Annotated in this window: 439 protein-coding genes, 4 tRNA genes and 5 pseudogenes (2 of these 448 only partly in view); 215 read left to right on the top strand and 233 right to left on the bottom strand. The window is 69.8% G+C overall.

Features of this window, described 5'->3' with window-relative positions; translation table 11 throughout:
- The 5 genes from BJY18_RS24905 to BJY18_RS24880 all read left to right on the top strand — a co-directional run.
- Positions 1-60, top strand: the final stretch of a protein-coding gene (locus BJY18_RS24905) for a VanZ family protein (protein WP_184782373.1). It extends 597 nt beyond the left edge of the window; only the last 60 of its 657 coding nucleotides appear in the window; the start codon falls outside the window, past its left edge; the stop codon is at positions 58-60.
- 574 nt (positions 61-634) lie between these two features.
- Positions 635-1,375, top strand: coding sequence for a GNAT family N-acetyltransferase (locus BJY18_RS24895; protein ID WP_184782372.1), 741 nt, complete (start codon positions 635-637; stop codon positions 1,373-1,375).
- Positions 1,376-1,430: 55 nt separating this feature from the next.
- On the top strand, positions 1,431-2,066 hold the full coding sequence (locus tag BJY18_RS24890; protein ID WP_184782370.1) for a QsdR family transcriptional regulator: 636 nt from the start codon (positions 1,431-1,433) through the stop codon (positions 2,064-2,066).
- A gap of 28 nt (positions 2,067-2,094) precedes the next feature.
- The gene (locus BJY18_RS24885) at positions 2,095-3,117 is read left to right on the top strand and encodes an esterase/lipase family protein (RefSeq protein ID WP_184782368.1); all 1,023 of its coding nucleotides are present in this window, start codon (positions 2,095-2,097) and stop codon (positions 3,115-3,117) included.
- Positions 3,118-3,163: 46 nt separating this feature from the next.
- The gene (locus tag BJY18_RS24880; RefSeq protein ID WP_184782366.1) at positions 3,164-4,396 is read left to right on the top strand and encodes a twin-arginine translocation signal domain-containing protein; all 1,233 of its coding nucleotides are present in this window, start codon (positions 3,164-3,166) and stop codon (positions 4,394-4,396) included.
- 15 nt (positions 4,397-4,411) lie between these two features.
- Here the strand turns inward: BJY18_RS24880 and BJY18_RS24875 are convergent, their stop codons facing one another.
- From BJY18_RS24875 to purF, 4 genes are all read right to left on the bottom strand, one after another.
- On the bottom strand, positions 4,412-4,999 hold the full coding sequence (locus tag BJY18_RS24875) for an acyl-CoA-like ligand-binding transcription factor (RefSeq protein WP_312873949.1): 588 nt from the start codon (positions 4,997-4,999) through the stop codon (positions 4,412-4,414).
- Between the two features lie 71 nt (positions 5,000-5,070).
- Positions 5,071-5,499, bottom strand: a complete 429-nt coding sequence (gene arfB / locus BJY18_RS24870; protein ID WP_184782364.1) for an alternative ribosome rescue aminoacyl-tRNA hydrolase ArfB — start codon at positions 5,497-5,499, stop codon at positions 5,071-5,073.
- 33 nt (positions 5,500-5,532) lie between these two features.
- Complete coding sequence (purM, locus tag BJY18_RS24865) at positions 5,533-6,603, bottom strand: phosphoribosylformylglycinamidine cyclo-ligase (RefSeq protein ID WP_184782362.1); 1,071 nt, start codon at positions 6,601-6,603, stop codon at positions 5,533-5,535.
- 25 nt (positions 6,604-6,628) lie between these two features.
- The gene (gene purF / locus BJY18_RS24860) at positions 6,629-8,200 is read right to left on the bottom strand and encodes an amidophosphoribosyltransferase (RefSeq protein ID WP_184782360.1); all 1,572 of its coding nucleotides are present in this window, start codon (positions 8,198-8,200) and stop codon (positions 6,629-6,631) included.
- Positions 8,201-8,419: 219 nt separating this feature from the next.
- On the opposite strand from purF, the gene BJY18_RS24855 reads away from it, so the two are divergent.
- The gene (locus BJY18_RS24855; RefSeq protein WP_184782358.1) at positions 8,420-9,019 is read left to right on the top strand and encodes a TetR/AcrR family transcriptional regulator; all 600 of its coding nucleotides are present in this window, start codon (positions 8,420-8,422) and stop codon (positions 9,017-9,019) included.
- A gap of 227 nt (positions 9,020-9,246) precedes the next feature.
- On the opposite strand, the gene BJY18_RS24850 is transcribed toward BJY18_RS24855, so the two are convergent.
- The 4 genes from BJY18_RS24850 to BJY18_RS24835 form a co-directional block, all read right to left on the bottom strand.
- The gene (locus BJY18_RS24850) at positions 9,247-9,681 is read right to left on the bottom strand and encodes a hypothetical protein (protein WP_184782356.1); all 435 of its coding nucleotides are present in this window, start codon (positions 9,679-9,681) and stop codon (positions 9,247-9,249) included.
- Positions 9,668-9,907: a DUF397 domain-containing protein gene (locus BJY18_RS24845; protein WP_184782354.1), complete on the bottom strand. Its 240-nt coding sequence runs from the start codon at positions 9,905-9,907 to the stop codon at positions 9,668-9,670. The genes BJY18_RS24850 and BJY18_RS24845 overlap by 14 nt, the downstream gene beginning before the upstream one ends.
- Positions 9,908-10,533: 626 nt before the next feature.
- On the bottom strand, positions 10,534-11,412 hold the full coding sequence (locus BJY18_RS24840) for a helix-turn-helix domain-containing protein (protein WP_184782352.1): 879 nt from the start codon (positions 11,410-11,412) through the stop codon (positions 10,534-10,536).
- Positions 11,413-11,589: 177 nt separating this feature from the next.
- Positions 11,590-11,970: a sterol carrier family protein gene (locus tag BJY18_RS24835; protein ID WP_184782350.1), complete on the bottom strand. Its 381-nt coding sequence runs from the start codon at positions 11,968-11,970 to the stop codon at positions 11,590-11,592.
- Between the two features lie 59 nt (positions 11,971-12,029).
- Between BJY18_RS24835 and BJY18_RS24830 the strand changes: the two genes are divergently transcribed.
- The 5 genes from BJY18_RS24830 to BJY18_RS24810 all read left to right on the top strand — a co-directional run bounded on the left by BJY18_RS24830 (position 12,030) and on the right by BJY18_RS24810 (position 16,801).
- Positions 12,030-12,683: a type VII secretion system-associated protein gene (locus BJY18_RS24830; protein WP_184782349.1), complete on the top strand. Its 654-nt coding sequence runs from the start codon at positions 12,030-12,032 to the stop codon at positions 12,681-12,683.
- A gap of 138 nt (positions 12,684-12,821) precedes the next feature.
- Entirely contained in the window at positions 12,822-13,634 is an 813-nt protein-coding gene (locus BJY18_RS24825; protein ID WP_376774730.1) for a lysozyme, read from the top strand.
- 173 nt (positions 13,635-13,807) lie between these two features.
- Positions 13,808-14,683 carry a lysozyme gene (locus tag BJY18_RS24820; RefSeq protein WP_184782347.1) on the top strand — a complete coding sequence of 292 codons (876 nt, stop codon included), beginning with the start codon at positions 13,808-13,810 and terminating at the stop codon, positions 14,681-14,683.
- Between the two features lie 177 nt (positions 14,684-14,860).
- Positions 14,861-15,769: a hypothetical protein gene (locus BJY18_RS24815; RefSeq protein ID WP_184782345.1), complete on the top strand. Its 909-nt coding sequence runs from the start codon at positions 14,861-14,863 to the stop codon at positions 15,767-15,769.
- A gap of 3 nt (positions 15,770-15,772) precedes the next feature.
- Complete coding sequence (locus BJY18_RS24810) at positions 15,773-16,801, top strand: pentapeptide repeat-containing protein (RefSeq protein ID WP_184782343.1); 1,029 nt, start codon at positions 15,773-15,775, stop codon at positions 16,799-16,801.
- Positions 16,802-16,804: 3 nt separating this feature from the next.
- Here the strand turns inward: BJY18_RS24810 and purL are convergent, their stop codons facing one another.
- Positions 16,805-19,111: a phosphoribosylformylglycinamidine synthase subunit PurL gene (gene purL / locus BJY18_RS24805; RefSeq protein WP_376774729.1), complete on the bottom strand. Its 2,307-nt coding sequence runs from the start codon at positions 19,109-19,111 to the stop codon at positions 16,805-16,807.
- Positions 19,112-19,230: 119 nt separating this feature from the next.
- On the opposite strand from purL, the gene BJY18_RS24800 reads away from it, so the two are divergent.
- The 3 genes from BJY18_RS24800 (at position 19,231) to BJY18_RS24790 (ending at position 23,089) form a co-directional block, all read left to right on the top strand.
- The gene (locus tag BJY18_RS24800) at positions 19,231-20,865 is read left to right on the top strand and encodes an ABC transporter ATP-binding protein (RefSeq protein WP_184782341.1); all 1,635 of its coding nucleotides are present in this window, start codon (positions 19,231-19,233) and stop codon (positions 20,863-20,865) included.
- Positions 20,862-22,604, top strand: a complete 1,743-nt coding sequence (locus BJY18_RS24795; RefSeq protein ID WP_184782340.1) for an ABC transporter ATP-binding protein — start codon at positions 20,862-20,864, stop codon at positions 22,602-22,604. Before BJY18_RS24800 ends, BJY18_RS24795 begins: the two co-directional genes overlap by 4 nt.
- Before the next feature lie 74 nt (positions 22,605-22,678).
- Entirely contained in the window at positions 22,679-23,089 is a 411-nt protein-coding gene (locus tag BJY18_RS24790) for a pyridoxamine 5'-phosphate oxidase family protein (RefSeq protein WP_184782338.1), read from the top strand.
- A 55-nt stretch (positions 23,090-23,144) separates the two neighbouring features.
- On the opposite strand, the gene purQ is transcribed toward BJY18_RS24790, so the two are convergent.
- Entirely contained in the window at positions 23,145-23,822 is a 678-nt protein-coding gene (gene purQ, locus BJY18_RS24785; RefSeq protein WP_184782337.1) for a phosphoribosylformylglycinamidine synthase subunit PurQ, read from the bottom strand.
- Entirely contained in the window at positions 23,819-24,058 is a 240-nt protein-coding gene (gene purS / locus BJY18_RS24780; protein WP_184782334.1) for a phosphoribosylformylglycinamidine synthase subunit PurS, read from the bottom strand. The genes purQ and purS overlap by 4 nt, the downstream gene beginning before the upstream one ends.
- Before the next feature lie 180 nt (positions 24,059-24,238).
- On the opposite strand from purS, the gene BJY18_RS24775 reads away from it, so the two are divergent.
- Complete coding sequence (locus BJY18_RS24775) at positions 24,239-25,828, top strand: GMC family oxidoreductase (protein ID WP_312873948.1); 1,590 nt, start codon at positions 24,239-24,241, stop codon at positions 25,826-25,828.
- Positions 25,829-25,875: 47 nt separating this feature from the next.
- Here the strand turns inward: BJY18_RS24775 and BJY18_RS24770 are convergent, their stop codons facing one another.
- From BJY18_RS24770 to BJY18_RS24760, 3 genes are all read right to left on the bottom strand, one after another.
- Positions 25,876-26,664 (bottom strand): SDR family NAD(P)-dependent oxidoreductase, encoded by a 789-nt coding sequence (locus BJY18_RS24770; protein WP_184782331.1) that lies wholly within the window; start codon positions 26,662-26,664, stop codon positions 25,876-25,878.
- A 101-nt stretch (positions 26,665-26,765) separates the two neighbouring features.
- Positions 26,766-27,929, bottom strand: coding sequence for a lactate 2-monooxygenase (locus tag BJY18_RS24765; protein ID WP_184782328.1), 1,164 nt, complete (start codon positions 27,927-27,929; stop codon positions 26,766-26,768).
- Positions 27,930-27,940: 11 nt separating this feature from the next.
- Positions 27,941-29,437, bottom strand: coding sequence for an aldehyde dehydrogenase family protein (locus tag BJY18_RS24760; RefSeq protein ID WP_184782327.1), 1,497 nt, complete (start codon positions 29,435-29,437; stop codon positions 27,941-27,943).
- Between the two features lie 210 nt (positions 29,438-29,647).
- On the opposite strand from BJY18_RS24760, the gene BJY18_RS24755 reads away from it, so the two are divergent.
- A complete protein-coding gene (locus tag BJY18_RS24755; RefSeq protein ID WP_184782325.1) occupies positions 29,648-30,283 on the top strand; it encodes an MBL fold metallo-hydrolase in 636 nt (211 codons plus the stop codon).
- A gap of 2 nt (positions 30,284-30,285) precedes the next feature.
- Here the strand turns inward: BJY18_RS24755 and BJY18_RS24750 are convergent, their stop codons facing one another.
- From BJY18_RS24750 to BJY18_RS24720, 7 genes are all read right to left on the bottom strand, one after another.
- On the bottom strand, positions 30,286-30,546 hold the full coding sequence (locus BJY18_RS24750) for a hypothetical protein (RefSeq protein WP_184782323.1): 261 nt from the start codon (positions 30,544-30,546) through the stop codon (positions 30,286-30,288).
- Positions 30,543-31,076, bottom strand: a complete 534-nt coding sequence (locus tag BJY18_RS24745) for an RNA polymerase sigma factor (RefSeq protein WP_184782321.1) — start codon at positions 31,074-31,076, stop codon at positions 30,543-30,545. Before BJY18_RS24745 ends, BJY18_RS24750 begins: the two co-directional genes overlap by 4 nt.
- Before the next feature lie 152 nt (positions 31,077-31,228).
- Complete coding sequence (locus BJY18_RS24740; protein ID WP_312873947.1) at positions 31,229-31,996, bottom strand: DUF2334 domain-containing protein; 768 nt, start codon at positions 31,994-31,996, stop codon at positions 31,229-31,231.
- Between the two features lie 290 nt (positions 31,997-32,286).
- On the bottom strand, positions 32,287-32,850 hold the full coding sequence (locus BJY18_RS24735; RefSeq protein WP_184782317.1) for an NADPH-dependent FMN reductase: 564 nt from the start codon (positions 32,848-32,850) through the stop codon (positions 32,287-32,289).
- Between the two features lie 942 nt (positions 32,851-33,792).
- Positions 33,793-34,617, bottom strand: coding sequence for a patatin-like phospholipase family protein (locus BJY18_RS24730; protein ID WP_184782315.1), 825 nt, complete (start codon positions 34,615-34,617; stop codon positions 33,793-33,795).
- Positions 34,614-35,447: a helix-turn-helix domain-containing protein gene (locus tag BJY18_RS24725; protein WP_184782313.1), complete on the bottom strand. Its 834-nt coding sequence runs from the start codon at positions 35,445-35,447 to the stop codon at positions 34,614-34,616. Before BJY18_RS24725 ends, BJY18_RS24730 begins: the two co-directional genes overlap by 4 nt.
- A gap of 51 nt (positions 35,448-35,498) precedes the next feature.
- On the bottom strand, positions 35,499-36,380 hold the full coding sequence (locus BJY18_RS24720) for a phosphoribosylaminoimidazolesuccinocarboxamide synthase (RefSeq protein WP_184782311.1): 882 nt from the start codon (positions 36,378-36,380) through the stop codon (positions 35,499-35,501).
- Positions 36,381-36,397: 17 nt separating this feature from the next.
- Between BJY18_RS24720 and BJY18_RS24715 the strand changes: the two genes are divergently transcribed.
- On the top strand, positions 36,398-37,222 hold the full coding sequence (locus BJY18_RS24715; protein WP_281393700.1) for an SAM hydrolase/SAM-dependent halogenase family protein: 825 nt from the start codon (positions 36,398-36,400) through the stop codon (positions 37,220-37,222).
- Here BJY18_RS24715 and BJY18_RS24710 read toward each other — a convergent pair.
- From BJY18_RS24710 to purB, 6 genes are all read right to left on the bottom strand, one after another.
- Positions 37,105-37,992: an MOSC domain-containing protein gene (locus BJY18_RS24710; RefSeq protein ID WP_184782309.1), complete on the bottom strand. Its 888-nt coding sequence runs from the start codon at positions 37,990-37,992 to the stop codon at positions 37,105-37,107. The genes BJY18_RS24715 and BJY18_RS24710 overlap by 118 nt on opposite strands.
- Before the next feature lie 32 nt (positions 37,993-38,024).
- On the bottom strand, positions 38,025-38,771 hold the full coding sequence (locus tag BJY18_RS24705) for an amino acid ABC transporter ATP-binding protein (protein WP_184782307.1): 747 nt from the start codon (positions 38,769-38,771) through the stop codon (positions 38,025-38,027).
- Positions 38,768-39,523, bottom strand: a complete 756-nt coding sequence (locus BJY18_RS24700; RefSeq protein ID WP_184782305.1) for an amino acid ABC transporter permease — start codon at positions 39,521-39,523, stop codon at positions 38,768-38,770. Before BJY18_RS24700 ends, BJY18_RS24705 begins: the two co-directional genes overlap by 4 nt.
- Before the next feature lie 5 nt (positions 39,524-39,528).
- Complete coding sequence (locus BJY18_RS24695) at positions 39,529-40,290, bottom strand: ABC transporter substrate-binding protein (protein ID WP_184782303.1); 762 nt, start codon at positions 40,288-40,290, stop codon at positions 39,529-39,531.
- Between the two features lie 70 nt (positions 40,291-40,360).
- On the bottom strand, positions 40,361-41,164 hold the full coding sequence (locus BJY18_RS24690; RefSeq protein WP_184782301.1) for a substrate-binding periplasmic protein: 804 nt from the start codon (positions 41,162-41,164) through the stop codon (positions 40,361-40,363).
- Positions 41,165-41,301: 137 nt separating this feature from the next.
- Complete coding sequence (purB, locus tag BJY18_RS24685) at positions 41,302-42,729, bottom strand: adenylosuccinate lyase (RefSeq protein ID WP_184782299.1); 1,428 nt, start codon at positions 42,727-42,729, stop codon at positions 41,302-41,304.
- Between the two features lie 173 nt (positions 42,730-42,902).
- Between purB and BJY18_RS24680 the strand changes: the two genes are divergently transcribed.
- Positions 42,903-43,949, top strand: coding sequence for a methyltransferase (locus tag BJY18_RS24680; RefSeq protein ID WP_184782297.1), 1,047 nt, complete (start codon positions 42,903-42,905; stop codon positions 43,947-43,949).
- Between the two features lie 42 nt (positions 43,950-43,991).
- On the opposite strand, the gene dgoD is transcribed toward BJY18_RS24680, so the two are convergent.
- Complete coding sequence (dgoD, locus tag BJY18_RS24675; protein ID WP_184782295.1) at positions 43,992-45,140, bottom strand: galactonate dehydratase; 1,149 nt, start codon at positions 45,138-45,140, stop codon at positions 43,992-43,994.
- A gap of 13 nt (positions 45,141-45,153) precedes the next feature.
- Positions 45,154-45,876 carry an SDR family NAD(P)-dependent oxidoreductase gene (locus tag BJY18_RS24670; protein WP_184782293.1) on the bottom strand — a complete coding sequence of 241 codons (723 nt, stop codon included), beginning with the start codon at positions 45,874-45,876 and terminating at the stop codon, positions 45,154-45,156.
- 97 nt (positions 45,877-45,973) lie between these two features.
- On the opposite strand from BJY18_RS24670, the gene BJY18_RS24665 reads away from it, so the two are divergent.
- From BJY18_RS24665 to BJY18_RS24655, 3 genes are read left to right on the top strand one after another with little or no spacing between them, the layout of a single operon-like run.
- Positions 45,974-46,588 (top strand): bifunctional 4-hydroxy-2-oxoglutarate aldolase/2-dehydro-3-deoxy-phosphogluconate aldolase, encoded by a 615-nt coding sequence (locus BJY18_RS24665; protein WP_184782291.1) that lies wholly within the window; start codon positions 45,974-45,976, stop codon positions 46,586-46,588.
- Positions 46,585-47,568: a lactonase family protein gene (locus BJY18_RS24660; protein ID WP_184782289.1), complete on the top strand. Its 984-nt coding sequence runs from the start codon at positions 46,585-46,587 to the stop codon at positions 47,566-47,568. Before BJY18_RS24665 ends, BJY18_RS24660 begins: the two co-directional genes overlap by 4 nt.
- A 16-nt stretch (positions 47,569-47,584) precedes the next feature.
- Complete coding sequence (locus BJY18_RS24655; protein ID WP_184782287.1) at positions 47,585-48,277, top strand: FadR/GntR family transcriptional regulator; 693 nt, start codon at positions 47,585-47,587, stop codon at positions 48,275-48,277.
- Between the two features lie 27 nt (positions 48,278-48,304).
- On the opposite strand, the gene BJY18_RS24650 is transcribed toward BJY18_RS24655, so the two are convergent.
- From BJY18_RS24650 to BJY18_RS24640, 3 genes are read right to left on the bottom strand one after another with little or no spacing between them, the layout of a single operon-like run.
- Positions 48,305-48,904, bottom strand: a complete 600-nt coding sequence (locus BJY18_RS24650) for a TetR/AcrR family transcriptional regulator (protein WP_184782286.1) — start codon at positions 48,902-48,904, stop codon at positions 48,305-48,307.
- A gap of 36 nt (positions 48,905-48,940) precedes the next feature.
- Positions 48,941-49,648, bottom strand: coding sequence for a hypothetical protein (locus BJY18_RS24645; RefSeq protein WP_184782284.1), 708 nt, complete (start codon positions 49,646-49,648; stop codon positions 48,941-48,943).
- Positions 49,641-50,150: a SigE family RNA polymerase sigma factor gene (locus BJY18_RS24640; protein WP_184782282.1), complete on the bottom strand. Its 510-nt coding sequence runs from the start codon at positions 50,148-50,150 to the stop codon at positions 49,641-49,643. Before BJY18_RS24640 ends, BJY18_RS24645 begins: the two co-directional genes overlap by 8 nt.
- Positions 50,151-50,282: 132 nt before the next feature.
- Between BJY18_RS24640 and BJY18_RS24635 the strand changes: the two genes are divergently transcribed.
- Together BJY18_RS24635 and BJY18_RS24630 are read left to right on the top strand one after the other, a co-directional pair.
- A complete protein-coding gene (locus tag BJY18_RS24635) occupies positions 50,283-51,305 on the top strand; it encodes a threonine aldolase family protein (protein WP_184782280.1) in 1,023 nt (340 codons plus the stop codon).
- A 16-nt stretch (positions 51,306-51,321) separates the two neighbouring features.
- Positions 51,322-51,903, top strand: a complete 582-nt coding sequence (locus tag BJY18_RS24630) for an HAD-IA family hydrolase (RefSeq protein WP_312873946.1) — start codon at positions 51,322-51,324, stop codon at positions 51,901-51,903.
- 54 nt (positions 51,904-51,957) lie between these two features.
- Here BJY18_RS24630 and BJY18_RS24625 read toward each other — a convergent pair whose 3' ends face one another.
- The 11 genes and pseudogenes from BJY18_RS24625 to purD all read right to left on the bottom strand — a co-directional run bounded on the left by BJY18_RS24625 (position 51,958) and on the right by purD (position 62,138).
- On the bottom strand, positions 51,958-52,143 hold the full coding sequence (locus BJY18_RS24625) for a hypothetical protein (protein WP_184782278.1): 186 nt from the start codon (positions 52,141-52,143) through the stop codon (positions 51,958-51,960).
- Between the two features lie 484 nt (positions 52,144-52,627).
- Positions 52,628-53,794 carry a pyridoxal phosphate-dependent aminotransferase gene (locus BJY18_RS24620; protein WP_184782276.1) on the bottom strand — a complete coding sequence of 389 codons (1,167 nt, stop codon included), beginning with the start codon at positions 53,792-53,794 and terminating at the stop codon, positions 52,628-52,630.
- A 53-nt stretch (positions 53,795-53,847) separates the two neighbouring features.
- On the bottom strand, positions 53,848-54,609 hold the full coding sequence (locus BJY18_RS24615) for an NPP1 family protein (RefSeq protein WP_184782274.1): 762 nt from the start codon (positions 54,607-54,609) through the stop codon (positions 53,848-53,850).
- Positions 54,610-54,742: 133 nt separating this feature from the next.
- Positions 54,743-54,958, bottom strand: a pseudogene (locus tag BJY18_RS24610) (transglycosylase SLT domain-containing protein); the annotation flags it as partial.
- Between the two features lie 1,596 nt (positions 54,959-56,554).
- Positions 56,555-56,797, bottom strand: a pseudogene (locus tag BJY18_RS37025) (WXG100 family type VII secretion target); the annotation flags it as partial.
- Positions 56,798-56,899: 102 nt separating this feature from the next.
- Positions 56,900-57,211: a hypothetical protein gene (locus tag BJY18_RS24600; protein ID WP_184782272.1), complete on the bottom strand. Its 312-nt coding sequence runs from the start codon at positions 57,209-57,211 to the stop codon at positions 56,900-56,902.
- Positions 57,212-57,398: 187 nt separating this feature from the next.
- A complete protein-coding gene (locus BJY18_RS24595; protein ID WP_184782270.1) occupies positions 57,399-58,157 on the bottom strand; it encodes an ESX secretion-associated protein EspG in 759 nt (252 codons plus the stop codon).
- Positions 58,158-58,159: 2 nt separating this feature from the next.
- Positions 58,160-59,800, bottom strand: a complete 1,641-nt coding sequence (locus tag BJY18_RS24590; protein WP_184782268.1) for a hypothetical protein — start codon at positions 59,798-59,800, stop codon at positions 58,160-58,162.
- A 9-nt stretch (positions 59,801-59,809) separates the two neighbouring features.
- On the bottom strand, positions 59,810-60,412 hold the full coding sequence (locus tag BJY18_RS24585) for a DUF3558 domain-containing protein (RefSeq protein ID WP_312873945.1): 603 nt from the start codon (positions 60,410-60,412) through the stop codon (positions 59,810-59,812).
- Positions 60,393-60,782: a PE domain-containing protein gene (locus tag BJY18_RS24580; RefSeq protein WP_184782266.1), complete on the bottom strand. Its 390-nt coding sequence runs from the start codon at positions 60,780-60,782 to the stop codon at positions 60,393-60,395. The genes BJY18_RS24585 and BJY18_RS24580 overlap by 20 nt, the downstream gene beginning before the upstream one ends.
- A gap of 96 nt (positions 60,783-60,878) precedes the next feature.
- Positions 60,879-62,138, bottom strand: a complete 1,260-nt coding sequence (gene purD, locus BJY18_RS24575; protein ID WP_184782264.1) for a phosphoribosylamine--glycine ligase — start codon at positions 62,136-62,138, stop codon at positions 60,879-60,881.
- Between the two features lie 204 nt (positions 62,139-62,342).
- Here purD and BJY18_RS24570 point away from each other — a divergent pair, with 204 nt between their 5' ends.
- The 4 genes from BJY18_RS24570 (at position 62,343) to BJY18_RS24555 (ending at position 67,463) form a co-directional block, all read left to right on the top strand.
- Positions 62,343-63,479 carry a glycerophosphodiester phosphodiesterase gene (locus tag BJY18_RS24570; protein WP_184782262.1) on the top strand — a complete coding sequence of 379 codons (1,137 nt, stop codon included), beginning with the start codon at positions 62,343-62,345 and terminating at the stop codon, positions 63,477-63,479.
- 89 nt (positions 63,480-63,568) lie between these two features.
- The gene (locus BJY18_RS24565) at positions 63,569-65,113 is read left to right on the top strand and encodes an amino acid permease (protein WP_184782261.1); all 1,545 of its coding nucleotides are present in this window, start codon (positions 63,569-63,571) and stop codon (positions 65,111-65,113) included.
- A 113-nt stretch (positions 65,114-65,226) separates the two neighbouring features.
- On the top strand, positions 65,227-66,864 hold the full coding sequence (locus BJY18_RS24560) for a Na+/H+ antiporter (protein ID WP_184782259.1): 1,638 nt from the start codon (positions 65,227-65,229) through the stop codon (positions 66,862-66,864).
- A gap of 101 nt (positions 66,865-66,965) precedes the next feature.
- A complete protein-coding gene (locus tag BJY18_RS24555) occupies positions 66,966-67,463 on the top strand; it encodes an OsmC family protein (RefSeq protein WP_184782257.1) in 498 nt (165 codons plus the stop codon).
- A 13-nt stretch (positions 67,464-67,476) separates the two neighbouring features.
- On the opposite strand, the gene BJY18_RS24550 is transcribed toward BJY18_RS24555, so the two are convergent.
- A complete protein-coding gene (locus BJY18_RS24550; RefSeq protein ID WP_184782255.1) occupies positions 67,477-68,763 on the bottom strand; it encodes an adenylosuccinate synthase in 1,287 nt (428 codons plus the stop codon).
- 76 nt (positions 68,764-68,839) lie between these two features.
- On the opposite strand from BJY18_RS24550, the gene BJY18_RS24545 reads away from it, so the two are divergent.
- From BJY18_RS24545 to BJY18_RS24535, 3 genes are all read left to right on the top strand, one after another.
- A complete protein-coding gene (locus BJY18_RS24545) occupies positions 68,840-69,508 on the top strand; it encodes a hypothetical protein (RefSeq protein WP_246458965.1) in 669 nt (222 codons plus the stop codon).
- Positions 69,509-69,686: 178 nt separating this feature from the next.
- Positions 69,687-70,286, top strand: a complete 600-nt coding sequence (locus tag BJY18_RS24540; RefSeq protein ID WP_246458964.1) for an HNH endonuclease family protein — start codon at positions 69,687-69,689, stop codon at positions 70,284-70,286.
- Positions 70,287-70,451: 165 nt separating this feature from the next.
- On the top strand, positions 70,452-71,351 hold the full coding sequence (locus BJY18_RS24535) for a glycoside hydrolase family 18 protein (RefSeq protein ID WP_184782253.1): 900 nt from the start codon (positions 70,452-70,454) through the stop codon (positions 71,349-71,351).
- Here the strand turns inward: BJY18_RS24535 and BJY18_RS24530 are convergent.
- Positions 71,341-73,266, bottom strand: a complete 1,926-nt coding sequence (locus BJY18_RS24530; protein WP_312873944.1) for an FAD/NAD(P)-binding protein — start codon at positions 73,264-73,266, stop codon at positions 71,341-71,343. The genes BJY18_RS24535 and BJY18_RS24530 overlap by 11 nt on opposite strands.
- 316 nt (positions 73,267-73,582) lie before the next feature.
- On the opposite strand from BJY18_RS24530, the gene BJY18_RS24525 reads away from it, so the two are divergent.
- Together BJY18_RS24525 and BJY18_RS24520 are read left to right on the top strand one after the other, a co-directional pair.
- On the top strand, positions 73,583-74,842 hold the full coding sequence (locus tag BJY18_RS24525; RefSeq protein WP_184782251.1) for an MFS transporter: 1,260 nt from the start codon (positions 73,583-73,585) through the stop codon (positions 74,840-74,842).
- 206 nt (positions 74,843-75,048) lie between these two features.
- Positions 75,049-76,458, top strand: a complete 1,410-nt coding sequence (locus BJY18_RS24520; RefSeq protein ID WP_184782250.1) for a sensor domain-containing diguanylate cyclase — start codon at positions 75,049-75,051, stop codon at positions 76,456-76,458.
- Between the two features lie 360 nt (positions 76,459-76,818).
- On the opposite strand, the gene BJY18_RS24515 is transcribed toward BJY18_RS24520, so the two are convergent.
- The 3 genes from BJY18_RS24515 to BJY18_RS24505 form a co-directional block, all read right to left on the bottom strand.
- The gene (locus tag BJY18_RS24515; protein WP_184782249.1) at positions 76,819-77,463 is read right to left on the bottom strand and encodes a TetR/AcrR family transcriptional regulator; all 645 of its coding nucleotides are present in this window, start codon (positions 77,461-77,463) and stop codon (positions 76,819-76,821) included.
- 103 nt (positions 77,464-77,566) lie between these two features.
- The gene (locus tag BJY18_RS24510) at positions 77,567-78,484 is read right to left on the bottom strand and encodes a helix-turn-helix domain-containing protein (protein WP_184782248.1); all 918 of its coding nucleotides are present in this window, start codon (positions 78,482-78,484) and stop codon (positions 77,567-77,569) included.
- An 89-nt stretch (positions 78,485-78,573) separates the two neighbouring features.
- A complete protein-coding gene (locus BJY18_RS24505) occupies positions 78,574-78,984 on the bottom strand; it encodes a DUF3151 domain-containing protein (protein ID WP_184782247.1) in 411 nt (136 codons plus the stop codon).
- A gap of 246 nt (positions 78,985-79,230) precedes the next feature.
- On the opposite strand from BJY18_RS24505, the gene BJY18_RS24500 reads away from it, so the two are divergent.
- Both BJY18_RS24500 and BJY18_RS24495 read left to right on the top strand, forming a co-directional pair.
- Positions 79,231-79,506, top strand: coding sequence for a type II toxin-antitoxin system Phd/YefM family antitoxin (locus BJY18_RS24500; protein ID WP_184782246.1), 276 nt, complete (start codon positions 79,231-79,233; stop codon positions 79,504-79,506).
- Positions 79,499-79,906: a PIN domain-containing protein gene (locus BJY18_RS24495; protein WP_184782245.1), complete on the top strand. Its 408-nt coding sequence runs from the start codon at positions 79,499-79,501 to the stop codon at positions 79,904-79,906. Before BJY18_RS24500 ends, BJY18_RS24495 begins: the two co-directional genes overlap by 8 nt.
- A gap of 181 nt (positions 79,907-80,087) precedes the next feature.
- Here the strand turns inward: BJY18_RS24495 and fbaA are convergent, their stop codons facing one another.
- Both fbaA and BJY18_RS24485 read right to left on the bottom strand, forming a co-directional pair.
- Positions 80,088-81,119 carry a class II fructose-bisphosphate aldolase gene (gene fbaA / locus BJY18_RS24490; RefSeq protein WP_184782243.1) on the bottom strand — a complete coding sequence of 344 codons (1,032 nt, stop codon included), beginning with the start codon at positions 81,117-81,119 and terminating at the stop codon, positions 80,088-80,090.
- Positions 81,120-81,222: 103 nt separating this feature from the next.
- A complete protein-coding gene (locus tag BJY18_RS24485) occupies positions 81,223-82,044 on the bottom strand; it encodes an LLM class F420-dependent oxidoreductase (protein WP_184784818.1) in 822 nt (273 codons plus the stop codon).
- Between the two features lie 58 nt (positions 82,045-82,102).
- Here BJY18_RS24485 and BJY18_RS24480 point away from each other — a divergent pair, with 58 nt between their 5' ends.
- On the top strand, positions 82,103-83,017 hold the full coding sequence (locus tag BJY18_RS24480; RefSeq protein ID WP_184782242.1) for an aldo/keto reductase: 915 nt from the start codon (positions 82,103-82,105) through the stop codon (positions 83,015-83,017).
- Here BJY18_RS24480 and BJY18_RS24475 read toward each other — a convergent pair.
- Positions 83,014-83,649: a maleylpyruvate isomerase N-terminal domain-containing protein gene (locus tag BJY18_RS24475; RefSeq protein WP_184782241.1), complete on the bottom strand. Its 636-nt coding sequence runs from the start codon at positions 83,647-83,649 to the stop codon at positions 83,014-83,016. The genes BJY18_RS24480 and BJY18_RS24475 overlap by 4 nt on opposite strands.
- Positions 83,650-83,751: 102 nt before the next feature.
- On the opposite strand from BJY18_RS24475, the gene BJY18_RS24470 reads away from it, so the two are divergent.
- The 5 genes from BJY18_RS24470 (at position 83,752) to BJY18_RS24450 (ending at position 88,554) form a co-directional block, all read left to right on the top strand.
- On the top strand, positions 83,752-84,651 hold the full coding sequence (locus BJY18_RS24470) for an SDR family oxidoreductase (protein ID WP_312873943.1): 900 nt from the start codon (positions 83,752-83,754) through the stop codon (positions 84,649-84,651).
- 10 nt (positions 84,652-84,661) lie between these two features.
- On the top strand, positions 84,662-85,135 hold the full coding sequence (locus BJY18_RS24465; protein ID WP_184782240.1) for a pyridoxamine 5'-phosphate oxidase family protein: 474 nt from the start codon (positions 84,662-84,664) through the stop codon (positions 85,133-85,135).
- 82 nt (positions 85,136-85,217) lie between these two features.
- Complete coding sequence (locus BJY18_RS24460; protein WP_184782239.1) at positions 85,218-86,687, top strand: flavin-containing monooxygenase; 1,470 nt, start codon at positions 85,218-85,220, stop codon at positions 86,685-86,687.
- Positions 86,684-87,553, top strand: a complete 870-nt coding sequence (locus BJY18_RS24455; RefSeq protein WP_184782238.1) for a metal-dependent hydrolase — start codon at positions 86,684-86,686, stop codon at positions 87,551-87,553. The genes BJY18_RS24460 and BJY18_RS24455 overlap by 4 nt, the downstream gene beginning before the upstream one ends.
- The gene (locus BJY18_RS24450) at positions 87,550-88,554 is read left to right on the top strand and encodes a PDR/VanB family oxidoreductase (protein WP_184782236.1); all 1,005 of its coding nucleotides are present in this window, start codon (positions 87,550-87,552) and stop codon (positions 88,552-88,554) included. The genes BJY18_RS24455 and BJY18_RS24450 overlap by 4 nt, the downstream gene beginning before the upstream one ends.
- 9 nt (positions 88,555-88,563) lie before the next feature.
- Here BJY18_RS24450 and BJY18_RS24445 read toward each other — a convergent pair whose 3' ends face one another.
- The gene (locus BJY18_RS24445; protein ID WP_184782235.1) at positions 88,564-88,848 is read right to left on the bottom strand and encodes a YciI family protein; all 285 of its coding nucleotides are present in this window, start codon (positions 88,846-88,848) and stop codon (positions 88,564-88,566) included.
- Positions 88,849-89,044: 196 nt separating this feature from the next.
- On the opposite strand from BJY18_RS24445, the gene BJY18_RS24440 reads away from it, so the two are divergent.
- From BJY18_RS24440 to BJY18_RS24425, 4 genes are all read left to right on the top strand, one after another.
- Positions 89,045-89,623, top strand: coding sequence for a SigE family RNA polymerase sigma factor (locus BJY18_RS24440; protein WP_184782233.1), 579 nt, complete (start codon positions 89,045-89,047; stop codon positions 89,621-89,623).
- Between the two features lie 38 nt (positions 89,624-89,661).
- Positions 89,662-90,852, top strand: coding sequence for an N-acetylglucosamine-6-phosphate deacetylase (gene nagA, locus BJY18_RS24435; protein WP_184782231.1), 1,191 nt, complete (start codon positions 89,662-89,664; stop codon positions 90,850-90,852).
- Between the two features lie 850 nt (positions 90,853-91,702).
- A complete protein-coding gene (locus BJY18_RS37020) occupies positions 91,703-92,101 on the top strand; it encodes a hypothetical protein (protein ID WP_184782229.1) in 399 nt (132 codons plus the stop codon).
- 94 nt (positions 92,102-92,195) lie between these two features.
- Entirely contained in the window at positions 92,196-92,903 is a 708-nt protein-coding gene (locus BJY18_RS24425; protein ID WP_184782227.1) for a DedA family protein, read from the top strand.
- A gap of 115 nt (positions 92,904-93,018) precedes the next feature.
- Here BJY18_RS24425 and BJY18_RS24420 read toward each other — a convergent pair whose 3' ends face one another.
- Together BJY18_RS24420 and BJY18_RS24415 are read right to left on the bottom strand one after the other, a co-directional pair.
- Positions 93,019-94,413, bottom strand: a complete 1,395-nt coding sequence (locus BJY18_RS24420; protein ID WP_184782225.1) for an FAD-binding oxidoreductase — start codon at positions 94,411-94,413, stop codon at positions 93,019-93,021.
- Between the two features lie 63 nt (positions 94,414-94,476).
- A complete protein-coding gene (locus tag BJY18_RS24415) occupies positions 94,477-94,902 on the bottom strand; it encodes a PPOX class F420-dependent oxidoreductase (RefSeq protein WP_184782223.1) in 426 nt (141 codons plus the stop codon).
- A gap of 232 nt (positions 94,903-95,134) precedes the next feature.
- Between BJY18_RS24415 and BJY18_RS24410 the strand changes: the two genes are divergently transcribed.
- From BJY18_RS24410 to BJY18_RS24395, 4 genes are all read left to right on the top strand, one after another.
- A complete protein-coding gene (locus BJY18_RS24410; RefSeq protein ID WP_184782221.1) occupies positions 95,135-95,653 on the top strand; it encodes a MarR family winged helix-turn-helix transcriptional regulator in 519 nt (172 codons plus the stop codon).
- 7 nt (positions 95,654-95,660) lie between these two features.
- On the top strand, positions 95,661-98,300 hold the full coding sequence (locus BJY18_RS24405; RefSeq protein ID WP_184782220.1) for an MFS transporter: 2,640 nt from the start codon (positions 95,661-95,663) through the stop codon (positions 98,298-98,300).
- Entirely contained in the window at positions 98,297-99,121 is an 825-nt protein-coding gene (locus tag BJY18_RS24400; protein WP_184782218.1) for a YceI family protein, read from the top strand. Before BJY18_RS24405 ends, BJY18_RS24400 begins: the two co-directional genes overlap by 4 nt.
- A gap of 158 nt (positions 99,122-99,279) precedes the next feature.
- Positions 99,280-99,948: a DedA family protein gene (locus BJY18_RS24395; protein WP_184782216.1), complete on the top strand. Its 669-nt coding sequence runs from the start codon at positions 99,280-99,282 to the stop codon at positions 99,946-99,948.
- 45 nt (positions 99,949-99,993) lie between these two features.
- On the opposite strand, the gene BJY18_RS24390 is transcribed toward BJY18_RS24395, so the two are convergent.
- The 7 genes from BJY18_RS24390 to BJY18_RS24360 form a co-directional block, all read right to left on the bottom strand.
- Positions 99,994-100,407, bottom strand: coding sequence for a VOC family protein (locus tag BJY18_RS24390; RefSeq protein ID WP_184782215.1), 414 nt, complete (start codon positions 100,405-100,407; stop codon positions 99,994-99,996).
- A gap of 148 nt (positions 100,408-100,555) precedes the next feature.
- A complete protein-coding gene (locus BJY18_RS24385; protein ID WP_184782213.1) occupies positions 100,556-101,302 on the bottom strand; it encodes an SDR family oxidoreductase in 747 nt (248 codons plus the stop codon).
- Positions 101,299-101,934 carry a nucleoside/nucleotide kinase family protein gene (locus BJY18_RS24380; RefSeq protein WP_184782212.1) on the bottom strand — a complete coding sequence of 212 codons (636 nt, stop codon included), beginning with the start codon at positions 101,932-101,934 and terminating at the stop codon, positions 101,299-101,301. Before BJY18_RS24380 ends, BJY18_RS24385 begins: the two co-directional genes overlap by 4 nt.
- Complete coding sequence (locus BJY18_RS24375) at positions 101,931-102,800, bottom strand: PfkB family carbohydrate kinase (protein WP_184784816.1); 870 nt, start codon at positions 102,798-102,800, stop codon at positions 101,931-101,933. The genes BJY18_RS24380 and BJY18_RS24375 overlap by 4 nt, the downstream gene beginning before the upstream one ends.
- Positions 102,801-102,807: 7 nt before the next feature.
- On the bottom strand, positions 102,808-103,626 hold the full coding sequence (locus BJY18_RS24370; protein ID WP_184782210.1) for an ATP-binding cassette domain-containing protein: 819 nt from the start codon (positions 103,624-103,626) through the stop codon (positions 102,808-102,810).
- On the bottom strand, positions 103,623-104,618 hold the full coding sequence (locus tag BJY18_RS24365; RefSeq protein ID WP_184782208.1) for an ABC transporter permease: 996 nt from the start codon (positions 104,616-104,618) through the stop codon (positions 103,623-103,625). Before BJY18_RS24365 ends, BJY18_RS24370 begins: the two co-directional genes overlap by 4 nt.
- A gap of 34 nt (positions 104,619-104,652) precedes the next feature.
- Entirely contained in the window at positions 104,653-105,672 is a 1,020-nt protein-coding gene (locus BJY18_RS24360; protein WP_184782206.1) for a substrate-binding domain-containing protein, read from the bottom strand.
- 115 nt (positions 105,673-105,787) lie between these two features.
- Here BJY18_RS24360 and BJY18_RS24355 point away from each other — a divergent pair, with 115 nt between their 5' ends.
- The gene (locus BJY18_RS24355) at positions 105,788-106,813 is read left to right on the top strand and encodes a LacI family DNA-binding transcriptional regulator (RefSeq protein WP_184782204.1); all 1,026 of its coding nucleotides are present in this window, start codon (positions 105,788-105,790) and stop codon (positions 106,811-106,813) included.
- Between the two features lie 214 nt (positions 106,814-107,027).
- Positions 107,028-107,894, top strand: a complete 867-nt coding sequence (locus BJY18_RS24350; RefSeq protein WP_184782202.1) for a LacI family DNA-binding transcriptional regulator — start codon at positions 107,028-107,030, stop codon at positions 107,892-107,894.
- Positions 107,895-107,917: 23 nt separating this feature from the next.
- Here the strand turns inward: BJY18_RS24350 and BJY18_RS24345 are convergent, their stop codons facing one another.
- The 12 genes from BJY18_RS24345 to BJY18_RS24290 all read right to left on the bottom strand — a co-directional run bounded on the left by BJY18_RS24345 (position 107,918) and on the right by BJY18_RS24290 (position 117,431).
- Entirely contained in the window at positions 107,918-108,943 is a 1,026-nt protein-coding gene (locus BJY18_RS24345; protein WP_184782200.1) for a glycoside hydrolase family 76 protein, read from the bottom strand.
- Between the two features lie 39 nt (positions 108,944-108,982).
- Positions 108,983-109,642, bottom strand: coding sequence for a TrmH family RNA methyltransferase (locus BJY18_RS24340; RefSeq protein WP_184782199.1), 660 nt, complete (start codon positions 109,640-109,642; stop codon positions 108,983-108,985).
- 16 nt (positions 109,643-109,658) lie between these two features.
- Positions 109,659-110,057: a DUF2784 domain-containing protein gene (locus BJY18_RS24335; RefSeq protein WP_184782197.1), complete on the bottom strand. Its 399-nt coding sequence runs from the start codon at positions 110,055-110,057 to the stop codon at positions 109,659-109,661.
- 251 nt (positions 110,058-110,308) lie between these two features.
- The gene (locus BJY18_RS24330) at positions 110,309-110,755 is read right to left on the bottom strand and encodes an Asp23/Gls24 family envelope stress response protein (RefSeq protein ID WP_184782196.1); all 447 of its coding nucleotides are present in this window, start codon (positions 110,753-110,755) and stop codon (positions 110,309-110,311) included.
- 103 nt (positions 110,756-110,858) lie between these two features.
- Complete coding sequence (locus BJY18_RS24325) at positions 110,859-111,164, bottom strand: hypothetical protein (RefSeq protein WP_184782194.1); 306 nt, start codon at positions 111,162-111,164, stop codon at positions 110,859-110,861.
- On the bottom strand, positions 111,161-111,529 hold the full coding sequence (locus BJY18_RS24320) for an Asp23/Gls24 family envelope stress response protein (protein WP_184782193.1): 369 nt from the start codon (positions 111,527-111,529) through the stop codon (positions 111,161-111,163). Before BJY18_RS24320 ends, BJY18_RS24325 begins: the two co-directional genes overlap by 4 nt.
- Complete coding sequence (locus tag BJY18_RS24315) at positions 111,526-112,098, bottom strand: Asp23/Gls24 family envelope stress response protein (RefSeq protein ID WP_184782191.1); 573 nt, start codon at positions 112,096-112,098, stop codon at positions 111,526-111,528. Before BJY18_RS24315 ends, BJY18_RS24320 begins: the two co-directional genes overlap by 4 nt.
- Complete coding sequence (locus tag BJY18_RS24310; protein ID WP_184784815.1) at positions 112,089-112,670, bottom strand: RNA polymerase sigma factor; 582 nt, start codon at positions 112,668-112,670, stop codon at positions 112,089-112,091. The genes BJY18_RS24315 and BJY18_RS24310 overlap by 10 nt, the downstream gene beginning before the upstream one ends.
- A 74-nt stretch (positions 112,671-112,744) precedes the next feature.
- Positions 112,745-113,308 carry an orotate phosphoribosyltransferase gene (gene pyrE / locus BJY18_RS24305; RefSeq protein WP_184782189.1) on the bottom strand — a complete coding sequence of 188 codons (564 nt, stop codon included), beginning with the start codon at positions 113,306-113,308 and terminating at the stop codon, positions 112,745-112,747.
- A 36-nt stretch (positions 113,309-113,344) separates the two neighbouring features.
- Entirely contained in the window at positions 113,345-115,846 is a 2,502-nt protein-coding gene (locus BJY18_RS24300; RefSeq protein WP_184782187.1) for an ABC transporter permease, read from the bottom strand.
- On the bottom strand, positions 115,846-116,586 hold the full coding sequence (locus tag BJY18_RS24295) for an ABC transporter ATP-binding protein (protein ID WP_184782185.1): 741 nt from the start codon (positions 116,584-116,586) through the stop codon (positions 115,846-115,848). The genes BJY18_RS24300 and BJY18_RS24295 overlap by 1 nt, the downstream gene beginning before the upstream one ends.
- A gap of 77 nt (positions 116,587-116,663) precedes the next feature.
- Positions 116,664-117,431 carry an SDR family NAD(P)-dependent oxidoreductase gene (locus BJY18_RS24290; protein WP_184782183.1) on the bottom strand — a complete coding sequence of 256 codons (768 nt, stop codon included), beginning with the start codon at positions 117,429-117,431 and terminating at the stop codon, positions 116,664-116,666.
- 61 nt (positions 117,432-117,492) lie between these two features.
- Between BJY18_RS24290 and BJY18_RS24285 the strand changes: the two genes are divergently transcribed.
- A complete protein-coding gene (locus BJY18_RS24285) occupies positions 117,493-118,395 on the top strand; it encodes a hypothetical protein (RefSeq protein ID WP_184782182.1) in 903 nt (300 codons plus the stop codon).
- Between the two features lie 583 nt (positions 118,396-118,978).
- Here BJY18_RS24285 and BJY18_RS24280 read toward each other — a convergent pair.
- From BJY18_RS24280 to BJY18_RS24255, 6 genes and pseudogenes are all read right to left on the bottom strand, one after another.
- Positions 118,979-119,722 (bottom strand): annotated as a pseudogene (locus BJY18_RS24280) (TtfA family protein); the annotation flags it as partial.
- Positions 119,723-119,727: 5 nt separating this feature from the next.
- Positions 119,728-120,444 carry a DUF5753 domain-containing protein gene (locus BJY18_RS24275; RefSeq protein ID WP_184782180.1) on the bottom strand — a complete coding sequence of 239 codons (717 nt, stop codon included), beginning with the start codon at positions 120,442-120,444 and terminating at the stop codon, positions 119,728-119,730.
- Positions 120,445-120,586: 142 nt separating this feature from the next.
- A complete protein-coding gene (gene clpB / locus BJY18_RS24270) occupies positions 120,587-123,184 on the bottom strand; it encodes an ATP-dependent chaperone ClpB (RefSeq protein WP_184782178.1) in 2,598 nt (865 codons plus the stop codon).
- Between the two features lie 93 nt (positions 123,185-123,277).
- A complete protein-coding gene (locus BJY18_RS24265) occupies positions 123,278-124,465 on the bottom strand; it encodes an MFS transporter (RefSeq protein WP_184782176.1) in 1,188 nt (395 codons plus the stop codon).
- A 142-nt stretch (positions 124,466-124,607) separates the two neighbouring features.
- Positions 124,608-126,695, bottom strand: coding sequence for an MFS transporter (locus tag BJY18_RS24260; RefSeq protein WP_184782175.1), 2,088 nt, complete (start codon positions 126,693-126,695; stop codon positions 124,608-124,610).
- Positions 126,696-126,732: 37 nt separating this feature from the next.
- Complete coding sequence (locus tag BJY18_RS24255; RefSeq protein ID WP_184782173.1) at positions 126,733-127,212, bottom strand: MarR family winged helix-turn-helix transcriptional regulator; 480 nt, start codon at positions 127,210-127,212, stop codon at positions 126,733-126,735.
- A 341-nt stretch (positions 127,213-127,553) separates the two neighbouring features.
- Here BJY18_RS24255 and BJY18_RS24250 point away from each other — a divergent pair, with 341 nt between their 5' ends.
- A complete protein-coding gene (locus BJY18_RS24250; protein ID WP_184782171.1) occupies positions 127,554-128,729 on the top strand; it encodes a globin domain-containing protein in 1,176 nt (391 codons plus the stop codon).
- A 261-nt stretch (positions 128,730-128,990) separates the two neighbouring features.
- Here the strand turns inward: BJY18_RS24250 and BJY18_RS24245 are convergent, their stop codons facing one another.
- From BJY18_RS24245 to BJY18_RS24220, 6 genes are all read right to left on the bottom strand, one after another.
- On the bottom strand, positions 128,991-129,425 hold the full coding sequence (locus BJY18_RS24245; RefSeq protein WP_184782169.1) for a heat shock protein transcriptional repressor HspR: 435 nt from the start codon (positions 129,423-129,425) through the stop codon (positions 128,991-128,993).
- 5 nt (positions 129,426-129,430) lie between these two features.
- Positions 129,431-130,615, bottom strand: a complete 1,185-nt coding sequence (gene dnaJ / locus BJY18_RS24240; protein ID WP_184782168.1) for a molecular chaperone DnaJ — start codon at positions 130,613-130,615, stop codon at positions 129,431-129,433.
- A gap of 33 nt (positions 130,616-130,648) precedes the next feature.
- Entirely contained in the window at positions 130,649-131,377 is a 729-nt protein-coding gene (grpE, locus tag BJY18_RS24235) for a nucleotide exchange factor GrpE (RefSeq protein ID WP_184782166.1), read from the bottom strand.
- On the bottom strand, positions 131,374-133,230 hold the full coding sequence (gene dnaK, locus BJY18_RS24230) for a molecular chaperone DnaK (protein WP_184782164.1): 1,857 nt from the start codon (positions 133,228-133,230) through the stop codon (positions 131,374-131,376). The genes grpE (BJY18_RS24235) and dnaK overlap by 4 nt, the downstream gene beginning before the upstream one ends.
- Positions 133,231-133,493: 263 nt before the next feature.
- Positions 133,494-133,724 carry a hypothetical protein gene (locus BJY18_RS24225; RefSeq protein WP_184782163.1) on the bottom strand — a complete coding sequence of 77 codons (231 nt, stop codon included), beginning with the start codon at positions 133,722-133,724 and terminating at the stop codon, positions 133,494-133,496.
- Positions 133,725-133,747: 23 nt separating this feature from the next.
- Positions 133,748-134,527: a DUF4097 family beta strand repeat-containing protein gene (locus BJY18_RS24220; RefSeq protein ID WP_184782161.1), complete on the bottom strand. Its 780-nt coding sequence runs from the start codon at positions 134,525-134,527 to the stop codon at positions 133,748-133,750.
- A gap of 157 nt (positions 134,528-134,684) precedes the next feature.
- On the opposite strand from BJY18_RS24220, the gene BJY18_RS24215 reads away from it, so the two are divergent.
- Positions 134,685-135,224, top strand: coding sequence for a YbhB/YbcL family Raf kinase inhibitor-like protein (locus BJY18_RS24215; protein ID WP_184782160.1), 540 nt, complete (start codon positions 134,685-134,687; stop codon positions 135,222-135,224).
- 52 nt (positions 135,225-135,276) lie between these two features.
- Here BJY18_RS24215 and BJY18_RS24210 read toward each other — a convergent pair whose 3' ends face one another.
- Both BJY18_RS24210 and BJY18_RS24205 read right to left on the bottom strand, forming a co-directional pair.
- Positions 135,277-135,837: a TetR/AcrR family transcriptional regulator gene (locus tag BJY18_RS24210; RefSeq protein WP_184782158.1), complete on the bottom strand. Its 561-nt coding sequence runs from the start codon at positions 135,835-135,837 to the stop codon at positions 135,277-135,279.
- A complete protein-coding gene (locus BJY18_RS24205) occupies positions 135,834-136,160 on the bottom strand; it encodes a DMT family transporter (protein WP_184782156.1) in 327 nt (108 codons plus the stop codon). The genes BJY18_RS24210 and BJY18_RS24205 overlap by 4 nt, the downstream gene beginning before the upstream one ends.
- A 168-nt stretch (positions 136,161-136,328) precedes the next feature.
- Here BJY18_RS24205 and BJY18_RS24200 point away from each other — a divergent pair, with 168 nt between their 5' ends.
- Together BJY18_RS24200 and BJY18_RS24195 are read left to right on the top strand one after the other, a co-directional pair.
- Positions 136,329-138,629 carry a (Fe-S)-binding protein gene (locus BJY18_RS24200; RefSeq protein ID WP_184782155.1) on the top strand — a complete coding sequence of 767 codons (2,301 nt, stop codon included), beginning with the start codon at positions 136,329-136,331 and terminating at the stop codon, positions 138,627-138,629.
- A gap of 145 nt (positions 138,630-138,774) precedes the next feature.
- Positions 138,775-139,782, top strand: coding sequence for a cation diffusion facilitator family transporter (locus BJY18_RS24195; RefSeq protein WP_184782153.1), 1,008 nt, complete (start codon positions 138,775-138,777; stop codon positions 139,780-139,782).
- 10 nt (positions 139,783-139,792) lie between these two features.
- Here the strand turns inward: BJY18_RS24195 and BJY18_RS24190 are convergent, their stop codons facing one another.
- From BJY18_RS24190 to BJY18_RS24180, 3 genes are all read right to left on the bottom strand, one after another.
- Positions 139,793-141,217 (bottom strand): sugar porter family MFS transporter, encoded by a 1,425-nt coding sequence (locus BJY18_RS24190; RefSeq protein ID WP_184782151.1) that lies wholly within the window; start codon positions 141,215-141,217, stop codon positions 139,793-139,795.
- Between the two features lie 177 nt (positions 141,218-141,394).
- Positions 141,395-141,976, bottom strand: a complete 582-nt coding sequence (dcd, locus tag BJY18_RS24185) for a dCTP deaminase (protein WP_184782149.1) — start codon at positions 141,974-141,976, stop codon at positions 141,395-141,397.
- Between the two features lie 60 nt (positions 141,977-142,036).
- Positions 142,037-143,209, bottom strand: a complete 1,173-nt coding sequence (locus tag BJY18_RS24180) for an oxygenase MpaB family protein (protein WP_184782148.1) — start codon at positions 143,207-143,209, stop codon at positions 142,037-142,039.
- Positions 143,210-143,329: 120 nt separating this feature from the next.
- Here BJY18_RS24180 and BJY18_RS24175 point away from each other — a divergent pair.
- Positions 143,330-143,400 (top strand) — tRNA-Gly (locus tag BJY18_RS24175).
- A 94-nt stretch (positions 143,401-143,494) separates the two neighbouring features.
- Here the strand turns inward: BJY18_RS24175 and BJY18_RS24170 are convergent.
- From BJY18_RS24170 to BJY18_RS24140, 7 genes are all read right to left on the bottom strand, one after another.
- Complete coding sequence (locus BJY18_RS24170; RefSeq protein WP_184782146.1) at positions 143,495-144,667, bottom strand: tyrosine-type recombinase/integrase; 1,173 nt, start codon at positions 144,665-144,667, stop codon at positions 143,495-143,497.
- Positions 144,667-144,885: a helix-turn-helix domain-containing protein gene (locus BJY18_RS24165; protein WP_184782144.1), complete on the bottom strand. Its 219-nt coding sequence runs from the start codon at positions 144,883-144,885 to the stop codon at positions 144,667-144,669. Before BJY18_RS24165 ends, BJY18_RS24170 begins: the two co-directional genes overlap by 1 nt.
- A 23-nt stretch (positions 144,886-144,908) precedes the next feature.
- Positions 144,909-146,504: a replication initiator gene (locus BJY18_RS24160; protein WP_246458962.1), complete on the bottom strand. Its 1,596-nt coding sequence runs from the start codon at positions 146,502-146,504 to the stop codon at positions 144,909-144,911.
- Positions 146,501-146,905, bottom strand: a complete 405-nt coding sequence (locus tag BJY18_RS24155) for a hypothetical protein (RefSeq protein WP_184782143.1) — start codon at positions 146,903-146,905, stop codon at positions 146,501-146,503. The genes BJY18_RS24160 and BJY18_RS24155 overlap by 4 nt, the downstream gene beginning before the upstream one ends.
- Entirely contained in the window at positions 146,902-148,434 is a 1,533-nt protein-coding gene (locus BJY18_RS24150; RefSeq protein WP_184782141.1) for an FtsK/SpoIIIE domain-containing protein, read from the bottom strand. The genes BJY18_RS24155 and BJY18_RS24150 overlap by 4 nt, the downstream gene beginning before the upstream one ends.
- A 489-nt stretch (positions 148,435-148,923) precedes the next feature.
- The gene (locus tag BJY18_RS24145) at positions 148,924-149,172 is read right to left on the bottom strand and encodes a GntR family transcriptional regulator (RefSeq protein WP_312873942.1); all 249 of its coding nucleotides are present in this window, start codon (positions 149,170-149,172) and stop codon (positions 148,924-148,926) included.
- 295 nt (positions 149,173-149,467) lie between these two features.
- On the bottom strand, positions 149,468-149,929 hold the full coding sequence (locus BJY18_RS24140) for a hypothetical protein (RefSeq protein WP_184782140.1): 462 nt from the start codon (positions 149,927-149,929) through the stop codon (positions 149,468-149,470).
- A 241-nt stretch (positions 149,930-150,170) separates the two neighbouring features.
- Here BJY18_RS24140 and BJY18_RS24135 point away from each other — a divergent pair, with 241 nt between their 5' ends.
- Genes BJY18_RS24135 through BJY18_RS24125 form a run of 3 tightly spaced genes read left to right on the top strand, consistent with a single transcriptional unit; the run spans position 150,171 to position 152,454 of the window.
- On the top strand, positions 150,171-150,977 hold the full coding sequence (locus BJY18_RS24135) for a GntR family transcriptional regulator (protein ID WP_184784812.1): 807 nt from the start codon (positions 150,171-150,173) through the stop codon (positions 150,975-150,977).
- A complete protein-coding gene (locus BJY18_RS24130; protein WP_184782138.1) occupies positions 150,974-151,645 on the top strand; it encodes an HAD family hydrolase in 672 nt (223 codons plus the stop codon). The genes BJY18_RS24135 and BJY18_RS24130 overlap by 4 nt, the downstream gene beginning before the upstream one ends.
- Positions 151,642-152,454 carry a phosphotransferase gene (locus BJY18_RS24125; RefSeq protein WP_184782137.1) on the top strand — a complete coding sequence of 271 codons (813 nt, stop codon included), beginning with the start codon at positions 151,642-151,644 and terminating at the stop codon, positions 152,452-152,454. The genes BJY18_RS24130 and BJY18_RS24125 overlap by 4 nt, the downstream gene beginning before the upstream one ends.
- 12 nt (positions 152,455-152,466) lie before the next feature.
- On the opposite strand, the gene BJY18_RS24120 is transcribed toward BJY18_RS24125, so the two are convergent.
- Positions 152,467-153,009, bottom strand: coding sequence for a Pycsar system effector family protein (locus tag BJY18_RS24120; RefSeq protein WP_221457940.1), 543 nt, complete (start codon positions 153,007-153,009; stop codon positions 152,467-152,469).
- The gene (locus BJY18_RS24115; protein ID WP_184782135.1) at positions 153,009-153,707 is read right to left on the bottom strand and encodes an adenylate/guanylate cyclase domain-containing protein; all 699 of its coding nucleotides are present in this window, start codon (positions 153,705-153,707) and stop codon (positions 153,009-153,011) included. Before BJY18_RS24115 ends, BJY18_RS24120 begins: the two co-directional genes overlap by 1 nt.
- A gap of 355 nt (positions 153,708-154,062) precedes the next feature.
- Here BJY18_RS24115 and BJY18_RS24110 point away from each other — a divergent pair, with 355 nt between their 5' ends.
- Together BJY18_RS24110 and BJY18_RS24105 are read left to right on the top strand one after the other, a co-directional pair.
- A complete protein-coding gene (locus BJY18_RS24110) occupies positions 154,063-154,830 on the top strand; it encodes a DUF3800 domain-containing protein (protein ID WP_184782133.1) in 768 nt (255 codons plus the stop codon).
- A gap of 459 nt (positions 154,831-155,289) precedes the next feature.
- Positions 155,290-155,997, top strand: coding sequence for a hypothetical protein (locus BJY18_RS24105; protein WP_184782132.1), 708 nt, complete (start codon positions 155,290-155,292; stop codon positions 155,995-155,997).
- Positions 155,998-156,017: 20 nt separating this feature from the next.
- Here the strand turns inward: BJY18_RS24105 and BJY18_RS24100 are convergent, their stop codons facing one another.
- Entirely contained in the window at positions 156,018-156,668 is a 651-nt protein-coding gene (locus BJY18_RS24100; protein WP_184782130.1) for a hypothetical protein, read from the bottom strand.
- Between the two features lie 112 nt (positions 156,669-156,780).
- On the opposite strand from BJY18_RS24100, the gene BJY18_RS24095 reads away from it, so the two are divergent.
- Together BJY18_RS24095 and BJY18_RS24090 are read left to right on the top strand one after the other, a co-directional pair.
- Positions 156,781-157,158, top strand: coding sequence for a nitroreductase family deazaflavin-dependent oxidoreductase (locus BJY18_RS24095; RefSeq protein WP_184782128.1), 378 nt, complete (start codon positions 156,781-156,783; stop codon positions 157,156-157,158).
- A 10-nt stretch (positions 157,159-157,168) separates the two neighbouring features.
- Positions 157,169-157,699, top strand: coding sequence for a GNAT family N-acetyltransferase (locus BJY18_RS24090; protein ID WP_184782126.1), 531 nt, complete (start codon positions 157,169-157,171; stop codon positions 157,697-157,699).
- Positions 157,700-157,771: 72 nt separating this feature from the next.
- Here BJY18_RS24090 and BJY18_RS24085 read toward each other — a convergent pair whose 3' ends face one another.
- From BJY18_RS24085 to mug, 4 genes are all read right to left on the bottom strand, one after another.
- A complete protein-coding gene (locus BJY18_RS24085; protein ID WP_184782124.1) occupies positions 157,772-158,047 on the bottom strand; it encodes a GlsB/YeaQ/YmgE family stress response membrane protein in 276 nt (91 codons plus the stop codon).
- A 230-nt stretch (positions 158,048-158,277) separates the two neighbouring features.
- Positions 158,278-160,122, bottom strand: coding sequence for an acyl-CoA dehydrogenase (locus BJY18_RS24080; RefSeq protein WP_184782122.1), 1,845 nt, complete (start codon positions 160,120-160,122; stop codon positions 158,278-158,280).
- A gap of 159 nt (positions 160,123-160,281) precedes the next feature.
- Positions 160,282-161,070 carry a response regulator transcription factor gene (locus tag BJY18_RS24075; protein ID WP_184782120.1) on the bottom strand — a complete coding sequence of 263 codons (789 nt, stop codon included), beginning with the start codon at positions 161,068-161,070 and terminating at the stop codon, positions 160,282-160,284.
- A gap of 280 nt (positions 161,071-161,350) precedes the next feature.
- Positions 161,351-161,911, bottom strand: coding sequence for a G/U mismatch-specific DNA glycosylase (gene mug / locus BJY18_RS24070; RefSeq protein ID WP_184782119.1), 561 nt, complete (start codon positions 161,909-161,911; stop codon positions 161,351-161,353).
- A 114-nt stretch (positions 161,912-162,025) separates the two neighbouring features.
- Between mug and BJY18_RS24065 the strand changes: the two genes are divergently transcribed.
- Entirely contained in the window at positions 162,026-162,202 is a 177-nt protein-coding gene (locus tag BJY18_RS24065; RefSeq protein WP_184782117.1) for a hypothetical protein, read from the top strand.
- Here the strand turns inward: BJY18_RS24065 and BJY18_RS24060 are convergent.
- Positions 162,143-162,784 carry a VanZ family protein gene (locus tag BJY18_RS24060; RefSeq protein ID WP_184782115.1) on the bottom strand — a complete coding sequence of 214 codons (642 nt, stop codon included), beginning with the start codon at positions 162,782-162,784 and terminating at the stop codon, positions 162,143-162,145. The two genes, BJY18_RS24065 and BJY18_RS24060, sit on opposite strands and share 60 nt — an antisense overlap.
- 253 nt (positions 162,785-163,037) lie before the next feature.
- On the opposite strand from BJY18_RS24060, the gene BJY18_RS24055 reads away from it, so the two are divergent.
- A complete protein-coding gene (locus BJY18_RS24055; protein WP_184782113.1) occupies positions 163,038-164,726 on the top strand; it encodes a bifunctional metallophosphatase/5'-nucleotidase in 1,689 nt (562 codons plus the stop codon).
- Between the two features lie 91 nt (positions 164,727-164,817).
- The gene (locus BJY18_RS24050) at positions 164,818-165,147 is read left to right on the top strand and encodes an MmcQ/YjbR family DNA-binding protein (protein ID WP_184782111.1); all 330 of its coding nucleotides are present in this window, start codon (positions 164,818-164,820) and stop codon (positions 165,145-165,147) included.
- Here BJY18_RS24050 and BJY18_RS24045 read toward each other — a convergent pair.
- From BJY18_RS24045 to BJY18_RS24035, 3 genes are read right to left on the bottom strand one after another with little or no spacing between them, the layout of a single operon-like run.
- Positions 165,101-166,966, bottom strand: a complete 1,866-nt coding sequence (locus BJY18_RS24045) for a VanW family protein (RefSeq protein ID WP_184782109.1) — start codon at positions 166,964-166,966, stop codon at positions 165,101-165,103. The two genes, BJY18_RS24050 and BJY18_RS24045, sit on opposite strands and share 47 nt — an antisense overlap.
- A 25-nt stretch (positions 166,967-166,991) precedes the next feature.
- Entirely contained in the window at positions 166,992-167,285 is a 294-nt protein-coding gene (locus BJY18_RS24040; protein WP_184784810.1) for a GroES family chaperonin, read from the bottom strand.
- A 39-nt stretch (positions 167,286-167,324) separates the two neighbouring features.
- Entirely contained in the window at positions 167,325-169,154 is a 1,830-nt protein-coding gene (locus BJY18_RS24035) for an NHL domain-containing thioredoxin family protein (protein ID WP_184784809.1), read from the bottom strand.
- Positions 169,155-169,391: 237 nt separating this feature from the next.
- Between BJY18_RS24035 and BJY18_RS24030 the strand changes: the two genes are divergently transcribed.
- Entirely contained in the window at positions 169,392-170,648 is a 1,257-nt protein-coding gene (locus BJY18_RS24030; RefSeq protein WP_184776778.1) for an IS256 family transposase, read from the top strand.
- A gap of 126 nt (positions 170,649-170,774) precedes the next feature.
- Positions 170,775-171,350: a hypothetical protein gene (locus tag BJY18_RS24025; RefSeq protein ID WP_184782108.1), complete on the top strand. Its 576-nt coding sequence runs from the start codon at positions 170,775-170,777 to the stop codon at positions 171,348-171,350.
- Positions 171,351-171,935: 585 nt separating this feature from the next.
- Here BJY18_RS24025 and BJY18_RS24020 read toward each other — a convergent pair.
- The 5 genes from BJY18_RS24020 to BJY18_RS24000 form a co-directional block, all read right to left on the bottom strand.
- Complete coding sequence (locus BJY18_RS24020) at positions 171,936-174,239, bottom strand: oxidoreductase (RefSeq protein WP_184782106.1); 2,304 nt, start codon at positions 174,237-174,239, stop codon at positions 171,936-171,938.
- Positions 174,240-174,406: 167 nt separating this feature from the next.
- Positions 174,407-175,180 carry an amino acid ABC transporter ATP-binding protein gene (locus BJY18_RS24015; RefSeq protein ID WP_184782104.1) on the bottom strand — a complete coding sequence of 258 codons (774 nt, stop codon included), beginning with the start codon at positions 175,178-175,180 and terminating at the stop codon, positions 174,407-174,409.
- On the bottom strand, positions 175,177-176,130 hold the full coding sequence (locus BJY18_RS24010; protein ID WP_184782102.1) for an amino acid ABC transporter permease: 954 nt from the start codon (positions 176,128-176,130) through the stop codon (positions 175,177-175,179). Before BJY18_RS24010 ends, BJY18_RS24015 begins: the two co-directional genes overlap by 4 nt.
- Before the next feature lie 22 nt (positions 176,131-176,152).
- Positions 176,153-177,085 (bottom strand): ABC transporter substrate-binding protein, encoded by a 933-nt coding sequence (locus BJY18_RS24005; RefSeq protein WP_312873941.1) that lies wholly within the window; start codon positions 177,083-177,085, stop codon positions 176,153-176,155.
- A gap of 207 nt (positions 177,086-177,292) precedes the next feature.
- Complete coding sequence (locus tag BJY18_RS24000; RefSeq protein WP_184784807.1) at positions 177,293-178,714, bottom strand: M20/M25/M40 family metallo-hydrolase; 1,422 nt, start codon at positions 178,712-178,714, stop codon at positions 177,293-177,295.
- A gap of 356 nt (positions 178,715-179,070) precedes the next feature.
- Here BJY18_RS24000 and pdhA point away from each other — a divergent pair, with 356 nt between their 5' ends.
- From pdhA to BJY18_RS23950, 11 genes are all read left to right on the top strand, one after another.
- Positions 179,071-180,276 carry a pyruvate dehydrogenase (acetyl-transferring) E1 component subunit alpha gene (gene pdhA, locus BJY18_RS23995; protein WP_184782100.1) on the top strand — a complete coding sequence of 402 codons (1,206 nt, stop codon included), beginning with the start codon at positions 179,071-179,073 and terminating at the stop codon, positions 180,274-180,276.
- A complete protein-coding gene (locus BJY18_RS23990; RefSeq protein ID WP_281393875.1) occupies positions 180,273-181,265 on the top strand; it encodes an alpha-ketoacid dehydrogenase subunit beta in 993 nt (330 codons plus the stop codon). Before pdhA ends, BJY18_RS23990 begins: the two co-directional genes overlap by 4 nt.
- Positions 181,266-181,279: 14 nt before the next feature.
- Positions 181,280-182,665 carry a dihydrolipoamide acetyltransferase family protein gene (locus BJY18_RS23985; protein WP_184782096.1) on the top strand — a complete coding sequence of 462 codons (1,386 nt, stop codon included), beginning with the start codon at positions 181,280-181,282 and terminating at the stop codon, positions 182,663-182,665.
- A 147-nt stretch (positions 182,666-182,812) separates the two neighbouring features.
- A complete protein-coding gene (locus BJY18_RS23980) occupies positions 182,813-183,379 on the top strand; it encodes a TetR/AcrR family transcriptional regulator (RefSeq protein ID WP_184784806.1) in 567 nt (188 codons plus the stop codon).
- A gap of 65 nt (positions 183,380-183,444) precedes the next feature.
- Entirely contained in the window at positions 183,445-185,331 is a 1,887-nt protein-coding gene (locus tag BJY18_RS23975) for an ABC transporter ATP-binding protein (RefSeq protein WP_184784805.1), read from the top strand.
- 22 nt (positions 185,332-185,353) lie between these two features.
- Positions 185,354-185,962 carry an ABC transporter ATP-binding protein gene (locus BJY18_RS23970; RefSeq protein WP_184782094.1) on the top strand — a complete coding sequence of 203 codons (609 nt, stop codon included), beginning with the start codon at positions 185,354-185,356 and terminating at the stop codon, positions 185,960-185,962.
- A 196-nt stretch (positions 185,963-186,158) separates the two neighbouring features.
- Positions 186,159-186,320 carry a hypothetical protein gene (locus BJY18_RS36385; protein ID WP_221457938.1) on the top strand — a complete coding sequence of 54 codons (162 nt, stop codon included), beginning with the start codon at positions 186,159-186,161 and terminating at the stop codon, positions 186,318-186,320.
- A gap of 81 nt (positions 186,321-186,401) precedes the next feature.
- Entirely contained in the window at positions 186,402-187,343 is a 942-nt protein-coding gene (locus BJY18_RS23965; RefSeq protein WP_221457937.1) for a hypothetical protein, read from the top strand.
- 10 nt (positions 187,344-187,353) lie between these two features.
- Positions 187,354-187,854, top strand: coding sequence for a P-loop NTPase family protein (locus tag BJY18_RS23960; RefSeq protein WP_184782092.1), 501 nt, complete (start codon positions 187,354-187,356; stop codon positions 187,852-187,854).
- A gap of 44 nt (positions 187,855-187,898) precedes the next feature.
- The gene (locus BJY18_RS23955) at positions 187,899-188,372 is read left to right on the top strand and encodes an FxsA family protein (RefSeq protein WP_184782091.1); all 474 of its coding nucleotides are present in this window, start codon (positions 187,899-187,901) and stop codon (positions 188,370-188,372) included.
- Positions 188,373-188,388: 16 nt separating this feature from the next.
- Positions 188,389-188,811: a very short patch repair endonuclease gene (locus tag BJY18_RS23950; RefSeq protein WP_184782089.1), complete on the top strand. Its 423-nt coding sequence runs from the start codon at positions 188,389-188,391 to the stop codon at positions 188,809-188,811.
- Between the two features lie 479 nt (positions 188,812-189,290).
- Here BJY18_RS23950 and BJY18_RS23945 read toward each other — a convergent pair whose 3' ends face one another.
- The 6 genes from BJY18_RS23945 to BJY18_RS23920 all read right to left on the bottom strand — a co-directional run bounded on the left by BJY18_RS23945 (position 189,291) and on the right by BJY18_RS23920 (position 197,651).
- Complete coding sequence (locus BJY18_RS23945; RefSeq protein ID WP_312873940.1) at positions 189,291-190,382, bottom strand: DNA cytosine methyltransferase; 1,092 nt, start codon at positions 190,380-190,382, stop codon at positions 189,291-189,293.
- A gap of 148 nt (positions 190,383-190,530) precedes the next feature.
- Entirely contained in the window at positions 190,531-191,307 is a 777-nt protein-coding gene (locus BJY18_RS23940) for a DUF6339 family protein (protein ID WP_184782086.1), read from the bottom strand.
- Positions 191,304-192,194 carry a hypothetical protein gene (locus BJY18_RS23935; RefSeq protein ID WP_184782084.1) on the bottom strand — a complete coding sequence of 297 codons (891 nt, stop codon included), beginning with the start codon at positions 192,192-192,194 and terminating at the stop codon, positions 191,304-191,306. Before BJY18_RS23935 ends, BJY18_RS23940 begins: the two co-directional genes overlap by 4 nt.
- Positions 192,194-194,077 carry a hypothetical protein gene (locus BJY18_RS23930; protein ID WP_184782082.1) on the bottom strand — a complete coding sequence of 628 codons (1,884 nt, stop codon included), beginning with the start codon at positions 194,075-194,077 and terminating at the stop codon, positions 192,194-192,196. Before BJY18_RS23930 ends, BJY18_RS23935 begins: the two co-directional genes overlap by 1 nt.
- A complete protein-coding gene (locus BJY18_RS23925) occupies positions 194,074-195,063 on the bottom strand; it encodes a PD-(D/E)XK motif protein (RefSeq protein WP_184782081.1) in 990 nt (329 codons plus the stop codon). Before BJY18_RS23925 ends, BJY18_RS23930 begins: the two co-directional genes overlap by 4 nt.
- Positions 195,060-197,651 (bottom strand): Z1 domain-containing protein, encoded by a 2,592-nt coding sequence (locus BJY18_RS23920; protein WP_221457936.1) that lies wholly within the window; start codon positions 197,649-197,651, stop codon positions 195,060-195,062. Before BJY18_RS23920 ends, BJY18_RS23925 begins: the two co-directional genes overlap by 4 nt.
- 186 nt (positions 197,652-197,837) lie before the next feature.
- Here BJY18_RS23920 and BJY18_RS23915 point away from each other — a divergent pair, with 186 nt between their 5' ends.
- Positions 197,838-198,728, top strand: a complete 891-nt coding sequence (locus BJY18_RS23915) for an IS982 family transposase (protein ID WP_184784803.1) — start codon at positions 197,838-197,840, stop codon at positions 198,726-198,728.
- 24 nt (positions 198,729-198,752) lie between these two features.
- Here the strand turns inward: BJY18_RS23915 and BJY18_RS23910 are convergent, their stop codons facing one another.
- Positions 198,753-199,316, bottom strand: a complete 564-nt coding sequence (locus BJY18_RS23910; RefSeq protein WP_184784802.1) for an SCP2 sterol-binding domain-containing protein — start codon at positions 199,314-199,316, stop codon at positions 198,753-198,755.
- A gap of 71 nt (positions 199,317-199,387) precedes the next feature.
- On the bottom strand, positions 199,388-200,032 hold the full coding sequence (locus BJY18_RS23905) for an SCP2 sterol-binding domain-containing protein (protein ID WP_184782079.1): 645 nt from the start codon (positions 200,030-200,032) through the stop codon (positions 199,388-199,390).
- A gap of 121 nt (positions 200,033-200,153) precedes the next feature.
- On the opposite strand from BJY18_RS23905, the gene BJY18_RS23900 reads away from it, so the two are divergent.
- On the top strand, positions 200,154-200,813 hold the full coding sequence (locus BJY18_RS23900) for a TetR/AcrR family transcriptional regulator (protein ID WP_184782078.1): 660 nt from the start codon (positions 200,154-200,156) through the stop codon (positions 200,811-200,813).
- Here the strand turns inward: BJY18_RS23900 and BJY18_RS23895 are convergent.
- Together BJY18_RS23895 and BJY18_RS23890 are read right to left on the bottom strand one after the other, a co-directional pair.
- The gene (locus BJY18_RS23895) at positions 200,802-201,638 is read right to left on the bottom strand and encodes a MaoC/PaaZ C-terminal domain-containing protein (RefSeq protein ID WP_184782077.1); all 837 of its coding nucleotides are present in this window, start codon (positions 201,636-201,638) and stop codon (positions 200,802-200,804) included. The genes BJY18_RS23900 and BJY18_RS23895 overlap by 12 nt on opposite strands.
- A gap of 3 nt (positions 201,639-201,641) precedes the next feature.
- Positions 201,642-202,976, bottom strand: a complete 1,335-nt coding sequence (locus BJY18_RS23890) for a 3-oxoacyl-ACP reductase (RefSeq protein ID WP_184782076.1) — start codon at positions 202,974-202,976, stop codon at positions 201,642-201,644.
- A 94-nt stretch (positions 202,977-203,070) separates the two neighbouring features.
- Here BJY18_RS23890 and BJY18_RS23885 point away from each other — a divergent pair, with 94 nt between their 5' ends.
- Complete coding sequence (locus tag BJY18_RS23885) at positions 203,071-204,360, top strand: acetyl-CoA C-acetyltransferase (protein ID WP_184782075.1); 1,290 nt, start codon at positions 203,071-203,073, stop codon at positions 204,358-204,360.
- Between the two features lie 123 nt (positions 204,361-204,483).
- On the opposite strand, the gene BJY18_RS23880 is transcribed toward BJY18_RS23885, so the two are convergent.
- On the bottom strand, positions 204,484-204,987 hold the full coding sequence (locus tag BJY18_RS23880) for a DoxX family protein (RefSeq protein WP_184782074.1): 504 nt from the start codon (positions 204,985-204,987) through the stop codon (positions 204,484-204,486).
- 209 nt (positions 204,988-205,196) lie between these two features.
- On the opposite strand from BJY18_RS23880, the gene BJY18_RS23875 reads away from it, so the two are divergent.
- From BJY18_RS23875 to BJY18_RS23860, 4 genes are all read left to right on the top strand, one after another.
- Positions 205,197-205,946, top strand: coding sequence for a MerR family transcriptional regulator (locus tag BJY18_RS23875; protein ID WP_184782073.1), 750 nt, complete (start codon positions 205,197-205,199; stop codon positions 205,944-205,946).
- A 236-nt stretch (positions 205,947-206,182) separates the two neighbouring features.
- Entirely contained in the window at positions 206,183-207,373 is a 1,191-nt protein-coding gene (locus tag BJY18_RS23870; protein ID WP_184782072.1) for an ATP-binding protein, read from the top strand.
- Between the two features lie 261 nt (positions 207,374-207,634).
- On the top strand, positions 207,635-207,784 hold the full coding sequence (locus BJY18_RS23865; RefSeq protein ID WP_162836041.1) for a hypothetical protein: 150 nt from the start codon (positions 207,635-207,637) through the stop codon (positions 207,782-207,784).
- 583 nt (positions 207,785-208,367) lie between these two features.
- The gene (locus tag BJY18_RS23860) at positions 208,368-208,655 is read left to right on the top strand and encodes a hypothetical protein (RefSeq protein WP_184782071.1); all 288 of its coding nucleotides are present in this window, start codon (positions 208,368-208,370) and stop codon (positions 208,653-208,655) included.
- Here BJY18_RS23860 and BJY18_RS23855 read toward each other — a convergent pair.
- Positions 208,643-209,218, bottom strand: coding sequence for a peroxidase-related enzyme (locus tag BJY18_RS23855; RefSeq protein ID WP_184782070.1), 576 nt, complete (start codon positions 209,216-209,218; stop codon positions 208,643-208,645). The genes BJY18_RS23860 and BJY18_RS23855 overlap by 13 nt on opposite strands.
- A gap of 65 nt (positions 209,219-209,283) precedes the next feature.
- Between BJY18_RS23855 and BJY18_RS23850 the strand changes: the two genes are divergently transcribed.
- On the top strand, positions 209,284-209,916 hold the full coding sequence (locus tag BJY18_RS23850; protein ID WP_184782069.1) for a hypothetical protein: 633 nt from the start codon (positions 209,284-209,286) through the stop codon (positions 209,914-209,916).
- Between the two features lie 3 nt (positions 209,917-209,919).
- Here the strand turns inward: BJY18_RS23850 and mctP are convergent, their stop codons facing one another.
- Together mctP and BJY18_RS23840 are read right to left on the bottom strand one after the other, a co-directional pair.
- On the bottom strand, positions 209,920-211,584 hold the full coding sequence (gene mctP / locus BJY18_RS23845) for a monocarboxylate uptake permease MctP (RefSeq protein WP_184782068.1): 1,665 nt from the start codon (positions 211,582-211,584) through the stop codon (positions 209,920-209,922).
- A complete protein-coding gene (locus BJY18_RS23840) occupies positions 211,581-211,859 on the bottom strand; it encodes a DUF3311 domain-containing protein (protein WP_184782067.1) in 279 nt (92 codons plus the stop codon). The genes mctP and BJY18_RS23840 overlap by 4 nt, the downstream gene beginning before the upstream one ends.
- A gap of 316 nt (positions 211,860-212,175) precedes the next feature.
- Between BJY18_RS23840 and BJY18_RS23835 the strand changes: the two genes are divergently transcribed.
- Complete coding sequence (locus tag BJY18_RS23835) at positions 212,176-212,448, top strand: helix-turn-helix domain-containing protein (protein ID WP_184782066.1); 273 nt, start codon at positions 212,176-212,178, stop codon at positions 212,446-212,448.
- Positions 212,449-212,520: 72 nt separating this feature from the next.
- Here BJY18_RS23835 and BJY18_RS23830 read toward each other — a convergent pair whose 3' ends face one another.
- The 10 genes from BJY18_RS23830 to BJY18_RS23785 form a co-directional block, all read right to left on the bottom strand.
- The gene (locus tag BJY18_RS23830) at positions 212,521-213,096 is read right to left on the bottom strand and encodes an EndoU domain-containing protein (RefSeq protein WP_184782065.1); all 576 of its coding nucleotides are present in this window, start codon (positions 213,094-213,096) and stop codon (positions 212,521-212,523) included.
- A 45-nt stretch (positions 213,097-213,141) separates the two neighbouring features.
- Positions 213,142-214,419 (bottom strand): DUF6297 family protein, encoded by a 1,278-nt coding sequence (locus tag BJY18_RS23825; protein ID WP_184782064.1) that lies wholly within the window; start codon positions 214,417-214,419, stop codon positions 213,142-213,144.
- Positions 214,413-215,018 (bottom strand): ABC transporter ATP-binding protein, encoded by a 606-nt coding sequence (locus BJY18_RS23820; RefSeq protein ID WP_184782063.1) that lies wholly within the window; start codon positions 215,016-215,018, stop codon positions 214,413-214,415. The genes BJY18_RS23825 and BJY18_RS23820 overlap by 7 nt, the downstream gene beginning before the upstream one ends.
- On the bottom strand, positions 215,015-215,908 hold the full coding sequence (locus tag BJY18_RS23815) for a TIGR03621 family F420-dependent LLM class oxidoreductase (protein WP_184782062.1): 894 nt from the start codon (positions 215,906-215,908) through the stop codon (positions 215,015-215,017). Before BJY18_RS23815 ends, BJY18_RS23820 begins: the two co-directional genes overlap by 4 nt.
- A 102-nt stretch (positions 215,909-216,010) precedes the next feature.
- Positions 216,011-217,831 (bottom strand): phosphoenolpyruvate carboxykinase (GTP), encoded by a 1,821-nt coding sequence (locus BJY18_RS23810; RefSeq protein ID WP_184782061.1) that lies wholly within the window; start codon positions 217,829-217,831, stop codon positions 216,011-216,013.
- A 360-nt stretch (positions 217,832-218,191) separates the two neighbouring features.
- Complete coding sequence (locus tag BJY18_RS23805) at positions 218,192-218,878, bottom strand: hypothetical protein (RefSeq protein ID WP_184782060.1); 687 nt, start codon at positions 218,876-218,878, stop codon at positions 218,192-218,194.
- A gap of 109 nt (positions 218,879-218,987) precedes the next feature.
- Entirely contained in the window at positions 218,988-220,814 is a 1,827-nt protein-coding gene (locus BJY18_RS23800; RefSeq protein WP_184782059.1) for a dynamin family protein, read from the bottom strand.
- Positions 220,811-221,257 carry a nucleotide exchange factor GrpE gene (grpE, locus tag BJY18_RS23795; RefSeq protein WP_184782058.1) on the bottom strand — a complete coding sequence of 149 codons (447 nt, stop codon included), beginning with the start codon at positions 221,255-221,257 and terminating at the stop codon, positions 220,811-220,813. The genes BJY18_RS23800 and grpE (BJY18_RS23795) overlap by 4 nt, the downstream gene beginning before the upstream one ends.
- 68 nt (positions 221,258-221,325) lie before the next feature.
- Entirely contained in the window at positions 221,326-221,925 is a 600-nt protein-coding gene (locus BJY18_RS23790) for a hypothetical protein (protein WP_184782057.1), read from the bottom strand.
- 42 nt (positions 221,926-221,967) lie between these two features.
- Positions 221,968-223,512 carry a dynamin family protein gene (locus BJY18_RS23785; RefSeq protein WP_184782056.1) on the bottom strand — a complete coding sequence of 515 codons (1,545 nt, stop codon included), beginning with the start codon at positions 223,510-223,512 and terminating at the stop codon, positions 221,968-221,970.
- Positions 223,513-223,661: 149 nt separating this feature from the next.
- Here BJY18_RS23785 and BJY18_RS23780 point away from each other — a divergent pair, with 149 nt between their 5' ends.
- The 6 genes from BJY18_RS23780 to trmB all read left to right on the top strand — a co-directional run bounded on the left by BJY18_RS23780 (position 223,662) and on the right by trmB (position 229,227).
- Positions 223,662-224,867 carry a sensor histidine kinase gene (locus BJY18_RS23780; RefSeq protein ID WP_446680365.1) on the top strand — a complete coding sequence of 402 codons (1,206 nt, stop codon included), beginning with the start codon at positions 223,662-223,664 and terminating at the stop codon, positions 224,865-224,867.
- On the top strand, positions 224,864-225,520 hold the full coding sequence (locus BJY18_RS23775; protein ID WP_184782055.1) for a response regulator: 657 nt from the start codon (positions 224,864-224,866) through the stop codon (positions 225,518-225,520). Before BJY18_RS23780 ends, BJY18_RS23775 begins: the two co-directional genes overlap by 4 nt.
- A gap of 225 nt (positions 225,521-225,745) precedes the next feature.
- Entirely contained in the window at positions 225,746-226,669 is a 924-nt protein-coding gene (locus BJY18_RS23770) for an ABC transporter ATP-binding protein (protein WP_184782054.1), read from the top strand.
- A 26-nt stretch (positions 226,670-226,695) separates the two neighbouring features.
- Complete coding sequence (locus BJY18_RS23765) at positions 226,696-227,442, top strand: DUF2705 family protein (RefSeq protein ID WP_184782053.1); 747 nt, start codon at positions 226,696-226,698, stop codon at positions 227,440-227,442.
- 484 nt (positions 227,443-227,926) lie between these two features.
- Positions 227,927-228,421: a hypothetical protein gene (locus tag BJY18_RS23760; protein WP_184784800.1), complete on the top strand. Its 495-nt coding sequence runs from the start codon at positions 227,927-227,929 to the stop codon at positions 228,419-228,421.
- An 86-nt stretch (positions 228,422-228,507) separates the two neighbouring features.
- Positions 228,508-229,227, top strand: coding sequence for a tRNA (guanosine(46)-N7)-methyltransferase TrmB (gene trmB / locus BJY18_RS23755; RefSeq protein ID WP_184782052.1), 720 nt, complete (start codon positions 228,508-228,510; stop codon positions 229,225-229,227).
- A gap of 102 nt (positions 229,228-229,329) precedes the next feature.
- Here trmB and BJY18_RS23750 read toward each other — a convergent pair whose 3' ends face one another.
- A complete protein-coding gene (locus BJY18_RS23750) occupies positions 229,330-231,600 on the bottom strand; it encodes an FtsX-like permease family protein (RefSeq protein ID WP_184782051.1) in 2,271 nt (756 codons plus the stop codon).
- Positions 231,597-232,292 (bottom strand): ABC transporter ATP-binding protein, encoded by a 696-nt coding sequence (locus BJY18_RS23745; protein WP_184782050.1) that lies wholly within the window; start codon positions 232,290-232,292, stop codon positions 231,597-231,599. The genes BJY18_RS23750 and BJY18_RS23745 overlap by 4 nt, the downstream gene beginning before the upstream one ends.
- A 177-nt stretch (positions 232,293-232,469) precedes the next feature.
- Between BJY18_RS23745 and BJY18_RS23740 the strand changes: the two genes are divergently transcribed.
- The 3 genes from BJY18_RS23740 to BJY18_RS23730 are packed head-to-tail and all read left to right on the top strand — an operon-like array spanning position 232,470 to position 236,251.
- Positions 232,470-234,266, top strand: coding sequence for a sensor histidine kinase (locus BJY18_RS23740; protein ID WP_184782049.1), 1,797 nt, complete (start codon positions 232,470-232,472; stop codon positions 234,264-234,266).
- Positions 234,263-234,913 carry a response regulator gene (locus tag BJY18_RS23735; RefSeq protein ID WP_184782048.1) on the top strand — a complete coding sequence of 217 codons (651 nt, stop codon included), beginning with the start codon at positions 234,263-234,265 and terminating at the stop codon, positions 234,911-234,913. The genes BJY18_RS23740 and BJY18_RS23735 overlap by 4 nt, the downstream gene beginning before the upstream one ends.
- A gap of 30 nt (positions 234,914-234,943) precedes the next feature.
- A complete protein-coding gene (locus BJY18_RS23730; RefSeq protein WP_184782047.1) occupies positions 234,944-236,251 on the top strand; it encodes an amidohydrolase family protein in 1,308 nt (435 codons plus the stop codon).
- A 79-nt stretch (positions 236,252-236,330) separates the two neighbouring features.
- On the opposite strand, the gene BJY18_RS23725 is transcribed toward BJY18_RS23730, so the two are convergent.
- The 6 genes from BJY18_RS23725 to BJY18_RS23700 form a co-directional block, all read right to left on the bottom strand.
- Positions 236,331-237,008: an SDR family oxidoreductase gene (locus tag BJY18_RS23725; protein WP_184782046.1), complete on the bottom strand. Its 678-nt coding sequence runs from the start codon at positions 237,006-237,008 to the stop codon at positions 236,331-236,333.
- Positions 237,009-237,024: 16 nt separating this feature from the next.
- The gene (locus tag BJY18_RS23720) at positions 237,025-238,704 is read right to left on the bottom strand and encodes an arabinofuranosyltransferase AftB family protein (RefSeq protein WP_184782045.1); all 1,680 of its coding nucleotides are present in this window, start codon (positions 238,702-238,704) and stop codon (positions 237,025-237,027) included.
- A 73-nt stretch (positions 238,705-238,777) separates the two neighbouring features.
- Positions 238,778-240,220 carry a DUF7850 domain-containing protein gene (locus BJY18_RS23715; protein ID WP_184782044.1) on the bottom strand — a complete coding sequence of 481 codons (1,443 nt, stop codon included), beginning with the start codon at positions 240,218-240,220 and terminating at the stop codon, positions 238,778-238,780.
- A gap of 55 nt (positions 240,221-240,275) precedes the next feature.
- Positions 240,276-242,357 carry a PhoX family protein gene (locus BJY18_RS23710; RefSeq protein WP_184782043.1) on the bottom strand — a complete coding sequence of 694 codons (2,082 nt, stop codon included), beginning with the start codon at positions 242,355-242,357 and terminating at the stop codon, positions 240,276-240,278.
- 160 nt (positions 242,358-242,517) lie between these two features.
- Positions 242,518-243,738 carry an MFS transporter gene (locus tag BJY18_RS23705; protein WP_184782042.1) on the bottom strand — a complete coding sequence of 407 codons (1,221 nt, stop codon included), beginning with the start codon at positions 243,736-243,738 and terminating at the stop codon, positions 242,518-242,520.
- Entirely contained in the window at positions 243,728-244,234 is a 507-nt protein-coding gene (locus BJY18_RS23700; protein ID WP_184782041.1) for a MarR family winged helix-turn-helix transcriptional regulator, read from the bottom strand. Before BJY18_RS23700 ends, BJY18_RS23705 begins: the two co-directional genes overlap by 11 nt.
- A gap of 66 nt (positions 244,235-244,300) precedes the next feature.
- Here BJY18_RS23700 and BJY18_RS23695 point away from each other — a divergent pair, with 66 nt between their 5' ends.
- Both BJY18_RS23695 and BJY18_RS23690 read left to right on the top strand, forming a co-directional pair.
- On the top strand, positions 244,301-244,945 hold the full coding sequence (locus tag BJY18_RS23695; protein ID WP_184782040.1) for an HAD family hydrolase: 645 nt from the start codon (positions 244,301-244,303) through the stop codon (positions 244,943-244,945).
- Positions 244,946-245,053: 108 nt separating this feature from the next.
- Positions 245,054-245,911 carry an SAM-dependent methyltransferase gene (locus BJY18_RS23690; protein ID WP_221457935.1) on the top strand — a complete coding sequence of 286 codons (858 nt, stop codon included), beginning with the start codon at positions 245,054-245,056 and terminating at the stop codon, positions 245,909-245,911.
- Positions 245,912-245,992: 81 nt separating this feature from the next.
- On the opposite strand, the gene BJY18_RS23685 is transcribed toward BJY18_RS23690, so the two are convergent.
- Both BJY18_RS23685 and BJY18_RS23680 read right to left on the bottom strand, forming a co-directional pair.
- Entirely contained in the window at positions 245,993-247,081 is a 1,089-nt protein-coding gene (locus BJY18_RS23685) for an inositol-3-phosphate synthase (protein ID WP_184782039.1), read from the bottom strand.
- Between the two features lie 62 nt (positions 247,082-247,143).
- Complete coding sequence (locus BJY18_RS23680; RefSeq protein ID WP_184782038.1) at positions 247,144-247,698, bottom strand: PadR family transcriptional regulator; 555 nt, start codon at positions 247,696-247,698, stop codon at positions 247,144-247,146.
- 247 nt (positions 247,699-247,945) lie between these two features.
- Between BJY18_RS23680 and BJY18_RS23675 the strand changes: the two genes are divergently transcribed.
- The 3 genes from BJY18_RS23675 to BJY18_RS23665 all read left to right on the top strand — a co-directional run bounded on the left by BJY18_RS23675 (position 247,946) and on the right by BJY18_RS23665 (position 254,112).
- Entirely contained in the window at positions 247,946-248,347 is a 402-nt protein-coding gene (locus BJY18_RS23675) for a DUF5318 domain-containing protein (protein ID WP_184782037.1), read from the top strand.
- A gap of 559 nt (positions 248,348-248,906) precedes the next feature.
- Positions 248,907-251,324, top strand: a complete 2,418-nt coding sequence (locus BJY18_RS23670; RefSeq protein WP_312873939.1) for a transglycosylase domain-containing protein — start codon at positions 248,907-248,909, stop codon at positions 251,322-251,324.
- 481 nt (positions 251,325-251,805) lie between these two features.
- On the top strand, positions 251,806-254,112 hold the full coding sequence (locus BJY18_RS23665) for a transglycosylase domain-containing protein (protein WP_184784798.1): 2,307 nt from the start codon (positions 251,806-251,808) through the stop codon (positions 254,110-254,112).
- An 83-nt stretch (positions 254,113-254,195) separates the two neighbouring features.
- Here BJY18_RS23665 and BJY18_RS23660 read toward each other — a convergent pair whose 3' ends face one another.
- Entirely contained in the window at positions 254,196-255,251 is a 1,056-nt protein-coding gene (locus tag BJY18_RS23660; protein WP_184782035.1) for a Gfo/Idh/MocA family oxidoreductase, read from the bottom strand.
- A 56-nt stretch (positions 255,252-255,307) separates the two neighbouring features.
- Here BJY18_RS23660 and BJY18_RS23655 point away from each other — a divergent pair, with 56 nt between their 5' ends.
- Together BJY18_RS23655 and BJY18_RS23650 are read left to right on the top strand one after the other, a co-directional pair.
- Positions 255,308-256,375: an ROK family transcriptional regulator gene (locus BJY18_RS23655; RefSeq protein WP_184782034.1), complete on the top strand. Its 1,068-nt coding sequence runs from the start codon at positions 255,308-255,310 to the stop codon at positions 256,373-256,375.
- Between the two features lie 36 nt (positions 256,376-256,411).
- Complete coding sequence (locus BJY18_RS23650) at positions 256,412-258,010, top strand: glycosyltransferase family 87 protein (RefSeq protein WP_184782033.1); 1,599 nt, start codon at positions 256,412-256,414, stop codon at positions 258,008-258,010.
- An 84-nt stretch (positions 258,011-258,094) separates the two neighbouring features.
- Here BJY18_RS23650 and BJY18_RS23645 read toward each other — a convergent pair whose 3' ends face one another.
- On the bottom strand, positions 258,095-258,868 hold the full coding sequence (locus BJY18_RS23645) for a deoxyribonuclease IV (protein WP_184782032.1): 774 nt from the start codon (positions 258,866-258,868) through the stop codon (positions 258,095-258,097).
- 109 nt (positions 258,869-258,977) lie between these two features.
- Between BJY18_RS23645 and BJY18_RS23640 the strand changes: the two genes are divergently transcribed.
- The 12 genes from BJY18_RS23640 (at position 258,978) to dnaB (ending at position 269,294) form a co-directional block, all read left to right on the top strand.
- Entirely contained in the window at positions 258,978-259,799 is an 822-nt protein-coding gene (locus BJY18_RS23640; protein ID WP_184782031.1) for a hypothetical protein, read from the top strand.
- 121 nt (positions 259,800-259,920) lie between these two features.
- On the top strand, positions 259,921-260,847 hold the full coding sequence (locus BJY18_RS23635) for a hypothetical protein (RefSeq protein ID WP_184782030.1): 927 nt from the start codon (positions 259,921-259,923) through the stop codon (positions 260,845-260,847).
- 85 nt (positions 260,848-260,932) lie between these two features.
- The gene (locus BJY18_RS23630) at positions 260,933-261,826 is read left to right on the top strand and encodes a hypothetical protein (RefSeq protein WP_312873937.1); all 894 of its coding nucleotides are present in this window, start codon (positions 260,933-260,935) and stop codon (positions 261,824-261,826) included.
- A gap of 112 nt (positions 261,827-261,938) precedes the next feature.
- Complete coding sequence (gene rpsF, locus BJY18_RS23625; protein ID WP_184782028.1) at positions 261,939-262,262, top strand: 30S ribosomal protein S6; 324 nt, start codon at positions 261,939-261,941, stop codon at positions 262,260-262,262.
- Positions 262,263-262,280: 18 nt separating this feature from the next.
- Positions 262,281-262,814, top strand: coding sequence for a single-stranded DNA-binding protein (locus BJY18_RS23620; protein ID WP_184782027.1), 534 nt, complete (start codon positions 262,281-262,283; stop codon positions 262,812-262,814).
- 32 nt (positions 262,815-262,846) lie between these two features.
- Positions 262,847-263,095 (top strand): 30S ribosomal protein S18, encoded by a 249-nt coding sequence (gene rpsR, locus BJY18_RS23615; protein WP_003098744.1) that lies wholly within the window; start codon positions 262,847-262,849, stop codon positions 263,093-263,095.
- A gap of 14 nt (positions 263,096-263,109) precedes the next feature.
- Positions 263,110-263,571, top strand: coding sequence for a 50S ribosomal protein L9 (gene rplI / locus BJY18_RS23610; protein ID WP_184782026.1), 462 nt, complete (start codon positions 263,110-263,112; stop codon positions 263,569-263,571).
- Between the two features lie 298 nt (positions 263,572-263,869).
- Positions 263,870-264,277, top strand: a complete 408-nt coding sequence (locus BJY18_RS23605; protein ID WP_246458960.1) for a hypothetical protein — start codon at positions 263,870-263,872, stop codon at positions 264,275-264,277.
- A 7-nt stretch (positions 264,278-264,284) separates the two neighbouring features.
- Positions 264,285-264,887 (top strand): DUF3558 domain-containing protein, encoded by a 603-nt coding sequence (locus BJY18_RS23600; RefSeq protein WP_184782025.1) that lies wholly within the window; start codon positions 264,285-264,287, stop codon positions 264,885-264,887.
- 42 nt (positions 264,888-264,929) lie between these two features.
- On the top strand, positions 264,930-266,285 hold the full coding sequence (locus BJY18_RS23595) for a hypothetical protein (RefSeq protein WP_184782024.1): 1,356 nt from the start codon (positions 264,930-264,932) through the stop codon (positions 266,283-266,285).
- Between the two features lie 10 nt (positions 266,286-266,295).
- The gene (locus tag BJY18_RS23590; protein ID WP_184782023.1) at positions 266,296-267,096 is read left to right on the top strand and encodes an ESX secretion-associated protein EspG; all 801 of its coding nucleotides are present in this window, start codon (positions 266,296-266,298) and stop codon (positions 267,094-267,096) included.
- Positions 267,097-267,890: 794 nt separating this feature from the next.
- A complete protein-coding gene (dnaB, locus tag BJY18_RS23585) occupies positions 267,891-269,294 on the top strand; it encodes a replicative DNA helicase (protein WP_184784796.1) in 1,404 nt (467 codons plus the stop codon).
- 118 nt (positions 269,295-269,412) lie between these two features.
- On the opposite strand, the gene BJY18_RS23580 is transcribed toward dnaB, so the two are convergent.
- On the bottom strand, positions 269,413-270,453 hold the full coding sequence (locus BJY18_RS23580) for an MDR family NADP-dependent oxidoreductase (protein ID WP_221457933.1): 1,041 nt from the start codon (positions 270,451-270,453) through the stop codon (positions 269,413-269,415).
- Between the two features lie 111 nt (positions 270,454-270,564).
- Between BJY18_RS23580 and BJY18_RS23575 the strand changes: the two genes are divergently transcribed.
- Positions 270,565-271,455: a LysR family transcriptional regulator gene (locus tag BJY18_RS23575; protein ID WP_184782022.1), complete on the top strand. Its 891-nt coding sequence runs from the start codon at positions 270,565-270,567 to the stop codon at positions 271,453-271,455.
- A 215-nt stretch (positions 271,456-271,670) separates the two neighbouring features.
- On the top strand, positions 271,671-272,450 hold the full coding sequence (locus BJY18_RS23570) for a dioxygenase family protein (protein WP_184782021.1): 780 nt from the start codon (positions 271,671-271,673) through the stop codon (positions 272,448-272,450).
- A 63-nt stretch (positions 272,451-272,513) separates the two neighbouring features.
- On the opposite strand, the gene BJY18_RS23565 is transcribed toward BJY18_RS23570, so the two are convergent.
- Together BJY18_RS23565 and BJY18_RS23560 are read right to left on the bottom strand one after the other, a co-directional pair.
- A complete protein-coding gene (locus tag BJY18_RS23565) occupies positions 272,514-275,585 on the bottom strand; it encodes a beta strand repeat-containing protein (protein ID WP_246458959.1) in 3,072 nt (1,023 codons plus the stop codon).
- A 179-nt stretch (positions 275,586-275,764) separates the two neighbouring features.
- Entirely contained in the window at positions 275,765-276,832 is a 1,068-nt protein-coding gene (locus tag BJY18_RS23560; protein ID WP_184782020.1) for a hypothetical protein, read from the bottom strand.
- A 335-nt stretch (positions 276,833-277,167) separates the two neighbouring features.
- Between BJY18_RS23560 and BJY18_RS23555 the strand changes: the two genes are divergently transcribed.
- The 4 genes from BJY18_RS23555 to BJY18_RS23540 all read left to right on the top strand — a co-directional run bounded on the left by BJY18_RS23555 (position 277,168) and on the right by BJY18_RS23540 (position 280,870).
- Complete coding sequence (locus tag BJY18_RS23555) at positions 277,168-278,367, top strand: AI-2E family transporter (RefSeq protein WP_184782019.1); 1,200 nt, start codon at positions 277,168-277,170, stop codon at positions 278,365-278,367.
- Complete coding sequence (gene macS, locus BJY18_RS23550; protein ID WP_184782018.1) at positions 278,364-279,497, top strand: MacS family sensor histidine kinase; 1,134 nt, start codon at positions 278,364-278,366, stop codon at positions 279,495-279,497. The genes BJY18_RS23555 and macS overlap by 4 nt, the downstream gene beginning before the upstream one ends.
- On the top strand, positions 279,494-280,150 hold the full coding sequence (locus BJY18_RS23545) for a response regulator (protein ID WP_184782017.1): 657 nt from the start codon (positions 279,494-279,496) through the stop codon (positions 280,148-280,150). Before macS ends, BJY18_RS23545 begins: the two co-directional genes overlap by 4 nt.
- Before the next feature lie 72 nt (positions 280,151-280,222).
- Positions 280,223-280,870 (top strand): DUF1707 SHOCT-like domain-containing protein, encoded by a 648-nt coding sequence (locus tag BJY18_RS23540; RefSeq protein WP_184782016.1) that lies wholly within the window; start codon positions 280,223-280,225, stop codon positions 280,868-280,870.
- Positions 280,871-280,934: 64 nt separating this feature from the next.
- Here BJY18_RS23540 and ptsP read toward each other — a convergent pair whose 3' ends face one another.
- From ptsP to BJY18_RS23525, 3 genes are all read right to left on the bottom strand, one after another.
- Complete coding sequence (gene ptsP / locus BJY18_RS23535) at positions 280,935-282,614, bottom strand: phosphoenolpyruvate--protein phosphotransferase (protein WP_184782015.1); 1,680 nt, start codon at positions 282,612-282,614, stop codon at positions 280,935-280,937.
- Positions 282,615-282,825: 211 nt separating this feature from the next.
- Positions 282,826-283,695: a ribokinase gene (locus tag BJY18_RS23530; protein ID WP_184782014.1), complete on the bottom strand. Its 870-nt coding sequence runs from the start codon at positions 283,693-283,695 to the stop codon at positions 282,826-282,828.
- Positions 283,696-283,955: 260 nt separating this feature from the next.
- Positions 283,956-284,975 (bottom strand): hypothetical protein, encoded by a 1,020-nt coding sequence (locus tag BJY18_RS23525; protein WP_184782013.1) that lies wholly within the window; start codon positions 284,973-284,975, stop codon positions 283,956-283,958.
- A gap of 140 nt (positions 284,976-285,115) precedes the next feature.
- Between BJY18_RS23525 and BJY18_RS23520 the strand changes: the two genes are divergently transcribed.
- The gene (locus BJY18_RS23520) at positions 285,116-285,853 is read left to right on the top strand and encodes a TetR/AcrR family transcriptional regulator (RefSeq protein WP_184782012.1); all 738 of its coding nucleotides are present in this window, start codon (positions 285,116-285,118) and stop codon (positions 285,851-285,853) included.
- On the opposite strand, the gene BJY18_RS23515 is transcribed toward BJY18_RS23520, so the two are convergent.
- Positions 285,813-286,982: an MFS transporter gene (locus BJY18_RS23515; RefSeq protein WP_312873936.1), complete on the bottom strand. Its 1,170-nt coding sequence runs from the start codon at positions 286,980-286,982 to the stop codon at positions 285,813-285,815. The genes BJY18_RS23520 and BJY18_RS23515 overlap by 41 nt on opposite strands.
- An 82-nt stretch (positions 286,983-287,064) precedes the next feature.
- Here BJY18_RS23515 and BJY18_RS23510 point away from each other — a divergent pair, with 82 nt between their 5' ends.
- Complete coding sequence (locus BJY18_RS23510) at positions 287,065-287,523, top strand: winged helix-turn-helix transcriptional regulator (RefSeq protein ID WP_184782010.1); 459 nt, start codon at positions 287,065-287,067, stop codon at positions 287,521-287,523.
- Positions 287,524-287,548: 25 nt separating this feature from the next.
- On the opposite strand, the gene BJY18_RS23505 is transcribed toward BJY18_RS23510, so the two are convergent.
- From BJY18_RS23505 to BJY18_RS23495, 3 genes are all read right to left on the bottom strand, one after another.
- Positions 287,549-288,286 (bottom strand): SDR family oxidoreductase, encoded by a 738-nt coding sequence (locus BJY18_RS23505; RefSeq protein WP_184782009.1) that lies wholly within the window; start codon positions 288,284-288,286, stop codon positions 287,549-287,551.
- A gap of 150 nt (positions 288,287-288,436) precedes the next feature.
- On the bottom strand, positions 288,437-291,319 hold the full coding sequence (gene leuS, locus BJY18_RS23500; protein ID WP_246458957.1) for a leucine--tRNA ligase: 2,883 nt from the start codon (positions 291,317-291,319) through the stop codon (positions 288,437-288,439).
- Positions 291,320-291,477: 158 nt separating this feature from the next.
- Positions 291,478-292,641, bottom strand: a complete 1,164-nt coding sequence (locus tag BJY18_RS23495) for an esterase-like activity of phytase family protein (protein WP_184782008.1) — start codon at positions 292,639-292,641, stop codon at positions 291,478-291,480.
- Positions 292,642-292,706: 65 nt separating this feature from the next.
- Between BJY18_RS23495 and BJY18_RS23490 the strand changes: the two genes are divergently transcribed.
- A complete protein-coding gene (locus BJY18_RS23490) occupies positions 292,707-293,129 on the top strand; it encodes an SdpI family protein (protein ID WP_184782007.1) in 423 nt (140 codons plus the stop codon).
- 223 nt (positions 293,130-293,352) lie between these two features.
- On the opposite strand, the gene BJY18_RS23485 is transcribed toward BJY18_RS23490, so the two are convergent.
- On the bottom strand, positions 293,353-293,934 hold the full coding sequence (locus BJY18_RS23485) for a YqgE/AlgH family protein (RefSeq protein WP_184784792.1): 582 nt from the start codon (positions 293,932-293,934) through the stop codon (positions 293,353-293,355).
- 545 nt (positions 293,935-294,479) lie between these two features.
- Between BJY18_RS23485 and BJY18_RS23480 the strand changes: the two genes are divergently transcribed.
- The 4 genes from BJY18_RS23480 (at position 294,480) to BJY18_RS23465 (ending at position 300,472) form a co-directional block, all read left to right on the top strand.
- Positions 294,480-294,851 (top strand): hypothetical protein, encoded by a 372-nt coding sequence (locus BJY18_RS23480; protein ID WP_312873935.1) that lies wholly within the window; start codon positions 294,480-294,482, stop codon positions 294,849-294,851.
- A 14-nt stretch (positions 294,852-294,865) separates the two neighbouring features.
- Entirely contained in the window at positions 294,866-296,248 is a 1,383-nt protein-coding gene (locus BJY18_RS23475; protein WP_312873934.1) for a TNT domain-containing protein, read from the top strand.
- Entirely contained in the window at positions 296,249-298,486 is a 2,238-nt protein-coding gene (locus BJY18_RS23470; RefSeq protein WP_184782006.1) for an ADP-ribosylglycohydrolase family protein, read from the top strand.
- An 84-nt stretch (positions 298,487-298,570) separates the two neighbouring features.
- Positions 298,571-300,472: a TNT domain-containing protein gene (locus BJY18_RS23465; protein WP_184782005.1), complete on the top strand. Its 1,902-nt coding sequence runs from the start codon at positions 298,571-298,573 to the stop codon at positions 300,470-300,472.
- On the opposite strand, the gene BJY18_RS23460 is transcribed toward BJY18_RS23465, so the two are convergent.
- Positions 300,458-301,312: a class I SAM-dependent methyltransferase gene (locus tag BJY18_RS23460; protein ID WP_184782004.1), complete on the bottom strand. Its 855-nt coding sequence runs from the start codon at positions 301,310-301,312 to the stop codon at positions 300,458-300,460. The genes BJY18_RS23465 and BJY18_RS23460 overlap by 15 nt on opposite strands.
- Positions 301,313-301,381: 69 nt before the next feature.
- On the bottom strand, positions 301,382-302,827 hold the full coding sequence (locus BJY18_RS23455; RefSeq protein ID WP_184782003.1) for a CCA tRNA nucleotidyltransferase: 1,446 nt from the start codon (positions 302,825-302,827) through the stop codon (positions 301,382-301,384).
- A gap of 101 nt (positions 302,828-302,928) precedes the next feature.
- Here BJY18_RS23455 and BJY18_RS23450 point away from each other — a divergent pair, with 101 nt between their 5' ends.
- From BJY18_RS23450 to BJY18_RS23405, 10 genes are all read left to right on the top strand, one after another.
- The gene (locus BJY18_RS23450) at positions 302,929-303,435 is read left to right on the top strand and encodes an NUDIX hydrolase (protein ID WP_184782002.1); all 507 of its coding nucleotides are present in this window, start codon (positions 302,929-302,931) and stop codon (positions 303,433-303,435) included.
- A 14-nt stretch (positions 303,436-303,449) separates the two neighbouring features.
- Complete coding sequence (locus tag BJY18_RS23445) at positions 303,450-305,627, top strand: DUF6049 family protein (RefSeq protein ID WP_184782001.1); 2,178 nt, start codon at positions 303,450-303,452, stop codon at positions 305,625-305,627.
- A gap of 759 nt (positions 305,628-306,386) precedes the next feature.
- Positions 306,387-308,171, top strand: a complete 1,785-nt coding sequence (murJ, locus tag BJY18_RS23440; RefSeq protein ID WP_221457929.1) for a murein biosynthesis integral membrane protein MurJ — start codon at positions 306,387-306,389, stop codon at positions 308,169-308,171.
- A gap of 82 nt (positions 308,172-308,253) precedes the next feature.
- Complete coding sequence (locus tag BJY18_RS23435; protein ID WP_184782000.1) at positions 308,254-309,843, top strand: protein kinase family protein; 1,590 nt, start codon at positions 308,254-308,256, stop codon at positions 309,841-309,843.
- A gap of 31 nt (positions 309,844-309,874) precedes the next feature.
- Positions 309,875-310,537: an RNA polymerase sigma factor SigM gene (gene sigM, locus BJY18_RS23430; protein WP_184781999.1), complete on the top strand. Its 663-nt coding sequence runs from the start codon at positions 309,875-309,877 to the stop codon at positions 310,535-310,537.
- Positions 310,534-311,508: an RsmA family anti-sigma factor gene (locus BJY18_RS23425; protein WP_246458956.1), complete on the top strand. Its 975-nt coding sequence runs from the start codon at positions 310,534-310,536 to the stop codon at positions 311,506-311,508. The genes sigM and BJY18_RS23425 overlap by 4 nt, the downstream gene beginning before the upstream one ends.
- Before the next feature lie 94 nt (positions 311,509-311,602).
- Positions 311,603-312,595 carry a thioredoxin-disulfide reductase gene (gene trxB / locus BJY18_RS23420; RefSeq protein WP_184781998.1) on the top strand — a complete coding sequence of 331 codons (993 nt, stop codon included), beginning with the start codon at positions 311,603-311,605 and terminating at the stop codon, positions 312,593-312,595.
- A gap of 45 nt (positions 312,596-312,640) precedes the next feature.
- Entirely contained in the window at positions 312,641-312,967 is a 327-nt protein-coding gene (gene trxA / locus BJY18_RS23415; RefSeq protein ID WP_184781997.1) for a thioredoxin, read from the top strand.
- A 272-nt stretch (positions 312,968-313,239) separates the two neighbouring features.
- A complete protein-coding gene (locus BJY18_RS23410; protein ID WP_184781996.1) occupies positions 313,240-314,388 on the top strand; it encodes an N-acetylmuramoyl-L-alanine amidase in 1,149 nt (382 codons plus the stop codon).
- Between the two features lie 287 nt (positions 314,389-314,675).
- A complete protein-coding gene (locus BJY18_RS23405) occupies positions 314,676-315,932 on the top strand; it encodes an IS256 family transposase (protein ID WP_184776778.1) in 1,257 nt (418 codons plus the stop codon).
- Between the two features lie 1,756 nt (positions 315,933-317,688).
- On the opposite strand, the gene BJY18_RS23400 is transcribed toward BJY18_RS23405, so the two are convergent.
- Positions 317,689-318,333 (bottom strand): GNAT family N-acetyltransferase, encoded by a 645-nt coding sequence (locus BJY18_RS23400; protein ID WP_184781995.1) that lies wholly within the window; start codon positions 318,331-318,333, stop codon positions 317,689-317,691.
- Between the two features lie 193 nt (positions 318,334-318,526).
- Between BJY18_RS23400 and BJY18_RS23395 the strand changes: the two genes are divergently transcribed.
- The gene (locus BJY18_RS23395; RefSeq protein WP_184781994.1) at positions 318,527-319,846 is read left to right on the top strand and encodes an aminotransferase-like domain-containing protein; all 1,320 of its coding nucleotides are present in this window, start codon (positions 318,527-318,529) and stop codon (positions 319,844-319,846) included.
- A 31-nt stretch (positions 319,847-319,877) separates the two neighbouring features.
- A complete protein-coding gene (locus BJY18_RS23390) occupies positions 319,878-320,828 on the top strand; it encodes a D-alanine--D-alanine ligase family protein (RefSeq protein WP_184781993.1) in 951 nt (316 codons plus the stop codon).
- Positions 320,829-320,983: 155 nt separating this feature from the next.
- Here BJY18_RS23390 and BJY18_RS23385 read toward each other — a convergent pair whose 3' ends face one another.
- The 8 genes from BJY18_RS23385 to rpmH form a co-directional block, all read right to left on the bottom strand.
- A complete protein-coding gene (locus BJY18_RS23385; RefSeq protein ID WP_184781992.1) occupies positions 320,984-321,994 on the bottom strand; it encodes a ParB/RepB/Spo0J family partition protein in 1,011 nt (336 codons plus the stop codon).
- The gene (locus BJY18_RS23380; protein ID WP_184781991.1) at positions 321,991-322,917 is read right to left on the bottom strand and encodes a ParA family protein; all 927 of its coding nucleotides are present in this window, start codon (positions 322,915-322,917) and stop codon (positions 321,991-321,993) included. The genes BJY18_RS23385 and BJY18_RS23380 overlap by 4 nt, the downstream gene beginning before the upstream one ends.
- 87 nt (positions 322,918-323,004) lie before the next feature.
- Positions 323,005-323,685 (bottom strand): 16S rRNA (guanine(527)-N(7))-methyltransferase RsmG, encoded by a 681-nt coding sequence (gene rsmG, locus BJY18_RS23375; protein ID WP_184781990.1) that lies wholly within the window; start codon positions 323,683-323,685, stop codon positions 323,005-323,007.
- A gap of 309 nt (positions 323,686-323,994) precedes the next feature.
- On the bottom strand, positions 323,995-324,546 hold the full coding sequence (locus tag BJY18_RS23370; RefSeq protein ID WP_184781989.1) for a Jag family protein: 552 nt from the start codon (positions 324,544-324,546) through the stop codon (positions 323,995-323,997).
- 30 nt (positions 324,547-324,576) lie between these two features.
- A complete protein-coding gene (gene yidC / locus BJY18_RS23365; protein WP_184781988.1) occupies positions 324,577-325,782 on the bottom strand; it encodes a membrane protein insertase YidC in 1,206 nt (401 codons plus the stop codon).
- Positions 325,783-325,786: 4 nt separating this feature from the next.
- Positions 325,787-326,122, bottom strand: a complete 336-nt coding sequence (gene yidD / locus BJY18_RS23360; RefSeq protein ID WP_184781987.1) for a membrane protein insertion efficiency factor YidD — start codon at positions 326,120-326,122, stop codon at positions 325,787-325,789.
- Between the two features lie 6 nt (positions 326,123-326,128).
- On the bottom strand, positions 326,129-326,560 hold the full coding sequence (gene rnpA, locus BJY18_RS23355; RefSeq protein ID WP_184781986.1) for a ribonuclease P protein component: 432 nt from the start codon (positions 326,558-326,560) through the stop codon (positions 326,129-326,131).
- A 21-nt stretch (positions 326,561-326,581) separates the two neighbouring features.
- Entirely contained in the window at positions 326,582-326,725 is a 144-nt protein-coding gene (rpmH, locus tag BJY18_RS23350) for a 50S ribosomal protein L34 (protein ID WP_184781985.1), read from the bottom strand.
- Positions 326,726-327,332: 607 nt separating this feature from the next.
- Here rpmH and dnaA point away from each other — a divergent pair.
- The 9 genes from dnaA (at position 327,333) to BJY18_RS23305 (ending at position 339,655) form a co-directional block, all read left to right on the top strand.
- Positions 327,333-329,006, top strand: coding sequence for a chromosomal replication initiator protein DnaA (gene dnaA, locus BJY18_RS23345; protein ID WP_184781984.1), 1,674 nt, complete (start codon positions 327,333-327,335; stop codon positions 329,004-329,006).
- 1,005 nt (positions 329,007-330,011) lie between these two features.
- Entirely contained in the window at positions 330,012-331,145 is a 1,134-nt protein-coding gene (gene dnaN, locus BJY18_RS23340) for a DNA polymerase III subunit beta (RefSeq protein ID WP_184781983.1), read from the top strand.
- Between the two features lie 46 nt (positions 331,146-331,191).
- Positions 331,192-332,082, top strand: coding sequence for a phosphogluconate dehydrogenase (NAD(+)-dependent, decarboxylating) (gene gnd / locus BJY18_RS23335; protein ID WP_184781982.1), 891 nt, complete (start codon positions 331,192-331,194; stop codon positions 332,080-332,082).
- 19 nt (positions 332,083-332,101) lie between these two features.
- Positions 332,102-333,256, top strand: coding sequence for a DNA replication/repair protein RecF (gene recF / locus BJY18_RS23330; protein WP_184781981.1), 1,155 nt, complete (start codon positions 332,102-332,104; stop codon positions 333,254-333,256).
- 223 nt (positions 333,257-333,479) lie between these two features.
- Entirely contained in the window at positions 333,480-334,007 is a 528-nt protein-coding gene (locus tag BJY18_RS23325) for a DciA family protein (protein ID WP_312873933.1), read from the top strand.
- 197 nt (positions 334,008-334,204) lie between these two features.
- The gene (gene gyrB, locus BJY18_RS23320) at positions 334,205-336,172 is read left to right on the top strand and encodes a DNA topoisomerase (ATP-hydrolyzing) subunit B (protein ID WP_184781979.1); all 1,968 of its coding nucleotides are present in this window, start codon (positions 334,205-334,207) and stop codon (positions 336,170-336,172) included.
- Between the two features lie 48 nt (positions 336,173-336,220).
- Positions 336,221-338,839, top strand: coding sequence for a DNA gyrase subunit A (gene gyrA, locus BJY18_RS23315; RefSeq protein ID WP_184781978.1), 2,619 nt, complete (start codon positions 336,221-336,223; stop codon positions 338,837-338,839).
- Positions 338,840-338,874: 35 nt separating this feature from the next.
- A complete protein-coding gene (locus BJY18_RS23310; protein WP_184781977.1) occupies positions 338,875-339,531 on the top strand; it encodes a DUF3566 domain-containing protein in 657 nt (218 codons plus the stop codon).
- Between the two features lie 50 nt (positions 339,532-339,581).
- Positions 339,582-339,655, top strand: a tRNA-Ile gene (locus tag BJY18_RS23305).
- Between the two features lie 70 nt (positions 339,656-339,725).
- Here BJY18_RS23305 and BJY18_RS23300 read toward each other — a convergent pair.
- The 15 genes from BJY18_RS23300 to BJY18_RS23230 all read right to left on the bottom strand — a co-directional run bounded on the left by BJY18_RS23300 (position 339,726) and on the right by BJY18_RS23230 (position 349,500).
- The gene (locus BJY18_RS23300; protein WP_184781976.1) at positions 339,726-340,886 is read right to left on the bottom strand and encodes a site-specific integrase; all 1,161 of its coding nucleotides are present in this window, start codon (positions 340,884-340,886) and stop codon (positions 339,726-339,728) included.
- Positions 340,870-341,103 (bottom strand): helix-turn-helix domain-containing protein, encoded by a 234-nt coding sequence (locus BJY18_RS23295; protein WP_184781975.1) that lies wholly within the window; start codon positions 341,101-341,103, stop codon positions 340,870-340,872. Before BJY18_RS23295 ends, BJY18_RS23300 begins: the two co-directional genes overlap by 17 nt.
- A gap of 215 nt (positions 341,104-341,318) precedes the next feature.
- Entirely contained in the window at positions 341,319-342,365 is a 1,047-nt protein-coding gene (locus tag BJY18_RS23290; RefSeq protein ID WP_184781974.1) for an AAA family ATPase, read from the bottom strand.
- 27 nt (positions 342,366-342,392) lie between these two features.
- Positions 342,393-343,334 (bottom strand): bifunctional DNA primase/polymerase, encoded by a 942-nt coding sequence (locus BJY18_RS23285; RefSeq protein ID WP_184781973.1) that lies wholly within the window; start codon positions 343,332-343,334, stop codon positions 342,393-342,395.
- A gap of 2 nt (positions 343,335-343,336) precedes the next feature.
- Positions 343,337-343,504 (bottom strand): hypothetical protein, encoded by a 168-nt coding sequence (locus BJY18_RS23280; protein ID WP_184781972.1) that lies wholly within the window; start codon positions 343,502-343,504, stop codon positions 343,337-343,339.
- Between the two features lie 233 nt (positions 343,505-343,737).
- Complete coding sequence (locus tag BJY18_RS23275) at positions 343,738-346,008, bottom strand: hypothetical protein (protein ID WP_246458952.1); 2,271 nt, start codon at positions 346,006-346,008, stop codon at positions 343,738-343,740.
- On the bottom strand, positions 346,008-346,907 hold the full coding sequence (locus tag BJY18_RS23270) for a hypothetical protein (RefSeq protein ID WP_184781971.1): 900 nt from the start codon (positions 346,905-346,907) through the stop codon (positions 346,008-346,010). The genes BJY18_RS23275 and BJY18_RS23270 overlap by 1 nt, the downstream gene beginning before the upstream one ends.
- Positions 346,907-347,197 (bottom strand): hypothetical protein, encoded by a 291-nt coding sequence (locus tag BJY18_RS23265; protein ID WP_184781970.1) that lies wholly within the window; start codon positions 347,195-347,197, stop codon positions 346,907-346,909. The genes BJY18_RS23270 and BJY18_RS23265 overlap by 1 nt, the downstream gene beginning before the upstream one ends.
- 16 nt (positions 347,198-347,213) lie before the next feature.
- On the bottom strand, positions 347,214-347,471 hold the full coding sequence (locus BJY18_RS23260; protein ID WP_184781969.1) for a hypothetical protein: 258 nt from the start codon (positions 347,469-347,471) through the stop codon (positions 347,214-347,216).
- Positions 347,464-347,706 carry a hypothetical protein gene (locus tag BJY18_RS23255; protein WP_184781968.1) on the bottom strand — a complete coding sequence of 81 codons (243 nt, stop codon included), beginning with the start codon at positions 347,704-347,706 and terminating at the stop codon, positions 347,464-347,466. The genes BJY18_RS23260 and BJY18_RS23255 overlap by 8 nt, the downstream gene beginning before the upstream one ends.
- Before the next feature lie 3 nt (positions 347,707-347,709).
- Positions 347,710-347,889, bottom strand: coding sequence for a hypothetical protein (locus BJY18_RS23250; protein WP_184781967.1), 180 nt, complete (start codon positions 347,887-347,889; stop codon positions 347,710-347,712).
- A 91-nt stretch (positions 347,890-347,980) separates the two neighbouring features.
- Positions 347,981-348,409 carry an RRQRL motif-containing zinc-binding protein gene (locus BJY18_RS23245; RefSeq protein ID WP_184781966.1) on the bottom strand — a complete coding sequence of 143 codons (429 nt, stop codon included), beginning with the start codon at positions 348,407-348,409 and terminating at the stop codon, positions 347,981-347,983.
- On the bottom strand, positions 348,406-348,870 hold the full coding sequence (locus tag BJY18_RS23240) for a hypothetical protein (protein ID WP_184781965.1): 465 nt from the start codon (positions 348,868-348,870) through the stop codon (positions 348,406-348,408). The genes BJY18_RS23245 and BJY18_RS23240 overlap by 4 nt, the downstream gene beginning before the upstream one ends.
- A 110-nt stretch (positions 348,871-348,980) precedes the next feature.
- Positions 348,981-349,274 (bottom strand): hypothetical protein, encoded by a 294-nt coding sequence (locus BJY18_RS23235; RefSeq protein WP_246458951.1) that lies wholly within the window; start codon positions 349,272-349,274, stop codon positions 348,981-348,983.
- Between the two features lie 40 nt (positions 349,275-349,314).
- On the bottom strand, positions 349,315-349,500 hold the full coding sequence (locus BJY18_RS23230) for a hypothetical protein (protein ID WP_184781964.1): 186 nt from the start codon (positions 349,498-349,500) through the stop codon (positions 349,315-349,317).
- 207 nt (positions 349,501-349,707) lie between these two features.
- Here BJY18_RS23230 and BJY18_RS23225 point away from each other — a divergent pair, with 207 nt between their 5' ends.
- From BJY18_RS23225 to BJY18_RS23210, 4 genes are all read left to right on the top strand, one after another.
- Positions 349,708-350,562, top strand: coding sequence for a P-loop nucleotide/nucleoside kinase family protein (locus tag BJY18_RS23225; RefSeq protein ID WP_184781963.1), 855 nt, complete (start codon positions 349,708-349,710; stop codon positions 350,560-350,562).
- Positions 350,562-351,512: an NAD(P)-dependent oxidoreductase gene (locus BJY18_RS23220; protein ID WP_312873932.1), complete on the top strand. Its 951-nt coding sequence runs from the start codon at positions 350,562-350,564 to the stop codon at positions 351,510-351,512. Before BJY18_RS23225 ends, BJY18_RS23220 begins: the two co-directional genes overlap by 1 nt.
- Positions 351,513-352,411: 899 nt before the next feature.
- Positions 352,412-352,585 carry a DLW-39 family protein gene (locus tag BJY18_RS23215; protein ID WP_184781962.1) on the top strand — a complete coding sequence of 58 codons (174 nt, stop codon included), beginning with the start codon at positions 352,412-352,414 and terminating at the stop codon, positions 352,583-352,585.
- Between the two features lie 25 nt (positions 352,586-352,610).
- Positions 352,611-352,683, top strand: a tRNA-Ala gene (locus BJY18_RS23210).
- A 100-nt stretch (positions 352,684-352,783) separates the two neighbouring features.
- On the opposite strand, the gene BJY18_RS23205 is transcribed toward BJY18_RS23210, so the two are convergent.
- Positions 352,784-353,488 carry a TetR family transcriptional regulator gene (locus BJY18_RS23205; RefSeq protein ID WP_184781961.1) on the bottom strand — a complete coding sequence of 235 codons (705 nt, stop codon included), beginning with the start codon at positions 353,486-353,488 and terminating at the stop codon, positions 352,784-352,786.
- Positions 353,489-353,561: 73 nt separating this feature from the next.
- On the opposite strand from BJY18_RS23205, the gene BJY18_RS23200 reads away from it, so the two are divergent.
- The 3 genes and pseudogenes from BJY18_RS23200 (at position 353,562) to BJY18_RS23195 (ending at position 355,514) form a co-directional block, all read left to right on the top strand.
- Positions 353,562-354,164 (top strand): carboxymuconolactone decarboxylase family protein, encoded by a 603-nt coding sequence (locus BJY18_RS23200; RefSeq protein WP_184781960.1) that lies wholly within the window; start codon positions 353,562-353,564, stop codon positions 354,162-354,164.
- Positions 354,161-354,478 (top strand): annotated as a pseudogene (locus tag BJY18_RS38090) (SCP2 sterol-binding domain-containing protein); the annotation flags it as partial. The gene BJY18_RS23200 and the pseudogene BJY18_RS38090, both read left to right, overlap by 4 nt.
- 148 nt (positions 354,479-354,626) lie before the next feature.
- The gene (locus BJY18_RS23195) at positions 354,627-355,514 is read left to right on the top strand and encodes a hypothetical protein (RefSeq protein WP_184781959.1); all 888 of its coding nucleotides are present in this window, start codon (positions 354,627-354,629) and stop codon (positions 355,512-355,514) included.
- A 6-nt stretch (positions 355,515-355,520) separates the two neighbouring features.
- On the opposite strand, the gene BJY18_RS23190 is transcribed toward BJY18_RS23195, so the two are convergent.
- From BJY18_RS23190 to BJY18_RS23180, 3 genes are read right to left on the bottom strand one after another with little or no spacing between them, the layout of a single operon-like run.
- Positions 355,521-356,159 (bottom strand): pyridoxine/pyridoxamine 5'-phosphate oxidase, encoded by a 639-nt coding sequence (locus BJY18_RS23190; protein WP_184781958.1) that lies wholly within the window; start codon positions 356,157-356,159, stop codon positions 355,521-355,523.
- Positions 356,160-356,198: 39 nt separating this feature from the next.
- Positions 356,199-357,320, bottom strand: a complete 1,122-nt coding sequence (locus BJY18_RS23185; RefSeq protein ID WP_184781957.1) for a sensor histidine kinase — start codon at positions 357,318-357,320, stop codon at positions 356,199-356,201.
- Positions 357,314-357,982: a response regulator transcription factor gene (locus BJY18_RS23180; RefSeq protein WP_184781956.1), complete on the bottom strand. Its 669-nt coding sequence runs from the start codon at positions 357,980-357,982 to the stop codon at positions 357,314-357,316. Before BJY18_RS23180 ends, BJY18_RS23185 begins: the two co-directional genes overlap by 7 nt.
- 179 nt (positions 357,983-358,161) lie before the next feature.
- Between BJY18_RS23180 and BJY18_RS23175 the strand changes: the two genes are divergently transcribed.
- The gene (locus BJY18_RS23175; RefSeq protein WP_184781955.1) at positions 358,162-358,317 is read left to right on the top strand and encodes a hypothetical protein; all 156 of its coding nucleotides are present in this window, start codon (positions 358,162-358,164) and stop codon (positions 358,315-358,317) included.
- A gap of 63 nt (positions 358,318-358,380) precedes the next feature.
- Positions 358,381-360,168: an ABC transporter ATP-binding protein gene (locus tag BJY18_RS23170; RefSeq protein WP_184781954.1), complete on the top strand. Its 1,788-nt coding sequence runs from the start codon at positions 358,381-358,383 to the stop codon at positions 360,166-360,168.
- Between the two features lie 6 nt (positions 360,169-360,174).
- Here BJY18_RS23170 and BJY18_RS23165 read toward each other — a convergent pair whose 3' ends face one another.
- Entirely contained in the window at positions 360,175-360,906 is a 732-nt protein-coding gene (locus BJY18_RS23165) for a hypothetical protein (RefSeq protein WP_184781953.1), read from the bottom strand.
- A gap of 91 nt (positions 360,907-360,997) precedes the next feature.
- On the opposite strand from BJY18_RS23165, the gene BJY18_RS23160 reads away from it, so the two are divergent.
- A complete protein-coding gene (locus BJY18_RS23160) occupies positions 360,998-361,522 on the top strand; it encodes a DUF2020 domain-containing protein (protein WP_184781952.1) in 525 nt (174 codons plus the stop codon).
- A gap of 136 nt (positions 361,523-361,658) precedes the next feature.
- A complete protein-coding gene (locus BJY18_RS23155) occupies positions 361,659-362,111 on the top strand; it encodes a DUF6918 family protein (RefSeq protein WP_184781951.1) in 453 nt (150 codons plus the stop codon).
- Positions 362,112-362,178: 67 nt separating this feature from the next.
- Here BJY18_RS23155 and BJY18_RS23150 read toward each other — a convergent pair whose 3' ends face one another.
- Positions 362,179-362,790: a hypothetical protein gene (locus BJY18_RS23150; protein WP_184781950.1), complete on the bottom strand. Its 612-nt coding sequence runs from the start codon at positions 362,788-362,790 to the stop codon at positions 362,179-362,181.
- Positions 362,791-362,996: 206 nt separating this feature from the next.
- Here BJY18_RS23150 and BJY18_RS23145 point away from each other — a divergent pair, with 206 nt between their 5' ends.
- Together BJY18_RS23145 and BJY18_RS23140 are read left to right on the top strand one after the other, a co-directional pair.
- Positions 362,997-363,521: a peptidylprolyl isomerase gene (locus tag BJY18_RS23145; protein WP_184781949.1), complete on the top strand. Its 525-nt coding sequence runs from the start codon at positions 362,997-362,999 to the stop codon at positions 363,519-363,521.
- Positions 363,522-363,724: 203 nt separating this feature from the next.
- Complete coding sequence (locus tag BJY18_RS23140) at positions 363,725-364,522, top strand: rhomboid family intramembrane serine protease (RefSeq protein WP_446680350.1); 798 nt, start codon at positions 363,725-363,727, stop codon at positions 364,520-364,522.
- On the opposite strand, the gene BJY18_RS23135 is transcribed toward BJY18_RS23140, so the two are convergent.
- Positions 364,507-364,899 carry a PH domain-containing protein gene (locus BJY18_RS23135; RefSeq protein ID WP_184784786.1) on the bottom strand — a complete coding sequence of 131 codons (393 nt, stop codon included), beginning with the start codon at positions 364,897-364,899 and terminating at the stop codon, positions 364,507-364,509. The two genes, BJY18_RS23140 and BJY18_RS23135, sit on opposite strands and share 16 nt — an antisense overlap.
- A 112-nt stretch (positions 364,900-365,011) precedes the next feature.
- On the bottom strand, positions 365,012-365,278 hold the full coding sequence (gene crgA, locus BJY18_RS23130; protein WP_184781947.1) for a cell division protein CrgA: 267 nt from the start codon (positions 365,276-365,278) through the stop codon (positions 365,012-365,014).
- A gap of 1,013 nt (positions 365,279-366,291) precedes the next feature.
- Between crgA and BJY18_RS23125 the strand changes: the two genes are divergently transcribed.
- Genes BJY18_RS23125 through BJY18_RS23115 form a run of 3 tightly spaced genes read left to right on the top strand, consistent with a single transcriptional unit; the run spans position 366,292 to position 368,341 of the window.
- Positions 366,292-367,188, top strand: coding sequence for a class E sortase (locus BJY18_RS23125; protein WP_184781946.1), 897 nt, complete (start codon positions 366,292-366,294; stop codon positions 367,186-367,188).
- Positions 367,188-367,346, top strand: coding sequence for a hypothetical protein (locus tag BJY18_RS23120; protein WP_184781945.1), 159 nt, complete (start codon positions 367,188-367,190; stop codon positions 367,344-367,346). The genes BJY18_RS23125 and BJY18_RS23120 overlap by 1 nt, the downstream gene beginning before the upstream one ends.
- Positions 367,298-368,341, top strand: a complete 1,044-nt coding sequence (locus BJY18_RS23115; RefSeq protein WP_184781944.1) for an LLM class flavin-dependent oxidoreductase — start codon at positions 367,298-367,300, stop codon at positions 368,339-368,341. The genes BJY18_RS23120 and BJY18_RS23115 overlap by 49 nt, the downstream gene beginning before the upstream one ends.
- Here BJY18_RS23115 and BJY18_RS23110 read toward each other — a convergent pair.
- From BJY18_RS23110 to BJY18_RS23100, 3 genes are all read right to left on the bottom strand, one after another.
- The gene (locus tag BJY18_RS23110) at positions 368,310-368,702 is read right to left on the bottom strand and encodes an SCO5389 family protein (protein ID WP_184784785.1); all 393 of its coding nucleotides are present in this window, start codon (positions 368,700-368,702) and stop codon (positions 368,310-368,312) included. The genes BJY18_RS23115 and BJY18_RS23110 overlap by 32 nt on opposite strands.
- A 92-nt stretch (positions 368,703-368,794) precedes the next feature.
- Positions 368,795-369,529 carry an ABC transporter permease gene (locus tag BJY18_RS23105; RefSeq protein ID WP_184781943.1) on the bottom strand — a complete coding sequence of 245 codons (735 nt, stop codon included), beginning with the start codon at positions 369,527-369,529 and terminating at the stop codon, positions 368,795-368,797.
- 14 nt (positions 369,530-369,543) lie between these two features.
- Positions 369,544-370,254 carry an ABC transporter ATP-binding protein gene (locus BJY18_RS23100; protein WP_184781942.1) on the bottom strand — a complete coding sequence of 237 codons (711 nt, stop codon included), beginning with the start codon at positions 370,252-370,254 and terminating at the stop codon, positions 369,544-369,546.
- A gap of 168 nt (positions 370,255-370,422) precedes the next feature.
- Here BJY18_RS23100 and BJY18_RS23095 point away from each other — a divergent pair, with 168 nt between their 5' ends.
- Both BJY18_RS23095 and BJY18_RS23090 read left to right on the top strand, forming a co-directional pair.
- Entirely contained in the window at positions 370,423-372,258 is a 1,836-nt protein-coding gene (locus tag BJY18_RS23095) for a sensor histidine kinase (RefSeq protein WP_184781941.1), read from the top strand.
- Complete coding sequence (locus BJY18_RS23090) at positions 372,255-372,854, top strand: LuxR C-terminal-related transcriptional regulator (protein ID WP_221459748.1); 600 nt, start codon at positions 372,255-372,257, stop codon at positions 372,852-372,854. Before BJY18_RS23095 ends, BJY18_RS23090 begins: the two co-directional genes overlap by 4 nt.
- Here the strand turns inward: BJY18_RS23090 and BJY18_RS23085 are convergent.
- A complete protein-coding gene (locus tag BJY18_RS23085; protein WP_221457914.1) occupies positions 372,851-373,354 on the bottom strand; it encodes a MarR family winged helix-turn-helix transcriptional regulator in 504 nt (167 codons plus the stop codon). The genes BJY18_RS23090 and BJY18_RS23085 overlap by 4 nt on opposite strands.
- A gap of 104 nt (positions 373,355-373,458) precedes the next feature.
- Here BJY18_RS23085 and BJY18_RS23080 point away from each other — a divergent pair, with 104 nt between their 5' ends.
- The gene (locus BJY18_RS23080; protein ID WP_184781939.1) at positions 373,459-374,103 is read left to right on the top strand and encodes an FMN-dependent NADH-azoreductase; all 645 of its coding nucleotides are present in this window, start codon (positions 373,459-373,461) and stop codon (positions 374,101-374,103) included.
- 1 nt (position 374,104) lies between these two features.
- Here the strand turns inward: BJY18_RS23080 and BJY18_RS23075 are convergent, their stop codons facing one another.
- The gene (locus BJY18_RS23075; protein WP_184784783.1) at positions 374,105-375,424 is read right to left on the bottom strand and encodes an FAD-dependent oxidoreductase; all 1,320 of its coding nucleotides are present in this window, start codon (positions 375,422-375,424) and stop codon (positions 374,105-374,107) included.
- A gap of 111 nt (positions 375,425-375,535) precedes the next feature.
- Here BJY18_RS23075 and BJY18_RS23070 point away from each other — a divergent pair, with 111 nt between their 5' ends.
- The 4 genes from BJY18_RS23070 (at position 375,536) to BJY18_RS23055 (ending at position 378,061) form a co-directional block, all read left to right on the top strand.
- Entirely contained in the window at positions 375,536-376,180 is a 645-nt protein-coding gene (locus BJY18_RS23070; protein ID WP_184781938.1) for an aminodeoxychorismate/anthranilate synthase component II, read from the top strand.
- Between the two features lie 5 nt (positions 376,181-376,185).
- Positions 376,186-376,989, top strand: coding sequence for an ATP-binding cassette domain-containing protein (locus BJY18_RS23065; RefSeq protein WP_184784782.1), 804 nt, complete (start codon positions 376,186-376,188; stop codon positions 376,987-376,989).
- Positions 376,977-377,621: a hypothetical protein gene (locus tag BJY18_RS23060; RefSeq protein WP_184781937.1), complete on the top strand. Its 645-nt coding sequence runs from the start codon at positions 376,977-376,979 to the stop codon at positions 377,619-377,621. Before BJY18_RS23065 ends, BJY18_RS23060 begins: the two co-directional genes overlap by 13 nt.
- Before the next feature lie 98 nt (positions 377,622-377,719).
- Positions 377,720-378,061: an effector-associated constant component EACC1 gene (locus BJY18_RS23055; RefSeq protein ID WP_184781936.1), complete on the top strand. Its 342-nt coding sequence runs from the start codon at positions 377,720-377,722 to the stop codon at positions 378,059-378,061.
- A 58-nt stretch (positions 378,062-378,119) separates the two neighbouring features.
- Here BJY18_RS23055 and pknB read toward each other — a convergent pair whose 3' ends face one another.
- The 7 genes from pknB to BJY18_RS23020 all read right to left on the bottom strand — a co-directional run bounded on the left by pknB (position 378,120) and on the right by BJY18_RS23020 (position 387,429).
- Complete coding sequence (pknB, locus tag BJY18_RS23050) at positions 378,120-380,093, bottom strand: Stk1 family PASTA domain-containing Ser/Thr kinase (RefSeq protein ID WP_184781935.1); 1,974 nt, start codon at positions 380,091-380,093, stop codon at positions 378,120-378,122.
- Entirely contained in the window at positions 380,090-381,343 is a 1,254-nt protein-coding gene (locus BJY18_RS23045; protein ID WP_184781934.1) for a serine/threonine-protein kinase, read from the bottom strand. The genes pknB and BJY18_RS23045 overlap by 4 nt, the downstream gene beginning before the upstream one ends.
- Positions 381,344-381,346: 3 nt before the next feature.
- Positions 381,347-382,810 (bottom strand): peptidoglycan D,D-transpeptidase FtsI family protein, encoded by a 1,464-nt coding sequence (locus BJY18_RS23040; RefSeq protein ID WP_184781933.1) that lies wholly within the window; start codon positions 382,808-382,810, stop codon positions 381,347-381,349.
- The gene (locus tag BJY18_RS23035) at positions 382,807-384,294 is read right to left on the bottom strand and encodes an FtsW/RodA/SpoVE family cell cycle protein (RefSeq protein ID WP_184781932.1); all 1,488 of its coding nucleotides are present in this window, start codon (positions 384,292-384,294) and stop codon (positions 382,807-382,809) included. The genes BJY18_RS23040 and BJY18_RS23035 overlap by 4 nt, the downstream gene beginning before the upstream one ends.
- Positions 384,294-385,670: a PP2C family protein-serine/threonine phosphatase gene (locus BJY18_RS23030; protein ID WP_184781931.1), complete on the bottom strand. Its 1,377-nt coding sequence runs from the start codon at positions 385,668-385,670 to the stop codon at positions 384,294-384,296. The genes BJY18_RS23035 and BJY18_RS23030 overlap by 1 nt, the downstream gene beginning before the upstream one ends.
- Entirely contained in the window at positions 385,667-386,128 is a 462-nt protein-coding gene (locus BJY18_RS23025; RefSeq protein WP_184781930.1) for an FHA domain-containing protein FhaB/FipA, read from the bottom strand. Before BJY18_RS23025 ends, BJY18_RS23030 begins: the two co-directional genes overlap by 4 nt.
- 101 nt (positions 386,129-386,229) lie before the next feature.
- On the bottom strand, positions 386,230-387,429 hold the full coding sequence (locus BJY18_RS23020; RefSeq protein WP_184781929.1) for an FHA domain-containing protein: 1,200 nt from the start codon (positions 387,427-387,429) through the stop codon (positions 386,230-386,232).
- Between the two features lie 130 nt (positions 387,430-387,559).
- Between BJY18_RS23020 and BJY18_RS23015 the strand changes: the two genes are divergently transcribed.
- Positions 387,560-387,642, top strand: a tRNA-Leu gene (locus BJY18_RS23015).
- Positions 387,643-387,908: 266 nt separating this feature from the next.
- Positions 387,909-389,930 carry a P-loop NTPase family protein gene (locus tag BJY18_RS23010; RefSeq protein WP_184781928.1) on the top strand — a complete coding sequence of 674 codons (2,022 nt, stop codon included), beginning with the start codon at positions 387,909-387,911 and terminating at the stop codon, positions 389,928-389,930.
- Here the strand turns inward: BJY18_RS23010 and BJY18_RS23005 are convergent, their stop codons facing one another.
- The 5 genes from BJY18_RS23005 to BJY18_RS22985 all read right to left on the bottom strand — a co-directional run bounded on the left by BJY18_RS23005 (position 389,931) and on the right by BJY18_RS22985 (position 394,080).
- A complete protein-coding gene (locus tag BJY18_RS23005) occupies positions 389,931-391,478 on the bottom strand; it encodes a hypothetical protein (RefSeq protein ID WP_184781927.1) in 1,548 nt (515 codons plus the stop codon).
- Positions 391,479-391,554: 76 nt separating this feature from the next.
- Entirely contained in the window at positions 391,555-391,890 is a 336-nt protein-coding gene (locus BJY18_RS23000) for a hypothetical protein (protein WP_184781926.1), read from the bottom strand.
- A 37-nt stretch (positions 391,891-391,927) separates the two neighbouring features.
- A complete protein-coding gene (locus tag BJY18_RS22995; RefSeq protein WP_184781925.1) occupies positions 391,928-392,692 on the bottom strand; it encodes a S1 family peptidase in 765 nt (254 codons plus the stop codon).
- 133 nt (positions 392,693-392,825) lie between these two features.
- The gene (locus BJY18_RS22990; protein ID WP_184781924.1) at positions 392,826-393,581 is read right to left on the bottom strand and encodes a S1 family peptidase; all 756 of its coding nucleotides are present in this window, start codon (positions 393,579-393,581) and stop codon (positions 392,826-392,828) included.
- 124 nt (positions 393,582-393,705) lie between these two features.
- Positions 393,706-394,080 carry an FKBP-type peptidyl-prolyl cis-trans isomerase gene (locus BJY18_RS22985; RefSeq protein WP_184781923.1) on the bottom strand — a complete coding sequence of 125 codons (375 nt, stop codon included), beginning with the start codon at positions 394,078-394,080 and terminating at the stop codon, positions 393,706-393,708.
- A gap of 147 nt (positions 394,081-394,227) precedes the next feature.
- On the opposite strand from BJY18_RS22985, the gene BJY18_RS22980 reads away from it, so the two are divergent.
- The 4 genes and pseudogenes from BJY18_RS22980 (at position 394,228) to BJY18_RS22965 (ending at position 399,633) form a co-directional block, all read left to right on the top strand.
- Complete coding sequence (locus BJY18_RS22980) at positions 394,228-397,050, top strand: penicillin acylase family protein (RefSeq protein WP_184781922.1); 2,823 nt, start codon at positions 394,228-394,230, stop codon at positions 397,048-397,050.
- Between the two features lie 85 nt (positions 397,051-397,135).
- Positions 397,136-398,167, top strand: a complete 1,032-nt coding sequence (locus tag BJY18_RS22975) for a trans-sulfuration enzyme family protein (RefSeq protein ID WP_184781921.1) — start codon at positions 397,136-397,138, stop codon at positions 398,165-398,167.
- Between the two features lie 189 nt (positions 398,168-398,356).
- Positions 398,357-399,043, top strand: a complete 687-nt coding sequence (locus BJY18_RS22970; protein ID WP_312873931.1) for a hypothetical protein — start codon at positions 398,357-398,359, stop codon at positions 399,041-399,043.
- Positions 399,043-399,633, top strand: a pseudogene (locus BJY18_RS22965) (class F sortase). The gene BJY18_RS22970 and the pseudogene BJY18_RS22965 overlap by 1 nt, the downstream one beginning before the upstream one ends.
- Here BJY18_RS22965 and BJY18_RS22960 read toward each other — a convergent pair.
- Positions 399,623-400,363 (bottom strand): FadR/GntR family transcriptional regulator, encoded by a 741-nt coding sequence (locus tag BJY18_RS22960; protein WP_184781920.1) that lies wholly within the window; start codon positions 400,361-400,363, stop codon positions 399,623-399,625. The pseudogene BJY18_RS22965 and the gene BJY18_RS22960 overlap by 11 nt on opposite strands.
- 72 nt (positions 400,364-400,435) lie before the next feature.
- Between BJY18_RS22960 and BJY18_RS22955 the strand changes: the two genes are divergently transcribed.
- The 8 genes from BJY18_RS22955 to BJY18_RS22920 are packed head-to-tail and all read left to right on the top strand — an operon-like array spanning position 400,436 to position 408,760.
- The gene (locus BJY18_RS22955) at positions 400,436-401,926 is read left to right on the top strand and encodes an ABC transporter substrate-binding protein (RefSeq protein WP_184781919.1); all 1,491 of its coding nucleotides are present in this window, start codon (positions 400,436-400,438) and stop codon (positions 401,924-401,926) included.
- Positions 401,923-402,867 carry an ABC transporter permease gene (locus tag BJY18_RS22950; RefSeq protein WP_184781918.1) on the top strand — a complete coding sequence of 315 codons (945 nt, stop codon included), beginning with the start codon at positions 401,923-401,925 and terminating at the stop codon, positions 402,865-402,867. Before BJY18_RS22955 ends, BJY18_RS22950 begins: the two co-directional genes overlap by 4 nt.
- A complete protein-coding gene (locus BJY18_RS22945) occupies positions 402,867-403,682 on the top strand; it encodes an ABC transporter permease (protein WP_184781917.1) in 816 nt (271 codons plus the stop codon). Before BJY18_RS22950 ends, BJY18_RS22945 begins: the two co-directional genes overlap by 1 nt.
- Entirely contained in the window at positions 403,679-404,413 is a 735-nt protein-coding gene (locus BJY18_RS22940; RefSeq protein ID WP_184781916.1) for an ATP-binding cassette domain-containing protein, read from the top strand. Before BJY18_RS22945 ends, BJY18_RS22940 begins: the two co-directional genes overlap by 4 nt.
- Entirely contained in the window at positions 404,410-405,177 is a 768-nt protein-coding gene (locus BJY18_RS22935; protein WP_184781915.1) for an ATP-binding cassette domain-containing protein, read from the top strand. The genes BJY18_RS22940 and BJY18_RS22935 overlap by 4 nt, the downstream gene beginning before the upstream one ends.
- Positions 405,170-406,594 carry an aldehyde dehydrogenase family protein gene (locus BJY18_RS22930; RefSeq protein ID WP_184781914.1) on the top strand — a complete coding sequence of 475 codons (1,425 nt, stop codon included), beginning with the start codon at positions 405,170-405,172 and terminating at the stop codon, positions 406,592-406,594. Before BJY18_RS22935 ends, BJY18_RS22930 begins: the two co-directional genes overlap by 8 nt.
- Complete coding sequence (locus tag BJY18_RS22925; RefSeq protein ID WP_184781913.1) at positions 406,591-407,349, top strand: SDR family NAD(P)-dependent oxidoreductase; 759 nt, start codon at positions 406,591-406,593, stop codon at positions 407,347-407,349. Before BJY18_RS22930 ends, BJY18_RS22925 begins: the two co-directional genes overlap by 4 nt.
- 13 nt (positions 407,350-407,362) lie before the next feature.
- Positions 407,363-408,760 carry an amidase gene (locus BJY18_RS22920; RefSeq protein ID WP_184781912.1) on the top strand — a complete coding sequence of 466 codons (1,398 nt, stop codon included), beginning with the start codon at positions 407,363-407,365 and terminating at the stop codon, positions 408,758-408,760.
- On the opposite strand, the gene BJY18_RS22915 is transcribed toward BJY18_RS22920, so the two are convergent.
- Positions 408,738-410,459 (bottom strand): toll/interleukin-1 receptor domain-containing protein, encoded by a 1,722-nt coding sequence (locus tag BJY18_RS22915; RefSeq protein ID WP_184781911.1) that lies wholly within the window; start codon positions 410,457-410,459, stop codon positions 408,738-408,740. The two genes, BJY18_RS22920 and BJY18_RS22915, sit on opposite strands and share 23 nt — an antisense overlap.
- 57 nt (positions 410,460-410,516) lie before the next feature.
- On the opposite strand from BJY18_RS22915, the gene BJY18_RS22910 reads away from it, so the two are divergent.
- Together BJY18_RS22910 and BJY18_RS22905 are read left to right on the top strand one after the other, a co-directional pair.
- Positions 410,517-410,963, top strand: coding sequence for a hypothetical protein (locus BJY18_RS22910; RefSeq protein ID WP_184781910.1), 447 nt, complete (start codon positions 410,517-410,519; stop codon positions 410,961-410,963).
- Positions 410,963-411,523 (top strand): hypothetical protein, encoded by a 561-nt coding sequence (locus tag BJY18_RS22905; RefSeq protein WP_184781909.1) that lies wholly within the window; start codon positions 410,963-410,965, stop codon positions 411,521-411,523. The genes BJY18_RS22910 and BJY18_RS22905 overlap by 1 nt, the downstream gene beginning before the upstream one ends.
- Before the next feature lie 62 nt (positions 411,524-411,585).
- Here the strand turns inward: BJY18_RS22905 and BJY18_RS22900 are convergent, their stop codons facing one another.
- The 4 genes from BJY18_RS22900 to BJY18_RS22885 all read right to left on the bottom strand — a co-directional run bounded on the left by BJY18_RS22900 (position 411,586) and on the right by BJY18_RS22885 (position 415,349).
- On the bottom strand, positions 411,586-412,152 hold the full coding sequence (locus tag BJY18_RS22900; protein ID WP_312874119.1) for a DUF4276 family protein: 567 nt from the start codon (positions 412,150-412,152) through the stop codon (positions 411,586-411,588).
- 104 nt (positions 412,153-412,256) lie between these two features.
- Positions 412,257-413,378, bottom strand: a complete 1,122-nt coding sequence (locus BJY18_RS22895) for an AAA family ATPase (protein WP_184781908.1) — start codon at positions 413,376-413,378, stop codon at positions 412,257-412,259.
- A 43-nt stretch (positions 413,379-413,421) separates the two neighbouring features.
- On the bottom strand, positions 413,422-414,282 hold the full coding sequence (locus BJY18_RS22890; protein WP_184781907.1) for an HpcH/HpaI aldolase/citrate lyase family protein: 861 nt from the start codon (positions 414,280-414,282) through the stop codon (positions 413,422-413,424).
- Positions 414,279-415,349 carry an HpcH/HpaI aldolase/citrate lyase family protein gene (locus tag BJY18_RS22885; RefSeq protein WP_184781906.1) on the bottom strand — a complete coding sequence of 357 codons (1,071 nt, stop codon included), beginning with the start codon at positions 415,347-415,349 and terminating at the stop codon, positions 414,279-414,281. The genes BJY18_RS22890 and BJY18_RS22885 overlap by 4 nt, the downstream gene beginning before the upstream one ends.
- Before the next feature lie 417 nt (positions 415,350-415,766).
- Between BJY18_RS22885 and BJY18_RS22880 the strand changes: the two genes are divergently transcribed.
- The 3 genes from BJY18_RS22880 to BJY18_RS22870 are packed head-to-tail and all read left to right on the top strand — an operon-like array spanning position 415,767 to position 418,066.
- The gene (locus BJY18_RS22880; protein ID WP_184781905.1) at positions 415,767-416,420 is read left to right on the top strand and encodes a hypothetical protein; all 654 of its coding nucleotides are present in this window, start codon (positions 415,767-415,769) and stop codon (positions 416,418-416,420) included.
- Positions 416,421-416,459: 39 nt separating this feature from the next.
- Positions 416,460-417,110: an SDR family oxidoreductase gene (locus BJY18_RS22875; RefSeq protein WP_184781904.1), complete on the top strand. Its 651-nt coding sequence runs from the start codon at positions 416,460-416,462 to the stop codon at positions 417,108-417,110.
- Between the two features lie 11 nt (positions 417,111-417,121).
- The gene (locus BJY18_RS22870; protein WP_184781903.1) at positions 417,122-418,066 is read left to right on the top strand and encodes a ribose-phosphate diphosphokinase; all 945 of its coding nucleotides are present in this window, start codon (positions 417,122-417,124) and stop codon (positions 418,064-418,066) included.
- A 4-nt stretch (positions 418,067-418,070) separates the two neighbouring features.
- Here the strand turns inward: BJY18_RS22870 and BJY18_RS22865 are convergent, their stop codons facing one another.
- Positions 418,071-419,375, bottom strand: a complete 1,305-nt coding sequence (locus tag BJY18_RS22865; RefSeq protein WP_184781902.1) for a D-arabinono-1,4-lactone oxidase — start codon at positions 419,373-419,375, stop codon at positions 418,071-418,073.
- 105 nt (positions 419,376-419,480) lie between these two features.
- Here BJY18_RS22865 and BJY18_RS22860 point away from each other — a divergent pair, with 105 nt between their 5' ends.
- The gene (locus BJY18_RS22860) at positions 419,481-420,668 is read left to right on the top strand and encodes an amino acid deaminase/aldolase (RefSeq protein ID WP_184781901.1); all 1,188 of its coding nucleotides are present in this window, start codon (positions 419,481-419,483) and stop codon (positions 420,666-420,668) included.
- A 50-nt stretch (positions 420,669-420,718) separates the two neighbouring features.
- Here BJY18_RS22860 and BJY18_RS22855 read toward each other — a convergent pair whose 3' ends face one another.
- The gene (locus tag BJY18_RS22855; RefSeq protein WP_184781900.1) at positions 420,719-421,378 is read right to left on the bottom strand and encodes a TetR/AcrR family transcriptional regulator; all 660 of its coding nucleotides are present in this window, start codon (positions 421,376-421,378) and stop codon (positions 420,719-420,721) included.
- Positions 421,379-421,491: 113 nt separating this feature from the next.
- On the opposite strand from BJY18_RS22855, the gene BJY18_RS22850 reads away from it, so the two are divergent.
- The gene (locus BJY18_RS22850) at positions 421,492-422,814 is read left to right on the top strand and encodes a GH1 family beta-glucosidase (RefSeq protein WP_184781899.1); all 1,323 of its coding nucleotides are present in this window, start codon (positions 421,492-421,494) and stop codon (positions 422,812-422,814) included.
- A complete protein-coding gene (locus BJY18_RS22845) occupies positions 422,807-424,069 on the top strand; it encodes an MFS transporter (RefSeq protein WP_184781898.1) in 1,263 nt (420 codons plus the stop codon). The genes BJY18_RS22850 and BJY18_RS22845 overlap by 8 nt, the downstream gene beginning before the upstream one ends.
- Before the next feature lie 741 nt (positions 424,070-424,810).
- Here the strand turns inward: BJY18_RS22845 and BJY18_RS22840 are convergent.
- Positions 424,811-425,236: a hypothetical protein gene (locus BJY18_RS22840; protein ID WP_184781897.1), complete on the bottom strand. Its 426-nt coding sequence runs from the start codon at positions 425,234-425,236 to the stop codon at positions 424,811-424,813.
- A gap of 14 nt (positions 425,237-425,250) precedes the next feature.
- Positions 425,251-425,592, bottom strand: a complete 342-nt coding sequence (locus BJY18_RS22835; protein WP_184781896.1) for a hypothetical protein — start codon at positions 425,590-425,592, stop codon at positions 425,251-425,253.
- A 319-nt stretch (positions 425,593-425,911) separates the two neighbouring features.
- Here BJY18_RS22835 and BJY18_RS22830 point away from each other — a divergent pair, with 319 nt between their 5' ends.
- Together BJY18_RS22830 and BJY18_RS22825 are read left to right on the top strand one after the other, a co-directional pair.
- Positions 425,912-427,312 (top strand): helix-turn-helix transcriptional regulator, encoded by a 1,401-nt coding sequence (locus BJY18_RS22830; RefSeq protein WP_184781895.1) that lies wholly within the window; start codon positions 425,912-425,914, stop codon positions 427,310-427,312.
- A 23-nt stretch (positions 427,313-427,335) separates the two neighbouring features.
- The gene (locus tag BJY18_RS22825) at positions 427,336-428,226 is read left to right on the top strand and encodes a phosphotransferase enzyme family protein (RefSeq protein ID WP_184781894.1); all 891 of its coding nucleotides are present in this window, start codon (positions 427,336-427,338) and stop codon (positions 428,224-428,226) included.
- Between the two features lie 169 nt (positions 428,227-428,395).
- Here BJY18_RS22825 and BJY18_RS22820 read toward each other — a convergent pair whose 3' ends face one another.
- The 4 genes from BJY18_RS22820 to BJY18_RS22805 all read right to left on the bottom strand — a co-directional run bounded on the left by BJY18_RS22820 (position 428,396) and on the right by BJY18_RS22805 (position 431,351).
- Complete coding sequence (locus BJY18_RS22820) at positions 428,396-429,424, bottom strand: CopD family protein (protein WP_184781893.1); 1,029 nt, start codon at positions 429,422-429,424, stop codon at positions 428,396-428,398.
- Positions 429,421-429,987 (bottom strand): copper resistance CopC family protein, encoded by a 567-nt coding sequence (locus BJY18_RS22815; RefSeq protein WP_184781892.1) that lies wholly within the window; start codon positions 429,985-429,987, stop codon positions 429,421-429,423. Before BJY18_RS22815 ends, BJY18_RS22820 begins: the two co-directional genes overlap by 4 nt.
- On the bottom strand, positions 429,987-430,742 hold the full coding sequence (locus tag BJY18_RS22810; RefSeq protein WP_184781891.1) for a YcnI family copper-binding membrane protein: 756 nt from the start codon (positions 430,740-430,742) through the stop codon (positions 429,987-429,989). The genes BJY18_RS22815 and BJY18_RS22810 overlap by 1 nt, the downstream gene beginning before the upstream one ends.
- 114 nt (positions 430,743-430,856) lie before the next feature.
- Entirely contained in the window at positions 430,857-431,351 is a 495-nt protein-coding gene (locus tag BJY18_RS22805) for a hypothetical protein (RefSeq protein ID WP_184784780.1), read from the bottom strand.
- A gap of 328 nt (positions 431,352-431,679) precedes the next feature.
- On the opposite strand from BJY18_RS22805, the gene BJY18_RS22800 reads away from it, so the two are divergent.
- From BJY18_RS22800 to BJY18_RS22785, 4 genes are read left to right on the top strand one after another with little or no spacing between them, the layout of a single operon-like run.
- The gene (locus BJY18_RS22800; RefSeq protein WP_184781890.1) at positions 431,680-432,327 is read left to right on the top strand and encodes an ABC transporter permease; all 648 of its coding nucleotides are present in this window, start codon (positions 431,680-431,682) and stop codon (positions 432,325-432,327) included.
- Positions 432,314-433,504, top strand: coding sequence for an ABC transporter ATP-binding protein (locus BJY18_RS22795; RefSeq protein ID WP_184781889.1), 1,191 nt, complete (start codon positions 432,314-432,316; stop codon positions 433,502-433,504). Before BJY18_RS22800 ends, BJY18_RS22795 begins: the two co-directional genes overlap by 14 nt.
- The gene (locus BJY18_RS22790; RefSeq protein WP_184781888.1) at positions 433,501-434,280 is read left to right on the top strand and encodes an ABC transporter permease; all 780 of its coding nucleotides are present in this window, start codon (positions 433,501-433,503) and stop codon (positions 434,278-434,280) included. The genes BJY18_RS22795 and BJY18_RS22790 overlap by 4 nt, the downstream gene beginning before the upstream one ends.
- Entirely contained in the window at positions 434,280-435,251 is a 972-nt protein-coding gene (locus BJY18_RS22785) for a glycine betaine ABC transporter substrate-binding protein (protein ID WP_184781887.1), read from the top strand. The genes BJY18_RS22790 and BJY18_RS22785 overlap by 1 nt, the downstream gene beginning before the upstream one ends.
- A 65-nt stretch (positions 435,252-435,316) precedes the next feature.
- On the opposite strand, the gene BJY18_RS22780 is transcribed toward BJY18_RS22785, so the two are convergent.
- The gene (locus BJY18_RS22780; protein ID WP_184781886.1) at positions 435,317-435,817 is read right to left on the bottom strand and encodes a DUF6474 family protein; all 501 of its coding nucleotides are present in this window, start codon (positions 435,815-435,817) and stop codon (positions 435,317-435,319) included.
- 88 nt (positions 435,818-435,905) lie between these two features.
- Between BJY18_RS22780 and BJY18_RS22775 the strand changes: the two genes are divergently transcribed.
- A complete protein-coding gene (locus tag BJY18_RS22775) occupies positions 435,906-437,552 on the top strand; it encodes a TM0106 family RecB-like putative nuclease (protein WP_184781885.1) in 1,647 nt (548 codons plus the stop codon).
- A 7-nt stretch (positions 437,553-437,559) separates the two neighbouring features.
- Here BJY18_RS22775 and BJY18_RS22770 read toward each other — a convergent pair whose 3' ends face one another.
- Positions 437,560-438,318 carry an SDR family NAD(P)-dependent oxidoreductase gene (locus tag BJY18_RS22770; RefSeq protein ID WP_184781884.1) on the bottom strand — a complete coding sequence of 253 codons (759 nt, stop codon included), beginning with the start codon at positions 438,316-438,318 and terminating at the stop codon, positions 437,560-437,562.
- Between the two features lie 160 nt (positions 438,319-438,478).
- Between BJY18_RS22770 and BJY18_RS22765 the strand changes: the two genes are divergently transcribed.
- The 4 genes from BJY18_RS22765 to BJY18_RS22750 all read left to right on the top strand — a co-directional run bounded on the left by BJY18_RS22765 (position 438,479) and on the right by BJY18_RS22750 (position 442,503).
- Positions 438,479-439,786 carry a UDP-glucose dehydrogenase family protein gene (locus tag BJY18_RS22765; protein ID WP_184781883.1) on the top strand — a complete coding sequence of 436 codons (1,308 nt, stop codon included), beginning with the start codon at positions 438,479-438,481 and terminating at the stop codon, positions 439,784-439,786.
- Positions 439,787-439,835: 49 nt separating this feature from the next.
- A complete protein-coding gene (locus tag BJY18_RS22760; protein WP_184781882.1) occupies positions 439,836-440,186 on the top strand; it encodes a DoxX family protein in 351 nt (116 codons plus the stop codon).
- A 102-nt stretch (positions 440,187-440,288) separates the two neighbouring features.
- A complete protein-coding gene (locus BJY18_RS22755) occupies positions 440,289-440,699 on the top strand; it encodes a VOC family protein (RefSeq protein ID WP_312873929.1) in 411 nt (136 codons plus the stop codon).
- Between the two features lie 31 nt (positions 440,700-440,730).
- The gene (locus BJY18_RS22750; protein ID WP_184781880.1) at positions 440,731-442,503 is read left to right on the top strand and encodes a gamma-glutamyltransferase family protein; all 1,773 of its coding nucleotides are present in this window, start codon (positions 440,731-440,733) and stop codon (positions 442,501-442,503) included.
- A 28-nt stretch (positions 442,504-442,531) separates the two neighbouring features.
- Here the strand turns inward: BJY18_RS22750 and BJY18_RS22745 are convergent, their stop codons facing one another.
- Genes BJY18_RS22745 through BJY18_RS22730 form a run of 4 tightly spaced genes read right to left on the bottom strand, consistent with a single transcriptional unit; the run spans position 442,532 to position 445,845 of the window.
- Positions 442,532-442,927, bottom strand: a complete 396-nt coding sequence (locus tag BJY18_RS22745; protein ID WP_184781879.1) for a hypothetical protein — start codon at positions 442,925-442,927, stop codon at positions 442,532-442,534.
- 52 nt (positions 442,928-442,979) lie between these two features.
- Positions 442,980-443,846, bottom strand: coding sequence for a VOC family protein (locus BJY18_RS22740; protein WP_184781878.1), 867 nt, complete (start codon positions 443,844-443,846; stop codon positions 442,980-442,982).
- On the bottom strand, positions 443,839-444,357 hold the full coding sequence (locus BJY18_RS22735; protein WP_184781877.1) for an RNA polymerase sigma factor: 519 nt from the start codon (positions 444,355-444,357) through the stop codon (positions 443,839-443,841). The genes BJY18_RS22740 and BJY18_RS22735 overlap by 8 nt, the downstream gene beginning before the upstream one ends.
- A 45-nt stretch (positions 444,358-444,402) precedes the next feature.
- Entirely contained in the window at positions 444,403-445,845 is a 1,443-nt protein-coding gene (locus BJY18_RS22730) for an MFS transporter (RefSeq protein ID WP_184781876.1), read from the bottom strand.
- Positions 445,846-445,948: 103 nt separating this feature from the next.
- Here BJY18_RS22730 and BJY18_RS22725 point away from each other — a divergent pair, with 103 nt between their 5' ends.
- From BJY18_RS22725 to BJY18_RS22690, 8 genes are all read left to right on the top strand, one after another.
- Positions 445,949-446,797 carry a helix-turn-helix transcriptional regulator gene (locus BJY18_RS22725; RefSeq protein WP_312873928.1) on the top strand — a complete coding sequence of 283 codons (849 nt, stop codon included), beginning with the start codon at positions 445,949-445,951 and terminating at the stop codon, positions 446,795-446,797.
- 47 nt (positions 446,798-446,844) lie between these two features.
- A complete protein-coding gene (locus BJY18_RS22720; protein WP_184781874.1) occupies positions 446,845-447,576 on the top strand; it encodes an FHA domain-containing protein in 732 nt (243 codons plus the stop codon).
- A complete protein-coding gene (locus BJY18_RS22715) occupies positions 447,573-448,913 on the top strand; it encodes a serine/threonine-protein kinase (RefSeq protein WP_184781873.1) in 1,341 nt (446 codons plus the stop codon). The genes BJY18_RS22720 and BJY18_RS22715 overlap by 4 nt, the downstream gene beginning before the upstream one ends.
- A 59-nt stretch (positions 448,914-448,972) precedes the next feature.
- Positions 448,973-449,836, top strand: a complete 864-nt coding sequence (locus BJY18_RS22710) for a hypothetical protein (protein ID WP_184781872.1) — start codon at positions 448,973-448,975, stop codon at positions 449,834-449,836.
- 42 nt (positions 449,837-449,878) lie between these two features.
- Positions 449,879-450,343 (top strand): hypothetical protein, encoded by a 465-nt coding sequence (locus BJY18_RS22705; RefSeq protein ID WP_184781871.1) that lies wholly within the window; start codon positions 449,879-449,881, stop codon positions 450,341-450,343.
- Between the two features lie 22 nt (positions 450,344-450,365).
- Positions 450,366-451,184: an endonuclease/exonuclease/phosphatase family protein gene (locus tag BJY18_RS22700; protein WP_184781870.1), complete on the top strand. Its 819-nt coding sequence runs from the start codon at positions 450,366-450,368 to the stop codon at positions 451,182-451,184.
- Between the two features lie 206 nt (positions 451,185-451,390).
- The gene (locus BJY18_RS22695; RefSeq protein WP_184781869.1) at positions 451,391-452,512 is read left to right on the top strand and encodes a sensor histidine kinase; all 1,122 of its coding nucleotides are present in this window, start codon (positions 451,391-451,393) and stop codon (positions 452,510-452,512) included.
- Positions 452,509-453,174 (top strand): response regulator, encoded by a 666-nt coding sequence (locus tag BJY18_RS22690; protein WP_184781868.1) that lies wholly within the window; start codon positions 452,509-452,511, stop codon positions 453,172-453,174. Before BJY18_RS22695 ends, BJY18_RS22690 begins: the two co-directional genes overlap by 4 nt.
- Positions 453,175-453,288: 114 nt before the next feature.
- Here BJY18_RS22690 and BJY18_RS22685 read toward each other — a convergent pair whose 3' ends face one another.
- Complete coding sequence (locus BJY18_RS22685; RefSeq protein WP_184781867.1) at positions 453,289-454,875, bottom strand: acyltransferase family protein; 1,587 nt, start codon at positions 454,873-454,875, stop codon at positions 453,289-453,291.
- A gap of 193 nt (positions 454,876-455,068) precedes the next feature.
- On the opposite strand from BJY18_RS22685, the gene BJY18_RS22680 reads away from it, so the two are divergent.
- Entirely contained in the window at positions 455,069-456,220 is a 1,152-nt protein-coding gene (locus BJY18_RS22680; protein WP_184781866.1) for a putative hexosyltransferase, read from the top strand.
- A gap of 15 nt (positions 456,221-456,235) precedes the next feature.
- On the opposite strand, the gene BJY18_RS22675 is transcribed toward BJY18_RS22680, so the two are convergent.
- Positions 456,236-456,888 carry the end of an FkbM family methyltransferase gene (locus tag BJY18_RS22675; RefSeq protein WP_184781865.1) on the bottom strand. Its footprint extends 3,025 nt past the window's final position, so the window shows 653 of its 3,678 coding nt (coding positions 3,026-3,678); the start codon falls outside the window, past its right edge; it ends in the stop codon at positions 456,236-456,238.

Raw genomic sequence — 456,888 nt, 5'->3', positions numbered from 1 at the left:
GCCACCCCGGCCGAGCCCGGCACCCGCTACGTCCGCCTCAGCCACCCGGAACGACGGTGACAAACCGGTTGCGCGTGGGGGCAGACTGAACGCACTACCGGTTACACGCCACCCGTTCGACGAAGGAACGCCTATGTTTGCCGCCACGGCCCGCGCCCACCGAGGCCAGGCCTGACGCACTCCGGCACGCGGCAGTGTCCCGCGCGACCGGCCGCGGCGAGTTCGACGCGGCCAGTTGCTTGATCGCGGCCGCCGCTCGATGTGGTCGCCACTGGACACGTCGTTGCTTGATTGCGACCGCCGCTCGATGTGGTCGCCACTGGACACGTCGTTGCTTGGTTGCGGCCGCCGCTCGATGTGGTCGCCACTGGACACGTCGTTGCTTGGTTGCGACCGCCGCTCGACACGGCCGCCACCCGACGCGGTCGCTGCTCGATGTGCTCTCCACTCGACACAGCCACCGCTCGACACAGCCGCCGCTCGACGTGGTGCCGTGCGCACTTCGGTGCCGTGCGCGCACTTCGGTGCGTGCGCGGAGTCGTCCGCTGGCCGCGTCGGCTCCCGCACGTAGGCGCGTGGGCCCGCTCTTGCCCGCATAGGTACGCATTCCTTCCTTCGAAAGGGTTTTCCCCGCATGTCAGCCATTCAGGCGTATGTTCGCGCGACCGCGCCGCGCGGTCGTGACACCGAACGAATCGGACCGTTCCTCGCGACTTTCTCCCGCGACACCTCCCATCGGATGCTCAACTACGCGATCCCGGACGACGACGCCGCACCGTCTCCGGGTGAGATCGCGGCGTTGACCGCCGCTTACCGCGGCCGGGATCTTCTGCCCAGGCTGGAGTTCTTCACCGAGGCGGCTCCCGCGCTGGAAGCGGCGCTGACCGCGGCGGGATACCGGCTGGAATGCCGGATCCCGCTGATGACCTGTACCTCGGCCGATTTCGTCGACCGCCCGGCCCCGGACGGCTTCCGGCTGCGTGAACCAGGATGCGACGCCGACCGGCGGAAGCTCCGGTCAGTGCAGAGCGTGGCCTACGGCGCGGGACCGGACGTCTCGGACGCCGAGGTGGAGACCGTCCGCAAGCACCTCCACGTGCTCGCCGAGGACATCGCGACCGGCGAGATCGCCGGCGGGGGCATGGCGCTGGAGATCGTCTCCGGCACGACCGAGGTGGCCGGGATCGCGGTGGCCGGGCCGTACCGCGGGCGCGGGATCGCGGCGGCGATCTCCGCACTCCTCACCCGGATCTCGCACGACCGGGGCGCCGACACCGCCTTCCTCACCCCGCGTGACCAGCGGATCAGCACGGTCTACCGCCGGGTGGGATACCGGACGGCCGGCGAATGCGTGCACCTGTCGCTACCCCAGTGAGTGCAATATTTAGTCAAACGTTGCACCAGTGCATCGATCGTGTTTTTATTGCATCATGGCGCGATCATCCGGCCCGGCACCGCGGCCGACCGTCCGAGCGAGCGAGACCAAGCTGTCGCGGCATCTGCACGGCGCGGTCGAGTTGAAAGCCGGTCCGCTGGAGGCGTTCAAGCTGGCACGGCGGGCATTCCTCGCCGGCGAGCAGATCGACATGGGCGCGATCTCGAAGGCGCTCGACGTCGACCGAGCGACCTTGTTCCGCTGGCTCGGCAACCGGGACCAGCTGATCACGGAGGTCATCTGGTCGTTCGCGGAACCGGCCTGGCGTCGCGCGCTCGACGCGGCGTCCGGCACCGGTTCCGCGCGGGTGGCCGAGGTGCTGGCCCGCTGGATCGAGGACATCGCCGGCGCGGAGTTCTTCCGCGCCTATCTCCGTCGCGAACCAGCGCGCGCGCTGCGACTGCTCACCACGAGCGACGGGCTGCACCAGCAGCGGGTCCTCGACATCATCGAAGAACTGCTGTGCTCGGAACCGGACCTGACGTTCCCGCTGCCGGTGCGCGATTTCGCTTACGTGATCACACGGATCGCGGAATCGTTCCTCTACTCCGACCTGATCACCGGGGCCACGCCCGACGCAAGCAAGGCCTCGATCACCATCGGCACCTTGCTCGGCGTCGAAAAACCATAGTGCGCAACGACAAGCGAAAAGGTGGACAATGAAGTCGACGATCGCGAAAACCGCCGGGGTGCTCCTGGCGTGTCTGGGCCTCACCCTGGCACTGTCCGCACCGGCAGGCGCCGAGACCGGCGGGTTCGCCCCGGTCGACCGGCCGGGTCCCGCGCTGCAGGTACCGGAAGCGGAGCTGGCCGCGGCCGTGCACTGCACCGCGAACGCCACGAACGCCGACCAGGAGGTCCTGCTGTTCGTCCCCGGCACGACGTTGACGCCGGACGAGTATTCCTGGAACTGGTTCAAGGCACTGGACAAACTCGGTAAACCCTACTGTTCGGTCACCGAGCCGGACAACGCGATGGGCGATGCGCAGATCTCGGCCGAATACGTCGTGTACGCCATTCGCCATGTGCACGAGATCAGTGGGCGCAAGATCGCGGTCCTCGGGCACAGCCAGGGTGGCACCGAGCCCCGTTTCGCGCTGCGTTTCTGGCCGGATGTGCGTCCCATGGTCGCCGACTACGTGACCTTCGCCGGAACCAACCACGGCAGCCCGCTCATCAACGCGCTGTGCCCTCCGGTGGCCGGGTGCAGTCCTTCGCTGTGGCAGCAAACCGTGAACTCCCAGTACATCCAGGCGATGAACTCCGGTCAGGAAACCTTCCCCGGGATCTCCTACACCAATATCTATTCCATTGTGGACGAATTCGTGCAGCCCAACCTGGACGACAACGGCACCACCAGCCTGCACGGAGGCGGCGGCAGCATCACCAACGTGTCGATCCAGAGCGTCTGCCCGACCGACCTGGCCAGCGAGCACATCGCGGTCGGCACCTACGATCCCGTCGCGTACGCGTTGGCGATGGACGCGGTCACCCATGACGGCCCGGCGTCACCCGCGCGAGTCCCGGCCTCGACCTGCGGCCACTTGCTGATGCCCGGGGTCGATCCGGTCACCTTCGCCACCGACCTCGCGGACACCACGGCGGTCATCGCCAAGCAGCTCGCGCTGCATCCCCGGGTCGCCGCGGAACCCCCGCTGCAGCCCTACGTCCACGCCGGCTGACCCGCGCCGTCCGGGATCGGCGAGCCCGGTGGAGTACGGTCCGGCCGTGACGTCCAGGGAAGCCGAGGAGGTGCCGATGCGGAAGTTCCCGGATTCGCGCGGCCACCCGGTTTCGCGGCGCTCGGCACTGGGGCTGGCGGGCGTCGCCGCTGCCGGACTCGCCCTGTCCGGCTGCGGCGACGACCCCGTTCCCCAGCCGATCACCGCGCCCCCACCGGACGGCGTTCTCGGCGCGAACTTCAACGGCGATCCCGGCCGGGTCACCTTCGCGGAACTGGAGAACATCTCCGCGACCTGGCTGCGCGGGTTCTTCCCGATGCCGCAGGCCGACCGGGGTGCGGTGCCGGAGCACCCGGTGATCCGGATGCTGACCACGGCGGCGGCGAAGGGCTACGGCACCGTGCTGTCGCTGAAGTTCCCTTATGCCGGCGAACCCCTGCCCACGCCCGGAAGTCCGGCCATGACGACCGCGCTGCGACGGCTGGACGCCGTGCTTCCCGAAGTGCTGGGCAAGGTGGACATCCTGGTGATCGGGAACGAGCCGTTCATCGAATGCCGCCCCCAGGACCGCGTCCAGCGGCTGAACGTGTGCTACGAAACCCTTGCGCAGCACGTGATCGCCTACCGCCAACGGAACTGCGGCGCGGACTGCACGACCCAGCTGTACCTTGGCGCGCTCAACCGGCTCGACCGGCCGGACTGGCGCACCCCGGCCACCGAGCGGTGGCTGGACTTCACCCGTGACACCCCCGCGCTGTCCGGTGTGGACATTCATCCGCATCTTCAGGCACCGGGGGACGACCGGCGGTTCCTCGACTACGTGCTGCCCCGGCTGCGTACTGACCAGAAGTTCCTGGCCACCGAGTTCTCCTTGGTACTGCTGTGGAAACAGCATCTGAAGGATCCGGTCGACCCGCGGTTCGCCGACCGTTACCGCGTGTCCCGCTCGAAAAAGGTGTGGCAGGTCGTGCGGGACGCCATCGAGAGCCCGTTCCCCCAGCAGAAGTGGGACGATTTCCTCGCGCTGTCCCCGTGGTTCGATAACCACCGCGAGTTCCTGCGCGATCAGGTGGACCGGTTCCGCGAGACGTCCCGGCTCGCGGTGGCCACCTACGGCGTCACCCAGGACACCGCCATGGTCACCGGCTTCGGCCCGGATTCGATGCCCTGGCTGTTCAACAGCGTGTTCTGCCCGTTCGTGGTCCGCGCGGGCCAGGACGGCCTTCCCGGACGCACCACCGCATGGGCCGGGCAGTTCCGGCAACTCCAGACGCGCTGACGCGAGCCGCCGTGGTCAGCGGACCACGGACATGGCGCGTTCGAGAATTTCGGGCAGCGGCCGCGGATTCTCGGCCGCGGTCCACGCGGCCAGCGTGGCCTCCACGCAACCGAGCGCCGCCGCGACGACCGCGTCGGGCCGCGGGTCGGCGACGTCCGCGGAGTCGATGCGCAGACGGCGGGCGATTTCCGGACGGAGCAGCTCACGCCACCGCGCGTTCTTCTCGCGGTGCTTGGCCGCCAGCGCCGGCGTGGTCACGATCAACCGGGTCAGCCGACGGGTCTTCTCCTCGTGCCCGTCGTACTGGTCGATGAGGGATCCGAGAGCGTGCCGCAACGCGGTCCACGCCGGTTCCTCGTCCGGACGCGCCACCAGCGCTTCACGCAGCCGTTCGCCGGCGTCGGCCAGCCCGCTCAGCACGGCGTCTTCCTTCGTCGGGAAATAGCGGAAGAACGTGGAACGAGAAATCTCGGCGGCAGCGCAGATGTCGTCGACGGTCGTCTGCTCGTAACCGTGTTCGAGCGCCAGCGTCACGACGACCGCGGTGAGCTCCGCCCGCATCGCCGCCCGCGCGCGCATCCGCGCGCCGCCTGCCGTTTTCACAGGCAGATCGTACGGCACACCGAACCGGATACTGTGTCTCGCGTTTGGCGCTGCATCTCACCGGCTACGCGTCAATCGTCGTGCCGACCGCCGCGGCCGCGCTTGACCTCGCTGCGCCGCTTCTTCGCCGCCAGCCGACGTTCCTTCGATCCCTTCGAAGGCTTGGTGGGCCTGCGCTTCGGCGGCGGCGGGGCGGCGGCCTTCAGCAGCTGGTCCACGAGCCGTTCGCGCGCCGCGTCGCGGTTCATCAGCTGCGAGCGGTACTCGCTCGCCGCGATGGTCAGCACGCCGTCGACGAGGCGAGCGCCGAGGCGGCTGAGGATCCGGTCCTTCAGCGCAGGCGGGATGACCACGGACCGCGCGACGTCGAACGACAGCTCGACCCGCGAGTCCGTGGTGTTCACGCCCTGCCCACCCGGCCCGGACGACCGGGAGAAGCGCTCCCTCAGCTCGGCATCCGGGATCACGAACCGGGAGCCGACTGGTACGTCCTCAGCCACGCCCTCCAGTGTCGCAGGCACGGCAACCGCGTTTCAGAACCGCGGGTGGTCTCCGGACAGCACGGCACGCGGGCCGTCCGGGTCCTCGGCCGGCTGCACGTCACCGAGCACCCAGGCAGGCACGTGCCGGGCGGTGAGCACGGCCAGCGCGCGGTCCACGTCCTCGGCCGCCACGATCGCGACCATGCCGACGCCCATGTTGAACGTCTTCTCCAGCTCGGCACGATCGACCTTGCCGCGCTGGCCGATCAGCGCGAACACCGGCGCCGGCGTCCAGGTACCGCGTTCGAGACGGGCCTGCAGGCCCCGCGGCATCACCCGGGCGAGATTGGCCTCGAGGCCACCGCCGGTGATGTGCGCGAACGTACGCACCTCGGTCTCCGCGATCAGCGCCAGGCAGTCCTTCGCATAGATCTTCGTGGGTTCGAGCAGCTCCTCGCCGAGCGTGCGGCCGAACTCCTCGACGTGCCCGTCCAGCGGCATCCGCGCGATGTCCAGCAGCACGTGCCGGGCCAGCGAATAGCCGTTGGAGTGCAGCCCGGACGAGCCCAGCGCCAGCACGACATCGCCCGGCCGCACGTTCTCCGGCGTGAGCAGCGCGGACGCCTCCACCGCGCCGACGCCGGTGGCCGACAGGTCGTAGTCGTGCTCACCCATCAGGCCCGGGTGCTCGGCCGTCTCGCCGCCGAGCAACGCGCAGCCGGCCTGCACGCACCCCTCGGCGATACCGCCGACGAGCGCCGCGATCTTCTCCGGCACCACTTTGCCGACGGCGATGTAGTCCTGCAGGAACAGCGGCTCCGCGCCGGTGACGATGAGGTCGTCGACCACCATCGCGACCAGGTCGATGCCGACCGTGTCGTGCTTGTCCAACGCCTGCGCGACCGCGATCTTGGTGCCCACCCCGTCGGTGGACGAGGCCAGGACCGGCTCTTTCCACTTGTCCAGTTTGAGCGAGAAGAGCCCGGCGAAACCGCCCACCCCGCCGCGCACTTCCGGCCTGCTTGCCCGCTCGGCGTGCGGCTTGAGCAGCTCGACAGCCTCATCACCGGCGTCGATACTGACCCCCGCGGCTGCGTACGTGGCGCTCGTGGACTCGCTCACGGCGACGGACTCCCTATCTGGCCGGCTACGGACGCCGGATGGCGTCCTCGGCACCGTACCCGGCCGCACTGACCGGAGTCGCCGCGCCACCGGCCGCGTCCATGCTTTCCAGCAGGTGCTTGCCGATGAGCGCGTCCTCGGGAAGCTCGATCGGGTACTCGCCGGAGAAGCACGCCGTGCACAGCCGGGACCGCGGCTGCTCGGAGGCGGCGACCAGGCCCTCGAGCGAGATGTAGCCGAGCGAATCGGCCCCGATCGAACGGCGGATCCCGTCCAGGTCGACCCCGTTGGCCACCAGTTCGGCCCGCGAAGCGAAGTCGATGCCGTAGAAGCACGGCCACCGCACCGGCGGCGAGGCGATGCGCACGTGCACCTCCAGCGCGCCGGCCTCGCGCAGCATCCGGACCAGCGCACGCTGGGTGTTGCCGCGCACGATCGAATCGTCGACCACGACGAGGCGTTTGCCGCGGATCACGTCACGCAGCGGGTTCAGCTTGAGCCGGATGCCCAGCTGCCGGATGGTCTGCGACGGCTGGATGAAGGTGCGCCCGACGTAGGCGTTCTTGACCAGGCCGGTGCCGTACGGGATGCCGGAACCCTGCGCGTAGCCGATCGCGGCGGGCGTGCCGGACTCCGGAACGGGCATCACGAGGTCGGCCTCGACCGGGTGCTCGCCGGCCAGCCTGCGGCCGATGTCCACGCGCGTGGCGTGCACGCTGCGACCAGCGATGGAGGTGTCCGGCCGGGCGAGGTAGACGTACTCGAAAACGCAGCCCTTGGGGTCGGGACCGGCGAACCGCGAGGAGCGCAAACCCTCGGCGTCGATGGCGATCAGCTCACCCGGCTCGACCTCGCGCACGAACGACGCCCCGCAGATGTCCAGCGCGGCGGTCTCGCTGGCGACGACCCAGCCGCGCTCGAGCCTGCCGAGCACGAGCGGATGCACCCCGTGCGGATCACGCGCGGCGTACAGCGTGTTCTCGTCGGAGAAGACGAGGCAGAACGCGCCCTTGAGGGTCGGCAGCAGCTCCATCGCGGCGGCCTGGATGCCCTTGTCCGCCGCGTTCGCGGCGAGCAGCCCGCAGACCAGGTCGGAGTCGCTGGAGGACCCGGTGAGCCCGGCGTGCGGCTTGAGCCCTGCCGCAGTGGTGCGTTCGCGCAGCTCGGCGGTGTTGACGAGGTTTCCGTTGTGCGCGAAGGAAAGCCCGCTACCGGTGGCGGTGGTGCGGAAGATCGGCTGGGCGTTCTCCCAGATCGTGGAGCCGGTGGTGGAGTACCGGCAGTGCCCGACCGCGATGTGGCCCTGCAGGGACTGCAGGACCTGTTCGTCGAAGACCTGGCTGACCAGCCCGAGGTCCTTGAAGACGACGATCTGCGAGCCGTCGGAGACGGAGATGCCCGCCGCCTCCTGGCCCCGGTGCTGGAGGGCGTAGAGGCCGTAGTAGCTCAGCTTGGCGACTTCTTCCCCGGGAGCCCAGACGCCGAAGACGCCGCACTCCTCGCGGGGCTCCGGTTCAGGCTCGTCCGGGCCGGTCTGGTCGAGACGGGTCTGGTGGAGACTGGGCTGCTCAGGACTGGCGGGAAGGTCGGAAACCACCGAGGTGCTCCCAGGAGGACGCGGTCAGGCCAACCCAAGTGTAAGCGCTGTGAGGTCCGCACGACCGGGGTGTGACGTGGTTCTGGCCACTCCGGCAGCACACTTCGAGATCGGCGCTCTTGATTTGGAGCGGGTGTTCACCGGCTGGCTACGATCGCGACCGCGCTGTCGATCACCAGCATGTTGGACCGAACGGTCAAGAATTTGTATCCTGTGCGCATGGCACGTCCGCGAGCGTTCGACGAGGAGCAGGTGCTGAACGCCGTCCGGGAACAGTTCTGGAACGCCGGGTACGCCGCGACGTCGCTGGAAGACCTGATGCGGGTCAGCGGACTGGGCAAGGGCAGCCTCTATGCGGCGTTCGGCGACAAGCATCAGCTTTTCCTGCGGGCGCTGCACAGCTACACCGACGGCGTCAACGGGCATCTTCGGAAAACCCTGACCGAGACGCCACGGGCGATGGACGCACTACGCATGCTCCTCGAGATGCCGATCGCCGATGCGGACGGCGCCGGCCCGCGGCGTGGCTGCCTGATGGCCAACAGCACCTGCGAACTCGGTAACGCCGATCCGGACGTCCTCGCTCACGCGCGCCGCACCTACGAGACGTCCACCGCGCTGATCGGTGAGTGCGTCGCCCGCGCCCAGCGCGAGGGCGACCTGCCGGCCGAAGCGGATCCGATCGCACTGGCGCGAGCCCTTTTGGCTGCGCAGCAAGGGATCGTCTTCATGGGCCGGACCGGATTGGACGCGGCCGCGCTCACCGCCACGGCGCGATCCCTCGCGGCCCAACTCCTCCCGGACCCTTCCGGCGACTGAACCCGGCGCGCAACGGGACTTCACGAGGCGGTCGGCCGTTCGACGGTGTTGACTACCGCAACGTCATCGGATCCGGCTTTGCCACGTCGAGCAGTGGCGCGAGCGGGCCACTGCTTTGCCACGTCGTGCAGTGGCGGGCGTGGGCCACTCGCGATGACGAACAGTGGCGCGAGCGGGCCACTCGCGACGACGTGCTCGCGTTGGCCTTCCGTGGTACGCGGCCGAGATCAGCGTGCGGCGAGCCATTTCGATCGGCCGCCGCGGCCCGGCACCCAGCAGCCCTGCGCTGCGCTATGGGCGACGGCGAGCTTGCGGGCAGGGGTGTTGTCGCCGGCGGCCGCGAGCCGGCCATCCGGCACGGAATCGTCGGGGAGGGCGAGAACTTCGGCGAGCACTCGCGGGGCTTCACCCTGCGAACGCCACAGCCATGCTTCGGGAGCGAAGATGTTCTGCTCGCCGACCGGGAGGCGAGTGGCCTCCACGTCGTCCTCCGCGTTGAGCCGGACGACGTCGATGACCTCGTCGTGCACCCGCACTCCGACCACGGCTTGCACTTCGCCGCGTTCGTCCGTCGGATGCACGAACTGGTAACCACGGGCGATCAGCTCGTGCAGCCCGCGCTCGACGTCGTACCCGGCTCCGGCGAAATCAGCCGAGGACATCGTCGAATTCGCCGTCCTTCGCGCCGGCGAGGAAAGCGGCCATCTCCGCACGCGTGTAGACGAGCGCGGGCCCCTGCGGGAAACGCGAATTCCGCATCGCGATCTCACCCGAGGTCAGCGGCGCCACCTCGACACAGTTGCCCACGGCGCCGCTGTAACTCGCTTTGCGCCACGGGACGCCGGTCAGCCGGTCAGCCGGAATACCGTTCTCGAACCGCTCAGCCATGGTGCCCACCTTCCGAGACGAAGAGAAGCTCAGGAATCTGCATGTGCATCTGCCTGTGACCGGGACGCTAGCACGCGCGCATGCAGTGGTAAATGCACGTGCAGAAGTTTCTGCAAATTTCTCACAGCGTGACGAACGACCTCAGTAGAAAGTCCCCGCTCAGGTGAGTGGAGCACTACCTGAAGGGGTGAATTGTCACGAAAAGTAGCCACCGTGTCGACGGCAACCACAGCGCGATCCCGAATCGCCGAGGACCCGCAACGGGGGCGGGCGCCTCAACCCCGGGCCCCGTAGCCGAGGCTCGACGCGCCAGCGCACGACCTGACGTCCGCCTGCCAAGGGATGCACATCTGCCTGCCAAGGGATGCACGAGCAATGCGGGGCTCGTCCATGGCCGGACCGTGGGTGGCACTCCGCGCGGGGACGACCCGGCCCTGGGACAGTCCTCAATGGACAACTTCGGCCGCCTTGCCCGGCAGGAACCGGTCGTAGAGGGACAACCTCGACCGCCATGCCCGGCAAGAACCGGTCGTAGAGGGACTCTTGCACGCGGAGGGTGCGTGGCGGGGCGGGGACGAGGTCCGTTTCGCTTCCAGCGCGGTACGTCCCCCGAACGACCGGCCCGGTCAGATCTCCTGGCGGCGTTTGGCGATGCGGGAGCGGCTGCGTTCCGGGGTCTCGGCGTCCACGGCCAGCAGGTCCAGGGCTCGGCTGTACTTCTCGATCTCGTCACGCTTGTCGACGTAGTGGGCGCCGGTCAGGTACTCCACGTACACGATGTTCGGGAGTTCCGTTTCGGCGAAGCGCAGCAGGGCGAACGCGTGTTCCGCGGACAGGCCACTTCGGACGTACGGCAGGATCTGCACCGAAACGTGCGGCAGCGTCGTCACTTCCAGCAGGTATTCGAGCTGCTGCTTGAACACCTTCGGCCCGCCGATCGGACGGTAGAGCACCGATTCGTCGAGCACTGCCCAGATCCGCGGCGCGTCGGGGCGGGCCAGCATCTTCTGCCGCCGCATGCGCAGGGCCACCAGCTGGTCCACGCGTTCGTCGGCCATCTCCGGGCGGCCGTGGCTGAAGATCGCCCGCGCGTACGGTTCGATCTGCAGCAGGCCGGACACGAACAGCGGCTCCCAGATCTGGATCCGGGACGCGGCTTCCTCCAGGCCGACCAGGTCGGTGAACCAGGTCGGCACCGTCTCACCGAACTTGCGCCACCAGCCGGCCTCGTTGGACTGCTTGACCATGTCGAGGAACGCCTGGCGCTCCTGCTCCTCGCCGACGCCGTACATGGTGAGCAGATCGGCGACGTCACGTTCCTTGAAGCCGACACGGCCGAGCTCCAGCCGCGAGATCTTCGACTCCGAGCCGCGGATGTTGTACCCGGCCTGCTGCCGGGTGATCCCGGCCTCCTCGCGCAGCTTGCGCAGCTGCGATCCGAGGATCATCCGGCGCGCTGTCGGGCCGAGGCTCTGCTCGCCGCCGGACGCGTTCACCGCGTTCATGACCGGGCCCTTTCCTACGCCGCTCGTCGGTCTGGGCGACCGAAGTCCGACCACCCAAAATACACGCGAAGTGTCCACCGGCGCGGCACGGCACAGACCGCGCCGGGGACCGGCCCCGAGGATTCTACGGAGTACCGCGCTCGTTGAACACCGGTTCGGGCAATTGACTGACCGAAACTACAGCCGCAGCACCGGCAGCCAATGGTCCAGGTCAGCGCGGCTGCCCGAGGCCGAAACCCGCGCGGTGCCGAGCGCGTCGGCCCAGCTCAGCAGACCGGTGGCCAGTTCCAGCCAGGTGCGCGGATCCGTTTCGACGACGTTCGGCGGCGTGCCGCGGGTGTGCCTGGGCCCTTCGACGCACTGCACTGCGGCGAACGGCGGTACCCGCACCTCGACGCTGTGTCCTGGCGCGTCCTGGGCGAGCACCCGCAGGCTCAGCCGCACCGCGGCGGCCAGCTCACCGCGAGCCGGATCCGGCCCCTCACCTCGCAACCAGCCCGAAACCGCCAGTACCGCCGCCCGTAACTGAGCGGGATCGACCGAACGCGAAGAGGCCATCCCTCAACAGTAGAGTGACGGCGGACGGACTTTCAGGCACCCGGCACCGAGGGACGGCGATGGCGCAGCGGGACGAGGCAGATCGGATGGTTTCCCGGGGCCCGGCAGGGCGGCGCGCGCGGCGGAACGCGTATCCACGCCGCGGACCGCAGGGCAAACCTGAGATCACCGCCGAGATGCGGGACAACGCCCGCACCAACCCGAACAGCTGGCTGTACGTCATCGACGAGGCGTTCGACGCCCGCGGCCCGGTGCCGTCGTGGGCCGTGGTCGGCGCCTATCCGGTCAACGCCGCGGGCGACGTCGTCGAGGACTTCCACCCCAACGACCGTTACCGGCCCTCACCCAAGGCACTCGGATTCCCCGAACCGCGCTCCGATCTCGAACGGCTGCTGCAGCTCGTGCGCGCGGAACACCGTCCGGCCGAGGACCTGCCACGGGCCATTTTGGACTCCACGCTGTTCGTCTACGCGCTGTCCCCGGTGCAGCGCACGGTGATCGGCTTCCACAACACCGACGGCCGGGTCCTCGTGCCCGCCTACACGAGCAAGGCGTTGGTGCCGCGCGCGTGGCCGCATGCGCGCGCCGTACTGGGCCGCGACATCGTCGGTCTGCTCGCCGGGCATCCGGTGGCGATCAACCCGCACGAGGCGATCACCGCGGTGGTGCCGGCCGAGCACTTGCTGCGCGCACTCGCCGACGAGCGTCGCTGAGCGGGTCACCCACCGGATTTTCCACAACCTTCTGACCTGGGCATTTCACCCGCGTGAGTGATCACCGATTCGCTGGAATCGCGGCAGGCGGGCAGGGTGACGATCGCAGGAGTACACGCGTCCGGTTGGGAGTCCAGCGTGAAGTCTCGTCATCCGCTGCTGCGCTGGAGCGCGGCGCTGGCCGCCGGTTTCACCTGTGTGTCGCTCTGCCTTTCTCCCGCGGCGTCCGCGGCCCCGAGCTACGCCGGCGCGGAAGGGAACTACGCCGGTTCGCAGATCGCGAAGCACGAGGGCGTGGCGGGCAGCCCGGTCGAGTACAGCGCGAACGCGCAGCTGCTCGGCCACGACGTGAGTGGACACCAGGGCGCGGTGGACTGGGTGGCCGCGGCGCGCGCGGGCGCGAAGTTCGTCTACGTCAAGGCAACCGAGGGCACCGGGTTCATCAGCCCGCAGTTCGCGCAGCAGTACGACGGCTCCTACGGCGCCGGGCTCATCCGTGGTTCGTACCACTTCGCGCGCCCGGACGTGTCCGACGGCGCCGCGCAGGCGAACTACTTCCTCGCGCACGGTGGTGGCTGGTCGAAGGACGGCAAGACGCTGCCCGGCGCACTCGACGCGGAATACAACCCCTACGGCGAAACGTGTTACGGCAAGGACGCGGCAGGCATGGTCGCGTGGATCAAGGCGTTCTCCGACACGTACCGCGCACGCACCGGCCGGCCGCCGACCATCTACACGTCCACGAGCTGGTGGAAACGCTGTACCGGCAACAGCGCCGCGTTCGGCGCGAACCCGTTGTGGCTCGCGCGCTACAACAGCCAGGTCGGCGAACTACCCGCGGGCTGGGGACAGCAGACGATCTGGCAGTTCGCGAACTCCGGCACACTGCCGGGAGACCAGAACTGGCTCAACGGAAGCACAGCTTCGTTACACAATCTGGCAATCGGGTGAACATTTGTGGTCAGGTCACGAATTGCTGAGCGGCAGCCGAGGAAATTCACCCACTTGCCCATTCATTTTCACGGAACTTGGTGACAAACGCCGATTCGTGGCCAAGAATCTCACCCGGGCGGCTACCTGCACATAGCCGCCCTCAGCGAGGGTATCTGTGAAGGGATTCGACCATGTCCACTCCCCGAAGAGGACGGCGCAGCACGCTGTTCTCCATCCTGGCCGTTCCGGCCGTGGCACTCCTGCTCGGTGCCTCGACCCAGGCCTCGGCCACACCCGAGACGGCCGACGTGGCCGCGATCAACGCCGACATCCAGGCGCACAACCACGCCATGGGTTCGCAGATCCGGCGCGTCGAGGGTGACCAGTCCACCCCGGCAACGCGTGCTGCCGCACAGCAGCCGCAACCCGGGACCGCCGCGCCGAACCAGGAGCTGGCCACCGTGGCCGGCATGGACGTCGCCAGCTACCAGGGCAACGTCGACTGGGCGAACTGGTGGAACCAGGGCAAGCGATTCGTCTGGACCAAGGCGACCGAAAGCACGAACTACACCAACCCGTACTTCGCGCAGCAGTACAACGGCTCCTACAACCAGGGCTTCATCCGGGGCGCCTACCACTTCGCCACCCCGAACACCGCCAGTGGCGCGGCGCAGGCGAACTACTTCGTCGCGCACGGCGGTGGCTGGTCGAAGGACGGCAAGACGCTGCCCGGCGCACTGGACATGGAGTACAACCCCTACGGCGCGACCTGCTACGGGCTCAGCAAAGCGGCGATGACCGCGTGGATCAAGGACTTCCACGACACCTACCACGCCAAGACCGGCCGCTGGCCGGTGATCTACACGTCGACGAGCTGGTGGAACCAGTGCGTGAGCGCGGACTTCTCCAGCACCGCACCGCTGTGGGTGGCGCGCTACGCCTCTTCGGTGGGCACGCTGCCGTTCAACTGGGGCGTCTACACCGTGTGGCAGTACACCTCGAGCCCGCTGGACCAGGACACCTTCAACGGTGCCTTCGACCGGCTGCAGGCACTCGCGAACGGCTGATCCGCTCGCCGAGGCTCCCGGTCGCCGCGCCCCTGCCGGGTGCGGCGGCCGGGAGCCGCCTGTGTGCGCGGGCTGCCCGCCTTGGAAGAATGCGACCCCTGGGCGGACGGAACCGCCGGCGCCGGCGGGCCGTCACACCGCGGCGCGAATCGGTGCAGCAGGAAGGCGGAACCGGAGATGACCTACCCACCGCAGCCCGGGCCGGGCGGGGACCCCTACGGACAGGGCTGGCAGCCCGGGTCCGGCGGCGTGCCCCAGCAGCCGGGCTGGGATCCCAACGCGCAGCAACAGCAGCCCGGGTGGGACCCGAACGCGCAGCCGCCGCAGCAGCCTGGCTGGGATCCGAACGCGCAGCAGCCGCAGCAGCCCGGGTGGGATCCCAACGCGCAGCAACCGCCGGGATGGGACCCGAACGCGCAGCAGTATCCGGGCACGCAGCAGTACGGCCAGCCGTACGGGCAGCAGTACCCGGGCACCCAGCAGTTCCCACAGCAGGGCTGGGACCCGAACCAGCAGTACGGGCCCGGTGGCCCGCAGCCGCCGAAAGGCAACAAGACCGGGCTGTGGATCGGTATCGCGATCGCGGTCGTCGTGGTGGTCGCGGTGGGCATCACCGGCTTCGTCGCGCCCGGGTTCTTCCTGAGCAAGGACGACGGCGGCACCAACACCGCGCAGACGCAGGCGCCGCCGCCCGCGCCGACCTCCTCGCAGGAGGAAGAAGAGCCGACCATCGAATCGTCGCCGTCGACGGAAGAGAGCGAGGAGAGCACCGAGCCCGGTACCGGCGGCACCGCTCCCGCCGAGGCGAAAGCGCTGGTCGACGACTTCGTCGCGAAGATCAACGCCAAGGACGCCGCCGGCGCCACCGCGATGACCTGCCAGGGCACCGAATCGTTCTCGAAGGACAGCATCGACGAAGCCACCGGCGGCGACCCGCAGCTGAAGGTCTCCAGCTACGACGGCAGTTCCACGGTCACCGCCGACCTCGAGGGCACCCTCTCGGGCAAGGACGCCAACGGCTCGGTGATCGCCACCGAAACCGGCGGCAACTGGTGCGTCGGGTTCTTCCTGGTACTGGCCTTCTGACCGGTGCGGTCCCCGCTGGTCTGGACGTTCGCCGCGTCCGTCGTGCTGTTGTGCGGGGTCGGCGGCTGGTTGCTGACCGACCCCGCGACCAGCCGCGCCGACGCACTCAAGACCGGCGGCCTGGCCGCCGGCGCGGTGGTCGCGCTGTACGCGTTGTGGCTCAACGACCGCCGCCGCAAGGTCGAGGAAGCCCGGCAGGAAGTCGAGCAACAGCGCCACGAACTGGACCGCGAACGGATTTCCGACGAACGGTTCGCCAGGGCTGTGGAGCTGCTCGGGCACGAGGCCGACCAGGTGCGCGTCGGCGCGATGCACGCGCTGGCCGGGCTCGCCCGCAGCCGTCCGGGGTACACGCAGACGGTGCTCGACGTGCTGTGCGCCTACCTGCGCCGCCCATTCGATCCCGAGGGCGAGGATCCGGACCACAAGCGGGAACGCCAGGTGCGGCTCACCGCGCAACGGCTGATCGGAGACCTGCTTCCCGACGCTTCCGAAGCGGCCTCCGCGTCCTACCGGCTGGATCTCCGGGATGCGTTCCTGGAGTCCTTCTTCCTGAACAAGCGCCGAGTCGGCAATCTCCGGCTCGACAACGCGCGCCTGCACGAGGCCGTGGTCATCGGCGACTGCGTCATCGCCGAGGTTGCTGCCTTCAGCCAAGCTCTGACCACGGACGACTGCTACTTCACCTGCCGCGGGACCCGGTTCCAGAGCAGTGCGGTCTTCTTCGGCATGTCCTTCAACGGGCAGGCAAGCTTCAAGCTAGCCACCTTCGCCGATCAGGCCGTTTTCCACTCCACCAAGTTCGGTGCAGGCGTGTGGTTCACCGACGCGGTGTTCGAAGGCGAACTCGACCTCTGCCAGGCGTCCTTCCGAGGCGAGGCCGACCTCCGATTCGCCCGGATGCCGACTCGGGTGCAGCTGGAAGACACCACCGTCCGGACCGACGGCGTCAACGTGCAGCTGCCGGAAAGCTGGCAGCTGCACGTCGACCCGGAGCAGGAGGGAACCGCGCGCATCGAGGCGCGCGGCTGACGGTCAGTCGAACAGGGCCGGGAGCGTGCTTTCCCAGGCCGCGCGGAGTTCGTCCAGGCTGAACTCGGTCAGCCCCTGCAGCTCGAGGGTGCCGGATTCCGGGTCCACCACTCCGGTCTTGCGCCACGGCAGACCGCGGGCGGTGCACATCTCGGTGAACCGCAGCTCCTCGGTCCGCGGGACCGCCACCAGCACCCGGCCGGCCGACTCCGAGAACAGCTGCACGAACGGGTCCTGATCACGGTCCAGGAACACCCGGGCACCACACTGTCCGATCAGGACGGTCTCGGTGAGGGCCTGGGCGAGGCCACCGTCGGCGAGGTCGTGCGCGGCGGAGATCATCCCGTCGCGCGAGCCCGCCACCAGGATTTCGCCCAGCAGCTTCTCCCTCGCCAGGTCCACCCGCGGGGGCACGCCGCCGAGGTGCCCGTGCAGCTCGCGGGCCCAGGCCGAGCCGTCCAGCTCGTCGTGGGTCTCGCCCAGCAACAGCAGGGTTTCCCCGGCCTCCGCGCCGATTCCGGTCGGGATCCGGCGGCGCACGTCGTCGATCACGCCCAGTACGGCGACCACCGGGGTGGGCAGGATGGCCGTGTCGCCGGTCTGGTTGAAGAAGCTCACGTTGCCGCCGGTGACCGGGATGCCCAGCTCGACGCAGCCGTCCGCGAGACCGTGCACGGCCTGTTCGAACTGCCACATCACGCCGGGGTCGGTCGGCGCGCCGAAGTTGAGGCAGTCGGACACCGCGACCGGTGTCGCGCCGCCGGTGGCGACGTTGCGGTAGGCCTCGGCGAGCGCCAGCTGCGCGCCGCGGTACGGATCGAGGTAAACGAACTTCGCGTTGCAGTCGGTGGCCACCGACACGCCGCGGTTGCTCTCCTCGTCGATCCGGATCATGCCCGAGTCGGACGGCTGTGACAGCACCGAATTGCCGCGCACGTACCGGTCGTACTGCGAGGTGACCCATTCCTTCGACGCCTGGTTCGGCGCCGCGATCAGCTTGAGGAAGTCCGCACGCAGTCCGTCGGCGGTGGACGGCCGCGGCAGATCCGCGGACGTGTCGGCGACCAGCGCGTCCTGGAAGGCGGGCCGCGCGACCGGACGGTCGTACACCGGGCCCTGGTGCGCGACGGTGTGCGCCGGGACGTCGACCACGACCTCGTCGTGCCAGGTGATCACCAGGTGCTCGCCGTCGGTCACCTCACCGATGTCGGTGGCGAGCACGTCCCATTTGCGGCACACCGCCAGGAACGCCTCGACGTTCTCCGGGGCGACCACCGCGCACATCCGCTCCTGCGATTCGCTGGAGAGCACCTCGGCCGGGGTCATCCCGGTGGCGCGCAGCGGAACACGGTCGAGGTAGACGTGCATTCCACCGTCGCCGGCCGCGGCCAGCTCCGAGGTGGCACACGACAGCCCGGCACCGCCGAGGTCCTGGATGCCGACGACCAGGTTCTCCCGGAACAGGTCGAGGCAGCACTCGATGAGCACCTTCTCGGTGAACGGATCGCCCACCTGCACGCTCGGCAGCTTCCTGCGCCCGGTGGCCGATTCCTCGCCGGAGAACGTGTCGCTGGCCAGCACCGAAACTCCGCCGATCCCGTCGAGACCGGTCCGCGCGCCGAACAGGATGATCTTGTTGCCCGCCCCCGAGGCGAACGCCAGGTGCAGGTCCTCGGTCCGCATCGCCCCCACACACAACGCGTTGACCAGCGGGTTTCCCGCGTACGACGGGTCGAACACCAGCTCACCGCCGACGTTCGGCAGGCCGAGGCAGTTGCCGTAGCCGCCGACCCCCGCGACCACGCCGGGCAGCACCCGCTTGGTGTCCGGCGCGTCCGCCGGGCCGAAGCGCAGCGCGTCCTGCACGGCGAGCGGACGGGCGCCCATCGCCATGATGTCGCGCACGATCCCGCCGACCCCGGTCGCCGCGCCCTGGTAAGGCTCCACATAGGACGGATGGTTGTGGCTTTCCACCTTGAAGGTGACCGCCCAGCCGTCGCCGATGTCGACCACCCCGGCGTTCTCGCCGATGCCGGCGAGCATCTTCGCCTTCATCTCGTCGGTGGCCGTCTCGCCGAAGTAGCGCAGGTGCTTCTTCGACGACTTGTACGAGCAGTGCTCACTCCACATCACCGAGTACATCGCCAGCTCGGCGTCGGTGGGACGGCGGCCGAGGATCTCCCGGATCCGGGCGTACTCGTCGTCCGCGAGCCCGAGTTCGACGTAGGGCTGGGTGAGCTGGGGGGTCGCCGCTGCCTGTCCGGTGGTATCGACAGTGCTGGTCACGGTGTCCGCGTCAGGGTTCGCCACGGCCGCCAGGATACGGGCAGGACCTCGTGGCTGGTGAAGCCGGTGGGGACCGGCGCAGGCAGTCGCGAGACCGTAAATCAGTCGCGCGCGAGGTGCTGAGCGGCTTACTGTCGGTGATCGTGCTCTCCGCCACGTATCGCTTCCCCGATCTCCGGCTGCCGGCCCGCCCGACGGCCGGCCGCTACCTGGTGGCGCTGCTGCGCTCGCGGCCGTGGCTCGTGCTCACCGCGTCGGTCACCGGTGCCCTCTGGTCGCTGCCGACCGCGCTGCTGCCGCTGGTGATCGGCCGCGGAGTCGACGCGATCGCGGCCCACGACACCGGCGTGCTCTGGCGCTGGGCGCTCGTCGCGGGCGGGCTCGGGCTGGTGCAGGCGGGCTTCGGTACCTGGCTGCACTTCACCTCGTACGGGATGTGGCTGCACGGCGCGGGCACCACGCAGCGCACGGTCACCGAACACACCACCCGGCTCGGCGCGAAGCTGCGCGAGGCGACGACCACCGGCAACGTCGTGGCAGTCACCTCCTCGGACATGAACTGGATCGGCAACGCCTGCGAGGTGGTCGGCCGCACGGTGGGCTCGATCGTGGCGTTCGCGGTGATCGGCGTGGCGATGCTCGGCACGTCGCCGCTGCTCGGCGTGGTCGCGCTGGTCGGCGTGCCACTCGCGGTGGTCGGGATCGGCCCGCTGCTGGCGCCGCTGCAGAAGCGCAAGGGCGTCCAGCGGGAGAACCTGAGCGAGGTCAACTCGCTGGGCGCGGACATCGTGTCCGGCCTGCGGATCCTGCGTGGCGTCGGCGGCGAGCGGCGGTTCCTGCGCCGGTTCCACGAGGCCAGCCAGACGGTGCGGCGGTCGGGCGTCGAGGTCGGACGCAGCGAGGCCTGGCTCGCCGCAGCGGAGATCGTGCTGCCGGGCCTGGTCACGGTGGCGATCACCTGGCTCGGCGCGCGGCTCGCCCTCGACGGCACGATCGGCGTCGGCGAACTGGTCGCGTTCTACGGGATCTCCGCGTTCCTCGTGGTGCCGGTGAGCACCGCGACCGAGGCGGTCAGCGCGTGGAGCTCCGGCACGGTCTCGGCGAGGAAGGTGTGCGGGCTGCTTGCGCTGCGCCCCGACCTCACGGATCCGGCCGAGCCGCTGCCGCTGCCGGACGGGCCGCTGGAGCTGGTGGACACGAGCAGCGGCATCCGGATCGCACCCGGCAGGCTGACGGTGGTCGACCTCGGTGCCGAAGCGCAGGCGATCGCCGAGCGGATGGCCCGGTTCACCGATCCGGCCGAGGGCGAGCAGGTGCTGGTCGGCGAGGTGCCGACGGACCGAGTGGCGCTGGCCGAGCTGCGGGCCCGCGTCGTGTACGCGCACAACCAGGACCTCTGGTTCTCCGGGGTGCTGCGGGAGCAGCTGACCCCACCGGCGCCGAGCGAGGTGGACATCTTCGCGGCGCTGCACGCGTCGGACGCCGAGGACATCGTCGAGGCCCTGCCCAGGGGCGTGGACGAGCTGATCGGCGAACGCGGTCGTGAGGTCTCCGGCGGTCAGCGCCAGCGGCTGAGCCTGGCGCGGGCCCTCGCGATCGACGCCGACGTGCTGTTGCTCGACGAGCCGACCTCGGCGGTCGACGCGCACACCGAGGCACGGATCACCGAGCGAGTGGCGCGATTGCGCCGCGGACAGACCACAGTGGTGTTCAGCCAGAGTCCACTGTGGAGGAATGTGGCGGACGAAGTGGTGCACGGGAAGGCGGTGACGGTATGACCACGCGGCTGCCGCTCGCGTCGAGGCACGAGGTGCGGCGCTGGGCGGTGCGCACCGCGGCCGAGCATCGCCGCGAGGCCTCCGTGATGCTCGGGCTGTTCTGCCTGGCCACCCTGATCGGGCTGGCCGGACCGCAGTTGCTCGGCCGGCTCGTGGACGGGGTGGTCGAGGGCAGCAGCACCACGCGCGTCGACCTGCTGGCCGCCGCGTTCGTCGTGGTGCTGGTGCTGCAGGCGTGGGCGAAGAAGGCGGCCCGGTTCCGCGGCCGGGTGTTCGGTGAGCGGGTGCTGGCGCAGACCCGGGAAAAGCTCGTGACGAACGCGCTGGACCTGCCGCTGGGCACGGTCGAGGCGGCCGGTACCGGCGACCTGCTGAGCCGGGCGACCACCGACCTCAGCCGGCTCGACCACGCGGTGCGCTTCGCGGCGCCGGAAATCCTGATCGCCGCGGTCACCGTAGTCCTGACCGCGATCGCGATGATCGTGACGTCACCGCTGCTGGCGCTCGCGTTGCTGGTCGCGCTGCCACTGCTGGTGCCGGTGAACATCTGGTATCAGCGGCGGATCCCCAGCCGGATGGCCTGGATGCTGGACCGCTGGGGTGATGTGCAGTCGAGCACGCACGAGACGGTCGAAGGCGCCCGGACGGTCGAGGCGCTCGGGCTCACCGAACGCCGCATCCGCACCGGCCGGGACACGCTCGACCAGGCGATTCTCGGTGAACGCCGGATGCGGGCGCTGCAGCTGCGCTGGCTGCCGTCGCTGGAGATCAGTTACGTGCTGCCGATCGCGGCGCTGCTGCTGCTCGGCGTACTGGCCTACACCCAGGGCTGGGCGGGGCTCGGCACCATCACCACGATGCTCGCGTACGCGCAGGCCATGACCGCGCCGCTGAACGAAGCGCTGTTCTGGCTGGAAGACCTGCAGGTGGCGACCGCCGCCGCGCGCCGGATCCTCGGCGTGCATCCGACGGAAACCGCGGTGAAGGTGACCGAGGTGCCGCGGGGACGCGACATCGAGGTGCGCGACGTGCGGTTCGGCTACACGGCCGACCGGGAGGTGCTGCACGGCATCGACCTGCGGGTGCCGCGGGGTGAACGGCTGGCGATCGTCGGCCCGTCCGGTGCCGGCAAGTCGACCCTCGGCCGGTTGCTGGCCGGGATCTCGGCGCCGACGTCGGGGTCGATCCGGGTCGGCGGCACCGAGGTGTCGTCGCTGGCGGACGACGTGCTGCGGGGCGAGGTGCTGCTGCTCACCCAGGAGCACCACACGTTCTCCGGCACCTTGCGGGAAAACCTCTCGCTGCCCGCCCGCCGCGGTACCGGCGACTGGACCGACGAGGAACTGCTGGCGGCGCTGGCGTCGGTGGGTGCCGAGGGGTGGGCGGCCGGTCTGCCGGACGGGCTGGACACCCGGCTCGGTTCCGGGGCGTACGCGGTGCCGGCCGCGCTCGCCCAGCAGCTGGCGCTGGCCCGGGTCGTGCTGGCCGACCCGCACACCCTCGTACTGGACGAGGCGACGTCGCTGCTGGACACCGGCTCGGCCCGCGATCTGGAGCGTTCCCTGACCGCGGTGCTGGAAGGTCGTACGGTGATCGCGATCGCGCACCGTCTGCACACCGCGGCCGCGGCCGACCGGGTCGCGGTGGTGGAAGGCGGCCGGATCACCGAGCTGGGTTCGCACGAGCAGTTGCTGGCCGCGCGGGGCCCGTACGCCCGCTTGGTGGAAGCGGCGACCTGACTCGCCGGGAATGCCGCCCACCACACCGGTGTTGCCTCCGACACAAGTGGATCTCTGGTCGGAGGTAACGCCGAATGGCAGTCATGACGGTGGACGAGCGGGAGAAGTTCCTCGCCGAGGAGCGGGTAGGGATGCTGGCGGTGAGCCGCGAAGGTGCGGCGCCGCTGGCCGTACCGGTCTGGTACGACTACTCGCCGGGCGGGGAGGTCCTGATCTCGACCCGGCGCAGCACCGTGAAGTACCGCGCGCTCGAGGCCGCCGGGCAGCTCAGCCTCGCGGTGCAGCGGGAGACGCCGCCCTACCGGTACGTCACGGTGTCCGGCCCGGTCGCCGGTCTCGAGTCGCTGACCGACGAACAGGCGCTGCGGATCGCCGCCCGCTATCTGCCGGACGCCGAAGCGCGGGCTTTCGTCGCCGGCTCGGTGAGCGAGGACTCCGTGCTGATCCGGGTGCGGCCGGAGAAGTGGCTTTCCGGCAACCTCTGACAGCGGGCCTGCTGGGCTCCGCCGCTCCGCGCGGGTCCGGAGCCCAACCTTCGCCTCAGGCCTTCACCAGTGCGTCGACCGCGCTGTAGAACAGGCCGAGTCCGTCGTCGGAAGGGCCGGTGAGCGCGTCGATCGCGTGCTCCGGGTGCGGCATCAGGCCGACCACCCGGCCGTTTTCGCTGGTGATGCCGGCGATGTCGGCGCGCGAGCCGTTCGGGTTGCCGCCCACGTAGCGGAACACCACGCGACCCTCCGCCTCGAGCATGTCCACAGTGGACTGATCGGCCACGTAGCAGCCGTCGTTGTTCTTGAGCGGGACGAGAATTTCCGCGCCCTGCTCGTAGCGGGTGGTCCAGGCGGTGCGGTGGTTCTCGACGCGCAGCCACTGGTCGCGGCACACGAAGTGCAGGCCCTCGTTGCGGATCATCGCGCCGGGCAGCAGACCGGCCTCACACAAGATCTGGAAGCCGTTGCAGATGCCCAGCACCGGCATGCCCTTGTGCGCGGCCTCGATCACCGACGTCATCACCGGCGCGTAGCGGGCGATCACGCCGGCCCGCAGGTAGTCGCCGTAGGAGAAGCCGCCCGGCACGACCACCGCGTCCACGCCGTGCAGGTCCTCGTCGGCGTGCCAGAGCGAGACCGCCTCGGCGTCGGCGTAGCGGACCGCGCGGGCCGCGTCGCCGTCGTCGAGCGTGCCGGGGAAGGTGATGACCCCGATCCGCGCGCTCACGCGTCCACCCGCCGGATCGTCCACTGCTCGATCACCGGGTTGGCGAGGAAGCCCTCGGCGATCTTGGCGAGCGTCTCGTCGTCGACGGTGTCGTCGACGTCGAGTTCGAAGTGCCGCCCCTGGCGCACCTCGCCGACCCCGCTGAAGCCGAGCCGCGGCAGCGCACGCGCCACCGCCTGCCCCTGCGGGTCGAGGATCTCGGGTTTGGGCATGACATCGACGACGACTCGAGCCACGGCAGGCTGCTCCTTGTTCACGCAGGGTTCACGCAGGTCGCGGGGGCACTACTACGGCATCCAGGGTACTTGACCACGCGGACTGGCCCGGCGGCCCGGTCCGCGGGATGCTTTCGCCACCCCGCGTGCTGCGGCAGAATGCGTCATTGGCAGCACGTCAACACGACAGCTGGAGGCACCGTGGCCGAGCAGTCCTTCGACTACGTCATCGTCGGGGCCGGGAGCGCGGGGTGCGTGCTCGCGGCGAGGCTGAGTGAGGACCCGGCCGCGCGGGTGCTGCTGCTCGAAGCGGGTGGCGAGGACACCGCGGACGAGATCCACATCCCGGCCGCGTTCGCGTCGCTGTTCAAGACCCGCTGGGACTGGAACTACGAGACCGTCGAGCAGAAGCACACCGGCAAGTCCGCGTACTGGCCGCGGGGCAAGGTGCTGGGCGGCTGCTCGTCGATCAACGCGATGATCTACATCCGCGGCAACCGCGCCGACTACGACGGCTGGCGCGACTCGCACGGCGCCACCGGCTGGGGCTGGGACGACGTGCTGCCCTACTTCACCCGCGCGGAGGCCAACCAGCGCTTCGGCGGCCCGCTGCACGGTACGGACGGGCCACTGCACGTCGAGGACCGGCGGTTCACCCACGAGCTGTCCAGCGCCTGGGTCGACAGCGCGGTCGCCTGGGGCCTCAAGCGCACCGACGACTTCAACGGCGAGAGCCAGGAGGGCGCGGGCCAGTACCAGGTCACCTGCAAACGCGGCCGACGCTGGTCCACCGCGGACGCCTACCTGCGCCCCGCGCTGTCGCGGCCCAACCTCACCGTGCGCACGCACGCGCAGACGACGCGGATCCTGTTCGAGGGCGCCCGCGCGAGCGGAGTGTCCTATCTGGACAAAGGCATGCCGGCCACCGTCCGGGCGACGCGGGAGGTGCTGCTCTGCGGCGGCGCGGTGAACTCACCCCAGCTGCTGATGCTCTCCGGCGTCGGCCCGGCCGAGCACCTGCGGGAGCTGGGCATCGACGTGGTCGCCGGGCTGCCCGGCGTCGGCGAGAACCTGCACGACCACCCGGCGGCGCCGATCATCTGGTCCACCAAGGGCACCACCGACCTGGTGGACGCGGCGACCCCGGCCGGGCTGGTCCGCTACCAGCTGACCCGCCGCGGCCCGCTCGCCTCGAACGTCGGCGAGGCCGGCGCCTTCTTCCCGACCCGCGACGGGCTCGCCGCGCCGGACATGCAGGTGCACGTGGCACCCACGCTGTTCTACGACAACGGACTGCGCGAGCCGGCCGTGTCCGGTTTCACCTCCGCGGCCACCCTGGTCGACGTGGCCAGCCGCGGCCGGCTCCGGCTGAAGTCGGCGAACCCGTTGTGGAAACCCGAGATCGACCCGGCCTACTACTCCGAGCCGATCGACATGGAGACGATGCGCTCGGCACTGCGGTCGCTGATCGACATCGGCCGCTCCGGTCCGCTGGCGCGGTTCCTCGACCGGCCGCACCTGCCCGCGTCGCACGAGCTTTCCGACGAGGCGCTGACCGAGCACATCCGCGAGAACACCCAGACCCTGTACCACCCGGTCGGCACGTGCGCGATGGGCTCGGGCGACCAGGCTGTGGTGGACCCCGAGCTGAAGGTGCGTGGGATCGACGGCCTGCGGGTCGTGGACGCGTCGGTGATGCCGGTCGTGCCCCGCGGCAACACCAACGCGCCGACGATCATGGTCGCGGAGAAGGCGGCCGACCTGATCCGCGGACTCGGCGTGGCCGGCTAGCGCCTGGTTCGAAAGCGGCGCCGTCCGGTCGCCCTTGGCACCGTTGCCTAGGCCCGCCGATCCGCCGTGGACCGGTAACGGGAGGCGAGCTCCGTGCCCTGCCCGCCCAGCGCGGCGAGGTCGGCGTGGAAGACCGCGTCCAGCAGGCCGGTGTCCTCCACGCCGGGGGCGCAGACGACCTCGCCCAGTTCCAGGCCACGCAGGCTCGCGGTGACGACGTCGGCGGCGCTCATCCGGGGCACCGCGCTCAGGTCGAGACCCTGCCGTTCGTGGAACTCGGTGGCCACGACACCCGGGCACACGACCTGGACGCCGACACCGGTGCCCTCCAATTCCACGCTCAACGCCTGCGACATCGTCACCAGGTACGCCAGCGTTCCGGCGTAGACAGCGCGCCGGGGCTGCACGGACGCCGGGGCCGGGCCGCTGAAGGCGAACATGCCGGACACGTTCACGATCGAACCGCTGCCGCGTGCCTGCATGCCCGCGACCGCGGCGCGAGCGAGCATGGTGGCGGCGACGACCTTGACCTGGACGACCTCGTGGGCCTTGTCCGCCGGCAGTTCGGCCAGCGCCATGTAGTGCGAGACCCCGGCGTTGTTGACGAGCAGGTCCAGCGGCTCGTCCGCGCAGATCCCGGCGACCGTGTCGACGCCCTCGGCGGTCGACAGGTCCGCGGCGACGGTCCGTACGCCGGGGTGGTTCGCGGCGAACTCCGCCAGCCGTTCCGTCCGGCGGCCGACGAGGATCAGGTCGTAGCCGTCCGCGGCGAGGCGTTCGGCGTAGGCCCTGCCGATGCCGGAGGTGGCCCCGGTGACGAGTGCGAGCTTGCTCATGCGTTGTCCTTCCCTCTGTTCGGGTCCATCCTGAGAGCAGGACGCAGCGGCAGCCAGTGCCGTCACCCTCCTGGGACTGCCGGGACCAGGCTGTCCCGCGGTCAGTGCACCCGGCGAAGAGTTTCCCTGGTCAGCTCGGCCAACGTCGGATAGCCGTCCACACCCATGATCAGATCGGCCTCGGCGAGGATGCTGCGCAGCACGTGCACCACCCCGTCCGCGCCGGCCAGCGACAGGCCCCACGCGTACGGCCGGCCGACCCCGACCGCGGTGGCGCCGAGCGCGAGCGCCTTGATCACGTCCGCACCCGAGCGGACGCCGGAGTCGAACAGGACCGGAACGCCGTCGGCCGCGTCGACCACGTCGGCGAGGCAGTCCAGAGCCGGAAGTCCGCCGTTGGCCTGGCGGCCGCCGTGGTTGGAGCAGTAGATGCCGTCCACGCCACCGTCGATGGCGCGCCGGGCGTCCTCCGGGTGCTGGATGCCCTTCACCAGCAGCGGCAGCTTCGTCAGCGAGCGCAGCCACGGCAGGTCGTCCCAGGTCAGCGGGTTGCCGAAGACCGAGGCCCAGGTGCCGACGACGGCCAGCGGATCGGCCTCCGGCTCCTTGCCCAGCAGCTTCCGGAACACCGGGTCACTGGTGTAGTTCGCCAGGCAGTGCCCGCGCAGCTGGGGGAAGTTGGCCGTGGACAGATCCCGCGGCCGCCAACCGGTGACCCACGTGTCGAGCGTGACCACGATGCCGCGGAAGCCGGCCGCCTCCGCCCGCCTGACCAGCGATTCGGCCAGCTCCCGGTCGGTGGGTGTGTAGAGCTGGAAGAAGCCGGGGGTGTCGCCGAGCTCCGGAACGACTTGCTCCATCGGATCGACGCTGAGCGTGGACGCGACCATCGGCACGCCCGTGCGCGCGGCGGCCCGCGCGGTGGCCAGGTCCCCGTGGCCGTCCTGCGCGCAGATGCCGAGCACGCCGATCGGCGCGAGGAACAACGGGGTCGGCAGCTTCAGGCCGAACAGGTCCACGGACAAATCGCGTTCCTTGGCCCCGACGAACATCCGCGGCAGCAGGCCCCAGCGGGAGAACGCCTCGGCATTCGCCCGCTGGGTGTGCTCGTCTCCCGCCCCGCCGGCCACATAGGACAGTACGGACGGCGGAAGTGCTTGCGCGGCACGGGCTTCCAATTCCGCGTACGCCATCGGCAGGGTCGGCACCCGGCCGGTCAGCCCGGCGAGGTAGATCTCGTTCTGGTAGTCGCCGAAGCTGGGCAACGAGTTTCTCCTCAGCGCTTGCCGTGCAGGACGGTCATCAGCTTGGCGACCAGTGCGTCAGTGGATTCCTTGCGGGTGAAGGAAGTGAGCGTGATCGGCGCGGTGAACCGCTGCCGGGCGACCGCCTTGGACCGGGAGAACTCCCGCAGCCCCTCCGGACCGTGGATCCGGCCGAACCCGGAGTCACCGACGCCGCCGAAGGGCAGCGAAGCGATCCCGGCGAACGACAGCGGCGCGTTGATCGACGTCATGCCCGCGCGCAACCGCGAAGCCAGCTCGACACCGCGCGCCTTGGAGAAGACCGTGGAACCGAGGCCGTACACCGTCGCGTTCGCCTTCTCGACGGCTTCCTCCATGTCACGGACCTTCGCGATGGTGACTGTCGGCCCGAAGGTCTCTTCGCGGACCGCTTCGGAGTCTTCCGGAACGTCCACCAGCACAGTCGGCTGCGCGTAACGGTCGCCCACACTGTCGACGCCGCCGATCAGCGCGCGGCCACCGCGCTCAAGCGCGTCGGCGATGTGCCGCCGGATCACGCCGAGCTGCGACGGCATGGTGACCGGACCGTACTGCGCGTCTTCGTCGGAGCCCGCGCGCACGTCCTTCGCCTTCGCCACGACCTTCGCCACGAACTCGTCGTACGCGCGCTCGTGCACGTACACGCGCTCGACGCCGATACAGGTCTGCCCGGAGTTCGAGAACGCGCCCCAGACGGTGGCGTCCGCCGCCGCCTCGAGGTCGGCGTCCGCGTCGACCAGCACCGGGTCCTTGCCGCCGGCCTCGATCACCACCGGGGTGAGCGTGTCCGCCGCGGCCGCCATGATCTTCTTCCCGGTGGCGGTGGAGCCGGTGAACGCGATCTTGTCCACGCCGGAGCCGACGAGCGCCGCGCCGGTCTCGCCGAATCCGGTGACCAGCTGCAGGACCGGAACTTCCGGCACGATCTCGGCGAACGCGTCGACCAGCCATTTGCCGACACCAGGGGTGTACTCGCTGGGCTTGAACACCACGGCGTTGCCCGCGGCGAGCGCGTAGGTGATCGAACCGAGCGGCGTGTACACCGGGTAGTTCCACGGGCCGATCACCCCGACCACGCCGAGCGGGCGGTACTCCACGGTCGCGGCCTGGTTGGACATCAGCAGACCGGCCGAGCGACGCTGCCTGCCCAGCACCTTGCGCGCGTGCTTGGCCGCCCATGAGATGTGCTCGATCGCCAGCACGCTCTCCAGCTGGGCGTCCGCGACCGGCTTACCGGTCTCGTCGCGCACGATCTGGCACAGCTGTGGCAGCCGCCGGGTCAGCACGCCCTTCCAGCGCTGCAAGCGCTCGGCGCGGCCGGCGTAGCCGAGGCCGTCCCACCAGTGCGCGGCACTGCGCGCCCGCTGCACGGCGGCGCGGACGTCGTCGGCCGTGTGCACCGGGTACGTGCCGACGACCTCGTCGGTCGCCGGGCTGAGCGAGTCGAACGTCTCACCGACCGGGGTCGGCTTCGGCTGGACGGCGGTCATCGGCGTCTCCCCATCTCCGGTTCACCCCAGGCTACGAGGTTGCTGGCAAGCTGCCAACAGCTGTCCGCGGGCTCCCGGTCAGCATCGCATCGTCCACGCCGGTAAGCCAAGCCCGCCGGACCGGGCACCGACCGTGACCACGACGGATGTGGCGGCCGCGGCCACGGCGGGCATAGGGTGGAAGTGACCAGGTGAGAAGGAGATGTCCCGATGCAGTTCGTCCACTTCGGACATGCTTGCGTGCTACTCGAAACCGGCTCCGAACGGATCCTGGTCGACCCGGGCGCGTTCTCGACCGACTTCGAACGGGAGCGCGAGCTGTCCGCGGTGCTGATCACCCACCAGCACTTCGACCATCTGGACGCCGAACGGCTGCCCGCCCTGCTGGCCGCGAACCCGGACGCCAAGCTGATCGTCGACCCCGGCTCGGCCGAGGCCGTGGAGAAGCTCGGCCTCGCGTACGAGACCGCCCGGCCCGGCGAGGCGTTCGAAATCGGCTCCACCTCGGTGCACGTGGTCGGCGGCGACCACGCCGTGATCCACCAGGACATCCCGAAGATCCCGAACATCGGCTACGTGTTCGACCACGGCGCCTTCTACCACCCCGGCGACTCGTTCTTCGTGCCGGAGCAGCAGATCGACGTACTGGGCCTGCCCACCGGCGCCCCGTGGCTGAAGGCGGGCGAAGCCGTGGACTTCCTGCGTGCGGTGGCGCCCCGCCGCGCGGTTCCGGTGCACGAGGCCGTACTGGCGAATCCGGCCATGCACTACGGGCTGTTCCAGAACCTCGCCCCGGAGGGCACCGAGGTGCAGGTCCTGGACCGTGGAGCCCTGACGAAGGTCTGAGATCAGTCGGCCGGGACCAGCTCGCACCGGCCGTCGACGCACTCGCGGCGGAGACGGCCGGCGGAGACGGTCGCGACCAGCCCGACGGCCCAGCACATCGGGCAGCCACGCAGGGCGATCAGGCCGGCAGGGGCCAGCAGCAGGCTGACCGGGCCGAGGACGGGGATCAGCGCGAAGGCGCCGATCAGCGAGCCGAAGCCCAGCGCGCCCCGGAGCAGGTGACGGGGCACCGAGGCGCTCGCGAAGTTCCGTTCGGTCGTCATTGCTGTTCCTTTCCGCAGGTCAGATGGTCGCGCACGGCGGTGCGGGCGCGATGCAGCCGCGACTTCATCGCAGCGACGCTCAGGCCGAGGACGGCGGCGACGGTGCGACCGTGGTAGCCCTGGATGTCCCGCATGATCAGGACCTGCCGGTACTCCGGGGCGAGGGCGGCGATCGCGGCCGCGACCCGTTCGGCCTCGACCCGGTGCAGCACGTCATCCTCCGCCGACGGCACTGCCGGGGCCGGCGCCGACGGGAGGGGACGGCGGATCCGGCGCAGGCATTCGTTCCGGACGATGCGGAACAGCCACGCCGCGAGTGCGCCGGAGGCACGCAGGGTGCCGATCTTGCGGTAGAGGACGATCAGTGCCTCCTGCGCGGCGTCCTCGGCGTCTTCCCGAGTGGCGCACAGGGCGCCCGCGAATCGGCGCACGTGCGGATACGAACCGGACACCAGCGCGGCGATCGACTCGGCGTCTCCGCCGACTGCCGCCGCGACCAGGGTTTCGCTCGCCCACGCCGGTTCAGCCACGGGACCGTCCCCGGCGGAGCAGCACGACCGCGCACGTGCAGACCAGCAGCGCGACGATTCCGATTCCCACGGCAACCATTCTGACCTCCTGCTCAGCGTTGCCGACAGGTTTGTCGGCACACAGACAAGAGGGTGTGGTCCGGCGAAAGGATTCAGCTGGTGCTCGGGAACGGCACCGAGCCGCGGCGTTCCCGGTGGTCCGGGCGGTCGCGGTGGTCGCGGTGGTCGCGGTGGTCGCGGTGAAGCGAGCCGTACGTGTCGCCGAAGGCGCGGTTTTCCAGCGCCACGTCGACCGCGTCCAGCAGCGCCTGTCGCAGGCCCGGGCGGGCCAGGTCGGCGGCGTCGATGCCGAGCCGGACCAGGCCGCCCCTGCGGGCAGCGCGTGCGGTGGCCAGGACCAGGGCGAAGCAGCGCACCGTTTCGGTCCGGTGGGACTGGCTGGCGAATTCCTGGACTCGTGCGCGGTGGACGTCGCCGGTGACGAGATTGCGCACGGCGACCAGGTCCGCGCACAAGGTGAAGCCGTGTTCACGGAGGGCTTGGCGGGTGCCCTGCGACGCGAGCCAGCGCGGCGGGGCGAAGCCGTCGGCCTTGACGCCGGTCGCGTCGAGCGCCGCCTTCGCCGCGATCAGCCGCAGCCGGGCCTCGTGCGCGGGCAGGGCGGCGAACTCCGCCTTGCGGCCGAGCTGCACGGCACGATGCGTCGGCGGTACGCGGTGGTCGTAGCCGTGCAGCAGCACGGAATCGCCTGCCTCGGCGCGAGCGCGTACCCAAGTCGTGACGGGTCCGTCCTCGGTACGGGCCACGTGCAGGATCGAGAGCGGAACGCGGCGGCGATCGAGTTCGGCCGCCAGATCCGCGCACCGGTGAAGCGTGCGTGCGGTGACTCCGGACAGCGAAACCAGCAGGTGAGCATCCACGCCCCCATTGCGCCGCAGCCCGGTGGCGGCAAGGAGACGACGTCGTGAACTGCGCATGAGAGTTACCCGGCGGGGCGGCGGCAGCGCCAGGCGAGGTGGCGACGGGCGTGCCCGACGACGTGACGGTCACCGTCACTCCGGCTGCGGCGGGCGTTCTCGACGACGTGACGGTCACCCTCACTCCGGCAGTGCCCGATGACCTGACGGTCACACGGCGGTAGTGCCGAGCGAGGTGACGGTCACCCTCACTCCGGCCGCGGCGGTAATGCCAGGCGAGGTGACGGTCACCTTCACTCCGGCCGCGGCGGGCGCTGACCGTTCGCTGAGCGCGAAGCGGGCGTCGCGGACTCGGCAAGTCGCCGTACGACGGCGGCAATGCGGTCGCGGAGGTCGGGGGCGATGACGCGACCGTCTGCGACAGCGTCACGCGGGACCGGGATCCTCGCGCAGGCTTCGTCGATGATGCGAGTGCCGGCGTAGGTGAGCACCTTGCGCAGTGACTCGTGCGCGTCGGCGCCCCCGGTGGGCGCGGCGACCGACGAGGCATTGATCCATGCGACGGGTTTGCCGTACAGCTCACCGCCGCCGATGGTCCAGTCCAGGAGATTCTTGAAGGCCCCGGGCAGCCCGCCGGCGTACTCCGGCGTGCAGAACAACACCGCGTCCGCCGCCCTGATCTCCTCACGCAACGAGACGACCGCGGCAGGCAACGGCTCACGATCGTGGTCAGGATTGAAGTGCGGCAGGCCGTCCATGCCATCGTAGATCCGCGCGTCACCGAACTCGGTGGCCGTCCCGAGAACGGCCGAGTTCCCGGAACCCGCCCGCAGGCTGCCGCTGATGAGCAGAATCACGTACCCCAGTGTGCCACCATCCGCCACGGTAACGGTTGGCGACGAACGTCGCGCGCTTGGCCGCCCCGTCGTGTCGCGGGGCGGACGTCCGATGGGGCAGTCGCCCGGTCGCCAGTGCGGAATGGTTGCGCGGTAAGGAAACTGGCGCTGAGCGAAACCGTTATGCGATGGGGAGCGAGCGTCAGACCGAGCACAATGATGTCACGGGTGAAGGAAGGCCTACCGAGGAACAAGCACCCGTCGGGAAACCCGCGAATGCTGAATTCCGTTACACTGCAACGGAAACGGCTCCCGTCGCAGAGGCAGCCGGCACGTCGGGGACTATCGCGGGTGAGAGACGGCCGTCAGCCGGGCGAAGTGGTCGGCGGGGCAGCGTCCCAGCAACGGGCCGGGCACAGAACGCGGGAGCGGGCCGGACGCAGCACCGGGCGGGGACGGGTCGCAGCAACGAGCCGGACGCGCGGCGCAGCACGGGCCGGATGCAGCAACGGACCGGGCGTGGCAACGGACTGGGCCCGCGGCGCAGCAACAGACCGGGCCCGGAGTGCAGCAACGAACCGGACGCGGGGCGCAAACAACGGATCGGGCGGGGGCGCGACGACGGGCCCGCGGGGCGCGGCAGGGACCGAGCGCGGGGAGCGGGCCGGATGCACCACCGGGCGGGCCGGGGCGCAGCAACGAGCCCCGACGCAGCAACGGACCAGATGCAGCAGCCGGCCGGGCACAGCAGCAAACTGGGCCCGCGGCGCAGCTACGGACGGATGCAGCAACGAACCGGGCGCGGCAGCGGGCCGAACGCGCGGCACAGCAACAAACAGACCCACGACACAGCAACAGACCGAACCCGCCACACAGCAACAAAACGAACGCGCCACACAGCAACAGGCCGAGCGCGGGCCGGGTGCAGGGCCCAGCGACAGCCCCGGCGCGGGAGGCGGGTGGTCACTTCCAGGTGATCGACCAGCTTCTGCCCTGGGTGCGGCCGGCTTCGGCGGCGGGGGTGCGGGTGGCGGGGTCGAGCACGTTGGGGCCGATGGCTTCTAACGACGCGGCATCCGGGCCGATGATGGCGACCTTCGCGCCTGATGCGCGTAACTGGTCGGTGACCTCGGGCAGCGGTCGTTCGGCGAAGGGTTGCTCGGTCTCGCCCATGGGGGCGATCACCAGTACGCGGTCGAAACCTATCGCGTAGTCGGCGTTTTCGCCGGAGCGGACGCCGCCGTCGACGTAACGGTGTGCGCCTATCGTGACCGGTGGCCAGACACCCGGCACCGCACCGCTCGCGGCCACTGCGTCCACCAGCGGCACTCCCGACGCATTGCCGAACACCGTGGCTTCTCCGGTTTCCGCTTCCACCGCAACGATTTTCAACGCCCGCGACGGCCACTCATGGGAAGGGAGCCGGGCGGCGATCACCGCGCGGCGCCGCTCCTGCGGTACGGTCGGCGACTCCAGCGCGAACCTGCCCACCGCCCGCCTCAGCTCCGGCCCACCGACATTTCGCTCAAGCAGCGCCCCGAACTTCTCCAGGTCCAGCTCCGCCTGAAGCTCCTCGGTCTGCAACCCCGGTTCGGCCTGCCGGGCGTACAACCCCGCCAGCCCCAACCCGCTGCCCAGCTGCGCGGCCACCGTCGCCCCGGCCGACGTGCCCACGACGAGATCCGCCCCGGTCACGTCATTGCCGGCCTCCGCGAGCCCGGTCAGCAACCCGACGGTCCACGCGATCCCGGCGACTCCACCGCCACCCAGTACCAATGCCTCGCTCATGTCGTGCCCTCCCCTCTCCGCGTCTCCACCCTGCCATCCGGCACCGACAATTTCCGCAGCACGGACTCCAGCAGCTCGTTCGCCGCCCGCGGCGGCAACGCCAGCCCCAGCAGCGTCTCCGCCGCCTCGCGGTAGCGCGCCACCCGCGCCGGGCTCGAACTGCTCGCGCTCTCGGTCAGCAACCGCTCGTGGACGATCGAGGGCAAACCCGCGAAGTCGAAGATGGTGAACGCCCGGCCGAGGCCCGGCTGATACTCCCGCTCCGCCGGGACCACCCGCACGTCGACCTCTTCAGCATCCACCAGCGAAGCCAGCTGACGCACCTGCTCCGCCATCACCTCCGCGCTGCCGATTCGCTTGCACAGCGCCGTTTCCCCCACCACCAGCACGCACCGCCCGCGCGCCGCACGCCACGCGGGCCGCTGCTCCTCCACAGCCCGCGGCTGCAGGCACACTGCTGCCGCGTACGCGCTCGTCTGCAGCAACGGCGGCACCAACTCCGGCCCCCACGCGAACACTGCCCTCGCCGTGCGCTCCCACTCGCGGTACGCCTCTTCGCCGCCGGTGGCTATCCAGTCCTGCTCGCGCGCTCCGCGCGCCATTTCCACTATCCGCCTGCGGTCTTCACCCACCACCCTGCAGTGCGCGAGCACCGCCCCCACGTCCTCCGGTTTCGGCAACCGCAGTCCGCGCTCCCAGTTCGTCACGAACCCCGGCGTCATCCCCAGCAGGCGGGCAAGCTCTCGCACACCCAGTCTTCGTCTGTTCCGCGCCGCGCGGAGCTCCAGGCCCAACGCCCTCGCGCGCGGTGTTGCGTACGGTGTGGACATGGTTGCAGTCTGTCATGGGCTGCCGACAGTTTTCGGGGTTTGCCTCCCGGGCTACCCCCACTGCTCCAACGACAGCCCCGTCATCCTCTCGTACGCCTCCACGTACCTCTCCCTCGTCGCCTCCACCACCTCTTCGGGCAAGCTCGGCGGCTTCTCCTCCGACTTCCGGTCCCATCCCGACCGCGGCCCGGTCAGCCAGTCGCGTACGTACTGCTTGTCGAACGACGGCTGCACCCTGCCCGGCTCGTACCCCTGCGCCGGCCAGTACCGCGACGAGTCCGACGTCAGCACCTCGTCCGCGAGCACCAGCGCTCCCGTCTCGTCGACACCGAACTCCAGCTTCGTGTCCGCCAGCAGGATCCCGCGTTCCGCCGCCAGTTCCGCGCCACGGCGGTACACCGCGAGCGTCGCCTCGCGGACCTCCTCCGCTCGCTTCGCGCCGATCTGCGCCGCCACTGCTTCGAACGAGACGTTCTCGTCGTGCTCGCCGAGCGCGGCCTTCGTCGCCGGCGTGAAGATCGGCGAAGGCAGCTTCGACGCCTCCGTGAGCCCCTCGGGCAGCTGTACGCCGCACACTGCGCCTGTACGCCGGTAGTCCGCGTACCCGGAGCCCGTGAGGTAGCCGCGCGCCACTGCTTCCACCGGCAGCATCTCGAGCCGCCGTACGAGCAACGCGCGACCACGCACCTCCGCCGGGATGCGCGGGTCGTCGTACGCGACCAAGTGGTTCGGCAGCAGGTCCGACAGCTGCTCGAACCAGAACACGCTCATCGCCGTCAGCACCCGCCCCTTGTCGGGGATCGGCGTGTCCAGCACGAAGTCGTACGCGGAGATGCGGTCCGAAGCGACCAGCAGCAGATGGTCGTCTCCGACCGCGTACAGCTCCCGGACCTTGCCGGCGGAAATCTTCGGGTAATCGGCGAGCGTCGTCACCGCTGCACCCTAACCCGATGCCCCTCGAATCGAGGATGATGCAGGTCATGGCCTACCGCTGGATCTCCTTCACCACTGACTACGGGCTGCGTGACGGCTTCGTGGCCGCTTGCCACGGGATCATCGCGCGGGTGGCTCCCGACGTCCGAGTACTCGACGTGACACACCTCGTGCCGCCACAGCAGGTGCGCCACGGCGCCGCGGTCCTCGCGCAGACCGTGCCGTACCTGCCCAAGGCCGTGCACCTCGCGGTCGTCGACCCCGGCGTCGGCACCGCGCGCCGCGGCGTGGTCGTCGTCGCCGCGCACGGTCTGCTCGTCGGACCGGACAACGGGCTACTGGTGCCCGCAGCCGAGGCACTGGGTGGCGTGGCGGCCGCGTACGTGATCAACGGGCCCGAACCCGCGTCCGCGACGTTCCACGGCCGCGACGTGTTCGCGCCGGCGGCCGCGCGGCTGGCCCGCGGCGACGCGCCCGCCTCTTTCGGCCCCGCAGTGCCGGACCTGGTGCGGCTGCCGGACCCGCTGGTCGCCGCGTTGCCCGGCAAGCTCGTCTCGGACGTGCTGACCGTCGACCACTTCGGCAACGTCCAGCTCGCCGCGACTCGCGCGGACCTCGAACTGTCCGGCCTGACCGGCACGGTCACCGTGCACACCGAACGACTTGCCGTTCCCGCGGAGGTCGGCCGGACCTTCGCCGACGTGCCGGTGGGCGCGAACCTCGTCTACCCGGACTCGGCGGGCAGGCTCGCGGTGGCCGTGAACGGCGGTTCGGCCTCCGCCGTGCTCGGGCTGAGTCCGACCGACGAATGCACCATCACCGCGTCGCCCACAGCCAGCTGACCGGGCCGGGTCACCGCCGCCTTCATCCCGAACAGCACCCCGCCGTCGGGATCACGGCGGTACGAAGCGAGCGTGCGGATCGGCTCCGGACCACGACGCTCGCCGGTGTCCTGGTCGACCATCGGCACCGCGCAGCGCACGCACAGCCTGGCGTAGGCCAGCTCCACCCCGCCGGCGCGCAGTCCGCGCACCTGGTCCTCAGTGTGCGGCTCGACCCATCCACGGATCACTACGTTCGGCCGGAACCGGTCCATCGGCACCGGTTCCCCGCCGCGGGCCGCGATTCGCTCGTTAAGACTGTCCAAAGAGGACTCCGAGGTGACGAGCACCGCGTGCCCGTCCGCGAACGCGGCGGTCCCCGGTGTCTGCCCGCTCGTCACCCGCTCGTGCCCGGGCGCGACCCCGAGCAGCACCGAGGGCACGCCCAGCACCGTGGAAAACCATTCGGCCGCGTCGGCGCCCTGGTGGACGCCCTCGCCACGCCAGTTGAACGTGCTCGCCGGATGCCGGCGTCCCTCCCTGCGGACCTCGACCACCAGGTCCTGCACACCCGGACCGGACAACGCGAGCCGCGCCCCGCCGTCGAGCACTCGCGGCCGCACTGCCGCCAGCGCCGGAAACCGCCGCTGGCTGCGGAAGTCCCCGTCCGCGGTGACGACGATGAACGAACGGTCGTGCGCCAGCCCCGCCGGCGTCACCTCCGCGACCTCCGGCGACGTACCGGCGCAGCCCTTCACCGGGTAGTACGTGAGCTGCGAGACGGTCGCCATACCGCCCAGCCTAACCGCCACTCACGAGGCGCTCAGAGCACTTGCGACAGGAACTGCCGCAGGCGCGGACTCGACGGGGCGTCGAAGACGCGCTCGGGGGTGCCGTGTTCGACGATCCGGCCGCTGTCCATGAACGCCACCTCGTCGGCGACCCGGCGGGCGAAGCCCATCTCGTGAGTCACCACCAGCAGGGTCAGACCACGGCCGGCCAGCCCCGCCATCAGGTCCAGGATGCCCTTGACCAGTTCCGGGTCCAGCGCGCTGGTGGCCTCGTCGAACAGCATCACCTCGGGCTCCATGGCCAGCGCCCGGGCGATCGCCACCCGCTGCTGCTGGCCACCGGAGAGCGCGGTGGGCCGGTACGGCGCCTTGTCCGCGAGGCCCACCTCGGCCAGCCTCGCCCTCGCCACCTCCGCGGCGTCCTCTTTGGACAACTTACGGACACTGCGCAGCGGCAGCACGATGTTGTCCAGCACGCTGCGATGGCCGAACAGGTTGAAGTGCTGGAACACCATGCCCACTCGCCGGCGCAACGCGTCCGGATCGGAGCGGATCACGCTCTCGCCGTCCAGCAGCAGGTCACCGCTGCCGGGTTCCTGCAGCCGGTTCACGCAGCGCAGCAACGTCGACTTGCCGGAACCGGACGGGCCGATCACGCAGGTCGTGCTTCCGCTGGGCACCTTCAGATCCACTCCGCGCAGCACCTCGAGGGTGCCGAAGCTGACGTGGATGTCACGCAGTTCCACCGAAGAGGAACGTACTTCCGCCGCCGTCGTCACTGGCTCACCGCCCCACCGGCCGAGAGTTCGTTGCTCTGTCCCGTACCGGGGCGCACCTTGCCGCCGGTCTGCAGCCGCTTGTCGATGAAGTTGACCAGATGCGTCAGCGGGATCGTGATCACCAGGTACACCACCCCGGCGGCGACCAGCGGCGACTGGTTGCCGGTGTTGGCCGCGAGGTCCTGCCCGATCCGGAACAGCTCACGCTGCGAGGTGATGAACCCGAGGAAGTACACCAGCGTGGAATCCTTCACCAGCGCGATGAACTGGTTGACCAGCGCGGGCAGCACCCGGCGCACCCCCTGCGGGATGACCACCAGCAGCATCGCCCTGGTATAGCTCATGCCGAGTGCCCTGCTGGCCTCCAGCTGTCCTTTGTCGACGCTCTGGATGCCGGACCGGAAGATCTCCCCGATGTAGGCCGCCGCGATCAGGCTGAGCGCCAGGATGCCCAGCGGGTACGGGTTCGTGCCGACCAGCCCGCGCGCGAGCGTGAACAGGCCCTGGCCGATCACCAGGATGGTGAGGATCGCCGGCAGACCGCGGAAGATGTCCGTGTACACCCGAGCCGGCCAGCGCAGCCAGCGTTTCGTGGACAGCCCCATCATCGCGAGCACCATGCCCAGCACCGTGCCGATCACCGCCGAGGTGACGGACAGGATCAGCGTGTTGCCCAGTCCGGTTTTGAGCAGGTCCGGGAACACCTGCCAGATGTAGTCCCAGTTCAGGAACGTGTCGAGGAACTGATCCATCGGTACTACTTGGCCTTGAAGTCGGCCGGTACCGGCAGGCCGGGCTCGAACCGCTGGTGCATCTTCTGCCAGGTGCCGTCCGCGACGACCTTCTTGATGCCGTCGTTCAGCTTGTTCAGCAGCTCGCTGTTGCCCTTGCGCACCGCGAACCCGTGCGGAATGGTCGTGGTGATCACCTTCGCGACCTTCAGCCCGGGGTTCTTCTTCGCGTAGTCCTCGGCCGAGACCTGGTCGAACACCGCCGCCGCGACACCGCCGGAGTTCAGCGCGCCGACCACGGCCGCGTCGTTCGGGAAGCGCACCGCCTGCGCGGTCGGGGCGTTCGCGCCCAGCCAGGTGTCCGACACGGTGCCCTGGACCACGCCGACCCGCTTGCCTGCCAGCGAGTTCTCGTCGCTGACCCCGGCGGCGGGCTTCGCCTCGATGCCGAGCGACTGATAGTTGTACGGATCGCTGAACGCCACCGTCTTCTTGCGCTCGTCGGTCTGCGCGATGCCACCGCTGCCGACGTCGAACGAACCGCTGGCGACCTGGCCGAGCAGCGCGGAGAAGTCACTCGAGGCGAACTCGAGTTTCAGCCCCTCCTTGTCGGCGATCGCCCGGAGCAGCTCGTTGTCGAATCCGGTGTACGTGCCGTTCTCCTGGTAGGCGTTGGGCCGGGAGTCGCTCAGCGTGCCGACGCGCAGCGTGTCGGCGTCCGCCCCGCCGCAGGCGGTGAGCCCGGCTACCAGCGCCGCGGCAACGGCGGTGACCATCAGCTTCTTCATGTCACTCCTCGACTTGGCGAACCGGTCGGCGGGAATCGCCGGTGAAGCTTATGCCAATCACCGATCTTGTTCACGAGTTCCGCACCGGCAGGCCCGGCCCGCCCTTGCCGAGTTCCTTCGCGATCGGCGCGGCCTTGAAGAACTGCGCGTGCAGCCGGGCCGCGGTGCCGTCGGCGATGGCCTTGGCGAGGCCGTCGTTGATCTTGTCCAGCAGGTCGGTGTCGGACTTGGCGACCGCGAACGCGGACGGGGTGTCCTTGTCCAGCACGGTGTACCCGAATTCCAGCGGAACAGCCGGGTTCTGGTCGCGGTACTTCTGGCCGATGTCCTTCGGCACCACCCAGCCGTCGAGACCGCCGCCGCGCAGCTGGGCGAACCCGGCGTTGTAGTCCGGAAACCGCACGACCTGGGCGCCGGCCAGCTTGCCCGCGAACTCGTCCTGCACCGAGCCCTGGACCACGCCGAGCCGCTTGCCCGCGAACGAGCCCGCGCCGGTCAGCGCGGCACCCTTCGTGGTGACCACGGTGGTGTAGCTGGTGTCGTAGCCGTTCGAGAAGGCCACGGTCTTCTTGCGTGCGCTGGTCGCGGAGATGGTCGAGCTGCCGATGTCGAGCTGTCCGCCGGCGACCTTCCCGAGCAGGGTGGAGAACTCGGTGCCGACGAACTCGACCTGGAATCCTTCGCGCCGGGCGATGTCCCGCAGCAGCTCGTTGTCGTAGCCGGTGAACCGGCCGTGGTCGAGGAAAATGCTCGGCGGTGCGTCGGTGAGGGTGCCGACCCGCAGGGTCTGACCGGAGGCGTCCGACGATCCGCAGGCGGCGAGCCCCGCGGTGGCGGTCACGACGAGGGCGAGGGTGCTGAGGATCCTTCTCATGGCTTCTTCCTGGTGCGCACGGCAAGAAGCGCCAGGCCGCGGGGTGCGGCCTGGCGCTTCCGGGGTTCTGCGGGCGAGCCTAGGGATTTCGCTCGATCGGGTAAGCCCGTCTCAGCTGGTGGACAGCGTGCGGGCGGTCACAGGATCGGCTGCGGTGCGTAGGCCGCGGCGTCCGGGAACCGCTTCAGCACGTCCTCCACGCGGCTCGCGACCTCCGCCACCTGCCGCGGGGCGACACCGGTGAACGAGATCCGGTCGGCGAGCAGGTCGTCCAGCTCGGCGCGGTCGAGCGGAAGCCGGGCGTCGGCGGCGAGCCGGTCGAGCAGGTCGTTCTCCGCACCGCGCTCACGCATCGCCAGCGCGACGCCGACGGCGTTCTCCTTGATCGCCTCGTGCGCGGTCTCCCGTCCGACACCGCGGCGCACCGAGGCCATCAGCACCTTGGTGGTCGCCAGGAACGGGAGGTAGCGGTCGAGCTCACGTTCCACCACGGCCGGGAACGCGCCGAATTCGGCGAGCACGGTGAGGAACGTTTCCAACAGGCCGTCGAGTGCGAAGAACGCGTCCGGCAGCGCGACCCTGCGCACCACGGAATCCGAGACGTCGCCCTCGTTCCACTGGTCACCGGCCAGTTCGCCGATCATCGACAGGTAGCCGCGCAGCACCACGGCGAGGCCGTTCACCCGCTCGCACGACCGGGTGTTCATCTTGTGCGGCATGGCCGACGAGCCGACCTGGCCGGGTTTGAAGCCCTCGGTGACCAGCTCGTGCCCGGCCATCAACCGGATCGTCTTGGCCAGGCTGGACGGCGCGGCGGCCAGCTGGACCACAGTGGACAGCACGTCGAAGTCGAGGGAACGCGGGTAAACCTGGCCGACGCTCACGAAGTGGTTCGCGAACCCGAGGTGCTCGGCGATCCGCGTTTCCAGCTGCTGCAGCGCGGATTCGTCACCGAGCAGGTCGAGCATGTCCTGCGCGGTGCCGACCGGTCCCTTGATGCCCCGCAGCGGGTAGCGCCCGATCAGGTCGTCGAGCCGGGCGAAGGCGACCAGCAGCTCGTCGGCGGAGCTGGCGAACCGCTTGCCGAGCGTGGTCGCCTGCGCGGCCACGTTGTGCGAACGGCCCGCCATCACCAGATCGGAATGCTCGAGGCCGAGCGCGGCCAGCCGGGCGAGCACCGCGGCGACCCGGCTGCGGATGAGCTCCAGCGAACGCAGCTGCTGCAGCTGTTCGACGTTCTCGGTGAGGTCGCGCGAGGTCATGCCCTTGTGCACGTGCTCGTGCCCGGCGAGTGCGTTGAACTCCTCGATCCGGGCCTTGACGTCGTGCCGGGTCACCCGCTCGCGGGCGGCGATCGACTCGAGGTCGACCTGCTCGACGACCCGCTCGTAGTCGGCGAGCACCCCGTCGGGCACTTCGACGCCCAGCTCGCTCTGCGCCCGCAGCACGGCGAGCCACAGCTGGCGCTCCAGCACCACCTTGCGCTCGGGAGACCACAGCCGCACCAGCTCGGGTGAGGCGTACCGGGCGGCGAGCACATTCGGGATACGAGGCTTGTCCGTCACGCGACCACGATACCTGCGCAGGTCAGCGCCACAGCTGTGGGACCATGGGCGCCATGGGTATGGGAATGGTGCTGGGCGATCGCTTCCGCGTTTCGACGCGGGAGGCCTGATCGCGTACTCCCGCGCGAAGCGTCGCCGATCGAAAGGCACCTTCGTCGCACTGGGAGACCCTCATGTCCACCATCACGTGGACCGAAAACGAAACACCCCGCTCCGCGCGCTGGCATTCCGAGAACTCGGCCCCGGCGCCCGAGAACGTCGTCGTGGCCGACGACCGGATCACTGCGAACACAGCGCAGCGCCTGGCCCGCTCCGGGACCGGACTGCTGTGGCGCGGTGACTTCCCCAACGCCCGCCAGCTGCTGCGGGCGATGGCCCGGCGGCTGCGGCAACCCGCCGGCGGCCACCGCGCCGCACAGGCCGAACGGGCCGGCCTGCTCGGCAAGCTCTTGGTCCTGCTGGAACCCGACCACTCACTGCGGCTTCGACGCGCACCCGACGTGCGCGCGGCATGCGACCACGCCTACGGCCCGGCGAACGGGGCGACCGTGGTGTCGCTGTCCGAACTCCTCGGCGTGCTCGGGGCTCATCAATGGCATCTGCGCGGTGTCGAAATCCCGGCGTTGAACGCACGGATTCATCCGGATTACGGCGTCTTCTCACCGACCCGTGGCGATTACGTGGACTTGGTCGCCCGGGCGCCGTTGCCCGCGGGAGCCGCGGTCGCGTTCGATCTCGGCACCGGTACCGGCGTGCTCGCGGCGGTGCTGGCTCGGCGTGGCGTGCGGGTGATGGGCACCGACGTGAACCCGCGAGCGGTGGCGTGCGCGCGGACGAACCTGACGCGGCTCGGACTGGCCGGGCAGGTGCGGGTGGTGGAGACGAGCCGGTGGCCGAGCGGCCGCGCCGACCTGGTCGTGTGCAATCCACCGTGGTTGCCGGGGCGTCCTGCCTCACCGGTGGAACTGGGCGTCTACGACGCCGGCTCCGGGATGCTCCACCAGTTCCTCGACGGCCTCGCCGACCATCTGACCGCGAACGGCGAGGGCTGGCTCGTGCTGTCCGACCTCGCCGAGCACCTCGGCCTTCGCACCCGTGCCGAGCTGCTCGGCCGGATCCGTGCCGCGGGGCTTCGGGTGGCCGCGCGCGCCGATCTCGCGCCACGGCCGGCGCGGGCCATGGATCAGGTCACCTCACTCTGGCGGCTCCGTACGCTCTGAGGCGCCGGAGACGCCCACCCTCCGGTGGGCGTCTCCCGCGCCTCACCATTCGGCGAGACCACCGTCGTCGAGCCGCCACACCGGGGAGCGCCATCGGTGCCCGGTCTCGTCGGCGCGCCGCACTGCCTCCTCGTCCACCTCGATGCCGAGGCCGGGGCCTTCCGGGCGGGCGGCGTAGCCGTCGGTGAACCGGAACAACGCGGAGTCGGCCAGGTAGGCGACCGGTTCGTGGCCGTCGTGGTAGTGCATGCCGAGGCTTTGTTCCTGGATCAGGAAGTTGGGCGTCGCGAACGCCACCTGCATGGCCGCGGCCAGGGAGATCGGGCCGAGCGGGCAGTGCGGGGCCAGGCTCGCACCGTAGATCTCGGCGAGCGAGGCGATCCTCCGCAGCTCGGAAATCCCGCCCGCATGCGACGGATCCGGTTGCACCACCGCGATTCCCGCGTCGAGCACCGGTTTGAACTCCCAGCGCGAGAAGAGCCGTTCCCCGGTCGCGATCGGCACCGTCGACGCCTCGACCACCGAGGAGAGCACCTCGGCGGGCAGCTCGGGCAGGATCGGCTCCTCGACGAACATCGGCTGGACCTCTTCGAGCATTTTCACCAGCCGCCGCGCCATCGCCGGCGAAACGCGGCCGTGGAAGTCGATCGCCAGGTCGCGGTCCGGACCAAGGGCTTCGCGCGCCTGCCGCGCCCGGTCAAGCGCGGCGTTCGCCTCCGCGGGGGAGACGATCGGCCCGAGCGGGCCGGCGACGTTCATCTTCACCGCGGTGAAACCCGCCTCGACCTGCGCGGACACCGCGTCGAAGATGCCGGACGGGCGGTCACCGCCCACCCAGGAGTACACCCGCACGCGATCGCGCACCGGTCCGCCGAGCAGTTCGTGCACGGGCACCCCGCGCACCTTCCCGGCGATGTCCCACAACGCGTGGTCGAAGCCCGCCAGCGCACTGGAGAGCACCGGGCCACCGCGGTAGAAACCGCCCCGGCGCAGCACCTGCCAGTGGTCCTCGATGCGCAGCGGGTCCCTGCCGACGACCAGCTCGGCCAGCTCGTGCACAGCGGCGCGCACGGTGTCCGCGCGACCCTCCACCACGGGCTCGCCCCAGCCGCAGATGCCCTCGTCCGTACTGACCTTGAGAAACAGCCAGCGCGGCTGGACGAGGAACGTCTCGATCCCGGTGATCTTCACCCGGCCCTACCTCCTATGCGGAATCCTTGGCGGCCGACCAGCCGCCGTCGACGGTCAGGTCGGCGCCCGTGACGAACGAGGCCGCGGGCGAGAGCAGGAACGCGATGGCCGCCGCGATCTCGTCCGGCTCGCCGAGCCGTCCGGCCGGAGTCGCCCGGGCGCTGCGGGCACGGTCGTCGTCGCCGACCCGGGCCCACGCGCGAGTACGCACCGGGCCCGGCAGTACGGCGTTCACCCGCACGTCCGGCGCGTACTCGACGGCCAGTTGCCGGGCCAGCGCGATCAGCGCGCCCTTGCCGGCCGCGTACGCCGGATGGCCCGGCAGACCGAACCGCGCGTGCACCGAGGACACCAGCACGACCGACCCTCCCCGCGCACGCAGTGAGGGCAGGCAGGCTCGCATCGCCAAGTACGAGGCAGTGAGGTTCACGTCCAGCTGACGCTGCCACTGCTGCCGGTCGGTCTCGTGCAGGGGCCCGGTGGTGGGCACGTAGGCGTTGCTGACCAGCGCGTCGACCGCACCTGCGGTGTCCAGCACCCGGCGCCAGGTGTCGTCGTCGGCGACATCGCCCTGTACACCATCGGTGAGCGGGGCGATGTCCACTCCGACGACGCGGTAGCCGTCGGCCTCGAGCTGCCGGGTGGTGGCGGCACCGATCCCGGTGGCCGCTCCGGTCACGACGGCGGTCTTCCGTTCGGTGGACGCCTTCTCGATGGACGTCGTGCTGGTGGACATGGTCCTCCTTCGCAGCCGTCCCGAGAATAAACCATAATTTATGTTTTCACGCGATACCCTGACGGACGTGCCAAGGTGGCCGCGAGGAGGTGCGTTGATGAGGTATCGGTGGCAGATCACGCAGGAGGCGCTGCGACAGGGGGTCGTGGGCATCGTGCGGACCGCGGACGCGGCGTCGGCGGTCGCGGCGGCGCGGGCGGTGCTCGACGCGGGGCTCGGTTCGGTGGAGGTGCCACTCACGAACCCGGGTGCGCTGGCCGCCATCGAAGAGCTGGCCGCGGCGTATCCGGACGCGACGGTCGGGGCGGGCACGGTGCTCGACGAGTCGTCCGCCACGGCGGCGATCCGGGCCGGCGCGCGGTTCCTCGTGTCTCCGTCCCTGCACACCGAGGTCCTGCGGACAGCGCATCGGTACGGCGCGGCAGCGTTTCCCGGCACCGGGTCGGTCACCGAAATCGTGCGTGCGCTGGAAGAAGGCGCCGACGCGGTGAAGGTTTTCCCGGCCTCGGCGCTGGGCCCGCAGTGGGTGAAGGACGTACGCGCGGCAGTGCCGCAGGCCCCGCTCGTGCCGACCGGTGGCATCGCTCCCGGCGACGTACCGGAATGGCTCGCGGCCGGCGCGGTGGCCTGTGGAATCGGCTCGGCGCTGACCCGTGGTTCGGCTGAGGAGACCCGGGCCAGGGTCGCCGCGATGGTGCGGGAGGACGGGTGAGCGCGGTACTGGTCGGCTGCTACACGGCGGAAAAGGGCGGTAACGGCACGGGTGTCTCGGTCCTGCGCCGGGCGTCCTCGGGAGAGTTGACGCACGAGTCGACCTTGCCGATGGCCTCGCCGTCGTGGCTGGCAAAACATCCGGCGCTGCCGATGGTCTACGCCGCCAACGAAACCGAAACCGGTGAGGTCACGTCGATTTCGCTCTCCGGGGACGAGCTGACCGCGCTCGACGTCGAGGCCACCGGCGGGGCGGATCCGTGTCACCTCGCGGTTTCCCCTGATGGACGATTCCTGTTCTGCGCCAACTACACCGGAGGCAGCCTGGCGGTGTTCGCGCTTCGCGCGGACGGCCGGATCGAAGGCCGCACCGACCTCGTGCAGCACAGCGGTGGCGGACCGGACGCCGAGCGGCAGGAAAGCGCCCACGTGCACATGGCGGTGCCTTCGCCCGACGGTTCCGTGGTGAGCGCGGTGGATCTGGGCACCGACGAGATCCGCAGCTACTCGGTTTCGGCTGCGGGCAAGCTCTCGCCGCGATCGGTGTCGAAGCTGCCGCCGGGAACCGGGCCACGGCAACTCGTCCGCGTTCCGGGCAGCGCGGAAGCCTATGTGGTGGGCGAACTTTCCGGTGAGCTGCTGACCGTGCGCGAGACGTCCGTGGGTGATTTCGAAGTCATTGCCAGCACCCCGGCCACCGCCGCGGGCGGCGCGTCGCTGGTGGCGCACCTGGAAGTTCTGGAATCCGGCACCTACCTTTCCAACCGCGGGCCGGACTGTGTCACGTCGTTCGAAGGCGCACGGGCGAAGGCCGACCAGCCGTGCGGCGCGCATCCCCGGCATTTCGCCGTGGTCGGGGAAGTCTGCTACGTCGCCGCGCAGCAGGACGACGTGATCACCGCGTTTCCGTTGGCAGATCTCGGCAAAGTCGAGCCTCGCCGTTTCCGTACGGGGTCACCGAGCTTCGTTCTTCCCCTGTGACTCGAAGGAAGGCACTGTGACCGAACATCGCCCTCGCGGTCTGCACGGCCAGACCGTGGAGACGCTGGCCGCCCGGATCGTGTCCGGAGAGTGGGGCGAAGGCACTGTGCTCGATCTGCCCGCCCTGCGCGAGGAGCTGGACATCAGCCTGACTGTGCTCCGCGAGGCACTGAAAGTGCTGGCCGCCAAGGGGATGATCGACGCGCGGCAGAAGCGCGGCACGTTCGTGCGCCCGCGCGAGCGTTGGAACGTGCTGGACGCCGACGTGATGCGCTGGCAGACCGCGGCGAGCGGAAACCCCGGTCTCTTCGACGAGCTGACCGAGGTCCGCACCGTGGTCGAGCCTGCCGCCGCACGGCTCGCCGCCGCACGCGCGAGCGACGAGGACCTCACCGCACTGCGGAAAGCGCTGGACGCGATGGCGGCCGCCGACGATCCGGACGCCAGCGTCGAAGCCGACCTCGCCTTCCACCGCGCGCTGATGACCGCCACCCACAACAACTTCCTGCGGCAGGTCGAACGCGTGCTCGCGATCGGGCTGGCCGCCCGCGACGAACTCGTGCACAGCACCCGCGGCAGCGACGATCCGGTACCGAGTCACCGTGCGGTGCTGGACGCCGTCGCCGCCGGTGACCCGGCCGGCGCGGAATCCGCGATGCTGGCCCTGGTCGCGAAATCGCACGACGACCTCGACCGGGCCCGAGGCTGAACCCAGGAACCCCTGTCCGGCAACGCCTCAGTCGTCCGACAGCGCCGCGTTCAACATCCGGGCGGCAGCGGTCCGCGGCGCGGGATCGATCGCGATCAGCGCGTTCACCACCGCGCCGTCCACCAGCGCGACGAGTTTCTCCAGCTCCGCCTCGGTCACCGGGGTGCCCGAGCGGGCGAAGATCTCGGTCAGCAACTCGTCCAGCTGCGCGGACAACGTGCGCATGAGCGGGCGCAGGTACGGGCGCCGTCCGGTGGCGACGAGCCGTTCGTACCGCAGCAGCACGGCTTCCGCGTCCGCCTCGGGATCACCACTCGACGGGCCCAGCAGCAGATCCAGCACCAGTTCCACGGTGGCCTGCACCCCGCGGTTGCGGGTGGCCAGCTCGTCCAGCCTGCGCCTGCCGTTGTCCAGCTCGGCCCGCGAATGGTGTTCGACCGCGGCGGTCACGAGGTCTTCGAGCGAATCGAAGTAGTACGTGGTCGACGCGAGCGGCAGCCCGGCGCGCTCGGCGACCGCGCGGTGGCGGACCGCGTCGAATCCGCCCTCGGCCAGCAGCTCCGCCGCGGCTTCGACCAGCGCCGCCCGGCGTCGCTCACCTTTGGGCGTGGTCGCTGCGGCGGTCATGGCCGGTCATTCTGCCAGCCACGCCACAGGCAGCAGTCAGAACCGGGCAGCCAGGCCGTCCGCGTACCGGTCGAGGTCCCCCGCGTACGGCGCCGGATCGCCGGTCGTCCCGGGCACGCTGACGAGTACCAGCGTCGCACCGCCGGGGGTCGTCCGCCGCAGGCTGGCCGCGCCGGCCGGCTGAGCGGGCACCGCGACCGGCTTGCCCGCGGGGAAGACGGCGACCGAGATCGCACCGTCGGCGAGCGGGAACCCCGCGCCGCGCGCACCCGTCGTACACACGCTGCCCGGGGAGGCACCCTTGGCGGTCAAGTGGCCTGGGAGCTCGCCAGCGAGGGCTGTGGCGAGCTCCCAGTCCACCCGTGCGCACCCGTGGGTGCCTTCGACCCGAGGGCCGGTCCTCCCGTCCCCGCTGTCTCCCTGCCGAGAAGGCTGGGCCGGGAAGTTCTGGACACTTCCGCTGTCAGTACCCAGAGGACGTGCGGCCGACGCACTGGGTTGCGCCGGACCCCCGGCGGAATTCAGCGTGGCGGGCGAACCGGACGTTCCGCCCGTACTGCCCACGATTCCCCAGGTTCCGAACCCCGCGGCCACGAGTACCGCGGCGGCACCCGCGGTAAACCGGTTGCGCCGGCGCAGCGTCTCGCGGCGTGAACGCCGGACCACGTCGGCCACGTCGAAGGTCGGCGAAGGCACGTCACCGGGAGCGCCGGAGAACAACTTCTCCACGTCGTGCTCATCCACCGGTCTCCACCTCCCGTTCCAGCACCTGCCGCAGGTTCGCCAGCCCCCGCGCCGTCTGGCTCTTCACGTTGCCTTCGCTGCAGCCGAGCGCCTTCGCCGCGGCGCCCACGTCGAGCCCGTCGAAGTAGCGCAGAACCAGCACCGCCCGCTGCCGTGGCGGGACCTCTTTCAACGCCGCGAGCAGGTCCTCCCTGGTCGCGACCCGTTCGGCAAGGCCCGGGCCGTCCGGCACCGGTTCCGGCAGCACGTCCGTCTGCCGCTCCCGCCGCCACGGCCGGCGCGATTCGTCGATCACCGCACGCACCAGCGTCTTGCGCAGGTAGGCGTCGGTGGCCGCGCGGTCCCTGATCTTCTTCCACCTCCGGTGCAGCGCGACGAACGCCGTCTGGGCGAGGTCGTCGGCCTTGTGCCAGTCACCGCAGAGCAGGTACGCGGTCCGGCGGACGGCATCCCGCTTCGCGGCGAAGTACTCCGCGAACTCCTGTTCGTCGCGCTGGTCCACGCGCTCTGCAGCTCCACTCGTGCGTTGTCAGGGGGAGGACGGATCCGGGGGCGTCCACGGTTGCACGGCCGGCCGGACGAGTTCCACCCGGGCACGTTGAACCGGACCCCGGTGTTGTGATGTGATCGGTTCGTGACCAGCTCAGTCCGGCCGATCGATTTCCGCTCCGACACCGTCACCCGTCCGGACGACGTCATGCGCCAGGCCATGGCGGAGGCCGAAGTCGACGACAACGTCATCGGAACCGACCCCACCATCGCCCGGCTGGAGCAGCGCGCCGCCCAGGTGCTCGGCATGCCGGCCGCGCTGTGGACGCCCAGCGGCACCATGGCGAACCTGATCGCGCTGAGCGTGCACCTGCGCCGCGGTGACCGGTTCCTCGCCACGCGCGGCGCGCACGTGCTCGCCAACGAACTCGGCTCGGCGGCCTGGCTGGCCGGCGGGATGCCGGACCTGCTCGAGCACGACGCGGGCCCCGGCCGGCCCACCCCGGAGACGCTGGCCGCCGCGATCGGCACCACCGGGCCGTACTTCGCGCTCCGCACCACACTGCTGTGCCTGGAGAACACGCACAACGCGGCGGGTGGCGCGGTCACCCCGCCGGACGAGCACGCGCGGCTGCTGTCGGTCGCGAAGCAGTCCGGGCTCACCGTGCACCTGGACGGCGCGCGGATCTGGCACGCGGCGGTGGCGCTGCAGGTGCCGCCCGCGGCGCTGACGGTCGGGGTGGACAGCGTGTCGGCCTGTTTCAGCAAGGGCCTCGGCGCACCCGTGGGCTCGGTGGTCGCGGGCAGCGAGGAGTTCGTGGAGCACGCGCGCCGGATGCGGCAGATGCTCGGCGGCGGCGTACGCCAGGGCGGCGTGCTGGCCGCGGCCTGTCTGGTGGCCCTGGACCGGGCCGACGAGCTGGGCGAAACGCACGAGTTCGCGCAGCGGCTGGCCACCGGCCTGACCGAACACGGCTGGCGCGTCACCCCGCCGGACACCAACATCGTGCTCGCCGACGTGCCGGATCTGCCGACCGCGCTGAGCTGGCTGGACTCGCTCGGCATCCGGACCGTGCCGATGGCGGGCAAGGTGCGGTTCACCACGCACCGCGATCTTTCCGCCGCCGACATCGAAGAAGCGCTGCGCCGCATCGACGACGGTGCCTGACCGGAAGAGGAGCCCCGTGCCCCACTGGATCGTGTTCGACTACGGCGAGGTGCTGTGCACCCGCACCACCGCGATTCCGGAACTGGCCGCGGCCATGGGGGTTTCGGCGGCGGCGTTCGAACCGGCCTACTGGGAGCTGCGGGACGCCTACGACCGTGGTTCCACGGACCTGGCGTACTGGACCTCGATCGGCGAACGGCTGGGTGTCGAGGTCGACGAGACGAAGTCGGCCGAGCTCACCGAACTGGACGTGGCGGGCTGGACGCACCTGGTCCCGTCGTCGGTCGAGCTGCTGGAATCACTGGCCGAGGCCGGTGCCGCGCTCGCCCTGCTGTCGAACGCCTCGGTGTCGTTCGGCGCATGGGTGCGCACGCAGGAGTGGGCGAAACTCTTCCGCCACCTGATCTTCTCCGGCGACGTCCGCTGCGCGAAACCGGACGCGGAGATCTACCACCTGCTGCTGGACCAGCTCGGCGCCGAACCGGCCGACTGCCTGTTCTTCGACGACCGGGAGTCCAATGTGGAGGGCGCAAGGGCAGTGGGCATCCGCGCCCACGTGTGGGACGGCACCGAGGCCGCCCGCGCCGCGCTCGGCTGATGCCGTGAAGGCCACCTGCGCGGAGGAGGCCTTCACGGACCTGCGTACGCGGCGTCAGCCGTTGATCCGCTTGGAACCTTTCTTGCCGGAGATCGCGCCGTAGGCCGCGGTGCCCAGGAACACCGCGCCGCCGATGATCGCGATCCACAGCACCGCCTTGAACACGAACCCGAGGATCCCGCCGAGCACCATGAAGGCGATCCAGGCGACGATGAGTCCTCCGACGATCTTCCAGAACATGACCCCTCCGAGCTCAGCAGTCCCCGCGCCACTCCGGCCCGGTACCCACCAGCCTGCCATCCGGCCGCCGAAATAGCGCTGTCTCCCGCCAACGTTCAGGGGGATCTCCGGGTTCCCCCTGAGCCCTCTTTCCTGGTCGCCCTGTCCTGGTCCTCTCGTCGTCTGGCTAGCGTGACCTGCGGTTTCACGCCGGTTGGATCCGGTTGAAGCCGAGCGGGTTCGGACGTGCGACGGCCTGGTGACGGCCTGGGCCGGTCTGCTCCGACCTGGACGGACCGGCCCCTTGCGCTGCCGTGGGACGGCTCGCTCTCGGGAGGCGCTTGCGGCTGACTGGGTGCGGCGGGGTCGGCGTCGTGGAGCTGGTCAGCGCGAAGCTCGTGGCTTCTGCGACGACTGCGTGACGGCCTGGCAGCCTTGAGAACCACCGGACCCGCTGATCAGTGGCCCATGGCAAAAGCTTTCCGGGTTCCCCCTGAACCTCCACTCACCTCAGCCAGGCCCCCAGTCTGCGGACTCCCTCGTCGAGGTCCGCGGCTGTTCCGGCGAAGGAGAACCGCACGAAGCGGCCGCCGTCGGTGGGGTCGAAGTCGATGCCGGGGGCGATGGCGACTCCGGTGTCCGCGAGCAGGCGCTGGCACCAGCTGAGGCTGTCGGTGGTGTACTCCGACACGTCGGCGTAGGCGTAGAAGGCGCCGTCGGCCGGAGCGAGCTTGTCGATTCCGATGCTTTTCAGGCCGGCGAACAGCCGGTCGCGGTTGCCGCGGTAGTGCGCCACGTGCGCGTCGGCCTCGGCGTAGGACTCCGGCGTGAACGCCGCCACCGCCGCGTGCTGCGAAAGGGCCGGAGGGCAGATGGTGAAGTTGCCGGTCAGCACGTCGACCGCGCGGTGCAGCCGCTGCGGTACCAGCATCCAGCCGAGCCGCCAGCCGGTCATCGCGAAGTACTTCGAGAACGAGCCGAGCACGAGTGACTCCCGGCCGTACCGCCAGGCGCAGTCGAGCTGACCGCCGTAGGAAATACCGTGGTAGATCTCGTCGCTGACCAGCTGTACGCCGTGCGAGGCGCACCAGCCGGAGATCGCGGCCAGCTCGCCGGGCGGCAGCACGGTGCCGGTCGGGTTGGCCGGTGCGGCCACGATGAGCCCGTCGAGCGGCCCGAGCTTCTCGAGCAGGCCGACAGTGGGCTGGAAGTTCGTCTCCGCGGTGGTCGGGAACTCGACGACCTCGCACCCGAGCACGGTCAGCAGGTTCCGGTAGGCCGGATAACCGGGACGCGCCATCGCGACCCGCGCGCCGGGATCGAACGCGCTCAGGAACGACAGCAGGAAGCCGCCGGACGAACCGGTGGTCATGACGACGTCCTGCGCGGCCACGTCGAGGTCGTAAGTACGCCGGTAGTGCCCGGCGACCGCCTCGCGCAGCTCGGGGATGCCGAGCTGCTCGGTGTAGCCGAGGGTGTGGTTGCCCAGCGCCTCGGCAGCCGCCCGCCGCACCGGCTCCGGCGCGGGCACCGACGGCTGACCGGCAGCGAGCGAAACGACGTCGCCGTGGCTGCGCTGCCGGGCCTGCGCGGCGGAAAGCACGTCCATCACATGGAAGGGAGGCACGCCCGCCCGCAACGCGGGACCGCCGAAAGCACCGATGTCGACCATGCCGTCAGGCTAAGGCCTTGCCGGGGTGAGCGGACCACCCCGGCAGGCCGCGGTCACGCGTTCTCGTCGAACGGAATCCCCTCCGGCTTCGCCTTGCCGAGGTTGCCGTTGAACTGGTCGTCCTTGATGCCCATCGTCGCGGAGCCGAAGTCGGCGGAGGTGAGCTTGTCGCGGATGCCCTCGGGGTAGCCGTCCCAGCCGACCAGGGTCGGATACTGCCAGCTGCCCTTGTGGTTCTCCGGCGGCTCGTCGTTGTCGTTGGCGGCGCGGAAGCAGTGCGTGGACACGCCGTCCTTGTGGTACACGACTTTCGCGTGCGTGCCGTCGAAGTGCAGGTCCTCGGCGGCGTGTACGGCGAACCCGCCGTGCTGCGAGGTCGAGACGTAGCGGACGTCGTCACCCTCGGTCCACACCACGACGTGCTCCCAGTCGTGCCGGTGCCCGGCGCTGCCGGGGCCGAGCGCGGCCTGGTCCTTCTCGAAGTAGAGCGTGTACATCTCGGCGCACCAGCCGTTGTTGCATTTGGTGCGGGAGTAGGAATTGGTGTTGTCGAGGTCGGATTCGTCCCGGCAGCTGCCGTTCACGTCCCCGCCGAGCGCCAGTCCGGGCGCGATCGTCCCGTCCGCCCCGATCCCCGGGGTCGGGTAGCAGCCGTCCTTGTCGTAGTCGAACGCGGGCTGGAACTTCTTCTCCAGATCGCTCGCGTTGCCGGGCAGCGCACCGGGTGGATCCGCCAGCGCGGCGGCCGGAAATCCCACGGAGAGCGCGAGCGTCGCACCCGCCACCATTGCCAGCCTGCGCACACGCGTCTTCATCGGGCCCTCCGCCGACCTACCGGGTATGGATTCCGGCAGAAATTTTCCACCGCGCACCGAAGGCGGAACAAGGCACGAAAAGGCACGAACGCCGCACCGTACGGGCACGGCGCGGCGTTCGACGACTGCCGGGTCAGTAACCCCGGTACGCGCCACCGTGGGACATCGCCTGGATCCCGGGCACGTTGCCGAGCGAGCCGTACCGGTCGATCGAGTACTGGACCCCGGCGATGATGTTGTCCACCGGGTTGTAGATGTTGTCGTGCCCGGGCAGCTTGTGCGCGTTGAAGGTCGAGTCGATGCACTGCATCAGGCCCTTGGACGGGTGCCCGGCGGCGGCGTTCGAGTTGCCGGTGAGGAAGAGGTGGTCCCCTTCCCGCGCCGTCCAGGTGCCGAGCTCGGTGGTGACACACCAGACGTCGCCACGAGCTGCCTCTTCGGCATCCAGGAACGCACCGGTGACGACCGGGTTGTTCGCCCGCACCGAGGCTTCCACCTGCCAGGTTTCATGCGCACTCGTCCGGTCCACATACGACACGCGCGGCCGCGCACCCGACAGGTAGACCGCCAGCACGATGGCTTCGAGCACTTCCCCAGGAGCCTGGTAGACCGTCACCTTGGGCTTCGCATACCCCGGTTGGTCGTGCCAGGTTCCTTCCGCGTCGATGACGGCCCTGAGCCAGGCGGTGCGCTGCGCCGACGACATCGCGAGCACCTGAGCGAACGCCTCGGACTTCGGATTGCCCGCACGCCGCAGCAGATCGTGGGCGTAGTCGTGGTCAAGCCGGAACTGGTGCCGTGGGCCGCAGCCGCCCCGGTCATCGACGTATTCGGCATGCGGAACGTCGGCCAGCAACTCCCGGATTTTCTCGACCATGGCCGGCTTCGACTGCGCGATCGACATGGTCGGTCGGTGTTTCCGGTTCTCGACCTGCCCGTCGCCGGCGATCCAGCCGAGGATGGCCGCCTCCGGCACGCTCACCTCCAGCCCGGCGCCGGTGTCCGCGGGCGCCGCAAGCAGGAGCCGATCACGGCTGCCCACCTGCTCGGTCGTGACGAACCGCCCCTCCACAGCGTGCTGGGATCGCGTCGGTACGCCGCGTTTCCCGTGGACCGTGAGCCAACGGTGGTTCGGCGTCGTCGTCGCCTGCCACCGGCTGTTGCCGATCCGGACGAGGCGCGCGTTCTCGTGGTGCACGATCCGGGTGATCCGGGTCCACTCACCACGGCCGGTCGCCGGGTTGTAGCCGATCGTCTCGTCGCCCACCTCGACGTCGCCGTGTTTGAGCAGTCCTCGCCGGGTGAGGATCGCGGTGTCGAGCGGCACGCAGTCCCAGTTGTTGATCGCGTTGGGGTCGCCGCCGGACTCGTGCTGGATGATCGCCCAGATGTTCTTGATGTCGGCGTCGGTCACGTTCACGCCCGCGGCCTGCAGCTCCTTGATCGCTTCCTGGATCCACTGCTGCACGTTGCCCGGTGGCGGGGACGAGGGCGGGCCACCACTCGGACCGAGGCCGCCGCCACCTCCGCCACCGCCGCCGCCTCCACCCGAACCGCCGCCGTCGTGGCCGGTGTGGATGCCGCCGGTGCTCTGCGGGGTGGTGCCACCCGAACCGGGGGGCTGGACCTTGTCGTAGCCGCCGTCGATCTGCTTCTTCATCAACGTCTGCGACTGGCCGATCATCCCGTTGGCCTGGTCGAGCAGGTCCTGGACCTGGCCGTCCCATTCGGTGGTGATCCGGTTGATGTCGGTCTTCGCCTCGGCCTTGATCTGGTCGGCGGTCTTCGCCGGGCCCGGCTTGTTCTGCGCGAGAGCGGTTTTCGCGGCCGCGGTGGCCGCGTCCATGTCGGTCTGCGCCTTCTGGTTGCGCGCGTTGACCGCGCCCTCCGCGCCGTGCAGCTTGTCGTTGGTGACCTTCGACTTGATGTCGCCGAGGTTCTTCGCCAGCGTGGACAGGTCGTTCGCGACGTCGCCGAGGTGTGCCTCGACCTTCGCGCCGGCGCTGCGCACCGAACGCACGTAGTCGAAGAAGGAGTCGGCCGCCTGGCCCGACCAGACACTGCTGTCGAGTGCCTTGGTGGTGTTGTCCAGCGCGGTCGAGTGGTCGGCCGCGTCGGTGGCGGCGCCGCGGAACTGGTCGGCGGCCTTGGTGATGGCGTCGACGTTCAGCTTGGCGACCTTGTCCACCTTGCCGGTGAACGCGCCCCAGTTGTCCGGCGTACCGGCCCCGGTCGCAGTCAAAGCCACGGGTGTACTCCCCCTCTTTCCCCGGTCGAGCGGATCAGGTCGTCACTTGTCCTCGTGCACGGTGAGGTCGCTCTTGGCGACCTCGTCCATTTCGGTCATCAGCCCTGCCGCCCGGCGCATCGCGAGGGCGAGCGCGTCCATGTGCTGCCCGGCGGCGTCGAACTGGCTGTGCACACCGTCCTTCAGATGGCCGACCGCACCGTGTGCGTCCTGCGCGTCGTCCATTCCGCCGAACGGGCTCTCCCGTTCGTCGTCCATTCCGGTGACCTTGTCCTTGGACTTGCGGAACTCTTCCTTGAGCTTCTCCACCTGGCGCGCCGCGCTGGCCATCGAATCAGCGTCGTAGACAGGCACTGCTCGCCTCACCCCTTCAGGAAACGTTCTTGCCCGGCCAGTCTGACGCACGTCTGACCAGGCCGGTTCCGCGTCAACTGTAAGACCTGGATTCCGGTGACGGTGGCGAACTCGGCCAAGTTCCACCCGGCGTGCCCACCGGATTCACGGAAAGTCCGAGAAGTCCGTTTCCCTGGTCAACTCCGGCTCACAGCGCCGACTGCAGTTCGTGGACCCGCTCGACGAGCACGGCGTTGTCGGCCGGACTGACCGTCGCCCAGCCACGACCGCCGGGGTCCTCGGTGAGCTGGAAGAGGTACCGGCCGGAATCCGTGTCGTAGAAGGCCGCCACCTGCGGCGAACGGCGGACGGTGCCGTCGCGCAGGACCCGTTCGGCGCAGAACTGGCCGCGGGCCTCCTGGCCGACCAGCATTCCGGCCAGCTCCTGGGCCTGCCACAGGTCCAGGCCCCGGTCCTCGAGCGCGGTGACCAGCGCTCGCGGCTCGCCTCGGGCGACCGCGTCGGCGGCGACCAGGGTGTCGTGCGGCACCGAGATCGACTGGCCGACGCCCGGGCCGAGGTCGCCCGCGACCGGCACCGCGGCCTCGGCCAGCGCGCCGTCGTCCGCGGGGATCAGCCACACCTCGTCGCGGTCGATCACGCCGAGCACGGCCTGACTTCCGCGGCTCACCGCGCGGCCGCGGATCTCTCGCTCGGCCCACACCCACACGTCGACCGCGTACTGCGGCCGGGCCAGCAGGTGCAACTGGTCGAGCAGGGCACCGGCCGGGCGGCCGCCGCGCGCGAGCCGTCGCCGGCTCAACGACTCCCACGCCGAGGCCACCAGCGCGGTGCGCTCGGTGTGCGTGGCCCCGGGCGAGGGCACGGCCAGCGCCGACGGGCGCCTGCCCAGCTCCAGCGATTCCCAGAGCACGTCGAATTCGAGTGCCGACAGCACCTGGCTCACGGTCAGCGCACTTCCCCCGTGCCGTCGCCGAGCACGTCGCGGGTGACCATGCGCCCGTCGGTGAACAGGTCCTTGTCGTCGACCCCGAACCGGCGTACGTGCTCGCCGTCCTGCTCGTCCTGGGTCGCGGCCGGGGAGAGGAACTTCGCGTCGCCACCGTCGGGCTCGGGCGTGAGCTGCTCGGCCTTGCGCAGCGCGACCGCCTCTTCCTCGGGCAGTTCGTCCACCGGCAGCGGACGCGCCGGGCCGTTCGACGGCGGACCGCCGAAGCCGCGGCCCTGCCGTTCGCGGTCACCGGCCAGCGCGCCACCCGCGACACCGGCACCGATCGCCGCGGCACCCGCCCCGACGTCCCCGGCGGACGCGCCACCCCGCGGCGGAGCCGGCGCGGGGTTCGCTGTCCCGGCCGGGCTCGGCGGCTGCGGATCGCTGCCGACCAGACGACCGCGGTTCAGCGCCTGGTCGTGCCCGCCACCGGGAAACGACGCACCACCGCCACCACCGCCGCCACGGCCGAGCACCCCGTCCGTCCCGGTGGTGCCGCGGGGACCGTCCGGGAGCAAGCTGCCGGACTTGCCTGCCTCAGGTGCACCGGTCCCGCGCTGCGACGGCGAACCGTCCGGCGCTGCCGCACCTCCGGATGCACCCGGACCACCGGGCGCTCCAGGGCCACCGGGCGCTGCCGGGCCACTGGGTACGCGGGCACCCGCGGCACCGCCGGAATGCCCCGATACGCCGGAGAACCCGGGCTGCCCAGGCACGTTCCCGATCGTGTGCCCACCCGGCCGGCTCACGCCGCCCTGCCCGGGCGGGACTTCCCGCGCCACAGGCGGTGTGGCGACGACGTTCGCGGCCGGCTCGACGCGGCCGGCCTGCGCAGCCTGCGCCGGAACGCCGTGAGCGGGCGTCGGCGGGTCCACCACGGGACGGCTGACCGGCTGCGGCGCAGGCGAAGGCGGTTCGACATACTGCGAACGCATCGAGGTCGACGACGGCCGGACCTCGCCGTCGGGCGTCACGTCGACTGCCGAGCCCGCGCGGTCCACGACGCCGGGCCGCCCGTCCGGCTCGCTTGTCGTCAAAGCCTGCGGTGCGTTCAGTTCCTCGCTGGACAACAGGATCTCGCCGCTTTGCAGGGCGTAGGCGTTCAACGCCTCCAGCGCCTGGGCACGCGCGTTCTGCGCGGCTTGGACCTCGGTCGCGTGATCGGTCTCGAACCCGATGAGGCTCAGCACCGAATCGCCGAAGGTGAAGCCGCCCGCACCTTTGCGGACGGTGGCCGCGTCCGGCAGCTTGTACTTGGTGTGACTGAACAATTCTCCTTGCGCGAACAGCATTTGCGCGGTGTGCGCGACCTTGCGCATGGCGTCCTGGGAGAAGCCGGCCTGTTCGGTCAGCACCTGCCCGGCCTGCCCGCCCGCCTCGCTCTGCCATTCGACGCCGAGCTTCGCCAGCTGCGTGCGCAACGTGCTGTCGGTTTCGCCGAGGGCGGTCGAGACCGCCCGCAGTGCCTCGACGGCCGTGCCGATGCTGTCGATTCCGTCGCCGTCGCCGAACTTCTCGATCTCCTCGGAGATGGCAGTGTCGGTCCAGCCGTCGAAGCGGTGGTCGCGGATCCTTCCCGCGAGGTCCGAGATCTCCACGCGCCCTCCCTAACTCCGTGCCTTGAGGCCCTGGACCGCCAGCCCGGCGGCCTGAATGGCGAGGTCGCACAACTGCGGCCTGCTGAACGCGCCGGAAGTGACCGCGAACGCCTGCGCGGCCAGCGTCCGGCCGTTCGCGACCCCGACCAGCACCTCGCAGTCCGACGGGGTGCCGGACGCGCGGTAATGCTTCAGCGCCGGATACTCCTCGACGCTGGTGGGCTCGGTGGTCATGCTGTTCTTCCGCCGTGCGCCGGTGAGCCACTCCTGCAGGTCGGCGCCGACGACACGCAGATGGAACGAGCGGAACGGCTCGGTCTTGGTGGCGTCGAGCACGCAGGTGGGCCCGTCGGCCGGATCCGCCGCCTCGCGCGGCACGCTGCTGACGCTCAGCGCATCGAGCTGGGCCTGCCCGATCAGCGTGCACGGATCCGTGCCGGCGATCGGCAGATCGGCCGGACGGGGCGGCAGATCGGCCGCCTTCGCCTGCTGCGAAGCCGAACTCGCCGCGGTCTGCACCGGATACGCCGTGCCCGGATCTCCGGACGAGCACCCGGCGACGCCGAGCACCGCGACCACGGCGAGTACCGGCTTAGTGGACGCCGTGCGCACCGCGGTCCCCGAACGCCGCGGCCTTGTCCGCTTCACTGGCCTCGTAGGTCTTCGCCGCCTCGCGCAGCTGCGCGACGAGCCGGTGCAGGTTCGCGACGTACTCGCGCACTTGCGCGACGTAGGACCGGTCACCGTCGGCCACGAGCAGATTCCACGCACCGATCGCGTTCACGCTCACCGTGTCCGCCGAGGGCGTGTCGACGCGCAGCTCGCCCAGCCGCGTGAGCAGCTTGTCCTCGAGCGCGTTGACCTGATCCTCCACGACCCTGGCCACCTCGAGCAGCTTTCCCGGCTCCACGACCAGGTCCGCGACCCCCGGCACGGCAGGGACCGAGGACGCCAGGCCGCTCAGCGGAGTGCTTGCTGGCATGCGCTACCCCTCACGTGATACGGACAGTGACCGTGCAAACCCGTTTCGAGGCTACCAACGGACGCGTGTGGCCGAGGCGAGTTTCACCAAGACCGCTCAGGCGGGGGCGGTGACCTCACCGTTGGCGGCACGCAGCGCGATGTCGGTGCGGTGGTGCGAGCCGGCGAGGTGCACGCGCTCGACGATCTCGTACGCGTGCTTGCGCGCCGATTTGAGCGTCTTGCCGGTGCCGACCACCGACAGCACCCGTCCGCCGGCGGACACGACCGCGCCGTCCTCGCGCCGCCGCGTGCCGGCGTGCAGGACGCCTTCGGTCTCGCCGCCGGTGATCACGTCGCCGGTGCGCGGTTTGCCGGGGTAGCCGTCGGCCGCGATCACCACGGTGACCGCGGCGCCGCCGGACCACTCCAGTGGCGGCAGCTCGGCCAGCCGTCCGGTGGCGGTCGCGTGCAGCACCTCGGCCAGCGACGTCCGCAGCAGCGCCAGCACGACCTGGGTTTCCGGATCCCCGAACCGGCAGTTGAACTCGATCACCTGCGGGCCGTCCGAGGTCAGCGCGAGGCCCGCGTAGAGCAGTCCGGAGAACGAGGAGCCCCGCTCGTCGAGTTCGTCCACCACCGGCTGCACGATCCGGGCGACGACGTCCTCGACCAGATCGTCGCCGGTCCACGGCAGTGGCGCGTACGCACCCATCCCGCCGGTGTTCGGCCCGGTACCACCGTCGCCGACGCGCTTGAAGTCCTGCGCGGGCAGCAGCGGCACCACGGTGCGCCCGTCCACGAAGCAGAACAGCGAGGCCTCCGGCCCGTCCAAAAAGGACTCCAGCAGCACCGGGTGTCCGCCGTCGAGAAGCATCAACGCGTGCTTGCGGGCCACCTCGACGTCCTGGGTCACCACCACGCCCTTGCCGGCGGCGAGCCCGTCGTCCTTCACCACCCACGTGGGACCGAAGCGCTGCAGCGCGGCGTCGAGACGCGCAGGCGTGTCCACGACCTCACTGCGCGCGGTCGGGACACCCGCGGCGGACATGACGTCCTTCGCGAACGCCTTGGAGCCCTCGATCCGCGCGGCGGCGGCAGTGGGCCCGAAGCAGGCGATGCCCGCGTCTCGCACAGCGTCTGCGACGCCCGCGACGAGCGGCACCTCGGGACCGATCACGACGAGGTCGGCCCGCCACTCCTTGGCCAGCGCGGCGACCGCGGCCGGCTCGGCGGGCTCGACTCCGAGCTGCTCGGCGACCGCGGCGGTGCCGGCGTTACCCGGCGCGCAGGCGAGCGCCGTGACGCCTGGGTCACCAGACACCGCGAGGACGAGTGCATGCTCACGGGCGCCGGACCCGATTACCAGTACGCGCACGCCGGACAGCGTAACGGTGCGTGCGCCGGCCGGGCAGATCGCCGTCCGCCATCCGCGTCGGCGAGCGGGACCCACCCGCCGTTCACCCGGTTGTCAGCCCCCGGTCCGGGTGGGTCGCCCCGCCGGACGCTTGCGGCGACGAGAGTGGCGCGGTAGTCGTGACCCCGGTCGCACCATCGGGTGCCTGGGAGAAAGAGGTCCTCCATGAAACGCAAGCGCGTCGGCGTGCTCGTCCTGTCCGGCCTGGTCCTCGCGACGGCCGCCGGCCTCGCGGTCGGTCCCGCCGCGGCCGGTGAGCAGCCCGCCCCGGATGCGGTGGCGACCGGCCACGGGCACGATGACCCGGTGATCGTCGGCCACCGCGGCGCCTCCGGCTACCGCCCGGAGCACACGCTCGCCTCCTACGAGCTGGCCTGGCGGATGGGCGTGGACTTCGTCGACGTCGACCTCGTGCCGACCAAGGACGGTCAGCTGGTGGCCCGGCACGAACCCGAGATCGGCGGCACCACCGACGTCGCCGACCATCCGGAGTTCGCCGCGCGCAGGACCAGCAAGGTCATCGACGGAACGAAGCTGACCGGGTGGTTCACCGAGGACTTCACCCTCGCCGAGCTGAAGACGCTGCGCGCGAAGGAACGGATCCCGGAGAACCGGCCGAACAACCAGCTCTACGACGGGCGGTTCCCGATCGCCACCTACCAGGAGGTGCTGGACCTCTCGCGCCGGCTGGGCCGGGAGCTGCACCGCACGCTCGGCACCTACCCGGAGGTCAAGCACTCCACCTACTTCACCTCGATCGACAACCCCATCGAGCCGAAGCTGGTGGCGCTGCTGAACCGCAACGGACTGAACCGGCCGGGCGCGCCGGTGGCCATCCAGTCGTTCGAGGTGTCGAACCTGCAGGCGCTGCACCGCCAGGTGCGGGTGCCGCTGCTGCAGCTGACCGAGGCGAGCGGGGCACCGGCCGACCTCGTGGCCAAGGGCGACAAGCGCACGTACGCCGACCTCGTCTCGCCGGCCGGGCTGCGTGAGATCGCGAAGTACGCGACCTACCTCGGGCCGGACAAGTCGCAGGTCATCCCGCTGGACGCCGACGAAAACCCGGGCAGCCCCACTTCGCTGGTCGCCGACGCGCACCGGGCGGGGCTGAAGGTGGCGCCGTACACGTTCCGCAACGAAAACCCGTTTCTGCCCGCGAATCTGCGTTCGTCGGAGAGCCCGACCGCGTACGGGAACGTCTTCGCCGAGGAGGCCGCGTTCCTGAAGGCCGGCGTGGACGGGTTCTTCGCCGACCAGCCGGACACCGCGCTGGAGTCACTGCACGACTTCCTCGGCCGCTGAGCAGGTCGCTGCCTTGACACCCGCAAACGGGTCGGGCTAGCTTCTGCGGACTCATTGGTCTGTCCGCATACCTTTCAGGTGGGTGCCCGATGGATGTCTCCGACCAGCAGACCGCCGAACCCGACCATCCGGACGACGACAGCGCACGCCTGCACGCGCTGGGGTACGCCCAGGAACTCAAGCGGACCATGTCGGCGTTCTCGAACTTCGCCGTCTCGTTCACGATCATCTCGATCCTGTCCGGCTGCCTGACCCTCTACGGCTTCGGCATGACCACCGGTGGGCCCGCGGCGATGATCTGGGGCTGGCCGCTGGTCGGATTGTTCGTGGTGCTCGTCGGGCTCGGCATGGCGGAGGTGTGCTCGAGCTACCCGACCGCGGGCGGGCTGTACTACTGGGCGGCGAAGCTCGCCGCCCGCAACGGGCCGGCGTGGTCGTGGTTCACCGGCTGGTTCAACCTGATCGGGCAGATCGCGGTCACCGCGGGCATCGACTTCGGGGCGGCGTTGTTCCTCAACGCGTTCCTGGACCTGCAGTGGGGGTTCAGCGCCACGCCGGGGCACACGATCCTGCTGCTGGCGATCATCCTCGTCGTGCACGGTGCGCTGAACACCTTCGGCGTGCGGGTGGTCGCGCTGCTGAACAGCGTCAGCGTGTGGTGGCACCTGCTCGGGGTGCTGGTGATCGTGGGCGTGCTCGTGTTCGTGCCCGCCAAGCACCAGGACGCGTCGTTCGTGTTCGGCAGCTTCGTCAACCAGACGGGCTGGGGATCGGCGCCGTACGTGTTCGCACTCGGGTTGCTGCTGTCGCAGTACACCCTCACCGGGTACGACGCGTCGGCGCACATGACCGAGGAGACGAGGAACGCCGCCAAGGCCGGACCACGCGGGATCATCACGTCGATCCTGGTGTCGCTGGCCGCAGGCTGGGTCCTGCTGATCGGCCTGACCTTCGCGATCCAGGACTACGACGGCGCGGTCAACTCGGCCACCGGGGTCCCGCCCGCGCAGATCTTCATCGACGCGACCGGCGCCGTCACCGGGAAGTTCCTGCTGCTGATCTGCATCGGCGCACAGCTGTTCTGCGGGATGGCCTCGGTGACCGCGAACTCCCGGATGATCTACGCCTTCGCCCGCGACGGCGCGATCCCCGGCTCGAAGTTCTGGCACCGCATCAACAAACGCACCCAGACCCCGACCAACGCGGTGTGGCTGGCCGCCGGCGGCGCACTGGTGCTGGCGCTGCCGTACCTGTGGAGTGAGACGGCGTACGCAGCGGTCACGTCGATCGCCACGGTCGGCCTGTACGTCGCGTACGTGATCCCCGTGTTCCTGCGCGTCCGGCGCGGTGCGGCCTTCGAGAAGGGGCCGTGGAACCTGGGCCGCTGGGGCAAGCCGATCGGCATCGTCGCGACCGCGTGGGTGGCGGTGATCTTCGTGTTGTTCATGCTGCCGCAGACCGCCCCGGTCACCGTCGACACCTTCAACTACACCCCCATCGCCTTCCTGGTGGTGCTGGGCGGCGCCGCACTGTGGTGGGTGCTGTCCGCGCGGAAGTGGTTCACCGGCCCGAAGGTGCAGGGCTCCGCGGCGGAGCTGGCCGCGGTGGAACAGGAGCTGAAGGACCTGGGCTGAGGCTACCGTCCATAGTCCACTGTGGACTCGCCGGCGGCCCGGTCCGGTACTCGTGCGCCGACACGGTGACCGGAACCGGCGGAGCTCGCCCGTGATGGGCGAAAATACCGGGTATGGAGACCCTGACACTGGTCGGCGTGCTCGCCGGTTCCCTCGGGCTGACAGCGCTGGCCCGCCGGTTCAACCTGTCCGCGCCGCTGGTGATCGTGGTGGTCGCGCTGGGTGTGGCGGTGCTGCCCGGCGTGCCGCGGATCGAGCTGGAACCCGAGCTGATCCTCACCCTGGTGCTGCCGCCGCTGCTCTACTCGACCTCGCTGGAGAGCTCACTGACCCACTTCCGGGCGAATCTGCGGTCGATCGTCTCGCTCGGTGTGCTGCTGGTCGTGGTCACCGCGTTCGTGATCGCGTTCGTGGTGCATCTGATCCTGCCGGACCTGCCGTGGGCCTCGGCGCTCGTGCTGGGTGCGGTGGTCTCGCCGCCGGACGCGGTCACCGCGGTGGCGATCGGGCGGAGGCTCGGTCTGCCGCGCGGGATCATGGCCGTGCTGACCGGCGAAAGCCTGGTGAACGACGCGGCCGCGCTGACCCTGTACAAAGTCGCGCTCGCCGCGGTCGCCGGGACCGCCGGTTCGCTGGGCCACGGGTTCGCCGTGTTCGCGGTGGCGACCGTGCTCGGCATCGCGGTCGGGCTGGTCTTCGGGCTGGTCGTGGATTTCCTCCGCTCGCGGCTCGACGATCCGATGATGGAGTCGGCGTTCGGCATCGTGGTCCCGTTCGCCGCGTACGTCACGGCCGAACATCTGCACCCGTTCGGTCCCGAGTTCAGCGGCTCGGGCGTACTGGCGGTGGTCTCCGCCGGACTGTTCCTCGGCTACCGGTCCCTCGGCGCCTCACCGGCGACGCGGATGCAGGACCGTTCGGTGTGGTCGTCGATCGACCTGATGCTGGAGGCCCTGGTGTTCGCGCTGGTGGGCCTGCAGCTGCCGTTCGTGCTCGAAGGAGCGCAAAACGCCGCGCGGGACAACGGAACGCTGGCCGCGGTCGCCGCGGTGGTACTCGGCGTCACCATGTTCGTCCGCATCCCGGCGGTGTTCCTGTCCGCCTACCTGCCCAAGTCACTGCAGCTGATCGGCCGGACGAAACGAGATCCGACGTCGTGGCGCTCACTCGCGGTGGTGTCGTGGACCGGGATGCGCGGGGTGGTCACCATCGCCGCCGCGTCCGGCGTACCCGAGAACACCCCCGGCCGGGCCGAGATCCAGCTGTTCGCCTTCACCGTCGCGGTGGGCACGGTGCTGATCCAGGGGCTCACCCTGCCGCCGCTGATCCGGCTGCTCAAGGTGCAGGATCCGGACGAGGAGGCGCGCGACCAGGCCGAGGAACTGGCCGCTCGCGAGGTCGCGCAGAAGGCCGCGCACGAGCGGCTGCGGGAACTCAGCAGGGACAAGCTGTCCAAAATGGACATCGAACCGGAGAAGCTGCAGCGCCTGCAGGAGCGGCTGGAACGCGTGGTGGACGCGCGGTACCGGTTCGCGCAGGCCTCGATCACGCTCTCCGGCGAGGAACGCCGGGCCACCCCGCAAGCCCAGTTCGCGCGGGCCCGGCGCGAGCTGCTCATCACGCAGCGGGCGGCGATGATCGAGGAGAACCGCGCCGGCCGGCTGGACGACGACGTCCTGCAGCGGGTGCTGCGCGAACTGGACCTGGAGGAGATGGCGGTCTCGACCTCGATCCGCAACCGGATGGCCTGAGGCGCGGACATTGTTCTGCCCGGCTCCCAGCAGGCGGGAGCCGATGCGCGACGTCCGCGGGGACCCGCACCCTGGGGCCCCGACGACCCCCAGGAGGACCGATGTCCCTGACCGACGTCATCGACGGCACCCACGAAGCCGTGAAAGCCGACCCGCGCAACGCGGCGGTGTCGTTCAGCGTGCAGCACGCACTGGCCGCCGGCACCAAGACGGTGGTCGACGTGCGCGTGCGCGACCACCAGCTGACCGTCGACGAGCCGCCCGCGCTCGGCGGCACCGACAGCGCCGCCAACCCGGTGGAGTACGCGCTCGCGTCGCTGGGCTCCTGCCAGGTGATCACGTACCAGTTCTGGGCGGCCCGGCTGGGCATCCAGCTCGACGCGGTGCGCGTGCAGGTGGACGGCGACCTGGACCTGCACGGCTTCTTCGGCTTCGACGAAGCCACCCGCCCCGGTTTCCGCGACGTCCGGGTCTCGGTCGAACTCGAGGGCCCGGCCCCGGCCGAACGCTACGAGGAACTGCGCCGCGCGGTCGACGAGCACTGCCCGGTACTGGACCTGTTCCGCCACGAAACCCCGGTCAGCACGAAGATCGGCTGACCGGGACGCCGCCTCAGGCGAACTCGTGCCGCACGATGGTCTGGTCGCGGCCGGGGCCCACGCCGATGGCCGAGACCCGGGCGCCGGCCAGCTCCTCGATGCGCTCGACGTAGGCGCGGGCGTTGGCCGGCAGCTCGTCGTAGGTGCGGCAGGTCGAGATGTCCTCGAACCAGCCGGGCAGCTCCTCGTAGACCGGGACCGCGTGGTGCACGTCGGTCTGCGTCATCGGCATGTCCGAGGTGCGGAAGCCGTCCACCTCGTAGCCCACGCACACCGGCACCTTCTCCAGGCCGGACAGCACGTCCAGCTTGGTCAGGAAGTAGTCGGTGATGCCGTTGACGCGGACCGCGTAGCGCGCGATCACCGCGTCGAACCAGCCGGTGCGCCGCGAACGGCCGGTGGTCACGCCGAACTCGCCACCCTGTTTGCGCAGGTACTCGCCGGACTCGTCGTCCAGTTCGGACGGGAACGGGCCGGAGCCGACGCGGGTGGTGTAGGCCTTCAGGATGCCGAGCACGGTGGTGATCCGGCCGGGGCCGATGCCCGATCCGGCACTGGCGCCGCCGGAGGTCGGGTTGGACGAGGTCACGAACGGGTAGGTGCCGTGGTCCACGTCGAGCAGGGTGCCCTGCGAACCCTCCAGCAGCACGGTGTCCCCGCGCTCGAGCGCCTGGTTCAGCTGCAGCCGGGTGTCGGCGATGCGGTGCGCGAACTTCTCGCCCGCGGCCAGCACCTCGTCGGCCACCTGGTCGGCGTCGAGTGCCTTGCGGTTGTAGACCTTGACCAGCACCTGGTTCTTGAACTCGAGCGCCGCCTCGACCTTCTGCCGGAAGATCTTCTCGTCCAGCAGGTCCTGTGCACGCACGCCGACCCTGGCAATCTTGTCCTGGTAGCACGGCCCGATCCCACGGCCGGTGGTGCCGATCTTGCGGCTGCCAAGGTAGCGCTCGGTGACTTTGTCGATCTCCACGTGGTACGGCATGATCAAATGCGCGTCGGCGGAGATCTGCAGGCCGCTGGTGTCCACGTCGCGGGCTTCCAGCCCGGCCAGCTCGTCGAGCAGCACCCCCGGATCGACCACCACGCCGTTGCCGATCACGTTGGTCACGCCAGGGGTGAGGATGCCCGACGGGATGAGGTGCAGTGCGAAGTTCTCGCCGCCTGGCAGCACGACCGTGTGGCCCGCGTTGTTTCCGCCCTGGTAACGGACGACCCACTGGACGCGGTCGCCGAGCAGGTCGGTCGCCTTGCCCTTGCCCTCGTCGCCCCACTGGGCACCGATCAGCACGATCGCCGGCATGTGACACTCCAGGTGTTCGGCAACAGGAAAACGCGTCCCGGCAGGGGACACGGGTGGCGCTGGTAAATGCCGGTGCATGACTGTAACGGAGGACCCACGGGTGCGCGGAACGGTGGTGGCCTGTGGAACGGCCGGACAGCGGGCCACGGCTGCGTCCGGCCTGCCGGTGGCCTGCGTCCCGGACCGTCCCGGCAAGGCGGAAATCGACCCCTTGCTGGGGGAACACGATCGGCTGGTGGTCGCGGGCACGGACGCCGACCTGGCCGCCGTCGTGGTGCGGATCATGCGCCGCGAACGGCTGGCGGACGTGTCGGTGGGCTACCTGCCGGTCGAGTCCTCGCGCGCTGCGGGGCGCTGGGCGCTGCCCGCTGATCCGGCCGACGCGCTCGCGGTCGCGTGGGAGGGAGCCGACGCCACAGTCCCGCTCGTGCGCGACGACAGCGGAGGCGTGCTGCTCGGGTATGCGAGCCTGCGTGCTGTCAAGGGCCAGGCGTATTGCGACGAACAGGTGGCATTCGACGGCGAAGTCTCCGCCGTGGAAGTCGCCCCCGACGACGTCGGCGTGACGGCCCGGGTGACCCGCGGACGGCTTCTGAAGCGTTCGGCGACCTTCCGCGGCCGCGCCTTCCAGGTCGGCTGCGTACCCACGTCTTCGCTGGTCGTCGACGGGGTGGCGGACGGACGGGAGATCACCCGCCGGACGTGGTACCGGCACACCGCCGACCTCCGGCTCGCGCACGACTGAGGGCGGAATTCGCTTCCGAGCACTCCGTTGGTGACTTTCTGTTTACAGAAGGTCTGTTACATGTCATCCCAAGGTGTTGCGTCGGCCACTTCCGTGGTTGAGGGTTATTTGTACCCGCACCTGACTGGGAGGCAGCAAAATGCTGACCACACGCACTGTTCGCAATTCCTTGACCGTTATGGCCGGCGTGGCGCTGCTCGGCGCGACCACAGTCGGCGTCGCCGGGGCCACGCCGCCGGGTATCCCGTCCACGGCCGACGCGCAGAGCGCCCTCGCCGCGCTGACCGTGCAGCCCGACGGCTCGCAGGACGGCTACAGCCGCGACAAGTTCCCGCACTGGATCGACCAGGGCGACAGCTGCAACACCCGCGAAGCGGTGCTCAAACGAGACGGCACCGACGTACAGGTCGGCTCGGACTGCTACCCGACCTCGGGCACCTGGGAATCGCCGTACGACGGCGGAAGCTGGACGTCACCGTCCGATGTGGACATCGACCACGTGGTGCCGCTGGCCGACGCGTGGCGCACCGGCGCCTCGTCCTGGACCCAGGACCAGCGCGAGGCCTACGCCAACGACCTGAGCGACCCGCAGCTGATCGCGGTCACCGACAACGTGAACCAGGAGAAGGGCGACAAGTCGCCGGACCAGTGGAAGCCGCCGTCCACCGACTACTGGTGCACCTACGCCAAGATGTGGGTGGCCGTGAAGCAGAAGTTCGAGCTCACCATCAACACCGCGGAGAAGTCGGCGCTGACCGACATGCTCGGCCGCTGCTGATCCGGGCTCGGGCGCTGCTGATCCGGGCACCACCGAAACTGGATGCCGCCGAACGGGGCACGGCCGATCCGGGCGTTGCCCTCCGGGTGAAGTCACCGCATACCCGGAGGGCAGCCCCTACCGACGGTGCTACCGCGTGCACTGTCGGTCTCCTATGGTCCGACCATGAAGAAGCTCGCGGCGGCCGTGCTGGCCGTCTTCATGGTGCTGTTCGCTACGGTGCCGGCCGCGGCCGCCACCGGACGCCGGGTCGTCGTCTACTACCAGACCGGCTACGACGGCGATTCCTACATCTCCCCACTGGGTCTGACCGACAACGACACCGGCGTCACCGATGTGATCGTCGGCGCTGTGCACCTCAACGACGGCGCCACCGTGACGTTGAACGACGATCCGCCGTCCGCGGACCGGTACCGCCGGCTGTGGCAGGACCTCGCCACCATGCAGGGCCAGGGCGTGCACGCGCTGGCGTTCGTCGGCGGTGCGGCCAAGGGCAGCTTCGAGCGGCTGGAGAACGACTTCGACACCTACTATCCGTTGCTGCGGCAGCTGATCAAGGACCACTCGCTGTCCGGGATCGACCTCGACGTCGAGGAGCAGATGTCGAACGGCGCGCTGAACAAGCTGATCGACGCGCTGCGGGCGGACTTCGGCCCGGACTTCCTGATCACGCTCGCCCCGGTCGCCCCCGAGCTCGCCGGCGGCGGCGGGCTGTCCGGCCTGGACTACGACCAGCTCTACCGCGACCGCGGCGACCAGATCTCCTGGTTCAACACGCAGTTCTACTGCGGCTGGGGCTCACTCGCCGACACCTCGGGTTACGACGGGATCATCAGCCACGGCGTCGTGCCCGCGAGCAAGGTCGTCGCCGGGACCGTGACCAACCCGGCGAACTGCAGCGGTTACGTCGACATGCCGACCCTTCAGTCGACCGTCGGCAGCCTGGTGCAGAAGTACCCGGACTTCGGCGGCGTGGACGGCTGGGAGTACTTCAACTCGCTGCCCGGCGACAAAGCCGCGCCGTGGCAGTGGGCGCAGCAGATCGCGCCCACCGTCAAGGGCTGACGCCCGGCGGGAGAGGACTCACCGGCGCGGCAGCCATTCGCAGGATTTCCCGTGCCAGCACGTCGTTCTGCCGGAACGAGGCGGCGTTCGTCCGAGGCCGGGTGAACGCCGCCGCGGAGCGGACGCTGGTGTGCGGGCCGACCGCGAACCGCCGCGGGTGAGGCGTGCCGGCCGCGGTGTGCACACGGAAGTCGCCGGCCGTGGTGGCGATGCGGCCGGACGGCAGCGGCCCGCCGCTCGCGTCCGGCACTTCCTCCTCCACCAGCGTGCCCGCGTCCCGCAGGCTGCGCAGCAGCGGGTCGGAAACACGCGAAATGCTCGCCTCCGGCAGCCGCGCCTCGATCAGGGTGCGCGCCGTGACCGTGTCCGGATGGCTCGCGCTGGACGCGACGAACATCCCGGCCTCCTCGTCGGCGGTCAGCAGCACGTCGGCGCCGAGGAACGAGACGATGCCGGCGTCGGCGAGCGCGAGCAGCTCCTCCAGCCGGCGCGGCGGCGGACCGCTGGCGTAGAAGGAGAAGAAGCCGCGGAACCAGCCGTCCATCCCGCTCACCTGCGAGGCCGCGGAAAGCCGTCCGGTGGCCAGCAGCGCGGGCAGCTGGCCGACCACCGACAACAGCGCCATGAACGCACCGAGGTCGGCGCTGTAGTACCCGTCGGCGCGCCGGGCGAGGTCGGCTTCCACGTACTCCCGCAACGCTTTGCCGAATTCCTCCACACACGGGTACCGCTGGCCGTCCAACGGACGGTCCAGCTTCTCCAGGTCCAGCCGGTCGTCCTCGGCCGGGACCGCGGCCGCGATCAGTTCGTCCATTTCGGACGTTCCCCAGCGCAGGTCCGCGAACGCGTCGGCGAACACCGGGAAATCGATGCGCACCCGGTCCGGATGGCCGGTGAACAGCTCCGTGTAGTAGGCCCAGGCGAGTTCCTTGGCGATCAACGGCCACACGTCGGCGCGGAAGTCCAGCGGGCCGGGCCGGCCGGCCAGCTCGGCGATCGCGTACTGGTCGAAGAACCTGGGCAGCTGCAACGGTTTCCCACGCAGCCGGTAGGCGGTTTTCGCGTGGTAGGGCACTCCGCGCCGGGAACCGACGTGCAGCACCGGCTCGGCGCCGCTCGGGTGGTAACGCAGCCCGCCACCCGAACGTTCGGAGAACCGGCCGCCGCGCCCCTCGGTCAGCAGCAGCATCAGGTCCACGAAAGCCAGCCCGAAACCCCGTACCAGCACCGGTTCCCCGGCCGGTACGTCCGCGTAGTCGACGTCGGCGGTGTACCCGGCAGGGTAGTACGCCAGGCCGTGCCGCCCGGCGAACTCCGCCAGCACGCGTTCGTCCGGGTCGGGCAGTGCGTCGAGATGCCCGACGGTCAGCACCACCGCGTCCGCCGCCACCACCGTCCCGTCCGAGAGCCGGACGGACTCGCGCTCACCGTCGTCGATGCCGACCGCGGTGGCCCGGTGCTCCACCACCTCGATGCCGGGCGGAAGTTCGGCGACCACCTTGCGGTAGAACCACTCCAAGTACCGGCTCTGCAACCGGCGGGTCGGAAAGTCCGTGGCAGCCAGCGTTTCCAGCTCGTCGCGCAGATCATCGGGCACCTGATGCTCCAGGTCGCCCGCGCGGACCCCACGCGCCCATTCGATCAACGACGGGCCGGGCAGCACCGGACCGTCGATCCGTACCGTGTCGTCGGTGAACACGGTGACGTCCTCGGGCATCGAGTTCATCCGCAGCAGCGGCGACTGCTCGTACCGCCAGACCCTGCCGGGGCCCGGCGGGAACGGGTCGATCAGGTGCACCGCCAGCCTGCCCCGGCCGAGCAGTTCGGCGGCGCTGGCGGACAGCCGTTCCAGGACGCCGACCCCACGAGGTCCGGCGCCCACTATGGCGAGCGTGAACGTCGCGAGGTCGGTCACGCGGCCGAAGCTACGCGCGTGGAGTCCCCCGCGAGCGGTGTTCCACAGTGCGGACGACCGGCCACCCGGGTGTGGCATAGGCCACACCAAGGCGGTTGCCGAGCTGGGTCGAGTGCGGAGCGCTATCGTCTGGACACGCGACGAACTGCCCGTGACCTGATGGATACCGGCGAAAGAACCTAGAGAATCACCAACAGTCACGAGACACTGAGGCGGACGACTCACCACGTGTGACCGGCCCGTGACCAGGAGGTTCTATGGTCACCTGTTGGTCACCATTGCGGCACGGTGCGCATACAGAGCGGGGAGAACACGGATGACGGCAGGATCCGAACGAGTCACGTTCCGCGAGGTGTTCGGCGTCGCCGAATTCCGCGCCCTGTGGTTCGGCGAACTGCTGTCGATCGCCGGTGACCAGCTCGCCAGGGTCGCCCTCTCCGTGCTGGTCTACGCGAGGACCGGGTCGGCCACGCTGACCGGGCTCACCTACGCGCTCACGTTCTTCCCGTCGTTGTTCGGCGGCATCTTCCTGACCGGCCTCGCCGACCGGTTCCCACGGCGCACGGTGATGGTCGCGGTCGACCTCATGCGCGCGGTGCTGATCGGGCTGGTGGCCATCCCCGGGCTGCCGTTGTGGACGCTGTGCGTACTGGTCGGCCTGGTCTCCCTGCTGAACCCACCGTTCAAGGCCTCCCAGCTGGCCCTGCTGCCCCAGATTCTCGAGGGCGACCGGTTCGTGGTCGGCATGGGCGTGCGCAGCATGACCGTGCAGTCCGCACAGCTGCTCGGGTTCGCCGGCGGCGGCGCGCTGCTGCTGGCACTGGACCCGCGGCTGGCGCTCGTGCTCGACGCGGCGACCTTCATTCTTTCCGCGCTCTTCGTACGTTTCGGCCTGAAGGCCCGCCCGGCCGCGGCGAGCGGCGACAAGCGAAGGCCGTTCTTCTCGTCGCTCAGCTCCGGCGGGAAGATCGCGTTCACCACCGCGGCGTTGCGCCCGCTGATGCTGTTCACCTGGCTGGCCGGTCTGCTGCCGGTGTACGAGGGCATCGCCGCGCCCTACGTCGACTCCTCCGGCGGCGGCCCTGGCGTGATCGGCCTGCTGCTGGCCGCCGACCCGGTGGGCAGCGTGATCTTCACGTTCATCTACACCCGGTGGGTGCCCGCGGCGATCCGGCCGAAGCTGATCGGCCCGCTCACCGCGCTCGCCGCGATCCCGCTGCTCGTCTGCTTCCTGCAGCCGGGCGCGGTGGTGTCGGTGATCCTGTTCGTGATTTCCGGCGGCTTCGGCACGATCGCCCTGCTGCAGGCCACCGCGTCGCTCACGATCGCGGTGCCGGACGAGACCCGGGCGCAGACGATGGGGCTGTCGAACACCGGCCTGACCACGACGATGGGTGTCGTTCCGCTGATCGGCGGCGTCCTGGCCGATCACCTGAGCGCGCAGACCACCGTCGGGATCTTCGGGCTCGCCGGTCTGATTATTACGATTCCGCTAACCCTCATGTGGCAGCGGGCGCTGGGCGGCGCCGCTGAGGAGGACATCGCGAAGGAAGCCACACGCGCCGAACATGCCTGATGCTCCGCGCGTGGGCTCTGACCTGCGCGACCTTGCGGTGCTGCTACGCGGTCACTGTTCCTTGCTGCGCATTGCTGGTCACCCTTCATTCGGTGTCTTCGGGAAAAAGGTACACACCTATGCCCCTTGTGGACAGGCGGCAAACGGACTGAAACTGTGTGTGAGGAGATTGTCACCGGACTTTTACGCAAGGATCTGGGGGAAAAATGGTCACATCGGGGGAACGGTCTGGACGGGATCTGATCGCCGCGGTGCGCGGGTGGACGCTGTGGACGCGCCCGGGCCCGTGGGTCGCGGTCACGCTGTCGAGCATGGCGGTCGCCGTCGCGCTCAGCGTGACCAGTGCGTTCCTGGTCCCGGTCACGATGGCCGAGCTGGGCCTGTTCGGGCTGCTCGCGGGCCTCGCGGTCGCGCAGACCGAGGTGACCCGCCGGATCGAGCGCCAGCGCCGGATGCTGAGCCACGGCCCGCACATCACCGTGACGTCGGTGTGGCTGCTGCCCGCGGCCCTGCTCATGCCACCGCAGCTGATGGCGGCGCTGGGCGTGGTGATCTACCTCTACCTCGCCTTCCGCAGCTGGAACGGGATCCAGCCGGGGGAGGGCCACCGCGTCGCGGCGAACGCGACGACGATGATCCTGTCCGGCTTCGGTGCCTCGCTGGCCGCCTTCTGTGTCGGTGAGCAGGGCGTGTCGACGATCGTCGCCGCGGCGTTCGGCTACTTCCTGGTGAACACTGCGCTGACCGGCCTCGGCCTCTATCTCGCCGCCCCGAAGTCGGCGACCCCCTCGCTCTGTCTCGGCAGCATGGACGACAACGTCCTGGAGGCGGCGATCCTGTGCGTCGGCGGCCTGCTGACGATGGTGCTGACCGAGCAGCCCGTGCTGTCCGCGCTGGTGATCCTGCCGCTGTACGTGCTGCAGCGTTCGGTGCTGATCAAGCGGCTCGAGGAGCTCGCGACCACGGACCAGAAGACACAGCTGCTCAACGCCACCACCTGGCAGGAGGGTGCCCAGCGCGAGGTCTCCCGCGCGGAGCGCGAGCAGGGCACCTTCGGCGCACTGATGATCGACCTCGACCACTTCAAGCACATCAACGACACCTATGGCCACCTCGCCGGCGACGACGTGCTGAAGGCGGTGGCCGCCGTCGTCCGGCAGGAGACGCGGGCGCACGACCTGGTCGGCCGGTTCGGCGGCGAGGAGTTCGTGGCGCTGCTGCCCGCGACGTCCAAGGAGGACGCGGTCGTGACCGCGGACCGGATCCGGCAGCGGATCAGCGAGCTGGTCATCCAGACCCACACGAACGAGGGCGAGGCGGTGTCCATCGAACGACGCACCGCCTCGATCGGCGTCGCGGCTTTCCCGTTCGACGGGTCGAACATCGAGGACGTGATGGCAGCGGCCGACGCGGCGGTGTACGTGGCCAAGGACAGCGGCCGCAACCGCGTGGTCGGCTCACCGGCAAGCCCGCACGCCGGCACAGCGACAATGCCGGCACCGGCCGCGGCGAAGGTGACCGTGCCCGGCCCCGCAACGCCGCTCGCCTCGACCGGCTTCAACTCGACCGGCTCCGGCTCGGCCGCGGCGCGGTCGGCACTCGTCGGCGCCGCCTGAGCGACTCGGCCCGGCCGGCACCCTCCCCCGGCCGGCCGGGCCTCCTCCTCAGCCGGACGCCTGCACCCACCTCACCGCAGCCGGATTCCGCACCCACCTCGACAGCCGGGCTCACTCCTCACACGCCCGCAACCGAACCCCCGCACAAACCTCGGTAGCCGGGCTTCCTCCTCACACGCCCGCGCAGCCGGACTTCTCCACACGGCCTCACCGCAGCCAGGCCCCGCTCCCACCTCGGTAGCCAGGCTCACTCCTCACACGCCCCCGCAACCGGACCCCGCCGCACGCGTCCCCGCAGCGGTCTTCTCCTCACCGACTCCGCAGCCACCCCACCGCAAGCGGTGCAGCCCCGCGGTCGCCTCACCGCAGGCGTTCGATCACGTTCACGGATTTGGTCTGCAGCCGCAGGACTCCTCCCACGGTGAACTCCGTGAGGAGGTCCACCAGGGTTTCCTGGGCCGGCGGGTCTCCTTTCCAGGACATCTGGACCAGCGCCTCCGTCATCGCGAAGTACAGCGCCACCAGCGCCTTGTCCGCGCGGCCGGAGTCCACGCCCTGTGCGGCCCACCGTTGCCGGCTCGCCTCTGCGTGGACGGCGGCGAGTCGTTCCCGCAGCCGGGTGAGCGCCGGGTCGCCGGCGCGCTCGGCCTCGCGCAGCACCGGGAACACCTCCGGATGGGCCTCGACGAAGGCGAACATGGTCGAGTAGTTCGCCCGGGCCCACGTGCGCAGGTCGGGCTCCGAGGTATCCAGCGCGACCGCGCTGATCGTGTCGAACGCGCGTTCCTCGATGTCCGTCGTCAGCTCGGCGAACAAGGTGCCGCGGTTGGTGAACTGCTCGTACACCGACTGCCGGGACACACCCGCCGACCGGGCGATCTCCTCGATCGTCGCGGCCTGGAAGCCGTGCACGGCGACCGCCTCGGCCGCCGCGCGCAGCACCCGGGTGCGCTGCTGGTCGACCGGCAGTTTCCTCGGCCGGCCTCGCGGCGCGGGGCTCGACATGTCCGCCACCTCACGTGCTGTTTCCGACGACGCTGTCCGAAAACTATGCCTGGCCGACGCGGGGCAGAGCAGGGCGACACGCACTGCCGGCCAGTACCCCCGCCTATCCGGGGGCATGTGCCCGGTTCGCCGGGGCGCCCGCCCCGTCGAGCTGCGGCGGTTTCCGGTCGACCGCACGGAACTCCGCGGCCCGGCGTTCGATGAACGCCACGGATTCCTGGGGACTCAACGCCTTTTCCCGGATCTGCCCGATCACGTCCCGGTAGGTCCCGACGTCACCGGCGTCCAGGATGAACGCACCCGAGCTGTAGTGCTCGAAGTAGACGATCGGATCCGCGCCGCGCATCGCGTAGAGGGTGAACTGCCCGCCCAGCCCGGGATGCTCGCCGACGTCGACCCGCACGATCCGTACGCGCAGCCGCGGCGACGTGGTCGCGAGGTCGGCGATGAACCGCAGCTGCCGCGCCATCGTCTCCGCGCCGCCGACCGGGTTGTACAGCGCCGCCTCGCCGATCAGTGCCTCGAACGGGACGGCCCGCGGGCCCACCACCAGTGGCCGGCGGGCGACGCGGGCGTCCGCCTGCCGTTCGGCTGCCGCCGGCGGCAGCCCGTCCGAGGCGAACAGCGCGCGGGCGTAGTCCGGGATCTGCAACAGCCCGGGCACCAGCAGCGGATGCCATTCGACGAGCGAGGTGGCCGCCCGTTCACACGCGAGCAGGCCCGCCATGTGCTCCGGTTCGGCCTGCCTGCCGAGCGTGATCCATCCGGGATCGGAGGTTCCGCGCGCCAGGCACAGGATTCGTTGTTTGTCCTCCCCGACCACGCCGAGCGCGCCGAGGATCCCGGCTACGTCCTCGATGCCGGGGACCCGTTGGCCCAGTTCCCAGTTCGACAGCAGTGCCGGGTTCGCGCCGACTCGCCGGGCCAGTTCGCGGACGCCGAAATGGGCCTCGAGCCGAGCGTCGCGCAGGGCGGCGCCCAGCGTACGGATCCGGGGGGTGAGCATGGCCGTGCCTCGCATGCGGCACAGATATAGGTGTCAGCACCGGTAAACACCCCGGTGATCACCCGATGGTGGGGTGCCGGGGCCGCGCGGGCCCCGGCACCGGCTCACTTCAGGCCGGTCGCCTCCGCCGCGGCCGGGTCGGACTCGGCGAGGAACGTCCTGCAGCGCTCGTGTTCCTCGGTCTCGCCGATCCGGCCGGCCGCGATGCCGAGTGCGGCGAGGGCACGGAGGAAACCCTGGTTCGGACGGTGCTCCCAGGGCACCGGGCCGAAGCCCTTCCAGCCCGCGCGGCGCAACTGGTCGAGACCGCGGTGGTAGCCGGTACGGGCGTAGGCATACGCGGTGACGGTGTCACCATCGGACAACGCGCGCTCGGCGAGCGTGGCCCAGGCCGCGCTGAACTCCGGATTCTCGGCCGCGACGGCCGACGGGTCGGTGCCCGCGTCCAGTGCGGCCTGTGCGGCGGTGTGCTCGGGCAGCAGCGTCGGGTCGGGGCCCAGCAGGTTGTGCGTCATGCCGCCATTCTGCCCACGTCCCGCGCGGTCAGAGGAACAGGCTGGTGAGCACGCCCCCGCCGGCCAACACGAGAGCGGCGATGACCACGGCGGCGACGACCCGTTTCGGCAACATGGCCCGACACCCTGCCCGGAACCGGCCACCACGGGCAACTCCGTCACCCGGAGGTGTGAGATCGGTACGGCCTGCCCGACTCGTCTCAGAAGGCTGTAGCACCGTGTGTCTCGTAGGGCTACACTGGGCGGGTGAACGTCATCAGCCAGCGTGAATTCCGGAACAACTCCGCTTCGGTGATGGACGCGGTGGCGGAAGGTGCGACCTTTCACGTGACCCGCAACGGGGTGGAGGTCGCGGAGCTCCGGCCGGTTCCCCGGGCGCGTCGGCTGTCGGCCGAGGAACTGGTGGCCCGGCACCGGCGGCTGCCCCGGGTCGATCCGGGCGAGCTGCGACGGGAAAGCCTCGAGCTCTTCGGTGCGGAACACGCCGGTGAAGACGACCCGTGGACGCGTGAGCGTGGCTGAACGTGCCGAACGAGGAGTGCTCGACACCTGCGCGTATCTCGACCTGGCCCTGCTCGATCCGGAAACCCTGCCCCGTCATCCCGAGCTGACCTCGGTCACGATGGCCGAACTGCACCAGGGTGTGGCCATGGCGAAAGATCCAGTCGCCCGGGCGGCGCGCACCGAGCAGACCGGTGCGGCCATGGTGGATTTCGCGCCGACGCTTCCGTTCGACAACGACGCGGCGGCTCGCTACGGCAGCCTGGTGGCTCTCACCGTCGGCCGTCGGCGGGATCCCCGGTCACACCGGCTGGACCTGATGATCGCTGCCATCGCGTCCGTGCACGAATTGCCGCTCTACACCCGCAACGCGGCGGATTTCGCCGGTCTGGAAAGCATGGTCGACGTGGTCGCACTCTGATCACTGGCATCTCGCCGCGACGGTTCCGGACGAGCTTTCGCAGGGCCATGTCCCACAACAGCCCCGGGGGCCCACACGAGGTGCGCGGAAACCACGGCACGAGCGTCGATCGGCGCATGCCCACCAGAGACGAAACGGCTCCTCCCCGGAATCCGGGGAGGAGCCGTTGCGGGACAACGGGTCAGCGGAGCTTGTTGCCCGCCGAGCCCAGGGCCTGCGTCGCCTCCACCACGCGGGCCGCCATGCCGGTTTCGGCGGCCTTCAGGTAGCTGCGCGGGTCGTAGACCTTCTTGTTGCCCACTTCGCCGTCGATCTTCAGGACGCCGTCGTAGTTCTTGAAGAAGTGGTCGGCCACCGGGCGGGTGAAGGCGTACTGCGTGTCGGTGTCGACGTTCATCTTCACCACGCCGTAGGACACCGCCTCGCGGATTTCCTCCGGCAGCGAGCCCGAGCCGCCGTGGAAGACCAGCTCGAACGGCTTCGAGCCGGACGGAAGGCCCAGCTTCTCCGACACGACCTCCTGGCCGCGCTTGAGCACGTCCGGGCGCAGCTGGACGTTGCCCGGCTTGTACACGCCGTGCACGTTGCCGAACGTCGCGGCCAGCAGGTACCGGCCCTGGTCACCGGAGCCCAGCACGTCGACCGTCTTCACGAAGTCGCCCTCGGCGGTGTAGAGCTTCTCGTTGATGTCGTTGGCGACGCCGTCCTCCTCGCCGCCGACCACACCGATCTCGACCTCGAGGACGATCTTCGCGGCGGCCGCCTTGCCCAGCAGCTCCTGGGCGATCTTCAGGTTCTCGTCCAGGTCGATCGCCGAGCCGTCCCACATGTGCGACTGGAACAGCGGGTTCTTCCCGGCCTTGACCCGCTCCGCGGAGATCTCCAGCAGCGGCCGGACGAAACCGTCCAGCTTGTCTTTCGGGCAGTGGTCGGTGTGCAGCGCCACGTTGACGTCGTACTTCGCCGCCACGACCTGCGCGAACTCGGCCAGCGCCGACGCGCCGACCACCATGTCCTTCACCTTCTGCCCGGAGGCGAACTCCGAGCCGCCGGTGGAGAACTGGATGATCCCGTCGCTCTCCGCCTCGGCGAACCCGCGGATCGCGGCGTTCACGGTTTCCGACGAGGTCACGTTGATGGCCGGGAAGGCGAACTCGTTCTTCTTCGCCCGGTCGAGCATCTCCGCATAGACCTCGGGGGTGGCGATGGGCATCGTTTCCTCCTCGAGACGACTGGCTGCTACAGCGGCATCGTACGAGGTGGACCGGCCGCGCGGGCCGGTCCACCTCATAACCGTCCACTATAGCTGGACCGATTCAGAGCAGCTCGGCCGCCAACGCCCGGTATGCCGGGAACGGATCGTCGCCCAGCGCCTGGACGATCACGTGGTCGGCGCCGGCGTCCAGATGCGCGCGCAGGCCGTCGGCGATCGTGCTCGCTTCGCCGTGCAGGGCGAGCGCGTCGATCAGGCGGTCACTACCCTCGCCGGCGAGGTCCTCGTCGGCGAAACCGAGTTTGCGCAGGTTGGCCACGTAGTTCGACAGCTGGAGGTAGAACGAGGCGCCGCCGCGACCGGTGGTCCGCGCGCGTTCCACGTCGGTGTCCAGCACGACCTTCTGCTCCGGCGCGAGCAGCGGACCGTCGCCGAGGATCTCGCGCGCGGAACGGGTGTGCTCCGGCGTGACCAGGTACGGGTGCGCGCCCGCGGTGCGGTCCCCGGAGAGCTTCAGCACCTTCGGGCCGAGTGCGGCGAGCACGCGCGACTGCTTGGACACCCCGGCGGCGTCCAGCGCGTCCAGGTACTCGACGAGCGCGGCGTAGGGCTTCTTGTACTCCTGGGTGGCCTCGGGATGCCCGGCGCCGATCCCGAGCAGGAACCGGTCCGGGTGCTTCTCGTTGATGCGGTGGAAGGCCCGCGCGATGCCGTCCGGCGCGTCGGCCCAGATGTTCACGATGCCGGTGGCGACGACGAGCCGTTCGGTGGCGTCCAGCAGCTGCTCGACGATCGCCAGGTCCCCACCCGGCGAACCGCCCAGCCAGAGCGCGCCGTACCCGAGTTTCTCCACCTCGGCGGCGAGCGCGCCGTCCGCCTGCGTCGCGACACGGAAGATGCCGACCCTGCCCAGTTCGATAGTCATGCCCATGCGAACGCACGCTACGGCGAATTTCGTCCCGCCGCGGGACTACCGTTTCGGTATGACGAAACTGGGCAGCACCGACCTCGACGTGTTCGGCCTGAACCTGGGCTGCAACGTCTTCGGATTCACCGCCGACGAGCCGGCGTCCTTCGCCGTGCTCGACGCCTACTCTTCAGCGGGCGGCAACTTCCTGGACACCGCTGACGCCTACGGCGGGGATGGCGGTTCGGAGACGATCATCGGCGACTGGCTGGCCCGGCGCGGCCGCCGGGACGACATGGTGATCGCCACCAAGGTCGGCGCGTGGGAGCAGCGGAAGGGGCTGGCGGGCGCGAACATCGTGGCCGCCGCCGAGGATTCCCTGCGCCGGTTGCGCACCGACCACATCGACCTCTACTACGCGCACCGGGACGACCCGGACACGCCGCTGGAGGAAACCCTCACCGCGTTCGACGGGCTCGTGCGTGCGGGCAAGGTCCGCTACATCGCGGCGTCGAACTACTCGGCCACCCGCCTCGCCGAAGCACTGTCCGTTTCGGACAGTGCCGGGCTCGCCCGCTACGCCGCCCTGCAGCCGCACTACAACCTCGTGGAGCGGGACTACGAGACCGAACTCGGCCCGTTCGTCGCCCGCGAAGGCCTGGCGACGCTCCCGTATTTCGCGCTGGCAATGGGATTCCTGACCGGGAAGTACCGGGCGAAGGACGAGCCGGGTGACTCCCCGCGGGCCCCGCGCGCACTCGCCTATCTCGACGAACGCGGTGAACGCGTGCTGGCCGCGCTCGACGGGGTGGCCGCGGCACACGGCGCTTCGGTCGCCAGCGTGGCACTGGCCTGGCTCCGTGCACAGCCGACCGTGGCCGCCCCGATCGCCAGCGCCCGCACGGTGGAGCAGCTCGCCGACCTCGTCGCGTCGGCCACCCTGGAGCTGACCGAGGAGGAGGTCGGCGTCCTCAGCGCCGCCTCGAGCTAGAAAGCACTGATGGTCCGAGTACGTTCGCGGCGGGTCAGGGTGCCGATGACGGCCGCCTGACCGCGCCGGCGGACGGCCAGCCGCGTCAGGAGGTCCAGCACCGGCAGGAACGCCGTGTCCGGGAACTGCGGTGCCGGCAGCTCGATGCTCGCCGCGAGGTCGGTCGTGTGCACGACGATCTCCAACAGCCGGGTGTGCAGGAAATCCTTGCGTCGCAAGGACCAGCCCTGCCACGGGATGCCCACGGCCTCGGCCGCCACACCGGAACGCAGCCGATCCGCGACGTCCGCGAAATCGGCGTCGAAACGCTGCACCATCCAGTCGAAGCCGCGGGCTGCCTCGGCGTCGTCGGTGGTGCGGTCGTTGGCGGGGTCGTCCGGCGACTCGGCCGTGACCCAGGCCGCCCGGGCGTAGTGCTCGGCGGCCGAGTCCAGCGGCGGCAGTTCCGAAGACTCCGTAAGCAGTTCCGCGGCACGGCTCACTTGCCGGGCGAGGTGACAGGCCAGTGCGCCCACGGACATCTCGGGCAGCGCGCTGGGACGGTCCCAGTTCTGACGCAGCGCGTCGGAACGCAGGAGTGCCGAGCACGCCGTGGCGCCGTCGAGAAAAGCCTCGTCGAGTACGTCGTTCATGCCGGCATCCTGGCACGAGGGAACTTACCGATAAGTAGCTTACTCGGGGTAGGTTGCGGTACCGTCCCCCTTCACAGGCGAAAAGACGCTGAGGAGGGCACTGTGGCACTGCTCCGAAACACTTCGGTCGAAGGCAAGGTCGTGCTGATCACCGGAGCCGCCCGTGGCCTCGGTGCCGGGCTCGCCGAACGCCTCGCGGCCCGCGGCGCCAAGGTCGCGCTGGTCGGCCTCGAGGCCGCGGAGCAGGAGAAGGTGGCGAAGCGGATCGGCCCGGACGCGCACTCCTGGGAGGCCGACGTCACCAGCTGGGACGCCCTCGAAGCGGCCACGGCGGGCGTCGTCGAGCACTTCGGCGGCATCGACATCGTGATCGCCAACGCAGGCATCGCCACCGCAGGCTTCGTGCGCTCGGTGGACCGCGCAGCGTTCGAGAAGGTGCTCGAGGTCGACCTGCTCGGCGTCTGGCGCACGTTCCGCGTCACGCTGCCGCACGTGATCGAACGCCGCGGCTACCTGCTGGCGATCTCGTCGCTGGCAGCGATCACGCACGCGCCCGGGATGGCGAACTACGCCGCGGCCAAGGCGGGCGTCGAGGCGTTCTCCAACAGCCTCCGCGCGGAGGTCGCACACCTCGGCGTCAAGGTCGGCGTCGCGCACCCCACGTGGATCCGCACCGATCTGGTCGAAAGCGCCGACGCGCACCCCGTCTTCGGCAAGCTCCGCGCGTCGATGCCGGGCCTGATCGGCAAGACCTACCCGGTGCAGGTGGCGCTCGACGATCTCGAAGCCGGCGTGCTCAAGCGCGCCCGGACGATCCACGTGCCACGCTGGGTGGGCGGGCTGAAGCTGCTGCGCGCGTTCCTGCCGCCGATCATCGAGTTCGGCTCGCGGTCGCGGGTGCCGTCGGCGGACCGGGCCGCACTGAAGGACATCGAGGAACGCGGTGCGTTCGAGTCCGCGGTCACCGGCCACGGCGGGCGCGCCGCCACGAAGCAGGACTGAAGGAGCACGCATGTCCCGTCGCGACCAGATCCGGATGACGCCGGACGAGGTGCAGGCCTTTTTCGCGGCACAGAAGGTGATCAACGTTGCCTCGATCGGCCCGGACAACCGGCCGCATCTGGCGCCGCTCTGGTACTACCCGCACGAGGGCGGCGTCGCGACGTGGACCTACGGCAGCTCGCAGAAGGCCAAGAACCTGCGCCGGCTCCCGGAGGCGACCGTGCTGATCGAGAGCGGCGACTCCTACGAGCAGCTGCGCGGTGTCTCGTTCGAGGCAGCCGTCGAGTTCGTCGAGGACACCGAGCAGGTCACACGGATGGGAATCGCCCTCATGCAGCGGTACGCCGGTGCCGCCCCGGACGATCCGGCGCCGGCGGAGCTGCAGGCCTTCATCGCAGGTCAGGCCCCGAAACGGGTGGGGCTGATCATGCGCCCGACCAAGATCGCCAGCTGGGACCACCGCAAGCTGGCCGGGGTCTACTGATCAGTAGGGAGTACTTCCCAGTAACTGTTACTTGAGGTAACGTCATCTGCGCCAGACCCCCAGTGCAGCGGAGGCCGAGGAGATGACCGAGCAGTTCAGGGTCGTGATCGTGGGCACCGGGTTTTCCGGGCTAGGCCAGGCGATCCAGCTCGAGAAGGCGGGCATCCGGGATTACGTGATCCTGGAGAAGGCCGACGAGGTCGGCGGAACCTGGCGGGACAACTCGTATCCCGGCTGCGCCTGCGACGTGCAGTCCCACATGTACTCGTTCTCCTACGCGCAGAACCCGGACTGGAGCCGGTCGTTCTCCCCGCAGCCGGAGATCTTCGAGTACCTCAAGGGGGTCGCCGACTCCTACCGGCTGCGGGACCGGATCCGGTTCGGCGTGGAGATCACCGGTGCACACTGGGACGCCAAGGCCCGCCGCTGGACCGTCGAGACCAAGGGCGGGCCGGAGTTCTCCGCGCAGTTCCTGGTCGCCGGCGTCGGCGGGCTGCACATCCCGCAGATCCCGCGGCTGCCCGGAATCGCCGAGTTCCAGGGTCAGACCTGGCACTCCGCGCAGTGGAACCACGAGTTCGACCTGCGGGGCAAGAAGGTCGCGGTGGTCGGCACCGGGGCGAGCGCCGTCCAGTTCGTCCCGCAGATCGCCCCGGAAGTCGCCGAGCTGAAACTGTTCCAGCGCACGCCGCCGTGGCTCATGCCCAAACCCGACCACGCCATGCCGGGCTGGGCCAAACGGCTGTTCCGGCTGGTGCCGGGCGCACAGCGGCTGTACCGCACCGCGCTGTACTGGTCACTGGAAGCCCGCGCGATCGGCTTCAACGGCCATCCGCGGCTCATGCGGGCCGCCCAGGTGATCGCGCGCCGGCACATCGACAAGGGCATCAAGGATCCCGCGCTGCGCCGCAAGGTCACGCCCGGCTACACGATGGGCTGCAAGCGGGTGCTGCTGTCCAACGATTACTACCCGGCACTCGACCGGCCGAACGTGGACGTGATCACCGACGGCGTCGCCGAGGTCCGCGCGCACAGCGTGGTCGACGGCGCCGGCGTGGAGCACGAGGTCGACGCGATCGTCTACGGCACCGGGTTCAAGGTGACCGACGCGCTGGAGTACCTCGACATCACCGGCGTCGACGGTCGCGATCTGGCGAAGTCCTGGGCCACCGAAGGCGTGCAGACGCACAAGGGGATCACCGTTTCCGGTTTCCCGAACCTGTTCTTCCTGCTGGGACCGAACACCGCGCTGGGACACAACTCGGTGGTGTTCATGATCGAATCGCAGGCCCGTTACGTGGTCGACGCGATCCGGCTGGCCGAATCCCGCGGTGCCGCGGCACTCGACGTCCGCGAGTCGGTGCAGGAGAAGTTCCAGGACGAGATCCAGCGCAAGCTGGTCAAGGGCGTGTGGACCCAGGGCGGCTGCACGAGCTGGTACCTCGACGCCAAGGGCGTGAACCGCACCATCTGGCCGGGCTTCACCTGGCGGTACTGGCTGGAGACCCGCCGCGTCGAGCCGAGTGACTACGAGCTGAGCGGCCGGTCGTGAACCGCGAGCCGGTCGGACACGAGCAGGTCGTGCTGCACGCACGCGACGTCGATTTCGACTGGTCCCGGCTGCCGGTGCACTGGATCCCTGGACAGCCGCAGGCCACGCACAGCATCAACGTGCTGCACCTGGCGCTGCCCGAGGGCGAACGCTGGTTCGTCGAGGTCTTCAAGCAGGCGGTGCCCCTGATCCGGGACGAGCGACTCCGCGAGGACGTGCTCGGCTTCATCGGCCAGGAAGCGATGCACGCGCAGGCGCACGACGGTGCCGCCGCGGCGCTGGAGACCACCGGCCTGTCCGTGCGGCCCTTCGTGGCGCAGATGGAGTGGATGTTCCGGCGGCTGCTCGGGGACCGGCCCGGTGCCGGACGGGAGTGGCTGATCGAACGGCTCGCCATGGTCGCCGCGATCGAGCACTACACGGCGTTCCTCGGCCAGTGGATCCTGGACGCGGGGGCGCTCGACGCGGCAGGGGCCGATCCGACGATGCTGGATCTGCTGCGCTGGCACGGCGCCGAGGAGGTGGAGCACCGGTCGGTGGCGTTCGACCTGTTCTGCCACCTCGACGGCCGGTACTTCCGGCGGGTGCGCAGTATGGCCGCGGTGACGCCGGTGCTGGCGTGGGTCTTCCTGCGCGGCACGAAGTACCTGATGCGCCACGATCCGAACCGGCCGGGGCGGGCCACCTGGCGGGCCTACCTGCGGGCCGCCCGCCACGGTCTGCTGCCCGGCCCGCGCGGGCTGGGCAAGGAGATCCGGCCGTACTTCCGGAAGTCCTACCACCCCACCGAAACCGGGAACACCGATCAGGCCGTCGCCTACCTCGCGAGCTCACCCGCGGCGCGGGCCGCCGACGTCCTGCCATGACCGGTCCGCGGTTGCCGGCACGGCTGGACGGCAGCGGACGACCGGACGCCCTGCTGTCCACTTTGGTCGCTGTCGGGGCGGCGTACCGGCGGATGGCCGAGTTTTCCGGCCGCCGGCGCCCGCCGGTGCGCGCGGTGGACCGGCGGATACCGCTTGTCGTCGACGCTGTGCGTGTGGAAGCGGACGGCGTGCTGAGCCTTCGGCTGACGCGTCCGGACGGCGCTTCGCTGCCGGCGTGGCGGCCCGGCGCGCACCTCGATCTGACACTGCCTTCGGGCGCGGTGCGGCAGTACTCGCTGTGCGGGGTCCCGGAGGACCTGTCGTACTACCGGATCGCGGTGCGCCGGATCGGTTCCGCCTCGGCGGAGGTGCACGCGCTGGGGCCCGGCGCACGGGTGAGCGTGCGTGGTCCGCGCAACGCGTTCCCGTTCGTGGCCGCCCCGGCTTACCACTTCGTGGCCGGCGGAATCGGGATCACGCCGATCCTGCCGATGGTGCGCCGAGCCGCTGCCCGTGGCGCGGACTGGCGGCTGGTCTACACCGGGCGGGACCGGGCGTCGATGCCGTTCCTCGCGGAGCTCGCCACTCTGGCGCCGGACCGGGTGTGGGTGCGGCCGGACACCGAGTTCGGCATCCCGGCCTCCGGCGCGGAACTGCTGGCCGGGATGGCCCCCGGCGCCGCGGTGTACTGCTGCGGTCCGGTGCCGATGATCAGCGGCGTGCGAGTGGACCTGGCCGGTGTGGGCGCCGCTGTCCACTTCGAACGGTTCGCGCCGCCGCCGATCGTGGCGGGCGAACCGTTCCGTGTGGTCCTGCGACGCAGCGGGCACACGCTCGACGTACCCGCCGGCCGTTCGGCGCTCGACGTGATCCGCGAGGTGCTGCCGGATGTGCCGTACTCGTGCCGGCAGGGCTTCTGCGGCACCTGCGCGGTGCTGACGCCCGAGGGCGAGCGAGTGCGGATCTGCGTGGACCGCGGCCCCGCCGTCCTCGAGCTCTGACCTCGCGCGCTACGAAGCGTCGGGCACCCAGGAGCCGAGGACTGGCTTGAACTCGCGCACGCTGCGCTCGGCGACCACGCCTTCGAGGTGGTAGGGGTCGGCGTCGATCAGGGGCTGCAGTGCCGTCTCGTCCTCGGCCTGCCAGAGCACCACTCCGCCGCTCCCGTCGGCGAGCGGGCCGGCGACCGCCACCCGGCCCTGCGCGACGTGCTCGTTCAGGTACTCCCGGTGACGGGGCCGGACCTCGGCCACCTTCTCCGTGACGTAGCGGATTTCGACGAGGTACCAGGCCATGTGGCTCTCCCGGGGCGAGACGGCGGTGACCGGTTCGACGCTACCGGTGTCCGGCCGAGTGATCCCAGCATCCGATCGGTGGCGGCGCCGGGCCAACCCGATACGCTAGGTGTGCGTCAGCTCCTGTGTGAACGCTGTGAATCGAGGATCCGGCACAGGCCTGCTGACCCGACACGTCGAGGACAGGCGGGGATACATGCTCGAGGGGAACGCGGAACGCAGTGTCGAGGCGACGCTCGGGCACTTGCGCACCATGGACGGGCCGGCGCCGGTGCAGGCACCGGCTGCCCCGCTGAACCTGGAGGATCTGTACAAACAGCACCGGATGCGACTGGTCCGGCTGGCGATCCTCCTCGTCGACGAACCGGCCACGGCCGAGGACGTGGTGCAGGAGGCGTTCACCGGACTGCACCGCAACTGGGGCAGGTTGCGTGACGCCGCGGCCGCCGTGGGTTACCTCCGCACCGCCGTGGTCAACGGATCACGCAGTGTGCTGCGCCGGCGCAAGACCGCGCGGGAGTACGTGCCGCCGCACGCGGTCAACGCGCGTTCCGCGGAAAGCCTCGCGATGCTCTCCAGCGAGCACCAGGCCGTGGTGAACGCGTTGTCGAAGCTGCCGCCGCGTCAGCGCGAGGTCCTCGTGCTGCGGTATTACGGCGGCCTGAGCGAGGCGGAGATCTCCGAGGCCGCCGGCATTTCGAAGGGCACCGTGAAGTCAACCGCCAGCCGGGCGCTGGAGGCGTTGCAGAAGGCCATGCAGACTCCGCAGCAGTGACCCGGTGGGATGACCCCCGATCTGGTCCAGACCAATATATGCTGGGGTGCGTGAAGCACGCCGGAGATTTCGTCATCACGGGTGGTCGCATCGCCACCCCGGACCGTGTCCTCGACGACGGCTGGCTCGCCGTGTCGGGCGGGCTGATCGACGCGATCGGCACCGGAACACCCCCGGGTGGACCGGAAACCGAGGTCGTCGACGTCGGCGGGGCGCTGGTCGTGCCCGGTTTCGTGGACACGCACTGCCACGGCGGTGGCGGTGCGTCGTTCTCCACGCTGGACGCCGGCGAGATGCTCACCGCGGTGCGCGCGCACCGCCGGCACGGCACCACGACCACACTGGCCAGCCTGGTCTCCGACCCGATCGGCCTGCTCACCGAGCAGATCGCCGCGCTGCGTGAGCTGGTGCAGCAGGGCGAGCTGGCCGGCATTCACCTGGAGGGGCCGTTCATCTCCCAGGCCCGCTGCGGGGCACACGACCCCGACACACTGCGCGAACCGGACACCGCAACCGTGGACAAGCTGCTGCGGGCCGGACACGGCGCGATCCGGATGGTCACCCTGGCCCCCGAACTGCACGGCGGCGTCAAAGCCGTGCGGCAGCTGGCCGACACCGGCGTGATCGCCGCGATCGGGCACACCGACGGCGTGGCCGAGCAGCTGGTCCCCGCGATCGACGCGGGTGCCACCGTGGCCACCCACCTGTTCAACGGCATGCGTCCGCTGCACCACCGCGAACCGGGGCCGGTCGGCGTGCTGCTGGACGACGAGCGGGTGACCGTGGAGCTGATCTGCGACCTCGTTCACCTTCACCCGACGGTGGTACGCCTGGCCGCGAGCCACGCCGGCCGGGGACGCACGGTGCTGATCACCGACGCGATGTCCGCCACCGACGCCGCGGACGGGCGTTACACGCTGGGCCGCCTGGAGGTCGACGTGCACGACGGCGTCGCGACCCTGGACAACGGCTCACTGGCCGGCAGCACGTTGACCATGGACACGGCATTCCGCAACCTGGTGAAAGGTGCGAAACTCGGCGTTCTCGACGCCGTGCGGGCGACCTCCGGACGGCCGGCCGAGCTGCTGGGCCTCGCGGACCGGACCGGCTCCCTGCGTCCGGGCCTGATCGCGGACCTCGTCGTACTGGACGGTGACCTGCGCCCGGTCCGCGTGCTGCGCCAGGGAGGGTGGGTCGCCGAGGTCGGCAGCGCTACCGTGAGCACGTAACCCGACGACCCGGAGGAAGACGGAGCGGATGAGCGAGCCGAAGGACCCGGAGCGCCTCCTGGCCGACGCGCTACGCGCCCAGGCGGCCTTCGCCCCGCACCTGGCGCCCAGCCGCCCCCCGTCGAGCCAGCCCCCCACCCCCGGCGACGACACCTGGCCCCCCGCCGGCGATTCGGGCGACGCTTCGGGTGAACCGGCGTCCCCGGAGAGGCCCGATCCTGACGCCGAGGTCGGCAGTGGTGGCGGGGATGGTGGCAGCGGTCGTACTGGCGCCGGTGCTGCCGCGGCCGGTCGCAGCGGTGGCGCCGGGACCAGCGGCGATGTCGCCGGCGCTGACCCAAGCGACTTCGGCGGTTCCAGCCATACGCCGGACAATCCGGCGCCGACCGGCACCGATGCGGGTGCTCTCAGCCAGGCCGGGGCCCGGGTGTGGCCGCCCGGCCCTCGACAGACCGGCGCGAGCCCGACCGGGACCGGAATCGGCCAGACCGGCGCTGGTGCGGCTTCACCCGGCGCGCGTGGCGCCGGCACCTTCTCCGGCGGGACGGGAGCGGTCGATTCCGGCCGTGGCAGGACGGGAGCGGTGCCTGCTGTGCCCGGTCGAGGTGGTCCCGTCGCGAATACGGGGCTGGGGCAGGGTTCGGCCGGCGCCGGTCCGGGCTTCGCCGGGGCCGGGGTTGCCGATCAGACCGGTTCCGGAACCGGCTCCGGGTCTGCCAAACTCGCCGGACCCACCGGACGTACCGGACCCACCGGACGTACCGAACCTACCGGACCTGGCGGAACTGGCGGGCCCGCCGGACCTGGCGGACCTGCCGTTCCCGCTTCGCCCGCTTCCCCTGCGTCGGCCGTGCGTGCGGACGGCGGGACTGATCCGTCGTTTCCCGGCTCCAGCGCGGCCACCAGTCCGGTGGACAATCCGGGTCCATCAAGCGCCTCGGCGCCGTATGCCCCGGCCGGGTCCGGTGGTTACGAATCGGCGGCCCGCGGGCAGCCCTCCGGCGCGACCGGGCCCACCACGGAGCTGCCTCCGCGCTACGGGCTGCTTTCCGGCGCCGGCGCGGACTCACTGGAACGCGAACGCGCCGCGCTCGACGAAGTCGAAGGCACCCGTCGCGGTAGCTCCACCTCGATCGCCGCCCGTCCGGCGCAGCCGAACGCTCCGCTGCCCGCCCACTGGGTGCTCCTGCTGGCGTTGCTGCTCGGACTGGCCGCCGGTTCGGTGATCGGCCTGCTGACCCTGGTCTGACCGAGCCGTCGTCCGGTATGTCCGGTCGTCGCGCGCTGACCTGCGAGTCCTTGCCCGGTGAAGGCACACAGCGTCACCCTGTACCGTTTTCGGTGTGATTCTCGCGCAGAGCACGGTGACGACCATGTCCATCCTGCCGTCGTGGCTCGATCCCCAGCACCTGCTGAGCGGGCTGACGGTGCCCGTCATCGCGGTGCTGTGCCTGATCATCTTCATCGAGAGCAGCATCTTCCCGGTGCTGCCCGGCGACTCCCTGCTGTTCACCGCGGGCCTGTTCATCGCGAACGGCACACTCGACGCACCGCTGTGGCTGGTGTGCGTGCTGGTCACGATCGCCGCGCTCGTGGGCAACGTGGGCGGGTACTACCTCGGCTACTTCGTGGGGCCGAAGCTGTTCAACCGGCCCGATTCGAAGGTGTTCAAGCGCGAGTACGTGGACAAGACGCACGCGTTCCTGGAGAAGCACGGCCCGAAGGCGGTGGTCCTCGCGCGGTTCGTGCCGTTCGTGCGCACGTTCATCACCTGGATCGCCGGGATCGGCCGGATGGACCCGAAGCGGTACTTCACCTACACGGTGCTGGGCGGCATCCTCTGGGCCGCCGGGATCACCGTGCTGGGCTCGCTCCTGGGCAACATCGAGTTCATCCGGAACAACGTCGACGCGATCTTCGTGGTCATCGTGCTGGTGTCGGTGGTGCCGATCGCGATCGAGTACCTGCGCAGCCGCCGGGAGAAGAAAGCGGCCGCTCCGGCCGAGGACGCCGGTGAGGTCACGCAGCAGATCCCTCGGGTGCGCGACTGACATTCGCGCGACCGGCGTCTGCGCAACCGGCTCCTGCGACCGGCACTGACCCGCCGCGACCGACACTGCCGCGGCGAACGCCCGCCGGTGCGCGACGAACGTCCGCCGGCGTGCGTCAGTCGGTCATCGAGAACATCGAGCCCGGGTTGAAAAGGTTCTCCGGGTCGAGTGCCTGCTTGATCTGCCGGTGCACCCGCACCCCGACCGGGCCGATCTCCCTGGCGAGCCACTCGCGCTTGATCTTGCCGACGCCGTGCTCGCCGGTCACCGTGCCGCCGAGGGACAGGCCGACCTCGAGGATCTCGTCGAACGCCTGGCGGGCACGGGCGAACTCGTCCTCCGAATCGGGCGAGTACACGATGGTCGGGTGCATGTTGCCGTCGCCGGCGTGACCGACCACGGCGATCTTGAGGCCCACCTTCTCGCTGATCCGCTCGCAGCCGCGGATGAGTTCGGCGATCCGGGTACGGGGCACGCACACGTCGTCGGTGAGCCAGATGCCGTAGGTCTCCAGCGCGGTGAGCACCACGCGCCGGGCCTGCAGCAGCATCTTGCCCTCTTCGAGGTCGTCGGTGGCGTAGGCGAGGTCGGCACCGCAGTCGGTGCAGATCTGCTCCAGCGCGGCCAGCTCACGGCGAGCGACCTCGCCGCCGGAGTCGGACTGGCCGAGCAGCAGGGCCTGGCAATCGGATCCCGCGCCGAGATCGGTGTTGAGGTAGGTCTCGGAGGCCTTGATCGACGCCGCGTCCATGATTTCCAGCAGTGACGGCACCAGGCCTTCCCGCACCGCCCGCGCGACCGCCTCCCCGGCCGCCTCGGTGCTGCTGAAGCCGGCGACGAACGTGGCAGGCGCCTGGGGAAGCGGCCGCAGCGCGACGGTGGCCTGCGTGATCACGCCGAGCGTGCCCTCGCTGCCGATGAACAGCTTCGTGAGGTCGTATCCGGCGACGCCCTTCACCGTGCGGCGCCCGGTGTTCAGCACCGACCCGTCGGCGAGCACGACTTCGAGGCCCAGTACGGAATCGGTGGTCACGCCGTACTTCACGCAGCACAGGCCGCCGGCGTTGGTGGACAGGTTGCCGCCGATGGTGCACCAGTCGTAGCTGGAGGGGTCCGGTGGGTAGAACAGCCCGTGCTTCTCGACCGCGGACCGGAAGTCGAGGTTGACCACCCCCGGCTGCACGACGGCGAGCCGGTTGCCCGCGTCGACCTCGACGATCTCGTCGAGCTTGGTCAGCACGAGGACCACGCATCCGTCGATCGCGTTGGCCGCACCGGAAAGCCCGCTACCCGCGCCGCGGGGCACGATCGGCACGTTCGCTTCCGCGCAGGCGCGCACGACCGCCTGCACCCCCGCGGTGTCCGCCGGAAGCACCACCGCCAACGGCTTGCCCACGGGGGCGAGCGGCATCATGTCGCGCGCGTAGCTACCGGTGACGTCGGTGTCGGTGAGCACGGCACTGGAACCGAGCTGGTCCCGCAGCCGCTGGAGGAGGGCGTCGTTGCTCATGCCCGTCATGGTAAACCGGAAACTCCGCAGTGCGGAATGTTCTTTCCGATACCGGCGGAACGGTCAGCGGACCATGCCGTACACCCGGTCGATCTCCACGGTCAGCACCAGCCGCCCGTCGGCCACCATGGCCTGGCGGTACTCCGCCCAGTCCGGGTGTTCGCCCGCCACGGCCCGGTACAGGTCCACCAGTGCGTCGACGGTCGCGTCGTCCGGGGCCGCGGCGACCGGGGTCAGCACCGCGTTGCCCTCGGCCACCGCGTACGACCAGCCGTCCGGACTGCTCACGTGGTAGCTCACCCGGGGGTCGCGGCGCATGTTCTTCGTTTTCGCCCGGGAATCGGTGATGGAGACCCGCAGGCGGCGGGTATCCGGGTCGAAGTGGTGGGTGACAGTGGACAGCTGCGGGCGGCCGTCGCGTTTGAGGGTCGCGAGGACGCCCTGTCCGCCCGAACCGATGAGGTCGTACAGCCGTGTGTCGTCGGTCATACCCGGTGCAAGCTCCGATCCGCCGGATCTGTTCCCGGCCGGGACCCCTCGAGCGGGAGGAATCCGGCAAACCACCCTCAGTAAATGTGCTTGCATGTAACAACTAAAGTGTCCTCTGACACAACCAGGGGTTTCGCGCTTGCAGAATCCGCCGAACCGGCACACTCTTGCCTTAGGCAACTAGTTGCAGCCGCCAACCAATGGTTCGTTCCACCGGGAGAGAGATCCACCCATGGCACCGAACAGCTCCGCCGTCAGGCCCAAGGCCGAACTCGACCTTGCCGACCAGCTCAGCAACGAGCTGGTCCGCTTCATGCGCCTGATCACCAAGGCGAAGACCCAGGTCGCCAAGCAGGGCCCGGACGGTATCGAGAGGGCCGCGTACGCGATCCTCTTCTGCCTCATCCACGAGGGTCCGCAACGCACCAGCAAGCTCGCCGAATTCCTGCACTCCGAGATCTCCACGATCAGCAGGCAGTCGAGCTCACTGGTGCAGCACGGGCTGGTCGAACGGCAGTCGGACCCGGAGGACGGCCGCGCCTGCCTGCTCGCTCCGACCGCCGAGGGCCTGCGGGTCTTCGACGAGAACCGCAAGCAGCGCAACCAGTGGATGGCCGAGGTGCTCGGCGACTGGGACCAGCAGGATCGCGAGACGCTCAGGGACCTGTTCGAGCGGCTCAACACAGGGATCGAGAACAACTTTCCACCGCAGTCCGACACCACCGGGGTGTCATCGGCCAAGGGGGCCTAGAAAACACATGACGTCCACCGTCGAAAAACAACCTCATCCGCAGGGGAGAGAGTCCGCCGTCGACACCGACGAGGGACCGCGGCTGAGCCACCGCCAGATCATCACGATCATCAGCGGCCTGATGTGCGGTATGTTCCTCGCCGCGCTCGACCAGACGATCGTGGGCACGTCGATCGTGCGGATCGCCAACGACCTGCACGGCTTCGAGCTGCAGGCCTGGGCAACCACCGCGTACCTGATCACCTCGACGATCGCCACGCCGATCTACGGCAAGCTCTCCGACATCTACGGCCGCAAGCCGTTCTACCTCGCCGCGATCGGCATCTTCGTGGCCGGCTCGCTGGCCGCGACGTTCTCGCAGTCGATGTACGAACTGGCCGCGTTCCGCGCGATCCAGGGTCTCGGCGCCGGCGGTCTGATGTCGCTGGCCATGACGATCATCGGTGACGTGGTGCCGCCGCGCGAACGCCCGCGGTACCAGGGTTACTTCCTGGCCGTGTTCGGCATCTCGACCGTGCTCGGCCCGGTGCTCGGCGGCTTCTTCGCCGGGTTCGACAGCCTCGCGGGCATCTCCGGCTGGCGCTGGGTCTTCCTGATCAACGTGCCGATCGGCATCCTCGCGTTCTTCGTGGTGGCGAAGGTGCTGAACGTGCCGCACACGCCGCACAAGCACAAGATCGACTGGTGGGGCGCGCTCACCCTGGTGATCGCCGTGGTGCCGTTCCTGATCGTCGCCGAACAGGGCCAGAAGTGGGGCTGGGGCGACGTCAAGTCGATCTGGATGTACGCCATCGGCGGCGTCGGCATCGTGCTGTTCATCGTCGTCGAGAAGCTGATGAAGGACTCCGCGCTCATCCCGCTGCGGCTGTTCCGCAACTCCACGTTCACCGTGGCCATCGTCGGCGGGTTCATCGTCGGTGTGGCGATGTTCGGCGCGATCACCATGATCCCGCAGTACCTGCAGGTGGTGCAGGGGTACTCGCCGACCGAGTCGGGTCTGCTGATGCTGCCGCTGATGGTCGGCATCATGTCCAGCTCGATCATCTCCGGCCGGATCACCTCGAAGACCGGGCGCTACAAGGTCTTCCCGGTCGTCGGCACGATCCTGATCGCCGCCGGTGCGTTCTTCTTCGCGCAGCTGAAGTACGACTCGGCGCTGTGGCACCCGCTGCTCGCCGCGCTGATCATCGGCCTCGGCCTCGGTCAGTGCATGCAGACGCTGATCATCGCGGTGCAGAACGCCGGGCCCCGCAAGGACATGGGTGTGTCCACCGCGTCGGCCACGTTCTTCCGGCAGATCGGTGGTACCGCGGGTGTCGCGGTGTTCCTGACGATTCTGTTCAACGTGCTGCCGGGCAACATCACCAAGGCCTTCGGCGGACGCATGCCGGCAGGCGCCGGCGGTCAGCTGAACGACCTGCAGAGCAACACCAGCGTCATCCAGACCCTGCCGGACGCGGTGAAGACGCCGATTCTGGTCGGCTTCACCGAGTCGATCACCACGGTGTTCTACGTCGCCGGTGGTGTCGCCCTGCTGGCCACGCTGGTGCTGCTGTTCATGAAGGAGATCCCGCTCGCGGGCATGAACCCGGCCGCGGCCGCGGTCGAGGGCGGGGAAGCGCTGCTCGACCTGGACGAGGACGAGGCACAGACCATGATCACCGAGCCGGTCGCCGACAAGCCCGGTTCGCTGTTCGAAGAGGCTCCGCGGGAACCGGTTCTCGTCGGCTCCGGAGCAGGCCCGGGAGGGAGGCACGCGTTGGCCAACGGCCACGGTGACCCGCACGCGGTGTCCGGCGCACTGCCGATGCCGATCACCAATTCAGTGGGCAGCGCCGAGATCGGCCAGTCCAACGGCACGGGCGGCGTCCCGGTCACCGGCCACGTGCGCCGTCAGGACGGCAGCCACGTGAGCGGGACCGCGCTGACCCTGATCGACCAGCAGGGCCGCCAGGTCGCGCGGGGTACCGGCAACGGGGACGGCAGCTACTCGGTGCCGACCCAGGGCCCTGGCACCTACGTGCTGATCGTGTCCGCGCCCGGGCACCAGCCGCAGGCCTCCAGCGTGGTGGTCGGCGGTGGACCGGCGAAGCTGGACGTCACGCTCACCGGCTCGGGTGAGCTGACCGGCGTGGTCCGCTCGACCGGCTCCAGTGCGCCGCTGGCGAACGCCACGGTGACGCTGACCGATTCGCGTGGCGAGGTCAACGGCGCGTTCATCACCGCCGACGACGGCATCTACACCTTCAGCGGAGTCGGTGCCGGGCAGTACACGCTCGTCGCGAGCGGCCCGCACTACCGACCGGTCGCGGTCACGTTGACCGTCCCGGACAGCGGGGTGCTGCGCCACGACGTCGAGCTGGCCGGGGCCGTGCTGCTGCAGGGCACCGCGCGCACCGAGGGCGAGCGGGTCGTGCCGGACGCCCGGATCACCGTGCTGGACGCGAACGGCAACGTCGCGGCGGTGGCGCGCACCGACGGTGAGGGCCGGTACGTGGTCAGCGACCTGCCGATCGGGTCCTACACCGTGGTGGCCAGCGGCTACCCGCCGGCCACCAGCCAGGTCAGCCTCGGTGACGGCGAGGCCGAGCACGACGTGCGGCTGAGCTACGACCAGGCGCTCGACGAGCTGGTCGATCGCGCATGAGCGGCGGACTGCGCGCACAGCTGCGCTCGAACGGCGGCTGGCCGGTCGAGAACGCGGTGCTCACGGTCACCGATCTGAACGGCCGCCAGGTCGCCCGGCAGGTCACCGACACGAAGGGGGCGGTGGTCACCGAACCGCTGCCCCCGGGCGTCTACACCGCGGTGATCACCGCACCGGGTTTCACCCCGCTGGCCCGTACGGTGCAGATCGGCTCCGACGGCGCCGGGATCCTTGGCGACATCGCACTGGTCCCGGTGGCCGGCGCGGTCGAACTGCCGCCGGAGGGCCCGTGGACGATCGATCCGGTGCACTCCTCGCTCGTGGCGACCGCGCGGCACATGGGCATCGCGAGCATCAAGGTGCGGTTCCCGGACCTCGGCGGCCGGATCGAGGTCGGCCGTCCGGTGGAACGTTCGAGCGTGCGTGCCGAAATCAAGGCGGGCAGCATCGAAAGCGGCATCAAGATGCGCGACGACCACCTGCGCTCGGCCGAATTCCTGGACGTGGAGGCCTATCCGCTGATCACGTTCGAGAGCACCGGCCTCACCCAGCGCGGCACCGACAGCTGGGTGTTGCGCGGGGTGCTCACCCTGCACGGGGAGCAGCGGGAAGTGGATCTCGACCTGCACTACACCGGGCACGGACCGGATCCGTGGGGTGGCGTACGTGCCGCGTTCCACGCCGAAACGCAATTGCACCGCAATGATTTCGCCATCGACTACAGCGCGATGGTGCGAGCCGGCGTGGCCGCGATCGGCACCACCGTGAAGGTGGAGCTCGACATCGAGGCCGTACAAGGCGAATCGCTGCCGGCGGTGTGACCCGCGCGAGACGAACGGGCTGTCCGGGAACCATTCCGGGCAGCCCGTTCGTTTAGTGGATGAACAGGCGGTTCATCCCCGGAATACCTAACGTCACGAGAGGCGGGAATTCGATGGTTGCCTCCCGCTCTCCGATTCCGGCCACGTAGGCTCCTCGCGTGAACGTCGAGAGCGTCGAGGCCGCGGGCGTCGGGGTGAGCTGGCTGGACACCGCCGGTCCGGTGCTCGTCTGGGTCCTCGTGCTGGGCTTCGTGTTCGTCGAATGCGCGCTCATCGTCGGGCTGTTCCTGCCCGGCGACTCCCTGCTCTTCGGCGCCGGCGTGGTGCTCGCGCAGCACGGATCGGACCTCAACGCGTGGCTGCTGTCCGCGGCCGCGCTCGTCGTCGCGGTGTTCGGCAACCAGATCGGCTACTACATCGGCCGCGGTACCGGCACCCGGCTCGTCGCCCGCCGCGGTGGCCGCGTGCTCAACCGGCACAATCTCGAACGTGCGCAGAAGTTCCTGGACCGCAGGGGTTTCTTCGCGATCGTGGCGGCGCGGTGGATCCCGTGGATCCGCACGCTCGCACCGCTCATCGCGGGCGCCGCGCGGATGGACCCCCGGCGGTTCCTGCTCGCCACCGCCACCGGCGGGCTCCTGTGGGTGCCCACCCTGGTCCTGCTCGGCTACTACGGCGCCGGCCTGCTCGACGCGATCCCGTGGGTCAAGACGGCCGCGCTGTGGGTGAGCGTGGCGTTCTTCGTGTTCGGCACCGGCTACGGCGTACTGCGCTACCGCCAGGAAATGCGCCGTCCGGTCGAGGAAACCGACGACGCGCACGCCTGACCTCCACGCCGGCCGCTTCCGCCGGCTGTGCCGTGCAGGTCCCCGTCAGCCGGTCGGGTCGGACCAGATCTCCAGCTGGATCCCGTCCGGATCGCGGAAGACGATCACGCAGGAGCCCTCGAACGTGCGGGATTCGGTGGGCGGGGTGTAGGACACGCCGAACTCGGCCAGCCGCGTCTCCCATTCGGCCAGCTCCGCACGGGACGAGACGCAGAACGCCACGTGGTCCAGACCGGTGCGACGCTCGTCGAAGGCCCGCCTGCCGGTGTCCGGATGCTGGACCAGGACCACCGAGAAGCCGTCACCCGCGGACCGGAGCACCACCTTCGCGACCCCGGTCTCCTGGTCCTCCCTGCGGTGCGTTTCCTCGAGATCGAGGACCCGGACGTACCACGGAACACTGCGCTCCACATCGGTCACGGTGAGCGCCAGATGGTGCACAGACGTGAGCTTGGGCATGACTTTCGCGGCCGTCCTTTCCCGTCCCCTCCCCCTGGGGCGCCCCCAGGGTGACACAGGCCGGCGCCGGGTACGGGCGCGTCCACCGACATCTGCCACGAATCGTGATCTCCTGCTCCCCGACCGTCCCACACCGCGGGAGCCGGGGTCAGCGGCCGCCGCCGACCTCCAGAACCGCACCGACGGTGTAGGACGCCGCCGGGGACAGCAGCCAGAGCACCGCCTCGGCGATTTCGCGCGGCTGTCCCGCGCGGCGCAACGGAATGGCGGGGCCGATCCGCGCGACGCGGTCCGGCAGCCCGGCCGCGGCGTGCAGTCCGGTGTCGACCAGTCCGGGAGCCACCACGTTGACCCGGACGCCCTCGTCCGCGACCTCCTGCGCGAGCCCGAGGCTGAGTGTGTTGACCGCGGCCTTCGACGCCGCGTAGTGCACCCACTCGCCCGCCGATCCGGTGCGGGCGGCGGTGGACGACACGTTGACGATCGCGCCGCCCTGTCCGCCACGGCGCACCGACATCCGCCGGACCGCCTCCCGGCAGCAGAGGAACACCCCGCCGACGTTGACGTCCAGGACGCGGCGCACGGTGTCCGCACTCTGCTCGTCCAGCCGCCCGGGCGTGTTGCCGGTGATGGCCGCGTTGTTCACCACGCCGGCCAGCGGGCCGAGCTCCTCCGCGGCCGCGAACAGGGCACCGACCTGCTGCTCGTCCGCGACATCCGCACGCACCGCGAGGGCGGAGCGGCCCTTCGCGCGGACCCGCGCGGCGACCTCGTCGGCCGGCGCCGGGTCACCGGAGTAGTTCACCACCACCGCGTACCCGCGGTCGGCGGCCAGCTCGCAGACCTGCGCACCGATCCCGCGGCTGCCGCCGGTGACGACGAGAACGCCGGTCACAGCGCGAAGTTCTGCAGTGGAAGGTTCTCCAGCACCAGATCGGCGCGGTCCCGGGTGCTCTCGATGAGGTCGGCGTTGCGCTGGTCGGAGCCGAGTGCCCGCTGCCGCGCCTCGACCAGCGACCGGCCGTAACGACGGTGGCGCGAAACGAGCCGTTCGATCCGCTCCGGCTCGTCCGGCGCCAGGTACCAGGCCTCGGTGAGGTACTGCCGCACGCCGCTCCACGGGTCGTCGGGCACCAGCAGGTAGTTGCCCTCGGTGATGACGAGCTGGACCTCCGGCGCGACCGGGACCGCACCGGCGATCGGCTCCTCGATCTCGCGGCGGAACTCCGGCGCGTAGACCGTCTCCCGACCCTCGGCCAGGCGCCGGATGAGCTGCACGTACCCGGCCGCGTCGAAGGTGTCCGGCGCGCCCTTGCGCTCGGTCCGGCCGAGTCGCCGCAGCTCCACCTGGGCCAGGTGGAACCCGTCCATGCCGACCACCGCGGCCCGCGAGCCGAGCGCGTTCGCCAGCGCCCAGGCCAGCGTGGTCTTGCCGGACGCGGGTGCGCCGATGATGCCCAGCACGTGCCGCTGTCGCGGCTTGGCCAGCCCCTCGGCCCGCTCCAGAAGGTCGTCGAACGCCGTCATCGCTTGTCCTCTCCCACGTTTTCCACCGCCCGCGGCTCGACCGCGCCGGTCCACGACCGCGGACCGACGTGCCGGACGCGCTGTGCGGCCACCGCGTTCGCCTCCCGGATCCAGCCGGGTACCGAACGCCCGGGCGTCGCCACGGCGAACGCCAGCGCGCCGTGCCACACGTCGCCGGCCCCCAGCGTGTCCCGGGCTTCGACCCGGGGCACGGGGACCTGCCCCGAGTCTTCCCTAGTGCTCCAGCGCACCGGCTCCGGCCCCGCGGTGGTGATCACCACCGGCACCCCGCGTTCGGACAGGCTCGGGCCGGGTGCGGAGAACCGCTGCGCGCACGCGGCGACGTCGACCAGCGGCAGGAGCTCGTCCAGCACGGGTTTCCAGCTGCCCGCGTCCAGCACCACCGGCACCCCCCGGCGGCGTGCCTCCCGGGCGACGGCCAGCGCCAGCTCCGGATGATGCCCGTCCAGCAGGACCGCGCCGACGTCGTCGAACAGCGCGGACCGGCCCGGCAGGGTCAGCGGTTCGTCGGTGGCGGCGTTGCGGGACACGACGGTGCGTTCACCGTCGCCGTCCCGCACCACGACCGCGCTCACCGGTGGCGCAGCGGTCCGGCCGGGCGTCAGGTCGGCCAGGTCGACGCCGTGTTCGGCAAGGTCGGCGCGGGCGAGTGCGGCCAGCGGGTGCGCACCGAGCGCGGTCAGCAGGGTCGCCCCGCCGCCGAGCGCGGCCACGGTCACCGCGGCGTTCGTCGCAGGCCCACCGGCCGCGACGTCCACCCGCAGTGACTGGACCTTCTCGCCCGGCTCCGGGAACGCGGCAACCCGCTGGACCACGTCGACGGTGCACAGGCCCGCCAGCAGCACCCGCACGTCAGCTCAGCCCGGCGTGGGTGGCGGCGGCGACCTCGACGACCTCGCCGTCCTCGGTCAGCGTCAGCGCACCGGTCAGCAGGCCGACGACCTGGTTCATGGAATGCGTCTTCGGCGACACCACGGCGACCCGCTTGCCGAGACGATGCACGTGGATCCGGTCCGCGATGTCGAAGACGTGCGGCATGTTGTGGCTGATCAGGACCACCGGCAGGCCGCGGTCGCGGATCCGGCCGATCAGCTCGAGCACCTTGGCCGACTCCGCGACGCCGAGCGCGGCGGTCGGCTCGTCCATGATCACCGCTTTGGTGCCGAACGCGGCGGCACGGGCGACCGCGACACCCTGGCGCTGCCCGCCGGACAGCGTTTCCACCAGCTGTGAGATGGATTTGACCTGGATGCCGAGGTCGTCGAGGATCCGCTGCGCCTCGGCGCGCATCCCCGCGGTGTCGAGCTTGCGCGCCCCGATCCCGAACGGGCCGCGCAGCCGCTTTTCCCGGCCCAGGAACATGTTCGAGGCGATGTCCAGCGCGGGCGCCACCGCGAGGTCCTGGTACACCGTCTCGATTCCGTAGTGCCGGGCGTCCAGCGGGGACCTGAAGTGCACGGTCTCGCCGTCCACCCGGATCTCCCCGGAATCCGGGACCAGCGCGCCGGACAGGGCTTTGATCAGGCTCGACTTGCCCGCGCCGTTGTCGCCGACCACGGCGAGCACCTCGCCGGGGTAGAGGTCGAAATCGGCGCCGTCGATGGCGGTGACCCGGCCGTAGCGCTTCACCAGGCCCCGCGCGGACAGAGTGGGATTCTCGGAAGAAGTCATGACTGCTGCTGCCTCCGTGCGATCCGGTCCACCACGACGGCGGCGATCAGCAGCGCGCCGGTGGCGAGGTCCTGGTAGTTGCCGTCCACGCCCATCTGCGTCAGCCCGGACCGCAGCACCGCCACGACCAGCGCGCCGAAGAGCGTGCCGAGCACCGAGCCGCGGCCGCCGAACAGGCTGGTGCCACCCAGCACCACGGCGGTGATCGAGTCGAGGTTGCCGAGCTGGAACTGGTTGGGGTCGGCGTTCGGCGTGCGCCCGAGTGCCTGCCAGGCCGCGATGCCGAAGCAGAGGCCGGCGACCAGGTACACCGAGAGCACCGTGCGGTTGACCTTGATCCCGGACAGCCGCGCCGACTCCGGCGCGTTGCCCACCGCGTAGACGTGCTTGCCCCACGCGGTTTTCGTCAGCGCGTACCACACGACGAGGAACATGATCAGCGCGAGCGTCATGCCGTAGGTGATCGGGATGCCGCCGAAGAGGTAGCGCTTGGTCCCGAGCCACTGCAGCAGCCCGTCGGTCACCGGGACCGCCTGCCCGCCCGCGATCAGCTTGGCCACCGCGGTCAAGCCGGTGAACGTGCCGAGCGTGATGATGAACGCGGGCAGCTTGATCCGCGTGGCCAGGGTGCCGATGAACAGGCCGACCACGATGGTCAGCACCACGCCCGCGACGAGGGCGACGAAACCGTTCGTGCCGGCGGCGGCGAGTTTCGCCATCACCAGCGTGGCCACGACCATCGACGAAGCGTTCGACAGGTCGATGCCGGCGATCAGGATGATCAACGTCTGGCCGAGTGCGAGCGTGCCGACCACCAGCGACTGCTGGACCACAGTGGACAGATTGTCCAGATCGAAGAACGTGTCCGTGGCAAAGGAGAACACCACGACCGCCACCACGAGCGCGAGCGCGGGCCCGACCGCGGGGGCACGCAGCAGGAACTCACCGAGGGATTCCCGCTCCCGGGTCCCGTTCACCGTCACAGTGCTCATGCCGCCTCCGCGCGAAAAAATACGTCGTCGGTGCTCATTCCGTGCCTCCCCAGCAGTTCTGCAGGCCCCAGGCGGTGTCCTTGCTCTCGACGCCGGGCAACGGCTTGTCGGTGATCGTGGTGGAACCGGTGTTCACGAACCCGGAGGGCTTCTTGCCGGTCTTGGCGTAGTCGACCGCGGCGAGCACTCCCTGTTCGGCCATCTTCCGCGGGAACTGCATGACGGTGACCGCCAGCTGTCCGCTCTTGACGTTCTGCACGCCTTCACAGCCGCCGTCGATCGAGCCGAGCACGACCTGACCGGTGAGCCCGCGCGCCTTGAGCGCGGCGTGGGCACCGCGGCCCATCGGCTCGTTCATCGAGTAGATCGCGTTGAGATCGGTGGTGCGCTGCAACAGGTTCTCCATCCCCTGCTGCGCGAGGCTCTGATCGCCGTTGGCGTTGGTGTGCCCCTTGATCTGCGGCGCGCCGTCCTCGAGCCCCATGCCCTTGAGGAACCCGCCGTGCCGCTGCGTGTCCACCGACGCGCCCGCGGTGCCGTCGACCATCAGCAGCTTGGGATCGGCGCCGACGAGCGCCGCCTTCACGTACGCGCCCTCCTGCTCACCGGCGGCGAAGTTGTCGGTGGCGAAGGTGGCGTCGACCGCGTCGGCGGGTTCGGTGGCGGTGTCGAGCGCGATCACCAGGATGCCGGCGTCCCTGGCGTCCTGGATCGCCTTGAGCACGCCGGTGGACGAGCTGGGCGTGATCAGGATGGTGTTCACGCCCTGCTGCATCAGGTTTTCGATGGCCCGGACCTGACCGTCGTTGTCGCCGTCGAACTGGCCGGCCAGCGCGCTGAATTCGGCGCCGTTCGCCTTGGCGGCCTTGGCCGCGGCGTTGCGCAACTCGACGAAGTACGGGTTGGTGTCGGTCTTGGTGACCAGGCCGACCTTGGCCTTGCCGCTGCCGGCCTTGGCCGTGTCGCCACCCCAGTGGCGCTCGACCGTGCAGCCGGCGGTGGAGACCGCGACGGCGGCCGCCACCGCCAGTGCGGTGAGACTGCGCTGTCTCATGGAGATGCCCTCCGAATCGAGGTGCGAACTTGCCGATGGACGGGAAGGTAGACAGACTCGTGCCATGGCGCAAGCGTTTGCGCAAACGCTTGCCGAGTTCTTCGGAAGGATCGACATGCCACGACCGCGGTCGGCGCGGCCGACCCAGCGGGACATCGCGGAGATGGCCGGGGTGTCCATCACGACGGTCTCGCACGTCGTCAACGGCACCCGCGCCGTCGCGGAGGACACGAAGACCGCGGTGCTGCGGGCCATCGAGTCGACCGGGTACACCGGGGACGCCATCGCGCGCTCCCTGGTCACCGGCGGGACCCGGTCGATCGGGATGGCCGTCTCGCTGGTGGCGAACCCGTACTTCGCCGCGCTGATGCAGGCGATCGAGCGCGAGGCCTCGGCGAACGGCTACACGGTGCTGCTGGCGGACACGCACGACACCGCGGACACCGAACGCGAGGTGATCCGGGCACTGCGGTCGCGGCGCGTGGACGGCCTGCTGATGACTCCCGCACCGGGCGACGGCCCGGCGATCGGCGAACTCGTGTCACTGGACGTGCCGATCGTGCTGATGGACCGGCTCACCACGCGCACCGACGTGGACCAGGTCGGCGCGGAGAACATCCAGGCGACCTCGGCGCTGACCGCGCACCTTGCGTCGCTGGGTCACCGCCGGATCGGCATGATCTCCGGTGCCCCCGGCCTCACCACCAGCGACGAACGGGTGCTGGGGTACCGGCTCGGCCTCGGCCGCGCCGGCCTGGCGTGGACGCCGGACCTGGTGGCCTGCGGCCAGTCCTCACGCGAGGGCGGCGCGCTGGCGCTGAGCACGCTGCTCGCCCTGCCCGATCCACCGACCGCGCTGGTGGTGGGCAACGACAGCATGATGGTCGGCGCCCTGCACGAATCCCGCCGCCGCGGCCTGCGCCTCGGCCGCGACCTGCCGGTGGTGGTCTACGACGACGTCGAGTGGGCGGAGTTCGTGGACCCCCCGCTGACGACGATGGCCCAGCCGATCGAGGCCATCGGCCGCCGGGCGGTCCAGCTGCTGCTGGCCCGCCTCGCCGACCCCACCCGCCCGGCGGAAACGGTGCGGCTGCCACCGACCCTGCGCCACCGCGAGTCCTGCGGCTGCCCGGCGGGATGACCAGCGTTCGACCGCTTGGCCGGTGTCCCGACGCGGCCGGAAGGCGGAACCGCCAACCCGGTGTGAACGCGACGGTTGGATGCTCACCCTGAGTGCGTCGCGACGAGGGCATTCACTCATCCCAGTGATTCTCCGGACTCGATGGTCGTGACCGCTCTCGGTACGCGCGAGTAGTAGTTACCGTTGGGTAAGAACGACGACGAGAGCCTGGAAGATGACCGTTCTGGCGCCGGTGGCTCCGGTCTGGGACCCGCCGGTCGCGTACCGGTTCGGGGTGGCCCTTGGCCGGCACGCCAACCCGTACAACGATCGGCTGCTGCGTGCCATCCGTGGTGCCGCGGCGCGTTCCGGCTGCGATCTGCTGCTGGCCGACACCGGCGATTCGGTGCGGGAGGAAGCCGCCGTCGTGCGGGCGTTGCGGGCCGACCGGGTCGACGGGATGCTGCTGGTTCCGGCGCCGGGGGACGAGGCGGTGGTCAACGGGCTGGTGCGGATGGGCGTGCCCACGGTGCTGGTCGACCGGATCGCCGGGCGCAACGACGTCGACCAGGTCGGCTCCGAGAACATCCAGGCCATGTCCGCCCTCGTCGAGCATCTCGCGTCGCGGCGGCACCGGCGGATCGCGCTGATCACCGGCGAATCCGGGTCCACGGTCAGCGAGGAACGCACGCTGGGCTACCGGCTCGGGCTCGGCCGGGCGGGTCTGCGGTACAACCCGGAACTCGTCGCGTGCGGGATGTCGTCGGCAGGCGGCGCGGCCCGTGCCGCGGCGAAGCTGCTCGACGGCTGGCCTTCCCCGACCGCCATCGTGGTCGCCGGCGAGGCGATGCTGATCGGGGTCCAGTGGGAGGCCCACCGCCGCGCGGTCCGCATCGGGTCGGAGCTCGCCGTGGTCGGCTACGGCGACATGGACTGGGCCCGCACGGTCTCCCCCGGCGTCACCACGATGGCGCAGCCGATCTCGGAAATGGGCAGGCGCGCGGTCCAGCTGCTCGTCGAACGCTGCCGCGAACCGGAGCGCCGCCCGGAGGCCGTCCGGCTCGCCCCACGGTTCCTGCATCGCGCGTCCTGCGGCTGCTGATCCCGTCCTGCGTCCGCCGAGCCTCAGCCCAACGTGGCCGCGGCCTCCAGCAGCATCCACGCTCCGATGTGGACGGACAGATCCCGTTCCGGCGCCGCGCCGAGCGGCAGCGACGGGGCCGGCCGGGACCATTCCGCACTGAACAACGGCCCGCTGGGCGCCGGCACCGCACCACGCCAGCACGCCTCGGCCGACGCGACCACGATCCCACGCGCGACGCCGGCCTCCGGCACGTCGAGCCGGGTCGCGGCCAGTGCCAGATACCGCGCCAGGATCGCGGCGAACAACCCACCGTCGCCGCCATTGCACCCACGCAGCACGCCCTCGGGCGCGAGATGCTCCGCCACCGCGTGCACCGTACGAGCAGCATTGTCCACTTCGGACTGCTCAAGGCAGGCGCCGAGGTAAACTCCTTGACAGTAGGTGAAGATGTGCTTCACCAGTTCGCCGGTGTCGGCGCGGATGCCGTCCCAGACCAGCCCGGTGGCCGGGTCGACGAGCGTCGTGGTGAGCCACCGCGTCAGAGCGCCGGCGCGAGCGTGATCACCTTCCCGGGCGTGGAAGATCGCCGCCGGACCGTTGGCCGGGGCGTTCTTGAACCGGTCGCCGCGCCGCCACCAGATACCGCCACCCAGTTCGTCGGTCCACCCCTCGCGCAGCCGCGCGTCGATCGCCGCGATGGCGGGGTCTACTGTGGACAGGTTGAGAGCGCGGACTCGTTGCAGGGCCAGGCCGAGCCATGCGATGTCGTCGTAGAAGTCGTTCACCCAGGTGCCGAAGTTGCGTCGGTGCACGGACCGGACGAACCGGTCGATCATCCGCGCCCGGCCGGGGTCGGGCGCGCGCAGCTGCGCGTCCACGAGGCAGTCCAGCAGATGCGCCTGCCACCAGTAGTTCCAGTGCCAGTGCAGCCGCTGACCGAGGCTCGGCGGCCAGCCACTGCGGCCCAGCACGGTGCCCGGCACACCCCACACCCGGCGCAGGTGCCGTCCCCGCACCGCGTGCTCGGCCGCGGCCGCCCGCGCCGCGGGATCGTCCTCGCCGTCCATGCACGCGATTGTCCCTCGCGGCACCGCACCCGGCGAGCGTCACCAGGCTTTCGAGAGGTCCGCGTGCCGCCGGATCCAAGAGTGCATCACGATCCCGGCGGCCACCCCGGCGTTGATCGACCGGGTGGTGCCGAACTGGGCGATCGACACCACCTTCGCCGCGCCGGACTGGGTGGCCGCGGACAGGCCGGGGCCTTCCTGGCCGAAGAGCAGCACGCAGGCACGCGGCAGCTCGGCCGCTTCGAGTGGTTCGGCACCGGGGGTGTTGTCGACCGCGACCACGGTCAACCCGGCCGTGGCGGCGAACTCCAGCAGCCCGGCGACGTCCTCATGGTGCCGCAGGTGCTGGTAACGATCGGTGACCATGGCCCCGCGCCGGTTCCAGCGACGGCGGCCGACGATGTGCACCTCGGCCGCGGCGAACGCGTTGGCCGTGCGAACCACCGTGCCGATGTTGTGGTCGTGCTGGAAGTTCTCGATCGCCACGTGGAACGGATGCCGCCGGGCGTCCACGTCGGACACGATCGCCTCGCGCCGCCAGTAGCGGTAGGCGTCCACCACGTTGCGGCGGTCCCCGCCTGCCAGCAGTTCGGGGTCGTAGCGCGGGTCGGCCGGCCAGTCTCCCGGCCAGGGCCCGACGCCCACCTCCTCACGGCTGCCCCATTCGGTGGGTCCGGCTTCGTGCGGTTCGCTGGTCACGAAGGACGATTCTCGCTCAGCCCACCCGCAGCTCGTGCGTCGGAGTGTCGTGGTGGCGGTGACGCCAGCGGTGATAGGCGCCGACGTAGGAAAACAGCAGCAGCCCGACCGCCACGACGACCACCGCGGGCAGCACCGAACTCGGGATCACCGTGTCGTAGAGGTAGTACGCGTTGAACCCGCCGGGAAGGTCACCGAGACCCTGCTGGTGGCGGAAGTAGTCCTCCAGCGCGGTGAGCGGGCACGGGATCGGCGTGACGTTCACCAGCACGCCCCACACCGCGAAGAACACGTGCACGAACACGATCTTGGGCCAGCGCCACGCGAGGAAACCACCCAGGCCGATGAACAGCAGCGCGAGGATGTGCACGGCCACTGTGACGTCGGCGAGAACGTGTGCGACCGAAGGGTTCACCACCGCCTCCTCCCAGGTCCCGTACCAGCGACGTTACTCCGGATTGCCGGTGGCCGAGCGGGAAAACGGGGGAGGCCTTGTGATGTTCGACCCACCGGAGCAACCGGGTCACCCCGGCGGTAGCGAGGACGTGACTGCGAGTGGGAACCCGGCGGATGTTCACCGCTGCGGGTTTCGCCGCACCGGGTCAACCGTGACCACCGGCGGGCGACCCGGACCGGCCACGGTTCGGTGGCCGGTCCGTACGCCGGTCACTGCACGCGGTCGGTGGCCTGCGGCTCCTCGTCGCTGGGCAGGTACACGTCGCCCACGGTGATGTTCACCTCGACCACCTCGAGGCCGGTCATCTGCTCGATCGCACCGATCACGTTGCGCCGCACCTGCCGGGCCAGCTCGGCGATCGGCACGCCGTACTCGACCACGATCTGCAGATCGATCGCGGCCTGCTTCTCGCCGACCTCCACCGCGACGCCCTGGCCCGCGCTGGCCGAGGCACCCGGGATGCGGTCGCGCAGCGCACCGAGCGCGCGGGCGGCCCCGCCGCCGAGCGCGTGCACCCCGGTCACTTCACGCGTGGCGAGGCCGGCGATCTTCTGCACGACGACGTCGGCGACGGTCGTGACGCCCTGCGAGGTCACGAGTGGCCCGGCGTCCGGGCGGGTGGCCAGCTCGGCGGTCTCGGACTGGGTGGCGGTCATCGGCTCTCCCTCGGTTTCGGGTGGGTGCAACGGTCTGGTGCCCCGTCAACGGTTCGACACCGCACAGCGAAGATCGGCACGACCCGATCGTGTGATGTGCTGCTCAGTCGAACGCGGCGCCGTCGATGTCGGTGACGACCAGCCGTAGCCGTGCCCGCTCCCATTCGGTGCCGGCCAGCAGGTCGCGCACCACGGTGCCCGCCCGCTCCAGCAGCGGCGGCAACGGCAGCCGGGTCGCGAGCAGCCGGACCTCGACCAGCTCCGGGGTCAGGTCCACCGCGCCACCGGACAGGTCGATCGGGAGCCAGTTGAGGTCGGACGCGACGACGGTGGCCGGGCGCAGCCCTTCGACCCCCGCGACGGCCTCGGCGATCTTGCCCGCGAGCTCCCTGGCGGTGGTCGCCGTCACCGGCCACCCACTTCGATGTCCAATATGGACACGGTGACCGCGTCGACGGAAGCCCCGGTCTGCTCGGCGACCGCGCGGGTGACCGAACGCTGTACCGCGCGGCCCACCGCGGCGGCCTGGTCGACGCTGGAGACGACCACGTCGATCTCCACGGTCAGGCGCCCCTCGACGGTGCGCACGCGCACGCCGTCGGCAGGCGCGGGTTCGAGCCCCCTCCAGCGCTGCCGCGCGGCCCGGGTCCACGCCGTGACGAGCCCGCGCAGCCCCGGTTCGAGCCGCACCACCCCGGACGTCTCGATCGCCGCCCGCGCCGCGACACTCGCGACCACCGGTTCGGCGATCACGTATTCGGCCTCGACTGTCATTCCGCGTCCTCGTACACGTCTTCCACCAGCAGGTCCAGCTTCTCCATCAACAGTCCGACCCGCGCGGCCGCGGCCGCGGTGACCAGCTCTCGCACCCGTGCCAGCGAATCACCGCCGTGGGCGTTCCCCAGCCGCACGGCGAGAGTGAGCTCCACCTCGACGCGGCTGGCCCCGCCGTCGTCCACGCCGACCGTGCGCACCCGGACCCGGCGCGCCCGCACGTCGCCGGCGGCGTCCGCGGCGTAGCGCAGGACCACCGCCACCGCCTGCTCGCTGACCTCGACCCCGCCCGCCTCCGGCGTCCCGAGGTCCAGCATCTGGCCCCGGCGTACCTCGGCGCGGACCGCGGACATGATCCGCCCGACCAGGTCCGGCGGCGCCGGATCGGGTTCGGCCACCAGCTCCTGGGTCGCCTCCCGCAGCGCCAGCAGGCTCGCGCGCGCGGTACCGCAGTGCGGGCAGGTCAGTTCGTGCTCGTCGGCGTGTCCGGTGCCGACCTCGTCGAGCCGCGCCCATACCGTCTCGAGTTCCCGGCCACAGGGCAGTTCGTAGTCCTGGTTCACCGCCACGGCTTCATCACCTCCGCCAGCTGTGCGCGGGCGCGGGCTATCCGCCCCCGGACCGCCGTGGGGTTCGCGCCGACGACCTGGCCGATCTCGTCGTACGAGCGACCGTGCACCTCACGCAGCAACCAGCAGGCACGCTGCTGGGGCGTCAGGTCCCGCAGTGCCTCGTTGAGCGCGGCCAGCTGGCTGCTGACCTGCGCCGCGTGCTCCGGGCGGGCGTCTCGGCGCGGTGACTCGGCCAGGTCCAGGTCCACGTCGGCCTGCGGCCGCCGGGCCCGGATGACGTTCAGGCAGCGGTTCGTGGTGCTCCGGTAGAGCCAGCCGACGAACGCCTGGTCGTCGCTGAGCTGCTCCAGTTTGCGCCACGCGCCGAGGAAGACCTCCTGCACGACGTCCTCGGCGTCCCCGCGGTGGTGCAGCATCTTCACCGCGAGCCGGAACATCGGGCCCTGATAGCGGAGTACGAGCTGTTCATAAGCCCGTACGTCCCCGTCGCGCGCACGGCCGACGAGTGTCGCGTCGTCGAGCGGCGTGCCGGGTTCCGCGTTGGTCGTGGTCACGGCACCCCCTTCCATCAGGGGGACACCGCGGTGCGGGAATTCGTCACGCACGCATTGTGGGTGATTGCGGTCACCGCGGCGAATCAGCCTCAGCTGAGCCCGAGATCGTCCTTGTTCAGCACGTAGCGGTACTCGAGGCCTTCCTTCTCGACCGCTTCGCGCGCACCGGTGTCGCGGTCGACGACGGTGGCCACCCCGACGACCTCAGCGCCGGCTTCGCGCAACGCGGTGACCGCGGTGAGCACGCTGCCGCCGGTGGTCGAGGTGTCCTCGACAGCGAGCACGCGCTGTCCGCGTACCTCGACACCTTCGATCTGCCGCTGCATGCCGTGCTCCTTGACGGCCTTTCGGACCACGAAGGCGTCGAGCACCACACCGTCGGTCGCCGCGGAGTGCAGCATCGCGAGCGCGACCGGATCGGCGCCGAGGGTGAGCCCGCCGGCCGCGACGTAGTCCCAGTCAGCGGTCAGCTGCCGCAGCAGCTTGCCGACCAGCGGCGCGGCGGCGTGGTGCAGCGTCGCGCGCCGGAGATCGATGTAGTAGTCGGCTTCCTTGCCGGAAGCCAACGTCACTTTGCCGTGTACCACAGCCAGTTCGGTGATCAGCCTGGCCAGTTCGAGCTTCGCAGTTCGGTCCAACGCGGGATACGCCACGGCCGAGAGTCTTACACACGCCTCCGCGCGAGCGCGTCACTCGCCGAGGGAGACGGCGGTCACCGGCCGCGCACGGGTGGCCGCCCAGGCAGGCACCAGCGAAGCGAACAACGCGAGCACACCGGCGATGGCGACCACCGCGGCGTACACCCCGATCGGGCCGATCGGCAGTGGTGAGCCCGTGGCCACCAAGCAGAACGGCACGATCGAACCCGCCGAAACCACCGTTCCGAGCACCACGCCGATGGCCGCGACCAAGCCGCCCTCGACGCCTGCCATGCGCAGCACCTGCGTTCGGGTGAAGCCGCCGAGGCGTTGCAGTCCGAACTCGCGGCGACGGCGAGCGGTCGCCATCACGAGCGTGTTCACCACGGAGATCACGGTGTAGCCGATGATCATGGCGATCATCAGGTAGTTGACCCACGCGCCGACTTCGTCTTCCGAGGCATGGCCGGCCAGCAGGCTCGCGCGGTCGCCGACCGACACCGGCTGTCCGGCGGTGGCCGCGGTGAGGCTCGCCGTGAGCCGGGCCTGGTCGACGCCGGGTTCGGCACGCACCAGCACCTGCGACGCGAGACCGGCGGTGGTGTGCGAAGCGAGCAGCGGCGTGGGGAAGAGCATCGTCTCGAAGCCGGGGCGCTGACTGAGGAGCGCGACGACGCGAACGGTCGTTTCCTGCCCGTCACCGAGCCGGAGCGTGATCGAGTCGCCGACTCCGCGGTGCAACTCGGACGCGACCGTGTCCGGGAGCGCGATGGTCTGGCCGGTGAGCGCGTCGAGGCTGCCTGCGCTGACGGTCGCGGACGTCGCCGACGCGGCGCCCCCGGTGGTGAGGCCGAGCGCGGGGTGGCCGTCGTCGTTCTGGCTCTCGTCGTACGGCTCGGTGACGAAGACCGTGCTGGTCACATACTCGGAAGCAGCGGCGACGCCCGGCGTCTGCCGCACCCGCCGGAGCAGGTCCGGACTGACGCCGGCCGGGGCGGCGACCACGGCGTCGGCACGCAGGTCCTCGGTGAACGCCTGCTGCGAGACCGCCTGCTGGGTCGTCTGCAGGTAGATGTTGGCGGTCGCGATGCCCACCGCGAGCATGATCGGAGTGACGGCACCGGACACCCGGGTGGCAGCGGTGCGGGTGTTGGCGAGCGCGAGCCAGCCGGTCACTCCGCTGACCAGTCGCACCGGGCCGTGCAGCAGGACCGCCACCAGCTTCGTGACGCCCGGGCCGATCGCCGCGACCCCGATCGCCCACAGCATCACCGCGGGCCCCGCTGTGCTGGCTGCGACCGGGCCGGTCATGACGGCGACCGTGACGATGCTGAGCGCCGCACCACCGCCGAAGCACAGCGCTGCGACCACCAGACGCAACGGCGTCAGCCACCGCCGTTCCACCGTCGCCTCGGCCAGCGCCTCGGTCGGGCGGATGCGGCTCACCCGCCGCGCTGCGACGGACGCCGCGATTACCACCGCGAGCAGCGCCGCGCCGGCCGCGACGGTCATCGGCAGCCAGCCCTGGTGGAACCGGACGACGTCAGGCACCACATCGGCTTCGGTCAGCCGTCCGAAGAGCCACTTGCCGAGCAGTGGTCCGAGGGCCGCGGCCGCGCCGATCGCGAGCAGGCCGATCACCACCGCCTCGCCGAGCACCATCCGTCGCAGCTGTCGCGGTGTCGTACCGATGGCGCGCAACAGCGCGAGCTCACGCCGGCGTTGTTGCGTCGCCAACCCGAGCGTGGTCGCGATGACGAACAGCGCGACGAGCACGGACAGGCCGCCGGAGACTGCCGAGAGGACCACGAGGTTGGTGCCCTCGTTGGAAGCCTGTGGAAACTCCGCGTAACCGCGGTCGTCGCCGGTGCGGGCGACGACACCGTCACCGAGGTTCAACTGCGCGGCGACAGTATTGGGGTCAGCGGTCGTGAAGACGCCGAAAGCGTCGACCTCGTGACCGGCTAAGCGCGCCGCTTCCGCAGCGGTGAAGAAGACGGTGGGCTCGGCAGTGGTGCGCGCGGCGGCCACGCCGGCGACACGGTAGCTACCGGTGGTGCCGCGCGCAGCGAGCTGGACCGTGTCACCCGGCTTCGCACCCACTGCGGCCACTACGACCTCACCGTCACGCGGAGCGTGCCCCGCGGTGAGCGTGTACGGCGCGAGCACGGCGGAGTCCCAAGCGTGACCGGCGACTCGCCCGCCGTCCATCACGACCGGCACAGTCACGTCGCTGACCACAGTGGACACACCAGGTGTCGCGCGGATCTTTTCAGCGAGCGCGGGATCCAAGTGCACGCGTTCGGGTAGCGCGGCCGTTTCGGTGTCGTCGTCATCTTCGGAAGGACCACGCTTGGACAGCTCGAATTCCTGTTGCCCCGAAACGACGATCGGTGCGGCCGCGAGCCGCTGAGGAGGGGCGTCGGCGCGAATGCCGGTCTCCATGAGACCGCCGCACGCAGACACGATGACAGCACCGAGGAAAGCGGCCACGAAGGTCGCGAGGAAACCACCTTTGCGCAGCCGAAGCGTACGCAGCGCGAGCCGGAGCATTACGCACCTACCGCAGCGGTACCGGCCCACGCGCCCAAGTGCGTCATGCGCTCTGCGACAACTCCAGGCGTCGGACCCGTCAGCTCACCGGCGACGCGGCCGTCGGCGAGGAAGACCACGCGGTCAGCGTGTGCGGCGGCGACGGGATCGTGCGTCACCATCACCACCGTAAGTCCGCTTCGGACGGATTCGCGCAACAGCGCCAGGATTTCGGCCGCGGTACGCGTGTCGAGCGCGCCGGTGGGTTCGTCGGCGAAGAGCACCGCGGGACGCGTCACGAGCGCGCGTGCGATGGCCACGCGTTGCTGCTGACCGCCGGACAGCTCACCCGGCAGACGCCGACGGCGTTCGGCCAGGCCGACGTGCGCGAGCATCCGCGTGACGTGCTTGCTGTTGACCCGGCGGCCGGCGAGCCGCAACGGAAGCTCCACGTTCTGCGCGACGGTGAGCGCCGGCAGCAGATTGAACGCCTGGAACACGAAGCCGATCCGGTCCCGGCGCAGCTTCGTCAGCCGCGTTTCCGAGAGTTCCGCGAGATCCTGGCCGTCCAGGTGCACCGAACCGCTCGTCGGCCGGTCGAGGCCCGCGGCGCAGTGCAGGAAGGTGCTCTTGCCCGAACCGGACGGACCCATCACCGCAGTGAAACCTCCGCGCGGGAACGACAGGTCGACTCCGTCGAGCGCAGCCACCTGCCCGTAGTGCTTCCGCACGGCCAGCAGCCGCACCGCCTCGTTCTCCATGGGGCACAACGCTAGGCATCGACGGCGGTGCGCACCCTGGTGCCAGCTCGCCGGGTCCGGGTGGGGACAGCCCTACCTCAGGTCCGGCCGCGGTTGCCGACCGCGCCGGAAAGCCGGCGCAGGAGCCCACGCGGCAGCAGTCCGCCGACCGCGACCAACGCCTTGTACGGCAGGCTCGGCACCGAGATCACCTTGCCGCGGCGAAGGTCGGCCAGTGCCTCGTCGACCACCTGCTCCACACCCAGCCACAACGCCTTCGGCCCCTCCTTGGGCAGGCCGGCGCGCTCGTGGAACTCGGTGACCGTGAACCCGGGGCACAGGGCCATCATCCGCACCCCGGACGGCAGCGACGTCGCGATGCCCTCGGTGAACGACGTGACCCAGTTCTTGCTCGCGGTGTAGGTCGAGCCGCGGCCGGAGAAGAAGCCGGCCACGCTGGACACGTTGATCACGTCGCCGCGGCCGCGTTCGATCATGCTCGGCAGGACCGCGCGGGTGAGCTGCAGGACGGCGGTGACGTTCACGTCGAGCTGGCGTTGCAGCGCGTCCGGTGGAACCTCCCAGAACCGGCCGCCGAGGCCGAACCCGGCGTTGTTCACGAGCAGGCCGACCGGCCGGTCGGCGAGCAGCCCGGCAACCCGGCCCCGGCCGTCCACTTCGGACAGATCGGCGGGCAGCACTTCGACCTCGACGTGGTACTGCGCCCGCAGCTCGTCGGCGAAGGCGGCCAGCCGCTGCTCATCACGGGCGACGAGCACGAGGCCGTACTTTTCGGCGGCGAGCCGGCGGGCGAACTGGGCACCGATCCCGGCAGTGGCCCCGGTGATCACGGCGGTGGTGGTCATGAGAGTGAACCTAGTGCCTGGACCCGTGCGTCCGCGCAGCTCACGACGTAGGGTCCGGCCCATGGGCAAGCACACCAAGCGGCCGCCCGGCGAACCGGCCCGGGTGGCAGTCGGTGCGGCACCGGCGGTGGTCCCGGTGGGCTCGGTGGGCTCGGTAGCCGCCGACGCGGCACCGTCGATGGCCCCGGTAGCCGCCGACGCGGCACCGTCGATGGCCCCGGTAGCCGCCGACGCGGCACCGTCGATGGCCCCGGTGGCCGCCGGCCCGGCACCGTCGATGGCCCCGGTGGCCGCCGGCCCGGCACCGTCGATGGCCCCGGTAGCCGCCGGCCCGGCACCGTCGATGGCCCCGGTAGCCGCCGGCCCGGCACCGTCGGTGATCCCGATGGCTGCCGGCGCGGCACCGTCGGCGCTGCTGCTCGCCGAGCCGGGCGCCGCGTCAGCCCAGCCCGGCGTGGACCTGCCCTCGCTCGAGGGCAGCGTTCCTGACGACGTTCCCACCCACGACGCGCCTCAAGAACTGTCGGCCGGGGCCGACCTCATCGGCCGGTTCGCCGGTGACCTCGACGCGCACCTGACCTCCTCCGTGGTGGACGCCCGCGAGCCAGCCCCGACGTCGGCGAAACCGGACGGCCACGCACCCGGCCAGTTCACCGGCACGCTGGACGTGGGCCATCCGCACGCCGACCCCGACGGCACACCTGCGCTCGGCCCCGTCGCGGCCGTGCGGCTTCCCCCGGAGCCACTCCAGGCGTTCCACGGTCAGCTCAGCCTCGACGAGCTGACCACCCTCGCCCCGCACCCGGACACCACGCACCTCGACACCACCGCCGAGCTAGCCCCGGTGCCGGCCCAGTCCCCACACCCCACGGTTCAAGCACTGGGCCATCATCTGCCGACCAACCGCTGGGCGGTACCAGCCGACGGCTGGACGGTGCCCCCAGTGGCAGTCACCCCGGCCTGAGCCGACAGCCGGTCAGGCTTCCGCGTTCCCCGCCGGCGGCGGGCGGCGCCAACCGTCCGCCGGACGGTCTACCCTCCGCCAGGCCCACCGGCCCGAAGACGACGGCCGGTCAGGGTTCCTCGTTCTTCTCCGGGGACTGGGCCGGGATCGAACCGTGGGTGCTCGGGCCGTTCGAGGGCGTGCGGGGCTCCGGCGGGGACGGCTGCCGCTCGGTCGCTCGGGTGTCGGCCGGGGACTGGGCTTCCACCGGAGCGGTCGCGTGCGTGTCCGACGGCGACGTGGCCTGGGTGATCGGGGCGGAGCCGAATTCCCGGGCGGCGGAGGTGTCGAAGGCCTGGGTACGGCGGCCCGCGTCGGCAGGGGGGCGGCGGTCGGCCTCGGCGTGGGTGGCCGGGCCTGACTGGGGCGGCGTGCCCTCGTGGACCCGCCGGTCGCCGGGTCGGGGACCCGACTGGGGCGACGAGCCCTCGTGCAGCCGCCGGTCGCCCTCGGAGCGGGCCGGGCCGGAGGGCCGGGGGGCCGAGCCCGGAGGCTGGCTGCGCGGGTCGAGGGCCTGGGTCCGCGGGTCCGTGGCGGGTACACCGGCGGCCGGGCTACCAGAAGCCGAGGCCGGGGTACCGGCAGCCGCAGCGGACGTGGCCGGGGCGGGGGTGCCGCCCGCGGGGGTCCAGGTGCGGCCGGTGTCGTAGTCCTCGTCGAACGGGTCGACGATGTCGGCGATCTCGCCCAGGTCACGCAGCAGGCGCTCGAGCCGGGACGGGCCGGCGCCGGGGACCACGCTCGCGAGCACCCACTCGTTCTCCAGCCAGGCCACGCCCACGTCGCCGCCGAGCTGGTCGGCGGCATCGACCAGGTCCTGGGTGATCACCTGTCGGGCACCCTCGGCGTCGTCGGCGAAGGCGTAGCGCTGGCCGATCGGGCCGAGCATCTCGGGCATGTCCTCGCGCTGGAACGGCACACTGGACAGCCACATCTCCACCGGCACCCGATGCGTCTTGTTGCAGCGCACGGCCACGACGACGGCCGGGATCTGGCCCTGTGACTCGATGTCGAAGATGAACACCGGACGGCGGCCGTCGGAGGTGAAGGTCGAGCCGGCCACCACGTTGACCGCGGCGTCCGCGCCGAAGTAGCCGATCGCGCCACTGGACCACTGCCGCGGCAGCCGCTCGTCCTCTTCCACGAACTGCCATCCGCGCAGCTGGGCCCAGCGCATCCGCTCGCGGTTGCGCGAGCCCTCCTTGGCCCGGTCCGCGAACAGCAGGCCGAGGCCCGCCACCAGCGCGACGGCGGCGACGACGAACCAGATCCACGCCGAAATACCCACGCCGGTCAGGGTATCGCTGCCCGGCCCGCGCACCCGTCCGCCCGCACCGTGTCGGCGCGCCCCTTTTCGGGGGCAATCGTCCTCGACAGGTCGACAAATCGGCTAATCCTCGGTGCGCCACGGACGACGCGAGCACCGGCAACTGTGGTTCTCGCCGCCGTAGCTGCTCTTGATCCACGTGGCGCAGCCGGATGCGGGACAACTCGGACAGCACAGTGTGGCAGATTGGCGGACAGAAGCAGGTACTGCAGTTGTTCGTGCATGATGCGTGGTGATTCGACAACGGTGTCCAGTACGGCCTCGCGGATCAGGAAAGTGCAGCGCGGCGGCTCCAAGCGCTGGAGCAGATCCTGCCGCTTCATCCGCCGGTCCGTCAGTCGATCGACCCGATCGGGGCGATGGCCGGCATCCTCGTAGAGCGCACGTGCATAGCCTTCCACTTGCACGAGCCCTGGTACGACCAACGGCTCGTAGTGAACGATCGCCGACGCCAAATTCTCCTGGAGAACGAGAGACCGCAGCCCGTTATCCGGCCGCACCCAGTACAGGTCGTTGGTCGGCTCGATGATCTCCAGCAACCGGTCCCGCTCCGGACCCGGAGTACCGCAGCTGGCCAGGTAGATCGCCGCGTCGATCTCGGAGATCCGGCGCAGGCCCAGACCCCAGTTCGAGGCGACGCCTGCCGGGAAGCTCGCGCGCCGCGCCGTGGACTCGTGGGCCATGTGATCACGCTAGCCGGAGGACGGTGGTTTTCCTTGTGGCATCCGGAGGATTAACCGTAAGGGAGCCAGGTGTTCCGCGCCGGCGACACCACCGTGAACAGCCCTCCGTGCGGAAATTCCCGTACGGAGGGCCGTTCACCGGTCAGGCGCGTTCGACCGTCAGTGCGTCGCCGGCGTCCAGTTCCGGGATGTCCACCCGGACGGTGTCGCCGTCGCGGACTTCGCCCGACAGCAGGTGCTTCGCCAGCCGGTCGCCGATCGCCGACTGCACCAGGCGGCGCAGCGGGCGGGCGCCGTAGATCGGGTCGAAACCGTTGAGCGCCAGCCATTCCCGGGCACCGTCGGTGACGTCCAGGTGCAGCCGCCGCTGGGCGAGCCGCTGCGCCAGCCGGGCCACCTGGATGTCCACAATGGACGTCAGTTGCTCGGTGCCGAGCGCGTGGAACACCACGATGTCGTCCAGCCGGTTGAGGAACTCCGGTTTGAACTGCCGCTGCACGACCTCCAGCACCGCGTCGCGGCGCTGCGTCTCGTCCAGCGCCGGGTCGGCGATCGCCTGCGAACCGAGGTTCGAGGTCAGGATGAGGATGGTGTTGCGGAAGTCCACCGTCCGGCCCTGCCCGTCGGTCAGCCTGCCGTCGTCGAGCACCTGCAGCAGCACGTCGAACACGTCCGGGTGCGCCTTCTCGACCTCGTCCAGCAGCACCACGGTGTACGGACGGCGCCGCACCGCCTCGGTCAGCTGACCGCCCTGGTCGTAGCCGACGTACCCCGGGGGCGCGCCGACGAGGCGGGCCACCGAATGCTTCTCGGAGTACTCGCTCATGTCGATCCGCTGCATCGCGCGCTCGTCGTCGAACAGGAACTCCGCCAGCGCCTTGGCCAGCTCGGTCTTGCCGACCCCGGTCGGGCCCAGGAAGAGGAACGAGCCGGTCGGCCGGTCCGGGTCGGCCACGCCGGCCCGGGCGCGGCGCACCGCGTCCGCGACGACCTGCACCGCCTGGTCCTGCCCGATGACGCGGCGGTTCAGCTCCTGCTCCATCCGGAGCAGCTTGCCCGTCTCGCCCTCCAGCAGCCGCCCGGCCGGGATCCCGGTCCACGCGCTGACCACGTCGGCCACGTCGTCCGCGCCGACCTCCTCCTTGAGCATCACGTTCTGCTGGCTCACCTCGTTCGCGGCCGTGGCGGCCTCGAACTCCTTCTCCAGCGCCGGAATCCGGCCGTACCGCAGCTCCGCCGCCTTGCCGAGGTCACCGTCGCGCTCGGCGCGCTCCGATTCGCCACGCAGCTGTTCCAGCTGCTCCTTCAGCTCGCGGACGCGCTCGATGGAGCCCTTCTCGTTCTGCCAGCGGGCGGTCAGGCCGGTCAGCTCCTCCCGCTTCTCGGCCAGCTCGCCACGCAACGCGGTCAACCTTTCGAGCGAGGCGGCATCGTCCTCCTTGGACAGTGCCATCTCCTCGATCTCCATCCGCCGCACGGCCCGCTCGACCTCGTCGATCTCCACCGGCCGCGAGTCGATCTCCATCCGCAACTTGGAGGCCGCCTCGTCGACCAGGTCGATCGCCTTGTCCGGCAGGAACCGCGCGGTGATGTACCGGTCGGACAACGTGCTGGCGGCGACCAGCGCGGCGTCGGTGATCCGCACCCCGTGGTGCACCTCGTACCGCTCCTTGAGGCCACGCAGGATCGCGATGGTGTCCTCCGGCGACGGTTCGCCGACCAGCACTTGCTGGAAGCGCCGCTCCAGCGCGGCGTCCTTCTCGATGTGCTGGCGGTACTCGTCGAGCGTGGTCGCGCCGACCATGCGCAGCTCGCCGCGGGCCAGCATCGGCTTGATCATGTTGCCCGCGTCCATCGCGCCACCCTCGCCGGACGCGCCCGCGCCGACGATCGTGTGCAGCTCGTCGATGAACGTGACGACCTCACCCGCGGAGTCGGTGATCTCCTTGAGCACGGCCTTGAGCCGCTCCTCGAACTCACCGCGGTACTTCGCGCCTGCCACCATCGACCCGAGGTCGAGCGCCACGACCCGCTTGCCACGCAACGACTCCGGTACGTCCCCGGCGATGATCCGCTGGGCGAGGCCTTCCACGATCGCGGTCTTGCCGACGCCCGGCTCGCCGATCAGCACCGGATTGTTCTTGGTACGCCGGGAAAGCACCTGCACCACCCGGCGGATCTCGGTGTCCCGGCCGATGACCGGGTCCAGCTCGCCTGCGCGGGCCCGCTCGGTGAGGTCGACGCCGTACTTCTCCAGCGCCTTGAACGTGCTCTCCGGATCCGGGCTGCTGATCCGCGCCGAGCCACGCACCTTGGCGAACGCCTCCCGCAGTGCCTCCGGGGTGGCGCCGTGCCGTTTCAGCAGGTCGGCGACCTGCCCGCCCTCGGTGGCGAGTCCGACGAGCAGATGCTCGGTCGACACGTACTCGTCACCCAGTTCGGTGGCGAGCTTCTGCGCCCGGGTCAGCGATTTCACCGCGTTCGTGTCGAACTGCGGGCTCGAGACGGTGGCCCCGGTCGCGGACGGCAGGGCGTGGCTGATCGGGTCGAGTTCCTTGTGCACCACTTCCGGGTCGGCCCCGACCGCGGTCAGCAGCGGAGCGGTCAGCCCCTCGCCCTGCGCCAGCAGGGCTCCCAGCAGATGGGCCGCCGCCACGTGCGGATTGCCGGCCATGGTGGCCGCCTGCGCCGCGGACGAGATCGCCTGCTGGGTCTTCGTGGTCGGGTTGAAAGCGTCCATCCCTCACCTCATGCGTCTGTGAAAAGTCCAGGTGACCGGCCTGACCAAGGCCACTCGACAGATACAACGTCAGTAAACTTGAGTCTGTTCCGCTCAACCCTGAATCGGTGTCACGGCCCCCGTCGGCAACCTCGGTCCCAGCCTGCCGAGCCCCAGCACGGCGAGGCAAGCGCACACCCCGACCAGCACCCAGGGTAACCACACCGAGACGGAGAACAACGAGACCACCGCCGGCGCGAGCACCTGGGCCACCGTGAACGCGTACTGGAACGCCGCCAGGTAACGCCCCTTCGCCTCGGGCGGCGCGGCGGCTTCGGCCAGCGCACCGGACCGCGGGCCGAACACCAGGTCTCCCGCGGCGTACACGAGCGTGGTCACCAGCAGGTACGGCACCTGCCAGCTTCGCGGCACGAACAGCACGCCGAGGCTGGCCACACACCACACCGCGAACAGCGCTGACCCGGCACGCATCGCGTCGATCCGGCTGAGCCGCCGGGTGAGCCGCAGCGCCACCGTGCCGCCGACGCTGGTGAGCACGGTGAGCAGGAACAGGATCGCGCCCGGCAGCCAGAGCGGCGCGTGCAGCCGTTCGAGCACGAACACCGGGGTACCGATGAGGAAGAAGTCCAGCGAAAGCCCGAAGAGCCCGCTGAGCAGGATCAACGCGAGGTACGGCCGGTTGCGCAGCACGCCCGTACGGCCGCGCGCGGTCCGCACGACCCGCTGCGCCGGGCGTACGAGCGCCGCGACGAGGCCCGCGGCGACCACGAAGGTGCCGATGTCGACGGCCAGCGCGACGCGGTAACCACTGTCGCCGAACCAAACCAGCAAGCCGGACGAGGTCAGCCCGCCGAGTCCGAACCCGCCCGCGCGCACCATGCCGACTTCGGCGAACGGCCGGTCCTTCGGCACGTCACCGGCGACTTCCGCGATCAGCGCGAACAGACAGCTGTGGAAGAGCTGCTGTCCCGAACCCAGTAGCACTGAAGCGAAGACCACCCCGCCGATCCCGTGCGCGAACAGGTAGATCGACGCGCCGGCCGCCTGCAGCAGCTGTGCGCCGAGCACGCCTGCCCGCGGCCCGGCGCGGTCCACCAGCCGGCCGGCCAACGGCGGCACCAGCAGGCCCGCAGTGGTGCCGACGGTGACCGCTGTGCCCGCCGCGACCAGCGGGACTTCCAGCACCCGGGTCGCGTAGAGCAAAGCGAGCGGGAGGAACAGGCCAGAGCCGAAGTTGTCGATCCCCATCGCCCCGAGCAGCGCGAACCGGCTCCGCGTCACGAACCGACGCTACCTCCGCGACCGGCCGCCGGGTCAGGGCCGGAAGAAGACAACGCGAGGCCGCCGAGGACCACTCCGAGTAGAACTCGAGACAGGAGCGGCCCCCGAGTGGACGCGCGCGTTCACTCTGGGGCCACAGCCGTCAGTACAGCGTTCCGCGGTTGGCGGCGAACTCCTCTTCGAGAACCACGTCGTGCCGCGAAGGAGCTTCGACGCCGATAGCCAGCGGCTCGGCATGCGGCGTGTGCCCGAACGCCGTCACTGTGAGGGTGTACGTACCGGGCTCGACACTGCTGAAGTTGTACGCACCGTCGCCGCCGGCGATGTGCGACGCGGTGACGTCGCCGGCGCTGTCGGTCAGCGTCAGCACGGCGCCTGCGATAGCTGCGTGCCGACCCGCGGTACGTACGCGTCCGGAGACGGAACCGTGGCTGTCGAGCAACAGGTCGTGCCACACCGGCGCGCCGCCCAAGCGCACCGTCGACACTGCCGGCCGCGAAGAACCAGCCGTCGCCAGAAGCACGTGCTCACCGGCAGCCGTCGCCGACAACTCGTACTCGCCCGTGCGCCCTGTACGTCCCACGTCGACCTGATGGCCTGCCACGTCGGTAAGCGTCAGCACGACACCGGACACCGCGCGACCGCTCGCGTCGAGAACCCGCCCACGGAGCACTGTCGTCAGCTGCGCCGGCTCTTCCGCGACGGTGGTGGCAGCCGGGGTGACAGCGGGGGCGTCGGCGTCGAGCGTGCGACGCAGCGGCACCTCCTTCATGAACAGCACCGCCAGGAAGGTGACCACCGCGATGAAGGCGGCGAACAGGAACACCGTGCCCGTCGAGTCGCCGAAGGCGGCCCGCACCACCGGCTGCAGCGCCGGAGGCAGGGAGGCGATGTCCAACGTGCCGCCCCCGCCCTGCACCGCACCGCCGGCCGGAACTCCCATCCGGGTCAACGAGTTCGTGATGTTCGTGGCCACCTGGGCGGACAGCACCGCGCCGAGCGCGGACACCCCCGCCGCACCGCCGAGCGACCGGAAGAACGTGACCACCGACGACGACGAACCCATGTCCTTCATCGCCACGGTGTTCTGGACGACCAGCACGAGGTTCTGCATCAGGAAGCCCAGCCCGAGGCCCATCATGGCCAGGTAGACGCCCATCAGCGTGAGGTTCGTGGAGTGGTCCACCGTGCTCAGCAGGAACAGCGCGGCCACCAGCAGACTCGCCCCGGCGACCATGAACGGCTTCGTCCGGCCGGTCCGCGAGATCACCTGGCCCGCCCCGGTCGAGGCGATCGCCAGTCCGAGCACCATCGGCAGGGTCATCAGGCCCGCGTGCGTCGGCGAGAAGCCGCGGGAAATCTGGTAGTACTGCCCGAGAAAGACCGAACCACCGAACATCGCGGTACCGACCGCGAGCGAGCCGAGCACGGACAGCGTGAAGGTGCGGTTGCGGAACAGCCGCAGCGGCACCACCGGCTCCGCGGCACGCGATTCGACGAGCATCGCGAGCGCCAGCGACACCACCGCACCACCGACGTAGGCCACGCTCGACCACGAGGCCCAGCCGAAGCTCTGTCCTGCCAGCGAAACCCAGATCAGCAGCAGCGCCACGCCACCGACCAGCAGGGTGGCGCCCAGCCAGTCGATGCGCACCTTGCGCTTGAGCACCGGCAGCTTCAACGTGCGCCCGAGCACCACGAGCGCGATCACCGCGACCGGCACGCACACCCAGAAGCACCAGCGCCAGCCGAGTGGGGAGTCGACGATCAGGCCACCGATCAACGGCCCGGAAACGGTCGCCACGGCGAACACCGCACCGGTGTAACCGGAGTAGCGGCCACGGTCGCGCGGCGCGATCATGGCCGCGATCACGACCTGGATCAGCGCCTGCAACCCGCCGAGACCGATGCCCTGCAGTGCGCGGTAGGCGATCAGTTCGGGCATCGACTGCGAGATGCCGCCCAGCACCGATCCGGCGGTGAAGATCACGATCGCCAGCTGGTAGAGCAGTTTCTTGCTGAACAGGTCGGACAGCTTGCCCCAGATCGGCGTGGTCGCGGTCGAGGTCAGCAGGGTGGCGGTGACCACCCAGGTGTACTGGCTCTGCGAACCGTGCAGGTCGGCGAGAATCGTCGGCAGCGCGTTGGACACGATCGTCGACGACAGCAACGCCACCAGCAGGGCGAGCAACAGGCCGGTGAAGGCCTTCATGATTTCCCGGTGGGTCATCGGCTCACCGGTTGCCGTGTTTTCCACTCTCGTTACTTCACTTTCCCATACCCGCGGTGCAATTGTCGGGAGCACCGAGCGTCGCCCGCAGATCGGCGTTGAGGCTGGCGAGCCCGTTCATCAGCTCGGTCAGCCGCTGTTCGTCCCAGCCACCGAGCGCCTTTCCGAAGAATTCGAGGTACCGCGACCGCCAGCGCGTCAGCTCCGCCTGTCCCTTCTCCGAAACGCTGATCAGCGACGCCCGCCCGTCCTCGGGTGCGGGCCTGCGGTCGATCAGGCCGGCGGCCTGCAGCTGCGCGATCTGCCTGCTGATCACCGAAAGGTCCACCAGCCGGCGCTTGGCCACCTCGGACGGGCGCGCCTCGCCGTGCTTGGCCAGATCGGACAGCAGCATCCCGGCGGCCGGGTGCAGTCCTGGCTCGTCCTCCCAGGCCTGCATCACCCACAGATGCTGGAGCTGGGCGGAACTCCGCAGCTCACGCAGCAGCTCGAGCCTGACGTCCTCGGCAGAGCTCATTTCGGTCCTCCCGGGCCACTCGCCCAACTGCTTGTACGTTACAAGTTTAGGCGTGGAAGGTTGCGTAGGGCAACTATCTATCTCGTGAGCTGCCCCACGTCGGAGAACCAGCCGGTAACCCGACCGGAGCAACGTTGCGGGCAACTGGCCGGAGTGCGGTTACTCTGCGGACGAGCCGCCACGAGCCCGGCGGTGGACCCAGGTGTGGAACGAGGAGCCGGAGTGGTGCATTCCCGCGGGACGTCCGCGAGACGCCGTGCCCCGCAGCCGCCGGACCCGGTGGCCGGGCACCCATGACCACCCGCTCCCGACCCTTCTCCCGACCGGTGAACGACACCCCCATGACAGCCGATTCGATCAGCCCCATCCCGCGCTCGGCGGCCACCCGCGAGACCCCCGCCGCGGTCGTCGCCATGGTGCGGCTGATCCGGGACACCTGGGCGCGGTCGGAGCCCTACCTTCCGGAGATCTCGCAGTTCTTCTACGGGATGCTGTTCACCCTCGCCCCCGCCACCCGCGACTTCTTCCCGATCAACATGGAGGTCCAGCGCGGCAGGCTGGTGCGGGCGCTGGTCCGGATCGTGCAGATGGTGGACCGCCCGGACGACCTGGTCCCCTTCCTGCGCCAGCTCGGCCGGGACCACCGCAAGTTCGGCGTCATCCCGAAGCACTACGAGGCGGTCGGCACGGCACTGCTCGCGGCACTCAAGAGTCACCTCGGCCCGGAGTGGACGCCGGAGGTCGAGCGGGCCTGGGCCGAGGCGTTCACCATCGTCGCGCGCGCGATGCAGGAGGCGGCCGCGGCGGACGTGAACCCGCCGTCCTGGCAGGCCACCGTGGTCGAGCACCGGAGGCTCACCTGGGATCTCGCGCTGGTGCGGCTGGTCCCGGACCAGGCCGTGCCGTATGCGCCCGGGCAGTACATGAGTGTGGAGGTGCCGCAGCGGCCGCGGCTGTGGCGTTACCTGTCCCCGGCCAACGCGCCCCGCGAGGACGGCGGGATCGAGTTCCACGTGCGCGCGGTCGACGGCGGCTGGGTGTCGCGGGCGATCGTGAGCCACACCCAGCCCGGTGACGTCTGGCGGCTGGGCCCGCCGATCGGCCGGATGGCGGTGGACCGCGAGCGGGCCAAGGGCGTGCTGATGGTGGCGGGCGGCACCGGCCTGGCGCCGCTGCGCTCGATCCTCGACCACCTCGCGCTGTGGGGCGAGAACCCGAAGACCCGGCTGTTCTACGGCGGCCCGACCCGTGACGACTTGTACGACCTCGAGGAACTGCGGGCCCTCGCCGCGACGAACCCGTGGCTGTCCATCACCCCGGTCGTCGAACGCGGCGACGACCTGCCCGGCTGCGAACAGGGCACCCTCGCCGAAGCGGTCACCCGCTACGGCGCCTGGCCGGACCACGACATCCTGGTGTCCGGCTCCCCGGCGATGATCCGCGCCACGGTGTCCCGGATGCTCGTCGCCGGCAGCGCACTCGGCCAGATCCAGTACGACCCGTTCACCGTCGACTGACACCCACGTGAGGCTGTCAGCCCAGTGTGCGCGCCGGCGCATGCCGACCGCGCCACTCCGAAGACCAGGAGCACGGTGCCGGCGAGGAAGCTCGCGGCAGCCACGGTCATCAGCACCGGATCGTGCACCGCGGCGGAGAGCTGATCGGGAAAGAAGAACGGGAACCGCAGGCGCAGCAGTACCGCGATGAGCGTGAGCGCCGGGCCGGAACCGGCAGAGACCGGCGAGGCGAGACGGCGACAGCTGCGCCGACGCGAAAGCTCAGCGGCGCTTGGGTTTCCAGACCACCAGCGAGGTCTGCTGCCGCATCGGTACCAGGTCCTTGCGGTAGGACGCGTGCACCGCGGCGGCGGCCTGTTCGGCGGCGGCGTAGGCGGCGGCCAGTTCCTCGGTGAGCTCGTGCATCCGGGAGCGCAGGGCATCGACCTGGTTTTCCAGCTCGATGATGCGCTTGATGCCGGCCAGGTTCACGCCGGCTTCCTGGGACAGGCGCTGGACCTCGCGCAGCAGGGCGATATCCCGCATCGAGTAGCGGCGGCCGCCCCCGGACGTGCGGCCCGGGGACACCAGGCCTTGGCGGTCGTAGGAGCGCAGCGTCTGGGCGTGCAACCCGGACAGCTGCGCCGCCACGGAGATCACGAACACCGGGGTGTCCTCGTCCGCGCCGGTCGGAAGTCCCGGAATACCGCCGAACATCGCCGTCACCTGCCTTCGAGCAACTCGGTGATCCCAGGCCGCGGGTCGTGGCCCTTCATCGCCTCGGCGTAGCTCTCCAGTGCCGAGCGTGCCTCGTCGTCGAGCTTCGCGGGGACCGCCGCCTCCAGGGTGACCAGCAGATCGCCCTGCGCGCCGTCCCGCTTCTGAATGCCCTTTCCGCGCACCCGCAACACTCGGCCACTCGCGGTACCGGCGGGCACCTTGAGCGAGACCTTCCCCTCCAGCGTCGGCACGGTGATCGTGGTGCCGAGCGCCAGTTCGGTGAAGTCCACCGGCACGGTGAGGGTCAGGTCGAGGTCCTTGCGCCCGAACAGGTCGTGCGGGGCCACGTGCACGCGCACGTACAGGTCCCCGGCCTGCGCGCCGCCACGGCCGGGCTCACCCTGGCCGCCGAGGCGGATCCGCTGGTCGTCCTTCACCCCCGGCGGGATGCGCACGGTCAGCGTGCGCGTGCGGGTGCTGATGCCCTCGCCACCGCATTCCGGGCACGGGTCGTCGATGAGCTGGCCCCGGCCACGGCAGTCGCGGCACGGTTCGGAGAACGCGAACGCCCCCTGGCTGCGGCTCACCAGACCGGACCCGCCACAGGTCGGGCAGGCCCGCGGCGAGGTGCCCGGCTTCGCGCCGTTGCCACCGCAGGTGGCGCAGGTGGCCGGGCTCGACAGCCGAAGCGGCAGGGTGGCGCCCTTGACCGACTCGATGAAGTCGATCCGCACGTCGGTCTCCACGTCGGCGCCGCGCTGCGGCCGGTTGGCCGCACCCGCCGCGCCACCAGCCCGGCCGCGGCCGAAGATGCCGCCCAGTATGTCGCCGAGCCCGCCGAAACCGCCCTGCTGCTGGGCACCGGCCTGGCCGAACAGGTCGCTCATGTCGAACCCGCCGGCGCCGCCCGGGCTTCCGCCGAAACCGCCGAAGCCGCCCGCACCGCCGGAGCCGAAGAGGCTGCGTGCCTCGTCGTACTCCTTGCGCTTGGCCGGATCCGAGAGCACGCCGTAGGCCTCGGACACGGCCTTGAACTTGTTCTCGGCCTTGGTGTTGCCCGCGTTGGCGTCCGGGTGGTTCTCCTTGGCCAGCTTGCGGTAGGCCTTCTTGATCTCGTCCGCGGTCGCGTCGGAGGAGACACCCAGCTCTTGGTAGAAGTCCTTGCCGATCCACTCCCGAGCACTCATCGGGTGTCTCCTCCTTCCGCTGCGAAGCGACGGTTACTGCTGTTCGGGCTCATCGATCGACCCGTCGAGCGGCAGCTCGCCGCCGACCGATCCGGTGTCCTCGGCCGGAACCTCGCCCGCCGCGGCCGGCTCGTGGTCGGTCACGCCGACCAGCGCGGCCCGCAGAACCCGGTCCCCGAAGCGGTAACCGCGGCGCATCACCACGGTGACCGTCGGGCCCGCCACGTCCGGCGAGGTGTTGTGCTGCACGGCCTCGTGCACGCTCGGGTCGAAGGGCTCGCCCTCGACGCCGAACGCTTCCAGACCAGCCCGCTGCAGACCGCTCACCAGCTTGTCGCCGACCGCCTTGAACGCACCGGTGAGGTCACCGTGCTGCTCGGCGCGCTCGAGGTCGTCGACCAGCGGCAGCAGGTCGCCCACCACGGACGCCTTCGCGCCCTGGACCACGGACTCGCGGTCGCGGTCCACGCGCTTGCGGTAGTTGGCGTACTCCGCCTGCAGCCGCTGCAGATCGGCGGTGCGCTCGGCCAGCTGCTTCTCGACGTCCGACGCGGTCGAAACCGCGTCGTCCACCGAGTCGCCGAGCGAGGGGCCCGCGTGCACCACGGGCTCCTCCTCGGCGGCTGCCTCGGCACCGGGGGCCGCGGGCTCGGCGGCCGGCTCGCGGAACTCTCCGGTCTGCGGGTCGACCCGCCGCCGGTCACGCACGACCACCGGTTCCTCGGGGCCGGGGCCCTCGGGTTCGGAGTGGCGTGGGGTCACTTCTTCTCGTCCTCTTCCACGATCTCGGCGTCGACGACGTCATCGGCCTTGGCCTGCTGCTCGGATCCGCCCGCGGCACCGGCGTCGGCACCCGGGGCACCCTCGGCGCCGCCCGCGTTCGCGTACAGCGCGCTGCCCAGCTCCTGCGAAGCGGTGTTCAGCTTCTCGATGGACTCGCGGATCTTGGCCGAGTCGGCGCCCTTGAGCGCCTCGTTCGCCTCGTCGATCGCCGAGTTCACCTTGCCCTTGAGCTCCTCGGGCAGCTTGTCCTCGTTGTCCTTGACGAACTTCTCGGTCTGGTAGACCAGCGTCTCGGCCTGGTTGCGGGTCTCCGCCTCGTCGCGACGGGCCTTGTCCTCCTCGGCGTGTGCCTCGGCGTCCTTGACCATCCGCTCGATGTCGTCCTTCGGCAGCGCGGAGCCACCGGTGATCGTCATCGACTGCTCCTTGTTCGTGCCGAGGTCCTTCGCCAGGACGTGCACGATGCCGTTCGCGTCGATGTCGAAGGTGACCTCGATCTGCGGGACGCCACGCGGGGCCGGCGGGAGACCGGTCAGCTCGAACATGCCGAGCTTCTTGTTCGCCGCGGCGATCTCGCGCTCACCCTGGAACACCTGGATCTGCACCGACGGCTGGTTGTCGTCCGCGGTGGAGAAGATCTCCGACCGCTTGGTCGGGATCGTGGTGTTGCGCTCGATGAGCTTGGTGAACACGCCGCCCTTGGTCTCGATGCCCAGCGACAGCGGGGTCACGTCCAGCAGCAGGACGTCCTTGACCTCGCCCTTGAGCACGCCGGCCTGCAGCGCCGCGCCGACCGCGACGACCTCGTCCGGGTTCACGCCCTTGTTCGGCTCGCGCCCGCCGGTCAGCTCCTTGACCAGCTCGGCCACGGCCGGCATCCGGGTGGAACCACCCACGAGCACGACGTGGTCGATGTCGCCGACCGAGGTGCCCGCGTCGCGGATCACGTTGTTGAACGGCTTGCGGGTGCGCTCGAGCAGGTCCGAGGTGATCTTCTGGAACTCCGCACGCGACAGCGTCTCGTCGAGGAACAGCGGGTTCTTGTCCCCGTCGACGGTGATGTAGGGCAGGTTGATCCCGGCGGAGTTGGAGCTGGACAGCTCGATCTTCGCCTTCTCGGCGGCCTCACGGATGCGCTGCAGCGCCATCTTGTCCTTGGTGAGGTCGATGCCGTTGGCGGCCTTGAACTTGTCGACCAGCCACTTGACGATGCGCTCGTCCCAGTCGTCACCACCGAGGTGGTTGTCACCGGAGGTCGCGCGGACCTCGACCACGCCTTCGCCGATCTCCAGCAGCGACACGTCGAACGTACCGCCACCGAGGTCGAAGACCAGGATGGTCTGCTCCTTCTCGCCCTTGTCCAGGCCGTAGGCGAGTGCCGCCGCGGTCGGCTCGTTGACGATGCGGAGCACGTTCAGCCCGGCGATCTGCCCGGCCTCCTTGGTGGCCTGGCGCTGGGCGTCTTCGAAGTACGCCGGCACGGTGATCACCGCGTCGGTGATCTCCTCGCCGAGGTAGCCCTCCGCGTCGCGCTTGAGCTTCATCAGCACGCGGGCGCTGATCTCCTGCGACGTGTAGTTCTTGCCGTCGATCTCGGTCTTCCAGTCGGTGCCGACGTGCCGCTTGACCGACCGGATGGTCCGGTCGACGTTCGTCACGGCCTGGTTCTTCGCCGACTGACCGGTCAGCACTTCGCCGTTCTTGGCGAAGGCGACGATCGAGGGGGTGGTCCGGGAGCCTTCCGAGTTGGCGATGACCGTCGGCTCGCCGCCCTCCAGGACGGCGACGACCGAGTTGGTCGTGCCGAGGTCGATGCCGACCGCTCGCGCCATGGTGCTTCCTCTCGTGTTCTTCAGCTCTGATGCTATGTTCGTGACCTGCGCCTTCGGGCCGACATTGAGCCAGCCCGCCGCAAGTTCTACCGGTCTCCGGTTCGGCTCGTCAACCAGACTTGAGCCGACTCCACTCAACCTACGTACAGCCTAACGGGCCGCCGCGGGTTCTTGTTCCCGGCTCATCGCCACTACGCCCCCTACCGAGGGTGAGGCCGCTCACCACGTGAGCGGCCTTGGTCATCACGCGCGGGCAGCCGGGTTCAGGCCGGACGTGCCGCGGCGGCCGGACGGGCGGCACGGTGGTCGACCTCGCTGCGGACCATCACCACGTCGGCCACGCGTACGTCGCCGGGTGGGACGGCGACCTGCACGACCGCCACCGGAGTGGTGGGTGCGGGCGCGGACTGGTGCCCGAGCGCGGCTGTCACCGCGAAGGCGCCCACGGCGCCGGCCAGTACCGCAGCGAGCAGCCGCGTTTCGATCTTGCGCATGGTGTTCCCCCCTGTGGGAAGTTTCAGGCGGCCTTGACGGTGAGGCTGCCGCTCGAGGTGTTCAGGTCGAGCGTCTTCGCGTCGGGGCCAGGATTCTGGGTGTACTGCGGGATGAGCACGGAACGGTGCCCACTGTCGGAGTCACCGATGACGCGGTACGACCCGGCAGGCACGCTGAGTTGGACACTGCCGGAATCGGCTTGCACCTTCACGTCGGACGGCTGCGCGAGCCCGACTTCCACGCGGCCACTGTCGGCCGTGATGTCGACGCTCCCGCGTACGGCGTCCGCGTTCACCTGGCCGGAACCGCCGTGCACCTTCAGGTCGCCGACGTTGCGTACGTCGACCGAGCCGCTGTCGAGCCGCAGGCTCACCGGGCCGGCGACATCAGTGACCTTCGCGCGGCCCGAATCGCCGGTGACGTCGACACTTCCGACGCCGGCGATGTCCAGCGACCCCGAGTCGGTGTCGCCCGTGACCGGCACCCCGGCCGGGACCACCACCTCCAGATCGGCGGAGCAGTTGTGGCCACAGTCGCCGAGGACCAGCTGATCACCCTCCACGCGGTAGGCGTCCCCGGGTTCGGAGCGGAAGTGATAGTTCAGCTTCTCGTGCACCCGGACCGGCCCGGTACCGGTGCGCACGCGCACGTCGCCCGAGCCGGAGGCCAGTTTCACCCCGCGGATCTCCTGGGTGACGGTGGCTTCCCTGGTGACCGACGACCCCAGGCCCCAGCCGAACGCGATCGCCACCCCCGCGCCGATCACGACGATGCCGGCCAGTGCCAGAAGCGGGCGTGCCATGGTTTCTCCCCTTGTGGGCTCGACTTCTCCCGTGACGTTAGAAGGCCGGGGCACCCGGGGACATCCGGTAAACCCCCCGAAACATCCCTGAGGCAGCACTACCGGGGCCAGGGTCATAGCCTGGCGGGCGGAGAGTCCCGTGGATCAGGAGGAACCCATGCCCCAGCCGCCCAATCCGTACGACTTCCTGCCGTCGGTTCCCTCGTTCACCCTTCGCAGCAACGACATCGCCGAAGGCGAAACGCTCGCGACGCCGCACCTTTCGGGGATCTTCGGCGCGGGCGGCGAGGACCGTTCGCCCCAGCTGTCCTGGAGCGGCTTCCCCGAGGACACCCGTAGCTTCGCGGTGACCACGTACGACCCGGACGCCCCCACGGCCAGCGGCTTCTGGCACTGGGCGGTGTTCAATCTCCCGGCTTCGGTCACTTCGCTGGCGTCCGGAGCGGGGGACGCGTACGGTTCCGGCCTGCCCGAGGCCGCCGTGACCCTGAAGTGCGACGGCGGCGTGAAGCAGTACCTCGGCGCGGCCCCGCCCCCCGGCCACGGCCCGCACCGCTACTTCTTCGTGGTGCACGCCCTCGACGTGGACTCCCTGGAAGTCGGCGAGGACGCGACGCCGGCGTTCCTGGGCTTCACCATGTTCGGCCACACCCTGGCCCGCGCAACCCTGACGGCGATTTACGAGAACAAGGGCTGACCCCGCCGCCGAACCCTGGGCAACCCAGCCCGGCCCGCGCACTCCACCGAATTCAGCGCGGCTTCAGCAGGTAGTCCACGACCGGGCGGAGTTCCTCCGCGGACGGTGGTTCGTCGTCGATCAGGCCCTGGATCAGCAGGCCGTCGATGCCGGCGAGGAACACCCGGAAGGCGACCTCGTCGTCGTGCCGGACCATCGACGTCAGGACGTCCAGCCAGCGTCGCGCGGCGGGCCGCAGCTCGGGTTTGCGCGCGGCCAACAGGTACAGCTCGTACTCCGCCATGGTGCGGCCGCGCCGAGGCCCGAGTGCTTCCGCGAGCAGCCCGGCCACCTCCTCGGCACCGCGGCTGCCGCGGGACCGAGCGCGGTCGATCATCCAGTACACCTCGGTCGCCATGTCGCGCGCGCACGAAATCAGCGTCGCCACGAGCAGGTCGTCCAGTGAGGAGAAGTGGTACGTCGTGGACGTGGTCGGCACACCGGCTTCGGCCGCGACCGTACGGTGCGTGACCCCGGCGACGCCGTCGCGTTCGATCACCCGCAGAGCGGCCTCGATGATTTCCGCACGCCGTTTCTCGCCGCGGACCTTGCGACCGTCGGTCTGGATCTTCACGTCTTGCTTCCCATTTCGATCAGCACCACCCCACCGATCACCAGCACGAGCCCGCAGACCATGGCCAGGTTGATCGGCTCCTTGAAGAACAGCACACCCACCAGCGCGACCAGCGCGACGCCGGCGGCCGCCCATACCGCGTACGCCACCCCGATCGGCAAGCCCGCCTTCAGCACCTGCGAGAGCCCGAAGAACGCCACGCCGTAGCCGACGACCACCAGCACCGAAGGCACCAGCCGCGAGAACCCTTCGGACAGCTTGAGGGAGACCGTGCCGGTCACTTCTGCGGCGATCGCCAGAGCGAGGTACAAGTAGGCACCCATGAGAGAAAAACTACCTGAACGATCGTCCCACTAGCCAGCGAGGCGTGCACCACATCGGTGGGACTTGGGGCCGTCCAACCGGTTACCCATCAGTAAGAAGCGTTACCCTGCTCCGCAACCGGCGCTTGCGCACCGGTCACCACCACACCGGACGAAAGGCACCCGACGATGGGCGCTGTACAGCTGACACTCGGGGGGATCTCCGTTCTCCTGGGCGTCGTCGCCTGGGGAATGTTCTTCGCGACCGTGGCCCGCTTCGTGCGGGTGATCCGGCTCGGCCAGGCCGACCCCACCCGCAACGGGCCGTTCATGGCCCGGCTGGTGACCCTGGTCAAGGAGTTCGCGGCGCACACCCGGATGGCGAAGTTCCGCCAGGTCGCGCCGTGGCACTGGATGGTCATGTGGGGCTTCCTGATCGGGTCGCTCGCGCTGTTCGAGGCCTACGGCGAGGTGTTCGTCCCGACCTGGGGCTGGCCGGTGCTGGAGGACTGGGCACCGTGGAGCCTGCTGATGGAGCTGCTCGGGGTCGGCACGGTGGTCGGCGGGGTCGCGCTGTCGGTCATCCGCCAGCTGAACCACCCGCGCCGCGCCGATCGGCAGTCCCGCTTCGCCGGCTCGAACTTCAAGTGGGCCTACTTCGTCGAGGCCGTGGTGATCGTCGAGGGCATCGGCATCATCGGCGTGCGGGCCGCGAAGGCCGCCATGAACGTCCACGAGACGCCGACCTGGGCCGCTTTCGTGTCGAACCCGCTGAGCCTGGCGCTGCCCTCGAGCGCGGCGCTGGTGTCGGTGTTTGCCTTCATCAAGCTGATGAGCGCCACGGTGTGGCTGATCGTGGTCGCGCGCACGATGACCATGGGCATCGCCTGGCACCGGTTCAGCGCGTTCTTCAACATCTACTTCAAGCGCGAGGCGGACGGCGGCGTCGCACTCGGCCGGCTCAAGCCGATGATGAGCAAGGGCAAGGTGCTCGACCTCGAGGAGGCCGATCCGGACGAGGACACCTTCGGCGCCGGTGCGATCGAGGACTTCAGCTGGAAGGGCTGGCTGGACTTCTCCACCTGCACCGAATGCGGCCGTTGCCAGTCGCAGTGCCCGGCGTGGAACACCGGCAAGCCGCTGTCACCGAAGCTGCTCATCACACAGCTGCGCGACCACGCCTACGCGAAGGCGCCGTACCTGATGGCGGGCGGCAAGCGTGACATGGCGGGCGACGAGGTCGGTCTGTCCGGCGACAACATGTACGCGGGCATCGACGTCCTCGCCATCGCGGAGTCGCAGAAGGCGCTCGTCGGTGACGACGGCGGCGTGATCGACCCGGACGTGCTGTGGTCGTGCACTTCCTGCGGGGCCTGCGTCGAGCAGTGCCCGGTGGACATCGAGCACGTGGACCACATTGTGGACATGCGGCGCTACCAGGTGATGATCGAATCGTCGTTCCCCACCGAGCTGAACGGCATGTTCAAGAACCTGGAGAACAAGGGCAACCCCTGGGGCCAGAACGCCAAGGACCGGCTGCAGTGGACGGAAGACCTCGACTTCGAGGTCCCGGTGTTCGACGGCGACCTCGGCGACGCGGAGTACCTGTTCTGGGTCGGCTGCGCGGGTGCGTTCGAGGACCGCGCGAAGAAGACCACCCGTGCGGTGGCGGAGCTGCTGCACATCGCGGGCGTCAAGTACACCGTGCTGGGCTCGGAGGAGTCCTGCACCGGTGACCCGGCTCGCCGTGCGGGCAACGAGTTCCTGTTCCAGATGCTCGCCCAGCAGAACGTCGAGGTGCTGAACTCGGTGTTCGAGGGCCGGGAACGCAAGGCACGCAAGGTCGTGGTGACCTGTGCGCACTGCTTCAACACCCTCGCCAACGAGTACCCGGAGCTGGGTGGACAGTTCGACGTCGTGCACCACACGCAGCTGCTCAACCGCCTGGTGCGCGAGAAGTACCTGACCCCGGTGGCCCCGGTCGCCGAGGACGTCACCTACCACGACCCGTGCTACCTGGGCCGGCACAACAAGGTCTACGACGCCCCGCGCGAGCTCGTCGGAGCCTCCGGTGCGGCGCTGCGCGAGATGCCGCGGCACGGCGACCGGTCGATGTGCTGCGGCGCAGGCGGTGCGCGGATGTGGATGGAGGAGAAGATCGGCAAGCGGATCAACGTCGAGCGCGTGGACGAGGCGCTCGGCACCGCACCGTCGAAGATCGCCACCGGCTGCCCGTTCTGCCGTGTGATGCTCACCGACGGCGTCACCTCGCGCCAGAGCGACGGCCAGGCCAGCGAGAAGGTCGAGGTCGTCGACGTCGCGCAGCTGCTGCTCACGGCGGTCAAGCGCAAGCCGGAGCCGGCGCTGGTCGCGGCGGGCGCCCCTTCGCTGGAGAACGCGGAGGGTTCGGACGCCGAGCTGTCCGAGCAGCCCGACGTGCCCACGGACGAGGAGCCGACCGGCACCCCGCTGCCCGAAGGCGACGACTGAGCATCACCTGACGACGGCCCTTCCCGCTCGAGCCGGGGAGGGCCGTTCGCGTCCGGGACGCCGAAGCCGGCATACCGGACGGGTCCCGTCCGGTGCGGTCGCTGTGTCGCCTGCCTTCACCGCCGGTACGACTAGTCTGCTTCAGGTGAGCGAGCAGGAGGAATCCGCGGGCGGCGAAAGCACCCTGACCGTCGTGCTGGCAGGCGGGGTGAACCTGGCCATCGCGGTCATGAAGCTGATCGCCGGCATCATCACCGGATCGGGTGCGATGCTGTCGGAGGCAGCGCATTCGGTCGCCGACACGATCACCGAGGTCCTGCTGCTCACCGCGCTCAAGCGGTCCGAGCGCCCGGCCGACCGGGTCCACCCGTTCGGGTACGGCAAGGAGCGCTACTTCTGGTCGCTGCTCGCCGCTGTGTCGATCTTCGCCTCCGGCGCGGTCTTCGCGCTGTACGAAGGGTTCACCACCGTCTTCGGACAAGCCGAGGAGCAGACGAACCCGATCGTCGGGTACGTCGTGCTGGGCATCGGCTTCCTCCTCGAAGGGACTTCCTGGCTGCAGGCGGTGCGGCAGGTGCGCCGGGACTCCCGCGCCGAGGGCCGGTCGTTCTTCGGCTACCTGCGGATGATCGACGATCCGGCGCCGAAGACCGTGCTTTTCGAGGATTCGGCCGCACTGGTCGGCCTGCTGCTCGCGTTCGCCGGCATCGGCCTGCACCAGCTCACCGGCTCGTCGGTGTGGGACGGACTGGCCTCGATCCTGATCGGCCTGCTGCTGGCGTTCGTGGCCTACCTGCTCGGACGCACCAACCGTGGCCTGCTCATCGGCAGGCAGGCCGACCCGCGGCTGGTGGGGCACATCCGGGACCACCTCGCCGCCGCGCCCGAGATCGAGGCACTGGTCGACCTGCAGACCATGCTGATGGGCACCGACCACGTCCTGGTCTGCGCCCGCGTGGACTTCGACGACGCACTCGGCGCGGCCGACGTCGAACGTGCCTGCCTGCGCCTGGCCGACGAGCTCAGTGGCCAGTTCGGCGACGTGCGCGAGGTGTTCATCGAGCCGGTACCGCGCACCGATCCGAAGCTGCGCGCGACCGTGCTGGCGCGCTACGGCGACGTGCGGCAGCGGCCGATCGACGAGGTCCGGTAGGCGGCGCCGATCAGGACACGTCCTCGATCGCCGTGCCCTTGGTCTCCCGCACGAACTTGAGCGCGAACGGGATCGACAGCAGCGCGAAGGCCGCGTAGATCCAGTAGGTGGCGCTGAGGTTCCAGTCGGACATGCTCGGGAAGCTGACGGTGACCAGCCAGTTCGCCACCCAGTTGGCCGCGGTGCCGAGGGCGAGCGCGGCGCTGCGGATGCGCAGCGGGAAGATCTCGCCGAGCAGCACCCAGAGGATCACGCCCCAGGACAACGCGAACGACAACACGAAGACGTTGGCGAACACCAGCGCGACCGGCCCCCACGCGCCGGGCAGGCTCAGCTCGCCCTGCACGGTCTGCGCGTGCCCGAACGCCACCGCGGCGACCCCGAGGCCGATCGTCATCCCGACCGAGCCGATCAGCAGCAGCGGCTTGCGCCCGACCCGGTCGATGAACGCGATCGCGATGAACGTGCCGAGGATGTTGATCACCGGGCTGACCATGGAGATCAGCAGCGAGTCGGTGTTCTGGCCGACCGAGTGCCACAGCGTGTCGGAGTAGTAGAAGATCACGTTGATGCCGACGAACTGCTGGAACACCGCGAGCGCGATGCCCACCCAGACGATCGGCAGCAGACCGAACCGGCCGCCGAGCAGGTCACGCACCCGCGGTTTGCGCTCGCTGCGCAGCCCGCGGGTGATGTCGGCGAGTTTGGCCTCCACCTGGTCGGCGCCCTCGACCTCGGCGAGCACCTTGCGTGCCTTCTCGGTCTTGCCGATCGACAGCAGGTAGTGCGGCGATTCCGGGATGATCGACGCGAGCGTGAAGTAGAGGATCGCGGGAACCGCCGCGGCGCCGAGCATCCACTGCCAGGGTTCGAGGCCGCCGAGGCTGCCGTTGAGGTCGTGCGAGCCGTCCCCGGCGAGCGGGGCGAGGTCCTTGATGATCCAGTTGACCAGCGCGGACACCCCGATGCCGAGCACGATCGCGAGCTGCTGCAGGCTCGCCAGCCGCCCCCGGTAGGCGGGCGGGGCGACCTCGGCGATGTAGGCGGGGCCGATGACCGAGGCGACGCCGATCGCGATGCCGCCGACCACCCGCCACAACGCGAGATCCACGATGCCGAACGGGAACATCGCCCCGATCGCGCTGACGAAGAACAGCGTCGCGGCCAGCTGCATGGTGCGGATCCGGCCGATCCGGTCGGACAGCAACCCCCCGAACCAGGCTCCGACCGCCGACCCGATGAGCGCGCTGGAGACGGTCAGCCCGGTGGCGGCCGCGCCGACCTCGAAGTGTTTCTGGATGCCGAGCACCGCGCCGTTGATGTTGGAACTGTCGTAGCCGAACAGAAAGCCACCCACCGCCGCCGCGCCCGCGATGAACACGACGTGTGCGAGGTGCTGCTGTCCGGCCCGTTCACCGGACGCGAGCTCGGACATGCGCCTGCCCTTTCCCCTGGGAAATTTTCTTACCTACTCCAACCCAACCAGTACCCGTTCTTCGCCGGTGTCACCTGTCGTGGTGACGTCGAGCACCCGGGCGGGTTGCCGGTTCAGGGGAGTCGGTGAATTGCCCACCATCGGCGGGGCCATGCACCGCAGGGGTCGTCCGGCGGACTACCGCCAGGTGTCCACCCGGTGGAAGTTCTGGTACGCGCGGCTCGGCGTGGGACCGCGCTGGCCCTGGTAGCGGGAGCCGGCCTGCTTCGAGCCGTACGGGAATTCGGCCGCGCTGGAGAGCCGGAAAATGCACAGCTGGCCGATCTTCATTCCCGGCCACAGGGTGATCGGCAGGTTGGCGACGTTCGACAGCTCGAGCGTGATGTGCCCGGAGAAGCCGGGGTCGATGAAGCCCGCGGTGGAGTGCGTCAGCAGCCCGAGCCGGCCGAGTGAGGACTTGCCCTCGAGCCGGCCCGCGAGGTCGTCGGCGAGGCGGACCTGTTCGAAGGTCGCGCCGAGCACGAACTCGCCGGGGTGCAGCACGAACGGCTCGTCCCCCTCCTTTTCGACCAGCGAGGTCAGCTCGTCCTGCTGCAGCTGCGGGTCGATGTGGGTGTACTTGCTGTTGTCGAACACCCGGAAGAACCGGTCGAGCCGGACGTCGATGCTGGACGGCTGGACCATGCCGGTGTCGAACGGGTCGATGCCGAGCCGGCCGGCGTCGAGCTCTTTGCGGAGGTCACGGTCACTGAGCAGCACGGACGAAGCGTATCGGGCGGCCGGGCGGTACTCGCGGGTGTCCCTCGTCCGGGCCACTCCTCAGGCCGTTCGTTCGATCAGCTGCCCGAGCCGTTGCCGGTACCGGCGCCGGCCGAGGCCGCCGAGGAGTTCCTGCAGCGTGGTCGCGCCCGGGACGAACGGGCGCAGGGTCTCGGCGACGAAGTTCGCCCCCGCGCCGGCGACGACGGCCGCCTTGGCCAGCGGATCGTCCGGCAGGTCCAGGTAGTCGGCGTTGTCGCGCCCTAGCACGAGGCGGCTGATCGAGGCGTGCACCCGGACGTTCACATGCGCCAGCAGTTTTCCCGGTACGCCTCGGCCCTCGCCGATCGCCTCGTGGCTGTCCAGGAGGGATTTGGCCAGGCGCTTGGTGTCCTCGTCCGGGATGAACTCGGTGGTGGCGAGCAGCCACAGCAGCCGCCACGCGTCGTCCTCGCCGGCGGGCAGCAGTTCGGCGGGCACGCCCATCAGCCAGCCGAGGTAACGCCAGAGATGCAGGACGTCGGCCTTCTCCCGCGCCGAATACCGCAGGCCGAGCAGCTCGGTGCCGGCCACGTAGACCAGGGAGAACAGCAGGAGCGTGCCCGCGGTCTGGACGTGGTTGACCGGGCGGTCCCAGCGTGCGTAATCCCAGTCGGTCCGGCGGTTCATCGCGTGCCGGACGTGCGCGTGCACGAGCCGGATGCGCAACGCGGCCTGGTAGCCGCTGCCGCCCCGGGTCAGCGCACCGGGCGTGGTCACGTCGATCCACCAGGCGGCCGTCTCCAGCAGCCGGTGGACCGTGCGATGCTCGATCTCCCCGGTGCCGACCAGCGATTTCGTGGCCCGCGAAGCGAAGTAGCCACCCATCAGCGACAGATCACCGAGCGGAAAGAGCCCGAGCAGCCCGGCCCGCGTGACCGCCCGCGCTCCACGTTCGAGCCGCGGCCCGTCCACCCAGTACGGCGTGGCCTCGGCGTGGGCGAAGAAGGCCCGCAGAACGTCCGGCGCCCCTTCGACGCTGTCGATCCCCTCAGCCAGCGCGCGGTCCACCAGCTCCTGCCCACCGCGATCCCGGCGCAACCACCCGACGACGGCGTCCGCGAGCTCGTCCTGCCCCTGCGCGAACTCCCTGAGCCGCGCGATCTGCACCTCGTCCGCCCGGACCGCGTCAAGCCCCCGCACCCGGGCCACCAGCCCGAACCCGCCCTGCCGGAACAACACCGGAGCATCCATCGCCGCCCCACCTCCTGACACCTGCAGACCGACAACAAGTGTTGTCACTTGCCGGCGGCACCGTCAACCCAAACCCAGTGGACACAGACGCTCCGGGGTTGTGTAGGCTGACGAGGCATCGCGGATGTAGTTCAATGGTAGAACATCAGCTTCCCAAGCTGAATACGCGGGTTCGATTCCCGTCATCCGCTCTTCGCGCGAAGGCCCAGGTCAGAGGGTGGTTCCTCTGGTCCTGGGCCTTCGTCGTTCGTGGGTCAACCCGGCCGCCGGGCCATTAGCGGGCCATTACGTCACCGGGGCGAGCGAGCCGGGCTCTCCCTCGTCATCCTCACCGCCCCTGCGGTGCTCGTCGACGAGCTTCGACAGCCGGTCGGCGATCCGCTCGTCGGCGTCGCTGGTCGCCCGCTGGTAGATCAGGGCGGCTCGCATGTCGTCATGCCCCATGCGCGCCATGAGGTCCTTGGTCGAGGTACCGGCTTTGGACGCCCAGATGTTGCCCGCGTGCCGCAGGTCGTGGAAGTGCAGGCCCTTGAGGCCCATGTTTGCCACCACCTCCGTCCAGCGAGTCCGCTGACTGAAGTTCGGCCGCCGGATCGCCGTCCCCGACCGCTCGCCCGTGAACAGCAGCGCCAGCGGGTCGGCCTTCACGTAGGTCTTCAGGTGCTTGACCACCTCCGGCCGGACGGCGGCCGGAATGATCACGGTGCGGACGCCTGCGCGTGACTTCGGAGGCCCGGCGACCAGCCCGTGCCCTGGAACCTCGACCAGGGCACGCGAGACACGGACCCAGCTCCCGTCCTCCGCAACATCGCAGCGGCGCAGAGCCGTGACCTCACCCCACCGGAGCGAGCCGAAGGCCGCCAACAGGACGAGTGCACGGAGCCGCTCCGGCATCTTCCCGGCCAGATCGAAGACCTGGGCGACGGAGAGGACCGGCCGTTCTTCCGGGTTCTCGCGGTCGGCGCCGCGTACCCGGCAGGGGTTGCGCTGGATGATCTTGTCCTCTTCGGCAGCCGTGTTCAGCACCGCCCGCAGCAACCGGTACGCCTTCGCGGTCACCGACTCCGAGACACCCGCCGCGAGCCGGTCAGCACGCCACTGGCGGATGTTCGCGGTGGACAGCCTGCCCAACTCGACCCCGCCGAGGTGTGGCGTGATCTGCTTCCGCAGCAGCCAGCGGTACAACTCCACCGTTCGCGGACGCAGGCCCGGCCGCTGCGACACCCACTGCTCGGCGTAGACACCGAGCTTGATCTTCGCTCGCTCGGGGTCTGTCCACTCGCCGCGCAGGATCTGACTTTCGGTGATCGACAACCACTGCTCCGCAGCGCGCCTGCTCTCGAACGTGTGCGGAGCCGACCGCATCTGCCCGTCCGGCCCGGGATAGCGAGCCTGCCACCGCCCCGACTCACGCCGCCGGATGTTGCCGAAACCCCTGCGCCCCTTCTTGTTCGTCATCAGGCAGCCCTCCCCAGGTCGCGGAGCACGGACCCGCGAGTGATCGGCTCGACCCGCCCGGCCCGCACGAATGCCTCAAGGTCTTCGACCGCCAGCCGCACATGCGCCCCGACTTTGTGGAACGCGATCCGCCGCTCAGCGATCAACCGCCGGACGAAGCGCACCGAGGTGTTCAGGTACTCGGCCGCCTGCTCGACATTCAGGTAGTGCGTGTTCAAGGTGTTGTCCTCCCCCTGGTAGATCAGGCCGCCTGCTGAGTTGCTGAAGTTTCTGGCGGCCCTGCCGCGAGTAGTGCGCGGTCGTACTCGGCCTTCCAGGTGATCCGTTCGGCGATGGCGTGCATGAGCAGGTGCGCCCGTGGTGGTGCGTCGCGGTCGCCGGGTTGGACCTTGCGCCAGATCAGCCGGGAGGTGTCCTCCTCGGGCTTGACGATGCCGACCCCGGCGAGCATGTCCCGCACGAACGCCTTGCGGTCGGCCTGGTGATCGGCCAGGGACTTGCCCGACCACTTCCGCGAAACGAGCACCCTGCGACCGGGCAGCCCGAGCGTGGTCCGCCGATGTGCCCGCCCTTTGCAGTGGCCCGGAGTCATGCGGCTCGTCGCTCCGAGCGGCTGAATCCCGTAGAGCAGCCACACGGCGCACCGGGGCGAGCACGGGGTGACTGACAGTTCGGCGTGGAGCCGGTCGTGGTGCTCCCGCTGCCTCGCGCTCGTGGCCTCGACCACCTCCCCGGTGGATTTGGTGAGGTATTTGGTCAGGTAGCCGATGTGCCGTCCGGCTTCCTCGCTCCCGCCGAGGATGCCCTTGGAGTGCACCTGCCGTCCGAAGGTCACCACGTGCGCGGGTTCCTCCACCTCTTCTATCGCGTCCTCCCACTGCCGCAACGGTTCCCGCGTGTCCGGGTCTACAAAGGACTTCGTGCGCATGTCCCACACCGGCAGGTGATTCCCGCCGTAGACCAGCTCGTCATGCGCGGGCCACCACACCTGGTGATAGGTGGCCTCGGTGACCTGCCGGATGACCTCGTGCGGGATCGACCCACGCAACGCCGCGTGCAGATGCGGCGCAGTCCGCTTCTGGGGCTCCACAGTGGCGAAGTACTGCACGTCCCACCCGACGACGCGGCGGAGGTTCTGCCACCACCGGTCCACCAGCGAGGAGAAGTGCACGGCGTCCCGCGCGGCCCGCCGGTAGTCGTAGGTCGCCATGTCGACCGGGGTGCCGTCCTCCCGCACCCGCCCGTAGGTGTCGCAGGTCAGCGTGACGAACATCGACGGCCGGAACCTGCCCGCGTACTCCCGCCCGAGCGTGGTCTTGGCGACCTTGCGCCGGGGCAGGTTCGGCGCGTCCTGCCGCCGCTTGGTGGACCGCTTCTTCGGCGCCTTACCCGGCAGGTCCGGAGACGGCAGGCGACCGCGCATGCCGAGTTGCCGAAGTTCCTCATCGACTCCCCGGATCTCCTCCCGCAGTTCGTCGGCCTGGCCCTCCTCCCCGGTCTCGACCGCGTCCCGGTACCGCACCACCAGGTCGGCCCGGAACTCCATCAACTCCTTCTGCTCCTTGCTCGGCGGGGCCGGGGAGAAGTCGGGTTCTTCGGTCAGGTGCCAGCCCTCCCGGCACTGGGCCATCCGCAACGCTTTGGCCTTCTTCGCGCACGGCCCGCAGACGCTCTCGACGGTGGAGCCGCACGGCACGGCGACGTAGCGGAGTTCGCCGGTGTCGGGGTCGCCGACCTCCATCGTGAACGGCCGGACACACACGCCGTGCTTCTCCGCCGTGGCCTTCATGACCTCGCTCGACAGTGGTAGCCGCATCCGTTCCGCCCGGGTGCTCATAACTGCACCTCGTGTTCGGCGAGGAGGTCGTGGAAGACGTGCAGCTCTTCCACGGTGGCGACTTCGGTGTCCCCGGGGGCGAGGGGCACCAGGCCCCGGGTGTCGGTGAAGTCGAGGCCGCCGAACACCCGGAACCACACCCCCGCCCGCGTCCGTCCGTGGACGGTGGTGTGCAGGGAGCGGATGTCAAGGCGCCGCCACCGCACCGTGGCCTCCTGCAACGAGTAGGCCCACGCCAGCAGGTCCGCCAACCGGGCCACCGGTGCTCCCGGCCCGATCTGCACCTGCACCTCTGCGCGGTACAGCTCGCAGGTGAGCGACCACGGCTCCGGCAGCCGGTGCTCCTCCAGATGTCCCCACACCGCGCCCAACAGCCGGTGCAGCTCCGAACGGCCGTTCATGCCGCCACCCCCAGCACACCGCCGCCGGTCACGAACGCTTCAAGTGCCTTGACCGCCTCATCCGGAACCCATCCGGCTCGGACGCGCATCGGCTCACGGATGCCTTCGCCCCACACGTAACCGGTGCCTGCTTCGGACTCCCCGATCCTGTTCGCCCACGCGCCCCGCTCGTACGCCTGGTCGCCGAGCACCATCCCGACGTGCGACTTCGAGGTGACCCGCAGGCAGATGCGGCGGGGGAACAGCTCGCGCACCGGAACCGTGTCCTTCGTCGGCTCCTGCACGTAGCCTCGAACCGTGAACCCGAGCGCCCGGCCCTGCGTGGTCAGCAGCGCGACCTTCTCGATGATCTGTTCGCGGGTCTTGCGGTCGGTGTACTTCGTGAGCGCGCCGATCTCGTCGAACTCCACCAGCTCAAGTGGGTTCTCGACGCTCACCGGCACTGTCCGGACCCGTCCCGCGAACTCGGCCTTTCGCGCGTCCATCGCGGCCACCAGCTCGTCCAGGACTTCGAGCGCGTCCTTCGGCGTCACCGCGTACCGATGGAAGATCCCCCGGCCGTAGGCGAGTTCCATGCCCTTCGGGTCGATGCCGGTCACGCGGACCAGGCCGTCCCGGATCGCCGGAGCGATCGACGCGAGCGGGCACCACATCACCGAGTTCTTGCCCGCACCCGAAGCGCCGGCCGTGAGGGTGTGGCTGCCCGAGCCGTACAGCGGCAGGTGCCAGTCCTGCCCGTACTCCGTGCGGCCTGCCCAAGCCCGCCGAAGATCCACCGACGAGGCATCCAGTTCGGCGAACCGCGGGCACGGCACCGGAGCGGCGAGGAGGTCCCGGCGCTGGAAGTCGATGGACACGACGTTGGGAGCCAGCTCGCGCACCTGGCACCGGGCCACCTTGCGCGCTACGGCGAGTTCTCGCGCGGCTTCGTCGAAGTCCTCGGGCTTCTGACCCGGCACCAGTTCAACCCGGACCTCGTCCCACGACGCACCGGACCGCACACGCCGGACCTTGGGCAGTCGAACACCGGCCCGCTGCTGATCGCGTGTGATCTTCTTCCGGCCGACGAGCGTCACCGTCAGGTCGACGGGCACAGTGTCGTCCTTGACGCTGAGACCACACGCGTGCAGCCATTCCGGCAGCTTGGGCATGTAGAGCGCCCACCGGAACCACCACGAACGCAGCGCGCGTCCAGCCCACTGATCGAACGACACCAGGTGGAGTCGCCGCCAGGTCAGCAGTCCCGCAGCGACCACGCAACCGCTCACGACGAGCGACAGCCAGCCGAGCCAGAAGCACCAGGCGGCGACCGCGAGCACAGCAAGCGTGGTTCGCGGGTGGGTCAGGATCTCCTTGAAGATCCAGGCCACGGCCTTGAGAACCCACCACAGTGCAAGGAAAACAACAGCAGCGGCGGCGAGAGCCTCCGCGACCGAGGCCAGCGCCTTGCCGAGCTTGTGCAGCACCCAGACCACCACGGCGAGGCCGGTACTACCGAGCAGCAGGATTCCGAGGGTGTGTGCGTTCATCGCCGACCACCGGCCTTCTCAGCCGTGATCGGGAGATCCAGCCGACCCGCACAGGTGGCGCACTCCTTGTCCCCGGGAGCGAGTCGCGCGAACTTCTTGCATGTGGCGCAGCGCGTCCGGGTGACCCCGCTTGACACGCGCCCGCCAGCATTGGCTAGCGTTTCCACTGTCTACTCCGTCAGGTGTGGACAGCGCAGGAGCGGCAAGAGGTTGGCAGCCATTCCGCTTCTGCGCCATACGGTTCCGAAGGTTCGAATCAGGGCGTGCTTCATCGCCGCACGTCGGAACGTGCGTTTTCGTCGTATGTGGACTGTCAGAGTCCTTCGGTCGCTCTGCGGGTGCAGCTTCGGCACACGCGCATCCTGTTGCGCAGGACCCGCTGCGACTGTCCGCAGACCCAGCAACGTCGGTGGACGAACCACCGGCGCTCGTAACGTCGCACGTTGTGCGCCACCGCAATCACCTCCTCTCCGTTGTCCGGACGTGTCTTCAGCGGCTGGCTTCGCGCTGCACGACGAAGGTTCCCTTGGCGCGGATCGTGGTCACGAGACCGCGCTTTCGGAGGACGTCGATAGCGCGCCTCGCGCTGCCCAGAGAGACGCCGTATTCCTGTGCCAGGCGGCGTTCGTTCGGTAGCGCGCTAAGCAACGGAAGATCGCCCGACGCAATGCGAGCGGCAACTTCGTCGGCAACCCACTCGTAGACGTAGCCCATGTAGTCGTGCGGGATCTTGTGCACGGCTGTCCCCTCGAATGTCAGGATTGGATGGAATCTGCACGCCGTGCTTCGAGGCGGGCTCTACGCTCGAACTCTTCGGCGGCCACGGATGCCGCGTGGCGAGCCCACAACGGTGCTCCCAAGTCCTCCGCGAGGACTCGCCACGCCTCGGCGACTGAGTGGTATGCCCGAGCGAGACGCCGCACTGCCGCCACGTCATCGGCGGCTGCTCGCATCGCGGCGAACAGTGCGGTCGTCTGCTCGGCATACGCGGTGTTCCACCGAGCGACCGCCTCACGCGACGGTCGCCCCGCCATCAGGCGGCCTTCTGCTCACTGGAGCCCTGGCCAGCACCCTTGTTCTGGGCGGGCCGGGTCGCGCCCTTCGGCTCACGCATTCCGGTCGCTCGCAGTGCCCATCCCTGGTACTTGAACTTCTCGCCCATGACCCGGGGCTCAACAGTCAGGCCCTCGAAGAGCACGGGACGGAAGTCGAACCCCTGCATCACCGCCGGGGGCGGGACCGGCTGCACTCGGTCGAGCAGGGTCACCGTCACCGACTTGTCCCGATCCTTCTCGGCCGACGGGTCGGTCACCGTGACCTTCCACTGCGGCAGGCCGGTCTGCTCGTCGATCTTCTGCTTGGGCTGCTTGCCCCGGGCCTTGTCCTCGTTGGAGACGTACTCCATGTCCGGTGTGACCGGACCAACGATCGCTGCTCCCTCCGGAAACACGAGGTCGTGCTGGATCTCGAAGCGCGTTCCGCGCGGTACCGCCATTGCCTGTTCCTCCTGGTCGGCGCCTTGCTCGGCGCTGCCTATCGTGGCTGACCCTCCTAGGTTAGCCAGCCTGGCTAGACAAGTCAAGCAAGAGGGAATCAGGCTAGGCGACTAGCTGGCCTAGACGGGTTGTATCGCGATGCGGGACACTGTGAGTGTCAGTAACTCAGTAAGTCAGTAGATCCGCAGGAAGCGAGGCAGCGTCGTGCCACTCGACCCGGACGACCCGAGGCCGCCATATGTGCAGGTGGCGAACGCTCTCCGCGCTGCAATCCTGACCAAGAAGTTCAGCCCCGGCGACAAGCTGCCCTCGCGGAACGAGCTGGCGAAGACCTACAGCGTCGCCCCGATGACCGTTCAGAACGCCCTGCGTGAACTACGCGAAGAAGGGCTCATCGTCTCTCGCCAAGGCAGCGGCGTCTTCGTCCGAGAGCGCACCGAACGCCCCATCGGCCTACGGCCGCACATCGAGCGCGCGTTCGAGGCGCAACACGTGACAGTCGACTTCGCCGGGTTCTCGGGGGAGACCCTGCACGGCGTCATTGCTGAACCCCTGGACAAGATCCGGATCGGTCGACTTCGCCCGGAGTCGATCCGGGTCCGTCTGCTCGTGCCCGACCCTTCGCAACCGTGGACGCTCCCGGTCACGGTGGACGAGCGCGCCGACAGCCCGGTCTTCCGCAAGCGCGCAGACGAGATCATGCGCCGCAACACGCTCGCGATCGTCGACTCGATCACCGAGCTAGCGGACCTGGGCTTGATCAACGAGGCGTCGGCGGAGATCCGTGTGCACAACGTGCCGCCGACCTTCAAGCTCTACCTGATCAACGACGAGGAAGCGTTCTTCGGCTTCTACCCGGTGCGTGAGCACGTCATCAGCTACGACGGTCAGACCGAGGCCATGTACGACCTCATGGGCAAGGACGCGATCCTGTTCCATCACTCGGCGAACGACGACGACACATCGACCGGTTCGCAGTACGTCGAGCAGGCGCGGACCTGGTTCGAGAGCATGTGGTCGAGCATCGGTAAGGATTTCCGGCGATGACAGCCGCGGAGCTGCTCGACCAGGCCGCCGCGCTCTTCCTCGACTTCGACGGCCCGGTGTGCTCGGTGTTCGCCGGACTTCCCGCCACCGTGGTTGCCGATCAGCTCCGCTCCGTCCTCGCCGACGCCGGACACACCGACTTCCCCGGATCAGTGGCCACCAGCAGCGACCCGTTCGCGGTGCTGAAGTACGCCGCCTCCCTCAGCGAGGACGACGCCCGCTACGTCGAGGCCGCGTTCACCGCGCACGAGGTTGAGGCCATGACCACCGCCGAAACGACCGAGGGCGCACACGAACTCATCCAGGCGTGGCACGCTTCCGGCCGGCCGCTGGCGATCGTGAGCAACAACAGCGCCGCCGCGATCAGCACCTACCTCGACTTTCACGGCATCCGCCCGCTCGTCGACGTCGTGTCCGCCCGCGAGAACGCCGATGTCGGACTCCTCAAGCCGAGCCCGTACCTCCTGAACCAGGCCGTGCGAGCACTCGCGATCCCGGCGGAGCGTTGCGTCTTCGTCGGCGACTCCCTGACCGACGTCGAAGCAGCCAAGGCCGCAGGCGTCCGCGTGATCGGCTACGCCAATAAACCAGGCAAGCGCGAGCGCTTCACCCGCGCCGAAGCCGACGCGATCACCGACGTATTGACCGAGCTGGTCGCAGTGCCGTGAAGGTTCCGGAGGTCCTCGCCAGCTCCGTCCGAGCGCGATGGCCCGACCGCGCGGACGCCTGGCTGACCACCATCGGCCCCGAACTCGACGCACTGACCCGCCAGCACTCGGCCACACCCCAGCGCGTCCTACCAGCTCGATACGCCTTCGTCGTGTCAGCGACCAGCCCGAGCGGCCCCCTCATCTTCCGAGCCACACCCGACCCGCAAGCCCTCAAACAAGCCGTCGTCGCCAAGGCCCTGGGCCGCCTCGACGTAGGCCCCAAGATTCACCTCACGACCAGCACCGACACCGGCTCATGGACGGTCATGGAGCAGGTCACCCCCGGCACCCCACTCGCCGACGCCGACCCGGCAACCCTCGACTTCGACGCCCTGACCCGTCCCCTCCGAGCGATGGTGGGCCAACCTGCCCCTTCGCCGGACCTGCCGCTGATCACCGATTGGCTCCGCGACCGCCTCAGCGACGACAACCTCACCGAGCTGCCAGCAGGCGAGCAGGTAGCCCCAAAGGCCGAACGCGTCCGCGCTCTCGAACTCCTCGACGACCTCGCCGCAGACATGCGCCCCGGCCTCTGCCACGGCGACGCCTCACCCTGGAACGTCCTCACAGGCCCCGGCAACCGCTGGAAGCTCATCGACCCCCGCGGCATGCAAGGCGAACCCGAGTACGACGCAGCCGTGATGGCCTACAAGCTCAACAACATCCTGTCGTCGTCCGTTGCCGAACTAAACCTGGGCAACGCGGATAGGCTCGTACTAGGCAGAATCGCCAAGTGGGCTGTCGTCGCCCATGCCTCCCGTGTCTGAGCTTCACACGAGCTAGATGAGGATGCTGACGCCCAGAAAGCCGAGCCCCAGAAGGCCGAGTGTCAACGAAATTTGCACCATGAGGTGTTTGCGCCACGCTATTTTGCTCATGTTAACCAATTGAGCTGCAAGTACAGGAAGTGGCTCCGACTTTCGGAGGGTTTCTTCTAGGAGTTTTGGGTCCCAGTGTTGCAAGTGGCCAAAGTAAATGTAATTTTCTCTCCATTCACTTTTCATCTTTTTTCGGCGCAGCCGCGGGCGGACCACCATGGCCGCCGACAGGGACGCTAGAATTAAGAGAAGTATTCCTGCCCCGAAGACCCATCCTTGTAGCCAATGTTCTCGATTGCTAAAAAATCTACCGTTTGTTGCCAGTGTGGTGACGGTTGCGAGCGCGGCGGACTCGACTGCGAAGCAAAAAGAGGCTTTTGTGTCGACCTTACCGGTCCAATCGGCCAATGTTGCGTGAATCTTCCATGCCGAATCTATTGCCAATCGCAGCTTTTCGTCATCGGCTGAGGTGCCCTTGAGGGGCGTATGGACGCGACGGCGCATCAGGGCTTCCAGTGGTATGACGAGCCGTAGTAGGTCACCAACTTTCCACCAATCTCCTTCTGCCCTTCTTTGGTCCACATGTCGACACCGGAGCTGTATTTAGACTTCTCGTTGAGTTTGTCGTACACCGCTTTCGAGATGTTAATCGATCGTGAACTACGAATGTCGCTCAACTTTGCAGCGATATTGGGTGCGCTGCCAATAGACACAATGTCGTTCTGACCGTGAACACCGCCTCGCACAAGCATGGCGCTTCCTGTGTCGATTCCGATTCCATGCTTCATTGCCCATTGGAGGTCGGTCCACTTCGCCTTTAGCGCGGGATTGATGACGCTTTGAACAGCCCACGTTATCTGCAGGGCGGCCTTCGTCGCGGTTGAATTTTTACCGTCACCAATGAAAATCCCCATAACGCGGTCACCGTCGAAGCTTCTGATTGCGCCACCATGATACCTGATAATCCGAGTTGCGGCATTCAGGTAGGATCGGATTACTTTGGCTACGGCCGAATCTTTGTGTCGTTGCGCTAGGCCGGTGGAGTCGGCCATGTCGGCATACAAGTAGGTAGCGTCGATATCGACTGCGCCGTTTTTGAGAGCGATGTCTTCTGTTTCTGGAACGACTTGACCGTTTCGTCTTTCCCATGCGGGGGCTAGAACTCCCTTCACCCCAGCCTCAACGTCTTCTTTGAGTCCCATCGGTGCTATGCCTCTCTCGGTTGGTGATCACTGCGGTGTGAATCGGGGTGCACGCTGTAACTGTTACTTCCGGTGTTCATCGGTGCGCACCTCGCTGTAAGCTTGGAAAATTACCGACAAATCGTGGAGGTTTACCGGTGTCGCCTGGCGTCGGCCCTTGATGTATACGTCCCTCGATCTGCATTGCCGAATTTGGCTCTATGGGATCAAGGGCGGCGCGCGAGCGCGCCGCCGGGTCGGTCGGCCTGCCGCTCCGCTTCGGCCGCCGACCCGGGCTTGCACGTCTTCAGCCGCCCCGCGACCAGTACTCGAACGGACCTCGCTCGGTGGCTCGGTGCCGTGTGATCATCGTTGCATGGAGATCGCGTACGTCGACGAGTCGGGAGACGCAGGCTACGGAGGGTCTCGCACATACACACTTGGGTGCGTCCTAATCGAAGATGCACGCTGGCCAGCTGCCTTCGACGCCTTCCTGGGCTTCCGGAGGTTCATCCGTGCGAGGTTCGGTATCCGCGTTCGCGACGAGATCAAGGCTAATTACCTTCTCAGAGGCGGCGGGCCTCTTAAACGTCTCCAAATGGGAGAGAGGCAACGACGGGTCATCTACCGCCAGCACATGCGCCTGGCCGCGAAGCTACCGGTGAAAGTCTTTGCAGTGGTGGTTAGAAAGGACCTAATTCTGAAGAGAAGCATGAACCCGCGTGACGTCGCGTGGGAATTTCTCCTGCAGCGGATCGAGCGACACTCCACGACCAACGACCTCCCCATGATGGTGGTGCACGATGAGGGTGACTCGTTGAACATCCGGGGTGTCGCGCGCAAGGCACGCAGGGCGAACACGGCAGGCAGTGCCTTCGGAACTGGCCGGTTCCGGCTCCCTGCACGGCTACTCATAGATGATCCGGTTCCGCGGCAAAGTGACCAGTCGTACTTTGTACAGTTGGCTGACCTCGCAGCTTTCGCAGCTTATCGTCGACTGTATCCGCCACCGCGACACCGTTTCGCTGTCTGTCACGAGGGCATGTGGGACGAGTTGGGTGGAGCCCGACATGCACCAGCTAATCAGTTGGCAAGGTCAATGGGCACAGGAGAGCACAACGGAATTGTGTCCTGGCCCAACTAAAAGAAACCCCCTGCGTTAACAGGGGGTGAGCGTGGGCCTACACCGACGTATCGGCTCGGTTCAGTCCACTACCACCACCATGCCTTCAGCGCACTGTGGAATCAAGCCTGCGTCCGGGTGTGTCGCAACACAATCCCTCTTTCCGGGGCTCTGCCCCGGACCCCGACACCGCTTCAGAGATCAGGGGGAGGAGCGGTCCGGTGACCTCCTCGCGGCGCGCCCAAGGGCAGCCAGACCGGGCCGCACCGGGCAAGGGCGCTTCGCGGCCTCCGGCAGACCCTTGCCCGGCACCACCCGGCCCGGCAGGGATGAACCCGCGCCGCGAGGAGATCACCTCAGAGGGTGGAGGCATGAGGGGACGCCAGTCGGGCCATCCACGGGCCATTAGGGGCGGTCAACCACGGTCAACAGTGGCACCCCGAGGACACCTCGCACCGCAGGTCAGAGCCGCCTTCCGGCATGATCCACTTGATTCCCAAGCTGAATACGCGGGTTCGATTCCCGTCATCCGCTCCACGAATTGCCCGGGCCGATATCCAGGTCCGGGTTTTTTCGTTTCCCACCAGGATCCCGCCGGGGCAGACTGGGGTGGTGGCCATCCAGTACCAACCCGACATCAGTCCGGCGGAGTGGCTCGTGCGGGCTGATACGCCGGAATTCCAGAAGATCGCCTTCGGGCCGGGGGGCTATGGGGCGTATGCGCGGCTTCGGTTCATTCCGGATCCGGTGCGAGATGGGCAGCACGAGACGGACGTCCGGGTTCCGGAGGGGCACGCGTCCGAGATCGAGCAGGCGCGGCGGGCGCTGCGGGTGCTCGGGCGGTTCACTTCGGCGTCCGACGAGTGCTACTTCTGTGTGTGGGAAGGGTATTCCGACGTACGGTTACCGCCGGAGGCTCGCGAAGGCGGGGTGGTTCTTCCGTATCGTCGCGACGCGCTTTTTCGGGGCAGCCTCTCGGACCTGGACGGGTGGGAGGACGTTTTCAACGGCGGGCATCCGCCTGCGTTCGTCTGGCCGGGGGATCGGCGCTGGTGTTTCGCCAGTGACGTCGATCCGCACTGGGCTGGGATCGGGGGTGCGGCCGAAGCGATGGAGGCGTTGCTCGGCGAGCCGGGGATCGATGTCGTACGCGCACGGCCGGACGAAACCCAGCCGTACTACCAGTAATCCTTTGTGGACAGAGTGGGTCAGCCCTCCACCAGCTCCCACGGCGCAGCCGGGTCGGCGCGGTCGAAGACCTGGCCGGGGGCGGCTTGCAGCACGCTCGTGACATCCGGGTACAGCCGGGTGACGTGTTCCAGTTCCAGGCCTTCCACCTCGAAATCCTCCGCCTCCGGGACTTCGAAGCCGACGAACAGCCAGGTGCCGTCGGGTTCGCGGACCACCTGACGGACCGCACGGGACGGCGCGCCGGGGCCGGCGGCGATTTCGGTGAGTCCGGTGCTGAGCTGCGCTTCCTCCACTGGGGAGCCCGGATGCGGCCAAGCGGCGATGCGGGCCTCACGCAGTGCGCGATCCTCGAACGCGTCGTCGGAGTCGGCGACCGAACTCAGCAGCCACGTGGTGCGGCGGGGATCCCAGTCCGCGGCCATGCCGGTCGGCACCGAAGCCAGTGCGGTCAGCTGCGGCAGCAGCTCGACCGCCTCACGCAGGCTCATCGCGCCGAACAGCTGCCGGTTGACCTCCATGTCCTCCTCGAACTCGGCGCCGTCGCTGACGAACCAGTCGTCGTCATCGTCGAGGACCGCGAACGCCAGCCGACGCGGGTTTTCGACCAGTGCGTGCGCGATGATCACCGGCGACTCCGGGTCCTGCCGCAGCAGCCACTCGTCGGACATGCTCACTCCCCGCCTCGGCTCCGTGTGGGCGTCCATCCCACCAGACCGGCGAAGCGTACCGGCAGGCGCCGTCGCGAGGGCAATTCTTCACGTGTTGGATTATGCTGCCGCGATGGTGCTGTCAGAACGGGTGGCCCGCTTCAACCGCGTGGTCACCAACCGGGTCACGAAACCGTTCGTCGGGGTGCTTCCGGGCTTCGGCCTGCTGGTGCACCACGGCCGCCGCTCCGGCCGCGAGTTCCGTACGCCGCTCAACGTCTTCCGCACCGACGACGGGTTCCTCGTCGCGCTCACCTACGGACCGGATGCCGACTGGGTGCGCAACGTCCTCGCGGCCGGTGGCGCGGAGGTGATCACGCGCGGCCGAAAATACCGCGTGCGCGAGCCGGAGCTCGTGCATGATGAGACCCGCGGACCGATGCCGCCGGGGGTACGGCAGTTCCTCGGCCTCGTCGGCGTCACGGATTTCCTGATGCTGAAACGAGAGTGAGGGGGAGCGGATGCTCATGGGGAAGCTGGTACGGCTGCGGGCGCTGGAACCCTCGGACGCGGAATCGCTGTACCGCTGGGTGCACGACGACGAGGTCGGCCAGTGGATGAACAGCGACTACCCGCGCTCGCTGGCACAGCTCCGCAAACGGTGCGAGGAGCGCAAGACCAACACCTACGAAGCGGTTGTGCTCGGCATCGAGGCGGTCGCCGACGGCAAGCTGCTCGGCGTGATCGACCTGCGGGACGCCAATCCCCAGGAAGGCCGGGCGGAGCTGGACGTCTACCTGGGCGAGAAGGACTACTGGGACGGCGGTTACGGCACCGAAGCAGTGAAGCTGTTGTGCCGCTACGGGTTCAACGTGATGCGGCTGCACCTGATCGCGCTGTGGGTGGTCGCGGAGAACGAACGCGCCCGGCACGTGTACCGCAAGATCGGCTTCGTCGAGGACGGCCGGCACCGCGAGTGCTTCCGCGGCCAGGACGGCAAGTACCACGACATGTACCTGATGAGCCTGCTCGAGGGCGAGCTGAACGACTGAGGCGTCCACTCCGGACGGTTCGAACGGCCCGAACGGCCCGAACGGCCCAGACTGTCCGGAGTGGACACCGCGCTATCGGCCGACCTTGCGCCTGCCGTAGATGCCCGCGACCAGGCTGACGCCGATCGCGGCGAGCACCACCTGCGTGATGATCTCGAGCCAGTCGATCCCCTTGGTGTCGGCGTACCCGATGCCGCGCGCGATCGCGGTACCCACGAACGCGGCGACGATCCCGACCAGGATGGTCGCCCAGATCGGGATGGCCTGCTTGCCGGGCGCGAACAGCCGGCCGAGCACGCCGAGGATCAAGCCGATCACGATCGCGCTGATGATGCCGGACACAGTCATGAAAACTCCTCCGCCGGGTGGTTACGCGCTGCTGGATGCCCGGCGCCACGGCGGGCAAACGCGTCACGGACAGAATCCACCCGGTCGACCGGTTCCGCCACTTCGTCCGGCTCAGCGGCGGAACAGGCCGGCGCGGAACGAGCCGAACCACTCGTTCCGCGCCGGCATCACCACGTTCCTCGATGCCCGGAAGCGATGTCCGGAAGTGACGCCCCGGAAGTGACCGCGGCTCAGAAGGCCGCTTCGTCGATCTCCATCAGGGCGTTGTCCGCGGCCTCCACGATGGCGCGGCGGGCGGTCAGCTCGGGCAGCACGGTCTTGGCGAAGAACGACGCCACGGCCAGCTTGCCCTCGTAGAACGGCTTGTCCTTCGCCGAGGCACCGTCGTCCAGCTTCGTGATGGCGACCCCGGCCTGGTTCAGCAGCTGCCAGCCGACCAGCAGATCGCCCACCGACATCAGCAGCCGCACGGTGTGCTGGCCGACCTTGTTGACGTTCTGCGGGTCCTCCTGCGACGAGGTGAGGTAGCCGATCAGCGCACCCAGCATGCCCTGGGTGTCCTCCAGCGCCTGCTTGAGCAGGGCACGCTCGTTCTTGAGCCGCCCGTTGCCGGCGTCGGACTCGATGAACTTCGTGATCTCGCCTGCCAGGTAGGCCAGCGCCTTGCCCTTGTCGCGGACGATCTTGCGGAAGAAGAAGTCCATCGACTGGATCGCGGTGGTGCCCTCGTACAGCGAGTCGATCTTCGCGTCGCGGATGTACTGTTCGATCGGGTAGTCCTGCAGGAAGCCCGAACCGCCCAGGGTCTGCAGCGACTGCACCAGCTGCTCGGTCGCCCGCTCCGAGCCGACGCCCTTGACGATCGGCAGCAGCAGGTCGTTCACGCCGTGCGCCAGCTTCAGCGACTCCTCGTCGCCTTCCCCGGTCCACAGCTGGTCCTGGAACGAGGCGGTGTACAGGTACACCGCGCGCATGCCTTCCGCGTATGCCTTCTGCAGCATCAGCGAACGACGCACGTCCGGGTGGTGGGTGATGGTGACCCGCGGCGCGGCCTTGTTGAGCATGTTCGGCAGGTCGGAGCCCTGCACGCGCTCCTTGGCGTACTCGAGCGCGTTCAGGTATCCGGTGGACAGCGTCGCGATCGCCTTGGTGCCGACCATCATCCGCGCGTACTCGATGACCTGGAACATCTGCGCGATGCCGTTGTGCACCTCGCCGAGCAGCCAGCCCTTGGCCGGCGTGCCGTGCTGGCCGAAGGTCAGCTCGCAGGTGGTGGACACCTTGATGCCCATCTTGTGCTCGATGTTGGTGACGAAGGCGCCGTTGCGCTCGCCGAGCTCACCGGTCTCGCCGTCGAAGTGGTACTTCGGCACGAGGAACAGCGACAGGCCCTTGGTGCCCGGCTTGCTCTCGATGCCCGGCCCCTCCGGACGCGCGAGCACGAGGTGCATGATGTTGTCGACCATGTCGTTCTCGGCCGAGGTGATGAACCGCTTCACGCCGTCGAGGTGCCAGGAGCCGTCCTCCTGCAGCACGGCCTTGGTACGACCGGCGCCCACGTCCGAACCGGCGTCCGGCTCGGTCAGCACCATGGTGGCGCCCCAGCCGCCCTCGATCATCAGCCGGGCCCAGTGCTTCTGCTCCTCGGTGCCGTTCTTGTCCACGATCATGGCGAAGTTCGGGCCCGCGAGGTACATGAACAGCGGAGCGTTGGCGCCGAGGATGAGCTCACCCGCGGCCCACTGGACGGTGGGCGGCAGGCCGAACCCGCCGAGGTCGTTGGTGAGGCCGAGCCGCCACCATTCGCCGTCGACCAGCGCCCGGTAGCTCTTCTTGAACGACTCGGGGATCGTCACGCTGAAGGTCTTGGGGTCGTACACCGGCGGGTTGCGGTCGGCGTCGGCGTAGGACTCGGCGAGCGGGCCGGTGGCCAGGTTGTTCAGCTCCGAGAGCACCCCGCGCGCGGTCTCCTCGTCCGACTCGGCGAGCACACCCTTGCCAAGGCGGTCCTGCACGCCGAGGACCTCGAAGAGATTGAACTCCAGGTCGCGGACGTTGCTCTTGTAGTGGCCCATGTCGTCACTCCGTGTCGTGTTCGGCTTTCCGGCCGGGCACAGCTTCCCTTACTCGCCGGTAATATCAGGATATTACTTACGAGTAACCGGGGCAAGCGGATGGGCTCCACCAATGGGTCGGATGTGGCCGGGAATTCGACCACGACCAGGAGAACAAGGTCACCGGGTGCTGCGCGCCACGGAGTGCTGCGCGGGCAGTACCGCGGCCTGGTCGTCGATCTGGGGGACGAGGATGCCGCTGCGGAACGCGATGGTCACCGCGTGTGTCCGATCTCGCGCGGAGAGCTTGCGCAGAATGCTCTTCACGTGCGTCCGGACGGTTTCCACGGACAGGAACAGCAGCTTCGCGATCGCCGAGTTCTCCAGCCCCTCGGCCACGAGCTGCAGCACCTGGTACTCCCGCCGGGACAGCGGCATGGCGCCCTTCGGGTGGACCAGCTGGCCGTCGTCGAGAGCGGCCCGTGGCGAGGGCTGGCGCTTCGGCCGGGCGGTGAGCGCCGAGAGGGCCGGGTCGAGGTAGCGCCGGTCGGTGTGCGCCCGCCGGATCGACTCGGCCATCCGCCGGCCGTCGACCGCCCGCGGCACGATCGCGTGCGCACCGGCACCGATCGCCGCCGCCAGGTACTGCTGGGTGCGGTTGCCGTCGCGGACCAGCACGACCAGCACCAGCGCCGGATCGCCGGAGTTCAGCATCTTCACCAGGTGACAGTTCGGGTCCAGCGCGGAATCCAGGATCACCACGTCCGGCCGCGCCTGTTCGCACAGCTGCATCGCCGCGTGGTGGCTCGCCGCCTGACCGGACCAGTGCAGACCGAGGGTGCGGTGCACCATCGACGCGACCCCCTCCCGGAAAAGCGGGATCGGATCCACCACGGCCACCCCCAGGCTGCGGCTGCCGGCCGGCTGTCCCGGTGCGATGGGCGTTCGATGGGGCTCGATGCCACGCATCTCGGGCCTCCGTCCTCCTGGTCGTTTCCGGTGACCGGCATACCCCCTCGGCATGCACCTCAGTCCTCCCTGCCAGGACTGATCGGAAACGACACGTCGTCCCTCATTCGACTCCGCAGGACGCGGCCCGTGACGCGGTTTCCCCCTCATAGCCGTATCGGACGGTTGCAGCAAACTCTCCGTAGAAAACCTGTCCCGAACTGCGAGAATTCGGCCCTTTTTCGGGCTGCGGCATCCCCCGATCGCTACCCAGGGTGTACTCCGGCAGGTGACTGCCTGATTACTGAACGCGGTGAGCTTGTTCCGCGCGCCGGAGATCACCGAACGCCTCACCCAGGCGTGGCCCCGACCAGTGCGCGTTGAGGCCACTCGGGTTGGGCAGGACCCAGACCCGCGTGCCGCCGATCCGGTGCTCCTGTCGTCCCACCTTGGCTTTCGGCTCGCCGAAGGCGATCCGGTAGGCGGTGATCCCCACGACGGCCAGCCATCGCGGGTGATACTCGCGCACCTTGGCGACCAGAGCTTGCCCACCGAGCCGGAGTTCGTCGTCGCCGAGTTCGTCGGCTCGCGCCGTGGCCCGCGCCACGACGTTCGTGATGCCGAGGCCCGCCGCGAGCAGCTCGGTCTGCTCACTCGGGTCGAGCAGGCGCGGGGTGAAGCCGCCGGCGTGCAGGGCGGGCCAGAAGCGGTTGCCCGGGCGGGCGAAGTGCAGCCCCACCGCACCCGAGTACAGGCCGGGGTTGATCCCGCAGAACAGCACGTCCAGGCCGGGGGCCAGCACGTCCGGGATGGTCGTCCCGTACGCGGCGGCAAGTTCGTCCTTGGTCGGTTTGCCGGACATGCCGGTCAGTCTCGTCCGCTGAGTGGAACCAGCCCGCGGACGGGGTGGCGGAGCCGGCACCGGAATGGGTAGCCTGTGTGATCTCTCGCACAACGGCGTAGGAGAGGAGCGACCTTGCAGCTGTGGCTGGTTCTCGGGCTCGTGGCGCTGCTGATCGCGGCCGCCTCCCTCATCGTGGTGGTCGAGGACCGGCGAGCCGCCCGGCGGGCGGCGCTGCAGCGGAAGGCCCGGCTAGCGCGCCTTGGCGAGGTCGATCCGCTCGCTCCCGGCCGGCTGCGCGTGGACGGTTGAAGAGCCGGCGCGCAAAGCGAGCAGCAGCGCGGCGAAGATCCAGCCGAGACCGGCGCCGAGGGTGTTGGTCATGAGGTCGTCCACATCGAAGATCCGATAGACGAACGGGGCGGTGCCGAAGTTCGCGGTGACCTGCGTGATCTCGACGGCCAGTGACACCGCGCCACCGATCAGCAGCGCGCCGACCAGTCCGCGGCGCCACAGCAGCCGGGCGAACAGGCCGAGCGGCACGAACAGCAGCACGTTCATCGCGACCTGCTGGAAGGTCTGCGAGGTGAACCAGTGCGCCGTGGACAGCCCGTGCTTCAGCAGCTCGGTGTGGATGTCGGCGATCCACTGGAACGGATGCAGCTGCACGGTCTGCTCGAGCGCCCCGGTGCCGGGGCCGGGCAGCGGCAGGAAGACGACGGCGAGCCCGAGGCACGCGTAGAGCACGACGCCCGCGGTGGTCAGGATGCCCCGCGGACGGAGCCCGCCGTGACGCGCGAGCTGCAGTACCAGCTGCGGGACCAGGATCGTCGCCCACACGGCGAGGAAACCGATGAGTCCGTACTCGAGGGCGGTGACCTGTGCGTTCGTCATACCCGAAACGTTAGGGACCGGGCGCCGCGGGCACTTCGGTCGAAGGGCCGGGCCGCTCGGTCCGGGGATCGGCCATCCGGCCGAGGCGGGCACGACGATCGGCCGGATCGCGTGGGCAGGGCCGAGGAGGGAAACGGCAGGTGACGATTGCTCATCACCGGACTTCTTCCTCTGGTGAGGTCCCCGCGTTTTGGGCAGACTGCAGCGCCGGACACCCGTTTCAGGGGACGACGGGTGCGAAACCGGAGGACAAATGAGGCTCTTCACCCGGCTCTCGGCCGCCACCGCGGCCGCGGTGGCCACCGTGGCGTTCGCGAGCGCACCCGCTTCCGCGGACCAGCCGATCGACGTCCGGCTCATCACGCTCAACGATCTGCACGGCAATCTCGAGCCGCCGTCCGGATCGAGCGGCGAGGTCACGCTGCCCGACGGCAGCATGGTGGCCGCAGGCGGTGCCGCTTACCTGGCCACGCACGTGAAGCAGCTCGAGTCGCAGGTGCGCAACTCGGTCGTGCTCTCCTCGGGCGACAACATCGGCGCGTCACCGGTGATCTCCGCGCTCTTCCACGACGAGCCGACGCTGGAGTTCCTGAACGAGCTGGGGGTGAAGGCCTCCGCGGTCGGCAACCACGAGTTCGACGAGGGCTACCAGGAGCTGCTGCGCACTCAGCTCGGCGGATGCCACCCCACCGACGGCTGCCAGTTCGAGAAGACCTACCCGGGCACGCGGTTCCCGATCCTCGGGTCCAACGTGTCCTTCACCAACGGGCTGCCCGCGCTGCTGCCGTTCACCGTGCAGTTCTCCGGCGGGGTACCGATCGGTGTCATCGGGGCCACGCTGCAGGACCTGCCCTCGGTCGTCACGCCCGATTCGATCAAGGGCCTGAAGTTCGGCGACGAGGCCGAGGCGATCGACCGCACCGCGAACCTGCTGGACCTGCTCGGCGTCAAGGCCCAGGTCGTGCTCCTGCACCAGGGCGACGAGGCCCAGCCCGGCGCCGGACCGGACGACTGCAAGGTGCAGCCGGACGGTCCCGCCTCCGCCATCGCGAAGAAGGTCAGCCCGAAGGTCGACGCGATCTTCACCGCGCACAGCCACCAGCAGTACAACTGCGTGATCGACGATCCGGCGGGCAAGCCGCGGCCGGTGCTGCAGGGCGCGTCGTTCGGCAGGCTGCTGTCGGTGGTGGACCTGAAGATAGACCCGCGCACCCGCGACGTGCTCCGGGACCAGACCAAGGCGCACAACGAGGTCGTGACCCGGGACGTGCCGGCCGATCCTGCCGTGGAGAAGCTCGTCGACGAGGCCAGGACGAAGGCCGCGCCGATCGCGAACAAGCAGGTCGGGACGATCACCGCGGACCTGCCCGCGGCGGGCGGTCCGTCCGGGGAATCCCCGCTCGGCGACGTCATCGCGGACGCCCAGCTGGAGGCGACGAAGTCGAACGACGCGGTCGTCGCGATGACCAATCCGGGCGGCATCCGGGCCGACCTCGGCTACCAGTCCTCGCCTGCCGGTGAGGGCGACGGCGTGGTGACGTACGGCGAGGCGTTCACCGTGCAGCCGTTCTCCAACATCATGCAGACGATCACGCTCACCGGCGCGGACCTGAAGAACGTGCTCGAACAGCAGTGGGGGCAGGACGGCGGAACCAAGATCCTGCAGATCTCCAGCTCGCTGCACTACACGTACTCGGCATCGGCCGCGGACGGCTCGCGCGTCTCGGACCTGCAGATCGAGGGCGAGCCGGTCGACCCGGCCGCGTCGTACCGGGTGTCGGTGAACAACTTCCTCGCCGCGGGCGGGGACGGGTTCACCGAGTTCACCAAGGGCACCGACCTGGCGGGCGGGCCGGTCGACCTGGACGCGTTCCTCGACTACCTCGGCGCGCATCCGAACATCGCCCCGCCGCCCGCGGACCGCATCACCGCCACGCCGTGACGTCCGTGAAGGCCTCCTGGTTCCGCCAAGGAGGCCTTCACGGCTCTCATTTCACCAAGACCGGGCGGCTCGATGGGTCGAGGATGGCGCTATGGCGATGAACTGGGACGAGGTGGTCGCGCTCGCGGCGGAGCTGCCGGAGACGGAGGTGTCCACCTCCTACCGCACGCCGGCGCTGAAGGTGGCGGGCAAGACCTTCGCCCGGCTGCGTACCGAAGCCGAGGGCGGGTTGATGCTGTTCTGCGGCCTCGACGAGAAGGCGGCGCTGCTCGCGTCCGGCGATCCGGCGTACTTCACCACTGCGCACTACGACGGGTACGGCTCCATTCTGGTGCACCTCGAGCAGGTGGATCCGCAGCAGCTGCGGGAACTGCTCACCGAGGCGTGGCGAACGAAGGCACCGGTCCGCCTCCGCAGATGACGATCGGGCGCGGCGAGTACGTCGTGGTACGGCTCTCCTCGCGGACCTCGTTACCGGTGGCCACGTCGTAGAACACGCGGGTGTCGGTGACGGTGAACCCGTTCGCGCCCGGTGAGGCCTGACAGGTGCCGTCCGGGCCGGGGCCGATCCGGACGCTCGGCGGTACCTGATCGGTCTGGTCGCCGGCCCGGCTTTCGACGCGGTAATGCCGGGTTCCCCAGATTTTCACGGTGACCGAACCACCGCTCGCGCTGGCCTGGACGGCGAAGCCGGTCGGGTCGTTGTCGGCGATCTTCAGGTCGACCGGATTACCCGAGGCGTCCACGGCCTCGGCGTCGCGACCCGCCGGGTAGCGGCCGAGATAGTGTTGCTGGGCAACGTGTCCACCGTCGCCGAGGCCGGCGAGGTAGGCCGCGTTGTACAAAGTGGACGCCAGTTGCGAGAGCCCGCCGCCGGGTACCGACGGTCCGCTGCCGTCGTCTTCGGCCGGCGCGGCAGCGTATCCGCCACCGCGGTGCGCGTCGAGGCTGAACGTCTCGCCCGGTTTCACCACGACGCCGGAAATCCGCCCGGCGAGCGTGTCCACGTTCGCCGCGGCCGGTCCGCTCAACCCGCTGGTGGTGAACTCGCCGATGACTTCCTTGATCCCCAGCGCGTTGGCGCCGTCGGTGGTCAGTTCCGGCTTCTTCGCGTCGTAGGCCACCTTCAGCGCACGCCCGGACGGTTTCGCCAGCACCGCGGCCAGCGGCCGGAAAGTACTGGCCCAGTTGATCTTTCGCGCGTCGGTGGACGGCTGCACGGTGGGAGCGCCGGAATCGAAGGTGATCTGCGCGTCCTTCGCCTCGGTCTCGGTCGACGCGAGGTCCGGCCGCGCTGCCTTGCGCAGCTTTCCCTGGTCGATACGCAGCTGGAGACTGCCGCTGTCGCCTGGGGAGAACCGGAACGAAGCCGCTATCGCCGACGGCTTCAGCGTGGTGTCCTTGCCTTCGCCGTGCAGCACGACCGGAGCGGACACCGCGGGCGCGACCACGGTGTCCAGCAGCGAATGCACCCCGGCGGACGTCGCTTTCGCCGGGGCGACCGCCATGTCCAGGGACACGCCGCGCGGTGAAAGCCACTGGTCCACCACGGTCCGCACGGCGGCGGGCACGTCCGCGAGCTGCTGTCCCTGCCGCGGTTCCACCGGGTAGGCGGTGACGCCATCTGGTGCCTTCGGCACGAAACCGATGCTGCCCTCGGTCATCGGGTGATCGAGCTGCCCTTGCGCGAGCTGCCGGACCGCCTGCGCCACCTCGACCTGGTCGCTGCGGGTGACGACCCCGACCTCCCGGGTGGTGAAAAACGACAGCACCCGGGTGATCGGACTCCACGGCTGGTGTCCGGCCTGCGCGAGCGTGCCCGACCAGTCGAGGCCGAGGCCGGACTGTGCGGGCACCAGCGACGCCGTGACGTCACCGGCGTGCACCGCCACCGGCCGTGTGAGCCGGGGCTGGAGTTCAGTGTGCAGCTTGGCTTCGGCTTCGGCGTAGGAAAGGCCGCCGACGTCGGTCCCGGCGACCCGGACCCCACGCGGAACGTCGCCGGCCGTGCTGATCAGGTCGATCGCGTACAGCAGCACGAACAGCCCGAGCAGGCAGCCGACGACCATGAAACCGCGGCCGAGCCGCTTGCGGAACCGCCGCAACCGGGTGTCCGGCGGCGGCGGACGCTCGCCGACCACCGCGAAGATCTCCGTGGCCAGGTCGGATTCAGCTCCGGGTTCGGGTTCGGGAGCGCCGAGCAGGTCGTCGGCGAAGGACGCCCGGTCTTCCTCACGCAACGCCTGCCTCCCCGGGTAACGGGATCTACAGGTAGAGCCCCGTGCCGTGCTCGGTCCGCTCCGTGGCCACCGCGTGGATGTCGCGCTCGCGCATGACCAGGTGCCCTTCTCCCTGGATCTCGACCTCGAACTGGTCCTCGGGGTTGAAGAGCACGCGGTCGCCCTGTTTCACGTTCCGCACGCTGTTGCCGACCCCCAGTACATCACCCCAGACCAGCCGGCGCGCCACTTGAGCCGTCGCGGGAATCACGATGCCGCCGCTGCTGCGGCGCTCGCCGTCCTCCTGCGACAGCTTGACCAGCACGCGGTCTTGCAGCATCTGGATCTCGAGCTGGGGCGTTTCGGGCACCGGCCCATGCTACTGACCGGCCGGTGCTCCAGCGGGCTCGCCCGCCATCATCAGGCTCAGCCGTCGCTCGCCCGCTTCGGCGAACCGGATCGGCACGCCCCAGTCCTGCCGGGTGATCCGGCACGCCGGGTGCTCACCGCCGTCGTCGCAGCTGGCGGCCTGTGCCACCACCTGCAGCACGCCCTCGGTGACGCCCTCGGCGAACCGGATCCGGCGGACCAGGTCGGTACCGACGCCGGCGCCATCGGCGAGCAGCTCCGGCGGCGACGCGGTGATCTCGAGCCGCGTCGACGGGCCGTTGCGCTCGTCGAGCTTCTCGCCCGGCGGCGGGGTGAAGACCACGGAGAACTCGACATTCCCTGGCGCGAGCACGGTCTGCGGACGGCGCACCGCCGTCCGGCTGCCCGCCACGGTGGTCGCACGGCCGGCACCGTCCAGCGCCGTCACCCGGTTGCCGGCCGACTCGACCACGAAGAGTTCACCGTCGTGCAGCACCAGTCCCTGTGGCTCCGCGAAACCGGTCGCGAGCGTGGCGACCTGGCGGGTGAAGGCGTCGTAGCGGCGGACGGCGCCGTTGTAGGTGTCGGCGACCGCGATCCGGCCGTCCGGCAGCACGGCCAGCCCCAGCGGATGCTGCAGCAGCGCCTGGTCGGCCGGGCCGTCCGCGTGGCCGAAGGAGAACAGGTCCACCCCGACGGCGGTGTGCACGGCGAAGGACTCACCCTCGGGCTCGATCCAGCGCAACGCGGACGTCTCCGCGTCGACGAGCCACAGCCGGTTGCCCTCGGGTGCCAGACCTGACGTCTGGGCGAAGAACGCCTCGTGCACGTCTCCGTCGCGCAAGCCTTCGACGGTGGTGCCCGCGAACCGCCGGATGTCGCCGGAGGCCGGGTCGAACACGCTCAGCGTGTGGTTGCCCGCCATCGCGACCACGACCCCGCCGGCCGGGCCCCACCACGCGACGTCCCAGGGACTGGTGAGGTCGGTGTCCAGCGCCTTGCCGGTGTCCGTGCCGTCGCGCCACTGCTGTCCGGTTCCGGCGATCGTGCGCACCTCGCCGGTGTTGAGGTCCAGCCCGCGCAGCCGGTGCCCTGCGGTGTCCGCGACGACCGCGTGGTACCCCGCCCGCTGGGCGACTTCGTTGGGCAGCAAGGCGATACCGGACGGTTCGGTGAAGCTGGCCAGGTCGAACGGCCCGTCCTGCGCACCACGCGCGCCGCTGCCGAACCGGCGGATCACCGTCTCGCCGTCGGAGGCGAACTCGACGATCGAGTGGTGCCCGGTGTCGGCCACGAGCACCCGCCCGCCCGCGGTGACCACGGCCTTGCTCGGGAACCGCAGCTCGGCGCTCTGCTCCTCCACCGGCACGTACGGACTGCCGCCGCGCCGCAGCGTGCCCTTCGCCTCGTGCTTCCCGACGAGGTCGGCGACGACGCGGCGCAGCGCCTCCCCGTGGCCCTCGCCCGCCGCGACGTGCACGACGTAGCCCTCCGGATCGACCACCACGAGCGTCGGCCAGGCACGGACCGCGTACTGCGACCACAGCTCCATTTTCGGGTCGTTGACGACCGGGTGGCGCACCTCGTACCGGCGCACTGCGGCCTCGATCGACGAGCGCTCCCCCTCGTGCAGGAACTTCGGCGAATGAACACCCACCGTGACCAGGACGTCGCCGAACTCTTCCTCCAGCGGACGCAGTTCGTCGAGCACGTGCAGGCAGTTGATGCAGCCGCTGGTCCAGAAGTCCAGGAGAACGATACGTCCGCGCAGCTCAGCGAGGGTGAGCCGGTGGCCGCCGGTGTTGAGCCAGATGTCGCCGGCGAGCTCGGGTGCGCGCACCCGGGCCTGCGGCCGCGCCTGTGGGGAAGTCACAGGGAAAGTGAACTACATCTGCTCACGCTGTGTTCCGATATCCACGGCCGGAGAGAAGAAGCTCACCCCGCCGAGGGAGGGTTACGTCCGCGGAGGTGGTGTACGGGTTCGTCGCTGGTGAGCGGCGTGGCGTCGTGACGTGAGACGGCCACCGCGTGATCTTTCTCGAGTACCGACCAAGGAACTCCAGGAAGGACCACCACGATGGCCGCACCACACAGTGTGGACCCTGCCCAGCTTGTCGAGGAGCTCGCCTCGGCGGGTGTGTCGCCGGATCTGTTGCAGACGATGATCGCGACGATGGCGAACGCGTTGATGTCGTCGCAGGCCGATCAGCAGTGCGGGGCCGGCTATGGCGAGCGCAGCAGCGAGCGGACGAACCAGCGCAACGGCTACCGGGCCCGGGAGTGGGACACCCGAGCGGGCACGATCGAGTTGGCGGTGCCGAAGCTGCGCCAGGGCTCCTATTTCCCGGACTGGCTGCTGACCCACCGCCGCCGCGCCGAGCAGGCCCTGGTCACCGTCGTGGCCACGGCCTACCTACTCGGTGTCTCCACCCGGCGGGTGGAGAAGCTGGCCGAACAACTCGGGGTGAAGTCGCTGTCGCGTTCGCAGGTCAGCGAGATGGCCACGCACCTCGACGGGCAGGTCGCCGCGTTCCGCGAGCGCCCGCTCGACCAGGGCCCGTACACGTTCGTGTGGGTCGACGCGCTCACGGTGAAGGTCCGCGAAGACGGCCGGGTGGTCAACGTGCACGCGCTGCTCGCGACCGGGGTGAACGCCGACGGGCACCGCGAGATCCTCGGCCTGGATGTGGCCTCCAGCGAGGACGGAGCGGGCTGGTTGGCGTTCCTGCGCGGTCTGGTCGCCCGCGGCCTGTCCGGGGTCCAGCTCGTCATCTCCGACGCCCATCCCGGCTTGGTGGCGGCGATCGCCTCGGCGTTGCCGGGTGCGGCGTGGCAGCGGTGTCGCACCCACTACCTGCGTAACCTGCTCTCCCGTGTTCCGAAGTCGGCGCAGCCGCATGTCGCTACGCAGGTGCGCACGATCTTCGACCAGCCCGACGCCGACGCCGTCACAGCCCAGTACGGACGCGTGGTCGACACTCTCACCGCGCGCTGGCCCGACGCAGCCGAGCACCTCGACAACGCCCGCGATGAGCTGCTGGCGTTCACCGCATATCCGCGCGAGGTCTGGCGCCAGATCTGGTCGAACAACCCTCAAGAGCGACTGAACAAGGAGATCCGCCGTCGCACCGACGTGGTCGGGATCTTCCCCGGCCGCGACTCCCTGATCCGCCTCGTCGGCGCCGTCCTGGCCGAACAGAGTGATGAGTGGACCGAGAACCGCCGCTACATGGGCCTCGATCTACTGGCCCGCTCACGCATCCGCATCGTCACCACCGAAGCCGCACCGACCGGCAGCGAGGCACTCATGACAACCGAGGCAATAACCGCCTAGAATCCCGAACCAAGATCACGCGGAGTCGATCTCATACACCACTCCGCCGGACGTGACCCGAGGGAGGGGTCAATTCGCCGGAAAAGGACGCGCGGCGGCGGGCCGGTGCTCCGTAGGCTTCTCGGTATGTCGACAGTCCAGCCGGCCGAAGCGCTCACCGTGGAGGAGGCCAGGGTCCTCCAGCGGAATCTCGGCGAGCCCCTGCGCCCGGGCCTCACCCCGGCCGAACTCGACGACGTCGAGGAGCAGTTCGGCTTCGCCTTCTCCGCCGATCACCGCGTGTTCCTGACCGCGGGGGTGCCGGTGGGGCAACGGTGGCCGGACTGGCGGCACGGAAACCCGGACCAGCTGCGCAAACGCCTGGACTGGCCGGCCGACGGCGTGCTGTACGACGTGGAACACAACGACCTGTGGCTGCCGGAGTGGGGCACCCGGCCGCGGGTGCTGTCGAACGCCTTGGCCGCGGCCCGCCGGCACCTGGCCGCGGTACCGCAACTGGTCCCGGTGTGCGGCCACCGCTACCTCCCGGGACTCCGCGGGACGACGGGATGGCCGGTCCTGTCGGTCTACCAGACCGACATCGTCTACTACGGCTGGGACCTGCGGAACTACCTGCGCCACGAGTTCGGTGACGAGCCCCTGGGCCCGGAACCGCCCACGGGGGTACGGCGGGTGGAGTTCTGGTCCCGCTTCGTGGAGTGACCGGTTCGGCGCGGTGGTGCCGGGGGTTGTCGGAGTGGTGGGCGCGAGGTGGCCGGGCGGTGGCTTCGCGGGGGTGCGCGTCGCGAAAGTCTTGCTCGCACCACCATTCCGACGCGAAAGTCACCCTCGCAGCGCCAGAACCGCCACGAAAGTCCCCCTCGCGACGGCGGACCCGCCACGAAAGTCACCCCCGCAACGCCAGAACCGCCACAAAAGTCCCCGCAGACCTCCAGAACCGTCGCGAAAGTCCCCCTCGCAGCACCAGAACCGTCGCAAGGGTCCCCATCGCGACGGCGGACCCGAAGCGATCGTCCCCCTCACACCGCCCAACCCGGCGCGAAAGTCACCACCCCACCACCAGACCCGAAGCGAACGTCCCCCTCACACCGCCCAACCCGGCGCGAAAGTCACCACCCCACCACCAGACCCGAAGCGAACGTCCCCCTCCCGACACTCGGACCCGTGCCATCACCGGGCCGTTCGCACCGGTGGTCTCGCTGCCGAGAGCGGGCGGAAGACCGCGGCGAAGGGCTCGTCGGTGGCTGCGGGCGAAAGCACACCTGGTCGCATACCGAGGGTATGTGCTCAGGTCTCGCGGCGTAGCATGCGGCTCACGCCGGCGGCGACGGTGGTGGCCAGGATCCAGCCGGAGGCGGTGAAGCCTGCCGATACCCAGTTGTCCACGCCGTGCATGTACCACCGTGATTTGTTGCCGAAATCGACGATCGGGACCAGCAGGTCGGCCGTGTAGATCACCGGGTTCCACTGCAGTCCGGTGTCGTCGTGGTTGACCAGGCACCGCGACCCGCTGACCGCGTACCGGTCGGTGTCCTGCACGCAGTCGTCCGAACCGAGGCCGAACCACAGGCTGCCGAGCACGAGCAGGGTGAACAACCAGCCCAGCGCACGCACCGGACGAAAACCGTAGCCGACCATCGATCGTTGCAGCCAGCTCCACGCCCGCACCCCGGGGCCGAAGACCTTGAACCCCTTGGACAGCGCCTCGTAGCGGAACTGCTGCTTGCGCAACGCCACCGTGGACGCGTGCTCTTCGTTGCCGGCGGCACGCAAGGTGGCCGCGAGCTGATCGTAGGGCCCCGGCCGGTATCCGCGCATTGCCTTGCGCAACAACGCGATCCGGTGGTCGAGGGCACGGTCGTCGTCGAGCGCGATGCCGTGTTTCAATGCGTCATAACGGAAATCCTCGAGCTGGATTCCGTCCGAGGCGGCCCAGATCGCCTCGTTGTCGGCCAGCGAACCGCAATGCGCACGACGCAACCGGACCGAACCGACCGGCGGCTCGGCCGGGGACAGGATGAATTCGTCCGCGGTCACGTCGCTGGCGTCGAGGGCGATACCGTGCTGGGACAGGGAACTGAGCTGCGCGCCGTGCAGGTCCAGCCGCCGGGCGATCTGCGCGCCGTCGAGGTTGACGCCGCCCTCGGCGCGGAACGGCCGGTCCTTGTTCTCCGTGAGCACCAGGTCACGGCCGATCCGCGCGGTGCGGATATCGAGGGAAAAACTGCTCGAAGTCCGCAGCCCCGGCTCGGTGAGCACGGTGCCGAACAGGTTCACGCTGCCGCCGACCTCCACCCCCTGCAGCCGCAACGTGCCCTTCAGCGTCGCGTCGGTGAGCTGGAGGTTTCCGGAGATCTTCGCCCGCCGAGCGGAGAACACATCCCGGCCGGGGTGCAGGAACATCGAGTTCCAGGCCAGGAAGTTGCCCCCGACCGTGACGTCGGCGAGCCGCAACTGCCCGACCGGGACCCGCAGGTTCGTCGCCTCGACATCGCCACCGATCGTCGATCCGTCGAGATGCAGCGCGCGGTCGTAGAACGGGGCCGACTCGCCGCGGACCATGGTGATCTCGGCGCCGGCCAGCCGCAGCGAACCGCCGATCCGCGCGTTGACCATGCGCAGCGTGCCGAAAGCCCGCAACCCGTCGGAGAGTTCGAGGTTGCCGTCGACCTTCAGCCGGTCGGCCACGAGTGCCGGACGCGGATCGAGGTAGGGATCGCCGGACTTCCACGCGTCCACGACCACCGGTCCTTTTTGGTCGACCGTGAGCCGCGCCTCGCGCAACACGATGTCACTGTCCACAGTGGCGCTCGGAAGGTAAAGAATACCTTTGGCCGTGAAACGCTCACGCTCACTGGGTGGACCGTAATTGTCCACTTCGCACAGCAGGCTACCGCCGATGTGCAGACCGTTTCCGTTCAACGCGAAGCCGTCCGGGTTGTCCAGAGTGGCGCCGGAGAAGTTCACGTTGCCGCCCGCGCGCATCCCGGGCAGGCGCACCTCTCCCTTGGCGACCATCCGGTAGGCCAGCAGCGCCCCCGTGACCACCAGCCGGTCCCCCTGGATCGCTTTGCCCTGGGGATGCCGGATCGTGGTGCGGGTCAGCACGACGGAGCCGTCGATCACGGCGTCGGTGAAGTTGATCGCCGCGTTGGGCATCCCGCGTTCGCGGTCGTCCCCGCGCTGGATCGTCGTGGTCTCCTCGGCCTCGTGATCGTCCGGCGCCACCTCCACGACACTGCGGATCAACCGCACGTCGTTACGGCTGCGCAGATTGCGGGCTTTCAGCCCGGGGAGCCAGCATCTGCGGAACACCAGCCCGAGCAACGTCGCCTCACGCACGTCCGGCGGATGCTCGAACCGGCACCGCTCGAAGCGGAAGAGGAAGTTGAGATCGGCCGCGCGCAGATCGAACGTCCCGGTGATGTAGGCGTCCTCGACCTGCACGATCGGCGCGTTGGTGGCCTGCCGCCGCCACCGGAGCAGCCCACCGGTACCGGGTTTGAGCAGGTCCGCCGCCTTCACCTCGTACCGTTTGTCCGGAACCCCGGCAAACGGATCGAGCGGCGGCAAAGTCGTGTCAGTCGGCACGTGCGCTCTTCTCCCCACAGTTGTCCGTCCCCAGGGAATCGGATCAACGGCGCAGAGGCAAGGGGGCTGATGGAGTAGCGGGGTAACGGCAGCCCGCGGTCACCGAACGGTCACCCGTCGCGACGCAGGTGGCCGCCCCGGGGGGAAATCGGGACGGCCACCCGAGTTCAGGCGTTCGGGTTCAGCACCCGCGACAGGAACGTCTTCGTGCGTTCGTGCCGCGGATTTCCGATGACCTGTTCCGGTGGGCCGTCCTCGACCACCACACCGCCGTCCATGAAGAGGACCTTGTCGGCCACCTCTCGGGCGAACTGCATTTCGTGCGTCACCACGACCATGGTCATGCCGTCTTTGGCCAGCTGACGCATGACGCCCAGTACGTCACCGACCAGTTCCGGGTCCAGCGCGGAGGTCGGCTCGTCGAAGAGCATCAGCTTGGGTTCCATGGCCAGCGCCCTGGCGATGGCCACCCGCTGTTGCTGCCCTCCGGAAAGCTGACCGGGATACGCGTCCGCCTTGTCGCCGAGACCGACGCGCTCCAGCAGTTCCGACGCCCGCTCCCGTACCCGCGCCTTGGGTTCGCGACGGACCTGCACCGGTGCTTCCATGACGTTTTCGAGCGCCGTCATGTGCGGGAACAGGTTGAAGCGCTGGAACACCATGCCGATGTCCTTGCGCTGGGCGGCGATCTCCTTGTCCCGCAGCTCGTGCAGCTTGCCCCCGCGCTGTTTGTAGCCGACCAGCACACCGTCCACGTACAGGCGGCCGGCGTCGACCTTCTCCAGATGGTTGATGCAGCGCAGCAACGTCGACTTGCCCGAACCCGACGGGCCGATCAGGCACAACACCTCGCGCTCGTGCACCTCGAGGTCGATGCCTTTGAGCACTTCCAGCGGGCCGAAGCTCTTGCACAGTTTCTGCGCGGAAACGACCGGGGTCATTGCGAAGCACCTCCGGATCCACCGGCTCCGAAGCGGAAGCCGAGCATTCGCGCACCCCATTTGCTCTGCTGTGCCTGCGGTCGTGAAGTACCGCGGGCGAAATACTTCTCGATGTAGTGCTGCACCACCGTGAGCACCGAGGTCATGAACAGATACCACAACGCGGCGACGATCAGGATCGGCACCGTCTTGTAGTTCTGCGCGTAAATCGTCTGCGCCGAGACCATCAGCTCGAAGTAGCCGATGGTCACCACCAGCGAAGTCGTCTTCAACATGGAGACGGTTTCGTTGCCGGTCGGCGGGATGATCACCCGCATCGCCTGCGGCAGCACGATTCGGCGCAGCGTCTTGCCGCGGCTCATCCCGAGCGCGGAGGACGCTTCCAGCTGACCGGAGTCCACCGACTGGATACCGCCACGCACGATTTCGGCCATGTACGCCGCCTCGTTGAGCCCGAGTCCGAGCAGCGAGGCGGTGAACTGGGTGATCAGCGTATTGGTGTCCCAGCTGATGAAAGTCGGCCCGAACGGAATGCCGAGCCCGATCCGGGAGTACGCCAGCGCGAGGAAGTTCCAGATGAGCAGCTGAGTGATCAGCGGGGTGCCGCGCAACAGCCAGACGTAGAGGCCGGCGGCGCCGGACAACAACGGGTTCGGCGACAACCGCATGACCGCCAGCAGAATACCGCCGACGATGCCGATGACCATCGAGATCACCGTGAGCAGCAGGGTGTTGCGAATACCGTTGAGGATGCGGTCGTCGAACAGGAACTGCCCGACGACCGGCCACTGGAGAGCGTCGTTCGTGGCCACGCTGCGGAGCACGATGAACGCGATGAACACAATGACGACGCCGGCGACCCAGCGTCCGTAGTGCCGCACCGGGACGGCCTTGATGGGGGTGGTGTCGACCTCCTGCCGGGTTTCGGCGGGGCCGGGGGAACTTGACACGAGTACGAAATCCTCAGCTTGTTCAGGAAGCGGCCGGGTTGATCTCCGACTTGGTGATCGCACCCGCCCCGGACAGACCCCACTTGTCGAGGATCTTCTTGTAGCTGCCGTCACCGATCAGCTTCTGGATCGCACCCTGCACGGCCTTGCCGTAGTCGCCGCTGTTCTTCGGCAGCACGACGCCGTACGGCGCGGAGTCGTAGGGCTGGCCGACGGAGTCGAGCTGCCCCGAGGTCTGCTTGACCGCGTAGTCGACCACCGGCGAGTCGGCCAGTTCGCCCTGTACGCGCTTGGCGGTCAGCGCGAGGTTCACGTCCGTCTGCGCCTGGAACTGGGTGATGTTGATGGCCGGTTTGCCCGCCGAGGTGCACGCGGTGTTGCGCTCGCCGAGATCGTCGACCTGGGTGGTGCCCTTCTGCACGGCGATGTTCTTGCCGCACAGGTTGTCCACCGACAGCCCCTCCGGGTTGCCCTTGAGCACCGCCAGCGAGGTACCGGCGCTGTAGTAGGAGATCATGTCGACGGTCTGCATCCGCTCGGCGTTGATGGTGAACGACGAGAGGCCCATTTCGTACTTCTTCGCCGCGATCCCGGGAATGACCCCCTCGAACGACGAGTTCTGGAACTGCGCCTGCAGCCCGAGCACCTGTGCGACGGCGGTGCCGAGGTCGACGTCGAAGCCGGCCGCCTTCCCGTTGTCCACGAACTCGTTCGGCGGATAGGTCTGGTCCTGGCCGACCACGATCTTGCCGTCCGCCTTCACGTCCGCCGGCACCAGCGCGGCCAGCGCGTTGTCCTTCTGCACGGCCGGGGCGCTGTCCGAGCCGCCGGGTGCGGGGGCGGACGTGTCCACGCCACCCGCGCCGTTGCCACCCGCGCCACAGGCCATGGTCAAGCCGGCCAGCGCGAAAGCCGGGAGAAGGGCGAGCGCCTTCATCTGGTGTCCTCGGGCCACTTCGTCACTCCTCGTAGTTCTCACCAGTCGAGAGCACGCATATTGCCACTCGTAAGCGGGGTTGCACAGCACTCGGTCGTTACGAGGAAGTTTCGCACAGGACAGGCTTTGTCACGTGGGTCGCGGGCGTCGAGGATGCGCTGCCCCAGGTAGTGAACTCGTGAGTGCTGACGCGGGTGCGAACCCGCGTCAGCACTCACGAGGGAGTCAGCGGCGGGCGTGCGCGTCGAGCAGGTGCGCGACGGCCTCGGTCACCTGCTGCGCGTAGTCCAGGTTCAGCCACTCGTCGGGCACGTGGATGTTCGAGTCCGCGCCGCACGCGCCGGTCACCAGGAACTGGGCGTCCGGGTACTTCTCGCCGAGCAGCCCCATGAACGGGATCGACCCACCCATCCCGGCGGCGCGGTGCGGGCGGCCGAACACCTCGTCGTTCACGCGGCGCAGCGCGGCAGTGAGCCAGGGCGCCTCTTCCGGCGCGTTCCAGCCGTTTTCCGCCTGCGCGCCTTCGGCGATGGTCACCGACGCGCCGTACGGGACGTCCGTGGTGAGCGCCCGCTTGATCGCCGCCAGCGCCTGGTCTGCGGGCGCGGTCGGCGGCAGGCGGAAGCTCAGGGTGAGCGTGGTGCTCTGGCGCAGCACGTTGCCGGCGTCGGCGGGCAGCGGCAGGCCCTCGCCGCCGATGATCGACAGCGTGGGCCGCCAGTAGTTGTTCAGCAGCAGCTCGAGCGCGTCCTCCGACACCGTCTTGCCGCCGCTGACCAGGGGGAACGCCGTGCGCAACGCTTCGGGGGCGACCTCGGCGACGGCCTCGACCTCGGCCAGCCGGCTGGCCGGGACCTCGACGTTCAGCTCGGCCAGCTTGATCTCACCGGTCTCCGAGTCCTCGATCCGGTCCAGCAGCTGCCGCAGCACGCGGAAGGTGCTGGCGACGACGCCGCTGGCCAGCCCGGAATGCTGTGCGGTGGCGAGCAACTGCACGGTGACCGTCAGGTGGACCATGCCGCGCAGGCTCGTGGTGAGCCACAGCCGCTCGTAGTCCATCCCGCCCGCGTCGAGGCAGACGACCAGGCTGACCTCGCCGAGCCGGTCACCGAGGTGCTCGAGGTAGGCGGGCAGGTCCGGGCTGCCGGATTCCTCGCCGGTTTCCAGCAGCAGCGCGATCCGCGCGTGCTCGCCGCCGGCCGCGTGCACCGCCTCCACCGCGGCCGACGCCGCGTACCCGGAGTAGCCGTCGTCGACCGAACCGCGGCCGTAGAGGCGGCCTTCGCGGATCACCGGCGTCCACGGGTCCAGCCCCTCGGACCAGCCGCCGACCGGGGGCTGCTTGTCGAGGTGGCCGTACATCAGCACGGTGCCCTTGTCGTGGGCGCCCGGGGTGGCCGGTACGTCGACGAACAACAGCGGTGAACGGCCTTCGAGCCGGACGATCTCGATCTTCGCGCCGGGCAGGTTCCGGCCCTCGAGGTAGGTCTTCACGTGCTCGACGGCGGCGGCGAGGTGGCCGCTTGCCGCCCAGTCCGCGTCGAACGCCGGAGACAGCGCGGGGATCGCGATCAGCCCGGAAAGGCTCGGCGTGGCGTCGTCGATCCACGTCGAGACCACGGATTCACGTACGGATTTCTGTTCCACCCCAGCCATCCTGCCACGGTGACGGAGATCACCGAGGCGACCGACTCGTGAGGGAGCCCGCCGCTACCGGCCGGTCCCGGCGTTCACCGGGGCTGGTGGGGACGGGGATGGCCGCCCGACCGTTGTCGGTCCCATACTCGGGCTTCCGAACGTTTTCGCTGATCAGACGCTTTTTCTCAGCAACAAATCAGTATCCGCGGCTCACCATGCCCGGGTTCGGCGTGCCAGGATGTGGCCACGAACCGTCAACGCCGACGGCGGACCTGCCCCGACCCGGGGCACCGGTCCTCGCCGGCGAAGTCGCTGTGGCCGCCACAAGCGGCCGTCAGCGGTGCCGACACCGAGGAGAACAACGCATGCCGTCCGAACAGTGGACGCACCCGGAACCTGGCGAAGGCCCGGCCGCGATCGCGGCCCAGCCCTCTCCCGAGCAGGTGATCGCCGGGTTGCGCGCGACGAGTGAAGGTGGCGCTGAGCTGACTCAGCTGCTCACCCCCGAAGGCCAGCGGATTCCGTCGGAGCAGTTCGACTCCTACGTCGCCGACGTGGACGACGAAGTGCTCCGGAACCTCTACCGCGACATGGTGCTGGTGCGCCGCGCGGACCGGGAAGCCAACGCCATGCAGCGCCAGGGCCAGCTCGGCATCTGGGTTCCGCTGCTGGGACAGGAGGCCGCGCAGATCGGTTCCGGCCGGGCGCTCGGACCGCGCGACATGGCCTTCCCGAGCTACCGCGAGCATGGCGTCGCCTACGCCCGCGGCGTGGACCTGCGCGATCTGCTCGGCATCTTCCGCTGCACCGACCACAGCGGCTGGGACTACCAGGCACACCGTTTCCACCCGTACACGATCGTCATCGGCAACCAGGTGCTCAACGCCGCCGGGTACGCGATGGGGCAGAAGTTCGAGGGCAAGGTCGGAGACGACGACGGGGAAGCGACCATCTGTTACTTCGGTGACGGGGCGACCTCGCAGGGTGACGTGCACGAGGGTTTCGTGTGGGGCGCGGTGTACGACGCGCCGCTGGTGTTCTTCTGCCAGAACAACCAGTGGGCCATCTCCGAACCGACCGAACGCCAGTCGCGGCTGCCGCTCTACCAGCGCGCCCGCGGTTACGGTTTCCCCGGCATCCGGGTGGACGGCAACGACGTGCTCGCCTGCCTCGCCGTGACCCGCTGGGCACTCGAGCAGTGCCGGCACGGCAACGGTCCGGTGCTGATCGAGGCGTTCACCTACCGGATGGACGCGCACACCACCACCGACGACCCCACCCGCTACCGGCTCTCCGACGAGCTGGAGGAGTGGAAGCTGAAGGACCCGATCGAGCGAGTGCGGGCCTACCTCGCCCGTGGTGGCGGGGCCGACCACGACTTCTTCGACGGCGTGCAGGCCGAAGCAGACGAGTTCGCCGCGCAGCTGCGCGAGCACACGTTCAACATGCCCGAGCCGCCGCCCGACCGGATCTTCGCCAACGTGTACGCCGAACCCTCGCCGGTGCTGGACGCCCAGCGCGAGGAGTACCTGTCCTACTTGGACGGCTTCGCCACGGCAGGTGAGCACTGATGGATCTGCAGAAACTCACCATCGGCAAGGCGCTCAACCTCGGTCTCCGGCGGGCGATGGAGGAGGACCCGAAGGTCCTGATGATGGGGGAGGACATCGGCAAGCTCGGTGGCGTCTTCCGGATCACCGACGGACTGCAGAAGGACTTCGGCGAACAGCGGGTACTGGACACCCCGCTGGCCGAATCGGGCATCATCGGCACCGCGGTCGGCCTCGCCGTCCGCGGATTCCGGCCGGTCTGCGAGATCCAGTTCGAGGGCTTCATCTTCCCCGGGTTCGACCAGATCTCCTCGCAGCTGGCGAAACTGCACTACCGCACCCAGGGCCGGGTCAAGATGCCGGTGGTGATCCGGGTGCCCTTCGGCGGTGGCATCGGCGCGGTGGAACACCATTCGGAGTCGCCGGAATCGCTGTTCTCGCACATCGCCGGGCTCAAGGTCGTGTCGATCTCGAACGCGGCGGACGCGTACTGGGGCATCCAGGAGGCGATCCGCTCCGACGATCCGATCCTGTTCTTCGAGCCCAAGAAGCTGTACCACTCGGGCGCGCTGAAGATGGAGATCGACACCGAGACGTCGCCGGGGCGGGTGTTCGGCTCGCGCGTGGTTCGCGAGGGCACGACCGCGACCGTGGTCTCCTACGGACCGTCGGTGAAGGTGGCGCTCGACGCGGCCACGGCGGCCGAGGAGGAGGGCAAGTCGCTGGAGGTCATCGACCTGCGCACGCTCTCGCCGCTCGACCTCGGCCCGGTGTTCGAGTCGGTGCGCAAGACCGGCCGGCTGATCGCGGTCAGCGAGGCGCCCCTGGAATCGTCGCTGACCTCGGAGATCGCCGCCCGGGTGCAGCAGGAGTGCTTTTACTCCCTGGAATCCCCCGTCCTGCGCGTGGCCGGTTTCGACACGCCGTACCCGCCGGCGAAGCTCGAGGAGCACTACCTCCCCGACCTCGACCGGGTACTGCACGCTGTCGACCGTTCACTGTCCTGGTAAGGGGTTCTCACGACATGCCCGAGTACAAACAATTCCCCTTGTCGGACACGGCGGAGGGGCTGACCGAGGCCGACATCATCGACTGGCGCGTGCGGCCGGGCGACACCGTCACGGTCAACCAGATCGTGGTGGAGATCGAGACCGCGAAGGCCGCCGTCGAACTGCCCATCCCGTGGGCAGGCGTGGTCACCGAACTGCACGTGGAACCGGGGCAGACGGTCGAGGTCGGCACCCCGATCCTGACCATGGACGTCGATCCCGGTGGGACGGCTGCCCCGGCTGCCGCTCCCGCGGCTCCCGCCGCTCCTGCCGCCGAAGCGGCTGAGGAGGAGATGAAGCCGCTGGTCGGCTACGGGTCCAAGACGGTGTCGGCCAAACGGCGCGTCCGGAAGGGTTCCGCGGCTCCGGCTCCGGCGTCCGCTCCGGTTCCGACCGCACCCGCTCCGGCTCCGGCCGCCGTCGCTGCCCCGGCCGCGGTCACCGTGGCTCCGGTACAGCCACGCGGTGGGTACGTGCCGCTGGCCAAGCCACCGGTCCGCAAGCTCGCCAAGGACCTCGGCGTCGACCTGTACGTGCTCACCGGAACCGCGGACGGCGGTGTGATCACCCGCGCCGACGTCGAACGCGCGGCGAACGGTTCGGCCCCGGCTGCGTCCACTTCGGACACTGTGGACGCTGGGCCCGCCGGGTACGATCCGGCCACCCGGGAGCGGCGGGTGCCGATCAAGGGCGTCCGCAAGGCCACCGCGGCGGCGATGGTGCAGAGCGCCTACACCGCACCGCACGTCACCGAGTTCCTCACCATCGACGTCACGCCGATGATGGAGCTACGGGAGAAGCTGAAGAAGTCCCGCGAATTCACCGGCACCAAACTGACGCCGCTCGTGTTCGCCGCGAAAGCCGTGTGTCTCGCGGTACAGCGCACTCCGGACATCAACGCTGTGTGGGACGAAGCGGCGCAGGAGATCGTCTACAAGGAATACGTGCACCTCGGTATTGCGGCGGCCACTCCGCGTGGGCTCGTGGTGCCGAAGATCCGGGACGCGGACGCGATGTCGCTCAAGGAGCTGGCCGGCGCGCTGACCGAACTGACCGACACCGCGCGCGAGGGAAAAACCACGCCCGCGGCCATGCTGAACGGAACCTTCACGATCAGCAATGTCGGGGTGTTCGGCGTCGACACCGGAACGCCGATCATCAACCCGGGTGAATCGGCGATTCTCGCGGTCGGCGCGATCCGGGACACCCCGTGGGTGGTCGACGGACAGCTGCAGGTCCGTAAGGTGATGCAGCTCTCGCTGAGCTTCGACCACCGGGTGATCGACGGACAGCAGGGTTCGGAATTCCTTGCCGACGTCGGTGCGTTGCTCGCCGATCCGGCGGTCGCGATCACGTACTGAGGCAATTCACGCATTGCGGCGGCGGATCCGTCCGCCGCCGCAATGCGTGTCCTGGGGCGAAGAACAGCAGTGCCCGCTTGACGGAGTGAGCACTCACTCACTAACCTGACCCGCATGCCACCTGAGACGAGGAAACGCGCGCCGGCCATGGCGCCCGACGATCGTCGCCGGATGATCGTGCGGACCGTGCTGCCGCTGGTGGTCGAGCACGGCCGCGAGGTCACCACCGCACAGATCGCTCGCGCCGCCGGTATCGGCGAGGGCACCATCTTCCGCGTGTTCCGGGACAAGGACGAACTGTTCGACGCCTGTGTGGAAGCCGCGCTCGACCCCGCGGAGGCGCTGGAGATGATCGGGGAGATCCCGGGCGAACTGGCGCTGGAGAAACGACTTCTGGAGGCGGTCGAGGCACTGACCGCGCATCTTCAGCGGATGGGCGCGGCGATGGCCGCGGTCTGGAAAGGACGCCCGCGCCCGGAGGAGGCCCGCAACCGCAAGTCGGTCACGGGCGACAGCCGGCGCGAGTCGTACGACGCGATGCACTCGGCCGTCCGTGAGCTTTTCGTGCCGGACGCCGCACGGCTCCGGCTGCCCGTCGACAAGGCCGCCGCACTGTTCCTGACCATGCTGTTCGCGCAGAGCCGCCCGATGCCCGGTTCGCCGGGTGCGGCCGAGATGATCGACGTCTTCCTGCACGGCGCGGTGCGGGAGTGATCCCGGGCGGCAGAGACGCCGCGGTACGGGTGTTCGGCAGACGCGGCAGGCGGCCGCCACAGACCGTGCCGGACAGCGGCCTCACCGGCCCGGTCGACATCCCGGAGCCGAAGCAGCCCGACGAGCCAAAGGACCTGCGGTCACGGTTCGCACGGATGCGCACGTCGGTCGCCGGCACCGTGCGCGGGCTGCCGAAGGTGGCGAAGCTGACCTGGCAGGCCAGCCCGGTTCTGACCATTCTGATCGCGTTGGTCACCGTCGTTTCCGGACTGCTGCCGACGGTGACCGCGTACATCGCGAAGATTCTGCTCGACTCCGTGGTCGCCGCGATCCAGCACCGCGGCACGACAGGCGACATCGTGTGGATCACGCTGTTCCAGTTCGGGGCGCTGGCGGCGACCGCGATCAGCAGCGCGATCACCACGATCGCGCAGTCGCTGCTGCAGGAACGGATGACGCTGACCATCCGGAACGAGGTGATGGCGCACGCCAGCAAGCTGCACCTGGCCTACTTCGAGGGCTCCACGTCCTACGACATGCTCCGCCAGGCCGCGCAGGAGGCACCGAGCCGCCCGCTGTCGATGATGACCTCGGCACTCGGCCTGATCCGGACCACGATCACCTTCGCCAGCATGATCGCGTTGCTGGTGTCGATCAGCCCCCTGCTCGCGCTCGTGTCGCTGCTGGCGCCGATCCCGGCGTTCGTCTCGCAGTCCCGCTACGGCTCGCGCGCGTTCTGGCTGACCTTCCTGATGTCGCCGATCAAGCGTCGGATGGACTATCTGTCCTCTTTGGTCACCACGGACCAGTACGCGAAGGAGACCAAGCTCTTCGGCCTCGGCCCGTACTTCGTGGAACGGTTCCGGAAGCTGGGCCAGGTGTCGTACGAACGGCAGCGGAAGCTGACCGTGCACCGCAACGTCGCGGCCACGTCCTGGGGGTTGCTCAGCACGCTGGCCGGGTCGGCGATCGCGCTGTACATCGCGCTGGAGGCCGTCGGCGGACGGCTGACGCTGGGCGATCTCGCGCTGTACACGGCCGCCGCGACCTCGGTGCAGACGTCGGTTTCCGGACTGTTCACCGCGTTTTCCGGAATGTATGAGAACAATCTGTACCTCGACACGCTCTACCGCTTTCTCGGTACCGAACCGGAGATCGTCGCGCCCGCGCGACCGCGCCCCCTTCCCACCACGGTGGAAGGACACATCCGGTTCGAAACGGTCAGCTTCAGCTATCCCGGTACCGCCGAACCGGCGTTGCACGGGGTGAGTTTCGAAATCCGGCCGGGCGAAACGGTCGCGGTGGTCGGCCGTAACGGTGCGGGCAAGTCGACGCTGTTCAAACTGCTGTGCCGGCTGTATGACCCCACCGCGGGCCGGATCCTGCTCGACGGGGTCGACCTGCGTGAGTTCGACCCGGAGGCACTGCGCACCCAGATCAGCGCGATGTTCCAGGATTACGTGACCTACCAGGGCACCGCGGCGGAGAACATCGGCCTCGGTGATCTGGACCGGCTCACCGACCGTCCGCACATCGAGGAATCCGCCCGGCGCGCGGGCGCCGACGAACGGATCGCCGCGCTGCCCGAAGGTTACGACAGCCCGCTCGGGCGCTGGTTCGACCAGGGCGTGTCGCTCTCCGGCGGGGAATGGCAGAAAATCGCACTGGCACGGGCTTTCCAGCGTGAAACACCGATCCTGATCCTGGACGAGCCGACGTCGGCCCTGGACGCACAGGCCGAACACGACCTGTTCAGCCGGCTGCGCACGCTCTCCTCCGGCCGCACCACGCTCTACATCTCGCACCGGTTCTCCACGGTCCGCCAGGCGGAGCGAATCCTGCTGCTGGACCACGGGAAGGTCGCGGAATACGGCACCCACGAAGAACTGATGGCCGCCGAGGGCGGTTACGCGGAACTGTTCACCCTGCAGGCGCGGGCGTATCTGGGCTGAGCGGTTCCTGTGGTATTCCTGGATGGGAACGGCCGAGGGGGACGGTGTGCTCATCGAAACACAGGACGTGGGTGTCACGGCCGGCGAGACCGAACTGTTCAACGGTCTCGACCTCGCCGTCGGCGGCGGGGAATGCCTCGTGGTCAGCGGCTCGAACGGGGCAGGCAAATCGACGCTGCTGCGCTGTCTCTACGGCAGCCAGACACCGACCACGGGCAGGATCTCGGTCTGCGGTCGCGCGCCGGACGAGCGTTCCGCGCGTTTCCGCCGGCGGGTTTCGGTGCTGCTCGACGATTCGGCTCTGTTCGACGAGCTGACCCCTCGCCAGCACCTGGACCTGCTGAGCCGCTCGTTCGGCACGCAGATCGAGCTCGGCCCGGTGCCGGCCCCGGACGTTCCGGCCGCCGAACTGTCCGCGGGGCAGCGCCGCCGGCTCCTCCTGCACGCCGCCGTCGCCCGCCCACACGAGGTGCTGCTGCTGGACGAGCCGGAACGGGCACTGGACGCCGCCGGCCGGACGTGGCTGGAAGAACTGGTTTCGGCCAGCGTGGCGCGGGGCGCGGCGGTCGTGGTGGCCACTCATCACGCCCCGCTGTCCGACGCGGTGGCCGATTACGTGGTGGAACTGTGAGAACCGCGGCGGCGCGCGCCTTGGTCGGTGGCAGCGCGGCGGGGCGTTCCGCGGCCAACGGCGGCGGGGTGGAGGGTCCACCGGTCAACGGCATCGTGGCGAGGCGTCTCCCGGTCAACGGCGGCACCATGCTGCCTCCCCCGCTTAACGGCGATGCGGCGGGGCGGCCCTCGGTCGGCGGCGTGGCGGTGTCCCGGTGAAACGTCCGGACATCGTCCTCGGCGTGCTGATCGCGGTGGGGATGCTCGGCTCGCCGTTCTACAACACCGCGTTGGTGCGTGCGCAGCTGATCGGCGACGCGCCGGTGGCCGCGCTGGGTAGCGTGCTGGTGCTGTGCACCGGGCTCGCGCTGGCGTGACGGGCGAGCCTGCACCGCAGCCACCTCTGGGCGCATCCGGCGGCGCTGACCTGGGCCGACTTCGACGGCGACCGGCCGCGGGTGCTCACCCGGCGGCTGCTGCTCGGCTGGGCGGCGAGGTTCGCCGTCGCCGGGTATTTCTTCCTCGTCTCCGGGATGCTGATCGGGTTTCCCGCGGACATCGGCGGGACGCTCGCACTGTTCTTCGCGGTGGCCGGGCTCGCCCTGTCGATGGCCCGGCGCGCGCGAATCCCCGGCGAGTCCTTACTGCCGTTCACCCTCGCCGCCGCGCTCTTCGTTCCGCTGTGGGCCTACGCGGCGGTGGCCGCGGCGCTCGCGGCAGCGTTGGCCTGGTCACCGCCCGCCGCCCGCACCGTTTCGCGCGTCGAGCTGGTGCGTGCCTTCACCGAACGCATGGTGCGCCGGACGTCGGCGGCCTTCCTGGACGTGTGGGCGCTGCTGCCCCCGGGGCGTCCGGTGCGCTGGCCGAACGCGCTGGCCGGCCGGTTCGTGGTCACTCGTTACGTGGTGACCGGGACTCTCGCGCGTCGACATCTCCTCGGGACCTCGGTGTTCCTGGCACTCTCCGTGCTCGCCGCGCACGCCACCTTCCCCGCGATCCAGCCGGTGTGGCTCCTCGGCCTCGGCGGTTACGTGGCGCTGCTGCCGTTCACCGCACCTGTCGCGCAGCTGCATCGAGTGCCCGGGCTGCGCCGTTGGCTGGCTGCCTCCGACGTGCGGCTCCATGCCACGACCGCCGCGTTCCTGTGTGCCCTCGCGCTGGCCTGGGGTGCGGTGATCGTGCTGCTCGGCCTGCCCGCTTCGGTGGCTGCGGCGGTCGCGATGTTGGTCGCCGCACTCGCCGCGGTCCGGTCGGTGACCCGTGGGCCGCTGGATTTCAGCGCGATGAACCTGGTGCTGTACGAGGGCGTGCTGATCCCGACCGGACTGCTGCGGCAGCTGGTCCGTGGCCCGGATCTGCTGCTGCTCGGCTTGATCGCAACGAGTTTCGTCCCGCTCTAAGCTGTGCGCCATGGGGCGGCGCATCGTGATTCTCGGCAACTCCGGCAGCGGCAAGTCGACCCTGGCCCGCAGGATCGGCGCGGCCCTCGACATCCCCGTGACCCATCTCGACGCGCTGTACTGGCGTCCCGGCTGGGTACGCGCGCAGCTCGAGGATTTCCGGGCCGCCGTGGCGACCGCCGCGAGTACGGACAGCTGGGTCATCGACGGCAACTACAGCGCCACCATGGACCTCCGCCTGCCGCTGGCTGACACTGTGGTGTTCCTGGATGTGTCACGCTCTGTGAGCCTGTACCGCGTGTTCCGGCGGCAGCTGCGCGAACACGGCCGGGACACCCAGGCCCCCGGCTGCGTCTCCAAGGTCGACGCCGAGTTGCTGACCTGGATCTGGCAGTGGCCACCCCGGCGCACGCGCATGCTGGATCAGCTTGCCGAGGAGGCCCCTGCCACCCGCCAGGTCCTGCTGAGCACCCGCCGGGACGTCCGAGCGTTCCTCGCTGACCTGCACTGATACCACGCCGGGAGCAAATCGGGCGGCTCGTGCGTTGTCCAGGTATGGCTGTCGCGTTCCTGCTCTACGTCATCGCCGAGGTCGCCGCGATCTGGGCGGTGGGCTCGGCCGTCGGTGTCCTCGGCACGATCGCCCTGCTCATCGCGGGCGCGTTCGTGGGCTCCTGGCTGGCCCGCCGAGAGGGCGGCAAGGCGATGCGCGCGTTCGTCACCACAGCGCAGTCCGGCCGCAACCCGGAAAAGGAACTGACCGACGGCATGCTCGTCGCCGCGGGCGGCGTGCTGATCATGGTCCCGGGTTTCGTTTCGGACGTCTTGGGCCTGCTGTTCCTGCTCCCCCCGACCCGCGCCGTGGCCCGCCGCCTGTGGCTTCGCCGCGCGGAGAAGCGCGCGATCCGCTACGCGAACCAGCGCCGCGGACCAGCGATGGTGGTGGACAGCGAGGTCGTCACGCCACAGGAACAGCCACGACAGAGCACCCAGCCCAGGGTGATCGAGGGACGGATCGTGGAAGGCTGAGCCGGTCTTTGCCACAATGACCGCCGTGGAACGGCTCGAAACCACGTCCGCGGTGCGCGCTCGGATGAGTAAGCAGAAATCCCGGAACACCGGGATCGAAGTGGCCCTGCGCAAGGTTCTCCATGCCGCCGGCTTGCGGTACCGCGTCCACCGTCGCCCGATAACAGGCGTCCGACGCGAAGCCGACTTGGTCTTTGGCCCCGCTCGGGTTGCAGTCTTCGTGGATGGCTGTTTTTGGCACGGTTGCCCGGAACATGTGACCTGGCCGAAGAACAACGCCGACTTCTGGCGGACGAAGATCGAAACCAACCGCCGCCGGGATGCAGACACCGATCTGCGCCTTCAGGCAGCAGGGTGGCAGACTGTACGAATCTGGGAACACGAGACTTCCGAAGAGGCTGCCGCGCGGGTCGTGGCCGCAGTGCGCGAACGACGTTGAGGCTCAGCGTTCGTCCGAAGCCTTGATCAAGCCGGGCATACCGTGGCGTGTCTTGATCCAACTCCGTCACACATCGATCGACAACATCGACGTCGATCTCGGCTCCGGAAGCCGCTCCGAACCCTTGCCTTGCGCGATCAAGATTGTCCGGCGCCATGTCTACGGCACACCGAACTCCTCGATTCGAAGCACGTCCCTGCCTTTCGCCCAGCTCAGTCTCCGGTCGCTCTCCCAGGCTCGGCCTGAATTCACTAGTGTCATGTGATCGTCAGCCAGAACGCGGTCCTGGCTGCCGTCTGGTGCAGCTGCCTGCGATATGACTATGTGTACGGATATCACCACCCGCGGGAGCTGGCTATCCGTTCGCTTCCCGTGATCGTTCTGTCGTTGGACAGCTGTACTTGACGACCATGCTGAACGACGCTGGGGAGGCGAAATTCTCGTGAAGCGGCTCGGTGCGGTCATACGGACTCAGAGCGTTACACGTATCCACCTGCCACCAACTCAGCGAGTCTGCGAGCCAGTAAGACCGGCACTGCGTTCCCGATCTGTCGCGCGATGGAGACCTTTGCACCGCACCACTTGTAGTCGCGGGGGAAGGTCTGCAGGAGTGCGCCCTCGGCAAGGGTGAGTGGCCGGTCCTCGGTCGGGTGAAGGTAGCGGCCTTTCTCGGGCTTGACGAATTCGGTCCGAATCGTGACGGAGGGCTTGTCCCAGCAGAGTCGTCCCATGACGTCCATGGAGCCGGTTGTGTGCTTCCGCCAGCCTGGCGTTTGGAGGTTACGGGGGAGATTCGTCCGGTTGCCCCCCTCGGGAATGGCCGCGAACCGACGACGTGAGAGTGGCGTCAGGAAGCGGGTCAGGTGGAGTTTGCTGGTCTCGAACGCTCCGGGTAAGCCTCCGTCGAAGTCGTACGTGCCCTCGGGCAGCTCGATGAGGTCTGGATCGACGAATTCAGACAGGCCGCGCAGCGCGTCTTTGACGGTTTTGTAGCTCTCCGGCTTCCCAGCAAACTCGCCGGTTGGGTCGGAGAGCGGAGGTCGACTTCGGTGGTGTCCGATCACAAGGGCACGCTTGCGGATCTGGGGGACACCGAACTCGGCGGCGTTCAGTATGTAGGACCGGAGCTTGTAGTTCCTGAGTGGCCCGTCATCGTCCGTTGCGAGACGCAGTAGCTGCCATTCCGGTGACTTGTAGAACGCTGCGACGTTCTCGATGACGAAGTAGTCGGGTTGGATCTTCTCGACCGTCCGCGCGTACTCACGCCAGAGACGGTTGCGCTGGTCGGAAGGATCCCGCTTCCCAAGGTTGGAGAAGCCTTGACAGGGCGGCCCACCTACTACGACGTCGGCATCCGGAATGTCCTCGGTGGGCCAGTCCTCAATCATGCCGTGGAACAGGCGATGAGCTTTCCCGTAGTTGGCCTGATACGTCGCAGCGGCCGCCCGGTCCATCTCGACAGCGGCGACGACCTCGAAGATCGCATTGGTCTCGGGATCACCACCGGCGTCAAGAAATCCCCTGGTCAGCCCGCCACAACCGGCGAAGAGGTCGACTAGACGGATAGCCACGAGCATAATCTAGCCGGCCAAGGTGACAGTTCGGTTGAGGACGGCCGGTGTGTCGTCCCACGCGACATGTGATAGTCCTCGGTTCGGGGTCGGGACGGTCGACGGACCGCGCCTGCTGCCTCCAGCCTTTCGTCGTGGCGAGGCTGATTCACGGCACCCGGCGGTTCTCGTCGCGCATCGCGGCCACGGAAGTGGCGGCCTCGCGGCGAATCTCGCCGCAGAGGTCGGCGTAGTCCAGGGAGTCGAACTCGATGATGGCCGCGGCACGCAGGATCCGCTTGAGGACGTCGCGTAGCACTCGGCGAGGTGGGAAGCCTCCAGTGTTGACGCTGGGCCACACGTCGGCCAACGCACGCACCACCGAACGGCTCCCGCCCAGAAGCGATCGACGTGCATAGATCTGGTCGAAGTCCGACTCATTGAAGGTCCTCAGCAGCCGATACTGATCCGTTTCGTTCGGGATGGTGAGCAGGTGCGCCCGCCACCAAAGCCGACCCCACACGTGGCGTGTGATGTCGGTGCCGAGGATCCGGTCGATGGGTGGGTCGCGGTAGCGCCAGTAGGAGACGTCGGGCAGCACGACGAGGGCGAGGAATGCCCAAATGGGCCGGACCGCGGCTTCGGCGGCCACGAGACCCATGCGCTCGTGGAGCAAGCGGGCGATATCGAGGTCGAACTCAGTGTGGTCGCGGCGGCGTCCGTCGCTGGGAAAGCCCGCTTCCTCGGCGACCTTCAGGACACGCTCGCGGAGGTTTTCGAGGCTCTGGCGGGCCACGCGGTCACCGCCAGTGGCCGCAAAAACGGCGGACGGGTGCTGGTATGCGTGGCGGTCTTTGAGCTCCTCGATGGTCAAGTGGGTGTAGGTCCGGTGCATGTCCATCGCGGCGGCGTCGAGCAGGCGAGGGTAGAGAATGCTGCTGCTCATGCGTCCGCCAACAAGCCGGTGGCGTCCTGGATGCGCGTTGTGAACAAGCCTGGTTCGTGATTGCGGTCACGGCGTAGAGCATCGAGGGATCGGTCGGGGAAGGTTACTCGCAGTACGGACGCCAGCAGCGCCCCGACGGATCCAATGGGGTAGTCGGCTTCAACGTCGAACTCGTCGTCGACGAGGGCGCGTTCGACAAGTGATCGGACGACATCGCTTCGAATGGCGGACAGCACACGTCGGTCGGCGTCCGTCGGGTCGGACGCCCCTTCGAGCGCTTTGGCAACGGCTTCACGCCGCTTGTTGGCCAGCAACAAGATCGAGCCGAGAGCCTGCGACTCGAGATCGTGGCCGAGCTCCAGATGCCATGCTGCGCCGGTGGGATAGGGGAGGTGCTCGAAGTCGACAATGGAAAGAGGGAAGAGCACGGCGTCCCCCTGCAGCATCACGGAGCGGACGTCGCGCCATAGCACGCTGCCCGGCCGGGAGGGCGCCACCAGGGAATCACGTGATCCGGGGGACCGGAGTGTCAGAGAGGTCTCGAGATCGAGTCGGCCGCCGAGCTCACCGCCCGAGAGCTCGAAGTCGATTTCCAGCTCGACCTCGGAGGCAGCGACCGGCGCCTGCCAGGCGCGACCGCGCAGCGAGGAACTGGCCGCGGACCAGACGACGGTCAACATCAGTTCGGAGTCTGGGCCCAGGCCGCAACCCGAGCGAGCGCGGAGGCCGTCGACTCTCATCGGCCGCCGCATGCGAAGCACGGTGCCGTAGTCCCACTCCGGGAGATCGGGCGGCAGTTCGTCGACTGAGTCGGCGGTGAGGCGCAGCCACGGGCCGGTAGTGACGACGTCGACCGGCGGACGCCGGTAGGGATAGGCGCGGCTCACTACACGACCCTCCATTCGGCGCGGGTCCCGACGACGGCGATGTCGGTGATCGTGTCAGGTACCGGCAGGACGACGAGCTCGACCTCGGAAGGGCTTGCCACAACGCAGGTCTCCGACCCGCTCTGGCCCTCAGGTGTGACCCAGCGGACCACCTGCGGACGTGCGGCACCGACGGGTGCCTCGTCTTCCTTGGCCCTGTCTCCGAGCCCGACCGATAGCCGGGCCTGGAGTCGGACGGGACCCGGCCCGGTGATCGAGAAGCGTTGGACGAGGAAGATCCGGCCTTCGTGCTCGTCGACGGTCGGCTCTGTCAGCACGGTGACGCGGATCTTGTCCCGCGGGACTGGCAACGGATGAGTGCGACCGTCTGAGCGGCTGTTTGCCGCTCCGACTGGTCTCGCCGGACCGCTGTTTCCTGATAGCCCGCCTTGGGCAACGACGTCGTCAGGCTGCGCAAACGCGGCGGCGACGATCCCGCCTAGAAAGTTACTCGCCGCACCGAGCGCGGTACGGCCCTCTGCACGCACGGTCGCGACGACGGCGGCCTTGTAACCAGCCAGCTGCTCCCTGATCCGCCGGAAGGCGACACGAACGAAGGTCTTATCGCGCAAGGAAAGCTGCTCGTGGACCCAATGGTCATGGGTCGGCGGCTCACTCGCCGCGAACACGTCGTCGAGGTCATCGTCGGCGCGGAACACTCCGGCGTACGCCCGGTTCACCGATCCAGTCTCGGTCTGCTCGAGGTAGCGGACGACGAGCTCGGGCGAGCGCATCAGGCACACGTGGTGCGGATCGCCGGGGACACCCGCGCACTCGGCGGCGAGGCTGGCAGATCCCGGTGCCATCGGGACCACGAAATCGTGTTCCACTGCGAAGCGGCCGAGGACACGCTTGGGGTTGAGGCACTCCAGGACCATGCCTTCGCCGTCGCGTTGCCTGCGGTAGGCGGCGACGAACATGTCAAGTGGGTAGGTATCGGTCGGATCCGGTACGGGGAGGGTTGTCCCACCCGCGCGTACCTCGGCGATCAGCCGTTTCTCCCTGCGCTCGGGCAGCATGATCGGCCAGAGTTGCCAGGTAATCGTATTGGCGAGGTGGTGGGCCGCTGCTTCGACGTCCTCGAAGTCGCCGAGATCAGGATCGAGCACTGTCAGCGTGGTGCCAGACTCATCGTCGGCGAACGGCTGCAGGCCGAGGCTGCGGGCGACGACGTCGGCGTCTGAGCCGCGCAGGGGTTCGACGTAGTCTTTCCGGACATCACCCCACCAGTGCCGGCCGGTGAACGGTCGAGGCTCGTCGGTCGGGGTCTCCCGGCCGTCGAACGACTCGCGCATGGCGATGCCGATCAGGCGGGACTCGAGCCCGACATCGGGGACCTCCGTGCGGGTGTAGACCAGAATCGTTCCGACCCGGGAAAGGCGGTAGAGCACGGCCTTGCCATAGCCGTAGGTGCCACCGCCCTCGAAAGTGTCGCGCTTTTCGCCGACGTTGAGCACGAACGAGACCCAGTCGCGGCGACCGACTGCGAGTTCGTCGGCACGGGTGGGGCCGCCGAGCCCCCGAGTACCGCGGTCCACGACGGACAACAGTCGGACGTTCGGGGTTCGCACGAGCTTGCCGATGCCCAGGTGCGGTTCTCGCCCGTGCGGTGGGCTCAGCAGGCGCTCCCAGTTCGGGCGGTAGGTGGGAGCCACTGTGGTGAGCTCGAGCCGGTACTCGGTGGGACGGTCGCCGATGCGTGCGTCCCACGAGTTCTGGGCTGTCTCCCTCACGAATACCGTGAGCGGGTCGACGGGAGGGCGTCCGAGCTGATTCCGGATCCCCTCCGATGCGATCGTTCCCGTCGGCGGGAAGGGCTGAGACCACCACGTCGGCGTCTTCATGCAAGCTCCAGAAACGCCTTGACCGGATCGACGTCAACACGTGCCGCGGCGGCTGGCGCGCTTTCCAGATCGACGTCGTAGTCGATGTTGTCGAGGCCGGCGAGAGTCGCATCTTCCGTGAGCCCGGCGACGATGATGCGAGGGAAGCCTGGGCCCACCTCGAAGGTACGTATCTCGGTCACCTCGAACGCTCGTCGAGAGTAGATCTCCCGCTCGGTCTCGAGATAGCCAGCCAGAACGAGGGCAGCGTGGAATGCAGCCTGGTCGTCCGTCATCGCGAGGATCTCGTCGACCAGATCGGGCACCGATCGGCCTCGGCCGGGGCGGAGCCTCACCCAGGTCAGCAGGAGCCGACCGGGGCCACCTTCGAGCTGCCCGACACCATGGATGCGGATTGTGTGGGACTCGAGCGAGGCAGTCGACTTGACTTCAAGCGCCATGCCTGCGCGGTGAAAGTCTTGCTCGCTTTTTGTTGGGCCCGTCCAGAACGCGACGGCACCGGGATCGTGCTCGAGCATCGCCCGCAGGACCGTCAGTTCGCCGAACAGCCCCGCCAGCTCGGAGGGGCTCAGGGGCTGTCGGGACCCCGACAGCAGAGAGCGCCAGTCGGCAAGAGTTTGCCGGAGAGCCGCGACCGCCTGGTTCGGCTTGGCGGCGATCCTCTCGACGACTTCGGCGCAGAGCGCCGTGAATAGGTCACGCAGCCGGTCATCGGCCAGGGCGAGCGCGGCGTACACGTTGTAGCTCGTGTCGTCCTCGAGGACCTGGCGCCGCAGTGTCACGGCGCGACCGTCGACGTCCTCCTTGAGGGTGTGCTTCGCGTCGATCGGGACGAGCAGGTACCGCGCGCCGGTGTCGTGGACTGCCGCAAAGACCTGTCCATGCGGCGTCATGAGGTCGCAGTCGGCCGTTCGGAACAGACTGACCGGTTGCTTCGCTGCAGCCGCAGACCAGAGCTCCTCGAGGCGCGTGCCGTCCGCCGTCATACGTCGTCCTGGTCCAGGATCGAGGTGTCTTCTTCCTCGACCTCGGCCTGGGACAGGTCGGCGCTCATGTACTCGACGTCGGAGTCCTGGTCCCGAGGTTCCGGGAAGACCAGCGCGACTCCAATGACGACATCGTCGGTCGGGGCTTCGAGTACCACCCGTCCTTTAGCTGTCGGCTCCGACCGCGGCTCGATCGGATACAGCAGGATGAGCCCCTCGGTCGGCCGCTGGCGCTGGCGGAGCTCGACGAGGTTCTTGCGGCTCATGCCAGAGGTGCCGGGTGCATCGAGGTCGAGTGCCTCGTCTCGCCGGCTGGTCAAGGTCTTGATATCCGCCACACCGTCGAATTCGCCGTCGCCCTCGTGCCGCATCCGCGAGCGTCGGACCATCCGCACATCCACTCCGTTGCCTAGGTCGCAGCTCTTGATGTCGGGATTGACCTGGGAGTTGCCGATCACACCGACGCTCCAACGCCCCAACGCCCCGGCCTGGACCCGCCGCCGGATGTACTCGGAAACCCTGGCGATATCGGCGTCGGACGAGCGCTTGTGGAAGGAGTAAGAGCGCAGGAATTCCAAGACGCCTTCGTGCGGGACGCCCGTGAACAGCGCGGTCTCCTCCCTGGACTGCGTGCGAATCCCGTCTTTGGCCGCCCGGCCGACGAGTTCGCGTGCCGCCGCCGCGTTTTGCTCCAGCCAGGGCGTGCCGTTGGGTGTGACGTCGAAGAAGCGGGACTCGACGAGGAGACCGCCATAGGCCGCCGTGGCCCGAACAGCGCTGGTCATCTTCGCTTTGGCTGTGATGCTCATTTTCGGGTGAGTGCGCAGGCGCACGGCGAAGTTGAGCGGGTTGACGCCCGGGTTCATATAGCGATTGATGTCCTGGCGCATCTCGGCCTCGACGGTGGCCAGGTGACTGAACCAGTCCTTGAGCTCGTCCGTCATCCAGATACGGGGCAAGTCCGCGTAGTGGTTGCGGTAACCGAACCAGCGGCCCATCTGTAGCAACGTGTCGTAGGCCGATACGGCGCGGACGAACAGGCTGGAGATCAGGCCCTCCAAGGTCAGGCCGCGCGACAGCGTGTTGCCGCCGACCGCGATGGCCGTGACCGGTCCCGACTCGTAGTCGAGCCGATCGGTGCTCCTGTAGTTGTCGATCACGACCTTCGTATCGTGCACGACCTTGGGGAGGTGCTCAAGTAGCGACTCGAAGGCGACCGGTGCCTCGCCGAGGTCCTCAGCCGGTACAAGCGCCGTCTCACGGGCCCACATGCTCCGCAATCGGTCGTGTAGTTCGTCGCTGTTGGTGTCAAGGCCACGCAAAATCCGCTCACGCAGCTCGAGCAGTGGATCTTTGAAGCGAAGTTGAACCGTCGTGTCGGTCGTCGTGTGGACAAGCATCGTCGAGTGTGGGTTTCCGCCGCCCCGGACCTTGCGCGCGGCTGTAGCCAGCCAGAACCACTCGACGGCACAGCGCAGGGAATGGGGCATGCTCGGGTAGAAGTCCGCCGCTTCCCTCTTTTTCCTGGGCTTGAGTTCGTCGACTTCGTCGTCGGGCACGGTGCGGATCATGTTGAAACCGCCCTCAAGCTCTGATGGGTCCTCACCGGGCAGGAGCTCGCGGCCGAACAGGACCTCGGTGCCGTGGTAGCCCGTGGGCTGGGGCAGGTTGACGATGAAGTCGCGAGGGTAGAAGTCTCGCTCGTCGCCCGGGTTGATCAGCAAATTCGCGAACGGCGTCGCTGTATAGCCGATGTACCCGACTTTCGGGAACTTGCTCATGACCTCGAAGAGCAGTGGATTGATCTTCGCTGTGGCGACTGTTGACTGATCGGCTTCGTCGTCGATCATCAGCGTCGGAATGTTGGTCAAGTACTCGCCGGCCTCGTCGAGCCAGTCCCGCAGTTTACGGAGCGGCGCGACGTTCTTTTTGACCACCAGGAGCATCGTCTGGCCCTTGGATGCGAAGTATGCCTTCGCGTTGCCGCCGGGTGGGGAAAAGTCTTTTTCGGGCGTGGTGACCTCGTACCACTGCGCAGGGTTGGGGCGGATCAGGTCGCCGCCGAGGCGAAGCTGAGTCTGCCGGCGCAGGGTGTTGTGGATGCCTGACAGGACGATGAAGAGCTTGTAGCCTCGGTCGGCGGCCTTGGCCATCACGGCGGTGAAGTTCGTGGTTTTGCCTGACTGAACAAAACCGACGACGAGGCCACGGGTCTGGAAGGCGTTCTGCTTCGGGTGGTCGAGGAGCGAGAGGATCTTCGTCGAAGCCTCGTCGACGGACTTGATGTTTTCCTCGCCGAAGTTCTTCTTCTGCATCGACCTCACGATGGCTGGCCAATTGCGGTCAGTGTCCTTCGGTCCCGTGTACCAGGTGATCCGGCCGTTCCGCCATACCGAGGGCGGCTCGTCGAGATTTCGGATCCGGACCGTCTCGGCCTCGTGCTTCTCTCGGACCCTCCCGATCACCGCAGGGTCCATGCCTGCGGCCTCGAGGTCGTCGGCTGCCTCCTTGGGCGAACTGACGTCGGCGTATTTCAAGAAGAGCTTGTACGCCTTCTCGATCTGAGCCTCCGATACCTCAACGGCCACTTGATACCCCCTACCGGAACTCCTGTACTGATTCGGAAGGCTAATCAACCCCCGGCGCCGCTGTACAGTGGCCGGCTCCAACGGCAGCTCCCGACGGACCGCGCGGCACCTAGATGAGTGATTCCGTGAAGGTCATGTGAAGGGACCGCTGTGCAGGCATGGGAGGAGGGTGTCCAAGATCAAACCGTGACGAATGAGTTAGACACCCTCCTGACCGCACTGTACGTGCTGGTTGACGACCATGTTGTGCCGCCCCGCGTCGGCCGTGGTCGACGACCGGAGCTGACAGACAGTGAGCTGATCACGATGGCCGTGGCGCAGGTGCTGCAGCGATACGACAGTGAGCGACGCTGGATCCGGCACATCCATGCCGATTCCGGGTGGCGTGCGATGTTTCCCGCGATGCTGGGTCAGTCCGGCTACCACAAGCGGCTGAAAACCGCACAACCGTTGCTATGCAAGGCGATTCTTGCACTGGCCGCGTGTTGCCCATCGTGGTTCGACGATATGTGGATCACCAACGCCACCCCGGTACCGTGGGGAATGTCGCGGGAAACCGTGAAGCGCTCAGACCTGGCCGGGCACGCCAGCTACGGCTACTGTGCGTCACACTCTCGCTGGTACTGGGGCCTGAAGCTGTACCTCGTCTGCTCCGGCGACGGGATGCCGGTCATGTGGTGCCTGGCCAACCCGAAACTCGGCGAGCGCGAGGTGCTGGCCGCTCTGCTCGCAGACAACCGTCACTTCATCCGAAACGGCCAGGTCTTGTTGGCGGACAAGGGTTTCGCCGGCAAAGAATTCAAGAAGCTGACCGCGGCGATGGGGCTGGAGTTGCTGCGCCCCGACCGCAAGGACGAGACCTACCGCAACGGCAACCTCGGCGGCGTCCGCCAGCGCATCGAATCGGTCAACCAGACCCTCAAAGGCCAACTCGATCTCGAAGCGCACGGCGGACGCACCCCGGCCGGCGTGTTCACCCGGGTCACCCAGCGGCTGCTAGCCATGGCCACCGCCATCTGGCACAACTGGACCACCGACCTGACCAGCAAACGATCACTGATCGCATTCGACCACTAACACCAACTTCACGGAATCAATCATCTAGTGTGTTGAGTCAGTCCCCGTCGGCTTGGGGACGTTGAAGTAGCTGGACAGCCGGACCGCCGGGGCGTACTCGCCCTTCACCTTTACCTTGCCGGTTACGAACATCGTTGCCACGGCGGCGTTGCCGGTGGCCATGCGGATGAAGTCGTCCACCGACAGCGTGATCGTGGTGTCCGGGGTGCGGGTCAGGTCGGTGCTCGAGACGCACAGGCCGTCCTCGATCACGGTTTGGTAGCGGTCGTAGCCGTCTTCGCTGGTGGGGCTGGGGAAGCGCCAGGACACCACGACGTCGACGTGGCGGGCGCGGTCCGGGTGGAGGTGCTCCGACATCCGGCGGAAGATCTCGTCCAGGAACACCGGGCGCAGTACCGGGTGCTCAGCCAGTGCCTTCACCTGTTCCCTTGACGAGCGGGCGACCACGTCGACCAGGGATTGCGTGGTCAGTGCGCTCAGTTCGATGCCGGCGCCGGCCGCGCCGAGCATGTGCAGGGTCGCCAGGACCTGCACGAACTGCTCCGGCGTCAGCTTCTCGACGGCCAACGCGCGCGCGAAACCGTTCACCGCATGCTCGTTCGGCGCGTGCGCGGCACGCGAGAGCTTCCGCCACGGGACGCGAGGCACGGCGGCGAATTCTACGCCGGAAGGGGCAGGTCGAAATAGCCGATCAGCCCGGCGGCGAAGGCCAGATCGCCCTTCACCTTGATCTTTCCGGTCACGTACAACACCGCCGGCGTCGCCTGATGCGTGATGATCCGGAAGAAATCCACCGGGGCCACGGTGATCGTCACTCGCGGCTTCTCGCGCATCTCGTGCGAAACCGTGCACGCGCCTTGCGAGATCGTGGTCTCGTAACGGTCGTAGCCACCTTCGCCCACGCCGCCGGAGAGGCGCCAGTGCACCACTGCGTGCAGAGATCTTGCCCGATCGACTCGGATGTGCGCGCCCATGCGGGTGAAGATCTCGTCCAGCACCTGCTCGCGCAGTTCGCGTTCGGCGACCACGGCCTCCAGCTGCGCCCGCGACGCGCGCGCGACGAGCGTGGCCAGCCGTGCGGGATCCACCTTTTCGAGGGCGAACGCGGGCTCGTCCGCGGACCGCCGCAGCAGCGCGGCGAACAGCCGGCGGACGTCCTCCCGGCCCAGCTCACGGGGGTCGACCGCGTCGGCCACCGCGTTCACGTCGGGTACGCCCGCGTCGACGACCTCGGCCCGGTCCAGTGCGTCCAGGAGCGCGGCCCCGCGCAGGCCGATGCTGGTCGACTGCGAGTTGTCGGCCATCGTCCACCCCTTCCGATTTCGCTACCACCTGAGGTTACCGGTGAGTAGGTAGGCAGGCAAGCACGCCGGTGCCGCACTTCCCGGTACCGTCTCCTGCCAGTAAGAGGAGGTCCGAACCACAGTGCCCGACGAAGCCCAGCCCCCGCCCGAGCGAGCGCGCCGGCTGCCCCGAGCGGTCCGCGAACGGCAGATCCTGGACGCCGCCGTGCAGGTGTTCTCCCGGCACGGTTACCACGCGGCCTCGATGGACGAGATCTCCGAGGTCGCCGGGGTCTCCAAGCCGATGATCTACACCTACCTCGGCTCCAAGGAGGACCTGTTCGGCAAGTGCATCCAGCGCGAGGCCACCCGCCTGCTGGAGGCCATCCAGTCCGGAGTGCAGCCCGATCTGCCGCCGGACATGCAGCTGTGGCACGGCCTGCGCTCGTTCTACCGCTTCGTCGCCGAGTACCGCGAATCCTGGACGGTGCTGCACCGGCAGGCGCTGACCGTCGGCGGGGCGTTCGCCGCCGAGATCTCCGCGATGCGCACCCGCGCGATCGAACTGGTCGCCGCACTGGTGGTGTCCGCCGGCACCCGCAAGGGCCTCGGGGAACAGGCCGAGTTCTCCGGCGCCGGCCTCTCCGCGGCGCTGGTGGGCGCGGCCGAATCCCTCGCCGACTGGGCACTCGACCGGCCGGAGATTTCCGACGGCGTACTCGCGTCGTGGCTGATGAACCTGATCTGGCTCGGCTTCAGCGACCTCGTCGAAGGCGAGGTCTGGAAACCGTCAGAGAGCTGAAATCACCCCGTCCAGATGCGGCTTCGGCTTGCGCGCGTGCCACAGTTCGAACGCCCAGCCGTCGTCGGTGTGCCAGGTGGTGAACGCCGCCTTCGCCGGCAGCAGGACGGGCTGCTTGAACCGGACCTCCACGGTGAACGCGGGCGGCAGGCGCCCCTCGAAGGACGCCAGAGCACGCGCCTTCGTCCACATGCCGTGCGCGATCGCCTTCGGGAAGCCGAACAGGCGCGCGGTCAGCGGGTGTAGATGGATCGGGTTGCGGTCGCCCGACACCTCGGCGTAGCGGCGGCCGATGTCCCCCGGCACGTGCCACAGCGCAGTCGGCGTCGGAGGCGTCAGCTGGGCACGCGGCCCGGAAGGCGCAGAGCCCGAGCCGCGGCGTAGATAAGTCGACACCTCGGTCCAGACGGTTTCCTCGCCCACCCGCAGCTCGCTCACCATGTCGAGCTGCTGGCCCTTCTCGTGCGGCCGCAGGTTCTCCGCGTGCACGCGAGCGCTGAACGTCTCACCCAGCCGCAGCGGGCGGTGCTGGGTGATCCGGTTCTCCACGTGCACCAAGCCGAGCAGCGGGAACGGGAAGCCCGGTTCGGTCATCAACGCCATCTGCAGGCCGAAGACGAGCATGTGCGGATACGTCACGGGCAGCTCGTCGGAGAAGCGGAATCCGCAGACCTCGGCGTAGCCGGCGACGTGCGTGGGGTCGACCACGACCTCCGGCCGCACCAGCTCGGTGTCCGGCAGCGCCGAACCGCCGCCGCGGCGCAGCAGTGCCTTCGGGTACAGCGACGCCAGGTTCGGCGCGGTGCTCAGCTCACGAACGGCCATCGCTCACGCTCCCAGCAGGGCCTGGCCGCACACGCGGACCACGTTGCCGTTGACCGCCGCCGACGCCGGATTCGCATACCACGCAATGGTTTCGGCGACGTCCACCGGCAGTCCGCCCTGGCCGAGGCTCGACAGCCGCCGCCCGGCCTCACGGATGAACAGCGGGACGGCGGCGGTCATCTTGGTCTCGATGAAACCGGGGGCGACCGCGTTGATCGTGCCGCCGTACTCGGCGAGCTGCGGCGCGCCGACGTTCACCATGCCGATCACGCCCGCCTTCGACGTGCCGTAGTTCGTCTGGCCGACGTTGCCGGCGATGCCCGCGATCGAGGAGACCCCGACGATGCGGCCGTTCTCGTTGAGCACCTTGTCGCCGAGCAGCGTGTCGTTCACCGCCAGCTGCGCGGCCAGATTCACGGTGAGCACCGCGTCCCAGCCTGCCTCGGTCATGTTGCCGAGGGTCTTGTCGCGGGTGATGCCGGCGTTGTGCACGACCACGTCAACGCCGCCGTGGCGCTTGGTCAGGTAGCCGGCCAGCTTCTCCGGCGCGTCCGCGGCGGTGATGTCCAGCTGCAGTGCGGAACCGCCGACGCGATTGGCCACTGTGGACAGGTCACCGCCCTGCGCCGGGATGTCGAGCGCGACCACGTGCGCCCCGTCGCGGGCCAGCGTTTCGGCGATCGCCGCGCCGATCCCGCGGGACGCGCCGGTGACCAGCGCGACCTTGCCCTCGAGCGGCTTTTCCCAGTTCGCCGGGACCGGCGCGGTCTTGAGGTGCGTGCCGACGCGGATCACCTGCGCGTCCACGAACGCCGACTTCGCCGAGAGCAGGAACCGGAGCGTCGATTCGCTCGCCTCCTCGGCGCCTTCGGCCACGTACACCAGCTGCGCCGTCGCGCCGCGCTTCAACTCCTTGCCGACCGAGCGCACGAACCCTTCCAGCGCCCGCTGCGCGATCCGCTCCCGGCCTTCGGCCAGCTCCGGCGGGGTGCCCAGCACGACCACCCGGCCGCACGAGCCGATCTTGCGGATCACCGGGTGGAAGAACCGGTACACCTCACGCAGCTGCGCCGGGTCCTTCACTCCGGTCGCGTCGAAAACGAGCGCCGCGTGCCGGTCGGCCGGCGCGGCGAGGACCTCGATCCCGGCGGCGGCCAGCTGCGCCTTCACGGTCTTCTCCAGCCGTCCGCCGGGCGCCGCGCCGAGAAGTGCGGGACCCTCGAGTGCGGGCTGACCAGGGCGGTACCGACGCAACGTGGCGGGATTCGGCAGGCCGAGCTTGGGCACCACGAACTTCCCGACCGGGGTTTTCGTGAACTGCTGATACCTGTCCGCCATTACGTGCCTCCCGTGCAGTCTGCGTCACGTCGCAGTCTAACCTACTCGCTAGTAGGTTACAGTGTGAAAGGGACGACTCAGAGAGGTGGACGTCATGGCGACCAGGAAGACCCCCGCGGTGCGGAAGGTCGCGATCGTCGGCGGGAACCGGATCCCGTTCGCGCGGTCGAACGGGCCCTACGCCAGGGCTTCGAACCAGGACATGTTCACCGCCGCGCTGGACGGGCTGATCAGCCGGTTCTCCCTGCAGGACGAGGTGATCGGCGAGGTCGCCGCGGGTGCGGTGCTCAAGCACTCGAAGGACTTCAACCTGGCCCGCGAAAGTGTGCTGGGCAGCAGGCTCTCGCCCGCGACGCCGGCGTCCGACGTGCAGATGGCCTGCGGTACGGGACTGCAGGCCGTGCTCAACGTCGCCCACAAGATCGCACTCGGGGAAATCGATTCGGCGATCGCCGGCGGCGTGGACACCACGAGTGACGCCCCGCTCGCGGTGAACCCGGACCTGCGGCAGATCCTCGTGCAGCTCAACGCCGCGAAGACCCTGCCCGACCGGCTCAAGCTCGTCGCGAAGCTCCGTCCGGGGCACATCGTGCCGGAGATTCCGCGCAACTCCGAACCGCGCACCGGGCTGTCGATGGGGGAGCACGCCGCGCTCACCGCGAAGGTCTGGGACGTCGCGCGCGAGGCGCAGGACGAGCTGGCCGCGGCCAGCCACCGCAACCTCGCCGCCGCCTACGACCGCGGATTCTTCGACGACCTGGTCACCCCGTACCTCAAGCTCGCGCGCGACCAGAACCTCCGGCCGGACTCGAGTGTCGAGAAGCTCGCCAAGCTCAAGCCGGTGTACGGCGGCGCGGACGGGACCATGACCGCGGGCAACTCGACCCCGCTGACCGACGGCGCGTCCACCGTGCTGCTCGCGACGGACGCCTGGGCCAAGGCGCACAAGCTGCCGGTGCTGGCCTACCTCACCTTCAGCCAGACCGCGGCCGTCGACTACGTGCACGGGGACGAGGGACTGCTGATGGCGCCCGCCTACGCAGTGCCACGGATGCTGGAGCGAGCGGGACTTTCGCTGCAGGACTTCGACTTCTACGAGATCCACGAGGCGTTCGCCTCGCAGGTGCTGGCCACGCTCAAGGCGTGGGAGGACCCGGCGTTCGCCAAGGAGAAGCTGGGACTGGACGCGCCGCTGGGCCCGATCGACCGGGCCAAGCTGAACGTGCACGGCTCGTCGCTGGCGGCCGGCCACCCGTTCGCCGCGACCGGCGGCCGGATCGTGGCGACGCTCGCGAAACTGCTGCACGAGAAGGGTTCCGGCCGCGGGCTGATCTCCATCTGCGCAGCCGGCGGCCAAGGCGTGACCGCGATCCTGGAGAAGTAACTTTCACCCGTTCGGCGAGGCACGTCGCCTGGGAATTCGCCACCGACGCGCACGTCCCGTCACCACGTGTAGGCCGCCTTCAGTAGTCTCCTGAAGGCGGCCTACACGGCGGTACAGCCGGGGTCAGCTGAGGGACTTCTCGGCTTTCTTGCTCAGCTTTTCGGCTCGCTTTCCGGTCTTCTTCGCGGCTCGGCGGGCCCGCCAGCCGAGTGACGGCTTGCCTGCGGTGTCGCTCGCGGCCAGCAGCAGGCCGCCGGCCAGGCTGACGTTCTTGACGAACTGCACCTGCTCGCCGGCCTTGGTCTCGGGGTCCTTCGCCTCCCAGAACCGGTGCCCGGCGAGCGTGGTCGGCACGAGCGTGCCGAGCAGGGCGAGCGCGGCCAGCCTCGGGGCCTTGCCCACGGCCAGTGCGACGCCGGCACCGATCTTCACCCCGGCGTCGATCCGCACCAGGGTGGCCGGATCGCGGGGTACCTGCTCCGGCACCAACCCGCTTGCCTTGTCGAAGGCATCGGTGAGAAACGGCTCGGCAACCTTCGCGTGTCCCTGGATGTCCCGGAAGGTGCCGATCCCGCCGAGGATGAAGATCGACGCGAGCAGTGGACGTGCCACCCGACGCAGAATCACGGTCCCGCCTCTCTGATCTGTGGTGCCCTTTCCGAGAACCTACAACCCCGGATGCCCGTCCGGCTCGTCGCCAAACCGGGCTAACACTCGCTAGTGAACTATCGGGAAAACCCTAGATTCCTGGATACGAGACTACCGAAGTCCGGCGTTGTCGGGCTTGACCTTGACGTAGCGTCAACTTCTATCGTCGAAGGCGTCAGGAGGTCGGGATGGAGTGGTCGATCCAGGACATCGCCCGGTCCGCGGGCACGACGAGCCGGACCCTGCGGCACTACGACGCCGTGGGGCTCCTGCCGCCGACGCGGATCGGCGGCAACGGGTACCGCTACTACGACGAGCAGTCGCTCGTCCGGCTGCAGCGGATCCTGCTGCTGCGCGAACTGGGCCTGGGACTGCCGGCGATCGCCGAAGTGCTCGACGGCCAGCGCGACAGTGCGACGGCCCTCGAGAAGCACCTCGAGCTGCTCGAACAGGAGCGGCGGCGGCTCGACAGGCAGATCGATTCCGTCCGGACCACGGTGCGGAAGCTGAAGGGAGGTGAACAACTGATGGCAGAGGAAGTCTTCGACGGGTTCGACCACACGCGGCACCAGGAGGAGGTCACACGCCGATGGGGCGCGGAGGCCTACCGCAAGGGCGACGAGTGGTGGCGTTCGCTGTCGGCTGCCGAAAAGCAGGCGCACCAGCAGGAGCAGGCGGACATCGCCGCGGCCTTCGCGAGCGCTCGCGAGGCCGGCCACGACGCGGGTTCGGACGAGACCCAGTCCGTGACCCGGCGGCTGCACGAGTGGCTCAACCCGGCCGTCTGGACGGTGTCGAAGGGCTACTTCGCCGGCCTGGGCCAGCTGTACGTGGACGACCCACGCTACGGCGCCTACGACGAGCAGCACGGGACCGGCACTGCGGAATACATCCGCGACGCGATGAAGATCTACGCGGAGCGGAACCTGGGCGACTGATGTTCCGTCGGAATGATCGCTGGGGGTAGGGATGGACGGGGCTGCAGACCCGGCCATCCCTCGCGAACGGCCCTGCGCGCCGGCGCCGAACGACCCGCGGTCGGCGAAGGTCCGGCCGGCGTCCGGAGCATGGACGACACGGCTAGCGCGGTATGGCGGAATGAGCATGGACGACACGGCTAGCGCGGTATGGCGGAATATCGGGCGGGGACTAGACAACCCGATACGGTGACAGAGTGGACCCCATCCGCAATCCGTTCGCGCCCGGCGCCGGGCAGCGCCCGCCGGAGCTGGCCGGGCGGGAGCGTGAGCTGAAGGCGTTCGAGGTGGTGCTCGAACGGGTGGCGCGGGGGCGCCCGGAACGCAGCCTCGTGCTCACCGGCCTGCGTGGCGTCGGCAAAACCGTACTGCTGGGCGAGCTGCGTTCGATGGCCGTCCGGCGTGGCTGGGGAGCGGGGAAGATCGAGGCCCGGCCGGACGCGGAGCTGCGCCGTCCGCTGTCCGCGGCGTTGCATCGGGCGATCCGGGATCTCGCGGTCCGCCACCGCGCGCCGGACCGGGTGGAGGCAGTGCTCGGGGTGCTGAAGGCGTTCGCGCTGAAGGCGAGCAAGCCGGACGCGAAGCTGCGGGACCGCTGGCAGCCCGGTATCGACGCCCCCGCGACGCAGGGCAGGGCCGATTCCGGCGACATCGAGATCGACCTGGTCGAGCTGTTCACCGACGTCGCCGAGCTGGCCGCGGACGTGGGCACCGGCGTGGCGCTGCTGATCGACGAGATCCAGGACCTGCAGCCGGACGACGTCTCGGCGCTGTGCGCGGCGTGCCACGAGTTGTCGCAGTCCGGGGCGCCGCTGGTCGTCGTCGGGGCGGGGCTCCCGCACGTGCCCGCGGTGCTGTCGGCGTCGAAGTCCTACTCCGAACGGCTTTTCCGCTACGCCCGCATCGACCGGCTCGACCGCGCGGACGCCGACGTCGCCGTGCTCGCGCCGATCGAACGCGAGGAGGCGGGCATCGAGCCGGAGGCACTGGACGCGCTGTTCGACGTGTCCGGCGGCTATCCCTACTTCATCCAGGCCTACGGCAAGGCCGCCTGGGACGCGGCGCCGGACGATCCGATCACCGTCAAGGACGTACAGGTGGCCGCGCCCGAGGCGGAATCCGAGCTGGCCGTCGGGTTCTTCGGCTCCCGCTACGAGCGGGCGACGCCGGCCGAACGCGAGTACCTGCTGGCGATGGCCGAACTGACCCAGGGCCGGGACGAGGCTGCCGGCACCGCCGATGTGGCCGTGTACCTGGGACGCAAGCCTTCCTCACTGTCGCCGGCACGGGACAGCTTAATGAAGAAGGGATTGGTCTACTCCGCCGAACGCGGGCAGATCGCCTTCACCGTGCCGCACTTCGGGCACTACCTGCTCGGCCGCGACTGACTCGCGGCTTCTTCCCGTCACTACCGCTCTATCCGGCTGCCTAGGGCTTTCTAGCTTCCAGATTAGAGAGCCGTATAGAGCGATAGTGCGTTACCTCCTTGTGACTACCACCACGTGATCTGTCCGGTCGATACCGAGAAGCTGCCGATGATTCTTCGGCTCGTGTGGCACATCACCGTCGAATCGTTGGATTCCTTGTGAAAAAAGGCGCATACTGGGTGCACAGCCACCGAAGACCTTCCGAAGGGGATGCAGACACCCATGAGCAACATCGCCGCCAAGCTCCGTGCCCGTCGCGCCGAGGCTCGCACTCGCCGGGCGCTGAACCGGGCGATCGACACCGCGGCCACCTCCACGGTCCGGCAGGAGCTCATCGCGCTCGCCCAGGCTCGTCAGCCGTTCATGCGCTGACCTGCACCAACCGTGGTGGATGACCCACTGAAGTGAGTGATCTAGACCACATGCGATCAAGGGTGTAACGCCGCGCGATGTGGCTTCGATACCCCCTACGACCCCGTGATGCTGGCGGACCCCCGACCTGGCAGCATCACGGGGTTTCCACATGTCCGGGCCGGTTTTCGCTTCCGCGTCCAGCTCCCGGGAAACCCCTTGCCCCGCACGGTCCGGCGGGTGATCCTTGATTCAGGCAACGATCCGAGTCGAGGTGGTCGCGTGACCGGCTCTCACCTGGCCGAACGCCGCGCCGAGGTGCGTCGGTCCGGACCGCGGCACCGGGCCGCCCGAGGCGGCCCACGACCGAGCGACCTCGTGTGGGTGGAACGCGATGACGGTGAGTCGTCCGACTGCGGCCCCCGCGGGCGGTTCGGGCTCGCCGCGGCCGCGCGGGCACGGACCGGCGAGTCCGGCTCACGTGTGGTCCCGACGACCACCGAAGAGCCGGCCAGCAGACCCGGCTCCCATGCAACTCAGCCCACCACCGAAACACAGGCCAACAACCCCGGCCCGCACGCAAGCCGGCAGCGGGAGGTGTTGGATGTTCCTCGCCTACTGTGCGGAGTGTGATCGGCGGACGTTGCTCGGCGTCGACGAGATCGACTGGGTCGAGAATCTCACTCGCGGGGTGCTTTCGGTGTCCGGGCGGTGTCCGCGGGGGCACGAGGTCGTGATTCTCACCGGGGACGCGTTCACGCCGCACCGGGATCCGCGGTACTTCGGTCCGGCGCCGCGGGTGTGGACCAGACCTCTGCACCGGATGCGCGGCTGGCTGCGCACCCGGTTCGAGACGAGCCGGAACCTGCCAGGGCCGTTCTACCGCTTCTGACGGCCCATCGGGTAGAACTGGGCGTTCGGCCGCAACGCGGTCAGGTGGGCGAGCCGGTTCGACATCGCGAACAGTGCGGTGATGGCGCCCACGTCCCAGATCTCGTCCTCGGTGAGGCCGGCTTCGCGGGCCGCTTCGAGATCGGCTTCGCCGAACCGCGCGGAATCGTGGGCGAGTGCCAGCGCCAGATCGACGATCGCGCGGCCGCGGCCGTCGAGTTCCACCTGCCATGGGTTGGCCGCGACCCGGTCGGACAGCTCGGGGTCCTTCGCCCGGATCCGCAGGATCGCCCCGTGCGCGACCACGCAGTACGTGCAGTGGTTGGCCCCGGACGTCGCGACCACGACCAGTTCCCGCTCGGCCTTGCTCAGCCCGTCATCGGAATCCATCAGCGCGTCGTGGTAGTCGAGGAACGCCCGCAACTCGGCCGGGCGGTGGCCGAGCGCGCGGAAGATGTTCGGCGTGAACCCGCTCTTCTCGGCGATGGCGCCGATCCGGGTACGCAGGTCGTCGGGCAGGTCTTCGAGTTCCGTCACCGGGAACCGGCTCACCGCGTCGCTCATCCACCCACCGTATCCCCGCCTGCCCCGGGCATCCGCTGTTCACCCGGAAGGGGTTTCCTTACTCCGTGGACTGGACCGCTCATGTGGACGGCTACTGCGAACGTCTCGCGCCCGGGCTGTGGGGCGAGCCGCTCAACGACCTGACCAATCTGGCGTTCCTGCTGGCCGCCGGACTGGTGTGGTGGCGGGGCGGGCGCGTGCTCGGCGGGCTGATCGGGCTGATTTTCGTGGCCAGCAGCGTGTTCCACCTCGTCGCCACGCGCTGGGCAGCGGTCGCGGACTCGTCGGCGATCGCGGTCTTCCTGCTGTATTACGCGGCGATGTTCCCGCGCGCGTTCTTCGGGGTGCCGCTCAGGTGGTCGTGGCTCGCCGCGCCGGGGTTCGCCGTGCTGACTGCAGCGATCGCAGCGCTGGGCGGCGGGTTGTACCTGCCGGCGTTGGTGGGATTGGCCGCCTTCGCCGTGGCACTCGGGGTGATGCGGGACCGCTACTGGACGCACTTCGCGGTGGCCGGCGCGGTGTTCGCGCTGTCCTTGGCGTTCCGCAGCATCGACAGTGTGGTGTGCGGGGATTTTTCCGTCGGCACGCACATCCTGTGGCATCTGCTCAACGCGGTGGTGCTGTACGTGGTTTCGAACGCCATGATCGCGAAAACGGCCCCCTCGCCCGAGGGCGAGAGGGCCGGTTCGGCTGATTAGAACTCAGTGCGCGCCGATCGGGCGCAGGTCCTTGTCGTGCTCATCGGCGTGGTAGTCCGCTTCGGCGGTCTCGTCGACGCCCGGGCTCCACTTCAGTGCACGGGCGATCATCGAAACCACCGCGGCGACCACGATGTTCGCGATCAGTGCCACGAAACCGGGGTAGATCTGCACCGCGCTGAGCCCGGTGCCCGCGAGCGGGTGCCAGCCGAAGATCGACAGGTTGCCCAGCGGCAGCGCGGAGCCGCCGAAGTGCTGCTTGCCGTTGGCCGGGTTGGGGATCCCGTACAACATGATCAGGCCCCAGCCCATGCCCACGATCCAGCCGGCGATGAGACCGGCCTTGTGGAACCACCGCGTGTACAGCGCGATGGCGACCGCGGGCAGCGTCTGCAGGATCAGCACCCCGCCGATGAGCTGCAGGTCGATGGAGAACTGCGGGTCGATCAGGATGATCACCAGCACCGCACCCAGCTTCACCACCAGCGAGGCGAGCTTGGCCTGTTTGGCCTCCTGCTTCGGGGTCGCGTCCTTGCGGATGTACTCCTTGTAGATGTTGCGGGTCCACAGGTTCGCCGCGGCGATCGACATGATCGCAGCGGGCACCAGTGCGCCGATGCCGATCGCGGCGAATGCGATACCGGCGAACCAGTTCGCGAACTGCGAGTCGAACAGCAGCGGGACGATCGTGTTGCCGTCGGCCTTGCCGGTGGCGTTGTTCGTCAGCGGCTTCACGCCGGCGCTGATCGCGACGTACCCGAGCAGCGCCAGCAGACCCAGCACGAACGAGTAGGCCGGCAGCGCCACCATGTTGCGCTTGATGACGTTTCGGCCGCGCGAAGCGAGCACACTCGTCAGCGAGTGCGGGTAGAGGAACAGCGCTAGCGCCGAACCGAGCGCGAGGGTGGCGTACTGCAGCTGGTTCGACGAGGTCAGCAGGATCGAACCGGCCGGTTTGCCGGTGGCCGGACTCGGCTGCGCCAGCTTTTCCTTGGCACTGTCGAAGATGTGGTCCCAGCCGCCGAGCTTCGTCGGCAGGTAGATGATCGCCACGATGATCACGATGTAGATCAGGATGTCCTTGACGAACGCGATCAGCGCGGGCGCGCGCAGGCCCGACTGGTAGGTGTAGAGCGCCAGGATCAGGAAGGCGACCAGCAGCGGCAGGTGCCCGACGATGCCGGAACCGTTGATGCCCATGGTGCGCAGCACGGCCTCGAGGCCGACCAGCTGCAGCGCGATGTAGGGCATGGTCGCGACGATGCCGGTGATCGCGATCAGCAGCGCCAGCGTCGGCGAACCGAACCGGCCGCGGACGAAGTCGGCCGGGGTCACGTACCCCTTGGAACGGCTGACCGACCACATGCGCAACGCGGGCAGCAGCACGATCGGATACACGACGACCGTGTACGGCAGCGCGTACATGCCGAGCGCGCCGGCGCTGAACACGAGCGCGGGCACCGCGACGAACGTGTAGGCGGTGTAGAGGTCACCGCCGAGCAGGAACCAGGTGATCCAGGACCCGAACCTGCGGCCGCCGAGACCCCATTCGTCGAGGTGGTCGAGCGTGGCGCCGGCCTTCCACCGCGAGGCGACGAAGCCGAGCACAGTGACCGCGAGGAACAACACGACGAAGATGACCAGCTCGACCCATTGGATGTGGTTCATCGGGTCTCTCCCTCGTCGAGGTCGTCCACACCCAGCTGGTCGCGGGTTTCACTGGTCGGCTTCTTCCTCGTCGCCCAGTAGACGATGCCGGTGCACAGCACGCCGGCGAAGACGAACACCAGCTGGAACCAGTAGAAGAAGGGCATGCCGATCAGGCGCGGCCCGTCGAAGTTGAACAGCGGCGTGACCAGGATCAGCAACGGGATGATCAACAGCAGGTTCCAGGCACTGAACTGGAACCCACGCACCCGCCTGCCCGGTTTGGCAGTGGACATGGAACCTCACCTAACACTTACGCAACACGGCGACCGCCTGACCCTAGAACCTCAGCGCGGCGCGGTGCACTCGTGTCCCATATCGATTTGGACAGGCTGGGTTGCCGACCGCGGGGTTGTGGACGCATCCGTGGAGAACCCGGGAGAACGGCGGCGTACCGCTGATCGGTGCAGCGAGGGCGACCCCATAGTGCGGTACCTCGAGCCGCCGAACGCCCCCAGTGCTTGTGCCCCGGCCGGTTGTCCACGGGTCCGGCGCGCTTGTGCACAGAGTTGTCCACAGGCAGTGGACAACTCTGTGGCTAAACTGGATGGCATGGTGCGCGTGCCCCTCACCGACGAAGAACGCTCCCGCGGCGAGCGGCTGGGTGTGGTGCTGCGCGCCGCCCGGTCCGGCCGCAGCATGGCCGAGGTGGCCACGGAGGCCGGGATCTCGGTGGAAACCCTGCGCAAGATCGAAACGGGCCGGATCCCGACCCCGGCGTTCTTCACGGTGGCCGCGATCGCCGACGCCGTGGGCCTGCCGTTGGACCAGTTGCGCCTGGCGTGCGCGGGTACCGCTCCGGCGACGTTCTCCCAAGCCAGCTGACCTCGGGTGGCCGTGCGACTTTCACGGACGCTGGTTGCCTGAAGGGACCCTCACACCGGGAACGGCAGCAGGTCAGGGCCGGACGGTGGCGAGGGTGTGGTCGCGGTCGTTGAGGTAAGTGCAGTCCGGGACCGGGGTTTCGAAGGAGTTCAGCAACTTTTCGAAGTCGGCGAACTCGTCCGGGGTGAGCTGGAAGCCGGTGTGGGTGAAGTGGGCGGAGAGGGTGTCGGCGAGTTCTTCCCATTCGCCGGACCACTGCAGTTCCCGGTAGTGCGCCAGGTCCGTCGCGGACACCCGGGTGGTCACCAGGCGCAGGAGACTGTCGGTGAAGTAGCTGATCCGGTTGCCCGCCCGGTCGGCGACGGTCGGGTTCGCCGGATCGCGGGCGGTGTCCGGGTTGCGGACCACGCCGTGCCCCGACAGCGGATAGCCGGTGTGCACCCGGCCGTCGCTGTTGACCAGGACCGCCACCTGGACTCCGTAGCGTTCGCCGGCGCAGCGCCAGCGGCCGTTGTACTGCCGGCGGCGGGGTTCGCCGGGATCGTTGGCCACGTCCTTGAGCACCGCGAGGATCTGCTCGGGGCTCCAGCCGGGCGGGAACTCGGTGGTCGCCCGGTGCCCGGCGCCGGGTGCGTGTCCACCGCCCATCTCGGCTCCTCTCGTCGGCACGGAGGATAACCCGGCGGCCCCGGTTCAGCCGACCAGCGACAGCACCACGATCCCGGCGGCCAGCAGATCCGGGCCGCGGAACAGCTGCCGGGCCAGGTTCGCCGGCAGCGGACCGGCCGGGGTGTCCACGAACCCGGCGCTGCTGTAGTCGACCGGCGACCGCGTGACGGTGCGCAGCACCGAGAGCACCGCCAGTACTACGGTCCCCCAGGCGAGCGGCGGAACCGCCGTGCCCAGCGCCAGCAGCGCCACCGCGAGCAGCACGGACCACGCGAGCGCGACCCCGGCGAGGACCACCCCGTGCGCGAGCACCAGCTCCCACGACGGCGAGCCGAGCCACCGCCTTCGTCCCGGATTCCGCCACAGCACACCCAGACCGGCGCCGAACGGGGTCAGTGCGACGTAGGCGCCCAGCCCGACGAGCACCGCGCTCGGCAGGGTCGGGACGGCGACGTGCCCGACCGCGACGGCGAGCGCGACCAGCAGCACCGCACCCGCGTACCGCGAACGGCCGACCGCGCCCACCCAGGCCAGCCGCAACGGTGTGGGTGGCCGCAGCGACCACGAGCCCGACGGCGCGGCCTCCGGCAGCATCATCATCGGATCCAGGAACGTGACCGCGACCGACCGCAGCACGCGCGCGTTCCAGCCCTCGAGCAGCACCGCCCGGCCGGCGCGCGTGACCGCCTCGCCGCCGAACGCGAGCACCAGCCCGCCCACCGCGAGCGCGGCGCCGACGTACTGCACGGCCTCCGCTTCCAGGTGCGCGGCGGAAATCGCCACCCCGGCGACCGCGAGCACGAGCGGGCCGGCTGCCTCGGCTCGCAGCGCGGTGCGCCGGGCCGTCGCCAGTGCCAGCACCACGCTGCCCGCCACGATGGCCGCCGCGGCTCGCCACCACCCGGGCGGGCCGCCGCCGACCGCGAGCATGAGCGCGGCCAGGTAGCCGAGCACGACGAAGAACGCGCTGAGCCCACCGGCCAGCCGGGCCGCGACCACCCGGCGGCGATCCACCCTGGTGAAGTCCAGCCAGGTCAGCTCGGCCGGTTCTGCCCACACGAATCCCCGCCGCAGCAGGCTTCGCCAGCCCACCGCACAGCACAGCAGCACCAGCCCCAGCACCGCCGGGAAGTCCACTGCGGACGGTCCGAAAAGGACTTTGTGCCAGGCGTCGGTACGGAAGAACGCGGTGAACAGGAAGCCGACCCCGAACAGCAGCACGAACGTCGGGCTGTCCCCGCTGAACACTCCGCCGAACCGCTTGCGGCCGGGCACCCGCGGCCGGACCGCGAACGTCACCACAGCTCGAGCACGCTGTCCGCGGTGTCCAGCAGCGGCTGATGGTGGGTGGCCACGACGACCGCGGCACCCGCCTTCGTGGACCTTCCGATCAGCTCGACCAGCCACTCCTTGCCGGCCACGTCGAGCGCGCGCTCCGGCTCGTCGAGCAGCAGCACGCGATGCGGCCGCGCGGTGACCCCGAGCAGCAGCAACCGGCGCCGTTGCCCGGCGGAAAAGTGCCCGGCGGTGACACGCGCCCGCTCGGCGAGCCCGGCGTCGGCCAGCAACGCGGAGAAATCGCCGAGATCCTCGCCGAACGAACCGGCCAGCAGCTCCAGGTGCTGCCACGGCGTGAGCTCGGCGAAGAAGTCGGAGTCGTCGAAGAGCACCGAGACCTTGCGGCGGAAGGCGACGCTGCGCTCGTCCGGCTTCTCGCCGTCGATCCGCACCCGGCCGCGCTGCGGCTCCTGCATGCCGTAAAGGCACCGCAGCAGGGTCGACTTGCCGACCCCGTTGGGCCCGACGAGCACCGCGCACTCGCCGGGGTCGACGGAGAAGTCCAGGTCGTCGAGCAGCCACAGATCGCCGGCCCGCACGCCGAGCCTACGCGCGTCGATCATCGGCCGTGCAACGCTTTCAGCACCGGCGCGAACGATTCGGCGTGCTCCTCGAGCACCGTGTAGTAGCTGATGCCGAAGCGGGCGCGGTGCGCCAGCAGCTGCTCGGCGATCTCGTCGGCCGTGCCGGCCAGCACGGCCGGGGTGCTCGCCAGCTGCTCCGCGGTGAGCGCGCCGCCGATCCGCTCGTGCAGCTCGTCGAGCGCGCGCCGCCGGTCCTCGGTCACCTGCGGGAAGTGCACGAGCAGGTTGAACTCGGCCGCACGCGCACCCAGGCGCGCGGAGACGAACCGCGTGCGCTCCTCGACGTGCTCGGCGGTCGCCGGGACGAGCGGCGCGCCGTCGGCGAATTTTCCGGTGCCGGTGAACCCGATGATCGCCGCGTGTTCGGCGGCCAGGGTGAGCGAACGGTCGCCACTGCCCGCCATCAGCAGCGGGGGACCGCCGGGCTGCGCGGGTTTCGGCTCGTACCCGGCATCGGCGTACAACCTCTCCAGCTCGGTGATGGTGCGCTCGAGGTGGTCCACCCGCTCACGGGCACGGGGGAACGAGATACCCGCCGCGTCGAACTCGTCCTTCACGTATCCGGCGCCGAGCCCCAGCTCCAGCCGCCCGCCGACGAGCTGGTCGGTGCCCGCGACCTCGCGCGCGAGCAGCACCGGGTTGTAGAACGGCGTGTTGAGCACGAAGGTGCCCAGCCGGATCCGCTCGGTGACCGCGCCGGCGAGGACCAGCGCCGGAAACGGCGGCTGCATGCCGAGGTGATCGGCCGCGCACAGCACGTCGTAGCCCAGTTCCTCGATCCGGCGGCACTTCGCCACGCAGTCTTCACGTGTGTCCGGCAGGACCAGGTTGACGCCGAACCGGAACGGCCACGGCCGTGAGATCGTCATGCACCCAAGCTACCGGGGACCGCCGACGATTTCCGGAACTCCGCATAGCGAAAGGGACGTTCGCACCGCTCGGTACGAACGTCCCTTTCGGACACTGTGGGGTCAGCCCAGCCGCTGGGCCAGCGCGTCGAGCTCGTCACGCAACGAGGACGGCACCTCGCCGATCTTCTCGAACCACTCCTCGATCAGCGGCAGCTCGGCACGCCACTCCTCGGCGTCCACGGCCAGCGCGGCCTCGATGTCCTCGGCCGGCTCGGACAGGCCTTCGAGGTCGAGGTCCGCGGCGCTGGGCACGTACCCGATCGGCGTCTCGGTGGCGTTGCCCTTGCCCTCGACGCGCTCGAGCACCCACTTCAGCACGCGCGAGTTCTCGCTGAAGCCCGGCCACAGGAACCGGCCGTCGTCACCGCGGCGGAACCAGTTGACGTAAAAGATCTTCGGCAGCTTGTTCGCGTCGGCGTTCTTGCCGAGGTTCACCCAGTGCCGGAAGTAGTCACCGGCGTGGTAGCCGAGGAACGGCAGCATCGCCATCGGGTCGCGGCGCACGTTGCCGACCGCGCCGGCCGCCGCGGCGGTGGTCTCCGAGGACATGGTGGCACCCATGAACACGCCGTGCTGCCAGTCGCGGGCCTCGTTCACCAGCGGCACGGTGGTCTTGCGCCGTCCGCCGAACAGGATCGCCGAGATCGGCACGCCCTTCGGGTCGTCCCACTCCGGCGCGAGGATCGGGCACTGCGACATCGGCGTGCAGTAGCGCGAGTTCGGGTGCGCGGCCTTCTCCTCCGAGTCCGGCGTCCAGTCCTGGTGCTTCCACGACGTGGCGTGCGCGGGCTTGTTCTCCATGCCCTCCCACCAGACGTCGCCGTCGTCGGTGAGCGCGACGTTCGTGAAGACCGTGTTGCCCTTTTCGATGGTGCGCATGGCGTTCGGGTTGGTGTGGTAATCCGTGCCGGGCGCGACACCGAAGAAACCGAACTCCGGGTTCACCGCGTAGAGCCTGCCGTCCTCGCCGAACCGCATCCACGCGATGTCGTCACCGAGGGTTTCCGCGCGCCAGCCCGGGATCGTCGGCTGCAGCATCGCGAGGTTGGTCTTGCCGCAGGCGCTCGGGAACGCCGCCGCGACGTAGTGGACCTTGTCCTCCGGCGAGATCAGCTTGAGAATCAGCATGTGCTCGGCGAGCCAGCCCTCGTCGCGGGCCATCACCGAGGCGATGCGCAGCGAGTAGCATTTCTTGCCCAGCAACGAGTTCCCGCCGTAGCCGGAACCGTAGCTCCAGATCGCGCGCTCCTCGGGGAAGTGCGAGATGTACTTGGTTTCGCTGCACGGCCACGCGACGTCGGCCTGCCCCGCATCGAGCGGCGCGCCGACCGAATGCAGTGCGGGCACGAACTCCCGCTCGGTGCCCTCGGCCGTGACGAATTTGTCCATCGCCGCCCTGCCCGCGCGGGTCATCACCCGCATCGAGGCCACCACGTACGCGAAATCGGTGATTTCCAAGCCCAGCTTGGGATTCTCGTCGCCCAGCGGGCCCATGCAGAACGGGATCACGTACATCGTGCGACCGCGCATGCACCCCCGGTACAGCTCGGTCATGGTGGCCTTCATCTCGGCCGGGGCCATCCAGTTGTTGGTCGGGCCCGCGTCCTTCTCCTCGCGCGAACAGATGAAGGTGCGGTCCTCGACCCGCGCGACGTCGCCGGGGTCGGAAGTGGCCCAGTAGGAGTTCGGCCGAGCCTCCAGCTTCACGAAGGTGCCCGCCTCGACGAGCTCTTCGTTGATCCGGGCGGCCTCCTCGTCGGACCCGTCGACCCACACCACCCGGTCCGGGGTGGTCAGCTCGGCGACCTCCCGGACCCAGGACAGCACGCCGGTGTGCGTCGTCGGCGCGTTGTCCAGTCCGGGGATGGCGACTGCGGTCATCTCTACTCCTGACTCCGACGACAAACGGGCCCACACCGCGAACGACTGGGGTTCTTGGTGCGGGCCTCATTGCCGGCGACCGAATGGCTTCGCCCACCGGCGGCGAACCGGTGTGCGGGTTTTTGGGATTCCCCGACTGTAGCCGGATGACCGGCAGGTAACCGAGAGCTGACCTGTCGGTTCTCTCACAAGAACGATAAGGGAATCGATTCAGTTTCACTGGAACGGTCCATCGCCGGAAATCTTTCCGGCGGGCAGGCGTCGCATTCGTACCCCGTGCCCGGACACGAAAACGCCCGGCGGATCCGGCTCTTGCCGGCCCACCGGGCGTACGGGGCTCGGTTCAGGTCGCGGTCCGGTTCAGTTCGGGCTGATCCACTGCCCGGTGCCGGAGTCGATCCGGGCGACGCCGTTGAGCAGCTGGGTGCCTTCGCCGCCCCATGCCTTGTCGCCCGCCGGGTCGAACGCCTGGTTCGGCGCGCCGCCCGCCTCGGTCCACTCGCCGGGACCGGTGTGCTCGTAGGTGGTGGTGCTGCCGTCCGTGCCGATCTCGACCGCGATGTCCGCTTCGCCGTCGCCGTCCGCGTCGGTGAAGGCGATGGTCCCGCCGGACTGCGTCTCGACGACCGCGGTGTCGTTGTGCCCGTCGTCGTCGGTGTCGATCGTGGCGACGCCGGCATCGACCTCGCCGTCGGGCAGGTCGGCGTGGATGTGGCCGCCTGCCGAGGTGTCCTGCGAATGCGGATCGGTCCCGTCATGGCCCCCGCCGCCGGACTCGACCCAGGCGCCACTGGCCTCGTCGTACACCGCCTGGTCCACGACGTGCCCGCTCGAGTCGAGCACCGCGTACTGGTCGGCGGCGCCGTCGTGGTCGCTGTCGACGAACGCCTGCGCGGTGCCGTCGTCGTGCTCAACGATGGCGGTGTCGGAGACCCCGTCCTGGTCGACGTCGTAGTTGACCTCGGCCTGGTACTCCTGCCCCTCGACGTGCACGGTCATGGCTTCGGGCCCGGTGGTGTCGGTGCCGCCGCTCTCGTCGACCCACATGGGTGGTGCCCCCTTTTGGTACGGCCGGGTCTGCGCTTGTCGATCGGTAGGACTCACGTTAGGCCGGTTCGGTTCCCGTCCACAAGCCGATCAGTGCCCAGGTCAGCGATCAGGTCCGGTCACGCAGCGCACGGATGCGGCCCAGCAGTGCTTCGGCCTTCGCGTGGCCGTCCGTGCTCTCGCGGAGGCGCTTCGCGACCACCGCGATCTTCTTCGCGCGTTCCTGCGCACCCATCTTGATGGTCTGGTCGACCTGCTTGAGCTCCGCCTCGATGGCCTCGATCCGGCGGCCCATCGCGTCGTCGAGCGCCAGCGACAGCTGTTGCTCGGCCTCGATGAGCTGCTCGGCGACCAGCTGGTCCAGCGTGGCCCTGGCATCGGCGATGGCTTCGACCAGCCATTGCTTCAGGTGCTGTTTGTCCGCGGCCTGTTTGCGCGTGCGCGCCATCCACCATCCGGCGCCGAGGCCGATCACGATCGTCGCCGGGAGGACCACCGGGTTCAGCAGGGCGACGCCGGCCAGCGGCAGCGCGGCCAGCTTGCCCGCGCCGACCCCGCCGGAGATGCCCATGAAGACGAGCAGCTTGTCCTCGGCCGTCGCGGGTTTCTTGTCCGGCGGGCGCAGCACCACCGGCGGGCCGCCCGCCCTGGCGAACTGGCCGCGGATCACGTCCAGCTCCTCGGCCGAGAACAGCTCCGCCAGCGCGACGTTCGTGACCTGGTTGAGCCGCTGGGACAACTGCATCGAAACCCGCTGCGACGTGGTTTGGAGCGCGATGTCGACCTCTTGCGGCAGCGCGGCCAGCTCGTCGCGCTTCGCGGCCTCGATGCGCTGCCGGAAATGGGTCTGTGCGTCACGCATCTCGCGGCTGCTCTCGTGGCCGACCTCGACGCGGGTGCGCTGGATCTCCCCGCGCAGCCGCAGCTGCCAGCCGCGGGTGGACGTTCGACGTTCGGCCTGCAGCTGGTCCCGGCGCTGCCGCAGCTGCTCGGCCTCGGCCTCACCCGCGGACAGCGCCCGGCTCTCCGCCTGCAGCTTCGCCTTGATCTCGGCCAGCGCGCTCGAAAGCGCACGCAGCGTGTTGGCCTCGTTCAGCATGATCGATCGGCCGACCAGCAGCTCCTGCAGGGCCACCTGCACCGCCGCGATCCCGGACTTCTCCCGCAGCATCGCGGCGACCTGCTCGTTCGGCGCCTTCGCCGCGGTCTCGAACACCCGAGCCGAGACCGGGTGGAACACCGCCTCGGCGAACCGCGGCGCGTGCTCGGCCAGCAACCTCCGGTCCGCGTCGAGGATTTCCCGCCAGCCGCGGAACGCGTCGGTCTTGGCCAGTACGAACAGCACCGTCTCGACCCGATCGGAGACGTCGTGCAGGAACCGCAGCTCGGTGCTCGTGAAGGGCGCGGACGCGTCGACCACGAACACCAGCGCGGTCGCCTCCGCGGCGGCTTCACGCGCGAGCGTGCCGTGCCGCGAATCGAGACCGCCGACGCCGGGGGTGTCCACCAGCGTCAGCCGTTCCAGCAGCGGGATCGGGCCGGCCACCTCGACGTAGCGCGGCGGGAGCTGGCCCGGCGGCAGCTCGTGCGCCGCCGACACCCAGTCGACCAGCCGGCCGAGGTCGAACGGTACGGACGGGTGCTGACCGGGGTAGCAGGCCTGCGCGGACCACTGCGCCGAATGCTCGAACACCAGGTACGTCGCCGTCGCCACGTCCGCGTCCACCGGGGACAGGCCCGGACTCGCCAGCAGAGCGTTGACCAGCGAACTCTTGCCCCGGTTGGTTTCCCCGACCACCACGACCGACGGCTTCTCCGAACGCGACTGCCGCACGTCGGCAACCCACTTCGCGGCCGCCGGATCGGCCTCGCGGACCAGCTCGACCAGCTGCTCGCGCGCGGCCTTCACCTGCGCGGGCAGGCCCGGTGCGGTCACTGCGCCCGCTTCGCGTAGACGGTGACGATCGGCGCGCGCAGCAGCCGTTCGTGATCGGCGAAACCGGTCACCTCGGTCTCCGCGACCACGCCTTCGAGGTCCGGATCGTCGGTGGCCACGGCGCCGCCCGCCTCATGCCGGGCCGGGTCGAACCGCTGTCCATCCGGACGCAGCGCGGTCACCCCGACCGCGGCCAGCCCGTGTTCGAGCCGCTGCGCCACGCCGTTGCTGCGGGCGCGGTCCAGCGCGTAGAGGCACAGCTGGATGAGCGCCTGCCGGTCGGCCAGCGCACGGTCCAGGTCACCGGAGGTAGCTACGACGTCCACATCGGGTTCCGACGCGTGCGCCGCGTTCCCGGTTCCGTCCGCCTCCGCGATGATCCGCGCGATGTCCTCGGCCGCGATCTGGCCGGTCGGTGCGTCACTCTCGCCGAACCCCGCCATGGCTCACCCCCGCTCTTCGAGGGAGATTTCACCAGCCCGCCCGCTCGCGACGCCACCCGGGCGGTCCTTCAGGCGAGGCTGCGGACCAGGGTGCGCATGGCGTGTTCGAGGGACGGCACGTCTTCGGCGAACCGAGACGAGACCAGCAGCTGCTCCTGCGCGGTACGCAGCCACACCCGGCCGGCCACCGGGATCTCCAGCACCGACATCCGGAACGGCCGGGCCCGGCGGCCCAGCTCGAGCTCGGTTTCGCGGACCAGCTGGCCCAGCCGGTCGCCGGCCACGATCTGCCGGCGGTGGAACGCCGACGAGACCGGACGGCGGGCGTCGGCGAAGTGCCGGGCGGCGGCCGGTGCGAAGTGCCGGGCGGCGAGGTCGATCGGCGAACCGTCCCCTGGCGCCGGTGCTCCGCGGCGGCGCATCGGACGGCTTTCCCCTCGGCCGCGCCGGAATTCCAGCAACGCGCTCCACCACAGCGGCCACTGCGCCTGTACGGCCGCGCGGTCGATCGCAGGCGGAACCCGCACCGGCACCGCCGGCTCGACCGGGGGCAGCAGCTGGCCTTCGGCGATCGACAGCGCGAGCACGTCCCGGAGGTACAGCGCCACGTCGATCTCGTGGTCGCTCCCCCAGTACACCCGCCACGAGGTGGTGTCCTCCAGCCGCACGAAACCCAGCCTACGCGTCGGACGCGGCCGGCACGGGCTTCTTCACTGCTCGCGAATCTGTTGCCAGATCAGGAAATAGGCCCGGTGCACGACGTGCGCCACCCGGCTCTGTGCCGGCGTCGCGCCGAACGAGGCGAACGAACGCCACCAGCCCGCCCGCTCCAGCGCGTGCGCGACCAGCTCCGGCCTGCTCGCGCCGGGAAGCCCGAGCTGGGCACCCAGGTCGGCGTTGCTGCCGACCCGCAGCACCTCCTCGGTGAGGTCGTCGGGCATCTCCACGGCACCGGACGCGACCAGCGTCAACGCCTCCAGCAGCCGCAGCTGGTGGGCTTCCGGACGGGCCAGCAGCACCTCGATCGCGTCGTGCACGCGCTGGCGTTCGCCGGGATCGCCGGACGCGTGCGCGAGCGCGGTCACCGAGGCGAGCGCGGCCGCCGCCTTGATGCCGTCCGCGCGCGCGGCGAACACCACCGAAAGCCGCTGACGCACCGCGTCGAGCCCGGAGGCGTCGAGCAGCCCGCGCCGCAGCGCGCCCGCGGTGATCTCCGGTTCGGCCCGGATCCGCTCCACCGCACAGCGGATGCCGAACAGGTCCAGCTTCTCCAGCAGCCGCAGCCGGACCCCGGACGGCACGTCGCAGTCCCAGCTGGTGAAGAGGTCCGCCGCGACGAGCATGGTTTCCAGCACGTCGTCGTCGAGACCGGCCAGCTGCCGCAACGCCTCCGCGTCCGCCGAGGTGAACCCGCCGGATTCGGCCGACTCGGCGATCAGGCCGATCACCGGCAGCACGTCCGCGACCCGCGGCTTGAGCGTGCTCGCCTGCTTCTGGGCGAGCAGCTGCGCGGCCTTCCACACGTCGCCACCGGCGCCTTCGACGGTTTCCGCGACGATCGTGTCCGCCTTGTTCAGCACCGCGATCGCGTTGACCGGACCGGCCTCCCGGCTCGCCGTGGCGGCGGTGAACGCGGCCAGCGCCTGCTGGTCGTCGGCCCGCACGCCCTGGGTCACCACGTAGAGCACGGCCTCGGCGCCGGCGACCGCGTTGCGCGAGGTGTCGTCGAGGTCGTCGGAACCCTCGTCCTGTTCGGCGGCACCCAGCAGCTGCTCGGTCCGCGACACCGACGCGGCGTCGAGCGAACCGAGACCAGGGGTGTCGATCACCGTCATGTGCTGGAGCGCGGCGTGGGTCAGGTACGCCTCCAGGTGCGAGACCTCGGCGATGTCCACCCCCAGCTCGGCCGGGATCGATCCGTCCGCGGCGAACGGGAGCACCTGCTTGCGGCCGTCGAGGAAGACCACCTCGACCCGGTCGACCGTGCCGTACTGGAACCGGGTGACCAGCCGCGTGCACTCGCCCACGTCGGTGGGCGCGACCCTGCGTCCGATGAGCGCGTTGACCAGCGTCGACTTACCCGATTTGATCCGCCCGGCGACGGCCACCTGCAAGGGTGCGCCGAGCCGGCGCAGCACCTCGGCGAACCCGGTGGCGGTGCGGGGGGACACCTGGGACTGCAACCGGTGGCACAGCGCGGCCACCGAATCCGACAGCGGCCCCGCCGGCCGCCCCTGCCCCGCCGCTGCCGTCACCGCCCGCGTCCCTCCCGGCTCGTGTCCTGCCCGCCGACGAATCGTGCCATGCCGGTCATCCTTCGGTCGCACCGAAGGTGCTACCGGAGGGCGACGCGGCCGCGGCGGGCTCGGCCTACGGTGAAAAGGTGCGACGGCTGAGCCTGTGGATGCGTGCCCACCCGATGGCCGGGGACACGCTGATCGCGGTGCTCCTCGGCCTGATCGACGTGGTCCTGTTCGTCGGCAACAGCGCCGTGCAGGCCCCGGCCGAGATGCCGTCGATGCCCCCTTGGTACGTCACGATCCCGGTCGACCTCGCGGTCGCGGTGCCCCTGGTCTTCCGCCGCAAACGGACGCTCGTCTCGGCGTACGTCGTGTACGTGGCCGCCATCGCGCACAGCGCGCTGGAGCTCGGATTTTCCAGCGTGGCGGCGCTCGGGCTGAGCCTGTATTCGGTACTGGTCTACGCCGGGCGCAAGCAGGGGCTGATCTACGTCAGCGCGCTCGTGCTGCTGACCGCGGTGGGCATGCTGACCGAGGACGGCCGGATCGGGCTCGGCAACGCGGTGTTCACCTTGTTCGGCCTCGCGCTGTGCTGGACGCTGGGTGAGTTCATGGGGGCCCGCCGCGCCTACCACAGCGAGGTGGAAGCCCGGCTGCACCTGCTGGAGACCGAACGGGACCAGGCCACCCGGATCGCGGTGGCACAGGAGCGCGGCCGGATCGCCAGGGAGCTGCACGACGTGGTCGCGCATTCGGTGAGCGTGATGGTGGTGCAGGCGGACGGCGCGAAGTTCGCCCTGTCCGCCGATCCGGAGCTGGCCGGACGCGCGCTGCAGACGATCTCCGAGACCGGCCGCGGCGCGCTCGGCGAACTGCGGAGGCTGCTGGAGGTGCTGCGCGGCGACCAGGGCGACGGCGAGCCGCGGGCACCGCAGCCGGACGCGAACGCGGTGCGCGAACTCGTCGAGCGGATGCGTTCGGCCGGCGTGCCGGTGGCCCTGGAAATGGACGACGACCTGGGCACGCTGCCCACCGGCGTGTCACTGGGGATCTACCGGATCGTGCAGGAATCGCTCACCAACACCCTCAAGCACGCCGGGGTGGGCGCACGGGCGACCGTGCGCGTGCACCGGTCCGGCGACTCGGTGCAGGTGCAGGTCCGCGACGACGGCGCGGGCCGGGCACGGCAGCTGGAGGAGGTCACCGTGGCGGCGAAGAGCGGCGCGCCGCGGCTGAAGATCCCGGGCGGCAACGGGCTGATCGGGATGCGGGAGCGGGCGAACGTGTACGGCGGGACCCTGGAAGTGGGCCCGGCACCCGGCGGCGGGTGGCAGGTGCACGCGCAGCTTCCGGCTAGGTTGGACGCGTGATCCGAGTAGTGATCGTCGACGACCAGGAACTGATGCGCGTCGGATTCCGGATGGTGCTCGGTGCGCAGTCCGACATCGACGTGGTGGGTGAGGCCGGCGACGGCGCGCAGGCCGTGCGGATGGCGGCGGAGCTGCGTCCGGACGTGGTGCTGATGGACGTGCGCATGCCGGTGCTCGACGGAGTCGAGGCGACGAAGCGGATCGTCGACGCCGGCACCGCGCGCGTGCTCGTGATGACCACCTTCGACCTCGACGAGTACGTGTACGCGGCGTTGCAGGGTGGCGCGTCCGGCTTTCTGCTCAAGGACACCCAGCCGGATCACCTCATCTCCGCGCTGCGGTCGGTCGCGGCGGGGGACGCGGTGGTGTCGCCGTCGGTCACCCGCCGGTTGCTGGACCGCTTCGTCGGCGCCGGTGGTTCCCCGGTGCGCGACGCGAACGAGCTCGAGGTGCTGACCGACCGGGAGCGCGAGGTGCTCGTGCTCATCGCGAAGGGCATGTCGAACCTGGAGATCGCCGAAAAGCTGTTCCTGTCCGAGGCGACGGTGAAGACCCACGTCGGGCGGATCCTGGCGAAGCTCGACCTGCGTGACCGGGTGCAGGCGGTGGTGCTCGCCTACGAGACCGGACTCGCCCGCCCCGGTCTGGACTGACTCTCCACTTCGTACTTTCGGCCGATGCGTCGCTCCACTTCGGACGGCGCCGCCCCCGGGACCGGAATTCAGGGTCCACTCAGGGATTTCACCGATCGCGTAGCACCGGGTAACCCGGTTGGGTACTACTCAGGTCGTGGCCCGGGTTCGACCCTCAGGATGACGCGGGGACCGGGGTGCGTCGGTCACGATGGACGGGTAAGCGACCGCATCGAGGGAGCAGGGATGATCGAGGCATCGGGTCTCACCAAACGCTACGGGAACACGCTGGCGGTGAGCGATCTGTCGTTCAGCGTGGCGGCCGGGAAGGTCACCGGCTTCCTGGGCCCGAACGGGGCGGGCAAGTCCACCACCATGCGGATGACGCTGGGGCTGGACAACCCGACCGCGGGCGACGTGCGGATCGGCGGCAAGCGTTACCACGAGCTCAAGGACCCGTTGCGCACGGTGGGTGCGCTGCTCGACGCGAAGTGGGTGCACCCCAACCGCTCGGCCCGCGCGCACCTGACCTGGATGGCCCGGTCCAACCGGATTCCGAAGCGGCGGGTGGACGAGGTGCTCGAGCTGGTCGGGCTCACCGCGGTGGCGGACAAGCGCGCGGGTGGCTTCTCGCTCGGCATGTCGCAGCGGCTGGGCATCGCCGCCGCACTGCTCGGCGACCCCGAGGTGCTGCTGTTCGACGAGCCGGTGAACGGCCTCGACCCGGAGGGCATCCTCTGGATCCGCCAGTTCATGCACCGGCTGGCCGGCGAGGGCCGCACCGTGTTCGTCTCCAGCCACCTGCTTTCGGAGATGGCGCTGACCGCGACCGAACTCGTGGTGATCGGCAAGGGACAGCTGATCTCGCAATCGTCCACTGAGGAGTTCGTGGCCCGCGCCTCGGACAACACCGTGAAGGTGCGCTCGCCGCAGCTGCCGGCGCTGCACCAGCAGCTGGTGCAGGCCAGCGCGCAGGTCGCCGACGCGGGCGAAGCACTCATCGTGTCCGGTATGGACAGTGCGAAGATCGGCGAGATCGCCGCCGCGGCCGGGCTCGTGCTGCACGAGCTGAGCCCGCAGACCGGTTCGCTGGAGCAGGCCTTCATGCAAATCACCGGCGATTCCGTCGAGTACCACACCGGGCTGGCCGAACAGGCCCCCGCTCGCTGACCACCACCACGCATCGGAAGAGAACCATGAATTTGCTTGCGGTCGAACGCATCAAGCTCTTCACCACCCGCTCGCCGTGGTGGTGCGCCCTCATCGCCGTCGTCGTCACCGCCGGTTTCGGCGCCATGCTGGCCGGCGCGTCCTCGGACCAGCAGTCCTTGTCCGTCGGCAACACCCAGTTCAGTTACCAGTTCGGGCTCGCGGTGATCATGGTGCTGGCCGCGCTGTCGGTCACCACCGAATACCGGTTCGGCACCATCCGCACCACCTTCCAGGCGGTGCCCAACCGCGCTTCGGTGCTGCTGGCGAAGGCCACCGTGGTCGGCGCGGTGGCTCTGGTGATCGGCGAGATCGGCGCCTTCGGCTCGTGGGGGCTGAGCTACCTCATCCGCCCGCAGGACGATCTGGCCCTGGACTCCGCGGCGGACTGGATCAACGTCGCCGGCGTCGGGGTGCTCGCCGCACTGGCGGCGGTGATCGCGGTGAGCGTCGGCGTGCTGCTCCGGCACAGCGCCGGTGCGCTCGCACTGCTGCTGATCTACGTGCTGGCGGTGGAGAACCTCGTGCAGCTGATCCCGACCTTCGGCGACAAGATCCACCGGTGGCTGCCGTTCAACGTCGCGGACAAGTTCCTCAGCGGCGGCTCGGGCGTACCGGGCGGCCGCATGTCGGAGGCGGCGCTGTCGCAGGGCTGGTCGCTGGTCTACTTCGCCGGCTTCGCCGTGCTGATGCTGGCGATCGCGATCGGTGTCGCGAAGAAGCGCGACGCCTGAGAAAGACCCACAGGGAAGGTTCGCCGGAGTCGGTCGGGGAACACCGAACCGGTGGAACAGGGGAATAGGGGAAAAGGAAGAATCCGGGCCGCCGATCGGGGGGCGGCCCGGATTTTTTCGTGTGGCGGGCGGTGTCACCGGTGGAGATCTCACCGGGACGGCACGGAAACCGTCACTGTTTGTCGAACCGGGTGCGGTCGTCGCGGGCATTTCCGTGGCACGCGTGAACCTGCACGTGCGAACGCGCTTGTACCGCAGGCAAATGGATTAAGACCACGTTAAGCGGGTGTGGCTTCTCTCACAGCGAGCGGACATACTGGTGGGCGGACTGTTTATTCGAAGGTAGAGCTCAATCGAAGGCAGAGCGCAAACCCGTCACACAGCTCACCGGAGGTGAACCTTGACGGTGGACGCTGGTCAAGATCTCGTCAGCGCCATTCCCCTGGCCCGCAGCGTCGCGGCTGTCCGACCCCGGCTCGAACCGATGCTGGACCTCGAGTGGTCCCAGGCGATCGAGCTGCCCCGATTCGCGTTGCCCGCGACGCGCCCCGGTGATCTGCGGCAGGCGTGGGTGCACCGCGCGGCCGAGGACGCCGTGCTCGCGCTGTACCGGCGCGCGAGCCGGGCCGACGACCGGCTGCCCGCACCGTGGTGGCTGCGTGCGATGGCGAGTGGCCGGCTCGAATCCCGCGCACTCGGCTTCCGCATCGAGGACCGCATCACCCAGCTGCTGGCCCGCAGGCCGGGCTGGGAGTTCGTGCCATGGGCCGCCGACGGCGAGTCCGGGTACTGGGAGTTCATGCCGTCCGAACGCGGCGCCTCGGGGCATTCGATCCCGACCACCGTGCTGAACACCGACCGGCACTCCGGCTGGATCGACGTGCTGCCCGCGCATTCCGCGGGGACACCGGATCCGATCGCGGTCGCCGGGCCCGCCGGTCTGCGTGCCCGGCTCGGGGAGTTCGAAACGGAGCGCTGAGCCACCCGTACCGATCCGCGGGCAGCCACCGTGCGCGCCGTGGCTGTGGCCGGATCGGCACGCGAGGGCCACAGTATGTTGTCCGGGTGGAAAACGAGGACCAGCCACGGCTGCGCAGCGTGGTCAGCTACGTCAAACGCGGCGGGCGGATGACCGTCGGCCAGCAGCGGGCGTGGGAGGAGCACTGGCCGAGGCTGGGCCGCACGGTCGCCGACCTGCCGGCAGGCCCGGTCGATTTCCCCGCGTGGTTCGGCCGGGAAGCGCCGGTGCTGCTGGAGATCGGCTCCGGAATGGGCGAGACGACCTCCCAGCTGGCCGCCGCGGCACCGGAGCTGAACTACGTCGCCGCCGAGGTGTACGAGCCGGGGCTGGGCCAGCTGATGCTGCGTGCGGACAAGCTCGGGGTGACGAATCTGCGGCTGATGCACGGAGACGCGGTGGTGCTGCTGACCGAGCACGTCGCGCCCGGTGCGCTCGCCGGCGTGCGGCTGTTCTTCCCGGACCCGTGGCCGAAGAAGCGCCATCACAAGCGGCGGATCGTGCAGCCGGAGTTCGCCGCCCTGGTGGCTTCGCGGCTCGCGCCCGGCGGCACCTTCCACCTGGCCACCGACTGGGAGCACTACGCCGAGCAGATGCTCGAGGTGTGCTCGGCGGAGCCGGCCCTGCGCAACCGCTACGCCGGCGAGCCGGGCGGCTGGGCCCCGCGCCCGTCGTGGCGTCCGATCACGAAGTTCGAGCAGCGCGCCGAGGTGGAAGGCCGAGTCTCGCACGATCTGATCTTCGAGCGACGCGTCGAGGACAGCTGAGGGCGAAGGGCCGTTGCCGGGTTCCCATCCCCGGCAACGGCCCTTCCCCCTTCTCGCACCCCCGAAGCCTGCCCCGGCCCCGATCCGGGGCAGGCGTGCCGGCTACTCGTCGCTCAGCGGTTCGGCCTGCACGCGCTTGAGCGCGGGTGTGCACACCGAGGCCCCGATCAGTGCCACCCCGACGCCGAGCACCACCGGCGCGAGGATCCACGGACTGAGCGTGATCGGGTCTTCACTGGTGATGCTGAACAGGCCGAGCCCGACGAAGACACCGACCACTCCGGCGCCGATCGTCGCCACCAGCGAGGGCAGCGCGGCCTCCATCCGCAGGGCTCGCGACAGCACCCGCACCGGCGTTCCGGCCGCGACCAGTGCACCGAACGTGCGCCGCCGGTCCATCACCGCGCCCGCGGTGGCGACCGCCGCACTGCAGCCGGCGAGGACACCCGCGGCGAGGAGCCCGATCACGGTCACCCGCCGAAGATCGCCGAGCGTCTGCTGCTGCTCGTACAGGTGCTGGTCGCGGCTGCCGATCTCCGAACCGGCCGACACCGAAGCCAGTGCCGTCCGCACGACTTCGCGATCGGCGTCGGTGGTCGGCACCACGACGGTGGCGTCCACCGGCTGCACCCCGGCCGGCAACGACGCCGGGTCGAGCAGGTAGGAGAGGGACACGTCCGAACCCGGCTGGAAGGTACCCATCGGCACCGTGCCGAGCGGCTTGGTGACCGCATCCCGTTCGAGGTCTCCTGCCAGCTGGTACTTGGCCGTGTCGAGCTCGTACGGCGCATACAGGCCGGCGCCGGGCTTGCAGTCCCCGGCGGTGATGCCGAGCCGGGTCAGCCGCACCGCGTCCGCGCACGACATCACGTACGTCCGCTGGTACGACGGGCGCCCGTCTTCGGACTTCTGCTCGAGCCACACCGTGGGCACCGTGAGTGCCCGCTCCTGCACGCCTTCCTTGGCCAGCTTGCTGTTGGCCTGATCGGCCACCACCGCGGCCTTGTCGGCACTGACATCCGTGTACAGCGCGGAATCGACGTACTCGCGACCGCCGCCTGCCATGGATTCGAAGGACGGCAACAGGGTGAGCGCCATCGACCCGGCGAACACCGCGAGCACGATCCCGGCCGACGCACGGTAGGCGCCCTTCGGGTCTTCACGCAGCCGCCGTCCGGCCAGCAGGGTCGAGGGCCGACGCCAGATCCGCACGAAGGTGCCACCGACCGCCGACGTGACCCACGGACCGACCACCATCGCCGAACCCACGACCAGGAACAGACCGAACAGGACCATCTCCTGTCCGCCGCCCGAATCCCGTCCCGTCGCGATCGCGAAGAAGAAGAACAATCCCGCCACCGGCAGCGCCAGCAACCGCCACCAGCGCAACGGCTTCACCTGGTGGCCGCCGGTCGCGAACAGCGGCGTGCGCAGCACCCGACGCAGACCCAGCACCCCGGCCAGCACCACCAGCGCCGGGATGGCCACGACGATCGCCACGGTCAGCCCGACCGGCAGGCTGAAGTCCGAGGCCAGCCAGGTACCGCCGGTCCACGGGACGAACGTGGCGAGTCCGTCCAGTGCCGGGCTGAGCAGCAACCCGAGCAGCGCCCCGACGCCGGCCGACAAGCCGGTCTCCGCGGACACCATCGAGGTCACCTGCCCCGGGGTCGCGCCGGCCAGCCGCAACGCGGCCATCCGCTGTTCGCGCCGGGCCGCGGTCAGCCGGGCCGACGACGCGACGAGCACCAGGCTCGGCACCAGCAACACGATGATGCCGACCCAGGCGAGCAGCACGAGCAGCCCGTCCGGTTGCGCCTCGTCGGTCGGGAAGCCGGCGACCGGCATGCCGTCCACGCCGTACGTCGGCTCTGAACCGCTGCCCTGCAGCTCCTGTGGACTGTGCCCGACCAGCGCGACGAGCTGATCCGGGTACCGCAGTGCCTGCTCGCCCAGTGCGTCGACCGGCTTGCCGAACCGGTCCCCGAGCTGGTTCGCGGGCGTGTTGTTCAGCAGTTTGCCCAGCTCCGGCGAGACAAGTGCCTGCCCAGGGCCGGGCAGCTTCGCGATACCGGCAGGCAGGTGCAGGTCGGCGCCGGATCCCGTCGGCGCGACGTCGACCCGCACGATCTCCTTGTCGCCGAGGTAGTCCGTGGACGTTTTGACCAGCATCGCCGGCTTGTCGTCATGGGAGTACCCGTACTGCTGCTGCCACTGCGCCCGCTGCTCCCTGGCCTGCGTGGCGAAGGGCAGGGTGGCCAGCAGCAGCACCAGTGCGGTCGCGACCGCGACCCCGACCGTGGTGAGAATCGCCGAGGCACGCGTCCGCCGGTCGACGCGGAGCACGCGCATGGCGATCTGGAACGGGTTCACGCCGGCTGTCCCGTCGCGATCAGGCCGTCGCGGATCGCCACCGTGCGGGGCATCGATTCGGCCAGCTCCCGGTCGTGGGTGACGACCAGGACCGCGGCACCGGAGGACTGCGCGGCGGTCAGCAGCGCGTTCATCGTCTCGCCGCCGGTGCGGGTGTCCAGCGCGCCGGTCGGCTCGTCGGCGAAGATCACCTTCGGCCGGTGGGTGAGCGCACGGGCGATCGCCACGCGCTGCGCCTCGCCGCCGGAAAGCTCACCCGGGCGACGGCCCTCCTTACCGGCCAGACCGAGCCGGCCGAGCCATTCCCGGCTCGCGGCAACGGATTCCCGCCGGGTGCGCCCGGCGAGCAGCGACGGCAGCGCCACGTTCTCCTCGGCCGTCAGCTCCTGCACGAGCATCCCGGACTGGAAGACGAACCCGAACTCGGTGCGCCGCAGCTCGCTGCGCTTCTTCTCGCCGAGCTGGTCGATTCGCTGTCCCTGCAAGCTGATTTCACCACCGTCGGCCCGCAGGATGCCGGCCAGCACGTGCAGCAGCGAGGTCTTGCCGGAGCCGGAGGGGCCCACGATGGCCACCGCCTCACCAGGCCGGACATCGATGTCGATGCCCGCGAGCGCGAACTGCTCGCCGTAGCGCTTCACCAGGCCACGCCCGGTGAGCACCGGCTCGGCGTTCCACTGTGGATTGCTCATCCGGAGTCTTCTCCCTGTTCCGTCTTCGACTGCGTTGTCAGTAGCGTCGCGCAACCGTGCGGGTGTCCACTTCGGGCAGACGGCCGGTCCGCCTGCCCGGGGCATCGGCCGATCGGCCGAGGGGGTGCGACCACCTGGCCAAGGTGCGCGGCGCGCGGAATCCTCTACCGTTTCGGTGTGTCCGAGCCACCACCGATTTCGTTTTCCACGCGCGCCACCGAGTTCGTGAACCGGATCGGCGCGTCCGTGCTCGTGCTGCTCGTGGCGCTGGCCTTCGACCTGGTCTACGTGACCAACGCGGCGCTCGACGAGATCGGCCGCCGGTTCGTGGACTTCGGGCTGTTTCCCGGCATCTTCGCGATGGCCGGATGCGCGCTGTGGGCTCGCCGGCGCGCGGCCGTGGCGGGGATGACCGGCGCACTGGTGCTGGTGGGCTTCACACTGGTCACCCGCTATTTCGGGATACCGGCCTACTCGAGTGTGCTGGCGAACCTGTCGGTCACCGAGGTGGTGGCCGGGGTGGAGATGGTGTACTTCGCGGCCCGTCGGGCCCGCTCCGGCGTGGCGTTCTGCGTGGTTTCTTCGCTGGTGGTCGCCACGCTGGTCGCGGTGTTCGGCCGCTTCCCCGGCGACCGCATCTCCGGACCCTCGATCGTGCAGACGATCGTGTTCGGCGCCCTGCTGCTCGTCGCCGCGGTGCTGACCGGGGTGGTCGGACGGCCGCGGCCCACCCGTACCCGCAGCAGTGAGGAGGGGGCGCGGGTACTGCGCCGGATCAACGATCTGGCCATCGGCCAGTGGCCGCTGCTGATCATGCTCGGGCTCAGCCTGATCGTCGAGATCAGCCAGGCCTACGACGCCAGTGTGCGGTCGGTCCCGATCCTGTTCTGCTCGATCCTCGCCGGCGTCGCGGCGATACTCTCCCGCCGCGATGCCGCGAAAGGCGCGCTCGCGGTGGCCGGGCTGATCCTGCTGGCCGGCGTCGTGATGCCGTTCCTGCAGCTCGGCCACCTCTATCGGCCCGGCACCGCGATCCCGCCGGTCCAGGTGGTTGCCGGCCTCGGCGTCGTGGTGAACCTGGTCCGCGCGACGCCGCTGCCGAAGGCCTGGTCGCGGATCGTCGCGCTGTCGGTGGCGGTCGCGGTGTCGACCCTGCTGAACTTCGAACGCCCCGGCTTCCGGTTGCTCACCGATCCGGAGACGATCGGTCTGCTGGTGGTGGTCGCCTCGCTGCTGCTGGGTATCGCCATCGCGACCGGGCTGTTCCTGCGTTCCCGGGATTCCGAACGCCAGCAGGTGGTCAAGGCCGCGGTCAGCGACGCGCAGACCTCCGAACGGATGGCGCTGGCCCGCGAACTGCACGACGTGGTCGCCCACCACGTGACCGGGATCGTGGTGCAGGCGCAGGCCGCGCGGATGATGGGGGAGAAGAACCCGCAGCTGGCGTTCGAGGCGATGGGCCGGATCGAGGACGCCGGGGTGGAGGCGCTGGCCGCGATGCGCCGGCTGGTGCGCAGTATGCGCGGGGACGCCCCGGCCGGTTCGGGCGAGTTCAGCGAGCAGGCCACCACCGACCTCGCCGCGGACCTGCGCAGGCTGGTCGAATCGGGCAACAACAGCGTGCCGACGACCCTGCGGCTCGATCTCCCGCCGGACCTGCCGCACGAGGTGGGCCGCTCCGCGCTGCGGCTGGTCCAGGAGTCGCTCACGAACATCGGCAAACACGCCGCGGACGCCACCGAGGCGCTCGTGCACGCCGAGGTGCTGGCCGGGGAACTGCACCTGCGGGTGGCCGACGACGGCCGGGAACCGGCTCGCCGACCGGCCGGCGGATCGGGCGGCTACGGTCTGGTCGGCATGCGTGAACGCGTCGCGCTGCTGCACGGCCGCCTCTCGGCCGGACGCGGGCCGGACGGCGGCTGGCGGGTCGAGGCCTGGCTGCCGCTCGAGCCGAACGGGGAGACGAACGAGTGATCCGGGTACTGATCGCGGACGACCAGGAAATGGTGCGGATGGGCTTCCGCATGATCCTGGACGCCCAGGACGACATCGAGGTGGTCGCGGACGTGGCGGACGGCGTGTCCGCGGTGGCCAGGGCACGGGAGCTGCGCCCGGACGTGTGCCTGCTCGACATCCGCATGCCCGGGCTCGACGGCCTCGAGGTGACCCGGCAGCTGGCCGGGCCGGACGTGGCCGATCCGCTCAAGGTCGTCGTGGTCACCACGTTCGACCTCGACGAGTACGTGCACACCGCCCTGCGCAACGGGGCGAGTGGCTTCCTGCTCAAGGACGCCGGCCCGGCGCTGCTGATCGAGGCCGTGCGTGCCGCGGAACGCGGCGACGCGCTGGTGTCCCCGCAGATCACCGTCCGGCTGCTGAAGCACTTCGACGGGAACACCCCGAAACGGGAGACACCCCAGCCGGCCGAACCGCTGACCGTGCGGGAGCTGGACGTGGTCAAGGCGGCCGCGCGGGGCCTGACGAACACCGAGATCGGCTCCGAGCTGTACCTGTCGCTGTCCACCGTGAAAACGCACCTGGCGTCCGTGCAGTCCAAGATCAGCGCACGCAACCGGGTGGAGATCGCGGCCTGGGCCTGGCGCAGCGGCGTAGTCGACTGACCCTCGTCAGCGGGGTCGTACGATCTCGGGATGCCTCGTCGTTTTCACGCTCCGGTGGTTCTTCCCGCCGATCCCGGTTGTTCCGTGCTGCGCTCCGCCGTCGTGGACGTCGACGACGTCGGCCGCATCGTGTTCGTCGGCCCGGAGACGATGGCGCCGCCCTTCGACGGCGAGGTGGTCCGGCTCGGCGGGATCCTGTTGCCAGGGCTGGTCAACACGCACGCGCACAGCCCGATGACGTTGTTGCGCGGGATGGGCGGCGACCTGCCGCTGCTGCGCTGGCTGCGGGAGATCATCTGGCCGACCGAGGCCAAGCTGAAGCCCGCGGACGTGCGCGCCGGAATGCTGCTCGGCTCGGTCGAGATGCTGCGCCGCGGCGTGACCACCAGCGCGGAGATGTACTTCGAAGGCGAGCAGGTCGTGGACGCCGTGCTGACCACCGGCGGACGGGCGCTCGTGGCGCCGCCGGTGATCGAGCTGCCGGGGATGGACTGGCGGAGCTCACTGCGGAGCATCGAGCGGTGGATCGACACCGACGGCCTGCGGTTCGGCCCGGCCGAACGCATCGAGCTGAGCTACGGGCCGCACTCGGCGTACATGCTGAACACCGACGGCCTCCGGGCCACTGCGGAATCCGCGGCCGCGCGGGGCGCGCTCGTACAGATCCACGTCGCCGAAGCCGCGAACGAGGACCTGGAGCAGCGCGAGCAGCACGGCTCGGTGCCGAAGCTGCTCGATTCGCTCGGCATGTTCGCCGGGCGCACTCTTGCCGCGCACTCGGTCCACCTGTCGGACGAGGACATCGCGCTGTTCGCCGCGCGCGGCGTCGGGATGGCGCACTGTCCCGGCTCGAACGCGAAGCTGGCGTCCGGGATCGCGCGGATCAAGGACCTGCGGGCCGCGGGCGTCGCGATCGGCCTCGGCACCGACGGTCCGGCCTCGAACGACGACCTCGACCTGTGGGAGGAAGTGCAGCTCACCGCGATGCTGGCGCGGCTGGCGAACGCCGATTCCACCGTGCTGACCGCGGCGGACGTCTTCCTGATGGCCACCCGCGGTGGCGCGGAGGCCCTCGGCCGCCCCGACCTCGGCGCGCTGGAGCCGGGCCGCTGGGCCGACCTGGTGCACGTGGATCTCGACGATCCGGCGTTCGCCGCGGGCCTCGACGTCCCGGACGAGCAGCTGCTGTCGAACCTCGTGTGGGCAGCCGGTTCCCGCCGCGTGCGCGACGTGTGGGTGGGCGGCGAAGAGGTGGTCGCCGAGGGCGAATCGACCCGCGTCGACCGGGCCGAAATCCAGGCGTCGGCCACCGAGACCGCGGCCCGCCTCCGGGCCTGACCCGCTCCGCGAAGTCAGCGCGGCCGGAGGAGTTTCCTTCGCGCCGCGGGACAGCGCTCCTCAGCGCGGCCGGACGGACTCAACGCGGCCGGACGGTGATCTCGATGAGGTGTGCCTCCGGGGTCGCCGTCACCGCGGTGAGCACGGCGGTGGCCACGGAGTCCGGGCGGAGGTACCTGGCCGCGTCGTAGGCGCCGCCTTCCTGGCTGACCACGTCGCGCTGCATCTCGGTGTCCGTGCGGCCGGGGAAGACCGACGTCACGCGCAGGTCCGGCTCCTCGGCACGCAGCACGTCGGCGAACGCGCGGGCGGCGAACTTGCTCGCCGCGTAAGGACCCCAGCCGGGCCGGGCGTTGCGTCCGGCGCCGGAGTTGAGCACCACGACGTGGCCACGGGCGGCGCGCAGCGCGGGCAGCAGCTGCCGGGTCAGCTCGACCACCGCGAGCACGTTGACCTCGAAGTCGGTCCGCCACGCGGTCACCGGTGCCTCGGCGACCGTGCCGAGCTGCGCGGCACCCGCCGAGTGCACGAGCACGTCGAGCTTCCCGATCCGGCTCGCGGCCGCCTCGACGGCAGCAGGGTCGGTGAGGTCGGCCTGCCACGGCTGCGCACCGGGCAGCTCCGCGGCGACCTTCGCGAGCGCGTCCCCGTCGCGGCCGCCGAGGAGCAGCCGGTGGGTCGGGGCGAGCTGATGGGCGATGGCGGCGCCGATACCGCGGGAGGCACCGGTGACCAGGGCGAGCGGAAGATCGGTCATCCGGCCACGGTAGGCCTCAGCAGCGGGCTGCCTCCGACGGGCTCCGGGGATACCGGATCTCCGTACGCTGCCAGGCGCCGGTGAAGTTGTCGGCGAACCGGCTCCACGACAGCTCGCCACGGGTCGAGGTGAGCACGTCCTGCACGGCCGGGCAGCGCACGGCGGCGCGGGCGGCCTCGATCTCGGCCGGCTGGTAGATCCGGACCTGCCCGTCCTCGGCCAGGTCCCCCCGTCCGGCCGCGGCGATCTCCCAGGCCGGGACCAGCCATTTCGAGTGCCCGGGGCGGCCCCCGGGGATGGTCTCCGAATGCGCGGCGAGGTCGCTGGCCAGCCCGTACCCGTCGTGCACGCGGACGTCCACCGAAACCATGTTGCTGATCGCGCCCATGCTGTCCGCGGCCATCGTCACGTACGGCCGGTCGGTGGGGAAGCGGAACCACTGCCGCACGCCGCCATAGCTGTAGACCAGCACGGCGGGCCGGCTCGTGCCGTCCACCGCCTCCACGGCCCGGCGGATGACGTCCTGGCCGAGGAAGTCCGTCGCCAGCACGGGATGGGCCTTCCCGGTCGCCCACGACCAGTAGGACCGTTCGTCGGTGACCCCGGTCGCGACGTGGTCGTTCTCGTACGGCACCCGCAGCCAGCCGCCGGCCGCCACCGCCCACACCGCGACGCCGGCGACGAACGCGACCGTCCGGCGCGTGAACGGGACCGCCATCACCGGGAGCAGCAGCGCGAACAGCGCCGGCAGCAGCATCCGGGCATGCATGAAATCCCCGCCGACGCGCACCACGTACACCGCCAGCAGCACCGCGGCGACCACCGGCGTCAGCGTCAGGATCCGGGAGCGGCGGGCGAGCACGGCCACGGCCACCAGCAGGAGCACCGGCAGCCACAGCAGGTACGGGTCGATCAGGTCGAGCAGGTAGGCGAACCCGCGTGGCCAGTCGGCGTCCCCGGCTTCCTTGGCCAGCGCGGTGTTCGGCACGAGCAGGCCGTAGTAGCCCATCCGGAACACCTGGTACCCGACCGGCAGCGCCACCCCGGCGGCCAGCCAGCCGAGTCCGGCGAGCACGCGCGGACGCCGTGACAGCACCAGCGCGACGAACCCGGCGATGCTGAACAACGCCAGGTCGGGCCGCACGAGCGGGCCGAGCCCGAGTACCACCGCGGTGGCCACGGCGGCCTTGCCGCGCACCAGCAACCACCAGCTCAGGCCGAGCCACAGCAGTGCGAGCCCGGGTTCCAGGCCGGACGTGGCGAAGTCCCGGAACGGCGGCAGTGCGCACACCACCAGCGCGCCCGCCGGAACGACCGCGCCGCCGTAGAGCCGGCGTGCGCCGTCGAGGCCGAAGAAGAGCCCGCCGGTCGCGCACAGCAGCCCGGCGACCACGGCCACCCATTCCAGCGGCGGACCGGGAATCGTGCCGAGCCCGGCGAGCAGCCAGGTCCACAGCGGGCTGGTGCTCGCCTCGACCCGCTCGCCGATGTTGAAGACCGGACCGTGCCCGGCGAGGATCTCCCGGACCGTGCGGAGCACGAGCAGCCCGTCGTCGCTCATCCAGCGCCGCTGCCAGGCCAGTACCGCGTAGAGCACCAGCACGGCCGCGGTGGCGACCCAGGTCCAGGCCACCGGACGGCGGTACCACGGGGACGGATCCAGGCCAGACTCGCCGACGGTCGCTGCCGCGGTCATGGGTGCTCCGGCCCTCCCCGAGATGTGGTCTGCACCCCCAGTCTCGCATCCCGGCTCAGGTGACGCTCAGTGGTCAGGAAGCCGCACCCGGGGTGTTCGACCGAGTCACGGACGGATCGGACGAAGCGGACGGTGACGGCGGCGGGGGTGGCGGTGCCGCTGAAGACGTCGGAGGCGGCGGAGTGGGTGGCAGCGGCGGGGCAAGACCGAGGTCCAGGTCCGTCCGTTCGTGCGTCGAGCCGCCGAGGGTGAACGGGTCCGTGCATCCGGTGGCCGGGTCGGCGTCGGAATCGCGGGCCGGGTCGCCGGCCGACCGGCCGGTCACCGTGAGTCCGTCCGGCAGGGCGTGCACGTCGAAGCACACCTGGTACGTGCCGTCCTTGCGCTTGTCGAACAGGTAACTGCCGTCGTCGGCCGTGCGGGCCGTGGCGACCGAGCCGCCGGCGCCGTCCTTGAGCGTGACCGGGAGATCGGCGTGGCCGGGTTCGCCCTCGTCCTGCAGGCCGTTGCGGTTGTTGTCCAGCCAGACGCGGTCACCGATCTTGTCGACCGCCTGTTGCGGGGTGACCGTGATCGTCGCGGTCGCCTTCTGGTCGGCGAGCCCACCGGCCGGCGACTTCGCCCCCGTGACGGTCGCGGTGTTCACGTGCCCGTCGTCGTCCTCGGTCAGGTTCGGGTGATCGCAGGTGAGCGCCCGGTTCGCGCCGGGCGCGAGGTCGAACGCGCCGGGCAGCCCGGTGCACCAGGGGTCCTTCACCAGCAGGCCGGTGAGCGGCTGTGAGCCAGTGTTGGCCACGGTGATCCGGTAGTGCGCGGTCTCGCCGGCCGGGATCGACGCGGCCGCGCCCCATTCGCCGGTCGACGGGTTCTGCACTTCCTTCTTCACGGTGTAGGCGGACAGGTCCGCACGCACGCAGTCCCACATGACCCAGTTGTGGTTGGTGCTGGCGAAGAACGTGGCTGCCGACGTCCGGTCCGGCGCGGTGACCGGCGCCAGGTCCTGCTCGGCGAGCTTGCCGTCGGCGGCGACGTCGTGGGTCACGTCGAGGGGCTTCTCCAGCAGCGTCCGGCCCGCGTTGTCCGCGAAGCGCAGCCCCACGCTGGTGGCCGCGCGCTCGCCGAGGCCGGTCGCCGCGGTGCCGGTCCAGACCGACAGCGTGTAGATGCCCCCGGGCACCGCACGCAGCGCCTGGCTCGCCCAGCTGACCCGGCCGTCCGGCGTCTGGATCCGCGCGTTGACCCGGCCGTCGACGGCGTGCTCGGTGCTGGTGACCAGCTTCGGCACCCGGTCCGGCGGGGTGCTGCGCGGCACCGGCGCGGCAGGGGTGAACAGGTACTCCCGCGGCATCCCGCCCGCCGCGGCGTCCTCCACGCTCGGATTGGCGGCGATCCCGCCGCACGCCGGGCCGCCGGCCGCCGGCGCCGAACCAGGGAGAACGACGACGAGCGCGCCGGCCAGCACCGCTGTGCAGGCCGCCGCGCCCGTCGACCGTCCGATCGCGACTCTCCGCCTCACCCGGCGAAGTTATTACCCGGCACCGGGGTCACGCAGGACGAGCCACTCCAAAGAGTTACCGCTGCCCGATCCGGCCGGGCAGGCCGAAGCGGCCCTTCCGCCACACCGACACGATGGCCGGACGCGGCTGGGTGCGGCCGCCGTCGGGCCAGTGCGACGTGGGGTTCGCCGAGCTGTCGGCGTTCTCCCCCGGATGCTGCACCGCGACCAGCACGAGGTGGTCGGTGACCACCGGACCGCACGTCTCGGCACCCACCGGCACGGACAGGAACTGCTTGACGTGCCCGCGTTCCGGCCCGCTCACCGGGACCGAGAACAGCCCGTCGTTCCCGCCGAGGGTGTTGCCGTCGGTGGAGATCCACAGGTTGCCGTGCGGGTCGAAGGCGACGTTGTCCGGGCAGGAGATCGGGCTCACCTGCTCCTTCGGGAAGCCGCCGAAGTAGGTGTCCGCGGCGGCCGGATCGCCGCAGACCAGCAGCAGCCGCCAGCGCAGCCGGGTCGCCGCCGCGTCGCCACGCTCCTCGTCCCATTCCAGGACCTGGCCGTTCTTGTTGCCGTTGCGGGGATTCGCCTCGTCCACGCCCGCCTTGCCCGCCGCGCCGCGGTCGGTGTTGTTGGTCAGCGCGGCGTAGATCCGGCCGTTGACCGGGTTCGGCTCGATGTCCTCCGGACGGTCCATTTCGGTCGCCCCGGCGCGGTCGGCGGCCTGGCGGGTGAAGACGTAGACCTCCTCCGCGGTGAATCCGTCCACAAAGGACTTGTCGCCGCTGGCGAGCGGGATCCACTCACCGGTGCCGTCGAACTCCCCGTCCGCGGGCAGCGCACCGGAGCCGTCGATCTCGTCCGGGCTGTCGCCGGTGAACTTGGCGACGTAGAGCGTTCCGTCGTCCAGCAGTGCGGAGTTGTGCCGCCGGGCGAACGCGGAACTGCCCTTCTTGTACTTGCCCTTGGAGACGAACTTGTAGATGTACTCGAACCGCTCGTCGTCGCCGGAGTACACCGCGACCCGCCCGTCGGCGGTGATCTTCACGTTCGCCGCCTCGTGCTTGAACCGGCCGAGCGCGGTGTGCTTGACCGGCGCGGAGTGCGGATCGTTCGGGTCGATCTCCACGACCCAGCCGAACCGGTTGGGCTCGTTGGGTTCCCGCGGGACGTCCCACCGCTTGTCGAAGCGCTCCCACTTGCGCGTGCTCGCGCCGGTGCCGATCGCGTAGCGCTTGAGCCTGCCGGCCTGCTCCGGGTCGGTGACCTTGTCCGCATTGGCGAAGTACTGGTGGAAGTTCTCCTCACCGGAGAGCACGGTGCCCCACGGCGTGACCCCGCCGGAGCAGTTGTTCTGCGTGCCGCGCACCCGTTTCCCGGAAGGATCGGCGGAGGTCCGGAGGTACTTCGAACCGGCAGCCGGGCCCCGTACCTCGAAGATCGTGTCGAGCGTGATCCGCCGGTTCAGCGGGCTGGGCACCGTGCGCAGCGCGCCGCCGACCGGATCACGCAGCGTCTGCACCACCGACAACCCGTGCGCCGCCCAGGCGATTTTGACCTGTTCCTCGGTGGGGTTGTCCGGGTCGTACTGGTCGGCGGGGAACAGGTGCACCTCGGTGGTGTACTCGTGGTTGACCACGAGCAGGTTGCGCAGCCCCAGCGGATCCTGCGGGATCAGGCCGACGAAGTCGTTGTTGTAGCCGAACTGCCGGGCCTGCGCGGCGGCGGTCTGCCGGTGGAAGTCGAACTTCGGCGCGCCGGGCACCACCGGGTCGCCCCAGCGGATCACCACGTGCTGGTCGTAGCCCTCGGGGATGCTGACGCGGTCGAGGTTGTTGGGCGGCACCGGCTCGAAGTCGGTGCCGGGCACCGGACGGGAGCCGTTCTTCGACGCGGCGACGGGGGACGCCGGCGCGGCCGCGGCGGTACCGGAGAGCGCGGCGAAACCACCGGCGGCGGCGGCCATCACCGCACCCGCCTTGAACACGCCGCGGCGCGAGACACCCTTGGCGATGTCGCCGAAGTACTCGTTGCCCGAAAGGTTCGGCGCCTCGTGCGCGCACGCGTTGCCGCACCGGTACTCGCAGGTGATCGGGGAACGACCGCCGGGGTGGGCGGCGATCAGGGGCAGCAGTCGCCCTGGCTCGAGGGACAAGGGTCCTCCAGGTCACTTCAGTAGGGGAACGAAGCGACCGTATGCGGCGAAACCCGACCCAACAGGACGTCAAGGTGAACAGCCGGTGTATTCGCCGCAATCGGCTCCGGACATGCGATCGCCCCCGGACACACAGTCCGGGGGCGATCGCCGAGGGTGGCTAGAACTCCTCGTCGCCGACGAGTGCGGCCTCCTTCGGCAGCTCGTGTGAGTCCGTCTTCTTCTCCCGCAGCGAAAGCAGTACGGCCGCGATCAGGCACAGCACCGCGGCGACCACGAACGGTCCCTGCTCCCAGCCGAGCCAGTCCGCGACGTGGCCGACGAGCGTGGCCGCGACCGCGCCACCGAACCACCGGCAGAAGTTGTAGCCCGCGCTGGCGACCGGGCGCGGGGCGTCGCTGATGGACATCGCGGTGCCGGTGAACAGGGTGTTCAGCAGACCGGAGACCAGGCCGGACAGGATGATCCCGACGACCACCACCGGTTTGCTCGGGATGGCCAGCACCAGCATCAGCACGGTGTAGCCGGCGACCGCGAGCGCGGCCGCGTGCCGTTCACCGAACCGGCCGGCCAGCTTCGGCGCCAGCGCCACCCCGGCCACCGCCACGCACAGGCCCCAGCCGCAGAAGATCAGTCCGACCGCGATCGCGCTCCAGCCCAGTACGAACGGCGACCAGGCGAGCACCGCGAAGAACGCCGCGGTGTAGAGCGCGGAGGCGATCGAGGTACGCAGCAGGCCCGGGTGCTTCAGCGCGCGGATCGGGTCGAGCAGTTTGACGGGGTCGCGTTTCTCGTGCGAGTCGCTCTTCAAAAAGACGGTGCACAGCACCAGCCCGCCGGCCATCAGCACTGCGGTACCGAGGAACGGCCCACGCCAGGAGATCGAGCCCAGCAGCGCACCGAGCAGCGGGCCGACCGCCAGTCCGACGCCGAGCGCCGCCTCGTACAGCAGGATCGCGCCGCTCTGCCCGCCGGTGGCCGCACCGACGATCACCGACAGCGCGGTGGCGATGAAGAACGCGTTGCCAAGGCCCCACACCGCGCGCAGGCCCACGAGCTGTTCGATCGAGCCGGCCGCGGCGCACAGCGCGGTCGCCGCGACGATCAGTGTCAGGCCGACGAGCACGGTCCGCTTGGCGCCGAAGCGCGCGGACATGGCTCCGGTGAACAGCATCGCGATCACCTGCACCCCGAGGTACGAGGTGAACAGCAGGGTGACCTGGGACGGCGTGGCGTCAAGGCCCTTGGCGATGGACAGCAGGATCGGATCGACAAGGCCGATGCCCATGAACGCGATGACCGCGGCGAACGCGGTGATCCACACCTGTTTGGGCTGGCCCTTGACCGCGTCCAGCAGGCTCGAGTGGTGCTCAGCGCTCATCGCTGATCAGTTCCTCCTCAGGGTTTTTCGGGTCACGGGTTTCCGGGTCGCCGGATTTCGGGTCCTCACGGTGGAAATCGGCGATCAGCTTGGTGAGCGCGGGCAGCGCGGCGTCGATGGCGGCGCGTTCCGCATCGTCCAGCCGCAGCAGCCGCTCCCGCAGCTGCGCCTCCCGCGCGGCGACGAGCTCCGCGTGGAACTGCTCACCTTCCGGGGTGGCCTCCACGAGCACCGCGCGCCCGTCGTCCGGATCCGGTCGGCGGGTCACCATGCCGAGCCGTTCGAGCCGGCGCGCCACGTCGGTCATCGACGGCATCCGCACGTCCTCGAGCCGGGCGAGCCGGCTCATCCGGCTCGGTCCGCGGGCGACCAGTTCGGACAGCACCGAGCCCTGGGTGATCGTCAGCAGCTGCGTCGTCTCGCGGCGCACGAGGTAGTACAGCCGGAACACCACCGGCCGGAACCGGTGGGCGAGATCGACGATCGAGGAGGTCACTTAGCTATGCTAACAAATTTAGTTAGGGTAGCGAAGTAATTGCCCTCACAGACTAGGCTTCCTGACATGGACGCGGTGATCTTCGACCTCGATGGCGTACTGGTGGACTCCGAGCGGATGTGGGACGAGGTGCGCCGCTCGGTCGTTGCCGCGCACGGCGGCACCTGGCGACCGGAGGCGACCAGGGCGCAGCAGGGGATGAGCACCCCGGAATGGGCCCGGTACCTGGTGGAGACGCTCGGCGCCCAGCTGAGTCCGGACGAGATCGCGACCACGGTGATCGACGAGATGGCGAGCCGCTACGCCGGCGGTCCGCCGGTGATCGACGGGGCACCGGAGGTGGTGCGCGAGATCGCCCGCCGCCATCCGGTCGCGATCGCGAGTTCGTCCCCACCGGTGCTGATCCACGCTTTCCTCACCGCGTGCGACCTCACGTCGCTGGTACCGGTCGCGGTGTCGAGCGAGGAGGTGGCGGCGGGCAAGCCGGCCCCGGACGTGTACCTGCGGGCGGCCACCCTGCTGGAGATCGCGCCGGAGAAGTGCGCCGCGGTGGAGGACAGCACGAACGGTCTGCGTGCGGCGCTGGCGGCCGGCATGACCGTCTACGGCGTGCCGAACCCGCACTTCCCGCCGGATCCGGCGGTGCTCGCGGAAGTCACCGTGCTGCCCAGCCTCGCCGGGCTGCCCGCGGCCATCCAGGGCGGACAGTGACACACCTCACGTCCGGCGAATACCGGCATAATGCTCACTGCATGCTTCCGGATGATCGCGCAGTGCCATCCTGAACCCGTATCGCACGATCGGCGAGAGGGACGGGAATTGGCTACTCCGCAGAGGGAATGGGACATCGTCAGCAGCATCGGGCTCACCGCGCTCGGGGTCGCGGCCGGCCGGGCGATCGAGACCGCGGCCGCGGATCGGCTGATCGAGGATCCGTTCGCGGCGGAGTTCGTGCGGGCCGCGCACCCGCCGCGGCCGATGCCGACCGGACCGACCGACGATCCGGTCTGGACCGCGATGACCAGCTACATCGGGCTCCGGTCGCGCTACTTCGACGACCTGGTCACCGGGTCGGCCGCCCCGCAGGTGGTCATCCTGGCGGCCGGGCTCGACGCCCGGGCCCACCGGCTGGAGCTGACCGGTCGCACCGTTTTCGAGGTGGACCAGCCCCGCGTGCTCGAGTTCAAGCAGGAGGTGCTCGACAGCCTGGCCGCCCAGCCCCGCTGCACGCGGCATACGGTTCCCGCGGACCTGCGGGAAGACTGGCCTGCCGCGTTGGAGAAGGCCGGTTTCGACCGCGGCCTGCCCACCGTGTGGCTCGCCGAGGGGCTGCTGCCGTACCTGCCCGCCCCGGCCGAGGAGCAGCTGTTCGAACTGGTCGCCGCCCGCTCCGCCCCTGGCAGCCGGATCGGCGTGGAACGGCTCGCCGCGGAGCACCTGACCACCGCGACCGACCACATGCGGGACCTGGGTGCACCGGAACGGCTGGGCGTCGAACTGTCCGGGCTGTTCTCCCCGGAGGAACGCCGGAACCCGGTCGACTGGCTGACCGGGCAGGGCTGGCAGGTCGAGGTCTCCACCCCGATCGAGTACGCCGCGCGGCACGGCCGGGACCTGCCCGAGATGGTCCTGCAGACGATGGCCGCCGGCCAGCTCGTCCGCGCCGATCTGCCCTGACCCGCTTGTCCCGAAACGCCGTGCAGGCCGCCATGAGGGATTTCCTCGTGGCGGCCTGCACGGCCGTCAGCGAAGCGGGTCTCAGCGCTCCAGTTCGCCCTGGATGAACTTGTCGACCGCGTCGCGGGCGGTCGAGTCGTCATACTGCTCCGGCGGCGACTTCATGAAGTAGGACGACGCCGACAGGATCGGGCCGCCGACGCCGCGGTCGAGAGCGATCTTCGCCGCGCGCACGGCGTCGATGATGATGCCCGCCGAGTTCGGCGAGTCCCACACCTCGAGCTTGTACTCCAGGTTCAGCGGCACGTCGCCGAACGCGCGGCCCTCCAGCCGCACGTAGGCCCACTTGCGGTCGTCCAGCCACTGCACGTAGTCCGACGGCCCGATGTGCACGTTGCCCTTGCCGAGCTCGCGGTCCACCTGCGAGGTCACCGACTGAGTCTTGGAGATTTTCTTCGACTCCAGCCGCTCGAGCTCCTTCATGTTCAGGAAGTCCATGTTCCCGCCCACGTTGAGCTGCATCGTGCGGTCCAGCTGAACCCCGCGGTCCTCGAACAGCTTCGCCAGCACCCGGTGCGTGATGGTCGCCCCGACCTGCGACTTGATGTCGTCGCCGACGATCGGCACGCCGGCGTCGGTGAACTTCTTCGCCCACTCCGGGTCGGACGCGATGAACACCGGCAGCGCGTTCACGAACGCGACACCCGCGTCGATCGCGGCCTGCGCGTAGAACTTGTCCGCCTCCTCCGAACCCACCGGCAGGTAGGAGACCAGCACGTCGACCTGCGCCTCGCGCAGCGCCGCGACCACGTCCACCGGCTGGTCGTCGGACTCCTCGATGGTCTCTCGGTAGAACCGGCCGAGCCCGTCGTGGGTGTGCCCGCGCGCCACGGTGACGCCGAGCGGCGGCACGTCGGCGATCTTGATCGTGTTGTTCTCGCTGGCGAAGATCGCCTCCGAGAGATCCCGGCCGACCTTCTTCGCGTCCACGTCGAACGCGGCGACGAACTCCACGTCGCCCACGTGGTAGTCGCCGAACTGCACGTGCATCAGGCCGGGGACGCGGGTGGCTGGATCCGCGTCGCGGTAGTACTGGACACCCTGGACCAGCGACGAGGCGCAGTTGCCGACGCCCACGATGGCCACCCGAACGCGGCGCTTGGAGCCCATGCCGGTTTCTCCTTAATCCGTTCTCTTACATCTGCAGGTCTGCCGCCACGCTGCGGCGCCGCTCAGCGCCCCGGCTGCCCCGGATCGCGCTGCTCGGCTTGTTCGTGCGCGATCAGCTCGTTGAGCCAGCGCACCTCCCGCTCACTGGACTCCAGGCCGAGCCGGTGCAGTTCACGGGTGTAGCGGTCGATCCTCTCCTCGGCCCTCGCCAGCGCCTCCCGCAAGCCCTCGCGCCGTTCCTCGACCCGGCGGCGCCTGCCCTCGAGAATCCGCATCCGGACGTCGGCCGGGGTCCGCGAGAAGAAGGCGAAGTGCACGCCGAAACCCTCGTCGTCCCAGGTCTGCGGGCCCGCGTCGCCCAGCAGCTCGGCGAAGCGCTCCTTGCCCTCGGCGGTGAGCCGGTACACCCGGCGGCCGCGCCGGGACCACGCCCGGTCGTCCGCCTCGTCCAGCTCCTCGACGAGGTAACCGGCCCGCAGCAACCGCCGCAGGGACGGGTACAGCGAGCCGTACGAGAACGTCCGGAACATGCCGAGCGTCTCGTGCAAGCGTTTGCGCAGTACGTACCCGTGCATGGGCGCCTCGTGCAGCAATCCGAGGATCGCGAGTTCGAGCACACCGCACCCCACTGTCGGGAATAGACCGCGGCCGGCGCCGTTGACCACACGGACCGGCTCGGTCAACCTACTCGGCCACTATATCGCTTCGATACATCGAAGTGGCGTAGGTAACCCTCGGTCGCCGGCGGAAGCAGGCAAAAGTCATCAGAGAGTTACCGAATCGTCGGCGTGTCCGGATGGTCGCTCGCGGTACCGGCCACCAGGGGGCACCACCTGCACAGCAGGAGCCCGTACTCTGTTCCTCGTGCGAAACCAGCGGCAGGTCGTGGACTACGCCTTACAGCGCCGTGCGCTGCTGGCCGCCGTCCGCTCCGGACGCGTCGGCGACCACGAGGTCTGCGACGCCGGGCCCTACCTGCTCCGGGCGGCGAAGTTTCACGGAAGGCCCGAGGACCGGACCTGTCCGATGTGCCGCCGGGCGCCACTGACCCTGGTCTCCTGGGTCTACGGCGACGAGCTCAAGCACGTCTCGGGATCGGCACGCACACCCGACGAACTGACCCGGATGGCCGGGCTTTTCGCCGAGTTCACCGTCTACGACGTAGAGGTGTGCCGGACGTGCCACTGGAACCACCTGGTCCTGTCCTACGTGCTCGGCACGGGTGAGCCGCAGCCCACCCGGCCGAGGAGGACCGCCGGCCAGTGACGAGTACCACAACCGCTGCAGAGCACAGGGCGGCGCGCCCCCGAACCCCGGCGCCGGCCTGGGAGGCCCATCCGTGAACGACGATCGCCACCGCTCCTGGCCCGGCCAGGAGCCAGATGCACCTCGCCGTGCCCGCCGGCCGGAGGACGACGCCGGTCCCGCCTGGCCGGCCGAGGAGGCCCCCCGGCGCCCGGCCCCGCCCCGCCGTCCCCCGGCGGGCGGTCCTCGTCCCCCTCGCGCCCCGCGCGCGGCCGGTCCGGCCTGGCCGGGCGGCGGGGACGGCCCCGAGTGGCCCGGTTCCGACGAGCCCGGTCCGCAGTGGCCGTCCGGCGAAGAACCGCCGCGACGTCCGCAGCGGCCACCGCAGAACCGCACCTCGCAGATCCTGGACGGAGCGAACCGCGGTGGACCACCGCCGCGCCGGCAGCCGCCACCGCCGCCCCCGGGGCCTCCTGGCGGACGGCCCGGTCCGAACGCCAGCCCGCCCCAGGGTTTCCGGCAGCCCCCGCCGCCGGGCACCCAGTCCGGCCCGGTCCGCCGCCCGCCGCAGAACCGTCCGGTGCCCCCGCCGCCCCCGGCGTACCCGGACCGCGAGCCGGAGCTGATCACCCACCACGAGCACAACGGCACCGCCTTCGGTTACGACCCGTACGACGACCGCTACGACGACTACGACGAGGACGCCCGTTTCGCGCAGTACTCGGACGACGCGGACTTCGACGATGACGATCCCGAAGGCGAGGAGAGCGGCAAAAAGGGCAAGGCCGCCCTCACGCCCACGCAGCGCAAGAAGCGCCGCTGGAAGATCGTCCGGCGGGTGCTCTACGCGCTCGTCGGCCTGTTCGTGGTGGTCCCGGCGATCGCGTTCGTGATCACGTACTTCACCGTCTCGGTGCCCACCCCGCAGGACATCAAGGCCCTGCAGAGCCAGCCGATCAACTTCTACTACGCGAACAACCAGCCGATGGGCCGCTCGGTGCCCGCGGACGGCGATCGCGAGCTGCTGCAACCGAACCAGGTGCCTGAGGTCGTCAAACACGCGGTCTACTCGGCCGAGGACGCGAGCTTCGAGACCAACTCCGGGTTCGACGTGATGGCGATCCTGCGCTCGGCCTACAACCAGGTCACCGGCGGCACCGGTGGTGGTTCGACGATCTCCCAGCAGTACATCAAGCAGGCCACCAAGAACGACGACCCCACGCTGACCCGTAAGTGGACCGAGCTGGTGAAGTCGTTCAAGCTGAACAACGAGACGTCCAAGTCGGACATCATCACCGGGTACCTGAACATCGTCTACTTCGGACGCGGCGCGAACGGCGTGGCGGCCGCGGCCAAGGCCTACTACGGCAAGGACGTCGCCCAGCTCAACCCGTCCGAGGCGGCGTTGCTGGCCGGCATGATCCAGGGCCCCGGCCGGTCCGAGGACCAGGCGTACGGGAAGCGGCGCTGGACCTACGTGATGGACCAGATGGTGGCCAACCACTGGCTCTCGCCCGCCGACCGGGCCGCCGCGCAGTTCCCGAAGCTGATCCCGAAGGGTTCCCAGAACAAGAAGGAAGACGGGAACATCGACTACTTCATCCAGCAACGCATCCTCGACGAGCTGGAGGCGAAGGGGTACGACGAGGACAAGCTGTACAACACCGGCGCGAAGATCTACACCACGATCGATCCGGCGGCGCAGAAGCAAGCGGTCGAATCCGTGCAGGACAACATGAAGGACCAGACCGACGAGAACATCCGCGGAGCGCTGGTGGCGGTCGATCCGAGAACCGGCGGGGTCCTCGCCTACTACGGGGGCCCCAACACGGTGAAGGACTCCGACGGCAACGACCAGCTGGCCAGGGACTGGGCGAACACGCCGCAGAACCCGGGTTCGTCGATGAAGGCCTACGACCTCACCGCGTTCCTCAAACTGGGCAAGGGTCTCGGGGAAACCTACGACGGCAGCAACAACCGGATGCTCGGTGGCCGCGTGGTCCGCAACGCCGGGGACAGTTCCAACTGCAGCAAGCAGTGCACCGTCAAGACGGCCATGGAGCGGTCGGTGAACACCGTGTTCTACGACATGGTGCTGAACGACGTGAAGCCTTCGCGCGTGGCGGAAGCGGCCAAGGAAGCGGGGGTGCAGCCCGCCCCGCAGGGCAAGGGAAAGCTGGGTACCGCGGACGCGAACATCTCGCTCGGTGGTGGTGCCACGGCGGTCACCCCGGAGGACATGGCGGCGGGGTACTCGTCGTTCGCCTCCGGCGGGATCCGCCGGGACCAGCACTTCGTGTCGAAGCTGACGAACTCCCAGGACGAGACGATCTTCGACCTGACCACCAACCAGGGCAAACCGGCGTTCGACGCGAACTCGGACAAGAGCAAGCAGATCGCGGGCAACGTCACCGAGGCGCTCATCCCGGTGATCTCGCACTCGAAGCTGAAGTGCCCGAGCGGGCACCAGTGCGCCGGCAAGACCGGGACCCAGCAGTACTCCCCGCAGGACGGCGATCCGAAGTCCTACGACGACCGCAACGCGCAGACCTGGATGGTGGGCTACACCCCGTCCGTCTCGGTCGCCGCGTGGATCGGCGGCGACGGCAACAAACCGTTGCACGACGAGGACAACCAGCCGATCTACGGGGCCACGATCGCCGGCCCGACGTGGCAGGACTTCATGGACTCCTACCTCGAGGACAAGCCGTCGGAGAAGTTCGACAAGGTGGAGCCGATCGGCAAGGAGGCGTTCGACGCCCCCTCCACGACCAAGCGCCCCACCACGACGAAGGAGGAGGCTCCGACCTCCACCACGACCACGCCGACCACCCCGACGACCACCACCCCGACGACGCCGACCACGTCCTCGAGTGAGACGACCAGCCGTTCGCGGCCGCCGATCTTCGGTGGCGATCCGGGCGACGGCTTCGGCGACGGTGGCGGCGCGGCCGGTGGAGTGAACGGAGAACCACCGAGACGGACAGGCACAGGCTGAACCGGCGAAGGTCTTTCCCGGAGGCAGGTTCTGGCGGTCCCCGCAACACCCTGGATTCCAGGGAGTTGCGGGGATCGTGGTTTCCGGAGGGCCTGCGCCCGTGTCCGGAGGCGATCCTGTCCGGTGGAGTGAACCTCGGCAGGGGGTTCCGCGTCCTCTCCGGGAGAGGGTTCTGCGCCCGCAGCACGCCCGTGCCCGAGAAGAGGATCCGTACGTGAACGACGACCGCAACCGCTCCTGGCCCGACCGGGATCCCGACCCGCGGCGTCGACCACCTCCCGCTTCGGGTCCGCCGCCGTGGGCCCGCGGGCCGCAGCGTCCGGGCACCCCGCCACCCGGCGCGCCTCGGCCGGGTTCGCCACCACCCGGCGCGGTCCGGCCGGGTACGCCGCCGGGTTCGCCGCCGCCGGGTTTCCGGCAGCCGCCGCCCGGTGCGCGCCGTCCGGGCCCGCCGCCCGGACCCCAGCGGGAACCCGAGCTGATGACGCACCGCTTCCACGACGGCCGTGCCGATCAGGCGTTTTCCGAGCCCGGTCCGCCGGTCAGGGACGAGGTCCTCCCGGCGGAACCCGCTCGGGACAAGAAGGGCCGCACTCCGGCCCAGCGGAAGAAGCGGCGGTGGAAGATCATCCGGCGCTGCGTGTACGCGTTCGTCGGCATCTTCGTGGTGATTCCGGCGATCGCGTTCGTGATCACCTACTTCAGCGTGGACGTGCCCTCGCCGCAGAGCGTGGCCCACGGGCAGAACCAGGCCGTCACCTACCTCTACGCCGACGGCAGCCAGATGGGCAAGGACGTGCCGCCCGGCGGGAACCGGCAGATCCTCACCGCGGGCCAGATCCCGGACGTGGTCAAGCACGCGGTGATCGCCACCGAGGACTCGACGTTCGAGACCAACTCCGGCTTCGACGTCAGCGGCCTGCTGCGCGCGGCGTTCAACCAGATCACCACCGGTACCGGCGGCGGATCCACGATCTCCCAGCAGTACATCAAGAAAGCCACCGACAACGACGCACCCACGCTCACCCGCAAATGGACCGAGCTGGCCAAGTCGTTCAAGATGAACCAGACCTACGAAAAACAGGACATCATCACCGCGTACCTGAACATCATCTACTTCGGTCGCGGGGCGTACGGCATCGGCGCGGCGTCGCAGGCCTTCTTCCACCAGGACGTCGGGCAGCTGGACTATTCGCAGGCCGCGTTGCTGGCCGGGCTGATCCAGCAGCCGGGCCGGTCGGAGAACCGGAAGGTGGCCGAAGGCCGCTGGAACACCGCGCTGGACCGGATGCTGGAAAACCACTACATCACCGCGCAGGAGCGGCAGTCCGCGCAGTTCCCGACCCCGATCCCGCTTTCGGAGTCCAAGGACGATTCGAGCGCGCCCTACCGTTTCGTCGCCGACGAGGTGAAGGCGGAACTGGAACACCACGGCATTCCGGAGGACAAGTACTACTCCGGCGGATTCACCGTGCAGACCACCATCGACAAGAAAGCGCAGGACATCGCCACCCGGGCGGCCACCGACGCGCTGAAGAACCAGTCGGACGACCGGCTGCTCGACGCGCTGGTCGCGGTCGACCCCAGGACCGGCGGCGTGCTCGCCTACTACGGCGGTCCGGGAATCGTCGAGGTCGACGGGCAGAAGCAGGCCGCGCGGGACTGGGCGAACACCCCGCAGAACCCGGGGTCGTCGATGAAACCGTTCGACCTCACCGCGTTCCTCAAAATGGGCAAGGGCATCAACGAGACCTTCGACGGCAGCAACAACCGGGTGTTCGACGGACGCGTGGTGCGCAACGCCGGGGACAGCGACAGCTGCTCGAAGCAGTGCACGGTCGCCGAGGCCATGAAGATCTCGGCGAACACGGTGTTCTACGACATGGTCCTCAACCAGACCAAGCAGGGTCCGGTCAAGCAGGCGGCCGAGGAGGCCGGCGTGCGCACCGAGGACGACGGAGGCCAGTCGGAGATCTCCATCAAGGACAACAACATCTCCCTCGGCGGTGGCGACACCCGGATCACGCCCGCGGACATGGCCTCGGCCTACGCCACGTTCGCCGCGAACGGCGTCCGCCGCGACCGGCATTTCGTGGTCAAGGTGACGAACTCGCAGGACGAGGTCGCCTACCAGGCCGCCGATGGATCCGGCACCCCGGCGTTCGCCGAATCCGACGCGGACCTGAGCAAGCAGATCGCGGGCAACGTCACCACCGCGTTGAAGCCGGTGATCGGGTTCTCGAAACTGCAGTGCCCGTCCGGCCACGAATGTGCCGGCAAGACCGGTACCCAGCAGCACACGAAGCGCTCGGGTGAACCGTCGTCGGCGGCGAACGCGAACGCCCAGACCTGGATGGTCGGCTACACGCCGTCGGTGTCGGTGGCCGCGTGGGTCGGCGCGGACGGCGACCAGGCCCTGCACGGCAAGGGGAAGTCACCGATCTTCGGCTCCACGATCGCCGGCCCGCTGTGGCAGAAGTTCATGAAGAGCTACCTCGCAGGCAAGCCGGGGGAGAAGTTCGACGACGTGCCGCTGATCGGTGCCGCGTCCCCGCCGCCCTCCTCGAGCGAGGCGGACCTTCCGGTCGACGGCGACCAGCCGCCCGGCTCGGACGATCCGGACGAGGACCAGCCAGGCGACGGCGGCCCGCTCCACCCCGAGGATCCCGGGGACACCGGCGAGCCGGGCCACTCCGGCAACCCGCCGGGGCACTCGCATTCGCCGAAACCGTCGGACGACACCCCGACCGGGGAGCCGGACCCCTCGGAAGGACCCGGGGTGGAGTGATCGGCGCCGGCCGGGCAGAGGCCGTGGTCACGACACGAGGGGGGAGGGCGCCGCGACCACGGCCGATTCGGGAGTACCCCGCTTCAGCCGAGGGGAATCACCCGGCCTTCGGTGCCGGAGCGATGTGCGGCCTCGATCACCCGCAGTGCGGCGACCGCGCCGGCCGGATCGACCGGGAACCCCGCGTCGCCACGCAACGCGTCGACGACGCCGGAGTAGAAGGTTTCGTAGCGGCCGACCTCGGTGGGCACCGTTTCGGTCCGGTCGTTCACCCCGAGGCGGCCGGCGTCCGCGGCGGGTTCCACACCCCAGCCGGGCTCGCCAGGGCGCAGCCCCTCCTTGATCTGCGGTTCCTGCACGTCGAGGCCGTACTTGGTGAACGTCGCGCGGTCGCCGAGCACGCGGAAGCGCGGATTGCGGGTGCCGGCGAGCGCGGAACACCACAGGTGCGAGCGGACGCCGCCGGCGTGCCGCAGTGCGATGAACACGTCGTCGTCCACGGCGACACCGGGGCGACGGCGGTCGACCTCGGCGTAGACCTGGGTGACCGGGCCGAACAACTGCAGCGCCTGGTCCACGATGTGCGCGCCGAGGTCGTACAGCAGGCCGCCGGCCTCGGCGGGGTCGCCGAACTCGCGCCAGTTGTCCTTCACCTTCGGCACCCAGCGGTCGTACCGGGACTCGAAGCGGAACACCTCGCCGAGCCGGCCGGATTCGAGCACCTTGCGCACGGTCAGGAAGTCGGAGTCCCAGCGGCGGTTCTGGAACACGGTGAGGCCGACGCCCTTGTCCCGCGCGGCGGCGACCACGCGCTGCGCCTCGGCCGCGGTCGGCGCGAACGGCTTGTCCACGACCACCGGCAGACCCTGTTCGATCGCCCGCAGCGCGAGCGGCACGTGCGTGCGGTTCGGCGTGCTCACCACGACCAGGTCGAGGTCGTCGGCCCGGGCGAACAGTGCCTCGGGGTCCGGGACCACCTCCGCGCCGGGGTGCTCGGCCCTGGCCTGCTCCGCACGCTCCGCGTTGCCGGTGACGATCACCGCCGGGACCAGGCCCGGGGTCGCGGCGACCAGCGGCGCGTGGAAGACCCGCCCGCCAGTGCCGTATCCGAGGATGCCGACCCGTGCGTCTTCAGCCATGACCGTATTAAACAACAGTGTTGCGTAATTGGCCATCTCTCCGGAAGGATCACCGGATGACCGAGACCGGTGCCAACCTGCGCAGGCTGCGGCGGCACAACCGGGCACTGCTGCTCGGCTACATCCTGCGCGAGGGCGGGCTCAGCCGGGTGGAGCTGGCGCAGCGGTCCGGTCTCACCCAGCAGGCCGTGTCGAAGATCGTCGCGGATCTGCTGCCGGAGCGCCTGCTGGACGTCGAACGCCAGGCCGCGGCCGGCGTCGGCAAGCCCCGGACCCTGCTGCGGCTGCGTCCGGAGGCCCGGTGCGCACTCGGCGCCCAGCTCGACCGCGACGGTTTCCTCGTGCTGCGCACCGGGCTGACCGGCGAGGTGGAAGAGGTCGTCGAGGGTTCGCTGCCGCTCGGTTTCGATCCGGAACAGGCGGTGGCCGCGCTGGCCGACGGGGTGCGCACGCTGCTCGCCGGCGTCGATCCGGAGCGGGTGCTCGGTCTCGGCGTCGGCACGGTGGGCCCACTCGACCACCACGCGGGCCGGCTCCGCGACGCCACCAACATGCCCGGATGGCACGACGTCCCGCTGCGCGATCTGCTCGCCGCACGCACCGGTCTGCCGGTCATCCTGGACAAGAACACGAACGCGGCGGCGTTCGCGCACACCTGGCCGGAGGAGACCCCGGCGGCGACCGCGGTGGTGCTCGTGGGCACCGGGATCGGCGTCGGGCTGCTGATCGACGGGCGGGTCTACCGCGGACCACGCACGAACGCCGGCGAGTTCGGCCACACGACGATCGCGTACGCCGGTCCGCGCTGCGCGTGCGGCAGGCGAGGGTGCGTCGAGGTGCTGCACCAGACCGCGGCCACCCCCCAGGACGCTGCCCGGCTGCTCGGGATCGGGCTCGCCGACCTGGTACAGGTGCTCGACCTGGAGCGGATCGTCCTGTTCGGACGGACCATCCGCGCGGCCGGCGAGGTGTACCGCGAGACGGTCTCGGCACAGCTGCACGAACTGCTGCCGGTGCCGCACTGGCAGCGGATCGACGTGGAGGTGAGCGATCTCGACGAGGAGGCGGTCGCCCTCGGCGCCGCGTTCGAGGTGCTCGCCGGGTTCTACGCCGATCCGAAATGACGGGCACCGCACGCGCGGACAGATAGCATCCGCGACGTGCCCGACGAGTCCACCCCCGCAGCCGTCGATCCGGACGCGGCGCCCCGCACGCTGACCCCGGCGGAACGGATCGCGCCCAGCCGGCACGATCCGCTGGTGGCCGCGGCGAGCAGACCCGCGGGCGGGCCGCTGGGCGAGCACGCCGCGGTCGGCAGGCACTGGTTCTGGTCACCACAGCGCGTTGGCCTCGCGCTCGCCGTGTTCGCGCTGGTGCTGTGCTGGTTCGGCAAGGCCTCGTGCATCCAGCAGTACACCGACTCCAGCGGCGCGAACCAGCTCGACTGGCGATCCGGGCGCCCGTTCGTCGCGATGTGCTACTCGGACATCGTCCCGCTCTACAGCTCGGAGAAGCTGGACGATCCGCACACCTTCCCCTACGTCTCGTCGTGGCAGGAGGATTCACCGACCGCGCAGGACCAGACCCGGTACATGGAGTACCCGGTGGTCACCGGCCTGTTCCAGTGGGTCGACGCGAAACTCGCCGCGGCCTGGCTGTCGGTCGCCGATTCCGGCTGGCTGCCCGCCGCGCTACCGGTGGCGGTGTACTTCAACATCACCGCGTTCTTCCTCGCGCTGGCCTGGCTGGTCACCGTGTGGGCCACCGGGCGGACGACGAAACGCCGGCCGTGGGACGCGGTGCTCGTGGCGATTTCCCCGCTGGTGCTGGTGCACACGTTCACGAACTTCGACGCCATCGCCACCGCGTGCACGGCGGTGGGAATCCTCGCCTGGTCCCGCAGACGCCCGGAGATCGCCGGAGTGCTGCTCGGTCTCGGGGTGGCCGCGAAGCTGTACCCGTTGCTGCTGCTCGGGGTGCTGTTCCTGCTGTGCCTGCGGGCAGGGAAGCTGCGGACGTGGGGCCGGACGGCGCTGTTCACGGTGCTCACCTGGCTGGTGGTGAACGTCCCGTTCATCCTCGTCGCGACGCGCGGCTGGTGGGAGTTCTTCCGGCTCAACACCCTGCGTCCGATGGATCCGGATTCGCTCTACAACGTGATCGCCTCCACCACCGGCTGGGCGGGCTTCGACGGCATGCTCCACAAAGGACAGACGCCGGTGGTGCTGAACGTCGTGGTGGCCGTGCTGTTCCTGGCCTGCTGCGCGGGAATCGGCTACGTCACGCTGACCGCCCCGCGCCGTCCCCGGCTGGGACAGCTGGCGTTCCTGGCGGTGGCCGCGTTCCTGCTGACGAACAAGGTGTGGAGCCCGCAGTACTCGCTGTGGCTGGTTCCGCTGGCGGTGCTGGCCATCCCGCGCTGGCGCCCGCTGCTCGGCTGGATGGTGCTCGACGCGCTGGTGTGGGTGCCGCGGATGTTCTACTACCTCGGCATCGACCACAAAGGACTGCCCGAGGGCTGGTTCCTCGGCACGGTGGTGATCCGCGACCTCGCGGTGGCCGGCCTGTGCGTGCTGGTCCTGCGCGAGATCTACCGTCCCCGCACCGACCTCGTCCGGCTCTCCGGCGACGACGACCCCGCGGGCGGCGTACTGGACCGAGCCCGCGACCGGCTGCGGCTGCCCGGCTTCCGCGGCCACCGGACCACCACGACCGGCCCCGCACAGCAGAGCCCCGCCGAACCGGAGGGGCTCTGCTGACCCGCCTCCCGGCTACCGCGATGCCTCAGCGGCTGGGGCGCTTGCTGTGGCTGGGGTTCGCGGTGGCCGGGCCGGCGGAATCCCTCAACCGAGCTGTTTGCGCAGGTAGGCGATGTCGGCCGCCTGTCCGTCGCCGGGAGTTTCCACCACCACCGGCGCACCGGCCTGGCGCACGACCTCGGCGAGCAGCTCCGGGTCGATCGTGCCCGCGCCGTCGACCACGCTCGCGTGCCGGTCGCGGTTGGAGCCGGCCTCGTCGCGGGAGTTGTTGCAGTGCACCAAGTCGATCCGTCCGGTGATCGCCTTGACCTTCGCCACCGCGGTGGACAGGTCCCAGCCCGCCGCGTAGGCGTGGCAGGTGTCCAGGCAGAAGCCGGCGCCGAACTCGCCGACCTGGTCCCACAGCCGGGCGATCACGTCGAGTTCGCGGGTCATCGCGTGGTCGCCGCCGGCGGTGTTCTCGATCAGGACCGGCACCGCGAAACCGCCCTTGTCCGCCTCGCGCTCGAAGAGCTTGCGCCAGTTGGCCAGGCCGTCCTCGATCTCGGTGCCGGCGCCGACGTGCCCGCCGTGCACGATCAGGCCCTTCGCACCGACCGCCGCGGCTCCGGTGGCGTGCTGGGCCACGTTCTTACGGGATGGGATGCGGATCCGGTTGTTCAGCGACGCGACGTTGATCAGATACGGCGCGTGGATGAAGACCTCGACCGGCGATTGCTTGATCGACTCCCCGTGCGGATGCGGCTTCGGGGCCTTCCATCCCTGCGGGTCGGAGAGGAAGAACTGGACGACGTCGGCTTTCCGCTCGGCGACAGCCTCCAGCGGATCGTCGTCGCGGACGTGGGCGCCAATCTGCATGGGCACGACGCTACCCCCGGGTGAATCGGGCCCTTCGAGGCCAGTTGGTCACGCTCGTGCAGTACCGTGAGCGCGTTCCGTGATCCAGGTCGGGCCGTCGGAGGGGCACATGGGGAAGCACGCTGGCCGGAAGACGTCGCTGGGCGTCGCTGTGGCGGTACCGGTGCTGTCGGCCGCGTTCGCGTTCCCGGGCACGGCGGTGGCCGATCCGAGTCCCACGCTCGACGGCGACTGCGCGGCCACGCTGCAGAACGGCAAGGACGGCAAGGACGGCAAGGGCCTCACCCTCGACGCCGGCGCGCCGCTGAACGCTCCCGACCGGGTCACCGTCGGCCTCGACTCGAAGTCCGAGCAGGCGGACGGAAAGAACCCGCTGCTCACCGTGCCGGTGGGCGATCTGGCACGCGGGCTCGGCGTCGGCGAGGTCCCGGTGGTCGGCGACGCCGCGGCGGACGGGGTGTGCCCGGTCGCGAAAGACGTCGCGAACGGCGTGGGCAACACGACCCAGCAGCTGGTCGGCGGCGTGCAGGGCACCCCGCCGGGCGACGGCCCCGGTGAGGACCCCGGTCCCGGACCCGGGCCGGGCACGGAACCGACCCCGCCGGGCGGCTCCACCCCCGCTCCCGGCGGCACGCTGGACCCGGTGAAGACCGGCGGTCCGGACGACCTCACCTCGATTTCCGGCATCTTCACCGGTGCCGCCATGCTGCCCGCCTCCTTCGTGCAGGCGCCCGTGGTCACGCAGGTCATCCCCGGTCAGCTGCCGCAGAATCCGGTGCCGCCGACCGTCGACGAGAAGAAGTCCGGTTCCGCGCAGGCGCTGCCGGCGGCGACCCCGCCTGCCCGGCTCCCGCTGTTGCTCGCCGTGCTCGCGCTGGCGATCGTGGCCGCGGCGCTGGTGCGTGCCTGGCTCCGCCGCAAGCCCGCCTGATCACTGTGCGTATCACCCGTTCCACCCGATTGCCCGACATCGGACACGGAGCGGGCGTCACCCGGGTTCGTTACCGTCGTTGTCCTGGGAAGGGACTCGGACACGGCGAAGGGGCCGGCCCATGCAGGATCGGACACGGAAAGCGACCGCGCTGGGCGCCGCCGCTTTCGTCCTCGCCGGTTCGGCCGCGCTCGCCGCACCCGCCACGGCGTCCGCCGCCCCGGAGACCCTGACCGCGAAGTGCGGATCCACGATCACGGCCAAGCCGGGAGACCACGTCAAGGCGACCACCCCACTGCTCGGGCTGCCGCTGGACCTCGGTGTGGTCGGCAAGGTCTCCGGAGTACTGACCGGGACCATCAACGCGGTACTGGGCACGGTCTGTCACGTCACCGTGCACGTGGTGGACGCGGTCGTCGCGCCGGTGCCGGGAATCGGCGCCCCGGCCGCGAGTGCGGTCAACGGCGTCGTCGCCGGCACCACCGACACCGCTCAGCAGGGACTTTCCGCGGCGGGCAAGGCGCTCGGTGGCGAGCCGGTAGCGCAGAACCCCGGGCCGAACCCGCAGCAGCCACCGCCCGGCGGCGCCCCGCACCAGGGCGGCGCCCCGGCCGGGCAGAGCCCGATCCCGGGAGTGAACAGCCCCCTGCTGCCCGCGGGCGGAGGCGGCGGCGCCGGGCCGCTGTCGTCGCTGGTGCCGAACTTCGGCAGCCTGCCGTTCGGCTACTCGACCGGGTACGCACCCATGCGTGACTACAGCGGGATCCCCATGGCGATGGCCGGGCTGTTCACCCCGTCGCCCGCGCTGCGCTACGGCAGCCAGATCCCGGGGTACGCACCGCAGTACGGACTTCCGGGCACCGGCGGCAGCTCCGCCGGCGACCGGACCGTGCAGAACGCCGGGCAGGCCCAGGCGTTACCGACCACCGGCGCCGACCACACGAACGGGTTGGACTGGCCCGTTCTGGTCGCAGTGATCGCACTCTCCGGAGTCAGCGCCGGGCTGGTCCGCACCTGGGTGCTCCGCCGGATGGCCGCTGCGAATTAGGCCGACTCACCAGTATCTTCTTCGGTACCGTTTCGTTGTACCCCCTGCAATGGCTCACGCCCGCGGACCCCGGAGGACAAAGCTCGTGCGGAACACCCCCACCTGGCAGAGAACTCGTCGAGCACTCACTGTCACCGCACTGGCCGCCCTCGTCACCGGCGGCTCGTTCCTGGGCGCCGGCACCGCCTCCGCCGCGACCACGCTGGCCGGCCAGTGCACGGGCGCGGTCAGCGGCAACATGGGCGACTCGGTGGCGCTGCCGGGCTCCTCGGTGAAGGAGGTCGTCCGGCAGGCGGCGCGCGAGCAGGTGGGCCTGTTCAACTTCCTCTCCGTGTGGCCCGATGCGCTGGCGAACACGATCGCGGACAAGGGCAACCTCGCGGTCGGCGAGATTCCCGATTCCGCGGGCGGAAGCATCGGCGGCGACGCGATCGGCGCAGTGGTCGAGAAGAACCTCAAAGGCGCGAACGGTCTCGGCGTACTGCCCGACACCCGGAACAAGGTGCTGGCGGCCATCAGCGACAAGGTCAGCTCGGCGTGCGGGCTGACCACCGTGGCCGCGAACTACTCCGCGCCGTCGTCCAGTTCGCCCGCCACCGGCGGCAGCAGCACCCCGGACCAGGGCGGTCAGACCGCGCCGGACGGCAGCCCGCTCGGCAACTACCAGCCCGGCAGCACCGGCACCGCACCGCGCCGCGACTACGGCGGCATCCCGACCGCCACCCCGGGCACCGCGGTCGCCCCGGGTGCGCGCTACCCGAACGGCGGCGCGCTGCCCGGCTCCGGCGCCGTGCCGCAGACCTCGGCCGGGCAGGGCCCGCAGGGGCAGAACCCGGAGATCCGCAACGCGGGCAACGCGGAAGCACTGGCCACCCGCGGCGGCTCGGAGGTCCAGCTGCCGATGCTGCTCGCGGTGATCGTGCTCGCCGGGGTGAGCGCCGGCCTCGTGCGCACCTGGGTGCTGCGCCGGGTGTCCTGACCGCAGCGCCCCCCACCGCACCGCGGCGCCGATGCCGCCGGGTACGCTTACCTGGACAAACCCTCCTGCCACGGATCCGCCGTGGCCGCGAGCCCATAGGAGGTGAGTGGTTGTGTCACGCCATTACGAGGTAATGGTCATCCTGGACCCCACGCTCGACGAGCGCACGGTCGCCCCCACGCTGGAGAACTTCCTCAACGTGATCCGCACGTCGGGCGGAAGCGTCGAGAAGGTCGACGTCTGGGGCCGTCGGCGCCTCTCGTACGAGATCAAGAAGCACGCCGAGGGCATCTACGCGCTGCTGGACCTGAACTCGACGGCCGAGGCCGTCAAGGAGCTCGACCGGCAGCTGTCGCTGCAGGAGACCGTCCTGCGCACCAAGGTCATGCGCCGTGAGGTCAAGGCCGCGGCCAAGCCCGCGCCCGCCAAGGCCTGATCCGAAAGGACGCCATCCGTGGCTGGAGACACCGTCATCACCGTGGTCGGGAACCTGACTTCCGACCCGGAGCTGCGCTTCACCCCTTCCGGTGCGGCAGTCGCGAACTTCACCGTCGCGTCCACCCCGCGCACCCTCGACCGGCAGACCGGCGAGTGGAAGGACGGCGAGGCACTGTTCCTGCGCTGCAACATCTGGCGGCAGGCGGCCGAGAACGTCGCCGAATCGCTCACGCGGGGTGCCCGCGTGGTGGTGCAGGGTCGGCTGAAGCAGCGGTCGTTCGAGACCAAGGAAGGCGAGAAGCGCACCGTCGTCGAGCTCGAGGTCGACGAGATCGGCCCCTCGCTGCGTTACGCCACGGCGAAGGTCAACAAGGTCAGCCGCGGTGGCGGCGGCGGTGGTGACTTCGGCGGTGGCGGTGGCGGCGGCGGTTTCGGCGGTGGCGGCGGCAACCGCGGTGGCGGCGGCAGCGCGCCGGCCGACGACCCGTGGGGCTCCGCCCCGCCCGCGGGCGGTGGCGGCGGCGGCTTCTCCGACGAGCCCCCGTTCTGATCTCAATTTTCTAGAATTCCAGGAGTACTACTGTGGCCAAGCCACCCATTCGCAAGCCCAAGAAGAAGGTCTGCGTGTTCTGCAAGGCCGAGAAGAAGGGCCGTCCGGAACTGATCGACTACAAGGACACCAACCTGCTGCGGAAGTACATTTCCGACCGCGGCAAGATTCGTGCCCGTCGCGTCACCGGCAACTGCAGCCAGCACCAGCGCGACATCGCCATCGCGGTGAAGAACTCGCGCGAGATGGCGCTGCTGCCCTACACGTCCACCGCGCGCTGAGGGGAGCCCGAGTCATGGCGAAGATCATTCTCACCACCGACGTGGCGAACCTCGGCGGTCCCGGCGACATCGTCGAGGTCAAGGACGGCTACGCGCGCAACTACCTGCTGCCGCGTGGCTACGCCATCGTGGCCAGCAAGGGCGCGGAGAAGAACGTGCGCACCATCCAGCGCGCACAGGAGTCCCGCCGCATCCGCGACCTCGACCACGCCCGCGAGATCAAGGCGACGCTCGAGGGCCTCGGCCCGATCCAGCTGACCGGCAAGGCCGCGGCCGGCTCGAAGAAGCTCTTCGGCTCGATCACCGCCGGCGAGATCGTCGACGCGATCAAGGCACAGGGCGGCCCCCTGCTGGACAAGCGCATCCTGGACGTGCGCGACCACATCAAGACGACCGGCAAGCACTCGGTCAACGCCCGCCTCCACCCGGACGTGAAGGTGGACGTGCGCCTGGAGGTGAAGGCCGCCTCGGCCTGACCCTCCCCGGCGCACGCTCCGCGTGCAAGACCACCGAAAGCCGGTGCCTGCCCTTCACGGGGCGGGTACCGGCTTTCCGGCGTTCCGGCCGGCTGCGCTCTGGAACAGCATTCACCAGCAGCCCGCGACAGAGCCCTGACCTGCAGTGACACTCGCAACGAGAGTCGCGCGCAAGGGTGCCGTCCAGCAGTCCGCAAAGTGCCCGATTCCGAGCGGGAACCAACCGCCGTGCGTTACCATCCAAGCTGCTGATCTCGACGTTGAGGCGCGAGCCGTGGCTACTAGGGGGTCCACTGAGATGGCCGAACCACAACCTGCACCTGACCCGCTGAAGGACACCGTCGTACCCGAAGTCCCGCCGATCATGGTCGGTGGCTACGGGAGCTCCGGCGGCTACAAGTTCAGCGAGGACGAGGTCGACGCGGTCATCAAGCAGTGGGAGGACCTGCTCACCGACCTCACCAAGGACCGTGTGCACGCGCAGAACATCGCCGACGTGAAACCGCCCGCCGATGAAGTCGCCAGCCACACCTTCATCAACCAGGGTGCCAATCCGTCGGGGAAGAGCCTGCTGGACGAGCACAACAAGATGGTCAAGTACACCCAGAACTTCATCACTGCACTCACCGCGGCCAAGAACAAGATCACCGTCAACGAGCAGGAAAACCGCGACCGGCTGGCTCAGCAAGACAAGGGCGGGTTCTGAACACCACATGTCTCACCACATCGCGCGACTCGCCGTCGGAACACTCGCCGTTCTTGGTCTGCTCACCGCGTGCACCGGCAAGACCGAAGGAACGGGCGATACACCTGCTGCCACGAACTCCAGCAGCGCACCGAACACCAGTTCCGGCGCCCCGAAAGTACCGTCGCCGCTGCCGACCCAGAAGCTGATCGCCGATCCGTGCACCGCTCTCGGAGCCGACGAAGCAGCGGATCTCGGCTTGAAGTCACCGGGGAGCCCGAGCGGTCAATCACCGCCCGGCTGCGACTGGCAGTCCACCCAGTTCGCCGGGAACGTGATCGGGATCACGCCAGTCACCCCGAACAAGAACGGGCTCGGCGACATCTACTCCAACAAGGCCGGCTACGCCTATTTCGAGCCGACCACGATCGGAAGCTACCCCGCGGTGTACGGATCCACGCTCGGCGACGATCGCTCAGAAGGTGTGTGCAACGCGGTGGTCGGCGTCACTGACCAGCTCGGAGTTTCGATCAGCACCTCGATTTCGACCGGAAAGAACCACGACGACCCGTGCGGTGCTGCGGGCAAGGTCGGCGAGGCCATGATCAACCATCTCAAGACAGCGCAGTGACTGCTGCGCGGCCCTAGCAGGCCTGGAAGGAAGAGTCTCATCATGGGGAATGGGGACGACACAGGCAGCGCCCTGAAGGACACCGCCAAAGGTGCGGCGATCGGGGCCACCTACGGTGCCATCGCCGGGCCCGAGGGCGCGGTCGTCGGCGCTGCGGTCGGCGGCCTGGTGGGTGCGGCAGTCCACATATTCAGCGGCGGTCCGACCGCCGAGAACGCGCAGGCCAACGTCGGCGGCGGGTCGATCACCGCGACCGAGATCTACAAGAAGATCAGCGCCGGCAACACCACCTCGCTTGAGCATGGCCAGTCCGAGTCCGACACGCTCGGCAGGACGCACAGCGATCGAGCCAACTCGATCGAAGCCCTGAACAACAAGATGGGCGAAGCCTGGCAGGGCAACAGCGCGTCCGCGGCGACCGGCGGTGCGGGCGCGCTGAAGATGTGGCACGACGACTCGGCCAACAACCTGGGCAAGAGCCGCAGCTTCATCACCAACCAGATGGACGCGTTCCACGACGTGCACGGCAAGGTCCAGCAACTTCCGGACGAGCCGCCGGAGATGGAGTGGTACGACCACCAGCCCTTCAGCGACAAAGACGACGAGATCAACAAGTACAACCAGGACAGCCAGACCAACGTCCAGGCCTACACCGCGTACTACGGTTCCAGTAACCAGAACGCGGGCGGGATGCCGCAGTACAACGTCTGGCAGGGCAACAACATCTCCGACGGTGGGAGCAACCCCAACGTCGGAGGCGTCGGGCCCGGTGGTGTGGGTAATGGCGGCGGCGGCTTCGGCGGGGGCGGCGCGGGTGGCTTCACCCCGCCCAAGACGAACATGCCGAAGGTCAACGCGAACACGCCGAAGTTCGACACTCCGAAGACGAACACGCCGAACTACACCCCGCCCAAGACTGACGTTCCCAGCTACACCCCGCCCAACGACAACACCTCGGCGTCGGGTTACGTGCCGCCTTCGGTGAATCCCGGCTCGTTCGGGCCTGGGGGTTCCGGCGGGTCCGGCGGGTTCGGGCCTGGTGGCGGCGGCGCCGGTGGGTTCGGTCCCGGTGGCGGCGGATCGGGTTCCGGCGCCGGCGGGTTCGGTGCGGCGGGCTTCGGGCCGGGCGGGTTCGGCACCGGGGGCATGGGCTCCGGCGCGGCCGCGGGTGAAGGCGCCGGTGGCGCCGGCAGCGGGATGCGTGGGGCCGGCATGGGCGGCGCGGGTGCGGCGGGCAAGGCCGGTTCGTCCGGGATGGGCGGCATGGGTGGTGCCCGTGGCGGCGGCAAGAAGGGCGAGGAGGACCAGGAGCACCAGACGAAGTACCTGGTGGAAGAGGACAACAACGAACTCTTCGGCTCCGACCAGCTGACCGTGCCGCCCGTGATCGGTGAATGAGGCCCGACAAGTGATCACTCTCGACCGGCCGGTGACGTTCACGGCCTACACCCTGTGCAACCTCATCCGGCGACGCGGTGCCGAACCGCACCAGGTCATCGGGGAGACCGCGGCGTTCTACGTGCCGGAGGACGAGCGCAAGCTCGACGAGTCGGTCAACGCGGGGCTGATGCAGGCCGGGCTGATGGGACCCCGGGGGATGGACCGCGATCTGCTCGCGCTGATCGAATCCATCTCCCACCCGCACCTCGAGTACTACGGCTGGTTCAACGGCCAGTTCGAAGACGGCAGCCCGGCCAACTTCTCGGCGCTGGTGGGCAGCGGCAACGGCGGCGGCTTCGGGCTCGTCCGCGTCAATGGCCAGCAGACCGTCGCGGTCACCCGGCAACGGCCGGAACGGCTGCTCGAAACGTTCCTCGACATCGTCCCGGCCGCACGGACCCCCTCCGGGCAGACACTCGTCACCAGCCGGGCCGAGTACGAGAGCGGACGGGTGGCGAACGCCGACGAACCGCGTGGCTCGATCATGCAGTCCGGGCCCAGCCGCAACCAGCAGCAGGCGTCCCCGCTGAAGGAGATCCAGCGGATCATGAAGGCGGAACGCACCGGTGCCGGGGCGCTGTACGTGGCGGCCCGGCCCGCCAACGGCACCCGCCGGCGGATTCCCAAGCCGGTCAACTTCGTCGACATCAGCGAAGGCCGATGGCTGATGGAGGAGCGGCCGGGCCGCGAATCCCTGATCGTCTACACCCCCGCATCCCGGCAGGCGATCTCGGAACGGCTCCGGGCAGCGCAGAGCGCACTGAGCTGACACCGGCGACCATCACTCCGGGTGGAGTTCCCGGCACGGCATCGCACCGATGACCGGCCGGTGAACTCCACCCGGATTTTTGTTCCGGCGAGGCTACCTGCACCTTTCCGCACTCACTCACGGAGCGCAGCCACCAGCGGCTCGCCGGACCGCCACATCCTTCGTTCAGCCCATCGTGGGCGAGCTCTACCGTCCGTAGCAACCATCCACAGGCGGCCGTGCACCACCGAGCCCGACACGCCGAAGAACGCGGTCCGCGCGACACGCCGAACGAATTCGAGCGAAGTTCTCCACAGTCTCTACACAGGGTTTGACCTGCGGTTTCTCGGGGGCCTGCGAGCACTGTCCCCACCTTGTCCACAGGCTGACCGACACCTGTGACTAGTTGGCCCCAGTCATCCACAGGCTGTCCACAGGACGGTCAACAGCCGGAATTGCGCTCGTCCTTCCGGGGGATCTAGCGTGCTGGCTCGGCCAGTACGCACGGTGGCCTCCGGCGTGGTGATTCGGCGCGGTACGAGCGCCGGTCCATCATCGGGAAGGACCCGGATCGGGACTGGGAAAGCCGGACGGATTCCGGCATACTCGAACAGGTGTTCGCATTGCCGGGTCCGGCGGATTCGCCGAGTCCCACGGGTCCGGCGAGACCAGCGGGTCCGCCGAGTCCCACGGGTCCGGCGGGTCCCACGGGTCCGTCCGGTGCCGGACGTGGTCCGGCGGGCCGGTGAAACGACGAGCACACGACGAGAAGGGGCCGGCCGGTTCTCCGGCCGGGCGAGGAGGTGTCCGCAGCGGTGGCGCTGACCGACGACCGCGGTCCGGTGTACGCGGAGTCCGATCCGGGGCCGAGCGACGCCGGTCCCGGGGGATTCGACCGGCAGCCGCCGCAGGACCTCGCGGCGGAGCAGTCGGTGCTGGGCGGCATGCTGCTGTCCAAGGACGCGATCGCGGACGTCATCGAGGCGCTCGGCCCCGGCGACTTCTACCGGCCCGCGCACCAGGCCGTGTACGACTGCGTCCTCGACCTCTACGGCCGGGGTGAACCGGCCGACCCGATCACGGTGTCCGCGGAGCTCGAGCGCCGCGGCGAGCTGGGCCGGGTGGGCGGTGCGCCGTACCTGCACACGCTCATCGCGACCGTGCCCACCGCGGCCAACGCGGGCTACTACGCCGAGATCGTGGCCGAGAAGGCCGTGCTGCGCCGGCTCGTGGAGGCGGGCACCCGGATCGTGCAGTACGGCTACGGCGCGGCCGCGGCCGACGGCGCGAACATCGACGAGGTCGTGGACCGCGCGCAGGCCGCGATCTACGACGTGACCGAGCGGCGCACCAGCGAGGACTACGTCGCACTGGAGGACCTGCTCCAGCCGACCATGGACGAGATCGACGCGATCGCCTCGCGCGGCGGGCAGTCCCAGGGCATCCCGACCGGGTTCGCCGACTTCGACGAGCTGACCAACGGCCTGCACCCCGGGCAGATGATCATCGTCGCGGCACGGCCCGGTGTCGGCAAGTCGACTCTCGGCCTGGACTTCGTCCGCTCCGCGTCGATCAAGCACGGCCTGACCAGCGTCATCTTCTCACTGGAGATGAGCCGCACCGAGATCGTGATGCGCATGCTCTCGGCCGAGGCCAAGATCCGGCTCGCCGACATGCGCGGCGGCAAGATGTCCGACGACGACTGGACCCGGCTGGCCCGCCGGATGAGTGAGGTGTCCGAGGCGCCGCTGTTCGTCGACGATTCGCCGAACATGACGATGATGGAGATCCGGGCCAAGGCCCGCAGGCTCAAACAGCGGCACGACCTCAAGCTCGTGGTCGTCGACTACCTGCAGCTGATGACGTCCGGCAAACGCGTCGAATCGCGGCAGCAGGAGGTCTCGGAGTTCTCCCGGCAGCTGAAGCTGCTGGCGAAGGAGATCGAGGTCCCGGTGATCGCGATCTCCCAGCTCAACCGTGGTCCGGAACAACGCACCGACAAGAAACCGATGCTGTCGGACCTGCGGGAGTCCGGTTCGCTGGAGCAGGACGCCGACATCGTCATCCTGATCAACCGGCCGGACGCCTGGGAACGCGACGACCCCCGCGCCGGCGAGGCCGACCTCATCCTGGCCAAGCACCGCGCCGGGCCGACCAGCACGATCGTGGTCGCCCACCAGCTGCACTACAGCCGGTTCGCCGACCTCGCCCACGAGTAGCCACAGTGGCCGCCCAGGGTCGGCTGGCAATCCGGCCCTGGGCGCCGTCGGGTACGTCGACTGCGAACCTGCGGCACGCGGCCACTTCAGCCCGGCGCGCTTCCGGGAAGCCGGGGCCTCACAGCTGCACGAGAACCGCTCCCACGTGCTGCCCTTCGACCAGTTCGCGCAGCGCCCTGGGGGCGTTCTCGATGCCGTCCAGCCGGGAGTGCGGAAAAGTCAGTGTGCCGTCGCGCAGTCCGGCGCCGAACTGGCGGTACCACTCGGGGATCAGGTCGAGGTGGTCCGTGTGCAGGACGGTTCCGCGCACGGTGATGCTCCGGGTCAACAGCGCAAAGGTGTCGATCGCCGTCGTCGGGGAGCCGGAGGCCGCGAGCTGGGCGCCCAGTGCCCCGACGATCGCGATGCGGGCGCCTTGGTTCGCGACGGCGATGGACGCCTGCAGCTGCTCGCCGCCGACGTTGTCGATCACCGCGTCGATGCCATCGGGAGCCGCGGCGCGCAGTTGCTCCTCGACTGAGCCCACGCCGCGCAGGATCACGGCGTCGTAGCCGAGTTGCTCGCGCAGGAAGTCGGCCTTGCGCTGCGAGCCGGCACTGCCGATGACGCGCACAGCTCCGCGGAGCCGTGCGGCCTGCCCGGCGAGGGAGCCCACACCGCCGGCGGCGCCGCTGACGAAAACCGTGTCCCCTGGCCGGACCTCGGCTCCGCGGGTGACGCCCATCCATGCGGTGGGGCCCTGGGACAGGTAGGCGGCCGGGTCCGGTAGCAGGTCGGGGTCGACGCGCTGCGCGTCGGCAGCGTCCAGCAGGGCGAACTCCCGCCAGCCGAGATCGTGATGTACGAGGTCACCGGGGGTGAAATCGGTACCGGGCGCGGAAACGACCTCGCCGATCGCGGGGCCGTACAGCGGCTCACCGAGCGCGAAGGGGCACATCGGCACGTCGATCGTCTCGTCCATGAGCGTCCGCATCACGGCGGCCACGCTCATCACCCGGGTGCGGACGAGCAGCCGGCCGGGCTCGGGAGCGGGGGTCGGGACCTCGGCGATCTCGAAGAGATCACCCGTGACCGGCGCCCCCGGCGCTGGACGGCCCGCCAGCCGGATCTCGCGATGGGTACGGGGGACGTGGCGGCGGTCGGACAGTGCGGTGGTCAAGGTCGGCTCCTGGATAAGTGGGCTCGTACGCCTTCCACGCTCCACGTCCCACCAGATCACGTCCAACGAATAATTTTGCTCGCAACCATCACCTAGGTAGATAGTGGGGAGATGGAACTGCGCCAGTTGGAGTGCTTCGTCGCGGTGGCCGAGGAGTCGAGCTTCACTCGCGCCGCCGCCCGGCTCCACGTCGTGCAGTCGGCTGTGTCGGCGACGATCGCGGCTCTGGAAGGGGAGCTGCACGCCAGACTGCTGGAGCGCACGTCAAGGCGGGTCAGCCTCTCGGACGCGGGCCGCGCGTTACTGCCGAAAGCCCGGGCAGCCCTCGACGCCGTGCGGGACGCGCGGGACGCCGTCGACGACGTCAACGGTGGCGTCCGCGGCACCCTGCGTGTCGGGACGCTGAGTTCTCTCGGGGTGATCGATCTGCCCGACCTGCTGGGTCGCTTCCACCGCGAGCATCCGGTCGTCTCGGTGCGCCTGGCCACCGCGGCATCGAGCGGTGGCTCACCCGGGCTCCTCAAGGCGCTCACCGAGAGCAGGCTCGACCTCGCGTTCGTCTCGGTTCCCGGCCCACCGCCACCGGGCGTGCGGTGGAGAGATCTCACCGCCACGCCGTTGGACCTCGTCGTCCCCGCGGGGCACCGGCTTGCTCGCGAGAGCCAGGTGGCGATCGGCGACCTGGCCGGTGAGACGTTCATCGACTTCCCCTCCGGTTACGGCAACCGCGCCGTGACAGACCGCGCTTTCGCCGCGGCCGGGCTGCACCGCCACGTCGCCATCGAGATCACCGCCATCGGGGCAGGCGCCGACTTCGTCCGCCACGGCCTCGGCGTCGCGCTGCTGCCCCGAGGCAGCACCGAGTCCGACGACGACCTCGTCTCGCTGCCCGTGACCGGCGCGGACCTCAACTGGCCGATTTCGCTGGCCACGCCGGGCGACCGCACCCCCAGCGCGGCAGCCCGAGCCTTCGAGCGCGTGGTCGACCAGCATCTGCTGTGACGCGGCTGCCACGTCCGGGAAAGCCGCGACGTCCGCGCCCACACCGGACCTGGTCGGGCAGGTTCGAATTCGACCTTCGTCAGTGGCGAGGCGGTGGAGGAGCTCTTCCGGTCCGGACAGGACGGGAGCAGTCCGCGCGCTGAGCAAGGAATACCGCCTCACCCGGAAACGTCACGTACTCTGGTAGTTGAAATTTCACTCACCTGGAGGCCGTGATGGCGATCCGTACTCCCGTCCTGTACCTCAGTCACGGTGCGCCGCCGCTCGCTGATGACGTGACGTGGACGCGGCAGCTGGCCGGATGGGCCGCCGGGCTGCCGAAACCGAAGGCGATCCTCGTCGTGTCCGCGCACTGGGAAGAGGCGCCGCTCACGCTGGGGGCGACCACGACGGTTCCGCTGGTCTACGACTTCTGGGGCTTCCCGGATCGCTATCACCAGGTGCGTTACGCCGCGCCCGGGGCACCGGAGCTGGCCACGCAGGTACGCGCACTGCTGCACTCCCCGGCAACGCCGGTGCGCGACGCCCCGGAACGTGGCCTGGACCACGGCGCGTACGTGCCGCTCGTGGAGATGTATCCCGCCGCAGACGTGCCCGTGCTGCAGATTTCGCTGCCCTCGCTCGATCCGCGGGTGCTTTACGACGTCGGCCGGAAGCTGGCGCCCTTGCGCGACGAAGGCGTGTTGATCATCGGCAGCGGCTTCTTCACCCACAACCTCAGCGCGCTGCGCCAGGTCGACGCCAGCGACGGCGCCCCGCCGCAGTGGTCGGCGGAATTCGACCAGTGGGGTGCCGAAACCCTCCGCTCCGGCGACCTCGACGCACTCCTCGACTTCCAGCACACAGCGCCGGCCGCGGCGGTCGCGCATCCGAAGATCGAGCACTTCGCGCCGCTTTTCGTCTCACTCGGCGCGAGCTCGGCCGAAGGGGCGGGCCGCACCGTGATCGACGGTTTCTGGTACGGCCTTGCCAAGCGTTCGCTCGAATTCTCCTGACCGGACACAGAAAACGGGCCCGGAAGCCGATCGGCTTCCGGGCCCGTCCGGGTCATCCCCGACTTACTTCGTGAAGAAGCCGGTCACCTTCGCGGCCAGGTTCTGCACCGCGGCCAGCGGGCCCTGCGCACCGGCGGCCGGAGCCGTCGGCAGCTGGGTCGGCAGCGTGGTCGGCCCGGTGGGCAGCGTCGGCAGCGCGGTCACGGCCGGCAGCTGCTCCAGCGTCGGCAGCTGAGCCTTCAGCGGAAGCGTCGGCACCGGAGCGTCGGCACGCTCACCGGCGATCGGCAGGGCCGGCACACCCGGCAGGTTCGGCAGCGCCGGAGCCGAGGGCAGCGTCACGCCGTCCTTCAGCCCGGAAACCGACGGCAGCGCCGACGCACCGTTCAGCTGGTTGAGCTGACCGAGCGCGGACAGTCCGCTGACCTGCGGCAGGTCCGCACGCTCGCCACCGGGCAGCGCCGGCACGCCGGGCAGCGACGGGGCGGGCAGCGCACCGGTGGGCAGGCCCGGCAGGCCCGCACCCTTGGGCAGCGCGGACAGGCTCGGCAGCGCGGGCAGCTCGTCGGCCGCCATCTCGCCCCCGACCGGCACGTTGATCTGCGGCTCTTCGACGATCTGCGTGGCGTCCGTCGCGTCGGCAGTGGCCTGTCCGACCAGCTCCAGCGGCACGTCGAAGATCTGCACCACAGCGCCGAGGTCGTGGTAGAAGTTGTAGCCGGACAGCGCGTCACCGGGACCGTCGGTGGTGGGGGTGCCACCGTTGGTCGCGGTCAGCTGGTTGTCGGCCACGGCGTGCGCGACGCCGCCCACGGCGACCGCGTCGCCGAACACCTGCGCCACCGCGGTGGCCGGGATGTCCAGGATGTCGCCGGAGAGCGCGCCCTCCACACCCGAGGTGGTGTCGTCGCCCGCGTTGGTCACGACGGTGCTGTTCATGCCGTCGCCGGACGAAACGCCCGCCGCGGACACCGCGTCGCCGAAGACCTGCGCGACCGCGAGCGGGTCCGCACCGATGATGTTGCCCGCGATCGCGCCCGCGTCACCCGCGGTTTCCGCGTCGCCACCGGCAGTCGAGGTGACGTCGTTGGTGCCGACGCCGTGGCCCAGCGCGCCACCCGCGACGCCGTCGGCGAAGATCGTGGCCGCACCGGCGACCGGCGCCTTCACGATGTTGCCGGCGAGAGCACCCGCGGTGCCGTCGGTGCTGGCGTCGCCACCGGCGGTGGAGTCGGTCAGGTTGTCGGCCGAACCGGTGCCGATGCCGGCGAGCGCGCCGCCGACGCCGTGGCCCTGCACGGGCAGCGACACCGGAGCCTCGATGAGGTTGCCCGCGCCCGCGCCGCTCGGGCCGGTCGCGTGCACGTCCGAACCGGCACCCGAGGTGGTGTCGTTGCTGGCCGTGCCGTGGCCCTGGCCGACGAACGCGCCGCCGATGCCGAACAGCTGCACCGGGGCCGACACCGGGACAGTGCCGAGGTTCGAGCTCAGGAAGCCGTTGTCGTCGGCGGTGTTCCCGCCGCCACCGCCCTGCACGACCTTGGTCTCGGTGGCGTCGCCCGAGCCCTGCCCGATGAACGAGCCGCCCACGCCGAAGACCTCGGCCGGAACGCCCACCGGCACCTGCACGATGTTGCCCGAGCCGGACGAGTCGTTGCCCTGGCTGCCGTCGTAGCCACCGGCGGTGACGACCTTGTCCTCGACCGAGGTGCCGGACGCGTTGCCGATGTGGCTGGCGCCGATGCCGTGCACCTCGGGGGCGCCGGCGATCTGGCTGTTGACGATGTTGCCGCCGAGGAACGTGTCGTTGCCCCGGGTGTAGCTGCCGTTGCCGGCGTTGACATCGGTGGTGTTGTCGCACGCGGCGTGCGCGTTGCCGATGTAGGTCGCGCCGACGCCGCAGGCCTCGACGGGCAGCGCCACGGCCGGGTCGACCACGTTGCCCGCACCGGCGGCGTCCTCACCGGTGGTCTTGATGAAACCACCGGAGTCGACCGTGCTGGAGTGGCTGGAGGACGCGCGGTCGAGCGCCTTGCCCGTGGTGGCGTTGCCGATCCACGAACCGGCCACCGAGGCCACGTTGGCGACCGGGCTCAGCTGCGGGGCGACCGCGTTGCCGCCGAGGAACGAGCCGTCGCCGTCGGTCTCGAGGTAGGTCGGGGTGTCGGCGAGGCTGCCCGTGCGCTTGTCGCCCGCCTTGGCGTCGGCCACGGAGCTGGAGTTCGCGTCCGCGTCCGAGCCCCACACACCACCGGCGTTGCCGTTGAACTTGACCGGCAGCGCGATCGGCGCGCCGACCATGTTGCCGCTCGCCGAGGAGCCCTTGCCGTCGGTCAGCGCCGAGCCACCGGAGGTGGCGGAGGTGTCCGCGGAGTACTCGCTGTAGGCGTTGCCGAGGATCCAGGACGCGGCGTTGCCGGTCACCTGGACCGGGGTGGCGAACTGGCCTGCCACGACGTTGCCGGAAAGGCCGGAGCCCTTGCCGGTGGTGTCGATGTTGCCGGTCTCGCTGACGTCCTGGCTGGCCGAGCCGCCGTGCACCGCACCGCTGCCGCCGGCAAGGCCGACGCCGTTGCCGGCGATCTGCACGGGCAGCGCCCAGTCGAGGGCCACGACGTTGCCGGCGAGGCCGGAGTCCTTGCCGTCGGTGGCGACGTCCTGGTTGTGGTTGTAGTTCTGCTCGTGCGAGGTGCCCTCGACGTGTGCGTCGCCCAGCACGCCCACCGCGTTGTCCACGATCTGCACCGGGACCACCAGGTCGCCGGAGACCTTGTTGCCCTTGAGGGCGTCGTCGGTCGGGGTGATGTCACGCGGCGCTTCGGTCTTCGGCAGCTTGCCGGTCAGCGAGCTCGCCGCACCGGCGGGAGCCTTCGCCGAGGACAGCGCCTTCTTGGCCGCGGAGGTGACCGGCTTGGTGCTGATTTCGCCCTTGTAGGCGGGCACGTCCACCTGTCCGAGCGGGGTGCCGATGGCGTTGTTGCTGGTGTCGATCGGAACGGTGACGTTCAGGTCGAGCGGGGAGGCCGGGGTGTCCGGGTTGACGTTCTCGTCTGCCGAGGCGATGCCGGTACCCAGCATCAGCAACCCACCCGTGACCAACGCGGTCTGGAGTCCGCGCTTTGCCCAGGTCTGCATGGGGTTTTTCTCCTTTATTCGGGGTTCCCTTGCGGGCTTGTGGAGTGCGCGGGGCGCACTGGGGATGCGAGCGCGGAAAAGGCGCGTCGCGCGAAAAACCCGCGGGGCCGGCCGTTGGCCGCACCGGACCGAGCACGAATGCTCGAGGCGCGCGTCAACGACCCCGCGGGTGAAGTGGGTCAGTCAGGAGTGACGCCGGGCTGCTCGCCCGGGGTGAACGGCGTGTGCCGCACGGCGCCGCGGGACATACCCGCGACGGCGTTGTCGACGGCGGCGGTGACCCACGTGGGCACACCCAGGTTCAGGCCGTCGAGGTGACCACCGGGCGCGGTGCTGCCGCTGCCGCCCGGCGTGGTCGGGATGGAGGGGGGCGCGACCGGAAGCTGCGCCGGGGAGAACGGGGCGCCGGGCAGATCGCCGTGGTGGCCGTCCTGCGAGGGCACACCGGAGCTGCCGGACGGCACGTCGGTACGCACCGCGCCGCCGGCCGGGAAGACCGACTGCAGAGCGTCCGAAGTGGACATCGCCGCGGCACCGAGGTTCTGCTCCGCTTCGCCGGGCGCACCGGTGACCGCGGATCCGGCATCGTCCGGCTGGACCGGGACCACCGGCAGACCGGGCAGGTCGACGAGGTTCCCGGTCTGGCCAGGGTCGAGCAGTGCCCAGATCTTGCGGCCGAACTCCTGCGCCGCGGGCGACGGCGTGGTCGCCTCGGTGATCACCTGCTTGGTGTCGGCCGGCTTGCGCACGATGTGCTCGAGCGAGCCGAGGCCGCGCTGCACCGGCCGGAGCACGGCGTTCTCGCCGAGATCGGCGACCGCGTCGCTGACCCGGCCGGACACCTCGTGGTCGGCCGTGGTGCGCTCCGCGTCCCGCGCCCCGTGGATGTCCAGCGCGCAGTCCGGACGGGACGTGCCCGGCTCGGACCAGGTGGTGGCACTCTGCCCGCATGCGGACAGCTCCTGCGCCGCGCCGGCGGCCGCGCCGGCGACCTGCCCGGTGAACCGGGACACGCCGCGGGTCGCGTCGTCGAGGCCGGCCACCGTCGCGTCGGTGACCGGGGTGATGCTCGCGCTCACCGTGTCACCGGAATCCGGCTCGGCGGTGGCGGCCGACGCGGAGGCCCCGGAGACCACCCACGCGGCGGCCGTGGCGGCGACCGCGCCACCGAGGACGAACAGTGCGCGCGACGCGAACCGACGGGCGCGGGTGGCGCCTCGGCTCTCGTGCGCAGCAACGTTCGTCACAGGTGTTTCTCCTCGGACTGACTCGGACGGGAAATGCGTTCGTTTTTTCGCGGGCGGAACGTCAACGACAATTCCGCGCTTCGGTGTGAAACCGAGAGAACCAAACTTGCCGTCCGCCGCGCATCCTCGACACGACTTGATGCCACCATCGTGTGAACAACACAGGGTGTAGCCGGATCTCACCGTGGGTCATCGCCGGAGGACGTTGCCGGTTACTCCGGAGTCAATTACCGGTTCACCGATCGGCGCCGGTCCGCGACGGGCGGCCCACCCGGTTCCCCCTGATCCGCCCGATTCCTGTCGGCAGGCCGGATCCGGACCGATACGGTGAACCGGTGAGCCAGCCTGGGCGTGAACGGCGCGAGCCCCCGTTCCTCTCCGAAACCGCCGACGTCACCGGTCTGATCCCCCGCGGACTACGGGTGGCCGCCGCGCTGTCGTGGCGGTTCATCGTGGTGATCGCCGCGTTGTGGGCGATCCTGTGGCTGCTCGGCTACCTGTCCTCGGTGGTCGTCCCGGTCTCGATCGCGCTGCTGTTGTCCGCGCTGCTCGCCCCGGCGGTGTCCAGGCTGGTGCGCTGGCACGTGCCGCGTGGGCTGGCGACAGCGATCATGCTGATCGCCGCGATCGTGGTGCTCGGCGGGCTGCTCACGTTCGTGGTCACCCAGATCTCCAGCGGCCTGCCGCAGCTGCAGGCGCAGCTGACCAACAGCCTGAACCAGATCCGCGACTGGCTGATCAACGATCTGCACCTGCGCCAGGAACAGATCCAGGACTTCATCAACCAGGCCATCGGTTTCCTGCAGAACAACCAGTCCTGGATCACCAGCACCGCACTGACCACGGCGAGCACCGTCGGCGAGATCCTGACCGGGTTGGTGCTCGCGCTGTTCGTCACGATCTTCTTCCTCGCCGGCGGCGAGCACATCTGGTCGTTCCTGGTGCGCGGCGTCCCCAACCAGGTCCGCGCGCGGGTGAACGTGGCCGGACGGCGCGGGTTCGCCTCGCTGGTCAGCTACATCCGCGCGACGGCAGCGGTGGCGGTGGTCGACGCGGTGGGCATCGGCATCGGGCTCTGGGCGGTCGGCGTGCCGCTCGTGGTCCCGCTCGCCACGCTGGTGTTCCTCGGCGCGTTCATCCCGATCATCGGCGCGGTGGTGGCCGGTGGGGTCGCGGTGCTGATCGCGCTGGTTACCAAGGGCCTGATCGGCGCGGTGATCGTGCTGGCCATCGTGATCGGCGTGATGCAGCTGGAAAGCCACATCCTGCAGCCGCTGCTGCTCGGTCGGGCGGTGAAGCTGCACCCGCTCGCCGTGGTGCTCGCGATCGCCATCGGCCTGGTCGCGGCCGGGATCGCCGGCGCGCTGCTCGCGGTGCCGCTGCTGGCCGTGCTGAACGCCGGGATCCGTTCGCTGCTGCACGAACCCGAGCTCGACCCGGCGACGATCGACACGCTGCACGGCCGGGTCCCGGAGGTGGCCGAACACGCCAGGGAACCCGAGCCGGACGAGCGAGGCGACGAAGAGGAGAAGTGAGCACGCCACTCATCCGGGACCCGGCGACGCCGTTGTGGCGTGGAGTGGTCCTGCTTCGCGTGGTGACCTGGGTGTTCGCCCTCGGCGTGGGAATCGCGCACCGGGCGGACTTCCAGCGCCCGTGGCTTGCCTGGTCGGTGCTCGGCGCGATGGCCGCGTGGACCCTCGGGTCGAGTCTCGCCTACACGCGGGAACGCGGCAGGCGCCGGGGGCTGGTGGTCCTCGACGTCGTACTCACCACCGCGCTGATGCTCACCTCCCCGTGGATCCTCTCGGACGCGCAGTACGCCGCGTCCGCGCCGCTGATCACCACAGTCTGGGCGGCGGTCGGCCCACTCGCCGCGGCGACCCGCTTCGGGGCGCGGGGCGGGGTGCTGGCCGGGCTCGTGGTCGCGGTCGGCACCGGGCTGGCCAGGGAGACGTTCGACCTGGACGTCTTCCGCGACGCGGTGCTGTTGTGCGCCAGCGGTCTGCTGGTCGGGATGGCGGCCACGCTCGCGCGGAGTTCCGCCGAAACACTCGCTCGCGCGCTGCGCACCGAAGCGGCGACCGCGGAGCGGGAACGGCTCGCGCGCTCGATCCACGACAGCGTGCTGCAGGTCCTCGCCCGCGTGCGCAAGCGGGGCCTCGAAGCCGGCGGCGAGGCGGCGGAGCTGGCGAACCTGGCCGGTGAACAGGAAATCGCGTTGCGCGCGCTGGTGAGCAGCGAGCCGGGCCCGCCGGGGGACGGCGGCACGGCCGACCTGCGCTCGGCACTGCACCTGCTCGCCACGACGTCGGTCGAGGTGTCCACGCCGGCCGGTACGGTCGAACTGCCCGCGCACCTGACCGCGGAGCTCGTGGCGGTCACCAGGGCGGCGCTGTCCAATGTGGAGGAGCATGCCGGTCCCGGCGCGCGGGCCTGGGTCCTGCTGGAGGACCTCGGTGACGAGGTCGTGGTGAGCATCCGGGACGACGGACCGGGCATCGAGCGGGGCAGGTTGGAGCACGCCGCGGCCGAGGGCAGGCTCGGCGTCGTGAAGTCGATCCGCGGCAGGGTCGCCGAACTCGGCGGGACCGCACTGCTGGACAGCGCACCCGGTCGCGGCACGGAATGGGAGGTGCGGGTGCGCAAGGGCGGTGGCCGATGACGGCGCGGACGATCACCGTGATGGTCGTGGACGACCACCCGATCTGGCGCGACGGCGTGGCCCGCGACCTCGCGGAGAACGGGTTCGAGGTGCGGGCCACCGCACCGGACGCACCGGCGGCCGTGCGCATCGCGCGGACGGTCCGCCCGGACGTGGTGCTGATGGACCTCAACCTCGGCGGCACCTCCGGCGTCGAGGCGACGCGGGAGATCACCGCCGCGGTGCCGGACACCAGGGTGCTGGTGCTCTCGGCCAGCGGCGAGCACAGCGACGTACTGGAAGCGGTGAAGGCAGGCGCTTCCGGTTATCTGGTCAAATCGGCGTCGGCCACCGAACTGGTGGACGCGGTGCGCCGTACCGCCGAGGGCGATCCGGTCTTCACCGCGGGCCTGGCCGGGCTCGTGCTCGGCGAGTACCGGCGGATGGCCGACATCCCCGCCGGTGCTCCGGAGCCGCCGCGGCTCACCGACCGCGAGACCGACGTGCTGCGCCTGGTCGCGAAGGGGCTCACCGCACGGCAGATCGCCGACCGGCTGGTGCTTTCGCACCGCACGGTGGAGAACCACGTGCAGTCCACGCTGCGGAAGCTCCAGCTGCACAACCGCGTGGAGCTGGCCCGGTACGCGATCGAGCACGGCCTCGACCAGGAGTAGCCGAGCGAAGTACGGGATCGTTCAGGGTTTTCCCCGATCCGGCAGCGCGGTCCGTCTCTTACCATGAACGGCATGAGCGAGGAAGAGACGAACACCGAGACGTCCGCGACCGAGGCCAAGACGCTGACCACGCGCGACATCCGGGTGTCCGACGACGAGCGCGAGCACGTGGTCGGCGTGCTGCAGAAGGCGATCGGCCAGGGCATGCTCACCCTCGACGAGTTCACCGAGCGCACCGACCAGGCACTGGCCGCGCGGACCCGCGGCGAGCTGAACACGGTGCTCGCGGACCTGCCCGGCCTGCTGCACCCGGAGGCCGCCCCGGCCCAGCAGGCGGCAGGCGTGCCCGGCTACGCGCCGGGGCAGCGTCTCGAGCTCAACGCCAAGTACTCCTCGCTGCAGCGCAGCGGCCCGTGGATCGTGCCGCCCGCGGTGGTGGTGCGCACCAAGTACGGCAGCACCAAACTCGACTTCACCCAGGCCCGGGTCTCGACGCCGGTGGTGCAGATCGAACTCGACTCGAAGTGGGGTTCGGTCGAGCTGATCATCCCGCGCGATGCGGCGGTGGACTACAACGCGATCACCGAGATCAAGCTCGGCTCGCTCGACGACAAGACCGGCACCAACGGCGGCCCGGGCAACCCGCGGTACGTCATCACCGGCCGGATCGTCGGAGGCTCGCTGGTCATCCGCCACCCCCGGCGGGGCATCTTCGGCTGACCGGCGTTCCGGCGCCGGATCCGGTCCTCCCCTTCTCCGGCCGGGTCCGGCGCTCCCGTGCGGCTCAGCCGGCGAGCGCGCCGGCCACGGCCTCGCGTGCGGCGACCGGGTCCGCGGTGGCCAGCGCCGCCGCGGCCAGTTCGCGCGCCCGCGCCAGCGACACCGTGGCCAGGGTGGCCCCGACAGTGCGGATCGCCGGTGCGTTCATCGAAAGGCTGGTGAGCCCGAGCCCGGCCAGCACCAGTGCGAGCCGAGGATCGGCGGCAGCCTCACCGCACACCCCGGCCGGCTTGCCGGTGGCGCTCGCCGCGTCCCCGATCAGCTTCAGCAGCCGCAGCAGCCCTGGCTGCCACGGGTCGTTCAGCTTCGCCACCGCACCGAGCTGCCGGTCGGCGGCGAAGGTGTACTGAGCCAGGTCGTTCGTGCCGACGGAGACGAAGTCGACGGCTTCGAGGATCTCGCGTGCGGACAGCGCGGCGGCGGGGATCTCGATCATCACGCCGGCCCTGGCGATCCCGGCCGCGCGAACGCGTCCGGCGAACCAGGCGGCCTCCTCGACGGTGGCGACCATCGGGGCCATCACCGAAACCTCCGCACCGGATTCGGCCGCCGCGCCCGCGATGGCCGCCAGCTGCCGGTCGAGCACCTCCGGACGGTCGAAGGCCACGCGCAGGCCACGCACGCCGAGCGCGGGGTTGGGCTCGGCCTCGGGCGAGAGGAAGGCCAGCGGCTTGTCCGCGCCGGCGTCCAGGGTGCGCACGATGACCGGTTTGCCGCGGAACGGCGAAAGTACCGCGGTGTAAGCATTCCGCTGCGCTTCGACGGACGGCTCGGTGGGCGCGTCGAGGTAGCAGAACTCGGTGCGGAACAGGCCGACGCCCTCGGCGCCCGCGTCCGCGGCGGCCTGGGCGTCCGCGGGGGAGCCGACGTTGCCGTACACCTTCACCGGATGTCCGTCGGAGGTCGCGCCGGCCCCGTTCCACTCGGCCGGGCCGGCCGCGACGGCGGCGACGACCGGCGCGGACGGATCGGCGACGGCGACCACTCCGGTGTCACCGTCCACGGCCAGTGCCTTCGCGTCGGAGGCCAGCAGCCCGCGGACAGCGACCACGGCGGGAATGCCGAGCGCCCGGGCGAGGATCGCGGTGTGGCTGGTCGGGCCGCCCTCCTCGGTCACCAGGGCGAGCACCTTGTCCGGGTCGAGCCCGGCGGTGTCGGCGGGGGCCAGGTCACGGGCGACCAGCACGCTCGGCGAGGTCAGCTCGGGCACGCCGGGCGGTGCGACGCCGAGCAGCTCGGCCACGAGCCGGTCGCGCACGTCGCGCACGTCGCGGACCCGCTCGGCCATGTACCCGCCGGCGGCCGCCAGTGCTTCGGCGAATCCTTCGGCAGCCTGGTAGACGGCGCGGGCCGCGGGAATGTTCCGCGCCGTCACCAGCTGGTGGGCCTGAGTGGCGAGCGCCGGGTCGGCGGCCATCGCGGCGGTGGTGACCAGGATCGTCGCCGCCTCGCCGGTCGCGGCCTCGGCCTGGGCCTCCAGCCGCGCGGCGACCGCTCGGGCGGCGGGCTCGATCCGCGCCGCCTCGGCGTCGGGGTCGGCAGGCTCCGGCGTGCTCGCGGGCTCGCCGAGCGGTTCGGCGACCCGCACGACGGGACCGCTGGCCCGCCCCGGGCTCACCGCGACTCCGGTCAGCGGCGAACGGTGCGTGCTCGGCTCGGCCGGAGTGGCCGCACTCTCAGACATGGTCTAGACCATATCGCACGCAGCCCGCGATCTCACGAACCGGCGGAAGCCCTCGCTCGGACAGTCCCGCCACGACCGACCACCTCCTCGTGCCACCACGCCGGCGCCATACCGAGCACGCGGTCACGTCGAGTCTGCCGGAATACCCGCGCCTCCGCCGGGTCCGCGGGCCGGCCGGATCGTCCGCGGCGTGACACGGTCCGGCCGCGGATCATTCCAGCTCGGCTGCCGTGGGGTAGGAGGGCTGCGCGCCGTGGCGGGTGACGCTGACTGCCGCGACTCGTACCGCGAGCCGGGCGGCTTCGACGAGGTCGGCACCCCTGGCGAGCGACGCGGCCAGCGCGCCCGCGAACGCGTCTCCGGCACCGGTCGTGTCCACGGCCTCGACCCGCGGTGACTCGACGGTGGTCGACTTGCCGTCCTCGACCACCACGGCCCCGGCGGCGCCCCGCGTGACCACGGCGGCGCGCGGTCCGAGGTCGAGCAGCCGGCGTGGATCGGCGTCCTCCTCGGCGAGCAGGTACCCGGCCTCGTGCTCGTTGACCAGCAGCACGTCCAGCGCGGCCAGCGTTTCCCCGGACAGCTCCGCGGCGGGGGAAAGGTTCAGCAGGACCCGCACGCCCTTCGACCGCGCCTGCCGGACCGCGCGTTCGACGGTCGGCAACGGCACCTCCAGCGAAGTGACCAGCACGCGGACACCGTCGAACACGTCGTCGGTCAGGTCGGCGGGCTCCAGCGCCGAGTTGGCGCCGGGGGAGACGAGGATCGAGTTCTCGCCGTCCGGGGTGACGGTGATGTAGGCGATGCCGGTGGGCCGGTCGACGGTCCGCAGATACTGGGTGCCGGCGCCCGCGGCGGTCAGCGACTCGCGCAGGAGGCGGCCGTGCGCGTCGTCGCCGACCGCGCCGAGCAGGGCGACGTCGGCGCCGAGCCGGCCGGCCGCGGCCGCGGTGTTCGCCCCCTTGCCTCCGGGGGACACGGTGGTGTCCCCGCCCAGCACGGTTTCGCCGCCCGCGGGACGGCGCTCGACCGGCACCACCAGATCGGCGTTCGCGGACCCCACGACCAGCACAGCGCTCATGGTGAGCACTCTGCCATGCGTCCGGATGGGCCGGTCCGCCCATGGTTCCTGCCCGAAAGTGAAGAATTTTGTAACTTTGTGGCCGTCTGATGCGACAATCAGGCGAGTAGTGGCTGCCCGTCACTCGATCGGGGGGTACTCATCCCCCAAGCGTCACTTCCGACACGGGCTCCGCTCTCTTGAAGCGTCACTGACCTAGAGCCGGTGGCGTTGCCCGGACCGGAAGCGCACCGGAAAGGGCATCGGGTCGCCGGCGCCGATCACGTAGCCCCCCGAGTGATCGACGCCGGCGGCGCCCCGATCCGTCTGACCACGGCCCTGGCCGCGGCCGGCGAAACGTCCTCCGCCAACGGGTAGGCCGCACCGCGGCGGGGCAGTACGCGCAGCACCCCACCTTCGGCCACCAACCGGCTGATCTCCTTGCGGCGCACCACCACCGGCTTCCCGCCGTCGGGATGCCAGGACACACTGCGGCCGTCCACGACGAACACCCCGAGCGCACCGCGGTGCCGGGTGCACACCAGCGCGATCAGGCACAGCGCGACGAACCCCAGCCCGGGCCCCAGGATCGGCAGCCACGCCTGTCCGATCAGGACCGCGGCCAGCGCGACGGCCGTGCCCCACATCGCCGCCTTGCGCCGGCCGGAAGCCTGGTTCGCACGCACTGTCACGCTCACGCCGGCGCCCAACGGCACCGGCCGCGCGCCCCGGCGCACCACCATCGCCACGGTCCGCTCGATACCCAGCCCACCGCGCCGAACCTCGAACGAAGGCCAGCGCACGAGCCCCGGCGCCGCCCGTTCCACCGCGTTCGCCAGGCGATGGGCCTCTTCGGGGGCGAACGCGGTCGACAGCACGAAACCGTGTGCGGTCCGCAGGCTGAACCGGCCGGCGAGCCGGCGCTCGGCGTGCTCGGCGGGCGCGAGGCAGACCTCGGTGCGCCGGCGTTTCTCGACCAGCACGACCTGGCTGAGATCGGTCCACCGCAGCATCATCCGGGCGTCCCGCACCGGGAAGCCGAATCCGTCCGGCCCGATCTCCACGCTGAGCATCTCCCGGCGCATGCCGCGCCGCCCGATCGCCGCGCAGACGAAGAGCCCCAGCCCGAGCGCCGCGAGGATCGAGCCGGCGACCAGGCCGGCGACGCTCCCCGGCATCAGCAGCCCACCGAAGGCGAGCAGGCCGAAGCCCGGCACCACGAACAGGAGAGTGGCCAGCCGTAGGTCCTCGGGGGAAACCGGGGCCGGATAGCGGACGGTGATCGTGGACGAGGAGTTCATTTCGGGCAAGTGTGGCAGAACGACCGGCGGCTCTGCTTACCCGTTCGGCGGGGCGCGGGCGGTTCCACCTGGTCACAGCCCGGTGACGGCCGGACGCGCCACTGCCGGGATCGCGCACCGTGACGACCTAGAATACCGGGATGAGCAGCCCCACGCGCAGGGGCCGCGCGCGAGCGGCTACCGAGCAGGACATCCGGCGGACCGCCCGAAAGCTCCTGGTCGACCAGGGTCCCGAAGCAGTGACGCTGCGGGCGATCGCCCGGGAGCTGGGGATCACCGCGCCGGCCCTCTACCGTTACTACGAATCGCGCGACGACCTGCTCGAGAACCTCCGCCTGGACGTGTGCGCGGATCTGGCCGCCGAACTGGCCGACGACATCGCGGTGCTGCCGGCCGAGGGCATGCTCCAGCTGTTCGCGATCTGCAAGGGCTTCCGGCGCTGGGCCATCACGCACACCAAGGAGTTCACGCTGGTGTTCGCGTCGCCGACCGGCGGCGTCGGCACCACCTCCGGCAGCGCGCTGCACCGCCTCGACGAGCCGTTCGGCCGGATCTTCCTGGTCACCGCCGGGCACGTGCTGGCCCAGCACGACCTCGTGATGCCGCCGAACGACGTGGTGCCCCCTGAGCTGCGCGACGACCTGGTCGCCTTCCAGCGCGACCTGCTGGCGGTGCTGGCCGAGTCCGGCCGCGAGATCCCGCCGGACAAGCTGGACGTGGGGCTGACCTACCTGATGATCCAGTTCTGGGCCCGCCTCTACGGCCACGTCACGCTCGAGGTGTTCGGCAACTACCCGATCCCGGTGTCCAAACCGGACGTGTTGTTCGAGGCCATGCTCACCGACCTGGCCCGAGACGTGGGGCTCTCCGCCGGCTGACGGCCCAGGCGAGGAGCCCGCAGAGCGCGAAGGCGGCTCCGAGCACGCTGGATCCCGTCCACCCGGCGGCGGAGTACATCGTGGTCGTGGCGGTCGCTCCGAGTGCGGACCCGAGCGAGTAGAAGAGCATGTAGCCGCCGACGACGCTGCTCGTCTGGTGCGGGTGCGCGCCGGTGAGCAGGTGCTGGTTGCTGACGTGCACAGCCTGGACCGCGAAGTCGAGGACACCGGCGACGACCGGCCAGAGTGACCGGTTCGCCTGTCCGATTGCCGGCCAGGACGCGACCAGGAGCACGAGCGCGCCTCCCGTGACGAGTTCGGCACGACCGGCGTCGGCCCATCGCCCCGCTCGCGCGGCTCCCAGTGCACCCGCGAGTCCGGCGATGCCGAAGAGGCCGATCTGCACTGTGCTCAGGTGCCACGGTGCGGCCGCGAGTGGTAGCGCCAGTCCGCTCCAGAGCGTGCCGAAGGAAGCGAAGAGGAAGAACGCGGTCAGCCCACGCGAGAGGAACAGGCGCTCACGAAAGAGACGACCGAGCGCGACCAGCCTCTCGCCATACGTCGTCCGGACGGAACGGTGGTCGGCCGGCAGCAGCTTCAGGACGAAGAGCGTGAGCACGATGAGGAGCACGGCGAGTGCCGCGTAGATGCTTCGCCATCCCCAGAGGCCGGCGAGAGTCCCCGCGACCACGCGCGCGCCGAGGATCCCGATGATGACGCCGGAAGTGACGCCCCCGAGCGTGCGGCCCCGATCGGTTGCCGTCGCCAGATCGACAGCGAACGCGACGGTGGTCTGGACGACGACAGCGAACAGACCGGCGACGGCGAGTCCGACGAGCAGGAGCCAGAGCCGTGTCGCGGCCGCTGTCAGCAGCATGCCGGCCGCGGCGAGGAGCAGGTGGGCAGCGATGAGCCTACGCCGGTCGAGCAGATCTCCCAGCGGAACGAGCAGCGCGAGGCCGGCCAGGTAGCCGAGCTGTCCCGCCGTCACGAGCCATCCCAGGTCCGCTTCCGGGACCCCCAGGTCGCGTCCGACCTGGGCGAGTACGGGCTGTGCGACGTAGATCGTCGCCACGGTGACGGAGCAGGTCGTGGCGAGCAGCGTCCGCCGGCCGAACGTGAGGCCCACCAGCCCTCCAATCAGTAGCAGTTTGCAACCAACTGGACCGTACGGCAGAATGGTTTCACTTCGCAACTCATCGGGAGTAGGTATGACACCACCGCCGGGCCCCGCCGACGCGGCGCCCTGGACCGACCTCACCTGCCCGGTCGCCCGCACCCTCGACCTCGTCGGCGAACGCTGGAGTCTGCTGATCATCCGCGACGCGATGGACGGTGCGCGCTCGTTCACCGACTTCCAGCACCGGACCGGAATCGCGCGCAACATCCTCACCGACCGCCTCCGGCGCCTGGTCGAGCGCGGACTCCTCGACCGGCAGACGGCACCGTCAGGACGTCGGCAGCTCTACGCACTCACCGACGCGGGACGCGACCTCTTCACCGTCATCGTGGCGATGCGTCAGTGGGGCGAACAGCACGCGTTCGCACCCGGCGAGCACCACTCCGTCCTCGTGGACGAAAGCGGGCTGCCGCTCGCCGAGCTACGCCCCACCGACTCGCACGGCGCCATCGCGAACGTCGACACCACCGCTGTTCTGCGGAAGAAATAGCCACCGTGCGTGACACGCAGTTCCGCTAGGCGGCGTGCCCGCCGTCGACCGACACCGTCGCGGCCGTGACGTATGAGCTCGCCGAGGACGCCAGGAAGGCGACCGTGGCGGCGACCTCGTCCGGACGGCCGTAACGGCCGAGCGCGGTCATCGCCGCCTGATCCGCCGCGTACGGACCGTCCGCCGGGTTCATGTCGGTGTCGATCGGTCCGGGGTGCACCAGGTTCACGGTGACGCCACGCGGTGCCAGTTCCCGCGCCAGCGCCTTGGTGAAACCGGTCAGCGCGGATTTGCTCACCGCGTACAGCACCATCCCCGGCCCCGGCACGCGATCACTGACGCAGCTGCCGATCGTGATCACCCGCCCACCCTCGCCCAGGTGCGCCGCGGCGGCCTGGGTGACCGCGAAGACGCCGTGCACGTTCGCCGTGAGAACCCGGCCGACCTCCGCCAACCCGGTCTCCGCGAACGGCGCGACGTAGCCGATACCCGCGTTGTTGACCAGGATGTCGAGCCGCCCGAACTCGGCGACTGCCGCGTCCACGGCCGCCGTGACCGACGCGGAGTCGGCGTGATCGGCGGCGACGGCGAGGGCCCGCCGGCCCAGCGCCTTCACCCGGTCGACGATTTCGCCTGCGCGGTCCGCGTTGGCCACGTAGGTGAGCACGACGTCCGCGCCGTCCTCGGCGAGCCGCACCGCGGTGGCCGCGCCGATTCCCCGGCTGCCGCCGGTCACGAGCGCCACTTTGCCGTCGAGAGTCATGTCCGTCCTTTCCTGGAACCTGTACTGGTCCAAGGAAAGCGGTTCGCGACAGCCGGCACCGGCGCGTTTCGGCCGTCGCGTTCTCCGTCCACAACGGACACGGAACGGCCCGGGACCCACCACGGGATCCCGGGCCGGACACGGGGATCGCTACAGCACGATGTTGACCAGCCGGCCGGGAACGACGATCACCTTGCGCGGCGTCGTGTCGCCCACCAGCGCGGCGATCTTCTCGTCGGCCAGTGCGGCCGCCTGCACCGCGTCGCCGCCCGCGTCCGCCGGAACCGTGATGCGGGACCGGACCTTGCCGTTGACCTGGATCGGGTACTCGACCGAGTCGTCGGTCAGGTACTTCTCGTCGACCACCGGGAACGGGCCGTGCACCAGTGAGTCCGCGTGACCCAGCCGGCTCCACAGCTCCTCGGCGACGTGCGGGGCCAGCGGGGCCAGCAGCAGCACCAGCGGTTCGGCCAGCTCGCGCGGGGTCGCCGCGCCCGAACCGTAGGACTTGGTCAGGTGGTTGTTCAGCTCGATCAGCTTCGCGCCCGCGGTGTTGAACCGCATCTCCGCGTAGTCCTCCCGGACGCCGGAGATGGTGCGGTGCAACAGCTTCCGGTCGGCCTCGGTCGCCTCGTCGGCACTGACCCGCAGCTGCCCGGTCTGCTCGTCGACGACGAGGCGCCACAGCCGCTGCAGGAACCGGTGCGCGCCCACCACGTCCTTGGTCGCCCACGGCCGGGACTGCTCCAGCGGGCCCATGGACATCTCGTACAGCCGGAAGGTGTCCGCGCCGTAGGTCTGCGACATCTCGTCCGGCGTGACGACGTTCTTCAGGCTCTTGCCCATTTTCCCGTACTCCTGGTGCACCTGCTCGGCACCAAGGAAGTACTTGCCGTCCCGCTCGACGACCTCGTCGGCCGGCACGTAGACGCCGCGGTCGTCGGTATAGGCGTAGGCCTCGATGTACCCCTGGTTGAACAGCCGCCGGTAGGGCTCCTTCGAGGACACGTGCCCCAGGTCGTAGAGCACCTTGTGCCAGAACCGCGAGTACAGCAGGTGCAGCACCGCGTGTTCGACGCCGCCGACGTACAGGTCGACGCCGCCCGGGTCCTCGCCGCCGTGCTCGGCCGGGCGCGGGCCCATCCAGTACGCCTCGTTCTCCGGCGCGCAGAACACGTCCTTGCTGACCGGGTCGACGTAACGCAGCTGGTACCAGCAGGAACCGGCCCACTGCGGCATCACGTTCGTGTCGCGGCGGTACTTCTTCGGCCCGTCACCCAGGTCCAGGGTGACCTCGACCCAGTCGGTGGCGCGCGACAGCGGCGGCGACGGCTCGGAGTCGGCGTCGTCCGGGTCGAAGGTCTTCGGCGAGTAGTCGTCGACCTCCGGCAGCACCACGGGCAACTGGTCCTCCGGCAACGCGATCGGCCGGCCGGACTCGTCGTAGACGATCGGGAATGGCTCACCCCAGTACCGCTGCCGGGCGAACAGCCAGTCACGCAGCTTGTACTGCACGGTGCCCTCGCCGTGACCGTGCTCCTCCAGCCAGGCGATGATCGTCTTCTTGGCGTCCGCGACGCCCATCCCGTTCAGGCTCACCGATTCGTTGGCCGAGTTGATCGCCGGCCCCTCACCGGTGAACGCCTCGCCGTCGAAGCCCTCGCCGGGGTCGACAGTGCGGACGATGTCCAGCTCGAACAGCTTGGCGAAGTCGTAGTCGCGCTGGTCCTGCGCGGGCACCGCCATGATCGCGCCGGTGCCGTAGCCCATCAGCACGTAGTCCCCGACGAAAACCGGGATTTCCGCGCCGTTGACCGGGTTCACCGCGTACGTACCGGTGAAGACGCCGGTCTTCTCCTTGTTCTCCTGCCGGTCCAGATCGGACTTGCGGGACGCCGCGGCGCGGTAGGCCGCGATCGCCTCGGCGGGGGTCGCGGCCCCGCCGGTCCAGATTTCCGGGTGCTCGCCGGGCCACTGTGCGGCGGTCAGCTTCTCCACCAGCGGATGCTCCGGCGCGATCACCATGTAGGTGGCGCCGAACAGGGTGTCCGGCCGGGTCGTGAAGACCTCGATCCGCTCGTCGCCGGCGGCGAACGAGACCCGCGCGCCCTGCGAGCGGCCCACCCAGTTGCGCTGCATGGACTTGACCTTCTCCGGCCAGTCCAGCAGGTCCAGGTCGTCGACCAGCCGGTCGGCGTAGGCGGTGATCCGCATCATCCACTGGCGCAGGTTCTTGCGGAACACCGGGAAGTTCCCGCGGTCGCTGCGGCCGTCCGCGGTCACCTCCTCGTTCGCCACGACGGTGCCCAGCCCGGGCGCCCAGTTCACCGGCGCCTCGGAGATGTAGACCAGCCGGTGCTCGTCGATGACCTTGCGCTGCTCGACCCGGCTCAGCTCGCTCCACGGCCTGCCGTCCGGCGTCGCCCGGTCACCGGCGGCATAGGCCTTCTCCAGCTCCTCGATCGGCCGCGCCTTGCGCGCGTCCTCGTCGTAGTAGGAGTTGAAGATCTGCAGGAAGATCCACTGCGTCCAGCGGTAGTAGTCCGGGTCGATGGTCTCGATCGAGCGACGCTCGTCGTGGCCCAGCCCCAGGCGCTTCAGCTGACGGCGCATGGTGGCGATGTTCTGCTCGGTGGTCGTGCGCGGATGCGTGCCGGTCTGCACCGCGTACTGCTCGGCCGGCAGGCCGAACGCGTCGTAGCCCAGCGTGTGCAGCACGTTCCGGCCGATCATCCGGTGGTAGCGGGCGTACACGTCGGTGCCGATGTAGCCCAGCGGATGCCCGACGTGCAGGCCGGAGCCGGACGGGTAGGGGAACATGTCCTGCACGAACAGCTTGTCCGACGGAACCGGCTCGCCCTCGGCGGCGAGCGGGCCGACCGGGTTCGGCGCGTGGTAGGTGCCGTGGTCGGACCAGTGGTCCTGCCAGCGCTGTTCGATCTGCCCGGCCAGCTCCGCGGTGTAGCGGAACGGCGGAACGTGCTCGTCGCCGGTCCGGTGCTCCGCCGCGCTGGTCTCGCCTGCCGCTGTCATCGCCGTCTTCCTCCGTGTCGAGCCACTCCCAGAAACAACTCGACCCCCCAAGCCTCGAGGGCATGAGGGGTCCGCCGCGCCTGCCAGGTCCTGCCCAGCTAGCGCGGCCGGCCAAGGAGCAGCCGAGCCATGTTCACGTGGTCAGTTTAACGCCCTGGTCAAAGCCGTTCCGACGGGACCGCCACAGCGATGAGCTGGGTCACCTGCGTGGCGGAGAAGTTGTTGTCGCTCACGAAGATCAGGCTGCGCTCGCTGCCGGGCAGCGGCGGGCCCCAGGTCAGCCCCTCGATGTTGTCCACCGTGGACACGGACAGGTCGGAAAGGTCGAGCAGGAGCTTCTTCCGCACCGGCTGGACCTGCGTGGCATCGGCCAGCGACGGCGTGTGCAGCACGTTCGTGGCGCCGGTGGTGTCCACCTCGTAAACGCGGACCTTGTTGCCGACGCCGGTCACGAAGGAACGCTCCATCATGAGGAACTTCGTCGGATCGGCCTGGTCGACCGCGAGCATCGAGGAGACGCCGGTGTCGGCGAACCCGTCGGACGGCACCGGCGTGGCGAAGAGCTTCTCCTGCGGGTAGGCGTACTGCGCGAGCACCTGGCCGCCGCGAGTCTGCAGCGTCATCCGCGACAGCGCTCCCGACGTCGGCGTGGGCGGCGGACCGTCCTGCAGCAGCGGGGCCTCCACCTCGCTGGCCAGCAGCGTGCCGAAGCCGGTGTAGGCAAGCCCTTCGAGGACGTAGTTGCGGCGCGGGCCGGCGTCCGGCGTCATCCGCTCGTCGGCCGGCAGCGGCAGCTCGCGCACGTAACGGCCGTCGCGGCTCGCCTCGCGGATGGACGGCTGGATCAGGCCCGGCGGATCCGTCAGCCGGTCGCCCTCCTGCGACCACACGTAGTGCCCGGTCCACGGATCCACGCGCAGTTCTTCGGGGTCGATCGTCTGCTCGTTCTGCGGTGCGGCGGGATCGTTGCCGGTCAGCGGCGGGTAGGGCGTGCCGTCCGGACGCAGCAGCGGGTGCGTGCCGGTGAACGTGACCGGCCCGACGCCGTGCGGGCCGACCGGGAACTTCGCGGTGTAGAAGCGGGCCGGACCGATCGCGGAACGGTCGTCGCAGACGAAGGCGTATCCGCCGGTGCGCGGGTCGTAGTCGATCGACGAAAGCCCACCGACGGTGCTGCCCAGCAACTGCAGCCCGTTCGGCACGATCCGCTCGCCGAGCAGCCGGACCGGACGCTGCGCGGCATCGGCAGGGGGAGCCACGAGGAGCGCACTGACGAGGATTCCGGCGGTCGCGAGCATCCGGCGGCGGTGAGACGAAGACATGGCCTGCAGCACAGCCGATGAGGGTATCCATCACATTGCCGGGAGGTCACGCTTATCCTCGGGGAGTGTTCGCAATCGCGCTCGTCCCGATCGTGCTCGGTGCCGTCGTCGGCTGGGGTGGTTTCCTCGGCGTCCGCGAACGGCTGACCCGGGCAGGCGGAACCGGGGTCCGCACGGAGGCTTCGCTACGCAGCGAAGCTGCGTTCAAGCTGGCGAACCGGGTGGCCGGCATCCCGACCCTCACCGGTGGCGCGGCCGCCGTCGTCGCCGGACTGGCCGGGCTGGCCATGCCGGCCACCGCCGGTCTCGTCGCGGCGGCCGTCGTGGGCCTGCTTGCCCTGCTCGTGATGGTGATCGCGGGAGCCCGCCTCGGCGCCCGAGCGGCGCTCGCAGTGCCCGCGCCCGCCCCTGCCGCCCCGGCCGGCTGCAGCGGCTGCGCCTGCGGCGCGGGCGGTTGCGGAGTACTGCAGAAGTCCGCCGACGCCTGACCTCGGCTCGTGGGGCCGACCGGCTGGTCGGGCGTGCAGCGAAGGGCTTCCCGGGAAACCAGTTCCCTCGAGATCGCCTTCACGGCCATCCGCCCGTGGTCAGCGCGCGGAGCGTGGGCTCGCGGCTCGCGGTAAAGGTGCGTAACGCAGGGCTCAGAGTGCGGGAGTGCCGAGCGCGCAGGGGAGACGCGTAGCGCAGTGGCCCGGCCGCGAGCGCAGTGGCTCAGTTGCGTTGCGGGTCGCCGGGGTGGGTGGCCAGCAGCGCCACCGGTACGCCCTGGCGGCGCAGCACCTGGCCCCACAGGTCGTGGTCCGGGGACGCCAGGATGTCGCTCGGCAGGGCGGGCACGACGACCCAGTCCTCCCGCTCGATCTCGCCTGCCAGCTGGCCCGAATCCCAGCCCGCGTAGCCGGCGAACACCCGCACGCCGCGGACCTTCGGCTCCAGCGCCTCGGGATCGGTGTCCAGGTCCACCAGCGCGACCGGGCCGCGCACCGCGATCACCCCCGGCACACTCGCCGCCGTCTCCCCGGTCCGCAACGCCGCCAGGCACAACGCGGTCTTCTTCTCCACCGGCCCGCCGACGAACACCGACTGCGGATCCGCCACGTGCCCGCCCCAGCCGGGCAGCACGTCGTGCACCGGAACGTCGCTGGGCCGGTTCAGCACCACCCCGAGCGTGCCCTCGGCACGGTGATCGATCACGAACACCACGGTCCGCTTGAAGTTCGGGTCGAACATCGTGGGGGCGGCGACCAGGAGCATTCCCGGTTCGACCTCGGCGTCCGCTGGCACGCCGACAATGATCCCACCTCCCGCGACGAGAAACCCTCCCGGCACGGGAACACCAGCCCCACCTGCCTCGTTGGGAACAGTGGACCGGCGCACTTCGTGTCCCCCGGGCTCACTGAAGAACCGCCTTTGTGGACTACCGTCCGGCTGGAGCCACACTGCGCCAAGCCGCCGAGAGGCGACCGAGTGCGCTGGTCCCCCTCTTGCCGCGTCTCCCTGTCCGGTCGCCGGGGACCCGTCCTCGTGACGTGAGCGTGGCCGCCCAGGGGGACCCGTCCTCGTGAACTGAATGTGGCCGGTCACGCGGGTGATCCTTCTTGCCGATCTGAGCGTGGTCGGTGGCGGGGCAGCCTTTCGTCCTGACGTGAGTCGGCGTGCTGACACCGCCCCCGCGGTGCGGCCGGTTCCCGGTCCGCCGTGGTCGTCGTCGGGGAGGCTGCCGGGGTGGCGGTTTTTGTCGGGATGGTGAGTGTGCGGATTCGCTGGCGCAAACCGTTGGGGCGAGAGCGGGTCGTAACCGGCTGTTCGGCCTTAGGGTGATTATGTAACCCGACCGAGTGAGTGAACTCAGTGAACCGACACCGGGGGTCATCGTGACTACTGCCGGCGACGATCGCGGCCGTTTTGACGTCGCACCTGCCGTCCTGACCTCGCCGGACGGTCTGGTCCGCGCGACCTCGGGCGGCACCGGCGCGCTCGGCCGGCTCGAGTTCGCCCCGGACACCTTCGAGCGCACCACACCGGCGCAGCTCGCGTTCACCGTGCAGGCGCTGGTACAGCAGCTGGCCGAAGTCCCGGAGCGGTCCGAATCGCCGGAGCGGCCCGAGGCCCTGACGCACCCGGCGCACCCGATGCCCGCCCCCCGGCCGACGCCACGCCGGGTGCGGCCGCGGGGAGCCCTGCCGCAGAACCGCCGCCGCGGCTCCTGAACCCACCGAATCCCGTGGAACCGACGCTCACCGAGAGCGAGCAGCAGGCTCTGCTCGTCGAGATCGGCCGGCTCGTGCGCGACCGGCGGCCCGAGCCCGCCGCGCCGGCCGGGATCGGCTTCGCCCAGGTCGGCGATCACCTCGAGGTCCGGCCGGGCAACACCGAGGCGGACCTCGAGATCACCCGCCGGTTCACCGCGTTGCGCGCCGGCATGTACCGCCAGGGCCTCGGCACCTGGCTGCAGGCCCGGTTCGTGCTCGCGCCGGACGGCTCGTTCGACTTCGACTACTTCTCCGACGTCGATCCGCCCTGGACGACCCCGCCCGCGCCGGACACCTACCGCGACGAGCTGACCACGTTCCCTCGCGACGACGAGTACATCCCGGACTGGTGGCGGCTGCGCGCCGGTCTTCCGCTCGGCCTCGAGTTCCGCCACGCCCACCCCGCCGCCGACGGGGAGCAGCGCCCGGCACTGGCCACCGGCGAACTCCCGCTCGTGCTGCAGTACCTGGAGCGCGAGGCCGAGGCCGGCGACAGGCACCGGACCGACGGCACCTGGATCTGGCCGGTCGAGGTGACCGAACAGCTGCGCCGGCACGGCATCCCACCCGAGCCCGAGCTCGTCGCGCACATCCGCGACCTGGGCTTCCAGCCGCCACACGTGGCGCACCTGCTGCGCCGGACCGCCGAGGCCGACCTCGCCGGCCGTCCGCGTCCCCGGCCCGAACCGGCCGACCTGGAGCCGACCGGTGCCGACGTGGCCGCCGAACTGGAGACCGACCCCGATCCGGTACTCGACGACGACCAGCTGCTGGCGCTGCTCGAACACCGGCTCGGCTCGTTCGGCGTCTGGCCGCAGGCCTACCGGCTCGGCGACCGCGTGGCCGGAGTCTGGAGTCTCGAGGAGGACGCGTCCGGCTGGGCCGTGACGTCGCCGGACGGCACCGGCCGGCACTTCCCGGACCTGACCACGGCCGCGCAGCAGCTGCTCGGTGCGCTGCTGATGCACCCGGCCCGGGCCACCGGCGGGCGGGAAACCCCGCTGGAGACGGCGAAGGAACTCGCCGACTGGCCCGTCCAGCCCGTGCCGGGTGACCCTCCCCTCACGCTGCTGCGGAACAAGAGACCCACCCGGTTGGCGGCAGGTACCGTCGTCCTGCGATTCGGGGAGGAACCCGGGAACCTGGTTCACCTGCGCGGGGTACGGTTCGCCACGACGTCACTGCCACTCGAACGAGAGCGAGTGACCAGCACTTTCCGGCTCCGGCGGTCACTGCACGTCATCACCGGCGTCACGGTGCCCTGGGCGAACCTGCCGGGTGGCGCGGTGGCCTACGTACTGCCCAAGCCGATCGCGGAGCACGAGTCCGACGGAAGCCTGGAGAGGATCGAGTAGGTGGAAGCGGCGGAAGCGATGGACAAGGTCGGCAAGTGGTTGCAGGCCGTGCACGGCCCCACGGTCGCCGGCCCCGGTGGCCTGCGCGTCGACCACGCCCGCGTGCTGCGGGTGCCGGAAGGCTGGTCGATCCCCTACAACACCGTCGCCTTCCTCGACGACGGGCGGCCGGACAAGGAACTCTTCCCGCCGCCCGCGGTGCTCGTCCGCGAACCCGACGGTGAGCTGCGCCAGGCACATCCGAACCCGGGCGGGCTCAGCACCCCGGTGGCCTACCCCGGGCAGGAGAGCTGGCGCGAGGTCGTGGACCCGGAGTACGTGAAGGCCGGGTTCGGCGAGCTGGGCGTGCCGCTGCCCGCGGTCGCCGGCTGGGTGAAGGTGGACAACGACGGCCAGCAGACCGGTGACGAACGGGAGAACCCGCAGTACCGGGCGGGGCCGATCCGCCGCGGCTACCCGAAGCCGGAGAACACCCTGGAAACCCTGCTGGCGTTCGCGAGCGTCGGCTGGCTTTCCCGCGAGCAGCTGCTGATCGGGCTGCTGCGCTGCGAGGTGTTCGTGCCGCTGGACGTCACGACCGGTTCGACCGACCGGTTCTACTTCTCCGAGGAACGCAACGAGCTGCGGGTGTTCAGCTCGACGCGGCACCTGCCCGCGCGCGAACACGCCTGGTGGCACGTGGACCTGGCCACGCTCGCCGAGTTCGAGCATCCGCCGAACCTGGTGATCAACGGCGGTCCGGCCACCTTCGAGGACGTCACCGGTGCCGAACTCGCGGACGTCGCCCAGCGCTTCCCCCGCGGCGAACCGCGGGTCGACCGGCACGGCCGCTGCCCGGAGGCGGAGCGGGAACTGGAAACCCTCGCCGCGGACACCGCGGAGCGGATGGGACTGACCGCACCGGTGGAACTGCCCACGACCGGCGCGGAACGAGCCCGGCGGCACGGTTTCGAGCTCACCGCCGAGGAATGCCGCAAGACGGTCATCGGCCAGTCCTGGCTCCGGCGTCTCGAGCATCCCGAGCCACCACGCAGCAAGCCGAACGACCTGAGCGCCAACGGCCTGGCCCCGTCCTGGGACAACGACGGGCGCGTCGTGCCGCGGCTGGACACCTTCGGCAAGTACCCGCTGCCGGAGCTGGAGAACTTCCGCTACGGCTGGCAGCGCGTGGCCGGGGCGTACGCCGGGTTCGCGCTCGGCGAAGCGCTGGGCACGGCGGTGGACCGGCTCCGGCTCGACGAGATCGTCGCGCGGTTCGGCCCGGACGGCGTCACCGGACCACCGGTCGCGTTCGACCAGCCCGGCCGCATCGGCTCGCTGACCCAGCGGCTGCTGTTCTACACCGAGGCGGTGATCCGCAGCCCGCACCGGGAACAGCCGGAGTCACGCGAGGTCGAGAAGCTCTTCCCCGGCGTCGTGCGCGGGGCGCTGCTGCGCTGGCTGCACACCCAGGGCGCGCCGCTGGAGAACACCGACGGCTGGCTGGTGAAGGTGCCCGAGCTGCACGTCCGGCGCGGCGCCGACGACGCCGAGCTCAACGCCTACCACGCGCTGGTCACGCGGGCGCCGCAGGCGAGTCCGATGAGCGGGCCTGCCGCGCTGGTCGGGGCGCTGCCCGCGGTGCTCACCGCGGCCGGGCCCGGCACCGGGTTCAGCGGCGGGATCGGCCAGGTGGTACGGGATCTGGTCGCCGTGACGCATCGGCAGGAGGACGATCTGGCCGCGGCCGGCTACCTGGCCTGGCTGTTCGAGCACGCGCTGACCAAGGATTCGTTCAGTTACCCGGTGTGGAACCTGTCCCGCGAGGTCCTCGATGAGCATCCGCAGTCCGGTCCGGAGTGGGACGCGGTACGCGCGATGGTGGAGGAGGCGGTGCCGTTCTTCGGCGAACACGGGCTGCCGGACCTGCGGATGCCGGAACTGATCGGGGACGGGCACACCACCCTGTCCGTGCTCGGCCGCGCGTTCGCCGCGCTGTCCGGGTTCGAGAATTATCCGGAACAGGCGTTGCTGCGCGGGGTGAACCACTCCGGACGCAGCGCGCTCACCGGGGCGCTCACCGGGGCGCTGCTCGGCGCCAGGGTCGGCATCGCGGGCCTGCCGGCCCCGTGGATCGACCAGCTGGAGCTGCGCCACCTGATCGAACAGCTGGCCACCGACGCGCTGTGGCACTTCGACCGCCGCTCGGCACTGCAGCAGCTCGGTGCGACGTGGTCGCAGCGTTACCCCCGGCACTGACCGAGATCACCCGACCGGGCAGGAAACGGCGGTCTCGGCTAAGTTCGGTGCCGCTCATGCGGGGGATTTCGGGGAGGAAGCGGAGTGCGTTACCGGGTTGAGGCAAGCGAACGCCCTGACGGCCTGTACGTCACGCTGGACGACCGCACGTTCGCGGCCCAGCGTTCGACCACCGACGGGACGCTGCTGCTCACCGTACTGCCGGGCGAGGAAGCACCCGAGGGCTTCGACCGCGAGCACGAGGGCCGCCCGGCCCGCGTAGTGCTCGCGAACGAGGTGCCGGCGCCGTTCGACCTGCGCAGTCATGGCGAGTACGAGGACGAGCTGTTCGAGGTCGCGCCGGGCGCCGGGACCGAGCTGACGCTGCGCTGGACCCGGCACGATCCGGTGCGGGCCGCCCAGCTCGGGCTCACCGAGTTCTCGGTGACGGTGCCGACGAAGCAGCTGACCGGGCTGTGGCAGACCCGCCACGACTACGCGGAACCGAAGCCGGAGACGGCCGGCGGCGACCACGCCAAGCTGCTGCGTGCGATCGGCCGCGGCCTGCGCACGGTGCCCGGTGGCTGGACCAAGGTCGCCGCGCAGTTCCGACAGGTCGGCGACTACTCCGAGCTCGAGGTGCGCGCGATCGGCGACGAGAACGGCCCGGTGTCGGTGGCGCTGGCCGCCCCGCCGCGGCTCAGCTCGCTGTTCGCGCGACTGCGCGCGGCGATGTACCAGCCGGAGACCGGCACCTGGTTCCAGGGCACCTTCACCCTCGACAACGAATCGCAGTTCGACTTCGACTTCGACGCCGACCGGGAGCCGGACTGGCGGCTGCCGCCGAACGACGGCGGACGTCCGGCGCCGCAGTCCTACCAGATCGAGCTGGCCCGGTTCCCCCGTACGCCGAAGCAGCTGCCGGAGTGGCTCGCGACCAGGGCCGGGCTGCCGATCGACCTCGTCTTCCGGCAGGCTCGCGTGGTCGACGGGCACAACGAGGGGGAGCGGCCGGTCGTCAACCGGCCGCCGGTGCCGCCGGACCAGGTGCGCGGCGTACTCGACTACCTGTTCCGCTCGCCGGTCGTGCTGCACCGGCCGGCCCCGCAGCCGGACCTGTTCGCCCCGCCCGGCGCACCGCCGGACGTGCCGCAGGCCTTCCACACCGACGGCACCTGGATCTGGCCCGCCGCGGTGCCGCACTACCTGCGCAAGTACGGCGTTCCGCCGGAGCCGGAGCTGGTCGAGCACATCCGCGCGGCCGGGTTCCGCCCGCCGCTGGTCCGCGAACTGGTGCGGGCCAGTGCCGAGGCGGACGTGCTCGGACGGCCTCGGCCACCGCGGTCGGAGGCCGAGCTGCCGGACACCAGCCCGCTCGCCCGTGCGCTGCGCGAGGGTGATCCGAGCCGGCCGCTGCGTGCGGCCGAGACGTTGACGGTGCTGCAGCAGCGGCTCACCGAGTACGGCGTTCCGGCGTCGGCGTACCGGATCGGCGCGAACGAGGTGCCCGCCGACGGCGTGTGGACGCTGCGCCGGGCCGACAACCGCTGGGAGGTCTCCCGTCCGCCGTCGGTGGAGCCGATCGCGTTCGGCACGCTCGCCGAGGCGGCGCGGTACCTGCTCGGCACGCTGCTGATGCTGCCGACCGCCGCCGACGGAGCCGAATCCGACCAGCCCGCCGACTGGCCGATCCTGCCGCTGCGCGGCGAGCCGCCGCTGTCGTTCTACCGCAGCAAGCGCCTGGTCGCGCTGCCCGCGGGAACCACCGTCGTCCGGTTCGGCGGGGACAAGGGGAACCTCGTGCACGCGGCGGGCACGCGGTTCGTCGAGACCTCGCTGACCGCGGACCGGGAACGCGAGCGGCACGAATACCGCGTGCAACGCACGATCCGGGTGCTCACCGGGGTGACCGCGCCGTGGGGTCCGCAGCCCGGCGGCGCCACCGCGTACCTGCTGCCGCGGCCGATCGCACAGCACGTGGAGGCGGGGGCGCTAGCCCGGCTGTGAACCGCGGGCGGTGATCAGGACCGCGGGCGACCACCAGTAGTCCACGAGCGGGGTCACGGTCACGTCGGTGAACCCCGCGGTGTCCAGCTGCGCGGCCCAGTCCGCCGCCGGGTGTTCCCAGTTCGTCCGGTCCGCACCGGCCACCAGGCCGAGCAGCACGGGCAGCAGGAAGCCTTGGGCGACAAGGGAAGCCTGGTCGCCGTACTCGGCGACGCCGCGTTCGTACCGCTCGGCCAGCGAACGCAGGTGCGCGGGAGATCCCTCGTCGTACGCCGGCACGTCGAATTCGGCCAGCAGCAGCCGCTCGGTCCGCGGGCACAGTGAGCGCAGTACGTCCGCGCGATCGTCCGGCCGGATCGACTGCAGGGCGAACGTCGACTGCGCAAGGTTCCACGTGGAACCATGCGTCGCGAGGAAGCCCTGCGCGGTCGTCGCAAAGCGTTGCGCCCCAGGTACTTCGGCCTGGTCGAGCAGTGCTTCGGACGGTTCGACGAGGTCGATCCGCGCCGGCCGGAACCGCGCGCGTGACAACGCGGGGACGACCGCCAGTCCGTCACCACACCCGAGGTCCAGCAGCGCGTCCGGGCGCAGTCGGTCGTACCGCGCGGCCAGTTCGTCGCTCAACCGCTCGTAGAGCGGCACGTTGCCACCGCCGCGGATGAACGCGGTGAACCCGGCCGGCTGGTCGTACACCGGACCCGAGCCTGCGGAGCCGAGGTAGGTCGCCAGCTCGGCGCCGAGCCGTGTTCCGGACTGTCCGGCGAGCTCGGCGGCCCCCGCGGTGTCCCCGGCGCGGAAGGTGGCCAGCGCCCCGGCAACCCCGGTCAGAACAGCACCCACGTCATCCTCGTTCCGCCATCCGGACCAGCACCGGCCTGTCCCGGCAGTTCCCGCACGTCGCCGTGGAACTCAGCCGGCCGGGGTGATGCCCTCCGCCGCGGCCCACTTCCTCAGCTCGGCCACCGCCTCTTCGTGCTCCAGCGGGCCGCGGTCCAGCCGCAGCTCCTTGAGGAACTTCCAGGCACGCCCGACCTGCGGGCCCGGCGCCAAGCCGAGCAGCCGCATGATCTCGTTGCCGTCGAGGTCCGGGCGGACCCGGTTCAGGTCCTCCTGCTCCCGGATCCGCACGATGCGTGCCTCGAGATCGTCGTAGGTCGCCTGCAGCGCGGCCGCCTTGCGCCGGTTGCGCGTGGTGCAGTCGGCGCGGACGAGCTTGTGCAGCCGGGTCAGCAGCTCACCGGCGTCGGTCACGTAACGACGCACCGCCGAATCGGTCCACTCGCCACCGCCGTAGCCGTGGAACCGCAGGTGCAGGAACACCAGCTGGGAGACCGCCTCCACGATCTCCTTCGAGTACTTCAACGCCCGCAAACGCTTGCGCGCCATCCGGGCACCGACCACCTCGTGGTGGTGGAAGCTGACGCCACCGCCCGGCTGGAACTCGCGCGTGGCCGGCTTGCCCACGTCGTGCAGCAGCGCCGCGAGCCGCAACACCAGATCCGGCTCCGACGCCGGTTCGTGCCGCCGCTCCAGGTCGATCGCCTGCGCGAGCACGGTGAGCGAATGCTGGTAGACGTCCTTGTGCTGGTGGTGCTCGTCGATCGCGAGCCGCATCCCCGGCAGTTCGGGCAGCACGTGGTCGGCCAGCCCGGTGTCCACCAGCAGCTCCAGACCCGGCCGCGGATCGTCGGCGAGCAGCAGCTTGGACAGCTCCGCCTGCACCCGCTCGGCGGTGATCCGCTCGATCTCCCCTGCCATCGACGTCATCGCCTCCACCACCCGCGGCGCGGGGGTGAAGCCGAGCTGGGCGGAGAACCGCGCGGCACGCATCATCCGGAGCGGATCGTCGGCGAACGACTCCTGCGGCGTCGCGGGCGTGTCGAGCACCCGCAGCCGCAGCGCGTCCATCCCGTCGTGCGGATCGATGAACGTCTTCGTGACCAGGTCGATGGCCATCGCGTTGACGGTGAAGTCGCGGCGCAGCAGGTCGCCTTCGATGGTGTCGCCGAAGGTGACCTCCGGATTGCGGCCCACCCGGTCGTAGCTGTCCGCGCGAAACGTGGTGATCTCGAGGGTCATGCCGTTCTTGGTGACCCCGACCGTGCCGAACGCGATGCCGACGTCCCAGACCGCGTCTCCCCATTCGCTGACGATCCCCAGCACCCGGTCCGGCCGGGCGTCGGTGGTGAAGTCGAGATCGGCCGAGAGCCGCCCGAGCAGCGCGTCACGCACGCTGCCGCCGACGAGGTAGAGGCTGTGGCCGGCACGGGCGAACCGCTCCGCCAGCTCGTCGGCCAGAGGAGACACTCGCATCAGTTCCGTCACCGCGTTCTGCTGGGCGACCAGGTTGCTCACTTGAATCCCACCACGAAATGGGCACCACTACTACGGGCACCGGCGGACACGGACACGGAGAGCCAGAGTACCCGGGCAACCGGTTGCTCTAGCATCGCAGCATGTCTGGATCTGCCGGCCGCGCCGGAGCGCCGAAGCCGCGCAGGCGGCGCAGGCACCGGCGCGGCAGGCGGCTGACCACGGTCGACGAGACCTCGGCAGGCGGACTGGTGCTGGACGCCGACCGGGAACACGCGGTGCTGATCGGCCGGCTGGACCGGCACGGCAGACTGCTGTGGTCATTGCCGAAGGGGCACATCGAGGACGGTGAGACGGTGGAGCAGACCGCGGTGCGCGAGGTGAAGGAGGAAACCGGCATCTCAGCACGCGTACTGCGCCCGCTGGGCACCATCGACTACTGGTTCGTGGCCCAGCAGCGGCGGGTGCACAAGACCGTGCACCACTTCCTGCTCGAGTCGACCGGCGGTGCGCTCTCCGACGAGGACGTCGAGGTCACCGAGGTCGCCTGGGTACGGCTGGCCGAGCTGGAGACCACCCTCGCCTACGCGGACGAGCGCAAGCTGGTCCGCAAGGCGGGAGAACTGCTCGCCCCCGACGAGCTCGCCTGAGAGGGAGCACCCGAGTGAAGCGGCCCGCCGCCTTCTTGCTGTCCTTGCTGGTCCTCGCCGCTGCCGCGTTGTTCGGCACGCCCGCGGGGGCGCAGGAGGAGCCGTCCACGCAGTCGCCGCGGCTGCGGATCGACCTCGGCCGGCTGAGCCCGCGCCTGATCACCGGATCCAGCACGCAGCTGCAGGTGTCGGGCACGGTGACCAACATCGGTGACCGCCGGATCGACCGTCCGCAGGTCCGGCTCCAGGTCGGCGACCGGGTCGGCGGGACGCGGGCGATGTCCGGCATCCTGAACGGCGAGCCGGTGCAGGACAGCCCGCTCACCGAGTTCAGCACGCTCAGCGAATCGCTGGAGCCCGGCCAGAGCGCCCGGCTCGACGTACGGGTGCCGCTCACCGGCGAACGGGCCGCGCACTTCTCCCTTCCCGGCGTCTACCCGCTGCTGGTGAACGTGAACGGCACGCCGGAGTTCGGCGGCACCGCCCGGCTCGCCGCGGTGAGCCTGCTGATGCCGGTGCTGTCCTCGCCGGGACAGGACGGTTCGCCGACCGCCCGGCACGCCAAGGTCACCATGTTGTGGCCGATCGCCGACGACGCGAATCACGTCTCTTCGGCCGCCTACGGCACCCGGCTGAACCTCACCGACGATTCGCTCGCGCGGGAGCTGAGCCCGACCGGACGGCTGTACTCGCTGGTGTCGGCTGCGCGCGCGGCGGAGTCGAACGGGAAGATCGCCGGCTCGCTGTGTTTCGCGATCGACCCCGATCTGCTGCGGACCGTCGACACGATGAGCCGCGGCTACCTCGCCGCCGGTTCGCCCGGCAAGGGCGCGGCCGCGGCGGGCGACTGGCTGAGCTCGCTGCGTGCGCTGGTCAAGGACCGCTGCGTGGTGCCGATGCCGTACGGCGACGCCGATCTGACCACCCTCGGCAAGGTGCGCGACGCGGAGGGCAACCCCGACACCGGGCTGATGACCACCGCGCTCAGCGGCGCCACGACGATCAGGGACATGCTCGACGTCGAGCCGGAGACCGGCGTGTTGTGGCCCGGTGGCCCGCTGGACGACCAGGCGCTGTCCGCCGCGTCCGAGGCCGGTTACCGCACGGTGCTCACCGACGGGTCCCAGCTGCGGTCGAGCCGCGATGCCGAGAACGTCAGCGGTGCGGTGACGCTGCCCGGCGGCGTGCGGGCGCAGCCGTCGAACGGGATCATCGCGAGCGCGCTCGCCGGGTTCGCTCCCGGGCCGCAGGCGCCGACCACGGTCAGCGGCGCGGCACAGCGCGCGGTCGCCACCCAGAACGGGCTCGCCGCGATCGCGTTCGAGGCCGGGCTCGGCCGTCCCGAGGCGGCGAACGGTGCCAGCCTGCTGGTCGCGCCGCCGCGGCGGTGGACCGTGCCGACCGACGAGCTGAACGCCTTCCTCCGCGGTCTCGGCGAGCTGACCGACAGCGAGGTCACCACCGAATCGTCGCTGTCGCAGCTGCTGCGGACCGAGCCGACCGGGTCCGCGTCCTTCGCCACCGACCAGCGGAACCCGTCCGGCGCCGGGCGCGCCGCGGTCGCCGATCAGCTCTCCGAACTCGACCGGCGGGCGGCCGGGCTGATGTCGGCGATGCGGGCGGACATCACCAACCGGGTCGAGCCGAAGGCGATCGTGGAGCCGGTGCGCGACGCGCTGGTCCGCGGCAGCTCGGCCGCGCTGGACCCGCCGTCCCCGCTGGCCGCGGGGGCGAACGCGAACGCCGAGCTCAGCGCCATCCGCGACCAGGTCACCGTCGAACAGCCGCGGCAGACGATCGCGCTCGCGTCCGGCGCGTCGCCGCTGCCGGTGTATGTGAACAACGAGCTGCCGGTCGGCATCGACGCGCAGATCGCGCTCACCAACAACGTGGGCATCCGGCCGGAGGCGGCACAGGCGCAGAACCGGTTCTTCCCGGCCAAGGGCGGCAAAACGGAATACCTCCAGATCGAGGCGCTGCGCGCGGGCAGGCTCAGCGTCGATGTGTCCTTGACCACCCCGGTGGGAACGACGCTGGGTTCCACCGCACGCTTCGAGCTGACCTCGACCGAGTACGGCCCGATCACGATCATCGTCACCGTCGTCGCTGGTTGCGCGCTGCTCCTGCTGGCGTCTCGGCGCATCTACCGGCGGGTGAAGGAGAGTCGGGCGGCACGCGGCCGTTCGGGCTGACCTCCCGGCGGGCCGGGTGCGCCCGCCCGTTCCCGATTACCCTGGGTCGACGCTGCCACAATGGCGGCGGACCAGGAGCAGTCGAGGATTGGGCACGCGGTGGACGAAGAGCCGGGTCAACCACCCGAGCGTGCGAACCGTCCTCGACGGGACGGCGCGCCGCCGCGGCGTGACGAACGGGGCGGTGAACGGGGTGGTGAGCCGCGTCGCGCGGTCCGCGACGCCCGACGCCAGCCACCGCCTCCGCCCCAGGGGCAGCCGCCCGCCGAACGCCGCCAGCCCCCGCCCAACGGCACCCGCCGGATGCCGGTACCGGGGCAGCCGCCGCCGGGTCCCGCCGAGCGACCGCAGCGCGGGGAGCGGCCACAGCGCCGTCAGCCGCCACCGAACGGCCAGCAGCGCCCGACGCGTAACGGCGTAGCGCCGCCCCGCCGCCAGCCACCACGTACCTCGAAACAGCCGCTGCCGCCAGGCACTCCGCAGAAGATGCCGCCGTCCGGGCCACCCAGCGGCCCGCAGCAGATCCCGCCGTCCGGACCGCAGAAAATGCCGCCGCCGGGGCCTCCCAGCGGTCCGCAGAACCTCCCTCCGGCCGGTCCGCGGAAGCCACCGCAGTCCGGCCGTTCGCCGCTGCCGCAGCCGGGGAGCGCGCCGCCACCGTCGCCGGGCCCGGCCTCCGGGCCGCAGCAGCTCCCGCCGGTGCACCGCGGCCGTGGTCCGCGCCCGGGCGCACCGGTCCGGCCGTGGCAGGAAGAGGCGATGCGGGATCCGGACGCCACCCGGTTCATCCCGCGCACCGCCGGGGTGCCGATGCCGGCCTCGCGCTGGCCGACCGCCGACCCGGACGTGATGCGTCCGTACGACGCGCTGGCCACTCAGGTCATGCCGCGGATCAAGGACGCGCCGCTCGCCCGTCCGGCCGAGCCGAGTGCGCCCGAGCAGCCGGCACCCGCGAAGGCCCCTTCGGTGGCGAAGGCCAGCGGCCGGATGGCGATCGCGTCGCTGATCAGCCGCATCACCGGCTTCCTGTGGAAGGTGCTGCTGGCGATCGTGATCGGCACCGGCGTGGTGAACGACTCGTTCAACGTCGCCAACACGATGCCGAACATCATCTTCGAACTGCTCCTCGGCGGCGTGCTGACCAGTGTGGTCGTGCCGTTGCTGGTGCGGTCACAGGACGACCCCGACCACGGCGAGGCGTACGCGCAGCGGCTGCTGACGGTCGGAGTGACCGTGCTCTTCGGCGGCACGGTGATCGCCGTGCTCGCGGCGCCGGCCTTCACCTCGCTCTACATCGACTCCTCCGGGCAGGCCAGCGCCGACCTCACCACGGCCTTCGCGTACCTGCTGCTGCCGGAGATCTTCTTCTACGGCGTGTTCGCGCTGGTCTCGGCGATGCTGAACGCCAAGCACGTGTTCGGGCCGACGGCCTGGGCGCCGGTGATCAACAACATGGTCGTCATCTTCACGATCCTGGTGCTGTGGGTGATGCCGGGTTCGATCGACGGCGACCATCCCTCGATCACCGATCCGAAGGTGCTCACCCTGGGCCTCGGCGTGACCGGCGGGATCGCGGCGCAGGCGCTCATCCTGCTGCCGCCGCTGCTGCGCACCGGGTTCCGTCCGCGCTGGCGGTGGGGTCTCGACCGGCGGATGAAGGAGTTCGGCGGTCTCGCGCTGTGGGTCGTGGGGTACGTGGCGGTCAGCCAGATCGGGCTCACGATCACCACCCGCGTGCTGACCAAGGGCACCGCGGGCGGCGTCACCGCCTACAACTACGCCTGGCTGCTGTTCCAGCTGCCCTACGGCGTACTCGGGGTTTCGCTGCTGACCGCGATCATGCCGCGGCTGAGCCGGGCGGCCGCCGACGGCGACACGAAGAAGCTGATCGGCGACCTGTCGTACGCCTCCCGGATCTCGACCGTGACGCTCGTGCCGATCTCCGCGGTGATGACGATCGTCGGTTCGTCGATCGGCGTCGCCATGTTCACCCTGGGCAAGGGGTCGCTGGAGAACGCCGAGCGGCTCGGGCAGGCGCTGGCCATCTCGGCTTTCGCGCTGCTGCCGTACGCGCTGGTGATGCTGCAGATGCGGGTGTTCTACGCGATGAAGGACGCCCGCACGCCGACGTTGATCATGATCGTGATGACCTTGGTCAAGGTACCGCTGCTGTTCCTGTGCCCGGTGCTGCTCAACGGCGACAACGTCGTGCTCGGCGTGATGATGGTCAACGCGCTGACCTACGTGGTCGGCGCGATGCTCGGGCAGATCTGGCTGTGGGTCACGCTCGGCAACCTGCGCAGCAAACGGGTGATCGGCGTCATCCTGTTCACCGTCGTGGCCAGCGTCCTCGGGATCGGCGCGGCGTGGCTGGCCGGGCAGATCGTGCCCGATTCACTCGGGCCGACGCTGCAGGCCTGGATCAAGCTGATCCTGCAGGGGATCGTCGGTATCGCGGTCTCGTTCGGGGTGCTCATCGCGCTGAAGGTCGAGGAACTTCGGCCGGCGACCTCGCGACTCACCCGATTGATCAAGCGCGGGTAACGATTGATTCACGACTCACGACGCTTCCCGCGGGCCTGATCCGGGTACCCTCGGATCCGGGATCGCGAAGCAGGAGAGAAGCGTGGACACGAGACGAAGCGTTCAGGCGGGGGAGGCAGACCGCGCGGGCATCCGTGCCCGGGGTGGTTCGCTGGCCCCTGGGCGGGTCGTGGGGGACGGCCGGTACCGCCTGCTCGCCCAGTTCGGGGTGGACGAACGAGCCGCCGCGCACCTGTGGCGGGCACGAGACGGCCAGCTGAAACGGGATGTGGCGCTGACCCTGCTGGTCGGCGATCCGGCGGATCCGGAGGCGGCCCGGCTCGCCCGGCGCACGCTGGAGCGGGCCGCGCACGCGTCGAAGTTCGGCCACGGCGGCGTCGCCCGCGTGCTGGACGTGCTCAGTCTCGGCAGTGGCGTCACGTCCAGTGAAGGGCTGCTCGGCGTCGTGGTGGCCGAGTGGACGAAGGGCAGTGACCTGGTCGACCTGGTCGCGCAGCGTCCGGTGGCACCCGGTGCGGCCGCCCGGATGGTGCAGGCGCTCGCCGAGGCGGTCGACCACGCCCACCAGAATGGCCTGGTTCTCGGCCTCGACCATCCGCAGCGGCTGCGGCTCACGCCCGGTGGCGCGCTGAAGCTGGCGTTCCCCGGTCCACTGCCGGAAGCGACGCTGCGGGACGACGTGAAGGCCCTCGGCGCGGTGCTCTACCTGCTGCTCACCGGCCGTTGGGCGTTGCCCGGCGGCCCGCCCGCCATCCCGGCCGCACCGTTGACGCCGCAGGGACACGTGGTCCCGCCGCGGTCGCTGGTGCCTGCCGTGCCGGCGGAGCTGTCGTCGCTGGCCGTGCGCACGATCGAGGACGGCGGCAGCGGCGGTATCCGCACCAGCTCGGCGATCCTGCGGGTGCTGGACCAGGTGGCCGAGAACGAGGAGCGCACGCAGCTGATCCAAACGGTCGGCCAGTCCGAATCCGAATCGGACGGCACGATCTGGACCACGAAGAAGCCGGTGAAGGACGTCGCGCGGCGGCGGAAGCTGGCCTTCGGGGTGACCGTGCTCGTGGTGGCGACCGTGGTGATCCTGGCCTGGGGCGGACTGATGCTGATCAATCTGTTCCAGGGCGACAATTCGTCCAGCGGTCCCGCGATCAACGTCGCCGCCACGCCCACCCCGAGCGGCTCGGCGAACCAGCCGGCGCCGCCACCGTCGTCCTCCTCCGGTCCGAAGGTCGGCGATCCGGTGCAGCCGGACTCCGCGACCGTGTACAACCCGGAGGGCGAGGGCGACAACACGAGCCGCGCGAAGAACACGATCGACGGCGATCCGGGCACGATCTGGCGCACCGACGAGTACCAGCAGCAGCTGCCGGCGTTGAAGCCCGGCGTGGGCATCGCGGTGGCGTTCGACGATCCGGTGAAGCTCGCCCAGGTGAAGATCACCGCGGACAGCCCGGGCACCAAGGTCGAGATCCGCAGCGCGGACAGCAAGAAGCCGGATCTCGACGAGACCAAGGTGGTCGGCAGCGGTGACCTCAAGGGCACCGACACCACCATCCCGCTGCAGCAGCCGACGGAGAGCAAGTACTTCATCGTCTGGATCACCCAGCTGGGTGGCGACGAGGGGGACAGCTTCGTCAGCGAGTTCGGAGACTTGAGCTTCCTGCCTGCGCAGTGAGCGATGCGCCGGACTCAGTAGGCTCTGCCGGGTGACGGCTGCAGCTCCCACGGATGCCGACCTCATAGCGGCGCACGCCGCCGGGGATCCGCACGCGTTCAGTGAACTGGTCCGGCGACATCGTGACCGCATGTGGGCGGTCGCGCTGCGGACGCTGCGTGACCCCGAGGAGGCGGCGGACGCGCTGCAGGAGGCGTTCATCTCGGCTTTCCGCGCCGCCGGGAAGTTCCGGGCCGAATCGCAGGTCACCACGTGGCTGCACCGGATCGTGGTGAACGCCTGCCTCGACCGGATCCGCCGCCGGCAGGCCCGCCCGACCGTGCCGCTGCCCGAGACCGGGTTCAACGAGCCGGTCGCCCCCGGTGATTCGATGGCGGAACGGGAGACCAGCCTGCTCGTGCACCAGGCGCTCGGCCAGCTGCCGGAGGAGCAGCGGGCGCCGATCGTGCTGGTCGACGTCGAGGGCTATTCGGTGGCCGAGACGGCGAAGATGCTGGGTATCGCCGAGGGCACGGTGAAGAGCCGGTGCGCACGGGGCAGGGGAAAACTCGCGAAGGTTCTCGGTCATCTGCGGAACCCGGACGCCCGGCCCGACGTCCCAACTCACGAAAGCAAACGCAAGCACGCCACTCCGGAGGGGTCCCGGAGTGCCGGGCGGGCCCAGGGCTCGCCGGGGAACGGGGAGGGACGATGACGGACGAGAGCCGGGGGGCCGGTGGGTCCGTGGGACCGCCCTGGTCTGTCGACCTGCTCGCCGACCTCCACGCCGGGGTACTGGCCGAGGACGAGGCCGCGCGGCTGTGGCCGCAGGTCGAGGCGGACCCCGAAGCACGCACGATCATCGAGGCACTCGAGGCGACCACCGCGGACCTGTCGGCGCTGGCCGGCGCGCCCGCGCCCCCGATGCCCGCCGAGTACGCGGCCCGGCTGGACGCCGCGCTGGCCGCGGAATCCGCCGCCCGGCAACCAGCGGCGAGCACTGTGGTCGCAGATCCCGTGGCCACGTCTCCGGCCGGCGCGGTCCCGTCTTCGGCGGACGCGACGTCGTCCCAGCTGGCTGCAGCTCCGCCCTCTGCGGACGCGACGTCGTCCCAGGCGGGAGCCGTCCCGTCCCAGGCGGGCGCGACCCCGTTCCAGACAGGCGCGGCGTCGTCCACCTCGGGCGCGGCGTCGTCCACCTCGGGCGCGACGTCGTCCGCTCCGGTGGCGGATCTGTCCGCGGCCCGGCGGCGACGCAACCGGCGACTCGGCTGGGCCGGCGGGGTCCTGACCGCGGCCGCGGCCGCCGTGGTGGCCTTGGCGGTCACCGTGCCGGGCACGTCCACCGAGAGCGGCACCCCGAACGTGGCCGCTCCGGCGCCGACCGGCCCGTCGGTGTCCGGTGACGGCGGTGGCGCGGAGGCGTTGATCGGCGGCAGCGTCGGCGTGCGTGATTTCGGCCCGTTGCGGGACGAGCGGCGGCTGGACGTGTGTGTGGCGGCGGCCGGGATGGATCCGAAGGTGCGGCCGGAGGGCATCCGTCCGGTGAACGTGGCGGGCAAGGCCGGTGTGCTGGTCATCTACACCACCGGCAGGCTCGCCGAGTTCCGTCTCGTCGCGTTCGGCGCGGACTGCGGGCCCGCCGACCCGGCGAAGCTGTTCGACAAGGTGGTCGGCGGCCGGTAATCGCTGGTCGAGTAGCGGTCGTCACCGCCGGGAACACCGGCACCTACCATCGTGTTGAGCCAGGAGCACTGGTCACGACGAGCGGAGGTTGACGGTGGCGGGCGAGGAAATCAGGAACCTGATCATCGTGGGTTCAGGTCCTGCCGGATACACCGCCGCGGTCTACGCGGCGCGCGCGCAACTCGAGCCGCTGGTGTTCGAGGGCACCCAGTTCGGCGGTGCGTTGATGACCACCACCGAGGTGGAGAACTTCCCCGGCTTCCGCGACGGCATCCAGGGCCCGGACCTGATGGAGGAGATGCGCAAGCAGGCCGAGCGTTTCGGTGCCGAGCTGCGTTCGGAGGACGTCGAGTCGCTGGAGCTGGCGGGTGACGTCAAGTACGTCGTGGTGAACGGCAAGCGTTACGCGGCCCGCGCGGTCATCCTGGCGATGGGCGCGGCTGCCCGGTACCTGAACGTGCCGGGTGAGCAGGAGCTGCTCGGGCACGGTGTGTCGTCCTGCGCGACCTGTGACGGGTTCTTCTTCCGCGACCACGACATCGCGGTCGCCGGCGGGGGCGACTCGGCGATGGAGGAGGCGACCTTCCTGACGAAGTTCGCCAAGTCCGTCACGATCGTGCACCGGCGGGACGAGTTCCGCGCCTCGCGGATCATGCTCGAGCGCGCTCGAGCGAACGACAAGATCAAATGGCAGCTGAACTCGCGCGTGACCGGCGTCGCGGGGGACGGCACGGTCAACGGCCTGCAGGTCGAGGACGCCAGGACCGGTGAGGCGAAGACGCTGGACGTCACCGGCTTCTTCCTGGCGATCGGGCACGATCCGCGCAGCGAGCTGGTGCGCGGCCAGGTGGACGTGGACGACGAGGGCTACGTGCGCACGCAGGGCCGCAGCTCGTACACGAACCTGCCCGGCGTGTTCGCCGCGGGCGACCTGGTGGACCGCACCTACCGGCAGGCCATCACGGCCGCCGGGTCCGGCTGCAGCGCCGCCATCGACGCCGAGCGGTGGCTGGCCGAACATGCCGATGTGGCCGCGCACGAGGCCCCGGAGCTGGTGGGCGGTGGCTACGGCGCCGGCGAGCACTGACTTTTCCGCACTTCCGATCGGCTGACCCAGGCAAAGGAGACAACCATGGCCAACAACACCGTCAAGGTGACCGACAAGTCGTTCGTGGACGACGTGCTGACCAGCGAGAAGCCGGTGCTGGTCGACTTCTGGGCGACCTGGTGCGGGCCGTGCAAGATGGTCGCGCCGGTGCTCGAGGAGATCGCCGGGGAGAACAGCGACAAGCTGACCGTCGCGAAGCTCGACATCGACGAGAACCCGAACACAGCGCGTGACTACCAGGTGATGTCGATCCCGACGCTGATCCTGTTCCAGGGTGGCAAGCCGGTGAAGCAGATCGTGGGCGCGAAGGCGAAGGCGGCGCTGCTGTCGGATCTGTCCGACGTGCTCTGAACCGAACGGTCGGGGAGAACCCGGGCCTGCGGGAATCGGCCCGCGGGCCCGGGTTCTCGCTCGTTCGGGGGGCTTGTGCGTGGTGGTGATCACGCAGGCGTACCGGCCGGGTGTCCCCCGTGCAGGCTCCCCCACGGGAGCGGCACACCGGCCGGGTCTGCGTACTCACCGAGAGTTCACAGGGCACAATGGGTGCCTGGGCTTACCCCCGACCTACAGGTTTCTGTTTCGCATCGAGCAGGTTTCGGTGCCTGAGGAAGAGCGAGGAGTGCATGCGGGTACTCCGCCGCGGTGACACCGGTTCGGATGTCGCCGAGATCAGGTCGATTCTCGCCGGGATGGACCTGCTCCCGCCGGTGGCGGGGACCGAGCAGTACGCAGCTTTCGACGTCGCCGTGGAGCAGGCCGTCCGGGCCTTCCAGCAGCGGCGTGGCCTCATCACCGACGGGGTCGTGGGCCCGGCGACCTTCCACTCGATGAAGGGCGCCAGCTACCACTTGGGCAGCCGCCCGTTGCAGTACCTGTTGTCGGCTCCGGTCAGCGGGGACGACGTCTTCGCGCTGCAGGAGCGGCTCACCGAGCTCGGTTTCGACGCCGGCCGTCCGGACGGATACTTCGGCCCGCAGACCGAGCGTGCCCTGCGTACCTTCCAGCGCGACATGCGCCTGAATCCCGACGGTATCTGCGGTCCGGCGACCATCCGGGAGCTGCACCGCCTGTCGTCCCCGCGGGCGCGCGGCGGCCGTCCGGTGTTCCTGCGGGAACAGGAGCAGGTCCGCCGGGCCGGTCCGCGGCTGCGGGGCAAGCGCATCGTCATCGACCCCGGCCACGGCGGCGAGGATCTGGGCGTGACCGCCGCCGGCCTGCGCGAGGCCGACATCGCCTGGGATCTCGCGCGTCGGCTGGAGGGCCGGATGCAGGCGACAGGCATGGAAGCCCTGATCTCGCGCGGCCCGAACCACAGTCCCACGGATTTCGAACGTGCCCGCTTCGCCAACGACGCCGGCGCCGACCTGTTCCTGTCGCTGCACAACGACGGCAACGCGTCCCCCGGCGCCCAGGGCGTGGCCAGCTTCCACTTCGGCACCGGCAACGGCACCACGTCGACGGTCGGCGAACTGCTGGCCGGGTTCATCCAACGTGAGGTCGTGGCCCGCACCGGCCTGCGTGACTGCCGCACGCACTACAAGACGTGGGAGATCTTCACCCGCACCCGCTGCCCGGCCGTCCGCGTCGAAATCGGCTACCTGACCAACCCCGACGACGCGCGCAGACTGGCCGAACCCGCCTTCCGCGACGTGGTCGCCGAGGGAATCCTGATCGCCGTGAAACGCCTGTACCTCCTGGGCGAAGGCGACCAACCCACCGGCACCTTCACCTTCGCCGACGTACTGGCCCACGAACTGGCCCGCGCCGAGTAACGCTCGCCGTCGCCCGCGTTCGCTCCCCTCGCGGATTTGAGGCTCCTTCTCGCGGGTTCCGACGCTCGCTCGTGCGGGTTTTGACGCTCCCTCACTTCGGCGGTCTGGGTGCCCGTTTCCCTCGTTGGCCGGTCTTTTCTGCTGGCCAGTGGCCCGCCTGCTGGTTACGTCCGCGGAGGTGGTGTACGGGTTCGTCGCTGGTGAGCGGCGTGGCGTCGTGACGTGAGACGGCCACCGCGTGATCTTTCTCGAGTACCGACCAAGGAACTCCAGGAAGGACCACCACGATGGCCGCACCACACAGTGTGGACCCTGCCCAGCTTGTCGAGGAGCTCGCCTCGGCGGGTGTGTCGCCGGATCTGTTGCAGACGATGATCGCGACGATGGCGAACGCGTTGATGTCGTCGCAGGCCGATCAGCAGTGCGGGGCCGGCTATGGCGAGCGCAGCAGCGAGCGGACGAACCAGCGCAACGGCTACCGGGCCCGGGAGTGGGACACCCGAGCGGGCACGATCGAGTTGGCGGTGCCGAAGCTGCGCCAGGGCTCCTATTTCCCGGACTGGCTGCTGACCCACCGCCGCCGCGCCGAGCAGGCCCTGGTCACCGTCGTGGCCACGGCCTACCTACTCGGTGTCTCCACCCGGCGGGTGGAGAAGCTGGCCGAACAACTCGGGGTGAAGTCGCTGTCGCGTTCGCAGGTCAGCGAGATGGCCACGCACCTCGACGGGCAGGTCGCCGCGTTCCGCGAGCGCCCGCTCGACCAGGGCCCGTACACGTTCGTGTGGGTCGACGCGCTCACGGTGAAGGTCCGCGAAGACGGCCGGGTGGTCAACGTGCACGCGCTGCTCGCGACCGGGGTGAACGCCGACGGGCACCGCGAGATCCTCGGCCTGGATGTGGCCTCCAGCGAGGACGGAGCGGGCTGGTTGGCGTTCCTGCGCGGTCTGGTCGCCCGCGGCCTGTCCGGGGTCCAGCTCGTCATCTCCGACGCCCATCCCGGCTTGGTGGCGGCGATCGCCTCGGCGTTGCCGGGTGCGGCGTGGCAGCGGTGTCGCACCCACTACCTGCGTAACCTGCTCTCCCGTGTTCCGAAGTCGGCGCAGCCGCATGTCGCTACGCAGGTGCGCACGATCTTCGACCAGCCCGACGCCGACGCCGTCACAGCCCAGTACGGACGCGTGGTCGACACTCTCACCGCGCGCTGGCCCGACGCAGCCGAGCACCTCGACAACGCCCGCGATGAGCTGCTGGCGTTCACCGCATATCCGCGCGAGGTCTGGCGCCAGATCTGGTCGAACAACCCTCAAGAGCGACTGAACAAGGAGATCCGCCGTCGCACCGACGTGGTCGGGATCTTCCCCGGCCGCGACTCCCTGATCCGCCTCGTCGGCGCCGTCCTGGCCGAACAGAGTGATGAGTGGACCGAGAACCGCCGCTACATGGGCCTCGATCTACTGGCCCGCTCACGCATCCGCATCGTCACCACCGAAGCCGCACCGACCGGCAGCGAGGCACTCATGACAACCGAGGCAATAACCGCCTAGAATCCCGAACCAAGATCACGCGGAGTCGATCTCATACACCACTCCGCCGGACGTGACCCGCCTGCTGGTCCGGTTGTCTTACCCGAGTGGGCCCCCGGGTGCCGAGCCGCTACGTCAGGGACCGCGGTCGCTTGACCAGCTCTACGGCCCGTTTGGTTTGGTGCCTTTTCTGTGGCTCGGCCAGGTGGTCCTGGTGCCGCAATTCGGCCTGGTCCTGGTGCCGTGTTCGGCCTGGTCCCGGTCAGGTGGTCCCGGTGCCGCATTCGGCCTGGTCCCGGCCAGGTGGTCCCGGTCCCGCGTCCGACCTGGCCCCGGCCAGGCGATCCTGGTCCCGTCCCGACAGCCCGAGCCGCACACCCGATCACCCCAAACCACACCGACGACAGGAGGGGAACCGGCTCGACTTCCAGCCTCCGACCGTCTGCACGCTCCGCGTGCAAGGACGTCCCGACCTGCCCCATCAGGGCCACCACACGCCACCTACGACCGAGCCCACCGCGCCTGCCCCAAAACCTCCTCCAGGCCATCTCCACGGTCCACCCCACCAGCCCGCACCACGACTGAGCTCGAATCGTGGTTGGCGCAGTTGCCGGGATCGTCTGCGAAATGTGAACGTGGATGCGCCACCGCGTGCCCCTTTGAGGCGACCTCCGCCCTGCCGCCTGACACCCATTTGCGACCCACACATCGATCCCGTCCTCGAACTCAACGCCTGACAATCGTCAAAGAAGGACAGCGCAGCCACACCACCAGAATGCACTTGCCACACCCCGCTGAAAGTCACTCTAAGTAACAGTAGGACGTGTCGCGAAGCGCTCTCATCTCACACAGCCGCCCCGCAAATCCCCCACCACTACGGCATCCACATTCTTGCCTCAGCCCCCACCCCGCCCAGAAAAACCGGAGCCCAGCCCCCACTTAACCCCACCTTCAGGCGCACACAACACATTGCGCCTCACACCGCCGAGGCACACCACACCTTGGGGCAGCCCCCACCCACCACTGGGGGGCGTCCCCAGATCCAGTCTAGTCGTCCACAGGTTTTCCACGGCATCTATCAGCAATCTGTGGATAACTTTGTGGTTCATCCACAGGTGTGCACAGGCGGGGGTGGAGGGATTTTTCGCACGTCGGGAGCGGGTTCGTGTGGGGTAGGTAGCGGCGTGGGCTCGTGGGTGTGGCGGTGTTGAGAGAAGGGGTGGCGTGATGACGGCTGGCGGGTTGACCTCGGGTGATGAGCGGAGTGAGGGTGGACGGGTGGGGAGTACCGGGGACTCGTGCCGGGCTTGGTCACGGGTCTGATACCGCGGGGACGACGTGTACGGAGTGTGATAACGAGGGGTCGCGGTGGGGTGGGCTGTCGGCTCGACTGGAGTGCTCAGGACAGGGGTCGGTCGAGGCTGAGCGGTCAAGGGCGAGCGGGTCGGTCTAGGCGCGGAGCCGGTCAAGGCGGAGCCGATTGTCCGGCGACCGGTCAAGGCGGAGCCGGTCAAGGCGGAGCCAGCCAAAGCGGAGCCGGCCAAAGCGGAGCCGGCCAAGGGCCTACCGACCGAGGCGAAGACGGCGAGGCGAAGACGGTCGGTCTAGGCGGAGCCGGTCGGGGCCGACCGGTAGAGGACGAGCAAAAGGGGCTCGGGCCCGTCGAAGCGGGACCAAGCCGGAGGCAGCCTGGGCGAGACGGGACCAGACCGGGAACGGTCCGGGCGAGGCGTGGAGGCGGGTCGGGCGAGGGGAGCGAGAGGGAAGCGGACGCGTGTCAGGCTCGGCCCAGGCTGGGTTCTGCGGTCGTGATCGTGACCTGGCCGAGTAGGCGTTCCAGGGCGGCCTCGACGTCTTCCTTCCAGCTGATCGCCGAGCGCAGCTCCAGCCGCAGGCGGGGGTACTTGCGGTGGGGGCGCACGGTCTTGAAGCCGACGCTCTGCAGGAACGCGGCCGGCAGTACGCAGGCGTGTCCGTCCAGGGGGTCCGCTTCGGCGGGTTGGGCGTCGCCGAAGGCTTCTATGGCGCGGACGCCTCGTTTGGTCAGGTCCTTCGCCACGGCTTGCACGAGCATGCGGCCCAGGCCGCCGCCGCGGAATTCGGGCAGGACGTGGAAGGCGGTGAGCAGGACGGCGTCGGCGCTGGGTGGAGAGGTCGGAAAAGCCAGGGCGCGGGGCACCGCGTTCGGCGGCGCGTACAGCACGAAACCGACCGGGAGCGTGTCGCTGTAGACGATGCGGCCGCAGGAACCCCACTCCAGCAGCACGCTGGACACCCAGGCTTCCTTCTCGACCTCGGTCGAGCCGAAATCCTCGGCCTGCTCCTTCAGGTGCGGCGCGAGCTCCCAGTACACGCACTGCCGGCAGTTCTTCGGCAGATGCTCGAGGTTGTCCAGTGTGACGCCCACCACGCGACGTGACACGCGCAAACCTCCCTCGACCCCTCATTCGCGGCGTGTATCCGGCCTGGACGCCGGCCAGAGCGCAGGCGGCACCGGAAGAACCACCCCGAGGATAGGCCGATGTGACAAGGGCCGAAAGACCGGGGATCCGGAAGAGGCCACCGTTACACTCGATGGATCTACCAGCAGGTACCACCGAACCCTCAGGTGTCCGATGACCGAGAACCGCCCCGCCAAGCCGCAGACCGGCCGTCACAATCTCGACCCGCACCTCGAGCGGTACGCAGCCCGCACCGCCGGGATGACCGCATCCGAGATCCGCGCGCTCTTCGCAGTGGCAAGCCGGCCGGAGGTCGTCTCACTCGCCGGCGGCATGCCGAACCTGGCCGCGCTGCCGCTCGACACGCTGTCCGCGCAGGTCGGCGAGATCATCGCCGAGGAAGGACTCGTCGCACTGCAGTACGGGTCCGCACACGGCGTGCCTGCGCTGCGTGACCAGATCTGCGAAATCATGGCTCTCGAGGGCGTGAAGGCGCACCCGGACGACGTCGTGGTCACCGTCGGCTCACAGATGGGCCTGGACATGGTGACGCGGCTGTTCTGCGATCCGGGTGATGTGGTGATCGCCGAAGGCCCGTCGTACGTCGGCGCCCTCGGATCGTTCGCCGCCTACCAGGCGAACGTGGTGCACGTCGCGATGGACGACGACGGGCTGGTGCCGGAAGGACTTCGGGAGGCGCTGCGGCAGGCGGAGAAGGCCGGCCAGCGCGTCAAGTTCCTTTACACCATCCCGAATTTCCACAATCCGGCCGGCGTCACGCTGGCCGTCGAGCGGCGCGCCGAGATCGTGGAGATCTGCCGCGAGCACGGGGTGCTGATCGTCGAGGACAACCCGTACGGCCTGCTCGGCTTCGACGGCCAGACCTACCCCGCGCTGCGGTCGCTCGACCCGGACAACGTCGTGTACCTCGGTTCGTTCTCGAAGACGTTCGCCTCCGGGCTCCGGGTCGGCTGGGTGCTCGCGCCGCACGCGGTGCGGGAGAAGCTCGTGCTGGCCGCCGAATCGGCGACGCTGTGCCCGCCCACGTTCAACCAGATGATCGTGTCCCGCTACCTCGCGACGCACGATTGGAAGGGTCAGATCAAGAAGTTCCGGGAGAACTACCGCGAACGCCGCGACGCGATGCTGTCCGCGTTGCGGCAGTACCTGCCCCCCGGCTGCTCTTGGACGCACCCCGACGGTGGCTTCTACGTGTGGGTGACGGTGCCGGAAGGTGTTGACACCAAAGCAATGCTGCCGCGTGCGGTGACCGCGCGCGTGGCATACGCGTCAGGCACCGGCTTCTACGCCGACGGCCTCGGCTCGCGCCAGATGCGGCTGTCCTACTGCTATCCCACGCCGGAACGCATCCGCGAGGGCGTGCGCCGGCTCGCGGCGGTGCTGGAGTCCGAAATGGACCTCGGCCGCACCTTCGGTAGCGTGAGTGCACGCACCATCCCGGGGCCTGAGACCCCGTCTCCGGACACGGTCTGACCGCCCCCCGTAACACTAAGGAGTTCCCACGGTGGTCGACCGTACCGTTGCCGTGCTCGCCGGCGGACTTTCCCACGAGCGGGACGTCTCGCTCCGCTCCGGACGGCGGCTGTCGGCCGCACTGCGGGCCGAAGGGCTCACAGTGGACGAATGGGACACCGACGCCGGCCTGCTGGAACGGCTGCGCACCCAGCGTCCGGACGCGGTGATCGTCGCACTGCACGGCGGTGAGGGCGAGAACGGTTCGGTGCAGACCGTGCTGGAAATGCTCGACGTGCCGTTCGTCGGCACCAGCTCGCAGGGGTGCCGTCGGGCTTGGGACAAGCCGACCGCGAAGGCTTTCGTGCAGCAGGCCGGGTTCGCCACACCGGAGTGGATCGTGTTGCCGCACAGCACTTTCCGGGAGCTGGGCGCGCAGTCGGTGCTCGACGCGATGGTGGATCGGCTCGGGCTGCCGCTGATCCTCAAACCGGACCAGGGCGGTTCGGCGCTGGGTACGCAGGTGGTGCGCGAAGCCGCGGAACTCCCCGCGGCGATGGTCGGCTGCTTCGCCTACGGGGACACCGTGCTCGCGGAGCGGTTCATCGACGGCGTCGAGGTGGCCGTCACGGTCATCGAGGGGGAGAACGGGGCCGAAGCCCTGCCCGCGGTCGAGATCGTGCCGGAGAACGGCGTCTACGACTACACGGCTCGCTACACCGCCGGCCTCACCGACTTCTTCACCCCGGCCCGGATCTCCGACGAAGCGGCGAAGGCGGTCAGCGAACTCGCCGTCGCGGCACACCGGTGGCTCGGGCTGCGCGACATCTCCCGCACCGACGCCGTGATCACCGCGGACGGCACTGTGCACTTCCTCGAGGTGAACCTGTCGCCGGGCCTCACCGAGACGTCCACAGTTCCGATGGCAGTCGAAGCCGCCGGCACATCCCTCGGTTCGGTGTTTTCGGAACTCGTCGCCCGCGCGGTCTCCCGGACTCGTTGATCGACGAGCCCGGGGAGTACGCCGCTGACGACACCACGCGGCCGCCACACCCACGGCGACCGACGCGACGGTGGGCAGCCGGACCGACCACGCAGAGTGCGCACAGCCGTGTCGATCCGCAATCATCACCGTGACGAAAAGACCATGGGTGATCCCTAGCCGGTTTCGTCGGCCTGATCCGCCGATTTTCCCTCCGAGTTCGCGTCGATGAGGGCGACGATGCGTTCGAGGTCATCGACCGAGCCGAACTCGAGGACGATCCGGCCTTTGCGGCGTCCGAGGTCCACTTTCACGCGGGTGTCGAAGCGATCCGACAGCCGGTTCGCGAGTTCCTGCAATCCGGGCGCCTGGATCGGCTTACGGGGAGCGGGTTTCGGCTTCGCCGGCTTCTCGCTCTTCTTCAGCGTGACGGCTTCCTCGGTGGCGCGCACCGACATGCCTTCCGCGATGATCCGGGCAGCCAGCTCCTCCTGACCGTCCGGGTCCTCGAGTGACAGCAGCGCCCGGGCATGTCCGGCCGACAGCACACCGGCGGCCACCCGCCGCTGCACGGGCAGGGGGAGTTTCAGCAACCGGATGGTGTTGGTGATGACCGGCCGGCTGCGTCCGATCCGACCGGCCAGTTCCTCGTGCGTCACCGCGAACTCGTCGAGCAACTGCTGGTACGCGGCCGCCTCCTCGAGCGGATTCAGCTGAACCCGGTGGATGTTTTCCAGCAGTGCGTCGCGCAACATCGACTCGTCAGCGGTCTGCCGGACGATCGCGGGGATCGCCTCCAGCTCCGCCTGCTGGGACGCACGCAGCCGACGCTCACCCATGACGAGCTCGTACTCGCCGTCACCGAGTTCGCGTACGACGATCGGCTGCATGAGCCCGAACTCCCGGATGGAGTGTTCGAGCTCGGCGAGCGCTTCCTCGTCGAAGACCTGACGCGGCTGCTTCGGATTCGGCTTGACGGCGCTGACCGGGATCTCGCGGTACACCGCGCCGGCGACCTCGCCGCCGTGCCCTTCAGCCGCGCCGTTCGCCGCGAACCAGCCCTTGTCCTCACGCGCGGCCGGTTCGCTGGCCGCGGTGCCTTCTCCGCCGGAGGGCGCCGGGGTGGCCGGCCCGGTCGGGATCAGGGCCGCGAGACCGCGCCCCAGCCCTCCTCTGCGCTCAGTCATGCGCTGTTGCTCCTATCCTGATTCGCGCCGCGCTCGGCGATTTCCTTCGCCGCGTCGAGATAGCTCATGGCCCCACGTGAACCCGGGTCGTAAGCGAGCACGGTCTGGCCGTAGCCGGGTGCCTCGGACACCTTCACGCTGCGTGGGATGACGGTCTTCAGCACCGTCTCGCCGAAGTGGTTGCGCACCTCGTTGGTCACCTGGTCGGCCAGCTTCGTGCGACCGTCGTACATGGTGAGCAGAATCGTGGAGACGCTCAGTTCCCGGTTGAGGTGCTGCTGCACGAGTTCGATGTTGCTCAGCAGCTGCCCCAGACCTTCCAGTGCGTAGTACTCGCACTGGATGGGAATCAGGACTTCCTGGGCCGCCACCATCGCGTTGACCGTGAGAAGTCCGAGCGACGGAGGGCAGTCGATGAAGACGTAGTCGACGCCGATCTGCGCGAGCGACTCGTCCGACAGTGCCTCCTTCAGCCGGGTTTCCCGGTTCGCCATGGAGACGAGCTCGATCTCCGCACCGGCGAGGTCGATCGTCGCGGGCACGCAGAAGAGGTTCGGGGACTGCTCGCTGACGGCGGCGGCCTCGGCGAGGGACACCTCACCGATCAGCACTTCGTAAATCGACGGCGTCCCGGAGCGGTGGTCGACGTCAAGTGCGGTGCTGGCATTGCCCTGAGGGTCGAGGTCGATCACGAGCGTCTTCAGCCCGTGCACCGCCAGCGCGGCGGCGAGATTGACGGTGCTCGTCGTCTTGCCGACCCCGCCTTTCTGATTGGCGACTGTGAGCACCCGGCGACGTGTCGGCCGGGGGAGAGCGCCTTCCTTCGGGTGCAGCACGCTCGCGGCTCGGACGGCTTCCTCGGCGATCGGCGTCCAGCCCAACTCGTGGCCGGTCTGCGCGGGGTCGGACGGTGGGGGATTCACCGGTCTCGACACCTCCTCCTGATAGACGATTCCTGGACGTTCCGCACCGCGTTGTTTCACGTGGAACTTCGCGGCTGTTCTCGTTCGCTACCGCCGCCTGCCGCGTGACCGAGCCGGCTTCGGCGGCAGACGACGGATGAGCACCACCGTGCTGGGAACCTCGAGCACTGCCTTCCCGCACTCGGAGAGTTCCGGGTCGGCACCGCCGGCCTTGCGTACCGCTGCGCGGTCCCGCTCGATCTCCTCGGACGCGCTCACCCCTTTCAGGGCGACCAGTCGACCTTCGGGACGAACCAGGGGGAGGCACCAGCCCGCGAGCCGAGCAAGGGGAGCGACCGCGCGAGCGGTGACGACATCGGCGCCGTCCAGCTGCTCGCGCACGGATCGTTCCTCCGCGCGTCCACGGACGATGGTGATCGGGAGTTCCAGCTTCTCGGCGACCTCGGCCAGCCAGTCGACCCGGCGAGCCATGGGTTCCAGGAGAACGATAGCGAGGTCCGGTCGAGCAATCGCGAGCGGTACACCCGGAAGCCCGGCACCCGATCCCACATCGACGACGCGGGCGCCCTCGGCGATCTGCTCACCGATGACGGCCGAGTTCAGCACGTGCCGGTCCCACAGTCGGTCCACCTCGCGCGGTCCGATCAAGCCTCGTTCCACGCCATGGGTCGCCAGCAACTCGACGTATCGCGCAGCCTGGTCGACACGCTCACCGAACACCTGCACCGCCGCGGTCCGAACCGTTCCGGTGGCGCCGTCCAAGCTCACTACGTCCACTCCTCACTCCGCGCGTTTCACGTGAAACGCGCCCATCTGATTGTCCCTGATGCCCGACCCAAATCGAGCCGACAGACCGCATCTGTGGACAAGTCCACTCCGCGGGCGGAACTGTCCACAGCCGTTTCACGTGAAACGCGGCGGAGCGGATGAGGACGACGCGACGCGCCCGGTTTCACGTGAAACGCCACGCTTGTAATTCGCCACCGCGTGACTCGAACCCAGATCCAGGGGAGACACAAAAGCGGCCCACCGGATCATCCGGTGGGCCGCTTCAGCTCAGTACTCCCGCAGTGGAGCTCAGCCCTCGAGGAAGATCACCACGCGTCGCTTGGGGTCCTCGCCCTCGCTCTCGCTCGTGACACCGTCGACGGTGGCGACCGCGTCGTGCACCACCTTGCGCTCGAACGGACTCATCGGCTGCAGCCGCACCCGCTCGCCGTTCGTCCGGACTGACTCCGCGGTGGACCGGCCGAGCTCGCGCAGCTCCTCCCGGCGGTCGGACCGCCAGCCCGCGATGTCCAGCATCAGCCGGCTACGCGAACCGGTCTCCTGCTGCACAGCCAGCCGGGTCAGCTCCTGCAGCGACTCGAGCACAGTGCCCCGTGGGCCGACGAGCTTCTCCAGATCCTCGCCACCGTCGATGCTCACCACCGCTCGGCCGGCTTCGACATCGAGGTCGATGTCTCCGTCGTAGTCGAGCAGATCCAGCAACCGCTCCAGGTAGTCGCCGGCGATGTCACCCTCTTGCACGAGAGTGCTATCGCCACCGCCCGCCTTCGTTTCGACCACTTCCGCCGACTCGGCCTTCTCGTCCTGATCGGCGTCGATCGTGTCGACCGTCTCCGACATGTTCCGTCTCCTCTCCGAACCGGATCGGCGTCAGCGACGCTTCCGGCCCGACTTCCTGGTCGAGTTCTTGAGAAGCCCGGGCGCCCCGTTCCCGTTGGCTCCGTTGGTCTGGTTCGCCGCGGACTGCTCCGAGGGTCGCTCCGAGGCCTGCGTGGCCGCGTTGTCGTCCGACGCCTTCGTCGCGGCGGCACCGTCCGTGCCGGTCTTCTTCGCAGGCTTGTCACTCGAGACGCCACCGGACTTGCCGTCCGCCGACGCGGTCTGCGCGAAGCCGTGTGCCGAGCCGGCCTTGGTCACCTTGCGCTGCTGCTGACCCGAGGGCTGGTTCTTCTTCTGCTGTACCGGCTTCTGCCCGACCTTCGGAGCGGCCGGCTTCTGACCCGGCTTCGGACCGAGCGAGGCACGCTTCTCCGCGGCCTCTTCCTTGCGCTTCGCCTCTTCCTTGTCGATCCGCGTGTAGACGAGGCGCTGCTGCATGAGCGTCCAGCCGTTGTTCGCCAGCCAGTAGAAGAGAAGACCGAGCGGGAAGAACGCACCGAACACGAGCACACCGAACGGGAAGATGTACATCGTCAGCTTGTTCATGATCGCGGTCTGCGGGTTGCCCGTGGCCGAGGCGTTCTGCCGGGCCACCGAGTGCCGCGCGGTGAGGTGCGTCGCGATCGCGGCGACGATCATCAGCGGCAACGCGACGGGGAGCACGTTCCAGTGCCAGCCGCCGTTCGCCACGTTGCCGGCGACCGCGCCGACCCCGTTGTTGACCGCTTCGCCGAGGTTGACGCCGAAGAGCTTGGCGTTCACGTACGAGCTGACGTCGTGCTGGCTGAAGAAGTAGTTCTCGGTCTTCGGCCCGCCACCGGGCGGCGGGAAGGTGAACGCACGCAGCACGTGGTTCAGTCCGATGAACACCGGGATCTGCAGAACCATCGGAAGGCAGCTGCCGAGCGGGTTCACGCCGTGTTCCCGCTGGAGCTTCTGCATCTCCTGCGCCTGGCGCTGCCGGTCGTTCGCGTACTTCTTCTGGATCTTCTTCATCTCCGGCGCGAAGTCCTGCATCTTCTTCATCGACCGGACCTGGTTCACGAACGGCTTGAACATGATGCCGCGCACGGTGAAGGTCAGGAAGATGATGCCGAGGATCCAGGCGACCGCGGACGACTCCCCGAAGACGAACCCGAAGACCTTGTGCCAACACCACAAGATGAAGGACACGGGGTAGTAGATGAAATCGAGCACTGAGCTACTCCTCGATCGGTGTTTCAGGCATGCGGTGTCGCCACGAGAACTTCTCGGGGACCGGGTCGCGGCCGGGCGGGGTCCACGGGCCGCAGCGCAACAACCGGCGCAGCGCGAGATAGGAGCCGCGAGCCGCGCCGTGGCGGGTCAGGGCTTCGACTGCGTACGCGCTGCAGCTCGGGTAGAACCGGCAAGCCGGCGGGAGAAAAGGCGAGATCGCCTTGCGGTAGAACCTGACGGGCAGGAGCAGTACCCACGCGACCGGCCCGGGCCGGGGAGGCTTCGCTTCCTCGGGGACTCCGGTGGCCTCGGTGGTTTCGTGCTCGGGGGTGGCGTGCATGGCCGTTTACACCGCTGATCCGTGGTCGGGGCCCGCGCCCTGCTGACGCGGCTGCCGGGGAGCATCCTCCCGGGCCGGGCGCCCGGCCGGCGCGAGACCGAGCCGGCGCAACGCCGCGTCGAGATCGGCGCCGAGTTCCGCGCTCGACGCGGTCGCCGCCGGAGGTAGTGCCCGTACCACCAACGAGCTGCCCTGGGGCAGTGTTCCGAGACGGGCCGAGACGAGGTGCCGCAACCGCCGGGTCACGCGGTGGCGGACCACGGAGTTGCCCACGGCCTTGCTCACCACAAAACCCGCCCTGGCCACAGCGGGTGTGGCCACGGGCGGGTCCGTGGTCAACGCATGGACGACGAGGCGGCGCCTGCCTGCCCGGGACCCCCGGCGGAGGACGACCCGGAAGTCCTCACTCCGCCGCAGGCGTGCGGCAGCGGGCAGCACGGCGCGTCTCGGCGAGCCGGATCAGGCGGACAGCGCGGCGCGGCCCTTGCGACGGCGGGCCGCCAGGATGCCGCGGCCCGCGCGGGTACGCATACGCAGGCGGAAACCGTGGGTCCGCGCGCGACGACGGTTGTTCGGCTGGAAGGTGCGCTTGCCCTTGCTCACTGCTTCTCCATGTGTCTCGGCCGTCGGACGACGGTCATTTCTCCGGCGCCCGGCATGTCGTGCGGGTCGCACGGCAGTCTCTGGTGTCTCCTACCAACGTGTGGCCTCGTCACGACGAGCGACGACATACGTGGGCACGCGAAACGCACCCGTCGCTTACGGGAGACCTTACGAGGGTACGCACCCCCGTCCGGAGACGTGCAGCCGCCCCCTCCGCCACGCACCGCGACCAGCGTCCGGCCCCGGGCTCCGGTACGCCACGGCACCGAATGGCAACACGCCGTACACCGTGAAATGCTTGCGCGGCACCACGCCTTGTGGCAATGACCGGGGCTTGTTAGCGTGCCTCTCTCAGGCTGCCGGGCGGGGTGGACGTCAGGTTACCGCCGCCGTCGGCCACGGGGTGTGGAGGCACCCGGCGAGAACGTCGAGCCCGCAGGTGGCGTGGCTGCGGGCCGCCGTACATTAGTGCACAGCTGTGGACAACTATGTGGATATCGCTGTGCCGTCGTGCGGATCGGGCCAGGATGACGCTTGCGGGAGTGTTCCGCGCGTGCGTGGGCTGAACCCGGGCGTACACGCCGACGAGGGGAGGGGAGTCAGACCGGTGTCCGAGCACCAGCACAATCTGGGCGTCATCTGGGAGCAGGTGGTGCGGGAGCTGTCCGACGGCACCCTCTCGCCGCAGCAGCGGGCCTGGATGCGCGTCACCCGGCCGATCGGCCTGCTCGACGGCACCGCCCTGCTGGCCGCTCCCAGCGATTTCGCGAAGGAAGCCATCGAACGCGCGCTGCGCACGTCGATCACCGACGCGCTGTCGCGCCGGCTCGGCCGCCCGGTCTCGCTCGCGGTGAAGGTGGACAGCGCCGAGGCCGTCGCACCCGCCCCTCGCTATGTGCCGTCACCCTCGCGGGTGGAAAACGAAACCAACGGGCACTTCGACGGCGCGCGCACTGAGCCGGTCCTCCCGGACGGCGCGCGCCCGGACAACGGACGGGCCGACGCGGGACGTACGGAGAACGCACCGCCGGCGATGACGCCGCCACGCCCGCCGTCCGAGGGCAACGGCCTGCCGCCGGCTCGGCCCGAGCCGGCGAAGCCGTCGGCGGAAGACACCGAGGACACCGACGAAGAAGTCGATGAAGAGGGCGAAGCACTCGCCGCGGTGCACGAGATCTGGCCCACGTTCTCCGGCCAGCCGATCGCCGGGCAGCCCTACACCGCACCGGCCCAGCCGCAGACCTCGAAGACGAAATTGAACGAGAAGTACACCCTGGACACGTTCGTCATCGGCGCGTCGAACCGGTTCGCGCATGCCGCCGCGGTCGCCGTGGCGGAGGCGCCGGCCCGCGCCTACAACCCGCTGTTCATCTGGGGCGAGTCCGGGCTGGGCAAGACCCACCTGCTGCACGCGGTCGGGCACTACGCGCAACGGCTGTTCCCCGGGATGCGCGTGCGGTACGTGTCGACCGAAGAGTTCACCAACGACTTCATCAACTCACTGCGTGACGACCGCAAGGTCGCCTTCCAGCGGCGCTACCGGGACATCGACATCCTGCTCGTCGACGACATCCAGTTCCTGGAGGGCAAGGAAGGTACGCAGGAGGAGTTCTTCCACACCTTCAACACCCTGCACAACGCGAACAAGCAGATCGTCGTCTCCTCCGACCGGCCGCCGAAGCGCCTGGAGACGCTGGAGGACCGGCTGCGCACGCGGTTCGAATGGGGCCTGATCACCGACATCCAGCCGCCCGATCTGGAGACGCGGATCGCGATCCTGCGGAAGAAGGCGGCGCAGGACCGGCTCGCGGTGCCGGGCGACGTGCTGGAGTTCATCGCCTCCCGCGTCGAGGCGAACATCCGCGAGCTGGAGGGCGCGCTGATCCGCGTCACCGCGTTCGCGTCGCTCAACCAGCAGCCGGTGGACGTCGGCCTCGCCGAGGTCGTGCTGCGCGAGCTGATCCCGGATTCGCACGCACCGGAGATCACCGCGCCGACCATCATGGGCGTCACGGCCGAGTTCTTCGACGTCACGCTCGAGGACCTGTGCGGCCCGGGCAAGACGAAGGCGCTGGCCACCGCGCGGCAGATCGCGATGTACCTGTGCCGCGAGCTGACCGACATGTCGCTGCCGAAGATCGGCCAGACCTTCGGCGGCCGCGACCACACCACGGTGATGCACGCGGACAAGAAGATCCGCAAGGAAATGGCCGAACGGCGGCGGATCTACGACCAGGTGCAGGAGCTGACCTCGCGCATCAAGCAGCGGGCCCGGCAGTAACCGCGTAGCTCGGCGCACTGTCTCGGCAACGCGCTGTCTCGGCAGTGCGGCCCTCAACGGCACAACGCTCTATCTAGGCGCTCCGTCTCGGCAGCGCTCTATCTCGGCGCTCTAACTCGACAGCGCCTTCACCGGACAACAGCCGCGACACGGCCGCTGTCGCTCTCTCGCGCGCCGACGTGCTGCGAAGGCGCTTTCCTTTCTCTCGCAACGTCTTCGCACCGCCTTCGTGTCGACTGTGTGCGCGAAGCTGCGTACGCACGCGTACGCGCCTGTACGCAGCTCGCCGAAATCCATTGATACACAACCGGTTTTCCCCAGGGTGTGAGTACTTTGCCCACAGCCCCAACAGATCCTTGATCAGCCCGAACCGGAAACCGTCCACATTGCACTCACACGGAATCCACAGGTTGTCCCCAGCTCTGTCCACGTTGATTCCCCAGGTTGTCCCCATTTCATCCCCAGCCGTGGCCCGTCACTCGCCAGGGCGATTCGGACCACTCCGGACGCCCACATCGCCTGGGTACAACTCGGCACATGCCTGGGGACAACCATGGGGACAACTACGCCCGGCTGTGGATGAACCGGGGGACGCCCGAAACCATCCACCGACCGCTCGATTCATCCACCGATCCACCACCAGGGCTCTCCACAGGCCGACGACCGCCACGACCTGCGGCAACGAGCTCTGTCCACACAACCCACAGCCCCTATTACTGCTACTGCCTTTAGATCTCTTGAAAGAGAGAACAGAACAAAAACAGGCGAAGGACGAAGTTGGGGACAAGCCCGAGACGCTGTCGGCTTGTCGACAAAGTCAAGGGGAGGCCGAGGTGACGGCACCCCCGGCGACGGCCTAACGTGGATGCCTGCACCTGGTCCGTCCCGCGCGTGGGTCGGACCGGACCGGTGGGGACCCGGTCGCGCACGCCTCGGGCGTACTCCCGGCCGTCACCCGCCGACCCTTCACGAGCCGCGGGGCTCGGTTGCCGAAAGGATGCGCGCATGAAGATCCGCGTCGAGCGCGACGGGCTCGCCGACGCCGTCGCGTGGGTGGCCAGAAGCCTCCCGTCCCGGCCGCCGGTGCCGGTGCTGGGTGGAGTCCTGCTCGACGCGGGTGCGGACGGCGAATCCGACGCGCTCACCGTCTCCGGCTTCGACTACGAGGTGTCGGCCACCGTCGGCGTCCCCGCGACCATCGCCGACGGCGGGCGGCTGCTCGTCTCCGGCCGGCTCCTCGCCGACATCACCAAGGCGCTGCCCGCCCAGCCGGTGGAGATCTCCGTCGACGGCGCCCGCGCGACCATCACCTGCGGCAGTGCCCGGTTCAGCCTGCCCACCATGCCGGTGGAGGACTACCCGCAGCTGCCGTCCCAGCCCGCGCACGCCGGCGAACTCCCCGGCGACGTCTTCGGCCAGGCGGTGACCCAGGTCGTCACCGCGGCCGGCAAGGACGACACGCTCCCGATGCTCACCGGCATGCGGCTGGAGATCTCCGGGGAGTCGCTGACGCTGGTGGCCACCGACCGTTTCCGGCTCGCCATGCGCGAGTTCACCTGGCAGCCGGCCGAGGGCCTGTCCGACGCCGCGGTGCTCGTCCCCGCCCGCACGCTCGCCGAGGCCGCGAAGACGCTCGGGGGCTCCGGTGCCACCGTGAAGCTCGCGCTCGCCAGTGGCGACGGCCTGCTCGGCCTGTCCGGCGCGGGCCGCTACACCACCACGCGCCTGCTCGACGCGGAGTTCCCGCCATACCGCCAGCTGCTGCCCGCGAACCACACGTCACGCGCGGTGATCGAGGTCGGTGCGCTCACCGAGTCGATCAAGCGGGTTTCGCTGGTCGCCGAGCGCGGTACCCAGGTCCGGCTGGAGTTCGGCGACGGCAGCCTGCGGCTGTCCGCCGGCGGGGACGACGAGGGCAGTGCCGAGGAGGAACTGAAGGTCGACTACGAGGGCGATCCGGTCACCATCGCGTTCAACCCCGGTTATCTCGTCGACGGGCTCGGCGCGCTGCACAGCGACCGGGCGGAGCTCACCTTCACCACCCCCAACCGTCCGGCGCTGATCAAGCCCGCGGACGCCGAGGGCAACGTCGTCCCCGGGTTCCTCTACCTGCTCATGCCGGTTCGGCTGCCGGGCTGATCGTCCGGCACCGCCGCGGATTTTCGTTACTACCTAAGGGGATCTCATGGTTCAGCTGGGTCTGATCGGCCTGGGCAAGATGGGTTTCAACATGCGCGAGCGGCTGCGGGCCGCCGGGCACGAGGTGGTCGGCTACGACCGCAACCCGGACGTGAGCGACTCCGCGTCGCCGGCCGATCTGGTGTCCAAGCTGTCCGGCCCCCGGATCGTCTGGATCATGGTGCCGGCCGGTGAACCGACCCGGCAGACCGTCATCGAGCTCGGCGAGCTGCTGTCCGAGGGCGATCTGGTGATCGACGGCGGCAACTCGAAGTTCACCGACGACAAGCTGAACGCGGATCTCTTGGCTGCCAAGGGAATCGGGTACCTCGACTGTGGCGTGTCCGGTGGGGTGTGGGGCAAGGACAACGGGTACGGCCTGATGGTCGGCGGCGCGGCGTCCGACGTGACCCGCGCGATGCCGATCTTCGACGCGCTGCGCCCGGACGGTCCGCGTGAGGAGGGCTTCTCGCACGCCGGTTCGGTCGGTGCCGGGCACTACGCGAAGATGATCCACAACGGCATCGAGTACGGCGTCATGCAGGCCTACGCCGAAGGCTTCGAGCTGCTCGAAGCGTCGAAGGTCGTCGACGACGTGCCTGCCGTGATCAAGGGCTGGCAGCGTGGCACCGTGGTCCGCTCATGGCTGCTCGACCTGCTGGTCCGCGCGCTCGACGAGGACCCGGATCTGGACGACCTCGAGGGCTACGTCGAGGACTCGGGCGAGGGCCGGTGGACGCTGGAGGAAGCCGTGAACCACGCGGTGCCGGCGCCGGTGCTCTCGGCCGCCCTGTTCGCCCGGTTCTCCTCCCGGCAGAAGGACTCGTCCGCGATGCGCGCGGTCGCCGCGCTGCGCAACCAGTTCGGCGGGCACTCGGTGAAGAAAGCCGGGAGCTGACGCAGGCCGGTCCCCCTCCGTGTATCTGCGCCACCTCCAGGTCACCGACTTCCGGTCCTGGCCGCAAGCCGATCTCGCCCTCGAACCGGGGCCGGTCGTGCTGGTCGGCCAGAACGGCCGGGGGAAGACGAACCTGCTCGAAGCGGTCGGCTACGTCGCGACCCTGGGCTCGCACCGGGTCGCGACGGACGCGCCGCTCATCCGCCACGGGTGCGAGCGCGCACTCGTGCGCGTCGCGGTCGTCAACGCCGACCGTGAGCTGACAGTCGAGCTCGAGATCACCGCGGGCCGCGCGAACCGGGCGAGGGTGAACCGTGGCGCCGTCGGCAGGCCGCGCGATGTACTCGGTGTCCTTCGAACAGTGTTGTTCGCTCCGGAGGACCTCGCGCTCGTACGCGGGGATCCGAGTGAACGCCGGCGGTTCATGGACGAGCTGCTCGTGCTTCGCGCGCCTCGGTACGCCGGGGTGCGCTCGGACTACGAGAAGGTGCTGAAGCAGCGCAACGCGCTCCTCAAGACCGCGGGCAAGCGACGTACCGGCCGCGAAGACCCGTACGCGCTGTCGACGCTCGACGTGTGGGACGACCACCTGTCGGTAGCCGGCGCGCAACTACTCGCCGCGCGGCTGAACCTCGTCGCCGACCTCGCACCGTACGCAGCCGACGCGTACATGGGAGTCGCGCCGGACTCGCGGCCGGCGAAGATCGCGTACCGCTCTTCGCTGGGCGAAGCGCTCCCACCGTCCTACGGTGTGCCCGGCGGTGAGCGCGCGGAGCCGGAGGTGCTGCGTGAGCTGCTGCTGAAGGCGATGGCCGACGTACGGCGCAATGAGCTGGAGCGTGGGATCAGTCTGGTCGGCCCGCACCGGGACGAGCTCGAGCTGATCCTCGGTGAAGCACCGGCGAAGGGGTACGCGAGCCACGGCGAGTCGTGGTCGTTCGCGCTGGCTCTGCGGCTCGGAAGTTACGAACTCCTGCGTGCCGAAGGGGGCGAACCGGTCCTTCTGCTGGACGATGTGTTTGCCGAGCTCGACCGCAAACGCCGGGCTCGGCTCGCGGAGGTCGCGGCGGGTGCCGAACAGGTACTCATCACCGCGGCCGTCGACGAGGACGTGCCCGGGGAGCTGGCCGGCGCCCGGTTCACGGTGGCAGAGGGTGAGGTGAACCGTGACTGAACACCCAGCACAACCACGTCGGGTGACCGGCGCCACACCTGTTGCCTACCGATCTGGGGACAAACCTGTGGACAGTGTGGATAAACCCGTGCCCGCGTTATCGCCGCGCGTGACGAATCGGCCGGATGGCGGTCTTGACACCCCCCGCACCGACGGTCACCCACGCGATTCGGCTCGTTCGGTCACCGACCGTGCTGCGACCACTGGGCCGAACGAGGGGGTCGTGGGGGAGAACCAGTCCGGCCGGGACCTCGCGCACGCCGCGCTCGAAGCCGCCAAGGCCAAGGCCCGCGAACGGGGTGCCCCGCCGAACCTGCGCCGCGGCCGGATCGGCGGAGCCGGGGGCAAAGGCCAGCACCCACGCCGTCGGCGCTGGTCAGGGCCGGGTGCCGATGCGCGCGACCCGCAACCGCTGGGCCGGCTGGTTTCGCGGCTGATCACCGACAGCGGCTGGCAGGACACGATGACCAACGCTCGCGTGTTCGGCCAGTGGGCGCGGCTGGTGGGCGAGGACGTCGCCGAACACGCCCAGCCGGTGGCGCTGAAGGACGGCGAGCTGACCGTGCGCGCGAGCTCCACCGCGTGGGCGACGCAGCTGCGGTTGCTGCAGGGGAAGCTGCTCGCGAAGATCGCCGCCGGCGTCGGCCACGGCGTGGTGAAGCGGATGCGGATCCAGGGTCCGACCGCCCCGAGCTGGCGGAAAGGGCCACGGCACGTGCCTGGCCGGGGCCCACGTGACACGTACGGCTGACCCGGGTTGCGGGCAGCCGGGTGAGTTCCCCGAGAACCGCTTGACGGCAGTCGGGATACGAGATGAGTCGGTCGAGAGTGATTTCGCGCCTCTGTGACCCGATGAGAGGTGTCCTTGCCGCATGTGAGCGGGGGTGGGCAAGTACACTGGTGAAGTAGCGAGCGTCCGCTCGGGCGAGACGAGGAGAAGCAACGCCGGTGACAGAGAACAAGAGCGAGTACAACGCGTCGTCCATCACCGTGCTCGAAGGCCTCGAAGCGGTCCGCAAGCGTCCCGGGATGTACATCGGTTCCACCGGTGAACGCGGCCTGCACCACCTCGTGCAGGAGGTGGTGGACAACTCCGTGGACGAGGCGATGGCGGGGTACGCCACCAAGGTCGAGGTCACGCTGCTCGCGGACGGCGGGGTGCGAGTCGTGGACGACGGCCGCGGCATCCCGGTCGACCTGCACCCCAAGGAGCAGAAGCCGACCCTCGAGGTCGTGCTCACGATCCTGCACGCGGGCGGCAAGTTCGACAGCGACTCCTACGCGGTGTCCGGCGGCCTGCACGGCGTCGGTGTCTCCGTGGTGAACGCGTTGTCCACGAAGCTGCTGGCCGAGATCAAGGTCGGCGGCCGCAGCTGGCGCCAGGAGTACACCGACCAGGTCCCCGGCCCGCTCGAGGACCTCGGCCCGACCACCGAGACCGGCACCACGATCACCTTCTGGGCCGATTCCGGGATCTTCGAGACCACCACCTACAACTTCGAGAACATCTCACGCCGGCTGCAGGAGATGGCGTTCCTCAACAAGGGCCTCACCCTGTCGCTGCGCGACGAGCGGGTGGCCGACGAGGAGGCCGAGCGGGACGCCGAGGGCAAGCAGGCCAGGGTCAAGGAGAAGGTCTACTGCTACCCGGGCGGGCTCGAGGACTTCGTCAAGCACATCAACGGCAGCAAGGACCCGATCCACCAGAGCGTGATCTCCTTCGACGCGAAGGGCACCGGCCTCGAGGTCGAGATCGCGATGCAGTGGAACACCGGGTTCACGCCGTCGGTCTACACCTTCGCCAACACCATCAACACGCACGAGGGCGGTACCCACGAGGAGGGCTTCCGCGCCGCGCTCACCCGCGTGGTCAACGCGTACGCGCGCGAGAAGAAGCTGCTCAAGGAGAAGGACGCCAACCTGACCGGTGACGACGTGCGCGAGGGCCTCGCCGCAATCGTGTCGATCAAGCTGTCCGAACCGCAGTTCGAGGGCCAGACCAAGACCAAGCTGGGCAACAGCGAGGCCAAGACGTTCGTGCAGCAGCAGTCGAACGAATGGCTTTCGGACTGGTTCGAGCGCAATCCGGCCGAGGCCAAGACGATCATCAACAAGTCGATCTCCTCGGCGCAGGCTCGCCTCGCCGCGCGCAAGGCCCGCGATCTGGTGCGCCGCAAGGGTGCGCTGGAGATCGGCGGCTTGCCCGGCAAGCTCAAGGACTGTCGTTCCAACGATCCGGGCGAATGCGAGCTCTACATCGTGGAGGGCGATTCGGCCGGCGGTTCGGCCAAGGAAGGCCGCGACTCGATGTACCAGGCGATCCTGCCGATCCGCGGCAAGATCATCAACGTCGAGAAGGCGCGGATCGACCGGGTGCTCAAGAACACCGAGGTCCAGTCGCTGATCACCGCGCTGGGCACCGGCATCCACGACGATTTCGACCTTTCGAAGCTGCGTTACCACAAGATCGTGCTGATGGCCGACGCCGACGTCGACGGCCAGCACATCACCACGCTGCTGCTCACGCTGTTGTTCCGGTTCATGCCGCAGCTGGTCGAGCACGGTCACGTGTTCCTGTCGCGGCCGCCGCTGTACAAGATCAAGTGGCCGCGGGCCGAGCCGGAGTACGCCTACTCCGACAAGGAGCGCGACGCGGTCATCCAGGCCGGGGTCGAAGCGGGCCGGAAGCTGCCGAAGGACGACGCGATCCAGCGGTACAAGGGTCTCGGCGAGATGAACGCCGAGGAGCTGTGGGAGACCACGATGGACCCGGCGAACCGGCTGCTCGGCCAGGTCACCCTCGACGACGCCGCGCAGGCGGACGAACTGTTCTCCGTGCTGATGGGCGAGGACGTGGAGTCCCGCCGGTCGTTCATCACCCGCAACGCCAAGGACGTGCGCTTCCTGGACGTGTAGGCGTCCCCCGAAACCGACCTCCCAGGACTGCTCACCGAGAAGGACCCCATGACGGAAACCTTGCCGCCGGCTCCGGAGAACGACCGGATCGAGCCGGTCGACATCCAGCAGGAGATGCAGCGCTCCTACATCGACTACGCGATGAGCGTGATCGTGTCGCGGGCGCTGCCGGACGTGCGTGACGGGCTCAAGCCGGTGCACCGCCGGGTGCTCTACTCGATGTTCGACTCCGGGTTCCGCCCGGACCGCGGGTACAACAAGTGCTCCCGCGTCGTCGGCGACGTCATGGGCAACTACCACCCGCACGGCGACTCGGCGATCTACGACGCGCTCGTGCGGCTGGCCCAGCGCTGGTCGATGCGGTACCCGCTGATCGACGGACAGGGCAACTTCGGTTCGCCGGGCAACGACCCGGCCGCCGCGATGCGGTACACCGAGTCCCGGCTCGCTCCGTTGGCCATGCAGATGCTGGCCGACATCGAAGAGGAGACCGTCGACTTCTCCGACAACTACGACGGTCGCACGCAGGAACCGGACGTGCTGCCGTCGCGGTTCCCGAACCTGCTGGTCAACGGTAGTTCCGGGATCGCGGTCGGGATGGCGACGAACATCCCGCCGCACAACCTGCGCGAGGTCGCCGACGGTGTCGTGTGGGCGCTGGAGAACCCGGAGGCGACCGACGACGAGCTGCTCGCCGCACTGCTCGTGCGGGTCAAGGGCCCGGATTTCCCGACCAAGGCGATGATTCTCGGCACCTCCGGGATCGAGGACGCCTACCGCACCGGCCGCGGTTCGATCCGGATGCGCGCGGTCGTCGAGGTCGAGGAGGACGCGAAGGGGCGCACCACGCTCGTCGTGTCCGAACTGCCGTACCAGGTGAACCCGGACAACCTGGTGGAGAACATCGCGCACCTGGTGCGCGACGGCAAGGTCACCGGCATCTCGGACATCGCCGACGAGACCAACAGCCGCTCCGGCATGCGGATCGTGATCACGCTGCGCCGCGACGCGGTGGCCAAGGTGGTGCTGAACAACCTCTACAAGCACACCCAGCTGCAGCAGAACTTCGGCGTGAACATGCTGGCACTGGTCGAGGGCGTGCCCCGCACGCTGCGGCTGGACCAGGTCATCCGGCACTACGTCAAGCACCAGATCGACGTGATCGTGCGGCGCACCCGGTACCGGCTGCGCAAGGCCGAGGAACGGGCCCACCTCCTGCGTGGGTACGTCAAGGCGCTCGACGCGCTCGACGAGGTCATCGCGCTGATCCGGCGGTCGCCGTCCGCGGACGAGGCGCGGCCGGGCCTGATGGAGCTGCTCGACGTCGACGAGATCCAGGCGACCGCGATCCTGGACATGCAGCTGCGGCGGCTGGCGGCCCTGGAACGCCAGAAGATCATCGACGACCTGGCCAAGATCGAGGCCGAGATCGCCGACCTCAAGGACATCCTGGAGAAGCCGGAGCGGCAGCGCATCATCATCCGCGACGAGCTGATGGGCATCGTCGACAAGTACGGCGACGACCGGCGTACGCAGATCATCCCGTTCGACGGGGACGTGTCGGTCGAGGACCTGATCGCGCAGGAAGACGTGGTGGTCACCATCACGCGCACCGGCTACGCGAAGCGCACCAAGACCGACCTGTACCGCTCGCAGAAGCGCGGCGGCAAGGGGGTGCAGGGCGCCACACTGCGCCAGGACGACATCGTCCAGCACTTCTTCGTCTGTTCCACGCACGACTGGATCCTGTTCTTCACGAACAAGGGCCGGGTGTACCGCGCGAAGGCCTACGACCTGCCCGAGGCCAACCGCAACGCCCGCGGTCAGCACGTGGCGAACCTGCTGGCCTTCCAGCCGGACGAGCAGATCGCCCAGGTCATCGAAATCGCGAACTACGAGGTGGCGCCGTACCTGGTGCTCGCCACGCAGCGTGGGCTGGTGAAGAAGACCAAGCTCACCGACTTCGACTCGAACCGGGCGGGCGGGCTCATCGCGATCAACCTGCGTGAGGGCGACGAGCTGATGGGTGCGGTGCTCGCCGCGGCCGAGGACGACCTGCTGCTGGTGTCCGCGGGCGGTCAGTCCATCCGGTTCCACGCGACCGACGAGGCGCTGCGCCCGATGGGCAGGCCGACCTCGGGTGTGCTGGGCATGCGGTTCAACGAGGGTGACGAACTGCTCGCCATCGGCGTGGTCAAGGAGGACAAGTACCTGCTGGTCGCGACCGACGGGGCGTACGGCAAGCGCACCCCGATCGCCGACTACCCGGTGCAGGGCCGGGGCGGCAAGGGTGTGCTCACCATTCAGCACGACACCAAACGTGGCAGGCTGGTGGGGGCGCTCATCGTCGACGAGGACGACGAGTTGTTCGCCATCACGTCCAGCGGCGGTGTCATCCGCACGCCGGCGCGCGACGTGCGCAAGGCCGGTCGGCAGACCAAGGGCGTGCGGTTGATGAATCTCGGGGAGGGCACCACTCTTCTCGCGGTCGCGCGCAACGCGGACGAGGGCTCGGACGTCGTCACTGATGGTGAAGCAGACGCCGACGGCGGTCCGGCCGCCGAAGGTGCTCCGGCCGCCGAAGCGACCGGGGAGCCGACGGCCGGGAACGAGCAGGCCGGGAACGAGCCTGCCGCAGAAGACGACGGTACGGCGCCGGAGCAGTGAGCGGCGCCCCACGCACGGGTAAGGACTGACTCAACGTGGCACCATCCGACAAGTCCGACGGCACGTCGGCCCCTCCGCCCTGGCAGCGCACCGCCAAGGACGGTGGCGGCGACTCCGAGGCCACGGTGTCGACCGGAATAGCCACCGAGGATGTGGTCTACTCGGAGCATGAGCAGGACGGATCGCGGGTGAGCGAGCACGAGTACCCCGTCTCCGGCAGCGCGGCCCCCCGGCTCTTCGGCGCCGAGCAGCCGCCGGCCGGGGACGTACCGCCGGCGGGCCGTACCCGCCCCACGCCGAGCGCGTTGCGCCGTCCGGGCCGCGGCCCGCGGCGGGCGAGCCTGCAGATCAAGCGGTTCGATCCGTGGTCGGTGCTGAAGCTGGCGCTGGTCCTGGGCGTCGCGTTGTTCTTCGTGTGGCTGGTCGCGGTCGGGGTGCTGTACACCGTGCTCGACGGCATGGGTGTGTGGGACAAGCTGAACGGCACGTACTCGTCGCTGGTCGGCGGCGAGGGCGCGAGCGCGGCCGCGGACCCGCTGATCAGCGCCGGTCGCGTGTTCGGCATCGCGGCGATCCTGGGTGCCATCAACATCGTGCTGATCTCCGCGCTGGCCACGGTGAGCGCGTTCATCTACAACGTGTCGGCGGACCTCGCCGGCGGCCTCGAGGTCACCCTGTCCGAGCGGGAGTAACCCGGTTGCGGGCCCACCACGGGCGTCCGGTAGAGTTCTCACCGTTCGACGGGCCCATAGCTCAGGCGGTTAGAGCGCTTCGCTGATAACGAAGAGGTCCCAGGTTCAAGTCCTGGTGGGCCCACACAGGTCAAAGCCCGGTTCACCACACTGGTGAACCGGGCTTTTTCTGTGGTGGGTGTCTAACTGGGTGACTAAGCTGCCCCGTTTTCCTCCTCGTCGCCGAAGATCTCGTCCATGGCTTCTGCCCCGTGTTCCACGATCGGGCGGAGCTGGTGACGGTAGACCAGCTCTGTGACTTGCGTTCCCTGGTGGCCCATCAGGCGGGCAATCTGCTCGATCGGCATGCCCCGGTCGGAGAGCAGGGACACGAAGCTGTGCCGCAGCTCGCGCGGTGTCCACTCCCTCGGGTTGAGCCCAGCGCGTTCAGTGATCTTGCGGAGTGCCCGCCGCACGTTCGCCGCGTCGAGCTGGGTGCCGGCGTCGGACGCGAATACGAGCCCTGTGTCCTGCCACCGACGACCCGCAAGCCGCTGCGCGAAGTCCTGCTTCACCCGATGGGCCTTCAACGCGGCGACGCACCGCTGTGGGAGCGCGAGCGAGCGACGCGACTTCCGCGTCTTCGTGTCGCCGTGCTCACGGACCGAACGCCACACCATGATGTGCGGTGGCTTGCCGTCCTCGGTGCCCAGGGACACGTGCGACCAGGTGAGCGCTCGCAGCTCTTCCGTACGGGCACCGACCAGCAGCGAGAGCACCACGTACGCACGCAGCGGGGTGTATTCCGCCGCGGCCAAGACCGCTTCCGCTTGCGTGAAGGTCAGCGACTTGGATGGACGTCCGGCCTGGCCTTCCGGAAGCTCGCACAGCAGCACCACATTGCGCTTCACCTTCTCCCGGGCCTGTGCCCGGTTGATCGCACGCACCAGGATCGAGCGCACTTCTCGTAGCGTCCGCGTGGACAGTACCTTCGCGCGTTCCGCCAGCCACCTGTCCACGTCGTCGGCGCTCAACTCGCGTAACTTCCGAGCACCGAGACGGCCGATCACGTGCTTGGTCGCCAGGATCGTGAGCTTGTCTCGCGTGGCCTTGCTTCGGCGCGGCAGCCCGAATTCCAGCCAATCCGTCACAGCATCGGCGACGGTGAAGTTGCGTGCCTCAGTCGGCGCGCCGTCCTCGATCTCTTGCAGAAGTGCGCGGAGCTTCTCCTTGGCTTCGGTCTTCGTGACACCGCGCGCCTTGCGCACGATCCGCTTTCCGTCCGGTCGGTAGCCGACCGTCGCTTCCGCGGTCCAGCGCTGCCGTGCTTCGTCCCAGTAGAGCCCGCCGTCACCGCGACTACGCCGCTTGGCCATATCCGGTCACCTCTGCTTCCTGAATGAGCTGGTCTACGTACTGCTGAATGGCTTTCGCCGGGATGAGCCGTGCCCGGCCCTGCTTCACGGAGAAGAGGCGGCCGGCGCGCAATAGCTCGTAGATGACCGATCGGCTCATCGAGAGCAGACGCATGGCTTCGGGAATGCGGTACAGGTGCCGCGCCGGAACCGGCGCCGGCGAAATGACGGCGTCCATGAGGTGCCTTTCGCGTCGTGAAGCTGGGCGGCGGTAGCGGTGTCGAACACGGCGCGCTCCTTCGCGGTGCGTGACAGGCCAGATCGGGTGTCACGGGTATTTGCGCTGGTCAGGTGGGTTGGGTGACTCTGGTGACGGGTGTGACAGGTGCGGTGTGGTCTCGGGTGTCACGGGCCGGTGGGGTGTGACAGGTACCGGAGGTGTCACACCGGCTGTCACTCCTGTTCGTGCTGGTCAGCGGGCGGGAGTGACAGTGGTGACAGGCGTGACGGGGCGGGGGTGTCACCGGTGGTGTGGCCGGGCGCGCTGTATTCGCCCCCGGGGCTTTTGTGGAGCTGGCCGGCGTCGGCCATGCGCTTGCAGGTCTGGCGGATGGTGCCCGGGTTGGCGTCGAGGGCTTCGGCGATCCGCGCGGGTTTCAACGTCCCGTGCTCGCGCAGCAGCCGGAGAATGTCGGCGCGGGTGTCGGCGACGAGGTGGTCGGTGGCGGGGCCGTCGAGTTTGGTCCAGGCGCCGGCGTGGGCGTCGAAGGTCATGGCGTAGTCGGTTTCTTCGACGTCGCGGCCGGTGACGTGCAGGACGCCGTCCGCCTGTCCGCGGCCGCGTTCGAGGACGAGGGTGGCGTCCATGGCGCCGGTGAGTCCGGCGGTTCCGGAGACGAGGTTTTGCCAGTCGTCGGCGCCTTGTTTGCGGACGTGGTGAATCAGCAGGAACGGCACGCCGTAGTGGTCGGCGAGTTCCTTGAACCGGGCGCCGGCGGCGTAGTCGCCGCTGTAGGCCGACGCGCCGGGGGCGACCGCGCCGCGCATCTTCTCGAAGGTGTCGATGATGACCAGCCGCGCGGCCGGGTTTTCTTCCAGCCACTCGACCAGGGTCGCGTCTCCGCCGGCGGTCATGCTGGCGCACGCGGTTTCCAGCGTCAGCAGCGGCGCCGGCCGTCCACCGGCGGAGATCTGCTGCCGGCGTCGGCGCTGCAGCCGCCGGCCGGTGTCTTCCAGGGCGCAGTACAGGACGGGGCCGCGTTCGACCTCGATCGCGTTCAGCGCGAGGTCGCCGTTGGCGATCGCGGCCCCGAGTCCGAGGGAGAGCCATGACTTCCCGAGCTTCGGCGCGCCGGCCAGCAGGTTGACCCCTTCGGCGAGCAGGCCGGGTACGGCCCACTTGACCGGTGGGAACTCCTCTCGCATGAGTTCCGCGTCCGTCCATCGGGTGCGGCGGGGCGGTGGTGTCGGCACGGCGGCCAAGGGCCGGGGCGTGGTCATGGTGTTACCTCCGAAGGAGAGGGGCGGTCAGGCGGCGACCGTGCGGGGCCGGTTGCGGCCGGCGCGCAGACCGGACGTGATGGTGGCTTCGGCCTCGCGGCGGGTGAAGTTGCTCGTGCCGATGTGCCGACCGGCCGCGGTGAGCAGTACGGCGCGGACGTCGTCGTCGGTGAGGGCGCCGCCGGCGACGAGTTGGCCGAGGGCGAGCGCGGCGCCGTACAAGGTGGCGTTGCGGTTGCTGGATGCGTCGGCGACTTTCCCGGCCTCGGCACGGATCGCGGCGTCGAGGTAGCGGCCGCGCCGGTCGCCGGCGGGACGTACCGGCCGGGCCGGCGGTGCCGGGAGCGGTGGCGGGGTGAGCCGTGCGGTGAGCCAGTCCGGGAGGAGGGCGGTGGGGCCGTCGAACAGGAACCGGTAGCGGCCGGCGTCGGTGATGGTGCCGGGGGCGACGACGTAGCCGCCCCATGCGCGGGTGTCGACTTTCCAGCCGAGTCCGTTGCCGCGGTCGCCGGCGGTGCAGCGCAACGCCACGTCCTCCGGCGCCCGGTAGTACAGGTGCAGCCCACCGGTGGGGGTGGCCACGGTGAGGGTGTCGCCGGGCAGGTCCTGCCCAGCCTCGTCGGCGAGTACCGCGAGCACGTCCTCACCGGACGTCGCGCCGGCGGTGGTCCACCGGTCCGGCACGGTGTCGCCGGGCTTGGCGGTGTCGAGGTCGAGCACACACAACCCGGACGGGCCGGTGGCGAGCCCGATCCCGTACGGGGCGTGGGTCCAGGCGGCGCGGATCTTGTCGGGGTCGGTGGTGGCGCGCTGCTCCCAGGTGCGGTGCCCACCGGCGCAGCGGCCGGTGCCGGGGCAGTCGTGGGCGCCGTGCCCGGCCGGGCGCTTGCTGCCCGGCCGGAGCGGGAACACGTGCCATCCGCGGGCCGCGGCGTCGAGCGCGGCCGTCACGGTCGTGGTGTCGGCCATGATCACTTGCCTCCGTTCGCGCGGTGGATGGCTTCACAGGCGGGGCAGCGCGGGTTGGTGAACCACGGGTTCTTGGAGCCCTTGAGCGGGAACTTCTGCCCGCACAGGGTGGTGAAGGTGCCGGACCACCACGAGGACGAGCCGCGGTGAACGAGGGGCTTGCTGGCCATTGGTACTCCTTCGTCTGGTGACGGTGTGTGCCTGTTTTCGGCATGGGTCGGCCGGCGCGGTGTCCCGGGGAGGGAGTCGCGGGCGGGGTGTTCGGGTGTGGGTTTCGGCGGGTTCTCGCCGGTGGTGGCCGGGTGGGTCCCTGGCCTCCCTGGTCAGGGTCGGTGCTGGTCAGGTGGGGGAGGTGGGTCCGGGGAGGTGGTGAGGGAGAACTCCCCGGATTCCGCGGCCTCCCTTACTCGGTTCCCTCGGTTTCGTCGGACTCGTCGCCGCCGAATTCGTCACGCTCGGCGATGGCTTCGCGGACGCGAGCGGCGCTGACTTGCATCACGCCCTGGGTCTTGTAGGGCTTGGCGGAGTCGGGCAGCGCCGCCTGCAGGTTGCTGAACGTCCAGCCGGTGTAGGTGGCGGGGTCGAGGTTCGCGAGGCCCTGCAGGACTTCCTGCGTGCGCATCCGGGCTTCGGTGCCGATGACCTTCGCAATGTCGGCGACGTGGTCGACCCGTTCGGCGCGGACCTCGGTCGGCGCGGCGGTCGGCACGGTCTGTGCCTGCAGTTCCATGGCGCGCTTGGTGACGCGGGCGGCGTCCTTCTCGTTGACGTAGAAGCAGCGCAGCAGGCCGGGTTGTGCGGTGAAACCGCGGGCCATGCAGGTGCCGACGTCGCCGGGGCCTTCGTCGGTCTTGGGGGTGAGCCCGACCGCGGAGATGCCGGCCTTGTACGAGCCGGTCCCGAGCACGGCGTCGTTGGCCATCTGATCGCCGATCGCGAAGCACGCCTTGTTGCTGGCCACCGAGGTGATCTTGCGCGGCAGCGCGTCCTTGGACGGTTCCGGCGTCAGAAAAATCAGGGTGATTGCGTACTTCCGCGCGGTGGACATCAGCTTGGACGCGACCTCGATGGCGGTCTTGCCGTTCTTGCCCATGAACAGGTTCTGACACTCGTCGATCACCACGACCCGCGGACGGAGCCGACTGTCCTTTTCGGCCACTTCACGGTTGACCGAGCGGACCCCGTGCTGCTGCAACGCTTGCCCGCGCACGGTCAGGTCGTCGTAGAGCTCGCAGAGCAGGTTCAGGCACTTGTCCACGGTGTCGTCGCCGGCGCCGGTGGTCAGCGAGTTCAGCCGGGGTTTCATCGGGTCGTAGTCGGCGTTTTCGGCCATGACCACGACGTCGATGACGGTCAGCGGGTCGAGCATCGAGCCGAGCACGAGATCGATCGCCAGGGTGGACTTGCCCGAGCCCATCATGCCGCCTTCGGCGTAGTTCGCTTCGGCCAGCCGGCCGTTGACCACGTCGCCCTTGAGCGTCACTCCGACCGGGACACCGGCAAAGTAGTCGGTCTGCGCGTTGTCGAGGTCTTCCAGCAGCGGCCACGGGTCCACCGGTCCGGACAGGGCACCGGGCTTGGCCACCCACAGGTCCAACATGGACGGTTGCGGTTCGGTCGGCCACACCTCCCGCGGATAGCGGACCAGGTTGTGCGCCAAGGTGGTCTTGCGCTTCACAATCTCCTCGACCGGGCAGGCCGGGGGCAGCGCGACCTGCGCACGCCAGCCCTTGCCGTCCACGTGCGGCAGGGTCACGAACTTGATCCGCCACCCTTCCTTGACCGCGCGGTTGAACCCGGGGATGTTCAGGTTCTTCAACGCGTTCAGGATCGTGTTCTCGTCCGGCAGCTCGTCCATCGTGCTGCCCTCGGCCGGCGGGGTGAGCCAGGTCGGCATGTCACCGTGGGTGCGGCCGGTCTGATACAGGTAACCCAGACCGAGCACGGTGCCCCCGAGCAGGAGAAACACCCCGTAGGTGGTCAGGAACCACACCGTGAACGCGATCGCGTCGAGCACCGCGCCGATCGGGGCGAGGATCTGGCCGGCGTCGCCGTTCTTGACCGCGAGGATGAACCCGAGGGCCAGCAGCAGCCCGGTCAGCCCGAGCAGCCCGACAACAACGGTTTTGATCACCTTCCCGGGTGCGGACACCCAGTCCTGGACCCGGTCGTGGCGCCGCTGCTTCTCCGCGACGTCGGCTTCCTGCCAGTACCGCAACGCGTCCTGATCACCGGCGGCTTCCGCGGCGCGCATCTGCCGCTCGTACCGGTTCGCGCCGTGCGCATCCCGCCACCGCCGGACAACCAGCTTCGCCCCGGCGGTCGGGTAGGCCACCACGTGCCGGAACGCGGCCTTGGTGCGGTCGTGCTTGACGACGTTGCGGGCGGTGCGGGCGACCACGACGGCGTCGTTGCGGTACCCGGCCCAGCGGGCGAGGGCCTGTTCCTTCTGGGACCGACGACGTTCGTACTCCTCTGCCGAGAGCACCTCGTCGGCTTCCAGTACGGTGCCGGTGTCTTCGCGGGCGGGCAGGCGGTGAACGGTCGCGAGTTCACCGGCGGCGGTGTTCACGGCCGGGTTCGCGGATGCGTCGGCCGGGGTGTTCACGGACGGTTCGTCGGGGGTGTTCACGGGCTGGTCTCCCTGGCGTTCGCGGTCGGCGGTGGTGGACATCAGGCGGCCTCCCTCAGGTCGGCGGGCTCCGGGTCGGCCGTGGCCGGTTCGGTGTCGGGCAGTTCGGCGGCCAGGGCGGCGGCGACGCTGGAGGAGGTGCCGCGGGCGCAGTCGGTGACGCTGCGGACCCAGGCCGGGGTGATCTCGGTTCCGGGGGCCCAGGCGGCGCGGGCGTCGGCGACGTAGTCGGCCAGCAGCTTCCGGCCCGCAGGCTTGGCCTTGCTGGGCTTGCGGGCGGGCTTGCGCACCCGGACCGGCTTCGCCGCGACGGGTGCGGCGACGGCGGCGAGTTCCGCAGCGGCCAGGGTCGACGGCCCGGCCGGCGCGGGCCGGACCCCGGCCGCCGTGCCGGTGTGGGTGTGGTCGGCGGCGACGAGGACGGCTTCGGTGAGCTTGTCGCGCAGCACCGGAGCGGTCTCCGCGGCGAGGAACACCAGTACCGGCGGGACCGAGTGCAGCGCCACCCCGGCCACGTCCAGGCGGGTCCAGGACTCCCAAGTGTTCATGACGTAGGTGGCCAGGAACGCGAACCACTTCGTCCGGTGCGCCCATACCCCGGTCGATACCTGGTACCGGGCGGTGATCTGCTCCGCCCGCAGCACCGCCACGAGGACGAGGGACACCATCGGGTCCAGCAGCCATCCCGCGAACCAGCCCAGCGACCACACCGGCGCACCGGCGGCGGCGAACTGCTGAACGTTGACCATCGTGAACGCCAGACCCAGGAAGATCCCCAGCCAGATCACGGCGTCGACCTGCGCGCGGACCTTCTCCACCCGCAACGCGACCACGTCCGGGTGGTTGGCCAGGCGCCGCACCTGCGCCGCCGCGGCGGCGTCCTGTGCGAGTTTGTCCGCGTCCGTGAGCGGCACGTGCCGCGCGTCGGTCGGGGGGTTCATCACGCGCCCTCCTTGAGTTCGCGGCTACCGGCGGGCAGCGCCGGCAACGAGGTGGTGTCGGTGGTGGTGATCTGGTGCGGCGCACCGTTCTCCGGGCCGCGGTGGCGGCGGCGGACGGCGATCTCGTGCCCGGCCCACGCCACGACGGCCACGACGGTGCCGAGGGCGAACCAGCCTGATACCAGGGCGGCCAGCACGAGCGGGGCGGCGACGGCCGCGAGTTCCGCGGCGTGCCACACGATCCACTGAATCGCGGCGTCGGTGCGGGTGTGTGCGTGTCGAGTGGTCATGACGGTCACCTCCTTCTCAGCGGGGCGGGTAGATCCGGCCGGTACGGGCCTTGCGCAGCAGCCGGGACCAGCGGATTGCGCGGGCCACGACCCACACCCCCGCGGCGGCGGCCGGGAGCGTGACCCACACGGTCGGGACGAACAGCACGAGCACGATCAGCACGGCGACCTGCAGCGCACACCCGCGCAACGCGGCTTCCGCATCGTGGGCGACGGCTTCGCAGTAGGCCTCTTGCCAGGTCATCCACATCCGGTCGTTGTGTCGCCTACGCATGCCGGGCCTCCTTCGTGCTCTCGTGCGGGAAAAACTGGTTGATCGGGCCGCGCGGTTCGCGGCTGGCCTGGGCGGTGGCGTAGCGGTCGAGTTCGCCCATGACGCCCTCGATCACCCGCGCCACCAACACCACCGGGATGCGGACCAGGTGCAGCAGCAGGAACAGCAGCACCGTCACCGCGTGCCGAATCAGGGCCAACGTGCCGAACCGGGACAGGACCTCGAACGTGGACACGGCTCACCACCACCCGTTCCAGCCGCACGCGTCGCATGAGGCCTCGTCCTGCTCGCCGATGTCGCCGCGGCCGAGCAGGATTTCCACGGCGAATTCCTTGCAGTTCGGGCACTCTCGCAACGTGTGGGGGCAGTCGTCCCAGCTGTCGTGCTCGTCTTCGCACTCGTCGCAGTAGAAACTCATCGGTTGCTCTCCTTGGCGCGTTCGCGGGCGATGCGGTCGTTTTCGCGGGTGATGTGCTCGTGCAGGTCCCACGGGTCTTCCGGTGTCGGGTTCATGCCGCGGCCTCCACCTGGCCGCCCTGCTCGTCGTCGAAGCAGTCCCAGCACTGCCGCGTCGAGGTCGGGACGCAGTAGTCCTGCACCCGGGCGCAGTCCACGCAGGTGCGGCGGGCTTCCATCGCGTGGTCCATCTGCCCCGGCGCCGCGGCCCGCTTCGGCGCGGCCAGCTCGACCGAGAACAGCTCCGCCACGGTCTCCCGGGCGTAAGGGCGTTGGTGGCGAAACACCAACAGCGCCACCGGGTCCTGTCCGTTGCGCCGCAACCCGGCGTCCCGAAGCTGGGCCGTGGTCAGCAGCGTCGAGGGCGCCTCACCCCACCCGAACACCGGGAGCTGGTCGCGAAAACCGCGGCACAAGGCGATGTGGTGCGTGCGGCCGTCGAACACCCGGGTCACCTGCTGCTTACGGTTGCGGGGGTTCATCGGGCCATCACCGCCACCGTCGGGTCCGCCGACAAGGCCTCGACCGCCGCGGCGTACGCGGCCGGCGTCCGAGCGGCGAGAATCCCCAGCGCGGCACTGACCTGGCCGCTGTCCACCGAGGCGTGGTAGTCGAGGAAGGCCAGACTCTCCACCCGCTGCGCGAACGCGGCGAACACCTTGCGGTACAACGGATACCCGGGCAGTGAACGCGGCAGGATGGTCAGGTGCACCGCCGCGGACAGGACGTTCAGGCACCGCGCGGTGGCCGGGTCGGCCAGCATGTCCACGATGTGTCGCAGCGGCCGGCGGGCCGCCTCGGTCTCGACCAGATCGGCCATCTCCTGCAGCGCCGGGGCGTAAGTGTCGGCCAGCTCCGCGACCGCGGTCGCGGCGGCACCGGCGAACAGGACCGCCACCGGGCCACTCGCCGGCTGTCCGGCACCCGATACGGGCTCTACCATCGGAGTCTCCTTCGTACGGTCTTGCGGCTGAACGTGGGAACCCGACGCGGCGAGCGCGTTCTTGGCGGGATGAGCCGCCGCGTCGGGGTGAAAGACCAGGCGGGCCGCCATCACGCGGCCTCGTCCTCGACCAGGTCCGTGACCTGCACCCGGACCGGCAGCGACCGCAACACCGTGCGGCCGGCGCGGCGGCGGGTGCGGTGCGCGCGGCGCTGGTCGTTCAGGTCGCACAGGAACGCGGCCTCCGCCGCGTGCTCCTCGGCATCCAGCTCGCCGTACACGTCCTGCAACAGCGCATCGATCGCCGCCTCAGTTAGCCCGTCCGGGTAGTAGCCCTCCCCCTCGATCTCGCCGGCGAACAGCGGAAAACGGTCGAAGCCAGTGCGGTGGTAGTTGGTGCTCATCAGGAAGCCCTTTCGGAAGAAGTTGCAGGTCAGGGGAGTGTCAGAACGACTTGAAGAAGGTGACGACGCTGTCCCACACGTGGCCGACGAAGTGGGCGGACTCGAGCGGCGAGGTGACGACCTGCCACAGGACGAACGCCACCAGGGCGAGTACCAGCAGCTTCGCCTTGAAGCCAGAGCCGCCGAGGCCCCGAAGCGCCTTCTTCGTGATCGCCTGCTTGCTCATGGGCTCCTCCTTGGTTCGGGTTCGTCCGGGGTGATCCGGACCACCAAGAAGCTAACAGTTGAATGGATACCAGGTCAACTGTTAGGTCTAAATTCAAGTGAAATGAGTCTCTGAGCTGCGGGAACACTGAGCGGTCCTGATAGGTTCTGGTATGGTCACCAACCAGTTGATCCAACGGGCGTGCCGTCCGCCCAGCTAGGAGTCCGCATGTCTCGCCCGCGCAGCTCATTGACCCGGTCGGAGCCGCTTGCGCAGCAGATCGCCCGGAACGTCGAGAACGACATCCACGCTGGCCGGCTACGGCACGGGCAGCGGCTCGCTTCGTCGCGCGAGCTTGCTCAGGAGTGGGACGTCAGCGTCTTCACGATTAACGAGGCCATGGGCCTGCTCGCAAAGAAGGGGCTGGTCGTGAGCAAGACGCGGTCTGCTCGAACCGTGAACGCGCCGAACCAGGAGGTGCGTCGCGAGGTGACCACATCGGTGCCCCAGGTGCTCATGATCGGCGGCTACGCCGGGAGCGGGAAGACGGAGCTCGGGCGGGTGCTGACTCGCGAGACGGGCTGGGCCATGCTCGACAAGGATTCGTTGACGCGCTTCGTGGTGGAGGCGGCTCTTGAGGTGATGGGCCTTTCGCGTAACGACCGGGAGTCCGAGACATACCTGACCAAGATTCGCCCCGCCGAATACACCTCTTTGCTTGAGGCGATGACGGAGAACGTTCAGGTCGGGAATAGCGTGATCGTAACGGCGCCGTTTCTTCGGGAATTTTCAAGCGAAGAGTGGTTGAACAGGCAAATTGCGGCTTGTCGGAAGCTGGGAGCGAACCTGACGATCGTGTGGGTCTACTGCGATGAAGACACCATGCACACGTACGTAAAGCATCGTGACGCGCCGCGGGATGGCGCCAAGCTTGCGAACTGGGGCGGTTACATGGAGGGTGTAAACCTCGAATTCCGGCCGCCCGTTCCTCATGTCGTCATAGACAATTCGGTGGCGGGAGAGCTCTTGGTGGACCAAGCGCGTCGGCTTGTCGCTCAAGTGACGGAAGAAGTGGGGAAGTAGTGACAGAGAAATTCAAGGTGCTCGTCAGTACCGAGTCCGACGATACCGTTGGGCATGAGCTGCTTGCGCGAATCGCGGGTGTCGAGGTAGTTGGCTACGACCCCACCGTGGAGGCGCTCTCCGACGAGCAGCGTTCTGCCGATGCACTTCTTCCGCCATATCGAAGCAGCCACCGGCCGATCCGACTGCTATCGCAGCTACCTCACTTGAAGATGGTGCAGCTCTTGTCTGCCGGGGCGGACGAGTGGGCAGGCGACGTCCCAGCATCGATCTCCTTGGCGACGGCGCGTGGCGCGCACGCTGGGCCGGTCTCGGAGTGGGTTATGTCGGCTATCCTGGCCCAATTTCGGCGGTGGCCGGCGCTTGTTCGATTCCAGGATTCGCATACCTGGGCGCACCGGAAGTTCGATGCGGATACCCTCGCGGGCAAGAACGCCTTGATTGTGGGAGCGGGCGCAATCGGCGGTGCCGTTTCCCGGCGCCTTGCTGCTTTCGAGACAAGGTCCACGCTGGTAGCGAGCAAGCCGCGGAAAGGTGTACATGGACCGGATGAGCTACCTCACCTGATTTCAGGTCACGCGATAGTTGTGGTCACTGCACCGTTGACCAGCGAAACGCTCAGGCTTGTTGACTCCGAATTCCTTGCGAAGATGGATGACGGCGCTTTGCTGGTGAACGCTGGGCGTGGGCAGATTGTGGATACCAGCGCGCTGGTAACAGAGCTGCAGTCCGGGCGCTTGCGCGCAGCCCTTGACGTCACCGATCCTGAGCCGCTGCCCGCGGACCATCCGCTCTGGTCATGTACTGGCGCGATTGTCAGCCCGCATTCCGCACGTACGGTCCCCGGAACCAACGCGCTGTGTTACCAGGTAGCGGCCGAGCAGATCTCCGCTTTCCTGCAGGGAACGAAGCCGGCGAACCTCGTTACGGACCGCCCGGCGGCGAACTAGCGTGTGTCCTCCGAGTGCCCGGAGCGCGGCCGGTTCGGGCCGACGCGCGGTCAGCATGCACGGCCGCCGCGCGGCCTTCTCAGGCTGCAGGAATGGGCCATAGCGTGCGCTCTGAGGCGCTTCCTGGCGGGTTATCTCGGGTGTCCTGGTGTAACTGGACCCGGGGGAGCGGCTCAGGGGCGCTCAGCGCCGGTTCTTCGGGGTCGGTGCGACACTCGGGAGCACGTCGCGCCTGTCACACCTGTCACTCTGTCACTTTGTGGGTTCTGACCTGCTGTTTTAGGTGTGACAGGGGAGTGACAGTGCTCGGTGGTGCGTTCGTCCCACACTCTCTCTATGTCACTGGTGTACCGCGGAGACGGGAAGACGGCTGGAACAGAGGGGAACTGACCCCCCTCTGTTCCAGCCGGTTTCCCCTGGCGGGTGGGTGACGAAGTGAGTGACAATCACGGCGGAACCAGGCGGACGTGCACGGACGTTCAGGGAACCTAGACGTGCAGGTCAAACGGTACTTCCGAAGGTCAGCGCAGGGCCGAATTGCCCTGATAACGAAGAGGTCCCAGGTTCAAGTCCTGGTGGGCCCACACCCAAGCCCGGTTCACAGTCTCTGTGAACCGGGCTTTGTGTTGTCCGGGCTGTATCGTCCGGGCTGTGCCTGTTATCGACGTGCCGGTGACGTGACCATGGGCCGGCGACACGTCAGCCCTGCCGGGAAGAGAATGACCGGCAGGGCTGAACTCTGCGTGGGCCGCCCTCGCTCCGGCCCGGTGGTGTCAACCACTGCGTGGCCGCCGGTATTCCGCTTCGTTCCACGTGGAACGAACCGCCGGACCGGCCGCTCGGTGGGTGCAGTAGCATTGTCGGAGTAGCACAGGGAAAGTCGCAGAAGGGGGCTCCAGGTGAAGAAGCTGCTGGCACTCGCGGTCGTCGCGGGCGGCGTGCTGTTCGTCGTCAAGCGCAACAAAGCCGCCAAGGCCGAGGCCGACCTGTGGCGTGAGGCCACCGCTCCCACCGGCCCGATCTCGTCGAACGGCAGCACCCCGGCCAAGGCCGCGGACGCCTCGCGCAACTGACCCACCCGCGGACCTCGTCCGCACCGGGCCTGTAGCTCAATTGGTAGAGCACCGCCTTTGCAAGGCGGGGGTCAGGGGTTCGATTCCCCTCAGGTCCACCGAAAGTTCGAACCCTGTCGCGCGTCACAGCGGGGCAGGGTTTCTTCGTGCCGGCGCCCGACCTCGGCGAAAGAAGCCGCGTGCCTCGCGGGTCGGCTGCTAAGCAGGGGGCAGGAGCAGCGGTAGCCGCGCCATCAGCGGCTCGACCGTTTCCGGAGGCGTTCCTGTGACGACCATGGCGTTCAGTGACCGGGCCGCGGCGACGAGCATCCGGGCCTGGACTGCCGGTTCCTCGTAGGGCGGCAGCTGCCCGTCGGCGATGGCTGCCGTGATGAGGCGTTCGCACGGCGCCACCATCGCTTCGTGCCACGGGGACGTCTGGTCATCGGCGGGCGGCACACCGAGGTCGGCGAACAGCAGGTACGCCGACGGCTGATCCTGGGCCGCCCGCAGTCCGGAGACCAGCAGATCCCGCAGTCCGGCGAGCGGGTCTGCCGGCAGCGAGACCTCTCGCGCCATCGCCGTGACCATCCGTACGCCGGCGTCCTGCACGGCTGCGCCGAAGAGGCTTTTCTTGGTGGGGAAGCAGTTGAACGCCGTACGCACCGCGACGCCCGCTGTCCTCGCCACGTGTTCGATGGTCAGCTCGTCGTAGCTCGACGAATGCGCGAGCTCCTGGCACGCGGCAATCAGCCGTTCGGAGCTGTCGCGCTGGTCGTCGCCCTTCTGTGCCCACCGGTAGACGGTCGAGGGCGCCACGCCGAGTTCGCGCGCCACCCGCGCCGCGCCTTCGCCATGCTCGCCGAACGCCCTGGCCACCGCTTCGCGGCGCTGGGCGGCGGTCGTGGGTGCGGGACGGGTCATGGCTCCGATTATCCTCTTGCATAGTCTGCATCTGCAGTGCACTATATGCGAGACAGTCGAAGGAGGGGTTCCCATGGGACGGATCGACCCGCTGCCGCGAGAATCGCTGCCGCAGTACGAGGAAAAGTTCGAAGCCACGACCGAGTTCATGGGCGTCTTGCCCAACTCGCTGCTGACGATGGCCAAGAAGCCCGAGCTGTACGAGGCATTCATGGAATGGTCGTTCGTCGTGCTGCGTCCCGATGAGGTCGACGGCGGCTTCAAGCAGTTGATCGCGATGCTGGCGTCGGCCGCCCAGGGGTGCCGCTACTGCCAGGCGCACACGGCCAACCACGCCAAGGTCTTCGAGGTGGACGACGCGAAGATCGAAGCGGCTTACGAGTTCGAGACCTCTCCGCTGTTCTCGGAAGCGGAGCGGTCCGCCCTGCGCGTGGCCTGGCACGGCGGAATGAACCCGAACCAGGTGAGCGACGAGGACTTCGCCGAGATGCGCAGGCACTTCAGTGAGGAGCAGTGCATCGAGATCGTCGCCGTCATCGCGTTCTTCGGCCACATGAACCGGTGGAACGACACGATGGCGACGACCCTGGAGCAAGCGCCGCGCGAATACGCCGAGCGGCACCTCGTGGAAAAGGGTGGCTGGGAGATCGGCCGGCACGTGGAGGCCGGGGCATGAGCGACCGCGAGCAGGGCGGGTTCGCCACCGCGGCGGACTTCTTCGCCGCCATGGCACCGGAAAGCGGCGCCGAGCGGATCGGCGGCACCACCGGCGTCGTGTGCTTCGAGATCGTCGGTGCCGGAACCTGGACGGTCACGATCGACAACGGTGCGATCACGGTGAGGGCCGGCGCGACCGACGCTTCCCACACGAGGGTCAGCACCGACGAGGAGCACTTCCTGTCCATCGTCGGTGGGCAGGCCAGCGCTCGCCGCCTCTTCATGACCGGCAAGGTGAAGGTCAAGGGCAAGCTCGACCTGGCGATCAAGCTCGACAAGCTCCTGGCCCGGGGGGGGGGCGCCCAAGCCATGAGACGCCCTGTCCGCGGCGCGAAAAACGCGCAGCTGGGCCGGCCGGAGGTCGGTAGGACGCGACCGATCTGTTCAAGACAGTTCGCGCCGAACGTGTCACGGTGGAGCGGTGACTGTGAACTTCTCCGCTGCCGCGTCGTTTCTCGCCGGGCACGCTCGGGTGCTCGATCGACGGCGGTTCGCGCTGATGCAAGGGACCGCGCGGGCGGCGGACGTACTGGCCGCCGTCGAGAGTTACCGCAATCCCGACGGCGGTTACGGCTGGGGTCTGGAAGCGGATCTGCGTGCGCCGGAAAGCCAGCCGGGCGGAGCGTTGCACGCGTTGGAGGTGTTCGCCGAGGTCGCGCCGGTGACCACCCCGCGCGCAGCGGAGCTGTGTGACTGGCTGACGTCGGTGTCCCTGCCCGGTGGCGGGTTGCCGTTCGCCTTCCCAGTCGCCGATCCGACGGCCAGCGCACCGTTCTGGACCTCGGCCGACCCGACGCGGTTTTCCTTGCAGAGCACGGCGTTCGTCGCGGGTACCGCGTTGCGGGTGGCCGAGGGAGACCCGGCGGCGGCGCAGCATCCGTGGACCGTCCAGGCCACCGAAGTGTGCCTGTCGGCGATCAGGGAGATCACCGAGCAACCGCACGCGATCGAGTTGTCCTTCGCGATCCGATTCCTCGATGCCGCGAGCGGCCGCTACCCCGAAGCCGGCGAACTGCTTGCCCGGTTGGGAAGGTTCATCCCCGACGACGGCATCGTGCCGGTCGCCGGAGGCTCGGCAGGGGAAGTGTTGCGGCCACTGGACTTCGCGCCGGTTCCCGGACCGGCGCGAAGCCTGTTCCGCCCGGAGGCAGTCGAAGCGGACCTGACGCGGCTGGCCACCGGGCAGCAAGCCGACGGTGGCTGGCAGGTCGACTTCGCCAGCTTTTCCCCGGCCGCCGCGCTGGAATGGCGTGGTTACGCGACGGTCGGCGCGATCTCCGTGCTGCGGGCCAACTCCCGGCTGTCCTGATCGGACTCACGGCCAGAGGCGCTCGCGGACCCAGGAATCCCCGTCGAGCCGGTAACGCAGGCGCAGGTGCCGGCGGTCGTGCGCGGCCTGCCAGAACTCGACTGTCGCGGGACGGACGAGGTACCTGGTCCAGGTTTCCGGTGCGGTGCCGGGGTTTTCCGCCACCCAGCGCTCGGCCTCGGCGGCAGCTTCGGTGAGCTGTCCGTGATCGGCGAGCACTTCCGACTGCCGGCCGAGGTACGCCTCGACGCGTGAGGCCGGCGGCCGCGCCAGGAAGTCGTCGGCGGACGCATCGGCCGAAGCGGGCGTCACCAGGCCGCGCGCCCGCACCTGGCGACCGCGGCCCGGCCAGAAGAACGTGAGCGCGGCACGGGGGTTCGCGCTCAGCTGCCGGCCTTTCGGGCTTTCCGAGCTGGTCGCGACGGCCCATCCGTCCGGCCCGACGTCCTTGAGGATCACCACGCGGGCGTCCGGCGCACCGTCCTGATCCACTGTGGACAGCGTGACCGCGTGTGGTGCCAGTACGTGCTCACCGGCTTCGGTGAGCCAGGTGAGGAACAAGTCATCGGGTCGTTCCGGGGCCGCGGCCGGGTCGAAGTCCGGAAGCCGCTCGGGGAACGAAGGCCAGCCACGCAGGGAAACCATTCCCCGACGATAGGCCGCCCGACGACCGCCGGTCCACCCTCATCCCACGGCCACCAGCGCCGGCGACAAAACCCGGGGCACGGTGACCTCGATGACCAAGCCGCCGCCTTCCCGCGCGCGGGCGTGGATCGTGCCGTCGTGCGCGGTGACGATGGCGTGCACGATCGACAGGCCCAGCCCCGCGCCGTTCGGCGAGGCCGTGCGTTCGACCCCGCGGCGGAACGGCTCGAACAGGGCGGCCACCGCGGACTGCTCGATCACCGGGCCGGTGTTGGTGACGCGCAGCAGCCCCTCCCTGCCGACCTCGACCAGGACCTGACCGCCGGGCACGTTGTAGCGGACCGCGTTTTCCACCAAGTTGCGCGTCAACTGGCCCAGCAGCAGGCCGTCCCCGGCCACCGGGCAGCCGTCCGGGGCGACCAGCGTGATCCGCGGCCCGCCGCCTGGATCGGCCGCGGCGTACTCGCCGACTGCTTGCCGGACCACCGCGTCCAACGCCACGGTGTCGCGCTCGCGGAGCCCTTGTTCGCAGGTGGCCAGGGTGAGCATGCCGTTGATCAACGCGATGCAGCGGTCGTTGTTCTGCAACAGGTCGTCGCGCACCCGGCGTACCCGCTCCGGATCTGTGCCGGCAAGTCCGATTTGGAGCGTGGTGCGCGCGACCGCCAGTGGGGTGCGCAGTTCGTGCGAGGCGTTGGCGATGAACCGGCCTTGCGCGTGGAAAGCGTTGTCCAGCCTGGCAAGCAGGTCGTCGAAGGTGTCGCTGAGGTGTTTGAACTCGTCGTGGGGACCGTGCACGCCGATGCGCTCGTGCAGATTGGCACTGGAGATGCGGCGGGCCTGCGCGGTCATCCGCCGCACCGGCTTCAGCACGCGCCCGGTGACCCACCAGGTCAGCAATCCGGTGAGCGCGGTCATCGCGAGCAGTGCCACTATCCACTGCGTGAGCAAAGTGGACAGCGTGTCGTTCCGCCAGATCGCGACACCTTCGGCCGTGCCGGGCACGGAGCGGTGCGCTTGCCCGCCGCCCCTCACTTGGATCGGGGCGATCACGACCTGATTTTGGAAGTAGATGACGGTGACGACGACGCAGCCGGCGACGAAGAACACGCCGGTCTGCAGCACGGTCAGCTTCGCCCGGATGCCGAGACGGCTCAGCACGGAGGATCCACGATCCGGTAACCGACGCCCGGGAGTGTTTCGATGACGGCCGGTTCGCCGAGCTTCGCACGCAGCCGGTGCATGGTCATCCGGACCGCGTTGGTGAACGGGTCCGCGTGCTCGTCCCAGACCGACCGGAGCAGCTCCTCGGCGCTGACCACCGCACCCGCCGCGGCCAGCAGCTGCGCCAGCACGGCGAATTCCTTGTTCGTCAGCGACAGGTACCGTTCGCCGCGGGACACCCGGCGATGCGCGGAGTCGAGCACGACGTCGCCCCCGCGCAGCACGGGCGGCGCGGCCTCCCGGGGCCGGCGGCCGAGCGCGTCGAGCCGGGCGACCAGCTCGTCGAAGTCGAACGGCTTGCCCAGGTAGTCGTCGGCGCCGAGGCGCAGCCCGGCGACCCGCTGCCGCACGTCGGACATCGCGGTCAGCATCAGCACCCTGGTTCCGGCGCCTGCCGAGGCGAGGCGCCGGCAGACCTCGTCGCCATGGGTTCCCGGCAGGTCCCGGTCCAGTACGACGACGTCATAGCGACCGGTCCCGAGCTTGTCCAGTGTGGTGTCCCCGTCGTGGGCGAGGTCGACCGACATCGCGTTGTCCCGCAAGCCTTCCGCGATGTACCCGGCGAGGGTCTTCTCGTCTTCGGCGACCAATACGCGCACGAGCGATCTCCGTCCTGCCTTTTTCCGCACGGTAGCAGCGCCGCTGTTTCGAAACCGTAACGCGATCCTGTGGGTTTGCTCTTATTTTCCTGAAAGGACGCTGATACCGGGGCATCGGTAGATCTGGTGGGGCAAGGCCAACACGGTTTGGCAGAACACCGAGAAAACGGAGGAACACCATGGGCAAGCCGGTCGGCGGACGTACCTTCCCGCTTCCGATTCCCACCCGCCCCAGCGGTGGCGTGTCGATCGTCCGCAACCCGGACGGCAGCATCTCGATCGTGCGCAACGACGGGATCGGCGGCCCCGGCCACCCGACGCACCCGCGTGGCTGACCGGTACCGGAGGGGAGTGGGGCGCCGCGACTGCGGCGCCCCACCGCGTACGGGAGGACGAAGATGCCGACCCAGCAACAGGATTCCCCGCACGGCGTGACCGCGACAGTGCTGGCTCCGGTGCTTTCGGCACGGGCGGTGCTGCGCCGGTTCTGGCCGATCGCGCGCCGGGAGCGCCGATGGCTGGCCCTCGGCGCGCTGCTGTTGATCGGTGCGGCGGCCGGGGACGCCGCGGCGATCTGGATGTTCTCGGTGATCACCGACGGCGCGCTCACCACCGGAAATCTGTCCGCGTTCTGGGTACCGGCCCTGGAATGGGTGGGACTGGTGGTGCTTTCCGGGGGACTGGTCTTCGCCGGCCACTACCTGACAGCCCGGGCGGGTGAGCGTTTTCTCCTGCGCCTGCGTGACCGGGTTTTCGCCCACGTTCAGACGCTTTCCCCGGATTTTCTGGAAAGGCGCAAACACGGCGATCTGGTCGCGCGGCTGACCTCGGACGTCGAATCGGTCGAGGCGCTGGTCAATTCCGGGCTCGTGGAAGCCGCGACCTCGGTGCTCACCGTCGTGTTCTTCGCGACCGGCGCGCTGCTGCTGCGCTGGGAACTCGCGCTGGCCGCGTTCGCCGCCGTGCCGCTGTTCGCGGTGGTGGCCAAGAACTTCTCCCGGCGGATCGGCACCGTCGCCCGGAAGGAACGTGCCTACCACGGCGAACTCGTCTCGGTGGTGGAAGAAGATCTCGCCAACCTCGCCGTGACGCAGGTGTACAACCGGCAGGACACCGAGAAGGAGCGTTTGCACCGGCACGGGCTGAGCTGGATGAGCACGAAGCTGTCGCTCGTCAAACTCGGCGCGCTGTACTCGCCTTCGGTGCACCTGCTGGAAACCGTGTGCGTGCTGAGCGTCATCGGCTTGGGCACGTGGGAAATCGCGCAGCACCGGATGACTTTGGGGCAACTGTTCGCGTTCGCGGCGTTCCTCGGTTACCTGTACCCGCCGGTGCAGAGCCTCGGCACGCTCACCCTCACCGTCGCCGCTGCCTCGACCGGGTCGGCGCGCCTGATCGAACTCCTCGACGCGCGGCCGGCCGTGACCGACGCGCCCGGTGCCCGGCAACTGCGTGGCGCGCGAGGCGAGGTCCGGCTGGAGCGGATTTCCTACCGGTACCCGGGATCGCCGCAGTGGGTGCTGCGGGACTTCTCGCTGACCGTGTACCCCGGCGAGCTGGTGGCGGTGATCGGTGCGAGCGGCGCGGGCAAGTCCACCATCGCCAAACTGCTGCTGCGGTTCGACGACCCGGTTTCCGGCACCGTGCGGCTCGACGGGCTCGACGTCCGTGACCTGACCCAGCATTCCCTGCGGTCCGGCATTTCCTTGCTGCCGCAGGAAACGGCCGTCTTCCACGGCACGATCGCGGACAACATCGGCTACGGCCGCGACGGTGCCACGATGAGCGAGATCGTCGCGGCGGCCGAAGCGGCGGACGCGCACGCGTTCATCACCGCTCTGCCGCAGGGCTACGACACTGTGATCGGCCGCAACGGACACGGCGTCTCCGGCGGTCAGCGCCAGCGCATCGGCATCGCGAGGGCGCTGGTCGCGGACACCCCGGTCCTGGTGCTCGACGAACCGACCGCCAACCTGGACGAACTCTCGGCCCGGCGGGTGGCCGAACCACTGCGCCGGCTGGCCGGCGGCCGCACCACCATCCTGATCACGCACGATCCCGCGCTGGCAGCCATCGCCGACCGGACCGTCGTGGTGCCCGGCGGGCAGGACCCGCACCCAGCCGGCGACGATCCGCGGTGGCACGCGGAGACACTGCGGCTGCCGCAGGTCGGACGGCCGGGGTGAGCCCGATCAGCGACCGTATGGCGGTTGCCCCGGCGGCGGGTAGTGCGGCGGATGCGGACCGGGCGGCCCCGCGGCCGGCGGTGGCCCGGTCCGCGGCTGCGGCCCCGGCGGAATCGGCTGACCGGGAAACCCACCTGGCCCGGGAACACCTGGCTGCCCGGGAACGCCTGGCTGCCCGGGAACACCGTAGGGCTGACCGGGTGCCGCTGCGCCGTATCCCGGTTGTTGCCGGGCCTGCCACTGCAGTTGCTGGAAGGCCTCAGCGGGCTGGGGGAAGCAGAACAGCAGCTTCGCGTTCACCGAGCCCTGTACCGCGGCTCCCCAGAACTTGCCGCCCACCCAGGCGTACGTCGCGCCCGCGTGCGGGTCCACCGCGACCATCCGGGTTTCGCCGCCGAACTGGTTGCCCGATTTGGCGCTCGCCAGCTGGGCTGCGTCCGGGTGCACGCGCCCGACCAGTCCGGCGATCACCACCGACGCCGCGGTCCAGCCGACCGTGCCCTGCACGTTCGCGCGGGCGTGCTGGGTGGCCAGGCCGGTGAACTGGTGCAGGGTCTGCGCGTCGATCTCCGGGTAGGCCGCGGCCACCACGCAGTAGTTCATCGTGGACAGCATGATCGACTCGGTGAACAGGCCCACCGCGGCCTGCACCGGCCCGATCCGCACGGTGTTCAGCCGGCCGCCGCTGCGGGTCACACGCTCGGCGACCACCTGCAGGTACTGCTCCGGCGTGAGCACGGGACCTCCTGGCTGAACGGGGAGTTCCGGCCATCGTCGCACGGGGAAAGCTTCGCGGTGACCTCACCGGGCATGGTTGACTGTGCGCGCCATGCGACGAATTCTCCTGCTCGCCCCCGCTCTGGTCCTGTTCGCCGGCTGCAGTCCGGCCGCACAGGTCCCCGGGACGCCGCAACCTTCCCCCTCCTCGGCGAGTTCGTCCGCCGGACTGCCGCCCGATCCGCAGCCGGCGCGTACCGCGGAGTGCCCGTACCTGTCGGAGGCACAGGCGGAGGACGCGAACGGTCAGCACGTGACCGAGGTGAAGGTGTCCGACGACCAGCCGCACCCGGCGTGCTTCTTCTACCGTCCGGACGGTGGTCTGCAGCTGACAGTGCGCGTGTACGTGGGCGAGAGCGCCACGGCGACGGCACTCGTGGACAAGGCCGCGCCGGTGGACACGTCCAACCCCGCGTCGGAGCCCGCCGGGTGGAAGGGCGGCTACCAGCCGTCCGACGACGGCGTGGTGTACGCGGTCGCGAAGGGGCCCGCGGCGGTCATCGTGTCGAGTAATCAAAAGCAGAGCATCAAAGCACGCACAGTGGCGAAAGAGGCCATTTCCGCCCTGAAGCTCTGAGTAATGACCTCCACACGGGTGAGTGAAGTTGATCTTGTATTACCCTGTGCGGCACGCGCAGGCGACGAGCACTCGCGCGGGCGGGTGCCCGTCGGCACCACCAGCACTTCACCATCCAGACGACAAGGACAGATTCGTGGCTGACACCCTCAAGGAAATCCTGCTCGACTCGAGCCGTCGCCCGACCGTGGTCACCGACCTCGAGGGCCTCGTGGACGCCGAGGTCTCCGACAAGGGCGGGGTCTCGGGCGCGGTCGTGAAGACCGGCTTCGCGGCCGTCAAGAAGATCAAGCCGGGCATCATCCCCGCCGCCGTCGACAGCCTGCTCGACGACTTCGCGGTCGCCCTCGAGCCGTTCTACGGCGACTACCGGACCAAGGGCGGCGACGACTTCGGCGCCTACCTCACCGGCCGCTCGGACGAGGCAGCCGACGCACTGCTGAGCGTCACCGACTCGCGCGCCGACAAGAGCAGCCGCGACAGCATCAAGAAGGTCTACTCGAAGATGCGCCCGAACGGCAAGAAGAACGTCGAGGAGGCCCTCCCGCGCCTCGGCCAGCTGATCGACAAGCACGCCGCGACGGCCTGAACCGCCTGAGCACCGCAACGAAAGTGGGCCCCGGGACGCACATCCCGGGGCCCACTTCGTGCACTGCTCAGTTCTTCTTCTCGGCAGCCGGCGTGTTCGGTGCCTTGCCGTTGGTCTTCGGCTCGGCGTCCGCGACCGGCTTGGCCGACGGAGCCGGCGGAGCGGGCGGCGTCGCCTTAGGCGGGGCCGGGGCGACCGGCGGCTCCGGCTGACGCGACTTCAGCGCCACCGCGGTGCCGGCGGCGACCGCGGCCAGCCCGACCACCCACGGCCAACGGCGACGCTTGCGCGTGCCCTTCGCCGCGGTCTTGGCCTCGACCAGCGCGGCCCGGAACTCCTTCTTCGCCGCCTTGAAGTCCTTCTTGCCGCGGCGCTTGGACTCACCGGTGGACTTGGCTGCCTTGATCGCGGCCTTCCTGGCCTTGCGGCCGGGCTTCTTCAACTCGGCCACGCGGGCCAGCGCCTCCTTACGCGCCGCGGCGGAGCTCTTTTTCAGCTCCTTGCGGGTCAGCTCCGTCTTCTTCGCCAGCTTCCGCTGCGCGCGACGGCCCCGCTTTCCCAGCTCTTCGGCGCCTGCTGCAGCGGCCTCCGCGCCCGCCTTGCCGGCACTGCTGGCTCGCTTGCGCAGGCCGGCGCCGGACTTGACCGACTCGTCGACCGAATCCACGGCCCGGGTCATGGCCTTCACCTCATCAATCGTTTTGAAACCGCTCTGTTGCCTGTAACCTATCCTGCCCTTTTTCGCCGCGTACCGCTGTGGCTTCCCCGGACGGGGTCATGGCAAACCTGGAGAAAGGACCGTTCACCTGGGGATGTGCGATTGCGCACCGGCCCGGGGCGCCCCCTGAACCCCCCAATTGTGCGAAGGGATGGCACGATGACGGGGTGACTGAAAGCGCCCGTAAGGCCACCCTGCACACCAATCAGGGTGACATCCACCTGAACCTGCTGCCCGACCACGCGCCGAAGACGGTGGCGAACTTCGTGGGGCTGGCGACCGGCTCCAAGGAGTACACCCAGCCGAACGCGCAGGGCGGCAAGACCGGTCCGTTCTACGACGGCTCGATCTTCCACCGGGTCATCGACGGCTTCATGCTCCAGGGCGGTGACCCCACCGGTACCGGCCGCGGCGGCCCCGGCTACAAGTTCGGTGACGAGTTCCACCCGGAGCTGCAGTTCTCCAAGCCGTACCTGCTGGCCATGGCGAACGCCGGGCCGGGCACCAACGGCTCGCAGTTCTTCATCACCGTCGCGCCGACCGCGCACCTGAACTTCAAGCACACCATCTTCGGCGAGGTGGCGGACCAGGAGTCCCGCAACGTCGTCGACGCGATCGGCCGCACCGCGACCGGCCCGGCGGACCGTCCGCTGTCCGACGTGATCATCGAGAAGGTCACCGTCGAGGACTGAGTCCGCGAGGACGTGGTGGGTTTCGGTAGGTTGGGGACATCGTGAACCAACCGCCGAATCCCCCCGCGTACCCGCAGTCCGCCCTGCCCGGGTGCTGGTGGCACCCGAACCGTCCGACCGGTTTGAGCTGTGCGCGCTGCGGGCGCCCGGCCTGCCCGGACTGCCTGCGTGAGGCACCGGTCGGGTTCCAGTGCACCGACTGCGTGCACACCGGCGCCCAGCAGCAGCGGACTCAGCAACGCCAGTACCGCAGTTCGGGACTGGGCTCGCGCACCATCGCCGGCGCCCGCCCGAGCAGCTCGGTGGTGGCCACCGCGACGCTGCTCGCGGTCAACGTCGTCATCTACTTCCTCACCGTGGTCCAGGCGAAGAGCCTGTTCGACAACGGCAACGCCGAGCTGGAACAGCTGGGTGTCCTGGCCACCAGCCCCACCCTCGGCGGTGGCGAATGGTGGCGGATCTTCACCTCGGGCTTCCTGCACTTCGGCCCGATCCACATCGCGGCGAACATGTTCTCGCTGTGGATGATCGGCCGCGCGCTGGAGCAGGTCTTCGGCCGGACGCGGTTCCTCGCCCTGTACTTCGTGTCGATGCTCGGCGCGTCCACGGCGGTCCTGCTGTTCGACGTGCCGAACCGGGCCACGGCCGGCGCCTCCGGGGCGCTGTTCGGCCTGATGGGCTGCTACGCGGTGATCGTGTTCAAGCTCCGGCTGAACCCCACCGGGCTGCTCATCACGCTGGCCATCAACGCCTACATCACGTTCTCGATCCCGGGGATTTCGATCTGGGCGCACGCCGGCGGACTGGTGACCGGCGCGATCGTGGCCGTGGCGGTGCTGTACGCGCCGGAGCGCAACCGGGTCCGCTGGCAGTCCGTCGGGCTGGCGATCATCGTGGTCGCGCTCGTCGGGCTGCTGATCTGGCGGAGCACCCAGATCCCGTCGGTGCAGTGCCAGTTCGCGGTGCTGCAGGGGGCACAGGCCTACTACTGCGGCCGCTGATCCCAGCGGGCCCGCAGCACGTCCAGCACGTCGAGCACGTCGCGGGGGTCCTCGCCGAGGTCGAGCTGCCCGAAGACGAACAGCCGGTCGTCGTGCTCGACTTCCAGGGTGACGCCGTCGCGCCCGAGCCGGCGGGTACTGCGCAGCCGGGTGGTGGTGCCGGGCCAGGGGAGGCGTTGCGCACCGCTGAGCGTGCGGATGAGCAGGCCTCCGGCGTCCGCCGTCAGCCGGGGCCGCACGATGGTCCCGTGCGCGGCGAAGACGCCGGACGCGATCGTGGCGAGACCCAGCAGCACGGCGCCTTTGCCGTCACCGAAGACGCCGTCCGCCACGGCGCCGGCCAGCAGCAGCACGGTCAGGACCCAAGCCACTACCACAACGTTCTGTCGCGGTGCCCACGAGGTGGGGTAGTTATCCACAGGAGTTATCCACAGTGGGGATGAGTCACACCGGTGTGATTCGGTGTCAAGCGGCCGTCCGGAGTAATCCTCAGCGCCACCGCATCGTCATGAGCAGACCGGCGATCATCGCGGCGAAACCGATCGCGAAGTTCCAGTTTCCGAGCTCGCTGAGGAACGAAACCTTGTCGCCCGCGATGTAGTTGACGATGAGCCACAGCAGACCGAGCAGCATGAGGCCGAACATGACGATTTTGTAGAACAGGTTCGACGGGCCCGCGGCCTTCACCTTCACCGGCGTACGGCGATCGGCCGGCGGGGTGTACGCGGTCTTCTTGCGGACCTTGGACTTCGGCATCGTGTTCCTCGCGTGCTCTCGGCTGTTCCGGTGGCGACATCCTGGACGAGGTCCCGCTGTCGGGGTGCGCAACCAGCGCCACGGGGACACGTTAACGTAAACGACGGCTCCGCAGCACTGGGCGGGAGCGGTCGGGGTTTCAGCGACTGTGACATGAGCGCCACCAGGAGTTCCGGGCAGCGGCCGGGGCGGGCGCGGGAGGAGCTTGCGTGACGCCACAGGATCGGCCGGGCGAGGACGACCGCAGACCGCCCGGACCGCCCGGACCAGGAGCCGAAAGACCGGGAGCCCGAAGGCCGGGGGCCGGGGACCCCGGGACCGAAGCCGGTGGTCCAGGGACCGGAAGACCAGGAGCCGGCGGTCCGGGACCCAGGGAATCAGGAGCCGCGGGCTCAGGAGCCGCGGGACGAGGAGCCGGAGGACCGCGCCGCAGGCAGCCTCCACCCGGTGATCGCCGGCAGGGCGATCCCGGACGCCAGGGCACGCCACCTCCGCGAAGAATCGCCGGCAATCCCCGCCCGCCACAGCAGGGGCGCGCACCGCAAGGATCACCCGAACCGCCCAGGCCGATCGACCGGGGTGAGCCCGGTCCGCGCCGCGGCCGGCCCGACCCCGCCCAGCAGGACCGCACGGGCGGCCCCCGTCGCCGCGGTGACGAACCCGGCACGCGTGGCCCGGACGGGAACCGCCGTACCGACGGCGAGCGCCGTGGGGGCGGGCCGAGCCGTCCGGAGGGGGAGCGTCGGGTGCCTCCTGTGGCGGATGAGTCTCGTCGGGACACCGGTCGGCGGCCGGAGGGGGATCCAGCTGTGGCTTCCCGGTCGGAGCGTCCGGCCGGGGGGTCGCGACGGGATACGTCCGCGGGCCGGAGTGGGCGTTCCGCCGCGGGTCCGCCGCGACGTCCGACAGCTGCCCAGGGCGACCGGGGCGAACCGGGTGACCGCGGTGAACAGGGTGACCGCGGTGAACGGGGTGACCGCGGCGAACGAGGCACCGCAGGACCGCGGCGGAGGATGACCGGGCCCGGGGTCGCCGAGCAGCCGACCGAGGTGATCGCCGCGGTCGGGGCCACCGCGGTGGCGGAGAAGCCGGGGCCGGCGCCGTTGGGCAAGGGTGGGCTCGCGATCCGCACGGCCGGCGAGGTGTTCATCACGCTCGGGGTGATCGTGTTGCTGTTCATGGTCTATGAGGTCTGGGTGACCGACCTGTTCTCCGCCGAGAAGCAGTCCGCGGCCAGCGACCAGCTGACCGGCGACTGGGCCAAGGACCGCACGCTGCACCCGGAACTGGTGGACGGCAAGGCGTTCGCGCGGATCCACATCCCGTCGTTCGGGGCGGACTTCAACTTCACCATCCAGGAGGGCACCGGCGAGGACGCGCTCGCCGTCGGGCCCGGCCACTACAAGGGCACCTCGCTGCCGGGGGAACCCGGCAACTTCGCCGTCGCCGGGCATCGGGTGGGTAAGGGCGCGCCGTTCAACGATCTGGACAACCTGAGCTCCTGCGACCGGATCGTGATCGAGACGCAGACCGACTTCTTCATCTACAAAGTGCTGCCCTACGACGACGAGGTCGACGGCTGGAGCGGTGCCAAGGGTGCCGAGCCGGCGTGCAAGGGCGTGTCGACGCTGCGCGATTCGAGCATTTCCGGTGGCGGACCGTACGAGCACACAGTCGGCCGCAAGGTCGTGCTGCCGAGCCAGGGCGACGCGGTGAACCCGGTGCCGTACCAGCCGGCGGACGTGCTGCCGAAGGCGCAGGAGGCCTCGTTGCTCACGCTCACCACCTGTCATCCGAAGTTCTCCGCCAAACAGCGGCTGATCATCACCTCCGTGCTCACCCAGCAGGTGCCGAAGTCGCAGGCCGGGGACTACGACACGCTGCTGGAGAAGATCGGTGGTGCGGCCTGATGTACGGGTGGATCTGGCGGCATCTGCCGGGACCGTTCGCGGCGAAGCTGACCATCGCGGTCGTGCTGCTGCTGGGCATCGTGGCGTTGCTGATGTTCGTGGTGTTCCCGTGGCTGGACCCGCTGCTGCCGTTCAACGACGTGTCGGTGGACAACTGAGGCGGTTCGGCGTCTTCCTGGTCTCCGGGCGGTTTCCCGGTCAGGAAGACGCCGGAGTGCTGCGTCGCACGGTGCTGGCCGCCGAGGCCGCGGAGGCGGCGGGTTTCGACGACGTCTGGCTCGCCGAGCACCACTTCATGCCCTACGGCGTGTGCCCTTCGGCGATCACGTTGGCCGCGCACCTGCTCGGCCGCACCGAACGGATCGACGTGGGCACGGCGGTGAGCGTGCTGTCCACGACGCATCCGGTGGCGCTCGCCGAACAGTGGTCGATGCTCGACGCGGTGTCCGGCGGACGGCTGCGGCTGGGGGTCGGCCGCGGCGGACCCTGGCAGGACCTCGAGGTGTTCGGCACCGGGATCGAACGCTACGAGCGCGGGTACGCCGAGTCGCTCGATCTGCTGCTGGCCGCGGCGACCGGCACGGTTTCCGCGAACGGCGAGCACTTCGCCTTCCGCGAAGTACCGGTGACCCCGGTGCCCGGCGGGAAACCACGGATCGTGGTGGCCTGTGGGAGCGCGGCCTCGGGCTCGGTCCGGCTGGCCGCGGACCGGGGACTGCCGATGCTGCTCGGAATGCACGCGGACGACGACGCGAAGGCCGCGACAGTCGCTGCCTACGGAGGGCCTGGCGGGCACGTGTCGACGGTGCTCTGCCAGGTCGGCGACGACGCGGCGGGCCTGGTGCGGCGGACGTTGCCGGGCTGGCTGGCCGACGGTCTCGGTGCGCACGTGCCGCTGGAAGGGCACCCGAGTCCGTCGCGCGATCCGCGGGAGTACACCGACCTGCTGTGCGAGATGCACCCGGTCGGCCCGGCGGAGGACTGCGTGGCGAAGCTGGAAACGAGCCTCCGGCGCACCGGGGTGTCCCACGTGATCATGTTCGTGGAGGCATCCGGTACGCCGGAGGACACGGTGGCGAACATCGCGCGGATCGGCGCCGAGGTGCTGCCCGCGCTGCGGGCTAGCAGTCCCGCAGCTCCGGGCTCTGGTTGAGCAGCTGCCCGCGCACCGACACGAACGCCCGGTACCTGTCACTGTCCACTTCGGACGTCCGGAAGACGGCGACCCGGTGGCAGTTCTGGAAGGCCAGCTTCACGCCGAAGTGCCGCTCCAGCCCGCCGCGGATGGCGTCGGAGGCCAGCGCTCGCAGCAGCTGCCCGCGGTCCGCCTCGCTCGGCGGCGGGGTCTCGTTGTCCGCGAAACCGTCCACCGCGCCGTCGGCCTCGGCGATGACCCCGGTGATGACCTCCCACGCGTACGGCAGCGATTCCCGTACGCAGGCCACGAACTCCGCGTCGGAGACCTCCCCGCGCTCGGCCTTCTCCAGCAACGCGGGCGATACGTCCAGCGACAAGACAACCTCCATGGTGAGTGGTTCCCTGTCCTGGCTACCGGGCGCCAGGGACGCGAACAAGGGAAAACGAGTTTCATCACCACTTCGGTGGATCACTCCCACCGGAACAGCCGTACCGCCAGCGCCGTACCACCCACCGCGAACGCGGCGAGCACGACGAACTGCAGCGGCCGCACGCCGGCGCCGATCCAGGCGTCCTGCAGCGGTTGCGCGCCGGGCGGGGCGTACGCGCCGATCTCGCGGATCAGCTTCGGCAGCAGCGGCCGCGGCAGGTAGACCCCGCCGAGGAACATGATCGGGAAGAACACGATCATGGCCAGTCCGCTCGCCCCCTTGGTGGTCCGCGCGAGCGAGGCGGCCACCAGGCCGAGCGCGAACACCGACACCAGGCCGAGCAGCACGGTGAGCACGAACGACAGCGGATGCCGGGGCAGCGGCACGTGGAACAGCAGCCGCGCGGCGGCGAGCATCAGGGTGACCCCGGTCAGCGCGACCACGGCGTGCACCAGCACCTGGGCGAGCAGCAGCAGCGCGGGCGACACGGGCGTGGTCGCGAGCCTGCGCAGCACGCCCTGTTCCCGGTAGGTGGCCACGGCCGCCGGGATTCCCTGCAGTCCGAGCATCGCCAGCGCGATCACCACCAGCGACGGGACCCACAGGTCGAGAAAGCGGTAGCCGCCGGTGGCTTCGCTGGGTTCGGACGTCCCGGGAATGAAGCCGACGACGAGCAGCACGACGGTGGGCAGCAGCACGCCGAAGCCGACCCAGACCGGGGTGCGCAGCAGCAGTTTCGCTTCGGTGGTGGCGAGTTTGCCGAAGGTGGTCATCGTGGCGGGTCCCCTCAGTCGCGTCCGGTCAGTGTGACGAACGCGTCATCCAAAGTGGATTTGTCGGTGGTGGCGAGTAGCTCGGCCGGGCTGCCGGTGGCGACGACGCAGCCGGCGTCGAGGATCGCCACGCGGTCGCACAACCGTTGCGCCTCGTCCATGAAGTGCGTGACCAGCACGACGGTCACGCCGGCGTCGCGCACACCCTCGACGAGCTTCCAGGTGTCGCGGCGCGCGTGCGGGTCGAGGCCGGTGGTCAGCTCGTCGAGGATGGCGATCTCGGGATCGCCGACCAGCGCGAGCGCGATGGACAGCCGCTGTTTGAGCCCGCCGGACAGCGTGCCGAAGCCGGCGTCGCGGTGTTCTTCGAGACCGAGCCGGCGCAGCAGGTCCTCGATGTCGGCCGGATGCGGGTAGAACGTCGCGAACAGCTCCAGCGCCTCCCGCACCCGAAGCTTCTCCGGCAACCTCGCGTCCTGCAGCTGCGTGCCGACGCGGCGGCGCAGCTCGGCGGCGTCGCGCGCCGGATCCAGGCCGAGCACGGACACCGTGCCGGAGTCCGGTGTGCGCAGGCCCTGGAGGCATTCGACGGTGGTGGTCTTCCCGGCGCCGTTGGTGCCGAGGATGCCGAAGATCTCGCCGCGCTCGACAGTGAACGAAACGCCGTCGACCACCGTCCGGCCGGCGTAGGCCTTGCGGAGTTCGGTGACTTCGATGCTTGCCATGGAAAACACGCTAGAAACCCGCGACGTCCGGCAGAATGACCCGGAAACCCCAGTTCAGGTGGGATTTCGTTGACCCGGGGGGTGGGGCTGGGCCCACCCCGTTTCGGGGGCTGCGGGCAGTGCCGGGGGCGGGCAGGCGGTCCAGACTCGGACGAGGGAAGGAGGGCCATGGGATCTGTCCGGCGGGCCGGGAAGCTGGCCGGTCTCGCCCTGCTGAGCTGGGGCGACGTCGTACTCGAGCTGGCTGCCTTCGTGCTGCTCTGCGTCGGGATCGTGGTCTTCTACCCCGCGGTCCTCGAAGGGGCTCGCGGCCGGTCGCGGCGCACCCGCGAGCTGGTCGGGCGCTGGACCGGCGAGGAGATCCCGAGTCCGTACCGGCCGGCCCCTGCCGACCCGGAACGCGAGCGGGACGGCTGGTACCGCGACGGCAACCAGCTCTACCGGCGGGACTGGTGGATCCGCTGGAACCGACGTTTCACGTGGATCAAAGACGATCCGGCGACCGGCCGGGAACTCGTCTGGCAGGTGCTGAACCCGGTGGTCGCCCTGTCGTTCGCCGGGTTCTCGCTGGTCGCGGGCCCGGCCGCGCTGCGCGGGTACGCGCGGTGGACGCGGTACTGGCTCGGTCCGCGGCCGGCCCGGCAGCGGACCCGGCGCGTGCGGCGGCCGGAAATGCTCGGGCATCAGTTCGGCCTGTACGCGATCTCGCTCGCGCTCCTGATGACCGCGCTGGTCCAGCTTGTGGTCCTGATCGGCGCGCCGGCGCTGTTCTCCGGCGCGGTGCAGCACGGCCGCACGATCGCGGACACGTTCCGCCGCGAGGCGGAGAACTGGACCGGACTCCGCATCCCACGGCCGTATCTGCCGCCGCCGTCGCCGCCGGTCGTCCGCGCCGACGGCTACTACCAGTACGGCAAGCGGCTTTACGACCAGCCGTGGGTGCCGCTGCGCCGAAGCCGTGCGCAATGGGTGCTGCGGGACCGGGCGACCTGGCGGGACATGGCCGCCGGACTGGTGCTGCCGGTGGTGTCGCCGGTGTTCTGGGTGCCGTCGGCGGTACTGGCGTGCTGGGGGCTGATCGGCATCGCCGCGTTGTGGATCGGCCGGCTTTTCCTCCCGCTGCCGGTCATTTCCGGCTGGTTCGAGATGGCAGGGCTGCCCGCGGTGACCGGCACCTGGCCCGCGGTGGCGATGACGTTCGCAGCGGCGGCCGCGGTGCTCGTCGCGATGCTGCCGGCGCCGTGGCTGCTGCGGCTGCAGGTGCGGTTCGGCCGGCTGCTGCTCGGGCCCACCGAGGCGGCGCTGCTCGCCCAGCGGGTGCGGCGGCTCGACCAGACGCGCACCGAGGTGACCGTCGCGCAGGCCTCCGAGCTGCGGCGGATCGAACGCGACCTGCACGACGGCGTCCAGTCCCGGCTCGTCGCGATGGGGATGAAGCTCGGTGCGGTGGAGGCGTTGATCGACCAGGATCCCGCGGCGGCGAGGCAGCTGGCGGCCGAACTGCGCACTGCTTCCTCGGAGGCGCTCACCGAGCTGCGGTCGCTGGTGCGCGGCATCCATCCGCCGGTGCTGTCCGAACGTGGGCTGACCGACGCCGTGCGGGCAGCGGCGCTCGACAGCCCGTTGAAGGTCGAAGTCACCAGCACGGTGGCGGGCCGGGTGGAGCAGCCGGTGGAGGCGTGCGCGTACTTCGCCGTGTGCGAACTGCTCGGCAACGCGGCGAAGCACGGCGAGGCGCGGCGCGTGCTGATCGCGTTGGACCACCGCGAGGGTCTGCTGAGCATCACGGTGACCGATGACGGGAGGGGCGGAGCGGACGCCGCACGGGGTTCGGGACTTCGCGGAATCGAGCGCAGGCTCGGCGGCTTCGACGGTAGGTTGACCCTCACCAGTCCGCCGGGCGGACCGACCGAGGCGTTCGTGGAGGTGCCGTGTCAGCTCGACCCTCCGCGCACCCCCGAACCGTCATCGCCGAAGACCAGTACCTCCTCCGCGACGGCCTGAGGCACCTGCTCGCCGCGCACGGGTTCGACGTGGTCGCGGCCGTGGCGTCGGGGCCGGAGCTGGCCGTGGCGCTGCGCGAGCACCGTCCCGATGTGTCCATCGTGGACGTCCGGATGCCGCCGACGAACACCGACGAGGGCCTGCAGGTCGCGCTCGCCGCCCGGCGGGAGATGCCCGGTCTGCCGATCCTGGTGCTGTCGCAGCACGTCGAGCAGCTGTATGCACGCGAGCTGCTGGCCGACGGCACGGGTGCGGTCGGCTACCTGCTCAAGGACCGGGTGTTCGACGCGGGCCAGTTCATCGACGCGGTACGGCGGGTCGCCGCCGGCGGCACCGCGATGGATCCCGAAGTGATCGCGAAACTGGTGGCCGGCAACGATTCCGACCCACTGGCCGCGTTGACCCCGCGGGAACGCGAGGTGCTCGGCCTGATGGCCGAAGGCTGTTCCAACGCCGCGATCGCCGTCCGCCTGCACTTCAGCGAGGGCGCGGTCGGCAAGCACACCGCGAACATCTTCGCGAAGCTGGACATCACCGCCTCCGACGACACCAACCGCCGGGTGCTCGCCGTGCTGGCCTACCTCGGCGCCGGCTAGACCCGTTTCCGGGTGCTTCGCCGTTTCGCGGCGACCGGCTTCGCCTCGAACCGGGTGAGGCCGCCGAGGATGGCCTCGCTGCCGGCGAGTCGCTGCAGCAGTGCACGGAAAGCTTCGCTGTCCGCCGGCCCCAGAGGTTCGAGCAGGGCTGTCTCGGCGCTCTGCAAGCGCCGGTGTGCGTCGTACAGGGCGGCCGCGCCCTGCTCGGTCAGCTCGATGCGCCGTGCGCGCCGGTCGGCCGGGTCGGGCTTGCGCTCGACGAGTCCGGCCTCCTCCATGTCGTCGAGCAGGTAGGTCATCACCGTCCGGTCGACGCCGAGGTACTGCGCCAGCGCGACCTGGTTCTTCGGCCCGCCCAGCTGCGCGGTCATCAGCACCTGGTAGCCGCGCGGCCCGGCCGGCAGGTCGGCGAGCAGGTCGTCGGTGAGCTGCCGGTAGCGGCGAACGACGGCGAACAGGGCGCAGCCGAGATCGGTCTCGATGCTCTCGGAGGTGCTCACCAGCACATCGTAACGCGGTAGGTGGCGCGAGCTATGATCTGTTGACACAATAATCTAAAAACAAGATTATCTGAACTGGCGACCACATTGGGAAGGAAGACCGGATGAGCACCCTTTACCGCGTCGACAGCAGCATCCAGGGCGACGTTTCGGTGACCCGGGAGATCACCGACGAGTTCGAGCGGGCCTGGTCCGCCACCGCGCCCGAGGGCGTCGTGAATCGGCGCGACCTCGTCACCACGCCCCTCGCCCCGGCCGTGTGGACCGCGGCGCTGGCCGCCCACGGTGCCGGGGAGCGCACCAAGGAGCAGCAGTCCGCGGCCGATCTCGCCGCAGACCTCGCCGGCGAGATGCTGGCCGCGGACGCGATCGTGATCGGCGCGCCGCTGTACAACTGGGGTCCGTCGCAGCACGTCAAGTGCTGGATCGACATGCTGTGGACCGATCCGCGGTTCGGGCCGCGGACCTATCCGTTGACCGGCAAGCCGGTCGTGCTCGTCGTCTCCCGCGGCGGCGGTGCCTCCGTGGGCGCGCCCCAGGAAGGCTGGGACCACTCCGTGCCCTACCTGCTCCGGACCTTCGGCACCGATGTGTTCGGCGCCGACGTCACGCTCATCGAGACCGAGCTGACGCTGGCCGGTCGCAGCCCGGCGATGGCGCACCTGCAGGACAAGGCCGTCGAACTGCGTGCGCGCAGCCACGAGCTCGCCAGGGAAACCGGTGAGGCACTGGCCAAGCTCGCCGCCTGACTCAGTCCCGCGAGACCCGCACCATCTCCTCGCGCTCCACGACCTTGACCCGTTCGCGGCCGTGGGGTTCGCCGAGGGACTTCTCGTGCGCGTCCAGCTTGCCCCAGCCCGCCCAGGTGGTGAACGGGATGCCGCGGGCGGCGAGGAACTCCAGGATCGCGTCGGGGGAGGCGTGTTTCGGGGCGGCGAGGGTGTCCGCGTCGGCCAGCAGGCTCGCCACCGTCTCGGCGGCGTCGCCCTTCGTGTGGCCGATCAGGCCCACCGGGCCGCGCTTGATCCAGCCGGTCACGTAGACGCCGGGAACCTGGTCCTCGTCGAGGTCCAGCACCCGGCCCGCGTCGTTCGGGATCACGCCGGCCACGTGGTCGAACGGGATCTCCGGCAGGTGCGAGGACAGGTAGCCGACCGCGCGGTACACCGCCTGCACGTCCCAGTCCCGGAACTCGCCGGTGCCGCGGACCGTGCCGTCGCCGGCGTACTCGGTGCGTTCGGTACGCAGGCCGACCACCCGGCCGTCCTCGCCCAGCACCTCGGACGGCGAGTGGAAGAAGTGCAGGTGCAGCCGACGCGGGCGGGAGCCGGGATCGCGGATCGCCCACTCCTGCAGCGTCTTCACCACCATCTCCACCTGCCTCGACCCGCGCAGCTGCGCGACGCTGGCCTCGTCGAACTCCATGTCCTCCGGGTCGACGATCACCTCGACGTTCGGCGAATGGTCCAGCTCCCGCAGTTCCAGCGGGGTGAACTTGGCCTGCGCCGGACCGCGGCGGCCGAACACGTGCACGTCGGTGACCGGGCTGGCCGCCAGTCCGGCGTGGACGTTCGCCGGGATGTCGGTGGGCAGCAGTTCGTCCGCGGTCTTGGCGAGCACGCGGGCGACGTCGAGCGCGACGTTGCCGACGCCGAGGACGGCGACCGAGGTCGCGGTCAGCGGCCAGCTGCGCGGAACGTCGGGATGCCCGTCGTACCAGGAGACGAAGTCGGCAGCGCCGTGGCTGCCGTCCAGGTCGATGCCGGGGATGTCGAGCGCGCGGTCGGCCATCGCGCCGGTGGCGAACACCACCGCGTCGTAGAACTCCCGCAGCTCGTCGAGCTTGATGTCGGTGCCGTAGTCGATGTTGCCCAGCAGCCGGATGTTCGGCCGGTCCAGCACCTTGTGCAGGGCGGTCACGATGCCCTTGATCCGCGGGTGGTCGGGTGCGACGCCGTAGCGGATCAGCCCGAAGGGTGCGGGCATCCGCTCGAACAGGTCGATTTCCACGTCGGCTTCGGACTTGTCCAGCAGGTCCGCGGCGTAGATCCCGGCCGGACCGGCACCCACCACGGCGACACGAAGGATTCGGCTCACCCGTCCCACGGTAAGTTAGGTAAGGCTAACTAACACTGTGATCTGGGCTACGGTCCAGCAGGTGGGAGCCGGTAGGCTGGCCGCATGCGCGTTCTCGTCGTCGACAACTACGACAGCTTCGTCTACAACCTGGTGCAGTACCTGGCGCAGCTCGGCGCCGACTGCACGGTGTGGCGCAACGACGTCGTGGAGCTCGACCGCGTGCCGGAGTTCGACGCGGTGCTCGTCTCGCCCGGTCCCGGCACCCCCGAGCGGGCAGGCCAGAGCATCGAGGTGATCGCGAAGTGCGCCGAGACGCGCACGCCGATGCTCGGCGTCTGCCTCGGTCACCAGGCGCTCGGCGTGCACTTCGGCGCCACCGTTGACCGCGCGCCGGAGCTGCTGCACGGCAAGACGAGCCAGGTACGGCACTCGGGTCTCGGCGTGCTCGCCGGGCTGCCGGAGGAGTTCACCGCGACCCGCTACCACTCGCTGACCGTGCTGCCGGAGACGATCGACGACACGGTTTTCGAGGTCACCGGGCGCACCGAAAGCGGCGTCGTGATGGGCATGCGGCACCGGGAACTGCCGCTGGAGGGAGTGCAGTTCCACCCCGAATCGGTGCTCACCGAAGGCGGTCACCGGATGCTGGCGAACTGGCTGGCCGCGGCCGGGCATCCGGTGCCGGCGAACGTGGTGGACGAACTCGAACGGTCCACCCGTGCGCTGCAGAAGGCCGCCGCTGCGTGAGCCCGCTGCTCCGGCTCAGCGGCGTCGGGAAGCAGTACGGCGGTGGTGAACCGGTGCTCGGGCAGGTCGATCTCACCGTGCCCGCGGGCCGGGTGATCGGAGTCCTCGGCACCAACGGATCGGGCAAGTCCACGCTGCTGCGGATCATGGCGGGGGTGTCCACGCCGTCGCACGGCGTGCTGACGGGCAGTCCGGCCATCGGCTACCTCCCCGACCGGTTTCCCGGTGGCCAGCGCCTGTCCGCGCGGTCCTACCTGCGGCATCTGGCGCGGATCCGCGGCGTGCCGGACCTGTCGGTGATCGACCCGCTGCTGGCCCGGCTCGGGCTGGTCGGCGATCCGGACGCGCAGCTGCGCACGCTGTCGAAGGGCAACGCGCAGAAGGTCGGTCTCGCGCAGGCGGTGCTGGCCGAACCGGCGCTGCTGCTCCTGGACGAACCGTGGTCGGGCCTCGACACCGGCACGCACGCGATCCTCGGCGAACTGGTCGCCGAGACCCGTGAACGCGGCGCGAGCGTGGTGTTCACCGACCACCGTCCGGCGGTCGTCGCGGAGCACGCCGATGACGTGTACCGCCTGGACTCCGGACGGCTCACCAGCGTCGAAGCGCATCCGGAGACCACTCGCATCACGCTGTCGTCCACGTCGCCGGTGGGTCACGACTGGGCGGACGAGCCCGGGGTGCGGACGGTGACCGGCGAGGCGGGCCGTGTCGTGCTGACGGTGGACGCGGCCCGCGCCGACGCGGTGTTGCTGCGGGCGTTGTCCGGCGGCTGGTCGGTGCGGGAGGTGGCGCCGTGCTCGCCGTGAGCCGCTATCACCTGGCGCTGCTGGGGCATTCGCAGCGGTACCTGCCCGCCGTGCTCGCGTACCTGACGTTGTGCGCGATCCTTTACACCGACCCGAGTTCGCCGGTGCTCCCGCTGTTCGGGGTGAGTGCTGGCGGGCTGCTCGTCGTCGGCTGCTGGCTCACCATCGCGGTGCTGGACATCGAGGATCCGGTCCAGCGTCTGATCACCCTGAGCCACGCCCGCGGCCGCGGCGCGACCATCGGCGGTGCGGTACTGGCGGTCCTGGCCTGCGTACTGGTGCTGACGCTGGTGACGGTCGGCTGGTCGGTGGCGCTGACCGGAGAACTGCGCTGGTCGCTCACCGGCACCGGGCTGCTCGCCCACCTGTCGTGCGCGCTGCTCGGTATCGCCATCGGACTGCCGTGTTCGCGGCTGCTCATCGCCCGCATCGGCTGGACTGTCCTGATCGGCGTCCTGGCGCTCGGCGTGGTGCTGCTCGGCAAGTGGGTTCCGCTCGTGCACCCGCTGCTGCAGGCGCTGATGTCCGGAACCTCCTACGCCGGTCCGCTGGCCCTGGCCACCGGCACCGCACTGGCCGGACTCGCCCTCAGCGCCGTCGTGGTCGGACGCGTCTGCGCCGGCCGGGCTTGATCTGCATATTGCACTCGGCAATTTACGGACAGGGGTTCCCGTCCGCCCAGGCGTCGGCTACCCTCGCGCCGTCCGATCCGCCCTCGAGGGGAGAGCCTGTGCCGGCCGGGATTGCCGCGATCACTGTCGACGGGTCCGCGGACGAGGTGCGGCAGCTGGCGTCCTGGCTGGATGCCGAGGACGAGCTGGCCGGGTTCGTACGGCTCGCGGAGATGACCGGACCGGCAGGCGACAGCGTGGTGGTCGTGCTGAGCAGCCGTTCGGTCGGTACGCTCTGCCGTTCCCTCTTCGGCTGGCTGCGCCGGCTGCGCGACGAGCGGCGGGTCTCGCTCACCGTGAAACGCTCCGGCGCGGTCGAGGAACTCGACCTCGACTGCGGTGCCGGCAGCGACGCGGACGAGGTCCTCGCCAGCGTCCGGGCGTTCCTCGAGCAGCGCTGAGTACCACGAGAAAGGGCCCGCACGGCGCGTGCCGTGCGGGCCCTCGTTCGTCTCGGGATCAGCCGCCGCCCGGGAAGAACCCGCCCGGCTGGCTCTGCGACGTCGGGATGATCCCGCCGTCGTCCTCCAGGATCGTCAGCGTGACCGTCTGGGTGTTGCTGATCGTCGTGCCGTCCGACGGGTTCTGCTTGACCACGGTGTTCGGCTGACCGGTGCCGGTGTGCGTGGACTGGATGTTGACCTTGCCCGACCAGCCGCGCTTCTGCAGTTCCTGCACGGCCTGGTCCTGGGTCATCCCGGTCAGATCCGGCATCTGGATCTCCTGCGGACCCTTGGACACGGTCAGCGTCACGTTGCTGCCCGGCGCCAGGCTGCCGCCGTTGGGCTGCTGGCCGATCACCGTGTCCTTCGGCTCGTCCGAATCCTGGTCCTCACGCACCGCCTTGAACCCGGCGTCGGTGATGATCTGCTTCGCCTCGTCGTAGGTCTTGCCGGTGGTGTCCGGCACCTGCTTGAGCGCGACCTGCGAACCGACGGTGATGTTCACCTTCGTGCCCTCGGCGGCCGAGGAGTTCGCGGTCGGATCCTGCGACACGACCTTGCCGACGTCGCTCTGGTCGTCCACCGTCTGCGGGGTCACGTCGCCGAGTTCGAGCTTGCTCGACTCCAGCGCCTGCCTGGCCTCCTCCTGGGACTTGCCCTGCAGGTCCGGCACCTGCACCGAGTTCGGCCGCACCCCGACGGTGAGCGTGACCTGGGTGGTGGTCGACACGGTCGACCCGACCGCCGGGTCGATGTCGAGCACCTTGTCGATCTGGTCCTCGTTGCACGACTGGTCACCGGGATTGGCCGGCGTCACCCCGCACACGACCTTCTTGTTCTCCGCGAACGAGGAGAAGCCCGCGCTCTGCAGCTGCGCCTTCGCCGACACGACCGGCTGGTTCACCACCGACGGGATCTGCGCGGTCTTCTCGGTGTCGCGGAACGCGTTCGACAGCCACAGCACCATCAGCACCACACCGGCCACGAGCACCGCGGCCAGCACCGCGAAGATGGTCCGGCGCCGCCGCTTCGCCCGGGGGTCCTCGTCCGGCTCGTCGGCGTACTCCTCGTAGCGCGGCGGGATCCGGCGGTCGGCGTCCATCACCTGGGTGCGCTCGTCCTCGGACATCACCATCGGCGCGGACGGCCGCTGCCCGGACAGCGTGCGCACCAGGTCCGAGCGCATCTCGGCGGCCGACTGGTACCGGTTCGCCGGGCCCTTGGCCAGCGCCTTGAGCACCACCGCGTCCAGCTCCGGCGACACCGCCGGATTCACCGACGACGGCGGATGCGGATCCTCCCGCACGTGCTGGTAGGCCACCGCGACCGGCGAGTCCCCGGTGAACGGCGGCTCTCCGGTGACCAGTTCGTAGAGCACACAGCCCGCGGCGTAGACGTCGGAACGGGCGTCGACCGACTCGCCGCGGGCCTGCTCCGGCGACAGGTACTGCGCGGTGCCGATCACCGCCGCGGTCTGGGTCATCGCGGACTGGCCGTCGTGCATCGCCCGCGCGATGCCGAAGTCCATCACCTTGACCGCGCCGTTCTTCGTGATCATCACGTTGGCCGGCTTCACGTCCCGGTGCACGATGCCGTGCCGGTGCGAGAAGTCGAGCGCGGCGCTGACGTCGGCCATGACCTCCATGGCACGCTTCTGCGACATCGGACCCTCGGTCTTCACGATGTCGCGCAGCGTCCGGCCCTCGACGTACTCCATCACGATGTAGGGCAGCGGCCCCACGTCGGTGTTGGTCTCGCCGGTGTCGTACACGGCCACGATCGCCGGGTGGTTCAGCGCGGCGGCGTTCTGGGCTTCCCGGCGGAACCGCTCCTGGAACTGGGGGTCCCTGGCGAGGTCCGCACGCAGGACCTTGATCGCGACCTCCCGGCCCAGACGCACGTCGTGTCCGTGGTGGACCTCGGACATACCTCCGTAGCCGAGCGTGTCGCCCAGCTCGTACCGATTGGAGAGCAGTCTGGGTGTGCTCATCTCTGTGTGCCGTTCCATTCCGTCCAGGGTGTGGTCATCATGCCCGCAACGCCGTCGTGCTCGCTCGGTCCGGTCCGGGCCGGGGTCGGTCTGCCTGTCGTCGGTCCGCTCCTGGTGTCCACGCTCCGCGGGGTTCCTCCGTTGCCGGACGCTGCCACCCGCGTGATCACGAACACCGCGGCCGCGAGGACCACGACGACGATCACCGCCAGCAGCACCCACCAGCCCCACTGGCCACGCCTCCGCGGCGGCGTGGGCGGGCCGGCCAACGGCCGGAACGCAGGGTTGGAGCCGGGTCCGATCGGGCCCGCCGCGGCCGGGGGCACTCCCGGCGCGGGCGGGGGAGGTACGGGCGGCGGCACCACGGGTGCCTGCGCCGCCGGGAAACCGGCGCCCACCAGCCCGAACGGTGGCGGCAACCGGTGGCCGGCGCGGACCGCGGCGACCGCGGCGGCGAACTCGCCACCGCTGGCGTACCGCTGCCGCGGATCCTTCACCAGCGTTGCTTCGATCACCGCACGCGGCCCCGGCGGAACGTCCGGCGGCAGCGGCGGCGGCACGTCGCGGATGTGCATCATCGCGACCGTCACGGCGTTCTCGGACAGGAACGGCCGGTGCCCGGCCAGGCACTCGTACCCGCACACCGCGAGCGAGTACACGTCGCTGGCCGGCTCCGCGTCGTGCCCGAGCGCCTGCTCCGGCGCGATGTAGTGCGCGGTGCCCATGACCATGCCAGAGCGCGTGACCGGTGCCGCGTCCGCGGCCTTCGCCACGCCGAAGTCGGTGATCTTCACCTGCCCGGTCGGGGTGACCAGGATGTTGCCCGGTTTCACGTCACGGTGCACCAGACCTCGCTCGTGCGCGGCCTGCAGTGCGTTGCCCGCCTGTTCCAGCAGGTCCAGGGTGTACTCGGCGGTCAGCCGCCCGTGCCGGGCGAGGATGCCCGCCAGCGGATCCCCCTCCACGAACTCCATCACCAGGTAGGCGACGGACAGGTCCTCGTTGACCGTCTCGCCGTAGTCATGCACCGCGGCGATCCCGGCGTGGTTGAGCGACGCGGTCATCCGCGCCTCGGTCCGGAACCGGTGCAGGAACTCCGCGTCGCCGGACAGTTCGGCCTTCAGCACCTTGACCGCGACCACCCGGTCCAACCGGGTGTCGCTCGCCTGCCAGACCTCGCCCATCCCGCCGACGGCGATCCGGTTCGTCAGCTTGTAGCGCTCGGCCAGCAGCTGACCCGAGGACAGCATCGGCTATCCACCCCCGAGGTGGGCGGCGATCGCGGCGCGGCCGATCTCGGCGGCCACCGAGCCACCGGTCGCGGCCAGCCCGCGGTTGCCGCCGTTCTCGACGATGACCGACACCGCGATCTGCGGGTCGTCCGACGGCGCGAACCCGGTGTACCAGGCGTGCGGCGGGGTGTTCTTGGAGTCGGAGCCGTGTTCGGCGGTGCCGGTCTTCGACGCGATCTTCAGCGCCGGGTCCTTGCCGCCGCCCTTGGTGAAGCCCTCCGACGCGATCATCATGTCGGTGAGGATCTTGTCGTTCTCCGCCGACAGCGCGGGCTTGCCGGTCAGCTGCTCCGGATCGACGTCGTCGATGGTGGACAGGTCCGGGGCGAGGATCGACTGCACGAGCTGCGGCTTCATGGCCATGCCGCCGTTGGCGACGGTCGCCGAGAGCAGGCAGTCCTGCAGCGGGGTCAGCCGCACGTCGCGCTGGCCGATGCCGCTCTGGTAGAGCGCGCCCTGCGAGTCGAGCGAACCGACGGTGGACTGCGCCACCTTCAGCGGCACGGTCAGATCGCTCTGCCCGATGCCGAAGTTCGCCGCGGCGGCCTTCATCTTGTCCGCGCCGAGCTGACCGGAGAACGTCGCGAACGGCACGTTGCACGAATGCGCGAGCGCGTCCTTGAACGTGTTGCCGGGGCAGGTTTCGCCGCCGTAGTTCTCCAGCGTCGTGCTGGTGCCCGGCAGCTGCACGTTCGGCGCGGTGCTCACCTGGGTGTCCGGGCCGATCCCGGACTCCAGCGCGGCAGTGGCGGTGACCAGCTTGAACGTCGAACCCGGCGGGTAGTTCTCGCTGATCGCCCGGTTGATCAACGGATTCGCCGGATCGTCGGTGAACTTCTTCCACGCGGTGTTCTGATCGGAACCGTGCGTGGCGAGCGCGTTCGGGTCGTAGGACGGGGTGGACACCATCGCCAGGATCCGCCCGGTCTTCGGCTCCATCGCCACCACGGCGCCGGTGTAGCCGCGCTGGGTCATCAGGTCGTAGGCGGCCTTCTGCACCTTCGGGTCGATGGTCAGCTTCACGTTCCCGCCCCGCGGGTCGCGGCCGGTGACCATGTCCGAGAGCCTGCGGACGAACAGCCGCGGATCCGAACCGTTGAGCACGTCGTCCTCGACCCGTTCCGTGCCGCCCGCCCCGTAGTTGATCGAGTAGTAGCCGGTGACCGGCGCGTACATCGGGCCGTCGGTGTAGGTGCGGGTGAACTTGAACTTGTCGTCGGAGGGCTTCACCCCGGCGAGGATGGTGCCGTCCGGGGCCACGATCTGACCGCGCTGGCGGGAGTACTCGTCGTAGAGCACGCGCTGGTTGCGCGAATCGGTGCGGTAGTCGTCGGCCTTCACCACCTGCACGTAGGTGTCGGTGCCGAGCAGCAGCACGACCATCACGAGCATCGCCATGCCGACCTTGCGCAGCGGCGTGTTCACGTCGTCCTCCCGTTCGTCTCACCGGCGGCGGGCGGGCGCTGCACCATCACGGTGTGTGCCTCGGCGATCGGGGCCTGGCGCTGCTGCGGCTTGGGCCGGGTGGCCGGCTTGCGGGCCGCGTCGGAAATGCGCAGCAGCAGGGCCACCAGAATGTAGTTCGCCAGCAGCGAGGAACCACCCTGGGACAGGAACGGCGCGGTGATCCCGGTCTCCGGGATCAGGGCCGTGACGCCGCCGACGACCACGAAGATCTGCATCACGATGGTGAACGCGAGCCCGCCGCCGAGCAGCTTGCCGAACGTGTCACGCACCGCCAGCGCGCTGCGCATTCCGCGCATCGCGATCAGCAGGTACAGCATCAGCACCGCGGCCAGCCCGACGAAGCCGATCTCCTCGCCGATCGAGGCGGTGATGAAGTCAGTGCTCGCCGCGGGCACGATGTCGGGACGGCCGGCGCCGAGCCCGGTACCGCCGACCCCGCCGGTGCCGAGACCGAACAAACCCTGCGCGAGCTGGTAGGAGCCGCCCAGCTCGTCGTAGCGCGGACCCAGCGGGTTGAGCCAGTTCTCCACGCGCTGCTGCACGTGCGTGAAGAGGTTGTAGGCGATGAGGCAGCCGGCCACGAAGAAGGACAGCCCCACCACGACCCAGATCACGCGCTCGGTCGCGACGTAGAGCATCACCAGGATGATGCTGAAGTAGAGCAGTGAGGTGCCCAGGTCCTTCTCGAGCACCAGGATGCCGATCGAGGCGGCCGCTGCGATCAGGATCGGGCCCAGGTCACGGGCGCGCGGCAGCTCCACCCCGAGGAACTTCTTGCCGGCCACCATGAACAGATCGCGCTTCGACACCAGGAACGAGGCGAAGAAGATCATCAGCAGGATCTTCGCGAACTCACCCGGCTGGATCGAGAAGAACGGCAGCTTCAGCCACACCTTCGCGCCGTTCACCTCGGACAGGCTCGAAGGCAGTACCGCGGGCAGCGCCAGCGCGACGATGCCGATCAGCCCGAAGGTGTAGCCGTAACGGGTCAGCGTGCGGTGGTCGTTGACCACGACCAGCACGACCACGAACAACACCAGCGACACGACGGTGAACAGGACCTGCTTCGTGACCTCCGGGCTGAACTCCTTGCCGGACTGCAGTGCCTTCTCCGCCTTGGCCAGGTCGATCCGGTGGATCATCACCAGGCCGATGCCGTTGAGCAGTGCCACGCACGGCAGCAGCACCGGATCCGCGTACGGCGCCCAGCGGCGCACGGCCAGGTGCGCGGCGCTGAGGATGCCGAGGTAGGCCAGGCCGAGCCACAGGATGGAAAGCGTCAGCTCCTGCTCCTGGTTGGCCTCCACCAGCACCAGCGCGATGGTGACCAGGCCCGCGGCGAACGCGAGCAGCATCAGCTCGGTGTTGCGGCGGTTCGGCAGGTCACGCGGGGGGTTGGTGGCGAACTGAGCGGACACCGGGTCGGCCAGCGGCTGGCCCATCAGCTACCGCCTCCTGTCGTCGGCGTCGTACCCGACGCCGCGCAGTCCCTCCCCGGAGGCTGGTTCGCCGACGACGGCGCGCCGGACGACGGCGGGGCGGCACTGCTGGACGGGGCACCACCCGACGACGGCGGAGCGGACTGCTTGCAGTCCGAAAGCTGCTTGTTCAGCCGCAGGAAGTCGTCGATGTACTTGCGTGCGTCGTCCAGGCTGTCGCGCTTCACGCCGTTGCGCACCAGTGCACGGGCGTCCTCCTGCAGCGCGGGCACCCGCAGCTTGTCGGTGCACAACTGCCCTGGCGGACACGAGCCCTGCTCCAGGGTGTGCAGCTGAACGCCGAGGATGCTGCCGGGGACACCGCGGTAGATCACGACCTCCTCGTCCGGCCCCTCACCCACGTAGTACTGGCTCAGCACGAAGTACCGGGTGGCGATGGCCGCCGCGGCCAGCACCACCAGCACCACCACCGCGCCCACCAGCCAGCGGAACCGCTTCCGCCGCTTGGTCTTCGGGTCCTCCTCGAAAGCCTGCGGCTCCGCCCGCGGCGTGGGCGCGGGCTGGGTCAGCGCGCGGGCCCGGGCGGCCGGGGAATCCCCCTGGTGCAGTTCGTCGCTGCCGTCGCCGGCCGCGCCACCCACGATGGGGGCGTCGTCGCCGAAGTCGACGTCCACCACATCCGCGATGACCACCGTCACGTTGTCCGTGCCGCCGCCCTTGAGGGCCAGCTCGATCATCCGGTCGGCGCAGTCCTGCGGATCCGCGATCTGCACCGCCTCGGCCAGCGTCTCGTCGCTGACCATGCCGGACAGGCCGTCGGAGCAGATCAGGTAGCGATCACCCGCCCGTGCCTCACGCACGGTGAGACTCGGCTCCACCTCGTGCCCGGTGAGCGCCTTGAGCAGCAACGACCGCTGCGGGTGCACCGCCGCCTCCTCGGGCGTGATGCGGCCCTGCTCCAGCAGCTCGTTGACGAAGCTGTCGTCGCGGGTGATCTGCGCGAACTGGCCACCGCGCATCAGATAGGCCCGGGAGTCGCCGACGTGCACCAGGCCGAGCCTGCTGCCGGCGAACAACACCGCGGTGAGCGTGGTGCCCATGCCGTCGAGGTCGGGGTCTTGGCTGACCAGCTCGGCGATCGCCGCGTTGCCGTTCTGCACGGCATCACGGAGCTGGGCGAGCAGGTCATCGCCCGGCTCGTCGTCGTCGAGCGGGGCGAGCGAGGCGATGACGACCTTGCTGGCCACCTCACCGGCAGCGTGCCCGCCCATTCCGTCGGCGAGTGCGAGCAGGCGGGGGCCGGCGTACACGGAGTCCTGGTTGTTCGAACGCACCAGGCCCCGGTCGCTGCGGGCTGCGTAGCGGAGGACGAGAGTCATGGGCGAAGCTCGATCACCGTCTTGCCGATCCGGATGGGGACTCCGAGCGGGACCCGGAGTGGTGCAGTGACCTTAGCCCGGTCGAGGTAGGTCCCGTTCGTCGAACCCAGATCTTCCACGTACCAGTCCTCCCCGCGCAGGGCGATCCGGGCGTGGCGGGTCGACGCGTAGTCGTCGTCGAGGACCAGCGTCGAGTCGTCGGCCCTGCCGATGAGGATCGGCCTGCCGTCGAGTGCGATCCGGGTTCCCGCCAGCGCCCCGTGGGTCACCAGCAGCTGCTGCGGGGCCTTGCTGCCCCGCGGCTTCTTCTCTTTGTTGCGGCGGAAGGACGGCACCTGTACCCGCATGCCGGAGGCCGCGTACAGGTCCGAACGCACGACCCGCAACGCGGCGAACACGAAGAGCCAGAGCAGCACGAGAAAGCCCACTCTGGTGAGTTGAACGACCAGCTCTGGCACTTGTTGTGTCCGCTCCCGCCTCTGCCTGCAAGCCGCGGTGCAACGCGCACCGCGGATCCCCCGCACGACAATTCTGCGGGAACCCCGTGAAGGACCTGCGGTCAGCCCTGGGTTCGGAAGACCAGGGACGAATGACCCACCCGGATGACGTCGCCGTCGGCGAGCTGCCAGGTCTGCACCGGGGTGCCGTTCACGGTGGTGCCGTTGGTCGAGCCGATGTCGGCGAGCGTGGCGCTCTGGCCGTCCCAGGTGATCTCCAGGTGCCGGCGCGAGACCCCGGTGTCGGGCAGCCGGAAGTCGGCGTCCTGGCCGCGGCCCACCACGTTGCCGCCCTGCTTGAGCGAGTAGGTGCGGTTCGAACCGTCGTCGAGCTGCAGGCTCGCCGCCACCGGACGACCGGGAGCCGGCGGCTGGCCGTAACCACCCTGCTGGCCGTACGGGTCCTGCGGAGGCTGGCCGTAGCCGCCCTGGGCGCCGTACTGGTCGTAGCCACCCTGCTGCGGCTGGCCGTAACCCGGGTCGTAGGCGGGCTGGCCACCCGGCGGGGTGCCGTAGCCGCCCTGCCCGTAGCCCTGGTCATACCCCTGCTGGGGCTGGCCGTACTGGTCGTAGCCGCCCTGAGGCTGGCCGTAACCCTGGTCGTAACCACCCTGGCCGCCGTACTGGTCATAGCCCTGCTGGGGCTGCCCGTACTGGTCGTAGCCGCCCTGCGGGGCGCCGTAGCCCTGGTCGTAACCGCCCTGCTGGCCATAACCCTGGTCGTACCCGGGCTGCTGGCCACCCTGCTGTCCGTAGCCGTACTGGCCCTGCTGGCCGTACGGGTCACCCTGGTCGTATTGGCCGTAGCCGGGGGGCTGGCTCATTGCTGGGTCTCCTGCGTTGCTGGGTCGTGCCGACCGTGACGAGCCACCACCCGCGCGGGCGCGGGCGTCGGGATCGACGGACGAGCGGGTCTTGAACTGTCCAGTATGCAGCGCCTCGTTGCGCTCGAGTGATACGACGACGTCACCATAAGTGTCCCAGCCTTGCTCGGCGAGGTGTTCCGCCACGGCTTCCGCGAGAACCCTGGTGACCCGCTGTTCGTCGCCGGCCATGCGTTCGTGGTCAGCCGACCCCAAGGACACGATGTAGTGATTCGGGGCGAGCTGCCGACCGCCTGCCAGCTCACGTACGTTCTCCTCGCCTTCCCGCTCGAGCGCCACCGCCACTTCCTGCGTGACGACACTGCCACCGAACATGCGCGCGAAGGTATTCCCCACCAGGTTCTCGAGGCGTCTGTCGAAACGCTCAACGCGGCCCACCGGGGACTGACCTCCTCACACGTGTGCTTCCGCAGCGATCCTATCCGGGAGAGGAAGGGTTCAGCAGGCCCCCGGTGAAACCGGTCGAACAGCGCTGCTAAGCTGTGCGGGCTGTCAGAGAGAAGCACTCGGGCGAGTGGCGGAATGGCAGACGCGCACGGTTCAGGTCCGTGTGTCCGAAAGGACGTGAGGGTTCAACTCCCTCCTCGCCCACGCTGTTCAGAGCCCCCAGCCGCTTGCGCGACTGGGGGCTCTTCCCGTTGTCGGTCGTCGTTGTATCCGGGGGCCGAGCCCCCGGGCCCCCGCGGTGCGGTGGGCGCGTCGTGCGCGGAGCCCACGTAGCGAAGCGGTGGGCGCGTAGCGGGGCGGGGCGGGCGGAGGGCGTAGCGAGCGAGCGTGGGGCGTGAGGCGGGGCCTGTGGTGTTGTGGGGTGGACACGGACGGTTACGTTTCCGGTAGCCTCGTCCAGGAGTGACTGGGTGGGGGGAACGGTGAGCGGGAACTACTTCGACGGTCAGGCGGACGCGGTCGTCCAGGCGGGCAACATCTACGGCGACGTCGTTTTCAACGGGCCTCGGCGGCCGGAGGCGCCGGTGTTGCAGGTGCCGGCGCCGCCGGAGCACTACCGGAACAACGAGGCGCAGCTCAAGCTGCTCACCGAGATCCACCACGAGGCCACCGGACGGATCGCGATCGCACTCGTGCTCGGCGCTCCGGGCAGTGGGCGCACCACGCTGTGCGAAACCTGGCTGCACGGTCAGCTGGACCGGTTCGATCGCTTCTTCTCCGTGCGGGTCGGCCACCGAGCCGGTGCCGACGTGCTGGCCGAGTTGCTGTCCCTGCTCGGGTACGGACCGGACGAGATGCCCGCGAGCCTCGAGGCCCGCTCGGCGATGTGGCGTGCGCAGACCGCCGGGTTCCAGGTGGCGCTGCTGATCGATGACGTGGTGAGCGCGGCGGACGTGAAGGCCTTGCTGCCGACCTGTCCCGGATCGTGCGTGCTCGTGGTCGGCTCGGGACTCGAGGCGTTGCGCACCCGGTATTCGGCCAGAGAAGTCGAGCTCGAGCCATTGGGCCGGGAGGCTGCGCTGGGTGTGCTGACCGACCTGGTCGGCGAGGAAAAGCTCGCGGCCGAGCCGGCGCACCGGGACGAGCTGATCCGGATCTGCGCCGGCTCTGCCGCGGAGCTCAACGTGGCCGGCACGCTTCTCGCGGCGCGCGGCCGCACAGTGGAGCGGCTGGTCGCGCGGATCCGGGCGAAGGGCGCGCTGGCCAGCGCAGTGTTCGACGTTGCCTACGAATGGCTGAACGAACACGAGCAAGCGGCGTATCGGTTCTTCGGCGCACACCCGGGCAGCGGCGACGTCCAGCCGGACACCATCGCGGCAGTCCTCAGCCTGGACGAATACGAGGCCGAGGACGCGGTGCAGAAACTGGTCTCCGCCAAGCTGGTCGAGGAACTCGGCGGCCGCTACCGGATTTCCGTGCTCGCTGGTCTGCACGCCGCCACGCTGGCCGGCGAACTGCCCGAAGCGGTGGTCGGGTACTACGCCGAGCACGGGCTGCGCATCGCGGAGTGCGCGTCGCCCACCGGGTGGCCGCGCAAGATCTGGCCGGACTTCACTGCGGCCTCGTTGTCCGCCGACGAGGCCTGGAGCTGGTTGTTCGCCGAGCAGGCGAACCTGCTCGCCGCGGCAGAGGCCGCGTTGCTGGCCGGGGCGCACGAGGACGTCATCCGGCTGGCGAGGGCGTTGTGGCCGGTTTACCGGGGCGGCGCCTACTCGATCGAGCTGGTGTCGGTCAGTCAGGACGCGGTGCTGGCCGCACAGGCCGCCGCAATGCCGCTCGCCGAGGGGCTGGTCCGCACTCAGCTCGGGTTCGCCCAGATGCAGCGACGGGATTGGGCCGGCGCTCAGGAGCAGTTCGCCGCGGTGGCGGAGCTGGCCGCGACCCCGGAGGAGCGTGCATCCGCGCTGGAGGCACGGGGGCTTGCCTGTTTCGAGCCGGGTCTGATCGCGAGCCGGAACGGGCGACAGGACGAGTCGGCCAAATTGTTCGAACAGGCCGAAGCGCTCTTTCGGAGCAGCCTCGCGCTTGCCGAGGAGATCGGCGATCCCCGGCGGCTCGCCTTGATCCGGATGCACCTGGCCAAAGTCGTGTCGCCGGAGGAGGCTGGGGAGCTGCTGGCCGAGTCCTGGCAGACAGTGCGGACCGAACCGGACAACGCGGTGAAGGTCCGGCTGTGGCAGGGCCGGAAGCTCATCGAGGCCGGCTGCTACGTCGAGGGTGCGAATGACCTGGCCGAGCTCGATCCGGCGGCGGAAAAGGCCAAGCTGCACCGGGAACGCATCCTCGGCTTACGGGCGCGCGCGGAGGCGGCGCTTGCCCGCGGCTATCCCGAGCAGGCGAAGGCGCACGCGAAGGACGCGCTGAACATCGCACAGCTGCACGGCTACTCGGCCGAGGTGGTGGATCTGCGCCTCTGGACCGACCGGCTCTGACTATCCGTAGTGGACGGTCAACTGGGTCTCGTGTTCGCCGCCGCCCGCGGTGAACGGCAGCCGGCCGGGCAGGCCCAGGCCCTGCCCTTCCCGGGCGTACAGCAGCGAGGGCACGGCTTGCGGCAGGTCGGTACCGGTGAAGGACACGACGTGGCCGGTGCGGCTGCCGGCCAGCCAGCCCGGACCGGCCGGGCAGGCGACCCATTCGCAGTGGGGGAACTCGGCGAGAGTCAGCGCGATCCACCGGCCAGGCTCGGGGAAACGCTCGCCGAGCAGGATGTCGGCGCGGCGGAGAAGGCGCGGATCCGGGCTGTCGACGTGCACGACGAGCTGCGCGCCGGCCGGACGGGTCGTTGCGGCGGCGGCGAAACGAGTGACCTCGTCGCCGTGCACCCGGACCCACTGGGCCCCCGGCTCCGGGCGTTGGACGCGCGGCAGGGGCAACGCCCGGAAACTGCCCGGCTGCTCGGGTGGCGGCAGGCCGAGCGTGCGGTAGCCGAGTTCGGTCAGCAGAGCGGCGGACTGCCCGGGGACGCTGGTGGCGAGTGCGGTCGCGGCGGCCATTTCCGCGGCCTGCGCGGCCGTGCCGAGTTGAACTGCCAGGTTTTGCCCGGTCAACTCGGGCGCGGTGCGCAGCAGGGCCGCGACCGGGGACGCCGGATCGACCGCCTCGTGCGGGGCGGAAGCAAGGAGAACCGGAGTGCCGAGACAGGCCGAGTAGTAGGTCACTGAGCCGTGGTCGCCGACGGTGACGTCCGCGGCGACCGCGGCCGGCTGCCACAGGTCCTCTTCCGGGAGAACGAGCACCCCGGCTCGTTCGCAGTCACGCAGCCACATCCGCAATTGCCACGGGTAGTGGCCGTGTTCGATATTGGGGTGCAAAGCGAGGACGACGGCGAATTCGTCGAGCGGCAATTCCCGGGCGATCCGGGCAGGCAGGTCCGGTTGTGCGCCGAAAAGCGAGTGCCTGCCCCAGGTGGACGACAGCAAAACCAACTTCTGCTCGCCGGTCACGCCGAGGGACTGCCGGTAGGACTCCCGTAACCCGTGGGCTTCCCGCAACCGGTCAAGGCACGAATCTCCGGCGATGACGGCGTTTTCGGCGGCTTCCGGGCAGTACTCGCGCAGCCGGTCGAGCTGTTCGGGATGCGACAGGACGTGGTGTTCGGCGATCACCTCGCCCTCGTGCATCAACCACTGCTCGGACAACCCGAAAACCGGTTTCCCGTTTCCCGTTTCCAAGAATTTATTGTACCCCATTCCGTGTGGTAACACCGTCAATGGGGCCCGCAATTCATGCAGATCTCCGCCGTAACTGGCCGACAACGCCCAGTCGAAGTCCTCGTCCAGCGCCTCCGTCCACGGCACCAGCGGGATCCCGTGCCCGGCGAGGTACTCCGCGGTCCCGCGGGTGAACGCGCTCGAATCCGGGCAGGTGAACACCACCTGCACCCGCGGGTCCTCGGCGAACAGCGGGAGTACGTCGAGCAGCCGGGTCGCCGCGGTGGCGTTGTGGACCACCGCCAGCAGGGTGCGTTCCGTTCGCACGGTGCGCCACTTCGGTGGCACGGGGAACGACGATGAAGGCACGGAGAGCGATCCTACCGAGCGCTCTCCGTGCCGATCAGAAACTGATATTGCCGTGTACGTCACGTGCCTGGACGACCTTGCCGCCCTCGGCAACGTGGCTTACCTGGTTGTTCACGCCGCCTTCGCTTGCGGACTGGTGGACTTCGAACTTCGTGCGCAGTTCCGCCGCGAAGGCCGGGTCCTCGCGGGACTCGGTGTCGAGGCGTTCGGCGAGGGCCTGGATGCTGGCCGGGTTGTCCGGGGTCGCCGATTCCAGGGTTGCCACGGCTTTCTCGTCCTTCGAGAACTTCCGCTTGACCAGCTCGTACAACCCCTGCGCCGCCTTGGTGGCCAGTGCGGTGGCGACGGCGGTCAGGATCGGCTCGGGCATCGGCGCTCCTCGGGTCGGGGTTTCCCGCCCACGGTACTCATTTCGCGTGCTCGGCGATCCAGTCCGCGAGCACGTCCACCCGGGACGTCGTCTCCGGGCTCGTGTGCGGGCAGTCCGGACCGTTGGTCTCCACCGAGATCAGCTGGCCGCCGGAGCCGGACGGCACGAAGTACGGCGCGCCCGAATCGTAGGCGCACGCACTGGTGCTGGCGGCCGGGGAGACGCCGTGCACGGTGGCCGTGGTGGCGCTCACCGAGGAGATCTGCACCTCGCCCTGCTGCAGCTTGGTCGACGGGGTGGGGTTGGTGGCGGTGAGGCTGCCCCAGCCGGCCAGGGTCAGCCGCTGGCCGGCGCCCGGGACGAGCTTGTTCACCGTCAGCGGGGTCACCTCGGTGACCGGGCTGTCCAGCTGGGCCAGCGCGACGTCGTTCGGCCCGGCCTGCAGTACCTGGGTGACCTTCCGGGTGACGCCCTTTTCCTTGGCTTCGTCGACGAGTCCGAGCGTGACCGTGGTCGGGTACGGCACCGGGCCGGACACCCGGGCGCGGTTCGCGTCGTGGAAGCAGTGGCCGGTGGTGATGATCCACCCCGGTGCGACGAGCGCGCCCGAACAGAAGCTCGCGTACGTGCTTCCGTCCGGGCGCGGGATGCCGGTCATGGCCAGCTTGGCGGTGAAGCCGTACTGGCCGGGCGCCACGTCGGAACCGCCGGCCACGGCCAGAGCCGGGCCGGCGGTCAGTGTGGTCGACGTGGTCAGTGCGGTGAGGAGAGTTGCTGCGGTGATGGCGGCGCGAACGCGCATTCTGTCCCTTCGGCCAGGTCATCGGCGCCTCGCCGATGATCGGCCATCCACGCTAACCAGCCTGGTCCCGGCGCGGAATTCCCTTGTCGGGCGAAGGAATCCGGTCGTTCGGGTACTTGACCCGAACGACGGCTCACGCGGTGTGCTCGGTGATCCAGTCCGCGATCACGTCCGCGCGCGAAGTGGTCTCGGCGTCGGTGTGGGGGCAGTCCGGGCCGGTCGACTCGATCGAGACGAGCTTGCCGCCTTCGCCGTCCGACGTGAAGTACGGGGCGCCCGAGTCGTAGGTGCAGGCGCTCGTGTCGTTCTTCGGCGAAACGCCCTGCACGGCCACCGTGGTGTCGTCGAGCGAGGCGACCTTCATGGTGCCCTGCTGCAGCTTCGTCGACGGCGCCGGATCGGTCGCGGTCAGGCTGCCCCAGCCGGCGAGCGTGACTTCCTGGCCGACGGTCGGTGCGGACTTCTCGACCGAAAGCGGGGTGATGTCGGTGACTGGGCTGTCCAGCTTCGCCAGTGCGACGTCGTTCGTCTCGGCCTGCAGCACGTCGGTGACCTTGCGGGTCTCGCCGGCCCCGTCCTGCTGCTCGGTGGTGCCGAGCAGCACCGAGGTCGGGTACGGCACCGGACCGGAGATCGGGTTGCGGTCCACGTCGTGGAAGCAGTGCCCGGCGGTGATGATCCACTGCGGGGCGATCAGCGCACCGGAGCAGGCGCTGTCGTACTTACTGCCGTCCGGTTTGGGGATGTCGGTCATGGTCAGCTTCGCCGCGAACTCGAACTTCCCGTCCGGCACGTCCGCGCCGTTGGCGACGGCGGCGGCCGGCATGGCGGAGACCAGTGCGGCCCCGGCGGCGAGAAGAGCGGCGGACAGCGCGGTGCGAAGGCGCATGAAGACTTCCTCCGAGAAGACAGACGGTAATCGACTCGGAGAGTAACGGAGTGAAGGATTACTCCGAAAGTGTTTAACAGTCAGGGTGCCCGAACGGCCACCCTGACTGCCCGTAGACCGAAGGTCAGGACACGTCGACCAGGTCGACGACAAAGATCAGCGTTTCGTTGGGCTTGATCACGCCACCGGCGCCACGTTCGCCGTAGGCCAGGTGCGGGGGGATCACCAGCCGGCGGCGGCCGCCGACCTTCATCCCGGTCACGCCCTGGTCCCAGCCGGGGATGACCTGGCCGGCGCCGAGCGCGAAGCGCAGCGGCTCGCCGCGGTTGTAGGAAGCGTCGAACTCCGCGCCGGTCGAATGCGAGACCCCGACGTAGTGCACCGAGACGGCACTGCCCTGACGGGCTTCGGCACCGTCCCCGACGGTGAGGTCGGTGATGTCCAGTTCGGCCGGCGGCGGGCCGGTCGGCGGGTCGACTTCGGGCTTCTGCAAGGTCATGCGCAGCACCGTACCGACGGGCTCGAGGCTGCGCCGAACGGACTACTCCCAACGGTGGGATAAACGCGAAAAGTCTTCACACTAGTCCTACTCGTAAGTAGCGTGCGCTGGGTCACCTGGGGGACCACCGTCGACGGGAGCACCGGCATGCGACGACGCATCCGTTTCCTGGCCATGTCGGCACTGGCCGTGCTGGCGGCCGGCCTGACGCAGGCCGTCACCACCGCTTCGCCGGCGGCTGCCGCATTGCCCGGCGACGACTACTGCGGCGGACAGTGCAACGACATCCTGCCGCCGGGCGAGAACGGCAACGCGACGCTCGCCGAAATCCTCGCCAACAAGGCGCTGGGCACCCAGCCGGGGCATGCCGACGACCAGCTCGGCAAGTACGCCGATCTCGCCGGTGGCTACCACACGCTGACCACCGACACGATCGGCAAGTTCTTCAACGACTCGTCCTTCGGCGTCCCGGCGGACCAGGTGGCGAGCACGCTCAAGCCGCGCGACGACGTGACGATCACCCGTGACAAGGCGACCGGCGTGCCGCACATCAAGGGCACCACGCGGGCGGGCACCGAGTTCGGCGCCGGGTACGCCGCGGGGCAGGACCGGTTGTGGCTGATGGACATCATGCGCCGCGTCGGCCGCGGGCAGCTGACCTCCTACGCCGGCGGCGCGCCCGCGAACCGCGAGCTGGAGCAGTCGTTCTTCACCGCCGCGCCCTACACCGAAGAAGAGCTGCAGCAGCAGATCGACTCGGCCGCGGCCAGCGGCCCGCGTGGGGAACAGGGCCTCGCCGACGCGCAGGCCTACCTCGACGGGATCAACAAGTACATCACCGATTCCCACCAGGGCCGCTATTTCCCTGGCGAGTACGTGCTGACCGGGCACGTCGACGCGATCACCAACGCCGGCACCATCGAACCGTTCAAGCTCACCGACCTCGTCGTGCTCGCCTCCGTGGTCGGTGCGCAGTTCGGCGCCGGTGGCGGTGGTGAGGTGCAGAACGCGGTCGCGAAGCTGGCGTTGCAGGAGAAGTACGGCGCCGAACAGGGTGAGCAGGTCTGGCAGAGCCTGCGTGCCGAAAGCGACCCGGAGGCCGTCAAGACCCTGCACGACGGCCAGAAGTTCCCCTACGGCAACACTCCGGAGAATCCGCAGGGCATGGCGATGCCGGATCCGGGTTCGGTGACCGGCCAGCAGCTGGTCTACGACAAGACCGGTTCCGCCGCCGACGAGAACCCGGCGAAGATCGACGTGCCGGCGCCGAAGGACCAGGAATCTGCGCGGGGCATGTTCGACAACGGGGTGCTGCCGGGGAACATGCTCAAGGACAAGCACGGGATGTCCAACGCGCTCGTGGTGTCCGGTGACAAGACCGCCAGCGGTCACCCGGTCGCCGTGTTCGGTCCGCAGACCGGGTACTTCGCGCCGCAGCTGCTGTTGCTGCAGGAGCTTCAGGGGCCGGGCATCAGCGCGCGCGGGGCGTCGTTCGCCGGGCTGAGCATGTACGTGCTGCTCGGCCGTGGCCAGGACTACTCGTGGAGCGCGACGACCTCGGCGCAGGACATCATCGACACGTTCGCCCTGCCGCTGTGCGAGCCGAGCGGCGAACCGGCCACAAAGGACTCGAACTACTACCTCTACCAGGGCAAGTGCGTTCCGATGGACACCGTGGAGCGCAAGGATGCCTGGCAGCCGACGATCGCGGACGGCACTGCCGCCGGGTCCTACACGCTGCGCAGCTACCGCACGAAGTACGGGCCGGTCACCGCGCGGGCGACCGTCGACGGGAAACCGGTTGCCTACTCGTCGTTGCGTTCCTCGTACTTCCACGAGGTGGATTCGCTGATCGGGTTCCAGGAGTTCAACGATCCGGACTTCGTCCACTCCGCGGCGGACTTCCAGAAGGCCGCCGACGATGTCAACTTCACCTTCAACTGGTTCTACGCCGACTCGAAGGACGTGGCCTACTTCAACTCGGGGGCGAACCCGGTCCGCAACCCGAAGGCCGACCCGATGATGCCGACCTGGGGCGACCAGGGTTTCGACTGGCAAGGCTGGAATCCGGCGGGTAACCGGGCCGCGTACACGCCGATGGCGGAGCATCCGCAGTCGGTGAACCAGGATTACTACGTCAGCTGGAACAACGCGCAGGCCGACGAATACGCCTCCGGCGGTGCGGACAAGTCCGCCGTGCACCGCGCGGACCTGCTCGACTCCCGGGTCAAGGCGCTGATCTCCAGCGGCACCAAGGTGACCCGGGTGAACCTGGCCCAGGCCATGGAGGATGCCGCGCTGGCCGACCTGCGGGCGGAGAAGATCCTTCCGTTGCTGCTGCAGGTGCTGGACAAGGCCCCGCTCACCGGCGCCGCGGCGGACGCCGAGGCGAAGCTGAAGACCTGGATGGAGCACGGTCACCAGCGGGTCGAATCGAAGCCCGGCAGCAAGAAGTACCAGGACGCCGACGCGATCCGGATCATGGACGCCTGGTGGCCGCTGCTGGTCACCGCGGAGTTCAAGCCGGGGATGGGCGACGACGCGTTCACCGCGATGACGAAGGTGCTGCAGATCAACGAAAGCCCGTCCGGTTTCCAGAACGAGGTGCCGGGCGAGCACGTCGGTCAGCCACACCAGGGTTCGTCGTACCAGCACGGCTGGTGGGGTTACGTGAGCAAGGACCTGCGCACCGTGCTGGGCCAGCCGGTCGCCGGCCCGCTGGGCGCGCAGTACTGCGGCGGCGGTGACCTCGACGCGTGCCGAACCGCGCTCGTCGACTCGCTGACCCAGGCCGCGGCCCAGCCGGCGGACACCGTCTACCCGGGCGACGACGACTGCTCGGCGGGCGACCAGTGGTGCGCGGACACGGTGATCCAGCGTCCGCTCGGCGGCATCACGCACGGCAAGATCAGCACGCAGAACCGGCCGACTTTCCAGCAGGTGGTGGAGTACCCGGCGCACCGCGAGTAGCGAGGCGCAGGCGCGGAGGACGGTGCCCGGCCGGCAGGTGACTTTCGTCGCTGCGGCCGGGCAACCGCCTGGTTACCGTGTTGCCATGGACGACTGGACTCCGCGTACCCGGGCGATCGCGGCGGGGCGGCCGCACGGTCCTGGCACGCCGCTGAACACGCCGATCGTGGCCACGAGCACGTTCGAGGCCGGCGGTGACTCGGTGTACGCGCGCTCGGACGGTACGGAGACCTGGGCCGCGTTGGAGGAAGTCGTCGGGGCGCTCGAAGGTGGGCACGCGACGGCGTTCGGCTCGGGTGTCGCGACGTTGTCCGCGGTGCTCGACTCGGTGCCGGTCGGATCGACCATCGCGGTGCCGACGTTCAGCTACGCGGTCACGCGGGGGGTGCTGCAGCACGCACAGCAGCTCGGCCGGTTGACCGTCACCGAGCTGGACCCCACCGACACCCAGGCGTGGCTCGACTGCGACGCGGACCTGCTCTGGCTGGAGTCGCCGACCAACCCGACGCTCGACGTGATGGAGATCGAGACCATCGCGCGGGGCACGCGGGGACGGGTCGTCGTGGACAACACCTTCGCCACGCCGTTGCATCAGCAGCCGCTCTCGCTGGGCGCGGACATCGTGGTGCACAGCGCGACCAAACTCATCGGCGGCCACAGTGATCTCCTGCTGGGCGTCACGGTCGCGCGTGACGAAACGGTGGCCGGGGAACTGCGGGCGGCGCGAACCCGGATCGGTTCCACTCCCGGAGCGCTGGAAGCGTGGCTCGCGTTGCGTGGATTGCGGACGCTGCCGGTGCGGCTGGCGGAACAAACGCGTACCGCGGAGCTGCTGGTATCGCGGCTGGCCGAGCATCCCCGGGTGACGAAAGTGCGTTACCCGGGTTTCGGAATGATGGTCGCGTTCGAATTGCCGGATGCCGATGCGGCGGACAAGCTGTGCGCGGCGGTGCGGCTGATCCGCCCGGCGACCAGCCTCGGTGGGGTGGAAAGCCTGGTGGAGCGGCGAGCGTGGCTGCCGGGTGAGGACCGCGTGCCGCCCGGGTTGATCCGGTTTTCGGTCGGCCTCGAGGATCCCGAGGACCTGTGGCGGGATTTGCTGACCGCGCTGGGCTGAGCACCGTCACTTCTTCACCGGTATTCGACGGAAAGGTCGCATTCGTTACCGTTTTCCGCCGTGCCGTTGATCACGGCGGAAAACAATTCCCCTCGGCTCGGTGATCCGGCACGATCAGCGGGCTCGCGGTGGGGGTCACCGCAGCATTTCCAGAGGGGCAACATCGTGCCGAAGAACCCGGGAAGACTCGTGGGCGCTGTGCTCGCGGGCGCCCTGATCAGCCTTGCCGTCGTACCGGCCGCGAACGCGCAGACGGAGGCGGACAGCACCGCGCCGTCCACCGGCGTGACGACCACCGAGGCCCCGCCGGCCTCCTCCGAAACGCCGGACACCACCGCGCCGGACAGTTCGGTACCTCAGTCCACTTCGGACACTTCGTTGTCGGGACCGGGCACCACCACCGAACCTGCCGAATCGACCGGGCCCACCGGCTCGGCCGAGCCGACCGAGCCGACGACCACGACAAGTGATCCCGAGGAGACCACCGCGCTGCAGGAGCCGCCGTACGAGGACGACACCGCCTACGGTGTGGACCTCGACGGCGACCAGGGTCTCGTGGTGATCGCATGCGCCGCCGGTGAGCCGACCGGTCTGCGCTCGAAGGATTTCGACGTCGTCGACGGCCCGCAGCAGGACGAGACGGACGGCCGCTACTGGGCGTGGATCGTGCAGCGTCACGAGGGCATTTCGTTCCAGGTCAGCGACGTGTACGCGGACTGGACCTGCGGCGGCAAGCCGGCCGAAGGCGAGGCGGTTCCGCCGGCCGGCGGTGCGGGCGCGGGTTCGGCCGGCACCACGGGTGGTCACGGTGACTCGCAGGTCAAGTACGCGCCGAAGGGCGGTATCGAAACCGGCTTCGGCGGTATGGCCGCCTGATGCCCAGGAAGCGCGGGCAGGGTGCCGCGTTCGCCGGTGCCCTGCTCCTTTCCCTCACGGTGACCGGCTGCGGTTTTCGCGACCCGGGCGCGAAGCCTGCTCTGGCGAGTACCTACGTGCCGGTCACGAAGCCGTTCGCCGGACTGCGGCCGACCTCGGTCGAAATCCCGAAAATCGGGGCGAGGTCGTCGCTGATCACCGTGCTTCCCGGCAAAGACGGGCAGATCACGGTGCCTTCGGTGCAGACTCCGATGCAGGCCGCGTGGTACCGGCTTTCGCCGGTGCCGGGTGAGGCCGGGCCGGCGATCGTGCTCGGGCACGTGGACGGCAACCACCAGCCGGGCATTTTCTTCCGGCTCAAGGACGTGCGCCCTGGCGACGAGGTCGACGTCGCGCGCAGCGACGGCGCAAAGCTCTAGTTCGTGGTCGAGCACACCGAGCAGGTCCCGAAGGACACGTTTCCGACCCAGGCCGTGTTCGGCAACACCGACAAACCGCAGCTGCGCCTGATCACCTGCGGCGGCGTGTTCGACCACGCCGAGCACAGCTACCGCGACAACATCGTGGTGTACGCCGACCTCACGACGTGAGCAAGGGAGTGAGCATCGCTCGCTGCTCCTGCGGCACGTACTCGGCGTAGTTGTCGTAGAGGGCCTGCCGCGCGAGCCGCGCCGCCGACTCACCGTCGCCGGCGCGGATCGCGTCGCGCACCTGTTCGTGGTGCCGCAGCCAGGTGCGCATCAGCGTGGACTGGTCCCGGGCGTGGGAAAGCTTGTCCTCGATCAGCTCGAGCACCACCCCGCGGACCACTTCACCGCTCACCACGAGCAGCTGGTTGCGCGACGCACGCGCGACGGTCTCGTGGAACGAGACGTCGGCCCTGCTGAACTCGGCGTAGCCCGCCGCGGTGGACATCGCGGCCAGTGCTTCGTCCAAAGCGGACAGATCGGCGGCGGTGCGCAGGTGCGCCGCCAGCAGATGCGCGGAACCGTCCAGCACCATCCGGAACTGCACCAGCTCACCGAGCCCGACGTGCTCGGCCCTGGCCAGCCGGTGCATCGAACGCTGCAACGCGACCGGCGAGGCGGCCAGCACCTCCGGGCCCCGCGGATCCCCCGGCCGCGACCGGACCAGCTCGGCCGCCTGCAGGACCCGCAACGCTTCCCGCACGGTCGACCGGCCCACGCCGAACTGCGTCATCAGCTCGCGTTCCCCCGGCAACCGGTCGCCGGGTTTGAGCAGGCCGCTGACCACGGCCTCCTCGATCTGCTCCACGATCCGCTCGTACGCGCGGACCGGAGCCACCGGCTCGAACTGCATGCCTTGACCTCGGCGTCGTAGGGTGCGAACCTCGTGCTACTGGTCAGACCAGTGTACTGGGTTGGAGGGTGAATGAAAGCCCGGATGCAGGCCGCGGCGCTGGCGCTGCTGCTCGTGGTGTCCGGTTGCTCCGCCGGGTCCAGTGCCAGCGTTTCCCCCGGCCCGGACACCCTTTCCGTGGGGATCACCGCGGAGCCGGCGAACTTCGACTTCACCCGTTCCGACGGGGCCGCGATCCCGCAGGCGCTGCTGTACAACGTGTACGAGGGCCTGGTGAAGCTCGATGCCCAGAGCCGGATCGTGCCGCTGCTCGCGAAGTCCTGGACGGTCAGCCCGGACCGCCGGACCTATGACTTCTTCCTCCGGCCGGGTGCGAAGTTCGCCAACGGCGCGCCGTTCACCGCCGAGGACGTCAAGTTCTCCCTGCAGCGGGTGAAGACCGACTGGACGATCTCACTCAAGTCGGCGATGGACGTGGTGGACCACGTGGACGCGGTCGCGCCGGACCACGCGCGGGTGGTGTTGTCGAAACCCAGCAACGGCTGGCTGTTCAGCCTCACCGGCCGGGTGGGCGCGATGTTCAGCCCGACCGGCGTGGCCGATCTGGCCAACCGTCCGGTGGGGACCGGACCGTACGAGGTGGCGTCCCGGGTGCGGGGTGATTCCATCGTGCTGAAGGCGAATCCGCGGTACTGGGGCCGGAAACCGGCGTACCGCACGGTGGTGCTGAAGTACTACGCCGATCCGACCGCGCTGAACAACGCATTGCTGTCCAACAGCATCGACGTGATCTCGGCGCTCACCTCGGCTGATTCCATCCCGCAGTTCGAGGGCGACGACCGGTTCACCGTGCGGCAGGGGACCACCAACAGCGAGGTGGCGCTGGCGTTCAACAACCGTCGTGCCCCGCTGAACGACGCGCGCGTGCGCCGGGCGTTGACTTACGCGGTGGACCGGAAATCCGTGCTGGACGTGGTGTTCAACGGCCGGGGCACCCTGATCGGCAGCATGGTCCCGCCCACCGACCCGTGGTACGAGGACCTGTCGAAGCTCTACCCGTACGATCCGGCGAAGGCCCGCCGGCTGCTGGCCGAGGCGGGGGTGCACGACCTGCGGCTGCGGATGCGGATCCCGAACCTCCCGTACGCGGTCACGGCCGCGCAGGTGGTGCAGTCGCAGCTGGCCGACGTCGGCGTGCGCGCCACGATCGAACCGCTCGACTTCCCCGCGGTGTGGCTGAAGCAGGTGTTCACCGACCACGACTACGACCTGTCGATCATCCAGCACGTGGAGGCCCGCGACATCACCACGTTCGGCAAGCCCACGTACTACTGGGGTTACGACGGCGAACGCGTGCGGCAGCTGCTCGCCGCGGCCGACAGCGGCACGCCGGAAGAGCAGGTGTCGGACATGAAGCAGGTCGCCCGCCAGCTGAACACCGACGCCGCCGCGGACTGGCTTTTCCTGTTCCCCAACGTGATCGTCGCCAAGAAGAAGGTGACCGGTTTCGTGCAAAACCAGGTCACCGAGTCTTTTGACCTGACTGGACTGAGGCCGGTATGAGCACGCGGGTTGCGCGGCGGCTCGCCGTCTTCGTGGTGAGCCTGTTCGTGGCGTCGATCGTGGTGTTCCTGTTCATGGCTGTGCTGCCGGGTGATCCCGCGCAGGTGGCGCTGGGCGTGAACGCGACACCGGAGCTGCTGGCGAAGACGCGGCACGAGTTCGGCATCGACCGGTCGCTGGTCTCGCAGTACCTGAGCTGGATCGGTGGCGTGCTGCACGGGGATTTCGGCCGGTCCTACGTCACCCGTGAGGCGATCACCCCGCAGCTGGCCGACCGGCTCGGCGTCACGTTGTGGCTGGTCGGCGCGGGCATGGTGGTGGCGCTGGTGATCGCGGTGCCGGTCGGCACGTTCGCCGCGGTGCGGCACCGGAAAGCCAGTGGTGCCACGGTGTCCGGCCTCGCGCAGCTCGGCGTCGCGATCCCCGCTTTCCTCGCCGGGATCCTGCTGGTGCAGATCTTCGCCGTGCAGCTTCGCTGGCTGCCCAGCGGCGGGTGGACGCCGCCGGACCAGAACGCCGCCGAGTTCCTTCGTGGCCTGGTGCTGCCCGCGTTGTCGCTCGGGCTGGTGCAGGGCGCCGTGCTCACGAGGTACGTCCGGTCCGCCGTCCTCGACACGCTCGGTCAGGATTACCTGCGCACAGCCAGGTCCAAGGGCCTGCTGCCTGGGCAGGCGTTGTACCGGCACGGGTTGCGCAACGCGTCGGTCCCGGTGGTGACGGTGCTCGGGCTGCAGCTGTCCACGCTGCTGATCGGCGCGGTGGTGGTGGAGCGGGTGTTCGTGCTGCCCGGGCTGGGCAGCATGCTGCTGGACGCGGTGTCGCAGCGGGATTTGCTGACCGTGCAGGGGATCGTGCTGGTGCTCGTGGCGGGTGTGCTGCTGGTGAACTTCGTGGTCGACGTGCTGTACACGGTGCTCGATCCGAGACTGCGGGGGTCCTGATGCGCCGCAACGGAAACCTCGTGCTGGGCAGTGTGCTCGTCGCGTTCGTGGTGCTGGCCGCGCTGGTCTCGTTCGCCTGGACGCCGTACGACCCGGTGCAGGTGAACGTGCCGGACCGGCTGCTGGGTTTTTCCGGCGAGCACCTGTTCGGCACCGACAAGTTCGGCCGCGACGTGTTCAGCCAGATCCTCGTCGGCGCGCGGACCACGCTGTACGTCGGCGTGGTCGCGGTCGCCATCGCCGCGGTGCTCGGCACGCCGCTGGGCGTGCTGGCGGCGATGGCCCCGCGGTGGCTCGGCGAACTCGTGATGCGGGCGAACGACCTGGTGCTGGCGTTTCCGGCGCTGCTGCTGGCGATCATGTTCGGTGCGGTGTTCGGCGCGGACACGCTCACCGCGATGGTCGCGATCGGTATCGCGACCATCCCGTCGTTCGCGCGGATCGCCCGTTCCGGCGCGTTGCAGGTGACCAGCAGCGAGTACGTGCTGGCCGCGCGGGCCGGGGGCCGGTCGCGCACGCAGATCGCCACCCGGCACGTGCTGCCGAATATTTCCGGGCTGCTGATCGTGCAGTCGTCGGTGTCCTTCGCGATCGCGGTGCTGGCCGAGGCGGCGTTGTCGTTCCTCGGGTTCGGCACCCGGCCGCCGACGCCGTCGTGGGGACGGATGCTGCAGGAATCGCAGGAGCTGCTCACCGCGCATCCGCGGCTGGCGCTGGTGCCCGGGATCGCGATCGCGGTGGCCGTGCTCGGGTTCAACCTGCTCGGCGACGGCCTGCGGGACCGTCTCGACCCCCGATTGGCGGCGCGGGTATGACGCTGGCGGTGGACAACCTGCAGGTGGCAGACCTCGTGCGCGGGGTGTCGTTCGAGATCGGCGCGGGTGAACGCGTCGGGCTGATCGGCGAGTCGGGTTCGGGAAAGTCGCTGACCGCACTGTCGGTGCTGGGACTGCTGCCGGAGGGCTTGCGTGCCACCGGTTCGGTCCGCCTCGGTGGTCGGGAGCTGCTGGATGCGTCCGAAAAGGACCTTTCCCCGCTGCGTGGCCGTGAGATGGCGATGGTGTTCCAGGAGCCGATGACGGCGCTCAATCCGGCGATGCGGGTCGGCAGGCAGGTCACCGAGCCGTTTCGCGCGCACCGGCGGCGCGCCCGTCCGGCCGAGGAACTACTGGCCGCGGTCGGGTTGCCGGGCACCGCACGGGCGTATCCGCACCAACTGTCCGGCGGGCAGCGGCAGCGGGTGGTGCTGGCGATGGCGCTGGCCAACGACCCGTCGCTGCTGATCTGCGACGAGCCGACCACCGCGCTGGACGTGACGGTGCAGGCCCAGATCCTTTCGCTGATCAAGACTTCGCTGCCGGCGGAGAGTTCGCTGTTGTTCATCACGCACGATCTGGCGGTGGTCGCGTCGGTGTGCGACCGGGTCCTGGTGATGCTGGATGGCGAGATCGTGGAACACGGCCCGGCCCGTGACGTGCTCACCGCGCCGCAGCACGCGTACACGCAGCGGCTGCTGGCCGCTTCGGACCTGGGGGCGACGCGATGATCGAGGTACGGGGTCTGGAGCGGAAGTACGCGCGGCGCGGCGTGCACGCGTTGCGTGGCGTCAGTTTCGACGTGGCTGCCGGGCAGCGGTTCGGCATCGTCGGCGAGTCGGGTTCCGGCAAGTCCACTCTGATCCGGCTGTTGGCCGCGCTCGACCGGCCGAGTGCGGGCACGGTGTCGTTCCGTGGACAGCGGATCGACCACCTGCCGGAGCGGAAGCTGCGGTTCCTGCGCGAGGAAATGCAGATCGTGTTCCAGGATCCGATGGGTTCGCTGGATCCGCGGATGCGCGTGCGCGACATCGTGTCCGAGCCGCTCGGCTGGCGGTCCCCGGAGCGGGTCGCCGAGCTGCTGGCGGCCGTCGGGCTGCCCGCGGACGCGGCGAGCCGGTACCCGCACCAGTTCTCCGGTGGCCAGCGGCAGCGGATTTCCCTCGCGCGGGCGCTCGCGCCACGGCCGAGCGTGCTGATCGCCGACGAACCGGTGAGTGCGCTGGACGTCTCGGTGCGCGCGCAGATTCTCGACCTTCTCGCGCGGCTGGTCGAGGAGTACTCGCTCACGTTGATTTTCGTCTCGCACGATCTCGGCGTGGTGCGGCACGTATGCGATCGCGTCGCGGTGATGCGGCGCGGTGAGATCGTGGAACTGGGCGACGTCGAGCAGGTCTACACGACGCCGGAACACGCCTACACCCGGGAGTTGCTGGCCGCCGCGCCGGATCTGCGTGCCGAGCTGGCCCGGTTGAAGGGAGAAGCGGATGCCTGAGTACCCCGACGGCCTGCCGGTCGGCCCCGGCTGGCAGTCCACAGTGGATCGTGCGGACGTGGTGTTCCCCTACGACGGCTCGGTGATCGGCCGCGCGCCGGTGGGCACCGCGGAGCTGGCCACGCGGGCGATCGACGAGGCCGTGGCGGTGGCCCGCGAGGTGGCCGCGCTGCCGTCCCGCACCCGGCGCACGCTGCTCAACGACGTCGCCGGGCTGCTTCGTGAGCACCAGGCCGAATTCGAGCAGCTGCTCGTTATGGAGACAGGGAAACCACTGGTCGACTGCCGGGTGGAGGTCGCCCGCACCATCGTCACCTGGGAGGCCGCGGCCGAGGAGGTCTCCCGGCTGCACGGCGAGACCGTGCCGCTGGACCTGCTGCCTTCTGGCGACGGCCTGGTCGGGTTCTGGAAGCGCAAACCGATCGGCGTGGTGGTCGGCATTGCCGGGTTCAACTACCCGCTGTTGCTGGCGTCGCACAAGATCGCCCCTTCGCTGGCCGCGGGCTGCCCGGTGGTGCTGAAGCCAGCACCGCAGACGCCGCTCGCGACGTTGTGGCTGGTGGACCTCGTGCGTTCGTGCACCGACCTGCCCGCGATGGTGCAGCTGGTGACCGGAGACGCCGCGGTCGGCTCGGCGCTGATCACCGACCGGCGGATCGGCGCGGTCTCGTTCACCGGCTCCGCCGCCGTCGGCCACCGGATCGCGCGCGACGCGGCGCCGACGAAGACGTTGCTGGAACTGGGTTCCAACGCGGCATTGGTCGTGGCTGCGGACGCGGACCTCGAAGCGGCGGCGGATGCCGTGCTGCGCGGCGGGTTCTACGCGTCCGGTCAGGCGTGCATCTCCGTGCAGCGGGTGCTCGTCGTCGCTTCGGTGGCCGCGGAATTCACCGAACGAGTGCTCGCGCGGCTCGATTCGGTGGCGGTGGGTGACCCACGCTCCGCGGAGACGAGAGTGTCGAAGCTGATCGACGAACGGTCGACCGCGCGGGTCGCGCAGTGGGTCGACAAGGCGACCGCCGCGGGCGCGCGGGTGCTCGCCGGCGGCTCGGTACACGAGGGTGTGCTGGAGCCGACCGTGCTCGCCGACGTGCCGGATGGGGTCGAATGCTGGGACGAGGAGATCTTCGGCCCGGTGGTCTGCCTCCGCAGAGTGTCCGATGTGGACGAGGCGTTCGCCGCGGTGAACGCCTCGCGCTACGGGCTGCACGCGAGTGTGTACAGCCGATCGCTGCAGATCGCGTTCCGGGCGCTGGACGAACTCGAGGTCGGTGGCGTGGTGGTGAACGAGGTGCCCGGCTTCCGCTCCGACACGATGCCCTACGGCGGGGTCAAGGATTCCGGCATCGGCAGGGAAGGCCCGCGGTTTGCCGTGGAGGAGCTGACCGTGACGAGAATGGCGGTGCTGCGCCCGTGAACTACGCCGAACTGTTCCGGATGGACGGTCGCCGAGCCGTGGTACTCGGTGGCGGAAGCGGGATCGGCCGCGAGGCCGCGCGGGCGTTGGCGGCGCACGGTGCTTCGGTGATCTGCGCGGACCGGGACCTCGCGGCCGCGCGGGGGACCGGCGTCGGCGAAGCGTACGAGATCGACCTGCTCGAATCCGGCGCGGTTGCGCGAGCCGCAGTCGACCTCGGTGATCTCGACGCCGTCGTGCTCACTGCCGGGGTGAACGTGCGCAAACGGTTGCTGGAGTACACGCGGGAGGAGTTCGACCGGGTCGTCGAGCTGAACCTGGGCGTGGCGTTCGAGGTGCTGCGGGCGTTCGGCGGGCCGATGGTCGCGCGCGGGCGGGGGAGCATCATCGGGTTCTCGTCCATACGCGGCACCACCGTCGAGCCCGGGCAAGGCCCGTACGCGGCCACGAAGGGCGGCTTGGTGCAGCTGTTCCGCACTGCCGCCGCTGAGTTCGGCCCTGCCGGCGTACGCGTGAACGCCATCGCGCCAGGCGTGGTCGAGACACCGTTGACCGCGCAGATCAAGGCGCGTCCGGATTGGTACGACGCGTACGCGCAGAAGGGCGCGCTCGGCCGCTGGGCACGCGCGGACGAGTTGGCCGGCGCCGTCGTGTACCTCGCTTCGGACGCTTCGACGTTCGTGACCGGCTCCGTACTGGCCGTTGACGGTGGCTGGACCGCAGTCGACGGCCGCTTCGAACCACCTGCTTCGTGAACTGGAGGACACGATGACCGGACTGGCGGACTTGACGGCTGACGAGCTGATCGCGGGATACCGCGCGCGGACGTTCTCGCCGGTCGAGGTGACCGAAGCGGTGCTTACGCGCGTCGAAGCCCGTGAACCAGAGCTGCACGCCCTGTACGCGTACGACGCTGCTTCGGCGCGCGAAGACGCGAAGGCGTCCGAAGTGCGCTGGCAAGCGGGCGCGCCGGCTGGCCCGATCGACGGTGTGCCGTTGACGCTGAAGGAGAACATCGCAACGCGCGGCACGCCCGTTCCGTTGGGCACTGCTGCGACGTCCCTGACGCCAGCCGTCGCAGACGCACCGGCCGCGGCGCGCGTACGCGAGTCAGGCGCGGTGCTGTTGGCGAAGACGACGATGCCGGACTACGGCATGCTCACGTCAGGACTGTCGAGCTTTCACGTCGCTTCGCGCAATCCGTGGAACCTCGAACGCACGCCTGGCGGTTCCAGCGCCGGTGCTGCCGCGGCCGCCGCAGCGGGCTACGGACCGTTGCACGTCGGGTCGGACATCGGCGGTTCGGTCCGGCTGCCCGCCGGCTGGTGCGGGCTCGTCGGGCTGAAGCCGAGCTTCGGCCGGGTGCCGGTGGACCCGCCGTTCGCCGGACGCGTGATCGGCCCGCTGACCAGGACCGTCGCCGACACCGCGCGGCTGATGAGCGTGCTCTCGCTGCCGGACGAGCGAGACCACCTGAGCCTGCCGCCGGAAACCCTCGACTGGTCCGCGCCAGGTTCGCTGTCCGGGCTGCGCGTCGGCCTGCAGCTGTCCGCCGGGGTCGGCCTGGACGTGGAGTCGGCCGTGGCCGCCGCCGTCACGGAAGCCGCGCGCCTGTTCGAGTCCGCCGGCGCCGTGGTCGAGCCGATGGACCCGTTCCTGACCCGCGACCTGCTGGACCGCCTTGATGTTTTCTGGCGGGTCCGCGCGCTGTCCGACCTGTCCGGGCTGCCGCCGGAGCGCCGTGCCCGCGTGCTGCCGGTGATCAGCGAATGGGCTGCCGGCGCCGAATCCGCCACCGGCCTGGACGTCTACCGCGGTTTCGCCGCGATGGACGGCATCAGCGTCGCCGCCCTGCGCGCCACTGCCCCCTACGACCTGGTGCTGTCGCCGACCTGCGCCGTCCCGGCCCCACCCGCGGACTGGGCGTCGCCGACGAACGACCCGTCCCGCCCGTTCGAGCACATCGGTTTCACCCTCCCGTACAACATGTCCGGCCAGCCCTCGATCTCCCTGAACTGCGGCTACCACCCGGCGGACCAGCCGATCGGCCTGCAGATCACTGGTCCCCGCTTCGCCGACCTCGCCGTGCTGCAAGCCGCGGCAGCGTACGAGCAACTCCGCGGGCCACAGCAGCCGTGGCCGTTCAGCGCAACGGATTCCCACTGAGCACGGCCAGCTCCTCGGCGACCTCGGCCAGCGAAAGCCGGACCTTGCCCAGCTCCGCCCGAAGCTGCCCGTGCAGCTCCCAGGCCAGCTCGTGGTCCCGGCTGCCGATCCCCGGCGGACGCAGCTCGTGGTGCTGGTCGAGCCGGGTGTGCCAGTAGGTCAGGAACGGGCCGAGGATCTCGTTCTGCAGCCGCCGGATCAGCGTCGCCAGGCCGGGCCGGACCGGGGTGGACAGCCGGAGCGCGTCCGGGTCCGCCGCGTTCCCGACCTGCCGGATCCGGTCGAACAGCGTGTGCAGTGAACTCAGCGCGCTGCGCAGCAGACCCTCCCCAGCAGGCAGCTCCCGGAACGGAACCCGGCTGGTCAGCTCGTTGAGGAGGTGGTGCGCGGCCCGGCGTTCCTCGTCGTCCAGCGTCGAGCGGATCCGCGCGCGGACGACCCCGTGCCCCGGCCGGGCCCGGTCCGCCAGCACGCCGAGTGCCGCCTCCCGCAGCCGCTCCGTGCGGGCCGGGCGCGGATCGGCCCGGCGCAGCGCGAGCTGGAACGACTTGGGCAGCACGAACTGTTCGCCCGGCAGCGCACCGGCGAGCACCCCCGCGGTGACCAACCCGGTGACGACCTCCTCCACCGCGCCGAACCGTTCCCCACGAGTACCGCCGTCCACCTCGGAAAGCACGTCGGCGAGCAGCGCGGCGGTCAACGGCGCGGGCGCGGCCGACCAGCAGATGCGCAGTGCGTCCCAGGCCGGCTCACCGAGCTGATCGACGGCCGGCGCGACCCGTTCGATGACTGGCTCGAGCAACGGTGACCGCAGCCCGTGCAACCGATCGAGCATGGTCGCCTCCGATCCGGAGAACTGCTCCACAAGCGCCCGCGCGAGCCCGGTACTGCCTTCGGCGGTGCCGCGCAGCGACGCGGCCAACGGCAGTTCGTGCTCCCGCAGATCGGTCAGCTCGATCCCGGCTCCGGCCGCGGCCAGCCGTTGATCCCGGGTCAGCACCAGACAAGCGACCCCGTCCGCCGAGCCGTGGAGCGGCGCTGTGACGTCGTCGAGCACGACGAGATCCGCACCCTCGCCGTTCGGTTCGTTCCACCGCACCGTGGCGTAGGTACGCCCGAACAGCTGCACGTACTCGCGCGCGAGCGAGGTCTTGCCGATCCCGATGACCCCGTGCACCACCGCCGTCCCGCCGTGGCTCAGCACGTCGTGCAGCTGCCACAGCTCCGCCCACCGTCCGGCGAACTTCCCCGGGCCGGTCAGCCGCTCCGGCGAGGGCGCCAGCCCGATGGTGCCGTCGGTGTCCTCGACCTGCTTTCCGACCGCCGCGACCAGCGCCTCGAGCGCGGTGCTCGTCGCCGGGTGGCCGGGGAGCAGCACGTCGAGGACCCGTCGTGGGTGCAGGTGCTCGGTGCCCGCTTCCGGATTGACCACCAGTACGCGCTCGGGTCCGGCGAGGAAGGCGGTGGTGAACTCCTCCTGACAGGCGGCGCGGGTGCCGTAGCTGCGGCTGTAGTAGGCGAGCAGAAGCCGCGAGCCGCTCAACGCGGTACGCACACCGTCCGGAATGGACCCGAACTGCCGGAGGTGAGTGGTGTCCAGGAAAACTCGAAGCCCCGCCTTCGCGAGCGCGTCCGCGATACGGCCCACCGCCGCCGCGTCCGCACGGTCGTAGCTGACGAACACATCCCAGTTCGGCACGCGGCCCTCCCTCCGCGGCGGCTGCCGGTCGGGCCGCCGCCACCTAGAATGCCGAACATGAGTGCGTCCGAGCGAGTTGAGCAGTCCCTGGCCTGGGAACTGCACGTCGAGCTGGCCAGCCGGATCACCTCGGTCGCCCTCGGACCGGACGAGGGCCTGCTGTCGGAAGCGCTCGACAGCCTGTACCGCGTGTTCGAGACCGCCCGGCGAGCGCTGGCGGAGCACCCGCCGCAGCGTCCGCTCGTCGAGGATTCCCTGCACCAGGTCGTGTTCCGGCTGCTGAACGAGGGCCTGCGGCCGTTCCTGAGCCGGTGGCACCCCCGGCTGGACGCCCACCACGCCCGCCGGGCCCCGGAGGTCTCCCGGCTGGACCACGAGCTGGCCTGGGACGAAGCAGGCCGGCTGCGCGCGGAACTCGCCGATCTGCAGGTCCTGCTCCGCGACGCGACCGAACGGCTGGCCGAACTCGCCGGCGCCGGCTCGCTGCTGACGGTGGCGCGCTGATGGCCCAGCGGATGCCCCGGGAGCTCGCGGTCAAGCTGAAGCTGCCGTTCGTCGGCGAGATCAGTGGCAACTGGGCTCCGCAGCAGGCCGAACGGAAGGCCGCCTGGGAGCTGTACGTCGAGTTGTCGACCCGGATCTCGGTCGTCCCGCTCGGCCGCGACGAGGGCCTCGCGCGCGGTGCGCTGAGCAGCCTGTACACGATTTTCGGCAGCACACGGGAAATCCTGCGGAAGTACGGTCCGGAGACCAGCCCGCCCAAAGGGCGGGACGCGATCACGTTCGGCAGGCTCGCGCTGACCGTGCTCACGGTCCTGCGCCCGGTGACGGCCTACTGGCATCCGCGCCTGGAAGCCTGGGAAGTCAAGCGAGCCAAGGACGTCGGCCCCATCGACCACGAGAACGCCTGGGACCGCATCGAAGAACTCCGCGAGGCACTCGAAACGGTCCGCCAGGGACTGCAGGATGTAGCCGAAGCCCTCGCCGACGTGGCGAACGCCGGCCCCCTCACCCCGGACTCCCGGCTCCTGGGCAAACTCCGAAAAGAGCGGGGGGGGGGGTGAGCGCCTGACTGCGTCGCGGCCCAGCGCTCACCGGCCGCTGCTCGCGGCTTGAACACCGACGATCAGCCCAGCTGCCGCGCGCGCCGATCGAGCTCGGCCAACCACCCGTCGAGATGCGGGCACTGTGCGCGAAGTTCGGCAATCCCCAGCTCGGAGATGGCAAGCGGCCCGTCGGTCGTTTTCGAATGCCGGTCGCAGTACTTCGTGAGCCGTTTCGAGGGGGCAGTCGCCGGACTGTCGTTGACCAGCTCGACGCCTCCTGCCGCGAGCGCGTCGGCTTGGAGCTGCCTGGTCAGGCTCTCCGATCCCATCAGCTCGCCGAGTTGTTCGGCGGCGGCGAAGACCCACGTTTCGAGTTCGTGCAGCATCAGATGAGGAACGAACCGGGAATCCCCGATCGCTGTGGCCAGCGCTGCTTCGACGTGCTCGACCTGGCGCCGGACGCCGCCGTCCGGTCGCGAGCCCATTCCCGGAGCGTTCGCCGGAAAGGCGTAGTAGTCGAACAAGGTAGTGAGTACGTGAAGGTCGGTGTTGCGGAGCAAGAGCCTGAGGTCGGTTTCGAGCTTGCCCCAGCTGCTGACTCCGCCGCGGTGTGTCCCACCGGACGCGGGACGCCGGGTCGTGACGATCGAGTGAGTGACGATTTACTCCGGGCTGAGGTGCGATCCGAGAACTGCGCCGACGACGACTTCCTCGGTCTGCCCCTCCACGAGCAGGTGTAAGCGCCGGTAGGTCATGCGTCGCCGACACCCTCATGGACCGGGCGGCCGCCGAGCAGGTTCTTCTCCCACAGTTCCCCGAGTGAATACTCCGCCAGCCAGGCGCTGAGCGCATCGGTATCCGGCCGGGTGAACTCGGAAGCACCGGCCCTGCGTTCGACCACGATCAGCTCATCGACCTCGAACTGGTTCATCAGCGTGACCGATTGGGTGGCGATCAGCACCTGGCTGCGCATTGCGGCCTGCCGGAGCAGCCCGGCCAGTTGCACGATCGCGAAGGGATGCAGACCGAGTTCCGGCTCGTCCAGCACGACGAGCGCGGGCAAATCGGGTTGGAGCAACAAGGTCGCCAGGCAGACGAAGCGCAGGGTTCCGTCGGACATCTGGTTGGCCGAGAAGATGCTGTCCGAATCCTGTTGCCGCCAGCGGAGCCGGACGCGGTCGCTCTTCTCGGGCACCAGCACGAAGTCGCGGAAGAAGGGAGCCACCAGCTTGATTGCTCCGACGATCCGCCGATAGGACGCCTGCTCGCCGGTGTCGTCGCTTTCTTTCAGCCGGAGCAGGTATGCGGCGAGATTACCGGCATCCCTGGCCAGTGCGAGGTTGTCGGCGGTGGGGCCGAGCCGCTTGACCGGCGCATCGGCGCTGGTGTCGTGGAAGTGGTAGACCTTGCAGCCGTCGAGCAGGTCCACGACGTACGAGGCGATCCGATGCGGGCGCTCCTGCGCTCGTGCGCGTAACCGGGATTCCCGGTGGCCGGTTCCGAGCACCTCCTCGAACGGCCGATCGTGTCCCTCACCGTGGTAAAAGGTAGCTTCGCGTTCGAAGACCAGCTCGTCCTCGGCGCCAGGCAGGAGGGTCGCCTCGTAGGAGTTCGGGTCAGCGTCCAGCTGCAGCCGGATCCGGGCGGCACTGTCCTGGTCGCTCAGCAATGCGGATGCTCCGCCGTTGAGCCCGACGAAGAGCCCGAGCTCCCCGCTCACGATCCGGCCCAGCAGCTCGAGAGCCTGGACGAAATTGCTCTTCCCGGCCCCGTTGGCCCCGACCAGAATGTTCAGCCTGCCGAGTTCGACGGTCGCCGAACGGATCGAGGTGAACCCCTCGATCTCCACCTTCTTCAGCGGCTGCCACGCCATGCGCCCACCTTACGGTGGCACACCGACATTCGCCTCGGCCCGGCTACTTCCCCTCGATCGCCTCCGCCAGTGCCAGTACTCGCCGGGCGTTGTCCACGTGCAGGTTTTCGATCATGCGGCCGTCGACGGTCACCACTGCGCGGCCTTGGGCGCTGGCTTCCTCGAAGGCCGTGATCACCCGGTGGGCGTGGTCGATCTCCTCCGTCGACGGGGCGAAGACCCGGTTGGCCGGTTCCACTTGCGACGGGTGGATGAGCGTCTTGCCGTCGAAGCCGAATTCCCTGCCCTGCCGGCATTCTGCTTCGAAACCCGCGGTGTCCTTCACGTCGTTGTACACGCCGTCGAGGATCACCTTCCCGGTCGCGCGTGCGGCCAGCAGGCACAGTGACAGGCCACCCAGCAGCGGGGCCCGGCCGGGGACGAACTCCGCGTGCAGTTCCTTCGCCAGATCGTTCGTGCCCAGCACCAGCACGGTCAGCCGGTCCGATGCGGCGGCGATCTCCTCCGCGTGCAGCATGGCGACCGGGGTTTCCACCATGGCCCAGATCTTCGTGTGCTCCGGCGCGCCACCCAGTTCCAGTGCGCGTTCGATGTTGTGCACCTCGGTCGCGGAGTTCACCTTCGGCACCACCACCGCGGCGGGACCGGCGGACGCGGCGGCGCGCAGGTCCGCGTCGTGCCATTCGGTGTCCAGGCCGTTGACGCGGATGGTCACTTCGCGCGCGTCGTACGAACCCACGGCGGCGCACACGCGTTCACGCGCGGCTTCCTTCGCGTCCGGCGCGACGGCGTCCTCGAGGTCGAGGATCAGCGCGTCCGCGGGCAATGTCTTCGCCTTTTCCAGCGCGCGTTCGTTCGCGCCGGGCAGGTACAGCACCGAGCGCCGAGGCCGCGGTTCCGTCATGGCTGAAGCTCCTTCGTCGCGGCGTCGTACGCGGCGGCCAGTTCCGGGTCGCCCGCGGCCAGTTCGTCGGCCAGCTCCACGACCACGCGGCACTGCTTGACCGAAGCGTCGTCCTGCATCTTCCCGTCGATCATCACCGCGCCGGTGCCGTCACCCATCTCCGCGATCACGCGCCGGGCCCACGCCACGTCCGACGGCGCCGGGGAGAACACCTTCTTCGCGATGTCGATCTGCACCGGGTGCAGGCTCCACGCGCCGACGCAGCCGAGCAGGAACGCGTTGCGGAACTGGTCCTCGCACGCCACCACGTCGCGGATGTCCCCGAACGGCCCGTAGTACGGCAGGATCCCGTGCATCGCGCAGGCATCGACCATCCGCGCCACGGTGTAGTGCCACAGGTCCTGCTGGTAGGTGCTCCGCCCGGAGTTCAGGTCCTCGCCGGCCGGGTCGGTGCGCACCAGGTAGCCCGGATGCCCGCCGCCCACCCGGGTGGTCTTCATCCGGCGGCTCGCGGCCAGGTCCGCCGGCCCCAGCGAGATGCCCTGCATGCGCGGCGAAGCGCCGGCGATCTCCTCGACGTTCGCCACGCCGCTCGCGGTTTCCAGGATGGCGTGCACCAGCAGCGGTTCGGTCAGCCCGGCACGCGCCTCGAGCTGGGCCAGCAGCCGGTCGACGTAGTGGATGTCCTGCGCACCCTCGACCTTCGGCACCATGATCACGTCGAGCTTGTCGCCGATCTCGGTGACCAGCGTGAGCAGGTCGTCCAGGACCCACGGCGAATCAAGGCTGTTGACCCGGGTCCACAACTGCGTGCGCCCGAAGTCGGTGGCGCGGGCGACCGACACCAGCCCGGCCCGCGCGGCCTCCTTCCGGTCCGCGCGCACGGCGTCCTCGAGGTTGCCGAGCAGCACGTCGACCGTGCCGGTCAGCGACGGGATCTTCGCCGCCATCTTCTCGTTGCCGGGATCGAAGAAGTGGATCATCCGCGAAGGCCGTACCGGAATCTGCCGCACCGGCTGCGGCGCCCCCACGGCGAGCGGGGCGAAGAAATCCTTCGGCGAACGCATACTGCTCCTCCCGGATGTGTGACTGGTGGGTAACCCTAATCCGGGCGGCCCGAACCCGGCTGCGGCGAAGCTCACCGCCACCCGGGTGACGGCCTTGACCTGCGAAGTCCACAGTGGATGCGGGCAGGATTGAGCCGAACGGGGTAACCGGCTGAGCTTTTCGCCGCACCTCGCGCCGAGGCGGGGGGTAACCCGACGAAGCCGCTGCGTAACACCACTCACCTCCAGCTCACTCGGTTGGCCGCACGGTCGGGCTGAAGTCGAATGACCGCCCACCGACCGGTCACCGACCGCTGAGCGCCGCCGATCGCAGGTGCTTCCGCTACCCGCAGATCCGCCGCCGCCGCACTGGTAGTCAGGTCATGTGCCGGTTTTCAGCGGGCACACCGGGAACAGGTGAGTGAAGGAGGCGGACTCGTGGCGGCTACCCCACAGAACACCGAGCGCTCGACGGTGGCTGGTGGCGCGAAGCGCAGCCGGTCGGTGCCGAGCCGGGTGCTGCCGCCGATCGAGCTCCCCGCGAGCGCCGACGAGCTGGCGCACAAGGCCGCCGCCCTGCTGGGCTGGAACGGCGTCGTGCTGCCGGTGACGACCCTGCTCGGCCGCACGGTCAGCATCGTCGCCAAGCTGCGTACCGACGTGCACGCGGAGCGGATCGCGATGGGTGTCGGTCCCGTCGCCGATCGCGCCACCGTCGACACCTGGACCTGGCCAGAGCTGGCCGCGACCGCACCCGCGCCGGCCGCCGAGATCATCGGTGTCCTCGCGGTCGCCCGGCACTGGCGCACCGCGATGGCCTCCGCGGTTCCGTTCGCCCGCTACGGCGAGGCCGCGATGGTGCTCCCATCGCCCGCCGTACTGACCGAGGACTACGTGGCCAACTGCCTGCCGCGGGCCCGCGCCTACGGCCTCGCGGTCGTCTCCGCCGATCCGCACGCGACGACCGACCTCGACCTCGAAGGTCGCACCGAGCGCATCCTCCTGGAGGAGGACCCGGTTTCGCGCTGGGTCAACGAAATGGCCTACGACCAGCTGCTGCGCGGCGACCTGGTGCCCGCCGAGTCCGACTGACCCCGGCGCCGGGCCGCTCGCGGCATTACAGTCGGACGTATGCGAGTCGTCATCGCCGGTGGACACGGTCAGATCGCCCTGCACTTGGAACGGCTGCTCGCGCAGCGGCGCGACGCACCCGTCGGCATCGTGCGCAACCCCGACCACGAACCGGAGCTGACCGCGGTCGGCGCCGAGACGGTGGTGCTCGACCTCGAGAAGTCCGATGTGGACACGGTCGCGCAGGTGCTGCAGGGCGCGGACGCCGCGGTGTTCGCCGCGGGCGCCGGGCCCGGCAGCGGTGAATCCCGCAAGGACACCGTCGACCGCGGCGCCGCGGTACTCTTCGCCGAGGCCGCCGGGCAGGCCGGGGTCCGCCGGTTCGTGCAGGTCGGTTCCATGGGCGCGGACAACCCGGACGCGCCCGGCCTCGACCCGGTGTTCGCCACCTATCTGCGGGCGAAGCAGGCCGCGGAGGAAGACCTGAAGACGCGCGATCTCGACTGGACGATCCTGCGGCCCGGCGCGCTCACCAACGAATCCGGCACCGGGCAGGTGAAGATCGCCGAGAAGACCGGCCGCGCGAGCGTTCCGCGTGAGGACGTGGCGGCAGTGCTGCTCGCCTTGCTCGACACCCCGGCCGCAGCCGGGCGCACACTCGAGCTGATCTCCGGCGAGGACTCGATCGAAGACGCGGTGTCCGCGCTCTAGGATCGGCGACCGTGCGCGATATCGCGGTTTTCAGTGGCAGTGCTCATCCGGAACTCGCCGAGGAGATCTGCACCCAGCTCGGGGTGCCGCTGCTGCCGGTGCGGATCGACCGGTTCGCCAACGACTGCCTGCAGGTCCAGCTCCAGGCCAACTGCCGCGAGCGGGACGTTTTCCTGATCCAGCCGCTGGTCCGCCCGGTGCAGGAAAACCTGGTGGAGCTGCTGCTGATGCTCGACGCCGCCCGCGGCGCCTCGGCGGCACGGGTCACCGTGGTGATGCCGCACTACTCGTACGCGCGTTCGGACAAGAAGGACGCGCCGCGGATCTCCATCGGCGCCCGGCTGGTCGCCGATCTGATGGTGACCGCAGGGGCGAACCGGGTGCTGACGATGACCCTGCACTCGCCGCAGGTGCACGGATTCTTCAGCGTCCCCGTCGACCATCTGCACGCCCTGCACGAGCTGGCCCGGCACTTCCGCCGGTACGACCTGTCGAACACCACCGTCGTGTCACCCGACCTGGGCAACGCCAAGGAGGCCGCGCACTTCGCCCGGCTGCTCGGCGCGAAGGTCGCGGCCGGCGCCAAACAGCGTTACGCCGACGACCGGGTGGAGATCACCTCGATCATCGGCGAGATCACCGGCCGCGACGTGATCGTGCTCGACGACGAGATCGCCCGCGGCAGCACGGTGCTGGAACTGCTCGACCGGCTGCGGGAGATGGAGCCGCGGTCGATCCGGGTGGCCTGCACGCACGGGTTGTTCGCCGATCAGGCGCTGGCCCGGATCGGCGACCAGGAGGACGTGCTGGAGATCGTGTGCACCAACACCGTCCCGATCCCGGACGGGGAACGCACCGGAAAGCTGCGGGTCCTGTCGATCGCGCCCGCGCTGGCCGAGGCGATGCGGCGAATCCACAACGGAGAGTCGGTCAGCTCGCTGTTCGAACCGTCGTGACCGCTCAGGCCGGTCCGAGCACCCGCTCGAGATAGGTGTTGGTGAAGATGCCTGCGGGGTCGCATTCCTTGCGTACTCGCAAAAAATCGTCGAAACGCGGGTAGCGCGTGCGGAGCGTGTGCACGTCGAGGTCGTGCATCTTGCCCCAATGCGGGCGGCCCCCGACCTGGTCGGCGATCGCGGCGAACCCGGCGAAGTACTCCCGGTAGGGCATGCCGGTGAACTGGTGGATGGCGATGTACGCGCTGTCGCGGCCGTGCGCCGTGGACAGCCAGATGTCGTCGGCCGCGGCCACGCGCACCTCGACCGGGAATATCACCGGGTCGGCAAGGCGGGGGACCAGCGCACGCAGTTCGGCGAGCACGTCGTGCAGGCTTTCCCGCGGGATGGCGTACTCCGATTCCACGAACCGCACCCCGCGGTGGGTCACGAAGACCCGATGCGACAGGTCGGAGTACTCCCGGGCGGACAACACCCGCGCGGCGAACCCGCCGAGCGGGCGCACCAGCCTCGGGACCCGCCGGCCGACCCGGCAGATGCCGCCGAACGCCACGTTCTCGGTCAGGTCGTAGTCGACGAACTGGCGCGCCCTCGACAACGGCTTGCGTTCGGCGTCCAGCGGCAGCCGGTTGTTGCGCTTGACCAGGGCGTTGCGGCCGTAGGGGAACCAGTAGAACTCGAAGTGGTCGTTGGCCGCCGCGGACTCGTCGAAACCGGCCAGCACCTGCTCCAGCGGCTCGGGCCGTTCCTGCGCGGAGAGCACGAACGACGGTTCGCACTGCAGCGTCACCGTGCTGATCACCCCCAGCGCACCGAGGCCCACGCGCGCGGCGTGGAACAGGTCGGGCCGCTCGTCCGCCGAGCAGGTGACCACCGAGCCGTCCGCGAGCACCAGCTGCAGTGCGACGATCTGGGTGGAGATACCGCCGAACCGCGCGCCGGTTCCGTGGGTACCGGTGGAGATCGCGCCGGCGATGGTCTGCGCGTCGATGTCGCCGAGGTTCGTCATGGCGAGGCCGACGCCGTCGAGTGCGGCGTTGAGCCGGCGCAGTGTCGTGCCCGCACGCACGGTGACCTGGTGTGTTTCGAGGTCGACCTGCTCGATCCCGGTCCAGCGGGTGAGGTCCAGCGCGTCCGAATCGGCGGCTGCGATCGCGGTGAACGAGTGCCCGCTGCCCAGCGGGCGCAGCCGGCGGCCCGTGGTGGACACCCCGCGTACGACGTCGGAGATCTCCGCCGTGCTGCGCGGGCGGTGCACCCGGCCCGGATTCGCCTTGGCGGTCCCGGCCCAGTTGGTCCACGGAGTCATGCGCCCACCCGTTCGTCGCCTCGGCAGTGTGGTCCTCACGGTAGTTGCCGAGACCGTAAGTGAATAGTATTCGCGTTTCAAGGCTTCGTGTCGTACGGTGAACGGGTGACCAGCACCGCGCACGGGTACGACCTCGCGACCAAGGACCTGGATCCGCCGTTCGCGATCGTCGACCTGGACGCCTTCGACGCGAACGCCGACGACCTGCGCCGTCGTGCCGCGGGCAAGCCGATCCGGGTGGTCAGCAAGTCGGTGCGGTGCCGGGCGCTGCTGGAGCGGGTGCTCGCCCGCGACGGCTTCGAGGGGCTGATGTGCTACTCGCTGGCGGAGGCGGTGTGGCACGTCGAGCAGGGCACCACCGACGACATCGTGGTCGCCTACCCGACCGCCGACCACGAGGCACTGCGCCGGTTGGCCGCCGACGACCGCGCGCGGGCGGCGATCGCGATCATGGTCGATTCGGCCGAGCACCTCGACCTGGTCGACGCCGCGCTCGGGCACGGACACCCGGAGATCCGCGTGTGCCTGGAACTCGACGCGTCGTGGCGGCCGGTTCCCGGGGTGCACGTAGGAACGCGGCGCTCGCCGGTGTTCACCGTGCGCGACGCGGTGTCCTTCGCGCGCGAGATCGTGGCCCGTCCGGGTTTCGCGCTCGCCGGGCTGATGGCGTACGAGGGGCAGATCGCCGGTCTCGGCGACGCGGCGGGCAGCGGTCTGCAGAACCGGGTGATCAGCTGGATGCAGCGTCGTTCGGCGGCGGAGCTGGCCCGGCGCCGGGGCGCGGTGGTGCGTGCCGTACGGAATCTGGCGAACCTCGAGTTCGTCAACGGCGGTGGTACCGGAAGCATCGAAACCACCGGCGCGGAGGACGTGGTCACGGAAATCGCCGCAGGTTCGGGGCTGCTCGCGCCCACGCTGTTCGACGGCTACACGCGCTTCCACCCGAGCCCCGCCGCGTTGTTCGCGCTGCCCGTGGTGCGCCGCCCGTCCCGCACCGTTGCGACGTTGTTCTCCGGCGGCTACATCGCCTCCGGTCCGGCCGGTCCGTCACGGGTACCGTCGCCGTATCTGCCGGAAGGGTTGCGGCTCCTGGGTTTCGAGGGCGCCGGCGAGGTACAGACGCCGGTCACCGGCGCGGCAGCCCGCGACCTGCGCCTCGGCGACCGGGTGTGGCTCCGGCACGCGAAAGCGGGCGAGCTGGCCGAACGGTTCACCGATTACCACCTACTGAGCGGCGGTCAGCGAGAACGCACCGTGCCCACCTACCGCGGCGAGGGGCAAAGCTTCGGCTGAGTGGTGACTGGTGCCGAGCCCCGACAGCTGATCGGCCCGGCTGAGCCCGTTCACTCCCCGAAACGGCTGGCCAGGTATCCCTTCACCACGTGCTTCGCCTCCGCGACGATCCGGTCGTCACCTTGTGGATCGCGGCGGAAGGCGAATTTCAGCAGCGCGTCCGCGGTCTCGTTGGCGATCGCGATGGCGAAGCGCAGTTCGTCGGCCGGGCGGTCGAGCTGTGCCCGCAGGATCTCCACCAGGGAATCGACGATCACCGAGTTGTTGTCACGTTCGGCGTCCAGCAGCTGCAGGTCGATCACGTCGCCGAAGTGCACCTTCGAGAAGCCCGGGACTTCACGGTGCATCTGCAGGTAGATGTCGAGCACCGAGTCCACGATGTTCCACCAGTGCTCCGGGCTGAGCTCCTGCAGCCGCTCGTTCACCGCGGCCACGAAGCGTTCCAGGTTCCGCTGCGTCAAGGCCTGCACGACCGCGCGCTTGTCCGGGAAGAACTGGTACAGCGAACCGACCGCGACGCCGGCGCGCTTGGCGATCAGCGTGGTCGTGAGCGCGTCGTAGCCGACCTCGTCGATCAGGCGCGCGCTGGCGTCCAGCATCTGCTCCACCCGCCGCGCGCTGCGCTGCTGCACGGGCTTGCGCCGGAGCGGGGTGGGCTCAGCCTGGGTGTCGGCCACTGGGTTCCTCGGACTTTCTCCCGAAACGCTCATCTGATCCGGGACTTTAGCGCCCTCGACGGCTTCCCCCTGGACGAGTGACGACCTAACATATGAGAACTTTTCACGTTCACCCGGACGGGTGGCAGGAGGAAAAGGGGATCAGCGTGAACCATCCGACCTTCCCGCCCGAGTTCCAGTGGGGTGTCTCGACCTCGGCCTTCCAGATCGAGGGCGCCACGGCCGAGGGGGGTCGCGGACCGTCCATCTGGGACACCTTCACCGCGACCGGGGGCAAGATCGCGCGGGACGAGGACGCCAAGGTAGCGGCCGACCACTACCACCGCTACCCGGAAGACATCGCGCTGATGGCGGATCTCGGCGTCGGCGCCTACCGGATGTCGTTCGCGTGGCCGCGGATCCAGCCGGACGGGACCGGGAAGCCGAACGCCGAGGGGCTCGCGTTCTACGACAAGCTGCTGGACGAGGTCTGCGCGGCCGGGATCTCCCCGGTCGGCACCCTCTACCACTGGGACACCCCGCAAGCCCTCGAAGACGCCGGCGGCTGGCTCTCGCGTGACACCGCCGACCGGTTCGCCGACTACGCCGCCATCCTCGCCGGGCACTTCGCCGACCGGGTGCGGCAGTGGATCCCGCTCAACGAGCCGATGGTCATGTCGATTTACGGCTACGGCATCGGGGAATACGCCCCAGGGCAGCTGCTCCTGCTCGACGCCCTGCCCACCGCGCACCACCAGAACCTCGCGCACGGCCTCGCCGTGCAGGCCCTGCGGGCGGCGGGCGCGACCGGCATCGGGTGCGCGAACAACCACTCGCCGATCTGGCCCGCGCACGACACCCCTGGCGATCAGGCGGCCGCCGCCTGGCTCGACGCGTTGCTCAATCGGACCTTCGCCGATCCGATGCTGCTCGGCAGCTACCCGGAGCAGGTGCACCCGCACCTGCCGGAGAATTTCGCCGACGACCTGGCGACCATCGCGCAGCCACTGGACTTCTACGGCGTCAACTACTACGAACCGCAGGGCGTGACCGCACCCGGCGAAGGCAACCCGCTGCCGTTCCAGCTGCGCGCGATCGAGGGTTATCCGATGACCAGCAACGATTCGCCGATCGTGCCGGAAGGTCTGCGCGAGCTGCTGGTGTCGTTCCACGCGCGCTACCGCGAGCACCTGCCGCCGATCCAGATCACCGAAAACGGCTGCAGTTTCGCCGACGAACCCGGTCCGGATGCCGCGGTGCACGACCCGGAGCGGATCGACTTCCTGGCGAACCACCTGCGTGCCGTGCGCGAGGCGATGGATGCCGGCGTCGACGTGCGCGGATACTTCGTCTGGTCGTTGCTGGACAACTTCGAATGGTCGAAGGGCTACGCGCCGCGGTTCGGGCTCGTGCACGTGGACTACGAGACCCAGCGTCGTACGCCGAAGGACTCCTTCGCCTGGTACCGGAAGCTGGTGCGCCATGAGTGAAACCACCGCGGCCGGCCTTCCCGAGGCGCTCGCCGAACCGGTCGCGCGCGTGCGGGCCGGGTGGATGAGCCTGCTGTTCGTCGCGAACATCGCGCTCTGGCTCGGCGTCTACGCACCGATCCAGGTGTTGCTTCCGCAGCAGGCCGAACTGCTCGACGCGGCGCACAAGGAGACCGTCTTCGGTGTGGTGACCGGGATCGGCGCGGCGGTCGCGCTGGTCGCGAACCCGGCGATCGGGCTGCTGTCGGACCGCACCTGTTCACGGTTCGGCCGCCGGCACCCGTGGACGGTCGCCGGCGCGGTGGTCGGCGCGGCCGGGCTGCTCGTGCTCGCCGAGGCGCCGAACGTCGTCGTGATGACCGTCGGCTGGTGCCTGGTGCAGGCCGGCCTCAACGGCATGCTCGCCACGCTCATGTCAGGGATCGCCGACCGGGTGCCGGTCGGACAGCGGGCGCAGGTCGGCGGCCTCGTCGGCATCGCGCAGATGCTCGGCACGGTCCTGGGCGCGGTGGTGGTCGTGGTGATGCTCGACCTGGCCGGGCTGCCCCTCGGGTACGCGGCGTGCGCGGCGATCGTGCTCGTGGGCGCGGCCGCGTTCGTGCTGCGCACGCCGGACGCGCGGCTGCCGGTGGCGTTCCGGCCGAGCGGCCGGCTGCGGGAGGTGCTGGCGAACCTCTGGGTCTCGCCGCGGCGGCACCCGGACTTCGCCTGGGCATGGGGCTGCCACTTCATGATCAACCTGGGCAACGCGTTCGGCACGCTGTACCTGCTGTTCTTCCTCAAGGACGCGGTGCACTACCCGGATCCGGACACCGGGCTGCTGATCATGATGGGGCTCTACGGCGTGGCGCTGGTGATCGGTGCGGTGCTGGCCGGGCACTTCTCGGACGCCTCCGGTCGGCGCAAGCCCTACGTGCTGCTGTCCGCGGCGGTGATGGCGCTGGCCGCGCTGCTGCTGGTGGTGTGGCAGACCTGGCCGGTCGCGCTCGTCGCGTCGCCGCTGCTGGGTGTGGGGTTCGGGATCTACATGGCGGTCGCGCTCGCGATGCTCACCCAGGTGCTGCCCGCCGCGCAGGACCGGGCGAAGGACCTTGGCGTCGTGAACATCGCGAACTCGCTGCCACAGGTGGTCGCGCCCCTGCTGACCACGCTGGTGCTGCGCTGGCTGGGCGGCTACCCCGGACTGTTCGCGGTGTCGGCCGCCGCGACGCTGCTGGCCGCGGTACTGGTCACGCGGGTCCGGTCGGTGCGCTGAGCCGCCGCTGGTTCCCGCTGCGCAGAGGCGGGGTGCGGGTGGAACCGCGGGCCGGTGCCGGTCGGGGGAGGGGAGTGCTACGGCACCGGCCCGCGGAGTTCGGGTTTCGCTACCGGCGGGTTCGCCGACTGCGAATGATCTTCAACTTAGCTCCCGATTATCGCGTTCGCTAGGTGTTCCGGCGAAAATTCTCGATTAATCGTAGAAGCTGGGGTGGCCGAGGGCAGATTTCGTCACGCTCCGGGGTGCGGACGAACACTGCCCTCGGCCGGGCGAGGTGCCGGATGGCGATCCGGAGGGGCGGTCCGGACGGCCACGCGCTCGCCGGTCCCATGGGAACGGGGACGGTCACCGGATCGGACGGTGACCGTCCCCGGGGCGGGCGCCGACCGGTCGGGGGTCAGCCGGCGCCCGGGTCTCGGGGTGGTGCGGTGATCGGCCAGGCGGGCCGACCACGGGGTGGTGCGGTGACCGGCCAGGGGGGCCGGTCGTGGGTGGTGCGGTGACCGGCGGGGTGGGGCCGGTCTCGGGTGTTCGACTGGCTGGGCCGGTCCAGGTGCTGCGGTGACCGGCCAGGGCAGTCGGGTCTGCGGTGCGTGCGGTGATCGGCCGGGTGAGGCCGATCGGGGGTACCGCGGTGCTCGATCGAGTGGATCGGTCGGTGCGGGTGGTGCGGTCCTGCGGTGATCGGCCGGGCCCGGCCGATCTGTGGTGCGGATGGTGCGCGGGTAGAGGACCGGCTCAGGCGGTGACCGGGCGGGGGGTCACCAGTGCGTGCCTGCCGGTGGTCTCGGCGGGGGTCGGGCGCTCGGCGCGTCGCGTCTGGCCGGGGACCAGGCCGCGCCGGGTGCCGGGGCCGGTGGTGGGCTGGCCGTGGGACAGGGCGTGCGGGGCGAGGCCGCCGGCGACGAGGTGTTCGTGCGCCACCTGCCACACCGAGCACGGCGCCTTGCAGCGGTGCCACCGGGTCGAGCAGGTGGGGCAGTCGCCGCGCTCGTCGGGTTCGTGCGCCTGCAGCATGGCCCGCCAGCCCTCGGCCAGCCGTGGCAGTTCCGAACGGGCCACCGAGACGAGCGACGGGGCGTCGGCGCGCTGCGCCAGCTCGGTCAGCATGTCGAGGCGTTCCCACACCGCGTTGCGCAGGACCTGCCCGAGTACCTGATCCATGGAGAAGCTCACCGTTACCTTTCCGCCAGCTTGGCGGCTTCGTTGAGCGCGGCCCGGAGCTGGCCGAGCTGACCGGACGTGAGACGCGCGGTCTCCCCGGGCGGGGACACCACCACGACCTCGCCCTCCTCGACGAACACCGTGACGGCCCGCTCACGGCTGATCAGATCGCCGCACTGCACGCGCCACACGAGCTGCCCGCCCTCGTAGTGCCGGACGCCCGCGGTGCGGGGATCGGTGACGGCCGGAGCCGGACGGGACGCCGTGACGACTCCCTGGGCGCCCGGGGAGCCCGGCCGGACGGACCGCACCGCGGTCCCGGCTTGTCCTCCACCGAGCGAGTCCATGAACTCCACTGGCCCTCCACGCTCCTCGTCGCCGGGATGCACCTTGCCGGATGCATCCCCGCCGGCAGATCTGTGTCGTCGGGTTCATCGCTCTCCGTGATCGCTGCCGGTGTCCGGGCGGTGACGGAGATCTGACAACTACAGTGAGGTGAAACCGGGTGCGAGAGAAGGTCGAAACCGCGTCATAGCGGTGACCGGGCGGGGTTCCACGGTAAGCGGTCAGTGGAGTTCAGTTCGGCCGATCAGACCCGCTGTCCACTGGTTTCACAAGGTTCTCGCAGTGTGCTTAGGGTGCCAGCAGACGCCCGAAAGACGGTGAGGGTGCGCGATGGACGCCAGTACTGGCAAAGGTTCCGGACTCCCCGGCGCCGAGGTCCGGCCGGGTAGCCCGGTCCCGGCCGAGGCATGGGAACAGCCCGAGATGCGGTCGGCCCTTGCCGGCCGCGAGATCAGTGCCGTGTACCGCCTGTTGCGCAAGCACGGGGTATCGCAGCGGCAGATCGCGGCGATGACCGGCCAATCGCAGTCCGAGGTGTCGGAGATCCTCAAGGGTCGCCAGGTCATGGCCTACGACGTGCTCACGAGAATCGCCGACGGCCTGGGTGTCCCCCGTGGATACATGGGTCTCGCCTACGACGAGACCACGGCGACCCGGGTCGTCGGCGCCGCCGACGGCCGGCAGGCTGAGGAGGACGAGTCCGTGAAGCGACGGAGGTTCCTCGCGCACGCCGCCCAGGTCACGATGGGTGCGGCGGTGTTCGGATCGGAATCCGGGACGTGGTCGGAAGCTCCCGCGCGCACGCCCGCCCCCGGGCGCATCGGCATGACCGACGTGCGCCAGGTGGAGGCGGCGACCAGGGCACTGCGCTCGCTCGACTACCAGTACGGCGGCGGGTTCTGCCGCGACGCCGTCGTCGCGCAGCTGAGCTGGGGCCAGCAGATGCTCGACTCCAGTTCCGCCGAGCCGGTCAAACAGCGCCTGTTCACCGCGATCGCCGATCTGCACAGCCTTGCGGGCTGGACCTCGTTCGACACCGGGCTGATGGACTCCGCGCGCGGACATTTCGCGCAGGCGCTGGACCTGGCCAAACAGGGCGACAGCCATCCGCTGGTGGCGAACGTGCTGTACCGGATGGGCCGGGTCTACCTGCACCAGGACGCGCCGAACGACGCGCTCAAGCTCTTCCAGCTCGGCCAGATCGCCGCGCAGGAATCCGGTTCCGAGCTGGCGGTCGCCGTGCTGTGCGCCAACGAGGCGTGGGCCTACGCGATGATGGGCAACGAGGACCAGGCGGTGAAGCTGCTCGGCCGGAGCAAGGACGAGTTCACCCGCGCCGACGTCGCCAACGCCGAGTCCTGGGTGAAGTTCTTCAACGAGACTGACGTCTACGCGATGACCGGCACCGTGCACACCGTGCTGGCGCAGAAGAACCCGGAGCACACCAAGTACGCGATCCCGGCGCTGACCAGGGCGGTCGACGCCTACACCGACGACATGGCGCGCAGCAAGACGTTCATGCTCAGCGCACTTGCCACCAACCACCTGCTCGACGGCGACATCGACCACGGGGCGAAGGTCGGGGCCAAGGCGATCGACTGCGCGGAGAGCATCAAGTCCGCGCGGGTCAAGGACCGGATGCGCCCGCTGCAGACGGAGGCCGAACGGCGCCGGAACAACGCCGATGCCCGGGACCTCGCCGACCGGCTCAAGATCTTCTACGCCGCCTGAGCCGGCCGATCCTCCTCGCCACGGTGTCCGACGGGCGGTTCACGCCCGGGAAGCTCCGCCGCGTGCTGACGTCGACGTGTGAGCGGCTGGAGCTGGACCCGTCCGGTGCGCAGTTGCTGCGATTCACCAACAACGCCGTGTACGCGCTGGTCCGCGCGCCGGTGGTGGTGCGGATCGTCGGCTCCACCCGGTTGCGTCACCGCGTCGGCACGGTCGTGCGCGTGGCCGAGCACTTCGCCCGGCACGGCATTCCCGCGGTGCGGTTGCTCGAGGGCGTCGACCAGCCGATGCACGTGGACGGGCATCTGGTCACGGTCTGGCACCGGGTCCCGGTCACCGGACCGCCCGCCTCGCCCGCGCAGCTGGCCGAGCTGCTGCACCGGGTGCACGATCTGGCCCCGCCGGCCGGGCTCGTCGAGTGGACGCCGCTGCGTACGGTGCGGGCGCGCGTGCAGGACGCGGAGGAGCTGGCCGAGAGCGACCGGCGGTTCCTGCTGGCGCGCTGCGCCGAGGTCGAGGACCGGCTGGCCGGCCTGGATTTCCCGCTGGCCACGGGGTTCGTGCACGGGGACGCGTACCCGGGCAACCTGATCCCTGGCCCGGACGGTCCGGTGCTCTGCGATTTCGACTCGTCCTGCGTCGGCCCGCCGGAATGGGACCTGACGCCGCTCGCGGTCGGCCGTGAGCGGTTCGGGGATCCGCCGTGGCAGTACGCGGAGTTCGCCCGCGCGTACGGCTTCGACGTGACGGCGTGGTCCGGGTTCGCCGTGCTGCGTGCGGTGCGGGAGCTGAAGCTGACCACCAGCGTGCTGCCGATCCTGCGCAGTCATCCGCCGGTGCGGTCCGAACTGCGCCGGCGCCTCGCCGACCTGCGCAGCGGCCGTACGGACACGCAGTGGGCGCGCTACCGGTGACACCCGTGTGCACGTGCATTCGCAGACTGCAGACGACCGTTCGTCGCTTACCCGTGGATGGCTGACACGGTCGTGCTCTGTGCAGAAAATTCGGCCCGGCAGTTCGCCCCATCCGGAGCAGTGCTAATCCCATAGTGCAACTTGCCACTACAGAAAGTGAGATCGACCGTCAGGTGAGGCTGACCGGTGCCCGGGTGAGCACCACGGCGAAGCCGAACGCCAGCCCCATCACGGTCAGCTCGAGCGTCGCCCACGAGGCGATCGCGGTCCGCTGGTGACGCACGATCCGCGGCATCAGCCGCCAGCGGAGGTTCGCCGCCAGCAGCGCGATGACGCCGGTGCACAGCAACTTGAGCAGCATCAGCTGACCGTAGGGCGTGGTGAACAGCCCGGCCCAGAAGCCGATCGTCGGGTTCGCCAGGATTTCCACGATGCCGTTGAACAGGCCGGTCACCGACGACAGCATCAGGCACAGCGTGGCCAGTTTGGAAAACCGGGGCAGCGCGTGGCCGAGCAGCGTGCGGTTGGCGGCGAGCAGCACGATCATCGCGCCGAGGCCGCCACACCAGGCGACCGCGCTCATCACGTGCAGCTCCAGCGAGATCATCGTGTAGTCGTGGTAGGTCCAGTTCGCCGCGTGGCCGGTGACCGGCAACGGCAGCAGCGCGAACATTCCCACGCCCACCCGGACCTCGGCCGGCACCTTCTCGCCCTTGCGCACGGCGAAGAACCCGAGCACCGCGTGCAGCAGCGCCAGCACCGCGACGATGACCAGCGCCTTGCCCGCGCCCACCTCGGAGATGTAGGCGCCGATGTCGGCCGGGGTGAGCGTCGGCGAGCCCGGCTTGTACTCCGCGGTCTGCAGGATCAGCGCGACCACCGAGCAGGCCGCCCACACCAGCGCGGCGGCGACCGCGGCCGGCCGCGCCTTGCGCAGCACGGGCTCGGTGAGTTTCGGCCGGTCGTAACCGACCAGCACGGACAGCAGCGCCAGCCCGATCGTCGTGACCGCGGACAGGTCCATCAGCACGCGCACGATCGGGATGGCGGCCGAGACCACCTCGCTGGGTTCCACCACACCCGGGACGGGCGCGGACGCGGTGAGCGCGACACCGATCAGCGCGCCCAGCAGCCCGGCGGTGACCACGCACAGCAGCGTGGCCCAGCGGACCTGCGAGGTGGTCTCGGCACGGGTCACTGGTCTTCCTTCTCCGCACCCGGGTCCCGGCCGGTGCGCAGCGCCACGGTCAGCCCGATCGCCAGCAGCACGACCGCGCCGGCGATCCACACCCAGATCGGCACCCCGCCCGAGGAGGAGGAATCCGCGGCCGGTGCGGCCGACGCCGGCGCACCGGCCGCCTTGGCCGCGTCCACGCTCGCCGGCGTGCCGGTGCCCGCGGTGGTGAGCGTGAACGGGATCTCCCCGGACACCGGATGCCCGTCCGCGGACAGGATGCGGTAGCCGATCGTGTACTTGCCCGCCGGGCCGAGCGCGCGCAGCGGGGCGCTGAGCACGTTGTTCTCCACGGTGACCGGCCCCTCGGCCCACTGTCCGCCGTTCGGCCCGGTCACCGCGATCTGGTTGACGTCCGCGTTCTGCACGTACTGGTCGAAGGTCAGCGTGACCTTCGACGGTCCCTTCGCCACCGACGCGCCGTTGCCGGGGTCGGAGCCGATCAGCACGTTGTGCGCCAGCGCCGGGGTGGCCGTGGCGAACAGGGCCACCCCGGCGATCGCCAGCGCGAGGAGGGTTTTCCGCATCACTTGGTTCCTTCGGTCTTCGTCGCGGGACGGCGGGAGCGCAGCACGGCACCCGCGCCGATCCCGAGCCCGAGCGCGCCGACCACCAGGCCGGCCCCGCCGAGCCAGCGCGCGGTGGTGTCCGACGACGCCGAGGCGGCCTCGGTCCCGGTGCCCGACGAGGTGTCCGACGAGGCAGCCGCGTCGTGCCCGTCCTCGGACTCCGCTGCCGCCAGCTTCACCGTGGGCGCCGGGTGCTCGGGTTCCTCGCCACTGGCGGGGGTCGGCTCGTTCCACGAAACGACCTTGCCACCGTCGTAGGTCTGGATGGCCGGGAAGGCGAGCTCGTCGACGTTGCCCGGCAGCGGGCCGCCGCTGATCTCGAACTCCTGGAACTCGTCCGGACCGATCTTCGTCCCGGCCTGCGCGGTCCACACCACCTTGGTGACCGCCTCGGTGATCTTGGTGCCGGACGCGGTGGTCACCGGCTGGGCCAGCGGCGACTTGGTGACCGCGGCGCTCCAGCCGGGGATCGGCTTGGTGCGCACGCTGCCGACGCCGTACTCCGGTTTGAGGTCGACCTCGAGCTTGACCGTGCCCTGGGTGGCGTCCTCGTTGGGGACGCGGAAGAAGATCGTGCCGTAGCCGCCCTTGCTCGGCTGCTCGCCGTAGACGTTGGCGGTGACGTGTGCCGACGCGATGCCCGCGCCGAGCAGGCCGGTGGCCGCGACGGTGGCGGCGAGCACGCCGGCGCGCCGGATGACGTGAGGGGACACAACTGCTCCTGAACAGGAATGAGCCGACGACGGACGCGCCGCACGCCGGGAGAGTGGGAAAGGGGGCGTGAGTGCTGAGTCCGGTCCGAACCGGCTTGGACACACACGTTGGGTTCAGGAGTGCTGTGGTGGGCCACGCCGGCGGCGTATGCGGCGGAGGTCGGTCTGCAGGAGCGTGGTGGCTTCGGCCGGCCGGGGCGGCAGCGGCGCACCCGCGGCGGCGGGGACCGGCAAGGGCCGGGGCAGCGCGGGAAGGATCGTCCGGAGCGCGTGCAGGACGCCGAGCAGCATCGCGTCCGCGCGGGCCAGCAGCAGCGCTGTAACCAGGGTGGCGATCGCGTGCGTGGCGGTCATCGCCCAGCCATCCGGGCGGCCCGGCGCGGAACCGTGCTCGTGCCCGGACAGTGTGGTGAGCACCAGGTGCATCAGCAGCTGGCCGCCGCCGAGCACGGCGATCGTGGCGAGCGGTCCGCGGGCGCGCCCGGCGAGCGCGGTGGCGGTCCAGCCGAGCAGCGCGGTGAGCAGCAGGGTGAGCGCGGTGTCCGGCAGACCGCCGTCCGCCACGGCGTGCGCGGTGACAGCGAGTGACGCCGAACTGACGGCAAGCAGTGCGCCGCGAGCGGCCGCGAGTGCGCCGCGGTACCTGCCCGGAGTGCTCACCGGGGCAAGCCTATCGGCACTCCGCTGGGTGACCGAAGCCTCTCGAATGGTGAACTTCGGCGTGAAACGCACAGGTGAACCCATTTCGATCAGGTAAAGACCGTCCGGCCGAGGTGGTTACTTCGGTTGCCGTAAGGCCCGCAATAGGAAACGGTGGACAACCACAGACAGCTGCAGGGTTTACCCGCCGTCATAGTGGGTAGTCACTCTGCCGATCGATGGGCTACTCCGAACGGGTGACGCGCGGAGTACACACGCAGCGGGAGAACGAATACGGATGAACCTCTTCGAGTACATCTCGGACCGGTGGGACAAGTTACTGCTGCAGGCCTATCTCCACACCAGCCTGGTCGTGCAGTGCACGATCATCGCCGCCGTGCTGGGCGTGCTGATCGGCATCGCCGTGTACCGCAGTGCCATCGGTTCCGCTGTCGCCACCGCGCTGGCCAGCACGATCCTCACCGTCCCGTCCTTCGCCCTGCTGGGCCTGCTGATCCCGCTGTCCGGCCTCGGCTCGACGACCGCGGTGATCGCGCTGGTGCTCTACGGGCTGCTGCCGATCGTGCGCAACACGATCGTCGGCCTCGACAGCGTCGATCCGGCGATCACCGACGCCGCACGCGGGATCGGGATGAGCCGGACGTCCGTGCTCACCCGGGTCGAGCTGCGGCTGGCCTGGCCCGCCATCCTCACCGGGATGCGCGTGGCCACCCAGATGCTGATGGGCATCGCGGTCATCTCGGCCTACGCGAAGGGACCCGGCCTCGGCTCGCAGGTCTTCTCCGGCCTGACGAACGCGGGCAGCACGAACTCCCTGAACCAAGCCCTCACCGGCACGCTGGGCGTGGTCATCCTCGCCCTCGTGCTCGACGGCATCTTTGTCCTGATCAAGCGATTCACCATCCCGAGGGGTGTCCGTGTCTGAGCCCACCGAAGTCTCCGGCGTCGAGATCGAGCTGGACCACGTCACCAAGCGCTACTCCGGAACCCGCGTCCCGGCCGTGGACGATTTCTCGATGGTCGTGCCCGCCGGCAAGATCGTCGTGTTCGTCGGCCCGTCGGGCTGCGGCAAGACCACCACGATGCGGATGATCAACCGGCTGGTCCAGCCGACGTCCGGCCGGATCACCATCGGCGGCGACGACGCGCTCAAGCTCGACGTCGACACGCTGCGCAGGCGGATCGGGTACGCGATCCAGCAGGCCGGGCTGTTCCCGCACTTCACCGTGTCGCAGAACATCGGCGTGGTGCCGGGTCTGCTCGGCTGGGACAAGAAGAAGGTCACCGACCGGGTCGAGGAGATGATGGACCTGGTCGGGCTGGACGCGGCCGAGTTCCGCGACCGCTATCCTCGCCAGCTCTCCGGTGGTCAGCAGCAGCGCGTCGGCGTGGCCCGTGCGCTCGCCGCGGACCCGCCGGTGCTGCTGATGGACGAGCCGTTCGGCGCGGTCGACCCGATCACCCGCGGCAACCTGCAGGACGAGCTGCTGCGGCTGCAGACCGACCTGAAGAAGACGATCGTGTTCGTCACGCACGATTTCGACGAGGCGGTGAAGCTCGGCGACAAGATCGCGGTGCTCGGCAACCAGTCGAAGATCCTGCAGTACGACACACCGGAGTCGATCCTGGCGAACCCGGCGGACGACACCGTGGCCGGTTTCGTCGGTGCCGGTGCTTCGCTCAAGCAGCTGACCCTGATGCGGGTGCGCGACGTCGAGCTGCAGCAGGACGCGCTCACCACCACTGTCGACGAATCGCCTGCCGCGGTGCGCGAGAAGCTCAGTACCCAGCGCAAGCAGTTCGCGCTCGTGCTCGACCAGCGGCGCCGTCCGGTGCGCTGGGTGCACGCGCGTGAGCTGACGAACGCCACGTCGCTGGGCTCGGTGGGCAAGCCGCTGCGCGACATCGTGAGCCTGCAGTCGACGTTGCAGGACGCGCTCGAGGCGATGCTCGCCGAGGGTGGTTCGGTGCCGGTCACGGGTTCGCGCGGGGAGTACGCCGGCACGATCAAGCTGGAGACGGTCATCGCGACCATCCAGCAGCTGCGTGACGACTACGCCAGTGACGCCGAGGAGACCGCCGGCGAAGGGGCTTCGGCATGACCGCGGCCGTCGACACGGGGTTCAGCACCGAGTCCGGCTCCCGCCGGGCCGACCGCGTCCGCCTGCTCGCCCAGCCGATCGCGGTGCTGGTGATCGTCGCGGTCACGCTCGGCATCGTCTTCGGCACCGGGGTGACCGCCACCGAGGCGGGCACGCTCAACGCGACCTCGCTGCTCACCGCGCTGCGCGACCACGTGCTGATGACCATCGTGGTCACCGCGATCGTGGTGCTGGTCGCGGTGCCGCTCGGGGTGATGGTGACCCGGCCGTGGGCTCGCTGGCTCGCGCCGGTCTTCCTCGCCGTCGCGAACATCGGGCAGGCCGCGCCCGCGCTGGGTGTGCTGGTGCTGTGGTTCATCTTCACCGGTGCGACCGGCGGGCTGTGGGTGGCCGCGCTGCCGCTGGCCTTCTACTCGCTGCTGCCGGTGCTGCGCAACACCATGGTCGGCATCCAGCAGGTGGACCCGGCACTGGTGGACGCCGGACGCGGGATCGGGATGTCCGCGTCGAAGGTGCTGTGGCGGGTGGAGTTCCCGCTCGCCATCCCGCTGATCCTGGCCGGCCTGCGTACGTCGCTGGTGCTGGCCGTGGGTACCGCGACGTTCGGCATGTTCGTCAACGCGGGCGGGTTCGGGCTCCTGATCGATACCGGCTACAAGCTCAACCTGACCAAGGTGCTGATCACCGGTTCGGTGCTGGCCGTCGCGCTGGCGCTGCTGGTCGACTGGCTGGGCGCGGTGGCCGAACAGTACTTCGGACCGAAGGGGTTGCGCTGATGAACGTCCTGAAGAAGGCGGGCGCGCTGGCCGGTGCCGCGGTACTGGCCGGGACGCTGTCGGCCTGCGGGCTCGACCTCAACACCGCACTGCCGTACTCGATCCAGCCCGGTTCCATCCAGCCGATCCCCCAGCTGCAGGGGCAGCGGGTGATCGTCGGATCGAAGGACTTCACGGAGAACATCATCCTCGGCTACATGGCCGAGATGGCGTTGTCCGCGGCCGGCGCGGACGTGGTGGACCTGACCGACATCAAGGGCTCGAACTCGTCGCGGCAGGCGCTGCTGAACGGGCAGAGCGACCTGGCCTGGGAGTACACCGGCACCGGCTGGATCAACTACCAGGGCAACGAGCTGCCGGTACCCGGCGGGGAGCAGGCGCAGTACGACGCGACCGCGAAGGCGGACGCGGAGAAGTTCGGCGTCACCTGGCTGAAGTACTCGCCGCTCAACGACCAGTACGCCTTCGCCACCACGGAGGCCTACGCGAAGAAGAACAACCTCAAGACCACCTCGGACCTGGCGAACTTCCTCACGCAGAACCCGGACCAGGCGCAGTTCTGCCTGGAGACGGAGTTCACCAGCCGGCAGGACGGGTTCCCGGCGGCGGTCAAGGCCTACGGCCTGAAGAACCCGAAGATCGAGAACTTCGGGATCGGCACGATCTACTCCGCGGTGGCCAACGGCACCTGCCCGATCGGTGAGGTGTTCACCACCGACGGCCGGATCCAGGGGCTGAACCTGCGCGTGCTCGAGGACGACAAGAAGGCGTTCCCGCAGTACAACGCCGCGGTGACGTTGCGCACCGACTTCCTGAACCAGCATCCGGAGATTCGCGGTCCGCTGGAGAAGGTGACCGCGGCGATCGACAACAAGCAGATGGTCGAGCTGTGCAAACAGGTCGACGTGGACGGCAAGGACGCCGGCACCGTCGCCCACGACTGGATGCTCAAGAAGGGCTTCATCAAATAGCCCCGAAGTCCGTGAAGGCCCCTTTCAGTTCTCTGAAAGGGGCCTTCACGGCTGCACGGGTGTGTTCAGACGCCCAGCCGGTGCAGGAGCTGGTCCTCCAGGCGCGCCAGCTCGCCGGTCACGCCGCGGTGTGCGGCCTTGCGGCGCGGCGCGGGCATCCGTTCCGCGGCGCGCACGGTGGCCGAGAGCTGCTCCAGCGTCGACTGTGCCTCGTCGGCGAACTTCCGGTCCGCGTCGGTGGCCTTCCCCGACTTCCGCAGCTCACCGAGCCCCTGTACGAGACCGGCGATCCGCGCGTGCAGCCCCGCGCCGCGGCCGGTGTACTCGCCGAGCTGGTCCACCGCCACGCCGAGCTTGCGCGCCTGGTAGCGGTCGTAGGCCTCACGGGCCGCTCCCGCGGCGCGGATCGCGTACGGCGCGACCACCGGAAGCACCGCGGGGCCGAGCACCTTGGCCACCGCGACCGCGTTCTTCGCCTTCTTCGGGGTGATCCGGGCTTCACCCACGTCCTGCTTCTTCTTGGCCTTGCTCTCTGTGGCCGTGTTCTCCTTGGCCTTGCGCGCCATGGCCCTACCTCCAACGCCGTGTCGGGCTCGAACTTACTGGTCCCGGCGGTGGCGGGCATGTCGGCTCGCGGCGGATAGAGTGATCGTCATGGGAGACGAGGTGCTGCTCGACGCGGGCGCGGTCAGCCGGTGCCGGCGCCGGGTGCACCTGGAGCACGACCCGGACATGCGCGACGTGCCGCTGCCGCCGCCGGACCCGACCGCCCAGCAACGTATCGACGACGCCACCGCGCACCGCGAAGCCATCGCCCGGCAGCTCGCCGAGGCCACCGGACCGGACGCCACCTGGGTGCACATCAAGCGGGCGCTTCCGGCCGCGGAACGCGTGCTGCGTACCGAAGAGGCCTTCGCCGAAGGGGCGCAGTACATCTGGGGCGCGCTGCTGCCCGGTGATCCGGTCGGCCACCGCCGCGGCGGAGTGGACCTGCTCGTGCGCACCGCGACCGGGTACGTCCCGGTGCTCGTGGTGCGGCACCGGATCACCGACCGCGGGCAAGGCGCGCCGACCACCGTGCTCACGGATCTGGACCCGGCACACCGCGGTCCGGACGAGGCACGCAAGGTCCGTGCGCAGCCGCGGGACCAGCTGCGGCTGGCACATCTGCGCCGGATGCTGCAGACCTACGGGAAGGCCGAGCCCGACCGTGCGGTCGGCGGTGTGATCGGGCTGGATGCCGACGTGGTGGTGTGGCACGACCTCACCGCGGGCACCTGGCCGGGCGGACGTAGTGCGCTGGACGAGTACGACGCCCGGTTCGCCGACCGGCTCGCGGTGGCCACCGCGGCCGCGACCGGCGCCGAGGCGCTGGCCGCCCCTTCGCGGGTGCTGGAGTGCCGGCGGTGTCCGTTCTGGCCCACCTGCGAGGTGGCGCTCACCGAAAGCCGCGACGTGAGCCTCGTGGTACGCGGGGAGGACGCCGGGGAGCTGCGCAAGGCCGGGGTGTCCACTGTGGACGAGCTGGCCGCGCTCGACCCGGCGGCCGAGGCGCCGACGAGGAACTGGACCGGCGGCACGTTCACCGACGCGATCATGCTCGCGCGGGCGTGGCTGGCCGACCTGACGGTGGTCCGCCGCGCGCCCCGGGTGCGGGTGTCGAGGGCGGACGTCGAGATCGACGTCGACATGGAGAGCTTCGGCGACGCGGGTGCCTACCTCTGGGGCACCTGGCTGTCCGGAGTGGACATCGGTGTGCCGCAGGGGTATCGCGCGTTCGCGACCTGGGATCCGCTGCCCACCGACGACGAGGCACGTTCGTTCGCGCAGTTCTGGGCCTGGTTCACCGACATCCGCGAACGTACGCACGCCGCGGGGCTGACCTTCCGCGCCTACTGCTACAACGCACTCGCCGAGAACCGCTGGCTGTTCGGCTCGGCCGAACGCTTCGGTGCGTACCCCGGGATCCCCGCCAAGGCCGCCATTCAGTCCTTTGTGGATTCCGAAGAGTGGGTGGACCTGTTCCGCAGCGTCACCGACCAGTTCCTGTGCTCCCGGGGCAAGGGGCTCAAGGTGATCGCCCCGGTGGCCGGGTTCTCGTGGCGTGACCCGGAAGCCGGCGGCGAAGCGTCCATGCGCTGGTACCGCGACGCGGTCGGCATGGACGGCGCGGTCCCGGACGAGAGCCAGCGCGAGCGGCTGCTGCGCTACAACGAGGACGACGTGCTGGCCACCCACGCGCTGCGCGAGTGGATGACCAGCCGGGCCGACGCCGAAGTGCCCTACATGCTCGACCTCTGACTCCGCCTCAGCGCGGAGCCATCCGCAGCGAACCGTCCATCCGGACGACCTCGCCGTTGAGGTAGTCGTGGTCGATCAAGGACAGCGCGAGCTGCGCGTACTCGTCCGGGCGGGCCAGCCGCTTCGGGAACGGCACCCCGGCCGAAAGCGTGGCGCGGAACTCGTCGCTGACCGTGGCGAGCATCGGCGTGTCGACGATGCCGGGCGCGATGGTCAGCACGCGGATTCCGTGCGAGGCCAGGTCGCGCGCGGCCGGCAGGGTCAGGCCCACCACCCCGCCCTTCGAGGAGGCGTAGGCGACCTGCCCGATCTGCCCCTCGTAGGCGGCGACCGACGCGGTGTTGATGATGACGCCGCGGGCGTCGTCGGCGAGCGGTTCGGTCTTCGCGATCGCTTCCGACGCGACCGTGAGGACGTTGAACGTGCCGATCAGGTTGATCTGGATGACCTTCGCGTACAGCGCGAGGTCGTGCCGGCCCTTCTTCGACAGGATGCGCGCGGACGGGCCGATCCCGGCGCAGTTGACCACGGTGCGCAGCGGTACGCCGGAGCCGGCCGCGGTGTCGACGGCCACCTGGACCTGGTCCGGGTCGGTCACGTCGGCCTCGACGTAGGTGACGCCCTCGACCTGCTCGGCCTTCTCGATCGAGGCGGCGAGGTCGAGCGCGAACACCCGCGCGCCCTTGGCGGCCAGTGCCCTGGCGGTGGCCCCGCCCAGGCCCGAGGCGCCGCCGGTGACGAGCGCTGCGGTGTCGGTGATCTGCATGTGCTGCCTTCCTCCTGCTGCGGGCTCCTGCCAGAAGGTTAACGCTCGTTCGCGCCGCGCAGGCGTGTGCCGTCTCACCCGCTCCTCGTCGCGAGGAGTATTCGGCCGCGTCCACTTCCGTTAGCGCTGCGGTCAACTCCGGCTGTCACCTTCGTGCACTATGAGCGCTGCTCGGATCGTCGTGGTGGGGACCGGATACGTCGGATTGACCACGGGGGCGTGTCTCGCGAGCCTGGGACATCGCGTCACCTGCGTGGACGTGGACAAGGTGAAGGTGGCACGGCTGTCGGCCGGGCAGGTGGACATCCTCGAACCGGGGCTGGCCGAACTCGTCGAACGCGGGCTGGGCAGCGGACGGCTGACGTTCGTCGTCGGCGCACGGGACGCGGTGCGTGGCGCCGAGGGGGTGTTCCTCTGCGTGCCGACGCCGATGGGTGCGGGTGGGTCCGCGGACCTGCGTGCGGTGGAGGCGGTGACCGCGGAGATCGGTGACGTACTGCCGTCCGGCTGTGCGGTGATCACCAAGTCGACCGTGCCGGTCGGTACCGCGCAGCGGATCCGCGCGATGATCGGCCGGGACGACGTGCCGGTGGTGTCCAATCCGGAGTTCCTGCGTGAGAGCACCGCGGTACGGGACTTCCTGCATCCGGACCGGATCGTGGTCGGCTCCGACGCACCTGCCGCGGCACGCTGGGTCGGCGAGCTGTACGCCGGCCTCGCCGCGCCGGTCGTACTCGCCGACGCGGCGAGCGCGGAGCTGGTGAAGTACGCGGCGAACTGCTTCCTCGCGCTCAAACTGTCCTATGTGAACTCGATGGCCGAACTGTGCGAACGGCTCGGCGCGGACATCGACCTGGTCACCGAAGGCATGGGCTACGACCGGCGGATCGGCCGGACGTTCCTCAGGCCCGGGCCGGGCTGGGGCGGGTCCTGCCTGCCGAAGGACACCAGCGCGCTGGTGAAGGTCGCCGAATCGGTGGACTACGACTTCCGCATGCTGACCTCGGCGATCGGCGAGAACATCGCGCAGCGCGACCGGGTGGTGGCCAAGATCGCCGGTGCCTGCGGCGGGACACTGGCCGGCGCCCGGATCGGCGTGCTCGGCCTCGCGTTCAAGGCGGGCACGAACGATCTGCGGGATTCGCCCGCGCTGGCGGTGTCCTCGGTGCTCGGCGCGCTGGGCGCGGAGATCACCGCCTACGACCCGGCGGTCTCCGGCGGGATCGACGGGATGACCGTGGTCGACGACCCGTACCAGGTGGCCAAGGACGCGGACGTGGTCGTGGTGCTCACCGAATGGGCCGAGTTCCGCAATCTCGACTGGCCCGCGATGGCCGAGGCGATGGAGGGCGACGACGTGGTGGACACCCGCAACCTGCTCGACCCGCGGATGATCCTCGACGCCGGCCTGTCCTGGCAGGGCGTCGGCCGCCCCCGCGCGGCGCGGCGGCAGGTGGCGGTTTCCTGACGTTCTTCTGGCATCCTGATCCGGTCGGAACCGGACAGGAGGCCCGCTGGTGCTCTTTCCCTACATCGTGGTCGCGGTGGTGTTCGCGGCAGTGCTGATCGCTTCCGGAGCGGGCAAACTCGCCGGTGCCAAGCAGATCGTGGAGAACCTCACCCGGGTCGACGTGCCCCGCAAGGCCTTCCCGCCACTGGCCGCCTGCGAGTTCGCCGGTGCGGCGGGCCTGATCGCCGGAATCTGGGTGCCGGCACTGGGCATCGCGGCGGCGATCGGCGTGCTGCTGTACTTCCTGCTCGCCGTCGCCCGGCACGTGCAGAAGAAGGACGCGAACGGAATGACCCCGGCCGCGGTGCTGCTGATCCTCTCGGTGGCGGTACTCGTGCTGCGTATCTCGCTGGGATAGAAACGCGGTTGCCCCGCGGGTTACCGTGGGTGTGGCATCGCGTGTCGGTCACCGGCTGGGTGAGGCATGGAGGTGCCGGAATGCCTTCTGGAGGCATTGTTCGTGTCCGTTTCTGTCGAACTGAATCATCTGATCGTTCCGTCCCGGGACAACCGGGAATCCGCCGAGTTCCTCGCGCGTCTGCTGGACGTGGAGATCGGCATCGAGTGGGGGCCGTTCATCCCGGTGGAAACCGGCAATGGCGTCCGGCTCGACTTCGCCACCGTGCCGGTCGAGGACCTGCGCTTGCAGCATTACTGTTTCCTCATCCCGGAAACCGATTTCGACGCGTTCTTCGCGCGGCTGAAGGAAACCGGGGTGGACTACTTCGGTGCGCCGGGCGGCGGGATGCCCGGCGAGATCAACCACAACCACGGCGGCCGGGGCGTCTACTTCCTCGACCCGGGTGGCAACGGTATGGAGGTCATCACCCAGCCGTACGAGCCGGAGCGGAGGCGGCCCGGCACCTGGTGACAAGTCGTTAGCAACGCGTACGATCCCGGGCATGTTCACGACCCGACCGGAGCTGACCGGTACCCACGGCATGGTGGCATCGACCCACTGGCTGGCCTCGGCCACCGGGATGGCGGTGCTGGAGAACGGCGGCAACGCCTTCGACGCCGCGGTGGCCGCGGGGTTCGTGCTGCAGGTGGCCGAACCGCACCTCAACGGGCCGGGCGGGCAGGTGCCCGGGATCTTCGTGACCGCCCACGACCGCACGCCGCGGGTGCTGGCCGGACAGGGGCCGGCGCCCGCGGCGGCGACCATCGAGCACGTCACCGGACTGGGGCTCGACCTGGTCCCGGGCAGCGGGCTGCTGGCCGCTACGGTGCCGGCGGCGTGGGACGCGTGGTTGCTGCTGCTGCGTGACCACGGCACGAAGTCGCTGCGCGAGGTGCTCGGCTATGCGATCGGATACGCGCGGAACGGCGTGCCGTTGGTCAGCCGGGTCGGCCACACCGTGCGCACCGTGCAGGAGCTGTTCACCGAGCACTGGCCCACGTCCGCCGCGCTGTGGCTGACGGACGGAAAACCGCCGGCGACCGGGCAGCTGCACCGGAATCCGGCGCTGGCCGGCACGTGGGAGCGGCTGCTCGCCGAGGCGGAAGCCGTATCCGGGCGCGAAGCGCAGATCGACGCGGCCCGCCGGGCGTGGTCACAAGGCTTCGTTGCCGAGGCAATCGAAGCCTTCTGTCGCAAGGCTTTCCGCGATGCCTCCGGACGCGACCACGCGGGTCTGCTGACCGCGCAGGATCTCGCGTCCTGGAGCGCGTCCTATGAGGATGCCCTGATCACCGACCTCGGCGACTGGAGCCTCGTCAAGTGCGGCGGCTGGACGCAGGGGCCGACGCTCGCCCAGCAGGCTTTGCTGCTGAACGGCTTCCGCGATGAGTTGTCCTATGTGGACGGTATTCCGTCGGCGCGGACGGTGCACCTGGCGGTGGAGGCCACGAAGCTGGCGTTCGCTGACCGCGAGGCCTGGTACGGCGACACCGACGTACCGCTCGACGTGCTGCTTTCCGCGGAGTACACCGATGCGCGGCGGGCGTTGATCGGCGACGAGGCGAGTGGCGAGCTGCGCCCGGGTGCGGCGGCGGGCGAGCCGAAGCTGCCGGCGATCCTCGACTCGCTTCGTGGCGCGACCTCCGGGGACGGTGCCACCGGCGAGCCCACGGTCGGCCCGCAGGGCCAGGTACGCGGCGACACCGTGCACCTCGACGTGGTGGACGCGGCGGGCAACCTGATTTCGCTGACGCCGTCGGGCGGCTGGCTGCAGTCCAGTCCGACGATCCCGGAGCTCGGCTTCTGCCTCGACTCGCGCGCGCAGATGTTCTGGCTCGAACCGGGTCTGCCCAACTCGCTCGCGCCGGGCAAGCGACCGCGCATCACGCTTTCGCCGTCCATGGCCCTGCGCGACGGCGAGCCCGTGCTCGCCTTCGGCACCCCGGGCGGCGACCAGCAGGACCAGTGGCAGCTGTGTTTCTGGCTGGCACACACGCTCGGCGGTCTGAATCTGCAGGAGGCGATCGACTCGCCGGCCTGGCACACCACCGCGTTCCCCAGCTCGTTCTACCCGCGCTCCTGGAACCCGCGCGAGGTGGTCGCCGAATCGCGGCTCGGCCGGGCCACCCTGGCCGAGCTGACCGAACGCGGGCACCAGGTGGTCGACGCCGGGGAGTGGGCGCTGGGCAGGCTTTCCGCGGTGTCCCGTTCCGGCGGCATCCTGCGCGCGGCCGCCAACGCGCGCGGCATGCAGGGCTACGCGGTGGGCCGCTGAGTCATCCGCGGCGACCGGCCGCTGAGGGTCAGGTCGGCGGCGAGGCCCAGCCCCCGCCGCCGGCGAGGATGGCGCGCACGCTCTCCGCGTGGTCGGCGAACGCGGCGAGATCGGCGTGCAGCAGCGCGGCGCGTTCCGCGTCGAGCGGGGTGGTGTCGTCGCGCCAGAGCTCCAGCGTCCAGTTCGCGGCCAGGATCATCGACCGGACCAGGCCGGCCACCGCGGCGTCGGCCGGACCGCCGCCGTGGTGGTAGCCGGACAGGATCTCGTCACAGGCGTTGAAGCACCGGTCCAGACCACGCACCGCCTCGGCGGGCGTGCCGTCCCAGTCCGGCCCCGGCCAGGCACACGAACCCAGCTCCAGCCACAGCCGCCAGCCGGCGGCCAGCTCGGCGTCGTCTCGGGGCGTCCACTGCCCAGTCATCTCCCGAGTGTGCTCCCGTGCGGCGCGGATGCCGCCGGGGAGTTGACTCATCTCACTCGCGCGGCCGCTCCCACAGCCAGAACTCGATGCCCTGGTCGTCGACGCAATCCGCCGTCCGGCCGTACGAGTGGTGCTCCACTTCGCCCGCGGTACCACCGTGTTCGCGCACCTGCTCGCGCGCCACGGCGAGGTCGTCCACCGCGTACATCAGCTTCCAGCCGGTCTGCCGCTCCGGCCCGCCCCACAGTCCGCCGGTGAGCCCGTCGCCCTCGGTGCCCCAGGCGCCAGGCACGCTGCCCGGAGTGAACTGCCAGCCGAGCACCGCGCCGTAGAACGCCTTGGCTCTCTCGTCGTCGGGCACCTGGAAGGTGAAGTAGATCGCCTCGCCGTGCTTTTCCCGCGGCTCTTGCGGTCCCGCCTGTCCGACCAGCCAGCGCTGGCCGTACGGGTCCTTGATCGTGCCGCCCAATCCGTAGCCCCGGTCCTCGACCGGACGCAGCAGTTCCGCGCCCAGTTCCACCGCCCGCGCCACACTGCGCCGCACGTCCGGCACCTCGACGCGCACGAGTGCGCCGCCCTCGGCGGCCACGACGTTGCCCAGCTCCGGGAACTCCTCGGCGAACATCAGCACACTGTCGCCGATGGCGAGTTCGGCATGCCCGATCCGGCCGTCCTCCATCACGATCGGCTCGCCCCGGCGCCGGGCGCCGAAGACCTCGACGTAGAACTCGAGCGCGGCCCGTGCGTCGGTCACCGCCACATACGGCGTGAGCGAACGCGGTGCGGTGGTGTCGGTGGTGGTCATCTCCACTCCGTTCAGGATCAGGCGGCGCAGGTCGTCCCGCAGCTGCTCGGCGAAGGCCGGATCGGGATCGACCGGCGACGAGGGCAGCGCGAGTGCGTCGAACGGGTCAGTCATCACGCCCCTCCTTCCCCTGGTAGCTGCGGCGGAACGCGGTCTTCGCCCGCGTCAGCAACGCCTCCGTCGCGTGCACGGTCCGGCCCAGGTGGGCGGCGACGTCGCTCACCGAAAGGCCATCGACATAACGCAGGGTGAGTACGGCCCGGTTCGGCACCGAGAGCGACGCGAGCACCTGCCGTGCCCGCAGGGCGTCGATCCGCTCGTCCCAGGGGTCCTCGACGCCGGGGCTGGGAACGAGCCGCAGCCCGCGTTGCTCACGTTCGGTGCGCCGCCAGTGGTCGGCGAGCTTGTGCCGGGCCACCCCGATCAGCCAGGCCGTGCTCACCGGTGGTGCGTTCTCCTTGCGGCAGGCGGCGACCGCGCCGAGGAACGTCTCCGAGGTCAGTTCCTCGGCCAGCACGCGGTCGCCGCAGCGCGCGAGCAGGTACCCGTAGACCTTTGGCAAGGCCTTCTCGTAGAGGCCGAGCAGCGCGAAGGCCGGGTCACCCTGCACCCGCGGTTCCGTCACATCCCCATCGTCGTCCGGGAGCCGGGATTTCCGTCGGGTGAATTCTCAGCGCGGGTCCGGCAGCTTCCGCGCCAGCCCGCTGACCAGGATCGCGAGGACCGCCAGCAGGCCGATGACCAGTACGAACGCGCCATCGAAACCCATCGAGCCGGGCAGGCTCAGGCTCGCGAACAGGCTGCCGAACACCGCGATGCCCAGCGCCAGCGACGTCTGCTGCGTGGTGGTGAGCACGCCGCCGCCGACGCCCGCGAGGTCGGACGGCACCCGGGAAAGCACCACGCGGAACAGTGTGCTCATGATCAGCCCGTTGCCGATCCCGATGAGCACCATGCCCGGCGCGAGCTGCCACATCGAGACGTCCGGCCAGGCCGGCAGCGCCGACCCGGCGAGGACCGCCAGCCCCAGCGCCAGCATGCCGCCGCCGACCGGCACGACCCGCCGGCCGAAGCGGGCGACCAGGTGGCTGCTGACCAGCGAGGTGGCGAAGTACGTGACGGCCATCGGCGTCAGCGCGAGCCCGGCTTCGAGCGGCCCGAAGTGCAGGCCGTTCTGCAGGGTCACCGCGTAGACGAACATGAACGAACCGAATCCGCAGAAGTACGGCACCGCGACGGTGAGCCCGTGCCGGACGCTCGCCGTGCGCAGCAACGTCGGCGGCAGCAGCGGAGTGCCACCGGCACGTTCGAGCCGGGTTTCGACGCGAGCGAAACCGTAGACGGCGAACGGGAAGAGCACGAGCAGCGCGACGGTCCACCACGGCCAGCCCAGCGCGCGGCCTTCCATCAGCGGGATCAGCAGCGACAGCAGCGCGACGGCCAGCAAGGTGGTGCCCCAGCGGTCCACGCCGAGCGGATTCGCCGCGCGGCTGTCCGGCACCGTGCGCCGCGCGAGGAGCAGCCCGGCGATCCCGATCGGCACGTTGACCAGGAAGATCGGCCGCCAGCTCGACCCCCACAGGTCGGCCGCGACGAGCGCGCCGCCGAGCAGCTGGCCGACCACCGTGGAAATCCCGCCGGTCGCCCCGTAGAGGCCGAGCGCGCGCGAGCGTCGTTCGCCGGTGGTGCCGGCCTGGATGATCGAGAGCACCTGCGGCAGCAGCATCGCCGAGGCCGCCCCCTGCGCGGCACGGGCGAGCACCAGCGTGCCGGCGTCGGGGGCGAGCCCGCAGGCCAGCGAAGTGACCGTGAACAGGGCGAGGCCGAGCAGGAAGAGCCGCCGCCTCCCGAACGTGTCGCCGAGCCGTCCGCCGAGGACGAGGAGCACCGCGTAGGCGATGCCGTAGGCGGCCACGACGAGTTCGAGCGTGGCGGTGGACGCGTGCAGGTCGGCGTCGATGGTGGGCAGCGCGACGTTGACGATGAAGAAGTCGATGATCGGCAGTGCCGCCCCCAGCAGCACGGTGACCAGGCCGGCGGAGGTGAGTGCCGTCCCGGCGGGTGCCCCGGAGACGACGGCGGCCGACGCCGGGGCGGTGGTGGATGTCGTCATGACCACCAGGTTCCGGCCACTTTTACACTGGTACCAGGTGTGCCTTCATCCTGGTACTGCGACTACCTGGTACCAGGTTGAGAGTTGTGTTTACCTGGTACTCGTGACCACCGCCGTCGAACCCGCCACGCAGCACCGCGTGCGTCGCTGCGAGCTGGGTGCCTTCCTGCGCAGCAGGCGCGCCCGGATCACGCCCGAGCAGGTCGGCCTGCCGCTGTCCGGCAGGCGGCGCACGCCGGGGCTTCGCCGCGAGGAGGTCGCGCAGCTCGCCGGCGTCGGCGTCACCTGGTACACGTGGCTCGAACAGGGTCGCGACATCAACGCTTCCGAACAGGTCCTCGACGCCATCTCCCGCACCCTGCGCCTCGACCCGCACGAGCACGTGCACCTGTTCACCCTCGCCGGCGCGCCGGAGCCGCCCACCGAGGCGAAGGAATGCTCGGTGGTCACCGAGTCGATGCGGGCGATGCTGACCCAGCTCGAACCGTTCCCGGCGGCCGTCCGCAACGGGCGTTACGACCTGCTCGGCTACAACCGCGGCTACACCTGGCTGATGGGCGAGGTCGACGCGATCCCGTTCGAGGACCGCAACACCCTCGTGCAGTGCCTGCTCAACCCGCGGTGGCGGGAGCGGACGCTGGGCTGGGAGGAGAACGTGCCGCGGATGGTCGCGGCCTTCCGCGCGGCGATGGCCGAACACGTCGCGGAGCCGGCGTGGAAGTCGCTGGTCAAGCGGCTCAAGGCGGAGTCCCCGCTGTTCGCGGACCTGTGGAGCCGCCACGACGTCAACGCCGAGCCGATCCCGGTCAAGCGCTACCGCCACCCCGAGGCCGGGCTGCTCACCTTCCGCTTCACCTACCTCTACACCGGCCGCCGTTCGGAGGTCCTGGTGTCCACCTACACCCCGGCCGACGAGGAGACCGCGGCGAAGCTGCCGAAGACGTTCGACTGAGTCACCGGACGAGGTATCTGCTCGGCTCGCCGACGCTCCTACAGCACATGTTCAGTATCATCGTCGTCCCGGCGGCCGGTGATCGCACGAACGAAGACTTCCGGCTCGGCCCCGGCGAGTCTCTGGAGTTCGGGCGCGAACCGGCCGCGAGCGGAGCCGGTCGCCTGCGGATCGCCCACGCCGGGGTGTCGCGCCGGGCAGGCACGATCTCGGCGACGGGCACGCACTGGTCGCTGACCAACCGCAGCCGGACCCAGACCTACGTCGTCGAGAACCCGGAAGGGGCGGGCGAGCACATGAAGGTCGGTCCGGGCCGGATCGCCGCGCCGGTGCCGTTCGAGTTCTCGCGCGTCGTGCTGCCCTCCGCGGGCGACCTGCTGAGCTTCGACGTGTGGGCGCCCCGGCACGAGTACCTGGACGAGCACGTCGAGATCGCCGCAGGGGAACCGACGGTCTCGGCGTTCCCGCTCGACCGGACGAAGCGGTACTTCCTGGTGCTCGCTGCACTGTGCGAGCCCCGCCTGCGCGGACTGCCGCTCGCCCCGCTGCCGACCGTCGACCAGCTCGTCGAGCGGTTGCGACCGGTGTGGCCGGGCGTCACCCGGGCCACCGTCCAGTGGAACATCGACTACCTCGCCGTCAAGATGCGGCTCAAGCCACGTCCGGACGCGGCCGATCTCGGTCCCCGGGTCAACGGCAAGAAGACGTCGCTGGTGTCCCTGGCACTGCGCTTCGACCTCGTCGGCGAGCACGACCTCACGCACCTGGCCCCCCGATGAGTGGTGCCGCCGGGCTGCGGGTGGGCCGCTGGGAGGTGCGCGACGTCCTCGCCACGGGTTCGTTCAGCAGCGTCCACACCGCGCACCGAGCCACCGCGGACCCGGAGTTCCCGCTCGTGGTCGCGCTGAAGATCCTGCCAACGGGCACGCACACCCCGCGCCAGGCAGCGCACCTGCGCGAGCTCGTCGCGGCTGAAGTGGCGCTGCTGAGCAAGCTGCGCAGCCCTCGCTTGATCCGGATGTACGAGGTGCTCACCGTCGACGCGCCCGGTCGTCCGGAGCTGGACGGCGCGACCGCGGTCGTGCTGGAGCGCGCTGACGGCTCGCTGGACACCGTCCTGGCCCGCGGCGCCCGGCCACCGGCCGGGCCCGTCCTGCTCGCCCAGATCTGCGAAGGAATGCACCACCTGCACCACGCCGGATGGGTGCACGGCGACCTCAAGCCCGGCAACGTGCTGGTGATGAAGGACGGCAGTGTCCGGCTCGCGGACTTCAACCTCGCAGCCGAGCTGACCGGGACCCACGCCTACGGCCCCGCCTTCGCCACCTTGGACTACACACCGCCCGAGCTGGTGTGGCCCGAGATCAGCGAACAGGGCCGGGCGATCCGGCCGAGCACCGACGTGTGGGCCTTCGGCGTGCTCGCCCATCTGGTGCTCACCGGCGCCTTCCCGCTGCCCGGCGGCACGGCCGCGGCGCGCCGGGACGCGGCCGTGCGCTACGCGCGGGGAACGGAGTCACTGCGGCTTTCTCCCGATCTGCCGGACGTCTGGCGGCCGATCGTCACCGACTGCCTCTCCCGGACCCATGAAGAACGCGCCGTGCACGACGCGGGCTCGCTCCTGCGCCGGATCGAAGCGATCACCGGGGCCACCCGTGCCGCTCGCCTGCCGCGGCTGCGTCCGCTCCGGTGGCAGCGGCCGGCCATGGCAGCGGCAGTCACGGCGGCCGTGCTGGGCGCCGCGGCGATGTATCTGACGCGCGATGACGAACCGGCCTCCGGCTACCACCGTTGTGATGCGGGTTCGGTGTGCTTCTTCAGCGGACCGGACGGGACCGGGGAGATGTGCAGCTGGATCGGGGACGATCCGGACTGGCTCGCCGGCGCCGAAACGTGCGGGTGGGCCGCGGAACGTCCGGTCCGGTCGGTCTTCAACAACAACCAGGAGCGGACCGAGCGCCACGACGTCGCCTACTACCGTGGCGCGGGTTTCGCGCCGGCCGGCGACGACCTCGCCCGTGCCACTCATCGGACGGGCTGCACCGGCGTGAACCAGCAGGGCAACCTGAAGGGCACCTACGCGCCGATGTCCCACCGGTGGGTCGAGCGCTGCTGATCGCAACCTCGGAAGTCTGAGGTACCGCCGGACCGCGTTGCCCGCGCACGCTGGTGGGCATGGGGATGATCCGGGGGAGTGTCGTACTGGGGGCCGCAGTACTGGCGGCGGGTTGTGCCGCGTCGGCGGGCGGGGCTCGCGACGCGGGGCCGGTGCTCATCGAGCGCGCGGAGGGCACGCTCGTCGCCGAGTGCATGACGAAACAGGGCTTCCGGTACTGGCCGCCGGCCCCCGCCACTGCCGACGAACGGCGAGAATTCCCTTACGTCGTCGATGATCCGGCTTGGGCACGCGCACACGGTTACGGTGGCGATCTCGTCGCGCAGCGCGAACACAGGCGGGCCGAGGACCCGAACACCCGTTACCTGGACTCACTGAGCGAGGAGCGGCGTGCGGCGGCCGCGGTGGCCCTCGGCGGCACCGGCTCCAGCTCGGTCGAGGCCGTGGTGCCCGGCGGCGCGACGATCGGGCAGAGCGACACGGGCTGCCTCGCCGAGGCGCAGCGAACGCTCTACGGCGACTTCGACGCCTGGGTACGCGCCAGCGTGGTGACCGGCAATCTTTCATCGCTGTACCAGCCCAAGGTGACCAGCGATCCACGGTTTCGGAGGGCCGTGACGGCCTGGTCCGGCTGCATGCACTCGGCCGGGCTGCCCTACGCGAGCCCGCAGCAGATTCAGCGGCAGCTTCCGGAACTCACGGACGGTCAGAACCCTGCGCAAGCGCACCGGACCGAGGTGGAGCTGGCGGTCGCCGAGGCCGGCTGCGCACTGGCCACGCCGCTGTCGAAGGTGGCGCGGGACCTCGACCGGCAGTACGGCGACGAGGTGCGCCGGCAGTACCGCTCCGAGGTCGAAACCACCGAGCGTCTCCGGCGCGACGCGCTGAACCGGGCCGAAGAACTCCTCGCCCGGAATTCCTGATGGCCTGCCGCGGAACCGCCGCGGCTGAGAAGGAGGAAGAAAATGAGCGTCAAGTCTGTCACCGGGGTGTTCGCGGGTGCCCTGTTCGGGCTGGCCATGCTGCCCGGTCTGGCCAGCGCCGAGCCGACCGCCGCGGCTGCACCTGCCGGGGCACGGGCCGATGTGTGCGCGAGCAAGGTGGCCAACAGCGGTTACGTGCACACCTACTCGGGCACTGGCTGCGACGGCAAGCCGATCTGCAGCATGCTGGGCAATGACTCCGACTACGGAAACTCGAAAGGATGCTCCGGAAAGGACGACAACAGCGCATCCTCGCTGTTGAACAACGGCACTGCCGCGGGCGGTAACGACACCAGCGTCCGGTTCTACCGGCTGGCCGGTTACGGCGGTGGCTCGATCTGCCTCGGATACCACCAGTACGCGTCGAACCTGGCCAACTGGACGTTCACCAACGGCACCAACGCCGACAATCGGATCAGCTCGCACAAATGGGTGCCCAGCTGCTGATCGGCGTCCGAGGGGAGCGAACGTGAAACGGAGACACCTCTGTCTCGTGGGGGCTGTGGCCGCGGCGGCGGCACTGGCACCGGCGACCGCGCAGGCCGCGACCGAACGGGTCTACCTGCAGTTCAACATGGCGGGCAACACGCAGCACGGCGGGGACACCGCGGTTGCCGACGCGGTGGCGAACAGCGTCGAGGATCGGAAGCCGTCCGTGGTCACGCTCAACGAGGTGTGCGGGTCGCAGTACGCCCGGTTGAAGGAACGGCTGGCGGACGACGGATACGACTCGGCCGCCGGGCCCACCGGGCCGACCTGTGACAACGGCACCAAGTACGGCAACGCGATCTTCGTGCACAACTCGGTGCGCGAATACGCGAACTACCAGCTGCCGAAGATTTCGGACGAGTCGGAACCACGGCGGATGCTGTGCGTGGCAGCCACCGAGGACAAGTCCATGGCCTGTGTCACCCATCTGTCCAAAGGAGAGTACGAGGAGGAACGAAAGAAGCAGATCGAGTTCGTCGCCGGTAAAACGCAGGAGTTCTCCTCGGCCGGCTACCGGGTGATCGTCGGCGGTGACTTCAACACCGAACCGCGGGCGAAGACCATCGATCCGATGTTCGCGTCCTGCTACCGACCGAAGGGCTCGGGAGAGCTCTACGAGGCGGCCAGCGAACGCTGCGGCCGCCGCGCCGGCGAGGCGACGACCGATCACGGCGGGACCGACGGTGCGGGGAAGATCGACTACCTGTTCTTCTCCGGCGAATACCGCGCGCTGAGCGCGGACGCGGTTCCGGTCGGGGTGTCCGATCACCATCTGCTGTGGGCGAAAGCCAGCCGGTGAGCTGAGCGGGCAGGCGACCGTCGCGTCCGGCTGCCCGGCTCGGTCGCCTCCCCGACGAGATCCCGGAGGAACCGGACCTGTTCCGGACTCCGGGATCTCGCCGCGTCGGGAAACGCGGTACGCGGGCGGTACCGCGCCGCGCGTAGGGCGATCCACCGCTTGCGGACGGACGCGCCGGGCCGGTTCGCCGGGTAGTTTTCTGGCCCATGCGGCAGTGGTGGCTGGAGCGGAACCCGTGGTTCGGGCGGGTGTTCCGGACCGTCGTGGTGCTCGCTTTCGTGCTGGGCGCGACCGGCGCGGCCGGGCGCTGGCAGCATCCGGGGCAGCCGCTCAGCCCGGGCGGTGCGCTGTGGCTCGCCGCGACGGTGCTCACGCTGCTGGTGGTCGACCGCTACCCGTTGCCGATCTTCGTGCTGACGGCCGCTTCGGTGTTCGCCTACTACTCCTCCGCCGAGCCCGGCGGGCCGGTCATCGTGGTCCCCACGATCGCGCTGTTCCTGCTGACCCGCCGGAAGGGGCCGGTGGTCGCGGGCACGGTCGGCGGGACGGTGCTCGCGGCGGCCTATGGTGTGCACGCGATCGTATGGCAAACGTTTGCGATCAGCGTTTCGGCCGGTTTCGTCGTGCTGTGGACGGCGGCCGTGATCGGCATCGCGACGGCTGTGCGGTATCAGCTCGCGGCCATCGCGGCGCGCCGTGGACAGGCCGACGAGCACCGCCACCGGATGGCCGAGCAGGAGCGGCTGCGGATCGCCCGTGAGGTGCACGACGTGGTCGCGCACAGCCTCGCGATGATCAACGTGCAGGCCGGCGTCGCCGCGCACGTCGCGGATCGGCGTCCGGAGCAGGCGAAAGAGGCGCTGCTGAACATCAAGGCAGCCAGTGCGTCGGCGCTGGGCGACCTGCGGGCCACGCTCGCGGTACTGCGTTCCGGGGAGAACCGGGCACCCGCGCCGAGCCTGGCGCAGATCGGTGAGCTGCTCGACCACGCGCGCGCCGCAGGCCTGGCCGTGACCGTGCACGGCGAGGCCGGCGAGCTGCCCGCCCCGGTCGACGGCGCGGCGTACCGGATCCTGCAGGAATCGCTCACCAACGTCGTGCGGCACGCGGACGGTGCCCGGCAGGTCGAGGTGCGGCTCGATCGCCGGCCGGGCAAGCTCGCGTTGACCGTGCGCGACGACGGTCACGGCGCCGGCCGGCCGGTCCCCGGGCACGGCCTGCGTGGGATGGCCGAACGCGCGGCGGCACTCGGCGGCACCGTCGAGGCCGAGGCCACCGAACGAGGCTTCGAGGTCCGCGCCGAGCTGCCCGTGGAGGAACAGACATGACGATCCGGGTCGTACTGGCCGACGACCAGGCGCTGGTCCGCGCCGGGTTCCGCGTGCTGCTGGAGACCGAGGACGGCTTCGAGGTGGCGGGTGAAGCCGGCGACGGCGCACAGGCCGTGGCGCTCGCGCTCGAACACCGGCCGGACATCGTGGTGATGGACGTGCGGATGCCGGGCACCGACGGGCTCGAAGCGACCCGCCGGATCACCGGCCACCCCGACCTCGCCGAGGTGAAAGTGCTGGTGCTGACCACTTTCGACGTCGACGAGTACGTCTACGAGGCGTTGCGTGCCGGCGCCAGCGGATTCCTGCTCAAGGACACCGAGCCGGTCGAGCTGCTGCGTGCGCTGCGCGTGGTCGCCGCAGGGGAGGCGCTGCTCGCGCCGACGGTCACCCGGCGGCTCATCGCCGAATTCGTCAGCCGTCCCGAGCACCGGCGCGTCGACCCGTCCGCGGTGGCGGCGGTGACCGAGCGGGAACGCGAGGTGCTGGCCCTGGTCGCGGGCGGGCTGTCCAACGACGAGATCGCCGCCCACCTGGTGATCTCCACGGCGACCGCACGCACCCACGTCAGCCGCATCATGACGAAGATCGGTGCCAGGGACCGCGCGCAGCTGGTGGTGCTCGCCTACGAATCCGGTCTCGTCACCCCGCGCCGGTGATGCCTCCACGGACTTCGCCCGGGACTCGCTCGAAGGTGTGAGTCCGGCCGTGTCGGTGCGCGACCTCCCCCGTTCGGCCGCCGCATCGGCAGAGCATCGGCAGAGCATCGGCAGTCAGCGAGGGGACCGGCGGAAGGAACTCGAATGGCGTGGGAAGTCTTCCTGGTCGCCGCGCTGGCCGTGGTGTTCCTGGTCCGGCTGGTGGTTGCGCTCCGGCGGAGCTGACGGCCGCCGCCGCGGCGCGGGGCGGCGCACCGGCGGCTCCGCGCCGCGGTCCGGCGCCTGGTCCGGCCGCGGCCGGTGCGCACCGCCGGCCGGCCGCGTCACCATGGTGCGCTGCTCACCGCGCGGCGGCTGCGGCTGGGGACGGCCACCGTTCCGCGGCAGCCGGCCGTTCGGCCCGGGCCGCGGTGGGTCAGCACGGCGCGGGTCAGCGCGGGGTGAATCGGCACGGGGCGGCGCCGGCCGGCGCACCCGCGGGTCGGGCCGCCGGGAAACCCGGGGGATCTCCGTGGTGACCTCGCTGTCCACGGGCTCTTCCAGGTCCTCGACCGGCTCCGGCTCCGGTTTCGGCGATGGTTTCGGCTTCGGTTTGTGCGAGAGCCGCCGCGCCAGAGTGTGACTGGGCCGCTCCACGAACCGGTAGCTCACCTCGACCACGCCGAACACCACCGGGATCAGGATCAGCAGCGCGATCGGCAGCGGCACCGCCGGACGCAGCAGCTGCAGCAGCACGAACGTGACCGTCATGTGCAGCAGGTAGATCGAGTAACTGCGTTCCGAGAGCAGGGTCCAGATCTTGCGCTGCTTCAGCTTGTCCTCGGCGAACATGCCCAGCAGGAAGCACACCACGGCGAACGCCATGGCGAGGTTGTAGGAGGAGTCGACGCGGCCGACGTCGATGATGTCGGCCAGCACGTACAGCGCCCAGGCGCACCCGCCGTACAGCGCGCCCGTCCACAGCGGGATCTTCTTCGCCGTGGTGGCCCAGATCGTCTGCCCGATCACCATCACCGGCAGATACGACACGTTCACCGCGAACAGCGACCACGACGGACCGAGCTGCGAACGGCTCATCATCACCACGAAGATGAACGTGAGCTCGACCGCGATCGCCAGCCACGTCCACCGCCGCAGCAGCGGCAGCACGGCCATCAGCAGCACGTAGAAGATGACCTCGACGATCATCGTCCAGGCCACCGGCACCAGCACGATCTGCGGATAAATCAGGTAGTTCAGCAGCGAGGTGTTGGTCAGGACGGTGAGCGGCGTCAGCTCCTGCGGCTGGCCGGTCGAGGGCGGGTGCAGGTTCACCAGCAGCAGCACCGCGGTGAGCAGCACCACGAACAACATCGGCGCGTACACCCGGATGAACCGGTTCACCGCGAACCGGCCGGTGCCCTGGCGCAGCGCGATCGGTGTCACCACGAAGCCGCTGACCAGGAAGAAGAACGGCACCGCGATCTGCCCGATGCCCTGTTTCGCCATGTGCATCGGATCGCTGGTGAGCGCCTCGATGAAGGTCACGTACGGGGCGTTGTCGTTCTTCGCGATCACCCACGGGTGCGCGATGTGGCTGTAGAACACGAGCAGCGCGCCGAGGCCGCGGCCGATGTCGATGAAGACGATCCGGGTCTTCTTGGGCTCGGCGGGTGGCTGCTCGGCCAGCGCGGCAGAGGTCTGCTCGGCCAGCGCGACCACCCCCGTCTTTCCGGCCTGACTGCTTCGAGCAGGGTAGCGCCTCGCCCGGCCGCCGCGGACCACTCCCCGGAAATGGCCGCTTCCGGCGATTCGATCACGGGCACCCGTTCTGGCCTCGGGATATGCCGTCCACCGGTACGATCGGGAGGGAATTCGTCCGAACACACGCGAGTAGTGCAGGAGTCCGGGGAGCGTGCCGCAGTCCACCCTCGACGTCACCGTCGAGCGTTCGTCCCCGTTCCGCACGGCCGTCCGGCAGGCACTGCCCGCAGTGGGCCTCTACCTGCTCTTCCAGGTGGTTTCCTTCGGGCTGCTGTGGCTGATGAGCTGGAAGGCCGACGTCTCGCCCGGCCGGTTCGTCGACGACTTCGACGCCAGCTGGTTCCTCTCGGTCGCCCAGCACGGCTACGACCAGCAGGTCGTGGCGGGCGCGGACGGGGCGCCGGGGGAGAACAGCCTGGTGTTCTTCCCGCTCTATCCGGGCCTGGTGGCGATTCTCACGCTGTTCGGGATTCCGGCGCTGCCGGCCGGGCTCGTGGTTTCGGTGCTCGCCGGATGCGCCGCGGCGTGGGGGCTGTTCGTGCTGGGCCGTGACTTCGCCAGCCCGCGCGTGGGGCTGCTGATGGCGGTGTTGTGGTCGGTCGGCCCGGGCTCGGCGGCGCTGCACCTGGCGTACTCCGAAGCGGTGCTGGTGGCGCTGGTGGCGTGGGCGCTCGTCGCGGTGGCCCGACGGCAGTGGGTGCTCGCGGGCGCGCTCGCGTTGTTCGCCGGTCTGACCAGGGCGAGTGCGGGCGCGCTGGTCGCGGCGGTCGGAGTCGCCGCGCTGGTGGCGGTCTTCCAGCGCCGCGACGGCTGGCGGCCGTGGCTGGGCGGGCTGCTCGCGCCGTTGGGGCTGCTCGGCTACCTGGCCTACGTCGGCATCCGCACCGGCCGCGCGGACGGCTGGTTCTGGCTGCAGAACGCCTGGCAGATGCACTTCGACTTCGGTCAGTTCACCTGGGAGCAGGTGAAGGAGGGCCTCACCGTCGACCGGGCGAGCTGGATCACCGTGACGGCGCTGATCGTGCTGGTCGCGGTCGCGCTGCAGCTGTGGACGTGGGCGACACGGCTGCCGCTGCCGTGGCAGGTCTACGGCACGCTGACCGTGGTGATCGCGCTGTGCTCGTCGAACTACTTCCAGTCCCGCGCACGGTTCCTGCTGCCGGCCTTCGTGCTCACCGTGCCGCTGGCGCTGGCGCTGGCGAAGCTGCCCAACCGGGTCCTGGCCGTGCTGCTGCCCTCGGCCGCCGTACTCAGCGGCTGGTACGGCGCGTACCTGATGACCATCGCGCACCTGGCACCCTGACTCCGGCGAAGGAGCTCAGGGTGCCAGCCACAGCGTCACGAACTGCTTCTCATCCGCCTTCGCCGCCGCGATCAGCGCCGCGTCGTCCGGGGTGCCCGCGGCCGGGCCATCGTCGGTCACGACCTTCGGCGTGTAGCCCAACGCGCGGTAGCCGGCCAGCACCGCTGCCGGATCGTCGCCCAGCTCGGTGATCGCGCCCGGGTCGAACTCGCACACCACGTGCGGCCGGTCGCGGCGCAGCACCTCGGTGAGCCCGGCCAGCGCCCGGTGGTCGCGGCCCTGCAGATCGACCTTCACCAGCCCGATCCGCTGCGCGGTCACCTCGGGCACGCTGTCCAGCCGCACCGCGGGAACCTCGACGCCCGGCCCGTCCGCGGTCACGCGGTTGTCGCCGCTGTTGCCCGGCGTCGCCTGCGCGAGGCGCACCGTGCCCGGGGCGTCCCAGGCAGCCGACTCGACCACCGTGACCCGGTCGGCCACCGCGGCCGGCAGGTTGACCGCGACGTTGCGGCGCAGGAATCCGGCGTTGACCGGGTCGGCCTCCACGGCGACCACCTTCGTCACGTCCGGAGTGGACCGCAGCAGGCGCAGCGTGTGGTAGCCGACGTGCGCGCCGACGTCCAGGAACGCGCTCTCGGCCAGCTTCGCCATCAGCTCGGCCTCGCTGT

Origin of the sequence: Amycolatopsis jiangsuensis, assembly GCF_014204865.1 — a bacterium.
In the GTDB taxonomy this organism is placed as follows: Bacteria; Actinomycetota; Actinomycetes; order Mycobacteriales; family Pseudonocardiaceae; genus Amycolatopsis; species Amycolatopsis jiangsuensis.
This window is presented reverse-complemented; position numbering and strand designations above follow the sequence as displayed.

Bases quoted from the DNA above. Each gene is read 5' to 3' on its own strand.
- BJY18_RS22945 (WP_184781917.1), top strand. From the start codon at position 402,867: ATGCGCCGCAACGGAAACCTCGTGCTGGGCAGTGTGCTCGTCGCGTTC.
- BJY18_RS23875 (WP_184782073.1), top strand. From the start codon at position 205,197: ATGGAGTGGTCGATCCAGGACATCGCCCGGTCCGCGGGCACGACGAGC.
- BJY18_RS24250 (WP_184782171.1), top strand. From the start codon at position 127,554: ATGACAGCCGATTCGATCAGCCCCATCCCGCGCTCGGCGGCCACCCGC.
- BJY18_RS22985 (WP_184781923.1), bottom strand. From the start codon at position 394,080: ATGACCTTGCAGAAGCCCGAAGTCGACCCGCCGACCGGCCCGCCGCCG.
- BJY18_RS23760 (WP_184784800.1), top strand. From the start codon at position 227,927: ATGCTGGACCTCGAGTGGTCCCAGGCGATCGAGCTGCCCCGATTCGCG.
- BJY18_RS24110 (WP_184782133.1), top strand. From the start codon at position 154,063: ATGGAGATCGCGTACGTCGACGAGTCGGGAGACGCAGGCTACGGAGGG.
- trxA (WP_184781997.1), top strand. From the start codon at position 312,641: ATGGCCAACAACACCGTCAAGGTGACCGACAAGTCGTTCGTGGACGAC.
- BJY18_RS24290 (WP_184782183.1), bottom strand. From the start codon at position 117,431: ATGACCACCACCGCCGTGATCACCGGGGCCACTGCCGGGATCGGTGCC.
- BJY18_RS22855 (WP_184781900.1), bottom strand. From the start codon at position 421,378: ATGAGCGTTTCGGGAGAAAGTCCGAGGAACCCAGTGGCCGACACCCAG.
- BJY18_RS24760 (WP_184782327.1), bottom strand. From the start codon at position 29,437: ATGACCGCCGTCCAGCCGAAGCCGACCCCGGTCGGTGAGACGTTCGAC.
- BJY18_RS24205 (WP_184782156.1), bottom strand. From the start codon at position 136,160: ATGGGTGCCTACTTGTACCTCGCTCTGGCGATCGCCGCAGAAGTGACC.
- BJY18_RS24085 (WP_184782124.1), bottom strand. From the start codon at position 158,047: ATGACTGTGTCCGGCATCATCAGCGCGATCGTGATCGGCTTGATCCTC.
- BJY18_RS24410 (WP_184782221.1), top strand. From the start codon at position 95,135: ATGGCACCGAACAGCTCCGCCGTCAGGCCCAAGGCCGAACTCGACCTT.
- BJY18_RS24415 (WP_184782223.1), bottom strand. From the start codon at position 94,902: ATGACCGACGACACACGGCTGTACGACCTCATCGGTTCGGGCGGACAG.
- BJY18_RS24485 (WP_184784818.1), bottom strand. From the start codon at position 82,044: ATGACTATCGAACTGGGCAGGGTCGGCATCTTCCGTGTCGCGACGCAG.
- BJY18_RS22695 (WP_184781869.1), top strand. From the start codon at position 451,391: ATGCGGCAGTGGTGGCTGGAGCGGAACCCGTGGTTCGGGCGGGTGTTC.
- BJY18_RS24850 (WP_184782356.1), bottom strand. From the start codon at position 9,681: ATGTCCTCGGCTGATTTCGCCGGAGCCGGGTACGACGTCGAGCGCGGG.
- BJY18_RS24100 (WP_184782130.1), bottom strand. From the start codon at position 156,668: ATGTCCGACGAGTGGCTGCTGCGGCAGGACCCGGAGTCGCCGGTGATC.
- BJY18_RS24220 (WP_184782161.1), bottom strand. From the start codon at position 134,527: ATGGCACGCCCGCTTCTGGCACTGGCCGGCATCGTCGTGATCGGCGCG.
- BJY18_RS23425 (WP_246458956.1), top strand. From the start codon at position 310,534: ATGACGGACGAGAGCCGGGGGGCCGGTGGGTCCGTGGGACCGCCCTGG.
- BJY18_RS24625 (WP_184782278.1), bottom strand. From the start codon at position 52,143: ATGTTCTGGAAGATCGTCGGAGGACTCATCGTCGCCTGGATCGCCTTC.
- BJY18_RS22785 (WP_184781887.1), top strand. From the start codon at position 434,280: ATGAACGTCCTGAAGAAGGCGGGCGCGCTGGCCGGTGCCGCGGTACTG.
- BJY18_RS24405 (WP_184782220.1), top strand. From the start codon at position 95,661: ATGACGTCCACCGTCGAAAAACAACCTCATCCGCAGGGGAGAGAGTCC.
- BJY18_RS22955 (WP_184781919.1), top strand. From the start codon at position 400,436: ATGAAAGCCCGGATGCAGGCCGCGGCGCTGGCGCTGCTGCTCGTGGTG.
- BJY18_RS24480 (WP_184782242.1), top strand. From the start codon at position 82,103: ATGACGAAACTGGGCAGCACCGACCTCGACGTGTTCGGCCTGAACCTG.
- BJY18_RS24680 (WP_184782297.1), top strand. From the start codon at position 42,903: ATGTCCACCATCACGTGGACCGAAAACGAAACACCCCGCTCCGCGCGC.
- BJY18_RS24420 (WP_184782225.1), bottom strand. From the start codon at position 94,413: ATGAGCAACGACGCCCTCCTCCAGCGGCTGCGGGACCAGCTCGGTTCC.
- BJY18_RS22775 (WP_184781885.1), top strand. From the start codon at position 435,906: ATGGGAGACGAGGTGCTGCTCGACGCGGGCGCGGTCAGCCGGTGCCGG.
- BJY18_RS23250 (WP_184781967.1), bottom strand. From the start codon at position 347,889: ATGAGTTTCTACTGCGACGAGTGCGAAGACGAGCACGACAGCTGGGAC.
- BJY18_RS23665 (WP_184784798.1), top strand. From the start codon at position 251,806: ATGACGCACCGCTTCCACGACGGCCGTGCCGATCAGGCGTTTTCCGAG.
- BJY18_RS22845 (WP_184781898.1), top strand. From the start codon at position 422,807: ATGAGTGAAACCACCGCGGCCGGCCTTCCCGAGGCGCTCGCCGAACCG.
- BJY18_RS23265 (WP_184781970.1), bottom strand. From the start codon at position 347,197: ATGACCACTCGACACGCACACACCCGCACCGACGCCGCGATTCAGTGG.
- fbaA (WP_184782243.1), bottom strand. From the start codon at position 81,119: ATGCCCATCGCCACCCCCGAGGTCTATGCGGAGATGCTCGACCGGGCG.
- BJY18_RS23695 (WP_184782040.1), top strand. From the start codon at position 244,301: ATGGACGCGGTGATCTTCGACCTCGATGGCGTACTGGTGGACTCCGAG.
- BJY18_RS23765 (WP_184782053.1), top strand. From the start codon at position 226,696: ATGAATTTGCTTGCGGTCGAACGCATCAAGCTCTTCACCACCCGCTCG.
- BJY18_RS23410 (WP_184781996.1), top strand. From the start codon at position 313,240: ATGCGGGTACTCCGCCGCGGTGACACCGGTTCGGATGTCGCCGAGATC.
- BJY18_RS23280 (WP_184781972.1), bottom strand. From the start codon at position 343,504: ATGGCCAGCAAGCCCCTCGTTCACCGCGGCTCGTCCTCGTGGTGGTCC.
- BJY18_RS24330 (WP_184782196.1), bottom strand. From the start codon at position 110,755: ATGACCGCCACCCAGTCCGAGACCGCCGAGCTGGCCACCCGCCCGGAC.
- BJY18_RS23925 (WP_184782081.1), bottom strand. From the start codon at position 195,063: ATGACGGCGGACGGCACGCGCCTCGAGGAGCTCTGGTCTGCGGCTGCA.
- BJY18_RS23930 (WP_184782082.1), bottom strand. From the start codon at position 194,077: ATGAAGACGCCGACGTGGTGGTCTCAGCCCTTCCCGCCGACGGGAACG.
- BJY18_RS24390 (WP_184782215.1), bottom strand. From the start codon at position 100,407: ATGCCCAAGCTCACGTCTGTGCACCATCTGGCGCTCACCGTGACCGAT.
- BJY18_RS24105 (WP_184782132.1), top strand. From the start codon at position 155,290: ATGATCCACTTGATTCCCAAGCTGAATACGCGGGTTCGATTCCCGTCA.
- BJY18_RS22990 (WP_184781924.1), bottom strand. From the start codon at position 393,581: ATGCGCCTTCGCACCGCGCTGTCCGCCGCTCTTCTCGCCGCCGGGGCC.
- BJY18_RS22840 (WP_184781897.1), bottom strand. From the start codon at position 425,236: ATGGATCAGGTACTCGGGCAGGTCCTGCGCAACGCGGTGTGGGAACGC.
- BJY18_RS24215 (WP_184782160.1), top strand. From the start codon at position 134,685: ATGCCCCAGCCGCCCAATCCGTACGACTTCCTGCCGTCGGTTCCCTCG.
- BJY18_RS24845 (WP_184782354.1), bottom strand. From the start codon at position 9,907: ATGGCTGAGCGGTTCGAGAACGGTATTCCGGCTGACCGGCTGACCGGC.
- BJY18_RS24790 (WP_184782338.1), top strand. From the start codon at position 22,679: ATGGCAGTCATGACGGTGGACGAGCGGGAGAAGTTCCTCGCCGAGGAG.
- BJY18_RS23770 (WP_184782054.1), top strand. From the start codon at position 225,746: ATGATCGAGGCATCGGGTCTCACCAAACGCTACGGGAACACGCTGGCG.
- BJY18_RS23955 (WP_184782091.1), top strand. From the start codon at position 187,899: ATGGCTGTCGCGTTCCTGCTCTACGTCATCGCCGAGGTCGCCGCGATC.
- BJY18_RS24520 (WP_184782250.1), top strand. From the start codon at position 75,049: ATGGTCACATCGGGGGAACGGTCTGGACGGGATCTGATCGCCGCGGTG.
- BJY18_RS24545 (WP_246458965.1), top strand. From the start codon at position 68,840: ATGACTGTAACGGAGGACCCACGGGTGCGCGGAACGGTGGTGGCCTGT.
- BJY18_RS24355 (WP_184782204.1), top strand. From the start codon at position 105,788: ATGCCACGACCGCGGTCGGCGCGGCCGACCCAGCGGGACATCGCGGAG.
- BJY18_RS24550 (WP_184782255.1), bottom strand. From the start codon at position 68,763: ATGCCGGCGATCGTGCTGATCGGTGCCCAGTGGGGCGACGAGGGCAAG.
- crgA (WP_184781947.1), bottom strand. From the start codon at position 365,278: ATGCCGAAGTCCAAGGTCCGCAAGAAGACCGCGTACACCCCGCCGGCC.
- BJY18_RS24770 (WP_184782331.1), bottom strand. From the start codon at position 26,664: ATGAGCAAGCTCGCACTCGTCACCGGGGCCACCTCCGGCATCGGCAGG.
- BJY18_RS24670 (WP_184782293.1), bottom strand. From the start codon at position 45,876: ATGTCCACCAGCACGACGTCCATCGAGAAGGCGTCCACCGAACGGAAG.
- BJY18_RS23000 (WP_184781926.1), bottom strand. From the start codon at position 391,890: ATGCCCGAGCCGATCCTGACCGCCGTCGCCACCGCACTGGCCACCAAG.
- BJY18_RS24715 (WP_281393700.1), top strand. From the start codon at position 36,398: ATGCCCCTCGAATCGAGGATGATGCAGGTCATGGCCTACCGCTGGATC.
- BJY18_RS24255 (WP_184782173.1), bottom strand. From the start codon at position 127,212: ATGAGCTCTGCCGAGGACGTCAGGCTCGAGCTGCTGCGTGAGCTGCGG.
- BJY18_RS23045 (WP_184781934.1), bottom strand. From the start codon at position 381,343: ATGCTGTCCTCGGGTCAGCTGCTGGCCGAGCGCTACAAGCTGACGAAC.
- BJY18_RS22800 (WP_184781890.1), top strand. From the start codon at position 431,680: ATGAACCTCTTCGAGTACATCTCGGACCGGTGGGACAAGTTACTGCTG.
- BJY18_RS23980 (WP_184784806.1), top strand. From the start codon at position 182,813: ATGGCGCCCGACGATCGTCGCCGGATGATCGTGCGGACCGTGCTGCCG.
- BJY18_RS24030 (WP_184776778.1), top strand. From the start codon at position 169,392: ATGGCCGCACCACACAGTGTGGACCCTGCCCAGCTTGTCGAGGAGCTC.
- BJY18_RS23780 (WP_446680365.1), top strand. From the start codon at position 223,662: ATGCGTGCCCACCCGATGGCCGGGGACACGCTGATCGCGGTGCTCCTC.
- BJY18_RS22770 (WP_184781884.1), bottom strand. From the start codon at position 438,318: ATGCAGATCACCGACACCGCAGCGCTCGTCACCGGCGGCGCCTCGGGC.
- BJY18_RS23510 (WP_184782010.1), top strand. From the start codon at position 287,065: ATGACACCACCGCCGGGCCCCGCCGACGCGGCGCCCTGGACCGACCTC.
- BJY18_RS23160 (WP_184781952.1), top strand. From the start codon at position 360,998: ATGCGACGAATTCTCCTGCTCGCCCCCGCTCTGGTCCTGTTCGCCGGC.
- BJY18_RS24730 (WP_184782315.1), bottom strand. From the start codon at position 34,617: ATGAGCGAGGCATTGGTACTGGGTGGCGGTGGAGTCGCCGGGATCGCG.
- BJY18_RS24025 (WP_184782108.1), top strand. From the start codon at position 170,775: ATGTCGACAGTCCAGCCGGCCGAAGCGCTCACCGTGGAGGAGGCCAGG.
- BJY18_RS23840 (WP_184782067.1), bottom strand. From the start codon at position 211,859: ATGTCCACTGCCAAACCGGGCAGGCGGGTGCGTGGGTTCCAGTTCAGT.
- BJY18_RS23525 (WP_184782013.1), bottom strand. From the start codon at position 284,975: ATGAACTCCTCGTCCACGATCACCGTCCGCTATCCGGCCCCGGTTTCC.
- BJY18_RS23300 (WP_184781976.1), bottom strand. From the start codon at position 340,886: ATGGCCAAGCGGCGTAGTCGCGGTGACGGCGGGCTCTACTGGGACGAA.
- BJY18_RS24015 (WP_184782104.1), bottom strand. From the start codon at position 175,180: ATGACCCCGGTCGTTTCCGCGCAGAAACTGTGCAAGAGCTTCGGCCCG.
- BJY18_RS24565 (WP_184782261.1), top strand. From the start codon at position 63,569: ATGGATGTCTCCGACCAGCAGACCGCCGAACCCGACCATCCGGACGAC.
- BJY18_RS23685 (WP_184782039.1), bottom strand. From the start codon at position 247,081: ATGGGCTCCAAGCGCCGCGTTCGGGTGGCCATCGTGGGCGTCGGCAAC.
- BJY18_RS23530 (WP_184782014.1), bottom strand. From the start codon at position 283,695: ATGAGCGCTGTGCTGGTCGTGGGGTCCGCGAACGCCGATCTGGTGGTG.
- BJY18_RS24260 (WP_184782175.1), bottom strand. From the start codon at position 126,695: ATGACCCACCGGGAAATCATGAAGGCCTTCACCGGCCTGTTGCTCGCC.
- ptsP (WP_184782015.1), bottom strand. From the start codon at position 282,614: ATGTCTGAGAGTGCGGCCACTCCGGCCGAGCCGAGCACGCACCGTTCG.
- BJY18_RS24090 (WP_184782126.1), top strand. From the start codon at position 157,169: ATGCTCATGGGGAAGCTGGTACGGCTGCGGGCGCTGGAACCCTCGGAC.
- BJY18_RS22980 (WP_184781922.1), top strand. From the start codon at position 394,228: ATGCGACGACGCATCCGTTTCCTGGCCATGTCGGCACTGGCCGTGCTG.
- BJY18_RS22710 (WP_184781872.1), top strand. From the start codon at position 448,973: ATGGGGATGATCCGGGGGAGTGTCGTACTGGGGGCCGCAGTACTGGCG.
- BJY18_RS23960 (WP_184782092.1), top strand. From the start codon at position 187,354: ATGGGGCGGCGCATCGTGATTCTCGGCAACTCCGGCAGCGGCAAGTCG.
- BJY18_RS24700 (WP_184782305.1), bottom strand. From the start codon at position 39,523: ATGGATCAGTTCCTCGACACGTTCCTGAACTGGGACTACATCTGGCAG.
- BJY18_RS24245 (WP_184782169.1), bottom strand. From the start codon at position 129,425: ATGTTCGGCGGTATTCCGGGACTTCCGACCGGCGCGGACGAGGACACC.
- BJY18_RS23275 (WP_246458952.1), bottom strand. From the start codon at position 346,008: ATGTCCACCACCGCCGACCGCGAACGCCAGGGAGACCAGCCCGTGAAC.
- BJY18_RS23605 (WP_246458960.1), top strand. From the start codon at position 263,870: ATGGCCGAACCACAACCTGCACCTGACCCGCTGAAGGACACCGTCGTA.
- BJY18_RS23805 (WP_184782060.1), bottom strand. From the start codon at position 218,878: ATGTGGGTCGACGAGAGCGGCGGCACCGACACCACCGGGCCCGAAGCC.
- BJY18_RS24885 (WP_184782368.1), top strand. From the start codon at position 2,095: ATGAAGTCGACGATCGCGAAAACCGCCGGGGTGCTCCTGGCGTGTCTG.
- BJY18_RS23190 (WP_184781958.1), bottom strand. From the start codon at position 356,159: ATGGTTTCCCTGCGTGGCTGGCCTTCGTTCCCCGAGCGGCTTCCGGAC.
- mug (WP_184782119.1), bottom strand. From the start codon at position 161,911: ATGTCCGGCAAACCGACCAAGGACGAACTTGCCGCCGCGTACGGGACG.
- BJY18_RS23830 (WP_184782065.1), bottom strand. From the start codon at position 213,096: ATGGGCGGTGGACACGCACCCGGCGCCGGGCACCGGGCGACCACCGAG.
- BJY18_RS24095 (WP_184782128.1), top strand. From the start codon at position 156,781: ATGGTGCTGTCAGAACGGGTGGCCCGCTTCAACCGCGTGGTCACCAAC.
- BJY18_RS23200 (WP_184781960.1), top strand. From the start codon at position 353,562: ATGGGACGGATCGACCCGCTGCCGCGAGAATCGCTGCCGCAGTACGAG.
- BJY18_RS24150 (WP_184782141.1), bottom strand. From the start codon at position 148,434: ATGAACGCACACACCCTCGGAATCCTGCTGCTCGGTAGTACCGGCCTC.
- BJY18_RS24275 (WP_184782180.1), bottom strand. From the start codon at position 120,444: ATGGCCCACGAGTCCACGGCGCGGCGCGCGAGCTTCCCGGCAGGCGTC.
- BJY18_RS23070 (WP_184781938.1), top strand. From the start codon at position 375,536: ATGCGCGTTCTCGTCGTCGACAACTACGACAGCTTCGTCTACAACCTG.
- BJY18_RS24370 (WP_184782210.1), bottom strand. From the start codon at position 103,626: ATGACTTCTTCCGAGAATCCCACTCTGTCCGCGCGGGGCCTGGTGAAG.
- rplI (WP_184782026.1), top strand. From the start codon at position 263,110: ATGGCGAAGATCATTCTCACCACCGACGTGGCGAACCTCGGCGGTCCC.
- BJY18_RS23985 (WP_184782096.1), top strand. From the start codon at position 181,280: ATGCCCGAGTACAAACAATTCCCCTTGTCGGACACGGCGGAGGGGCTG.
- BJY18_RS24400 (WP_184782218.1), top strand. From the start codon at position 98,297: ATGAGCGGCGGACTGCGCGCACAGCTGCGCTCGAACGGCGGCTGGCCG.
- BJY18_RS24295 (WP_184782185.1), bottom strand. From the start codon at position 116,586: ATGGAGAACGAGGCGGTGCGGCTGCTGGCCGTGCGGAAGCACTACGGG.
- BJY18_RS23835 (WP_184782066.1), top strand. From the start codon at position 212,176: ATGGTGCGCGTGCCCCTCACCGACGAAGAACGCTCCCGCGGCGAGCGG.
- BJY18_RS24190 (WP_184782151.1), bottom strand. From the start codon at position 141,217: ATGTCCGAGCTCGCGTCCGGTGAACGGGCCGGACAGCAGCACCTCGCA.
- BJY18_RS24200 (WP_184782155.1), top strand. From the start codon at position 136,329: ATGGGCGCTGTACAGCTGACACTCGGGGGGATCTCCGTTCTCCTGGGC.
- BJY18_RS24830 (WP_184782349.1), top strand. From the start codon at position 12,030: ATGGCGCAGCGGGACGAGGCAGATCGGATGGTTTCCCGGGGCCCGGCA.
- BJY18_RS24535 (WP_184782253.1), top strand. From the start codon at position 70,452: ATGAAGAAGCTCGCGGCGGCCGTGCTGGCCGTCTTCATGGTGCTGTTC.
- BJY18_RS22930 (WP_184781914.1), top strand. From the start codon at position 405,170: ATGCCTGAGTACCCCGACGGCCTGCCGGTCGGCCCCGGCTGGCAGTCC.
- BJY18_RS23705 (WP_184782042.1), bottom strand. From the start codon at position 243,738: ATGAGCGCTGAGCACCACTCGAGCCTGCTGGACGCGGTCAAGGGCCAG.
- BJY18_RS23940 (WP_184782086.1), bottom strand. From the start codon at position 191,307: ATGAGCAGCAGCATTCTCTACCCTCGCCTGCTCGACGCCGCCGCGATG.
- BJY18_RS24130 (WP_184782138.1), top strand. From the start codon at position 150,974: ATGACAGCCGCGGAGCTGCTCGACCAGGCCGCCGCGCTCTTCCTCGAC.
- BJY18_RS24840 (WP_184782352.1), bottom strand. From the start codon at position 11,412: ATGAACGCGGTGAACGCGTCCGGCGGCGAGCAGAGCCTCGGCCCGACA.
- BJY18_RS24505 (WP_184782247.1), bottom strand. From the start codon at position 78,984: ATGACGCACAACCTGCTGGGCCCCGACCCGACGCTGCTGCCCGAGCAC.
- BJY18_RS23895 (WP_184782077.1), bottom strand. From the start codon at position 201,638: ATGGCCGTTCGTGAGCTGAGCACCGCGCCGAACCTGGCGTCGCTGTAC.
- BJY18_RS23645 (WP_184782032.1), bottom strand. From the start codon at position 258,868: ATGCAGATTGGCGCCCACGTCCGCGACGACGATCCGCTGGAGGCTGTC.
- BJY18_RS23865 (WP_162836041.1), top strand. From the start codon at position 207,635: ATGAGCAACATCGCCGCCAAGCTCCGTGCCCGTCGCGCCGAGGCTCGC.
- gyrA (WP_184781978.1), top strand. From the start codon at position 336,221: ATGACGGAAACCTTGCCGCCGGCTCCGGAGAACGACCGGATCGAGCCG.
- BJY18_RS24320 (WP_184782193.1), bottom strand. From the start codon at position 111,529: ATGACAGTCGAGGCCGAATACGTGATCGCCGAACCGGTGGTCGCGAGT.
- BJY18_RS22890 (WP_184781907.1), bottom strand. From the start codon at position 414,282: ATGACGGAACCGCGGCCTCGGCGCTCGGTGCTGTACCTGCCCGGCGCG.
- BJY18_RS23175 (WP_184781955.1), top strand. From the start codon at position 358,162: ATGGGCAAGCCGGTCGGCGGACGTACCTTCCCGCTTCCGATTCCCACC.
- BJY18_RS23660 (WP_184782035.1), bottom strand. From the start codon at position 255,251: ATGGCTGAAGACGCACGGGTCGGCATCCTCGGATACGGCACTGGCGGG.
- BJY18_RS24055 (WP_184782113.1), top strand. From the start codon at position 163,038: ATGAGGCTCTTCACCCGGCTCTCGGCCGCCACCGCGGCCGCGGTGGCC.
- BJY18_RS22705 (WP_184781871.1), top strand. From the start codon at position 449,879: ATGAGCGTCAAGTCTGTCACCGGGGTGTTCGCGGGTGCCCTGTTCGGG.
- BJY18_RS24890 (WP_184782370.1), top strand. From the start codon at position 1,431: ATGGCGCGATCATCCGGCCCGGCACCGCGGCCGACCGTCCGAGCGAGC.
- BJY18_RS23385 (WP_184781992.1), bottom strand. From the start codon at position 321,994: ATGACTGAGCGCAGAGGAGGGCTGGGGCGCGGTCTCGCGGCCCTGATC.
- BJY18_RS23595 (WP_184782024.1), top strand. From the start codon at position 264,930: ATGGGGAATGGGGACGACACAGGCAGCGCCCTGAAGGACACCGCCAAA.
- BJY18_RS23520 (WP_184782012.1), top strand. From the start codon at position 285,116: ATGAGCAGCCCCACGCGCAGGGGCCGCGCGCGAGCGGCTACCGAGCAG.
- BJY18_RS22975 (WP_184781921.1), top strand. From the start codon at position 397,136: ATGGACGACTGGACTCCGCGTACCCGGGCGATCGCGGCGGGGCGGCCG.
- BJY18_RS22905 (WP_184781909.1), top strand. From the start codon at position 410,963: ATGGCCCAGCGGATGCCCCGGGAGCTCGCGGTCAAGCTGAAGCTGCCG.
- BJY18_RS23720 (WP_184782045.1), bottom strand. From the start codon at position 238,704: ATGACCGCGGCAGCGACCGTCGGCGAGTCTGGCCTGGATCCGTCCCCG.
- BJY18_RS23290 (WP_184781974.1), bottom strand. From the start codon at position 342,365: ATGACCACGCCCCGGCCCTTGGCCGCCGTGCCGACACCACCGCCCCGC.
- BJY18_RS24115 (WP_184782135.1), bottom strand. From the start codon at position 153,707: ATGGGACTCAAAGAAGACGTTGAGGCTGGGGTGAAGGGAGTTCTAGCC.
- BJY18_RS24300 (WP_184782187.1), bottom strand. From the start codon at position 115,846: ATGCTCCGGCTCGCGCTGCGTACGCTTCGGCTGCGCAAAGGTGGTTTC.
- BJY18_RS22875 (WP_184781904.1), top strand. From the start codon at position 416,460: ATGCGAGTCGTCATCGCCGGTGGACACGGTCAGATCGCCCTGCACTTG.
- clpB (WP_184782178.1), bottom strand. From the start codon at position 123,184: ATGGACGCTTTCAACCCGACCACGAAGACCCAGCAGGCGATCTCGTCC.
- BJY18_RS24615 (WP_184782274.1), bottom strand. From the start codon at position 54,609: ATGAAGACGCGTGTGCGCAGGCTGGCAATGGTGGCGGGTGCGACGCTC.
- BJY18_RS24560 (WP_184782259.1), top strand. From the start codon at position 65,227: ATGGAGACCCTGACACTGGTCGGCGTGCTCGCCGGTTCCCTCGGGCTG.
- BJY18_RS23245 (WP_184781966.1), bottom strand. From the start codon at position 348,409: ATGAACCCCCGCAACCGTAAGCAGCAGGTGACCCGGGTGTTCGACGGC.
- BJY18_RS24380 (WP_184782212.1), bottom strand. From the start codon at position 101,934: ATGACGGCGTTCGACGACCTTCTGGAGCGGGCCGAGGGGCTGGCCAAG.
- BJY18_RS24285 (WP_184782182.1), top strand. From the start codon at position 117,493: ATGGGCAAGCACACCAAGCGGCCGCCCGGCGAACCGGCCCGGGTGGCA.
- BJY18_RS24225 (WP_184782163.1), bottom strand. From the start codon at position 133,724: ATGCGCAAGATCGAAACGCGGCTGCTCGCTGCGGTACTGGCCGGCGCC.
- grpE (WP_184782058.1), bottom strand. From the start codon at position 221,257: ATGGCGGGGTTCGGCGAGAGTGACGCACCGACCGGCCAGATCGCGGCC.
- BJY18_RS24360 (WP_184782206.1), bottom strand. From the start codon at position 105,672: ATGAGACAGCGCAGTCTCACCGCACTGGCGGTGGCGGCCGCCGTCGCG.
- BJY18_RS24750 (WP_184782323.1), bottom strand. From the start codon at position 30,546: ATGACGACCGAACGGAACTTCGCGAGCGCCTCGGTGCCCCGTCACCTG.
- BJY18_RS22960 (WP_184781920.1), bottom strand. From the start codon at position 400,363: ATGCAGTTCGAGCCGGTGGCTCCGGTCCGCGCGTACGAGCGGATCGTG.
- BJY18_RS22935 (WP_184781915.1), top strand. From the start codon at position 404,410: ATGATCGAGGTACGGGGTCTGGAGCGGAAGTACGCGCGGCGCGGCGTG.
- BJY18_RS23745 (WP_184782050.1), bottom strand. From the start codon at position 232,292: ATGAGCAATCCACAGTGGAACGCCGAGCCGGTGCTCACCGGGCGTGGC.
- BJY18_RS23235 (WP_246458951.1), bottom strand. From the start codon at position 349,274: ATGAGCACCAACTACCACCGCACTGGCTTCGACCGTTTTCCGCTGTTC.
- BJY18_RS24755 (WP_184782325.1), top strand. From the start codon at position 29,648: ATGCAGTTCGTCCACTTCGGACATGCTTGCGTGCTACTCGAAACCGGC.
- BJY18_RS23030 (WP_184781931.1), bottom strand. From the start codon at position 385,670: ATGACTCTCGTCCTCCGCTACGCAGCCCGCAGCGACCGGGGCCTGGTG.
- BJY18_RS24040 (WP_184784810.1), bottom strand. From the start codon at position 167,285: ATGCTGCAAGACCGCGTGCTGGTCAAGCTGTCGCAGGAGGACGGCGAG.
- BJY18_RS24075 (WP_184782120.1), bottom strand. From the start codon at position 161,070: ATGCGTGGCATCGAGCCCCATCGAACGCCCATCGCACCGGGACAGCCG.
- BJY18_RS22750 (WP_184781880.1), top strand. From the start codon at position 440,731: ATGTTCACGACCCGACCGGAGCTGACCGGTACCCACGGCATGGTGGCA.
- BJY18_RS24450 (WP_184782236.1), top strand. From the start codon at position 87,550: ATGACCGGTCCGCGGTTGCCGGCACGGCTGGACGGCAGCGGACGACCG.
- BJY18_RS23260 (WP_184781969.1), bottom strand. From the start codon at position 347,471: ATGCGTAGGCGACACAACGACCGGATGTGGATGACCTGGCAAGAGGCC.
- dnaN (WP_184781983.1), top strand. From the start codon at position 330,012: ATGAAGATCCGCGTCGAGCGCGACGGGCTCGCCGACGCCGTCGCGTGG.
- BJY18_RS23240 (WP_184781965.1), bottom strand. From the start codon at position 348,870: ATGGTAGAGCCCGTATCGGGTGCCGGACAGCCGGCGAGTGGCCCGGTG.
- BJY18_RS24465 (WP_184782240.1), top strand. From the start codon at position 84,662: ATGTCCCGTCGCGACCAGATCCGGATGACGCCGGACGAGGTGCAGGCC.
- BJY18_RS22765 (WP_184781883.1), top strand. From the start codon at position 438,479: ATGAGCGCTGCTCGGATCGTCGTGGTGGGGACCGGATACGTCGGATTG.
- BJY18_RS22790 (WP_184781888.1), top strand. From the start codon at position 433,501: ATGACCGCGGCCGTCGACACGGGGTTCAGCACCGAGTCCGGCTCCCGC.
- BJY18_RS23125 (WP_184781946.1), top strand. From the start codon at position 366,292: ATGACCGGGCCCGGGGTCGCCGAGCAGCCGACCGAGGTGATCGCCGCG.
- BJY18_RS22815 (WP_184781892.1), bottom strand. From the start codon at position 429,987: ATGCGGAAAACCCTCCTCGCGCTGGCGATCGCCGGGGTGGCCCTGTTC.
- BJY18_RS23565 (WP_246458959.1), bottom strand. From the start codon at position 275,585: ATGCAGACCTGGGCAAAGCGCGGACTCCAGACCGCGTTGGTCACGGGT.
- BJY18_RS23230 (WP_184781964.1), bottom strand. From the start codon at position 349,500: ATGAGCAAGCAGGCGATCACGAAGAAGGCGCTTCGGGGCCTCGGCGGC.
- BJY18_RS23820 (WP_184782063.1), bottom strand. From the start codon at position 215,018: ATGATCGACGCGCGTAGGCTCGGCGTGCGGGCCGGCGATCTGTGGCTG.
- BJY18_RS24080 (WP_184782122.1), bottom strand. From the start codon at position 160,122: ATGGGCCACTACAAGAGCAACGTCCGCGACCTGGAGTTCAATCTCTTC.
- BJY18_RS23370 (WP_184781989.1), bottom strand. From the start codon at position 324,546: ATGTCGGAGACGGTCGACACGATCGACGCCGATCAGGACGAGAAGGCC.
- BJY18_RS23890 (WP_184782076.1), bottom strand. From the start codon at position 202,976: ATGGCGGACAGGTATCAGCAGTTCACGAAAACCCCGGTCGGGAAGTTC.
- BJY18_RS23405 (WP_184776778.1), top strand. From the start codon at position 314,676: ATGGCCGCACCACACAGTGTGGACCCTGCCCAGCTTGTCGAGGAGCTC.
- BJY18_RS24525 (WP_184782251.1), top strand. From the start codon at position 73,583: ATGACGGCAGGATCCGAACGAGTCACGTTCCGCGAGGTGTTCGGCGTC.
- BJY18_RS23100 (WP_184781942.1), bottom strand. From the start codon at position 370,254: ATGGCAAGCATCGAAGTCACCGAACTCCGCAAGGCCTACGCCGGCCGG.
- BJY18_RS24140 (WP_184782140.1), bottom strand. From the start codon at position 149,929: ATGGCGGTACCGCGCGGAACGCGCTTCGAGATCCAGCACGACCTCGTG.
- BJY18_RS24445 (WP_184782235.1), bottom strand. From the start codon at position 88,848: ATGGCCTGGTACCTCGTCGAAATCCGCTACGTCACGGAGAAGGTGGCC.
- BJY18_RS22885 (WP_184781906.1), bottom strand. From the start codon at position 415,349: ATGCGTTCGCCGAAGGATTTCTTCGCCCCGCTCGCCGTGGGGGCGCCG.
- BJY18_RS24710 (WP_184782309.1), bottom strand. From the start codon at position 37,992: ATGGCGACCGTCTCGCAGCTCACGTACTACCCGGTGAAGGGCTGCGCC.
- BJY18_RS24695 (WP_184782303.1), bottom strand. From the start codon at position 40,290: ATGAAGAAGCTGATGGTCACCGCCGTTGCCGCGGCGCTGGTAGCCGGG.
- BJY18_RS23395 (WP_184781994.1), top strand. From the start codon at position 318,527: ATGACCGAGAACCGCCCCGCCAAGCCGCAGACCGGCCGTCACAATCTC.
- BJY18_RS24540 (WP_246458964.1), top strand. From the start codon at position 69,687: ATGGCCGGCGTGGCGCTGCTCGGCGCGACCACAGTCGGCGTCGCCGGG.
- BJY18_RS24180 (WP_184782148.1), bottom strand. From the start codon at position 143,209: ATGGATGCTCCGGTGTTGTTCCGGCAGGGCGGGTTCGGGCTGGTGGCC.
- BJY18_RS23105 (WP_184781943.1), bottom strand. From the start codon at position 369,529: ATGACCACCTTCGGCAAACTCGCCACCACCGAAGCGAAACTGCTGCTG.
- BJY18_RS23575 (WP_184782022.1), top strand. From the start codon at position 270,565: ATGGAACTGCGCCAGTTGGAGTGCTTCGTCGCGGTGGCCGAGGAGTCG.
- BJY18_RS23640 (WP_184782031.1), top strand. From the start codon at position 258,978: ATGGGGAAGCACGCTGGCCGGAAGACGTCGCTGGGCGTCGCTGTGGCG.
- BJY18_RS23080 (WP_184781939.1), top strand. From the start codon at position 373,459: ATGAGCACCCTTTACCGCGTCGACAGCAGCATCCAGGGCGACGTTTCG.
- BJY18_RS24665 (WP_184782291.1), top strand. From the start codon at position 45,974: ATGAGGTATCGGTGGCAGATCACGCAGGAGGCGCTGCGACAGGGGGTC.
- BJY18_RS23095 (WP_184781941.1), top strand. From the start codon at position 370,423: ATGGGATCTGTCCGGCGGGCCGGGAAGCTGGCCGGTCTCGCCCTGCTG.
- BJY18_RS23505 (WP_184782009.1), bottom strand. From the start codon at position 288,286: ATGACTCTCGACGGCAAAGTGGCGCTCGTGACCGGCGGCAGCCGGGGA.
- BJY18_RS24690 (WP_184782301.1), bottom strand. From the start codon at position 41,164: ATGAGAAGGATCCTCAGCACCCTCGCCCTCGTCGTGACCGCCACCGCG.
- BJY18_RS23150 (WP_184781950.1), bottom strand. From the start codon at position 362,790: ATGACCCGGGCCGTGGATTCGGTCGACGAGTCGGTCAAGTCCGGCGCC.
- BJY18_RS22720 (WP_184781874.1), top strand. From the start codon at position 446,845: ATGTTCAGTATCATCGTCGTCCCGGCGGCCGGTGATCGCACGAACGAA.
- BJY18_RS24160 (WP_246458962.1), bottom strand. From the start codon at position 146,504: ATGAGCACCCGGGCGGAACGGATGCGGCTACCACTGTCGAGCGAGGTC.
- BJY18_RS24570 (WP_184782262.1), top strand. From the start codon at position 62,343: ATGAAACGCAAGCGCGTCGGCGTGCTCGTCCTGTCCGGCCTGGTCCTC.
- BJY18_RS23600 (WP_184782025.1), top strand. From the start codon at position 264,285: ATGTCTCACCACATCGCGCGACTCGCCGTCGGAACACTCGCCGTTCTT.
- nagA (WP_184782231.1), top strand. From the start codon at position 89,662: ATGCTGGGGTGCGTGAAGCACGCCGGAGATTTCGTCATCACGGGTGGT.
- gnd (WP_184781982.1), top strand. From the start codon at position 331,192: ATGGTTCAGCTGGGTCTGATCGGCCTGGGCAAGATGGGTTTCAACATG.
- BJY18_RS23225 (WP_184781963.1), top strand. From the start codon at position 349,708: ATGTCTCGCCCGCGCAGCTCATTGACCCGGTCGGAGCCGCTTGCGCAG.
- BJY18_RS23970 (WP_184782094.1), top strand. From the start codon at position 185,354: ATGGGAACGGCCGAGGGGGACGGTGTGCTCATCGAAACACAGGACGTG.
- BJY18_RS24120 (WP_221457940.1), bottom strand. From the start codon at position 153,009: ATGCGCCGTCGCGTCCATACGCCCCTCAAGGGCACCTCAGCCGATGAC.
- BJY18_RS23885 (WP_184782075.1), top strand. From the start codon at position 203,071: ATGGCGACCAGGAAGACCCCCGCGGTGCGGAAGGTCGCGATCGTCGGC.
- BJY18_RS23855 (WP_184782070.1), bottom strand. From the start codon at position 209,218: ATGAGCGACGCGGTGAGCCGGTTCCCGGTGACGGAACTCGAAGACCTG.
- BJY18_RS23655 (WP_184782034.1), top strand. From the start codon at position 255,308: ATGACCGAGACCGGTGCCAACCTGCGCAGGCTGCGGCGGCACAACCGG.
- BJY18_RS24460 (WP_184782239.1), top strand. From the start codon at position 85,218: ATGACCGAGCAGTTCAGGGTCGTGATCGTGGGCACCGGGTTTTCCGGG.
- BJY18_RS23860 (WP_184782071.1), top strand. From the start codon at position 208,368: ATGTTCCTCGCCTACTGTGCGGAGTGTGATCGGCGGACGTTGCTCGGC.
- BJY18_RS24440 (WP_184782233.1), top strand. From the start codon at position 89,045: ATGCTCGAGGGGAACGCGGAACGCAGTGTCGAGGCGACGCTCGGGCAC.
- BJY18_RS22780 (WP_184781886.1), bottom strand. From the start codon at position 435,817: ATGGCGCGCAAGGCCAAGGAGAACACGGCCACAGAGAGCAAGGCCAAG.
- BJY18_RS23285 (WP_184781973.1), bottom strand. From the start codon at position 343,334: ATGGCCGACACCACGACCGTGACGGCCGCGCTCGACGCCGCGGCCCGC.
- BJY18_RS23950 (WP_184782089.1), top strand. From the start codon at position 188,389: ATGACCGCCGTGGAACGGCTCGAAACCACGTCCGCGGTGCGCGCTCGG.
- BJY18_RS23815 (WP_184782062.1), bottom strand. From the start codon at position 215,908: ATGACGATCTCACGGCCGTGGCCGTTCCGGTTCGGCGTCAACCTGGTC.
- mctP (WP_184782068.1), bottom strand. From the start codon at position 211,584: ATGAACCACATCCAATGGGTCGAGCTGGTCATCTTCGTCGTGTTGTTC.
- BJY18_RS24475 (WP_184782241.1), bottom strand. From the start codon at position 83,649: ATGAACGACGTACTCGACGAGGCTTTTCTCGACGGCGCCACGGCGTGC.
- BJY18_RS24620 (WP_184782276.1), bottom strand. From the start codon at position 53,794: ATGGTCGACATCGGTGCTTTCGGCGGTCCCGCGTTGCGGGCGGGCGTG.
- BJY18_RS22950 (WP_184781918.1), top strand. From the start codon at position 401,923: ATGAGCACGCGGGTTGCGCGGCGGCTCGCCGTCTTCGTGGTGAGCCTG.
- BJY18_RS23730 (WP_184782047.1), top strand. From the start codon at position 234,944: ATGCCTCGTCGTTTTCACGCTCCGGTGGTTCTTCCCGCCGATCCCGGT.
- BJY18_RS24170 (WP_184782146.1), bottom strand. From the start codon at position 144,667: ATGACGAACAAGAAGGGGCGCAGGGGTTTCGGCAACATCCGGCGGCGT.
- BJY18_RS22690 (WP_184781868.1), top strand. From the start codon at position 452,509: ATGACGATCCGGGTCGTACTGGCCGACGACCAGGCGCTGGTCCGCGCC.
- BJY18_RS23170 (WP_184781954.1), top strand. From the start codon at position 358,381: ATGCCGACCCAGCAACAGGATTCCCCGCACGGCGTGACCGCGACAGTG.
- BJY18_RS24555 (WP_184782257.1), top strand. From the start codon at position 66,966: ATGTCCCTGACCGACGTCATCGACGGCACCCACGAAGCCGTGAAAGCC.
- pknB (WP_184781935.1), bottom strand. From the start codon at position 380,093: ATGAGCACACCCAGACTGCTCTCCAATCGGTACGAGCTGGGCGACACG.
- BJY18_RS24060 (WP_184782115.1), bottom strand. From the start codon at position 162,784: ATGACGAACGCACAGGTCACCGCCCTCGAGTACGGACTCATCGGTTTC.
- BJY18_RS22830 (WP_184781895.1), top strand. From the start codon at position 425,912: ATGGACGCCAGTACTGGCAAAGGTTCCGGACTCCCCGGCGCCGAGGTC.
- BJY18_RS23635 (WP_184782030.1), top strand. From the start codon at position 259,921: ATGCAGGATCGGACACGGAAAGCGACCGCGCTGGGCGCCGCCGCTTTC.
- BJY18_RS23725 (WP_184782046.1), bottom strand. From the start codon at position 237,008: ATGACCGATCTTCCGCTCGCCCTGGTCACCGGTGCCTCCCGCGGTATC.
- BJY18_RS22995 (WP_184781925.1), bottom strand. From the start codon at position 392,692: ATGCGCGTTCGCGCCGCCATCACCGCAGCAACTCTCCTCACCGCACTG.
- BJY18_RS23810 (WP_184782061.1), bottom strand. From the start codon at position 217,831: ATGACCGCAGTCGCCATCCCCGGACTGGACAACGCGCCGACGACGCAC.
- BJY18_RS24650 (WP_184782286.1), bottom strand. From the start codon at position 48,904: ATGACCGCCGCAGCGACCACGCCCAAAGGTGAGCGACGCCGGGCGGCG.
- BJY18_RS23035 (WP_184781932.1), bottom strand. From the start codon at position 384,294: ATGGGCCAGCCGCTGGCCGACCCGGTGTCCGCTCAGTTCGCCACCAAC.
- BJY18_RS24795 (WP_184782340.1), top strand. From the start codon at position 20,862: ATGACCACGCGGCTGCCGCTCGCGTCGAGGCACGAGGTGCGGCGCTGG.
- BJY18_RS23295 (WP_184781975.1), bottom strand. From the start codon at position 341,103: ATGGACGCCGTCATTTCGCCGGCGCCGGTTCCGGCGCGGCACCTGTAC.
- BJY18_RS22910 (WP_184781910.1), top strand. From the start codon at position 410,517: ATGAGTGCGTCCGAGCGAGTTGAGCAGTCCCTGGCCTGGGAACTGCAC.
- BJY18_RS24580 (WP_184782266.1), bottom strand. From the start codon at position 60,782: ATGCCAGCAAGCACTCCGCTGAGCGGCCTGGCGTCCTCGGTCCCTGCC.
- yidD (WP_184781987.1), bottom strand. From the start codon at position 326,122: ATGCACGCCACCCCCGAGCACGAAACCACCGAGGCCACCGGAGTCCCC.
- BJY18_RS24895 (WP_184782372.1), top strand. From the start codon at position 635: ATGTCAGCCATTCAGGCGTATGTTCGCGCGACCGCGCCGCGCGGTCGT.
- BJY18_RS22740 (WP_184781878.1), bottom strand. From the start codon at position 443,846: ATGACTGACCCGTTCGACGCACTCGCGCTGCCCTCGTCGCCGGTCGAT.
- BJY18_RS24725 (WP_184782313.1), bottom strand. From the start codon at position 35,447: ATGTCCACACCGTACGCAACACCGCGCGCGAGGGCGTTGGGCCTGGAG.
- BJY18_RS23120 (WP_184781945.1), top strand. From the start codon at position 367,188: ATGTACGGGTGGATCTGGCGGCATCTGCCGGGACCGTTCGCGGCGAAG.
- BJY18_RS24835 (WP_184782350.1), bottom strand. From the start codon at position 11,970: ATGGCCTCTTCGCGTTCGGTCGATCCCGCTCAGTTACGGGCGGCGGTA.
- BJY18_RS24310 (WP_184784815.1), bottom strand. From the start codon at position 112,670: ATGGAAGGGGGTGCCGTGACCACGACCAACGCGGAACCCGGCACGCCG.
- BJY18_RS24815 (WP_184782345.1), top strand. From the start codon at position 14,861: ATGACCTACCCACCGCAGCCCGGGCCGGGCGGGGACCCCTACGGACAG.
- BJY18_RS23205 (WP_184781961.1), bottom strand. From the start codon at position 353,488: ATGACCCGTCCCGCACCCACGACCGCCGCCCAGCGCCGCGAAGCGGTG.
- BJY18_RS24155 (WP_184782143.1), bottom strand. From the start codon at position 146,905: ATGAACGGCCGTTCGGAGCTGCACCGGCTGTTGGGCGCGGTGTGGGGA.
- BJY18_RS23540 (WP_184782016.1), top strand. From the start codon at position 280,223: ATGAGCGAGGAAGAGACGAACACCGAGACGTCCGCGACCGAGGCCAAG.
- BJY18_RS23570 (WP_184782021.1), top strand. From the start codon at position 271,671: ATGGCGATCCGTACTCCCGTCCTGTACCTCAGTCACGGTGCGCCGCCG.
- BJY18_RS22920 (WP_184781912.1), top strand. From the start codon at position 407,363: ATGACCGGACTGGCGGACTTGACGGCTGACGAGCTGATCGCGGGATAC.
- BJY18_RS24515 (WP_184782249.1), bottom strand. From the start codon at position 77,463: ATGTCGAGCCCCGCGCCGCGAGGCCGGCCGAGGAAACTGCCGGTCGAC.
- BJY18_RS22745 (WP_184781879.1), bottom strand. From the start codon at position 442,927: ATGACTGGGCAGTGGACGCCCCGAGACGACGCCGAGCTGGCCGCCGGC.
- BJY18_RS23545 (WP_184782017.1), top strand. From the start codon at position 279,494: ATGACGGCGCGGACGATCACCGTGATGGTCGTGGACGACCACCCGATC.
- murJ (WP_221457929.1), top strand. From the start codon at position 306,387: ATGCGGGATCCGGACGCCACCCGGTTCATCCCGCGCACCGCCGGGGTG.
- BJY18_RS24345 (WP_184782200.1), bottom strand. From the start codon at position 108,943: ATGGACGGCGAGGACGATCCCGCGGCGCGGGCGGCCGCGGCCGAGCAC.
- BJY18_RS24350 (WP_184782202.1), top strand. From the start codon at position 107,028: ATGACCGTTCTGGCGCCGGTGGCTCCGGTCTGGGACCCGCCGGTCGCG.
- BJY18_RS22940 (WP_184781916.1), top strand. From the start codon at position 403,679: ATGACGCTGGCGGTGGACAACCTGCAGGTGGCAGACCTCGTGCGCGGG.
- BJY18_RS23905 (WP_184782079.1), bottom strand. From the start codon at position 200,032: ATGGCCGACAACTCGCAGTCGACCAGCATCGGCCTGCGCGGGGCCGCG.
- BJY18_RS23450 (WP_184782002.1), top strand. From the start codon at position 302,929: ATGTCTGGATCTGCCGGCCGCGCCGGAGCGCCGAAGCCGCGCAGGCGG.
- BJY18_RS24050 (WP_184782111.1), top strand. From the start codon at position 164,818: ATGGCGATGAACTGGGACGAGGTGGTCGCGCTCGCGGCGGAGCTGCCG.
- dnaK (WP_184782164.1), bottom strand. From the start codon at position 133,230: ATGGCGCGAGCGGTCGGCATCGACCTCGGCACGACCAACTCGGTCGTC.
- BJY18_RS22715 (WP_184781873.1), top strand. From the start codon at position 447,573: ATGAGTGGTGCCGCCGGGCTGCGGGTGGGCCGCTGGGAGGTGCGCGAC.
- pdhA (WP_184782100.1), top strand. From the start codon at position 179,071: ATGCCGTCCGAACAGTGGACGCACCCGGAACCTGGCGAAGGCCCGGCC.
- BJY18_RS22865 (WP_184781902.1), bottom strand. From the start codon at position 419,375: ATGACTCCGTGGACCAACTGGGCCGGGACCGCCAAGGCGAATCCGGGC.
- dnaJ (WP_184782168.1), bottom strand. From the start codon at position 130,615: ATGAGTGCTCGGGAGTGGATCGGCAAGGACTTCTACCAAGAGCTGGGT.
- BJY18_RS22895 (WP_184781908.1), bottom strand. From the start codon at position 413,378: ATGGCGTGGCAGCCGCTGAAGAAGGTGGAGATCGAGGGGTTCACCTCG.
- BJY18_RS23270 (WP_184781971.1), bottom strand. From the start codon at position 346,907: ATGAACCCCCCGACCGACGCGCGGCACGTGCCGCTCACGGACGCGGAC.
- BJY18_RS23495 (WP_184782008.1), bottom strand. From the start codon at position 292,641: ATGTCTTCGTCTCACCGCCGCCGGATGCTCGCGACCGCCGGAATCCTC.
- BJY18_RS24365 (WP_184782208.1), bottom strand. From the start codon at position 104,618: ATGAGCACTGTGACGGTGAACGGGACCCGGGAGCGGGAATCCCTCGGT.
- BJY18_RS22730 (WP_184781876.1), bottom strand. From the start codon at position 445,845: ATGACGACATCCACCACCGCCCCGGCGTCGGCCGCCGTCGTCTCCGGG.
- BJY18_RS24855 (WP_184782358.1), top strand. From the start codon at position 8,420: ATGGCACGTCCGCGAGCGTTCGACGAGGAGCAGGTGCTGAACGCCGTC.
- BJY18_RS24510 (WP_184782248.1), bottom strand. From the start codon at position 78,484: ATGCGAGGCACGGCCATGCTCACCCCCCGGATCCGTACGCTGGGCGCC.
- leuS (WP_246458957.1), bottom strand. From the start codon at position 291,319: ATGACAGCGGCAGGCGAGACCAGCGCGGCGGAGCACCGGACCGGCGAC.
- BJY18_RS24820 (WP_184782347.1), top strand. From the start codon at position 13,808: ATGTCCACTCCCCGAAGAGGACGGCGCAGCACGCTGTTCTCCATCCTG.